The sequence below is a fragment of the Rhodoferax sp. SPJ4 genome, from assembly GCF_058216275.1.
The window spans coordinates 354508-772950 of record NZ_JBYZMN010000002.1 but is presented as its reverse complement, the minus strand read 5'-3'; the positions used below and the strand labels follow the sequence as shown (position 1 = coordinate 772950).

386 protein-coding genes, 9 tRNA genes, 4 pseudogenes and 1 riboswitch (1 of these 400 only partly in view) are annotated in these 418443 nt (G+C 65.5%); of the genes and pseudogenes, 171 read left to right on the top strand and 228 right to left on the bottom strand.

From position 1 onward, the window contains the following. Positions 1-170: pseudogene (locus AC4BAR_RS11105) on the top strand (ABC transporter ATP-binding protein); the annotation flags it as partial. A gap of 64 nt (positions 171-234) precedes the next feature. Continuing rightward, positions 235-1149: a CoA transferase gene (locus AC4BAR_RS11100; protein ID WP_490627912.1), complete on the top strand. Its 915-nt coding sequence runs from the start codon at positions 235-237 to the stop codon at positions 1147-1149. Positions 1150-1156: 7 nt separating this feature from the next. On the opposite strand, the gene AC4BAR_RS11095 is transcribed toward AC4BAR_RS11100, so the two are convergent. The 4 genes from AC4BAR_RS11095 to AC4BAR_RS11080 all read right to left on the bottom strand — a co-directional run bounded on the left by AC4BAR_RS11095 (position 1157) and on the right by AC4BAR_RS11080 (position 6829). Further along, positions 1157-2860 (bottom strand): ABC transporter ATP-binding protein, encoded by a 1704-nt coding sequence (locus AC4BAR_RS11095; RefSeq protein WP_490627911.1) that lies wholly within the window; start codon positions 2858-2860, stop codon positions 1157-1159. Beyond that, positions 2860-3894 carry an ABC transporter permease gene (locus tag AC4BAR_RS11090; protein ID WP_490627910.1) on the bottom strand — a complete coding sequence of 345 codons (1035 nt, stop codon included), beginning with the start codon at positions 3892-3894 and terminating at the stop codon, positions 2860-2862. The genes AC4BAR_RS11095 and AC4BAR_RS11090 overlap by 1 nt, the downstream gene beginning before the upstream one ends. Positions 3895-3898: 4 nt before the next feature. Next, on the bottom strand, positions 3899-4927 hold the full coding sequence (locus tag AC4BAR_RS11085) for a microcin C ABC transporter permease YejB (protein WP_490627909.1): 1029 nt from the start codon (positions 4925-4927) through the stop codon (positions 3899-3901). Positions 4928-5032: 105 nt separating this feature from the next. Further along, positions 5033-6829 (bottom strand): extracellular solute-binding protein, encoded by a 1797-nt coding sequence (locus AC4BAR_RS11080; RefSeq protein ID WP_490627908.1) that lies wholly within the window; start codon positions 6827-6829, stop codon positions 5033-5035. A gap of 37 nt (positions 6830-6866) precedes the next feature. On the opposite strand from AC4BAR_RS11080, the gene fabI reads away from it, so the two are divergent. Beyond that, on the top strand, positions 6867-7661 hold the full coding sequence (gene fabI / locus AC4BAR_RS11075) for an enoyl-ACP reductase FabI (protein ID WP_490627907.1): 795 nt from the start codon (positions 6867-6869) through the stop codon (positions 7659-7661). Between the two features lie 30 nt (positions 7662-7691). Beyond that, positions 7692-8495, top strand: coding sequence for a crotonase/enoyl-CoA hydratase family protein (locus tag AC4BAR_RS11070; RefSeq protein WP_490627906.1), 804 nt, complete (start codon positions 7692-7694; stop codon positions 8493-8495). Between the two features lie 86 nt (positions 8496-8581). On the opposite strand, the gene AC4BAR_RS11065 is transcribed toward AC4BAR_RS11070, so the two are convergent. Next, entirely contained in the window at positions 8582-10858 is a 2277-nt protein-coding gene (locus tag AC4BAR_RS11065) for an Orn/Lys/Arg family decarboxylase (protein ID WP_490627905.1), read from the bottom strand. A 142-nt stretch (positions 10859-11000) separates the two neighbouring features. Here AC4BAR_RS11065 and AC4BAR_RS11060 point away from each other — a divergent pair, with 142 nt between their 5' ends. From AC4BAR_RS11060 to AC4BAR_RS11030, 7 genes are all read left to right on the top strand, one after another. Beyond that, the gene (locus AC4BAR_RS11060) at positions 11001-11429 is read left to right on the top strand and encodes an NfeD family protein (protein WP_490627904.1); all 429 of its coding nucleotides are present in this window, start codon (positions 11001-11003) and stop codon (positions 11427-11429) included. 34 nt (positions 11430-11463) lie between these two features. Further along, complete coding sequence (locus tag AC4BAR_RS11055) at positions 11464-12393, top strand: SPFH domain-containing protein (protein WP_490627903.1); 930 nt, start codon at positions 11464-11466, stop codon at positions 12391-12393. Position 12394: 1 nt separating this feature from the next. Continuing rightward, a complete protein-coding gene (locus tag AC4BAR_RS11050) occupies positions 12395-12772 on the top strand; it encodes a DUF2237 family protein (RefSeq protein ID WP_490627902.1) in 378 nt (125 codons plus the stop codon). A 16-nt stretch (positions 12773-12788) separates the two neighbouring features. Then, positions 12789-12878 (top strand) — tRNA-Ser (locus tag AC4BAR_RS11045). 184 nt (positions 12879-13062) lie between these two features. Beyond that, positions 13063-13413, top strand: coding sequence for a hypothetical protein (locus tag AC4BAR_RS11040; protein WP_490627901.1), 351 nt, complete (start codon positions 13063-13065; stop codon positions 13411-13413). A 205-nt stretch (positions 13414-13618) separates the two neighbouring features. Continuing rightward, positions 13619-15286 carry a hypothetical protein gene (locus AC4BAR_RS11035; RefSeq protein WP_490627900.1) on the top strand — a complete coding sequence of 556 codons (1668 nt, stop codon included), beginning with the start codon at positions 13619-13621 and terminating at the stop codon, positions 15284-15286. 334 nt (positions 15287-15620) lie between these two features. After that, positions 15621-16358 (top strand): Crp/Fnr family transcriptional regulator, encoded by a 738-nt coding sequence (locus AC4BAR_RS11030; RefSeq protein WP_490627899.1) that lies wholly within the window; start codon positions 15621-15623, stop codon positions 16356-16358. Here AC4BAR_RS11030 and AC4BAR_RS11025 read toward each other — a convergent pair. After that, entirely contained in the window at positions 16355-16879 is a 525-nt protein-coding gene (locus AC4BAR_RS11025; RefSeq protein WP_490627898.1) for a pyridoxamine 5'-phosphate oxidase family protein, read from the bottom strand. The two genes, AC4BAR_RS11030 and AC4BAR_RS11025, sit on opposite strands and share 4 nt — an antisense overlap. A 257-nt stretch (positions 16880-17136) precedes the next feature. Here AC4BAR_RS11025 and AC4BAR_RS11020 point away from each other — a divergent pair, with 257 nt between their 5' ends. The 3 genes from AC4BAR_RS11020 to AC4BAR_RS11010 all read left to right on the top strand — a co-directional run bounded on the left by AC4BAR_RS11020 (position 17137) and on the right by AC4BAR_RS11010 (position 18571). Further along, positions 17137-17580 (top strand): CHRD domain-containing protein, encoded by a 444-nt coding sequence (locus AC4BAR_RS11020; protein ID WP_490627897.1) that lies wholly within the window; start codon positions 17137-17139, stop codon positions 17578-17580. Beyond that, complete coding sequence (locus AC4BAR_RS11015; RefSeq protein WP_490627896.1) at positions 17577-17801, top strand: hypothetical protein; 225 nt, start codon at positions 17577-17579, stop codon at positions 17799-17801. The genes AC4BAR_RS11020 and AC4BAR_RS11015 overlap by 4 nt, the downstream gene beginning before the upstream one ends. Positions 17802-18148: 347 nt before the next feature. Next, positions 18149-18571 (top strand): VOC family protein, encoded by a 423-nt coding sequence (locus AC4BAR_RS11010; RefSeq protein ID WP_490627895.1) that lies wholly within the window; start codon positions 18149-18151, stop codon positions 18569-18571. Between the two features lie 18 nt (positions 18572-18589). On the opposite strand, the gene AC4BAR_RS11005 is transcribed toward AC4BAR_RS11010, so the two are convergent. Further along, positions 18590-19189 carry a hypothetical protein gene (locus tag AC4BAR_RS11005; RefSeq protein WP_490627894.1) on the bottom strand — a complete coding sequence of 200 codons (600 nt, stop codon included), beginning with the start codon at positions 19187-19189 and terminating at the stop codon, positions 18590-18592. Between the two features lie 242 nt (positions 19190-19431). Here AC4BAR_RS11005 and AC4BAR_RS11000 point away from each other — a divergent pair, with 242 nt between their 5' ends. Beyond that, positions 19432-19989, top strand: a complete 558-nt coding sequence (locus AC4BAR_RS11000; protein ID WP_490627893.1) for an NUDIX hydrolase — start codon at positions 19432-19434, stop codon at positions 19987-19989. Positions 19990-20039: 50 nt separating this feature from the next. Here the strand turns inward: AC4BAR_RS11000 and AC4BAR_RS10995 are convergent, their stop codons facing one another. The 11 genes from AC4BAR_RS10995 to AC4BAR_RS10945 all read right to left on the bottom strand — a co-directional run bounded on the left by AC4BAR_RS10995 (position 20040) and on the right by AC4BAR_RS10945 (position 30304). Then, complete coding sequence (locus AC4BAR_RS10995; RefSeq protein WP_490627892.1) at positions 20040-20348, bottom strand: c-type cytochrome; 309 nt, start codon at positions 20346-20348, stop codon at positions 20040-20042. Positions 20349-20543: 195 nt separating this feature from the next. Next, positions 20544-20620, bottom strand: a tRNA-Pro gene (locus tag AC4BAR_RS10990). A 56-nt stretch (positions 20621-20676) separates the two neighbouring features. Beyond that, entirely contained in the window at positions 20677-21126 is a 450-nt protein-coding gene (locus AC4BAR_RS10985) for a MerR family transcriptional regulator (protein ID WP_490627891.1), read from the bottom strand. A 78-nt stretch (positions 21127-21204) separates the two neighbouring features. After that, entirely contained in the window at positions 21205-21540 is a 336-nt protein-coding gene (locus tag AC4BAR_RS10980) for an integration host factor subunit alpha (RefSeq protein WP_490627931.1), read from the bottom strand. Between the two features lie 25 nt (positions 21541-21565). Continuing rightward, a complete protein-coding gene (pheT, locus tag AC4BAR_RS10975; protein WP_490627890.1) occupies positions 21566-23983 on the bottom strand; it encodes a phenylalanine--tRNA ligase subunit beta in 2418 nt (805 codons plus the stop codon). A 27-nt stretch (positions 23984-24010) separates the two neighbouring features. After that, positions 24011-25063, bottom strand: a complete 1053-nt coding sequence (gene pheS / locus AC4BAR_RS10970) for a phenylalanine--tRNA ligase subunit alpha (protein ID WP_490627889.1) — start codon at positions 25061-25063, stop codon at positions 24011-24013. A gap of 101 nt (positions 25064-25164) precedes the next feature. After that, positions 25165-25524 (bottom strand): 50S ribosomal protein L20, encoded by a 360-nt coding sequence (rplT, locus tag AC4BAR_RS10965; RefSeq protein WP_490627888.1) that lies wholly within the window; start codon positions 25522-25524, stop codon positions 25165-25167. Between the two features lie 24 nt (positions 25525-25548). Beyond that, a complete protein-coding gene (rpmI, locus tag AC4BAR_RS10960) occupies positions 25549-25752 on the bottom strand; it encodes a 50S ribosomal protein L35 (protein ID WP_324491684.1) in 204 nt (67 codons plus the stop codon). Between the two features lie 174 nt (positions 25753-25926). Then, positions 25927-26535, bottom strand: a complete 609-nt coding sequence (gene infC / locus AC4BAR_RS10955) for a translation initiation factor IF-3 (RefSeq protein ID WP_490627930.1) — start codon at positions 26533-26535, stop codon at positions 25927-25929. 76 nt (positions 26536-26611) lie between these two features. Beyond that, entirely contained in the window at positions 26612-28519 is a 1908-nt protein-coding gene (gene thrS / locus AC4BAR_RS10950; RefSeq protein ID WP_490627887.1) for a threonine--tRNA ligase, read from the bottom strand. A 312-nt stretch (positions 28520-28831) separates the two neighbouring features. Then, a complete protein-coding gene (locus AC4BAR_RS10945) occupies positions 28832-30304 on the bottom strand; it encodes a TolC family outer membrane protein (RefSeq protein ID WP_490627886.1) in 1473 nt (490 codons plus the stop codon). Positions 30305-30345: 41 nt separating this feature from the next. Between AC4BAR_RS10945 and AC4BAR_RS10940 the strand changes: the two genes are divergently transcribed. Both AC4BAR_RS10940 and AC4BAR_RS10935 read left to right on the top strand, forming a co-directional pair. Beyond that, entirely contained in the window at positions 30346-31140 is a 795-nt protein-coding gene (locus AC4BAR_RS10940) for a transglutaminase-like cysteine peptidase (protein ID WP_490627885.1), read from the top strand. Between the two features lie 29 nt (positions 31141-31169). Then, the gene (locus AC4BAR_RS10935; RefSeq protein ID WP_490627884.1) at positions 31170-33098 is read left to right on the top strand and encodes an EAL domain-containing protein; all 1929 of its coding nucleotides are present in this window, start codon (positions 31170-31172) and stop codon (positions 33096-33098) included. A gap of 32 nt (positions 33099-33130) precedes the next feature. Here AC4BAR_RS10935 and AC4BAR_RS10930 read toward each other — a convergent pair whose 3' ends face one another. From AC4BAR_RS10930 to AC4BAR_RS10910, 5 genes and pseudogenes are all read right to left on the bottom strand, one after another. After that, a complete protein-coding gene (locus AC4BAR_RS10930) occupies positions 33131-33511 on the bottom strand; it encodes a hypothetical protein (RefSeq protein WP_490627883.1) in 381 nt (126 codons plus the stop codon). Next, positions 33508-34167, bottom strand: a complete 660-nt coding sequence (locus AC4BAR_RS10925; RefSeq protein WP_490627882.1) for a helix-turn-helix transcriptional regulator — start codon at positions 34165-34167, stop codon at positions 33508-33510. The genes AC4BAR_RS10930 and AC4BAR_RS10925 overlap by 4 nt, the downstream gene beginning before the upstream one ends. Then, a complete protein-coding gene (locus tag AC4BAR_RS10920) occupies positions 34164-35579 on the bottom strand; it encodes an HlyD family type I secretion periplasmic adaptor subunit (protein ID WP_490627881.1) in 1416 nt (471 codons plus the stop codon). The genes AC4BAR_RS10925 and AC4BAR_RS10920 overlap by 4 nt, the downstream gene beginning before the upstream one ends. Continuing rightward, positions 35579-37750 (bottom strand): type I secretion system permease/ATPase, encoded by a 2172-nt coding sequence (locus AC4BAR_RS10915; RefSeq protein WP_490627929.1) that lies wholly within the window; start codon positions 37748-37750, stop codon positions 35579-35581. The genes AC4BAR_RS10920 and AC4BAR_RS10915 overlap by 1 nt, the downstream gene beginning before the upstream one ends. A gap of 467 nt (positions 37751-38217) precedes the next feature. Further along, positions 38218-38505, bottom strand: a pseudogene (locus AC4BAR_RS10910) (type I restriction enzyme endonuclease domain-containing protein); the annotation flags it as partial. Between the two features lie 456 nt (positions 38506-38961). Between AC4BAR_RS10910 and AC4BAR_RS10905 the strand changes: the two are divergent. Genes AC4BAR_RS10905 through AC4BAR_RS10895 form a run of 3 tightly spaced genes read left to right on the top strand, consistent with a single transcriptional unit; the run spans position 38962 to position 40834 of the window. Then, positions 38962-39360, top strand: a complete 399-nt coding sequence (locus tag AC4BAR_RS10905; protein ID WP_490627928.1) for a LexA family protein — start codon at positions 38962-38964, stop codon at positions 39358-39360. 14 nt (positions 39361-39374) lie between these two features. Continuing rightward, complete coding sequence (locus tag AC4BAR_RS10900; RefSeq protein ID WP_490627927.1) at positions 39375-40670, top strand: Y-family DNA polymerase; 1296 nt, start codon at positions 39375-39377, stop codon at positions 40668-40670. Beyond that, the gene (locus AC4BAR_RS10895; RefSeq protein ID WP_490627880.1) at positions 40667-40834 is read left to right on the top strand and encodes a hypothetical protein; all 168 of its coding nucleotides are present in this window, start codon (positions 40667-40669) and stop codon (positions 40832-40834) included. The genes AC4BAR_RS10900 and AC4BAR_RS10895 overlap by 4 nt, the downstream gene beginning before the upstream one ends. A gap of 65 nt (positions 40835-40899) precedes the next feature. Here AC4BAR_RS10895 and AC4BAR_RS10890 read toward each other — a convergent pair whose 3' ends face one another. After that, entirely contained in the window at positions 40900-41124 is a 225-nt protein-coding gene (locus AC4BAR_RS10890) for a helix-turn-helix domain-containing protein (RefSeq protein ID WP_490627879.1), read from the bottom strand. 188 nt (positions 41125-41312) lie between these two features. On the opposite strand from AC4BAR_RS10890, the gene AC4BAR_RS10885 reads away from it, so the two are divergent. From AC4BAR_RS10885 to AC4BAR_RS10870, 4 genes are all read left to right on the top strand, one after another. Continuing rightward, positions 41313-41774, top strand: a complete 462-nt coding sequence (locus AC4BAR_RS10885; RefSeq protein ID WP_490627878.1) for an LAGLIDADG family homing endonuclease — start codon at positions 41313-41315, stop codon at positions 41772-41774. A 14-nt stretch (positions 41775-41788) separates the two neighbouring features. Next, the gene (locus tag AC4BAR_RS10880) at positions 41789-42889 is read left to right on the top strand and encodes an AAA family ATPase (protein ID WP_490627877.1); all 1101 of its coding nucleotides are present in this window, start codon (positions 41789-41791) and stop codon (positions 42887-42889) included. A gap of 17 nt (positions 42890-42906) precedes the next feature. Then, a complete protein-coding gene (locus AC4BAR_RS10875; protein ID WP_490627876.1) occupies positions 42907-43461 on the top strand; it encodes a hypothetical protein in 555 nt (184 codons plus the stop codon). Between the two features lie 281 nt (positions 43462-43742). Next, positions 43743-44366 carry a tyrosine-type recombinase/integrase gene (locus AC4BAR_RS10870; protein ID WP_490627875.1) on the top strand — a complete coding sequence of 208 codons (624 nt, stop codon included), beginning with the start codon at positions 43743-43745 and terminating at the stop codon, positions 44364-44366. 63 nt (positions 44367-44429) lie between these two features. Here the strand turns inward: AC4BAR_RS10870 and AC4BAR_RS10865 are convergent, their stop codons facing one another. The 18 genes and pseudogenes from AC4BAR_RS10865 to AC4BAR_RS10780 all read right to left on the bottom strand — a co-directional run bounded on the left by AC4BAR_RS10865 (position 44430) and on the right by AC4BAR_RS10780 (position 64337). After that, the gene (locus tag AC4BAR_RS10865; RefSeq protein WP_490627874.1) at positions 44430-47552 is read right to left on the bottom strand and encodes an efflux RND transporter permease subunit; all 3123 of its coding nucleotides are present in this window, start codon (positions 47550-47552) and stop codon (positions 44430-44432) included. Beyond that, on the bottom strand, positions 47549-49156 hold the full coding sequence (locus AC4BAR_RS10860; protein WP_490627873.1) for an efflux RND transporter periplasmic adaptor subunit: 1608 nt from the start codon (positions 49154-49156) through the stop codon (positions 47549-47551). The genes AC4BAR_RS10865 and AC4BAR_RS10860 overlap by 4 nt, the downstream gene beginning before the upstream one ends. Beyond that, on the bottom strand, positions 49153-50442 hold the full coding sequence (locus tag AC4BAR_RS10855; RefSeq protein WP_490627872.1) for a TolC family protein: 1290 nt from the start codon (positions 50440-50442) through the stop codon (positions 49153-49155). The genes AC4BAR_RS10860 and AC4BAR_RS10855 overlap by 4 nt, the downstream gene beginning before the upstream one ends. Positions 50443-50556: 114 nt before the next feature. Then, complete coding sequence (locus tag AC4BAR_RS10850; RefSeq protein WP_490627871.1) at positions 50557-50895, bottom strand: hypothetical protein; 339 nt, start codon at positions 50893-50895, stop codon at positions 50557-50559. Positions 50896-51673: 778 nt separating this feature from the next. After that, on the bottom strand, positions 51674-53995 hold the full coding sequence (locus tag AC4BAR_RS10845) for a hypothetical protein (RefSeq protein WP_490627870.1): 2322 nt from the start codon (positions 53993-53995) through the stop codon (positions 51674-51676). Between the two features lie 142 nt (positions 53996-54137). After that, positions 54138-54788: a maleylacetoacetate isomerase gene (gene maiA, locus AC4BAR_RS10840; RefSeq protein WP_490627869.1), complete on the bottom strand. Its 651-nt coding sequence runs from the start codon at positions 54786-54788 to the stop codon at positions 54138-54140. Between the two features lie 3 nt (positions 54789-54791). Next, positions 54792-55508, bottom strand: coding sequence for an ABC transporter ATP-binding protein (locus AC4BAR_RS10835; RefSeq protein ID WP_490627868.1), 717 nt, complete (start codon positions 55506-55508; stop codon positions 54792-54794). Further along, positions 55505-55645 carry an ABC transporter ATP-binding protein C-terminal domain-containing protein gene (locus AC4BAR_RS10830; RefSeq protein WP_490627926.1) on the bottom strand — a complete coding sequence of 47 codons (141 nt, stop codon included), beginning with the start codon at positions 55643-55645 and terminating at the stop codon, positions 55505-55507. The genes AC4BAR_RS10835 and AC4BAR_RS10830 overlap by 4 nt, the downstream gene beginning before the upstream one ends. A gap of 99 nt (positions 55646-55744) precedes the next feature. After that, positions 55745-56191, bottom strand: a pseudogene (locus tag AC4BAR_RS10825) (ATP-binding cassette domain-containing protein); the annotation flags it as partial. A 65-nt stretch (positions 56192-56256) separates the two neighbouring features. Next, positions 56257-57285 (bottom strand): branched-chain amino acid ABC transporter permease, encoded by a 1029-nt coding sequence (locus tag AC4BAR_RS10820; RefSeq protein ID WP_490627867.1) that lies wholly within the window; start codon positions 57283-57285, stop codon positions 56257-56259. Positions 57286-57287: 2 nt separating this feature from the next. Continuing rightward, a complete protein-coding gene (locus tag AC4BAR_RS10815; protein ID WP_490627866.1) occupies positions 57288-58208 on the bottom strand; it encodes a branched-chain amino acid ABC transporter permease in 921 nt (306 codons plus the stop codon). Position 58209: 1 nt separating this feature from the next. Then, positions 58210-59391, bottom strand: a complete 1182-nt coding sequence (locus tag AC4BAR_RS10810) for an ABC transporter substrate-binding protein (protein WP_490627865.1) — start codon at positions 59389-59391, stop codon at positions 58210-58212. Positions 59392-59441: 50 nt separating this feature from the next. Next, a complete protein-coding gene (locus tag AC4BAR_RS10805; protein WP_490627864.1) occupies positions 59442-59762 on the bottom strand; it encodes a non-heme iron oxygenase ferredoxin subunit in 321 nt (106 codons plus the stop codon). Positions 59763-59766: 4 nt separating this feature from the next. Further along, entirely contained in the window at positions 59767-60297 is a 531-nt protein-coding gene (locus AC4BAR_RS10800) for an aromatic-ring-hydroxylating dioxygenase subunit beta (RefSeq protein ID WP_490627863.1), read from the bottom strand. Further along, entirely contained in the window at positions 60290-61558 is a 1269-nt protein-coding gene (locus AC4BAR_RS10795) for an aromatic ring-hydroxylating dioxygenase subunit alpha (protein ID WP_490627862.1), read from the bottom strand. The genes AC4BAR_RS10800 and AC4BAR_RS10795 overlap by 8 nt, the downstream gene beginning before the upstream one ends. Positions 61559-61585: 27 nt before the next feature. Next, positions 61586-62281 carry a fumarylacetoacetate hydrolase family protein gene (locus AC4BAR_RS10790; RefSeq protein WP_490627861.1) on the bottom strand — a complete coding sequence of 232 codons (696 nt, stop codon included), beginning with the start codon at positions 62279-62281 and terminating at the stop codon, positions 61586-61588. 25 nt (positions 62282-62306) lie between these two features. After that, complete coding sequence (gene gtdA / locus AC4BAR_RS10785) at positions 62307-63353, bottom strand: gentisate 1,2-dioxygenase (protein ID WP_490627860.1); 1047 nt, start codon at positions 63351-63353, stop codon at positions 62307-62309. 12 nt (positions 63354-63365) lie between these two features. Continuing rightward, complete coding sequence (locus AC4BAR_RS10780; protein WP_490627859.1) at positions 63366-64337, bottom strand: 2Fe-2S iron-sulfur cluster-binding protein; 972 nt, start codon at positions 64335-64337, stop codon at positions 63366-63368. A 159-nt stretch (positions 64338-64496) separates the two neighbouring features. Here AC4BAR_RS10780 and AC4BAR_RS10775 point away from each other — a divergent pair, with 159 nt between their 5' ends. Next, positions 64497-65435 carry a LysR family transcriptional regulator gene (locus AC4BAR_RS10775; protein ID WP_490627858.1) on the top strand — a complete coding sequence of 313 codons (939 nt, stop codon included), beginning with the start codon at positions 64497-64499 and terminating at the stop codon, positions 65433-65435. Between the two features lie 659 nt (positions 65436-66094). Here the strand turns inward: AC4BAR_RS10775 and AC4BAR_RS10770 are convergent. From AC4BAR_RS10770 to AC4BAR_RS10730, 9 genes are all read right to left on the bottom strand, one after another. Next, the gene (locus tag AC4BAR_RS10770; protein WP_490627857.1) at positions 66095-68047 is read right to left on the bottom strand and encodes a UvrD-helicase domain-containing protein; all 1953 of its coding nucleotides are present in this window, start codon (positions 68045-68047) and stop codon (positions 66095-66097) included. Positions 68048-68513: 466 nt separating this feature from the next. Further along, on the bottom strand, positions 68514-70580 hold the full coding sequence (locus AC4BAR_RS10765; RefSeq protein WP_490627856.1) for a DUF262 domain-containing protein: 2067 nt from the start codon (positions 70578-70580) through the stop codon (positions 68514-68516). Positions 70581-71055: 475 nt separating this feature from the next. After that, positions 71056-71847: a hypothetical protein gene (locus AC4BAR_RS10760; RefSeq protein WP_490627855.1), complete on the bottom strand. Its 792-nt coding sequence runs from the start codon at positions 71845-71847 to the stop codon at positions 71056-71058. Between the two features lie 196 nt (positions 71848-72043). Then, positions 72044-73462: a hypothetical protein gene (locus AC4BAR_RS10755; RefSeq protein WP_490627854.1), complete on the bottom strand. Its 1419-nt coding sequence runs from the start codon at positions 73460-73462 to the stop codon at positions 72044-72046. 225 nt (positions 73463-73687) lie between these two features. After that, positions 73688-74341 carry a hypothetical protein gene (locus AC4BAR_RS10750; protein ID WP_490627853.1) on the bottom strand — a complete coding sequence of 218 codons (654 nt, stop codon included), beginning with the start codon at positions 74339-74341 and terminating at the stop codon, positions 73688-73690. Beyond that, the gene (locus AC4BAR_RS10745; RefSeq protein ID WP_490627852.1) at positions 74296-74652 is read right to left on the bottom strand and encodes a DNA-binding protein; all 357 of its coding nucleotides are present in this window, start codon (positions 74650-74652) and stop codon (positions 74296-74298) included. Before AC4BAR_RS10745 ends, AC4BAR_RS10750 begins: the two co-directional genes overlap by 46 nt. Positions 74653-74942: 290 nt before the next feature. Continuing rightward, the gene (locus AC4BAR_RS10740; protein WP_490627851.1) at positions 74943-75269 is read right to left on the bottom strand and encodes a hypothetical protein; all 327 of its coding nucleotides are present in this window, start codon (positions 75267-75269) and stop codon (positions 74943-74945) included. A 321-nt stretch (positions 75270-75590) separates the two neighbouring features. Continuing rightward, positions 75591-77069 (bottom strand): site-specific integrase, encoded by a 1479-nt coding sequence (locus AC4BAR_RS10735; RefSeq protein WP_490627850.1) that lies wholly within the window; start codon positions 77067-77069, stop codon positions 75591-75593. 356 nt (positions 77070-77425) lie between these two features. Next, a complete protein-coding gene (locus AC4BAR_RS10730) occupies positions 77426-78004 on the bottom strand; it encodes a hypothetical protein (RefSeq protein ID WP_490627849.1) in 579 nt (192 codons plus the stop codon). An 811-nt stretch (positions 78005-78815) separates the two neighbouring features. On the opposite strand from AC4BAR_RS10730, the gene AC4BAR_RS10725 reads away from it, so the two are divergent. From AC4BAR_RS10725 to AC4BAR_RS10680, 10 genes are read left to right on the top strand one after another with little or no spacing between them, the layout of a single operon-like run. Beyond that, on the top strand, positions 78816-79133 hold the full coding sequence (locus AC4BAR_RS10725) for a hypothetical protein (RefSeq protein WP_490627848.1): 318 nt from the start codon (positions 78816-78818) through the stop codon (positions 79131-79133). Next, positions 79130-80638 (top strand): type IV secretion system DNA-binding domain-containing protein, encoded by a 1509-nt coding sequence (locus AC4BAR_RS10720; protein WP_490627847.1) that lies wholly within the window; start codon positions 79130-79132, stop codon positions 80636-80638. Before AC4BAR_RS10725 ends, AC4BAR_RS10720 begins: the two co-directional genes overlap by 4 nt. Then, entirely contained in the window at positions 80638-83229 is a 2592-nt protein-coding gene (mobF, locus tag AC4BAR_RS10715) for a MobF family relaxase (protein WP_490627846.1), read from the top strand. The genes AC4BAR_RS10720 and mobF overlap by 1 nt, the downstream gene beginning before the upstream one ends. Positions 83230-83263: 34 nt before the next feature. Then, a complete protein-coding gene (gene mads1, locus AC4BAR_RS10710) occupies positions 83264-83551 on the top strand; it encodes a methylation-associated defense system helix-turn-helix domain-containing protein MAD1 (RefSeq protein WP_490627845.1) in 288 nt (95 codons plus the stop codon). After that, positions 83548-85680, top strand: a complete 2133-nt coding sequence (locus AC4BAR_RS10705) for a type I restriction-modification system subunit M (RefSeq protein ID WP_490627844.1) — start codon at positions 83548-83550, stop codon at positions 85678-85680. Before mads1 ends, AC4BAR_RS10705 begins: the two co-directional genes overlap by 4 nt. Continuing rightward, positions 85677-86978 carry a restriction endonuclease subunit S gene (locus AC4BAR_RS10700; RefSeq protein ID WP_490627843.1) on the top strand — a complete coding sequence of 434 codons (1302 nt, stop codon included), beginning with the start codon at positions 85677-85679 and terminating at the stop codon, positions 86976-86978. The genes AC4BAR_RS10705 and AC4BAR_RS10700 overlap by 4 nt, the downstream gene beginning before the upstream one ends. Beyond that, positions 86975-88288 (top strand): AAA family ATPase, encoded by a 1314-nt coding sequence (locus AC4BAR_RS10695; protein WP_490627842.1) that lies wholly within the window; start codon positions 86975-86977, stop codon positions 88286-88288. Before AC4BAR_RS10700 ends, AC4BAR_RS10695 begins: the two co-directional genes overlap by 4 nt. Continuing rightward, positions 88289-88918 (top strand): HNH endonuclease family protein, encoded by a 630-nt coding sequence (locus AC4BAR_RS10690; protein ID WP_490627841.1) that lies wholly within the window; start codon positions 88289-88291, stop codon positions 88916-88918. Next, on the top strand, positions 88915-91947 hold the full coding sequence (locus AC4BAR_RS10685; protein WP_490627840.1) for a type I restriction endonuclease subunit R: 3033 nt from the start codon (positions 88915-88917) through the stop codon (positions 91945-91947). The genes AC4BAR_RS10690 and AC4BAR_RS10685 overlap by 4 nt, the downstream gene beginning before the upstream one ends. A 3-nt stretch (positions 91948-91950) precedes the next feature. Next, positions 91951-95589, top strand: a complete 3639-nt coding sequence (locus tag AC4BAR_RS10680; RefSeq protein ID WP_490627839.1) for an AAA family ATPase — start codon at positions 91951-91953, stop codon at positions 95587-95589. 53 nt (positions 95590-95642) lie between these two features. Here the strand turns inward: AC4BAR_RS10680 and AC4BAR_RS10675 are convergent, their stop codons facing one another. The 7 genes from AC4BAR_RS10675 to rraA all read right to left on the bottom strand — a co-directional run bounded on the left by AC4BAR_RS10675 (position 95643) and on the right by rraA (position 100184). Next, positions 95643-95954 (bottom strand): hypothetical protein, encoded by a 312-nt coding sequence (locus tag AC4BAR_RS10675; protein WP_490627838.1) that lies wholly within the window; start codon positions 95952-95954, stop codon positions 95643-95645. Beyond that, on the bottom strand, positions 95951-96283 hold the full coding sequence (locus AC4BAR_RS10670; protein WP_490627837.1) for a hypothetical protein: 333 nt from the start codon (positions 96281-96283) through the stop codon (positions 95951-95953). Before AC4BAR_RS10670 ends, AC4BAR_RS10675 begins: the two co-directional genes overlap by 4 nt. 16 nt (positions 96284-96299) lie before the next feature. Next, a complete protein-coding gene (locus tag AC4BAR_RS10665; RefSeq protein ID WP_490627836.1) occupies positions 96300-97328 on the bottom strand; it encodes a tyrosine-type recombinase/integrase in 1029 nt (342 codons plus the stop codon). A 192-nt stretch (positions 97329-97520) separates the two neighbouring features. Beyond that, positions 97521-97595, bottom strand: a tRNA-Val gene (locus AC4BAR_RS10660). Between the two features lie 39 nt (positions 97596-97634). Then, a complete protein-coding gene (aceA, locus tag AC4BAR_RS10655; protein WP_490627835.1) occupies positions 97635-98951 on the bottom strand; it encodes an isocitrate lyase in 1317 nt (438 codons plus the stop codon). Between the two features lie 255 nt (positions 98952-99206). Continuing rightward, positions 99207-99650, bottom strand: a complete 444-nt coding sequence (locus tag AC4BAR_RS10650; protein ID WP_490627834.1) for a gamma-glutamylcyclotransferase family protein — start codon at positions 99648-99650, stop codon at positions 99207-99209. A gap of 12 nt (positions 99651-99662) precedes the next feature. Beyond that, a complete protein-coding gene (gene rraA, locus AC4BAR_RS10645; RefSeq protein WP_490627833.1) occupies positions 99663-100184 on the bottom strand; it encodes a ribonuclease E activity regulator RraA in 522 nt (173 codons plus the stop codon). 333 nt (positions 100185-100517) lie between these two features. On the opposite strand from rraA, the gene AC4BAR_RS10640 reads away from it, so the two are divergent. Further along, positions 100518-100979 carry an SWIB/MDM2 domain-containing protein gene (locus AC4BAR_RS10640; protein WP_490627832.1) on the top strand — a complete coding sequence of 154 codons (462 nt, stop codon included), beginning with the start codon at positions 100518-100520 and terminating at the stop codon, positions 100977-100979. 70 nt (positions 100980-101049) lie between these two features. Here the strand turns inward: AC4BAR_RS10640 and AC4BAR_RS10635 are convergent, their stop codons facing one another. Continuing rightward, positions 101050-102288 carry an MFS transporter gene (locus tag AC4BAR_RS10635; protein ID WP_490627831.1) on the bottom strand — a complete coding sequence of 413 codons (1239 nt, stop codon included), beginning with the start codon at positions 102286-102288 and terminating at the stop codon, positions 101050-101052. Positions 102289-102370: 82 nt separating this feature from the next. Here AC4BAR_RS10635 and AC4BAR_RS10630 point away from each other — a divergent pair, with 82 nt between their 5' ends. Continuing rightward, positions 102371-103228, top strand: a complete 858-nt coding sequence (locus AC4BAR_RS10630) for an AraC family transcriptional regulator (RefSeq protein ID WP_490627830.1) — start codon at positions 102371-102373, stop codon at positions 103226-103228. A gap of 7 nt (positions 103229-103235) precedes the next feature. On the opposite strand, the gene AC4BAR_RS10625 is transcribed toward AC4BAR_RS10630, so the two are convergent. The 3 genes from AC4BAR_RS10625 to acs form a co-directional block, all read right to left on the bottom strand. After that, a complete protein-coding gene (locus AC4BAR_RS10625; protein WP_490627829.1) occupies positions 103236-103571 on the bottom strand; it encodes a hypothetical protein in 336 nt (111 codons plus the stop codon). 67 nt (positions 103572-103638) lie between these two features. After that, entirely contained in the window at positions 103639-104784 is a 1146-nt protein-coding gene (locus tag AC4BAR_RS10620) for an SLC13 family permease (RefSeq protein WP_490627828.1), read from the bottom strand. 146 nt (positions 104785-104930) lie between these two features. Next, the gene (acs, locus tag AC4BAR_RS10615) at positions 104931-106928 is read right to left on the bottom strand and encodes an acetate--CoA ligase (protein WP_490627827.1); all 1998 of its coding nucleotides are present in this window, start codon (positions 106926-106928) and stop codon (positions 104931-104933) included. A gap of 153 nt (positions 106929-107081) precedes the next feature. Here acs and AC4BAR_RS10610 point away from each other — a divergent pair, with 153 nt between their 5' ends. Both AC4BAR_RS10610 and AC4BAR_RS10605 read left to right on the top strand, forming a co-directional pair. Beyond that, the gene (locus AC4BAR_RS10610; RefSeq protein WP_490627826.1) at positions 107082-107681 is read left to right on the top strand and encodes a TIGR00645 family protein; all 600 of its coding nucleotides are present in this window, start codon (positions 107082-107084) and stop codon (positions 107679-107681) included. A gap of 24 nt (positions 107682-107705) precedes the next feature. Beyond that, entirely contained in the window at positions 107706-109115 is a 1410-nt protein-coding gene (locus AC4BAR_RS10605; RefSeq protein WP_490627925.1) for a sodium:proton antiporter, read from the top strand. A gap of 8 nt (positions 109116-109123) precedes the next feature. Here AC4BAR_RS10605 and fumC read toward each other — a convergent pair whose 3' ends face one another. After that, entirely contained in the window at positions 109124-110503 is a 1380-nt protein-coding gene (fumC, locus tag AC4BAR_RS10600; protein WP_490627825.1) for a class II fumarate hydratase, read from the bottom strand. Between the two features lie 89 nt (positions 110504-110592). Between fumC and AC4BAR_RS10595 the strand changes: the two genes are divergently transcribed. The 12 genes from AC4BAR_RS10595 to AC4BAR_RS10540 all read left to right on the top strand — a co-directional run bounded on the left by AC4BAR_RS10595 (position 110593) and on the right by AC4BAR_RS10540 (position 122314). After that, the gene (locus AC4BAR_RS10595) at positions 110593-112146 is read left to right on the top strand and encodes a fumarate hydratase (protein ID WP_490627824.1); all 1554 of its coding nucleotides are present in this window, start codon (positions 110593-110595) and stop codon (positions 112144-112146) included. A 3-nt stretch (positions 112147-112149) separates the two neighbouring features. Further along, complete coding sequence (murI, locus tag AC4BAR_RS10590; RefSeq protein WP_490627823.1) at positions 112150-112959, top strand: glutamate racemase; 810 nt, start codon at positions 112150-112152, stop codon at positions 112957-112959. A 4-nt stretch (positions 112960-112963) separates the two neighbouring features. Further along, the gene (locus AC4BAR_RS10585; protein ID WP_490627822.1) at positions 112964-113359 is read left to right on the top strand and encodes a DoxX family protein; all 396 of its coding nucleotides are present in this window, start codon (positions 112964-112966) and stop codon (positions 113357-113359) included. Continuing rightward, positions 113356-114030, top strand: a complete 675-nt coding sequence (locus AC4BAR_RS10580) for a glutathione S-transferase family protein (protein WP_490627821.1) — start codon at positions 113356-113358, stop codon at positions 114028-114030. The genes AC4BAR_RS10585 and AC4BAR_RS10580 overlap by 4 nt, the downstream gene beginning before the upstream one ends. Positions 114031-114197: 167 nt before the next feature. Beyond that, a complete protein-coding gene (locus AC4BAR_RS10575; protein ID WP_490627820.1) occupies positions 114198-115049 on the top strand; it encodes an ABC transporter ATP-binding protein in 852 nt (283 codons plus the stop codon). Further along, on the top strand, positions 115046-115930 hold the full coding sequence (locus tag AC4BAR_RS10570) for a branched-chain amino acid ABC transporter permease (RefSeq protein WP_490627819.1): 885 nt from the start codon (positions 115046-115048) through the stop codon (positions 115928-115930). The genes AC4BAR_RS10575 and AC4BAR_RS10570 overlap by 4 nt, the downstream gene beginning before the upstream one ends. Further along, the gene (locus AC4BAR_RS10565; RefSeq protein WP_490627818.1) at positions 115930-116970 is read left to right on the top strand and encodes a branched-chain amino acid ABC transporter permease; all 1041 of its coding nucleotides are present in this window, start codon (positions 115930-115932) and stop codon (positions 116968-116970) included. The genes AC4BAR_RS10570 and AC4BAR_RS10565 overlap by 1 nt, the downstream gene beginning before the upstream one ends. 35 nt (positions 116971-117005) lie before the next feature. Continuing rightward, on the top strand, positions 117006-118202 hold the full coding sequence (locus AC4BAR_RS10560) for an ABC transporter substrate-binding protein (RefSeq protein ID WP_490627817.1): 1197 nt from the start codon (positions 117006-117008) through the stop codon (positions 118200-118202). Positions 118203-118217: 15 nt separating this feature from the next. Beyond that, the gene (locus tag AC4BAR_RS10555) at positions 118218-119030 is read left to right on the top strand and encodes an ABC transporter ATP-binding protein (RefSeq protein ID WP_490627816.1); all 813 of its coding nucleotides are present in this window, start codon (positions 118218-118220) and stop codon (positions 119028-119030) included. Positions 119031-119040: 10 nt separating this feature from the next. Beyond that, positions 119041-120846 carry an AMP-dependent synthetase/ligase gene (locus AC4BAR_RS10550; RefSeq protein ID WP_490627815.1) on the top strand — a complete coding sequence of 602 codons (1806 nt, stop codon included), beginning with the start codon at positions 119041-119043 and terminating at the stop codon, positions 120844-120846. A gap of 4 nt (positions 120847-120850) precedes the next feature. Next, the gene (locus tag AC4BAR_RS10545) at positions 120851-121498 is read left to right on the top strand and encodes a TetR/AcrR family transcriptional regulator (RefSeq protein WP_490627814.1); all 648 of its coding nucleotides are present in this window, start codon (positions 120851-120853) and stop codon (positions 121496-121498) included. A gap of 30 nt (positions 121499-121528) precedes the next feature. Beyond that, a complete protein-coding gene (locus AC4BAR_RS10540) occupies positions 121529-122314 on the top strand; it encodes an enoyl-CoA hydratase/isomerase family protein (RefSeq protein WP_490627813.1) in 786 nt (261 codons plus the stop codon). Positions 122315-122334: 20 nt separating this feature from the next. On the opposite strand, the gene AC4BAR_RS10535 is transcribed toward AC4BAR_RS10540, so the two are convergent. The 3 genes from AC4BAR_RS10535 to AC4BAR_RS10525 are packed head-to-tail and all read right to left on the bottom strand — an operon-like array spanning position 122335 to position 128159. Beyond that, entirely contained in the window at positions 122335-123786 is a 1452-nt protein-coding gene (locus AC4BAR_RS10535) for an efflux transporter outer membrane subunit (RefSeq protein WP_490627812.1), read from the bottom strand. Next, complete coding sequence (locus tag AC4BAR_RS10530; protein ID WP_490627811.1) at positions 123779-126928, bottom strand: efflux RND transporter permease subunit; 3150 nt, start codon at positions 126926-126928, stop codon at positions 123779-123781. The genes AC4BAR_RS10535 and AC4BAR_RS10530 overlap by 8 nt, the downstream gene beginning before the upstream one ends. Positions 126929-126941: 13 nt before the next feature. Next, a complete protein-coding gene (locus tag AC4BAR_RS10525) occupies positions 126942-128159 on the bottom strand; it encodes an efflux RND transporter periplasmic adaptor subunit (RefSeq protein WP_490627810.1) in 1218 nt (405 codons plus the stop codon). A 223-nt stretch (positions 128160-128382) separates the two neighbouring features. Here AC4BAR_RS10525 and AC4BAR_RS10520 point away from each other — a divergent pair, with 223 nt between their 5' ends. Further along, positions 128383-129009, top strand: coding sequence for a TetR family transcriptional regulator (locus tag AC4BAR_RS10520; protein ID WP_490627809.1), 627 nt, complete (start codon positions 128383-128385; stop codon positions 129007-129009). A gap of 25 nt (positions 129010-129034) precedes the next feature. Here the strand turns inward: AC4BAR_RS10520 and AC4BAR_RS10515 are convergent, their stop codons facing one another. The 3 genes from AC4BAR_RS10515 to AC4BAR_RS10505 all read right to left on the bottom strand — a co-directional run bounded on the left by AC4BAR_RS10515 (position 129035) and on the right by AC4BAR_RS10505 (position 134544). Beyond that, positions 129035-129667 carry a DUF6806 family protein gene (locus AC4BAR_RS10515; RefSeq protein WP_490627808.1) on the bottom strand — a complete coding sequence of 211 codons (633 nt, stop codon included), beginning with the start codon at positions 129665-129667 and terminating at the stop codon, positions 129035-129037. A gap of 67 nt (positions 129668-129734) precedes the next feature. After that, positions 129735-132302, bottom strand: coding sequence for a cyanophycin synthetase (gene cphA, locus AC4BAR_RS10510; RefSeq protein ID WP_490627807.1), 2568 nt, complete (start codon positions 132300-132302; stop codon positions 129735-129737). A 49-nt stretch (positions 132303-132351) separates the two neighbouring features. Beyond that, complete coding sequence (locus AC4BAR_RS10505; protein ID WP_490627806.1) at positions 132352-134544, bottom strand: cyanophycin synthetase; 2193 nt, start codon at positions 134542-134544, stop codon at positions 132352-132354. 189 nt (positions 134545-134733) lie between these two features. Here AC4BAR_RS10505 and AC4BAR_RS10500 point away from each other — a divergent pair, with 189 nt between their 5' ends. The 3 genes from AC4BAR_RS10500 (at position 134734) to AC4BAR_RS10490 (ending at position 139086) form a co-directional block, all read left to right on the top strand. After that, complete coding sequence (locus AC4BAR_RS10500; RefSeq protein WP_490627805.1) at positions 134734-137034, top strand: cyanophycin metabolism-associated ABC transporter; 2301 nt, start codon at positions 134734-134736, stop codon at positions 137032-137034. Continuing rightward, positions 137031-137516 carry a cyanophycin metabolism-associated DUF1854 family protein gene (locus tag AC4BAR_RS10495; RefSeq protein WP_490627804.1) on the top strand — a complete coding sequence of 162 codons (486 nt, stop codon included), beginning with the start codon at positions 137031-137033 and terminating at the stop codon, positions 137514-137516. The genes AC4BAR_RS10500 and AC4BAR_RS10495 overlap by 4 nt, the downstream gene beginning before the upstream one ends. A 466-nt stretch (positions 137517-137982) precedes the next feature. Continuing rightward, a complete protein-coding gene (locus AC4BAR_RS10490; RefSeq protein ID WP_490627803.1) occupies positions 137983-139086 on the top strand; it encodes a hypothetical protein in 1104 nt (367 codons plus the stop codon). Between the two features lie 12 nt (positions 139087-139098). Here AC4BAR_RS10490 and AC4BAR_RS10485 read toward each other — a convergent pair whose 3' ends face one another. Beyond that, positions 139099-139803: a cyclic nucleotide-binding domain-containing protein gene (locus tag AC4BAR_RS10485; RefSeq protein ID WP_490627802.1), complete on the bottom strand. Its 705-nt coding sequence runs from the start codon at positions 139801-139803 to the stop codon at positions 139099-139101. Positions 139804-140129: 326 nt separating this feature from the next. On the opposite strand from AC4BAR_RS10485, the gene AC4BAR_RS10480 reads away from it, so the two are divergent. After that, complete coding sequence (locus tag AC4BAR_RS10480; protein ID WP_490627801.1) at positions 140130-140807, top strand: Crp/Fnr family transcriptional regulator; 678 nt, start codon at positions 140130-140132, stop codon at positions 140805-140807. A gap of 16 nt (positions 140808-140823) precedes the next feature. Here the strand turns inward: AC4BAR_RS10480 and AC4BAR_RS10475 are convergent, their stop codons facing one another. After that, positions 140824-141543 (bottom strand): Crp/Fnr family transcriptional regulator, encoded by a 720-nt coding sequence (locus AC4BAR_RS10475; RefSeq protein WP_490627800.1) that lies wholly within the window; start codon positions 141541-141543, stop codon positions 140824-140826. A gap of 309 nt (positions 141544-141852) precedes the next feature. Here AC4BAR_RS10475 and AC4BAR_RS10470 point away from each other — a divergent pair, with 309 nt between their 5' ends. The 10 genes from AC4BAR_RS10470 to AC4BAR_RS10425 all read left to right on the top strand — a co-directional run bounded on the left by AC4BAR_RS10470 (position 141853) and on the right by AC4BAR_RS10425 (position 150475). After that, positions 141853-142299, top strand: a complete 447-nt coding sequence (locus AC4BAR_RS10470; protein WP_490627799.1) for a hypothetical protein — start codon at positions 141853-141855, stop codon at positions 142297-142299. A 195-nt stretch (positions 142300-142494) separates the two neighbouring features. Further along, positions 142495-143079, top strand: a complete 585-nt coding sequence (locus tag AC4BAR_RS10465) for a ferritin-like domain-containing protein (RefSeq protein ID WP_490627798.1) — start codon at positions 142495-142497, stop codon at positions 143077-143079. Beyond that, positions 143076-143456 carry a hypothetical protein gene (locus AC4BAR_RS10460; RefSeq protein ID WP_490627797.1) on the top strand — a complete coding sequence of 127 codons (381 nt, stop codon included), beginning with the start codon at positions 143076-143078 and terminating at the stop codon, positions 143454-143456. The genes AC4BAR_RS10465 and AC4BAR_RS10460 overlap by 4 nt, the downstream gene beginning before the upstream one ends. 48 nt (positions 143457-143504) lie before the next feature. Next, positions 143505-144776: a glycosyltransferase family 2 protein gene (locus tag AC4BAR_RS10455; RefSeq protein WP_490627796.1), complete on the top strand. Its 1272-nt coding sequence runs from the start codon at positions 143505-143507 to the stop codon at positions 144774-144776. Further along, positions 144773-145813: a polymer-forming cytoskeletal protein gene (locus AC4BAR_RS10450; RefSeq protein ID WP_490627795.1), complete on the top strand. Its 1041-nt coding sequence runs from the start codon at positions 144773-144775 to the stop codon at positions 145811-145813. The genes AC4BAR_RS10455 and AC4BAR_RS10450 overlap by 4 nt, the downstream gene beginning before the upstream one ends. Next, positions 145810-146793 (top strand): hypothetical protein, encoded by a 984-nt coding sequence (locus AC4BAR_RS10445; RefSeq protein WP_490627794.1) that lies wholly within the window; start codon positions 145810-145812, stop codon positions 146791-146793. The genes AC4BAR_RS10450 and AC4BAR_RS10445 overlap by 4 nt, the downstream gene beginning before the upstream one ends. A 44-nt stretch (positions 146794-146837) precedes the next feature. Continuing rightward, positions 146838-148070, top strand: a complete 1233-nt coding sequence (gene wecB / locus AC4BAR_RS10440; protein ID WP_490627793.1) for a non-hydrolyzing UDP-N-acetylglucosamine 2-epimerase — start codon at positions 146838-146840, stop codon at positions 148068-148070. Positions 148071-148107: 37 nt separating this feature from the next. Beyond that, complete coding sequence (locus tag AC4BAR_RS10435; protein ID WP_490627792.1) at positions 148108-148956, top strand: YaiO family outer membrane beta-barrel protein; 849 nt, start codon at positions 148108-148110, stop codon at positions 148954-148956. A gap of 3 nt (positions 148957-148959) precedes the next feature. Further along, on the top strand, positions 148960-149793 hold the full coding sequence (locus tag AC4BAR_RS10430; RefSeq protein ID WP_490627791.1) for a hypothetical protein: 834 nt from the start codon (positions 148960-148962) through the stop codon (positions 149791-149793). Between the two features lie 124 nt (positions 149794-149917). After that, positions 149918-150475: a hypothetical protein gene (locus tag AC4BAR_RS10425; protein ID WP_490627790.1), complete on the top strand. Its 558-nt coding sequence runs from the start codon at positions 149918-149920 to the stop codon at positions 150473-150475. Between the two features lie 11 nt (positions 150476-150486). On the opposite strand, the gene AC4BAR_RS10420 is transcribed toward AC4BAR_RS10425, so the two are convergent. Together AC4BAR_RS10420 and AC4BAR_RS10415 are read right to left on the bottom strand one after the other, a co-directional pair. Then, complete coding sequence (locus AC4BAR_RS10420) at positions 150487-151404, bottom strand: Crp/Fnr family transcriptional regulator (RefSeq protein WP_490627789.1); 918 nt, start codon at positions 151402-151404, stop codon at positions 150487-150489. Next, positions 151394-151732, bottom strand: coding sequence for a circadian clock KaiB family protein (locus AC4BAR_RS10415; RefSeq protein WP_490627788.1), 339 nt, complete (start codon positions 151730-151732; stop codon positions 151394-151396). The genes AC4BAR_RS10420 and AC4BAR_RS10415 overlap by 11 nt, the downstream gene beginning before the upstream one ends. Positions 151733-152142: 410 nt before the next feature. Between AC4BAR_RS10415 and AC4BAR_RS10410 the strand changes: the two genes are divergently transcribed. After that, the gene (locus tag AC4BAR_RS10410; RefSeq protein WP_490627787.1) at positions 152143-152583 is read left to right on the top strand and encodes a transposase; all 441 of its coding nucleotides are present in this window, start codon (positions 152143-152145) and stop codon (positions 152581-152583) included. Positions 152584-152631: 48 nt separating this feature from the next. Here AC4BAR_RS10410 and AC4BAR_RS10405 read toward each other — a convergent pair whose 3' ends face one another. From AC4BAR_RS10405 to AC4BAR_RS10395, 3 genes are all read right to left on the bottom strand, one after another. Then, complete coding sequence (locus AC4BAR_RS10405) at positions 152632-153291, bottom strand: Crp/Fnr family transcriptional regulator (RefSeq protein ID WP_490627786.1); 660 nt, start codon at positions 153289-153291, stop codon at positions 152632-152634. 120 nt (positions 153292-153411) lie between these two features. After that, positions 153412-155796 (bottom strand): DUF6351 family protein, encoded by a 2385-nt coding sequence (locus AC4BAR_RS10400; RefSeq protein WP_490627785.1) that lies wholly within the window; start codon positions 155794-155796, stop codon positions 153412-153414. 270 nt (positions 155797-156066) lie between these two features. After that, a complete protein-coding gene (locus tag AC4BAR_RS10395) occupies positions 156067-158340 on the bottom strand; it encodes a DUF6351 family protein (RefSeq protein ID WP_490627784.1) in 2274 nt (757 codons plus the stop codon). A gap of 420 nt (positions 158341-158760) precedes the next feature. Between AC4BAR_RS10395 and AC4BAR_RS10390 the strand changes: the two genes are divergently transcribed. The 4 genes from AC4BAR_RS10390 (at position 158761) to AC4BAR_RS10375 (ending at position 162982) form a co-directional block, all read left to right on the top strand. Further along, positions 158761-159693 (top strand): hypothetical protein, encoded by a 933-nt coding sequence (locus AC4BAR_RS10390; RefSeq protein WP_490627783.1) that lies wholly within the window; start codon positions 158761-158763, stop codon positions 159691-159693. 133 nt (positions 159694-159826) lie between these two features. Beyond that, positions 159827-160315 carry a hemerythrin domain-containing protein gene (locus AC4BAR_RS10385; protein ID WP_490627782.1) on the top strand — a complete coding sequence of 163 codons (489 nt, stop codon included), beginning with the start codon at positions 159827-159829 and terminating at the stop codon, positions 160313-160315. Beyond that, entirely contained in the window at positions 160312-160530 is a 219-nt protein-coding gene (locus AC4BAR_RS10380) for a hypothetical protein (RefSeq protein WP_490627781.1), read from the top strand. Before AC4BAR_RS10385 ends, AC4BAR_RS10380 begins: the two co-directional genes overlap by 4 nt. 76 nt (positions 160531-160606) lie before the next feature. Next, positions 160607-162982 carry a catalase gene (locus AC4BAR_RS10375; protein WP_490627780.1) on the top strand — a complete coding sequence of 792 codons (2376 nt, stop codon included), beginning with the start codon at positions 160607-160609 and terminating at the stop codon, positions 162980-162982. Here the strand turns inward: AC4BAR_RS10375 and glmS are convergent. From glmS to AC4BAR_RS10355, 4 genes are all read right to left on the bottom strand, one after another. Continuing rightward, the gene (gene glmS, locus AC4BAR_RS10370) at positions 162969-164798 is read right to left on the bottom strand and encodes a glutamine--fructose-6-phosphate transaminase (isomerizing) (RefSeq protein WP_490627779.1); all 1830 of its coding nucleotides are present in this window, start codon (positions 164796-164798) and stop codon (positions 162969-162971) included. The two genes, AC4BAR_RS10375 and glmS, sit on opposite strands and share 14 nt — an antisense overlap. A gap of 132 nt (positions 164799-164930) precedes the next feature. After that, positions 164931-165191: a hypothetical protein gene (locus tag AC4BAR_RS10365; RefSeq protein WP_490627778.1), complete on the bottom strand. Its 261-nt coding sequence runs from the start codon at positions 165189-165191 to the stop codon at positions 164931-164933. Next, positions 165188-166096, bottom strand: a complete 909-nt coding sequence (locus AC4BAR_RS10360) for a hypothetical protein (RefSeq protein WP_490627777.1) — start codon at positions 166094-166096, stop codon at positions 165188-165190. The genes AC4BAR_RS10365 and AC4BAR_RS10360 overlap by 4 nt, the downstream gene beginning before the upstream one ends. A gap of 155 nt (positions 166097-166251) precedes the next feature. Next, on the bottom strand, positions 166252-166824 hold the full coding sequence (locus tag AC4BAR_RS10355; protein ID WP_490627776.1) for a ferritin-like domain-containing protein: 573 nt from the start codon (positions 166822-166824) through the stop codon (positions 166252-166254). Between the two features lie 277 nt (positions 166825-167101). Between AC4BAR_RS10355 and AC4BAR_RS10350 the strand changes: the two genes are divergently transcribed. From AC4BAR_RS10350 to AC4BAR_RS10340, 3 genes are all read left to right on the top strand, one after another. Beyond that, positions 167102-168439, top strand: coding sequence for a phospholipase D-like domain-containing protein (locus AC4BAR_RS10350; protein WP_490627775.1), 1338 nt, complete (start codon positions 167102-167104; stop codon positions 168437-168439). A gap of 119 nt (positions 168440-168558) precedes the next feature. Further along, entirely contained in the window at positions 168559-168975 is a 417-nt protein-coding gene (locus AC4BAR_RS10345) for a PRC-barrel domain-containing protein (protein ID WP_490627774.1), read from the top strand. A 160-nt stretch (positions 168976-169135) separates the two neighbouring features. Further along, a complete protein-coding gene (locus tag AC4BAR_RS10340) occupies positions 169136-169453 on the top strand; it encodes a BON domain-containing protein (protein WP_490627773.1) in 318 nt (105 codons plus the stop codon). A 78-nt stretch (positions 169454-169531) separates the two neighbouring features. On the opposite strand, the gene AC4BAR_RS10335 is transcribed toward AC4BAR_RS10340, so the two are convergent. The 3 genes from AC4BAR_RS10335 to AC4BAR_RS10325 form a co-directional block, all read right to left on the bottom strand. After that, the gene (locus AC4BAR_RS10335; RefSeq protein WP_490627772.1) at positions 169532-170107 is read right to left on the bottom strand and encodes a BON domain-containing protein; all 576 of its coding nucleotides are present in this window, start codon (positions 170105-170107) and stop codon (positions 169532-169534) included. A 97-nt stretch (positions 170108-170204) separates the two neighbouring features. Continuing rightward, the gene (locus AC4BAR_RS10330; RefSeq protein ID WP_490627771.1) at positions 170205-170597 is read right to left on the bottom strand and encodes a hypothetical protein; all 393 of its coding nucleotides are present in this window, start codon (positions 170595-170597) and stop codon (positions 170205-170207) included. 71 nt (positions 170598-170668) lie between these two features. Beyond that, the gene (locus AC4BAR_RS10325; RefSeq protein WP_490627770.1) at positions 170669-170890 is read right to left on the bottom strand and encodes a YMGG-like glycine zipper-containing protein; all 222 of its coding nucleotides are present in this window, start codon (positions 170888-170890) and stop codon (positions 170669-170671) included. Between the two features lie 312 nt (positions 170891-171202). On the opposite strand from AC4BAR_RS10325, the gene AC4BAR_RS10320 reads away from it, so the two are divergent. From AC4BAR_RS10320 to AC4BAR_RS10305, 4 genes are read left to right on the top strand one after another with little or no spacing between them, the layout of a single operon-like run. Beyond that, positions 171203-171526: a hypothetical protein gene (locus tag AC4BAR_RS10320; protein ID WP_490627769.1), complete on the top strand. Its 324-nt coding sequence runs from the start codon at positions 171203-171205 to the stop codon at positions 171524-171526. Between the two features lie 18 nt (positions 171527-171544). After that, a complete protein-coding gene (locus tag AC4BAR_RS10315; protein ID WP_490627768.1) occupies positions 171545-171928 on the top strand; it encodes a hypothetical protein in 384 nt (127 codons plus the stop codon). Beyond that, on the top strand, positions 171925-172392 hold the full coding sequence (locus tag AC4BAR_RS10310; protein ID WP_490627767.1) for a hypothetical protein: 468 nt from the start codon (positions 171925-171927) through the stop codon (positions 172390-172392). The genes AC4BAR_RS10315 and AC4BAR_RS10310 overlap by 4 nt, the downstream gene beginning before the upstream one ends. Further along, on the top strand, positions 172389-172547 hold the full coding sequence (locus AC4BAR_RS10305) for a DUF3309 family protein (protein WP_490627766.1): 159 nt from the start codon (positions 172389-172391) through the stop codon (positions 172545-172547). Before AC4BAR_RS10310 ends, AC4BAR_RS10305 begins: the two co-directional genes overlap by 4 nt. 42 nt (positions 172548-172589) lie before the next feature. On the opposite strand, the gene AC4BAR_RS10300 is transcribed toward AC4BAR_RS10305, so the two are convergent. Beyond that, entirely contained in the window at positions 172590-174956 is a 2367-nt protein-coding gene (locus tag AC4BAR_RS10300; RefSeq protein ID WP_490627765.1) for a polysaccharide deacetylase family protein, read from the bottom strand. 269 nt (positions 174957-175225) lie between these two features. On the opposite strand from AC4BAR_RS10300, the gene AC4BAR_RS10295 reads away from it, so the two are divergent. Genes AC4BAR_RS10295 through AC4BAR_RS10285 form a run of 3 tightly spaced genes read left to right on the top strand, consistent with a single transcriptional unit; the run spans position 175226 to position 177470 of the window. Then, positions 175226-175585, top strand: a complete 360-nt coding sequence (locus tag AC4BAR_RS10295; RefSeq protein WP_490627764.1) for a hypothetical protein — start codon at positions 175226-175228, stop codon at positions 175583-175585. 15 nt (positions 175586-175600) lie between these two features. Continuing rightward, positions 175601-176623, top strand: a complete 1023-nt coding sequence (locus tag AC4BAR_RS10290; protein ID WP_490627763.1) for an extracellular catalytic domain type 1 short-chain-length polyhydroxyalkanoate depolymerase — start codon at positions 175601-175603, stop codon at positions 176621-176623. A gap of 10 nt (positions 176624-176633) precedes the next feature. Further along, a complete protein-coding gene (locus AC4BAR_RS10285) occupies positions 176634-177470 on the top strand; it encodes a S1 family peptidase (protein WP_490627762.1) in 837 nt (278 codons plus the stop codon). A 415-nt stretch (positions 177471-177885) separates the two neighbouring features. On the opposite strand, the gene AC4BAR_RS10280 is transcribed toward AC4BAR_RS10285, so the two are convergent. From AC4BAR_RS10280 to flgB, 27 genes are all read right to left on the bottom strand, one after another. Then, a tRNA-Gly gene (locus tag AC4BAR_RS10280) sits at positions 177886-177961 on the bottom strand. A gap of 21 nt (positions 177962-177982) precedes the next feature. Next, positions 177983-178056: transfer RNA gene (locus AC4BAR_RS10275), tRNA-Cys, on the bottom strand. Positions 178057-178137: 81 nt separating this feature from the next. Then, positions 178138-178213, bottom strand: a tRNA-Gly gene (locus AC4BAR_RS10270). A gap of 54 nt (positions 178214-178267) precedes the next feature. Then, entirely contained in the window at positions 178268-180691 is a 2424-nt protein-coding gene (gene lon / locus AC4BAR_RS10265; RefSeq protein WP_490627761.1) for an endopeptidase La, read from the bottom strand. Between the two features lie 107 nt (positions 180692-180798). After that, positions 180799-182064 carry an ATP-dependent Clp protease ATP-binding subunit ClpX gene (gene clpX, locus AC4BAR_RS10260; RefSeq protein WP_490627760.1) on the bottom strand — a complete coding sequence of 422 codons (1266 nt, stop codon included), beginning with the start codon at positions 182062-182064 and terminating at the stop codon, positions 180799-180801. Between the two features lie 103 nt (positions 182065-182167). Next, positions 182168-182788, bottom strand: a complete 621-nt coding sequence (clpP, locus tag AC4BAR_RS10255) for an ATP-dependent Clp endopeptidase proteolytic subunit ClpP (protein WP_490627759.1) — start codon at positions 182786-182788, stop codon at positions 182168-182170. A gap of 93 nt (positions 182789-182881) precedes the next feature. After that, positions 182882-184195 (bottom strand): trigger factor, encoded by a 1314-nt coding sequence (gene tig / locus AC4BAR_RS10250; RefSeq protein WP_490627758.1) that lies wholly within the window; start codon positions 184193-184195, stop codon positions 182882-182884. Between the two features lie 254 nt (positions 184196-184449). Then, positions 184450-185499 (bottom strand): protein-glutamate methylesterase/protein-glutamine glutaminase, encoded by a 1050-nt coding sequence (locus AC4BAR_RS10245; RefSeq protein ID WP_490627757.1) that lies wholly within the window; start codon positions 185497-185499, stop codon positions 184450-184452. Further along, the gene (locus tag AC4BAR_RS10240; RefSeq protein ID WP_490627756.1) at positions 185496-185975 is read right to left on the bottom strand and encodes a chemotaxis protein CheD; all 480 of its coding nucleotides are present in this window, start codon (positions 185973-185975) and stop codon (positions 185496-185498) included. Before AC4BAR_RS10240 ends, AC4BAR_RS10245 begins: the two co-directional genes overlap by 4 nt. After that, a complete protein-coding gene (locus AC4BAR_RS10235; protein ID WP_490627755.1) occupies positions 185972-186784 on the bottom strand; it encodes a CheR family methyltransferase in 813 nt (270 codons plus the stop codon). The genes AC4BAR_RS10240 and AC4BAR_RS10235 overlap by 4 nt, the downstream gene beginning before the upstream one ends. A 72-nt stretch (positions 186785-186856) precedes the next feature. Next, positions 186857-187384, bottom strand: a complete 528-nt coding sequence (locus AC4BAR_RS10230) for a chemotaxis protein CheW (RefSeq protein ID WP_490627754.1) — start codon at positions 187382-187384, stop codon at positions 186857-186859. 11 nt (positions 187385-187395) lie between these two features. Continuing rightward, the gene (locus AC4BAR_RS10225) at positions 187396-189930 is read right to left on the bottom strand and encodes a PAS domain-containing protein (protein ID WP_490627753.1); all 2535 of its coding nucleotides are present in this window, start codon (positions 189928-189930) and stop codon (positions 187396-187398) included. 23 nt (positions 189931-189953) lie between these two features. Further along, positions 189954-192107, bottom strand: a complete 2154-nt coding sequence (locus AC4BAR_RS10220) for a chemotaxis protein CheA (protein WP_490627752.1) — start codon at positions 192105-192107, stop codon at positions 189954-189956. Continuing rightward, positions 192104-192400 (bottom strand): STAS domain-containing protein, encoded by a 297-nt coding sequence (locus tag AC4BAR_RS10215; RefSeq protein ID WP_490627751.1) that lies wholly within the window; start codon positions 192398-192400, stop codon positions 192104-192106. Before AC4BAR_RS10215 ends, AC4BAR_RS10220 begins: the two co-directional genes overlap by 4 nt. Positions 192401-192406: 6 nt before the next feature. Continuing rightward, positions 192407-192778, bottom strand: a complete 372-nt coding sequence (locus AC4BAR_RS10210; RefSeq protein WP_490627750.1) for a response regulator — start codon at positions 192776-192778, stop codon at positions 192407-192409. Between the two features lie 17 nt (positions 192779-192795). Continuing rightward, on the bottom strand, positions 192796-193887 hold the full coding sequence (locus AC4BAR_RS10205) for a methyl-accepting chemotaxis protein (protein ID WP_490627749.1): 1092 nt from the start codon (positions 193885-193887) through the stop codon (positions 192796-192798). 298 nt (positions 193888-194185) lie between these two features. Continuing rightward, the gene (flgL, locus tag AC4BAR_RS10200; RefSeq protein WP_490627748.1) at positions 194186-195379 is read right to left on the bottom strand and encodes a flagellar hook-associated protein FlgL; all 1194 of its coding nucleotides are present in this window, start codon (positions 195377-195379) and stop codon (positions 194186-194188) included. Between the two features lie 12 nt (positions 195380-195391). Further along, positions 195392-197287, bottom strand: a complete 1896-nt coding sequence (gene flgK, locus AC4BAR_RS10195) for a flagellar hook-associated protein FlgK (protein WP_490627747.1) — start codon at positions 197285-197287, stop codon at positions 195392-195394. 10 nt (positions 197288-197297) lie between these two features. Then, positions 197298-198158, bottom strand: a complete 861-nt coding sequence (flgJ, locus tag AC4BAR_RS10190; protein ID WP_490627746.1) for a flagellar assembly peptidoglycan hydrolase FlgJ — start codon at positions 198156-198158, stop codon at positions 197298-197300. Next, positions 198155-199273, bottom strand: coding sequence for a flagellar basal body P-ring protein FlgI (locus AC4BAR_RS10185; protein WP_490627745.1), 1119 nt, complete (start codon positions 199271-199273; stop codon positions 198155-198157). The genes flgJ and AC4BAR_RS10185 overlap by 4 nt, the downstream gene beginning before the upstream one ends. 3 nt (positions 199274-199276) lie before the next feature. Continuing rightward, positions 199277-199954 carry a flagellar basal body L-ring protein FlgH gene (locus AC4BAR_RS10180; RefSeq protein WP_490627744.1) on the bottom strand — a complete coding sequence of 226 codons (678 nt, stop codon included), beginning with the start codon at positions 199952-199954 and terminating at the stop codon, positions 199277-199279. Between the two features lie 11 nt (positions 199955-199965). Then, the gene (flgG, locus tag AC4BAR_RS10175; RefSeq protein ID WP_490627743.1) at positions 199966-200748 is read right to left on the bottom strand and encodes a flagellar basal-body rod protein FlgG; all 783 of its coding nucleotides are present in this window, start codon (positions 200746-200748) and stop codon (positions 199966-199968) included. A gap of 17 nt (positions 200749-200765) precedes the next feature. Further along, positions 200766-201500 carry a flagellar basal-body rod protein FlgF gene (gene flgF, locus AC4BAR_RS10170; protein WP_490627742.1) on the bottom strand — a complete coding sequence of 245 codons (735 nt, stop codon included), beginning with the start codon at positions 201498-201500 and terminating at the stop codon, positions 200766-200768. 16 nt (positions 201501-201516) lie between these two features. Next, a complete protein-coding gene (flgE, locus tag AC4BAR_RS10165) occupies positions 201517-202833 on the bottom strand; it encodes a flagellar hook protein FlgE (RefSeq protein WP_490627741.1) in 1317 nt (438 codons plus the stop codon). Between the two features lie 46 nt (positions 202834-202879). Continuing rightward, positions 202880-203551, bottom strand: coding sequence for a flagellar hook assembly protein FlgD (locus tag AC4BAR_RS10160; protein ID WP_490627740.1), 672 nt, complete (start codon positions 203549-203551; stop codon positions 202880-202882). A gap of 10 nt (positions 203552-203561) precedes the next feature. Beyond that, positions 203562-203966 carry a flagellar basal body rod protein FlgC gene (gene flgC / locus AC4BAR_RS10155; protein ID WP_490627739.1) on the bottom strand — a complete coding sequence of 135 codons (405 nt, stop codon included), beginning with the start codon at positions 203964-203966 and terminating at the stop codon, positions 203562-203564. Positions 203967-203989: 23 nt separating this feature from the next. Continuing rightward, complete coding sequence (gene flgB, locus AC4BAR_RS10150) at positions 203990-204391, bottom strand: flagellar basal body rod protein FlgB (protein ID WP_490627738.1); 402 nt, start codon at positions 204389-204391, stop codon at positions 203990-203992. A gap of 154 nt (positions 204392-204545) precedes the next feature. Here flgB and flgA point away from each other — a divergent pair, with 154 nt between their 5' ends. From flgA to AC4BAR_RS10135, 3 genes are all read left to right on the top strand, one after another. After that, entirely contained in the window at positions 204546-205244 is a 699-nt protein-coding gene (flgA, locus tag AC4BAR_RS10145; protein ID WP_490627737.1) for a flagellar basal body P-ring formation chaperone FlgA, read from the top strand. 111 nt (positions 205245-205355) lie between these two features. Next, complete coding sequence (gene flgM / locus AC4BAR_RS10140) at positions 205356-205652, top strand: flagellar biosynthesis anti-sigma factor FlgM (protein WP_490627736.1); 297 nt, start codon at positions 205356-205358, stop codon at positions 205650-205652. Between the two features lie 14 nt (positions 205653-205666). Beyond that, positions 205667-206041: a hypothetical protein gene (locus AC4BAR_RS10135; protein ID WP_490627735.1), complete on the top strand. Its 375-nt coding sequence runs from the start codon at positions 205667-205669 to the stop codon at positions 206039-206041. 100 nt (positions 206042-206141) lie between these two features. Here AC4BAR_RS10135 and AC4BAR_RS10130 read toward each other — a convergent pair whose 3' ends face one another. From AC4BAR_RS10130 to motA, 9 genes are all read right to left on the bottom strand, one after another. Next, entirely contained in the window at positions 206142-206858 is a 717-nt protein-coding gene (locus AC4BAR_RS10130; RefSeq protein WP_490627734.1) for an RNA polymerase sigma factor FliA, read from the bottom strand. Between the two features lie 16 nt (positions 206859-206874). Beyond that, on the bottom strand, positions 206875-207636 hold the full coding sequence (locus AC4BAR_RS10125; protein WP_490627733.1) for a MinD/ParA family ATP-binding protein: 762 nt from the start codon (positions 207634-207636) through the stop codon (positions 206875-206877). Next, positions 207629-209062, bottom strand: coding sequence for a flagellar biosynthesis GTPase FlhF (gene flhF / locus AC4BAR_RS10120; RefSeq protein ID WP_490627732.1), 1434 nt, complete (start codon positions 209060-209062; stop codon positions 207629-207631). The genes AC4BAR_RS10125 and flhF overlap by 8 nt, the downstream gene beginning before the upstream one ends. Beyond that, positions 209059-211146: a flagellar biosynthesis protein FlhA gene (flhA, locus tag AC4BAR_RS10115; RefSeq protein ID WP_490627731.1), complete on the bottom strand. Its 2088-nt coding sequence runs from the start codon at positions 211144-211146 to the stop codon at positions 209059-209061. The genes flhF and flhA overlap by 4 nt, the downstream gene beginning before the upstream one ends. Next, on the bottom strand, positions 211143-212276 hold the full coding sequence (locus AC4BAR_RS10110; protein WP_490627730.1) for an EscU/YscU/HrcU family type III secretion system export apparatus switch protein: 1134 nt from the start codon (positions 212274-212276) through the stop codon (positions 211143-211145). The genes flhA and AC4BAR_RS10110 overlap by 4 nt, the downstream gene beginning before the upstream one ends. An 81-nt stretch (positions 212277-212357) precedes the next feature. Then, on the bottom strand, positions 212358-212984 hold the full coding sequence (locus AC4BAR_RS10105; protein ID WP_490627729.1) for a protein phosphatase CheZ: 627 nt from the start codon (positions 212982-212984) through the stop codon (positions 212358-212360). Between the two features lie 19 nt (positions 212985-213003). After that, positions 213004-213399: a chemotaxis response regulator CheY gene (cheY, locus tag AC4BAR_RS10100; RefSeq protein WP_490627728.1), complete on the bottom strand. Its 396-nt coding sequence runs from the start codon at positions 213397-213399 to the stop codon at positions 213004-213006. A 34-nt stretch (positions 213400-213433) separates the two neighbouring features. Beyond that, on the bottom strand, positions 213434-214417 hold the full coding sequence (gene motB / locus AC4BAR_RS10095; protein WP_490627727.1) for a flagellar motor protein MotB: 984 nt from the start codon (positions 214415-214417) through the stop codon (positions 213434-213436). Between the two features lie 11 nt (positions 214418-214428). Beyond that, on the bottom strand, positions 214429-215304 hold the full coding sequence (gene motA / locus AC4BAR_RS10090; RefSeq protein ID WP_490627726.1) for a flagellar motor stator protein MotA: 876 nt from the start codon (positions 215302-215304) through the stop codon (positions 214429-214431). A gap of 628 nt (positions 215305-215932) precedes the next feature. Here motA and AC4BAR_RS10085 point away from each other — a divergent pair. The 4 genes from AC4BAR_RS10085 to AC4BAR_RS10070 all read left to right on the top strand — a co-directional run bounded on the left by AC4BAR_RS10085 (position 215933) and on the right by AC4BAR_RS10070 (position 219396). After that, positions 215933-217066 (top strand): flagellin N-terminal helical domain-containing protein, encoded by a 1134-nt coding sequence (locus tag AC4BAR_RS10085; RefSeq protein WP_490627725.1) that lies wholly within the window; start codon positions 215933-215935, stop codon positions 217064-217066. Between the two features lie 25 nt (positions 217067-217091). Then, a complete protein-coding gene (gene fliD, locus AC4BAR_RS10080; protein WP_490627724.1) occupies positions 217092-218531 on the top strand; it encodes a flagellar filament capping protein FliD in 1440 nt (479 codons plus the stop codon). A 105-nt stretch (positions 218532-218636) separates the two neighbouring features. Further along, complete coding sequence (fliS, locus tag AC4BAR_RS10075) at positions 218637-219056, top strand: flagellar export chaperone FliS (RefSeq protein ID WP_490627723.1); 420 nt, start codon at positions 218637-218639, stop codon at positions 219054-219056. A 13-nt stretch (positions 219057-219069) separates the two neighbouring features. Further along, complete coding sequence (locus AC4BAR_RS10070; protein ID WP_490627722.1) at positions 219070-219396, top strand: flagellar protein FliT; 327 nt, start codon at positions 219070-219072, stop codon at positions 219394-219396. Between the two features lie 18 nt (positions 219397-219414). On the opposite strand, the gene fliE is transcribed toward AC4BAR_RS10070, so the two are convergent. Then, on the bottom strand, positions 219415-219723 hold the full coding sequence (gene fliE / locus AC4BAR_RS10065) for a flagellar hook-basal body complex protein FliE (protein ID WP_490627924.1): 309 nt from the start codon (positions 219721-219723) through the stop codon (positions 219415-219417). A 188-nt stretch (positions 219724-219911) separates the two neighbouring features. Here fliE and fliF point away from each other — a divergent pair, with 188 nt between their 5' ends. The 13 genes from fliF (at position 219912) to fliR (ending at position 230840) form a co-directional block, all read left to right on the top strand. Beyond that, positions 219912-221627, top strand: coding sequence for a flagellar basal-body MS-ring/collar protein FliF (fliF, locus tag AC4BAR_RS10060; protein ID WP_490627721.1), 1716 nt, complete (start codon positions 219912-219914; stop codon positions 221625-221627). A 14-nt stretch (positions 221628-221641) separates the two neighbouring features. After that, the gene (fliG, locus tag AC4BAR_RS10055; RefSeq protein WP_490627720.1) at positions 221642-222658 is read left to right on the top strand and encodes a flagellar motor switch protein FliG; all 1017 of its coding nucleotides are present in this window, start codon (positions 221642-221644) and stop codon (positions 222656-222658) included. Then, a complete protein-coding gene (locus tag AC4BAR_RS10050) occupies positions 222642-223316 on the top strand; it encodes a FliH/SctL family protein (RefSeq protein ID WP_490627719.1) in 675 nt (224 codons plus the stop codon). Before fliG ends, AC4BAR_RS10050 begins: the two co-directional genes overlap by 17 nt. Continuing rightward, positions 223313-224737, top strand: coding sequence for a flagellar protein export ATPase FliI (gene fliI, locus AC4BAR_RS10045; protein ID WP_490627718.1), 1425 nt, complete (start codon positions 223313-223315; stop codon positions 224735-224737). The genes AC4BAR_RS10050 and fliI overlap by 4 nt, the downstream gene beginning before the upstream one ends. Then, positions 224734-225186 carry a flagellar export protein FliJ gene (locus AC4BAR_RS10040; protein ID WP_490627717.1) on the top strand — a complete coding sequence of 151 codons (453 nt, stop codon included), beginning with the start codon at positions 224734-224736 and terminating at the stop codon, positions 225184-225186. Before fliI ends, AC4BAR_RS10040 begins: the two co-directional genes overlap by 4 nt. Beyond that, the gene (locus AC4BAR_RS10035; RefSeq protein ID WP_490627716.1) at positions 225183-226520 is read left to right on the top strand and encodes a flagellar hook-length control protein FliK; all 1338 of its coding nucleotides are present in this window, start codon (positions 225183-225185) and stop codon (positions 226518-226520) included. The genes AC4BAR_RS10040 and AC4BAR_RS10035 overlap by 4 nt, the downstream gene beginning before the upstream one ends. 117 nt (positions 226521-226637) lie before the next feature. Next, entirely contained in the window at positions 226638-227267 is a 630-nt protein-coding gene (locus AC4BAR_RS10030; RefSeq protein WP_490627715.1) for a flagellar basal body-associated FliL family protein, read from the top strand. A 10-nt stretch (positions 227268-227277) separates the two neighbouring features. Further along, the gene (gene fliM, locus AC4BAR_RS10025) at positions 227278-228282 is read left to right on the top strand and encodes a flagellar motor switch protein FliM (RefSeq protein WP_490627714.1); all 1005 of its coding nucleotides are present in this window, start codon (positions 227278-227280) and stop codon (positions 228280-228282) included. A 19-nt stretch (positions 228283-228301) separates the two neighbouring features. Then, positions 228302-228718, top strand: coding sequence for a flagellar motor switch protein FliN (fliN, locus tag AC4BAR_RS10020; protein ID WP_490627713.1), 417 nt, complete (start codon positions 228302-228304; stop codon positions 228716-228718). Positions 228719-228728: 10 nt separating this feature from the next. Next, entirely contained in the window at positions 228729-229064 is a 336-nt protein-coding gene (locus AC4BAR_RS10015; RefSeq protein WP_490627712.1) for a FliO/MopB family protein, read from the top strand. Beyond that, the gene (gene fliP / locus AC4BAR_RS10010; protein WP_490627711.1) at positions 229061-229810 is read left to right on the top strand and encodes a flagellar type III secretion system pore protein FliP; all 750 of its coding nucleotides are present in this window, start codon (positions 229061-229063) and stop codon (positions 229808-229810) included. The genes AC4BAR_RS10015 and fliP overlap by 4 nt, the downstream gene beginning before the upstream one ends. Beyond that, positions 229807-230076, top strand: a complete 270-nt coding sequence (fliQ, locus tag AC4BAR_RS10005) for a flagellar biosynthesis protein FliQ (RefSeq protein WP_490627710.1) — start codon at positions 229807-229809, stop codon at positions 230074-230076. Before fliP ends, fliQ begins: the two co-directional genes overlap by 4 nt. A gap of 5 nt (positions 230077-230081) precedes the next feature. Then, positions 230082-230840 (top strand): flagellar biosynthetic protein FliR, encoded by a 759-nt coding sequence (fliR, locus tag AC4BAR_RS10000; RefSeq protein WP_490627709.1) that lies wholly within the window; start codon positions 230082-230084, stop codon positions 230838-230840. 22 nt (positions 230841-230862) lie between these two features. On the opposite strand, the gene AC4BAR_RS09995 is transcribed toward fliR, so the two are convergent. The 9 genes from AC4BAR_RS09995 to AC4BAR_RS09955 form a co-directional block, all read right to left on the bottom strand. Next, positions 230863-231924 carry a protein-glutamate methylesterase/protein-glutamine glutaminase gene (locus tag AC4BAR_RS09995; protein ID WP_490627708.1) on the bottom strand — a complete coding sequence of 354 codons (1062 nt, stop codon included), beginning with the start codon at positions 231922-231924 and terminating at the stop codon, positions 230863-230865. An 8-nt stretch (positions 231925-231932) separates the two neighbouring features. Continuing rightward, positions 231933-232577 carry a chemoreceptor glutamine deamidase CheD gene (gene cheD, locus AC4BAR_RS09990; protein ID WP_490627707.1) on the bottom strand — a complete coding sequence of 215 codons (645 nt, stop codon included), beginning with the start codon at positions 232575-232577 and terminating at the stop codon, positions 231933-231935. Then, on the bottom strand, positions 232574-233446 hold the full coding sequence (locus AC4BAR_RS09985; protein WP_490627706.1) for a CheR family methyltransferase: 873 nt from the start codon (positions 233444-233446) through the stop codon (positions 232574-232576). The genes cheD and AC4BAR_RS09985 overlap by 4 nt, the downstream gene beginning before the upstream one ends. Before the next feature lie 73 nt (positions 233447-233519). Then, entirely contained in the window at positions 233520-235076 is a 1557-nt protein-coding gene (locus AC4BAR_RS09980; protein WP_490627705.1) for a methyl-accepting chemotaxis protein, read from the bottom strand. Beyond that, the gene (locus AC4BAR_RS09975; protein ID WP_490627704.1) at positions 235073-235588 is read right to left on the bottom strand and encodes a chemotaxis protein CheW; all 516 of its coding nucleotides are present in this window, start codon (positions 235586-235588) and stop codon (positions 235073-235075) included. The genes AC4BAR_RS09980 and AC4BAR_RS09975 overlap by 4 nt, the downstream gene beginning before the upstream one ends. A 40-nt stretch (positions 235589-235628) precedes the next feature. Continuing rightward, complete coding sequence (locus AC4BAR_RS09970; RefSeq protein WP_490627703.1) at positions 235629-237365, bottom strand: methyl-accepting chemotaxis protein; 1737 nt, start codon at positions 237363-237365, stop codon at positions 235629-235631. A gap of 86 nt (positions 237366-237451) precedes the next feature. After that, positions 237452-239485 carry a chemotaxis protein CheW gene (locus AC4BAR_RS09965; RefSeq protein ID WP_490627702.1) on the bottom strand — a complete coding sequence of 678 codons (2034 nt, stop codon included), beginning with the start codon at positions 239483-239485 and terminating at the stop codon, positions 237452-237454. 13 nt (positions 239486-239498) lie between these two features. After that, the gene (locus tag AC4BAR_RS09960; protein WP_490627701.1) at positions 239499-239861 is read right to left on the bottom strand and encodes a response regulator; all 363 of its coding nucleotides are present in this window, start codon (positions 239859-239861) and stop codon (positions 239499-239501) included. 26 nt (positions 239862-239887) lie between these two features. Next, positions 239888-240274, bottom strand: a complete 387-nt coding sequence (locus AC4BAR_RS09955; protein ID WP_490627700.1) for a hypothetical protein — start codon at positions 240272-240274, stop codon at positions 239888-239890. Between the two features lie 316 nt (positions 240275-240590). Between AC4BAR_RS09955 and AC4BAR_RS09950 the strand changes: the two are divergent. After that, positions 240591-241559, top strand: a pseudogene (locus AC4BAR_RS09950) (transposase). 203 nt (positions 241560-241762) lie between these two features. On the opposite strand, the gene AC4BAR_RS09945 reads toward AC4BAR_RS09950, so the two are convergent. The 19 genes from AC4BAR_RS09945 to AC4BAR_RS09855 all read right to left on the bottom strand — a co-directional run bounded on the left by AC4BAR_RS09945 (position 241763) and on the right by AC4BAR_RS09855 (position 263580). Continuing rightward, positions 241763-242983, bottom strand: coding sequence for a glycosyltransferase family 4 protein (locus AC4BAR_RS09945; protein WP_490627699.1), 1221 nt, complete (start codon positions 242981-242983; stop codon positions 241763-241765). After that, positions 242980-244014 carry a glycosyltransferase gene (locus AC4BAR_RS09940; protein WP_490627698.1) on the bottom strand — a complete coding sequence of 345 codons (1035 nt, stop codon included), beginning with the start codon at positions 244012-244014 and terminating at the stop codon, positions 242980-242982. The genes AC4BAR_RS09945 and AC4BAR_RS09940 overlap by 4 nt, the downstream gene beginning before the upstream one ends. Positions 244015-244053: 39 nt before the next feature. Next, positions 244054-245205, bottom strand: coding sequence for a glycosyltransferase family protein (locus tag AC4BAR_RS09935; RefSeq protein WP_490627697.1), 1152 nt, complete (start codon positions 245203-245205; stop codon positions 244054-244056). A gap of 270 nt (positions 245206-245475) precedes the next feature. Further along, a complete protein-coding gene (locus tag AC4BAR_RS09930; RefSeq protein ID WP_490627696.1) occupies positions 245476-246705 on the bottom strand; it encodes a glycosyltransferase family 4 protein in 1230 nt (409 codons plus the stop codon). A 120-nt stretch (positions 246706-246825) separates the two neighbouring features. After that, entirely contained in the window at positions 246826-247506 is a 681-nt protein-coding gene (locus tag AC4BAR_RS09925; RefSeq protein ID WP_490627695.1) for a class I SAM-dependent methyltransferase, read from the bottom strand. Between the two features lie 49 nt (positions 247507-247555). Beyond that, positions 247556-248875 (bottom strand): ABC transporter ATP-binding protein, encoded by a 1320-nt coding sequence (locus AC4BAR_RS09920; protein WP_490627694.1) that lies wholly within the window; start codon positions 248873-248875, stop codon positions 247556-247558. A 13-nt stretch (positions 248876-248888) separates the two neighbouring features. Next, on the bottom strand, positions 248889-249665 hold the full coding sequence (locus AC4BAR_RS09915; protein WP_490627693.1) for an ABC transporter permease: 777 nt from the start codon (positions 249663-249665) through the stop codon (positions 248889-248891). A 42-nt stretch (positions 249666-249707) separates the two neighbouring features. Beyond that, positions 249708-251576: an FkbM family methyltransferase gene (locus AC4BAR_RS09910; RefSeq protein ID WP_490627692.1), complete on the bottom strand. Its 1869-nt coding sequence runs from the start codon at positions 251574-251576 to the stop codon at positions 249708-249710. A gap of 6 nt (positions 251577-251582) precedes the next feature. After that, positions 251583-252710 (bottom strand): non-hydrolyzing UDP-N-acetylglucosamine 2-epimerase, encoded by a 1128-nt coding sequence (wecB, locus tag AC4BAR_RS09905; RefSeq protein ID WP_490627691.1) that lies wholly within the window; start codon positions 252708-252710, stop codon positions 251583-251585. Further along, positions 252703-253713, bottom strand: coding sequence for a polysaccharide biosynthesis protein (locus AC4BAR_RS09900; RefSeq protein ID WP_490627690.1), 1011 nt, complete (start codon positions 253711-253713; stop codon positions 252703-252705). Before AC4BAR_RS09900 ends, wecB (AC4BAR_RS09905) begins: the two co-directional genes overlap by 8 nt. A gap of 25 nt (positions 253714-253738) precedes the next feature. Next, positions 253739-254593, bottom strand: a complete 855-nt coding sequence (locus tag AC4BAR_RS09895; RefSeq protein ID WP_490627689.1) for a dTDP-4-dehydrorhamnose reductase family protein — start codon at positions 254591-254593, stop codon at positions 253739-253741. A gap of 237 nt (positions 254594-254830) precedes the next feature. Beyond that, a tRNA-Leu gene (locus AC4BAR_RS09890) sits at positions 254831-254920 on the bottom strand. A 321-nt stretch (positions 254921-255241) separates the two neighbouring features. Then, positions 255242-255787 carry a dTDP-4-dehydrorhamnose 3,5-epimerase gene (gene rfbC, locus AC4BAR_RS09885; protein WP_490627688.1) on the bottom strand — a complete coding sequence of 182 codons (546 nt, stop codon included), beginning with the start codon at positions 255785-255787 and terminating at the stop codon, positions 255242-255244. Beyond that, positions 255787-256671, bottom strand: coding sequence for a glucose-1-phosphate thymidylyltransferase RfbA (gene rfbA, locus AC4BAR_RS09880; protein ID WP_490627687.1), 885 nt, complete (start codon positions 256669-256671; stop codon positions 255787-255789). Before rfbA ends, rfbC begins: the two co-directional genes overlap by 1 nt. Then, positions 256668-257588 carry a dTDP-4-dehydrorhamnose reductase gene (gene rfbD / locus AC4BAR_RS09875; RefSeq protein ID WP_490627686.1) on the bottom strand — a complete coding sequence of 307 codons (921 nt, stop codon included), beginning with the start codon at positions 257586-257588 and terminating at the stop codon, positions 256668-256670. The genes rfbA and rfbD overlap by 4 nt, the downstream gene beginning before the upstream one ends. Before the next feature lie 158 nt (positions 257589-257746). Continuing rightward, entirely contained in the window at positions 257747-258805 is a 1059-nt protein-coding gene (gene rfbB, locus AC4BAR_RS09870) for a dTDP-glucose 4,6-dehydratase (protein WP_490627685.1), read from the bottom strand. Between the two features lie 260 nt (positions 258806-259065). Continuing rightward, positions 259066-259152: transfer RNA gene (locus tag AC4BAR_RS09865), tRNA-Leu, on the bottom strand. 128 nt (positions 259153-259280) lie between these two features. Continuing rightward, complete coding sequence (locus tag AC4BAR_RS09860; RefSeq protein ID WP_490627684.1) at positions 259281-262454, bottom strand: efflux RND transporter permease subunit; 3174 nt, start codon at positions 262452-262454, stop codon at positions 259281-259283. Positions 262455-262461: 7 nt separating this feature from the next. Next, positions 262462-263580, bottom strand: coding sequence for an efflux RND transporter periplasmic adaptor subunit (locus AC4BAR_RS09855; RefSeq protein ID WP_490627683.1), 1119 nt, complete (start codon positions 263578-263580; stop codon positions 262462-262464). A 187-nt stretch (positions 263581-263767) separates the two neighbouring features. On the opposite strand from AC4BAR_RS09855, the gene AC4BAR_RS09850 reads away from it, so the two are divergent. After that, complete coding sequence (locus AC4BAR_RS09850) at positions 263768-264508, top strand: hypothetical protein (protein WP_490627682.1); 741 nt, start codon at positions 263768-263770, stop codon at positions 264506-264508. A 48-nt stretch (positions 264509-264556) separates the two neighbouring features. Further along, positions 264557-265582: a glycerophosphodiester phosphodiesterase gene (locus AC4BAR_RS09845; RefSeq protein ID WP_490627681.1), complete on the top strand. Its 1026-nt coding sequence runs from the start codon at positions 264557-264559 to the stop codon at positions 265580-265582. A gap of 12 nt (positions 265583-265594) precedes the next feature. Here AC4BAR_RS09845 and AC4BAR_RS09840 read toward each other — a convergent pair whose 3' ends face one another. Continuing rightward, positions 265595-267511, bottom strand: coding sequence for a potassium transporter Kup (locus AC4BAR_RS09840; protein ID WP_490627680.1), 1917 nt, complete (start codon positions 267509-267511; stop codon positions 265595-265597). 141 nt (positions 267512-267652) lie between these two features. On the opposite strand from AC4BAR_RS09840, the gene hpnC reads away from it, so the two are divergent. The 4 genes from hpnC to AC4BAR_RS09820 are packed head-to-tail and all read left to right on the top strand — an operon-like array spanning position 267653 to position 271237. Beyond that, the gene (gene hpnC / locus AC4BAR_RS09835) at positions 267653-268483 is read left to right on the top strand and encodes a squalene synthase HpnC (RefSeq protein WP_490627679.1); all 831 of its coding nucleotides are present in this window, start codon (positions 267653-267655) and stop codon (positions 268481-268483) included. Between the two features lie 10 nt (positions 268484-268493). Beyond that, positions 268494-269333: a presqualene diphosphate synthase HpnD gene (hpnD, locus tag AC4BAR_RS09830; protein ID WP_490627678.1), complete on the top strand. Its 840-nt coding sequence runs from the start codon at positions 268494-268496 to the stop codon at positions 269331-269333. A 25-nt stretch (positions 269334-269358) separates the two neighbouring features. Beyond that, positions 269359-270630, top strand: a complete 1272-nt coding sequence (gene hpnE, locus AC4BAR_RS09825; RefSeq protein WP_490627677.1) for a hydroxysqualene dehydroxylase HpnE — start codon at positions 269359-269361, stop codon at positions 270628-270630. Positions 270631-270667: 37 nt separating this feature from the next. After that, on the top strand, positions 270668-271237 hold the full coding sequence (locus AC4BAR_RS09820; RefSeq protein WP_490627676.1) for a YceI family protein: 570 nt from the start codon (positions 270668-270670) through the stop codon (positions 271235-271237). Positions 271238-271258: 21 nt separating this feature from the next. Here AC4BAR_RS09820 and AC4BAR_RS09815 read toward each other — a convergent pair whose 3' ends face one another. Next, the gene (locus AC4BAR_RS09815) at positions 271259-272518 is read right to left on the bottom strand and encodes a putative Na+/H+ antiporter (protein WP_490627675.1); all 1260 of its coding nucleotides are present in this window, start codon (positions 272516-272518) and stop codon (positions 271259-271261) included. Between the two features lie 117 nt (positions 272519-272635). Continuing rightward, positions 272636-273337 carry an HAD-IA family hydrolase gene (locus tag AC4BAR_RS09810; RefSeq protein ID WP_490627674.1) on the bottom strand — a complete coding sequence of 234 codons (702 nt, stop codon included), beginning with the start codon at positions 273335-273337 and terminating at the stop codon, positions 272636-272638. Between the two features lie 19 nt (positions 273338-273356). Between AC4BAR_RS09810 and hemH the strand changes: the two genes are divergently transcribed. Both hemH and AC4BAR_RS09800 read left to right on the top strand, forming a co-directional pair. Next, positions 273357-274466 carry a ferrochelatase gene (gene hemH, locus AC4BAR_RS09805; protein WP_490627673.1) on the top strand — a complete coding sequence of 370 codons (1110 nt, stop codon included), beginning with the start codon at positions 273357-273359 and terminating at the stop codon, positions 274464-274466. Between the two features lie 12 nt (positions 274467-274478). Further along, entirely contained in the window at positions 274479-274901 is a 423-nt protein-coding gene (locus AC4BAR_RS09800) for an RNA-binding S4 domain-containing protein (protein WP_490627672.1), read from the top strand. Between the two features lie 60 nt (positions 274902-274961). On the opposite strand, the gene AC4BAR_RS09795 is transcribed toward AC4BAR_RS09800, so the two are convergent. From AC4BAR_RS09795 to AC4BAR_RS09780, 4 genes are all read right to left on the bottom strand, one after another. Then, complete coding sequence (locus tag AC4BAR_RS09795; protein ID WP_490627671.1) at positions 274962-276092, bottom strand: branched-chain amino acid ABC transporter substrate-binding protein; 1131 nt, start codon at positions 276090-276092, stop codon at positions 274962-274964. A 101-nt stretch (positions 276093-276193) separates the two neighbouring features. Beyond that, positions 276194-276502, bottom strand: a complete 309-nt coding sequence (locus tag AC4BAR_RS09790) for a hypothetical protein (RefSeq protein ID WP_490627670.1) — start codon at positions 276500-276502, stop codon at positions 276194-276196. Beyond that, positions 276499-276933 carry a DNA polymerase III subunit chi gene (locus AC4BAR_RS09785; RefSeq protein WP_490627669.1) on the bottom strand — a complete coding sequence of 145 codons (435 nt, stop codon included), beginning with the start codon at positions 276931-276933 and terminating at the stop codon, positions 276499-276501. Before AC4BAR_RS09785 ends, AC4BAR_RS09790 begins: the two co-directional genes overlap by 4 nt. Further along, the gene (locus tag AC4BAR_RS09780; protein WP_490627668.1) at positions 276930-278432 is read right to left on the bottom strand and encodes a leucyl aminopeptidase; all 1503 of its coding nucleotides are present in this window, start codon (positions 278430-278432) and stop codon (positions 276930-276932) included. The genes AC4BAR_RS09785 and AC4BAR_RS09780 overlap by 4 nt, the downstream gene beginning before the upstream one ends. A gap of 25 nt (positions 278433-278457) precedes the next feature. Here AC4BAR_RS09780 and lptF point away from each other — a divergent pair, with 25 nt between their 5' ends. From lptF to AC4BAR_RS09745, 7 genes are all read left to right on the top strand, one after another. After that, positions 278458-279573: an LPS export ABC transporter permease LptF gene (lptF, locus tag AC4BAR_RS09775; RefSeq protein WP_490627667.1), complete on the top strand. Its 1116-nt coding sequence runs from the start codon at positions 278458-278460 to the stop codon at positions 279571-279573. Further along, positions 279570-280682 (top strand): LPS export ABC transporter permease LptG, encoded by a 1113-nt coding sequence (gene lptG / locus AC4BAR_RS09770; protein WP_490627666.1) that lies wholly within the window; start codon positions 279570-279572, stop codon positions 280680-280682. The genes lptF and lptG overlap by 4 nt, the downstream gene beginning before the upstream one ends. Positions 280683-280695: 13 nt before the next feature. After that, the gene (locus AC4BAR_RS09765) at positions 280696-281055 is read left to right on the top strand and encodes a sirohydrochlorin chelatase (protein WP_490627665.1); all 360 of its coding nucleotides are present in this window, start codon (positions 280696-280698) and stop codon (positions 281053-281055) included. Positions 281056-281115: 60 nt separating this feature from the next. Further along, entirely contained in the window at positions 281116-282060 is a 945-nt protein-coding gene (locus AC4BAR_RS09760; protein ID WP_490627664.1) for a CysB family HTH-type transcriptional regulator, read from the top strand. 113 nt (positions 282061-282173) lie between these two features. Further along, a complete protein-coding gene (locus AC4BAR_RS09755) occupies positions 282174-282494 on the top strand; it encodes a c-type cytochrome (protein WP_490627663.1) in 321 nt (106 codons plus the stop codon). Between the two features lie 18 nt (positions 282495-282512). After that, entirely contained in the window at positions 282513-283784 is a 1272-nt protein-coding gene (locus tag AC4BAR_RS09750; protein WP_490627662.1) for an NAD(P)/FAD-dependent oxidoreductase, read from the top strand. Positions 283785-283866: 82 nt separating this feature from the next. Beyond that, complete coding sequence (locus AC4BAR_RS09745) at positions 283867-285024, top strand: pyridoxal phosphate-dependent aminotransferase (RefSeq protein WP_490627661.1); 1158 nt, start codon at positions 283867-283869, stop codon at positions 285022-285024. Positions 285025-285335: 311 nt separating this feature from the next. On the opposite strand, the gene AC4BAR_RS09740 is transcribed toward AC4BAR_RS09745, so the two are convergent. Then, positions 285336-287579 (bottom strand): YgiQ family radical SAM protein, encoded by a 2244-nt coding sequence (locus AC4BAR_RS09740; protein ID WP_490627923.1) that lies wholly within the window; start codon positions 287577-287579, stop codon positions 285336-285338. A gap of 190 nt (positions 287580-287769) precedes the next feature. Between AC4BAR_RS09740 and trhO the strand changes: the two genes are divergently transcribed. Next, a complete protein-coding gene (gene trhO, locus AC4BAR_RS09735) occupies positions 287770-288630 on the top strand; it encodes an oxygen-dependent tRNA uridine(34) hydroxylase TrhO (protein WP_490627660.1) in 861 nt (286 codons plus the stop codon). Between the two features lie 12 nt (positions 288631-288642). Then, positions 288643-289254 (top strand): DUF938 domain-containing protein, encoded by a 612-nt coding sequence (locus tag AC4BAR_RS09730; protein WP_490627659.1) that lies wholly within the window; start codon positions 288643-288645, stop codon positions 289252-289254. 264 nt (positions 289255-289518) lie between these two features. On the opposite strand, the gene AC4BAR_RS09725 is transcribed toward AC4BAR_RS09730, so the two are convergent. The 3 genes from AC4BAR_RS09725 to AC4BAR_RS09715 all read right to left on the bottom strand — a co-directional run bounded on the left by AC4BAR_RS09725 (position 289519) and on the right by AC4BAR_RS09715 (position 292484). Further along, positions 289519-289962 (bottom strand): CHRD domain-containing protein, encoded by a 444-nt coding sequence (locus AC4BAR_RS09725; protein ID WP_490627658.1) that lies wholly within the window; start codon positions 289960-289962, stop codon positions 289519-289521. A gap of 92 nt (positions 289963-290054) precedes the next feature. After that, a complete protein-coding gene (locus AC4BAR_RS09720) occupies positions 290055-291188 on the bottom strand; it encodes an extracellular catalytic domain type 1 short-chain-length polyhydroxyalkanoate depolymerase (protein WP_490627657.1) in 1134 nt (377 codons plus the stop codon). A 132-nt stretch (positions 291189-291320) separates the two neighbouring features. After that, positions 291321-292484 carry an acyl-CoA dehydrogenase family protein gene (locus tag AC4BAR_RS09715; protein ID WP_490627656.1) on the bottom strand — a complete coding sequence of 388 codons (1164 nt, stop codon included), beginning with the start codon at positions 292482-292484 and terminating at the stop codon, positions 291321-291323. 95 nt (positions 292485-292579) lie between these two features. On the opposite strand from AC4BAR_RS09715, the gene AC4BAR_RS09710 reads away from it, so the two are divergent. The 8 genes from AC4BAR_RS09710 to AC4BAR_RS09675 all read left to right on the top strand — a co-directional run bounded on the left by AC4BAR_RS09710 (position 292580) and on the right by AC4BAR_RS09675 (position 302614). Further along, the gene (locus AC4BAR_RS09710; protein WP_490627655.1) at positions 292580-293785 is read left to right on the top strand and encodes an acetyl-CoA C-acetyltransferase; all 1206 of its coding nucleotides are present in this window, start codon (positions 292580-292582) and stop codon (positions 293783-293785) included. Further along, positions 293785-294207, top strand: a complete 423-nt coding sequence (locus tag AC4BAR_RS09705; protein WP_490627654.1) for a DUF3617 domain-containing protein — start codon at positions 293785-293787, stop codon at positions 294205-294207. Before AC4BAR_RS09710 ends, AC4BAR_RS09705 begins: the two co-directional genes overlap by 1 nt. 21 nt (positions 294208-294228) lie before the next feature. Beyond that, a complete protein-coding gene (locus AC4BAR_RS09700; protein WP_490627653.1) occupies positions 294229-296358 on the top strand; it encodes a 3-hydroxyacyl-CoA dehydrogenase NAD-binding domain-containing protein in 2130 nt (709 codons plus the stop codon). Positions 296359-296475: 117 nt separating this feature from the next. Next, positions 296476-297243, top strand: coding sequence for a beta-ketoacyl-ACP reductase (locus tag AC4BAR_RS09695; protein WP_490627652.1), 768 nt, complete (start codon positions 296476-296478; stop codon positions 297241-297243). Positions 297244-297343: 100 nt separating this feature from the next. After that, a complete protein-coding gene (locus tag AC4BAR_RS09690) occupies positions 297344-298717 on the top strand; it encodes an HD-GYP domain-containing protein (protein ID WP_490627651.1) in 1374 nt (457 codons plus the stop codon). Positions 298718-298777: 60 nt separating this feature from the next. Beyond that, positions 298778-299371, top strand: a complete 594-nt coding sequence (locus AC4BAR_RS09685) for a chromate transporter (protein ID WP_490627650.1) — start codon at positions 298778-298780, stop codon at positions 299369-299371. After that, a complete protein-coding gene (locus AC4BAR_RS09680; RefSeq protein ID WP_490627649.1) occupies positions 299368-299940 on the top strand; it encodes a chromate transporter in 573 nt (190 codons plus the stop codon). Before AC4BAR_RS09685 ends, AC4BAR_RS09680 begins: the two co-directional genes overlap by 4 nt. A 199-nt stretch (positions 299941-300139) precedes the next feature. Beyond that, on the top strand, positions 300140-302614 hold the full coding sequence (locus tag AC4BAR_RS09675) for a VCBS domain-containing protein (protein ID WP_490627648.1): 2475 nt from the start codon (positions 300140-300142) through the stop codon (positions 302612-302614). A gap of 69 nt (positions 302615-302683) precedes the next feature. Here AC4BAR_RS09675 and rlmB read toward each other — a convergent pair whose 3' ends face one another. Together rlmB and AC4BAR_RS09665 are read right to left on the bottom strand one after the other, a co-directional pair. Then, a complete protein-coding gene (gene rlmB / locus AC4BAR_RS09670; protein ID WP_490627647.1) occupies positions 302684-303418 on the bottom strand; it encodes a 23S rRNA (guanosine(2251)-2'-O)-methyltransferase RlmB in 735 nt (244 codons plus the stop codon). A gap of 72 nt (positions 303419-303490) precedes the next feature. Continuing rightward, a complete protein-coding gene (locus AC4BAR_RS09665; RefSeq protein ID WP_490627646.1) occupies positions 303491-304174 on the bottom strand; it encodes an ABC transporter ATP-binding protein in 684 nt (227 codons plus the stop codon). Between AC4BAR_RS09665 and AC4BAR_RS09660 the strand changes: the two genes are divergently transcribed. Both AC4BAR_RS09660 and mnmH read left to right on the top strand, forming a co-directional pair. Further along, positions 304173-304871, top strand: coding sequence for an arylesterase (locus tag AC4BAR_RS09660; protein WP_490627645.1), 699 nt, complete (start codon positions 304173-304175; stop codon positions 304869-304871). The two genes, AC4BAR_RS09665 and AC4BAR_RS09660, sit on opposite strands and share 2 nt — an antisense overlap. Further along, positions 304868-305932: a tRNA 2-selenouridine(34) synthase MnmH gene (gene mnmH, locus AC4BAR_RS09655; RefSeq protein WP_490627644.1), complete on the top strand. Its 1065-nt coding sequence runs from the start codon at positions 304868-304870 to the stop codon at positions 305930-305932. Before AC4BAR_RS09660 ends, mnmH begins: the two co-directional genes overlap by 4 nt. Positions 305933-305942: 10 nt before the next feature. Here the strand turns inward: mnmH and AC4BAR_RS09650 are convergent, their stop codons facing one another. Together AC4BAR_RS09650 and AC4BAR_RS09645 are read right to left on the bottom strand one after the other, a co-directional pair. Continuing rightward, entirely contained in the window at positions 305943-306128 is a 186-nt protein-coding gene (locus tag AC4BAR_RS09650) for a hypothetical protein (protein ID WP_490627643.1), read from the bottom strand. A gap of 57 nt (positions 306129-306185) precedes the next feature. Then, positions 306186-307391, bottom strand: coding sequence for a cystathionine beta-lyase (locus AC4BAR_RS09645; protein ID WP_490627642.1), 1206 nt, complete (start codon positions 307389-307391; stop codon positions 306186-306188). A gap of 114 nt (positions 307392-307505) precedes the next feature. Here AC4BAR_RS09645 and AC4BAR_RS09640 point away from each other — a divergent pair, with 114 nt between their 5' ends. The 4 genes from AC4BAR_RS09640 to AC4BAR_RS09625 all read left to right on the top strand — a co-directional run bounded on the left by AC4BAR_RS09640 (position 307506) and on the right by AC4BAR_RS09625 (position 310520). Then, entirely contained in the window at positions 307506-308264 is a 759-nt protein-coding gene (locus tag AC4BAR_RS09640; protein WP_490627641.1) for a 3-hydroxyacyl-CoA dehydrogenase, read from the top strand. A gap of 181 nt (positions 308265-308445) precedes the next feature. Beyond that, complete coding sequence (locus AC4BAR_RS09635; protein WP_490627640.1) at positions 308446-308952, top strand: CHRD domain-containing protein; 507 nt, start codon at positions 308446-308448, stop codon at positions 308950-308952. Between the two features lie 22 nt (positions 308953-308974). Continuing rightward, positions 308975-310045, top strand: a complete 1071-nt coding sequence (locus tag AC4BAR_RS09630; RefSeq protein ID WP_490627639.1) for a flavodoxin family protein — start codon at positions 308975-308977, stop codon at positions 310043-310045. Positions 310046-310073: 28 nt separating this feature from the next. Then, positions 310074-310520, top strand: a complete 447-nt coding sequence (locus AC4BAR_RS09625; RefSeq protein WP_490627638.1) for an OsmC family protein — start codon at positions 310074-310076, stop codon at positions 310518-310520. Here AC4BAR_RS09625 and AC4BAR_RS09620 read toward each other — a convergent pair. The 10 genes from AC4BAR_RS09620 to hrpA all read right to left on the bottom strand — a co-directional run bounded on the left by AC4BAR_RS09620 (position 310517) and on the right by hrpA (position 322086). Continuing rightward, positions 310517-311908, bottom strand: coding sequence for an NAD(P)-binding protein (locus AC4BAR_RS09620; RefSeq protein WP_490627637.1), 1392 nt, complete (start codon positions 311906-311908; stop codon positions 310517-310519). The genes AC4BAR_RS09625 and AC4BAR_RS09620 overlap by 4 nt on opposite strands. Before the next feature lie 134 nt (positions 311909-312042). After that, a complete protein-coding gene (locus AC4BAR_RS09615; protein ID WP_490627636.1) occupies positions 312043-312702 on the bottom strand; it encodes a dihydrofolate reductase family protein in 660 nt (219 codons plus the stop codon). Positions 312703-313003: 301 nt separating this feature from the next. Beyond that, a complete protein-coding gene (locus AC4BAR_RS09610; RefSeq protein WP_490627635.1) occupies positions 313004-313369 on the bottom strand; it encodes a hypothetical protein in 366 nt (121 codons plus the stop codon). Between the two features lie 206 nt (positions 313370-313575). Further along, positions 313576-314121, bottom strand: coding sequence for a hypothetical protein (locus AC4BAR_RS09605; RefSeq protein WP_490627634.1), 546 nt, complete (start codon positions 314119-314121; stop codon positions 313576-313578). A gap of 123 nt (positions 314122-314244) precedes the next feature. Further along, on the bottom strand, positions 314245-314667 hold the full coding sequence (locus tag AC4BAR_RS09600) for a VOC family protein (RefSeq protein WP_490627633.1): 423 nt from the start codon (positions 314665-314667) through the stop codon (positions 314245-314247). 117 nt (positions 314668-314784) lie between these two features. Continuing rightward, positions 314785-315546 (bottom strand): metallophosphoesterase, encoded by a 762-nt coding sequence (locus tag AC4BAR_RS09595; protein WP_490627632.1) that lies wholly within the window; start codon positions 315544-315546, stop codon positions 314785-314787. Further along, entirely contained in the window at positions 315546-316223 is a 678-nt protein-coding gene (locus tag AC4BAR_RS09590; RefSeq protein WP_490627631.1) for a hypothetical protein, read from the bottom strand. Before AC4BAR_RS09590 ends, AC4BAR_RS09595 begins: the two co-directional genes overlap by 1 nt. Beyond that, on the bottom strand, positions 316220-317170 hold the full coding sequence (locus AC4BAR_RS09585; protein WP_490627630.1) for an MlaD family protein: 951 nt from the start codon (positions 317168-317170) through the stop codon (positions 316220-316222). The genes AC4BAR_RS09590 and AC4BAR_RS09585 overlap by 4 nt, the downstream gene beginning before the upstream one ends. 10 nt (positions 317171-317180) lie before the next feature. Next, a complete protein-coding gene (locus tag AC4BAR_RS09580; RefSeq protein ID WP_490627629.1) occupies positions 317181-317969 on the bottom strand; it encodes an MlaE family ABC transporter permease in 789 nt (262 codons plus the stop codon). A 115-nt stretch (positions 317970-318084) separates the two neighbouring features. Continuing rightward, positions 318085-322086 (bottom strand): ATP-dependent RNA helicase HrpA, encoded by a 4002-nt coding sequence (gene hrpA / locus AC4BAR_RS09575; RefSeq protein ID WP_490627628.1) that lies wholly within the window; start codon positions 322084-322086, stop codon positions 318085-318087. Between hrpA and argA the strand changes: the two genes are divergently transcribed. From argA to AC4BAR_RS09560, 3 genes are all read left to right on the top strand, one after another. Continuing rightward, positions 322085-323434 (top strand): amino-acid N-acetyltransferase, encoded by a 1350-nt coding sequence (argA, locus tag AC4BAR_RS09570; RefSeq protein WP_490627627.1) that lies wholly within the window; start codon positions 322085-322087, stop codon positions 323432-323434. The two genes, hrpA and argA, sit on opposite strands and share 2 nt — an antisense overlap. A 112-nt stretch (positions 323435-323546) precedes the next feature. Then, positions 323547-324350: a GNAT family N-acetyltransferase gene (locus AC4BAR_RS09565; protein WP_490627626.1), complete on the top strand. Its 804-nt coding sequence runs from the start codon at positions 323547-323549 to the stop codon at positions 324348-324350. Beyond that, positions 324343-325419, top strand: a complete 1077-nt coding sequence (locus AC4BAR_RS09560; protein ID WP_490627625.1) for a hypothetical protein — start codon at positions 324343-324345, stop codon at positions 325417-325419. The genes AC4BAR_RS09565 and AC4BAR_RS09560 overlap by 8 nt, the downstream gene beginning before the upstream one ends. Before the next feature lie 18 nt (positions 325420-325437). Here the strand turns inward: AC4BAR_RS09560 and AC4BAR_RS09555 are convergent, their stop codons facing one another. The 5 genes from AC4BAR_RS09555 to imuA all read right to left on the bottom strand — a co-directional run bounded on the left by AC4BAR_RS09555 (position 325438) and on the right by imuA (position 332652). Then, on the bottom strand, positions 325438-326388 hold the full coding sequence (locus AC4BAR_RS09555; protein ID WP_490627624.1) for a methyltransferase: 951 nt from the start codon (positions 326386-326388) through the stop codon (positions 325438-325440). Further along, a complete protein-coding gene (locus tag AC4BAR_RS09550; RefSeq protein WP_490627623.1) occupies positions 326389-327315 on the bottom strand; it encodes an iron-containing redox enzyme family protein in 927 nt (308 codons plus the stop codon). A gap of 66 nt (positions 327316-327381) precedes the next feature. Continuing rightward, on the bottom strand, positions 327382-330540 hold the full coding sequence (locus AC4BAR_RS09545; RefSeq protein WP_490627622.1) for an error-prone DNA polymerase: 3159 nt from the start codon (positions 330538-330540) through the stop codon (positions 327382-327384). A gap of 5 nt (positions 330541-330545) precedes the next feature. Beyond that, complete coding sequence (locus AC4BAR_RS09540; protein WP_490627621.1) at positions 330546-331886, bottom strand: DNA polymerase Y subunit UmuC family protein; 1341 nt, start codon at positions 331884-331886, stop codon at positions 330546-330548. Beyond that, positions 331849-332652 carry a translesion DNA synthesis-associated protein ImuA gene (gene imuA, locus AC4BAR_RS09535; protein WP_490627620.1) on the bottom strand — a complete coding sequence of 268 codons (804 nt, stop codon included), beginning with the start codon at positions 332650-332652 and terminating at the stop codon, positions 331849-331851. The genes AC4BAR_RS09540 and imuA overlap by 38 nt, the downstream gene beginning before the upstream one ends. A gap of 173 nt (positions 332653-332825) precedes the next feature. Here imuA and AC4BAR_RS09530 point away from each other — a divergent pair, with 173 nt between their 5' ends. Further along, the gene (locus AC4BAR_RS09530) at positions 332826-333638 is read left to right on the top strand and encodes an alpha/beta fold hydrolase (protein ID WP_490627619.1); all 813 of its coding nucleotides are present in this window, start codon (positions 332826-332828) and stop codon (positions 333636-333638) included. Positions 333639-333657: 19 nt separating this feature from the next. Here the strand turns inward: AC4BAR_RS09530 and AC4BAR_RS09525 are convergent, their stop codons facing one another. The 15 genes from AC4BAR_RS09525 to AC4BAR_RS09455 all read right to left on the bottom strand — a co-directional run bounded on the left by AC4BAR_RS09525 (position 333658) and on the right by AC4BAR_RS09455 (position 346505). Continuing rightward, entirely contained in the window at positions 333658-334158 is a 501-nt protein-coding gene (locus AC4BAR_RS09525; protein ID WP_490627618.1) for a disulfide bond formation protein B, read from the bottom strand. 42 nt (positions 334159-334200) lie between these two features. Continuing rightward, the gene (locus AC4BAR_RS09520) at positions 334201-335322 is read right to left on the bottom strand and encodes a sulfate/molybdate ABC transporter ATP-binding protein (protein ID WP_490627617.1); all 1122 of its coding nucleotides are present in this window, start codon (positions 335320-335322) and stop codon (positions 334201-334203) included. A gap of 9 nt (positions 335323-335331) precedes the next feature. Next, on the bottom strand, positions 335332-336264 hold the full coding sequence (gene cysW, locus AC4BAR_RS09515) for a sulfate ABC transporter permease subunit CysW (RefSeq protein WP_490627616.1): 933 nt from the start codon (positions 336262-336264) through the stop codon (positions 335332-335334). Next, entirely contained in the window at positions 336261-337142 is an 882-nt protein-coding gene (cysT, locus tag AC4BAR_RS09510; RefSeq protein ID WP_490627615.1) for a sulfate ABC transporter permease subunit CysT, read from the bottom strand. Before cysT ends, cysW begins: the two co-directional genes overlap by 4 nt. A 5-nt stretch (positions 337143-337147) precedes the next feature. After that, entirely contained in the window at positions 337148-338143 is a 996-nt protein-coding gene (locus AC4BAR_RS09505) for a sulfate ABC transporter substrate-binding protein (protein WP_490627614.1), read from the bottom strand. Beyond that, positions 338140-338724 carry an RBBP9/YdeN family alpha/beta hydrolase gene (locus AC4BAR_RS09500; RefSeq protein ID WP_490627613.1) on the bottom strand — a complete coding sequence of 195 codons (585 nt, stop codon included), beginning with the start codon at positions 338722-338724 and terminating at the stop codon, positions 338140-338142. Before AC4BAR_RS09500 ends, AC4BAR_RS09505 begins: the two co-directional genes overlap by 4 nt. Positions 338725-338854: 130 nt before the next feature. Continuing rightward, a complete protein-coding gene (locus tag AC4BAR_RS09495; protein ID WP_490627612.1) occupies positions 338855-339496 on the bottom strand; it encodes a peroxiredoxin in 642 nt (213 codons plus the stop codon). Between the two features lie 32 nt (positions 339497-339528). Further along, a complete protein-coding gene (locus AC4BAR_RS09490; protein ID WP_490627611.1) occupies positions 339529-339744 on the bottom strand; it encodes a TOBE domain-containing protein in 216 nt (71 codons plus the stop codon). A gap of 23 nt (positions 339745-339767) precedes the next feature. Next, positions 339768-340592 (bottom strand): ATP-binding cassette domain-containing protein, encoded by an 825-nt coding sequence (locus tag AC4BAR_RS09485; protein WP_490627610.1) that lies wholly within the window; start codon positions 340590-340592, stop codon positions 339768-339770. Continuing rightward, positions 340589-341437 carry an aliphatic sulfonate ABC transporter permease SsuC gene (ssuC, locus tag AC4BAR_RS09480; RefSeq protein ID WP_490627609.1) on the bottom strand — a complete coding sequence of 283 codons (849 nt, stop codon included), beginning with the start codon at positions 341435-341437 and terminating at the stop codon, positions 340589-340591. Before ssuC ends, AC4BAR_RS09485 begins: the two co-directional genes overlap by 4 nt. Positions 341438-341447: 10 nt before the next feature. Beyond that, positions 341448-342611, bottom strand: a complete 1164-nt coding sequence (gene ssuD, locus AC4BAR_RS09475) for an FMNH2-dependent alkanesulfonate monooxygenase (RefSeq protein WP_490627608.1) — start codon at positions 342609-342611, stop codon at positions 341448-341450. Positions 342612-342641: 30 nt separating this feature from the next. Next, positions 342642-343649, bottom strand: coding sequence for an aliphatic sulfonate ABC transporter substrate-binding protein (locus AC4BAR_RS09470; protein ID WP_490627607.1), 1008 nt, complete (start codon positions 343647-343649; stop codon positions 342642-342644). A gap of 11 nt (positions 343650-343660) precedes the next feature. Next, entirely contained in the window at positions 343661-344761 is a 1101-nt protein-coding gene (locus AC4BAR_RS09465) for a sulfonate ABC transporter substrate-binding protein (RefSeq protein WP_490627606.1), read from the bottom strand. Positions 344762-344875: 114 nt separating this feature from the next. Beyond that, complete coding sequence (ssuE, locus tag AC4BAR_RS09460) at positions 344876-345460, bottom strand: NADPH-dependent FMN reductase (protein WP_490627605.1); 585 nt, start codon at positions 345458-345460, stop codon at positions 344876-344878. A gap of 28 nt (positions 345461-345488) precedes the next feature. Beyond that, positions 345489-346505 carry a sulfate ABC transporter substrate-binding protein gene (locus AC4BAR_RS09455; protein WP_490627604.1) on the bottom strand — a complete coding sequence of 339 codons (1017 nt, stop codon included), beginning with the start codon at positions 346503-346505 and terminating at the stop codon, positions 345489-345491. Between the two features lie 119 nt (positions 346506-346624). On the opposite strand from AC4BAR_RS09455, the gene AC4BAR_RS09450 reads away from it, so the two are divergent. From AC4BAR_RS09450 to AC4BAR_RS09390, 13 genes are all read left to right on the top strand, one after another. After that, positions 346625-346897 carry an oxidative damage protection protein gene (locus AC4BAR_RS09450; RefSeq protein WP_490627603.1) on the top strand — a complete coding sequence of 91 codons (273 nt, stop codon included), beginning with the start codon at positions 346625-346627 and terminating at the stop codon, positions 346895-346897. A 38-nt stretch (positions 346898-346935) separates the two neighbouring features. Beyond that, positions 346936-348666, top strand: a complete 1731-nt coding sequence (gene mnmC1, locus AC4BAR_RS09445) for an FAD-dependent 5-carboxymethylaminomethyl-2-thiouridine(34) oxidoreductase MnmC1 (RefSeq protein ID WP_490627602.1) — start codon at positions 346936-346938, stop codon at positions 348664-348666. Positions 348667-348756: 90 nt separating this feature from the next. After that, positions 348757-349545 carry a sulfite exporter TauE/SafE family protein gene (locus tag AC4BAR_RS09440; protein WP_490627601.1) on the top strand — a complete coding sequence of 263 codons (789 nt, stop codon included), beginning with the start codon at positions 348757-348759 and terminating at the stop codon, positions 349543-349545. Positions 349546-349576: 31 nt separating this feature from the next. Next, positions 349577-351400: a nitrite/sulfite reductase gene (locus AC4BAR_RS09435; protein ID WP_490627600.1), complete on the top strand. Its 1824-nt coding sequence runs from the start codon at positions 349577-349579 to the stop codon at positions 351398-351400. 5 nt (positions 351401-351405) lie between these two features. Then, positions 351406-351801 carry a DUF934 domain-containing protein gene (locus AC4BAR_RS09430; protein WP_490627599.1) on the top strand — a complete coding sequence of 132 codons (396 nt, stop codon included), beginning with the start codon at positions 351406-351408 and terminating at the stop codon, positions 351799-351801. Further along, positions 351798-352583, top strand: a complete 786-nt coding sequence (locus AC4BAR_RS09425) for a phosphoadenylyl-sulfate reductase (protein ID WP_490627598.1) — start codon at positions 351798-351800, stop codon at positions 352581-352583. Before AC4BAR_RS09430 ends, AC4BAR_RS09425 begins: the two co-directional genes overlap by 4 nt. Further along, a complete protein-coding gene (cysD, locus tag AC4BAR_RS09420) occupies positions 352580-353509 on the top strand; it encodes a sulfate adenylyltransferase subunit CysD (RefSeq protein ID WP_490627597.1) in 930 nt (309 codons plus the stop codon). The genes AC4BAR_RS09425 and cysD overlap by 4 nt, the downstream gene beginning before the upstream one ends. Further along, positions 353509-354807: a sulfate adenylyltransferase subunit 1 gene (locus AC4BAR_RS09415; RefSeq protein WP_490627596.1), complete on the top strand. Its 1299-nt coding sequence runs from the start codon at positions 353509-353511 to the stop codon at positions 354805-354807. The genes cysD and AC4BAR_RS09415 overlap by 1 nt, the downstream gene beginning before the upstream one ends. A gap of 69 nt (positions 354808-354876) precedes the next feature. Further along, positions 354877-355203, top strand: coding sequence for a ferredoxin FdxA (gene fdxA, locus AC4BAR_RS09410; RefSeq protein WP_490627595.1), 327 nt, complete (start codon positions 354877-354879; stop codon positions 355201-355203). Positions 355204-355238: 35 nt separating this feature from the next. Continuing rightward, complete coding sequence (locus AC4BAR_RS09405; RefSeq protein WP_490627594.1) at positions 355239-356342, top strand: NAD(P)/FAD-dependent oxidoreductase; 1104 nt, start codon at positions 355239-355241, stop codon at positions 356340-356342. An 85-nt stretch (positions 356343-356427) separates the two neighbouring features. Beyond that, a riboswitch (TPP riboswitch) is annotated at positions 356428-356534 on the top strand. A gap of 80 nt (positions 356535-356614) precedes the next feature. Next, complete coding sequence (locus AC4BAR_RS09400) at positions 356615-358783, top strand: TonB-dependent siderophore receptor (protein WP_490627593.1); 2169 nt, start codon at positions 356615-356617, stop codon at positions 358781-358783. Between the two features lie 36 nt (positions 358784-358819). After that, positions 358820-358895: transfer RNA gene (locus tag AC4BAR_RS09395), tRNA-Asn, on the top strand. Between the two features lie 337 nt (positions 358896-359232). Further along, the gene (locus AC4BAR_RS09390) at positions 359233-359970 is read left to right on the top strand and encodes a Crp/Fnr family transcriptional regulator (RefSeq protein WP_490627592.1); all 738 of its coding nucleotides are present in this window, start codon (positions 359233-359235) and stop codon (positions 359968-359970) included. Between the two features lie 10 nt (positions 359971-359980). Here AC4BAR_RS09390 and AC4BAR_RS09385 read toward each other — a convergent pair whose 3' ends face one another. From AC4BAR_RS09385 to egtD, 10 genes are all read right to left on the bottom strand, one after another. Beyond that, positions 359981-360751, bottom strand: a complete 771-nt coding sequence (locus AC4BAR_RS09385; protein WP_490627591.1) for a hypothetical protein — start codon at positions 360749-360751, stop codon at positions 359981-359983. A 405-nt stretch (positions 360752-361156) separates the two neighbouring features. Next, entirely contained in the window at positions 361157-361759 is a 603-nt protein-coding gene (locus AC4BAR_RS09380) for a hypothetical protein (protein WP_490627590.1), read from the bottom strand. A gap of 336 nt (positions 361760-362095) precedes the next feature. Next, positions 362096-363217, bottom strand: coding sequence for a hypothetical protein (locus AC4BAR_RS09375; protein WP_490627589.1), 1122 nt, complete (start codon positions 363215-363217; stop codon positions 362096-362098). Between the two features lie 24 nt (positions 363218-363241). Then, positions 363242-363790 carry a (2Fe-2S)-binding protein gene (locus tag AC4BAR_RS09370; RefSeq protein WP_490627588.1) on the bottom strand — a complete coding sequence of 183 codons (549 nt, stop codon included), beginning with the start codon at positions 363788-363790 and terminating at the stop codon, positions 363242-363244. A gap of 21 nt (positions 363791-363811) precedes the next feature. After that, the gene (locus AC4BAR_RS09365) at positions 363812-366160 is read right to left on the bottom strand and encodes a molybdopterin cofactor-binding domain-containing protein (protein ID WP_490627587.1); all 2349 of its coding nucleotides are present in this window, start codon (positions 366158-366160) and stop codon (positions 363812-363814) included. 279 nt (positions 366161-366439) lie between these two features. Next, positions 366440-367165: a nitroreductase gene (locus AC4BAR_RS09360; RefSeq protein ID WP_490627586.1), complete on the bottom strand. Its 726-nt coding sequence runs from the start codon at positions 367163-367165 to the stop codon at positions 366440-366442. Positions 367166-367232: 67 nt separating this feature from the next. Further along, positions 367233-367931, bottom strand: coding sequence for a Crp/Fnr family transcriptional regulator (locus AC4BAR_RS09355; protein ID WP_490627585.1), 699 nt, complete (start codon positions 367929-367931; stop codon positions 367233-367235). A 59-nt stretch (positions 367932-367990) separates the two neighbouring features. After that, the gene (locus AC4BAR_RS09350; RefSeq protein ID WP_490627584.1) at positions 367991-368248 is read right to left on the bottom strand and encodes a transposase; all 258 of its coding nucleotides are present in this window, start codon (positions 368246-368248) and stop codon (positions 367991-367993) included. 108 nt (positions 368249-368356) lie between these two features. After that, positions 368357-370663 (bottom strand): selenide, water dikinase SelD, encoded by a 2307-nt coding sequence (selD, locus tag AC4BAR_RS09345; RefSeq protein ID WP_490627583.1) that lies wholly within the window; start codon positions 370661-370663, stop codon positions 368357-368359. A 56-nt stretch (positions 370664-370719) separates the two neighbouring features. Next, positions 370720-371682 (bottom strand): L-histidine N(alpha)-methyltransferase, encoded by a 963-nt coding sequence (gene egtD, locus AC4BAR_RS09340; RefSeq protein ID WP_490627582.1) that lies wholly within the window; start codon positions 371680-371682, stop codon positions 370720-370722. 121 nt (positions 371683-371803) lie between these two features. Between egtD and AC4BAR_RS09335 the strand changes: the two genes are divergently transcribed. The 5 genes from AC4BAR_RS09335 to AC4BAR_RS09315 all read left to right on the top strand — a co-directional run bounded on the left by AC4BAR_RS09335 (position 371804) and on the right by AC4BAR_RS09315 (position 377234). Beyond that, positions 371804-373981, top strand: a complete 2178-nt coding sequence (locus AC4BAR_RS09335; protein WP_490627581.1) for a dihydrolipoyl dehydrogenase family protein — start codon at positions 371804-371806, stop codon at positions 373979-373981. Beyond that, positions 373978-374796, top strand: a complete 819-nt coding sequence (locus AC4BAR_RS09330; protein ID WP_490627580.1) for a DUF547 domain-containing protein — start codon at positions 373978-373980, stop codon at positions 374794-374796. Before AC4BAR_RS09335 ends, AC4BAR_RS09330 begins: the two co-directional genes overlap by 4 nt. Before the next feature lie 83 nt (positions 374797-374879). Next, a complete protein-coding gene (aat, locus tag AC4BAR_RS09325; RefSeq protein ID WP_490627579.1) occupies positions 374880-375635 on the top strand; it encodes a leucyl/phenylalanyl-tRNA--protein transferase in 756 nt (251 codons plus the stop codon). Beyond that, positions 375632-376375 (top strand): arginyltransferase, encoded by a 744-nt coding sequence (locus tag AC4BAR_RS09320; protein WP_490627578.1) that lies wholly within the window; start codon positions 375632-375634, stop codon positions 376373-376375. Before aat ends, AC4BAR_RS09320 begins: the two co-directional genes overlap by 4 nt. Before the next feature lie 70 nt (positions 376376-376445). Further along, positions 376446-377234, top strand: a complete 789-nt coding sequence (locus AC4BAR_RS09315; RefSeq protein WP_490627577.1) for an IclR family transcriptional regulator — start codon at positions 376446-376448, stop codon at positions 377232-377234. A 35-nt stretch (positions 377235-377269) separates the two neighbouring features. Here AC4BAR_RS09315 and AC4BAR_RS09310 read toward each other — a convergent pair whose 3' ends face one another. The 6 genes from AC4BAR_RS09310 to AC4BAR_RS09285 all read right to left on the bottom strand — a co-directional run bounded on the left by AC4BAR_RS09310 (position 377270) and on the right by AC4BAR_RS09285 (position 384659). Then, on the bottom strand, positions 377270-378328 hold the full coding sequence (locus AC4BAR_RS09310; RefSeq protein WP_490627576.1) for a serine hydrolase: 1059 nt from the start codon (positions 378326-378328) through the stop codon (positions 377270-377272). A 143-nt stretch (positions 378329-378471) separates the two neighbouring features. Continuing rightward, positions 378472-380010, bottom strand: a complete 1539-nt coding sequence (locus AC4BAR_RS09305; RefSeq protein ID WP_490627575.1) for a 2-isopropylmalate synthase — start codon at positions 380008-380010, stop codon at positions 378472-378474. 236 nt (positions 380011-380246) lie between these two features. Further along, positions 380247-381062, bottom strand: a complete 816-nt coding sequence (gene pssA / locus AC4BAR_RS09300; protein WP_490627574.1) for a CDP-diacylglycerol--serine O-phosphatidyltransferase — start codon at positions 381060-381062, stop codon at positions 380247-380249. Positions 381063-381209: 147 nt separating this feature from the next. Beyond that, entirely contained in the window at positions 381210-382226 is a 1017-nt protein-coding gene (ilvC, locus tag AC4BAR_RS09295; RefSeq protein ID WP_490627573.1) for a ketol-acid reductoisomerase, read from the bottom strand. 45 nt (positions 382227-382271) lie between these two features. After that, the gene (gene ilvN, locus AC4BAR_RS09290) at positions 382272-382763 is read right to left on the bottom strand and encodes an acetolactate synthase small subunit (RefSeq protein ID WP_490627572.1); all 492 of its coding nucleotides are present in this window, start codon (positions 382761-382763) and stop codon (positions 382272-382274) included. 120 nt (positions 382764-382883) lie between these two features. After that, complete coding sequence (locus tag AC4BAR_RS09285; protein WP_490627571.1) at positions 382884-384659, bottom strand: acetolactate synthase 3 catalytic subunit; 1776 nt, start codon at positions 384657-384659, stop codon at positions 382884-382886. A gap of 296 nt (positions 384660-384955) precedes the next feature. On the opposite strand from AC4BAR_RS09285, the gene AC4BAR_RS09280 reads away from it, so the two are divergent. From AC4BAR_RS09280 to AC4BAR_RS09255, 6 genes are all read left to right on the top strand, one after another. Continuing rightward, the gene (locus tag AC4BAR_RS09280) at positions 384956-385522 is read left to right on the top strand and encodes an RNA polymerase sigma factor (RefSeq protein WP_490627570.1); all 567 of its coding nucleotides are present in this window, start codon (positions 384956-384958) and stop codon (positions 385520-385522) included. Next, positions 385519-385971, top strand: coding sequence for a DUF3619 family protein (locus AC4BAR_RS09275; protein WP_490627569.1), 453 nt, complete (start codon positions 385519-385521; stop codon positions 385969-385971). Before AC4BAR_RS09280 ends, AC4BAR_RS09275 begins: the two co-directional genes overlap by 4 nt. An 84-nt stretch (positions 385972-386055) precedes the next feature. Beyond that, positions 386056-386700 carry a DUF3106 domain-containing protein gene (locus AC4BAR_RS09270; protein WP_490627568.1) on the top strand — a complete coding sequence of 215 codons (645 nt, stop codon included), beginning with the start codon at positions 386056-386058 and terminating at the stop codon, positions 386698-386700. Between the two features lie 67 nt (positions 386701-386767). Continuing rightward, positions 386768-387295, top strand: a complete 528-nt coding sequence (locus tag AC4BAR_RS09265) for an RDD family protein (RefSeq protein WP_490627567.1) — start codon at positions 386768-386770, stop codon at positions 387293-387295. After that, positions 387292-387696, top strand: a complete 405-nt coding sequence (locus tag AC4BAR_RS09260) for a diacylglycerol kinase (RefSeq protein ID WP_490627566.1) — start codon at positions 387292-387294, stop codon at positions 387694-387696. The genes AC4BAR_RS09265 and AC4BAR_RS09260 overlap by 4 nt, the downstream gene beginning before the upstream one ends. After that, on the top strand, positions 387693-388277 hold the full coding sequence (locus tag AC4BAR_RS09255; RefSeq protein ID WP_490627565.1) for an LOG family protein: 585 nt from the start codon (positions 387693-387695) through the stop codon (positions 388275-388277). Before AC4BAR_RS09260 ends, AC4BAR_RS09255 begins: the two co-directional genes overlap by 4 nt. Before the next feature lie 32 nt (positions 388278-388309). Here the strand turns inward: AC4BAR_RS09255 and AC4BAR_RS09250 are convergent, their stop codons facing one another. Further along, complete coding sequence (locus AC4BAR_RS09250; RefSeq protein ID WP_490627564.1) at positions 388310-388648, bottom strand: P-II family nitrogen regulator; 339 nt, start codon at positions 388646-388648, stop codon at positions 388310-388312. A gap of 26 nt (positions 388649-388674) precedes the next feature. Next, the gene (locus AC4BAR_RS09245; protein ID WP_490627563.1) at positions 388675-390339 is read right to left on the bottom strand and encodes an NAD+ synthase; all 1665 of its coding nucleotides are present in this window, start codon (positions 390337-390339) and stop codon (positions 388675-388677) included. A 72-nt stretch (positions 390340-390411) separates the two neighbouring features. Between AC4BAR_RS09245 and AC4BAR_RS09240 the strand changes: the two genes are divergently transcribed. Beyond that, positions 390412-391617: a GNAT family N-acetyltransferase gene (locus AC4BAR_RS09240; protein ID WP_490627562.1), complete on the top strand. Its 1206-nt coding sequence runs from the start codon at positions 390412-390414 to the stop codon at positions 391615-391617. A gap of 154 nt (positions 391618-391771) precedes the next feature. Continuing rightward, the gene (locus AC4BAR_RS09235) at positions 391772-392587 is read left to right on the top strand and encodes an esterase/lipase family protein (protein WP_490627561.1); all 816 of its coding nucleotides are present in this window, start codon (positions 391772-391774) and stop codon (positions 392585-392587) included. Positions 392588-392679: 92 nt separating this feature from the next. Here AC4BAR_RS09235 and ppa read toward each other — a convergent pair whose 3' ends face one another. Next, positions 392680-393219 carry an inorganic diphosphatase gene (gene ppa, locus AC4BAR_RS09230; RefSeq protein ID WP_490627560.1) on the bottom strand — a complete coding sequence of 180 codons (540 nt, stop codon included), beginning with the start codon at positions 393217-393219 and terminating at the stop codon, positions 392680-392682. Positions 393220-393440: 221 nt separating this feature from the next. On the opposite strand from ppa, the gene AC4BAR_RS09225 reads away from it, so the two are divergent. Continuing rightward, positions 393441-395603: a sodium-translocating pyrophosphatase gene (locus AC4BAR_RS09225; RefSeq protein ID WP_490627559.1), complete on the top strand. Its 2163-nt coding sequence runs from the start codon at positions 393441-393443 to the stop codon at positions 395601-395603. A 78-nt stretch (positions 395604-395681) separates the two neighbouring features. Here AC4BAR_RS09225 and AC4BAR_RS09220 read toward each other — a convergent pair whose 3' ends face one another. Next, the gene (locus AC4BAR_RS09220; RefSeq protein WP_490627558.1) at positions 395682-396320 is read right to left on the bottom strand and encodes a TetR/AcrR family transcriptional regulator; all 639 of its coding nucleotides are present in this window, start codon (positions 396318-396320) and stop codon (positions 395682-395684) included. 114 nt (positions 396321-396434) lie between these two features. Between AC4BAR_RS09220 and AC4BAR_RS09215 the strand changes: the two genes are divergently transcribed. Beyond that, on the top strand, positions 396435-397253 hold the full coding sequence (locus tag AC4BAR_RS09215; protein ID WP_490627557.1) for a metal-dependent hydrolase: 819 nt from the start codon (positions 396435-396437) through the stop codon (positions 397251-397253). 67 nt (positions 397254-397320) lie between these two features. Here the strand turns inward: AC4BAR_RS09215 and AC4BAR_RS09210 are convergent, their stop codons facing one another. The 3 genes from AC4BAR_RS09210 to AC4BAR_RS09200 are packed head-to-tail and all read right to left on the bottom strand — an operon-like array spanning position 397321 to position 399070. Then, positions 397321-397884 (bottom strand): YceI family protein, encoded by a 564-nt coding sequence (locus tag AC4BAR_RS09210; protein WP_490627556.1) that lies wholly within the window; start codon positions 397882-397884, stop codon positions 397321-397323. A 36-nt stretch (positions 397885-397920) separates the two neighbouring features. Then, positions 397921-398478 carry a YceI family protein gene (locus AC4BAR_RS09205; RefSeq protein WP_490627555.1) on the bottom strand — a complete coding sequence of 186 codons (558 nt, stop codon included), beginning with the start codon at positions 398476-398478 and terminating at the stop codon, positions 397921-397923. A gap of 55 nt (positions 398479-398533) precedes the next feature. Next, entirely contained in the window at positions 398534-399070 is a 537-nt protein-coding gene (locus AC4BAR_RS09200; RefSeq protein ID WP_490627554.1) for a cytochrome b, read from the bottom strand. Between the two features lie 205 nt (positions 399071-399275). On the opposite strand from AC4BAR_RS09200, the gene moaA reads away from it, so the two are divergent. The 3 genes from moaA (at position 399276) to moeA (ending at position 402548) form a co-directional block, all read left to right on the top strand. After that, positions 399276-400436, top strand: coding sequence for a GTP 3',8-cyclase MoaA (moaA, locus tag AC4BAR_RS09195; protein WP_490627553.1), 1161 nt, complete (start codon positions 399276-399278; stop codon positions 400434-400436). 120 nt (positions 400437-400556) lie between these two features. Continuing rightward, on the top strand, positions 400557-401168 hold the full coding sequence (mobA, locus tag AC4BAR_RS09190; RefSeq protein ID WP_490627552.1) for a molybdenum cofactor guanylyltransferase MobA: 612 nt from the start codon (positions 400557-400559) through the stop codon (positions 401166-401168). A 63-nt stretch (positions 401169-401231) separates the two neighbouring features. Next, positions 401232-402548 carry a molybdopterin molybdotransferase MoeA gene (gene moeA, locus AC4BAR_RS09185; protein WP_490627551.1) on the top strand — a complete coding sequence of 439 codons (1317 nt, stop codon included), beginning with the start codon at positions 401232-401234 and terminating at the stop codon, positions 402546-402548. Between the two features lie 94 nt (positions 402549-402642). Here moeA and AC4BAR_RS09180 read toward each other — a convergent pair whose 3' ends face one another. From AC4BAR_RS09180 to AC4BAR_RS09165, 4 genes are all read right to left on the bottom strand, one after another. After that, positions 402643-405747 carry an efflux RND transporter permease subunit gene (locus AC4BAR_RS09180; protein ID WP_490627550.1) on the bottom strand — a complete coding sequence of 1035 codons (3105 nt, stop codon included), beginning with the start codon at positions 405745-405747 and terminating at the stop codon, positions 402643-402645. Between the two features lie 14 nt (positions 405748-405761). Continuing rightward, the gene (locus AC4BAR_RS09175; RefSeq protein WP_490627549.1) at positions 405762-406955 is read right to left on the bottom strand and encodes an efflux RND transporter periplasmic adaptor subunit; all 1194 of its coding nucleotides are present in this window, start codon (positions 406953-406955) and stop codon (positions 405762-405764) included. Positions 406956-407067: 112 nt separating this feature from the next. Then, on the bottom strand, positions 407068-407517 hold the full coding sequence (gene rnhA, locus AC4BAR_RS09170) for a ribonuclease HI (protein WP_490627548.1): 450 nt from the start codon (positions 407515-407517) through the stop codon (positions 407068-407070). Further along, positions 407504-408304, bottom strand: a complete 801-nt coding sequence (locus tag AC4BAR_RS09165) for a class I SAM-dependent methyltransferase (protein ID WP_490627547.1) — start codon at positions 408302-408304, stop codon at positions 407504-407506. The genes rnhA and AC4BAR_RS09165 overlap by 14 nt, the downstream gene beginning before the upstream one ends. On the opposite strand from AC4BAR_RS09165, the gene gloB reads away from it, so the two are divergent. Together gloB and AC4BAR_RS09155 are read left to right on the top strand one after the other, a co-directional pair. Continuing rightward, positions 408303-409073, top strand: a complete 771-nt coding sequence (gloB, locus tag AC4BAR_RS09160; protein WP_490627546.1) for a hydroxyacylglutathione hydrolase — start codon at positions 408303-408305, stop codon at positions 409071-409073. The two genes, AC4BAR_RS09165 and gloB, sit on opposite strands and share 2 nt — an antisense overlap. Continuing rightward, entirely contained in the window at positions 409070-410812 is a 1743-nt protein-coding gene (locus tag AC4BAR_RS09155) for a transglycosylase SLT domain-containing protein (protein ID WP_490627545.1), read from the top strand. Before gloB ends, AC4BAR_RS09155 begins: the two co-directional genes overlap by 4 nt. A gap of 90 nt (positions 410813-410902) precedes the next feature. On the opposite strand, the gene AC4BAR_RS09150 is transcribed toward AC4BAR_RS09155, so the two are convergent. The 7 genes from AC4BAR_RS09150 to AC4BAR_RS09120 all read right to left on the bottom strand — a co-directional run bounded on the left by AC4BAR_RS09150 (position 410903) and on the right by AC4BAR_RS09120 (position 417504). Continuing rightward, entirely contained in the window at positions 410903-411913 is a 1011-nt protein-coding gene (locus tag AC4BAR_RS09150; protein ID WP_490627544.1) for an inorganic phosphate transporter, read from the bottom strand. A gap of 64 nt (positions 411914-411977) precedes the next feature. After that, positions 411978-412625: a DUF47 domain-containing protein gene (locus AC4BAR_RS09145; protein ID WP_490627543.1), complete on the bottom strand. Its 648-nt coding sequence runs from the start codon at positions 412623-412625 to the stop codon at positions 411978-411980. A gap of 164 nt (positions 412626-412789) precedes the next feature. Continuing rightward, a complete protein-coding gene (folK, locus tag AC4BAR_RS09140; RefSeq protein WP_490627542.1) occupies positions 412790-413290 on the bottom strand; it encodes a 2-amino-4-hydroxy-6-hydroxymethyldihydropteridine diphosphokinase in 501 nt (166 codons plus the stop codon). 16 nt (positions 413291-413306) lie between these two features. Next, positions 413307-414959 carry a polynucleotide adenylyltransferase PcnB gene (pcnB, locus tag AC4BAR_RS09135; RefSeq protein ID WP_490627541.1) on the bottom strand — a complete coding sequence of 551 codons (1653 nt, stop codon included), beginning with the start codon at positions 414957-414959 and terminating at the stop codon, positions 413307-413309. Positions 414960-415013: 54 nt separating this feature from the next. Continuing rightward, complete coding sequence (locus tag AC4BAR_RS09130; protein WP_490627540.1) at positions 415014-415676, bottom strand: HAD family hydrolase; 663 nt, start codon at positions 415674-415676, stop codon at positions 415014-415016. Between the two features lie 26 nt (positions 415677-415702). Further along, the gene (gene hda, locus AC4BAR_RS09125; protein WP_490627539.1) at positions 415703-416404 is read right to left on the bottom strand and encodes a DnaA regulatory inactivator Hda; all 702 of its coding nucleotides are present in this window, start codon (positions 416402-416404) and stop codon (positions 415703-415705) included. 14 nt (positions 416405-416418) lie between these two features. Continuing rightward, a complete protein-coding gene (locus tag AC4BAR_RS09120; RefSeq protein WP_490627538.1) occupies positions 416419-417504 on the bottom strand; it encodes an AI-2E family transporter in 1086 nt (361 codons plus the stop codon). Between the two features lie 79 nt (positions 417505-417583). Between AC4BAR_RS09120 and purM the strand changes: the two genes are divergently transcribed. Next, positions 417584-418443 carry the 5' portion of a phosphoribosylformylglycinamidine cyclo-ligase gene (gene purM, locus AC4BAR_RS09115; protein WP_490627537.1) on the top strand. Its footprint extends 187 nt past the window's final position, so the window shows 860 of its 1047 coding nt (coding positions 1-860); its start codon is at positions 417584-417586; its stop codon lies beyond the right edge, outside the window.

Here is a 418443-nt window from a genome sequence, read left to right as displayed (position 1 = left end):
TGATCCGTGAGACGGGCATCTCCAGTGTGATCGTCGACAAGAACTGGAAGCATGTCACCCAGATCACCGACCGCAATGTCATCCTCGTCAAAGGGCAGGTGGTGTTTGAAGGGTCTTCGGCACAACTTCTCCAAGACCCCACCATCCTCGACAAGCATTTGGGCGTGTAGGCTCACCACTTCAGGCATGGCCGACCTCTGGCCAGCATGCAAACCATTCACCCAACTCCCCTCCATGGCCACCTCTTTCAAACCTTTGCGCGGCGTGCGCGTGCTCAGCCTCAGCCTCAACCTGCCCGGCCCGGCCGCGCTGATGCGGCTGCGCCAGATGGGCGCCACCTGCGTCAAGCTGGAACCGCCCGCACCCAAGGGCACACCCGAGGGCAGCTCGGGCGACCCCATGGCCCACTACAGCGCCACCACCTATGCCGAGATGCACGCCGGTGTGCGCACCGTGCGCGCCGACCTCAAATCCACCAAAGGCCAGGCGGTGCTGCACCGCGAGTTGGCCAAGGCCGATGTGTTGCTGACCTCCTTCCGCCCCTCGGCACTGACCAAGCTGGGCCTGGGCTGGAAAGGGCTGCACAAGCAATACCCCGGCCTGAGCCAGGTGGCCATCGTCGGCGCACCCGGCGCGCGCGCCGAAGAGCCTGGCCATGACCTGACCTATTTGGCCGACAACGACCTGATCACCGGCCTCGATTTGCCGCCCACGCTGTACGCCGACATGGGCGGCGCGCTGATGGCCAGCGAGGCGGTGCTGCAGGTGGTGTTACAGCAGCGCAGTGCCGCCGCAAAAACACAAGGCACAGACAAAGGCCTGTTCTTGGAGGTGGCCTTGTCCGAGGCCGCCCGCTGGCTGGCCCGGCCGCGGGCCTGGGGCCTGACCCTGCCCGGCTCGGCCATCGGCGGCGCCCATGCGGGCTACCAGGTCTACCCCTGCAAAAACGGCCGGGTGGCGGTGGCGGCGCTGGAGCCGCATTTCGCGGCCTCGCTGTGCGCCGCGGTGGGTGTGCCCGTCACCAGCGCCAAGACGCTGTTTGCACCCAGCACGAAAAAAACCATTGCCGACTGGCTGTTCACACAAACCCGCAAGCAGCTCGATGCGCTGGCCGTGGCCAAGGACATCCCGCTGCACACCCTGCCCTGAGGCCTCGTCACTCGACCGTGGCGGCGGCAACGAGCCGCTGGGTGTACGCATGTTGCGGCGTGTCCAGCACCTGGTCCACCGTGCCGGACTCGACAATGGCACCGTCCTTCATCACCAGCACCTGGTGGGCCATGGCACGGATCACGTCCACGTCGTGGGTGATCAGCAAATAGCTCAAGCCCCGTTCGCGCTGCAGCCGCTGCAGCAGCTGCAGCACCTGCTTCTGGATGGTCACGTCCAGCGCACTGGTGGGTTCGTCCAGCACCAGCAGCTGGGGCTCGACGATCAGGGCCCGGGCGATGGCGATGCGCTGGCGCTGGCCACCGGAGAACTCGTGCGGGTAGCGCTGCAGCAGGCCGGGAAACTGGGCCTCGTCCATGCCCACCTCGGCCAGGGCCTGGGCCGCGCGGGTGCGGCGCTGGGCAGCGTTCAACTCGGGCGCATGGACGCGCAGGCCTTCGCCGACGATCTCCTCGATGGTCATGCGGGGTGACAGCGAGGAGAACGGGTCCTGGAACACCACCTGCACCTGGCGCCGGATGGCGCGGTTGCCGGCGGCCTGCCGGCCCCAGGCGGCGCCCACCACCTGCAGCTGGCCGTCAAACGGCAACAGGCCCAGCGCGGCCAGCGCCAGCGTGGACTTGCCCGAGCCCGACTCGCCCACCACACCCAGGGTTTCGCCATGGGCCAGGCGGAAATCGGCGCCCTGCACCGCCACAAAAGCGTTCTTGCCAAACCAGCCGGCCAGGCCGGGCTTGGGCACGGCGTAGCTGACCCGCACGCCCTGGCCCTGGGCCACGGTGGCGGCATCCGCCGCCACCACCGGCACCTCGCGGGTGGGCCGGCTGTCGATCAGCTTGCGGGTGTAGGCGTGCTGCGGCGTGGCGAACACCTCGGCCACCGCGCCCTGCTCGACGATGTGGCCCTGCTCCATCACCGCCACCCGGTCGGCAAAGCGGCGCACCAGGTTGAGGTCGTGGGTGATCATCAGCACCGCCATGCCGGTCTGGCGCTGCAGCTCGCTCAGCAGGTCCAGGATCTGCACACGCAGCGTCACGTCCAGCGCGGTGGTGGGCTCGTCGGCCAACAGCAGCTGCGGTTTGCAGGCCAGGGCCATGGCGATCATCGCGCGCTGGCGCTGGCCACCGGAGAGCTGGTGCGGGAAGGCCGAGGCCCGGCGCCGCGGCTCGGGCACACCGGTGCTGGCCAGCAACTCCACCGCGTGGTCGCGGGCCTGGGCCACACTCAGCCCCTGCTTGAGCAACAAGACCTCGGCGATCTGCTCGCCCACGCTGAACAGCGGGTTCAGCGCCGTCATGGGCTCCTGGAAAATCATCGCGATCTCGGCACCGCGGACGCCGCGCAGTTCGCGTTCGTTCAAGCCCAGCAGGTCACGGCCACCAAACAGCGCCTGGCCGGACAGCTCGGCGTTTTGCACCAGCCGCAGCAGGCTCAGCGCCGTGACGGTCTTGCCCGAGCCGGACTCGCCCACCAGCGCCAGCTTTTCGCCGGGCGCGACCTGGAAGTCGATGCCATGAACCACGGCCTTGCCGTTGAAGGCGACCCGCAGGCCTTGGACATCCAGCAAAGGGGTGCCGCACGCCGCCGGGCCGCCCCAAGGCGGGCGAGCGGCCCCCGGGACCGGTGAATCCGGGACCCCTCCCCCGGACAGGGGCAGCGAGGACACGCCAGTGCCGAGCGTGGGGGCCATCATTGCTCGGCCTTTCGTGGATCGAGCGCATCGCGCAGCGCGTCGCCCATGAAGGTCAGCAACAGCAGCGTGATCACCAGCACCACGAAGGTGGACAGCGAGATCCACCAGGCGTCGATGTTGTTCTTGCCCTGCGACAGCAGCTCACCCAGGCTGGGGGTGCCCGGTGGCACACCCAGGCCCAGAAAGTCCAGCGAGGTCAGCGCCAGGATGGCGCCGCTCATGCGGAAGGGCAGAAAGGTCACCACCGGCGTCAGGCTGTTGGGCAGCACATGGCGGCGGATGATTTGCCAGTTGCCCACCCCCAGGGCGCGGGCGGCGCGCACGTAGTCGAGCTGGCGGTTGCGCAAAAACTCGGCCCGCACGTAGTCGCTCAGGCCCATCCAGCCGAACAGGCTCAGCAGCACCAGCAGCAGCGAGATGCTGGGCGCAAACACCGCGCTGAAGATGATGAGCAAATACAGCTCGGGCATGGAGCCCCAGATCTCGATGAAGCGCTGGAAGGCCAGGTCGGTCTTGCCGCCAAAAAAGCCCTGGATGGCGCCGGTGACGATGCCCAGCACCACGCCCACCGCGGTGAGCGCCAGCGCGAACAGCACACTGACGCGGAAGCCGTAGATCAGCTGGGCCAGCAGGTCGCGGCCGCGGTCGTCGGTGCCCAGCAGGTTGTCACGGGACGGTGGCGAGGGGTTGGGCGCCTTGGCAAAGTAGTTCAGCGTCTTGGGGCCATAGGGGTTGGGCGCAAACAACGCCCAGTTGCCGGGTTGGGCCAGCCGCTCGCGGATGAAGGGGTCGAGGTAGTCGGTGGGGGCGGCAAAGTCGCCGCCAAAGGTGGTCTCGGGGTAATCGCGCAGCAGGGGCACATAGGTGCTGCCCTCGTAACGGACCAGCAACGGCTTGTCGTTGGACACCAGTTCGGCCGCCAGGCTCAGCAGCACCAGCACACAGAAAATGACCAGGCTGCGGTAGCCCAGCTGGTTGCGTTTGAAGCGCTGCCAGGCACGGCGACCCGGTGAAGGTGAAACGGTGGGCATGGCTTCAGTCGAACTTCACGCGGGGATCGACCCACACGTAGCAGAGGTCGGAAATCAGCTTGGTCACCAGGCCGATCAGCGTGAACAGATAGAGCGTGCCCAGCACCACGGGGTAGTCGCGGCGGATCACGCTCTCGTAGCTCAGCAGGCCCAGGCCGTCGAGCGAGAACAGGGTTTCGATCAGCAGCGAGCCGGTGAAAAAGGCGCCGACAAAAGCCGCCGGAAAACCGGTGACGATGGGGATCAGCGCGTTGCGCATCACATGCTTCCACAGCACCTGGCGCTCACCCAGGCCCTTGGCGCGGGCCGTCACCACGTACTGCTTGCGGATCTCTTCCAGAAAGGCGTTCTTGGTCAGCATGGCGGTCACGGCAAAGCTGCCCAGCACCATGGCGGTGACCGGCAGCGCGATGTGCCACAGGTAGTCGGTGACGCGGGCGGCCCAGCTGAGTTCTTCCCAGTTGCTGGAGGTGAGCCCACGCAGCGGGAACCACTGCAGCTGGCCGCCAAACACCACCAGCAGCGCCACGCCCAGCACAAAGCCGGGAATGGCATAACCCACCAGCACCAGCAGGGTGGTCACCAGGTCAAACCGCGAGCCGGCCCGCACCGCCTTGGCCACACCCAGCGGCACGGCAATCAAATAGCTGATGAAAAAGGTCCACAGCCCCAGGCTGATGGACACCGGCAATTTCTCCCACACCAGTTGGGCCACGTCCTTGTTCTGGAAAAAACTCTTGCCCAGATCGAAGCGGGCAAACTGGCCCAGCATCTGGAAGAAGCGCTCGTGGGCCGGCTTGTCGAAGCCGTACAGCGCCTTGATCTGCGCCAGCCGCTTGGGGTCCACCCCTTGGGCGCCACGGTAGCTTAAGCCCCCGCCCTCGGCCCCGCTGCCCGAGCCGGCCTTGGCCTCGGCCATGTACTGCTCCACCGGGCCGCCGGGCACGAACTGCACCACCACAAAAGTCAGCAGCAGCACGCCCAGCAGCGTGGGCACCATCAGCAACAGCCGTTTGAGGATGTAAACCGCCATGTCAGTGCCTTGTGTTCCATGCCAGGTCGCCGTGGAACCGGCTTGGCCGGGCCGCTGGCGACGCCCCCTGGGGGGAGACGGCCGCAGGCCGTTTCGGGGGGAGGGTCATTTTTTCCACCAGGTTTCAATCGCCCAAAGCTCACCGGGCGCGTACGGCGGCATGGTGGCCGGTGCGGCCAGGCGCCAGGCGTTGTAGGCCAGGCGGTGCGTGCCGGCCGACCACTGCGGAATGAGGACATGGCTGTGCGAGATCACGCGGTCCAGCGCGTGGCAGGCGGGCAGCAACTCGGCCTTGGTTTTGGCGGCGGTGATGCGGGCGATCAGCGCGTCCACCGCCGGGCTCTTCAAGCCGGTGTGGTTGCCCGAATCCTCCATGTCGGCGGCCTTGCTGCCGAACAGATCGGCCAGCTCCTGGCCTGGGCTCAGGCTGCCCTGGTAGGCCAGCGTGGTGATGTCGAATTCGAACTTCTGCAGCCGCTGCTGGTAGAGCGCAAAGTCCACCGGACGGAACTTCAACTGGATGCCCAGCTTCTCCAGGTTGCGCGCCCAGGGCGTGACCACCCGGGCCCCGGTTTCGTTGCTGTCCAGGTACTCGATGACAAAGGCCTCGTTGTTCGCGTTGCGCAGCGCACCGTCGCGGAAGGTCCAGCCGGCCTCTTTCAGCAGCGCCTGGGCCCGCCGCAGGTTGGCTCGCAGCGACGAATCACCGTCGGTGCGCGGCGGCTGCGCCATGGGGCCGAAGACCGCGGAGGGCACGGCCTCGCGCCAGGGCTGCAGCAGCGCCAGCTCGGCCGCGTCGGGCGCACCGCTGGCCTGGCAGTCGGTGTTGCCGAAGATGCCCTGCACCCGCTGGTAGGCGTTGTAGAACATCTGACGGTTCATCCACTCGTAGTCCAGTGCCAGGCCCAGCGCCTGCCGCACCCGGACGTCCTTGAACTGGGGTCGCCGGGTGTTGAGCACATAGCTCTGAAAGCCCGAGGGCAGGCGGTGTTGGAACTCGCCCTTGACCAACTCGCCAGTGTCAAACCGTTTGCCGTTGACGCGGCGCGCCCAGTCGCCGGCCGAGAAGAATCGCATCAGGTCGAACTCGCCGGCCTTCAGCGCCTCCAGCCGGGCGGTGTTGTCCTTGTAGATCTTGACGGTGATGCGGTCGAAGTTGTCGCTGCCGCGCTTGACCGGCAGGTCCTTGGCCCAGTAGCCGGGGTCGCGCACGTAGGTGATGTCCTTGCCGAAACGCACCGGGCCGATTTTGTACGGGCCACTGCCAAGCGGGATGTCAGTGACCACCTGGTCGAACGGTTTGGCCTTGCCGTTCTCCATCCCCCATTTCTGGCTGAACACCGGCAGACCCCCGACGGTGAGCGGCAGCTCGCGGTTGGGCTTTTTGAAGCGGTAGCGCACGGTGCGCTCGTCCAGCACATCGAGCCCGGCCACCTCGTCCAGCAGGGTCTTTAAGGCCGGTGAGGTGAAGGGGCCCACCAAGGTGTCGTAGCTGTGCTTCACGTCTGCGGCCAGCACCGCGTCGCCATTGTGGAAACGGGCCTGGGGGCGCAGACGGAAGGTGGCGCTCAGGCCATCGGGCGCCACCGTCACGTCCTCGGCCAGCAGGCCGTAACCGGCCCCGGCCTCGTCGAGCGCGCCGGTCAGCAGCGAGTCGAACATCAGGTTGGACAGGTAAGCCGGGGCCGAGCCCTTGATGGTGAAGGGGTTGTACTTGTCGAAGGTGGAGGCGCGCTGGTTGCTCACCAAACGGATCTCGCCGCCCTTGGGCGCGTCGGCCCGCACGTAGTCGAATTGCGTGAAGTTGGGCGGGTATTTCAGCTCACCCCACAGCGCATAGCCATGGCCGGCCCACGACGGAAACACCCAGCACCACAGACCGACCAGCAACAAACCACGCATGCGACAATTCTGCACAGTTTTTCTCGGAGACAGATTCATGGGTTTTCTCAGCGGCAAAAAATTGTTGATCACCGGCGTGTTGAGCAACCGCTCCATCGCCTACGGCATTGCCAAGGCCTGCCACGCACAGGGTGCCGAACTGGCCTTCAGCTACGTGGGCGAGCGCTTCAAGGACCGCATCACCGAGTTCGCGGCCGACTTCAATTCCACGCTGATCTTCGACTGCGATGTCGGCGACGACGCGCAGATTGAAAAGCTCTTCAGCGACCTGTCGGCCCACTGGCCGACCTTTGACGGCTTTGTGCACAGCATCGGCTACGCGCCGCGCGAGGCGATCGCCGGTGATTTCCTCGACGGCTTGAGCCGCGAGGGCTTCAAGGTGGCACACGACATCAGCGCCTACAGTTTCCCGGCCATGGCCAAGGCCGCCCTGCCCTACCTGAACCCCAAAGCCGCGCTGCTGACGCTGACCTACCTGGGCGCCATCCGCACCGTGCCCAACTACAACACCATGGGCCTGGCCAAGGCCTCGCTGGAAGCCTCGGTGCGTTACCTCGCCGAATCGCTGGGCCCCAAAGGCATGCGGGTCAACGGCATCTCGGCCGGCCCCATCAAAACCCTGGCCGCCAGCGGCATCAAGGGCTTTGGCAAGATCCTCAGCGTGGTGGCCGCGGCCTCGCCCATCCGCCGCAACGTGACCATCGAGGACGTGGGCAACGTGGCCGCGTTTTTGATGAGCGACCTGGCTGGCGGCGTGACCGCCGAGATCACCTACGTGGATGGCGGCTTCAGCCATGTGGTGGGTGGCATCGCCGAAACCGAAACCGCCTGAACGTCTTCAACCCCTTACCGGAGGCTTGCCATGGTGCGCATCGAGAAGAACGGCGCGGTCTGGACCATCGTCCACAGCCGGTTTGAGGAAGCCCGCAACGCGATGGACCCGGACAGCGCCGACGCGCTGGTGGCGGCCTTCAAAACCTTTGACGCCGACCCCACCGCCCATGTGGCGGTACTGTGGGGGGAAGGCGGGGCCTTCTGCGCCGGCTGGGACCTCAAGTACGCCAGCACGCTGACCGGCTCCGACCGGCCACTGAAAGACATCGACTACCCCTTTGACAACACCGCCGAGGCGCCACGCGGCCCGCTGGGCCCAACCCGGCTGGACCTGGGCAAGCCGGTGATCGCCGCGGTGGAAGGTCCGGCGGTGGCCGGTGGCTTCGAGCTGGCGCTGTGGTGCGACATCCGGGTGATGGCGGAAGACGCCTATTTCGGTGTGTACTGCCGGCGCTGGGGCATTCCGCTGCTGGACGGTGGCACGGTGCGCCTGCCTCGGCTGGTGGGCCAGGGCCGGGCCATGGAGATCATCCTCACCGGCCGCCCGGTGCTGGCCGAGGAAGCGCTGCGCATCGGCGCCTGCGAACAGGTGGTGCCGCATGGCCAGGCCCGCGCCGCGGCGGAGCTGATGGCGGCCCAGATTGCCCGTTTTCCCCAGGCCTGCGTGCAGGCCGACCGCCGCTCGGTGCTGTTGCAGCATGGCCTGCCGGTGCGCGACGCAATGCAGCGCGAGTGGTACAACGGGTTGGACTGCCTGGCCGGCGAAGGCGTGGGTGGCGCTGGCCGCTTCAAGGGTGGCAAGGGCCGGCACGGCGACTTCAGCGACCTCTGAGCACCCCGGTCACGCCGGGCCAACGATGAAAAAACGGCGCCTTGAAGGCGCCGTTTTCGTTCGGTCAATCACTTGCCTGAAGGCGCTCAGACCTTCACGCAGTCGGCGTAGTAATGCTTCTTGCCGTTGGCGTCTTCCTCTTCCACCAGGCCGTGGATGTCGGTCTCGAAGCCGGGGCACTGGGCGTTGAACTCGCGCGAGAACTTCAGGTAGTCGACGATCTTCTTGTTGAACACCTCGCCTGGAATCAGCAGCGGAATGCCCGGTGGGTAGGGCGTGACCAGGCCCACGGTGACGCGGCCTTCCAGGTGGTCGATCTCCACCCGCTCGGTCTTGCGCAGCGCAATGTGGGCATAAGCGTCGCTGGGCTTCATCGCGGGCGTCAGGTCACTCAAATACATGTCGGTGGTCAGGCGGGCGATGTCGTACTTGGCGTACAAAGCGTGCACATGCTGGCACAGGTCGGCCAGGCCCATCTTCTCGTAGCGCGGGTGCTTTTGCACAAACTCGGGCAGCACACGCCACATCGGTTGGTTCTTGGCGTAGTCGTCCTTGAACTGCTGCAGCGCGGTCAGCATGCTGTTCCAGCGGCCCTTGGTGATGCCGATGGTGAACATGATGAAGAAACTGTACAGGCCAGTCTTCTCCACCACCACGCCGTGCTCGGCGAGGAACTTGGTGACGATGCTGGCCGGGATACCGGTCTTGGCGAACTTGCCGTTCAGATCCATGCCGGGGGTGACGATGGTGGCCTTGATGGGGTCCAGCATGTTGAAGCCGGCGGCCATCTTGCCAAAGCCGTGCCAGTTGGTGCCGGCCTTGCTGTTCTTGGTTTCGCCCTTGATGACCCAGTCGTCGGCGCGGCCCACCCCTTCGTCGACCAGCTTCTCGGGGCCCCAGACCTTGAACCACCAGTCGTCACCGTACTCGTCGTCGATCTTGCGCATGGCGCGGCGGAAGTCCAGCGCCTCGGCAATGCTCTCCTCCACCAGCGCGGTACCGCCGGGCGGCTCCATCATGGCCGCGGCCACATCGCAGCTGGCGATGATGCTGTACTGCGGGCTGGTGCTGGTGTGCATCAAATAGGCCTCGTTGAAGAGGTGGCGGTCCAGCTTGACGGTTTGTGAGTCCTGCACCAGCACATGGCTGGCCTGGCTGATGCCGGCCAGCAGCTTGTGGATGGACTGGGTGGAGTACACCACGGCGTGTTTGGGCCGCACCCGCTTCTTGCCCATGGCGTGGTAGCTGCCATAGAAGGGGTGAAAGGCCGCGTGCGGCAGCCAGGCTTCGTCGAAGTGCAGGTTCTCCACATAGCCGTCGAGCATGGACTTCACCGTCTCGGTGTTGTAAAGCACGCCGTCGTAGGTCGACTGCGTCAAGGTCAGCACCCGCGGCTTGACCTGGTTGGCGTCCACGCCCTTGAGCAGCGGGTTGGCCTTGATCTTGGCCTTGATGGCGGCCGGCTCGAACTCGCTCTTCGGAATGGGGCCGATGATGCCGAAGTGGTTGCGGGTGGGCTTCAGAAACACCGGCACCGCGCCGGTCATGATGATGGCGTGCAGCACGCTCTTGTGGCAGTTGCGGTCGACCACCACCACGTCGTCTGGCGCCACGGTGTGGTGCCAGACCATCTTGTTGGAGGTGCTGGTGCCGTTGGTCACAAAAAAGCAGTGGTCAGCGTTGAAGATGCGGGCGGCGTTGCGCTCGCTGGCGCCGATGGCACCGTCGTGGTCCAGCAGCTGGCCCAGCTCTTCCACCGCGTTGCAGACGTCGGCGCGCAGCATGTTCTCGCCGAAGAACTGGTGGAACATCTGGCCCACCGGGCTTTTGAGAAACGCCACCCCACCCGAATGGCCGGGGCAATGCCAGGAGTAGGAACCGTCTTCCGCGTAGTCGAGCAAGGCCTTGAAGAACGGCGGCTGCACACCTTCCAGGTAGTTCTTGGCCTCGCGCACGATGTGGCGGGCCACGAACTCCGGCGTGTCCTCGAACATGTGGATGAAGCCGTGCAGTTCGCGCAGGATGTCGTTGGGAATGTGGCGCGAGGTCTTGGTTTCGCCGTAGACGTAAATCGGCACGTCGAGGTTTTTGCGACGCACCTCTTCGATGAAATGGCGCAGGTTCAGCACCGCCGGGTCGAGGTCGGGGCCGGGGGTGAATTCCTCGTCATCGATCGACAGAATGAAGGCGCTGGCCCGGCTTTGCTGCTGGGCGAACTGGCTCAGGTCGCCGTAGCTGGTGACGCCCAGCACCTCCAGGCCCTCGCCTTCGATGGCCTGGGCCAGTGCGCGAATGCCCAGGCCCGAGGTGTTCTCGGAGCGGAAGTCTTCGTCGATGATGACAATGGGGAAGCGAAATTTCATGCAAACCTCGGAGCGCAGGCCGCGCGGAACGGTGACAAAGACGACAAGTAGCCGCGAAGTGTAAGGAATTCAGGTGACGGAAACTTTGTCCATCCCCCCATTTGTCCCAAAATGTGGTGACGATTGGACATTTGGAGACTCGATGGCGAATTCAACGCTGTGGTGGTTGCTGGCTGGCGGGGCGGTGGGGGTGGAGCTGCTCACCGGCACCTTTTACCTGCTGATGGTGGCCATTGGCCTGGCGGCTGGTGCGGTGGCGGCCCACCTGGGGCTGGGCAGCACCGCCCAGATCGCGCTGGCGGCGGTGGTGGGTGGGCTGTGCACCGTGGCCTGGCATTTGCAACGCAGCCGCCACCCGAAAGACGCCGCCGCCGACGCCAACCGCGATGTGCACATGGACATCGGCGGCCAGGTGCAGGTGGTGGCCTGGGATGCCGATGGCCTGGCCCAGGTGCATTACCGCGGCGCCCAGTGGCAAGCTCGCCTGCAGCCGGGCACCACCCCGTCGCCGGGCCGCCATGTGGTGGTGGCACTGAATGGCAACACGCTGGTGCTGGCACCGGCCCCCTGATCCCGAACCCTCTCACCGAAAGCACAACAACACCATGGAAATCGCACTCGTTCTGGCGGTCATCGTCGTCATCTTCATCGTCCGCACCTTCAAGATCGTGCCGCAGCAAAACGCCTGGGTGGTGGAGCGGCTGGGCAAGTACGACCGCACGCTGACGCCGGGTCTGAAGTTCATCATCCCCTTTGTTGACCGGGTGGCCTACAAACACAGCCTGAAGGAGATTCCGCTCGACGTGCCCAGCCAGGTCTGCATCACCCGCGACAACACCCAACTGCAGGTGGACGGGATCCTGTACTTTCAGGTGACCGACGCGATGCGTGCCAGCTACGGTTCGTCCAACTACATCATGGCCATCTCGCAGCTGGCCCAGACCTCGCTGCGCAGCGTGATCGGCAAGCTGGAGCTGGACAAGACCTTCGAGGAGCGCGACATCATCAACGCCCAGGTGGTGGCGGCGATTGACGAGGCGGCGCTGAACTGGGGCGTGAAGGTGCTGCGCTACGAGATCAAGGACCTGACGCCGCCCAAGGAAATCCTGCACGCGATGCAGTCGCAAATCACCGCCGAGCGCGAGAAACGCGCGCTGATCGCCGCCTCCGAGGGCCGGCGCCAGGAGCAGATCAACATCGCCACCGGCGAGCGCGAGGCCTTCATCGCCCGCTCGGAAGGCGAGAAGCAGGCCGCCATCAACAAGGCCTTGGGCGACGCCGCCGCCATCACCACGGTGGCCGACGCCACCGCCGAGGCCATTGCCCGCATCGCCGCCGCCATCCAGCAGCCGGGCGGCGAGCAGGCGGTGCAGCTCAAAGTGGCCGAGCGTGCGGTGGACGCTTTCAGCAAGGTGGCGGCCGAATCCAAAACCACATTGATCGTGCCCAACGACATGGGCCAGGTGTCCGGCCTCATCATGTCGGCGATGACCATGCTCAAAGGTCCCTCCACCACCCCCACGAAAGCCCCCTGACATGGCCCTGAACGTGCTGGGCACCGAACTCGTTCCGTGCTCCTACGACCCGCTGACCGGCTTTTTCCGCGACGGCTGCTGCAGCACCGACGAACACGACCACGGCAGCCACGTGGTGTGTGCTCGCGTCACCCAGGAATTTCTGCAGTACTCGCTGGCCCGCGGCAACGACCTCGTCACCGCCCACCCGGAGTGGCGCTTTCCCGGCCTGAAACCCGGCGACCGCTGGTGCTTGTGCGCCAACCGCTGGAAGGAAGCGCTGGCCGCGGGCGTGGCGCCGCCGGTGGTGCTGGAGTGCACCCACGCCCGCGCGCTGGAATTTGTGAGCCTTCAAGACCTGCAAGCCCACGCCCTGCCGCTTCGCAGCCCATTGCACTGATACAATCATGGGCTTCGGAGAGGTGGATGAGCGGTTTAAGTCGCACGCCTGGAAAGCGTGTGTGGGCTAATCCCCACCGCGGGTTCGAATCCCGCCCTCTCCGCCAAGACAAGGTTTCAGAGCTTCCCAAGAAGTCCTAGAGACCTCCTAAGAGCCCCTATCCACGGGGCTTTTTTGTTTTCTGACGTCCAACAGCATCCGTTGCCAGCCAACCCCTGATGGGGATCTCTTCGGGGGTATCGGGCCGAAGCAGCTGGGATATTTCTCCCACTCTGCCCACGGAAGCGACTGTGAACGCAGAGACCACCCCATCCCAGGCCAATAAAGCCGGAAAATCCAATGGGCTCACCGATGCCAAGGTCAAAACCCTCAAGCCCGAGGCCAAGGCCTACAAGGCCGTCGATGGCGGTTACACCGTCTTCTTACCCGCCGCTTGGATAGCGCCCATCGAGGTGACGGTGGAAGAGGCCAAGCGGTCTGCCCTGATCGCCCGGATGACGCAGTCACCCTCACCCTCAGTCAAGAGCGCGTGGCGTCAATCCAGTCGGACCTTTCAACGCATCGAGGCGAAGCGGGGTAGGCCCAGCACCCGCTCCACGCATCGGCCATGGTTTCAATCCAGAATGGTTTGTGGTGCTTGAACTACCGCGGACCAGTCCATGGTTGCACTCCCCTTTTGCACGCAACCAGTCTGGCGTCTCACATGTCGGATCGCACTCCGCCATGTTTCTTGCCGCACAGACTTCCCAGGACGAGATCATAAAAATCACCATTCACCCACATGTTTATTCCCAAGCCTTGACTTGTTGTATGGCTAGATGAGCTTTATTCAAAAAGGAATCGTTTATGCAATTCAACAATATTCACGGCTTGCTTCTGGGTACGATCATGGCTGGATTGACCACCGCACTCGTCGTGGGATGCAGCAGCGACAGGTCCCAGGTGAATCCGCCCGCCGCTGTCCCAGGCAGTCTGCCCATTGGCAGCGATGGTCCGGGCAACCAGGGCGCGCCGGTTGTGCACCAAACCGGCAACAACGAGTCAGGCAAGCAAGTGTTTCGTTTCGAAACCTTCGGCAATGAAGGGTTTTTCACAGATGCACTGCGTCTGCCCCAAGGCATCCTGGCCGTCAAACTGACGCCATTGCAGGCTTTGCAGCTCGGCTTGAGCGTGGACAGCGATGCCCTGGATGCCGCAACGTCTCGCGACATTGCAGCCGAAGCCAAGACGGACTTGAGTCCAAAAAATGCTCCACTGCTCAACGACCCAGCCACCACCCTTCAACTGCTAAACGCCAACGCCATCATCGGCATGGTTGCGAAAAACACCAACAACAACCCGATGATGGGCGTCACGCGACAGTCCAAAATAGGTGTCTCTTGCGCGCTGTGTCACACGATCACAGATGCCTCGGTACTCGACATGGCCCACGGTGGCTCAATTGGCAAACGGCTCGACGGTCGCGCTGCGCACAATCTCAATTTTGGGGCCATCGCCGCGACTGCACTGAATTCGCGGGCGCTCTATCCGGCACTGCAATTGGCGTTGGTCGCCAACGGCGGCAAAACGCTGGGCCGTGCGCCGACTGGCTTGACACCCCTGTCTACCGAAGCGGAGGTTGATGCCTACTTAAGCAATCCGGCTTACTACCCTACAGGAACCTTCGACGACACGGTGGACGGCAACGGTGATCCCATGCACAACTCCGCGCTGTTTCGAACAGACCTGGCCGCTCCATGGGGCACCGAGGGCGCGATTGCCCGTTTGGACAACTTCAGCAACTTGGTCTACACATCCCTCTTCGACCCGACCCTGTTGACGACCCCGGGCGGGCGGGCGTTCATGCAGAAGTTGGGCGGCAAGGCCGCAGGCAATGAAATTGTGGATGGCTACATCAAGGTTTTGAAAGCGACTGGCGTCACCGGCTATCCGTATGTCAAAGCAAAACCACATCCCATGCCAGGCAGCGAAGAGGCCCCAATTGGCTTGCGGGTGGACAATCAGAAACTGCTCGACATGAATGGTTACCTCAACAGCCTTCAGGCGCCGCCTGGGGTCGTGAAGAATGTGGCGGATGCGACCGCTGGACGGGTGCTGTTCCGCAACCAATGCGCCAGTTGCCACAACGTCGATCAGGCAAGAGCAGTGCCTGCATTCATGGTGCCAATGAAAACCATCTTTCCCGGCGACAACCCAGTCACCTTACTGGCAAAGCGCGATGCGCCGCTCAATCCAGTACTCAACACGGTTGAGAGCTTTTTTGACGACAAGATGGCGGTTGTGAACGCGAGCCTGCGTGGCGACGTTCGAGGCACGGCCATGCCGCTGTTGCTGGACCTGGCCCGCAAACCCAACTTTCTGCACGACAACTCAGTACCCACGATAGAGACGCTGTTGGACCCGGTCCGCGGGGCCACCGCACCGCACCCGTTCTATGTCAGCGACCCCAGACAACGCGAGCAGATGGTGGAATTCCTGCTCGGGCTAGATACCACACCAAGCGCGGTGCGCTGACCCTGCCCCTATGGGGGAGGCGCAGGGATGTTGCACAATGGCCGTTGGTAACGCCAGCGGCGCCCGAGCGGAGCGCCGGCTCGACAGACAGTGCCATGATCGCCGGGCTTTTTTTCGCGTGCGAAAGCCTCGGCGGATGCCAATTTCAGGCCGGGGAATTCATGCAGGCAACCCCACTTAAGGCGTGCCACTGCGGACGTCTTTTAACCCATCGGCGACGTTGCTCCAGCAGAAGACAAGGCAAACCCCGGCGCTGACTAAACCCAGCAGTTGGCCAGTTTCCTCCGCTGCCCACCGCACAGACAGCTCAAACCAAGTGGATTACTGTAGTCCTATGGACTTCACTCACAGGCAGAAAAAAAACCGCTTGCTCGCCGCCTTGCCAGACGAGGTGTTTGCGCACTGGTCGCCACACCTGGAGCCGGTCCACATGCCTTTGGGTCAGGTGTTGTACGAGTCTGGCATCACCTTGAGCCACGTGCATTTCCCCACCACCTCTGTCGTATCCCTGCTGTACGTGATGAAGAACGGTGCGTCGGCCGAGATCGCCGTGATCGGCAACGATGGCCTGGTGGTTCTGCCTCTGCTGCTGGGCGGTGGCTCTACCATTGGACGGGCGCTGGTCCAAAATTCGGGCGAAGGTTTCCGCCTGAGTGCGTCCCTGCTGACGCAGGCGCTAGAAACCAACATACCGGCGTTACACCTGTTTTTGCGGTTCACTCAGGCTCTGGTGACCCAGATGACCCAAACCGCCGCCTGCAACAAACACCACGCACTCGACGAACAATTGTGCAGGTGGTTTCTGCTGACGCTGGATCGCTGTGAGGGTGTGGAGATCGTCATGACGGACAAGCTCATTGCCAACATGCTAGGTACCTTGGTGGCAACCATGAAGGACAGCATGGAAAAGCTCCAGGCCGAGGGCCTCATCACCTACGAGAACGGAGAGGTCCGTGTATGTGACCGCGCGCGCCTTGAGCGGCGCAGTTGCGAATGTTATGGCGTGGTCAAGCGCGAGTACGACCGCCTGCTGATTGGGCCGGCGGCGGGATATCGGCGTACCCCTCACTAAGTGATGCCGGAAATCGGTCCGATGGGTGACAAACCGGTGTAAGAGCCCTGCACTCCCATGCCGATGGGACGGCCCGCCACCACCGAGGCCAGCGCCCCCAACACCCGCACCATTTTGCTGTTGGGCGCGTCCCAGTAGTCGGCGGCCTGGGGAATGAACTTCAGCACCGCCAGATGGGGCGAGTCCGGGCCGTCGGGAAACCAGGGCTTGGTGAAGGTTGTCCACAGGTGCCGGATACGCCCGAAGTCGGTGTGAATCTCGCCACGCCCCGACAAAGACACGTAGGTGCCGTGGTTCATGTCGCTGAATCCCAGGTTCACCGCGGCCAGGTGCTCGACTTTCGAAGAACGCCAGTCGGTGAAGAACCAGAGGGCGCCCTGCTCGTCCATCTCCAACGCGGCCATGGGCCGGCTGGCCAGGCTGCCGTCGGATTCGATGGTGGTCAGCATGCCGATTGGAATGCCCTCGATCAGCTTGGCCACATGGGCAAACGCGGCGCTGGACTGGGTGGTCGTTTTCATGTGTCAGTCTCATGTGGTGGCCTGCGGCGGCCCAGGCCCGCCTTCAAACCAATGGATGCCGAGGGGTCAACGCACGGCGCAGCGCCGGTTTGACGCTGGCCTCAGCTTGGGCCAGATAACGCGGTCTCACTGTGCGCTCGCCCACGGACCTGCCTCTGGGCTGGGCGTTCGATAACGCACAGACGGCCGCTGCCAGCCATCGCAAGATACCGCCGATTGGCCTGCACAAGCCCCACCCGCCTCGACTGGAACCCCCGATGAAAAACCACCTGCTTCGCCACCTCACCGTCGCCTCTGTGCTGAGCCTGGGGGCTTTCAGCCTGCCCAGTTGGGCTGCACCCAACATGTCGCTGACGGCGCCCTTGACCGGTGCCAGCGAGGTGCCTGCGGTCATGACCTCGGCCACCGGCAGGGTCGAAGCGACCCTGACGCCCGACACCCATGTCTTGTCCTGGCGCATTGTTCATGCCGGGCTGAGCGGCCCGGTGACCAAGGCCCACTTTCACGGCCCGGCCATGGCCAACCAGAACTCCGGTGTGTCCCTGGATGTGACCGGCTCCACAGGCAGCCCCATCACCGGGCGCGCCACCCTGACCGCGGCCCAGGCCGCCGACCTGGTGGCTGGCAAGTGGTACCTGAACCTGCACACCGCCGCCCACCCGGATGGCGAAGTCCGGGGCCAAGTCAGCGTCCGGCCATGAGCCGAAGCGCCGTGATCAGCGGGACGGTCGAATACCGGGCCGGCGAAGGCGCCAACATCACCATCCGCCCCGGGCCTTGCGAGGTGGACGAAAACCCGCTGGACGTGACCATCAGTTGGTCGGAGGGCGACTCCCACGGGTCGGCCGCCATGCCCATCGCCGAATACCGGCGCTACCTGGCCAACAAGGCGATTCAGATCGTGGCCACAGTGCGCACCTAAGGTCGGCGCTCCAAGGGTGCGACGTTTGGCATCCAAACCCGGTGTGGCCCGCATGTCGGTGTCGACCTGTCCCGCCTCGAGGTCGCGGGTCGCCTGGACCATCACCGGGTCGGGCCCCGCCGCCCGCCACGGGCGGGGCAGTGGAACGGCGACGCGGGGTGAGGGGGCTTCCGGGGCATCTGAAACCTTGTTGGACCGGTGGGGCAGGCTCTGCCACGGTCGACGTTGAAAGTGGGTTCCAGTTTGTGGCCGACGCTGGACAGGGTCCGTGCGCTGCCCCACCCCACTTCCCAGCCGGTTGCCACTGTCAGACAATCATGGGCACCCATCGGACACCGGAGACCCGCATGACCCAAGCCATCGCCTACCTCTCATTCAACGGCCAGTGCGCAGAGGCCATGCGTTTTTACGAGCAGGCCCTGGGTGGCACACTGGAAGTGCTGATGAGCGGTGCCGACTCTCCCATGGCCGAGCACATTCCCAAGGCATCGGCCCACCGCATTCTCCATGCCCGGCTGGTGTTGCCTGGGGGTGGCACGCTGTTCGCAGGCGACTGCCCCGAGCACTTGCCTTATGAGGGCATCAAGGGGGTGTCCATCACGGTCGATTACGAGGACACGGCGCAGGCGGAGAAGGTTTTCAACGCGCTGGCCGTCGGTGGCCAGGTCACCATGTCCATGCAGCCCGCCTTCTGGGCCCAACGCTGGGGCATGCTGGTCGACCGGTTCGGCACACCGTGGATCGTCAACGGCGCGCCCATCCCGGTTTGAGGGCCCTCGGCGCCGGCGTCAGGCGGCCTTGACCTCGGCCGCCGCCAGCCGGGCGCCCAGCACCTTGCGCAATGCCACCTTGAACAGCATGCGTTCCCTTTCGTTTGGAATGAGGACGGTGCATGTGCGGTTGCCGGTGCGAAAGCACACGCCCTGGGCGTGGTCGGTGGTGGCCATCAGGTGGTCCAACTCGATGGCAAAGGATTGGGTGCCTCCGGCAAATACCACCCGATGGTCGGTGACGACCAGCTCGCCGCTGACCAGGGTCCCAGCGGCCGCGGTGGCCGGTGCCCCGCCCGCCGCCGGCCTCTCCTGCAGTTGCCCGCGCGCGGTAGCGTAGGCCTGCTCACCCGACTCGGTCAGGACCTTTCGGGTTTGCACAGGTTTGAGCGGCTGGTGAAGCAGTTGGACCATGTCCCGCTGTTCGCGCGCCTTGCGTTCCCGGCGCTCCCTGGCATCGGTCAGCAGGTACGCGGCCAGCACCGCGGCCACACCCCAGCAGATGGCGGTGCCGACCAGGAGTTTCTTCAGGGAGCCGCCAGGAATTTCCCCATCCGTCATCCAGGTGATGGCCCCACTGACTGGCACACAAGCCAGGCCAGCCACCACCGCCCACATCATCAGTCGCACAGCGCCCATGATCACCTCCTGCGGATGTGCCCCGGGGGACTGGCGGGTCGGCTGTTTGCCAGGCTGCGGCGTCCTGACCCATCGCGCGACGGGGCATGAAGGCATTCAACGCCGACCTCCGCGGACCGTCAATTGACCTTTTGGCTGAGCCTTTTCGCCCGTCGCCCCCCCGGGAGTGAAGCCGCAACCCCTCGTCACAGGGTCTGGGCCGCACCGCTACACTGCTGGCCATGCAACGATCGCCGATTCGCCACTGCCGCAACTGCGGCACCGCCGTGGTGTACCGCCAGCCAGACGATGGCGACACCCGGCAGCGGGCGGTGTGCCCCAGCTGCCGCACGGTGCACTATGAAAACCCGTTGATGGTGGTGGGCACATTGCCGCTGTGGGGACCGCCGGGCCAGGAGCAGGTGCTGCTGTGCAAACGCAACATCGAGCCCCGCTGGGGCAAATGGACGCTGCCGGCGGGTTTCATGGAGCTGGGGGAAACAACCGAAGCCGGCGCGGCGCGGGAAACCGACGAGGAATCTGGGGCCCGCATCGAAATGGGCCCACTGTTCACGATGATGAACGTGGTCCACGTGGGCCAGGTTCACCTGTTCTATCAGGCCCGGCTGCTGGCCCTGGAGTTCAACCCCGGCCACGAAACCATCGAGGCGCGGATGTTCAGCGAAGCCGACATCCCCTGGGGTGAGATTGCCTTCAAAACCGTCAAAGAAACGCTGGAACGCTTTTTCGCCGACCGGCGACAAGGCTCACTGGGCTTTCACACCCTCGACATCCACTGACCCTCCCCCCGCCCTTCAGGGCCGCAGGCAAGGCCAGTGCGTCAACCGAATTACTTGGCGCCGCCCAGAATCCAGGTGGCCAGGGACTTGGCGTCCGCGTCGCTGAGGCCTTCCATCGGCGGCATGGGAATCGCACCCCACTTGCCCGAGCCGCCGCTCTTGATGCTGGCCGTCACAGCCGCCACAGCGTCTTTCTGGCCCGCGTATTTCTTGGCCACGTCCTGGAAGGACGGGCCCAGCACTTTCTTGTCGACAGCGTGGCAAGACAAGCAGGCGTTTTTCTGAGCCAGGTCCAGGCTGGCCCAGGCGGGGGCAGACACCAGGGTGGCCAGGGTGATGGCAAGGTGAACAACTTTCAAAATTCGCTCCTTCGGGGTGACAAAACAGCTGGGGGCAGGCCTCTGCCCCGTGCGCCGCGGATCATAGCCGCTGGGTCCTCGCCCAGCCTGACAGCAGCCCTACCGCGTGTCGGTGAACACGCCGTGCCCGGGCATTGGGGGGCTGAAAAAGCAAAGGGGGCTGTCAGTTTTCGCTGACAGCCCCCTGCTGATCGTTGGTCGGTGTGAAAGGATTCGAACCTTCGACCCCTTGCACCCCATGCAAGTGCGCTACCAGGCTGCGCCACACACCGTCGAGCCCCAGATTATACAGTGCCCAAACCGGCTTCCAGCCGGTCCCGCACAAAGATCACACCACGGCCACCAGGAGTTCGCGAATCTCGATCAACTCGCGGCGCAGCTGGAACAACTGCTCCCCTTCGCCAGCCGGTGCGCCCTCCAAGGTGAGGGCGGCCAGGTCAGTGAAATCCACGTCGTCGAGTTCCACCACTTCCACTCCGTCGAGCGCGCTCTCGCCGGCCTTGCGCTTTTCGCGTTCGGCCTGGACGATTTCCTGCAACTTGTTGCGCGCCCCGCTGATGGTGAAGCCCTGGTCGTACAGCAGGTCACGGATGCGGCGGATCATCAACACCTCATGGTGCTGGTAGTAGCGCCGGTTGCCGCGCCGCTTCATGGGCCGCAGTTGGGTGAACTCCTGCTCCCAGTAGCGCAACACATGCGGCTTCACGCCGCACAAATCTCCGACCTCACCGATGGTGAAGTAGCGCTTGGCGGGAATCAGTGGGAGGCCGGAGTCCATGGGTGTGGGGCAGGTGGGGCACTGAGGTTACCCCAAGTTCAACCCCGCTGCCAAGGGCGGGCAGAACAAGCGCGTCAGTCAACCGGCGTCGGCCGGTGGCAAGTTGCCCTGAATCTGCTCTTTGAGCTTGTGGCTGGCGTGAAAGGTCACCACCCGTCGGGCCTCGATGGGGATGGATTCGCCGGTGCGCGGGTTGCGGCCAGGCCGAGGGGCCTTGGTGCGGATCTGGAAATTGCCGAACCCGGAAATCTTGACGTCCTCGCCTTCGACCAGCCGGTCGCCGACCAGGTCAAAAAAGGCGTCGACCATGTCCTTGGACTCGCGCTTGTTCAGGCCAATCTGCTCAAACAGCAGTTCGGCCAGCCGGGCCTTGGTGAGGGCCGGCGTCTCCAGGCTGTCCACAGCGAAATCCATCGGGTCTTTCATGGGCGGGGTCGGGTCAAGCACGCAGGCGGGCACCACACTGGGCGCTCAGGGCAGCGAGCACCGTCTGCACCGCCGCGTCGATCTGTGCGTCGGTCATGGTGCCATCGTCGGCGTTCATTGTCAGGCGAATTGCCAGGCTTTTTTCACCCGGTTGCATGTCACCACCGGCCTGTTTGGGACGATAGACATCGAACAGCACCGCGTCGCGCAGCACGCCGCCGGTGGCCGCGCTGCGGATGGTTTCATGAACGGCACCAAAGCTCACCGCCTCGGCCACCACCACCGCGATGTCGCGCGCCACGGCCTGGTGCTTAGGCACCGGCACAAAGGCCGGGACCGAGCGCTGCAGCACCGCGTCCAGCGCCAGCTCAAACAACACCGGGGACTGGGTGAGCCCATAAGCCTGGCGCCACTGCGGGTGCAACTCACCGACAAAACCAATGGCCTCGTCACCCAGCCACACCTTGGCGCAACGCCCGGGATGCAAGGCCAGGTGCTGGGCCGCCTCGAAGCGGGGGCGCAACGGTGCCAGCAGGCTCTCGATGTCGCCCTTGACGTCAAAGAAGTCGACCGGAGTGGCTTTGTTTTCCCAGTGGGTGGCGTCGGACGGTCCGCTGGCCAGCCCGGCGATGCGCATGGGCTGGTGGAAACCGGCCACCGTGGTGTCCGACTCGGCCACCGACGGGTCGCGCAGGAAGACCCGGCCCAGCTCGAACACCCGCACGCGGTCGGCCTTGCGGTCGAGGTTGAATTTCAGCACCTGCACCAGCGAGCCCAGCAGCGACGAACGCATCACGCTCATCTGGCTGGCGATCGGGTTCAGCAGCCGGATGGGGTTGAGGTTGCCGGCGAGCTCATGCTCCCAGCGCTCTTCGACAAAGCTGAAATTGATGGTTTCCTGGTAGCCCAACGCGGCCAAGGCATGGCGCACCGCGAAAGCGCCGCGCCGGTTCTCGGCGCGCAGTTTGGCGGTGATGGGCGCCAGCGGCGGCGTGGTGGGCAGCTGCTCGTAGCCCACCATGCGAACCACTTCCTCGATCAGGTCTTCCTCGATCTGCAGGTCGAAGCGATAGGCCGGCGGGGTCACCGTCAGCACCTCGCCCTGCTGGGTCACCGGCAGGCCCAGGCGGGCCAGGGCGTCCCGGCAGACCTCGGCCGTCAGCGGCATGCCGATCACCTTGGCGGCACGGGCCACCCGCAGGCTCACCGGCTGAGCGACCGGCAGATTCGGCTGCACATCGGTCACCGGGCCGGCCGCGCCACCGCAGATGCTCTGCACCAGCTGCGTGATGCGCTCCAGCATGGCCACCGTCTGGCTGGGGTCCACACCGCGTTCGAAGCGATGGCCGGCGTCGGTGGAAAAATTGAAGCGGCGCGAACGGCCGGCAATCGCGCGCGGCCACCAGAAAGCCGCCTCGATGTAGATGTTTTGCGTGTCGTCGGACACGGCGGTAGCGTCGCCGCCCATGATGCCGGCCAGCGACTCCACCTGGGTGCTGTCGGCAATCACGCCCACATTGCCGTCCACCGTGACGGTGTTGCCGTTGAGCAGCTTGAGCGGCTCGCCGGCCTGGCCCCAGCGCACCTGCAGGCCGCCGTGCAGCTTGTCCAGGTCGAAGATGTGCGAAGGCTGGCCGAACTCGAACATCACGTAGTTGGAGATGTCGACCAGCGGCGTCACGCTGCGCTGGCCGCAGCGGGCCAGCCGGTCCACCATCCACTTCGGGGTGCTGGCCTTGGCGTTGACGCCCCGCACCACGCGGCCGGAGAAGCGGCCACACAGCTCGGGTGCCAGCACCTGCACCGCCACTGTGCCGTCATGCGTGGCGGGCATGGCCGGGTGGTCAACCGCCTTCAGTGGCGCACCGGTCAGTGCCGCCACCTCGCGGGCGATGCCATACACGCTGAGGCAATGCGCCAGATTGGGGGTGAGCTTGAGGGTGAACAGCGTGTCGTCCAGCGCCAGGTGCTCACGGATGTTTTGCCCCACCAGCGCATCGGGGCCCAGCTCCAGCAGACCGGCGCTGTCATCGGACAATTTCAACTCGCGGGCCGAGCACAACATGCCATGGCTGGCCACGCCGCGCAGCTTGCCCAGCTTGATGGCAAAGGGCTTGCCGTCTTCACCGGGCGGCAGTTGGGCGCCCACCAAGGCACAAGGCACCTTGATGCCCACGCGGGCATTGGGTGCGCCGCAGACGATTTGCAGCGGATCGCCCTGCCCCACGGCCACCTGGCAAACGCGCAGGCGGTCGGCGTCCGGGTGGGGCGCCACCGCGACGATCTCGCCCACCACCACCAGGGTGAAGGGCGGCGCCACCGGCTGCAGTTCCTCGACTTCGAGGCCGGCCATGGTCAAGGTGTCAGCCAGCTGGCTGGTGGACAACGGGGGGTTGCAGAATTCGCGCAACCAGGATTCGGGGAATTGCATCGCGACGGCTCGTGGTGTTTTTTGTTGTTATTGGAACTGCGACAAAAAGCGAACGTCGCCGTCAAAGAACAGGCGCAGGTCGTTGACGCCATAGCGCAGCATGGTCAGGCGGTCGGGGCCCATGCCGAAGGCAAAACCGATGTAGCGCTCAGGGTCTAGGCCCATGTTGCGCACCACGTTCGGGTGCACCTGGCCGGAACCGGCCACCTCCAGCCAACGCCCGGCCAGCGGGCCGCTGGCGAACTGGATGTCGACCTCGGCGCTGGGTTCGGTGAACGGGAAAAAACTGGGGCGGAAACGCAGCACCAGGTCGTCCGACTCGAAAAAGGTGCGGCAGAAATCGGTGAACACCACCTTCAGGTCTTTGAAGCTGACGTTCTCGCCGATCCACAGGCCTTCGCACTGGTGGAACATGGGCGAGTGGGTGGCGTCGCTGTCGACACGGTAGGTGCGACCCGGCGCAATGACACGGATTTCCGGCATACCCTGCCCGGCCGCGATGGCGGCCTGGTGGCGCTTGACATGCTGGACCGCATGGCGAATCTGCATCGGGCTGGTGTGGGTGCGCAGCAGGTTGGGCGCCTGGGCCGAGCCGCCTTCCACATAAAAGGTGTCGTGCATGGAACGCGCCGGATGGTCTTCGGGCGTGTTCAGCGCGGTGAAGTTGAACCAGTCGGACTCGATCTCCGGGCCCTCGGCCACGTCAAAACCCATCGAGCCGAAGATGGCCTCGATGCGCTCCAGCGTGCGCGACACCGGGTGCAGGCCGCCAGGCGTGCGCTGGCGACCGGGCAGGGTCACATCCAGGGCCTCGGCGGTGAGCTGCTGCTGCAGTTCGGCATCGGCCAGGGCCTGGCGCCGCGCCGTCAGTGCGGCCTCGATGGCCTGCTTGGCCAGGTTGATGGCGGCGCCGCGCGACTTCTTCTCGTCCACGCTCAGCGCGGCCATGCCCTTCATCAGCTCGGTGATGCGGCCTGATTTGCCCAGGTACTGGGCTTTGGCGTTTTCCAGGTCGGCCGGGGTCATGGCCTGACCAAAGCTCGCCGTGGCGCCATCCACCAATGCGTCCAACTCGTTCATAAACAGCGGTCCATGAAAAAGGGCCAAAGCTTTGTTCAAGCTCCGGCCCTTGTTTCTTGAGCGCAGCACACACCCTTTGCAGGGCGCAGCTGCTGTGAGAATCAGGCAGCCAGCTTGGCCTTGACTTGCTCCACGATGCCAGCAAAAGCGGCCTTGTCGTGCACAGCGATGTCGGCCAGCATCTTGCGGTCGATTTCGATGGCGGCTTTCTTCAGGCCGTTGGCGAACTGGCTGTAGGTCAGGCCGCACTCACGCGCAGCGGCGTTGATACGGGCAATCCACAGCTGACGGAACACGCGCTTCTTGGTGCGGCGATCGCGGTAGGCATATTGCCCCGCCTTCATCACCGCTTCTTTGGCGATCCGGAAGACATTGCCGCGGCGACCGCGGAAACCCTTGGCAAGGGCGAGAACTTTTTTGTGGCGGGCGCGAGCCGTTACACCACGTTTGACGCGAGGCATGTGTTACTCCTTGTTCGTCGTTAATTAAATGCCACGGCCGGGCAGCATCTGCGCCATGTGACCCATGTTGGTCTCATGCACAGCCACCGAACCACGCAGGTGACGCTTGTTCTTGGTGGTCTTCTTGGTCAAGATGTGACGCTTGAAGGCTTGACCGCGCTTGACGGTGCCACCGGGACGAACGCGGAAACGCTTTTTCGCGCCGCTCTTGGTCTTCATTTTGGGCATTGAATGCTCCCTTTTCATTGTGCTCGTGAGGCGTCTGCAAACTGCTGCAGCCTTGTTGGCCCCGAGCCACTTGTGTGGCGTTGAACGCCACGAACGAACACCTCTCGGCATTCGCCGGCACGCCTGTCAGCGCACCTGCTTGGTGCCCCCGGTTTCCCGAAGGCACCCCATTCTTTACGGTGCCGCCCCGGCGACAGCGGCGGGCGCTGCAGCGGGTTTGACCACCGGCTTTTTCTTGCCCGGCGCGATCATCATGATCATCTGGCGCCCTTCCAGCTTCGGGAACTGCTCCACGATGATGGAATCGGCCAACTCGTCACGAATCCGGTTCAGCAAGGCCATGCCCAGTTCCTGGTGGGTGATTTCCCGACCCCGGAAGCGCAGCGTGATCTTGCACTTGTCGCCCTCGTCCAAGAAACGCCGGATATTGCGCATCTTGATGTTGTAATCGCCATCGTCCGTGCCAGGCCGGAACTTGATTTCCTTGATCTCGATGACCGTCTGCTTCGCCTTGGCTTCGGCCGCCTTTTTCTGTTCCTGGTATTTGAACTTTCCGTAGTCCATCAACCGGCACACAGGCGGGTTGGCCGCCGCGACGATCTCGACCAGATCCACATCCAACTCGCCGGCCAAACGCAGCGCCTCGTTGATGTTGACAATGCCGAGCGGCTCGTTTTCAGGGCCCGACAGGCGGACCTCGGGAGCCATGATTTCACGGTTCAGGCGGTGCTTGCGCTCTTCGCGGTGACGGCGATCACGAAATTCAGTAGCGATGGCTTTGATCCTTCTTCAGTTCTGCCACGGGCAACGTGGCGCAAGCCGCACAGTCCACGCGGACAACAGACCCATTCGATTCACATCAGGATTTGTTGGCGATGTCGTTTTGAATCAGCTGCGCGAACGCATCGATCGACATCACCCCGAGGTCTTTGTTCCCCCGGGCGCGCACTGCAACGGCGCCTGCTGCCTTTTCCTTGTCGCCCACGACCAGGATGTAGGGCAGCTTTTGCATTGAATGCTCCCGTATTTTATACGTAATCTTCTCGTTCCGCAGGTCCAGGTCGACCCTAAGCCCTTGATTTTGCAGCATTTTGGCAATTTCACGACAGTAATCAGCCTGGGCATCGGTGATATTGAGCACCGCCACCTGCACCGGTGCCAGCCAGGACGGCAGCGCGCCAGCGTGTTCCTCGATCAGAATGCCAATGAAGCGCTCCAGGCTGCCCAGGATGGCCCGGTGCAGCATGACCGGGCGGTGGCGGGCACCGTCTTCGGCCACATATTCGGCGTCCAGGCGTTCCGGCAGCGAGAAATCGACCTGGATGGTGCCGCACTGCCACTGCCTGCCCAGCGCATCCTTGAGGGTGTATTCGAGCTTGGGCCCATAGAAAGCACCATCGCCGGGGGAAATCACGAATTCGCAGCCAGAATGCTTCAGGCTCTCGATCAGCGCCTGCTCGGCGCGGTCCCAGCTTTCATCACTGCCGATCCGCGCTTCGGGCCGGGTGGCGACCTTGTAGATGATCTGGCTGAAGCCGAAATCGGCATAGACCTTTTGCAGCAAGGCGGTGAAGTGCGTACATTCGGCCAGGATCTGCGCTTCGGTACAGAAAATGTGCCCGTCGTCCTGCGTGAAGCCACGCACCCGCATGATGCCGTGCAGGCCGCCGGTGGGCTCGTTGCGGTGGCACTGGCCAAACTCGCCGTAGCGCAGCGGCAGGTCACGGTAGCTCTTGATGCCCTGCTTGAAGATCAGGATATGGCCGGGGCAGTTCATCGGCTTCAGGGCGTAATCGCGCTTTTCACTCTCGGTGGTGAACATGTTGTCGCGGTACTTGTCCCAGTGGCCGGTTTTTTCCCACAGGCCCTTGTCGAGGATCTGCGGCCCCTTGACCTCCTGGTAGCCGTTGTCCTGGTAGACCTTGCGCATGTACTGCTCAACACCCTGCCAGACCGTCCAGCCCTTGGGGTGCCAGAACACCGTGCCGGGGGAATGCTCGTCGATGTGAAACAGGTCCAGCTCGCGGCCCAGCTTGCGGTGGTCGCGTTTCTCGGCCTCTTCCAGCATGGTGAGGTACTGCTGCAGCTCTTCCTTGGTGGCCCAGGCCGTGCCATAGACGCGCTGCAGCATCTCGTTGCGGTGGTCGCCGCGCCAATAGGCGCCAGCCACCTTCATCAGCTTGAAGTGTTTGAGCTTGCCGGTACTGGGCACATGGGGGCCGCGGCACAGGTCTTCGAAAGCGCCCTCCCGGTACAACGACACATCCTCGTCCGACGGAATGCTGGCAATGATTTCGGCCTTGTAATGCTCGCCCAAGCCCTTGAAATAGGCCACGGCCTCGTCGCGCGGCAACACCCGGCGGGTGACCGGCTCGTCCTTGGCGGCGAGCTGGGCCATGCGCTTTTCAATCGCGGCCAGATCTTCCGGGGTGAAGGGCCGCTTGTAGGCGAAGTCGTAATAAAAGCCGTGCTCGATCACCGGGCCAATCGTGACCTGGGCGTCGGGAAACAGGTCCTTGACGGCATAGGCCAGCAAATGGGCGGTCGAGTGACGGATGACCTCCAGGCCGTCGGCATCCTTGGCGGTGACGATGGACAGCGGGCTGTTCTTGTCGATGGTGAAGCTGGTGTCGACCACCTTGTCACCGATCTTCCCAGCCAGCGCGGCTTTGGCCAGGCCAGCGCCGATGGAGGCGGCCACGTCGGCCACGGTGACGGGACCGGCGAACTCTCGCTGGGACCCATCAGGCAAGGTAATTTGAATCATGATGGCAAAACTTCGGACGGCACCCGGAGGCAGGAAAATCAGGCCTGAACGGCTGACAACAGCTCAGCCCAAGGGGCTTTCGGTATTGCCATGGTGCCAAGCACCGGGACCAAAGCAAACACCCTCAATGCGAGGGCGTTTGACATGGGTAACCGCCCAAACAAACCAGTGTCTGGGCGATCCGCACAGGAATCCGAGATTATCGCTGAAGCAAGCAACCTGTCCCGGCATGGACGGCCAGGCGCGCAGCCGGTTCAAGCCAAGGCACACCGCCCTTTTGAGGGCGATACAGCCCTCAGCAGACCGGTGCTGTCACTTGGCTGGCGTGGCAGGTTTCGCCGCAGCGGGCGGTGTGGCCCGCACCCGAACCGGCATGTCGGCGAGCACCTTGGCCTTGTCGATCACCACCACGTCGATGGTGTCTGCAGGGCACACGCTCGTCGCATCGGTCGACCGCGGCTCGGCACCCGCGTCCGCAGCGGACGGCAGGTCACTGCGCGCCACGTTGAGCGCGGACAGCAGGCTGCCCGAGCTGGCCAGGGTTCGGGCCTGCGCGGTGATCTGGTCATACCGGGCATTGGTGTAAGCGCGGCTGGCCTGGAAATACTCATTCTGGGTGTCGAGCAAATCCAGCAGGGTGCGCTGGCCCAAGTCAAACTGCTGACGGTAGGCCTCACGCGACTTCTCGGTCGACAAGCGGTGCTGGTTCAGGAATGTCAGCTGGTCGTTCAGCCGGTTGACATCGTTGTAGGCAATGGCCACGTTCTGGCGAACGTCGCGGCACGCTTTCTCCTGCAACTCCCGCGCTTGCTCCTTGTTGGAGATTTCCTGCTTTTCACGGGCGCTGTCGGACCCACCGCGGAACAGGTTGTAGTTGACCACCACCTCCATCGCTCCGCCGCGCGTCAGCCCACGGTCACCCTGCAGATTGGTGTCCCACGACTCGCGAAGGCGAAGGTCCACGCGTGGAAGGTAAGCCGCCCTGCGCGTTTCCACCGCCGCCTGACCCGCTTTGTAATTCTCCATCGCTGCACTCAACGCAGGGCTGTTGCCCAGCGCGGTGCGAACCGCGTCCTCGGCCTTCGCAGGAAGCGTGACAAACTTGAAGTCCATCGGCATGGCTTCGGTGGCACCGGCCGGCCGCTCACCCACGATGCGCAGGTAGCGGGTCGACACGTCGTGCAGGTTGGACAACTCGGTCAGCAGGTTGGACTCCGCCAGGGCCAGACGCCCCACCGCCTGCTCCAGATCGACGCGACGGCCCACACCCGACCTGGAGCGCTCGTCCACCTGGTTGGTGATCAATTTGTGTTCGGCGTAGTTCATCTTCGCCTGATCGACCAGCTCGTTGAAACGCACCACGTCCAGATAAGCACGGACCGCCTCCAGCGCCGTGTTTTCCGATACTTCCATCAACTCGTAATAGCGCGTCAATTTGGCATGGCCAAGTCGCTTCACCTCACTGATGGTGAAGGCCCCGTCGAACAGCATTTGCGTCAGCGTGAGGTTGGAACTGTTGTGGGTGAAACTGCCGAACGACGTGGACGGGGTGGAATAGCGCTCCCGCCCGGTGCTGTAAGCGTAATCTAGCCGGGGGAAAAAACCGCCCTTGGCAACAGAGCGCTCCGAGTCGGCAGCCTGGAAGCCAAACCAACGCGCCTGCACCTCAGGGTTGGAGGACACCGCCTTGCGCGTGGCGGCCACCAGGCCCTCTGGCGGTGTTTGGGCAGAAGCAGCGAATGCTGCCAGAATGGTGCAAGCGAGCGCAGATAGTTTGGTCTTCATGGTTACACCTTTTGTTACTCGGGATTGGTGGAAGATACCACTTGACACCGACGCTGAACAGCCCAAACCCGCCAACATTTATCGAGTTTTGCATGCGGCTTGACGGCGTCGTTGTTCCTTTTTCCCGCATTGTGCGGAAATGGCGTTGGCAAGCAATCCCCCAGATGGCGGAGCGAGGGGGCCACTGGGTGCGCCGGGGGGCCGTTTGGGCCGGGGTTTTTCTGCTCGTCTGGGGTGCGCTGGCATCGGATTTGGACAAAGTCCAGCGTTTGGCCATGCAACGCTACGGACAAGCCGCCGTGGACACCTTGCAACTGTGGCGTGCCACCATGGAGCGCGGGAGTGCCCAGCCCGAACTCAAGAAACTGGCGCTGGTGAATGATTTCTTCAACCGCCGCATGCTGTTCGAGTCTGACCTCGTCGTCTGGAACCAGGAAGACTATTGGGCCACCCCGCTGGAGTTCATGGGCAGAGGTGCGGGCGATTGCGAAGACTTCACCATTGCCAAATACGTCACATTGCTGACCATGGGTGTGCCCAATGAGCGCCTGCGGCTGATTTACGTGCGTGCGCGCATCGGCGGGGCTGGCAGCACGCGCAGCGAGGCGCACATGGTGTTGGGCTACTATGCCCAACCAACCGACGAGCCGTTGATCATGGACAACCTGATTGGCACGATACGCCCTGCAACCCAGCGCGACGATTTGTCGCCGGTGTTCAGCTTCAACAGCGATGGCCTTTGGGCGCCCGGCTCCCAGTCCTCGCTGGCGGATCCGACCGCTCGTCTGTCCCGTTGGCGTGATGTGCTGACGCGCATGCGCCTCGAAGGTTTCTGATCTCCGCCCCATCCGAAGAAGGCAACGGCATGTCACTCGTCAAACAGCTCTGGATCGCCATCGCCATGGTCATGGCGTTGACCCTGATCGGCAGCACCGCCACCAGCATCGTCACCGCCCGCCAGTACCTGTTGCAACAGTTGGAATTGAAGAATGCCGACAACGCCACATCGCTGGCCCTGTCACTGACCCAACTCGACAAAGACCCGGTCACGGTGGAGTTGCAGGTGTCTGCCCAGTTTGACGCCGGACATTACCGCTTCATCCGCATTCTTTCGCCCCAGGGCAGGGTGATTGTGGAGCGTCGCTACGAGGGGCGTGTTCAAGGCGCACCCGAGTGGTTTGCCCGCCTGATCCCCATCAACGCCAAACCGGGACAGGCCCTGATCCAGGATGGCTGGAAACAATATGGCACCTTGACCCTGGCCAGCCATGAAGAATATGTCTACGCCAGCCTCTGGCGCGGCACGCTGGAATTGCTGCTGTGGTTTGCACTGAGCGGTGTCGTGGCGGGCCTGATTGGTCGGAAAGTCATCCAGCACATCACGCGGCCCCTGAGTGACGTGGTGGAGCAGGCCCAGTCCATTTCCGAGCGCCGCTGGGTGACCATCCCGGAACCACAGACGTTGGAGTTGCGCAGCGTCGCCCGCGGCATGAACGCCATGGTGGCACGCCTGCAACGCAGCTTTGACGAGGAGGCCGCCCGGCTGGAGGCGCTGCGCCTGCAGGTCAGGCATGACCTGACCACCGGGCTGCTGAACCGCGAAGCCTTCCTCGCCTCCCTGGCAGATGTCCTGGAGGGTGAGCAGTACGGTTCTTCCGGCGCCTTGGTGCTGGTTCGGATCAAAGACCTCGGCGAGATCAACACCCACCTCGGCCACACCCGGACGGACGCGCTGCTCAAGCAGTTGGGCGATGCCTTGCTGGCGGTCGGCGACGTCGACGCGGGGCAGCGCGCCGGGCGGCTCAATGGCGGCGAGTTTGCGGTGCTGATGCCGGGCGCGTTGTCCGCCACCGATGCCGCACGCGGCGTCCACGAACAGCTGCTGGGCCAGTGGTGGCCCCGTTGGCAATCAGAAACAGAAACGCTTGAGCCTTTGCAGGTGGCAGCGGTTGCCTTCCAGCGCGATCAACCGCTGGGTGAACTGCTGAGCCGTGCCGACGAGGCCATGGCCAGGGCACAGGCCCAGGGCGCCAACGGCTGGTTTGCCACCGAACAAACCACCCTGCTCCCGGCCTGGCCCGCCGACCGGTGGCGCGAGGTCTTGTTGGCCGCCGTCAAGGACCACAGCTTCAACCTGGCCATGTTCCCCGTGCTCGCGATCGATGCGCAGTCGATGCTGCATCAGGAAAGTGCCCTGCGCTTGCGCCTGAACGGCGCAGATGGCGCGGACTTGCTGCGTGCCGGCGATTTCCTGCCCTTGGCAGACCAACTCGGTCTGACCGCGCAAATCGACCTTCAGGTGGCCGCGTTGTGCCTGTCGGTTTTGTCCAAGCAACCGGGCGACATGGCCATCAACATCGCTGGCGCCAGCATGGTTGATCTGAACTTTGTGCATGAACTGCAGCGCTTGCTGTCCACCCGACCCCAGCTGTGTCAGCGGCTCTGGATCGAGGTCCCTGCACAGAGCTCGCGACGCCAGGTGCATGCGCTGCGGCACCTGGTGCAGGTGCTGAAGCCGCTGGGTTGCCGGATCGGCATCGAGTATTTCGATCCAGACCACATGGCCAACCAGGAACTGACCAGCCTGGGCATCGACTACATCAAGGTCAGTCCCAGTTACCTGCTGGGCGTCGCAGGCAGCCCCGCACACCAGGACTTGCTGAAGGCGCTGTGCCACCTCGCCCACAGCATCGGGGTGACCGTGATCGCGCAAGGGGTGCAAGGCCGGGACGAACTCGCCCTGCTCCAGGACCTGGGCTTCGACGGTGCGACCGGACCAGGCATTGCGCCCTGATAGATGCGGCTCTCAACCGCCCCTGAAGGCCGTCACAAAAGGAGGTTGTCGGAGTCGTCGGACAACAGGTCCAACCGGTTGCTCAGGCCCGACCGGGTCAAGCGGCGCTCCAGCAGTTTCGCCTGGGCCGGGCTTGGCAAATCGGTGAACTGAATCACCTCGCGGCGAATCAACACCTCGATCAAGTCCTCCAGCACCCGGGCCAGACCGGCATCGGTCTGACTCAGGGGGTTGGATTGGGGGTCGGGCAGGGTCCGCAGAAACGCCTGCACATCGGCATCGGCGGCCGGCACCAGCACCCAGCCACCAGCCTGAACTTCGGACGGGTCCAGAACGGCCTGGCTGATGGCCATGACCCGGCCAGCCGCGTCCCTGCGGCACAGCAACTGGCCATCCAGCGGGTTGACACTCATGAATGGCTCTCCTGATCAGAAACAGGCACCCTGTCGGCACCCGACGACAAGCGCAACACCAGTTGCAGGCGGTCACGAACACCGAGTTTCTCAAAAACGGCGCCCAAATGGGCTTTGACCGTCCGCTCCGAGATGCCCATCAATGCGGCCACCTCCTTGTTGGAGCGGCCGGCGGCCACCGCCTGCACCACCTCCGTCTCGCGGGCGGACAGGTCCGTCAAGCGGCCGGTCAATGAGGGCTGGGCGGCTGGCGCCGCGGGCCGCAAGGCCGCCAGCGTGGCGCCCACCAAGCGCTGCATCAGGTCGGCCCCCACCCACAAACCGCCATGGCCCACCACCAGCGCCACTTCCTGCAACAGCGCCGGCACGGCATAGGCATGGACATAACCTCGGGCGCCTTGACTCAGCGCGGCCAAGCCCTCGGGGGACGCCGGCACGCCAGACACCACCACCACCCAGGCCGAGGCCTTCACCAAGGTGCTCAGCCCATGGGTCCATGCCGGATCGGCGGTGTTCAGCCACACCAGTGGCGGTGGATCGGTGACGGGAAGGGCCGACACATCACCCAGCAGCTTGCCGGACGGGAAAGCCTCGGACCAGCGCCCAGGCACCCATTCCGCGCGGCTGGCCAGGAAATAAGGCCCAGTGGCACTCATCGCTCGCTCAGCGCATTGGCCTTGGCCCGCAGCACCGGCTTCAGCAAATACGACAACACCGTCTTCTTGCCCGTCAGGATGTCAACCTGGGCCACCATGCCCGGAATGATGGGCAGATTGGTGCCCAAACTGGGTTTGCGGGTGCGCACCCGCACATGGAAGAAAGCATTGCCTTTTTCATCGATCACCGAGTCGGCCCCGATGGTCACCACGTCGGCCTCCAGGCCACCGTAAATGGAGAAGTCGTAAGCGCTGAATTTCACCGTGGCCAGTTGCCCAGGTCGCAGGAAAGCGATGTCCTTGGGGAAAATCTGCACCTCCAGAATCAGCGCATCGTCCAGCGGCACCACCTCCACCACCTCTTTGCCCGGCTGAACCACCGCGCCCATGGTGTTGACCAGCAGCCGCTTGACGGTGCCACGCACCGGGGACTTGATGTCCGCTCGCTTGACCTTGTCTTCCAGGGCCACACCCCCTTGAGACAGGCTGGCCAGCTTGTTCATGGTCTCCGACAACTCGCCGCTCATCTGGTTGCGACTGGTCAGCTGAACCTCGTCGATTTTTCGCCTGGCCTCGAGAATGGCCGACTGGACCCGCGAGATCTGGGCCGTGGCCTGGTCGCGATCCCCCCGCAGCCGAGCCACATCGCGCTCCAGCCGCAACACCTCCACCTCAGACACCGCGCCAGACGCAATCATGGGCCGGGTGGCGTTGAGTTCCTTGGTGATCAGCTCCAGGCTGCGATCGGCCTGCTCACGCCGCGCCATGACCTCGTTGAGTTCCTGCTGCCGCTGCGACAGCTGGGCCTGCGAGATGTAAAGCTGCGCGCCGATTTCCGCCTGCCGCGATTGGTACAGACGGGACTCCTGTTCCACGATGGCGGGTGCCTCACGAACCAGTGCGGGTGGCGGGTTGAACGCCGTGCCGCGGGTCAGGGCTTCCAGGCGCAGCGCCTTGGCCTGCAAGGCCAGCTGCGACACCCGGCTTTCCTGCATGTTGGACATGAAACGCGTCGGGTCGACCCGCATCAGCAGCTGCCCGGCTTCCACCACCTGGCCCTCCTTGACCAGCAGCGCCTCCACCACACCGCCATCGACGCTTTGCACCACCTGCACCTGGCTGGTGGGCACTACCCGGGCTTCACCCCGGGTGACTTCGTCCAGTTCGGCAAAGTAGGCCCAGACCAGCAGCAACAGCAGCACCCAGGCCGACAGGCGAAGCAGCTTGCGGGCCCGCAGCGGCTCTTGCTGGAGGCGCGCCCAGTCGGCGTCACCTGCCCAATCGGCGGGCATGGCTTCGTCCACCGGCGTGAGCCGCTTCACCAGCGGCGAAAACGGACTGGTCGATGCCGACGGGTCTCGCTGGATCCAGCGCCCGATGCGGTCAAATACTTTTTGTCCCAAGAAAGCCATCACGCAGCCTTTCCAATGCGGCCCTGGCGCAGGGCATTGACGACCTGGTCCTTGGGTCCGTCGGCCATGATGCGGCCACGGTCCATCACGATGATGCGGTCCGCCAGGTCCAGCATGGAGGTTCGGTGGCTGATCAGCACCATGGTTTTGCCTTCACAAAACGCTTTCAGGCGGCGCTTGATGTCTTCTTCACTGGAGTAGTCCATCGAAGATGTGGGCTCATCCAGCAGCATGATGGGCGGGTCGTTGATCACCGCACGGGCAATCGCCACGCCCTGGCGCTGGCCGCCAGACAGCGATTCGCCCCGCTCACCCACCAGCATGTCAAACCCCTGAGGGTGCTGGTTCACCAGCCCCAGAATGCCGCCCAATTCCGCCGCTTTGACGATGTCGGCGTGCTCGGCCAGCGGTGCGCCCAAGGTGATGTTTTCGCGCAGCGAACCATAGAACAGCAACACGTCCTGCTGAACATAGCCCACCTGCCGCCGCAGTTCTGCCGGATCGAGCTGTCGCAGGTCCACCTCGTCCACCAGCACCGCCCCTTCGGTCGGTCGGTACAGGCCCAGAATCAGCTTCTGCAGCGTGGTTTTGCCCGATCCGATGCGGCCCAGAATGGCCACCTTTTCGCCGGGCTTGATGCTGAAACTCAGGTTGCGCAGCGACGGTTCTGTCTGGTCCGGGTAGGTGAAGCTGACATCACGAAAGTCGATGCTGCCCTGCAACCGGCCACGGCTGATGAAGGACGCATCCGCCGGCCTTTCGGCGTCGCGCCGCATCATCTCGTTGAGCGAGGTCAGCGCCGTGGCAGCGATGTGGTACTGCACCAGCAAACCCGCCACCTGCCCCACCGGGGCCATGGCACGCGACGCCAGCATGGTGCAGGCCACCAGGCCACCCACCGTCAATTCGCGCTCGGAAATCGCGTACACCCCCACGATCACGATCGCCACCGTGACCAGCTGCTGCACGAAGGCCGAGGTGTTGAGTGCGGTCGACGACAGCAGACGCAGTTGTGCGCCCACCCGGGCCAGCAAGGCCGCGCTTTTTTCCCACTTGCGCTGGATGCTGGACTCCGCGCCCATGGCCTTGATGGTCTCGAATCCCACCAAGCCTTCGATCAGCGTGGCGTTGCGTTGTGCAGATGCCCGGTAAGTGGTCTCGGCCAGTTCGTGCATGCGCCCCTGCACCGCCCAGGAATACAGCAGCATGATGCCCGCGCCCAGAACCAGTGGAATCAGCATGGGCCAGGAAATCCAGCCAATCACCACGATGAAAATGACGGCGAAAGGCAGGTCAATGAAGGCCACCACGGTGGCCGACCCGATGAAGTCACGCACCGACTCGAAGGCCCGCAGGTTGGAGGCGAACGAGCCCGCAGACACCGGGCGCTGCTCCATGCGCATGCCCAGCACCCGCTCCATGATGTAGGCCGACAGCTTGACGTCCGAACGGCTGCTGGCCAGGTCGACAAAACGGCTGCGCAGGGTGCGCAACACCAGGTCACTGACCAGCATCAGAAGCAGCCCCAATGCCAGCACCCACAAAGTCTCAAACGCGTGGTTGGGCACCACCCTGTCATAGACGTTCATGGTGAACAGCGGCAACCCCAGGGCAAACAGGTTGGCCAACAAAGCCGCCAGCAGCACGTCGCGGTACAGCGGACGGCTCTCAGCCACGACGCTCCAGAACCAGTGTCCGTGCCGCCCCGCCCGCACTTCCGGGGCCCGGGCGTCGAATCGCAGTCGGGGCCGGGCGTAAATGGTGGACCCGATGTAGTCCGCACTGAGGTCGGCCAAAGGCACGGTCACCGGTGCATCACCCAATTCGGGGTACACCACCTTCAGGCTGTCACGCGCCTCGTTGAAACCCAGCACCACACAGGCACGGTCCCCGCGCAACAACACCACCGCTGGCAACAAGGCATCCTTCAAACCGGAGAGTTCGGTGCGCACCCAGCGGCTGCTGAGGTGGGCCCGTTTGGCGGCACGCTCAAACAAGCCCGGCGTCAGACGATGGCCCTCCACCGGCAAGCCAGCCATGATGGATTCGGGGGTGAGCACCTCGCCGTGGGCCCTGGCCACAATCATCAGACAAGCCAACAGCTCGTCGTGCGCGCTGGGTCGGGGGGCGTCCCGGTCAGGACTTGCTGGCGCGCCGTTCGGTAACGGCATCTCCACTGAAATTTGCTGCATGATTTCAGTGTATCGAACAATTCCTTACACTGGACTGCATTAATTCCGGAATAGAAAAAGCCCCACAACCGTGAGGTTGCGGGGCCAATCTTTTGGTGGGCGGTGCAGGGTTCGAACCTGCGACCCCTGCCGTGTGAAGACAATTCCACGGCCAAGATGCCTCATCCTGAAAGTTCACAAGCAATCCCGCTTGATCCCTAAAAATTCAATTAGATCAATAACTTAGACGATTGTCAAGGCTTGGAGTCAAAAAATCTCATCCCGAGAAATCACGTCGAATCCCGAGAGGTCCCGTCAGTCACTGGCACAAAAGTGGCACAAAAGTCGGCCCGGATTTGACTTGAATTCTTCGCTTCGCTGAGCATCGTGACTGCCGCTTTTGACGGTCTTAGAGAGTTTAAAGACAGAAGGCACCAAGCACCAGTGACTACGACCGCTCTTCCCTCTCAGACGACCCAGCTTTCACCCAGCGCCTCGGCCTGCTGAAGCACCAGCTCCACTGCCGCATCGGCCTGGTCCGGCGGGTACTTGTGCTTGCGCAAGATGCGTTTGACCATCAGCCGCAGGCTGCCCCGCACACTCTCCCTGCGATCCCAGTCCACGGTCATGTTCTGACGAAGGTTCGCCGTCATTTCTTGCGCAATCTTCTTCAAGGTGTCATCGGTCAGCTCTTTGACCGCTGACTCGTTGTTGGCCAGCGCGTCATACAAACGAGCTTCGTCGTCGGTCAAACCAAACGAGCGAAGGGTCGCCGTCCGGTTCATTGACTGACCGGATCGGCAGAAACGTGTACGCCCGGCCATCTGGTCTGATGACCTGGAATCCCTCTCGGTGACTGCACGCTGTCCCCAGCGCCTCATGCGTGCTGGGTGATGAAGCGCCGTGGGGATCGGCGTAGCTTGGCTCCACCCAGGTGATCCCATGGGTTGATGCGAAGACAAAAGCGGCCGGTCGCACCATCTCGAAACCGTCTGGGTCGCGGATGTTCATCAGCGCTCCCAGGCTCCAGTGGCTCGCAAGTGCCTCGATTTCGGCGGCCTGGGCCACAGTCAACATGCTCATCAGCGGCATTGTCTGGTTTCTGGGGACAGATTGCAGTTCGACCAATGGCGGTCTAAACTGTATATATGTACAGTCCATTGTCGCTCACACCGGAAACCTCTGCCAAAGAGCTTTGCCGGCTTCTGGGCGTGCCCAAACTTCCCTTGCTCATTGCCCGAGCCAGCGTCCAAGCCGGGTTCCCCTCCCCCGCTCTGGACCACGCCATGGTCCGGATCGAGCTTGAGAAAGTGCTTGTTCCCGATCCAGACACCACCTTTTTGCTCCGGGTGGCTGGGGAATCCATGGTTCAGGCGGGTATCCACGACGGGGATGTGGCGGTGGTCAACAAAGCCATCCGAGCCAGGCACGGCCACCTTGTTGTTGCCGTCATTGATGGGGAGATCACTCTCAAAAAGCTCTTTCGACGCGCCGGGGTGGTCAAGCTCTGTGCAGCCAATCCTGATTTCCCGGACATCGTGTTGAAGGATGCCCAGTCCCTGGAGATCTGGGGCGTGGTGACCAGCACCGTTCGGCAGCATGCGACATGACCACCACGTCTCCCATGTTCGCCCTGATCGACGGGAACAACTTCTATTGCTCGTGTGAGCGGCTGTTTCGTCCAGACCTCAAGCACAGGCCCATGGTGGTGCTGTCCAACAACGACGGCTGTGCGATTGCCAGATCCAATGAGGCCAAAGACTTGGGCATCCGGATGGGCCAGCCTTGGCATGAAATCCGTCACCTGGTTCAAAGCAAAGGCCTGGTCGCCTTCAGCGCCAACTTCGCCTTGTATGGCGACATCTCCGACAGGATGATGCGCCTGGCCTCCAGCTTGGGGCCTCGCCAGGAGATCTACTCCATTGACGAGAGCTTCATTGATGTCTCTGGCATCCGGGACATCAGCGCCCGAGCCCACGACATGCGGAACAACATCCTGCGTGGCCTGAACATCCCGGTGTGTGTGGGCATCGCGCCCACCAAGACACTGGCCAAACTGGCCAACGCGGTGGCCAAGTCGGCCGAGCGCAAACCAGGCTCCTATCCGAGCCACCTGGCCAGGGTCTGCAACTTTGGCGAGATGAGCGAGGGCGAACTGGACGACATCTTGGCAAAGACAGATCTTGGTGAAGTGTGGGGAATTGGGCCTCGGATCGCGAAGAGCATGAAAGCATCGGGGTTGAGCACCGTGCTGGATGTGAAGCGCATGGACCCCTCTATCGCACGCAACACCTGGTCGGTGGTGGTGGAACGCACAGTCCGGGAGCTCGGCGGGATTGCCTGTGTGGACCTGGAGGACGTCCAAGAGCCCAAGAAGGAGATCGCCAGCACCCGGAGCTTTGGCAGGCCAGTGACCGAGCTCAATGAATTGATCGAGGCAGTCACCGAGTACGCCTGCAGGGCAGCGATCAGGCTAAGGCAACAAAACAGCGTGGCTGGCAGCCTGCAGACCTTCATCCGAACCAGCCCGTTTCGGGTCAAGGACCGGCAGTACGCCCGAAGCGTGGTCGTGCCGCTTCGGCGGCCCACCCAAGACAGCAACGCGCTGGTTCAAGCGGCGGTGATGGGGGTGACGGCCATTTTCAGGCCCGGGTTCAAGTACGCCAAGGCCGGGGTCATGCTGCTCGACCTCCAGGATGACACCGTGGAGCAGTTCGAGCTGGGACTGGACGAGGGCACCAAGGACCGCGGCAGGTTGATGAAGGCGATGGACGTGCTCAATGAGCGTTTCGGGCGGGGGACCGTGTCAGTGGCTTCATCTGGCATCAAGTTTGGTCACAAGGCCTGGTCCATGAAGCAGGAGAGAAAAACACCGAACTACACCACGGTGTGGGATGAGATGCCGGTGGTGCGAGCGTGATCAAAGCCATGTTGATGCGGTACGCCCTGGCTCTGCTGGTCATCGTCGCTTGGTCGATGGTGGATGTGGAAGCGACCATCCAGGTGGAAGAGGTGGTGGAGAGTGGTGGATGGGCACACCATCACCCAGCAACCACCACCATTGCAGTTTCACCGATTCGATAAAGCGAACTCAAGCCTCTACGCCATTCAAATTGACGTTGGTCACCGCGGGATCTGACTCTACTCGCTTAGCCAGATGCTTCGTTTGGTACGGTGATTTCATCGGGCACATACACCGCCAGGTCCCCGACCTGGCATTGGAAGAAGCAGCAAAGCTTGTCTAAAACCTCCAGCGTCGCGTTGTACCCCGGGATATTGAGCATCTTCGAGAGTGTCACTCTGTGAACGCCTGTGGCTTCCGAGACGTCCTTCCACTCAAGCCGACGCTTGTCGCGAAATGCCTTCTCGGCCATTTGCTCTGCAAGTCGAAGTCGAATCATCTGGACACCTCTTGAAAGTCGCCAATCTAACGCATCAAATGTTGCTCAAAAGCTACACAAGCATAGCAGGATGACATAATTTTGCATTCGCATCTCTAAACATGCATAAGATGCTCATACGCTAATCAACAAAGGAGTGCGTGATGAGCAAAAGAGTCCAAATGGCCTTCGATCCCTTCAACCCCAGGCTGTCTGGCGACCTGAGCATTGCATACGCAGCCGGCCTCTTCGATGGTGAAGGTTGCATCCACATCGCCTGCCAAAAGAAGCGTGCTGCCGTCCGTGGGTACGTGTACCGGCTCAATGTGTCCGTGGCCCAGAACCACCTCAACACGCTGGTCGATTTCCAGAACCTGGTCGGGGTCGAGGGCCGGATCTACCACCGGGGTCGCACCGGGACCAGCAACCGCGACCACTACTGCCTGACCTATGACGGCAGCGCAGCCGAAGCGCTGTTGATCACGCTGCTGCCCTACCTGCACCGCAAGCGGGACGAAGCCCTCATCGCGCTCGAGTTCCAGCAGCGCACGGAGCTGCAGCGCCACTTCGGACCCAAGGGATGCCCGGCCCACATCTGGGCCTACCGCAAGAGCCTCTGCAAGAAGCTGCGCAACCTGAAGTGATTGGGGAAAGAAACATGGCACAGACGAAATCATGCAAGCGCCGGCAGGACTGGCAACAGGAAGTCAAAAAGCGGGCCGTTGCAGCTGCGATGAAAGCCCATTCCAAGAACCTCAAAGCCTTGGAGCCCCGTTTCGGCAAAAGCATCGGTACCCAGACCGACCGGGGCGGAGAGATCCAGCTCTACAACCCGGACGCGCTGAACAGCCGCATGGCCCAGCTCAAGAAAAGCGACTCCCTGGGCACGGTTGCGGAGCTCCTCAAAGCAGAAAGGCTGGGCGCTGTGCGGCAACTGGCCAAGCCGCCGTGCCCAGTCGCGCTGAATGCGTTGCGCCGGGACTTCCCCCACTTCGGCGACGTGCTCGACGTGGTGAAGCAGCATGTCGACCTGGCGCATCTGACGCGCAACCAGGTGTTCGAGCTGCCTCCCCTCCTGCTGTCCGGAGACCCTGGTGTCGGCAAAACAGCCTTCTCTGAAGCCCTCGCAGCCTCCATGAAACTGCCCCTGCAGCGCGTGGACCTGGCCAGTACCACTGCAGGATTTGCCCTCGCCGGCAACCACGAGACTTGGCAGGGAGCCAAGCATGGGTCAGTTTGGACACTGCTCCAGTCCCAAACCGCTTCAGGGGTGCTGCTGCTCGACGAGATCGACAAGGCAACCGACAGCAAGTACCCGGTGCTAGGCCCCCTGTATGGGCTGCTCGAGCCAGGTTCTGCCTGCCACTTCAAGGACGAGAACATCGGACTAGAAATCGATGCGTCGCACCTGATGCACGTCGCGACCTGCAATGACGACGAGCTGCTGGTGCCGGCGTTGAGGTCTCGCTTCCGGATCTTTGAGATACCGGCGCCGAGCGAAGCGCAGATGCCCGCTGTGATCCGAAGCGTATTCCAACAACTGAAGGCCAGAAAACGCTGGGGTGAGGTGTTCACCGACCCGCTGCCGGACAGCGTTCTGGGCATGCTGGTCGACTACACCCCCCGGGAGCTGACCCGGTTGCTTGAAACCGCGGTGGCCAACGCTGCAGCAGCGGGACGTCGGTCCCTGTTGCCGGAAGACATCCCGACTCGATCGGACAACAAAGCCCAAACCAAAACCAAACTCGGATTCATCTGAAGGGAAAGGACAGACCCATGCCCACCAAACCCGCCACCTACCCCAAGGACGCCTTGCTGGATTCCGGACCCTGGGCCGAGATCATCGCGCGCTATGTCGAGCACTACGGCAACGTGGGCTGCATCCGGTGGGGCGGAGACCTGGTGTACCTGAACAAAGGCATCCCCACGCCGATCGACCATGGCTACAAGGTGCTCAACGGCATTGCCAGGAAAGCGGCGGCGACCTTACGCCAGACCTGCTCATCGTGTGGGGGCAAGGGAAAGACGTGGGAACTGGGGTTCAAGCACGAGATCCGCTGCGTGGAGTGCCGCGGGAAGGCGGAACTTGACAGGCAGGTGTACTACCTGCTTCGGAGACTGGAAATCGACCAAGTGGAGGCGCTGGACGGGAAGCCGGCGGTGTGGTTCGAGCATACGTTCACGGAGCCGCTGCGGTCGTACCTGCCGGAAGGATGCTGGCGTGAGACGCATCTGCCGAATGGGCAAAGGTTGCGATACCTGGCGAGGGAGGATTTGCTGGAGCTGACGCCTTGGTTGAAACAGGTACGGGTGGCGATGAGGGCGGGCTGACCAAGAGGTAGCGCTATGCAAACACATAGAGAAAACTAGGTCGGAAACATACCAATCAACGGAACTTAACTATCAACGGCTCGGGACCGCTGGTAAACGAGCGGCCGGTTAAGGCTGATTGCGGCCAGTCAACTGTAGAACTCATGTGGCTGCTTTCACAGTTAGCAGACATTCACACTACGCGCTGAGCGTATTGAGTATTGCTCGCATCTGACGTAGCTCAAGATGGACGACTCTCGCAGGAGCATCCTATGAGCCCCTCAACTTGATGGGAGGCCATCATGGAGACCTCAAGCAACGCTACTCATCACGAGCCATGGAACAAGGGCAAGATCGTCGGACAAAAAATGCCCTTCAAACTGAAGGAGATATGGGCGCTGCGCGTTCGTCTCCAGATGGAAGGACGAGTCCGCGAACTCGCTCTCTTTAACCTTGGGATTGACAGCAAGCTGCGTGGGTGCGACTTGGTAGCACTCAAGGTTCGGGATGTGTGCCATGGAGAACAGGTAGCTACACGCGCAATCGTCATGCAGCTCAAGACGAAACGTCCAGTCCAGTTCGAAATCACTCCTACAACCAGAGATTCGCTGCAAGCTTGGATCAAGCAGGCTGCGCTGAAAGCCGATGATTTCCTTTTCCCAAGCCGGATACACCACTCACCCCACCTTGGAACTCGGCAGTACGCCCGAATTCTCGGGCACTGGGTAGGTGAACTTGGCCTTGATCGTTCCGAGTATGGAACGCATTCGATGCGAAGAACCAAGGCGACCTTGATCTACAGACGAACTAAAAATCTCCGCGCTGTGCAGCTTCTTTTGGGACACTCCAAGCTGGAGTCGACCGTACGATATCTTGGCATTGAGGTCGATGACGCCCTTGAGATCTCCGAACAGACGGAGATCTGAGGTAAGCATAAGGGTCACCTGCGCTTCAACTCTGTGGCGACTTCCTTTGTATGACGGGAATTTTTATGTCCTGCGCTTTCGCATCAGCCAATACGCCACCGGGATCACCAACATGGACAGCAGTGGTGCAGTCACCATGCCACCCACCATGGGCGCTGCAATGCGCTGCATCACTTCGCTGCCGGTACCGCCGCTCCAAAGAATGGGCAGCAGGCCAGCCAGGATCACCGCCACCGTCATGGCCTTCGGCCGAACTCGCAATACAGCGCCTTCTCGTATGGCGTCGAGCAACGCCTCCGGCGTACTTTCTGCACGCGCAAGTCTCTCCTCCCAAGCCTGTTTAAGGTACAGCAGCATGATGACGCCAAATTCGGCAGTCACCCCCGCCAGCGCGATGAAGCCAATGGCACTGGCAATCGACAGGTTGTGCCCCAGCAGGTAAAGCAACCAAAATCCACCGATCAGTGAGAACGGCAGCGACAGCATGATGAGTAAGGCCTCATCAATGCGCTTGAACGTCAGGTAGAGCAGCACAAAGATGATGAGCAGCGTGAATGGAACAACCACTTTCAGCTTGGCAGTGGCCCGCTCCAGAAACTCGAACTGGCCCGACCACGACACCGAATAGCCACTCGGCAGTTTGACCTCGCGGGCCACCGCCTGCTGCATGTCCAGCACCGCCGATTTCAGGTCACGCCCTCGAATGTCCACATAGACCCAGCCGGAGAGCCTGGCGTTTTCGCTGCGCAGCATGGGCGGACCGTCAGTGATGCGGATTTCGGCCACATCAGACAGGACCAACCGCACACCACGCTCGGTGACGATGGGCAGGCGACGCAGCTTCTCCAGCGAGTCACGGATCTCTCTGGGGTAGCGGACATTGATCGGAAAGCGCTGGAGACCCTCAACTGTTTCCCCGACGTTTTCACCGCCAATGGCCTGCGCAATGATGGACTGCACATCGGCGATGTTCATGCCAAACCGCGCAGCGGCATCGCGATTGATGTTGATGTCCACATACCGGCCACCGGTCAACCGCTCAGCCAGCGCGCTGCTGACACCGGGCACGTTTTTGATGGCGCGTTCGATGTCTCCGGTGAGCTGGTCGATCTGGTTCAGATCGGTGCCGGCAACCTTGACACCCACTGGGCTCTTGATGCCAGTGGCCAACATGTCGATGCGGTTGCGGATGGGGGGAACCCAGATGTTGGACAGTCCCGGTATTTTGACGATGCGGTCCAGCTCTTCGACCAGCTTGTCCGAGGTCATGCCGGCACGCCACTCGCTCTTGGGCTTGAACTGGATGGTGGTCTCGAACATCTCCAGAGGGGCGGGATCAGTCGCCGTTTCTGCACGACCGGCCTTGCCATAGACAGACAGCACTTCGGGAACCGTCTTGATCAAGCGGTCGGTCTGCTGAAGCAATTCGGACGCCTTGCCTGCCGAAAGACCTGGCAGGGCTGTGGGCATGAACAACAGGTCGCCTTCATCGAGCGGCGGCATGAATTCGCCGCCGATGTTCAGCATTGGCCAGGCTGTCACCGCCAACGCCATGGCGGCCACGGCCAATGTGGCACGGGGCCAACGCAACACCCTGTCCAGCAGGGGTCTGTAAATCGTGATCAGGAAACGGTTCAGCGGATTTTTCTGCTCGTCCGGAATGCGCCCACGGATCAGGTAGCCCATCAGCACCGGAATTAGCGTGACCGACAGGCCTGCCGCCGCCGCCATCGCATAGGTTTTGGTGAAGGCCAGGGGCGAGAAGAGACGGCCTTCCTGCGCTTCCAGCGTGAACACCGGGATGAACGACAGCGTGATGATCAGCAGGCTGAAAAAAAGCGCTGGCCCCACCTCCGCTGCCGCGTCACCAATGACGCGCCATTGCGATTCCCCCCGCAAGTTTTCCCCCGGGTTGTCATGCCGCCAACGTTCGATGTGCTTGTGCGCGTTCTCTATCATCACCACTGCTGCATCGACCATGGCGCCAATCGCAATCGCAATGCCACCAAGCGACATTACGTTGGCATTTACCCCCTGGTAATGCATCACGATGAAGCTGGCCAGAATGCCCAACGGCAGCGAGATGATGGCTACCAGCGCCGAGCGCAGGTGGAACAGGAAAACGAAGCAGACCAGCGCGACCACGATGAACTCCTCGATGAGTTTGTGCGTGAGGTTGTCCACCGCACGCTCGATGAGGCCAGAGCGGTCGTAGGTGGTGACGATCTCCACGCCGGGCGGCAGGCTGGACTGCAGCGACTGAAGCTTGGCCTTGACTGCGGCAATCGTCTCCAGCGCGTTCTTGCCAGATCGCATCACGATCACGCCGCCCACAGCCTCACCGTCGCCGTCGAGTTCACCAATGCCACGACGCATCTCCGGCCCGATCTGCACGCGTGCCACATCGCCCAGACGCACCGAAATGCCGGCGTCAGTCGTCAAAAGCGGGATTTTCCGGAAGTCGTCCAGTCCCTGCAGGTAGCCCGAAGCGCGCACCGCGTACTCGGCCTCCCCGAGTTCGAGCACCGAGCCACCGGCTTCCTGGTTGGCTTTCTGGATGGCCTCGGTCACCTTGCCTTGCGGGATTTTGTAGGCGGCCAGCTTGTCCGGGTCCAGCACCACCTGGTACTGACGCACCATGCCGCCGACCGAGGCCACCTCCGACACATTGGCCACGCTTTTCAGCTCGTATTTCAGGAACCAGTCCTGCAGCGCACGCAGTTGACCGGCATCGAGCTTGTTGCTGCGATCGATCAGTGAGTATTGGAAGATCCAACCGACACCTGTCGCATCTGGGCCCAGGGCCGGTTTTGCAACTGCCGGCAATCGCGATTGAACCTGGTTCAGGTACTCCAGAACCCGTGAACGTGCCCAGTAGGGATCGGTGCCGTCCTCGAACAGGATGTAGACGAAAGAGTCGCCAAAAAAGGAATAGCCCCGGACGGTTTTTGCACCAGGCACCGACAGCATGGTGGTGGCCAGTGGGTAGGTCACCTGGTTTTCGACAATGCGGGGCGCCTGTCCAGCCCAGGGTGTGCGAATGATGACCTGCACATCAGAAAGGTCGGGCAGTGCATCCAGCGGTGTTTTTTGCACCGACCAGACCCCCCAAGCGGCCAGCATCAGGGTGGCCAGCAGCACCAGGAACCGGTTGACGATGGACCAACGGATGAGCCCGGCGATCATTTGGCTGCTCCGGCTGACGGGCTCTTGGACGGGATGGGTGCCACCGGCGTGATTCGGGTGACCGTGGGCTCGCCACCCTTGGGCATGACGAATTCAAATTGCACCTGATCACCCGCGGTCACATTGCGCGGAACTCCCTCCGCGGGCAGCTTGAACTCCATCGTCATCGCATCCCAGCCCGCCGCAGGAATGGGACCATGGGATAACGTCACACTGTCCTTGCCGATGGCCTCGACCTTGGCTTCGCCCTGGTACTTGGTCGCTTGGGTGGCCGGCGTGTTGTTGAGCCTGGCCTCGACGCCCTTCAGGGAAGCTTCAGAGTCAATCAAGAACTGCGACGAAACGACAACGCGCTGGCCAATGGTCAGCCCGCTCTTGACCTCGGTCTGCCCGTTAGTTTCGATGCCGATTTCGACGTTCACGGGCCGGTAGCGTCCACCATCCTCTGCCACCATCACCACGGTGCGTTGGCCCGTGGCGATGATGGCTTCCGTGGGCACCAGCAATGCCGGGGTGGCTCGCATGTCCATGAACTGCATGGTGACCAACATGCCGGGGGACAGCACACCGCCAGGGTTGGCCAGTTGCACTCGAGCCTTCAGGGTCCGTGTGGCGGGTGTGACCTCGGGCAAGATGGCCTGGACGGTCCCTTTGAACACCGTGCCGGGAGCACCTGGGCTGCGCGCCTCAACGCGGGCACCAGTTCGGAGCAGGGCAATCTGGCTTTCTGGCACCTCGGCAACGGCCCAAACCGTCGCAAGCCCGTTGATGCGAGCCAAGGTCATGCCGGGTGTCACCGTCATTCCCTCACGCGCGACAAGTTCCGCCACCACGCCGCTGGAGGGCGCATAAATCGTGGTTCTCGGCTGCGGAATGCCCGCAGCATCGACCCGATCTATCTGGGTTTGCGTCATTCCGGTCAGCAACATACGCTGGCGGGCGGCCGCAATCAAAGCCGCGTCGGCACCTGCAGCCCTTTTGACTGCGAGGTACTCCTGCTGGGCTGCAACCCAGTCTGGCACGTACAGGTCAGCAAATGGCTGGCCAGCAGCCACTTTGTCGAGCGTTGCCCGGACATGGAGTTTCTCGATGAAGCCAGTGGCACGGGCCTGGATCACGGACTGGTCGCGCTCGTTCCATGCGATGTTGCCAATGGTCTGCAACTGCGGATTCAGAGTGCCCTGAAAAACCTCTGCGGTGCGCAGGCCCAGGCTCTGTTGGACCCTTGGGCTCACTGTCACGTTGCTGGCGTCCTGCTCGCCCGTGCCGCTGTAGACCGGCACCAGCATCATGTCCATGAAAGGCGATTTGGCGGGTGAATCAAACCGCTTGCCTGGAACCATGGGGTCCTGGTAGTAAATTATCTTCTGGCCGGTTTTGGGGTCGATGTCACCCGCTTTGAGGCCCTCCTTGATATGGCGGCGCGTGGCCTCCTCACCGGTGGCCACGCTGCCCAGATCAACTGGTGGCGATGTGCCGGCCGCAGCTGAGGCACCGTCCTGGCTTGCACCGCGCTTCATGCCCGACATGTACAGCGCGTAACCCGCACCGGCAAAGCTCAAGGCAGCGAGCACGGTCGCGATGGTGATTTTTGTTTTGTTCATGGAGTTTGCTCCGCAATGATCGAGTTCAGACGCCACTTCAATGCCAACTGACGGCCCTGGATTTCCAGCAAGCGCATCTCTGCATCTGTTTTCTGTTTTCTGGCCTCTGTCACAGCCATCAATTTGTCCCGCCCGCTCTCATAGGCCGCGAGGGCATAGGCGATGCGCTGTTGTGCCAATGGAATCGCCTGCTGCTGGATGCGGTTGAGCTTGCGTTCCAGCTCGCCAAGCTCCGCCAGCATCCCCTCGACCTCCTGGTTCAGTTGACGCAGCCGGTCCTCGCGCTCGGCGTCAATGCGTTCCAGCTCCAGTTGCTTTGCGCGAATAAGGGGTTCTTGTCTCAGCTCTGGCGACAGCGGAATTTCAAAGCTGAGCTGAACAGTGATGAAGTCGGCGTAGGCAGGACCGCGTTTGGCATAACCGACACCCCAACCCCAGTCACCATTCTTGGCCGCTTCCGCCTCTCGGACTTCTGCCTCCGTCATGCTCCTCATGGCCGACAGCGTGGTGATTTCAGGACTCTGATCCAGCCGCGAGCGCAGCACCTGTGTGTTCAAATCAATCGAGGGCACCTGGTCGGCCAGGGCCAGTGGGATGTCGCCCACCCATCGCCGTAGGGTGGCCTGCGCTTGATCAACCTCCCGCTGCAGTTCGTCTCGCCGGTCGGCCAGGTTCAGGATCTCCTGGTCGATTTGGGTCACTTCGGCCAAGGTGGATTTTCCTGCTGCCAATTGATCAGGAGCGGTTTGCCGCAGTAACTGCTGCTGGCGCTCCATGGCTTCGAACGACTTCAAGCGCTTTTCGGCAAAGTGGACGCCCAGCCAGGCCAATCCCGCCTCACGCCGCACGCTCAAGCGTTCCGTTTGAAGTTGGGTCTGTTCGCGCTGTGTTCGTGCTTGAGCCACCTCTGCTCTGGCGGCTCGCTTGGCAGCGTTGGGCACCTCTTGTTCCCAGCCAATTTTTCGCTCGGTGAAATCATCCCGGGTCAGGCTGGCCCTATTGGGTCCGTTGATGGGGAGGCTGTCCAACGCCACGGTGAGCTTGGGATCGGGCAACTGTGCAGCGCCCTTCTCCAATGAAGCCGTACTTCGAACGGTGGCCAGCTTCGCGTTCAGGGAAGCGGCGCGGGCCATGGAAATTTCAATGGCCCGCTCAAAGGACAGGTCTTGCGCTTGGACGCCCTGAGCGAGAGCGCCCAGCAGGGCAAGTGCCAGCCAATGGCGTGGCCAAGTGGGCGAGGCTTCGAGGCGTGATCGTGCGGCCAGCCAGGGCAATTTCGGGGTCATACCGACTCCAGTGGGATTTGGGTGATGCGTCGATTGCGCATGCCACGGCAATGCGCGGCAACGAAAAAAGAAGTGGGAAGATGCGGGGCGCCCTTTTTGGGCGCACCTGTCCTGTCAGGACAGGAAAGCGGGTGGTTTTGTCTCAGTGCGCAAGTCGGCACTGATGGAGCTGGAGGAGCGAATGCTCAGTTGCAGGCGGGTCAATTCTGGCAACACCCAGGTCATGCTGGCAGGCTGGCCCACGAGGATGTGGCAAACATCACAAGCAGCACAGCCCTCGCAGCACCCCGTGCAAGGGTCTGACATTTCGCCCATACCGGTGACTTGGGCATCGGCAGAAGCCATTTGGATCTGTTGAATCTGCGAAATCCCCATAGCAGTTTGCATGCTCGCCCCAGCCATACCGCGCAAGGGGAGCATGACCATGAGTAGAACGACCAAAAACAAACGCATATGCCGATGATAGCGAAGCAGAAAAAAAGTTCAGTTCTCCCTAAGGGCGGGCATGGGTATCAGCCCCCTCCCGGCGGGGGTATTGAACTGCCCGTTATGGTGGCTCCCGTAAGCTACCTAAGGTCGAGAAAACCTCTGGACCTGTCATGGGCGGCCATGCGGAAGGTTGTCATTTTCGTCAATGGACGCCCGCGCATCAATGACCGCTGACGTACATAAACCGTGAGTTGGTGCCGCCGCCTGGACAGGCAACAAACGCTGCAAAGCAGCCAACCAGGTTAATCACTCAAGCTTCTGCTTTGCAACGGTTGTTGTCCTTCGCTGCTGCGAGTCGAGGTCACGCTAACCATCATCCAGCAATCGCCCGACTTGGCAACTGCGGAATGCGAAAACGTCAGCTGTACGAGGTGAATAGCCGCCTTGTGCTATTGCGGTCGATGCCAAATTGATCAGGATGTCGGTTCATACTGATCAGAGACATTTGGTCTGTTGTCCGCAATAGAACTGGGTCTTCGCCGCTTGCAGGATAGTCATTAATTTTCGGCAGCCCTAATCAAATTGGCGTCGGCATCAACATGCCTGAGGTCATTCGTCCGAACCATTCATGACCCTTATTCAGCAGCACAATGAGCTTCCGGACTTTGCGGAGATCTTTTTTCGTGGATACGCAAGGTCAAGCGCATCGCTATCTACCCCCGGCTAAAGGTCACCAGGCAATAGTCCGGGTCCAAGGCTTCATGGGTTTGTCCCCTAACCACATATCAGAGGACATCTGGACTCAGTTGAATTGCCGATCGGCTCCGCAACCCGCCAAGCGTACCGTCATCGGCCCATCGGTCTTGACCCGAAGATCGACCTGGCAGCTGACCTTGGCCTGCACCGGATCGATCGTCAAGCTGCGAATGTTACGCGCGGTGATGTCGATTCGGTCCTGCACCGGTGCGGCCATGGGTGCGGCCTTGATCCGCCGCTCCATGGTGTAGGGGTTGGGGGTCTTCACGGTAGTGCCGCTTTCCGCGCCCACTGACAAAGCCACCGGGGTGTTGGCCGCATCCGCCAGACCAAAGCCACGGGAGATGGCGTCAACCTGGCCCAAATCTGTAGCCACGCCGGAGCGGGTCTGGATGGTGCTGAGCCAGTAGGCCTTGTCGCCCACCATGCCGGACTGAGGATCGTCCCAGGCGGTGTTGCGCACAAACGTGACGTGGAAAGGTTTGTCGACACCCCGCATGTCGCCCAGCCACTGGGTCAACACCGGCCACATACCGTTGGCACACATCACCACATGCTCGCCGGCGGCGCCCGGCCAGGTGACAAAGTTGAAGTCGTAGTCGCCGGCGATATAGGCCTGGGCCCGCTCGCGCTGGATGTTGTAGGGAATGAAGTCGTCGGGCAGGCCCGCCCATTCCATCACCGGCTGGTTGCGTCGCGACGGAAGCAGCGGAGTCAGCGCGGAGCCGGCTTCGTGGCGGGTGATGATGTCTAGCCCAATCGCCGGGAACACCGTGTCGGCTACCCCGTTGATGCCGGGGATGGACGGCGCCTTGTTCAGGCCGTCACAGATGAAGGCCTTGCTGAAGGTGTCGGGGAACTGCAGCGACAGCTTGTTGGCACCATACCCGCCGCTGGAAAAGCCGCTCATGACGGTGCGGCTCGGGTCGAGCTTGAAGACCCGGCGTGCGTCGGCAATGACCTCCAGCACATCAGCCCCGCTGCGGCCATAAAACCACTGGTCGTTACCCCGCCCGTCCACCGTCACCACCACGGTGGGCGCCGCAGGGCGATTGGCCACCTGGCGGTAGAGGTCGCGGTCACCTGCGGGGAACAGGCCTTCGTAATTGACGTCGTTGACCTGGTCGTTGGCCGTCTGGGCATAGCCTGGCGTCCAGAACATGCTGGCGTAACCGGCCGGCGGCACCGGCAGCTTGGGCACGTAGGCCGTGTAGCGTTGAAGCTGGCCTGGCAGGTCGGGCACACAGTTGTCACGACACACCCAGCCGAACTGAAAACTCGGCGTACCGACGGCCTTGGTCAGCCCGTTTTGCTGGGTGAACGAGCCCAGGGGCGGGCCGTTAGCGTCTTCCGGCAGCCGGCGGCCCTGCTTGGCTTCAAAGCGGGAGGCGTAGAGCCGGTTCATGAAGCCGGCCGTAGGCACGCCCTCGGGGCTGCCCGACATCTCGTCGTTGACGCCGGCGGCCAGCTTATTGAAATCCACCATGGCGAAGAAGGGACTGATGTCGCGCGCAGCCAGTGCTTTCTTCTGCAGGTCGTTGCGCCACGGCGAATCAAAGGGTTCCTTGTGGCGGAAAGCCACGTCAAAGAATGCCGAGAAGGGGCCCAGACCAGCCAGCAAACCGGCGCCTGGGGTCTGGGCGTCGGGGTCGCCGAGCTTGGGCGTCAGGTAGCGGCCCTTGGCAGAGTCCCACAGGCCGGCCGCCACCGCCAGGCGCACCCGCTTGCCCAACGGGTTGAACACGCTAAAGGGGATGCGCACCTCGACCTGGCGGCGCGCCACATCGACCTTGACCACCGGTGTCACCGACAGGCTGCCGCCACTGGCTGCATCCACGAGGTCGGCTGTGCGGCCATGGACCGTGGCAAACAGCTGGGCCGGCATAACCGTGTTGGCACCGTGTGGCGCCTGCCGGGGCTGACCACTGTCGCCGCCGATGGCGATGGTGGCTGCCACCAGCGCGGGGTCGATCATGGTGTTGTAAGTCAAGCGGATGGCCATGGCGTCGGCCAGCGGCTTGACCCGCACCTCCACCAGGTCGGCGGCGTTCTGCCGGTAGGCCTCGGCGGTGGGGTAGCGGTAGGCGAAGGTGATCGCGTGCTCCGGCCACTTCAGCGCCTTGAGCTGGGCGCCCTGATCGTCGTACACACAGCCCTGGTGCACGAACTCACCGGCCCGATAGGCACTGGCATGGCAAACCATGATGGGCTGGGCGGCCCAGACGCCAGTGTTTTCCAGCTGCGGGGCGCGGGGCAAAGGGGCGCGCAGCAGAGCGGGCCCGGGTTCGGCCGCCGCATGAAGGGCCAGCCACAGGCCGCCCAGCAAGGCCAGGGCCTGGCGCGGCGCGCGGAAGAAAGGGTGGGTCATTGTTGTCTCCGTTCGTATTTTTTGAATACCAAAGCACTACCGATGGTGGTTCAGAGCATCGCAAAGATGGCCCTGCAGAGAAAGGCACCCGCGTCAATGATGTGATTCATTTTCATGAATGAAGGTGATGGCTTTCGCACGGTCATTCGGCATCGGGCTGCCGGGCGGGATGGGCGTCGGCGAAGGCCTGCAGCTGCTGGCAGCGCTCATGGATGGCCAGGGTCAACGGGCAGGCCGCCAGGTCAACGTTGAAGCGTTGGGCACTGAACACCTGGGGCACCAGGCAGCAGTCGGCCATGGTGGGGGTGTCGCCCAGGCAGAAGCGGCCCGCCACCGGGCGCTGGGCCAGTTGGGCTTCGACAGCGGCCAGGCCCACTCCGATCCAGTGCGCTATCCATTCGGACTTCTGGGCCTCAGACAGCCCCATTCGGCCCGTAAGGAACTTCAGTACCCGCAAGTTGTTCAGCGGGTGGATGTCGCAGGCCATGGCCAGCGACAGCTGGCGTACAACAGCCCGGTCCCGGGCGTCGGTGGGCAGCAGCCTGGGCTCAGGCTGGATGTCGTCCAGGTACTCCATGATGGCCAGCGACTGGCTCAGCTGGAAGCCGTCGTCACTCAACACCGGCACCAGCGCCTGCGGGTTGATCGCGCGAAAGACCTCGCTGAACTGCTCGCCGCCGTTGCGGTTCAGGTGAACAAAGACCGGGTCGGCCTTCAGGCCCTTGAGGTTCAGTGCGATGCGCACCCGGTAGGCGGCCGAGCTGCGAAAGTAGGTGTGCAAGGTCAGTGCCATGGCTCAGACTCCCAGATACTGTTCAACGATGTTGTGGTTAGCCCGCAGTTGGTCTGAACTGCCCTGCCAGACCACCCGCCCTTTTTCGATCACCACATGTCGGTCGGCCATGCCCATCAGGGCCTTGACGTTCTTGTCGATGATGATCTGCCCCAGCCCCTCGTGTTTGAGCTCTCGCAGCGCGCGCCAGATCTCGGCCCGGATCACCGGAGCCAGCCCCTCGGTGGCCTCGTCCAGCACCAGCAGCTGGGGATTGGTCATCAGGGCCCGGCCAATGGCGAGCATCTGCTGCTCGCCGCCGGAAAGCTGCGAGCCCAGGTTGGCGCGGCGCTCCTGCAGGCGGGGAAAGAAGCGGTACACCCGCGCCAGGTCCCAGGGCTGACCGGCGGCCTCTTTCGCCAGTCGCGCAGTGGCCACCAGGTTCTCCTCCACCGTCAGGTTAGGAAACACCTGCCGGCCCTCGGGTACCAGCGCCAGGCCCTTGCGGGCGATGCGGTAGGACGGCAATCGGTCAACTCGCTCGCCGCCCACCCAGACCTCGCCAGCGCCCGACACCGGCAGCATGCCGAACAGGCATTTGACCGTGGTCGAGCGGCCCATGCCGTTGCGGCCCAGCAGCGTGACCACCTCGCCGGCCAGTACGTCGAACGACACGTCAAACAGCGCCTGTGCGCTGCCGTAGGAGGCCTGCAAATGCCGCACACTCAGAAAGGCGCTCATGCCATCTCCTCCTCTTCACCCAGGTAGACGGCGCGAACCTCCGGGTGCTGGCGGATTTCATCGGGCGTGCCGGTGAACAAGACCTTGCCGTACACCAGCACGCTGATGCGGTCGGCCAGCGCGAACACCGCGTCCATGTCGTGCTCCACCAGCAGGATGGTGTAGCGGCCCTTCAGTGAGGCCAGCAGATCAACCACCGCCACCGACTCCTGCACACTCATGCCGGCCATAGGTTCGTCCAGCAACAAAAACTCCGGCCCGGCGGCCAGGCCCATCGCCAGCTCCAGTTGGCGGCGCTCGCCATAGGCCAGATCTCCGGCACGGCTCTTCAACCGATGGGCCAGACCGGTGGCGGCCAGGGCTTCCACCGCAAAGGCTTTCATCCGCGGAGAGTCCACCATGGCCGACCAGAAGCGGAACGCGTGTTGACGCACCGCCAGCGCCGCGAAAGTAGCGTTCTCCAGCACGGAGAATTCTTCGAACACCGAGGTGATCTGGTAGGACCGAAGCAGGCCCATACGGGCGCGCTCACCAATAGACAAGGACGACACGTCACGGTCCTTGAACCAGACCGTGCCGCTGTCGGGCTGCAGCTCACCAGACAACTGGTTGATCAGCGTGGTTTTACCGGCCCCGTTCGGCCCGATGATGGCATGCAGCTCACCCTTCCGAATGTCGAGTGACACCCCGTCGGTGACCAGCAATGCGCCGTAACGCTTGGTCAGCGACGCTGTACGCAACAGACTGCTCATGCGACCCCCTTGCCGACGCCAGTCGGGCCGCGATGGTCTGCCAAGGCTACCGGTGTGGCCGCATCCTGGCGCACTGCTCCTTTGGCGTCGAGTTGCTGCAACAGCCCCACCAGACCGGTTTTTCCGAGCAGCGTCAACACTACGATCAGCGGGCCAAAAATCACCATCCAGTGCTCGGTGAGGCCTTTGAGAACTTCCTCTAGGCCTAGGAAAAGCACGGCACCCAACAGCGGACCGAACACGGTGCCGATGCCGCCAATCACCACGATAACGATCAGCTCCCCCGACACCGACCAGGCCAGTGTGCTGGGCGAGGCAAAGGCATTCAGGTTGGCCAGCAGCAGGCCAGCGACACTGCACAACATGCCCGACATCACATAGGCCACCAGCTGGTAACGCACCACTGGGATACCCGAGGCACTGACCCGTCGCGCGTTCTGTTTGGCGCCGCGGATCACCATACCGAACGGGGCCTGGCGCAGCCGGCCCATCCACCACAGCGTGGCCAGCAACACCGCCAGCGCGGCCATGTACACATGTTCGGCAGAGCCCAGGTCAATACCGCCAAACCGGCTGGTAGTGGTGATGGGCAGGCCGTCGTCGCCACCGTAGTTCTTCAGGCTGACAAAGAAGAAATAGCCCATCTGCGCAAAGGCCAGCGTGATCATGATGAAGGCGATGCCAGTGGTGCGCAGGCTGATCGCGCCGGTCACCAGCGCCACCAGGCCACCGGCCCCCAGGCACAGGCCCAGGTGCACCCAGCCGTTACCCACCCCGTGGAAGGACGACAGGCCTACCGCGTATGCCCCCAGGCCCAGAAAGAGCGAGTGGCCAAAACTCACCAGCCCACCGTAGCCCAGGGCGATGTTCAAGGCACTGGCGGCGATGGCGTAAATGAGGATGCGTGCAAAAAAGACTGTGTAGAAGGGCTGCCCGGTGGCACTGGACACCAAAGGTACAACGGCCAGGAGCAGCAACAGAAGCAGTGGAACCCAGCCGCTGGGACGCTTGAAAATCTCTGCCATGGTCAACCTCTCTTCGCTGGGAACAGGCCTTGGGGGCGCCAAGCCAGCACCACCGCCATCAAGAGATACACCATCATTGAAGCCAGCGCGGGCCCGGCCGCATCGGCAAACGAGCGCTCGGCGAACTGACGCAGCAGTGTGGGCAGCAGGACCCGCCCCAGGGTGTCAACCACCCCCACGATCAGCGCAGCGTAGAGCGCACCGGTCACTGAGCCGATCCCGCCAATGACAATCACCACCAGCGTTGTGATCAACACCGACTCGCCCATACCCGACTGCACCGACAGGATGGGTCCGGCCATCGCGCCAGCCAAGCCGGCCAGCATGGACCCGACGGCGAACAGCATCGCGTTAAGCAGTCGGATATTGACGCCCAGCGCCGCCACCATGGCCGGGTTGACAGCACCGGCGCGGATCAGCATGCCGACGCGGGTGCGGTTGATCAGCCACCAGGACCCCACGGCAACAACCAGTCCCACACCGAGGATGGCGAAGCGATAGGCTGGATAGCTGAAACCGCCGAAGTCGATGGCGCCCGCCAGGATCTCGGGAATTTGCAGAAAAACCGGCTGTGAGCCCCAAACCATGCGCACCAGTTCGTTGAAGAACATCACCAGGCCAAAGGTGGCAAGCACATGGTCGAGGTGGTCGCGGCGGTACAGGCGGGACACCGTGCTCCATTCGAGCAACAGGCCCAGCAGCAGCGCGCCACCCATGGCGGCGATCAGGGCCAGCGCAAACGAGCCGGTGTGCTCGAAGGCGGTGGCCGCGAAATAGGCGCCCATCATGTAAAGCGAGCCATGGGCCAAGTTAACGAAGCTCATGATGCCGAAGACCAGCGTCAGGCCAGCGGCCAGCAAGAACAACAGCACCCCGTACTGCAGCCCGTTGAGCAGCTGCGCAATCACCATGCCGGTGGTCATGTCAGTCCTGCTTGCACAGCGCTTGGTAGGCGTCGGCGTGCTGGGTCAGCGGCGTGCCCAACAGCTTGCCACTCACCACCGTGCCCACCTTCACCGTATCGAAGGCGTAGTAGTTCTGGATGGGCATGTTGTTGCGGTTGAAGGCGAACGGCCCCCGCACCGACTTGACCTCCTTACCCGCCACCTTGACCGCGGCCGCCAGCGATTTGGCATCACCCGGTTTGGCCTTGGCCAGTGAGATGTGAAGGATGTTGGCGGCGTCGAAGGCGGCGGCCGCGTAGGTGCTGGGCACCCGCTTGTATTTGGCTTCGAAGGCCGCTACAAACTTTCTGTTCTCGGGGTTGTCCAGCGACGCGTCCCACATGGCGCCGCTTACCGTGCCGACGGCGGCGTCACGCAGGCCAGGCAAGGTGGTGCTGTCCACGGTGAACACCGAATACACCGGCAGCTTGCCCATCAGCCCGGCCTGGGCCATCTGCTTGATGAAGTTGACCCCCATACCACCGGGGTAGAACACAAACAGGCCGTCGGGCTTGGCGGCCTGGATCTGGGCAATCTCGGCCGAGTAGTCGGGCTGGTTGACCTGGGTGTAGACCTCGTCGGCAATCTGCCCCTTGAAGTAGCGCTTGAAGCCGGTCAGCATGTCCTTGCCAGCCTGGTAATTGGGGGCCATCAGGTAGACGCGCTTCAGGCCTTTGTCCTGCACGTACTTGCCCATGGCCTCGGCCGAGCCGTCGTTCTGCCAGGCGGTGGAAAAGACATGGGGCTTGCAGCCGGCGCCAGCCAGCGTGGACGGCCCGGCGTTGGTGGCGATGGCCACGGTGCCAGATTCGGTGATGCGCGGCAGGCTGGCCATCAAAACGTTGGAGAAACTCAGGCCGACGATGGCGTCGACCTTGTCCTTGTCGATGAACTTGCGCACGATTTGCGCGCCGATCTCCGGTTTCAGCTGGTCGTCTTCCTTCAGCACGGTGGTGGGCTGCCCCCCCAGCTTTCCGCCCAGCAGCTCAAGCGCCAGCATGAAACCGTCGACCTGGTCCTGGCCGACGATGGCCACTGGGCCCGACAGCGGGGCCACGATGCCGATGGTGGCCGCCGAGGCCATGGAGGCCATGGAGGCCGCGCACAGCAAGGCGGCGCCGGCCAGCGCCGCGGGGCGCCAATGAAAAGGGTGAATGGGCATGACAGTCTCCTCGGGTGTTGTGTGAGTTCGGTCGGGGCTGGCGTGGCGGCTCAGTCCATCAGTTGCAGAAAGACCCGGCCGCCTTCGATGCGCACGGGGTGGCAGCGCAGGTCGGCCTCGATGGGTTGGCACAGGCCGCGCCCAGTGCGCACATCGAACTTGCCCTGATGCAAAGGGCATTCGATCTCGAAGCCGTCCAGAAATCCGTCGCACAGCCGGGCGTGGCCATGGGTGCAAATGTTGTCGGTGGCATAGACCTGGCCATCCACTTTGTAGAAAGCGATGTCGCGGCCTTGCACCGTCAGGCCCACCACGTCGTCGTCGGGCACGCTGGCTTCGTCGGTGGCATCAATCCAGGAGGTGTTGTCCATGGTGTCAGATCGGGTAGATGATGGAGTTGGGGATCATTTCGCTGTCGTAGACGCAGTGCCGGGAGGCCAGCTTCAGGCCGGCTGGCGTGCGAACGATGACGTCGAGGTAGCGGCCCACGTTGAACACCGTGGATTCCTTGGACAGCTTGGTGCGAAACACCGCGTAGTTGGCTTCGGTCTCAAAGCGGTCAGGTTCGGCTAGGCGAATGACCGGCGTGCCCACCACATGCCGCTGGTAGTAGGGGTCGTGGAACAGCGTTTCCTTGATGCCGTACACCCGGTCCTTGAGCATGCCTTTGCTCTCGAAATACAGGGTGGCCAGCGGAAAGCCGCGGTCGAAGTTTTCGCGGGGGGTGAGCTTGTAGACGCAGTCGTCGGTGAAGAACTCGGGCCACGCGTCCCAGTTACCCGAGTCCACCGCCAAGGCGTAGTTGGTGTAGAGCCGGGAGATGGCAAGGAAATCCTCGAAGCACACGCTGGGGAGAGCGGGGGAAGGATTGGCGCCGAGGTTGTCAGACAGTAGTTGGTCACTCATCGCCGCTCTCCATCACCTCGCGCCAGTACCTGTACATGCCACGGATCAGCGTCTCGGTGACCATGTGGTCCGTGTCCTCCACGGTCCGCCCGCCCAGCTCAGCCAAGGTGCGGTGAAACGGTTTCTGCTCAAATCCCTGCTGCGAGAATTCGATGACCTCGCCGTCGTCGGCCGACACAAAGCCAGCCGGCCCAAACAGGTTGGCCTGACGCAAGCGCCGCTGCGTCATAGCCTCGCTGTCGTCCTCAAAGCCAAAGTGGGTCCAGACAAAGTCGAAGGCGTCGTGGCCTACCGGCTGGATGTGGCGAGTTGAAACGCTGTTGACCTGCTGCTGGAAGATAACGCTGGGGAACAGTGTCAACATCACCGCAGTGGGCCCATCCCACCAGGCCTCCGGCACGATGTCCAAAAAGCGTGGGTCGTGCAACTGCATGCTGTCCTTGAAGCTGGACACCTGGGTCACCTGGTCGGCCTTGCCGGACTGGCCACGGGTGGAAATCATCGCGGCGTGGCGCCCCCTGGCATCCATCTTCAGCTGGCTCTTGTTGTCGGCCCTCCAAAGGCCGAAGGTGACAAACCAGGTGTGCAGCAGGCCGGGGTGGTAGGGGTCCTTGATGTTTTCCTGCATCAGCTTCCAGTTGCCCGGAATGCGCTGGCGGTTATAACCCAACACCTTGAGCTTTCGGCCGTTGAAAAGCCGGTCGAAGTAGGCCAGGATTTCCGGGCCCACATAATCTTCAAAAGGCTCGACCTCGGGATCGAAGCTGGCAAAAACCACGCCGCCACGCACCGCTACCTGGAGCTTTGTCAAGCCATGGTCGCTGGTCTTAAAGTCGGCCGGCATGCCGCCGTTGACCTTGCCGTCCTGCTTAACGCCGCGCCGGAAGGGAACGCCTTGCAAGTCCCCTTTTAAGGTGTAGCTCCACTGGTGATAAGGACAGACGAATTCCCTTTTGTTGCCATGGCGCTCGCGGCAGAACTGCATTCCCCGGTGGGCACAGACGTTCTCGACCACACTGACACCGCCATCGCTGTCGCGCACCATCAGCACCGAGCGCTCGCCAACCACGGTGCGTTTGTAATCGCCCACCGACGGGATCTCAGCTTCCAGACCGACATAGCTCCAGTGCTTCTTGTAGAAAAAGCGCTCCAGCTCTTTTTTGTGGAGAGCCTGATCGGTGTAGGCCATAAAGGGAATGCGGCTGGTGTCGCCAGTTTCCCAATGCAACTTCACGGGGAAGGTGCCGGTGGACGTTGTCATGTGCGGGATCCTTTCAATGCGTCAGGTTCAATTTCCCACGCTGACGGTGATACCGGGCAATCCGTCGATGGCACCCTTCATCACGTCACCACGCCCCACGGCATTCACGCCTTCGGGGGTACCGGTCATGATCAAGTCGCCAGGCTCCAGCGCCTCGTACTCACTCAGATAGGCAATTGACTCGGCGACTGACCAAATCAGCTTTGAAATATCGGAAGACTGGCGCGGCTGGTCGTTGACGGTCAGGCTGATGGCGCCCGAAGCGAGATGCCCCAAGCCGTCGACCCGGGTAATGCGGCCGATGGGGGCCGACAAAGCAAAGGACTTGCCAAACTCCCAGGGTCGGCCCTTGTCCCTGGCCTCCAGTTGCAGGTCGCGGCGGGTCATGTCCAGCCCCACGGCGTAGCCGTAGACATGGCTCAGCGCCTCGCCCTGCGGGATGTGTCTGCCGCCCTTGGCGATGGCCACCACCAGTTCGATTTCGTGGTGGAAGTTGGTGGTTTTCGTCGGGTAGGGGATGGTGACCGGCAGCGCTGCATCGACCGCGGCGTTGGCAGGTTTCATGAAGAAGAACGGCGGGTCGCGGTCGGGGTCCTTGCCCATTTCGCGGGCATGGGCCGCGTAGTTGCGCCCCACACAGAAGATGCGGTTTACCGGAAAGCGGTCGCTGATGCCGGCCACGGAGAGGGTGGTGAGGTGAGCGGGGGGAATGGCAAATTTCATCGGTTTTCTCTGGTTAGGGTGGGGCTCAGGCGCGGTATTCGCGCCATAGGCCCAGTGCCTGTTGCACCGGGCGGTCTGAAAAACTGAACAGCACCGCCTCGTTGGACGCGCGGAACTGATGCCTGGTCCAGGACGGCACCACCAGCACGTCGTTCTCACGCAGCCGGTGTTCGGTGTCGCCCACCACCGCCTCGGCCTCGCCCTGCAGGCACACGTAGACCGTGCCGTCAGTGCACTGGTATGGCCGGGTTTCCAGGCCAGCGGGCAGCAACTGCGAGAAGGCGCCGATGGTAGGCATGGGAGAGCGGCCGGTGGCCGGGTTGATATAGCGCTGCTTGAAGCCGAAGTGCGAATCGGGCTGGCCGGCTGAGATTGCCTTGAGCGCGGCCAGCGTGCGCGCCCAGGGGTAGACAAAGACCTTGGTGGGCGCAGTAGCTTCCTGCTGAAAATCGACCGGCACCATGTTGGCGCCGTAACGCGCCAGGGCGTCGCCCTCGGGCCGGTAGGCTGGCTGGGACAGGCTGCTGTGCTTCTCGGCAAACCCGGCATCGAGAAAGCGCACCAGCGGAATGTCCAGCCCGTCCAGCCAGACCACCGGCTGGTCACTCAGATTGCCGTGGTCATGCCAGGTCCAGGAGGGGGTAATGATGAAATCACCGCGCCGCATGGTGGTTCGTTCACCGTCCACCGCGGTGTAGGCGCCCTCCCCGTCCAGCACAAGGCGCAGTGCCGACTGGGTGTGCCGGTGAGCGGGCGCCACCTCGCCCGGCATGATGAGCTGCAGCCCGGCGTACAGCGACGGCGTGATGCAGGACTGGCCACGCAGTGCAGGGTTCTCCAGAACCAGCACCCGCCGCTCGGCCTCGGCTGCGCTGATCAGCGTGCCGGATGCCATGACTTGTGGCTTGATCTGCTCGTAGCGCCAATGGTGGGGCACGGCGGGAGACCGGGGCTGTGGCGGCACCAGCGCGCCCAGCACCTCCCACAGCGGCGTCATGTGGTCCTGGCCAATGCGGTCGTAATAGGCTTGGCGCAGAGTCTGGATTTCGTTGTCGGGCATTCGGGCGTTCATCGGTGATGGTCCTCAGGTTCCGCTCGCATAAAAGGCATCGGCATAGATTTGCTCGGCCGACACACCCATCTGGCGCACCAGCAGCGTCGTGGCCTCCACCATCGGGGGGGCGCCACACAGGTAAGCGCGAAAGCCGTCCAGGTTTTTCCAGTCGCTGGCGATGGCGTCGGTGACCAGCCCGGTGCGGCAACCACGGGCGCTGCCGGAAGTCAGCACCACATGAGTGTGCAACTGCGGGTGCTGTTGCTTCAGCGCCGCCAGCCAGTCCATGCCGTAAACATCGCGCTCAGAGCGCACCCCGAAATAGAGGTGGATGGTGTTCAACATGCCTTCGGCAATGGCGCCCCGGACGATGGACAGAATCGGTGCCAGCCCGGTGCCGCCTGCCACACACAGCATGGGCCCGCTGTGTTTGCGCCGCAGGTAGGCCGAGCCCAGCGGCCCGCTGACACGCACCGCGTCGCCCGCCTTCAAGGTGTTGTCAATCCAGCCGGTCACGCGGCCGCCGGGCACCAGGCGCACATGGAACTCCAGCGCCTCGTCTGACGCCAGACCCGCCATCGAATAGGGCCGGATGTACTCCGGCGTGAACTGCAGCTGCGCGTACTGTCCCGGCGAAAAGTCCAGGGGCTTGGCCGGCTTCAGGCGTAGCCGGCGGATGTCGTGGGTCGGGGCGTCGATGGACAGCACGGTGGCCTTCACAATCCGGGCGGTGTGCACCACAATTTCGTCGGGCTCTGGAATCTCAACCACACAGGATTGGGTCAGAAAGGTCTGACAGGCCAGCACGTAGTCGTCCTCACCGTGGTCTGTGCCGTTCGCCTCCGACCCTGGCGGCTGGCTGATCCGGCAGCGGCAGGTGCCACACCGTCCCGCCAGGCAGCTGTAGGACATCGGGACATCGTTGGCGCGCAAGGCGTCGAGCAGGTTGACGCCGGCATCCACCTTCAGGGTCCGCTGCAATGGACGCACAAGAATTTCCATGGGTGAGGTCGGCCGGGGTGAGGTGAATGGTTGGTAAACGCAGGCCTTGTGGCGCTGCTTTGTCTCTGGGACTGGATGATGTTTTCCAGACCAAAATCAGTCAATGCGATACAATAGATTTTTAAAATCACTAAAATCAATAATGCTTGGGGAGTGGACATGGAACTCAACGAGATCGACCTCAACCTGCTGGTGATCTTCAAACAGCTGCTGGCCGAGAAGCGGGTGTCCAAGGTGGCCGAGAACCTGGGGCTGGGACAACCAGCCGTCAGTAACGCCCTGGCCCGGCTGCGCAAGCTCTTCGGCGACGAGCTGTTTGTGCGTACCTCCTCCGGCATGCAGCCCACCCCGTTTGCCGAACAGATTTCGGAGACCATTGGCTACGCGCTGAGCATGATTCACGGCGCGGTCAACACCCGCAATGCCTTTGACCATGCCGAAAGCAAACGCAGCTTCTCGATCGGCATGACCGACATTGGTGAGATTTACTTTCTGCCGGGGCTGATGAAGCGCTTGCAGAAAAGCGCCCCTCACATCGCCATCAGCACGGTGCGCAACACCGCCATCAACCTGAAGGACGCCATGGAGTCGGGCCAAATCGACCTGGCCATCGGCTTACTGCCCCAATTGAAGGCCGGCTTCTTTCAGCAACGCCTGTTCCTGCAGCAGTACGTGTGCATCTTCCGCAAGGGCCACGCGCTGGACAAAGGAAAGGTGCTGGCCTCGGAGTTCTTCGACGCCGACCACATCGCCATCGTGTCGGCCGGCACCGGTCATGGCCAGGTTGACCAGCTGCTCGACAGCGCCAGCACGCCGCGCAAGATCCGGCTCAAGGTGCCGCACTTCGTGGCCGTGGGCAACATCCTGCAGTCCACAGATCTCATCGCCACCGTGCCGGAACGGCTGGCAGAGCGCATTGCCAAGCCTTTCGGACTCAGCTATGTGAAGCACCCGGTGAAGTTACCGGAGATTGCCATCAACCTATTCTGGCACGCCAAACTGCACAAGGACCCGGCGAACCAGTGGCTCAGAAGCCTGATCTTCGAGATGTACGCCGGCAAGACGCCCAAGGAACTGGAGCCCAGCCGCGCCCGTTGACCTGCGCGCCGCAAGGCGCCGATGTCCAGTAGCCTCTGCACCCACTTGGTCACTGCGGCCATGCCCCAGGCCGACACCATGGAGAGGCGGATGTTCGTGCATTTCTGGCCAGGCCTGGTGGTCATCTCGCTGCCCTGCCAGTATTCATCCCAAAGCCAGCCACTCCTGTCACTCGCTTGCTTATGGCGGAACGTTACTTTCCATCTCAGGTCAGCCAGATCAATGGGTCAGATGCCGCAAGCCGTCAACGCCACGATCATTCGTTTACTCAACTTCTTTTGGTGGTGTAACTCGAACAACTGGTATTTTGGGTAAGCCGTTGAGGCGGAAGCCTGCCAAATGACTGCAATCAGCGTGTACCTGCCTTTGCTCGACCGTCGGGACTGCAGCGACAGCCGCCGGTCGCGCCAGGGGACTGCTAGCACGGCGACTGACACCAAGCCGCCATCGGATCACCAGGCAGTGCGGCGGCATCAATTACTGGTATTGAGGGGGCTGCAGTCATCCAGCGTGCCAGGCCACCGGTTGCTCCGCCTGATCGTGATCGAGTGTCCGCTGCACGAAGGGTTGAACTGACACTCTCGAATAAAAGCAGACGTTCGATCGCCAAGCACGCGGTGTTGAACGCGCCAGCTCCGCTGAATTAGGTGATGCTTTTGCTACGGAAGTTTCCGATCCGAAGGTCTCGGTGCACGGCGAAATCGGGCATTGAGCGCTTGTATTAACCCAGCTGAGACCCCCGGGGGATTGGAGACTTGATGAATTTGACTGACGGGAGTCGTGTCAGGATTAGTAGGTTGAGTTTCGCCTACCGGACTAGAGAATCCAGCGTAATAGAAGATCTCTTTCGCACGAGTCACGGCAACATATTCAAGGCGGGGGTCTTCTTCAAGCATCCTTTCATCCATGTCTGTAACTCGCAGTAGCGCCGCGACATCTGCCTCGCCGCCCTTGGCGCCCCAGATCGTCAGTAGTCTTATCGCCGTCCGGCTCTGACCCATAAGCTCATTGGAAAGATAGTGACTGATTGATTTTTGGCACAACATGTAAGAAAACTTTTTGAGTGTGGCATTTGTGGGGGCCATTACCAGAATCGATTTGTTAAATGAGGTACGGCTCAGTCGAAGTAACTCATCTAACAAAGAGGTCGGCGAATCGAAGTAGCGAACTTCACCAGCCGGTCCGTCACTCTTGGGTTTCCACATCTTGTCCTTACGATAGGGAAATCGATTATTTAATCGATCAACCAACGGGGCTAGAGATGCGTGGATGACTGGGGGAACGCGATTCGATTCTTCTAGCGGCACATCACTTTGATTGGATGGAATAGACACGAATTCACTTGCTCTGGCACCAAACGACTCACATATGGCCTGATCATCGTCGCCAGCGATGTAGGTACGCTTTGATCGTGAAATCAATATCCTTACCAAGTCCCACTGTACGGGGGTCAAGTCCTGAGCCTCATCCACGATCAACAACTCAAAGTCCGGCAGACTGGAACGCTGCTCTATCGATCGCTCCAGCATGTCCGCGTAATCAATGGCACTTAACGACTTCTTGTAGGATTCAAATCGGTGTTGATAACCGAGGATTTTGAGGATGTCAGCCTCCCCCAAAGCGTCTATCCATTTCCGGTACTCCAGTCCCAGCCACTTATTCAGAGGCCATCGTTGCGACACTGGTAGAGCGCGGAGATACTCTTTCAGGGGCTGCTTGATCGCCCGCGCCGTTGACGCGGCATCTAAGATCGGATGTTTCACCCGCACCACTCGGGATGATTCATCGCCCTCACGCATTAAGGGACGTTCAATGAAAACCTCATTATCAAAAGCCAAGGCTTGCTCTTCGGTCAATAATTTGACTCTAGTGCGTAGGGACCGATTCGCAAGGCTGTGCAGCGTTTGAAAGTAGGGGAAATCCTGGGTGGTGTCATAGTCAGGGAATTGGCTGCGTATGCGCTTCTTTGCTTCCTCGGTTGCCTGATTCGTAAAGGAGAAATATCCAATTTGGTCTGGCTTCGTGCCTTCTGCTATCGCTTGAGTGACCAGTCGAATAAGCGTAGTCGTCTTACCCGTTCCCGGAGGCCCAAAGATCTTCGTGATTTGCCCCGAGGGAGTTAGACGATTCAAGTCTTGAGTAGGTTGAGTGCACCCCAACTCAAATGCAGCGGCCTTGTGTCCCTGATCCGCTGCCCGTCGGTACCAATACACTGCCTCTACAAGGTTCCTTGGTATACCTATACCCTTCTCATAGTACTGGCCCAATGCAAATTGAGCCTCCGGGTCACCGGCTTCGGCGTTGTCGATCACCGCTGCTAAGGGACTAGTGGCTGCAGGTAGATCAGGAATAGTCACCATATTCGCCGGTCTAGCTACAGTTGAAGCTTGGCTCCAGCTCGGAACCTTCGGAGGCTCAGCGTCCTCAATGGTTGCAAACCATTTGTCGGAATTCCAGCCAGGCCAAGTCGTGGTGATGATGCTCTTGCCTCGAAGACGCTCCGCCAATCTAAGCAAAGCCTCTGTGTCGCTGTCAATCTTCCGGTATCTGTCGCCCCTATCGGTCTCGATGACAAGAAACCCGTCTTTCAGCTTGGCACCCAAAAGTTTCATTTTTTCTCGCGGTGAGGTAATTGGATTGGGAATTCGAGTTGAGTGACGGGCAGCAGACTTTCAGCCCCACTAAAAATTGACCGATACCTCTAATACAAGGAGCACTTTACGACATCCCTAGTTTTCACTCTTGAGTGTCGGCTCATGGCCGAGACCGGGTCCAAACGCGAGTTGCCGCAAGCCGACTTCGGACGGCAACAGCCAACCCTCAAAAAGTAAGTTCTCTGCCTCCTCCCGGTACTGACGCTGCCTGCGAGGAGCCGCCGGTCACGAGGGTCTGCTTACTGGCGCTAGGACAGAAAAAGCAGAGCAGAACCTCAAGAGAAGCCTACTGGACCCGGCCCACAACTATCGGGACGATGCTTCTGTGAGCTCGACCACATCACCTCGGGCCGTGTCGAGCAGGCACGGGGTGCACTAGCGTCTGTCTAAAGCGACATAGTGTCGCTTTTAGTCAATTCTGAGTCTACGTTGGCGCGCTAAACGGCCAGATTCGGACGGCTACGGAAAACAGAGCTTGTGCCCGTTCACGGATACGGGGCTCATCCCACACAGGTTCTGGAACGGTAAAAGCCGGGCCCTGAAAATGGGCGTTCAGCGCAAGGAGGCTCTTTGTGATTTCAGGGCGCTTTGCGCCAAAGCAAGAATTGCTCAGCGAGGGATTCAACTTTGCCGTGAGCAGCGTGAGATTACCGATGTTGTGTAGCAGATGGTTGCGCAGCAACACCGCATTCTCATCGACAGGCGAAGGCCAATGGGTTTCCCAAGCCACTGGGAGAACGTGCTCGACATGAAGCGCGGCGGATGGCAATTGGGCCGACTCATGGTGCACCTCGTTGCGACTGCCCAGCTCCAATGCTTCCAGCAGCATCTTCGTTTTGGCAGTGCGGAGCGCCTTGTAGGTGTTGAGTTCCATCCACGCCTTCTGAAAGGTCGCATCGTCAGGCCAATCTTGCGTCTCGCCACCTGACAAGCTTTGAAGATGCTCTGCAAGCAGTTCAGCAGTAGGCGTATCCGCCTCGCTCAAACGCTTCAGCAGCCCAGGGAAGATCCGGTTGTACGCCTTAGTCGATCGGCCGCAAACGGCACGGCGCACCAGATAGGACTCAACCACAGTCAGGCACGATAGGAACCGATCACTGTCGCTGCCCAGGCGCTCGGCCAAGAACAGCACCACTGGCGTTACAGTAGTGCTGTCCAGCACACGCAAGTTGTAGGCAAAGCGGCCCAAGCGCCTGCTGCGGTCCGGATGCACCATCGCCCGGAACACGATGGCGGCCTGCTTTAGGCGTGCGAGTTCCTGGTCAACGTCCTTTTTTCCGGCCAACCACCATTGCTTGAACTCCTCGAAGACGTGGTCGAGCTTCACGTCGTTCACCGTGCGCATCGACACATAGTGGTAAAGCATGGTGTCAAGCCGGGTGTTCGTTAGACGACCCTGCCGCTCGTCCACTTTCCAAAACAGCTTGCTCTTGCTGTTCGCACCCTTTTCAGCGGGGGCCTCATCGAAGTCGCGCCAATGCTGGTCGTACAAAGCGGCCGCAGATACGTTCTTGCGTGTGGCCTCTAGGAACACGAAGTTGCGCACTAGGTCGGCCGGTGTCAGGCGCTCACCTCGGTCGTTTAGCGACTCGAAGATCACCTGCGCATCGTCGTCCGCACCAAGGCGGAGTTCGATCAGCTGCACGTATTCAGTCAGGGTGGAAATAAGAAGTTGGATGCGCTCGGGCAGGATCGGACGCTCGATTCGCGGTAGCCTGGGGGTGGATTCGTGCCGAATCTCATGGATCCAGTAGGCGGCAAGAGTACGGTCCACATCGTGGCCCAGGTCCATCGACACCTCGTCGACCAGCTCTTCTAGGCTGCCTGGTTCGGGGGGAACAACTTCGTCGAAATCTACGCCGCGCAGAAACAGGCCGATGACGCCGTACAAGTACAGATAAGCTTCTACCAGCAGAGGCCTGGGCACACGCTTACGGCTCTTGCCATTACCGACCGTCACCACCGGGTATCGCTCACAGACCCTCTCAAAAGACCTGTTCTCGACGAGATCAGTCATCTCCTGACGCCCGGCATTGGTGGGCCAGACCTTGTAGCGTGCATGGGGCGCACGGTAGGTCCCTGCGTTCCCCGTGAAGGTGTCCATGCACTGACGCAGGAACTCATCGTCCAGGTCGGCCACAGCGTCGCGGAACGCCAACGCCAGCACTTGAGTGGTGGTCATTCGCTGTTGGCCGTCGATCACCTCTGCGGTGGTAGGTTCGCCGATTGCGCCGCCACGGTGTTCGGTAACGATGACCGTTCCCAGAAAGTGTCGCCGCGGTTGTCGTGCCAGGTGCGGGGCTCCTTGCATCTCTGCGGTCTGCCGAATTGTCTCGTAGCGCTCAAGTTCACGGGCCCGATCAACGATGTCGACCCACAGTGGCTGAATTTGACGCTCAACCGTCCAGACATAGCCACGTTGAAAGATTGGCACTAGGTACTGCAAAGGCTGACCGAAGAGCGCCAGCGGTGATGTCTTGTTCGGCTGCATAGGCCGTTCCTTCCTTTCTCGTTGTATCGTACGGGTCACTGCACGCCGCCATCAGGCTGGCGATCGATCTTGCTACAGCCCAGTGGACCTCCGACACGACTGATAGTCGCCGTTCTACAAAAGTTTAACGTCGCAAACTCGCGACGCGGTAAGGTAATCTTCGACGATCACCGGCCGGCATGAGAAGGCTTCTGCGAGTTTGAGCGACCGATTTTCCTCGTCGAGGCGAGTTGCCCAACCGTCGCTAATGAGTCGGAAGCTGCCGTACACGCCAAAGCTGTCGGATGTCTGCTCCCAGCCTGGAGCTGACACTCGCACTAAACGCCAGCCAGCCCGATCAGATTGCGCTCATCCTGGTGTCGATACCCCACCAGTACCAGTACACCGACTTCTGTCTCGAATCGAATCACCCGCACGTAGGCTTAACCGTCGAACCAGCCACTTTCGCTGATTTCCAGATTCACGGCCCTCGTAATCAATCCAGCCCATCTGAATCAATGACTGGAGACACCGACGCCAGGGGCGCCTGGCTGGCCTCGTCCTTGAAATAGGCCAGCGATGGCAGCGGTACGGACTTGGCCAGGGCCATCCACAGTGCGAAAGGCAGGTCAGCCACGGCACGCATGGGGGCGGGGCGGGCCACCACCAGGTGGTCGGGCTGGGCAATCATCACCCCGCAGACAGCAGGGATCTCGTCTGGCTCAGCAATCGGCTGCCCTTTGCGGTCACAGCCCAGCACGTACCAGCACTGGCCACCAACGTCCAGGTAGCTGTCGCGCTTGTCCTGGCATTTGAAGTCACCCAGCAGGTCGGCCCGGCTGACCTTGATCTCGTGCACCGTGGGCTCCAGGTAGCCGGCGACGGTTGTGTTGCGGATGGAGAAGACGTCGGGTTTGCAGCCTTTCCAGCGGGGGGCGGGAGGCGCTTCACCGTTATGGTCGACCGAATCAGGCAATCGGGCGCGAACGCTGAGTTGGGTCCAGACGATGCGGCCATCGCGCAGCAGGGTTTCTGCGATGCGGTGAACCAGGGCTTCGTGGGCCGACAAGGCCTGGCGGTTGGATTGGGCGGACTGGGCAATGCAGGTGATGCCAGCATCGGTCACGCGCAGAGTCTCGGGGCCCTGGGTGGATGGGAGGCGTTCCAGCAGGCCGGCGGCCAGCAGTTCGACCTCAATCACGTCCTGCACTGGCCAGCCGGCTGAGCGGTAGGTCTCGCGCAGGCGGCGCAGGTGGGTACGGGTGAGACTGGCTGGGGTTGGGGGCATGTGGCGAGCAATTTTGCGTCATATCGCCCTATCCCTAGATTACAAAAGAGTTCTTGCCCTCCCGCTCGAACGCCGTTTCGAGCTCAATCACCTTCCCCCCCGGTGCAATCGGCCAAGGATCGCCCAACAGAGCATGTGTACTTGGCCAAAACTCCCCAACCCAGGCAGTTTTGAACATGCTCAGACAGGCGTTGCCTCATTGAGCTTTGAGCTTTTTGCTCGCCTTTTTCTTCGCGAGAATGAATTCCAACCCACTGCGATCCCGCGGTTTGACCTTTCGAGGGACTTCGAACCGTGCGATCGTTGTAAGGTCGACCTTGGGCTTGCGCTTGCCGCCGCCCCGAATGCCATACCCAGCTTGGGTATGCGCCACGGAGTGGCCCATCGCAGCAGCGATATCCACCGGTTCAAAGCCAGAAACTCGCAACAAGGTTGGTAAAGCGTGCCGGTAAACGTTGGCCGTCACATAAGGCACTCCCGGCAGTGCCTTCTTACTCGCGTCCTGCATCTTGTTCCGCAGCTGGTCGACATTTTCGATTTGAACCAAATAGGTGCCGTGGTTGGCTGTGGCGGCGCGCCAGCATTCTGGCATCAAGGCAATGGGCAGATGAATGACGCGCCACTTCTGGCCAGCGTCTTTGGTGACCTTCGAGCCGCGACGCACTTTCAGGGAAAACCAACCAGGCTGAGACAGCGAAATCTCAACACCTCCCACCAACTCAGAGGGTCGGCAGCCAATGCGTTCCATCACTAAAAGTGGGTCGTTGAACTTGGTGCCCAGCAACTCCTGTCTCATTCGGGCTTGCCAGTCCACATACACCTTCGCGATTTTGATCAGGTCCTCTTTTTTGCTTTTTTTGGGTTTACGCTGCGCACCCCTGACTGCACAGAAATCCTCCTGTGACCACTGCCCGATGACCTGATGGGCGTTGACGCAACGCTGAAGTTGTTCACAAAGGAATTGCCACTCCGATGTCGTCCCATGGACTCTTTGGTGCATGTCCTGTTCAGCCAGAAGTACTGCGATGCATTCACGGAGTTTCCAGCGCACAGCCGACCGGTTGCCGCGAAATGTACTGCTGTTGTTGACATGAGCTCCAAGCGCCCGCTTCCAGAAATCGATGTTGTAAATCTCGATGACTTCTGACAATGCCTCGAGCATGTGATCGGTTTTTTTGGTGTAGTCGTCCTCGCTTGACTTTGATATGGGCCGCTTCTTGAAATTGCTCATAAGCGAACGAGCCTCGCTCACATGCTTGTAAGCCAAGCACCGCTCGGACAAGTCCACCATCTTGAACTTCGATGAATCGATCTTGACCAATTGCGTCAACCACAAATCCATGTTTTTGTCATCGAGGTCGGCCTCACCTGTTTCTGCGATGGTTATCGGTTGAAGCACGGTTTGAGCCAGGAAATCCTGTGCGGTCATGGCTCGCTGGATCTCGATTTCGTCCTTGTCTTGCATCGTCCTATCCTCGATTTCGTTGATAACTCGATCGCGATTCACCCATTTCGAAACCGCGTTGAACCAAAAGCGCTGCTTTTGGTGTGCCGCTGCCGACCTCAGCAACCGCCCTACCAGAAACGTCGGACTACCGTCCAACGTCTCTGTCATGCCGCTTGCTCATGCCGTCCTCGGCAGGGCACTTTGCTACGCATCCCTCCCCCTGCGGTGGAGGTACGTGCCCCGTTATCGCGCCGGATCGCTGTATCCAGCCCTGATACATCGATCCGTGCGCGATAACGGTCAAAGTCAATCTCGGTTTCGATCTCTGCTCACACACCCAAGCATGCGTTTCCATGCTGCTCTGGGCGTTCTAGGCAGTTCGGTCAACCACGATCAGCTCTCGCGTCGAGTAATCTCCCGCTCCAGTTGCCCCTCCGTCCGGGCCAACTTTTCCCTGCACTCACCGCCTGCTTTCTGACTCTCCTTCAGCTGGCGAGTCAGCTCTGCTGCCTTACTTTGATGGTGCTGCGCCTCTTTGAGGCTTTGTTCGTGCTCGGTCTCGGCTCTCGTACAAGCCTCGGTCTTGGTCATCAATTGCGCCTGGGTTGATTCGAGTTTTTGCTTCGTCTGTTCGTGCGCCTCTTTCTCGCTGCGGAGCTGGCCGGTCAATTCGGCATTCATTCCACGTTGATCGACAAGCTCCTTTTCCGATGTGATCACCCGTTCACGCTGCTCTTCGATGGCTTTAATCTGGTCTGCACACTGGTCCAACAACTTGTCGCGCTCGGCCCTGACAGAAATGAATCGATCCTCCGCATCCATCAACTTCTGCTCCAATTTCTGAATGCTGAGCTTGTAGGTCATGATCTGGTCCTGCGCAGACTTCAAATCGCCTCGGGTCAGGGTGTGTGCACTGGTCTCCTGCTCCAGCCGCCCTTTCAACCCATCCAAATTCACACGCAGAGCCTCCTTAGCAGATTCCCCATCAGTTTTCGTCTGACTCATCGCATCCATGAGGGCCATAGACACACGCTGTTGCTGCTCCATTCGTTCGTCTCCACCAAATGCGCTTGCCGAAGCTCTGACGTTTTTTCTTTGACGTATTGGGCCAAAGACTTGTACATGTAGTCGGGCAGATCCCTATCCGCCATCGCTTTTTTTCTTTCTGGTCGAATTTCGTCGATAAGCCTGTTGACTGTCGTCGAAGATCCACCCACCATGTCGATGACCGCACGTCCACTCAGAGTCAAGCCTTCACCCTCCAGGAACTCAATAGCCTCCTTGACGTTGTCTTTCGTGGCCACGGGTTCCCTTCCGACTTTTTTCGGCTGGCGCTCTTTGATCGGTTTGTCGTCCATGTCTATTCCTATAGTTGCCGAATTGAATTTCATTGCAAGTGAACGCAATGAAATTCAATTCCAGGTTTTTTGGTAGTGATGATTCGTATGTCTTAATCAAAGCGCAGCCAGTGGTGCTGTCTCACAACGATGCTGAGCGGGTACACACACAGACTGGTGCAGCGTCGGGACTTGGCCTGAGCGGGCTCGCCCATTCCCTACCGAATCCACAAACCAGATCTGGTGGCGGAGCACACCAGGGTTGGATATGTCCTTCAAGACAGGTACCCTCTGGATAGACAAAACGAGATTCACCGGCATCGGTGAATGCGTCGTGCGCGGCTTTCGAGCTCTTTGGCAGTGAGCCAGTTCAAGACATCGTCCCGGCTGTAGGTCACCGTATTGACCAGGCGGATCGGGATGGGGTACTGCTTGCTCCCCATGGGCGCTTCATCGTTTTGAAGCGTCTTCACTTCCTTCCCGATCAGCGTCGCGAAATCCTCGCGGCTCAAATAGAGGCCCTTGGGGATTTCGCTTTCGAGACGCGCTCTGATGGCGTCAAATTCGGCTTGCTGAGCCTCCGTCAGCTGCAGCGCCTCGAGCCCGATCCAGGGTCGGGGTTCTTTGGTTTCGTTCATGATCACGCACCTTAAAAGTTAAAGGGTGCGCGCTTGGTCATTTATAGCTAGATACGTTCCGGGATTCAGCGCGTATGTAAATACTACCTGCGATTCATCGGCTCCGGGTCCTTAAGAGCACCGTTTGAGCTGTTTCACTTTGGGTGTTTAAAACGGTCCCTGCATGTGCTTTCACCTCTCGAATCAGATGCACCCAAGCCGACGAGCCAGGATGATCAGGGGTCCAGCGCACTGCTGCGTATCCGAAAGAGACGATCTCAAGAGGCTCCCACCCTAACTTCTCACCAAGCTATGCAACGGTGACACCACTACCCTGCCCCCTCATGTCGGATCTCCTTTCTTGTATTGACGGCCGTGAAAGGAGGTATCGAACCGGTTGACGAAATTGCCCGCCCGCTTGTTGTAGTAGCGCTGGAGCATGCGTGGGTCCGTGTGGCCCGTCACTGAACCGATTTCGGAGTCTCGCAAGTCTGTCTTCTCGAACAACCGGCTGGTGGCTTCATGCCGAAGGTCGTGGAAGCGCAGATCGCGTGATCCCGCACGGTTGCGGGCACGGATGAAGGCCAACTTCACAGCGTTGGCCGAGTAAGGAAACACCCTCTCCGAGGTGTTCGGCTGTGTCTTCAAAATACGTATGGCTCTTAGCCTCAGCGGCACTATGCGCTCCTTCTTGTTTTTGGTGAGCCAGCCAGGCAATTGCAGGTATCGCTCCTTCAGGTGCACATGCTCCCATTGCAGCTTCAGCAGCTCGCCGCGACGCAACGCGGTTTCCTGAGCCAGACTGACCAACGCCCACAGCCGAACCCGCGGTTGCAGCCTGAACTTGATCCGCGGGCGGCTTTGCGCGCGCCATGCCCTCTCCTTCTGCCGAGCCTCGCTGACCTTGGCTTTGTGGGGCTGGAACCACCACGGGTAGCGGCAGGCCCTGAGCAGGGCCTGCTCCTCCGTCTGTGGCATCTGCATCCAGGCCACGACCCAGTCAGGAACCTCCCATCCACCGGCTGATGGCGCTGTTGGCGCCAGGGTGGCGGCCTCCAACGCAGTGTTGGCATTCGCCGCTGCCGCTCGAACGTTGTCCTGGGAAAGCGATTTCCGCTTGCTTCGGCGCTGTGTCGTGGCGGTCAAGGGTTGAGGCGTCGAGCAGTGGTGATCAGCCAAACGCCGACTCCGCTCATCCCCAGGCTGTGGGACAGGTCGTTTCACCAGCAGGCCAGAGGCCACGTTGGCGGCCAGGTGCACATCCCACTCACGCCGTGCCAAACCAATCACCCGGGAGATCAGCTCGAGCTCCTTCTTCACCGTGGTCCCTTTGACTTGAGTGAGTCGCAGTTCACGGTGCGCCGCGATGTGCGATGCCGACAAACCACTCATGCGCACGAGGGTCCATGATTGCCTGGCAAGCGCTCGCAGACGACAACGTTCGGGATCGTTTGTATCCTTTGCCTTGAGCGTTTCCGCCTCGTAGCGCAGGAGCAACTGGCTGAGGCTCATGCCATCGGCCACGCGGTGGTCGACGAACTGGCGTTTGGCAATCTCGCCCTCCTTTTCGCGGGCCCACTGCTCTGCATCGGACTTGCGATCGAATGTCTTGGAGAAGTCAGGGGCACCGACACAGCGGATGCGGGCAAGCCAGACCGTGGTCGTCTTCTCAACGACACGCACGCCTGCCCTGCCCTCGGCCTCCAGGGCGGCGGCGTACTTGCGTGCCGCAGGCTCCAGCTTGAAGCTGCGGTTACTCGCGTGATGCTGGGCGCAGACGACGTGCCATTCGGCCTTGGTGCGAGGTTTGAAAGTAGCCAATCGGGTCTCCTTGAACGCGGTCAAAAACCGGGATCAAGGTCCATTGGCACAAAAGTGGCACTGAAGTGCCAGCGCTTAGTTCCAACCGGATGTTTCGGGATCGGTTGGGAACCTCGGGACAAGAAAAAAGCCTCACAAATCAACGATCTGTGAGGCTTGAATCTTGGTGGGCGGTGCAGGGTTCGAACCTGCGACCCCTGCCGTGTGAATCAGGTCGCTCCTCCAGGGAGAACACCCGACTCCAGGGTCTCTCCTCGAAAAACAGCTCTTTGAGAATATCACGACACGATTAAACGTAGCTCCACGTAGCTGTGCTGATGACCCAAATTTGACCCCGCCTTTCCTCCCTTGGCTGCCTATGACGCGAGATCGCGGGCCAAAGACCTCATCTCTTTGACAAGATCCTCGACCCAGACGCCCGTTTGCGCCTTCGCGTTCGGGCCGTCACCATAAATGCGACTCATCAGGTCCTGAACGCGGAAGACCAATCCCGCACCGTCATCCATGAAAGCCGTCATGAGCAGGTTTCGAACAGGAAGAGGAATGTCGGAAATCGAAGCCTTGCCGCCTTCCAACAGCGCAGATGCCTGTCTCAGCGCCTGCTCCAGGTCAGCGAGCGCCGTCAGCGACTCGTAGGCTGCCCTGAGGACGTCCTGGCGTGAGTCTCCCTTAAGGTGTGTAGATAGCTGAAGCAGGGAGCCTTCACTTGATTGCAAGTCCCGGAAAGCTCCGTCTTGCGCCGCTGGCTCAATCAGTGCCAATGCAAAGACCAAGGTGTAACAACAGGAAACCTTGTCTTCAAACCCATCATCATCCAAGCAGATCTTGCCGGTTCCAAGCTCGTGTAGGAACTGCATTGCCTCGTTGAAAGACGCGGCGGTATCGGCATCGATCAGATGCTTCGAGGCGGCCCAGTCAGCCACCTCAATGGCCACTTGCTTACGGCTAGACGCAAACGCGCTGTCACCGTTCTGAACGTCGCGCCAGCGTCGCCATGTCTTTCCGGGATCCGCTCCGGACCCGTTCAAGCTCGACAAGCCAGGCAGGAGTTGCTCTTGCACTGATGTAGTGCTTCGAGGCCTTGACTCCCATTCAAGCTCCAAGCGCCGACAAAGCAGCCCGCCAATCGCACGAAAGACGCTACGGACTGGCTCATGGCCGAATGCGGGATCGCCCCTCATGGGAGCTTGCCCAGCAAGTTGCCCACAAACGACCAATTTGTTGTCCGTTGTTTCACTGCTACCGCTTCCATCATTCCATCGACTGCTACGAGCAACTACGCAGATCAGTCACACAGAGATGGAAATTATGCCGAAGCAATCACAAACTACGTACAGCCTAGCCCAGCGGGCGGAGATCCTTCGAGCCCTGCATGGGCTTCCCGCTGAGACCTTGATTGGCCCGGAGGAGCTCGCGGTCCTGACCGGACATCAAGTTGCGACCATCCGCCACAGCCGCGGGCGCCTTCACCATCAGCTGCCACCTCGTGTCGCAGGCCTAACCTTGATGCGTTGGCGTCTCGGCGACACCCTCGCTTGGCTCCGCGAGCTCAAGACCGTGGAAGGGGAGTCCTGATGATGCCCCATCCACCACTGAACACATTCGGGAAGACCAGTGATTCGACACACCGGACGCAATCGTCCGATGTGCCAAAAACCCGCACGGGTGCTCGCTCTCCAGCGAATACACCCTATTCGGCCGGCAGCAGCCAAACGTAATTTCTTCAAAGGCATCAGGGAGTTACACATGGCCAGCAAGATCATCACGCTGCGACTTCCGCGGTCAACGTACGACGCACTCGCCGCCGCCGCTGCGGTGGCTGGGCTTCCGCTCTCGGTGTATGTGCGCGGCAAGATCGACCGAACAGAGCTCAGCGCCACACTCGAGACATTGATCGAGGAGGTTCGGAAGAGCACCTCGACATCGTCAGCAGCCAACCCGCGTACACCATCGCGCGAACGCGAAATCCTGCTGCTTGTACGCACGATGGCGGCACACCTGAACCCACAGATCCCGGGCGCTGTCGCTGCGAAGCTGCGCGCCGAGGCGGAGGCCCGGAAGTGAGGCTCCTGGCTCTCTTCCTGCCCCTCGCCACGGGAATCGGCTCAGGCGTCGCCGTATGGCTTGGCATCCGAGGCGTGATGTTCGTCGAGCAGCCGAGCGCACTATGGCCGGCGCTGCAACAGTTCTGGAATGTCGCGCACGCTTCCCAGGGTCGTGTCTGGGCGTGGATTCCGATAGCGTTCGGTGTTGCGGTGGCGCTGATCGTTCTGAATGCGGTATCCGACGCGATGGATCAGGGGCGCCGCAACCGGCGGGGAAGCAGTCTGCTGCAATCCAAGTCCATGGCCAGGCTCACGCGACAGCCGCGTAGGCGGGGCGTCCAGGTCACATTGGCTGGCATCCCTGTACCTCTTGAGGCGGAAACCACGCACGTCTTGATGGTTGGCTCGACAGGCACTGGAAAGAGCAACGCACAAAGCGAACTGCTCGCAGGCGCTTTGGCTCGGGGCGACCGCATGATCATCGTCGACCCGAACGGCGATGCGCTGGCCCGATACCTGCGGCACGGCGATCGAATCCTGAACCCGTTCGATGCACGGGGCGAGGGGTGGTCAGTCTTCAACGAGGTTCGCAACTCGTCGGACTACGAACTCATCGCCAAATCTGTCATTCCTGGTTCAGTGGGTGAGGACGAAACCTGGCGCGCCAAAGCCCGGACCTTCCTAGCTGATCTTCTGCAAGAAATGATGGCGCGCGGCGACGAAGCAACTGGCTCACGGCTACTGTGGTGGGCTGCAGAGGCTCCACGCGACGAGCTCCAGGTCCTTCTTGCAGGCACCAGCAGCGCGGCGCTACTCCAACCGGACGCCGGACGCCTGCTGGACTCTGTGAGGGGCATCCTGGCCGGATACCTGCGGCCTCACAGCAGGCATCCCTCGGGCAAGTTCTCGATCAAACACTGGCTCGCTGAAGAAAGCGGCAGCCTGTTCGTGACTTGGCGAGACGACCAAGTTCCCGCCCTTCGTCCGCTGATCAACTGCTGGGTAGACCTGCTCATCAGCACTTCGCTGTCAAGTACGCACGGCGGGCGTGCGCTCTGGCTCTTCCTGGACGAGCTGGGTTCACTGGAGCAGCTCTCGAGCTTGGAAGCTGCGTTGACCAAGGGGCGAAAGCACGGGCTGCGGGTCGTCGCGTGCCTCCAGTCGACTTCCCAGCTGACGACCTTGTATGGGCGCGCCGGCGCCGAAACACTGCGGAGCTGCTTCCGGACCTTGCTGGTTCTCGGCGGCAGCCCCACGGACCCTGATACCGCTGAGGTCATGAGCCGAGGACTGGGAGACGTGGAGACCGACGAGCTTGCGGTTTCCGTCTCGAGGGACGGCACCCGCCGAACAACCTCAGAGTCTCGACAGATCAAGACACGCCGACTTGTGATGGCCGCAGAGATCCAGAGTTTGCCTGTCAATCATGGGTACCTCAAATTTCCAGGCGATCTGCCCGTCGGCGGAGTTACGGTCCGCCCCCCAAGCGTGCCAGCGAAACATCAACCATTCAGGGCTCGGTGATGCTGTCCATCTCAAACGTTCAGAACACAAGGGCAGCGGCCGAATACTACGAAGTCGAGGATGACTACTACACAACTGCAGGCTCAGGAGCAACAGGAAAGTGGAGTGGCGCCGGAGCAGCTGCGCTGGGTCTTTACGGCCCAGTGGAGCAAGAGGCTTTCGCAAGAATGTTGGCGGGAAAGCTCCCAGACGGGAGGTCGATCCATCGTGCAGCAGGTGGACATCGCGCCGGCGTTGATCTGACCTTCTCTGCTCCGAAAAGCGTCTCAATTATGGCGCTTCTCGCAGGGGACGAAAGGCTCATGGAGGCTCACGCCAAGGCAGTTGAAATGGCCTTGCAAGCTGCAGAGCAGCGCGCCGGGTTCAGGTTGACATCGGAGGGGGTGACGACGCATCAGCGCAGCGGGAACCTCGTGGTAGCGCAGTTCCCGCATGAGCTCAGCCGGGCGTGCGATCCACAGCTTCACACTCACTCGGTTGTCATCAACGTGACGCAACGATCTGATGGCGAATGGCGTGCACTGGACAACGAGCCCTTGTACAGGGCAAAGATGCTGCTCGGCGCGATCTACCGCGCCGAGCTCGCCAACGAGCTGCGGGCCCTGGGATACGAAATTCAAGTAACCCACGCCGATGGGCGATTCGAACTGGCTGGCTTCGAACCAGCGGTCATCAAGGCCTTCAGCCAGCGGGCGCAGGCGATGGAGGAGCACCTGACTTCACGGCGTACCCCCGCTCAAAGCTTCTCGGCCCTGGAGAAGAAGCAGGCCGCAATTGCGACGCGTGTTGCGAAGACCGACGTGGACCGAGAAGCGCTCGGCGAAGCCTGGCGGCTGCGTTTGGCCGAACTGGGTGCGGAACTACCAACAGTACCCGTGGCCCAACACGAGCCCTCTTCCAGCCCCTCAAGGCACGCGACTCTGGCCGTGGACCAAGCGATCAATCATCTTTCAGAACGCGAAGCTGTTTTCACCCAGGACGACTTGGTGCGAGCTGCGCTTCAATTCGGTACAGGACGGACAATCCATGCGGAGGTTGCCAGCGATGTGCAACAGCGAATGGCCGCCGGAACCTTGATCTCTTCTGGTGCGTTCATGACGACGCCGCTACTCCAGCAGGAAGAGGCGGCACTCTTGGCCGCAGAGTCGACTGAGCGCAATACGCTTCAGAGCCTGGTGAGTGGCATTGCCCTTCGGCCAAGTGGAATGCCACTCTCTGAAGAGCAAGCAACAGCGATCCATCATGTGCTGGCTTCGCGAAGTCGGGCCATAGGCATTGTCGGCAAGGCAGGCACCGGCAAGACAACGACGCTTTCGACAGCAGCCGAATCTCTCAAGGCTGCCGGCATCAATGTCTTTGGCGTAGCACCGAGCTCCAGTGCGTCTAGACAGCTTGCCGAAGCCGGCATGCCGACCGCAACAGTTGCCGCCCTCCTTCACAACAGGCTGGGAGCGAAGGTCGGCAAGGGTGGCGTGCTGATCGTCGATGAGGCTGGCATGGTTTCTACCAAGCAAATGGCGAGCCTGATTGCAAGTGCTCAGGAGTTTGACTTCAGGCTCGTGCTTGTGGGCGACCCAGGACAGTTGACGGCCATCGAAGCCGGCAAGCCGTTTGCCCAGCTCATCGCAGCGGGACTACCTACAGCCTCGCTTCGCGAGGTATATCGCCAGCGGGATGCGGATCTTAAGCGGGCAGTCGAGCAAGCCTCGACGGGCGAGATTCATGGTGCGTTGACCACCATCAAGCATCGAATCAACGAGGTGCCCGCACGCGGTGAACGGCTTGAGGCGGTGGCGGCGGCCTACGCCAAACTGTCGCCCGCGCAGCGCGCTGAAACCATCGTGGTTTCGGGCACGCGTGCTTCCCGGGAACAACTGAACCTGCTGATTCGCGCAAAGCTAGGGCTGCGGGACGATGGACCGAAAGTGCGCACACTGGAACGCAAGGATCTGACCAAGCAACTCGCTGCGTCAATCACGTCATACGAGGCCGGTGATGTTGTCATTGCCGATCGGAACTACCCTTCTCTGGGGCTCCGCCGTGGAGATCACGCCGCTGTGGTCAAGGTGAACGATACGAGCGTCATCCTGTCCAATGCGAACGGCGGTCAGGTGGCCTGGAGTCCCGCTCTCACGACGGGTCTGACGGTCCATAGACTCGTCGATCGTTCGATCGTCCCCGGCGACCTGGTGCGAATCACCGCAAACATGCACTCGGACGGACTGGTCAACGGCGACCAGTTGCAGGTGGTCCAGGTTGACCATGAGACCGCCAGCGTTACGGTAGCGTTGTCCGACAGCACGACCAAGAAACTGTGTCTCTCCAGGCCCCTGCCAATCGATCACGCGTATTGCCGCACGGTCTATGCCAGCCAGGGGGCGACGTGTGAACGCGTCTTTATCGAGGCTGACACCTCGAGCCTGACGTCAAATCAGGGCACGTTTTACGTCGCACTCAGCAGGGCGCGATCAGAGGTGGCGATCTTCACCGATGACGCCGACTACCTTGCTCCTGCGATGTCACGGTCGCACGCGAAGTCCTCCGCACTCGATCTGAATGCTCAGGCGCCTGAGATCGAAGACAACCTGTAGCGGAAGCCGCCCCAAGGTGCCATAAGCGGGCAGCATGCCTCATGCCGAGGCAGACTTGGCCAGTCTTGGCAAGCTTCGGGCAATCTGCGATGATGCTCACATGACAAAGACGACGGCCCCCGAGGCCGACGAAATCCTCACCCTCGAAGAGGTTGCCGCCTATCTGAAAGCGGGCAAGCGCACCGTTTATCGCTTGGCGCAGGCCGGCGACATTCCGGCCTTCAAGCTGGGCGGCACTTGGCGCTTTCGGCGGTCAGAGCTTGACCGCTGGATTGCTTCCGAGATCGTGTCGGCGACCCATAAGAAGAACCTTCCTAAATGACCAGCGCCAACTTCCAGCAGCTCGCCAACTTCATCTGGTCCGTCGCCGACCTGTTGCGCGGCCCTTACCGTCCTCCGCAATATGAGCGCGTGATGCTGCCGCTCACGGTGCTGCGCCGTTTCGATGCCGTGTTGGCGTCCAGCAAGGAAGCTGTGCTCAAGCGTCACGCTGAGCTCAGCGCCAAGGGTCAACCGAATGTTGACGCCATCCTCAACAACCTGGCCAAGGACGAAGACGGCACGCCGCTGGGCTTCCACAACCACAGTCAGCTCGACTTCTACAAGCTCAAGGGTGACCCGAACAACATCGGTCGCCACCTGGCCGACTACATCGCCGGTTTCTCCGAGAACATCCGCAAGATCTTCGAACGATTTGACTTCGACAAAGAGATCGAAAAGCTCGAAGAATCCAACCGCCTGTACCAGGTGGTTTCTCAGTTCGCCGAGATCGACCTGCACCCCAAGCGCGTCGACAACATCACCATGGGGCTGGTGTTTGAAGACCTGATCCGGCGCTTCAACGAGGCTGCTAACGAAACGGCCGGCGATCACTTCACCCCGCGTGAAGTCATCCAACTCATGGTGAACCTGCTGCTGGAGCCCGACACCAGTGTGCTCACGCAGGCTGGTGTCATCGTCACCATCTGCGACCCGGCCTGCGGCACCGGCGGCATGCTGGCCGAAGCGCAGAACTGGATCCGCGCCCACAACGATCAAGCCACGGTCAAGGTCTTCGGGCAAGACTACAACCCGCGCTCGTATGCCGTGGCGGCCTCTGACCTCTTGATCAAGGGTCACAAGGACGGCCAGGTGGTGCTGGGCAACACCCTCACCGACGACCCGTTTCCGGACCATCGCTTCGACTACCTGCTGGCCAACCCGCCATTCGGCGTCGACTGGAAGACGGAGAAGAAGACCATCGATCGCTGGCCCAATTTCCGAGGCTACAGCGGCAAGCTGCCGCGGATCAACGACGGTGCCTTGCTGTTCCTGCTCTACATGATGAGCAAGTTCCAGGACCACAAAGCGGGCGACCGCGACAAGCCCGGTTCGCGCACCGCCGTGGTATTCAACGGCTCGCCGCTGTTCACTGGCGGTGCCGGCAGCGGTGAGAGCGACATCCGCCGCTGGATCCTCGAGCGCGACCAACTCGAAGCCATCGTCGCCCTGCCCGAGCAGATGTTCTACAACACCGGCATCGGCACCTTCATCTGGGTGGTCACCAACCGCAAGGAGGGGCACCGAAAGGGCAAGATCCAGCTCATCGACGCCCGCGAGCGATACACGCCAATGAAGCGCAGCCTGGGCGACAAGCGCCGCTACCTGGACCAAGCGGCGCTCGATGCGGTCACCCGCGAACACGGCGCGCTGGAAGACAGCAAGACCAGCCGCGTCTTCGACAACACCGACTTCGGCTACCGCCGCATCACCGTGCTGCGCCCGCTGCGGCTGCGCTTCCAGATCACCGATGAAGCCCGCGAGCGCTTCCTGAACACCTGCCCGGAGCTGTTCGATGCGCTGCAGGCGGTGCAGGACGAGCTCGGGTCCGAACCACTGCTGGACTGGAACAAGGCCTGGGACGCCGTGCAACAGGTGTTCAAGAACCTGCCCGATGACGTCGAAGGCTGGGCCAAAGGCGCCAAGGGCACGGCACAGAAGAAAATCTTCCGTGACTGCTTCACCGTGCCAGACTTCGATGCCGCGCCCGTCATCGCCAAACACCACAAGGTAGAGCAGCTGGACCGCGCAGCCCTGTTCCCGGGTCAGACCCTGCCCCTCGGTCTCGGCAAGGAAGATCTGTACGGCCTGCTCGGCCTGCACGCCGATTTCAAGGGCAAGCACATCGAGTACGAAGCCGACCCAGCGCTCAAGGATGCCGAGAACATCCCCTTAAAAGAAGACATCGTCAGCTACGTGCTGCGCGAGGTGCGCCCCTACGTGGCCGACGCCTGGATCGACCGCGAGACGCTGGACGAGCAGGACGGCGGCATTGGCAAGGTCGGCTACGAGATCAACTTCAACCGCGTCTTCTTTCAGTACCAGCCGCCGCGACCGCTGCACGAGATCGATGCCGAACTGGCTGGCGTGGAGCAACGAATTCTGGAGTTGCTGCGGGAGGTGACGCAGTGACAATTTCAACTGCTGCCGCGCATACTGACGCGTGGGTACCTGCGCGCTTGAAGTTCGCTGCTCCCCTGCGCAATGAACGCATGTCCGCCAGTTCTGACCATGCTGACTACCTCGGCCTTGAGAATATCGAGTCTTGGACGGGCAGGATCATCGAAGCTGAGTCGAAGCCGAAAGACACGACTGACGAGCACGCGGGTCTCTCCAACGTATTCAAGGAAGGTGACGTGCTGTTCGGCAAGCTTCGCCCGTACTTGGCGAAGGCTTGCCACGCGCCGCGCGACGGCGTCTGCTCCACGGAGCTGCTCGTCATGCGGCCCGCTGAATCCCTTCATCCCAGGTTCCTGCTCTATTCGCTGCTGAAACCAGACTTTGTGGGGGCGGTTGATGCGTCAACCTTCGGAGCAAAGATGCCTCGCGCCAGCTGGGACTTCATCGGTTCGCTCGAGATTCGCCTTCCGCCCATCGAAGCTCAGTCGATCATCGCCAACTATCTAGACCGTGAAACCGCCCGCATCGACGGGCTGATTGCCGAGAAGGAACGCATGCTGGCGCTGTTGGAAGAAAAGCGTGCTGCTCTCATTAGTCGCGTTGTTACCCGCGGCCTTCATAACAACGTCGCACTCAAGCCTTCCGGTCAGGCGTGGCTGGGTGAGATTCCGGCGCATTGGAGATTGGAGCGCCTGAAGTTTCACCTTCTTGGCCTTGAGCAAGGATGGTCGCCGCAGTGTGATAACTACCCAGCAGAGCCGGATGAATGGGGAGTTCTCAAGGTTGGAGCAGTCAACGCTTGGAATTTCGATCCAGCAGAAAACAAGCGTCTTCCTGATGAAATTGAGCCGCTTCGTGAATACGAAATAAAACAGCATGACGTTCTCATGAGCCGCGCGAATACGACGCAGCTGCTGGGAAGCGTTGTCCATGTGCATGAGATTTCTTCAAAGCTCTTGCTATGTGACAAGCTCTATCGTTTAAACGTCAATGACGATGAGCTTGACCGCGAGTTCCTTGTTGCTTTCTTGCGTGCCAGCCCTGGACGTTTTCAGCTAGAACGCGAGGCGTCCGGCACCAGCGGCTCTATGCAGAATATTGGTCAGGACACGGTACAGAACGCATGGATTGCGCTCCCGCCAATGGATGAGCAGAAAGCAATTTCCCGCTACATCACAGATTCTTTGGCTGAATCCGAGGTGATGGATGCGGCCTTACATAGGACTGTTGATCTGCTGAAGGAGCGCCGCGCTGCGCTGATCACCGCTGCTGTCACCGGCCAGATCCCGCTGGAGGCAATGACCGGATGAAGCTGGAAAGCCTCTCCCTCGCGCACTGCGGTGGCTTCGAGCAGCTCGACATCGCCTTCGAGCCCGATGTGACGCTGATCGCCGGCGTCAACGGCGTAGGCAAGTCCACCGTGTTGCATGCCCTGACAGTGCTGCTGTCGCGGGCACTGCCGGAATTCACGCCTTCGCGTTCGGCCCCGCTGTACTTCACCGATGACGATATCCACGGTGACAAGGGCTCGTTGGAGGTGTCCGCCCGTATCCAGATCGATGGGCAGACCATCAATGCCGGGGTGCAGCGCCTACGGGCGGCGGAGGAGAGAGGCGATCGCGTCGTGCTGCTGCGACAGGCTGAAGTTGCCACCGGCGCCACTGATTTCGCCCAGGCGCTGAATGCGCGCACGCTGACCGGTGAACTGGAAGCGGGCTTGAAGGAAACCCGCACCGCGCTGGCGGCCCTGAAGAGCGCGGCCCATCCGCCGCTGGCGGTGTATTTCTCGCCTAAACGCCAGTTGCCCGGCCAACCGCGCAGCCTGCCGGAGGCCAAACCCTTCGACCCGTCCATCGCCTACGGTCGTGCCCTGCACGATCGCGAGGTGGAACTGCGCGAGTTCATGCATTGGTTCCGCACCCAGGAGAAGCTGGGCGCGGCCAGTGAGCCGCGCCGCCTCAAGGTGCTGGATGCGCTGCGGACTGTGGTCAGCGATCTCGTGCCCGAGTTCAGCAACCTGCGTATCCAGGAGCAACCGCGCCTGGGCTTCGTGGTGGACAAGCGCGGACAGCCCTTTTACCTGCATCAGCTGTCCGACGGCGAACGTGGCCTGCTGGCCCTGGTGTTCGACCTCACCCGACGCCTGGCCATCGCCAACCCGGACAGCGACAACCCCATCGCCGAGGGCGTGGCACTGGTGATGATCGACGAGATCGAGCTGCACCTGCATCCCAAGTGGCAACGCGATGTCTTACAGCGCCTGCGCGACATCTTCAAGGAATGCCAGTTCGTGGTGACGACCCATTCGCCCCTTGTGCTGGGCGAGGTGCCGGCGCGCTGCGTACGCTTCCTCGAATTCGTGAATGGCAAGGTGGCCGTGACCGAGCCCACCGAGGCCTATGGCATGGACGCCAACCGCATCCTGCAGGAGTTCATGGGCGCGCCAGTGCGCAACCGGCAGGTGGACGCTGAACTGAAAATCCTCTTCGAGCTGATTGACAAGGAGCATTTCGACGAGGCCCGTGCCGCAATAAGCGCACTTGAGCGCAAGCTGGGCGAGGACGAACCCGAGTTGACCCGGGCCAGTTCACTGATCCGCTTTCTGGAGGGTGCCGAGTAGATGCGGACCATTCAGAAGGGGCCGGAGCCCGCCACTTTGACCAAGCATCGCCAACAGCCGCATGCCGACTATGAAAACTACGCCGACAAGGCCACCTTGCGGCAGGCGCTGGTGGCGGAGCAGCGCGGCCTGTGCTGCTACTGCCAATCGCGCATTCAGGCCACTCCCGGCGGCATGAAGATTGAGCACTGGGAATGCCAGGCCGACCACCCGGCGAGGCAGATCGACTTCAGCAACCTGCATGGCGCCTGCCTGGGCGGGCACGGCCGTCCCGAGCGCGAGCAGCATTGCGATACCCGCAAGGGCAACAATGGTCTGTGTTTCAGCGTGTGCGACCCCGCTCACCCCATCGAGCGGCAGATCCGTTTCCTGGGTGACGGCAAGATCAGCGCGGACGATGCTGCCATCGACCAGGATCTCAATGCGGTTCTCAACCTCAATCTGCCGCGCCTGGTAAGCAATCGCAAGGCAGTGCTCGCAGCGTTTCAGCAGCGCCTGCAGGACGGACGCCGTGTCGACCCAGCACGCGAACTGCCGAAGTGGGACGGGCGTGAGCCCGGCGAACTACCTGAGTTCGCGCAGGTCATCGTCTATTGGCTACGAAAACGACAAGCAAGAGCCGCCGCATGAAGCGCACGAGCGAAGCCGCTTTTGAAACTGCCATTGAAGCGGTTCTGCTTGCTGAGGGCTACTCGAAGGTCGACGCAAAGGGCTTCGACCGCGAGCGGGCCGTGTTCCCTGAAGAGGCGCTGGAGTTCATCCGTGCCACCCAAGGCAAGGTGTGGGAGAAGCTAGAGGCCTTGCACGGCGAGCAGACTGGCGAGCGGGTGTTGGAGTCACTGTGCAAGTGGATGGATACGCATGGCACCTTGGCCACCCTGCGCCACGGCTTCAAGTGCTTCGGGCGCACCCTGCGGATTGCGTTCTTTCGCCCCGCCCACGGATTAAACCCAGAGCTGGAGGCGCGCTACCAAGCCACCCGCCTAGGGCTGACCCGTCAGTTGCACTTCAGCCCGAAGTCGGAAAAGTCGTTGGACGTGGTGCTGTCGGTCAACGGCATCCCGGTGGTGACGCTGGAACTCAAGAACCCCTTGAGTGGCCAGACAGCGGCAAATGCGATCCACCAGTACCGCCACGACCGCGACCCGCGCGAACCCATCTTCGTGTTCACCAAGCGCGCGCTGGTGCATTTCGCTGTGGACACCGAAGAAGCACACATGGCCACGCGCCTGGCCGGATCATCCACCTATTTTCTGCCTTTCAACCGCGGCATGGATGGGGGCGCAGGCAACCCGCCCGACTCCGAGGGCCGCAACTACAAGACGGCCTACCTATGGGAAGAGGTGTTGCAACGCGACAGCCTGCTCGACCTGCTCGCGCGCTTTCTGCATCTCGATGTGGAAGAGAAGACCACGGACGATGGCAAGAAGCTGCGCAAGGAGAGCCTGATCTTTCCGCGTTATCACCAGCTGCAGGCAGTACGCCAAATAGTGGCAGCCGCCGCGAGCGAAGGGGCGGGGCACAACTATCTGGTGGAGCATTCGGCCGGCAGCGGCAAGAGCAACACCATTGCCTGGCTGGCGCATCGCTTGTCTAGCTTGCATAACGATCGCGACGAGCGGCTGTTCGACAGCGTGGTCGTCATCACCGACCGGGTGGTGCTGGACCGCCAGCTGCAGAACACCATTTACCAGTTCGACCACCGCCAGGGCGTGGTCCAGAAGATTGACGAGGACTCGCGCCAACTCGCCCAAGCCCTTGAAGACGGTGTGCCCATCATCATCACTACGCTGCAGAAGTTCCCCTTCGTATCCGGGCAGCTTGCGAAGTTGAGTGAAGAGCGCGGCGAAGGGGGTAAGAGTCATCTGCCCGCGCGAAAGTACGCGGTGATCATCGACGAAGCGCACAGCTCGCAGTCGGGCGAAACAGCGACTGAACTCAAGGGCGTTTTGGGCGGCGCTGAGCTTCGCCGCAAGGCCCTGGAGATGGCGGAGGAGGAAGGCGAAGTCGAGCTAGAGCGGCTGTTCCGTTCCATGGCCAAGCGGGGCCATCAACCGAACATGAGCTTCTTCGCCTTCACCGCCACACCCAAGCACAAGACCCTTGCGATCTTCGGCCGTAGTGGCGAGCCCTTCCACCGCTACACCATGCGCCAAGCCATCGAGGAAGGCTTCATCGAGGACGTGCTCAAGAGCTACGTCACCTACAAGACCTACTACAAGCTGATCAAGAAGGCTGAGGACGACCCCAACGTCGAGCGGAAAAAGGCCGCCAAGGCGCTGGCGCGCTTCATGCGCCTGCATCCACACAACATCGGCCAAAAGACCGAGGTGATGGTGGAGCACTTCCAACAATTCACGCGGCACAGGATCGGCGGACACGCCAAGGCGATGGTGGTGACCGGCTCCCGGCTTGAGGCAGTGCGCTACAAGCAGGAGTTCGACCGCTACATCCAAGAGAAGGGCTACCCGATCAAGAGCCTGGTGGCCTTCTCAGGCACGGTGGAAGACGACAAACTCCCGGAGACGTCGTATACGGAGGCTGGGATGAATGACGGCCTCAAGGAGAAGGAGCTGCCCGACACCTTCGCTAAGCCGGACTTCCGCGTGCTGCTGGTGGCCGAGAAGTACCAGACCGGGTTTGATCAGCCTTTGTTGCACACGATGTACGTCGACAAACGGTTGGCCGGCATCCAAGCCGTGCAGACGCTGTCGCGCCTGAACCGGACGCACCCCCTGAAGGACGACACCTTCGTGCTCGACTTCGTCAACGACCCCGCAGAGATTCAGGAGGCCTTCCGCCAATATTTCGAAGGCTCGGTCATGGGGGAGGAAGTCGACCCCGACAAACTGTACGAGGTCAAGGCGGAGCTCGACGCATCCGGCATTTATCTGCAGACCGAAGTTGACCAGTTCTCTCAGGTCTTCTTCGCGCCAAAGCGGAGGCAGAGCCCCAGCGACCACAAGATCATGAACGCGGTGCTCGACCAGGCCGTCGCCCGCTTCAAGCAGCTTCAGGATGCCGAGGAAGAGGAGGCTGAGCTGTGGCGAGGGAAGCTGCAGGCCTTCCGAAACCTGTACGGCTTCCTCAGCCAGGTGATCCCTTACCAGGACAGCGATCTGGAGAAGCTGTTCACGTACCTGCGTCACCTCGCTCTGAAGCTGCCCAAGCGCAAGAGCGGACCGGGCTACCAGTTCGATGAGGAAGTTGAGCTTGACTACTACCGGCTGCAGAAGATCAGCGAAGGGTCAATCAGCCTCAACGAGGGCTATGCGAAGCCACTCGACGGGCCACGCGAGGTGGGTTCGGGACTGGTGCGCGAAGAGCATGTCTCGCTGTCGCGGCTGATCGACATCATCAACGAGCGCTTCGGCGGTGAGCTGAACGAGGCCGATCAGCTCTTCTTCGACCAGATCGCCGAAGCCGCGAGTCAGAGCGAAGCGCTACAGAAAGCGGCCGAAGTGAACTCGCTCGACAAATTTCAGCTGGTCTTTCGTCAAGTGCTGGAGTCACTCTTCATCGAACGGATGGATCTGAACGAAGAGCTTTTCTCCAACTACATGGGAAAGCCGGACATGCAAGAGCTGGTGTCGAAGTGGTTGGGCAGCCAGGTCTACGAGCGGTTGTCGCCCAAGACTGGACGGAATCTGGGGGCATAGGCGATGGGCTGGCACCTGACCGCGCGATTGGCTTGGCATGACGACGGCTGGAACGGCCATGTCTGCAGTGCACCGCAGAAGAACACCTACTGCGTCGGTGCTCACTCGTACCCCGGCGACATGATCGCGGAACGGCGTGACCTGGCGTGGGAGCAGGGGTGCGCCGGGAGGTCCTGCGCTGGCCTGGACAAGGCGCCACCTTGCATCTACAGCATCAATGCTTTCGGCAGCGAGGCACTGACATCGTTTGCCGATCCGCCAGCATTCTTCAACAAGGGGACTAAACGGCGCGACTGGGCATTACCCCCCGCAACGGTCTGCGTTTGGCCCTACGAAGAGATGTACCGTGACGAGGTACGCAACGGAAACCACTACGACGCGCTTGCCCGCAAGAAATACGCTGACGAGTTCTTCGCGAAGGTCGAGAAGAACGCGAGCCTGGTCTTCTACTACTCGAACTACTCGAATCCGTTCAGCACGGCCGAGCAGCCCCGCTATGCGCTGATTGGTTTGTCCAGAGTCGTCGAGGTGGGAGGCGAGCTTTACTACGACGGCTGTGACGATCGCACCATGGAGCGGTACGGCGGCTACGTCTGGGACCGAAACGTCACGTCGGCCTATCCAGAGCAGGGGCTGCGATTGCCCTATCACCTCTACAAGGATGACCCCCGCGTCGAGCGGTTCACGGTCTTCCCTGACAACCCACTCCTCTGCAAGTACGGGTCCAAACTGCTGAGTGATGACGAGGCGCTGGGGCTGGTCGAGCAGTTCCATCAGGCGGTGCTGGCGCTCATCGACCTGGGTGATACCAGCGAGAACTGGGAGGCCCGGCGCAAGTGGCTCGAAGCCATCATCAGTGAGCTTTGGCAGCGCCGCGGCGCCTACCCGGGGATGACCGAGGTCTGTGTCTATCTCAATCTGCACGAAGCGATCCCGTACCTGAAGGACCAGGTCGCGTTGGGCCAAGAAGTGAAGGCCGTCGAAGCTGCGTGGGCGCTCGTGGAGGGCAAGGCGCAGACGTTGGGCGCGAAGACGGTGAATAGGCAATCGGTGGATGCCGTGCGGCGAACCTGGAGGTTGCTCGAACCGGAAAGTCAGGCGCTGCTGAAGGACGTTCTGGCGCGTCTGGACATCGACGCCGAGACCATCCGCCGAGTCATCGAAGGGCCGCACTACCAGTACGGCCTGGAGGCCAGGACGGCGGACATTTCACGCAACCCGTACCTGCTGGCGGAACAGTATGTCGGCAGCAACACTGATGACCGAATCACCTGGGGCAAGCTCGATCGCGCCGCGATTCCGTCACCAGAGCTTGGCGTACCGCAGCTCGTGGACCATGACTCGCCGCAGCGATTGCGTGCTCTGGCGGTGGAGTGCCTCTCTCGTGTGAGCGGGCACACTTTCTTGGAGCAGGGCGAGCTGGTGGAGCTGATCAATCGACGCCTACAAAGCGTGCCCGACTGGAAGCAGATCCAGTTCCGCGCCAAGTATTTCGAGGTTGACGAGTCAGAGTACCTGGGCGCTCTGTACTTCCGCAACGAAGATGGCGGCGACTTTGTCTACCTGCGGACAAATCAGCAGGCAGAGCTACGCGTCGAGCGGGAGATCAAGCAGCTGATTCAGCGGCCCGACATCGCGCTGCGCGTCCCGATGACCGAGGACAACTGGCGCGACTTCTTGTTCAAGGACGACAGCCCGCTTGCAGTGAAGGCCAAGAGGCAGTACGAGGAGGCCATCAAGACCCAGAGCGTCGCCTGCGCGAAGGTGTTTGGCCGTGGATTTTCGGTCCTGTGTGGTGCCGCGGGAACGGGTAAGACGACGGTGCTTGCCGCCATCGTCAAGGCCATCCGCAAGGTGGACGGCGTAGGTGCGTCGGTTATCGCGCTCGCTCCCACCGGCAAGGCTGCCGACCGTGCGCGTGAGGTGTTTGAGCGGGACGCGACCCTAGGTGCCGTGGAGACGGCCACGATTCATTCGTTCCTGGCCAAGCGGGGTTGGCTCAACGACAACTTGACGTTCAAGCGCATCGGCGGCGAGCAGGAGACTCAACGCCAGACGATCATCATCGACGAGTGCTCAATGATGGATCTGCAGCTTTTTGCGACGCTGTTCCTCGCAATCAAGTGGTCGACCGTGAAGCGTCTGATCCTTGTAGGCGATCCTAACCAGCTGCCGCCAATTGGTACGGGTAGAGTCTTCGCGGACATCGTCGGCTACTGCAAGGCAAAGGCCCCAGAGTCCATCTGCGAACTCACGGCGAACCTGCGACAGCTGGAGAATCGCGCGGAGGGCAAAGGCACCGGGATCATTGACCTGGCGAGCTTGTACAGGCAATCTGATCTGGCTGAAGAGAAGGACGAGGACAGAGAGGCTGCGGTCGAAGACCTGCTCCGGCGTGTCCAGGCCTCTGGTGACGTCGATAAGGACCTTCGCGTGCTGTACTGGCAGGAACCCGAAGACCTGTCCGCATTGATCCTCCAGCAGATGACCATCGACATGGCCGAGGATGCTGGAGTCGATCCTGACTCACTACCCTTCCACAAGCTTTGGGACAAAGCATTCAACTGGCGTCCGGAATATGCGCAGGTGCTGAGCCCCTATCGGGGTGAGCTGTATGGGATTGAGGCCCTGAACCTCGCCATTCAGCAACACAAGAGCGGGAGCCTCATGCAGCGCAACGGTGCGCTTGACGGCATCACGCTGTTCGACAAGGTTATCCAGATCCGAAATCGCACGTCCTCGGATCCGATTTACGGCTATGACTTCAAGACCAAGCGGATCGATCAGTGCGACGTGTTCAATGGCGAGCTCGGATTCGTGGGTCCGCACGGGTACGACAGGGATGCCTGGAAGCAACGGGGTTTTCGCCTGCAGCGCCTTGCGGTGGCCTTCGCCCGGAGAGGTGACATCCGCATCAACTACGGCACCGATCTTGGAAAGGACTCGAGCGGGCGATTCCTGCACGCGCAGCGCGTGGAAGAGAACCTCGAACTGGGCTACGCGATTTCAGTCCACAAAGCACAAGGCAGCGAGTTCGACCGGATCTACGTGGTCATCCCTGCCTCGAAACGCCAGCTCCTTAGCCAGGAGCTGCTGTACACCGCTCTCACAAGAGGCAAGCGCCACTGCACCCTGTTCATTCAGGGCGACGCTGGCGCGCTCATCGACATGCGGCGCCGTGAGCGATGCTGGCTTGCGCGGATCAATTCTTCGCTACTTGGATGGCATCTTGCGCCAATGCAGCTCTTGAAGCTGGAGGGCTGGTATGAGGCAGGCAAGATCCACGAGGCCCTGTCTCGCGACATGGTACGCAGCAAGTCCGAGGTAATCATTGCGAACATGCTCCATGAGCGCGACATCACCTTCTTCTACGAGAAGCCCCTGTTCGCACCGGATGGAACGATGTACCTCCCCGACTTCACGCTCATCTGGCAGGGCGAGGAAATCTACTGGGAACATGTCGGCCGCCTGAGCGACCCCGAGTACGCCAAGAAATGGACGGCGAAGCTCGCTTGGTACGAAAAGCACTTCGCTGGGCGGTTCCGAGTGACCTACGAGAAGAACCCCGGCCTCGCCGTTGGCGCCCCCACTTCACCGCTTGACGTGAGTGTGCAGGCTGACGCAATCATCAGACAGCTGTAGTCGCATAGTGGACGGAGCTTCGCAGGTCAACGCCCGCCCAAATTGGCATTGGACTACATGTCTTCGGGCTCAGTTCTCAGCTGCGCATGGCTCACGTACTGCCAACGTCGAAGAAGCTCTTGACGCCATTCTTGCCCGATACGAGCCATGGCCTCCGCGATGGTGTATCCATCATCTTTTAGCAGGTCGGATCGGCTGGCTGCGAGGGCAACGTAGAGTCGCTCCCCCGTACTCATTCCACGGCAGGCGTCCAGCTTGTTGCAAGCCACACGGTGGGCGACTTCGTCCAGGTAGTCGAGTTGATCATTCATCATCACTTCTCCATCAAACGGGTAGAGGGTTGCGCAAACGTTCGGTTTGATCAAGTCACGTCGCGAGCGGGCCGGTCTCGGCGGGTAATGCTCTCGTAGCCAAGATTGCGTGCCAAGTCGACCCAGAAGTTTGGGTACTTCTCCAAGATTCGGCAGAACGGACCAGCCGGCGCCTGGTTCCGCGCATTCAGGACAGCTTCAACGGCACCATGTTTCGCGCCCAAGTCACTTGCAAACTCTTCTAGTTCTCCAAGCTCGTGAAAGCGCCCGTAGACGTGCCTGAACTCATCTGTGAGAGAACTGATGGCGATACTGATTACCTGAAGCTTCAGCTCAGTATCAAGCGTTACCATGCTCATTCCGTCATCAACGTGATGTTTCATTTCGAATCCCTTTCGATCATCCGATCTTGCTAACGAGGTGTGCTGCACTGAAGTGCGTGTAACGCTTCAACATTTGCAGAGTCTTGTGGCCTGTACACGAGGCGACTTCAAGCGGGTTCAGCCCTTTCTCGAAAAGCCGACTCGTGGCTTCGTGGCGCAGGTCATGGAATCTCAGGTTCTGGATGTTCAGTGCCTTCACGCCACGGATAAATGACCGCTTGATAGCCTCGGCAGACACACCATCAAACACCGGACCACTGCTTCGCGGTCCAAGTGAACGCAGCACTTCAACAGCCTTGTTCGACAGCGGCACCGATCTCTGCGACCCGTTCTTCGTGGTTGGCAACGTAGCCACCTGCGTGACGAAATTGATGTACTCCCACCGAAGCCCAGCAAGCTCGCTCTGGCGCATGGCAGTCTCGATTCCCAATTTAGTGATCGGGGCCATGTAGGAGTTGCGAGGAACTCCGGCAACGAACCGCCCTTCCGCGCTTCTGGCATCGGAGGAGGCGAAGTAGCCCAACAGTCGTTCTTCTTCATCGCAGCAGAGTCGCCGCTCTCGCCCAGGTGCAGCCCTGGGCTTGCGCACCAGTCGCACTGGGTTCTCATTCATTGCGATTCCCCACTCACGACGCGCGGTTTCGATGACATGACCCATCAGGTTCAAGTCACGAAGGACAGTCGAAGGACTGACACTCTTCAACCGCTCATCTCGCCAACCGGCGATCTTGGTGCCCGAGAGGGCTGACATCGTCGCGTGTGCGATTGGATGGCGTGCGAGGGCCTTGATGCGAAACACTTCCGAGGCCGCACCCTTCTTCGTGGGACTGACCTCTGAGGCGTATCGCTGCAGGATCTGGCCGAGCGTCGTCTTGTCAGACTCCGTGCGGTCGACGAATACCCCTCTTTCGATGTCCGCCTCGACCTGCATGGCCCAGCGCTCGGCGAGGACCTTCGTGCGGAATGATCTCGACAGGTCCGGATGACCTTGCCGACGGATGCGGGCGCGCCAGCGGCCGGATTTCCTTTTCTCGATTTGTGCCATGTTGGCTACTCCTTGGTTCGTGACAGAGAGACTGTCGACGAGGTCTGGAGCGAAGGGAGGACAGCAAAGCCTCGACTTCAGTGCCACTTGCTGGTCGTGCCCCGCCCGGGAGAGCTCGACCCAAATTCGACCCAGCGGGGGGCCAGAACGCAAAAAAGGGACTCAGCATGTCTGCTAAGTCCCTGATCTACTTGGTGGGCGGTGCAGGGTTCGAACCTGCGACCCCTGCCGTGTGAAGGCAGTGCTCTACCACTGAGCTAACCGCCCGTGTTCAGCCTATGAGTGTACCACAGGCTGAGACGGTTTTCAGTGGAACTGCTCTTCTTCGGTGGAACCGGTCAGCGCCTTGACGCTGGAAGAACCGCCCTGGATCACGGTGGTCACGTCGTCGAAGTAGCCTGCGCCCACTTCCTGCTGGTGCGACACGAAGGTGTAGCCCTTGTCGCGTGCAGCGAACTCGGCTTCCTGCACCTGGTCCACATAGTGCTTCATGCCTTCGCCGCGGGCGTAAGCGTGGGCAAACTGGAACGTGTTGTACCAGTTGATGTGGATACCGGCCAGCGTGATGAACTGGTACTTGTAGCCCAGCGCCGACAGGTCTTCCTGGAAGGAAGCGATCTGGCTGTCGTTGAGGTTCTTCTTCCAGTTGAACGAGGGCGAGCAGTTGTACGACAGCAGCTTGCCAGGGCAGGCAGCGTGCACAGCTTGTGCGAACTCACGGGCGAAGCCGATGTCGGGCACGCCGGTTTCGCACCACACCAGGTCGGCGTAGGGAGCGTAGGCCACGCCACGGCTGATGGACTGCTCCAGGCCGTTCTTGACGCGGTAGAAACCTTCTTGGGTGCGCTCGCCGGTCAGGAAAGGCTTGTCGTTGGCGTCGTGGTCGGAAGTGATCAGGTTGGCGGCTTCGGCATCGGTGCGGGCCAGCACGATGGTGGAGACACCCATCACGTCGGCGGCGAAACGGGCCGAGATCAGTTTCTCGCAGGCTTCCTGCGTCGGCACCAGCACCTTGCCACCCATGTGGCCGCACTTCTTGACGGCAGCCAGTTGGTCTTCGAAGTGAACGCCGGCGGCACCCGCAGCGATCATGTTCTTCATCAGTTCGAAGGCGTTCAGCACGCCACCAAAACCGGCTTCGGCGTCGGCCACGATGGGCAGGAAGTAGTCGATGAAGTCCTTGTCGCCGGGGCCAATGCCACGGCTCCACTGGATTTCGTCAGCGCGCTTGAAGGTGTTGTTGATGCGGCGCACCATGGTGGGCACCGAATCGTAGGCGTACAGCGACTGGTCGGGGTACATGGTTTCGCTGGTGTTGCCATCGGCGGCGACTTGCCAGCCCGACAGGTACACGGCTTCCAGACCGGCCTTCGCTTGCTGCATGGCTTGACCGGCGGTGATCGCGCCGAAGGCGTTGACGTAGCCCTTCTTGGCGCCGCCGTTGACCTTGTTCCACAGCGTCTCAGCGCCGCGCTTGGCCAGCGTGTACTCGGGCTGCAGGCTGCCGCGCAGGCGCACGACGTCAGCAGCGGAATAGCCGCGCTTCACGCCCTTCCAGCGGGGGTTGGTTGCCCAGTCTTTTTCCAGGGCGGCGATTTGCTGTTCGCGGGTTTGTTGGGTCATCAGTCACTCCATGCGTTGGTTGAAAGAGGTCAATGCAGCAAGAGACACGCCACATCGATGTCTCTACTTTAAGTCTTATACAAGACCGTGTAAAGCTCTTATGTCTTATACAAGACATAAATTAGATCGTTACAAATCAACCACTTAGCAGCGCATTTTCATAAAATGAAAATCAAAACCGCATTGAAGAAATCCAATTCCGCACCGCAACATTGCATATTTCGCATTGCGGAACAATGGGCTGCGTTTTGAAATTCAATCGCTGCGATGGGGTGCAACGGCGTCGCGTCGCAACCAATCGCCGCCGGCAATATCTGGCGCGCCCCGAATGCGACTGGGGTGGATTTCGTACACCAGGCAGCGCAACGGCCGCCCCGCCACCGTCACTTCCAGATGGCGTTTGAGGTACTCCCCCTGACCATCGGCTTGTACGTCCTCCAGGCGGTCCAGGTCTGCTTCCAGTGCCGGCGCAATCGCGTACACCTCGCCGTGCACCGGGCCGCCTGGCCCGAGCACCACGCCGGGATAGGCGCCCAGGTGGTGCATCACGCCTTGAATGCAGGCCTTGCCCACCCAGCGCGGCGCTGGATGGCGGTGGTTGATGTCGTTGGCCTCACCCCGCCGCAGCGTGCCATAGACAAACACATGGCCCCAGTGGGCGTTGTCGGCCGGGTCAGGGGCCGATGCCCGCGGGTCCATGGCCAGCCGCCGTCACACCAGCGGCGCGGCCGCCACCACGATGCCGTCGGCATCGGCGTACAGCCAGTCCCCCGGCCGCACCCACACGCCCTGCACTTGCACGGCAACGTCGCGCTGCCCCTCCCGGCGCTTCTCGGTGGGCCAGGGCATGGGCGCCAGCGCGCGTATGCCCACTGGCTGCGCGGCCAGTTCAGCCACATCACGCACACAGCCGTCGATCACCACACCGGCCCAGCCGTTCTTGGCCGCTGCCGCGCCCAGGTTGCCGCCCAGCAAGGCCCGGCGCAGCGAACCGCCACCATCAACCACCAGCACCTGGGCCACGCGCCCGGCCGGGGTCTCCAGGTAGCCCGGGGAATCAACTGCGGCCTTGACCAGCGAGTTGTCTTCAAAACATTTCACCGTGACCACCGGGCCACAAAACTGGGTGAGGCCACCGAAATCACGGAACACCGGCGGCAACACGCGGAAAGCACCGCTGGTGTCGTTCTTGTGGGCATCGCAGAAATCACAGGTGGCAAAACGGGGGCTCATGGGATCACAGGTCCTGACGGGTTGAACATCGGCCGCCAGCGCGGCCACAAAAGGGGTCGACCGAGGCCGATGCGCAAGCATAACGAAAGCCCTGCGCAGGCCTGGCGGCCCCGGGTTTTCCCTCTGAAACCGGGCCTTCGGCAGTCACGTCGGCTGCTGGAGAGACAGGGGTTCGAGTTTTTTCGTCGTTTCCAGAGGCAAATCCGCAACGTTCCCCAATGAAAAAGCGCTTTCTCGCTTGGACGGGGCTTGTTTCTCCAGTAGCATCCGGTTTGCCAGTGGGGAAGCAGTTTTTCGCTGGTGATTAATCAACTTCTAGAAGGAAATTCAATCATGGCAACTGCGAAAAAAGCGCCGGCAAAAAAAGCGCCCGCCAAAAAGGCGGCTCCGGCAAAGAAAGCGGCAGCACCCGCGAAGAAGGCGGCCGCTCCGGCCAAGAAAGCGGCTCCTGCGAAAAAGGCAGCAGCCCCGGCCAAGAAGGCTGCGCCTGCGAAGAAAGCAGCGCCTGCCAAAAAGGCCGCTGTGAAAAAGGCGCCGGCCAAGAAGCGCACCCCCAACGCGGCCTTCATGAAGGCCCTGACCCCCAGCGCTGCCCTGGCCGCGGTGATTGGCGACAAGCCCATCCCTCGCACCGAGATCGTCAGCAAGCTGTGGGTCTACATCAAGAAGCACGGCCTGCAGGACGCGCTCAACAAGCGCATGGTCAACGCCGACGCCAAGCTGAAGGAAGTCTTCGGCAAGGCCCAGGTGTCGATGTTCGAGATGGCTGGCCTGATCGGCAAGCACGTCAAGTAAACCGCTCCTTGCTTCCCTCCAAAAAGCCGGCGCAAGCCGGCTTTTTTCATGGCGTCGTGGCCGCCTTCGCTCAGCGCGACCGGGTGCGCAGGCCCACCCCGAGCGCCGCCACCACGCTGAGCAACAGCACGGCCGCCGCGCCCACCAGCGTGGCGCCATACCAGCCACGGTCCATGAGGACGCCAAACAGCAGCGGCGAGATGGCAAAGCCGGTGTCCAGGCCCGAGTACACCAGGCCATAGACGCGGCCGGTGGCGCCGGGCGGCGTGGCGCGTTTGATCATCATGTCGCGCGACGGCCCGCCGATGCCCACCGCAAAGCCGGTGGCGGCCAGCACCACCATGGTGGCGGTGCCGCCCAGCCAGCCGGTACCGCACAAGGCCAGCAACACCGCCGCGGCCGCCATGCACCAGGCCACCACCCGGTCACTGTGGGCCGAGTGGCTGGCGATGAAGCCCCCCACCAGCATGCCCACCGCCCCGCTCAGCATGTAGCCGGTCAGCGTCAGCGTGGCGGCTTCAAAGCTCACGCCGTGCATGGCCTGCAGGATGGAGGCGGAAAAGCTCTGGATCACCGCCAGCGTCATGGTGGACAACAGGAAAAAACCAAAGCACCACCAGACCACCGGCAACTTCATGAAGGCCACGCTGTCGCCGGCCGAGGCCTCAGGCCGGTGCACCACCGCCTCGGTGTGCAGTTTGTCCCGCTGCACCAGCAAGACCAGCAGCACGGCCGCAAACAGCGCAGCAGCCACACCATAGGCCGCACGCCAGCCCAGCCAGGCCCCCATGCCGGCAAAAAACACCGGGGCCGCGGCCCAGCCCAGGTTGCCGGTCAGCCCGTGGGCACTGAAGGCATGGCCCAGCCGAGGTGCCGACACGCGCTGGTTCAGGATGGTGAAGTCGGCCGGGTGCAGTGGTGCGTTGCCCAGGCCGGCCAGCGCCGCCACCGCCAGCAGGCCGGCGTAACCGGTCACTGCCGAGGCGGCCAGACAGGCCAGCGAAAAAATGCCCATGGAAGCCAGCAGCACCGGCTGGGCACCGACACGGTCCACCACAAAGCCGGCCGAGGCCTGGCCCAGGCCAGACACCACAAAAAACACCGTCATCAGCAACCCCAGTTGGGAAAAGCTCAGCCCGAACTCCCGCATGAACACCGGAAACAGCAACGGCAGCAGCAGGTGGGCGAAGTGCGAACTGGCGTGGGCCAGACCCACCAGACCGATGACACCGGCGTCCCGGGCCAGTGGCACGGGTGTGGTGGACAGCAGGGCCGGGGACCCGGTGGAAGCGAGGCTTGCGGTGTTCATGCTGTCATGCTAATTTCCAAGTCACTTGCCTGAAAACCGCTGTTTGCCAAACATTGTTGAAATTCAGCCAAAACCCTTTGCCATGGTTGCGAAGCGCCGCCCTCCACTGACCACGCTGCCGCTGGGCGATGTCGACCCGTTCAGCCCCTCCGTCGACCAGCCGGTGCGCACCCGGGCCCGCGCCATTGCGCCCGACACCCACATCGCGCCACACCAGCATGCCTGGGCCCAGCTGGCCTATTGCGCCAGCGGGCTGCTGCGTGTCAGCACCTGGGTCGACTGCGCCCGTGAAACCAACTACACCCTGCCACCGTCGCGAGCGCTGTGGATTCCGCCCTCGGCCCGCCATGCGGTGACGGTGGTGGAGGCCTCCGAGCTGCGCACGCTGTACATCGACGCCAGTGTGGTGCCTGCCGGCTGGGACCGCTGCCATGTGCTGGTGGTGTCGCCCTGGCTGCGCGCGCTGATCCACGCGCTGGACGAACCCCACAACAGCCAGTCACCGGCGCGGCAACAGGCGCTCAACACCCTGCTGCTCGACGACCTGGTGCGGGCCGACACCCAGGCCCTGGGCGTGCCCCTGCCCTGCGCCCAAACCGGCGATCGCCGGCTGCGGGCGCTGTGCGAGGCGGTGCTGCGGTCGCCCGATGCCCGGGCCACGCTGGCCGAATGGTCGGCCCAGGTGGGGGCCAGCGAACGCACCATGGCGCGCTTGTTCAGGGAGCAGCTGGGCACCAGCTACCAGCAGTGGCGGCTGCAGGCGGTGCTGGCCCATGCGCTGCCGCTGTTGGTCAAGGGCCTGCCGGTGAGCCGGGTGGCCGACGCCTGCGGCTACGCCACCGACAGCGCGTTCTCAGCGATGTTCAAGGCCGCGATGGGCCACCCGCCCAGCCACTTTGCCGCCCATCCCCACCCGTCCTTGTCCCACCACAGCCACTGAAGCGGTGTCAGCCCAAGGGCCGGTCAGGCTGGGGTTTGGCCTCGACATCGGTCACGTCGTCCAGCACCCGCGGGGACCGGCCGGGTGCCTGCGGCTCGGCTGTCCAGCGGCTGGAGGCGGCCCGAAAGCGCGACCATTGGGCCTGCGGGTCCACCCCCAGGCCACCCACGCCAAACCGCCAGGTGGGCGCTGGCCGGCCCGTCATGCGGTTCCAGCAACCCCGCAGCATCGCAAACGCCACCAGCACCAGGGCAGCGGCCAGCAGGCTGGCCAACAGCACCAGGGCCGCCAGGGCCAAGGCCAGCCGCAGCAGCGCGCGGGCCATCATCGAAAACAGATTCAAAACGTCGTTCCTTTGCGAAGGAAGTGAGGACGGTCTGGCGGCTTTCAAGAACAGCCGTGCCGCCGTGTCAACCGAGGCCGAACAGACAGACCCAGGCCCACAGGCTGGCCACCGCCAGAAAGGGTAACGCATGGGCATGAAACGCCCGCCAACCCCGTGGGTCGCCCAGCAGGCGCAAGGCAATCAGGTTGGCCAGCGAGCCCAGCATGAAGCCGTAGCCGCCCACATTGACCGCCCAGGCCATGACCCGCCAGTTCTGCGTGTACTCGGCCAGCACAATCGCCGCCGGCACGTTGCTGATCAGCTGCGAGCTGAGCACGCCCATCCAGAACAGCGTGGGCCCGTGCAACAGGTCGTGGCCGGCCATCAGGCCACGCACCGGGGCCAGGCCGGCCAGCAGGCGCAGGTCGACAAACATCAGCACAAACACCGCCAGCAGGCCCCAGTCCAGCCGCCGCAGCACCAGCGGCCGCAGCCCGCCAATGACGCCCATCACCGCCGCCATGGCCCACAGCGCCTGGTGCTGGTCGGTCAGCACCAGAAACGGGGCGTACAAGGCCAGGGCGGTCCACAGCAGCGGCTTGTCCACCGGGGTGGCGGATGCATCGGCGTGCAGCGCCAGCGGCCGGCCGGCAAAGGCCAGCGCGGTCCACACCAGCAGCAGCACCATCAGCCCGGCCACCAGCGGCAGCATCTGCAGCGTGAAGTCGGCAAACGACTGGTGCGACAGCTGCCACAGAAACAGGTTTTGCGGGTTGCCTATGGGCGTCAGCGCCGAGCCGGTGTTGACCGCCAGGGCCTCGAACACCACCAGCCGCACCACCGGCACCGGCGCCATGCGGGCGATGCCCAGGGTCAGTGGCACCACCACAAACAGCGCCACGTCATTGGTTAGCACCATGCTCAGCAAGGCCGCCGCCAGCACCAGGCACAGCGCGGCCCGCCGTTCGGTGGCCATGGCCCGTACCAGCCACTGGCCCAGGCGCTGCAGGCCGCCGCTCAGCTCCACCGCCTTGGTCAGCATCAGCAAGCCAGTCAGTGCGGCCACGGTGGGCACATCCACCAGCGAGGGGTAGGTCTGCCAGGGCACGGTCGACAGCGGCGCCAGCACCGCCAGGGCCAGCACCAGCACCACCAACAAGGGGTCGGCACGCAGCAGCGCCAGCAGCCCGCGGGGTTCAGGCCGCACAGGGGCCGGGGGAGGAGAACTCATGGAGGGCATTCAGACAACAAACAAGGGCGCAGGTGGACAGGGCCGCCCCGCCCGGCAGTGTGCCGAATCGACACAGGCCCCGCTGAAGCCCATGAAAAAAGCCCCGCCGGACAGGCCGGGCGGGGCTTGAGCAGGGCTGGGTCCGGTCAGAGGTTCTCGGCCAGCTGGGCCAGGATGGCCGGGTTTTCCAGCGTGCTGATGTCTTGCGTGATGGCCTCGCCCTTGGCGATGCCACGCAGCAAACGGCGCATGATCTTGCCCGAACGGGTTTTGGGCAGGTTGTCACCGAAGCGGATGTCCTTGGGCTTGGCGATGGGGCCAATTTCCTTGCCCACCCAGTCGCGCAACTCCTTGGCGATCGCCTTGGCCTCGTCGCCCACCGGACGCGAACGCTTCAGCACCACGAAGGCGACGATGGCTTCACCGGTCAGGTCGTCGGGACGGCCCACCACGGCGGCTTCGGCCACCAGGTCGGACTTGGAAACCAGCGCCGACTCGATTTCCATCGTGCCCATGCGGTGGCCGGAGACGTTCAGCACGTCGTCGATGCGGCCGGTGATGCGGAAATAGCCATTCTGCTCGTTGCGCACCGCGCCGTCGCCGGCGAGGTAAATCGTGCCACCCATTTCCTCGGGGAAATAGCTCTTCTTGAAACGCTCGGGGTCGTTCCAGATGGTGCGGATCATCGACGGCCAGGGGCGCTTGATGACCAGGTTGCCACCGGAGCCGTTGGGCAGGTCCTTGCCGGTCTCGTCGACGATGGCCATGGCGATGCCGGGCAGCGGCAGCGTGCAAGAGCCCGGCACCAGTGGCGTGGCGCCCGGCAGCGGAGTGATCATGTGGCCGCCGGTTTCGGTCTGCCAGAAGGTGTCGACGATGGGGCAACGCTCGCCGCCGATGTGCTTGTAGTACCACATCCAGGCTTCGGGGTTGATGGGCTCACCCACCGAACCCAGGATGCGCAGCGTGGAGAGGTCCCAGTTCTTCGGATGCACCTTCTCGTCACCGTCGGCGGCCTTGATCAGCGAACGGATGGCGGTCGGTGCGGTGTAGAAGATGCTGACCTTGTGCTGCTCGATCATCTGCCAGAAGCGGCCGGCGTTCGGGTAGGTGGGCACGCCCTCGAACACCACCTGGGTGGCGCCGGCGGCCAGCGGACCGTAGGCGATGTAGCTGTGGCCGGTGATCCAGCCGATGTCGGCGGTGCACCAGTAGACATCGTCTGGACGCAGATCAAAGGTCCAGTCCATGGTCAGCTTGGCCCACAGCAGGAAGCCGCCGGTGCTGTGCTGCACGCCCTTGGGCTTGCCGGTGGAGCCGGAGGTGTAGAGGATGAACAGCGGGTGCTCGGCGCTGACGAACTCGGGTTCGCAGGTCGTGGCCTGGCCTTGCAGGGCGTCGTGCAGGTAGACGTCGCGACCGGCCACCATGGGGCAGGCGGTGGCGGTGCGCTGGTAGACGATGACGTTCTTCACCGACTCGCAGCCGCCCATGGCGAAGGCTTCGTCGATGATGGTCTTCAGCGGCAGCTCCTTGCCGCCGCGCATCTGGTAGCTGGCGGTGATGACGGCCACAGCGCCGGCGTCCTGGATGCGCTCTTGCACGCTCTTGGCCGAGAAGCCGCCGAACACCACCGAGTGGGTGGCGCCGATGCGGGCGCAGGCCTGCATGGCCACCACGCCTTCAACGGTCATGGGCATGTAGACCAGGACGCGGTCGCCCTTTTTGATGCCCATGCCGCGCAGCGTGTTGGCCAGCTGGCAGACCTTGGCGTGCAATTCCTTGTAGGTGACCTTGGTGACCTTGCCGTCGTCGCTCTCGAAGATGATGGCGTTCTTGTTCTCGGTGGGGGTGCCGAGGTGGCGGTCCAGGCAGTTGTACGAAGCGTTGAGCTCGCCGTCTTCAAACCAGGTGTAGAACGGCGCGTTGGACTCGTCGAGCACCTTGGTGAAAGGCTTCTTCCAGCTCAGGTTGTCCTTGGCCAGGCGGCTCCAGAAACCGTTCGGGTCGGTCTCGGCTTCCTTGCACAAGGCGTTGTAGGCGTCCATGCCCGAGATGCGCGCGGCCTTCACAGTCGCCTCGCTGGGCGTGAAGACACGGTTCTCAATCAGGGTGGATTGGATCGCCGACGAATTGCTGGTCATGTCTCTGTCTCCTGGTTTGTAAATTTGGCGCCAATGTCAGGGTTTGCACTTACATCCTACTGACTGAAAGCTAGCTTACACCCCACACGCCGTGGGTGTCACAGGCGCTGCCTACAATCCGCAAAAACAAGCCCATTGCTTGAAAAGAACACCATGTCCAACCCCACACCCCCCAGCCGACTTCGCCCCCTGCCCAACTTCATCTTCGCCAGCCGCTGGCTGCAGCTCCCCCTTTACCTGGGCCTGATCGCCGCCCAGGGCGTCTATGTCTTCCATTTCTGGCTGGAACTGACCCATTTGCTGGAGGCCGCCTTCGGCAGCCAGACCGCGCTGCAGGCGCTGGTGACCAGCATCGGCTACAAGTCCACCACCACCATCACCGGCCTGAACGAGGTCATCATCATGCTGGTGGTGCTGGCGCTGATCGACGTGGTGATGATCTCCAACCTGCTGATCATGGTCATTGTTGGCGGCTACGAGACCTTCGTCAGCCGCATGAACCTGGAAAGCCACCCCGACCAGCCCGAGTGGCTCAGCCACGTCAACGCCTCGGTGCTGAAGGTCAAGCTGGCCACCGCCATCATCGGCATCTCGTCCATCCATTTGCTGAAGACCTTCATCAGCGCCGCCAACTACGACGAGAAAGTGCTGATGTGGCAAACGCTGATCCACATCACCTTTTTGCTCAGCGCGATCGCCATCGCCTACACCGACAAATTGCTGACGCAAACCCAGCACAGCACCCCCCACTGACGGGCCCCACCCAGACACCCCATGATGCGCTGGCGCCACCCCCAGGTTCTGACAACGGTGGCACTCGCCCTGCCCACCCTGGCGTCGGCGGCCGACATCGACGGCGCCAGCCTGTCAGCGGCCTGGGGCCTGCCGTTTGCCGGCATGCTGTTGTCGATTGCGCTGCTGCCGCTGCTGGCACCCCGGTTCTGGCACCACCACTACGGCAAGGTGGCCGCCGGCTGGGGACTGGCCTTTGTGCTGCCCTTCGCCAGCCTGTACGGCCCGGCCCTGGCCGGCGCCAGTTTTGTGCACGCGCTGCTGGCCGAGTACATCCCCTTCATCGCCCTGCTCACCGCGCTGTTCACCATCGCCGGCGGCATCCACATCCGCGGCAACCTGCATGGCAGCCCGGCCCTCAACACCGGACTGCTGTCGCTGGGTGCGCTGCTGGCCAGCGTGATGGGCACCACCGGCGCCTCGATGCTGCTGGTCCGACCGTTGATCCGCGCCAACGACAACCGGGTGCACAAAGCCCATGTGCTGATCTTCTTCATTTTCATCGTCTCCAACATCGGCGGCTCGCTGACGCCGCTGGGCGACCCGCCGCTGTTCCTGGGCTTTTTGAAGGGCGTGGACTTTTTCTGGACGGTGGGCCACATTTTCCCCGAGACCCTGTTCCTGCTGGGCTCGCTGCTGGCGCTGTTTTTTGTCATGGACCACGGGTTCTACCGGCGCGAAGGCGTGCTGCCGGCCGACCCGACACCCGACACGCGGCGCTTCGGTTTTGACGGCGCCTTCAACTTCGCCTTGCTGGCCGCCGCGGTGGGCCTGGTGTTGCTCAGCGGCTTCTGGAAGTCGCCGGTGGTGTTCACCCTCTTCGGCACCGAGGTGGGCCTGCCCGGCCTGGTGCGCGACGCCGGTCTGGTGGGTCTGACACTGGCTTCTTTGGCGCTGACGCCGGCGGCGGTGCACAGCGACAACCAGTTTTCCTGGGAGCCGATGCGCGAGGTGGCCAAGCTCTTCGCCGGCATTTTCCTGACCATCATCCCGGTGATTGCCATGCTCAAGGCCGGCACCGACGGGCCGTTTGGCGCCATCGTCACGGCCGTCACCCGGCCCGACGGCCAGCCCAACCCCATGATGTATTTCTGGGCCACCGGCGTGCTCAGCTCCTTTTTGGACAACGCCCCCACCTACCTGGTGTTCTTCAACACCGCCGGCGGCGACCCACAGCTGCTGATGGGCCCACTGGCCACCACGCTGGCCGCCATCTCCGGCGGCGCGGTGTTCATGGGCGCCAACACCTACATCGGCAACGCGCCCAACCTGATGGTCAAGGCGATTGCCGAGAGCCGCGGCGTGGCCATGCCCAGCTTCTTTGGCTACATGGCCTGGTCGGGCGCCATCCTGCTGCCGCTGTTTGTGGTGACCAGCGTCATCTGGTTTCGCTAGCGGCCGGCTCAGACCATGTCCTGGGGTCGGACCCAGGCGTCGAATTGCTCGGCCGTCACATGGCCGGAGGCCACCGCCGCCGCGCGCAGGCTCAGCCCCTCCTTGTGGGCCAGCTTGGCAATTTGCGCCGCCTTGTCGTAGCCGATGTGCGGGTTCAGCGCCGTCACCAGCATCAGCGAGCGGTCCACCAGCTCGGCGATGCGGGCGTGGTTGGGCTCTATGCCCACCGCACAATGGCGGTTGAAACTGGCCATGCCGTCGGCCAGCAGCCGCACGCTTTGCAAAAAGTTGTGCGCCACCAGCGGCCGGAACACATTCAGCTCGAAGTTGCCCGAAGCGCCGCCGATGTTGATGGCCACGTCGTTGCCAAACACCTGGCAGCACAGCATGGTCAGCGCCTCGCTCTGCGTCGGGTTCACCTTGCCCGGCATGATGGACGAGCCCGGCTCGTTCTCGGGAATGGCCAGCTCGCCCAGGCCGCTGCGCGGCCCGCTGGCCAGCCAGCGCACGTCGTTGGCCAGCTTCATCAGGCTGGCCGCCAGGCCCTTGAGCGCGCCATGGGCGTGCACCAGCGCGTCGCAGCTGGCCAAGGCCTCGAACTTGTTGGGCGCCGTCAGCAGCGGCAGGCCGGTGCGGTCGGCCAGTTCGGCCGCCGCCTGTTCGGCAAAGCCGGCCGGTGCATTGAGCCCGGTGCCCACCGCAGTACCGCCCAGCGCCAGTTCGCACAAATGGGGCAGCGCGGCGCGCACATGGCGCTCGGCATGGTCCAGCTGCGCCTCATAACCGGAAAATTCCTGGCCCAGCGTCAGCGGCGTGGCGTCCTGCAAATGGGTGCGGCCGATTTTCACAATGCCCTGGAAAGCCTGGGCCTTGGCATGCAGCGTGGCGCGCAGCGCGGCCAGCGCCGGCAGCAGCCGCTGCACCAGGCCGTCCACCGCCGCCACATGCATGGCGGTGGGGAACACGTCGTTGCTCGACTGGCTGCGGTTCACGTCGTCGTTGGGATGCACCCGCCGCCCTTCGCCCCGCGCACCGCCCAGCAACTCGCTGGCACGGTTGGCCAGCACCTCGTTGACGTTCATGTTGGTCTGCGTGCCCGAGCCGGTTTGCCACACCACCAGCGGGAACTCGTCCGGGTGGCGGCCAGCCAGCACCTCGTCGGCCGCGGCCACAATGGCGTCGGCCTTGTCGGCGGGCAGCAGGCCCAGCGCCTGGTTGGTGCGGGCCGCCGCGCGCTTGACCTGCACCAGCGCGTGGACGAGTTCGTGCGGCTGGCGCTCGCCCGAAATGTCGAAGTTCAGCAGCGAACGCTGGGTCTGGGCGCCCCACAGCCGCTCGGCGGGAACGGCGATGGGGCCAAAAGTGTCGTGCTCGGTGCGGGTCGCCATGGGGCCTCCTGACCTGTCAAAATACGGGGCTGCCGTTCACCCTAGCAGACATGGCGGCACTTGCCCACCCTCACCTCACCCCACACACCATGACCACGAGCATCCGCCAGGCCGACCTGATCGAGTCCATTGCTGCCGCCCTGCAGTACATCAGCTACTACCACCCGACCGACTACATCGCCCACCTGGCGCGCGCCTACGAGCGCGAGCAAAGCCCGGCGGCCAAGGACGCGATCGCCCAGATCCTGACCAACAGCAAGATGAGCGCCACCGGTCAGCGCCCGATCTGCCAGGACACCGGCATCGTCAATGTGTTCCTCAAGGTGGGCATGGACGTGCGCTGGGAGGGCTTCACCGGCAGCCTGGACGACGCCATCAACGAAGGCGTGCGCCAGGGCTACAACCACCCCGACAACATGCTGCGCGCCAGCATCGTGGCCGACCCGCAGTTCGACCGCAAGAACACCAAGGACAACACCCCCGCCGTCATCGTCACCGAGATCGTGCCCGGCAACACGGTGGACATCACGGTCGCGGCCAAGGGCGGCGGCTCGGAAAACAAGAGCAAGATGGTCATGCTCAACCCCGGCGACTCGGTGGTGGACTGGGTGCTGAAGACCGTGCCCACCATGGGTGCCGGCTGGTGCCCGCCCGGCATGCTGGGCATTGGCATCGGTGGCACGGCCGAGAAAGCCGTGCTGATGGCCAAGCAGAGCCTGATGGACGACCTGGACATGTACGAACTGCAGGCCAAGTCCAGCAGCGGTGCGGCGCTGAGCAAAACCGAAGAACTGCGCCTGGAACTGTTCGAGAAGGTCAATGCGCTGGGCATCGGCGCCCAGGGCCTGGGTGGCCTGACCACGGTGCTGGACATCAAGATCAAGATGTACCCGACCCACGCCGCCAGCAAGCCGGTGGCCATGATCCCCAACTGCGCCGCCACCCGCCACGCCCATTTCGTGATGGACGGTTCTGGCCCGGTTTACCTCGATCCGCCATCGCTCGACCTGTGGCCCAACGTCAACTGGACGCCCGACTACAACAAGAGCAAAAAGGTCGACCTGAACACGCTCACCAAAGCCGAGGTGGCGAGCTGGAAACCCGGCGACACGCTGCTGCTCAACGGCAAGATGCTGACTGGCCGCGATGCCGCCCACAAGCGCATCCAGGGCATGCTGGCCAAGGGCGAAAAGCTGCCGGTGGACTTCACCAACCGGGTGATTTACTACGTTGGCCCGGTGGATCCGGTGCGCGACGAGGCCGTCGGCCCGGCCGGCCCGACCACCGCCACCCGCATGGACGGCTTCACCGAAATGATGCTGGCCGAGACCGGCCTGATCTCGATGATTGGCAAGTCCGAGCGCGGCCCGGTGGCCATCGAGGCCATCAAGAAACACAAGAGTGCCTATTTGATGGCCGTGGGTGGCGCCGCCTACCTGGTGTCCAAGGCTATCAAGACCGCCAAAGTGGTGGGTTTCGCCGATCTGGGCATGGAAGCCATTTACGAATTCGACGTGGTCGACATGCCGGTCACGGTGGCGGTGGATGCCGGCGGCACCAGCGCCCACATCACCGGCCCGGCCGAGTGGCAAAAGAAAATTGCCACCGGCGAATTCAAAAACATCGCTGTCACCGCCGGCTGAGCCATGACGGCCGATGCAGCTTCGGCGCCCATCGGCGTGTTCGACAGCGGCGTCGGTGGCCTCAGTGTGCTGCGCGCGCTGCAGGCCGAGTTGCCGCACGAGCATTTTGTCTACGTGGCCGACAGCGGCCACGCGCCTTATGGCGAGCGTGACCCCGGCCATGTGGTGGCCCGCTCACAGGCCATTGCCCAGCGGCTGATCGCGCAGCACCACATCAAGCTGATGGTGGTGGCCTGCAACACCGCCACCGCCGCCGCCATCCAGCGCCTGCGGGCCGACCACCCCGGCCTGCCGCTGGTGGGGGTGGAGCCGGCCCTCAAGCCCGCGGCAGCCCTCAGCGCCACCCACCGGGTGGGCGTGATGGCCACCCGCAGCACCCTGGACAGCGCCAAGTTCCGCGACCTGCTGGCCGCACAGGACCCGGCCACCCGCTTTGTGCTCCAGCCCTGCGACGGCCTGGCCAAGGCCATCGAGCATGGCGACAGCGAACAGACCGCCACCTTGTGTGCCCGCTACACCGCGGCCATGGGCACTTTCGGCAAGGCGCCAGGACAGATCGACACCCTGGTGCTGGGCTGCACCCATTACCCCTTTGCCAGCGTGCTGCTGCAGGGCCTGGCCGGGCCGGCGGTGCGGCTGGTGGCCACCGGCGAACCGGTGGCCTTGCAAACCCGCCGGCTGCTGACCCAGCACCAGCGGCTGAACAGCGCAGGGCCGGGTGGCCTGCAACTGTTCAGCACCGGCGACACCTTGTTGTTGCAACAGGCCGCCGCGCGCTGGCTGGCCCACCCCACCGATGCCCACCCGTTCTGACACCATGCACACCCGACTTCGCCGTGCCAGCTGCTGGCTGCTGGGCCTGTTCTTCGTGGCCGCCGGCCTGAACCACTTTGTCAACGCCAGGTTCTACCTGGCCATCATGCCGCCCTGGTTACCCTGGCACCTGGAGCTGGTCTGGCTCAGCGGCCTGGCCGAAATGGGCCTGGGTGCGCTGGTGCTGTGGCCGCCGGCCCGGCGCCTGGCCGGCTGGGGTTTGATTGCGCTGTGTGTGGCGGTGTTCCCGGCCAACCTGCACATGGCGCTGAACCCCGAGCTGTTTGCCCAGTTCCCGCCGCTGGCCCTGTGGGCACGGCTGCCACTGCAGGCCGTGGCCATCGCCTGGATTGCCTGGACCACCCTCATTCCCCCCACCCCGACCGGAGCCCGACCATGATCACCGTCCACCACCTCAACAACTCGCGCTCGCAGCGGGTGCTGTGGCTGCTTGAGGAACTCGGCCTGCCTTACGAGGTGCAGCGCCATGAACGCGACCCCAAAACCCAGCTGGCCCCCGCGGCGTTGAAGGCCGTCCACCCGCTGGGCAAATCGCCGGTGATTGTGGACGGTGCCAACACCGTGGCCGAGTCGGGCGCCATCGTCGAGTACCTGGTCGACACCCATGGCCATGGCCGGCTGAAGCCGGCCGCCGGCACACCCGAACGCCTGCGCTACACCTACTGGCTGCACTACGCCGAAGGCTCGGCCATGCCGCCGCTGCTGCTCAAGCTGATCTTTGACGAGGTGGAAAAAGCGCCCATGCCCTTCTTCATCCGGCCCATCGCCAAGGCGATTTCGGCCAAGGTCAACCAGGCCTTCATCGGCCCGCAGATCACCACCCACCTGGACTACATGGAGTCTGAGCTGAAAAACCGGCCCTGGTTTGCCGGATCTGAGTTCAGCGCCGCCGACATCCAGCTGAGCTTCCCGCTGGAGGCTGCCGCGGCCCGCGGCGTGGTGGGCAAAAAGCGCCCGGCGCTGCTGGACTTTGTGGCCCGCATCCACGCCCGGCCGGCCTACCAGCGCGCGTTGCAGCGCGGCGGGCCCTACGACTACGCCGGCCACTGAGCAGCGGCAACGGCCCCATGCCCCTGGGCGGGATGGGGTCGGACATCAGGGTAATTCCGGTCTGCAAGACTTGGCTTGCATGACTAAAGTAGCGATGTTACTGACGAGTCGAAAACCTGCCATACAGGTCTCGACCCCAATGTTGTCCCGCTGCCACCAGAGACCGCATGCCCCAAGACGCCCTGCTGACCGTTGACAACCTGACCCTGGCCTTTGGCGGGGTCAAGGCCCTCAATGGCGTGAGCTTTGCCGTGCAGCCCGGCTCCATCACCTCGGTGATCGGCCCCAACGGCGCGGGCAAGACCTCGGTGTTCAACACCCTCTCCGGCTTCTACACGCCGGCCACCGGCACCATGGTGTTCGACGGCAAGGACATCGGCCGGCTGCCGCCCCCGAAGCGCGCGGCGCTGGGCCTGGCCCGCAGCTTCCAGAACATCGCGCTGTTCCGCGGCATGACGGTGCTGGACAACATCAAGCTGGGTCGCCACTGCCACCTGAAAACCGGCCCGCTGGCCGCGCTGTTCTACAGCCCGGCGGCACGCCGCGAGGAAGCCGCGCTGCGCGAGGAAATCGAGGAACGCATCATCGATTTCCTGGAAATCGACCACATCCGCAAAGCGCCGGTGTCGGCGCTGTCCTACGGCCTGCAGAAACGGGTCGAACTCGCGCGGGCCCTGGCGATGAAACCCAAGCTGCTGCTGCTCGACGAGCCGGTGGCCGGCATGAACCGCGAAGAAACCGAGGACATGGCGCGCTTCATCCTGGAGGTGCGGCGCGAGTGGGGCGTGACAGTGCTGATGGTGGAGCACGACATGGGCATGGTGATGGATTTGTCCGACCATGTGGTGGTGCTGAATTTCGGCCAGGTCATCGCCAGCGGCCTGCCGGCCGAGGTGCAGACCAACCCCGAGGTGGTCAAGGCCTACCTGGGTGCGGGCAACATCGACGTGCTGCGCGAGCGCTTCCAAAAGGTGGCGCAGGCCGGCGCCGCCAAGCGCAACGCCGGGAGCGCCGCATGACCATCGACTGGTGGCTGTTGTTCGAGATCAGCCTGGCCGGCCTGGGCACCGGCGGCCTGTACGCGCTGACCGGCCTGGCCTTTGTGATGATTTACAAGGCCACCCGGGTGGTCAACCTGGCGATTGGCGACATGCTGATGTTTGGCGCCTACATCTTCTTTGCCTTCTCGGCCGGCATGGGCCTGCCCATCTGGCTGGCGGTGCCGGGGGCGCTGCTGGTGTCAGGAGCCTTTGGCGCGCTGATCGAGCGCACGCTGATCCGGCCCATGCTGGGCGAGTCGCCCATCTCCTCCTTCATGGTCACCGTGGGCCTGTCGTCCATGCTGATCGGCCTGGTGGAACTCATCTGGACCGCCGACCAGCAACGCCTGCCCGAGTTCCTGCCCAACCAGCCCATCGTGGTCGGTGAGGCCTTCATCTCGCCCAAGATCTTCTACGGCTTCTGGATCGCGGTGGCACTGATCGCCGCGGTGCTGCTGCTGTTCCGCTTCTGGCGCGGCGGTGTGGCCCTGCGCGCCACCGCCTCCGACCAGGCCGCCGCCTATTCCATGGGCATCAACGTGCCCCGGGTGTTCTCGCTGTCCTGGGTGGCCGCGGCCATGATCGCCGGTGTGGCCGGCATCGTGGTCGGCTCCATTGGTGGCATCTCGTCGGCCATGGGGGTGTTCGGCCTGTCGGTGCTGGTGGTGGTGATTTTCGGTGGGCTGGACAGCGTGCTGGGCGCGCTGGTGGGCGGCATCATCGTGGGCCTGGTGGAGGCGTTGACCGGCTTTTACCTCGGTGGTGAATACAAGATCCTGGCCACCTTCAGCCTCTTGGTGTTGATCTTGCTGGTCCGTCCTTACGGCCTGTTCGGCACCCACGAAATCGAAAGGCTGTAATGCGCATCGGTTCCGCCAAACAAAGCTACGCCGCCGACGCCGCGCTGTTCGACAGCCGGACCCAGCAGGTCTGGGTGGGCATTCTGCTGCTGGCGCTGCTGGCCTTCCCTTTCCTGGCCGGCGAGTACTGGCTTTACCTGGCCTGTCTGGTGGCGATCAACGTCGCCAGCACCACCGGCCTGAACATCCTGACCGGCTACACCGGCCTGGTGAGCCTGGGCCAGGCGGCTTTCATGGGGCTGGGCGCCTACACCGTGGCCATTTTGCAAACCCGCTACGGCTCGCCGTTTTTGCTCAACCTGCTTGCCGGCGGCCTGGTGGCCATGCTGGCCGGCGTGGTGGTGGGCCTGCCCTCGCTGCGGGTGAAAGGCTTGTACCTGGCGATCGCAACGATCGCGGCCGGCGTCATTGCGCATTTCGGCTTTTCCCACTTCACCAGCCTGACCGGGGGCAACAGCGGCCTGACCGTGCCGCCGGCGCAGTTCTTCGGCATGGACCTGGACAATTCCTTCCGGCTCTACTGGGTCATCGTGCCGGTGACGGCGCTGATGCTGCTGGGCAACGCCAACCTGATCCGCACCCGAATCGGCCGGGCCTTCATCGCCATCCGCGACCGCGACATCTCGGCCGAGGTGCTGGGCATTCCGCTGCTGCCCTACAAGCTGCTGTCGTTTGCCATCTCATCGTTCTACGCCGGTGTGGCGGGCGGGCTGTTCGCCTACTTCTTCCGGGTGGTCACGCCAGAGAGTTTTCCGCTGCTGATGTCCATCTTCTTCCTGGCCGCCGTCATCGTCGGTGGCATGGGCACCATTCTGGGCAGCGTGCTGGGCGCGGTGTTCATGACGCTGGTGCCCGAGGTGCTGAAGACCGTCATGGGCTGGCTGCCGCTGGGCGACCAGGCCGCGCTGCTGCTGTCGCCGGTGCGCACCATCGTCTTCGGTCTGATGATCGTGCTGTTTCTGATTTTCGAGCCCCATGGCCTGGCCGAGGTGTGGCGACGCATCCGCCGGCTGTTCCACCTGTGGCCTTTCCGCACCTGAGCCACCGCTTTCACTTCACCAATGGAGAACCGAGCATGACGATTGCAAAACGTGCACTGTGTACCGCGGCCCTGGCCGCACTGGGTTTGCTGGCCGTGGCCCCCGCCGCGCTGGCGCAAAAGGCCAAGCTGGCCGCGCCACAGGAAGACATCGTGCTCGGCGCCTCGATGCCGCTGACCGGCGTGTTCGCCTTTGCCGGCATCGCCATCGACCAGGGCATCAAGGACTACCTGAGCATCCTCAACGAGTCCGGGGGTGTGAAGGGCCGCAAGGTGCGCTACGTGGCCGAAGACACGGCCTACAAGGTCGACCAGTCCATGGCCGCGTTCAAGAAGCTCACCAGCCAGAACAAGATCAGCCTGTACTACGCCGACTCCACCGCCTTTGTGAAGACGGTCAACCCGGAGCTGGAACGCTCGGGCAACATCCTGATGACCGGCGCCTCGTTCGCCAAGGAAATCAGCAACGCCCAGAAGTACCCCATGCAGTTCATGATGGGCCCCGACTACAGCGAAATGGTCGGCATCCTGCTGCAGTACATCGCCAAGACCAAGCCCGGCGCCAAGGTCGCCATCGTCTACTCCGACACCGAGTTCGGCCGTGACCCGGTGGAGGCCTTCCGCGCCGACACCAAGAAGCTGGGCCTCAACATCGCCACCGAAATCGTCACCCCACCCGGCAGCGTGGACGTGTCGGCCGAGGTGGTCAAGCTGCGCCGCGCCGACCCCGACTTCACCATCTTCCACGGCTATGTGTCGGCCCCGATCCCCGAGTTCATCAACCAGGCCAAGGGCCTGGGCATGAAAACCCAGTTCATGGGCACCTTCTGGAGCATGGACAAGAAAACCGTGATGGGCATGGGCCCCAACGCCGACGGCTTTCTGGGCGTGATGCCCTACCGCTACTACGACGACAGCGACGGCAAGGCACCCATGCTGGACAAGATCCGCAAGCTGCGCCCCGAATACCAGACCACCGGCTACACCCAGGGCTTTCTGGCCGCCATGCTGCTGACCGAGGCCGCCAAGCGCACGCTGGACGCCGGCAACGAACTCACCGGCAAGAACATGAAGATCGCGCTCAGTTCCATCCGCAACTTCGACACCGGCGGCCTGATCGGCGTGCCGCTGTCCATCAAGGGCAATTCCATCCCGATCGGCCGCATCTACAAGGCCGACGTCAAGGCCCAGAAGATGGTGCCGGCGTCCGACTGGATCAGCCTGCAACAGTAAGTCGAAAGCACGGACATGGACAGCACCGACGCGATCCTGCAGGTCAACAACATCGAGGTCGTCTACAACAAGGCGATCCAGGTGCTGCGCGGGCTGTCCTTGTCGGTGCCACGTGGCCAGATCGTCGCGCTGCTGGGCAGCAACGGGGCCGGCAAGTCCACCACGCTGAAGGCGATTTCCAACCTGCTGGCACTGCAGGACGGTGAGATGACCCGCGGCGACGTGCGCTTCAACGGCGCCGACACCCGGGGCCTGGCGCCGCACGCGCTGGTGCGCGCCGGGGTCTTCCATGTGATGGAAGGCCGCCATGTGTTTGAAGACCTGAGCATCGAAGAAAACCTGCTGGCCGCCACCTACGCGCTGACCGGCAACAAGGCCAGCAACGCCAACTTCGACCAGGTCTACGAGTACTTCCCCCGCCTGTTCGAGCGGCGCAAAGGCCTGGCCGGCTATTTGTCGGGTGGCGAGCAGCAGATGCTGGCCATTGGCCGGGCGTTGATTGCCGAGCCCCAGCTGATTCTGCTCGACGAGCCCTCGCTGGGCCTGTCGCCGGTGCTGGTGGAAACCATTTTCGAGATCATTGCCCGCATCAATGCCGAGCGCGGCGTGTCCATGCTGCTGGTGGAGCAGAACGCCTCCATCGCACTGGCCGTGGCCCACTACGGCTACATCATGGAAACCGGCAAGGTGGTGATCGACAACACCGCCGAGAAACTGGCCGCCGACCCCGACGTGCGCGAGTTCTACCTCGGCGTGGGCAGCGAAGGCGGCGCCAAGAGCTTCAAGGACCTGAAGCACTACAAGCGGCGCAAGCGCTGGCTGTCCTGAAAGCACGGCGATGACCGAACTGTCTTATTCCCTGACCCTGCCCCAGGTGCTGCGCCACCAGGCCCAGACCCGCGCCGAGGCGGTGGCCATCCGGCAAAAAGAACATGGCATCTGGAAGCCGCTAAGCTGGGCCGCCTACCACCGGCGCGCCCGCCATGTGGGCCTGGGCCTGCGAGCGCTGGGCCTGTCCGACGGCGGCCATGTGGGCGTGTTGTCGGAAAACCGCGTTGAATGGGTGCTGACCCAGCTGGGCGCCGGACTGGTGGGTGGTGTGACGGTGGGTGTCTACCCCACCAGCCCGACCAACGAGATCGCCTACGTGCTGGCCCATGCCGACGCGGAGGTGGTGGTCTGCGAAGACCAGGAGCAGTCTGACAAGGTGCTGGAGGCGCGCGACCAGCTGCCGCGGCTGAAGAAGATCGTGGTCATCGAGAAGAAAGGCCTGGACGACACACGGGCCCTGGCGCCCGATCTGGTGATCGGGTTTGCCGAACTCGAAGCCCTGGGCCAGGCCTCGGCGGACGACGCGCTGATCGACGGCGTGCTGGCCCGCCAGACGCTGGACGACACCGCGCTCATCATCTACACCTCGGGCTCCACCGGCAAACCCAAGGGGGCGATGATCTCCTACGGCAACGTGGCGGCCATGGCGCCCGGTGTCATCGAGCGCCTGGGCCTGTCGCCCACCACCTCGCATTTGTCGTATTTGCCGCTGTGCCATGTGGCCGAGCAGATGCTGACCACCTTTGTGCCGCTCTACCTCGGCTCGCGGGTGGACTTTGGCGAGTCCATCCGCACCGTGCAGGAAGACCTGCGCGAGGTCGCGCCCACCATGTTCCTGGGTGTGCCACGGATCTGGGAAAAGCTGCACTCGGCCATCGCCATCAAGATGCACGAATCGGGCGGGCTGCGCCAGCGGCTGTTCAACGCCGGCTTGAGGGCCTGCGCGCCCTTTGCCCACAAGGCGGCGCACCAGCGCAGCCTGGGCGAGAAACTCACCTTCGGCTTTTACTACGGCCTGATCTTCCGCGCGCTGCAGAACTTCATCGGCCTGCGCCGGGTGGGTGTGGCGCTGACCGGTGCGGCCCCCATTTCGCCGGCCATCGTGCAGTTCTTCCGCACGCTGGGCGTGCCGCTGGTGGAGGTGTATGGCATGACCGAATCCAGCGGCATGGTGCTGGGCCAGCGGCTGGACCAGGTGCGTTTTGGCACCGTGGGTGTGCCCACGCTGGGCGTGGAGCACCGGCTGTCCGAGGTGGGCGAGCTGCAGATCCGCGGCGGGGTGGTCTTCAAGGGCTATTACAAGAACCCCGAGGCCACGGCCGGCAGCATTGTGGACGGCTGGCTGCACACCGGCGACGTGGTGGCCGAACAGGACGGCCAGCTGCGCATCGTTGACCGGCTGAAGGACATCATGATCACCGCCGGCGGCAAGAACCTGACGCCCTCCGAGATCGAGAACACGATGAAGACCAGCCACTTCATCAAGGAATGTGTGATCGTCGCCGACGCCCGCAAGTTTGTCGGCGCGCTGATCCAGATCGACTACGAGGCCGTGGCCCAGTGGGCCGAAACCCGCAACCTGTCCTTCACCCATTTCCGCTCGCTGGTGGAAACGCCCGAGGTGCGCGAGCTGGTGCAGGCCGAAGTCGACCAGGGCAACGCCAAGCTGGCCGAGGTGGCTCGCATCCGCCGCTTCCACCTGCTGATCAAGGAACTGGACCACGACGACGGCGAAGTCACCGCCACCATGAAGGTGCGCCGCGCCAGCATCTACAAAACCTATGCCGCCGAGATCGAGGCCCTCTACCGCTGAGGCCGTGGTCTCCCCCTGGGAGCCGGCCGACGAACGGGCCAAGCTGCGCGCCAGCAAGCGCGAGGCGGTGCTGCGGGTGGCGGCCCAGATGTTCAACGAGAAGGGCTTTCACGCCACCTCGCTGGACGAGGTGGCCGAGCGCCTGCACATCAGCAAACCCACGCTGTACTACTACATCAAGAACAAGGACGAGATCCTGTTCGAGTGCGTCAACATCGGCCTGCAGATGCTGCAGAGCGCCATCCAGCAGGAGGCGGCCCGCGGCGGCAGCGCCATCGACAAGCTGGTGGCCGCCATGCACCAGTACGCCCGCATCGTCACCGAAGACTTCGGCATGTGTGTGATCCGCGTCGGCGAAGACCCGCTGCCACTGGACAGCCGGCGCAAGCTGCGCCGCTTCAAGGCCGCGCTGGACCTGGAGTTCCGCGAGCTGATCCGCCAGGGCATCGACGAAGGTGGCATCGTCGCCTGCGACCCCAAGATCGCCGCCTTCACGCTGGCCGGCGCGCTGAGCTGGATCGGCCGCTGGTACCAGCCCGAAGGCAGCCAGACCGCCCAGCAGGTGGCCACCCAGGTGATCGACCTGCTGGTGCGTGGCCTGTGCACACCCCAAGGCCATGCGGCCATCGACCCCGGCCGCAGCGCGGTCTGACCCTGAACCATTCTTTTTCACGGAGTTCCCATGAGCGAAGCCAACGCCCCCGTTCTGCACAGCCGCCAAGGCGCGGTGGTGCACCTGCAGTTCAACCGCCCGCAACAGCTCAACACGCTGGACGTGGCCACCGCCCAGGCCTTTCTGGCGGCCTGCCAGGCGGTGCAGGCCGACCCCACGGTGCGGGCGGTGGTGCTCAGCGGCGCCGGCCGCGGCTTTGGTGCCGGCGGCGACCTGGCCAGCTTCCGCACCGATCCCGGCGCCGCGGCATTGGCGGTGATCGAGCCCATGCACGCGGCGGTGAACATCCTGACCACGCTGAACGCCCCGGTGATCGCCAGCCTGCACGGCGTGGTGGCCGGTGGCAGCATGAGCCTGGCCATGGCCTGCGACCTGGCGATCGCCGCCGAGGGCACCAAGTTCAACCTGGCCTATGTCAACGTGGCGGCCAACTGCGACGTGTCGGGCTCCTGGCATCTGCCGCGGCTGGTGGGCCTGCGCAACGCGATGCAGATCGCGCTGCTGGGCGAGACTTTTCTGGCCGACGAGGCCTTGCGCCTGGGCCTGGTCAACAAGGTGGTGCCGGCCGACCAGATCGTGGCCGAAACCGAGGCCCTGGCCCAGCGCCTGGCCAACGGGCCCACGCTGGCCCTGGGCAAGCTCAAACGGCTGTTGCGGGTCTCGCTCGACAACCCGCTGGCCACCCAGCTCGACCTGGAACGCGACGCCTTCCGGGCCAGCACCGCCACCGCCGATTTCGGCGAGGCGCTGGACGCCTTTTTGAGCAAACGCAAGCCCCAGTTCCAGGGCCGCTGAGGGCTGCTGTCGCTGCCGGGTTACTGCGCCGTCGTGATGGCCGCGGGCGGCTCGGTCCAACCGCCGCCCAAAGCGCGGTACAGCGCCACCTGGTTCTGCAACTGCAGCAAGCGGGTCTGCACCACGCCCTGGCGCACGCTGAACAGCGAACGCTGGGCGTCCAGTGCATCGAGGTAGCTGGCCACGCCGTTGCGGTAGCGCAGGTCCGACAGCTTGTAACGCGCGGTTTCCGCATCGGCCTGGGCCTGCTGGGCCCGCAGCTGCTCGGTGAGGGCCTGGCGGCCACCCAGCGCATCGGCCACCTCGCGGAAAGCCGTCTGGATGGCTTTTTCGTACTGCGCCACCGCAATGCCCTTGCTGGCCTGGGCCACTTCCAGGTTGGCCTGGTTGCGACCGGCGTCAAAAATCGGCAGCGTGATCTGCGGCGCATAAGTCCAGCCAAAGGTGCCGGCCTTGAACAGGCCAGACAGCTCGCTGCTCGACGAGCCGAAACCGGCGGTCAGGCTGATGCGCGGGAAAAACGCCGCCCGGGCCGCACCGATGTTGGCATTGGCCGCCAGCAGCTGCTGCTCGGCGGCGCGGATGTCGGGCCGCTGCGTCAGCAAGTCCGACGGCAGGCCGGCCGGCAGCTCGGCCGCCATCACCGCCTGGTCCAGCAGCTGCACCGCCGGTGTGGCCGGCAGCCAGCCGGCCGGCAGGGGCTGGCCCACCAGCAGCGTCAAGGCGTTTTCGTCCAGCGTGCGCTGGCGTTGCTGCTGGGCCAGCGTGGCCCGGGCGGCCTCGGTCAATGACTGGGCCTGCCGCAGGTCCAGCTCGGACGAGGCGCCGTTGTCAAAACGCAGCTGGGTCAGCTTCAGCGAGTCCTCGCGGGTGGCCAGGGTCTGGCGCGTCAGGTCCATCAGCGCCTCGTCGCCCAGCACATTCAGGTAGGTGTTGGCCACCGCCGCCACCAGCGCCATCTGGGCCGTCTTGCGGGCCTCGTCGGTGGCCAGGTACTGGGCCAGCGCCGCGTCTTTCAGGCTGGCCACCCGGCCGAAGAAGTCCAGCTCGTAGGCCGAGGCCGCCAGGCCCACGGTGTAGGTGGTGATGAAGTCGGTGGCACCGCCAGCGGTGCGGCTGGCCACCGCCTGCCGCGAGCCCGTGGCCCCCAGCGCCACGGTGGGGAACTGGTCGGCGCGACGGATCTGGAACTGCGCCCTGGCCTGCTCCAGCGTCAGCGCCGCCACCCGCAGGTCGCGGTTGTTGTCCAGCGCCAGGCCGATCAGCCGGCGCAGGCCAGCGTCAGTGAAAAAGGCCTGCCAGGCCAAGTCGGCCACCGGGGTGGCGGCCGGCGTGGCGGCGGCACCGGGGTAGCTGGCGGCCACCGGCGCCTCGGGCCGCTGGTAGGTCGGGCTCAGCGCGCAGCCGGCCAGGGCCAGCACGGCGGCCAGCGGCAGGGCCCGCGTCACCGAGGGGAACAGGCGGTCAGTCATGCAAAGCTCCTTCGTCGGCCAGCGCAGCGGCGGCCGCCTCGGGGTGGGGCTTGGCCTTGAACAGCCGCCGCACCACGACAAAAAACACCGGCACAAACAGCACCGCCAGCACCGTGGCGGTGACCATGCCGCCCATCACGCCGGTACCGATGGCACGCTGGCTGGCAGAGCCCGCACCGCTGGCAATCACCAGCGGCAGCACGCCCAGGATGAAGGCCATCGAGGTCATCAGGATGGGCCGGAAACGCAAATGGGCCGCCTGCAGCACCGATTCGACAACGCCCAGCCCCCGCTCCTGCAGCTCCTTGGCGAACTCGATGATCAGCACCGCGTTCTTGGCCGACAGGCCGATGATGGTGATCAGGCCGACCTTGAAGTACACGTCGTTCTCCAGGCCGCGGAAATGCGCGCCCAGCAGCACGCCCAGCACCCCCAGCGGCACCACCAGGATCACCGCCAGCGGGATGGTCCAGCTCTCGTACAGCGCGGCCAGGCACAGAAACACCGCCAGCAGCGAGAAGGCGAACAACACCATCGCGGTGGAGCCGGAGATTTTTTCCTCGCGGGTCTGGCCGGTCCACTCGTAGGCGAAACCGGCCGGCAGCTGGGCGGCCAGCTTTTCCATCTCGGCAATCGCCGCACCGGTGCTGATGCCCTTGGCCGGCTCGCCGGCGATGCGCATCGTGGGATAGCCGTTGTAGCGCACCGTCTGCATCGGGCCGTTGATCCACTCGGTGCTGGCAAAGGCCGACAGCGGCACCGGCTGGCCGGCGCTGTTGAGCACGTTGATGCGCAGCAGGTCGTCGGGCTGCATCCGGGCCTGGGCGTCGGCCTGCACCACCACCCGCTGCAAGCGGCCGGCGTTGGGGAAGTCGTTCACGTAGGAAGAACCCATGGCGGTGGACAGCGCGCTGTTGATGGCCGAGAAGGGCACGCCCAGCGCGCTGGCCTTGTCGCGGTCGATGTTGAGCCGCAGCTGCGACGCGTCTTCCAGGCCGTCGGGCCGCACCGCGGTCAGCAGCGGGCTTTGGGCGGCCATGCCCAGCAGCTGGTTGCGGGCCGCCAGCAAGGCGTCGTGGCCGGCGCCGGCACGGTCCTGCAGCCGGAAGGCAAAGCCGTTGGCCCGGCCCAGCTCGGGGATGGGCGGCGGGCTGACCGGGAAGATGAAGGCGTCGCGGATGCCCGCCAGGCCACCGAAGGCCCGGCCGGCCAGGCTTTGCGCCGAATGCTCGGCGCCCTTGCGCTCGTCCCAGTCCTTCAGCGTGATGAAGCCCAGCGCGGCGTTCTGGCCGGTGCCGGCAAAGCTGAAGCCCAGCACGCTGACCATGCTTTGCACCTCGGGCTGCTGCAGCATGTAGCTCTCCACCTGCTGCATCACGTCGCGGGTGCGGTTGACGGTGGCGCCCGGTGGCAGCTGCACGTTGACCAGGATGTTGCCCTGGTCTTCGTTGGGCAAGAAGGAGTTGGGCAGGCGGCCGAACAGCACCACCACCGCGGCGATGATGGCGACGTAAATCACCAGGTAGCGGGCGGCGCGCTTCAAGATGCGGGCGACCAGGCTTTCGTAGCTTTTGGCGGTGCGGGAAAAGCCGCGGTTGAACCAGCCAAAAAAGCCGGTCTTGGCGTGGTGGTGGCCGGCCTCCACCGGTTTGAGCAGCGTGGCGCACAGCGCCGGGGTCAGCGACAGCGCCATGAAGGCCGAGAACAAAATGGAGGTGACCATCACCGCCGAGAACTGGCGATAGATGTTGCCCACCGCGCCGCTGAAAAAGGCCAGCGGCACAAACACCGACACCAGCACCACCGTCACGCCGACGATGGCGCCCGAGATCTGGCCCATGGCCTTGCGGGTGGCGGCCAGCGGCGACAGCCCCTCTTCGCTCATGATGCGCTCGACGTTTTCCACCACCACGATGGCGTCGTCCACCACGATGCCGATCACCAGCACCATGCCGAACATGGTCAGCACGTTGATCGAAAAACCCAGCGCCAGCAGCACCGCAAAGGTGCCCAGCAGGGTGATGGGCACCACCAGCGTCGGGATCAGCGTGTAGCGGATGTTCTGCAGGAACAAAAACATCACCAGGAACACCAGCACCACCGCCTCCAGCAGCGTTTCCACCACCTGGCTGATGGAAATCTTGATGAACTTGGAGCTGTCGTAGGGAATGGTGGCCTTGACGCCGGGCGGGAAGTACGCCCCCAGTTCGTCCAGCCGCTTCTTGATCGCGGTGGCGGTGGCCAGCGCGTTGCCGGTGGGCGACAGCTGCACACCGATGCCGGTGGCAGGCTGGCCGTTCAGCCGGGCCTGCGGGCTGTAGGTCTGTGCGCCCAGCTCGACCCGGGCCACGTCTTTCAGCCGCACGCTGGAGCCGTCGGCATTGGCGCGCAGCACGATGTTGCGGAACTCGTCCACCGAGCTCAGCTGGCCACGCACCACCACGGTGGCGAAGATGGACTGGCCCTGCACCGTGGGCAGGTCACCCACCGTGCCGGACGCCACCTGGGCGTTCTGGCTGGCGATGGCGGCGGTCACGTCGGCCGAGGACAGCTTGTAGCCGACCAGCTTGGCCGGGTCGATCCAGATCCGCATGGCGCGCTCGGTGCCGAACAACTGGGCCTGGCCGACGCCGGGCACGCGCTGGATTTCGGGCAGCACGTTGCGCGAGCCAAAGTCGCCCAGCGCCACCGGGTCGTAGGCCGGGTTGTCGCTGGACAGCATGATGAACAGCAGGAAGTTGGAGCGCGCCTTGTCCACCCGCACGCCCTGCTGGGTCACGGCCTGCGGCAGCCGCGGGCTGGCCCGGCCGAGCCGGTTCTGCACGTCCACCTGGGCCAGGTCGGGGCTGGTGCCGGGCTCGAAGCTCAGCGTGATGGTGCCGGTGCCGTCGGCCTGGGCCACCGACTCCATGTAGATCAGCCCGGGCGAGCCGTTCATTTCGCGCTCGATGACGCTGATGACGCTGTCTTCCAGCGTCTGCGCCGAGGCCCCGGGGTAGGCCATGGAGACGATGATGGACGGCGGCGCCACCGACGGGTATTGCGCCACCGGCAGCTGGGTGATGGCCACCGCGCCGATGACGGCGATGAACATCGCGATCACCCACGCGAAGATGGGGCGGTTGATGAAGAACGAGGCCATGGTGCGAGGCCTCTCAGCGGGCGGCCGAAGCCGGGGCCGATGCGGGCGCCGCGGGTGCCGACGCCGGGGCGCTGGCGGGCTTGGCCGCGGACGCGGGTGCCGACGCTGTACCGGCCGGGTTCCAGGCCACCGGCGTCACCGGGCCGGGGCCACGCAGCTTCTGGAAGCCGTCCACCATCACCTTTTCACCAGCCTTCAGGCCGTCCAGAATGACCCAGCGGCCATCCTGCGCATTGCCGACCTTGACGTTGCGCTGCTCCAGCTTGCCGTCGGCCAACACCACCTTGACCGAATCACCCACCGGCGAGCGGGCCACCGCCTGCTGCGGCAGCGTGATGGCATTGGCCGCCTGGGCCTGTTCCAGCCGCACCCGCACATAGAGGCCGGGCAGCAGCACGCCGCCCGGGTTGGGCACCTCGGCCCGCAGCGTGATCTGCCCGGTGCCGGGGTCCACCGACAGGTCGCTGAACAGCAGCCGGCCCGGCTTGCTGTGCAGCGTGCCGTCTTCCAGCACCACCGCCACGCTGGCCGCGGCATTGCCGGGTGCGCGTTTCAGGTTGCCGGTTTCCAGCGCCTTGCGCAGCCGCATCACCTCGGCGGCCGACTGGGTGAAGTTGACGTACATCGGGTCGATCTGCTGCACCACCGCCAGCTGGGTGGCCTCGCCCTGCCCCACCAAGGCACCTTCGGTCACCAGCGCGCGGCCGATGCGGCCGGCGATCGGCGAGGTCACGGTGGCGTAGTCGAGGTTGATCTTGGCGGTCTGCACCGCGGCGTTGCCGCTGGCCACATCGGCCTGGGCCTGCTTTTGCGCCGCCACCGCGCTGGCGTACTCCTGCTTGCTGATGGCGTTGGCCTCCACCAGCGGCGCGTAACGCTCGGCCAGCGCGCTGGCCTGGGCCAGGTTGGCCTGGGCCTTGGCCAGCCCGGCCTGGGCGCTGTCGTAGGCCGCCCGGTAGGGCGCGGCGTCGATGCTGAACAGCACCTGGCCGGCCCGCACGTTGCTGCCCTCGGTGAACAGCCGCTTTTGCAAAATGCCAGTGGCCCGCGCCCGCACCTGGGCCACCCGCGAGGCCTCCAGCCGGCCCGGCAGTTCGGTCACCAGGCCCACGTCGCCCGGCGCCACCGTGACCACCCCCACTTCGGGCGGCGGTGGCCCGCCGGCACCCGGGGCGCCCGACGCGGCGCCCTGGCCACAAGCGGCCAGCAGGGCCGTCAACAAAACCGCCATGGCCAGCGCCGGGCGATGCAGAGGGGATGGCGGATTCAGGGGACGGCAGGCTCGCATGGGGGTTTCCAGGGTGGGCGTGGAACGAAACGGCCAAGTTTTCGAGGGTTTGGCCTCATTTTTTATCGGCCTTAGTTTACATACATTGGTGAATGTATATTTGAAGCTCTGGTAAATTCCCCCGCCATGCCAGCGCCCTTTTCATTGTCATCAACCGGACACCGCCGTGGCACGCCGCACCCGTGAAGAAGCCCTGGCCACCCGCCACAGCCTGCTGGACGCTGCCGAGCTGGTGTTCCACAACCAGGGCGTGTCACGCAGCTCGCTGAGCGACATCGCCGCCCAGGCCGGCACCAGCCGGGGCGCGATCTACTGGCATTTCAAGGACAAGGCAGATTTGTTCAACGCGATGATGGAGCGGGTCACGCTGCCGCTGGAGGCCACCTTCCGGCGCCTGGGCGAAGACCCGGCGCTGGACCCGCTGGACGGCCTGAGCCGGGCCATGCTGGACGCGCTGCGCCAGACCGAGGGCGACGAGCGCACCCGCCGGGTGTTCGAGGTGGCAACCCACAAGGTGGAGTACGTGGCCGAACTACAGGCGGTGCGGCAACGCCATTTGGCGATTCGCCAGCTGTGCATCGACCAGACCGCCAAGGCCATGGCGCTGGCGGCCCAGCAACGCGGGCTGGTGCTGGCGATGCCGGTCGCTGCGGCGGCCCAGGGCCTGCACGCGCTGATTGACGGTTTGATTCAGAACTGGCTGCTGGAGCCGTCGCTGTTTGGCTTGGCCGCGGTGGGCGAACAGACCCTGGCCGCCTACCTGGCCGGCCTGGGTTTCAGGCCGCCGGCCTGAAACGCCTCGGCCGCAGGCTTGGCCTTCAGTGCAGGTGGCGGGGCTTGCGGCCGCCGCCGTGGCTGCCGCCACCAGACGAGCCACCGGGGCCGCGCGGTGGCTTGCCCAGCTGCATGGAATGGGTCAGGTCGTCAAAGCGTTTGTCGAACAAGCGGTCGATCGCGCCCACCACCTCGCCCAGCTCAGAGCCGTCGAAATGCCGCTCCATCATGCCCACCACGTCCTGCACCAGCAGGTCGCGCTGGACCTGCATGATGGCCGCCGGCGTGGGGCCGACAAAGTACATCGCGAAGTCGTCCCTGGCTTCGGCGTCGCTCTCTTCGTCGTCCTCGTCGAAGTCGCTGTCGTAGAAGGTGACTTCCAGCGCCGCGCCTTCGCGGGCCAGGTCGTTCAAGGCCATGCACATCTCGTCGACCGCCTGGCGGAAGTCTTCGTCACCGGGCACGGTCCAGCAGATCTGCAGCACATGCTCGGGGGCGTCGAAACGGATGCCGGGTTCTTCCTCGTAGGCACTGGCGGCGCCGTCGGCCAGCGACTTGGCGCCGGCATAGGCCCACAGGGGGCGCAGCGCCTCTTGAATTTCAGGGAAACCCACCTCGTCGCGCAGCGGCACTTCGCCGTGCACGTGGATTTCAAATGGGGTGTTGTAGCGTGCCATTGCGGCAATCTTACCCCGTTGGTTTGGCCGCGGGCCAGCACCGAAACGCTGGCCCGCGGCTGCCGGCTCAGCCGTTGGCCACGCGCTGCTGCAAATGGGCCAGCGCCGCCTCCACCTGGTCGATCAGCACCAGGCACAGGTCGCCCGGCGCCAGCTGGTCCAGCGCCTGGTCGATGGCCAGCATCTCGCCGTACACCTCGCTGACCTGCTGGGCCCGCTGGGCGCCGGCCAGGCCTTCGCGCAGCAGCCGGATCACCTCGCCGTCGGCGCGGCCACGCTGGCAGGCGTCTTCGAACAGGATCACCTGGTCGAAGGCGGCACCGAGGATCTCGGTCTGCTCGCGGATGTCCTGGTCGCGGCGGTCGCCGGCACCGCTGATCACCACGGTGCGGCGCTTGGCCGGCAAGGCCTCGACCGCATGCACCAGGGCCCGCATCGCGTCCGGGTTGTGGCCGTAGTCGGCGATCACGGTGGCGCCGCGGAAGTCCATCATGTTGAAGCGGCCGGGGGCGTTGCTGCTGTCGTTCAGAAAGCTGGCCAGGCCGCTGCGCACCGCGTCCCAGCCCAGGCCCACGCCCCATGCGGCGGCAATCGCCGCCATCGCGTTCTCGACCTGGAAGCCGATGCTGCCGTTGCGGGTGATGGGGATGCCGCGCAAGGGAATGCGTTCGCGGCGTGCGCCGTCGGCGGCAATCACCGCGTCACCGTCGACGTACACCGTGCGGTGGCCCTGGGCGCGGTGGGTGGCCATGACCGGGTGGTTGCGGTCAGCGGCGAAGTAAATCACGCTGCCGGGGCAGCTTGACGCCATCGCGGCGGTGATGGGGTCGGCGGCGTTCAGCACCGCGTAACCGGTGGGGGCGACGTTCTGCACGATCACGCGTTTGAGCACCGCCAGGTCGTCCACCGTGGTGATGTAGTTCAGCCCCAGGTGGTCGCCCACACCGATGTTGGTGACCACCGCCACCTGGCAGCGGTCGAAGCCCAGGCCTTCGCGCAGAATGCCGCCGCGGGCGGTTTCGAACACCGCTGCATCCACCTCGGGGTGCATCAGCACGTTGCGGGCGCTGCGCGGGCCGCTGCAGTCGCCGCTGTCGGTCTGCCGGCCATTGACATACACCCCGTCGGTGTTGGTCATGCCGACCCGCAGGCCGGTGCTGGCCAGCAAATGGGTGATCAGCCGGGCGGTGGTGGTTTTGCCGTTGGTGCCGGTGACCGCCACCACCGGGATGCGGCCGTCGTTGCCGGGCGGGAAGATGCTGTTGACGATGGCCTCGCCCACCAGCCGGCCCTTGCCGAAGGATGGCGACAAATGCATGCGCAGGCCGGGCGCGGCGTTGACCTCGACCACCCCGCCATGCTGTTCTTCCAGCGGCCGCAGCACGCTCTCGCAAACGATGTCGACGCCGCAGACGTCCAGGCCGATCATGCGCGCCGCCGCCACCGCGCGGGCCGCCACCTCAGGGTGCACGTCCTCGGTGACGTCGGTGGCCGTGCCGCCGGTGCTCAGGTTGGCGTTGTTGCGCAGCACCACGCGGCGGCCTTTGTCGGGCACCGAAGCGGGCTCCAGGCCCTGGGCGTGCAGCCGCGCCACCGCGATGTCGTCAAAGCGGATCTTGGTCAGCGAGGTCGCGTGGCCATCGCCGCGCCGCGGGTCGCTGTTGACCATGTCCACCAGCTGCTTGACGGTGTGCACACCGTCGCCAATCACGTTGGGCGGGTCGCGCCGGGCGGCCGCCACCAGGTGGTTGCCCACCACCAGCATGCGGTAGTCGTTGCCGGGCAAATAGCTCTCCACCATCACCTGGCCGATCTCTTCGGCGGCCTTGTAGGCCCGTTCCAGCTGCTCACGGGTGCTGACGTTGACCGTCACGCCCTTGCCCTGGTTGCCGTCCTGGGGTTTCAGCACCACCGGCAGGCCGACCTCGCTGGCGACGGCCCAGGCGTCGTCGACGCTGGTCACCGGGCGGCCCTGGGGCACCGGCACCCCGGCGGCCAGCAGCAGCTTTTTGGTCAGGTCCTTGTCTTGCGCAATCGCTTCCGACACCGCACTGGTGGTGTCGATCTCGGCGGCCTGGATGCGGCGCTGGCGCGAGCCCCAGCCGAACTGCACCAGGCTGCCCTGGGTCAGGCGCCGGTAGGGAATGCCGCGGGCCACCGCGGCGTTGACGATGGCGCCGGTGCTGGGCCCCAGGCGCTCGTCTTCGTCCAGCTCGCGCATCTCGGCGATGGCGGCCACCGAATCGAACGGGGTGTCGGCCAAGGCGGCGGCGATCAGCGCGCAGGCGGCCTTCAGCGCCATCCGGCCCACGGCCTCTTCGCTGTACTCCACCACCACCTGGTAGATGCCGTCGTCGGAGGTCTCCGAGGTGCGGCTGAAGGTGACCGGGCAGCCGGCCTGGGCCTGCAAGGCCAGCGTGGCGGCCTCCAGCACATGGGCCAGCGTCAGCGGGCTGGTGGGCGAGGCCGGGCGCAGTTCGCCGATGGCCGGGCACAGGGCCCGCAGCCGCGACTCGAAGCCCGGCAGGCTGGCCATGGACCGTTCGGTGGGGGGGCAGGACACGATGGCTTCCACCGCCGTGTGTCGGCTCCAGAGGTTGGGCCCGCGCAGAGCCCGGATGCGGGTGACTTCCATCAGATCAGCCTTGTTTTAGTGTGTGTGGCCTGGGCTTGGGTGCGGGCGCTCATGCCGAACGGGCAGGCTCGGGCAGCGACCAGGCAAAGGTTTCTATGCCCACGGCAATCAGGTCCAGCGAGATGTCCATGGCCCAGGCGGCCGCCACGGCCGGCATCACCACCGCCTGGCGGCTGGCCCAGTCGGGGGCGTTGCGCCAGGCACGCAGCTTGTCGCTGAGGGCCAGCGCGGTGTCGATGCCGCCCTGCGACAGAAGCAGCTGGTCCTGCCGCCAACAGACCGTGCGGCCACCCGCCGCGCGGTGGCTGGCCAGGGCCGCCAGGCTGCCGTCGTGGGCATACAGAATCACTTCGCCGTCGCACAAACGGGCCATGTCGGCGATGCGGGGGTCGGCGGCGTTCAGCACCGCCATGCCGTCGGCCAGCACCACATCGACCTGGGTGCGCAGCACTTTCACCAGCTGGTCGGACTCGGTGATGTCGAACTCGCCCAGGGCCTCGGCGCCCGACAAATCGGTGACCACACCGACGCGGCATCGGTCGTAGGCCAGGCCGTCGCGCAGGATGTGGTCGGCGCAGTTCTCGATCACCGCGGCGTGGATGCTGCGGTTGACCATCAGGCGGTGGCCGCTGGCCCAGCGGGCGTTGTTGCCATGGTCGACACAGCGGCTGTCGAGGAACAGGCCGTCGCGGCAGGCCAGGCCCACCGAGGTGCCGCCCAGGTGCACCAGCCAGGCAATCAGCCGGGCGATGGTGTGGGTGCCGTCGGCGCCGGCCACGCCGACGATGGGGATGCGGCCGTTGTCGGTTTGCGGAAACAGGTGGTCGGCAATCGCCTGGCCCACCGGCCGCGGCACACCCTCGGCCGGCTTCAAATGCATCAGCAGGCCGGGGCCGGCGTTGACCTCGACGATGGCGCCACCCATTTCGTGCAGCGGACGGGCGATGTCGCGGGTCACCAGGTCGATGCCGGCGATGTCCAGGCCCACCACCTTGGCGGCCAGCACCGCGGTGGCAGCAACGTCGGCGTGCACGTCATCGGTGCAGTCAATGGCCACGTTGCCGTTGCGCTGGATCACCACCACCCGGCCGGCTTCGGGCACAGCATCGGGTGCCAAGCCCTGGCGCTGCAGCTCCAGCTGCACGCCGGCGTCCTTGTGGACCTGGATGGTTTCGAGCGGAAATTCTTCCTCGATGCCGCGCCGCGGGTCGGTGTTGACCTGGGCGTCGATCAGCTCGGCCACGGTGGCCTGGCCGTTGCCGGTGATGCTGACCACCTCGCCCCGGGCCGCGGCCACCACCTTGTTGCCCACCACCAGCAGCCGGTGCTCTTCGCCGCGGATGAAGCGCTCCACCAGCACTTCGCGGCCCTCGGGCTCGGCCAGCCGCCAGGCGGCCTCGACGTCTTCGCGCCGGCTCAGGTCCAGCGTGACGCCGCGGCCATGGTTGGCGTTGGACGGCTTGACCACCACCGGCAGACCGATGTCCTCGGCCAGCTCCCAGGCCTGCTCGGCGCTGTCGGCCACCTCGCCCTCGGGCACCGGCACGCCGCAGGAACTGAGCAGGGTTTTGGTCAGGTCCTTGTCACTGGCAATGCCCTCGGCGATGGCGCTGGTGAATTCGCTCTCGGCGGTCCAGATGCGGCGCTGGCGCGCACCATAGCCCAGCTGCACCAGGTTGCCGTCGTTGAGCCGGATGTGGGGGATGCCGCGGTCGGTGGCGGCGGTGACGATGCAGGCGGTGCTGGGGCCGAGGTAGCAGTCGTCGATGCGCTCGCGGATGGTGGCCACCGCGGGGGCCACCTCGAAGGGCAGTTGGTTGATGACCGACATCAGCAGCCGGTGGCCCAGCGCCAGCGCGGTGCGGGCCACCTGCTCGTCGCGGGCCCGGAACACCATGCGGTAAACGCGGTGCTTGGAGGTGCTGCGGGTCTGGCCAAAGCCGGTCGACATGCCGGCCAGGTTGAGCAGCTCGATGACCACATGCTCCAGGATGTGGCCGGCCCAGGTGCCGCCATGCAGGCGCTGCAAAAAGCCACCCACCTCGCCCACGCCGCAATGGTGCTCGCCCAGGCCGGGCAGCAAGGCCACCAGGCGGTCGGTGAAGCCGGGCATCTTGTCCGACGGCAGTTCTTCCAGCTCCCCCAGGTCCAGCCAGACCTCCAGCACGGGGCGGTAAGTCCAGATGTTGGGGCCTCGCAGGTAGTTGATGCGAAGCAGTTGGATGTCTTCAATGGATTTCATGAACCGCAGACTTTCATCACGCCATCTTGCCGTTTGCGGGCTCGAAAAACAGCGGAGGGATACAGAAAAATGTCATGGCAGGGGCAGTGGCGCCGGGATGGGAGAAGGTTTGGGCGAAAATCAGTGTATTGGAACGCGCCGGGACTGAAGCCACGTCCACCAACCACGCGGCCAGACCGTTAGCAACCCATGCAACACCCACATTCAGCCGACGCTCCCCGAAAAAAAACCGAGTCAGCCCAAATCGACCTGCAGGCAGCACTCCCCAGCGGTGAGAACGTTTTGGGGCTGCTGGCGGTTGACCTTGACCCCCAACTGCACTTTGGCATCGGCTTTGTGGCCCTGACGCCACGCCAGATTCTGGCCCGCGACGCCAGCGCGTCCCACTGGCAAAGCTGGCCCTTGTCGCCCACCCTGGCGCTGAAGCACAGCGACCACGCCGGCGTCGGCACGCTGGAATTGCACGACGGCGCCACCCGGCTGGCGGTGTGGCGCTTCACGCTGGGCCTGAACCCCCAGGTGCTGCGTTTCACCAAGCTGTTCGAGCGCTGCCTGGCCACGCTGGCCTCGGGCGACACGGCCGACATGGACGACCTGCCGCTGTGCCCCAGCTGCCAGGCCCCGCTGCCACCCGACAGCGACGAATGCCCAGCCTGCGCCCACGAGGTGCAGGCGCCGCCCTCCACCTGGGTGCTGCTGCGGCTGTGGCGCTTTGCCCGGCCCTACCGCAAGCAGCTGCTGGCCGGCTTTGTGCTCACACTGGCCTCGACCGCCGCCACCTTGATCCCGCCTTATTTGTCGATCCCGCTGATGGACGACGTGCTGATCCCGTTCCAGAACGGCCAGCAGATCGACCCCGCGCTGGTGATCGGCTACCTGCTGGGCCTGCTCGGGGCGGCTGTCGCCGCCTGGGGCCTGAGCTGGGCCCGCACCTACCTGCTGGCCCTGGTGTCGGAGCGCATTGGCGCCGACCTGCGCACCACCACCTTCGAGCACCTGCTGGCCTTGTCGCTGGACTATTTCGGCGGCAAACGCACCGGCGACCTGATGACCCGCATCGGCTCGGAAACCGACCGCATCTGCGTCTTTCTGTCGCTGCACGCGCTGGACTTCGCCACCGACGTGCTGATGATCGGCATGACCGCCGTCATTTTGTTCTCCATCAACCCCTGGCTGGCGCTGGTGACGCTGCTGCCGCTGCCCTTCATCGCCTGGATGATCCATGTGGTGCGCGACCGGCTGCGCACCGGCTTTGAGAAGATCGACCGCGTCTGGTCCGAGGTCAGCAACGTGCTGGCCGACACCATTCCTGGCATCCGGGTGGTGAAAGCCTTTGCCCAGGAACGCCGCGAGGCCCAGCGTTTCCGCGACGCCAACAAACACAACCTGGCGGTCAACGACAAACTCAACAAGACCTGGGCGCTGTTCTCGCCCACCGTCTCGCTGCTGACCGAGATCGGCCTGCTGGTGGTCTGGGGCTTTGGCATCTGGCAGGTCTCCAAGAGCCAGATCACCGTCGGTGTGCTGACCGCCTTCATCGCCTACATCGGCCGCTTCTACACCCGGCTCGATTCGATGAGCCGCATCGTCTCTGTGACGCAAAAAGCCGCGGCCGGCGCCAAACGCATCTTCGACATCCTGGACCACCAGTCCAACGTGCCCGAACCCACCCAGCCGGTGACGCTGGACAAGGTGCAGGGCCGCATCGAGATGCAAGGCATCGGCTTCCGCTACGGCAGCCGCTCGGTGATCCGCAACCTCAGCCTGCAGATCGAGCCCGGCGAAATGATCGGCCTGGTGGGCCACAGCGGCTCGGGCAAGAGCACGCTGGTCAACCTGCTGTGCCGCTTTTACGACGTCACCGACGGCTCCATCCGCATCGACGGCGTGGACGTGCGCCGCCTGGGCGTGGCCGACTACCGGCGCCACATCGGCCTGGTGCTGCAGGAGCCGTTTTTGTTCTTCGGCACCATCGCCGAGAACATCGCCTACGGCAAGCCCGGCGCCAGCCGCCAGGAAATCATTGCCGCGGCGCGTGCCGCCCATGCGCACGAGTTCATCCTGCGGCTGCCACAGGGCTACGACTCGCTGGTCGGTGAACGCGGCCAGGGCCTGTCGGGCGGCGAGCGCCAGCGCATCTCGATCGCCCGCGCCCTGCTGATCGACCCACGCATCCTGATCCTCGACGAGGCCACCTCCTCGGTCGACACCGAAACCGAAAAGGAAATCCAGAAGGCGCTGGACAACCTGGTGCAAGGCCGCACCACCATCGCCATCGCCCACCGGCTGTCCACGCTGCGCAAGGCCAACCGCCTGGTGGTGATGGACCGCGGCCAGGTGATGGAGGTCGGTCCCCACGACGAACTGATGGCCCGCCAGGGCGCCTACTGGCGGCTCTACCAGGCCCAGTTGCGGCGCGCCGACGGCGAGGACGCTGTGACGCTGGGCGCCACGCTGAGCCCCAGCCCCTTGCAGGAGACCGTGCGATGAACCCGCTGTCCCACCCCACCCCCGCGTTCCAGCTGACACGCCAGGCTTCCGGGCAGCTGGTCTACACCGACGCCGCCGGCCACAGCCACACCGGCGTGACGCCGGTGCGGGCCTTCCCGATCTCGGCGCCCGACGAAGGCCTGTCGCTGGTCAGCAGCGACGGCCACGAGCTGCTGTGGATAGAGGCGCCCTCGCAACTGCCCGAGGCCTTGCGCGCGCTGCTGGCCGACGAACTGGCGCAGCGCGAGTTCGCGCCGCAGATCCAGCGGCTGACCCATGTGTCGACCTTCTCCACCCCCAGCACCTGGGATGTGGACACCGACCGCGGGCCCACCCAGCTGGTGCTGAAAACGGAGGAAGACATCCGCCGCCTGGGCGATGGCCGTTTGCTGATCCTGGCCGAGCATGGCCTGCAGTTCAGCGTGCCCGACATGCGCACGCTGGACCGGGCCTCCAAGAAATTGCTGGAGCGTTTTCTCTGAGCCTCGCGGCCTCGGGCCCATGGCCAGCAGCTCAGCCGGCGAATGTTGGGCAACGCACAGAGAGGAATCTTGGGGTTTCGTAAGGTCGGGTGGCGCAACCCAAGACGGCTCCGACCTTCAGGGGCGCCTGGGCGCCTCCCCGGCCCAACGGCCACCCGCCCATCCCCCTGAATTGAGGGGCCCACCGCCCCGGCGGTGGGCCCCTGTTTTTTTGTCCGTGCGCTGCCACGCACAAGGCCCTACGCCCCCCATGTAAAGCCGAGCCCCACAAATGCCTCGCAAAGCATGGCCTCCTCACCCGATGGCCCGCCGGGCGCAGGGTGTCCACTCAGGGCCAGCATCCGGTCAACGTCGAATGGGTGGACGACGCTCCGGATGTGCACCAGGTGAACCGGGTGACTGGCCCCCGGCACTTTTTACTGCCCCCGTGCAATCCAGGCATTGCACCCCTGCTGATCGGACCCCCATGCTTCGTCGACACTTCGTCTCCGGCGCCACGCTGTTTCTTGCTTCCTCCGCCACCGGCTTTGCCCAAACCGTCACCTGCCCCACCACCCCACCAGCCCCCACACCCGCTCCCAGCAACACCCTCATCGACGTGATGGCGCAGGTCAAATCCCTGCGCATCCCCACCGGGCCCTATGCCGGTGGCTACGAGATGGCGCCGAACGGCCGCCTGAACTGGTACTTCACCAACCTGGGTCTGCTGCCGCTGGTGCAGTCCTTCTCGGTCAGCGACCGCGACACGTACGTGCGCACCTACCTCGACCTCTACCTGCGCAACCTCAACCCCGACGCCACCATCATGGACGTCAATTTCCCGCTCGGTCGGGCCAACACCGAGATGTTTGTGCGGGTGCTGTCCGACTCCGACGACTCCTACGCCGCCACACTGATCTCGCTGGCCGTGCGCTATGTGCGCTGCAGCCAGAACTGGGCCTGGTGGGACCTGAACAAGGCCAAGCTGAAAACCATGGCCTACCGCAACCTGGCGATGATGGTCAAACCCAATGGCCTGACCAGCGTGTTCCAGCCACCGCGCAACGCCGGCAATTCGATTGGCTACCTGATGGACAACTGCGAGGTCTACCGCGGCCTGCGCGACTTCGCCGGCCTGCTGCGCGAGCGCGGCGAAACGGCCGACGCCAACTACTACGACGCCTTCGCCACCGGCATCGCCCGCGGCATTGGCAACGGCCTGTTCGACGCCACCCGGGGTGGCTTCACCGCCGGCGATTTCACCGGCCAGGCCGCCACCACCTTCTACCCCGGCACCACCTGCCAGGTCTTTGTCCAGGCCTTTGGGCTGAGCGAGCTGGCGCCTTATTTCGACCGGGCCTGGAACTACCTGCAGACCACCTCGCCGGGCTGGGCCGACGGCCGTTACGACCCCTACCCCTGGCAGGTGCTGGGCTTTGCCGCCGCCAAGCGCGGCGACACGGCCACCGCCCAGGCGCAGATGCGCACCACCGAGCAAAAGTTCATCGCCCAGCGCGCCCTGGTCACCATCAATGAACTGGGCTTTTACCAGCGCAGCCGCAACCTGCTGAACGGGCAGGCCGACATCTGAGACGGGGGGCGCTCAGCGCTGCTGCAGGATGGCCGAGGCGCAGCCACAGGCCAGCGAGCGCAGCCGCTGGGGGTCGCGCACCGCTACCGCATCGGCCTCGCAGGCAATGCCCCCCTCGGCCGCCAGGGCCTGCAAGGCCGCGCTGGCCTGCTGGGGCGGCAGGCCCAAAGCGGTCTGCAGCGACTGGGTGGGCAGGCGGGGCGCCGGGCTGTCGAGCAGCGCGGAACACACCAGCAGCCAGCGGCTGAGCTGCTGTGCCGGCGAATGCTGGGCATGGCACAGCGCGGTCTGGGTCATCTGCGCCACCAGCGACTGGCTGTAGCGCAGCATGGCTTTCAACGCGGCACCGCCCTGGTCCAGTTCGCTGGACCACAGGGCCTGGCCGAGCCGGTGGCCAGCGCCCGCCGTCAAGGCCACCGCCTTGAACGGCGCGTTGGCGCCCAGCAAACGCGGCAAGTCCACCACACCGTCATGGCCCACCACCGCCATGCCCAGCGTGCCCGAGGCCTCGTCGCCATAGACCAGCAGCACCAGCGCGTCGGCCGGGAAATAGGCAAAGGGCGAGGCCTGGCGCGAGTCGCACACCAGCTCGCCGGCCTGCCAGTTGATGGGGCTCAGCTGGTCAGACCAGCGGGCCAGGTCGGCCGCTGGCAGCGCGGCCAGCAAGCGGTTGGAAGACGGCTGGGGAGAGAGGGGGGTAGAAGGGCTGGGCTGCAAGCGAAAATATCCTGCGCCGTGGCATGTGATGTCATGCACTGGCCGGCGATTCCCAGTGTGGATGCAGTGTAGGACCAAATCGCCCCGCTGTGTTCGACACCGTACAAATACAGGGCAGTCCTGCCTTTATGCTGGTTGATGAACCGCCGAAATTCAAGCCCATGCCCCGTGGCGATGGGCGTACACTGGCCCAAATCTCCGTTCCACAGCCCCTTGCGGGCAGCGCTTTTTTCACGCGTTCGCGGCCACGGCGGCACCCTGCCCCTTCACGGGCCCACCACCACTCCCGCCGCGGGGTGGTCAGCCACCCCCGAAGGGAAAGCGCCTTGAATTTGTCCTCCAACCTGCTGGTCGGTCCGCTGTCGGCGGCCGACCAAACCCTGCTGTCACGGCGTTGCACGCCGGTGATGCTGACCGAGGGCCAGGTGCTGTCCACCCCCGACCAGCCCAGCCCGCGGGTCTACTTCATGGCGGGCGCCAGCGTGGCCCTGGTGGTGGGTCACGGCTCGCCACTGAAACTGGCGGTGGCGCTGGTCGGTGCGGAGGGCGCGGTGGGGCTGCCGCTGGCGCTGGGTCTCGGCGCCGGCAGCTTCACCTGGGCGGTGCAGTCGGAGGGACCGGCCTGGTGCATCGACGGCGCGGTGCTGGCCCGGCTGGTGGCCCGCCGGCACGCGATGCTGATGGCTTTCTCGCGTTACCTCTGGGGCGTGGCGCAAGAGGTGGCCACGATGGCTGGGGCCTCGCAGATTTGCCCCATCAAGCAAAGGGTGGCGGGCTGGGTGCTGCTGAGCCACCGCCGCGGCAACCCGGCGTCTTTGCACCTGACCCATGCCCACCTGGCCGAGATGCTGGGCGTGCGGCGGGCCAGCGTCACGCTGGCCGCCGGCGAACTCAAGGCCCAGGGCCTGGTGGACTACCGCCGCGGCGCCCTGCATGTGCTGGACCTGCCCGGCCTGGCCGCGCTGGCCGGCCCGCTGGCGGCGATTGGTCAGCCCAAAGCCTGATGGGGGCATGGGACCGTCAGACGGCAGTCTGGGCTGGCAACAGGCGGTCGTATTCCTTTTTCACCACCGCATAACACTCGCAGGTGCGTTTTTCCAGGCCGGCACGGTCCAGCACCGAGATCCGGCCACGGGCGTACTTGATCAACCCGGTGGCCTGCAGTTGCAAGGCCGCCTCGGTGACGCCTTCGCGCCGCACGCCCAGCATGTTGGCAATCAGTTCCTGGGTCATCACCAGTTCGCTGCCCGACAAGCGGTCCAGGCTCAGCAGCAGCCAGCGGCACAGCTGCTGGTCCAGCGAATGGTGGCGGTTGCACACCGCCGTCTGAGCCATCTGGGTGATCAAGGCCTGGGTGTAGCGCAGCAGCAAATGCATCACCGGGGTGCTCTCTTCAAACTCGGCTTTCAGGAAATCGGCCCGCATGCGCAGGCCGGCGCCGGCGCTCTGCACCACCGCGCGGCTGGGGGTGGAGCCACCGCCCATGAACAGCGACACACCCACGATGCCCTCGTAGCCCACCACCGCGATTTCCGCCGACGAACCGTTCTCCATCACGTACAGCAGCGAGACGATGGCGGTGGTGGGGAAATACACATGGCTTTGCTGCCGGCCCGACTCGTAGAGCACCTTGCCCAGCGGCAGGTCGATCGTTTCCAGGTTGGCGAGCCAGCGGGTCCACTCGGCCGGCGGCAGTGCCGCCAGCAACTGGTTGGTTTTGGCAATGGCGGCGAGTGGCATCCGTGGGCTTTCTGTGGGGGTCGGCAGACAGCGTTCCTTTGAAAAAGAAATGGACACTGACGGGTCAGTCTAGGTGACCGACCTCGCATCCTGTGTTCGATACCGAACATAGCAGCAAAACAAGTGCATCCGGAGCCCCAAGTCCACCACTGGCACCAACGGTAACCAAACCGCCCCCGCCAACGCCCGGGTGACTGGCCAGTCACCAGGTCAGCGATGGGGTGCGGCACCGCACAGTCGCCCCCACCCCCGTGCGACACAGTGGGTTCAGCCCGCCACCCCTCCTGGTGTGCGCTGAAGGAAACCCCCATGCCCATTTTTTGCAACGCCACCCGGCGGTTGACCCTGTCACTTTTCAGCCTGATGCCCCTGGCCGGTGCCGGCGCAGGCCCGGCCGCCGAGCCCAACGAACGGCTGGCGCTGACCGCACGGCTGGCGTCCAGCGCCGCGGCCTCGCCCGCGGTGGGCATGTTGGACGCCACCCTGAACCCGCACACCCAGGTGCTGGCCTGGTGCCTCAGCCACCAGGGCCTGGCGCAGGCGGTGAGCCAGGTGGCGCTGGGCGGTCCGCAAGGCGTGGTGATGGCCCGCGCCGGCCCCGGCGCCGACGGCCCCCTGGCCAACCCGCTGACCGGCCGCACCCAGCTGAGCCCGGCCCAATCCGAGGCCTTGCTGGCCGGGCGCTGGACGCTGTCGCTGCTGGCGGCCGACGGGCCGTCGCCAGTGCTCGAGGGTCGGGTCCATCAGCGCCCCTGACGCCAGCCCTCCAGCATGACCCGCCTTGTCCCATCGGTTCGCTGCCGTACTGACGAGGCCACCGCACCCGTCCACCATGGCCTTGTGCCTGTGAACCCCCTTGCCCTCCCCCTTGCCCGAGGTTCCGACATGTTTCAACCCAGCGACGACACCCATGGCCACGTGCCCGCACCGCGCCTCCACCAAAGGGGGCTTTTGAATGTCTCTGCCTTGCTGAAAAAAGACGCCGACGACCCCTCGCAACGCGCTGTGCCCAGCCGGGCCCAGGTCATCAAACTGCTCAACGACTGCCTGGCTGCCGAACTGGTCTACATGCTGGACTGCAAAGGCCACCATTTCATGGCGGTGGCCCTGGACATGCCAGAGATCGCCCGGCAGTTTCTGATGCAGTCCGACGACAAGATGACCCATGCCGAACGGCTGGCCTTCCGCATCGTCGAGCTGGGCGGCGAGGCCGATTTTTCCCCGGAGGCCTTGAACCAGGAAGAACGCCATGGCTGCGACCATGCCCAAGACCTGAAGGCACTGGCCCGGGCCCACCTGCAGTCCGAGCACCGGGCCATCGAAACCTACACCCAAATCATGGAGCTGATCGGCGGGAGCGACCCCCAGACCCACCGGCTGCTGAGCCACATCGTGGTCGACAAACACCACCATGCCCACAGCATGTACGGCTGGTGCCGGCGCCTGGCCGGCACCCAGACACCGATTGCCGCGCCCATCGAGGGTGTCGCGAAGCGGCTGCCTACCGCCACGCTGACCGAACAGGGGCGCCCATGAACCATGCCGTTTCGCGCCTCAGGGCCTGCACCGATGTGGCCGCTGTGCAAAGCCAGCTGATGGCCATCTGCGCCGAATTCGGCCAGGTGAACCAGCTGCACATCCTGACCGCCCGCCACCGTGGCGAAAAGCAGGCCTTGTGCTTTCTGCAACTGGACTCCGAACAGGCCGAAACCCGGCTGATGGCCGCACTCGGGGCCCGCCGCTACGACGGTCGGCTGGTGGTGGTGGTCCGGCTGTGGGTGCCCGAGCAGCAGGTGCAGTGGCACCGCGACCATGTGCTGGGCAACCCGCGGGCCTACCTGGGGGACAACACCCGCCCATCGCGCTCGCCCCGCGCCTTGCCGCTGGACCACCGTGTGCCGGTCCATGGCTGACAACGCCCCACCCTGCCCCCGCTTGCCCTGCCCAACCCGGAGAACGCCATGCCGCAACTGCCCATCGTGCTGATGACCACCGCGCTGTTTTGCATCGTGCTGCTGCTGATGGTGTACGGGGTTCGCCATGTGCTGTTCACCTTCAACCGCCTGTTCGGCACCCAGCGCCAGCCCTACCTGGACATCGACACCGCCGACTGGCCACAGGTCACGGTGTTCATCGCCGCCCACAACGAAGAGGCGGTGATTGCCGGCTGCCTGGACGCGCTGCTGGACAGCAACTACCCGCCCGAGCGGCTGAAGATCGTGCCGGTCAATGACCGCTCCACCGATGGCACCCGCGCCATCATCGAGGCCTACGTGCAACGCCACCCCGGCCGCATTGCGCCGTTTCACCGCACCGAGGGCAAGTCGGGCAAGGCGGCGGCGCTGCAGGACGCCATGCCCCATGCCGAGGGCGACATCGCGCTGATTTTCGACGCCGACTATGTGCCCGGCCGTGGCCTGCTGAAACAGCTGGTGGCGCCCTTTTTTGACCCCGAAATCGGCGCGGTGATGGGCCGGGTGGTGCCGATGAACGCCGGCACCAACCTGCTGACCCGGATGCTGGACCTGGAGCGCTCCGGCGGCTACCAGGTGGACCAGCAGGCCCGCATGAACCTGCGCCTGGTGCCGCAGTACGGCGGCACGGTGGGTGGGGTACGGCTGTCAGCGGTGGCGGCGGTGGGCGGCTGGCACGACGACGTGCTGGCCGAAGACACCGACATCACCTTCCGGCTGCTGCTCAACGGCTGGAAAACCGCCTACAGCAACCGCTCCGAATGCTACGAGGAGGTGCCCGAAGACTGGGCGGTGCGCATCAAGCAGGTCAAGCGCTGGGCCAAGGGCCACAACCAGGTGCTGGCCCGCCATTGGCATGCCTTTCTCACCAGCCCCTTTCTCAGCGGGCGCGAGCGGCTGGACGGCATGCTGCTGTTGCTGGTCTTCATCGTCCCGCCGCTGCTGCTGCTGGGCTGGGTGCTCGCCGTGGCGCTGTACTTCCTCAATGCCAGCGCCTTGCTGACGGTGCTGCTGCCGGTGTTCGCGCTGATGGCCTACACCACCGTGGGCAACTTCGCCGCCTTCTTCGAGATCGTCGCCGCGGTGCTGCTGGACGGCAGCCGGCGCCGCCTGCGCCTGCTGCCCTTCAATGCACTGGGCTTTTTTGTCAGCCTGTTTGCCATTTCCTCGTCGGTGGCCAGCCTGGTGACCGACCGCGTGCTGCGCCGCGACATGGTCTGGGAAAAAACCGCGCGCTACCGAAAGGTCAACTTCAAATGATGCAGGAATGGTTGTCTCTGGTGCTGCTGGGCGCCACATGCACGGGCTTGATGGTGGTGGCTTTTCGCCCGGCCTGGCAGGAATGGCGCCAGCCCACCGACTGGGCGCCACTGCCCATCGACGGCGCACAAAGCAGCGACGCCGAGCATTTCGCCCACGGGCTGCGCCGCCAAGCCACCGCCTTGCTGGAAGGGCCCAGCGCCGTCGCTGCAGGCAGCGCCCGCAGCCTGCCGCTCAACCCCACGGCCACCGACTGGGCAGCCCCCGGCACGGCCTGGGTGGCCAGCGGCTCGCTGACCACGGCCGCCCCCATCGCCTGCCACGCACCGCTGTTTGTGCGCGGCGACCTCACCGCCACCGAACCCGCCAGCTTCACCGCCTTGCTGAGCGAGGGCGCGCTGCACCTGGCCGGCCACAGCCGGGTGCTGGACTGGGCCCATGCCGACCGGCAACTGCGCCTGGGCCCGGGCTGTGTGGCCTTGCACCGGCTGTCGTCGCGCACCGCGATCGACATGGCTAACCTGTGCTGCTTCGAGCGCCTGCATGCCCCGGCCATCCGCTTCGGCAACCCGATCGACTGGCCGGCGCCGCAGGACGACGCCGAACGCATCGAATCCTCCTTCCTCAACCTGGAAGGGGTGACGCGCCGCAGCGCCTCGCTGTTCATGGTTCAGGGCGACTGCCGGCTGCCCCACGGCCGGCTCTACCGGGGCTCGCTGGTGGTGACCGGCCGGCTCTACATCGGCCGCCACACCAAAGTCATTGGCGACGTGAAGGTGCGTGGCGACGTGGTGGTGGGCCGCCATGCCGAGGTGGTGGGCGCGCTGTGCAGCGACCAGCAGATTCAGATCCGGGAGGGCGCGCTGGTGTCCGGCCCGGTGGTGTCGGAAGCCACGGTGCTGCTGGGCGCGCAATCGCGTGTCGGCCGGCCGGGCCAGCCGACCACGGTGAGCGCCGCCCACGTGGTGGCCGAGGCCGGCTCAGTGGCGCACGGCAGCGTGTGGGCGCACCGGCTGGGTGTGGTGTGGTCGGCATGACGCGGGCCCCCACCGGTGCCATCGCCTGGGGCCTGCTGCTGTGGCTGGCCAGCCTGGCCAGCAGCGGCCAGGCCGCCGCGCTGCGGCTGGACGGCTATGCCGACGCCCAGGGCGCCATCTCCATCCAGCACAAGGGCGACACCGTCGACCCCTATTTCACGCTGCAGGCCTTGCTGATGGCGCGCGAGAACGGCCTCGACACCTCGGCCTACGACCGCCCCTGGGCCGACTGGCTGGTGACGCGGCAAAAGCCCGACGCCACCTTCGACCGCTTTTGTCGCAACGGCCCGGTGTGGGCGGCCTGCAAGACCGCCGACGCCGACGACGCCTTGCTGGCGATCTGGATGAAGTTCCTCGACACCATGCCGGCGGTGCTGCAAACCCACCCCGTCTGGCAAAGCAGCCACCAGCGCAGCGGCAAGGCCCTGGCCGCGTTGCTCGACGCCAAACGCGGCATCTACCTGGTGTCGCCGGTTTACCAGCATGGGCTGTTCATGGACAACCTGGAGGTGCTGTCCTACCAGCCCACACGCCCGGGCGGCACCCCCATGCCCACCCAGGCCAGGCTGGCGCAAGACATCCACAAGGTGTTCTGGGACACCCAGCGCAGCCGCTTTCTGGTGTCCACCCAGCCCGAGCAGCAAACCGTGGCCCACACCTTTTATCCAGAGCAGGTGGCGCAGATATTCCCGCTGCTGTTTGACTTCAAGCTGGTCACGCTGAACCGCGCCGCGCACTACAAGAAATGGATGCGCGAGCACCGGCGCGACTGGCTGCTGCAGTCCAAGACCGACTTCTCCTGGGGCCTGATCGCCGTCATCGCGCTGCAGCAGGGCGACAAGCTCACCGCCAGCTGCTGGCTGCGTGAAACCGCCAGCGCGCAGCGCACCTCGCACTGGATCGTCACCGACGAGGTGGCGCTGCAAATCCTCAGCGCCCGCGGCGTGGTGGCCGCCCTGCCGGGCGTGGCCTGCCTGTAGTGGCCCGCCGAGTCCCATCCCCTCCGTCGCCCCAAGGAAAAACCATGCCAGAAAAAACCTACCTTGCCTGCATCGGCACCCGTCCCGAAATCATCAAAATGGCGCCGATCTACCGCGAGCTCAAGGCCCGCGGCGACCGGGTGGTGGTGGTCCACACCGGCCAGCACGAGGCGGTGGCCGACGCGCTGTACGCCTTCTTCGACATGCCGCCCGACGTGGTGCTGCGCCTGGAACGCAAATCGGCCTCGCTGGCCCACCTGACCTCGGCCCTGCTGGACGGCGTGGAGCCGGCGCTGAAGCACCTGCGCCCCGACGTGGTGATGGTGCAAGGCGACACCACCTCGGCCTTGGTGGGCGCGCTGAGCGGCTTCTACCAGGACATTCCGGTGGCCCATGTCGAGGCCGGCCTGCGCACCCATGAACGTACGCCCTTCCCCGAAGAAAAAAACCGGGAGCTGATTGGCCAGCTGGCCCGCTGGCATTTCCCGCCCACCGCCCAGGCCTGTCGCAACCTGCTCAGCGAGGGCGTGGCCCGCGACCATGTCCACCAGGTGGGCAACACCGTGATCGACGCCGCGCTGTGGACCCGCGACCGCATCCGCGCGCCCGACTTCGATCTGGCGGCGATGAAGCCGCAGAACCTGTGTGAATTCGAGGCCCGTTACCCCGACCACAAGCTGATCCTGGTCACCGCCCACCGGCGCGAGAACTGGGGCCAACCGATCCGCGACATCGCTCTGGCCGTGGCCAACATCGTCAGCCAGCACCCCAACACCGTGGTGGTCTGGCCAGTCCACCCCAACCCCAGCGTGCAGGCCGACGTGGCGCTGGGTCTGAGCCAGCTGCCACCGCGCACCCGGGCCCGCATCTGCGTCACCGAGCCGCTGGGCTACCAGGCCCTGGTCTCGCTGCTGATGCGCTGCGAGTTCACCGTCACCGACTCGGGCGGCATTCTGGAAGAGGCCTCGGCCTTCAGCAAGCCAGTGCTGGTGGCGCGCGACAGCACCGAGCGCCAGGAGCTGGTGGACGCTGGCGGTGCCGTGCTGGTGGGCACCGACAGCATGAACATCTTCATCCACGCCGAGTCGCTGCTGACCGACAGCGTGGCCTACCGCCGCATGCAGCTCGACACCAGCCCCTTTGGCGACGGCCACAGCGCCGAACGCATCGTCGACATCCTGTCCGACAGCGATGCCGTGGCGCCGCTGTCCCGGCAGTGGACCCCGGTCTTTTCTCCCACCGTCAAAGCCGCGCCCAGCCATGCCAACCACGCTTGATTTCTCCCAACGTCAGCCCCCTATGAGGACAACCACCATGGCCATCAAATTCATCTCCATGGCGTTGGCCATGGCCTGCCCCGCCGTCTGCCTGCCCGCCTGGGGCCAGTACCAGAACTCCAGCGCCGCAGGTGTGGCCATGGAGCCGGTCATGAACGCCCAGGGTGTCGCATCCCGGCTGCCGCTGCGCAGCATGGAACTGACGCTGGGCGCGCAACGCCTGACCAATGGCTTCGGCAACTGGCACGACGCCACCTTGCGCGGCGCCTACGAAACCGGCCCCCATGTGCTGCAGCTGGAACTGGCGGCCAAGCGCGAGTTCGGCGCCTCCGGCAACTTCCTGGGCCTGGCCGACACGTACACCTTCAGCCCCGACTGGTATGGCAGCCTGTCGGTGGGTGCCGGCGACGGTGCCTTCTACCTGCCCAAGTTCCGCACCGACGTGGCGCTCTACCGCAAGCTGCTGCCGCAGCGCAACCTGGTGGCCTCGGTGGGGGCCGGCTACTACAAGGCCCCGGCCGGCAATGTGGACCGCAACGTCAACCTCGGCGGCACCTACTACTTCGACACGCCGTGGATTGTGGAAGGCGGCATCCGCTTCAACCGCAGCAGTCCCGGGGCCATCCGCACCCACCAGCAGTTTGCCTCGGTGACCTATGGCCGGGTGCGCGAGTACCTGATCACCGCCCGCTACGGCGAAGGCGGTGAGGGCTACCAAACCGTGGCCCAGAACACCCAGCTGGTGAACTTCCAGAGCAAGGAAGCCAGCCTGTCGTGGCGTTACTGGCTGGATGGCCGGTCGGGCTTTCTGGTGAGTGGAGAACGCTACAAAAACCCGAACTATTCCCGCCGCGGCGTGAATGTGGGTCTGTTTCACCAGTTCTGAGCGATGAACGCCGCCGACCAGCCCGACGAGGGGCCGAACCGGGACCAGGCCTACCAGGCCGCGCTGGCCGCGCTGCAGCAGGCCAGGCAACAGGCCGGCAGCATCCCCCAGCACCGGGCCCTGAAACGCATGGCGCTGCGGCCCGGCCTGCTGCTGCAGGTGGTGGCGCTGCCGCTGCTGCTTACCGCCGCGGTGCATGCCGGCAAGCCCTGGCTGTTTGCCTTCTGGCGCCAATGCCTGGGGCTGTGGGCTGGCCTGCTGAACCTGCCGCTGCAGATCACCCCGCTGGCCGAGCGCAGCGATGCGCTGGGCGTGCAATGGGTGGTGGCCAATGAATGGGTCAACCTGCCCAGCGACGGCATGCTGTTCAGCGTGGCGGCGCTGACGCTGCTGGGCTGGGTGCTGTCTTACCGCCTGGACGGCAAGGCCTTGCCGCTGCAATACCTGCTGCGCATCGTCTGTGGGGTGCAGGCCGTGGCGCTGGTGTATTTCTGGTGGCTGCCGGCGCCGTTTCCCTACACCGTGCAGCGCCATCTGCTGGACCTGGCCAACATCGGCTACCTGATGCTGCTGGCCACACCGGCGATGCTGGCCATGGGCTACTACATGCTGCGCGTGCCGCTGGCCCACAAGCTGCTGTGCACCGCGCTGATCCTGGCCTACTTTGCGGTTTTTGTGCCCCACCAACTGGTGCTGCACGCGTATTTGCTGCACCACTTCTCGCTGCTGCTGATGCCGCTGCTGTACATCGTGTTCGGTGCCTTGTTCAACATGATGGTGTTTGTGGCCTTGTACGCCTGGATCGCCAGCCTGGCACCGGCCGACGCCACGTTGTGATACCGCCCTGTGTTCGCCCGCGTACCGACACCCCGGGCGGCCCGCCCTAAGCTGGCTTTGCCCAGCGGCTGAACCCAGCGCCACGCTGGTGGCGTCCGTCATTTCCACTTTTCAAAGGTCACACATGTTTCAAAAATCTCCGATTTCCAGCCCCCTCGCCAGCGCCACTTTGGTGGCCCTGATGCTGCTGGGCCCATCCGCCTTCGCCATGGAGAAGATGGACTACAACACCGCCAAAACCAACATCAAGGCCAGCTACAAGACCGCCAAGTCCGCCTGCGGCTCGCTGTCCGGCAACGCCAAGGATGTGTGTGTGGAAGAGGCCAAGGGCAAGGAAGCGGTGGACCTGGCCGAACTGGAATACGCCTACACCCAGAAGGCCAGCGACGCCACCAAGGCCCGCACCACCCAGGCCAAGGCCACCTACGCGATTCAGAAAGAGAAATGCGACGACCTGGCCGGCAACCCCAAGGACGTCTGTGTCAAGGAAGCCAAGGCGGTGGAAGTCAAGGCCCTTGCCGAAGCCAACATGTCGGCCGACATCCGCAAGGCCAAGGTCGAAGCCGCCACCGATGTGCGCGCCGCCGACCAGAAGCTGGCACTGGAAAAATGCGACGCCCTGGCCGGTGACCCCAAGGCCAAATGTGTGGAAGCGGCCAAGCTGCAGTTCCCCAAAAAGTAAGTCGCCACCGCTCAGGCGACGTCGCTCACCGCGATCGGCCGGTAGCAGGCGCAGGACGCCGCCACCAGCCCCTTGCGGTCGAGCACACAGAGCTTGCCGCGGCTGTAGCTGATCAGGCCTTTGGTGCGCAGTGCACCAAAGGCCAGCGTCACCGACACCCGGCGCACGTTCATCACCGCGGCCAGGTGGTGTTGCGTCAGCGTCATGTCGGGCGAACGGGCCCGGTCACCCACCATCAGCAGCCAGCAGGCCAGCCGCTTTTCCAGCCGGTGGGAGGCAATGCAGGCGGCGATTTGCCGGGCCCGGTTGACCTCCACCTGGGCACAGCGGTGCAACTGGCGCTGCAACTGCAGGCCACGCCGCAGTTCGTCGTTGAAGCGTGCCGCCGACATGCGCATGGCCGTGCCGGCCACCTCCACCACCGCCCGTACCGGCGACAGGTCCACCCCCAGCGCCAGCGGAATGCCCACCATGCCCTCGTGGCCCACCAGGCCGGTTTCCACCGTACGCTGGTTGTCGATCACCGTCAACAAACACACCACACAGTCGACCGGGAAGTAGACATGGCGGATCGGCGCGCTGGCCTCGTGCAGCACCTCGCCAAAACCCAGCGCGACGCGCTCCAGGGCGGGCAGCAGGCGCCGGTACTCGGTGCGGCCCAGGGCGGCCAGCACGCCGTTGCGTTCGGGCATTTCAAGGGCCTCCTTGCGGTCTGCCGCAGACGCGCGGTGGGCGGCCTTGCGCAGCGCACGCTGCGCCAGCGGAAAAACGAGGATGTTGGCCTCGGCGTGGTCGATGACGGCGTCGATCTCGCCGGCCGCGATGGCCTGGCGCTCCAGGCCGCCCTTCGGCAGTTGGTGCAGGGCCCGTTGCAAGGCCAGCGACGCCCGACCGGTCTGGACACTGGCCGGCTTGCGGTCAGTCAGCATGGGGTTGCAGGCCGAGCGCGAGCAAGACCCCCGTCCTGTCACTGAGGGTGCCGATGACCTGGGCCGCCGGCAGCGGCGAGAGTTTGCTCAGGCTGGGCGTGACCAGCACGCCCTCGGCCATGGCCCGGCGCGGGTTCTCCAGCACGTCCACCACCTCCAGCCGGTGGCCGCCTTTCAGGTGCTCGGCACAGAGCGTCTCCAGATTGGCAATGGCCAGCATGGAGTTGGGCGCGCCGCCAGCCACGTAGAGGCGCAGCACCACCACGGTGGCGAAATCGGTCGGCAGCAGCTTGGCCACGAACGGGGAAGATGTTCTGCGGGTTCCCATGAGGATGTCACTTTCGAGAGCGCCGCGGTCACCGCCGCCCGAATGGACGCGAGTGCCACCCGCGAACACCTGGTTACGTGTACCAAATCGGTACAGGTTGGTATGTTCGATAACGTACAGACGAGGCAACATGGTCCGAAAAAACCTGCCCAAAACATCGAACATCGGAACAAAAAACCTGGAAAACACAGGCGGTTCAGGCCCGTTTTTGACTCGTCCTGAGACCAAGGGTAACTACCAGCCGTGATTGTTGTCAGGGGGACGATTTGAAAATTTGAAGCGCTGGAAAATTCGCCCCAACGAGGGCAAAAACGACCCTCGACTGCCCCCCAAATCGGCCCCTCACCATCGCGGATTGGATGGTCGGGTGTTTGTGCCGACTCCACCCTTGACCTGAAAGATCGACCCCAATGGAAACCAACCCAGCCGCTCACGGCCTGCCGCTGCGGCGCCGCAACTGGACCCATGCAGAAAAGTCCGCCATCGTGCACGAAACCCACGATGCCCATGTGAGCGTGTCCATGGTGGCCAGAAAACATGGCATTGCCACCAGCATGCTGTTTCGCTGGCGAAAAATGGAACGCAACGGTCTGCTGGGCGAGTGCAGCCCCCTCAGCGGACCCAGCACGGTGACCGAGCTGTTGCTGGCACGCGAGAAGATTGCCGAGCTGCAGCATGCGCTGGGCGCCTTGGCGCTCGAAATTCACGCTTGCCACCAGGAAAATCAGCAACTGAAGAAATCCCTCTCGCTGGTGAATGGGGCATCGGACATCGGCCGGCACTTTGCACGCCAGACCGGAGTGCCCACCGGATTTGAGCGGGGTTGGGGTGCGCAAAAGGAAGCCGCCTGAAGCGGCGCTTCCACAAAAACCGGCTGCAGTGGCCGGCCCGACAGCGCGCTACTCGAAGCCCATCAAGCCAGGCAGGTCCAGCACGGTGATGGAGGCATAACCAATCTCCAGCAGCCTGCGCTCCTGGAGGATTTTCAAGGCCTGGTTCACCCGGGGTCGTGAAATCCCGGCCATTCGGGAAATCTCCTCCTGGTTGATTCGCAGCACCGCCACGGTGTTGGGGTAAAGAATGGGATTGAAGAGGTTGGCAATGCAGCGCGCCACGCGGGCGGTGGGTTGCAGCAAACGGTCAAACATCATGGCGCCGATGAACTGACTCAATCGCTCATTCAGGTGGTTGATGACATAGCGATTGAAGGGCACGCTGGTGTCCAGCAGCCACAAGAAGGTGGCGCGCGGCAGGTGCAAGGTCTTGGTGGGCCGGGTGGCGATGATTTCGTATTTTCTTTGCTCGACTTTGAGCAGCGATCCCTCCCCTATCCACCCGCCCGATGCCACGCTGGTGAACATCACCAGGTCCCCGTTGGCCACGGCGGTCTGCACGCGTAGGAAACCATCAACCACGCCGATCCAGCTGTCGGCAATCTCCGACTGGTGGCACACGTTCTGCCCAGATTGATGGCTGCGTTCGGTGAACGCGCCATACACCTGTTCCCTTTCCGAATGGGTCAGCACGCTGGGCCAGGTGCAGCGCTCCAGGAAACCCAAAGATTCCGTTGACAAAGCCATCAGCTCACCAGCCTTTCATGGCGCCCGGGGTTGAACACCTTGCCCAGTCTATGGAAACCGGCGCTTTTCTGCCACCGGGAAGGCATGGACGACGCCACCTCATTTCTTTCCAAGCAAAACGGATTGCGGTGGGTTGCCCAGCGGCTGGCCACCCGGCCCGTTCTCGAAGGTCAACCAGGGGATGGACGCCTGCTGACCGACGCCAGGTCTGGTGTAGTCGCACACCCCGTCGGGAAAGGCACGCACCAGTCGCGACCATTGGGCGTCGGAGAATGACACGCTGTAGTCCAAGCGGCTTGGTGACTTGAGTTGGCACTTGACGATGTCGTTGGCCAGGGGTTCGCCGGCCGCAATGCGTGGCACGGCGTAATACGGGTAGAGCAGCCGGCATTTCTGCATGTCGGTGACTTTTTGCGCACCGACGAAGCAGGCATCCACAGCCGCGCCTGGCTTGTTGCGCAACACCTTCTCTTCCAGCGTGCCCGGGCTCCGGTCGGACTCCATGCGGCTGAGCCAGTTGTCCAGCAGGTCCACAGACGTGGGTGTCGCCAGCAGAGAGCCGAACGAAGGATCGGCGTTGGGAAAGAGTGGCACTGTGGACGTCCAGATGATCTGGTTGTCTGAATGACCATTCGCTTTTCTCAACCGGGCCCGCGTCACATGGCTGTGGACATCGGTGTGAATCTCCACGTTGGACGAACCACGCAGGTCAATGATGGGAACCCGCTTGGCGGCGGCACCGGACATCACCAGACCGGCCCGGTGCATGGTCCGGACGGCAGCGAGGTCAGCCTCCGCCCGCTGGGGACGAAACTTCCAGTCGACGTCCAGCCCGCCCACTTTTTCATTCATGTCCACGAACTGCTCGGCCGTGATCAAGCCCGAAGTGAGCGCCACCAGCCCGTACTGCACACCCACGTTGTCATAGGGGTAGTTGGCAAAACCATCGGACGAGCGCTTGCCGAAAATGGATGCCATGTAATCCTGCAAAGTGCAACGAATGCCTCCGGGATTGGTGATGGCGTTGTAAATGAGTTCCACAGACAGTGCGCAGCCCGCGGCATTGGTGGGGTCCAGCCACACCTTGGAGTAACCAAGAATCGACTGCTGAATGCCAAGCACCGAATCCCAGGCCAGGCAGGTGGTCGACGCGCCGTAGCCTGTCACGGCATCTTGCTGGGGTGTCAACAACCAAAGCTGCGGGGAAACCTGGGTGAAATAGCGGAGAAGCAAGTGACAGTCTTGCGCTTCTTTCAGCGTCTCCCAGACATCGGCGTAGCTGGCGCTGGGCTGAATGCCATTGAGCAAACCGGGGTAGTTGGACACATGCCAGTGCTGTTGCATGGAGCCACCCGATCCCCCCTCACTCATGGTGTAACGGATCGGCCCCAGCGTCTCGGTGATGTGTTCCTTGATCATCATCACGGCCTCGGCCGAGATGACGCTGTTGCAGTTGCTGCCCAGATTGGTCAAACCCGATACCGCGGTGGCGAAGCCCCGGCTGAGAACACCCACAATCTCCGCCTGTGAGGCTGTGGCTGCCGCCACCTGTGGCCCCGCAGTCGCGGCGGTGGTCACCGGCCCCGGCTGAACATGGTTGGGTTTGCAGTCACCCCCAAAGGTCCAGTACAGCTTACCGTTCCATGCCTTCTGCGGCGCCCACGGCTCCCACTGCTTTTTGGGATCAGCGAGCACCAGGTACTCGTAAATACCGCGATCAATCACGCCCCGCTCGCGCCGCACGATGAAGGGCAGCGCACCGGCATGGTCAGTCTGCGCGGTGGCCACATCACTCGGTGGTTTGGCCGGGTCATAAGGCTGCAAGGCCAGCTTGCTGGCATCGGTGGACCTGTAGAGGTAGCTCACCTGCGCTGGCACGTTGCATTGTGCGTCCAGCGGCTTGCCCAGGCCTGCAGCCTCGGTCTGGCAGACCCAGGGTTGGGTTTGTGCACCAGCAAAGACCGGGCCACCAATCGGGTGGTTTTTGATGGTGATCTGTGAACCCACACCGCTTTTGAGTCGCACGGTGACCACGTTGGCTCCTGGCTTGAGGCCAGACAGCTTGGCCTGGTAGCGGCCGTTCGGGCGGTTGGCAAAGGCGCTGGTGACGTCCTGGCCATCCACGTCGATGCGTTTCACGTCGGACGCAGAGGCACCCACCACCTCCACCAGCGCATCGCCGCCCGAGACCAAATCGGCGCGGTTGGACAGCACCTGGATCTTCAGGGCGTCCTGCGGTGTGCCGGCCGCAGGAGTCGATGGCACCGCGTCGTCATCGACGCCCATGCTTTGCGAATCGCTGCCCTGGAACGCAGCGCGCGAGCTGGGCTTGGCGGCTGCAATGGCCGTCGCTGCCGCGCCGCCTCCACCACCACACCCCACCAGCATCACCGCCAAGCTGGCGCTCACCAGCGCCGCCCAACCCATTCTTTTCATCATCGTTTCCTTAATCAGCAAGTACTGATTAAGTTTCTGTTTTTGCAAGAGAAACGACTGATCCCGAACGAACAATCCGAGGGAAAACCTTGGCTCTGGTTCGTGAATTTTTCTTCACTTTGAACGCTTTCAGAACACCGGAGGACTGCTTTAGCGCAGGCAGCGAGAATCCTGAAAAGCAAAGTTCTGGCGGCTGTGGGAAGCGACCAGAACCAGCATGTCAAAAAAACGAGCGTCAATGGTCGGCCAGGCTGTGCGATGGCCTCTGGTGCGCAATGTGCCGCGCAGAAGGGCGGGATGGACCGCCGCCCAGACGGTTTACTTTTTGCTCAGCAAGACAGACTGCGGCGGATTGCCCAGCGGCTGCCCCCCCGGCCCCTTGGAAAAAGACAACCAGGGAACCGAGGCCTGCTGACCAACGGCTGGCTTTGAGTAGTCGCACACGCCATCGGGGAAGGCGTGCAGCAGCCGGGCCCATTGCGCGTCGGAGAACTGCACGCCGTAGTCGCTGCGCGCCGGCGGCCGGAGCTGGCATTTGATGACGTCGTCGGTCATGGGCCCGCCGGCCGACAGACGTGGGACCGAGAAGTACGGGTAGGCCAGTCGGCACTTCTGCATGTCGGTGACTTTCTGGCCGGCAATGAAGCAGGCGTCCACCGCTGCGGCCGGCTTGTTGCGCAGCACTTTCTCGGCCAGCGTCTGGTTGGTGGTGTCGGCCTCGATGCGACTCAGCCAGTTGTCCAGCAGGCTGATCGATTCGGGCGTGGCCTTCATGGTGCCGTCGGTCACACTGACGTTGGGCAGAAAAGCCGCGCCGACAGAAGTCCAGATGATCTGGTTGTCCGAATGGCCGTTGGTCTTTTGCAGTCGGGCCCGTGTCACCTGGCTGTGCACATCGGTGTGAATCTCTGCGTTGCTGGTGGCGCGCAGGTCAATGATGGGCACCCGCTTGGCCGCGGCCCCAGAGACAACCAGGCCCGCGCGGTACATGGTGTTCAAGGCCTCACGGTCGGCCTCGGCGCGCTGGGGCCGGAAATTGAAGTCGATGTCCAGACCACCGATTTTTTCGTTCAGATCAACAAACTGTTCGGGCAGGATGAGCTGTGAATTGAGCGCCACCAGCCCGTATTGCACGCCGGTGTTGTCATAGGGGTAGTTGGCGAAGCCATCCGACGCACGCTTGCCGAAAATGGAAGCCATGAAGTCCTGCAAGGTGCAGCGAACGCCACCGGGGTTGGTGATGGCGTTGTAAACCAGCTCGACGGACAGCGAACAACCCGCGGCATGGGAAGGGTCCAGCCAGATCTTGGCATAGCCCAGCCCGGCCACGTCTGGCGCGTTCCACACTTGGCAGGTGGTGGGCGCCGCATACCCGGACACCGCTTCCTGTTGGCCCGGAACCAGCCACAACAGCGGCGACAGCTGGGTGAAGTAGCGGTTCAGCAAACGGCAGTCTTCGGCTTCTTGCAGTGTTTCCCACACGTCGGGAAAACTGGCCGCAGGCTGGATGCCGTTGAGCAGCCCCGGGTAGTTGGACACATGCCAGTGCTGCTGCATGGAGCCGCCCGACTCGCCCTCGCTCATGGTGTAGCGAATCGGCCCCAGTGTCTCTGTGATGTGCTCCTTGACCATCATCACGGCCTCGGCCGAGACCACGCCGTTGCAATTGCTGCCCAGGTTGGTCAGCCCAGACGCGGCGGTGGCAAACCCGCGGGCAATCACGCTGGTGATTTCACCCTGTGAGCCCAACACAGGCAGGGTGCCGGCAGAGGGGCCGGGCTGAACATGGTTGGGCTTGCAGTCACCCCCAAAGGTCCAGTACAGCTTGCCGTTCCAGGCCTTCTGCGGCGCCCACGGCTCCCACTTCTGCTGGGGATTGGCCAACACGAAGAACTCGTAGATGCCACGGTCAATCACGCCCCGCTCGCGCCGCACGATGAAGGGCAGCGCACCGGCATGGTCGGTCTGCGCGGTGGCCACATCACTCGGTGGTTTGGCCGGGTCGTAAGGCTGCAAGGCCAGCTTGGTGGCATCGGTGGACTTGTAGAGGTAGCTCACCTGCGCTGGGACGTTGCATTGCGCGTCCAGCGGCTTGCCCAGGCCTGCGGCCTCGGTCTGGCAAATCCAGGGTTGGGTCTGCGCGCCCGAAAACACCGGGCCACCGATGGCGTGGTTGGTGATGGTGATCTGTGAACCCACACCGCTTTTGAGTCGCACGGTGACCACGTTGGCTCCTGGCTTGAGGCCAGACAGCTTGGCCTGGTAGCGGCCGTTCGGGCGGTTGGCAAAGGCGCTGGTCACGTCCTGGCCATCCACGTCGATGCGTTTCACGTCAAACGGCGTGGCACCGACGATTTCCACCAGCGCATCGCCGCCCGAGACCAGATCGGCGCGGTTGGACAGCACCTGGATCTTCAGCGGTGAATCGGGTTGCACGCTGGCCGCCGAAGTGGGTTGAGCCGTCGCGTCGTCGACGCTCATGCTTTGCGAATGGCTGCCCTGGAACGCGGCGGACGCGGTGGGCTTGGCCGAGGTGGCTGTCGCTGGCGCCTCGTTGCCACCACCACACCCCACCACCAGGCTTGCGCTCACCAGCGCTGCCCATCCCCATCTTGTCGCCATGTTTGTCTCCCATCGATCGGTACTGCTTAAGTTTCAACCTTCCACGCAAAGCGAAATGATCCCGAACGAACAATTGGCGGGGCAACGCGCACTTTTTCCGTGAAGTTTTTGTCACTTTGGGTCAATTCGGCTCAGCGGGCTCGCCGCTGTCGCCGCAGAGACAAACCACCCGCCGCATGGCGCCAGCTGAACGGGCGGCCAGGTAAGCGGAAGGTACTCGCCGGGTGACGCCAGAGCAGACCAAGCGCTCGGGTAAAGCCTGGCCTGGTTCGTCACTGCGTTGGAAAGCGAACAGAGCCTGCCGGCTGCGCTCTTTAAGGTCGGGGCCTCAAAGGCACAAGGCACCGGTTTCTCCGGCGGCGAGGCTGGCTTTTCGCGAACAGGACTTCCATGGACACCCCCCTCACGGGCACCGCCGATCACCACGGCTTCACACGCCAGCTCAGCGACACCCGGTCCGATGCCCATGACCCGACGGCCGACGCGGTGTCATGGGGGGCCATCACCGCCGGTGCGGCGGCCGCCGCCTCCTTGTCCCTGATCCTGCTGATCCTCGGCGTGGGCCTGGGCTTGTCGTCGGTGTCGCCCTGGGCCCGCAGCGGCGCCAGCGCCGCGGGCCTGGGCGTGTCCACCATCCTGTGGCTGACGCTGACCCAGTTGCTGGCATCGGCCATGGGCGGCTACCTGGCCGGCCGGCTGCGCCTCAAATGGACCGAGGTGCACGGGGACGAGGTGTACTTTCGCGACACCGCCCATGGCTTCCTGGCCTGGGCCATCGCCTCGCTGGCCACGGCCGCGCTGCTGACCTCGGTGATCGGCTCGATTCTGGGCACCGGGGCCCAGGCCGGCGCCACGATGGCCGGCGCGGCCACCGCCACCGCGGCCCGTTTGGCGCCCAGTGCCGATGCGGGATCGATGGGCTACTTCGTAGATTCCCTGTTCCGCCGCGAGGCCAGCGCCGAGCCACTGCCCAGCACCGAGGCCACCGAACGCAATGCCGGCCGGGACGCCGCCGAGGTGGGCCGCATCTTCATGAACGGCAGCCGCACCGAGCCCCTGCCGGCCACCGACACAAGCCATGTGGCGAGCCTGGTGGCCCAGCGCACCGGGCTGTCGCAGGCGCAGGCCGAGAAGCGGGTGACCGACACCCACGCCAGGCTGCAGGCCAAGGCGCGCGACGCCGAAACCGCGGCCCGCGCCGCGGCCGACAAGGCCCGCAAGGCCTCGGCCTACAGCGCGCTGTGGCTGTTTGTGTCGTTGCTCATCGGCGCTTTCGTGGCCAGCCTGGCGGCCACCTTCGGCGGCCGCCACCGCGACGCCTGACCCCGCACTCACCCGCCCACCGGAGACCCCCATGCGCTCACTGCTGCTGCTCTTTCTCGGCATCCCCATCCCCATCATCATTTTGATCGCGCTGTTCGTCCATTGACCCCCCTCCCCAACTTAAGGAAACATCATGACCACCGCCACCACCACCGCCCAGACCAAAACCACCGCCGCCCCCAAGGAAGCCATTGCCATGCTCAAGGCCGACCACGAAACCGTCAGCCGGCTTTTTGCCGAATTCGAAAAGGCCCGTTCAGACACCAAAAAGAAGGCGCTGGTGACGGAGATCTGCGGCCTGCTGAGTGCGCATGCGCAGATCGAAGAGGAAATCTTTTACCCGGCGGTCAAGGCCGCACTGAAAGACAAGCAGCTGGTTCCAGAAGCCACGGTCGAGCATGCGGGCATGAAGGCGCTGATGGCCCAGCTCGACGGCATGACGCCCGATGCGGAGATGTATGACGCCAAGGTCAAGGTGCTGGCCGAGTACGTGACCCACCATGTCAAGGAGGAACAGAACGAGATGTTCCCCAAAGCCAAGGCCAGCGCGCTGGACATGGCCGAGCTGGGCGCCCGCATGGCCGCCCGCAAGCATGAACTGCTGTCGGCCAACAAACCATGAGCAATCCCTGGCTGAAGAAGAACCCCTTCATGAGCCTGTGGTTGAGTGCGGCCAACCGCGTGGCCGGGGTGGCTCGCGGCCAGGCCACCGCGCTGGCCCAACGCCAGGCCAACGCGGTGGTGACCGAGGTGGCCCACAAGAACGCCCAGGGGCTCACCGGTGCCGTGGCCCCACCCGCCGCGAAGAAAAAGAAGAAAACCTCGCGCAGGCGCTGACCAGCGCTGCGCTGCCGCCACCGCATTCCAGCGGTGCCGTCCCTGCCCCGGCTTTTCCATCCCACAAGGTGTTTGCATGACCCCACAATCCCGGCCCCGCGGCAAGCGCGCCCCCGCCACCCCACCGGGCGCTGCCCCGCTCGCCGCAGCGCAGCGCGCCGAGGCCGAGGCCCTGGCCGCCGCCATGCCACACAACCCCGGCAAAGCCCTGGAGATCGGGCGCACCAACGCCCTCGCCCCGGCGCCAGGCGCCCACACGGCCATGGCCGCGCCGCTGGCCTCGGCCAGCACCCTGAGCGAGGCCAACGGCTCGCCCAAAACTGGCTCTGGCCCGCCCGCCCCCGGGCGCAGTGCCTCGGCCGGTGGGCTGGACGCGGCGCGCTCGGACGCCGCCGATCAGGTGCTGACCACCAACCAGGGCGTGGCGATTGGCGACAACCAGAACTCGCTGAAGGCCGGGCTGCGCGGCCCGACGCTGCTGGAAGACTTCATCCTGCGCGAGAAGATCACCCACTTCGACCACGAGCGCATTCCCGAACGCATCGTGCACGCGCGGGGCTCGGCCGCACACGGCTACTTCGAGGCCTACCAGGCCATGACCGAATTCACCCGCGCCGCGCCCTTCCAGGCGGCCGGCAAGGTCACCCCGGTGTTCACCCGCTTCTCCACCGTGGCCGGCGAACGCGGCTCCAGCGACACCGCGCGCGACATCCGGGGCTTCGCCGTCAAGTTCTACACCGACGAGGGCAACTGGGATTTGGTGGGCAACAACATCCCGGTGTTCTTCATCCAGGACGCGATGAAGTTCCCCGACCTGGTTCATGCCGTCAAGCCCGAGCCACACAACGGCATGCCGCAAGCCGCCTCGGCCCACGACACCTTCTGGGACTTCGCCTCGCTCAGCCCGGAGACCACCCACACGCTGATGTGGGTGATGTCCGACCGGGGCATTCCGCGCAGCCTGCGCATGATGCAGGGCTTTGGCGTGCACACCTACCGGCTGGTCAATGCGCAGGGCCACTCGCACTTCGTCAAGTTCCACTGGAAGCCCTTGCTCGGCACGCATTCGCTGGTGTGGGACGAAGCGATGAAGATCTCCGGCGCCGACCCCGACTTTCACCGCCGCGACCTGTGGGAGGCCATCGAGTCCGGCGAGCACCCCGAGTGGGAACTGGGCCTGCAGATCTTCACCGAGGCCCAGGCCGAGGCCTTCAGCTTCGACGTGCTGGACGCCACCAAACTGATTCCCGAAGAATTGGTGCCGGTCACACCGGTGGGCCGCATGGTGCTGAACCGCAACCCCGACAACTTCTTTGCCGAGACCGAGCAGGTGGCGTTTTGCACCGCCCACGTGGTGCCGGGCATCGACTTCAGCAACGACCCGCTGCTGGCCGGCCGCATCCATTCCTACCTCGACACCCAGATCTCGCGACTGGGCGGTGCCAACTTCCACGAGATCCCGATCAACGCGCCGCTGGCGCCGGTGCACAACCACCAGCGCGACGGCATGCACCGCCAGGCCATCCCGCGCGGCCGGGTGGCCTACGAGCCCAATTCACTGGGCGGGGGCTGCCCGTTCCAGGCCGGTGCAGCGGGCTTTGTCTCGTTCCCGCAGGCGGTAGAGGGCGAGAAGCTGCGCGGCAAGCCTGAGAAGTTTGCCGACCATTACACCCAGGCCACGCTGTTCTGGAACAGCCAGACGGCCAGCGAGCAAGACCACATCGTCGGCGGCTTCCGCTTCGAGCTCAGCAAGCTCACCGTGCCGGCGCTGCGGACACGCATGCTGTCGTCGCTGCGGAATGTGGCGCCCGAGCTGGCCACCGCGGTGGCCGCCGGCCTGGGCCTGGCCGTGCCCGAGGCCATGCCGCGGGTCTTGACCCATCCGGCCAAGCCCGAGGTCAGCCGCTCCGCCGCGCTGTCATTGACGGCCCTGCCGGGCGACGGCGGCGTGCGCTCGCGCCGCGTGGCCATTCTGGTGGCCGACGGCGTGGACGGCCATGCCATCACGGCCGTGCAGGCGGCGCTGCAATCGGCCGGCGCCACCACCCAGCTGATCGGGCCCCGGCTGGGGCCGGTGAAGACCGTCAGCGGCGGGCCGCTGGAAGCCACCGCCAGCCTGGAAAACGCCGCGCCGGTGCTGTTCGACGGGCTGGTGCTTCCCGACGGTGCGCAGGGCGTGGCCTGGCTCGGCGCGCAGGCCGAGGTGATGGATTTCATCGCCAACCAGTACCGCCACGGCAAGGCCATCCTGGCGCTGGGTACGTCCCAGGGCCTGCTGTCACGGGCGGGCATTGCGCCGGCGAAGGTGGGCGCAGCGCCAGACAGCGGCCTGCTGCGCGGCGGCGTGGCCAAGGCCGAGACCCTGGCGCAGGACTTTGTGAAGGCGCTGGGCCAGCCGCGCCGGGCCGAGCGCCCCGCGCTGCAGACCGGCGGGGCGCTCACTCCACCGTGACCGACTTGGCCAGGTTGCGGGGCTTGTCGATGTCGGTGCCCCGCATCACCGCCGTGTGGTAGGCCAGCAGCTGCAGCGGCACGGTGTGGACGATGGGTGACAAGGCCCCGTGCTGGGCTGGCAGGCGGATCACCTGCATGCCGGGCTCGGGGGTCATGCGGGCCTCGGCATCGGCCAGCACATAGAGGATGCCGCCACGGGCACGCACCTCCTGCATGTTGGATTTGAGCTTGTCCAGCAGCGCGTCGTTGGGCGCCACCACCACCACCGGCATCTGCGCCGTGACCAGGGCCAGGGGCCCGTGTTTGAGCTCGCCGGCCGGGTAGGCCTCGGCGTGAATGTAGGAGATTTCCTTGAGCTTGAGCGCGCCTTCCAGCGCAATCGGGTAATGCATGCCACGGCCCAGGAACAAGGCGTTCTCCTTGGTGCTGAACTGGCGCGCCCAGGCCATGATTTGCGGCTCCAGCGCCAGCGCACATTGCACCGCCGCCGGTACCGCCTGCAGTGCCTGCAGGTGCTCGCTTTCCTGCTCGGGGGTCAGCTGATTGCGCAGCTTGGCCAGCGTCAGGGTCAGCAGGAACAGCGCCGCCAGCTGGGTGGTGAAGGCCTTGGTGGAGGCCACGCCGATCTCGACGCCGGCGCGGGTCAGAAAGGCCAGCGTGGTCTCGCGCACCATGGCCGAAGTGGCCACATTGCAAATGGCCAGTGAATAGCGGTGGCCCAGCTCTCGCGCGTAACGCAGCGCGGCCAGCGTGTCGGCCGTCTCGCCGGACTGGGAGATCACCAGCACCAGCGCGCTGGGGTTGACGGCCGGCGTGCGGTAGCGGTACTCGCTGGCCACCTCCACCGTGACCGGCAGGCCGGCGATGGCCTCCAGCCAGTACTTGGCTGTCAGACCGGCGTAGTGGCTGGTGCCACAGGCCAGGATGTGGATGGCGTTGATGTCCTGAAACACCGCCTCCGCCCCTTCGCCAAAGCGCGCCGGGTCGAGGTCCTGGCTGCCGGCCAGGGTGTCTTCCAGCGCCCGAGGCTGCTCGAAGATTTCCTTCTGCATGTAGTGGGCGTAAGGGGCCAGCGTCACCTCGTCGGTGCCGACCTTGACCGTGTGCACCGCCCGCTCCACCCGGCGGTTGTCCTGGTCAACGATGGTGACCTGGGACTCCCGCAGGTCGACCACGTCGCCCTCTTGCAGGTAGATGATCTGGTCGGTGGTGCCGGCCAGCGCCAGCGCGTCCGAGGCCAGGAAATTCTCGCCCTGGCCCAGGCCCACCACCAGCGGGCAGCCCGAGCTGGCCCCCACCACCCGCTGCGGCTCGTCGCGGCAGAAGACGGCAATGGCAAACGCGCCGCGCAACCGCTTGATGGTGCGCTGCACGGCCAGCATCAGGTCGCCGGTGTAGAGGTGGTTGAGCAAATGGGCAATCACCTCGGTGTCGGTTTGCGACTCGAACTGGTAGCCCAGCGCGCGCAGCTCTTCGGCCAGCACCTCGTGGTTTTCGACGATGCCGTTGTGCACCACAGCGACGCGGCGAATGCCATGGGCGTCGGAGGAGAAATGCGGGTGGGCGTTGCGGGTCACCGGCAGGCCGTGGGTGGCCCAGCGGGTGTGGGCGATGCCGGTGCGGCCCTGAATCTGACGCGCCTTGACCTGGGTTTGCAGGTCGGCCACACGGGCGATGCTGCGGGCCCGAAACAGCCCGTGGTCATGCACCGCCACGCCGCAGGAGTCATAGCCCCGGTACTCCAGCCGGCGCAGTCCCTCCATCAGCACGGGGACGATGTTTCGCTGGGTCACGGCACCGACAATTCCACACATGGGCGGGTCTTTCATCCCGGCCCAGTGCACGGGCTGTGCGCTTTGTTGGCGGGGTGGTGAATGACACCATGGGCCGCGGTGCGTCGTCTGTTTGATACCGAACAACAGCACGCGCGGCGCAGCGCTTTTTTCTCAGCGTTTGTGCATCACCATCTGCTGCTGGTAGACCAGCGAGCGGCTCTGCTCCGACTGTTCCTTGTCCAGCGTCAGGCTGTGCACCGTGGCACTGAGGTCGGCGATCTGGGCTTCCATGGCCAGCATCCGCGAGGCCCACTGGCCCAGCGTGTCGGCGGCACCGGCAGGCGCCGGCCGACCGCCGGTCTGCTCCGGGCCGGCGGCCCACTGCAGGGGGGCGCCGTTGTCAGCCCCCAGGGCGGCAGCGGGCGTGCTCATCGGCCGTTGCGCCGCTCGGGGTCGCGCTCGTCACGGCGGTCATCCCGGCGGTCGTCCGGAGACCGGCCGGGGCCGGGTGCGTCACGCCGGTCCGGGCCACGGCCGGGCGACTCGGCGCGGTCGCTGCGCCTGTCCTGCATCGGCGGCACGGCGGCGGGGGGGCGCGCGCTGTGGTCGATGTCGGCCGGCATGCCGGGTTGCGGCGGGCGGCCGCGCGAGGGCTCGTCGGGCGGTGTGTTGCGGGCCGGTGCGGGCGGGGGTGGCGGCGCTGCGCGCAACGGCTCCTGCGGGCGCGGGGCCATGCGGGGCTGCAGGGGCTGGGCCTGCTGGCGGGCCGCCGGGTCGCGTGGCTGGTAGCGGTACTGCTCGCTGCGAATCATGTCCTGCTGCCGCGGGTCTTGCGGGTAGCGGCCTTGCGGGTAGCGGCCCTGGTAGCTGGGCAGCGGCGCCGGTGCCGGGGCGGTGCGCGGGTTCCAGCGGTCCCAGCCCTGGCGCCGCTGCTGCCAGCCGCCGCCCCAGCGTTCGCCCCAGCGCGGTGGGGCGTCCCCCGACCAGGCCTGGAAATGGGCCGGCGGCTGGCGGTAGTAGCGCACCGGCACGCGCAGCAAATACACCGGCACCAGGTCGCGGCTGACGCCTTGCCAGGGACCGTTGTACCAGCCGCTGGAGTACCAGTCATCGCCCTGGTAGACCCAGTACAGGCCGTCGTAGAAAAAGTAATTGTTTTGCGCGCCGGGGGCGTAGTAGACCGGGTAGCCAGGCACCCGTTGCAGCTCCGGGTAATCCGACATCTGGATGCCAATGCTGACGCCTGGCAAGGCCACGCCCAGGCTCACGGTGGCCTGCGCATGGGTGGCTTGCAGCGGTGCCAGCAGCAGCGGCGCAAGAAGCAAAAGGTGGCGCATGGGGGTCTCGCTTTCTCGTCCCCCGCGGGTTCACCCTGGCGCGGGCTGCGCCGGGTGGTGACGGGGAGGGTCAGCATGCGACGGGCGGCCGCGGTGGTCTGTGCGACGCCGAACCATCCAGGCCCGCTGCCTTGGCCGGCGCGCGCGGCGGCGGGCTACAGCGGGCGGTGCACCACCAGGCCTTGCAGCAGGCCGGCCAGTTCGTCGGCGTGCTCTTCCTCCACCGACAAAATGCCCTCCAGCATGCGCCGGGTGGTGGGGTCGTCGTTGCGCACCACCTCGATGAATTGGCGGTAGCAGTCGATGGCAATGCGTTCGGCCACCAGGTTCTCCTGCACCATGTCGGCCAGCTCCGGCGCCACCACGTACTCGGCATGGCTGCGTCGGGTCAGCGAGTCGGGCGAGAAGTCGGGTTCACCGCCCAGTTGCACGATGCGCACGGCCAACTGGTCGGCATGACCCAGCTCCTCGTTGGAATGGACCAGAAACTCGGCCGCCAGCGCCGGCGCATGGATGCCACGCGCCATGAAGTGGTGGCGCCGGTAGCGCAGCGCACAAACCAGTTCGGTGGCCAGGGCGTCGTTCAGCATCGCCAGCACCTGCAGGCGGTCGGCGCTGTAGCCCGGTGTGACCGCACCCCCCTCCAGGTTCTGGCGGGCACTCTGACGCAAGCTGGGGCTGTCGAGCGGGGCGGCGGGGGCCTGGGTGTGGGTGTACATCGTGGTCATGGGCTCTCTCCTGTGGACAAGGGGGCTGGCGCGGGCATGGGCCTGTCACCGAAGGCGCCAGTCTCGGGGCCCGGGCCCGGGCTGTCGGTTTCCCAGCGCACATGGGCCCTGTGTGTGCTGGGGCACAGACAACCGGGCGCCATGGGGCCAGGGTGTAGCCTCGACCGGCAATGCGCCCGGCAAACCAATGGGAAGGTGGGGAAAGATGCAGTGCACCGTCTGGACAGGCTGGCGGCCCAGGGCGTGGGCGGGATGGGCCCTGCTGTGCGTACTGCCGATGCTGGGCTGCGCCCAGCTGCCGGTGATTCAGCCCGACCGGCCGCCACCGCCGGCCAGCGCCGAGGTGCGCATGGACGGTCTGCGGGGGCCGCTGAGCCATGCACGGAGCCGCGCGGTGCTGGCCCAGCTGGAGCGCAACAGCCCGCAGACCGACATCTTCTCGCGCCACCTGGCCATCGAGGAGGCCATTGTGGGCAGCCCGCTGAGCACCGGCAACGCGGTCGTGCTGCTGCAGGACGGCCCGGCCACCTACCGGGCCATGCTGGCCGCCATCGAGGCGGCGCGCGACCACATTCACCTGGAGACCTACATCCTCGACGACGACGAGGTCGGCCAGCGTTTTGCCGACGCGCTGATCGCCAAGCAGGCCCAGGGCGTGCAGGTGAGCATCCTGCACGACAGCTTTGGCACGCTGGGCACACCGGCGGCCTTTTTCCAAAAGCTGACCGAGGCTGGCATCCAGGTGCTGGCCTTCAACCCGCTGACGCCGTCGGTGGCGCGCAAGCAATGGGAGCTGAACCAGCGCAACCACCGCAAGCTGCTGGTGGTGGACGGCCGCGTCGCCTTTCTGGGCGGCATCAACATCAGCAGCGTCTACTCCGGTGGCTCGTTCAAAAAGGGTTCGGAGCGCCGGCCCGAAGGCGCCCTGCCGTGGCGTGACACCCATTTGCAGCTGAGCGGCCCGGCGGTGGCCGACCTGCAGCGGCTGTTCATCGCGCATTGGGCCGACCAGGGCGGCGCGGCGCTGGGCTCGCGGACGCCCTACCCGCCGGCAGAACGGGCCGGCGAGGTGGTGGTGCGGGCCATTGGCAGCTCGCCCGAAGACCCCTACAGCCTGATGTACGTCACGCTGCTGTCGGCGATTGCCAGCGCCGAGACCAGCGTGCAGCTGACCAACGCCTACTTTGTGCCCGACCCGCAGCTGCTGGACGCGCTGACACAGGCTGCCGCGCGCGGGGTGGCGGTGACGCTGATCCTGCCCAGCCAGACCGACTCCTGGCTGGCGCTGAACGCCGGCCGCAGCCACTACGACCGGCTGCTGCGGGCCGGCGTGAAAGTGCACGAGCGCCGCGGCGTGGTGCTGCATGCCAAGACCGCGGTGATCGACGGCGTCTGGGCCACGGTGGGCTCGACCAACCTCGACTGGCGCAGCTTTCTGTACAACCACGAGCTGAACGCGGTGGTGCTGGGCACGGCCTTCGGCAGCCAGCTGCAGGCCATGTTTGCGCAGGACCTGGCCGCGTCCGACCCCATCACGCTGGACCAGTGGTCGCGCAGGCCCTTGCACCGGCGGCTGCTGGAGCAGTTCGCCAACAGCTGGGCGCCCTGGTTGTGACCGCCCGGTGTGCGGTGCTGCACAGACCCCTGGCCGGTCAGCGCCCAAGCTGACCCACCGCAGGCGTTGTGGCAGCCCGTCCGGCGTCATCGCGGTGATTGCACCCACCGAGGACATCCATGAACTACACCGAACAAGACACCCACGGGATTTACAAAACCGGCCCCCACCCCGGCCCGGGCCCGATGCTGATGGGCGCCAACACGCTCAACGGCAACGACGTTTACAACACCGAGAACGAGGACCTGGGCGACATCAAGGAAATCATGCTCAACGTGGCCAGCGGGCAGGTGGCTTATGCCGTGCTGTCCTTCGGTGGCTTCATGGGCATGGGCGACAAGCTGTTTGCCGTGCCCTGGAGCGCGCTGAAGCTGGACCCGGCGAACAAGCGCTTTGTGCTCAACGTCGACAAGGACCGGCTGAAGCAGGCGCCCGGTTTCGACAAGGGCCAATGGCCCGACATGGCCGACAAGACCTGGGCCAAGGGCATCCATGACTACTACGGCGTGCCACCCCGGACCGAGATGCTGAGCTGACCGCCAGGGCGCCCGGTCGGCGCCCTTTTTTTCGCCTGGCGAGATTCCCGCCAAGGCGTCCGGGCGCTGTCTGTATGCCAGCGTACCGACAGGCCGCGCCGCCCTCCCTACAGTGGCCAGAGGCAACCGCCTTAACCCTCACGAAGATCGGACACCCCTCATGAACACCCCCCGCCACACCCTGACCCTCGGCCTTGCCGCCCTGTTGATGCTGACCGCCGCCGGCTGCGCGGTCACCCGCGGACAGGAAACCGTCGGCACCTACATCGACGACACCGCCATCACGACCAACGTCAAAACCCTGTTGCTGGAAAACCGGGTCACCGATGGCACCTCCATCACGGTGGAAACGCTGCGCGGCACGGTGATGCTGTCGGGCTTTGCCAAGAGCAGCGCCGAGCGTCAAACCGCCGAAGGCCTGGCCCGCAATGCGCGCGGCGTGGTGGCGGTGCGCAACGAACTCGTGGTTCGCCCCTGAGCCCGCACCGGCTGCAGGTCCTGGGGGCATGCCCCCAGGACCTGCAGCGCTGAACCAGACCCCGGCCGTTGCCGGGGTTTATTTTTTGATGGCCAGGTCGTTGCGCACACTCTGCACACCGTCCACCGCCTGTGCCACCTTGACGGCGCGGGCCACCTGATCGGGGTTGTCGACAAAGCCGCTCAGCATCACCTCGCCCTTGCGGGTCACCACCGCGATGTCCATGCCCTTGACATCGCCGTCCTGCAAAAAGGCCGACTTGACCCGGGTCGTCACCACCGTATCGTCGATCTTGTTGCCCACGGTGGCGTCGCCCACTTTCAGAATCAGCTTGTTGTCCACCGCCTTCACGCCGTCCACCTTGCGGGTGGCCGCCAGGGCCAGGGCCACCTGGTTGGGGTCGTTGACAAAGCCACTCAGCATCACCTCGCCCTTGCGGGTCTCCACCTGCACGTCCAGGCTTTTCAGCGCCGGCTCTGCCAGCAGTGCCGACTTCACCGCCACGGTGACCACGCTGTCGTCCACCTCCATGCCCACGGTGGTGGGCGGCGGGCTGGCCGACAGGCCGGCCTGCTCCGTCTTGCCGCAGCCGGTGGCGAGCAAGGCCAGCGCGCTGGCGCCGGCGATCAAAAGGAATTTCGGGGAAGAGATCATGGTGTTTGCTCCATTGGACAAACCCTCGGGCGAGGGTCGGGTCTGCAGTGTGGGTTGGGCGGTGCCACCGGTCGGTGCGGTGGCGAACCGCCCGCGTTCAGCGCGACGGGCCTGGAGAGATGCCTTCGCGCAGCAGGCCGCCGCCGCCCACGCTGCCGTCGACGCGGGCGCTGGGCGCCAGGCGGGCTTCGCAATCCCGGCGGTCGTCGCCGTTGAAGGCCTCGCAGCGGCGCAGGGCGTTGGCGGTGTAGCGCTCCGGCGCGGAGACCAGCCCGCCGCGCCGGGCTTCGGCGTTGGCGTTGCGGGCCTCGCGCTCACAGTCGGCACGGCTCTGGTTGGAACTGCCGTCCCGGCAGGCCTGCAATTCCGCGCGCAAGCGGGTCTGGGCCGAAGCCGGCTGGGCACTGACGGTGGAGACCAGGGTGGTGCACAGCACAGCGGCCGCACACAAGGCCCAACGGGGCCGGGAGAGCGGGGGAAATGGCTTCATGGGAAGACTCCAGGTTCAGGGAACTGGGGAGGGTGAGGCCGCAACAGCCCCTCCCAAAGGGGCAGGCAAGCTCAGCGTGGCTTGTTGGTTTCGTGGCCGATCACGCCACCGATGGCGGCCCCGCCCACGGTGCCGGCGGTGCTGCCACCGGTCAGGATGGCGCCACCGATCGCGCCCACACCGGCACCGACGGCGGTGCCGCGTTCCTGGGTGGTCATGCCGGCGCAGCCGGTGAGGGTCAGCAAGGCGGCCATCGCCAAAGCGGTCAAGGGGGTCTGGAATGTGCGGGTCATGGGGAGCCTCTGGTCTTTCGGTGGTGTTGCAGGCCCAGCCAACAGCGATTGCCAGCGGGCCCACAAGCGCCGCTCGGTCCCGGCACACGGCCTTCACCATGGCCCTGGGTGAACGCCCCGGCGAGCATCAACGCCGGGGGGACAGTGCTCACCATGAGCGGTGCCCCAGCGTGCCGCAGCGCCCGGGGGTCGTCTGTGCGGCTGCGCACAGGCCGGGCCGTCAATCGGTACGGCACCACACAGACACCGGGCAGCGCAGGCGGCAAGCTGACCAGGCCTGCATTTCTCAACCCCGCCACCAAGGACCTCCCCATGATCGACACCAAGAACCCCGACCACGACCTCTCCCGCGCCTTCGGTGCCACCAGCCCCATGCTGGGCAACGTGGCCCACGCGCTGGATGGCGCGGCCCCCGCGCTGCAAAACGCCGCCGAGCGGATCAGCGACCTGGCCCATGATGGCATGGCTTCGGTGCGGGACAGTACCCAGCGCCTGACCGACCAGGCCCGCCGCGCCTCGCACCAGACCGCCGTCTACATCCAGCAGGACCCGCTCAAGGCGGTGCTGATCGCCGCAGCCATCGGCGCCGGCGCCGTGGCCTTGGTCAGCCTGTTTCGCCGCTCGGGCGGCCGCTGAGCCCCGACGCCCCGCCCCATGATTCACCCGTTGTTGAAGCTGCTGGTCACCCGGCCGGAATGGCTGGTGGAGCACGCCCAGGCCTATGCCGAACTGGTCGCTGAACAGGCCGGCGCCGCCACCTCGGCCTGGACCCGCCAGGCCTTGCTGCTGGTGCTGGGGCTGGTCTTGCTGACGCTGGGGCTGGGCCTGAGCGGGGTGGCGGTGATGCTGTGGGCGGTGGTGGTTGACCTGCCGCCCCCCGGCCTGACCCTGCTGTGGGTCACGCCGGCCACGCCGCTGGCCCTGGGCCTGGTATGTGTGCTGACCGGCTTGCAACAACGGCCCGCGCCGGCCTTCGAGGGCCTGAAGCGCCAATGGCAGGCCGACCTGGACCTGCTGCACGAGCCCCCCGCCCCATGACCACCCCCACCTTGCGCCTGGAGCGCTCCCGCGCCCGCTTGCGCCAGCACATGTGGCCGCAGCGCGGCAGCCGCCAACCGGGCAACCGGTCCACGCCGCCGGCCGGCGCCAGCCTGCTGGGCTGGGGCCTGGGCGCCGGCGTGCTGCTGCTGGCCCTGGGCCTGACCCGCCCCTGGCGCTGGTGGCGCCAACTGCCCGCGGCCGTGGCCCATCTGGCCGCCTGGAGCCAATCGCCGCAAACCGCGGGGCTGGTGCAAACCTTCGCCGCGGTGGCCGCGGCCGTGGCCGCCTGCAAGGCCGCGCTGACGCCCCAACCGGGCACCGCCCCATCCCCAACCACCGAACGCCCTGGGGGCCAGGGTGAACCCCGTGCCACGCCCCCCCAGGGCCACGATGGTGCTTTCGCCAACGGGCGAGCGCAGCCCCCTTCCCCTTCCACCCCTCCTGTTAGGAACACAAAATGAGCCTCGGCACCATCCTTTTAATCATCCTGATCCTGATGCTGATCGGCGTCGTCCCCGCCTGGCCGCACAGCCGCGGCTGGGGTTATGGACCCAGCGGCCTGCTGGGCCTCGTCGTCGTGGTGATCCTGGTTCTGCTGGTCCTGGGTCGCCTTTGAACCCAGCCCCTGGCCACGCCAGGGGCCTGAGCTTCACCGCCCTCACAGGGCGGTGAAGCTCAGGCTGGTGCCGCGGACCGCCTTGACCAGCCAGTAGGCCGGGTCGCTGCCCACCACGGTGGCCGTGCCGGCCACCACCACCGGTGCGCTGCCGTAACGGCTTTTGGGCAGCCGCCAGACCATCTCCTTCAGGTTCACCGGGTGGCTCGCGTCAAAGCGTGTCACGCCGGTGGCGGGGTTGACGGTCTGGGTCCAGCTGACCTGCAGCCGGGTGGCCATGAAGTCGGCCAGCCGGGGCATGGAATACCAGGCCAGCTTGCCGCTGCTGACCTGGGCCCCCGCATAGCTGAACAGCCCCCCCAGCACGTCAAACCAGAGGTCGGCGCCGGGCGGATGGGCATAGACCATGCGGCTGGTGTTCTGCGCGATCTCGAAGTCCACCAGGTCGCGGTACCACTGGCTGACCTCGGCCTTGGGCACGTTGTAGGCCTGCCATTCCTCGAAGGTCGCGTACAGGCCCAGGGGCGTCACCGGCGCCACCCAGAGCTTGGGGTTGAGCAGCACGCCGTCGCGGTACTGGCGGGTCAGCCCCAGACCGGTGTGCCCACCGAAATACGCGGCCACCACGCCTTGGTTTTCCAGCGCCGTCATGGCCCAGTTCGGGTTGTTGCCTTCGGGCGCGGAATAGCCGCGTGAGGCATGGCCGGTTGCGCCGTCCACCGCCTGCCGGTTCAGCACCAGGCATTGCTGGAAATTGTCGGCCGCCGCGAGCGCGTTGACGCAGGCCAGCTGGGTGCTGCCGAACTGGTTGGTCTCGCTGGCGTTGGCGCCATAGAAGTTGTGGATCCAGCCGCCATGGCTGCCCACCGCATGGCCAAAGGTGTCAAAGGTCTTCAGCAGCTTGCGGGCGGTGAGGTTGACGGGCAAATTCCAGCCCAGCCGGTCACCGGCGGCTTCCAGGTCGGGGCCGGCCGTCATCTCGATGGAGAAAATCCGGCCGCTGGCGTTGAACACGCCCTTGCCCACCAGGCTCTGGGTGGGCGCCTGGGCCGCCAACGCGTCCAGGTGCCAGTCCAGTGTCATGCCCGCGACGCCGTTGGGCATGGCCGACAAATGCGGCAGGTTCAGCAGGTTGCGGGTGAAGTAATGCAGAAAGCCATGCATGGGCAGCGCGTCGGTGCGGCCCTTCAGGTAGGTCAGCGGCAGGTTGACGAACAGCACCTGGCCCAGGCCCACCGGGTTGACCCCGGCCACCAGGCCGAACTGCGGCGAATCGGCCAGCGGCAGCTGGCCGGGGCCGGCAAAGTCGCCCTGGGTCACGTAGACCGGGTAGAGCAGCGGGCCCAGCAGGTAGCCGCTGTAGGTGTCCAGCGGGTCGGTGGCCAGCACCGCTTTCTGCCGCCCGAAGCGCTCGGCGGGCAGTTGGGTCACGCCGCCCACCGGCGGGGAGCGCTGGGCACGGCCCAGGTTCACACTGGCCGCGCGTGGCGCCGCGCCCATGGCCGTGCGGGGGGTGGTGTAGCGCAGGTCCAGGTACTGCTGGGGGTCAAAGCCCTGGGCACCACCGGGGTCTGGCGGGCTCACCGGCAGGTAGAGCGCCGACGCACCGGGCCCGCCACCCGCCTTTTGCAGGCCGGTGTTCGGCGCGGCCGCCGACGTGGCCAGCGCCTTGGCCGGTGCAGGCTCGGCGGCGAGGGCCGCCGCGTCCACCGACTTGCCCGGCGGCACCAGCAGCTGGCGCAGCGTGCTGCGGGCGGCCCGCACCGGCCCCAGGCCGCTGGTGCGGTCGCGCAGCGCGTCATACAGCAGGTACTGAACGCCGGCCAGATCGCTCAGCCGGGACGGCCCGCTGGCCGGGTAAAAGCCGCCGGGCAGCAGCGCGCCGAAATCAAACACCAGCAGGGTGCGGCCGCCGCGCTGGGTGTAGCCACGGATGGCGTCGATCAGCGTGTCATCGGCCCGGGTGTGCAGGCTGTCGGGCAGGATCAGGCCGGCAAAACCGCTGGTCGCCGTGCCCCACTGGATGAATTGCGCATCGGTGACCGGCAGCAGCCGCACCCCCTCTTCCGAGGCGGCGTCTGCCCAGGCGCTGATGCGGGGATCGGCCAGGTTCTGGCCATCGGGCACCAGCAGCAACAGCAGGCCGGGGTCGGCCGGGGCGGCGGCGGCCAGCGTGGTCGCCTGCCTTGGCGTGAAGGCCACCGGGGCGGTGGCCGACAGCGCGGCCGGCCCCAGCGCCTCGGGGCTGGCCAGGCTGCCGGCGGCAGCGCCCGCGCCCTCGCTTCCGCCGCCACAGGCACCGAGTGCCAGGCCCGCCAAAGCGGCCAGCAGCGCGGCCGGCAGCCGATGCTGCGGCAGAGGCATGGCATGCTGGCGCCGCGCCAGGGAAATGATGGGCTGGGTCTGCATGGCGTTCTCCGTGGGTGGCTCCGGTGTGATGCGCGGGGCAAGCCGCATCGGAGGCTCAAAGGAAGGAATCTAGGCATTCAGGCCGCTGCGCTCTGTCTGCCGGCCCACACAGCGGCCCTTCGCCCCGCGAGGCCGCTGTTGACCGCCAGGGAGTCTGTGCGGCGCGCCACGGACGGTGGGGGCCGGCAGGCGCACCATGGGCCTCGGTCAGCTTTCGACCGAAGCCGGTTTGTTGAACCCGGTTTTTCTCACTTCCCCCAGGACCCCCCATGCACGAAACCACCCAAGCCATGCACGCCACCATGCAACCCCTGCTCCGACTGACCGAGGCCAACATGGCCCTGATGACCCAGTTCTCCACGTCTTCCGATGTGATGAAGCAATCCAACGCCAACGTCCAGGACCTGATTCAGCAGGTGCAGAAGACCGTCACCGCGCTGGTGCAGTCCAACGCCTTTGCCCAGCTCTCGCAGGGCATGTGGAAAAACTACACCGAGTTCCTGACCGAGTTCAGCCAGTCCAGCATGGCGGCACTGACCGAAGGCCAGGCCGAGCTGAGCCGCCAGGCCCAGGAGACCGGCGACACGGTGATCAAAACCATCGCCTCGCGCAGCAAACTGCAGGGCTGACCCCCACGGCCATGCATGAGGAAACGCAGCCTGAGCTCGGTCTGGGCCCGCTCCTGGCAGCGTGGCCTCAGCGCCCTGACCCGCCAGACCCTGGGCCTGGCGAAGCGCCCGGCCCGCCAGCCGCGGCGGCCGGTGAAGGCCAAGCCCCGTGTCACCAAGCCCCGCGCCAGCCCGCCGCTGGCCGGCGGTGACTGGCTCACCGGCATCGCGGTGGGCGCCACCGGGGCGCGCCGCTTCAAGCTGTTCCGCCCCCCCGGCATCCCGCTGGGCGAGCGCCTGCCGCTGCTGGTGATGCTGCATGGCTGCGGGCAGGATGCCAGCAGCTTTGCCCTCAGCACACGGATGAATGCCTTGGCGGCCAAAAAACGGTTTCTGGTGCTGTACCCGGAGCAAGACCGGCTGTCCAACCTGCACGGTTGCTGGAACTGGTTCGACACCGACTCCGGTCGCGCCTTCGCCGAGGCCGCCCTGATCATGCGGGCGGTCGACCAGGTCTGCCTGTTCCAACCGGCCGACCGCGACAAGGTGGCGATTGCCGGCTTGTCTTCGGGCGCCAGCATGGCGGCCCTGGTGGCCACCCGTTACCCGACCCGTTTCAAGGCGGTGGTGATGCATTCGGGCATCCCGCCCGGCTCGGCGCATTCCGGCTTGTCGGCGCTGGGCGCGATGCACGGTTACCGCCGCCCCCAACGGGCCTCGCCGGCCACCTTCACGCGGCCCCAGGCCTGGCCACCACTGCTGGTGATCCAGGGCCATGCCGACACCGTGGTCACCGCCAGCAACGGTGCCGCGGCCGCCAGGCAGTGGGCTTTGGCCTCGGATGCCCAGGCCCAGAAAGCACGCACCCTGCAACGCGGCCGGCGCTACCCGATGACGGTGACCGATTTCAAATGCCAGCGCACCACCGTGGCCACGCTGGTGGAAATCACCCGCCTGGGCCATGCTTGGAGTGGCGGCGCCACCCAGCGGCCCTTCAGCGACGCGCGGGGCCCCGACGCCTCCGGCATGGTCTGGGCCTTCTCGGCCAAACGCTTCTGAGGGCCAACCCATGACACACGACCCACACAGCCCGACCCCGGCCGCCCTGGACGGCCAGCATGAACCCGGCCCGGTGGTCTTCACCGAGCCCGGCCCGCCGCCACGGGTAGCGACCGGCATCGACCCGATCTTCTTCTCCGCTCCCCGGGTGGCCACCGCGCAGGGCCCCCGTGGCCTGACCAATGCCAGCGGCTTTTTCTTCGAGCGCGAAGACCGGCTCTACCTGGTCACCAACCGCCATGTGTTGCTGGACCAGCCCACCGGCCACACACCGGACCGGCTGACGATCGATCTGCACCTGGATCCGGTCAACCTGGACCGATCCATCAGCCACACCCTGCCCTTGTATGCCAACGGGCTGGCCACCTGGCGCGCCGCGCAAGACGTGGGCGGCGATGTGGACGTGGCGGTGTTGGAGCTGGACCGGCAGCAGCTGCCGCCGGGCACGGTGGTCTGCCCTTTCACCCCGGCCCATTTGGTGCTGCATGCCGCGGACATCCCGGTCAACGACTCGCTGCGGGTGGTGGGCTTTCCGCTGGGCTTTCACGACATGCTGTACCACCTGCCGGTGCTGCGCCACGCGGTGCTGGCCTCCCCCTACGGGGTGCGGTTTCAGGGCAAGGGGTTTTTTCTGACCGATGCGCGCACCCACCGGGGCACCAGCGGTGCGGCGGTGGTCTGTGCCGACCCGCACCCCAGCGCGCAAACCGCGGCCTTGCCGTGGAAACTGCTGGGCATTCATTCCTCGCGCATGGACATGTGGGACCGGGACCACGCGCTGGACGATTCGCTGGGGCTCAACTGCGTCTGGTATGCCGACGTGCTGCTGGACCTGACCAGCGGCTGAGGCTGGTGCTCGGGACCGGAATCGAACCGGTACGGCCGTGAAGCCGAGGGATTTTCGTCACACCGCGGCTTTCGCCGCCGGCATTGGCCGTTTGTGCGCTGGACTATGCCTTGACCCTGGCGTTGCCGCGGTAGGTCCCCGCCGTCTAGTCTCTACACCTTCCCATTGCTGGGCTTGGCTCGGCGTTGTCTCGGCCCATGGGGCCAGGGAGTTCGCCGAATTTGACGGGATTCACGCGGGCGCTTTCGCCGCCCGGTGCTCAGTACCTTAAGTCCCTTGTGTCTACCAATTCCACCACCCGAGCAGACCGTGCGCATTCTAGTCTTGTGCACCCTCGCCGAGGGCGCTGTGCCACCCCTGAATGCGGGCCGGCAAAGAAAAAGGGCGACGTCTCAGACGTCGCCCTTTTCAACATTGGAGCGGGAGAAGAGTCTCGAACTCTCGACCTCAACCTTGGCAAGGTTGCGCTCTACCAACTGAGCTACTCCCGCAATGTCCGAACTTCTGTTCGGTGGAGGCGCGGGGCGGAGTCGAACCGCCCTTCACGGATTTGCAATCCGGTGCATAACCGCTTTGCTACCGCGCCATTTTTCGCAAATCACTTCGCGAATGAAACCGCCACCTTAAGAAAAAAAGACAGCACTTGATCGTGCTGCCCTCTTTGAATTGGAGCGGGAGAAGAGTCTCGAACTCTCGACCTCAACCTTGGCAAGGTTGCGCTCTACCAACTGAGCTACTCCCGCGATTTCAGCCTCAAATTATAGCGTAATTTGAGGCCGTTTCTGAAGGCTGGAAGATTAATGCTTCACCGAGCCGGCGACCTCGGTGGTCTCGGCGGCCACCGGGGCCACCACCACAGGCTCGTCGTCGGGCAGCGGCGTCGGCCGACGCTCCAGCGCGATGTCCAGCACCTGGTCGATCCACTTCACCGGCACGATCTCGAGGTCGTTCTTCACGTTCTCGGGAATCTCCTGCAGGTCTTTGGCGTTCTCTTGAGGGATCAGCACCGTCTTGATGCCACCCCGCAGGGCGGCCAGCAGTTTTTCCTTCAGGCCACCGATTTCGGTCACCTCGCCACGCAGCGTGATCTCGCCGGTCATGGCCACGTCGCCACGCACCGGGATGCCGGTCAGGGCCGACACAAAGGCGGTGGTCATGGCCGCGCCCGCGCTGGGGCCGTCCTTGGGGGTGGCGCCGTCGGGCACGTGGATGTGAATGTCGTGTTTCTCGAACATCTCGTCCTTGATGCCCAGCCGGCGCGAGCGGCTGCGCACCACGGTGCGGGCGGCTTCCACCGATTCCTTCATCACGTCGCCCAGCGAGCCGGTGCGGGTGATGACGCCCTTGCCGGGCATCAGCGCGGCCTCAATGGTCAGCAAATCGCCGCCCACCTCGGTCCAGGCCAGACCGACCACCTGACCGACCTGGTTTTGTTGCTCGGCACGGCCGAAGGTGTACTTGCGCACACCGAGGAAATCGTTGAGGTTGTCGCTGTCCACCTTGACCTTGCCGGCCATCTTGCCCAGCTGCAGGCCCTTGATGACCTTGCGGCAGACCTTGGACAGTTCGCGCTCCAGCGAACGCACACCGGCTTCGCGGGTGTAGTAACGCACGATGTCGCGGATGGCCGCTTCGGTGACTTCCAGCTCGCCCTCGCGCACGCCGTTGTTCTTGACCTGCTTGGGCAGCAAATACTTGATGGCGATGTTGGTTTTCTCGTCCTCGGTGTAACCGGCCAGACGGATCACTTCCATCCGGTCCAGCAGCGCCGGCGGGATGTTCATCGAGTTGGAGGTGGCGACGAACATCACGTCGGACAGGTCGAAATCGACCTCGACATAGTGGTCGCCAAAGGTGTGGTTCTGCTCCGGGTCCAGCACCTCCAGCAACGCGCTCGACGGGTCACCGCGGAAATCGGTGCCCAGCTTGTCGATCTCGTCCAGCAGGAACAGCGGGTTGCGGGTGCCGACCTTGGTCAGGCTTTGCAACACCTTGCCCGGCATGGCGCCGATGTAGGTGCGGCGGTGGCCACGGATCTCGGCCTCGTCGCGCATGCCGCCCAGCGCCATGCGCACGTACTTGCGGCCGGTGGCCTTGGCGATCGACTGGCCCAGCGAGGTCTTGCCCACGCCGGGCGGGCCAACCAGGCACAGAATGGGGGCCTTGACCTTGTCCACCCGTTGCTGCACCGCGAGGTACTCGACGATGCGGTCCTTGACCTTCTCCAGCCCGTAGTGGTCTTCGTTCAGCACGTTCTCGGCGTTGGCCAGGTTGTGCTTGATCTTGGTCTTCTTGCTCCAGGGCAGGCCGACCAGGGCATCGATGTAGTTGCGCACCACGGTGGCCTCGGCCGACATGGGCGACATCAGCTTGAGCTTCTTCAGCTCGGCCTCGGCCTTCTTCAAGGCCTCCTTGGGCATCTTGGCGAGCTTGATCTTCTTCTCGATCTCCTCGATGTCGGCGCCCTCTTCGCCTTCACCGAGTTCCTTCTGGATGGCCTTGACCTGCTCGTTCAGGTAGAAGTCGCGCTGGTTCTTCTCCATCTGGCGCTTGACGCGGCCGCGGATCTTCTTGTCGACGTTCAGAATGTCGACCTCGCGCTCCAACTGGCCGAACAGGTTTTCCAGGCGCTCCTTCACGTCGGCCAGTTCCAGCACCGTCTGCTTGTTGTCCAGCTTCAGCGGCAAATGGGCAGCGATGGTGTCGGCCAGACGGCCCGGATCGTCGATGCTGGAGATCGAGGTCAGGATTTCCGGCGGGATTTTCTTGTTCAGCTTGACGTACTGGTCAAACTGCTGGGTCAACGCGCGGCGCAAGGCCTCGACCTCGCTGCCTTTGCCGGAGACCTCGGTGGCCGGGTCGACCGGCGTGACGTTGGCGACGAAATGGCGTTCGCCCTCGTCGATGCGGTTCACCTGGGCGCGCTGCTGGCCTTCGACCAGCACCTTGACGGTGCCGTCGGGCAGCTTGAGCATCTGCAGGATGGTCGACAAACAGCCCATTTCGAACATGTCGGACACGTCGGGCTCGTCCTTGGCGGCGGCTTTCTGGGCCACCAGCATGATCTTGCGCTCAGCCTCCATGGCCGATTCCAGGGCCTTGATGCTCTTGGGCCGGCCCACGAACAGCGGGATGACCATGTGGGGAAACACCACCACGTCGCGCAGGGGCAGCAACGGGAGGTCGAGGGGGGTGGGGGGCAACGGGGTGTGACCGGACATTTATTACCTCAGGCGTTGCGGACAGAGATGGGGTTCAACGGGGCGATTGCAACCGCAACCGCACACACGCATCTGAACACGGCTTGGAAAAGCCAAAACCGCAAAAACTAGGCCTTTTTGGCCGCTTCACGGTAGACCAGCAACGGTGGCTTGTTTTCGTCGATGGTGGACTCGTCCACCACGACCTTGTCGACATTCGATGTGTTGGGCAGATCGAACATGGTGTCCATCAGCGATTGCTCGAGGATGGAACGCAGACCGCGGGCGCCGGTTTTGCGCACCAGCGCCTTCTTGGCAATGGCGCGCAACGCGGCCGGGCGGATCTCCAGATCCACGCCTTCCATGTTGAGCAGCTTGGCGTACTGCTTGACCAGTGCGTTCTTGGGCTCGGTCAGGATCTGGATCAGCGCCTCTTCGGTCAGTTCGGCCAGGCTGGCGACCACCGGCATGCGGCCCACCAGCTCGGGGATCAGGCCGAACTTGATCAGGTCTTCCGGCTCGACGTCCTTGAAGGTCTCGGTCAGGCTGCGCTGCTTCTTGCTCTTGACCGCCGCGCCAAAGCCGATGCCCGAGGCTTCGGTCCGGCCCTCGATCACCTTCTCGATGCCGGCGAAGGCGCCGCCACAGATGAACAAGATGTTGGTGGTGTCGATCTGCAGGAAATCCTGGTTGGGGTGCTTGCGCCCGCCCTGCGGCGGCACGCTGGCCATGGTGCCTTCGATCAGCTTCAGCAGGGCCTGCTGCACGCCCTCGCCCGAGACGTCGCGGGTGATGGACGGGTTGTCCGACTTGCGCGAGATCTTGTCGATCTCGTCGATGTAGACAATGCCGCGCTGGGCCCGCTCGACCTCGTAGTTGCAGCTCTGCAGCAGCTTCTGGATGATGTTTTCGACATCTTCACCCACGTAGCCGGCTTCGGTGAGGGTGGTGGCGTCGGCCATCACAAAGGGCACGTTGAGCATGCGGGCCAGGGTTTGGGCCAGCAGGGTCTTGCCGGAACCGGTGGGGCCGATCAGCAGGATGTTGCTCTTGCTGAGTTCGACCTCGTCCTTCTTGGCCTTGTCTTTGTGGTTCAGCCGCTTGTAGTGGTTGTACACAGCCACCGACAGCAGGCGCTTGGCGTGGTCCTGGCCAATGACGTACTGGTCCAAGTTGGCCTTGATGGCCGAGGGCGTGGGCAGCTCGCTGCGCGAATCGCCCACCACCTCGGCGGCCGGCAGTTCGTCGCGGATGATGTCGTTGCACAGGTCGATGCATTCGTCACAAATGAACACCGACGGCCCCGCGATCAGCTTCTTGACCTCGTGCTGACTCTTGCCGCAGAAAGAGCAGTACAGGGTTTTTTCAGTGGAAGAGCCTTTTTTTTCGGCCATGTGGCGGTGCCTTGTTACGCGTGTTTCCGAATGATAACCAAATAAAAACGGCGTTTTCTGCCAAGAAAACGCCGTTTTCGTCGCTGGGCAGCCGGTGCGCCGCTTACGGGCGCTTGGCGATCACCTCGTCCACCAGACCGTAGGCCTTGGCCTCGTCGGCAAACATGAAGTAATCGCGCTCGGTGTCCCGCTCGATTTTTTCGACCGGCTGGCCGGTGTTGGCGGCCAGGATGCGGTTGAGCTGGTCACGTGTTTTCAGGATGTCACGGGCGTGGATCTCGATGTCGGTGGCCTGGCCCTGGGCGCCGCCGGACGGCTGGTGGATCATGACCCGCGAGTTGGGCAGCGAGAAGCGCTTGCCCTTGGCACCGGCAGACAGCAGAAACGCGCCCATGCTGGCGGCCATGCCGCAGCACAGCGTGGACACGTCGGGCTTGATGAACTGCATGGTGTCGTAAATCGCCATGCCGGCGGTGACCGAACCACCGGGCGAGTTGATGTAGAAGGAGATGTCCTTGTCCGGGTTTTCGCTTTCCAGGAACAACAGCTGCGCCACCACCAGGTTGGCGGTCTGGTCGTTCACCGGGCCCACCAGAAAGATCACCCGCTCTTTGAGCAGACGGGAGTAAATGTCGTAAGACCGCTCGCCTCGGCCCGATTGCTCGATGACCATGGGCACCATGCCAAGGCCTTGCGTGTCCATTGCTCCATATCCGACGTTCATGGTCTCTCCAAAGAATGTTGTTTGACTGTACCCAAAAATAAATGGGGCCTGTGCGCCGGCGCACAAGCCCCAACTGGCATCCGGGTCAGGGAATCAGCCGTTTTGGCCCATCAGCTCGTCGAAGGAGATGGCCTTGTCGGTGACCTTGGCTTTGGCCAGCACATGGGCGGTGACGTTGTTTTCCAACACCACGGCCTGCACTTCCTGCATGCGGTTGGTGTCGCCGTAGTACCAGCGCACCACCTCGGCCGGCTTTTCGTAGCTGGCGGCGAGTTCTTCCACATGGGCGCGGATCTGCTCGGGCGTGGCGGCCAGGTTGTTGGCCTTGACCAGTTCGGCCACCACCAGGCCCAGGCGCACGCGCTGCTCGGCCTGGGACTGGAACATCTCTTCGGGAATGGGCGCGGTGTCGGCGTCCTTGATGCCACGCTGCTTCAGGTCGGCGCGGGCGGCTGCCACCAGCTCACCGACTTCGGCCTGCACGCTGGCCTTGGGCAGGTCCAGTTCGGCGTGCTCGATCAAGGCCTTCATCACGGCCTGCTTGTTGCGCGACAGCAAACGGAACTTGACTTCGCGCTCCAGGTTTTTCTTGATGTCGGCGCGCAGCGCTTCCACGGTGCCGTCGGCGATGCCCAGCGACTTGGCCAGGGCTTCGTCCACCGCGGGCAGGTTGGCGCCCTCGATCTTGCCCAGCGTGACCAGGAAGTCGGCAGTTTTGCCGGCCACGTCCTGGCCATGGTAGTCGGCTGGGAAGGCCAGCGGGAAGGTCTTGCTTTCGCCGGCCTTCATGCCGCGCACTGCGTCTTCGAATTCCTTCAGCATCTGGCCTTCACCAACCAGGAACTGGAAGCCTTCGGCCTTACCGCCCTGGAAGGGTTCGCCGTCGACCTTACCTTCAAAGTCCACGGTCACGCGGTCGCCGTCCTGGGCGGCGGCGTCTTGCGGGCGCTGGGCAAAGGTGCGGCGCTGCTTGCGCAGGATGTCGATGGTCTTGTCGATGGCGGCGTCGCTCACTTCGGCGCTGACCTTCTCGATCTCGGCCGTGGCCAGGTCACCGATCTTGACTTCGGGGTAGACCTCGAACACCGCGTCGAAGGCCATGTTGCCCTCGACCGGGGTTTCGCTTTCGGTGATGCGCGGCTGGCCGGCCACCCGCAGCTTGGCTTCGTTGGCGGCACTGGCAAAGGCCTGACCGACCTTGTCGTTCATGACTTCGTAGTGCACCGAGTAGCCGTAGCGCTGGCTGACCACGTTGAGCGGCACCTTGCCGGGACGGAAGCCGTCCATCTTGACGGTCTTGGCCAGCTTTTTCAGGCGGTTGGTCACCTCGGACTGGATGTCGGACACAGGCAGGGTGAGCACAATCTTGCGCTCGAGCTTTTCGAGGGTTTCCACGGTGACGGTCATGTTCGGCTCCAAAGAAGAAAGGGGGTTGTCCGCTGCCGCCCGAGTGCGACAACAGCCATTGAAATCCTGCAGACGGCGGTGCCACAAAGGCCAAAACGCACCGGACGCGGTTGCGTGCCCAAGCCGCGGCGGCAGACCGCCACAGCTTGAACCTAACCTTCAATTGTAGGGGATGGCCTGCCGCGCTGGGCGGGCCAGCGACGACCGGCGCGGCCAGGGCCGACCTGGGGCCACCGGTGCCCTGGCGAACCGCCTCAGCCGCGGGCGTCGAACTGCAGGATGGTGGAGGCCATCCGGTCCAGCGGCAGGATGTCGTCCACCGCGCCCAGCTTGATGGCTTCCTTGGGCATGCCAAACACCACGCAGGAGGCCTCGTCCTGGGCAATGGTGCGGGCGCCGCCGTCGTGCAGCAGCTTCATGCCGCGGGCACCGTCGTCGCCCATGCCGGTCAGGATGATGGCCAGCAGGTCCTTGCCGGCGCAATCGGCGGCCGATTTGAACAGCACGTCCACCGAGGGCGTGTGGCGGTTGACCGGTGGGCCGTCCACCACTTTGGCGAAATACTGGCCACCGGCCTTGCGCAGCTGCAGGTGGCGGCCGCCGGGGGCGATCAGCACCACGCCGCGCTCCAGCCGGTCACCGTCCTTGGCCTCGCGCACATTCACCGCACTGATGCCGTTCAGGCGCTGGGCGTACATGGCGGTGAACTTCTCCGGCATGTGCTGCACGATGGCAATGCCCGGGCTGTCGGCCGGCAAGGCGGTGATGATGGCCTCCAGCGCCTGGGTGCCACCGGTGGAACTGCCGATGACCACCGGCTTGTTGACCGCCAGCGCATGCAGACCCTGGACCGGCGCCAGCCGGCTGACCGGGGCGGCCTTGCGCACGCTGACCGCACCGCGCGGGTTGGACCGGGCCGCGCTTTTCAGTGTCTGCACCAGGTCGCGCCGGGACTCTTCCAGAAACTGTTTCAGGCCCAGCCGGGGCTTGGCCACCACCGCCACCGCGCCAGCCGACAAGGCCTCCAGCGCCACCGAGCTGCCGCGTTCGGTCAGGGTGGAACAGATCACCGTGGGGATGGGGCTTTCGGCCATGATCTGGCGCAGAAAGGTCAGCCCGTCCATGCCAGGCATCTCGATGTCCAGCAGCAGCACATCGGGCCGCTGCTTGCGGATCGCCGGCCCGGCAATCAAGGGGTTGGGCGCGCTGCCCATCAAGGCAATCTCCGGGTCGCCCTGCAGCAAATGCATCACCGTCTGGCGCACCACCGCGGAATCATCGACCACGTACACCTGAATCGTCATGGGGTTTCCTCAATGTTGACGGCGGTCACCTCGGGGCAACCGTCGCCCACAGTCCATCTCACACGGCGGTAGCTGTTGCCACCCAGGTCATGGCCGACCACGGGAATGCCATCGTCGGCCAGCGCGTCCAGCGCCCACTGGACGTTGGCCTGGCCCACGTGGTGGCGCGAGGTCACCATGGACGGGAACATGTTGCCGCCGCCGTAAACATAGGCCTCACAAAAGTGAGGGTTGATGCCATGGTTGAACAGCTGTTCGTACATGGCGTGCAGGGCGTTGGCCGCGTAGGCGGTGCTGTGGGACTGGCTGCCGCCAGCCGGCGAGGCGTGCACGATGTGGCACATCACCCCCAGCGTGCGCCGGGGGTCGGTCAGGACGATGGCCACACACGAGCCCAGCAGGGTTTCCAGCCGGTCGCCCCGCTCACCCAGCGCCACGTCGCCGGGATGCAGGGTGTGCATGGCGCTCTGGCTCATGACGCGACCTTGCGGTAGGCGCCGGGGGCAATGGTCTGCAACGGGGTGTCGCAGGGCACGCGGCCCTCGGCCGTGCCCAGAAACAGAATGCCGCCGGGGCGCAGCTGGGTCAGCACCCGGTCGACCACCTCGCGCTTGGTCGGCGCGTCGAAATAAATCAGCACGTTGCGCAGAAAAATCACGTCAAACGGGCCCAGGTCCTCGATGGGCTGGCACAGGTTGAGCTGGCCAAAGCGCACCCGCGAGGTCAGCTTGGGGCTGATCTGAACCATCCCGGCCGAATCGCCCTCGCCGCGCAGGCAGTAGCGCCGCAGCCGCTCGGGCGACACCTCGCGCAGCCGGTCTTCGGGGTAAATGGCCTCGCTGGCGCAGCGCAGCACCCGGTCGCTGATGTCGGTGCCCAAAATGGACCACTCCGAGCCAATGCGGCCCTGCTGTTGCAGGTCGTTCATCAGCATGGCCACGCTGTAGGCCTCGTCACCAAAGGAACTGGCTGCGCTCCACACCGACAGCCGCTGGCCTTTCAGCCGGGTCAGCTCGGTGGTCAGGATGTCGAAATGCGCCGGCTCACGGAAAAAATAGGTTTCGTTGGTGGTCAGCAAATCCACCGCCATTTGGAACTCACCCCCGTCGTCGTCGCTGGCAATCAGCGCCAGGTAGTCCTCGAAACCGCGCATGCCCAGGCGTTGCACCCGCGAGGCCAGCCGGGACGACACCAGCGGCTTCTTGCTGTCGGCGAACGACAGGCCGATGGTGTCGTACATCAGGCCGGTGATTTTGCGAAAGGTGTCGTCGCGCATGGCGTCCATGGGGGTCCTCAACAATCAAATCTGGGCCCCGGTGACCGGAGCTCCGGCACCGGGGATGGGGTTGGGCAGGGGTCAGCCGGCCACGGCTTCCTGTGCGCTCTCGCACAGCTGGGCCATGTCTTCCACATCGAAGGCCTTGTCCGGCTCGATCAGGATCACGAAGCGGTCGGCCACCTTGCCCATGCCGCGGATGAAATCGCGGCGCACGGCGGTGCCGAAATTGGGCGGCGGCTCGATCTGCGAATCCGCGATCTCGATCACCTCGCTGACCGCGTCGACCAGCAGGCCCAGCTCCACCCGCTCGCCCTCGCGGACGGCGTCGAAGATGACGATGCAGGTCTTCTTGCTGACCACCGCCGACGGGCGGCCGAACCGGGCCTGCAGGTCGATGACGGGCACCACGGCGCCGCGCAGGTTGATCACACCCCGCACAAAGCCGGGCATCAGCGGCACGGTGGTCATGGGGCCGTACTGGATGATTTCCCGCACGGTGCGGATGTCCATCGCGAACACCTCACGCCCCAGACTGAAGGTCAGGTACTGCGCCGGGGCTTCCAGCGCGCTGGCAGGCTGGCCTGCCGAAGCTTGGTCGCGTTTCATGGCCAGGCCTTTCAATAAGGGCGGAAGTTGCCGGCGGCGGCACGGCCGGCGCCACTGGCCCCCGAGGCCACACGCAGGTTGGGGGTGACCGGACGGCGCTTGGCGGCGCTGTCGGCCTCCGGGCGACCCCCGCGCTTGACGGCCACCGGCGTGGCGTCACCGCCCAGGCTGAAGAAGGCCACCGCCTGCTGCAGTTGCTCAGCCTGGCCCGACAGCTCTTCGGACGTGGCGGCCAGCTCTTCAGAGGCCGAGGCGTTCTGCTGGGTGGCCTGGCTCAGCTGCGACATCGCGCCGCCAATTTGCGTGACCGACTGGCTTTGCTCGGACGAGGCCGCGGCAATCTCCTGCACCAGCTCGGAGGTCTTCTGGATGGAGGGCACGATTTCGTCCAGCAGCTTGCCCGCACGCTCGGCGGTGGACACCGAGTTACCGGCCAGGTCGCCGATTTCCTTGGCCGCTTCCTGGCTGCGCTCAGCCAGCTTGCGCACCTCGGCGGCCACCACCGCGAAGCCCTTGCCATGCTCGCCGGCACGGGCGGCTTCGATGGCGGCGTTCAGGGCCAGCAAATTGGTCTGGTAGGCGATGTCGTCAACGATGCTGATCTTGGCGGCGATCTGCTTCATCGCAGTGACCGTCTGCGTCACGGCCGCACCGCCCTCGCCGGCTTCCTTGCTGGCCTTGGTGGCCATGCTGTCGGTGACCTTGGCGTTGTCGCTGTTCTGCGAGATCGAGGCGCTCATCAGGTCGATCGAGGCGGTGGTTTCTTCCACCGACGAGGCCTGCTCACTGGCCGACTGCGACAAGCTTTGCGCGGTGGCGCTGACCTGGTTGGCCGCACCGGTCAGGGCGTCGGCCGCAGCCCGCACCTCTTCGATGATGCCAGCCAGTTTTTCACAGGTGCTGTTGGCATCGTTCTTGACTTGTTCGAAGGTGCCTTCGGCGTCGCGGGTGATGCGCTGGCCCAGGTCACCGGTGGCCATGGCGCTGAACACCCGGCCCACGTCTTCGATGATGGCGGCCAGCTTCTCGCTGGTGGCGTTGGCGTCGTCCTTGACCTGGCCAAACGTGCCTTCGTAGTCGCGGGTGATGCGCTGCGTCAGGTCGCCGGCCGACAGCGCGCCGAAGACGCGGCCCACGTCGGAGAAGATCACGCCGGTGGTTTCCATCAGGCTGTTGACGCCCGAGCACAAGACCTCAATCGGCCCGCTCTTGCCTTCCAGCGGAATGCGCTGGCTCAGATCGCCGTCACGGGCGGCCGAGGTCACGCGCTGGGCCTGCTCCACCGCCTGGCTCAACATGTTGGCGGCCAGCACCTGGGCCGTCACGTCGGAGGCGTACTTGACCACCTTGAAGGGCTTGCCATTCAGGTCCATGATGGGGTTGTAGGAGGCTTGGATCCACACTTCGCGCCCGCCTTTGGCGACCCGCTTGTACTGGCCGGCGTCGAATTCGCCGCGACCCAGCTTTTCCCAGAACAAACGGTATTCCACGCTGTTGCGGTGGTCCGGGTCGACGAACATGCTGTGGTGCTGGCCCTTGATGTCCTGCAGCTGGTAGCCCAGCGTTTTCAGGAAATTCTCGTTGGCATTCAGGATCTTGCCGTCCAGCGAGAACTCGATCACCGCCTGCGCCTTGTCGATGGCGGCCAGCTGGCCCGAGAAATCGGCCGTCTGCAGGCGGGCCTGGGTGACGTCGGTGGCGATCTTGACGATCTTGGCAACCCGGCCCATCTCGTCCTTGACCGGTGCGTACACCGCCTGGATCCAGACTTCCTGACCACTCTTGGTAATGCGCTTGAACACGTCGCTCTGCGCCTTGCCATCGTTCAGGTCTTGCCAGAACTGGCGGTAGGCCATGGAAGCGGCATGCGCCGGCTCCACAAAAGTGCGGTGGTGTTTGCCCTTGATTTCGTCCAGCTGGTAGCCCAGAACACCGAGGAAGTTGGCGTTGGCGTGCAGGACGTTGCCGGCAAGGTCGAACTCGATGTAGGCATAGGACGCGTTGATCGCGTCCAGAATGCCGCGGGCGTTCTGGCGCTCCAGTTCCTGCGCGGTGATGTCGTAGCGCACACCCAGGTATTTGATGGGCTTGCCGTTCTCGCCCATGATGGGGGCGATCACCGCGTCCACGTAGTAAGGCGTGCCGTCCTTGGCGCGGTTTTTCACCACGCCGCGGAAGATGTCACCACGGCCGATGGTGGCCCACATTTCCTTGAACACCGACTTGGGCATGTCCGGGTGGCGGGTGGTGTTGTGGCCAAAACCGATCAGCTCGTTCTTGGGGTATTTGGAGACTTCCAGGAACTTCTGGTTCACCGACAGGATGTCACCTTTTTTATCGGCTTCCGAGACGATGCTGGTGACGTTCATGATGTCGGTGCGCACCTTCAGTTCGGCTTCCAGTTCGGCCATGCGGGCCTTCATCTCGGCCATCTGGGCTTCGGTGCCCAGGCGCGATTGCTCGCACTTCTTGGCGGCGTCCAGCGCCTGTTGAATCTGCTGGCCGGCGAAAAGGCGGGCCACCCACGAGGTGTTATTGGCGGTCATGTTGTGTGTCCTTCTTTCAAAAATCAGTGGGCGCGGTCCAGCGTGCTGGCGTCTCGCAGGGGTTGGAGAGAGGTGAGGGTGGGCTCAGCGGCGAGCTGGCTCAGTGAATGCACATCGAAAATCAGGGCCACTTCGCCGTTGCCCAGGATGGAGGAGCCCGACATGCCGCGCAGGCTGCGGAACATGCGGCCCAGCGGCTTGATGACGGTCTGGTGCTGGCCCAGCAGCTGGTCGACCACCACGCCGTAGCGGTTGCCGCCGGTCTGGATCACCACCACGCTGGCCCGCTCGGGTTCGTCGGATTCCAGCGCATAGAGGTTGCGCAGGCTGACCACCGGCAGGGCCTGGCCGCGCAGCTCCACCACCGAACGGCCCTTGGCGTCGGTGGCCGAGGTGCTGGGCCGGGTCTCGATGACCTCGACCACCGCGTCCAGCGGGAAGATGAATTTGCTGTTGCCCACACTCACCAGGAAGCCGTCGATGATGGCCAGCGTCAGCGGCAGGCGGATCTCGATGGTGCTGCCGTAGCCTTCTTCGCTGGACACGTTGACCGTGCCGCGCAGGGCCTCGATGTTGCGACGCACCACATCCATGCCCACGCCCCGGCCCGACAGGTTGGTGACCTGTTCGGCGGTGGAGAAGCCGGGCTCGAAAATCAGCTTCAGGATGTCGTTGTCCGACGGCGTCACCGAGCGGTCCACCAGGCCCCGGTCCCAGGCCCGGGCCAGCACCCGCTCGCGCGAGATGCCCCGGCCGTCGTCCAGGATGCGGATGACGATGCTGCCGCCCTCGTGGCAGGCCGACAGCGTCAGCTTGCCCTGGGCCGGCTTGCCGGCGGCTTCGCGCACCTCAGGGGTTTCCAGGCCATGGTCCAGGCCGTTGCGCACCAAATGCATCAGCGGGTCGGCGATGCGCTCCACCACCGACTTGTCGAGTTCGGTTTCGCCGCCGACGATTTCCAGCGCCACGTCCTTGCCCAGCTCGGCGGCGGTGTCGCGCACCACACGGCGGAAGCGGGAGAAGGTTTCGCCGATCGGCACCATGCGCAGCTGCAGCGTGCCGTTGCGGATTTCCTCGATCAACCGGGTGATCTGCTGGTTGGCCTCGATCAGCGTGCCCTGGCGGGTCTGGCGGGCCAGCAGCGAGGCGCCGGCACCGGCAATCACCAGCTCACCGAGCAGGTTGATCACCGCGTCCAGCCGGTCGGCCTGCACGCGGATGAAGCGCTGGTCGTCCGAAGCGCTGAACTCGCTCTGGCGCTGGCCACGGGCGGTCGGGCTGCCGGCGGCCTTGGGCGCGGCGGCGGCAACGGCCTCCGTGCCCACCGCAGCGACGGGGGCTGCCTCGGGCGGCACCACCCCCACGCTGGCCAGCATCGCGGCAAACGCGGCACTGCCCTTGTACTTGGCCACCAGGGCGGTCAGCCGCTCGGGGCCGGCGTCGGGGGCCAGCAGGTCCAGCACGCAGTCTTCGCTGACGAAGCTGAACGCGCCTTCGATTTTTTCGCGCGGGGCCTCGGTCTCCAGGGCCAGCAGCAAATGCCAGTGGCAGGCCTCGGCGTCCAGCGTGTCCAGCGCCGGAATGGCACCCATGTCGCAGGCGATCGCCTGCACCTTGCCCAGGCCGCCCAGGTAGGCGACGATGGTCGACGGGTCCATGCCGTTGCGGAAGGTGTCGGGGCCGAACTGGGCCGACACCAGCCAGGCGCCGGCCACACCGGCGCTCACAGCGGCTGCGACGGGTGCAGCCACCACGTGGGCCGACGCGCCGCTGGCGGCCGACAGCTGAGCGATCAGCGCGTCACGCACCGGCTGGGTGTCGGCCGTGGAGCGCTCGACGCCGGCTTCCACCAGCAGGCGGATCTGGTCGTTGCATTGCAGCAGCAAGGTGCTGAGCTCGGGGGTCAGCTTGACCTCGCCTTCGCGCATCTTGTCCAGCAGCGTCTCCACATGGTGGGTGAAGGCCACCACACCGTCCAGACCAAAGATGCCGGCCGAGCCTTTGACGGTATGGGCGCAGCGGAACAGCGCGTCCAGCACCTCGCGGTCGTCGGGCTGGTCTTCCAGCTGCAGCATCAGCTGCTCGATGGCCTCGATCTGTTCCTGCGCTTCACTGATGAAGGCCGGCAAGGCCTCGGCGATGAAGCTGCTGTCCATCTCTTCGTTGCTTTGGCTCATGCGACTTCCCCTTGGGCAGAACGGCTGGACAGCAGCGCGGCGGCGCCCAGGGCCTCACAGGCCTTGGTCAGCGAGGCACTGGCCGCCGACAGAGACCAGGCACGGCCACGCTGAGCCACCGCGTGGTGCAAGGACACCAGCAGCTGCAGACCAGCGCCGTCGACCTGGTCGACCTGGGCGCCATCGACCTGGGCGTCCTCAGGCAGGGCCGCCAGCCAGGTCAGCCAGTCGGTGCGGGTTTCGCTCGCGGTGTAAATGGTCAGCTCCCGCGGCAGGACAAGGGTGTGGGGCATGGCACCTCAGGGAAGAATGAGTTTGGAGACCGCGTCCAGCAACTGGGGCGGGTTGAAGGGCTTGACGATCCAGGCCTTGGCGCCAGCGGCGCGGCCCTGCTCCTTCTTGGTGTCCTGGCCTTCGGTGGTCAGCATGATCACCGGCGTGAACTTGTGGCGCGGGTGCTGCTTGACCTGGGTGACGAAGGTGATGCCGTCCATGCGCGGCATGTTGACGTCGCTGACGATCAGGTTGACCTTGCTGATGGTCTCGAGTTTTTCGAGCGCCTCCTGGCCATCACCGGCCTCGTGGACCTCGTAGCCAGCGCGCACCAGGGCGAGCTTGACGACGGTGCGCAACGAGCTGGAGTCGTCCACGATGAGAATGCTTTTGGACATGGTGCTTTCGACAGAGTTCAGAAAAAGGTCGTGTCGCCGCTGGACGACGGGGCGGCCTCCTGCCCTCCCCCGCCCACGGCACGCTGCTCGGCCGTGGTGTAGCCCGCGCTCAACAACGCCAGCCATTCCTCTTCGCTGGGGACCTGGCCGGTGTGCACCGCGCTCTCCAGGCGCGTCACCGCGCTGGCGATGGACGCGGCCACCTGGTCCATGATCTGGTGCACCCGGTCCTGGAACTGGAAGGCGATCATCAGTTGCTCCACCTGGGCCCGCACGATCTCGCCGCGGGCGCTCAGTTCGATCGCCCGCTCGTTGAGCGCCGACACGGTGCTGCCGACCTGCGACACCACCTCGTTGATCGTGGCCTCGGAGGCCTTGATGGTTTCGGCGTCACGGCCGGCGCTTTCCGAGGCCTGGGCCAGCGCCTGCTGCATGCAGCCGGTGAAGTCATTGACCTGGCTGCCGATGCGCCGGCCGGTGTCACCCGATTCGTTGGACAAACGGCGTACCTCGCCGGCCACCACCGCAAAGCCACGGCCGCTGTTGCCAGCGCGGGCGGCCTCGATGGCGGCGTTGATCGACAGCAAATTGGTCTGGCGGGCCAGCTTGGCCACGTCGTCGGCCATCTCACGCAGGCTGCCCGAGGCCGAGGACAGGGTCTTGACCGAGCCCAGCACCTCGTCGCGCGACTGGATGAAACCCTGGAAGTTGCGCAGCAGGCCGTGCAGCTGCTGCTCGCAGCGCTCCAGCATGCCGGCGCGGGCGTCCAGATCGGCCGCCGCATGGGCGCCCTGCTGGCGGCCCGGCTGGATGATGGCGTCGAGTTCCGACAGGATGGAGGTGAAGCCGGTCAGCAGGTTCTCGGTGGCGTCCCGCATCTGCGACTGCGCCGTGCCCAGGTGGGCGTTCCAGATCTGCGAGGCGGTGGCCAGCCTGGAGGCCAGCACCGGGGCCACCGCATCGCGGGCGGCGGGGGTGGCGGCCACGGGGCGCCGCATCCGGCCCCACCAGCTTTGCACCTTGTGCTGGGTCAGCGTGCCCCAGGACGGCGTGGGATGGGCGGGATTGCCCAGCGAATCGGCGTGGAGTGAGGGGGTGTGGGCCTGCATGACGGGGTTCGGTTAGGCAGCGAGGGGCAAACAAGGCCGCCCGGTGCCGTTCGATGCCAGGGGCACCAGGGAGGACGAAAAATGGGTCATTGCCGTTCGTGCTTTTTGCATGGGCGAGAAAAATTTCGCCTGTGCTTGAAATTACGGCAAACCCCGTCTCAACTTGAGACAGAGAAAGGCCGAATAGGACGGCTTAATCAAAGCCTTGGCCACTCGGGAACGCGCCAGCAAGCTGCCTGAATCCGCCCGCCAATGAAAAGGCCGCCCGAAGGCGGCCTGCGAACCCAGCGTTCAGGCCTCAGTTCAGGCTGTCAAACAGCGACAGCCGGGCAAAGCTGGCGTAGGACTTCAGGCCGGCCTGCAGCGCGGTCTGGTTGACCTGCATCTCGGACACCGCCTTGGCGAAGTCCAGGTCTTGCAGGTTGCTGCGCCGGGTTTCCAACTGCAGCTGCTGGCTGCTGTTGGTCTGCATGGCCTTGTCGGTGGTGGCCATTTCCTCGCCCACCTTGCTGCGCAGAAACGACATGCGGTCGAGGGCGCCGTCGACACTGGTTTGCACCCCCTGCAGGCGTTCGGCGTAGGTCGAGCCGGAAATGCCGGGGGTTTTCAGCAGCGCGATGGCGTCGTCGATGGTCTTGAAGATGGACTGCTGGCCGGCTGGCTGCAGCTGGAAGCTGTCGCCGGTCTGCGGCGTGCCGCTGATCTTGACGCGCTGGCCGTCGATGTCGATCACGCCGCCGTCGGCAAACGGCACGCCGCTGCTCAGCGTGGTGCCGGCGGTGGTGTCGGTCACGGTGTACTGCAGGCTGCCGGGGGCGCCGGTGATGGCGATCTGGTAGCTGTGGCCGGTGAGCTGGGTGGCGTCTTTCACCTGGCCGGCGTCGATGACACCGGTACCGGCGTTGCCCGCCATGGAGCTGGGCAGAAACACCCCGTTGCCCTGGGGCAAGGCGATGAAGGCGCTGCGGCCATCGAGGTTGGTGGCGTAGTGGCCGTCGGCGCCGATGCGCTGCTCGCCGGCCGCGGGGTCGTACTGCGGTGCCATGTTGCCGGACACCGGGGTGCCGGTCGTGCCCTGGCCGGAAAACACATAGCCGCCCGAGCTGTCACGCGAGTTGGCCACCGCCAGCAGGCGGTCGCGCGAGGCCTGCAGCTGCTCGGCCAGGATGGCACGCTCGGACGGGCTGTAGCTGCCGTTGCCGGCCGCCACCAGGGTGTCTCGAATGGTTTGCAACACGTCCACCCCCGAAGCCAGCGCGTCGTCGGCCGAGGTCAGCATGGTGCTGCTGAGCTGGGCGGTGCGCTGGTCCTGGGCGACCCGGGTCAGCCGCGAACGGGCCAGCTCGGCCTGCGCGGCGGCCACCGGGTCGTCGCCAGGGGAATTGACCCGCAGGCCGGTGGACATCTGGGTCTGGAGGCGGCTCTGCTCGGTCTGGCGGGCATGGATGCCGGCCATCGCGGCCTGGGCCGATTGGAGTGTGGCGACGCGCATGAGAATCCTTGATCAGCGACCCACGGCCGACAGCAGCGAATCGAACAGCTGCTGGCTGGCCTGGATGATTTTGGCGGAGGCCTGGTAGGCCTGTTGGTAACGCAGCAAATTGGCCGCTTCCTCGTCGAGGTTGACGCCGGCCAGGTTTTGCTCGCGGGCGGTGGCCTCGTCGAGCAGCTTGGAGGAGACGCTGGCACTGTCGCGGGCGCTTTGCACACGGATGCCGGTGTCGCCCACCAGCGAGGCATAGGCCTCGTTGATGGTGGCGCCGTCCACCAGGCCCTGGTCGGCCAGGCTGCCCAGTGCGCGGGCATTGCCGTTGTTGATGGCGGGGTTCAGGGTTTTCTTGACCAAGAAGTTGTCGCCGGCAGCGGCCGGGCCGTCCAATGTGATGGACCAGCCGTTGTAGTCGGCAGGCGCGGCCGGCACCCGCTGGCCGGGGGTGTAGGGCACGTTGGTCAGGTCACCCCCGGCCAGCCCAGTGACGTTGAAGCTGGTCGGCGGGTTGTTGAAGGTGATGGCCACCGGCAAGGTGGTGTCGGTGGTCTGGCGGTTGACCTGGAACTCGCGCACCGAGGCCGCGCCGGTGTTGGTGGCGCTGGCCTCCACCGTGGCGGCGTAGCCGGTGGCCACTTCCCGGGGCAGCAAGGCCTTGGCGGTGAGGCCGGTGGCGGCCACCGCGTAGGGCTGGATGCGGTAGGAGTTGCCGGCGGCGATCGGGCCGTTGGACGAAAAAGTCAGCCCGTCCATGGTGGCCGGCACGATGGCGGTGGTGGTGGTCTGGCCGTCGGTCAAGCGGGTGATGGTGAAGGCCGCGCCGTTCCAGTCGACCTGGTAGTCGCTGGGCTGCAAGGCGGAGGCGTCGCTCACCACCGCCTGGATGCTGTTGCTGCCGGTGTTGGCGGCGTTGGCCACGGTCACCGGAGAAGGCACCGCAAACAGCGCCCGGCCCGGTGTGCCGGTGGCGTCCACCCCCAGCGCCTGCTGGGCATTGAAGCTGTCGGCGATCACCACCGCCAGCCGGCCCACCTCGTTCATCGCGTGCGCCAGGTCGTCGTTGCGGAAGCGCACCAGGCCAGAAATGCTGCCGCCCAGGGCCTGGCCGTCGACCGGCTGGGTGATGTTGCCGATTTTCAGCTGCAGCCCCACCTTGGCGGCGTCGGCCGGGTCGGGAATGGCCTGCAGTTCCGACTGCTGGTTGCCCACCAGCAGCGGCGCACCACCGGTGGCGAACAAATTGATGGTGCCGTTGTCGCCCGCCACCGCCTTGACCGCGATCAGATCGTTGAGCGCCTTCAGCGCCACGTCGCGCTGGTCCAGCAAGTCGTTGGGCGCATGGCCGGTGGACTGGCCGATGGCGATCTGCTCGTTGAGTTTCTTGATTTCGGTCAGCCGCTGGTTGACCTGCGACACCGACTGGGCGATGTTCATGTCGGCTCGCTCGCCCATGTCGTCGAGCTGGCTGCCCACCGCGGTGATGCGCTGGGCCAGCTGGTCGGCGCGCGACACAAAGGCCTGGCGCGCCGAGGTGTCGGCCGGCCGGTTGGCCAGGTCACCGGCGGCGGAGAACAGGCCGTCCACCGCCGCGCCAATGCCCACCTCGGGGTCGGCGAACAGGCTGTCGAGTTCGGACAAGGCGTTGGAGCGGGCGGCATCGGCCGAGGCCTGGGCGGTGTTGGACTGCACGGCGGCCGACAGGAACTGGTCGTACTGGCGGCGCACCGTGGTCAGGTCCACGCCCTGGCCAAAAAAGCCGGCGCCGGAAAACTGGCCCGGCGAGGTCGACAGCACCGCCTCTTGCCGGGTGTAGCCCGGCGTGTTGACGTTGGAGATGTTGTTGGAGACGGTGGTCAGCGCACCCTGTGCGGCCGCCAGACTGCGGGTTCCGATGTTGAGCAACGATGTCATGGCAATCTCCTCAGCCCATGGAGCGCTGCACCGCCAGCGCCAGGTTGATGGTGCGGGTCAGCTTGGAGGCATAGGCGGGGTCGGTCGCGTAACCGGCCTGCTGCATGCCATTGGCGAAACTCTCGGCGCTGTTGGCGCCCCGCACCACCTGGCTGTAGCGCGGGCTGGTGCTGAGCATGCGGGCGTAATCGGCAAAGGCCTCGCTGTAGGAGCTGTAGCTGCGAAAGCGGGCCACCTGCTTGACCGGCTGGCCGTTCACGTACTCGGTGGTCTTGACGTCGGTGGTGGCGCCCTTCCAGCCGGCCGTGGCCTTGACGCCGAACAGGTTGAACGAGGGGCTGCCATCGGCCTTGCGGATCTCGCCCTTGCCCCAGCCCGACTCCAGCGCCGCCTGGCCCAGGATGAAGGAGGCCGGCACACCGGTTTCGCGCTCGGCGGCCTGGGCGTGGACGCTGAGTTTTTCGAGGAAGTTGGCCTGTGGCGTGCCCGGCTTGGGCGCGGCCAAGGGCGAGGCAGGCATGGCGGTGGCCGAGGCGTTGACCGCCGGCTGGGTGGGGGCCGGCAAGCCCTGCATGTGGCGCGACAGCTGGCGCTCAATCATGTCGGACAGGCCCCCGGGCCGGCCGGAAAACTGCTTGGCCATCTGGCTGTCCAGCATGCCGGTGAAGGTGTCGTTGGCGTTGTTCGAGCCCTCGGCCTTGACAGTGGCGTCGCGCATGCTTTTCAGCACCTGCTGCATGAACAGCGATTCGAACTGCACCGCCGCCTGGCGCGCCGCGCCATTCGGGTTGCGCGACGCTTCGTTGCGCAGGCTGTCCAGCGAGCGGCCGTCAATGCCCAGCGAAGACCCGGAAGCGTCGGTGTTGATCATATGATTTCCAGTTCTGCCTTCAGGGCGCCGGCGGCCTTGATGGCCTGCAGGATGCCAATCAGGTCTTGGGCGGTGGCGCCCAGGGCATTGAGCGATTTCACGATGTCGGCCAGGTCGGCGCTGGCGGGCACATTGAACAACACGCCCGGGTCTTGCTGGACCCGGATGTCGGTCTTTTCGGTGACCACGGTCTGGCCACCGGAAAAGGCGTTGGGCTGGCTCACCACCGGGGTGCTGGACACGGTGACCGACAGGCTGCCATGGGCCACCGCGCAAGCGCCCAGCCGCACCGACTGGTTCATCACCACCGAACCGCTGCGGGCGTTGACGACCACGCGGGCTGCCGGCGCTTCGAGTGCCACCTCGATGTTTTCCAGCGACGAGATGAAGGCCACCCGGCTGCCGGTGCCGGGGAAACGCACCTGCACCACCCGGGCGTCCAGCGCGGCGGCGGCGTCTTCCACGCCCAGCTTGCGGTTGATGGCGTCGGCCACCAGGCGGGCGGTGGAGAAATCGGTCTGGTTCAGTTCCAGGTGGATGACATCGGCGGCCAGTGCGGCATTGGCCACCACCCGCTCCACCGTGGCGCCGCCGGGCACGCGGCCGGCCAGCAGGTGGTTGATGGACACCTTGCTGCCGCCGGCCGAGGCGCCGGCGCCGCCAATCACCAGATTGCCCTGGGCCATGGCGTAGATCTGGCCGTCGGCGCCGCGCAGCGGCGTCAGCAGCAGCGTGCCGCCGCGCAGGCTGCGGGCATTGCCCAGCGAGGACACGGTGATGTCGATCTGCTGGCCGGTCTGGGCGAACGACGGCAAGGCCGCGGTGACCATCACCGCGGCGACGTTTTTCATTTGCGGCGTGACACCCGGCGGCAGGGTCACACCGAACTGGCTCAGCAGCGACTGCACGCTCTGGCCGGTGAACTGCACCTGGTTGGTGGCGTCGCCGCTGCCGTCCAGGCCCACCACCACCCCGTAGCCGATCAACTGGTTGACCCGCACACCCGACACGCTGGCCAGGTCACGGATGCGTTCGCTGCCACCACCGGCGGCCATCGCGGTCGAGGCCATCGCCAGAGCGGCACAGGCCAGCCAACGGGAAAGTGTGTGTGTCATGGGTCAGACCGGTGCGATGCTGAGGAAGAAGCGGCTCAGCCAGCCCAGGCCCTGAACCTTGCCGATGTCGCCGCGGCCACGCTGCTCCAGCCGCGCTTCGGCGATCTGGGTCGAGCTGACCACGTTGCCGGCACGGATGGACACCGGGTTGACGATGCCGGAGAAGCGCATCACGTCGACGTTCTGGTTCACGCCCAGCTGCTTCTCGCCGGCCACCAGCAGGTTGCCGTTGGGCAGCACCTGCTGCACCAGCACGGTGATGGTGCCGGCAAAGGTGTTGGTGCTGTTGGTCTTGCCGTCGGCGTTGGTGGCGACGTCGGACTTGGCGTCGGCCGACAGCCGGGCCAGCGAACCCACCGAGGCGAACGGCAACGCGGCAATGCTGCCCGACAGCGAGCTGGCGCGGTCGATCTTGCTGGTGGACTGCTGGCTGGCGGTGATCTGCTCTTCGATCTGGATGGTCAGCGTGTCGCCCACCAGGCGGGCCCGGCGGTCTTCGAACAGCGGCCGGTGGCTGGCCACCTGGAAGATCGCGCCCTGGCTGGGCGGTGGCAGGGGCGCCGGCACGGCGGTCTGCGGCACGGCGGTCAGCATGTCCACCTGCGGCGTGGCCATGGTGGAACAGCCACCGAGCGCCGCACCCAGCACCGCGGTCGCCACAAGGATTCGGAAAAACGCCATGGCCAGGCCTTTCACAGTTGGGTCAAACGGGCCAGCATCTGGTCCGAGGTGGTGATGGCCTTGGAATTGATTTCGTAGGCGCGCTGGGTCTGGATCATGGCCACCAGCTCTTCCACCACATTGACGTTGGACGACTCCACCGCACCCTGGTTGATGACACCCAGGCCGTTGGTGCCGGGGTTGCCGGTCTGCGGGTTGCCGGAGGCCGAGGTCTCGGCAAACAGGTTGCCGCCGCGCGGGTCCAGGCCGGCCGGGTTCATGAAGTTGGCCAGTTGCAGCTGACCGATTTGCTGCGGTGTGCTGCTGCCGGCCACCGTGACCGAGACGATGCCGTCGCGGGCGATGGTGATGCTCTGGGTGTTGGCCGGCATGGTGATGGCCGGGCTGACCGCAAAGCCGCTGGAGGTCACCAGCTGGCCCTGGGCGTCGAGCTGCAGCGAGCCGTCGCGGGTGTAGGCGGTGGTGCCGTCGGGCATCTGCACCTGGAAGAAGCCCTGGCCATTGACCGCCAGGTCGAGGTTGTTGCCGGTCTGGTTCAGGCCGCCCTGGCTGAAGTTGCGCACCGTGGCCACCGGGCGCACGCCGGTGCCCAGTTGCAGGCCGGTGGGCAGCTCGGTCTGCTGGCTGGTCGGGCCGCCGGCCTGGCGCAGGTTCTGGTACATCAGGTCTTCGAACACCACGCGGCTGCGTTTGTAGCCATTGGTGGCGGTGTTGGCCAGGTTGTGGGTGATGGCGTCGAGCTGGGTTTGCTGGGCTTCCAGGCCGGTCTTGGCAATCGAGAGTGAACGCATCATGGTGGGAACTCCTTGTGTCAGCGCGGTTGGGCCAGCAGCTGGGCTGCGCGCTGGTCGTTTTGCTCTGCGTTCTGCAGCAGCTTCATCTGGGTTTCGAACTGGCGCGAGGCGGCGATCATGCCCACCATGGCGTCGATGATGTTGACGTTGCTGCCTTCCAGCGCGCCGGGGGCCACGCGTACGGCCGGGTCGGCGGCGGCCTCGTCGCCGGAGACGGTGCGCAGCAGGCCGTCGCTGCCCTTGCGCAGTTCGGCCGCCGGCGGGTTGACCAGCTTGACGCGGCCCACCACCTGGGCCGGGCCGGTGCTGGGCTTGGCGCTGACCGAGCCGTCGTCACCGATGCTGACCTGGGTGCCGGCCGGGATGTTCAGCGGACCGCCCTCGCCCACCACGGGCTGGCCGTTGAAGGCGGTCAGCACGCCGTCGGCATTGACCTCGAAGGCGCCGTTGCGGGTGTAGGCCTCGCCGCCGTTGGCGGCCTGGATGGCGATGTAGCCCGGGCCCTTGATGGCCATGTCCAGGCTGCGGCCGGTGGACTGGATGGCACCCGACTGGGCCTCGTAACCGGTGGTGACCTCCAGCGCCTGCACCCGGGTGCCCAGGCCGTCGCCGCGGATGGGCACGGCCCGGAACGCCACCGTGTCGGCGCGGTAGCCGGTGGTGTTGGCGTTGGCCAGGTTCTGGGTGATGCCATCCTGCCGGAGCGTGAGCGCCCGGGCGGCGGAGGCGGCGGTGTAGATCAGGCGGTCCATGGTTCAGCCGGCGAAATCAGCGCAGGTTGACCAGCGTGGACAGCATCTGGTCCATGGTCTTGATGGTCTGGGCATTGGCCTGGTAGGCCCGCTGGGCGGTGATCATGTCCACCAGCTCCTGGGTCAGGTCGACGTTGGACTCTTCCAGCGCGCCGCCCTGCAGCACACCCAGGTTGGCGCTGCCCGGCGCGCTCACAGCGGCCTGGCCGGAGGCTGGGGTGGCGCGCCACAGGTTGCCACCGGTGGGTGCCAGGCCCTGCTCGTTGCGGAAATCGGCCAGCGCGATCTGGCCGGCGTTCAAGGTCTTGCCGTTGGAATAGCGGGCTTCCACCATGCCGCTGGCGGCGATGCTGAAGCCGGACAGCTGGCCGGGGGCATAGCCGTCCTGGGTGGCCGAGGTCACGCCAAAGGCGCTGCCAAACTGGGTCGAGCCGGTCAGCGACAGTGTCACCGGCGCCGAGCTCACCGAGGCCGACGGCGCCACCGGCAGCGTGGAGGCGGCGAAGGGAATGGCCAGCGAGAGGTCGCCAGGGGTCAGCACGCCACCGGCCAGGCTGCCGGTGTTGGCCGGGTCCATGGTGCCATCGGGCTTGAAGGTGATGCGGCCCACCGGGTCTTGCGGGGCGCCGGGGGCGGACAGCGCGGGCACGGGCACACCGTCGTGGGCGGCATAGACCTCCCACTCGTTGGCCACCGCGGTCTTGCGGAAATACACCGACAGCACCTGCTGGTTGCCCTGCTGGTCGTAGGTGGCGACCGAGGTCGACGAGGTGTAGGACGAGGGCTTGGTCAGGTCAAAGGCCGGCGTGGTGGCGGTGGGCGCGGCGGTGCGGGAATCCAGGTTCAGCTGCAGCGCGGCCTGGGTGGTGACCTTGGGGCTGATGCCTTGCGACGGCAGCTGCACGTCGCCCACCACCCCACCGGCCTTGCCGGTGGTGGGGTCGATCGAATAGCCCTGCAGGCGCAGACCCCCGCTGGTGACCACATAGCCGCTGTTGTCGAGCTGGAACTGGCCGGTGCGGGTGTAGGACACGTCGTTGGTGTTGCCTGGCGTGGCCACCTCGAAGAAGCCGCGGCCGTTGATGGCCACGTCCAGCGGGTTTTCGGTGGTGCGGATGCTGCCCTGGGAAAACTGCTGCGTCACCGCGTCGACCTTCACACCCATGCCGGGGGCGGTGCTGGTCTGGGTGTAGGCGGCGCTGGCGTAAACGGCCGAAAACTCGGCCCGCGATGTCTTGGCGCCGACGGTGTTGGCGTTGGCGATGTTGTTGCCGATCACCTCCAGGTTGCGGGAGGCGGCGTTCAGGCCGCTGATGCCTTGCTGAAAACCCATGGAGAACTCCAGTTCAATTCAAAGTGGAAGGAGGGAAAGATTCGGTTCACAAAAACGACTTGATGTCGCTGTAGGCATGCACACCGCCAACACCCAGGTCGACCTGCACCCCGTTGGCACTGTTGGACACCGCCTGCACCAGGCTGGCCGACAAGGGGGACACCAACACGGCCTTGCCGCCGGCGGTGGCGTTGACGCGGATGCGGTAGTTGCCCTCGGGCAGCGCGGTGCCGTCGGCCCCCAGCCCGTCCCAGGTGAAGCTGCGCACGCCGGCCGGCGACTGGCCCAGCGCCAACTGGCGCACCACGGCGCCGGTGGCGTCGACGATGTCGACCCCCACCGTGTCGGCGGCCGAGGCCAGGTTGACGCCGCCGATGGCGCCGCCGGACGACAGCGTCAGGCGGTTGCCGTCCACCATCACGCCGCGGCCCGGCAGCTGGGTGGCGGTCTGGGCCTGCATGCTGTTGAAGCTGGCCAGCAGCGAGGTCACGGTGGTGTTGAGCTTTTCGATGCCGCTGACCGTGTTGATCTGCGCAATCTGGCTGGTCATCTGCGCGTTGTCCATCGGGTTCAGCGGGTCCTGGTTCTTCATCTGCGCGACCAGCAGCTTCATGAAGCGGTCCTGCTGCTCGGCGGCGCTGGCGATACCCAGCGTGCCATTGCTGGTGGCCGCCGTGGGGGTGGGGCTGGTGGGGTTGGCAACAGAGGTGATGGCCATGGGAACTTCCTTATTGGCCCATCTGCAGGGTCTTGGCCAGCAGCTGGCGGGCGGTGTTCATCACCTCGACGTTGTTCTGGTAGGAACGCGAGGCCGAAATCATGTTGACCATCTCGTCGACCACGCTGACGTTGGAATGCGTCACATAGCCATCGGCGTCGGCCAGCGGGTTGCCGGGCTCCAAAGAGCGGCGGCCCGGGGTCTGGTTCTCGGCCACGCCGGTGACCCGCACACCGGGGGTGTTGGTGCCGGGCACGGCCTGCGATTCAAAGGTCAGCTGGCGGGCCTTGTAGGCCTGGCCGTCGGGGCCGGCCACCGAATCGGCGTTGGCCAGGTTGCTGGCCACCACATTGAGCCGCTTGCTCTGGGCCGAAACGGCGCTGCCTGAAATCTGGAACACATCAAACAAGGACATGGGGATTTCCTGGGTGGATCGGCTTACTGGCCGGTGATGGCGGACAGCATGGTTTTCACATGCCCGTTGATGAAGCGCAGCGTGGCCTCGTAGCGCATCGCGTTGTCAGCGAAGTTGGCCCGCTCGCGGTCCAGGTCCACCGTGTTGCCGTCCACGCTGGGCTGCTCGGCGGTGCGGTAAACCACCGGCGCTTCGCCGGGTGCGGCGCCACCGGCGCTCAAGCCCAGGTGGCCGGTGCGGGTCACCACCGGCGCGGCCTGGGCGCTGGTGGCCTGGGCCAGGGCGCTGGCGAAATCGATGTCCTGGGCCTTGTAGCCCGGGGTGTCGGCATTGGCAATATTTCCGGACAACACCCGCTGTCTTTGCGAAAGAAGCTCAAGTGCCCTGCCTTGTCGGTCGAGAACAGATGTCAACGGTTGTGTCATGGAAGGATGGCCTCTGGGAGGGGGAGATTCGGAATGAGTATCGGCGCCGGTCGACAAAGCAATAGGGGGAATAGACGGGGGTTTGGACCCTTTATCGGCCGCCCTTGGACTTCCTGTAGGCCTACAGTCACTGGGCCAACAACCGCCCACGCCCATGCCCATTCTTCGCCCCAGTCTGCTGCTTTTGGCGGCCGGCCTGACCTCCCCGCTGTTTGCCCAGACCCAGCCGACCATGACGGCCGACGACCTGCGCGCCTATGTGGTGCAACAGGCCCAGCTGGCCGCGGGCGACCCGGCCATCCGCATCGAAGCGCAGCTGGGCCAGCCCGAGGCCCAGGCCGCGGTGGCCCCCTGCCGCCGCTCCGAACCCTATGTGCCGGCCGGCGGCCGGCTCTGGGGCCGCTCTTTTGTGGGGGTGCGCTGTGTCGATGGCGCCCAGTGGAGTGTGTTGTTCCCGGTGATGGTGCGGGCCTGGGGCCCGGCCTGGGTGGCCGCGGCCTACCTGCCGGCCGGTGGCACCGTGGGCCCGGGCGACATCCGCCAGGCCGAGGTGGAGCTGACCCAGCAACGCCCTGGACTGCCCAGCAACCCCGAAGCGCTACTGGGCCGGGTGCTGACCCGCTCGGTGCCAGCCGGCCAGCCGGTGCATGGCGACGCGGTGCGGGCCGCCACCGTGGTGACGGCCGGCGACGTGGTGCGGCTGCGGGTGCTGGGCGGTGGTTTTGCCATCACCGCGTCCGGCCAGTCGCTGGGCAGCGCGGCCGAAGGCCAGCCGGTCCGGGTGCGCACCGACTTCGGGCGCACGCTGACCGGGGTGGCCCGCAGCGGCCGGGTGGTGGACATTCAGCCCTGAAACCCCATCTCCGTCACACGGATTCTCAGAACTTTGACAAACAGGCCTTCAGTTCCCGAAAGTCCTGCCGAAAAAAGTTCCTAAGATGAGAACAGTTGACTGGAGTCCCCCATGAAAATCGGTCTTCCCACAGACACCGCTGCGGCGGCGGTAGACACCGCCAGCCGTGGCAAAGCCCCCACCAAAGCGGCGGCCAGCGCCCCCGCGTCGATCGACAAGGTCAACCTGTCGTCGGCCGGCGCCAAGCTGGGCGCCTCCGGCAGCACCGGCCAGGTGGACTTTGACAGCGCCAAGGTGGACGCCATCAAAGAAGCGATCCGCCAGGGCAAATTCACCGTCAACCCCGAAGTCATTTCCGACCGGCTGATCGCCGAAGCCAGTGCGCTGATGCGCCCCCGGTCGTCCTGACAGAAAGCACCCCCATGGCCGCCCGTCCGCTGATCCAGATCCTTGACAGCATCGAGCAACTGCTCGATGAGCAGCACACGCTGGCCCTGGACGGTGACGCCGACGCCCTGCCCCGCCTGGCCACCGAACTGACGGCCACGCTGGGCCTGCTGCTGTCTTATGCCGGCAGCCGCGAAATCCTGGGCCATAAGGCCCGCATCGCGCGCATCCAGGCCCAGGCCCGCGGTGTGGGCACGGTGCTGAGCCGCCGCCAGTCGTCGGTGCAGCGCTCGCTGGAAGCCCTGGGTGGACAGCAGGCCCGTTTTTCCGAACTGCAGGCCCGGCGTGTCTACGCCCCGGCCGGCCTGATGGTCTCCTCACTGAACTCCCGCTCGGTCGGCAGCGCCTGAGCGCATCGGCGCCGCCAGCGGTGCCACCACAAAACCAAAGGGCCTGATGATCAGGCCCTTTTTTGTTGGCAAAGCGGCGCTCAGCGCCGCAGGCAAACGCTCACCATTCCTTGAGCCGTGAACGCAGCCGGGCCACGGCCTGGCTGTGCAGCTGGCAGACACGCGACTCGGTGACGCCCAGCACGGCGGCGATTTCCTTCAGGTTCATGTCGTGCTCGTAGTACATGCTCATGATGTACTGCTCGCGCTCGGGCAGGTTGGTGATGGCCGTCACCAGGGCCTGGCGGAACCGGTGGTCGGACAGCTGGTCGGCCGGGTTGCCCTTGTCGTCGGCCATGTGGCGGTCGAGGTAGCTGCCCTCGCCGTCTTCCGACTCGTAGTCACCGATGTAGACCAGCTGCGCGCCGCGCACGTCGGTCAGCATCTCGTGGTAGTCCTCCAGAGAGACCTTGAGCTGGGCGGCGATCTCGGTGTCCTTGGGCGCGCGGCGCAGTTTTTGCTCCAGCTTGTGCACCGCCTCGGCGATCTCGCGCTGGCTCTTGCGCACCGAGCGGGGCACCCAGTCGGCGCCGCGCAGCTCGTCGAGCATGGCGCCGCGCACGCGCAGCATGGCAAAGGTTTCGAACTCGGCGCCATGGCCTTGCTCGTAACGCTGCATCGCGTCCATCAGGCCCATGGTGCCGGCCTGGATCAGGTCGTCCATTTCCACGTTGGCGGGCAAGCGGCCGATCATTTTCGAGGCCTGGCGGCGCACCATCGGCAGGTACTGCTCGATGTTGGCCATTGGCCGCTGCAAAGTGCCTTTTGCGGTGTACATAGCGTTCTCCATGGATTCAATGCCTCGCCACAGGGGTGGCCGCGTGTTCGAGCAGCGACTGGGCCAGCTGCTCCAGCGCGGCCACCTGGGTGGCGGCGCCCAGCGCCGCGGCCGGCACCCAGCCGGCCAGCGTGACGCCGGCGTTCAGAAAATGGCGGGCGGCGTCGGCCAGGCGGGCGTGCACCGCCACCGCCTCGGGCTGGCCACCGGCGCCGCGCAGGGCCAGCGCAAACTGGGTGTAGCCAAAATCGGCCGACAGCTGCTTGATGGTGGCGTAGGCGCGCTGGATGCCCTCCGGCCCGGCGTCGGCCACCATCACCGGCACCGTCTGGTCGGGCGCGGCCAGGCTGGCCAGCTCGCCGGCCGGCATGGCCAGCAGCAGCACGTCGAAGCCGTGCGACAGCTTGGCAAAGCCGCGCAGCAAATCATGGGGTTCGGCGCCGGAGGCGACAAAGGCGTCCAGCCCGGCGTCGGCGCGCACCAAGTGCACACCGTCGCGGCTGACCTGGGCCACCTCGTTGAAATCGTGCCGGCCTTCCAGCAAATCGAGCAGTTCACGCGGGGTGCGCGACACCCCCAGCGCGCGGGCCACCTCGCCACCGCTGGCGTCGAGCACCAGCGCGCGTGAGCCCAGGGCCTGCAGGGTGCGGGCCACCTGGCCCACCCAGGCGCCGGCCTGGCGGTCGGCCGGCACCATGGGGAAAGCCATCAGGTGCAGGGCCGGCGTCGCCATCAGGCGGCGCAGCCCGGCGGCCTGGTCACGGCCTTGGTCAAGCATGGCGGGCGTCCGCGCCGGGGGCGCTGGCCATCCAGGCCACTTCGGGGGCAGTCATCATCAGGCCCAGCTCCGAGTCGTCGGTGGAGAACACCGACGAGGGGCGGCTGGCCAGCGCCTTGTGGGCCAGCAAATGGGGGCTGGCGGTGTGCCAGTCTTCGGGCACACGCTGGCCATTGGCCATGCCTTCGACCGCCAGGCGGCGGCGCACCGCCACGTCGACCACGCCGCCCATCTTGACGGCCTCGTCGAGCTTGGTCAGCACGCAGCGGGTGCCGGGGCCGGTGCCATATGCCTGCACCACCTCGTCCAGGGTTTCGGCCTGGGCGGCGGCGTTCAGCACCAGCAGCCGGGTGACCTTGGCGGCGGGCAAGGCGGCAAACAGTTCGGCCAGGCGCTGGTCGCGCTGACTGGCGCCGACGGTGTCGATCAGCACCAGCTTCTTGCGGTCGAACAGGTTCAGCAGGTCGGCCAGCGAGGCGCCGTCGCGGGCGGTGTGGACCGGGATGTTGAGCAGCCGGCCAAAGGCCCGCAGCTGGTCGGACGCCGCCATGCGGTAGGTGTCCATGGTGATCAGGCCGACCGACGCGGCGCCATGCTTGAGGGCGAAGGCGGCAGCGATCTTGGCGGTGGTGGTGGTTTTGCCGACGCCGGTGGGGCCGACCAGCGCGTAAACGCCGCCGGCGTTCAGCACCGACTCGGACTCGGCCACGCAGCTCAGGTTGCGGGCCAGCACGTCCTTGAGCCACTGGCCGGCATCTTCGCCGGTGCGGTCGGCCGGCAGGCGGTTGACCATGTGGCGGGCCAGCGCGGGCGAAAAACCGTTGCCCAGCATCAGGCGCAGCAGCTGGGTCTGGTCGGGGCTGCGGCGGGCCGAGTCGAACCAGGTCAGTGCCGACAGCTGGGTGGAAATCATGCTGCGCATGGACTTCAGCTCGTCCATCACCGCGGCGTCCGGGCTGCGGGCCGGGCTGGCGAGCTGGGCGTAGGCTTCGTGGCCGGCGGTGGCGGCCAGGGTTTCGGCGGCGAAGCGGCCTGGCTGCACCGGTGCCTGGGGCTTGGCCAGCGGCGCTTCGCGGCGCGCCACCGGGGCGGCTTCGCGGCGCACCACCACCGGGATGGGCGGCGCGGGTTCGGGCGACTCGGCCATCTTCTGGCGTTCGCGCACGAAGTTCTCGAAGGACACCGTGCTCATCGGCTCGACCCGGGCCTGGGCCGTTGCCCTGGCGGCCGGTGCGGGGGCCGGCGCGACGGCCTGCACCGGCGCCTCGGTCGGGCCGTCGGGCAGGTCGGTACCGGCAATCGCCAGGATCTCCACCCCGCCGGCGATCGGCCGGTTGGACAAGACCACCGCCTGCGAGCCCAGGCTGGCACGCACCTTGGCGATGGCTTCGCGGGCGTTCTTGCCGGTGAATCGTTGAACGTTCATGAGTGGGCTCCAATGACGCGGTGAATACGGATGGAATGGGTGCGCGGAATTTCAGAATGGGCCAGCACATGCAGCCGGGAGGCGGCGCGCTTGAGCAGCCGGGCCAGCGGCAAGCGGATGCGGTCGGGCACCAGCAGGCAAGCCGGCATGCCGGCCTCTTCCTGCAGCTTGGCGGCGTCGGCGGCCTGTTGGCCCAGCATTTCGGCGATCGACGGGTCCAGCGGCACCTGGGCGCCCGGGGTCAGCGACTGCACCAGCAGCTGCTCCAGGCCGGGCTCGACGGCGATCACGCCCAGCTCGCGAACCGGGCCATAGAGGTTTTGCACAAAGGCGGCCGACAGACCGACCCGCAGTTCGCGGGTCAGCTCGGCGGCGTCCTGCGTCACGCTGCCGAACTCGGCCAGCAACTCCAGGATGCCGCGCAGGTCGCGGATGTGGATGGACTCGTCGAGCAGGTTGCGCAACACCTTTTGCACCGTGCCGGTGGGCACGATCTTGGGCACCACCTCGTCGACCAGCGTCGGGGCGAACTTGCGGGCGTGGTCCATCAGGTTCTGCACCTCGGCGCGGCCCAGGAGGGCGGCGGCATTGGTCTGCATCACATGGTTCAAGTGGGTGGCGATGACGGTGGCGGCGTCGACCACGGTGTAGCCGGCGGCCTGGGCCTGTTCGCGCACCCGCTGCTCCACCCACACCGCCTGCAGGCCGAAGGCCGGGTCGGTGGTGGGGGTGCCGATCAGCGGCACGTTGATGTGGCCGGGGTTGATGGCCATGTACATGCCGGTCTGGGCCTGGCCTTCACCCACCACCACGCCCTTGAGCAGCAAACGGTAGGACGAGGGGTGCAGTTCCAGGTTGTCTCGGATGTGGACGGCCGGTGGCAGGAAGCCCACCTCGGCGGCGAACTTCTTGCGCACGCCCTTGATGCGTTGCAGCAGGTCGCCGCCCTGGTTTTTGTCGACCAGCGCGATCAAGCGGTAGCCCACCTCCAGGCACAGCATGTCGACCGGCAGCACATCGTCCCAGCTGGCTTCGTTGCCCTGGGTGGGGGCGGCGGCCGGGGCCTGGGCCTCGGCCGCGGCTTTTTTCAGCGCCCGCTGGTGCAGCATCCAGGCGCCGGAGCCAAACAGCGTGGCCAGCGTCAGGAAGGCGAAATGCGGCATGCCGGGCACCACGCCCAGCAGGGCCAGCATGCCGGCGGTCATGCCCAGCGCGCGCGGCATGGAGAACAGCTGGCCGGCGATCTGCAGGCCGATGTCGTCCTCGCCGACGCGCGAGACGATCAGGCCGGCGGCGACCGAGATCACCAGCGCCGGCACCTGGGCCACCAGGCCGTCACCGATGGCCAGCAGCGCGTAGTTGTTGATGGCGGCCGAAAAGCTCATGCCATGCTGCAGCATGCCGATGGCCAGCCCGCCCAGCAGGTTGATGAACAGGATCAGGATGCCGGCAATGGCGTCGCCGCGGACAAACTTGGAGGCGCCGTCCATGGAGCCGTAGAACTCGGCCTCCTGGGTCACTTCCAGGCGGCGGCGACGGGCTTCTTTTTCGTCCAGGCTGCCGGCGGCCAGGTCGGCGTCGATGGCCATCTGCTTGCCGGGCATGGCGTCCAGCGCAAAACGGGCCGAAACCTCGGCGATGCGGCCGGCGCCCTTGGTGATGACGACGAAGTTGATCACGGTCAGGATGGCGAACACCACCACACCCACCGCCAAGCTGCCGCCGATCAGGAACTGGGCAAACGATTCGATCACATGGCCGGCGGCGGCCGTACCGGTGTGGCCGTGCAGCAGCACCGCCCGGGTCGAGGCCACGTTGAGCGACAGGCGCAGCAGCGTGGTGACCAGCAACACGCTGGGGAAGCTGGCGAAATCCAGGGTGCGCTTGGTGTAGCTGGAGACGATCAGCACCACAAGGGCCACGGCGATGTTCAGGCTGAACATCAGGTCCAGCAGCACCGGCGGCAGCGGCACCAGCATCATGGCCAGGATGACCACGATCAGTGCCGGCGCGCCCAGCGCCTTGGCGTTGGCGGCCTGGCCCATGAGCCCCCTGGCGCCAGCCAGCAACCGGGTCTGGTTCATGCCTTGGCCTCCAGCGGGTCCATGCCGGCGGGCACGTCGATGGCCGGCAGGGCCGGCATGCGCAGCGCGGTGCGCAGCCGCGCCACATAGGCCAGCACCTGGGCCACGGCGGTGTACAGGGCGATCGGGATTTCGCCGTCGATCTGGCCGTGTTTGTAAAGCGCCCGGGCCAGCGGCGGGGCGTCCAGCACCGGCACGTTGGCGGCCTTGGCGAGTTCACGGATCTTCAGCGCGATGTTGTCCACGCCCATGGCCACGATGCGCGGGGCCTGCATGGTCTGGTCGTCGTAGCGCAGCGCCACCGCATAGTGGGTGGGGTTGACCACGATCACGTTGGCGGTGGGCACGGCGGCCATCATGCGCGAGCGCGACATGGCGCGGGCCCGGCGGCGGCGCTCGCCCTTGACATGCGGGTCGCCCTCGGATTCCTTGTGTTCCTTCTTGACCTCTTCCAGCGTCATGCGCAGCTCGGCATGGTGCTTGTAGATCTGCAGCGGCACGTCGGCCAGCGTGGACACCACCGCCACCACCAGCAGGCCGGTCAGGCCGGAGGTGAACCAGTCAAAGCCGGTGGACAGGCCACGTTCCAGCGGCATCCGGGCCAGGGTTTGCAGGTCGCCCACATGGCCCTGGATGTACCAGAAGGCGGTGACCAGCAGCGCCGAGGTGACCAGGATCACCCGGCCATGGTCGGCCAGCTGGCGCAGCGAGAAGATGCGGCCCAGGCCGGCCATCGGGTCGAGCTTGGAGAAATTGGGTTCCAGCACCTTGGTGCTGAGGTTCCAGCCGCCCACCGCGATGGTGGTGCCGGCGGTCAGCAGGGCCAGCGCAGCCACCACCGGCAGCGCGATCTGGCCACCGGACCAGCCGGTGTGGGCGATGCGCTGCAGCATGTGGGCCGGTTCGAACATGTCGGCGTGGTCGAGCCGCAGGCCCACCGCCACCAGGTCCAGCGCCTGGCTGCCCAGCCAGGGGCCCAGCGCCATCAGCAGCGTGATCAGCACACCGATAGCCACCAGGTGACCGAGGTCCTTGGAACGGACGACCTGCCCGTCTTCCCGTGCCTGCGCCAAACGGCGCTCGGTGGCGGGTAACTGGCGGTCTTCTTTGCTGGTTTCGGAGTCGGACATGCGCGAACGAGGTGTTGAGCCTCATTATTCGCGGCTGCCCTTCCGAGGAAACCGAGATCAGGCGGGCAAACCGCCCGCTATTCAAAAGCCCAGACTCTCCAGCATGTCGTCCACCTGGGCCTGGTTGGCCACCACATCGGTGCGCCCCGTCGCGTCGGCGACAGGCCCTTGCAGCACGTTGGGATCGTTGGCCGGACGCTGCGACGGCGGGGTGGCGTCCATCAGCAACTGCACCAGCGACTCCTCCAGCCGGGAGGCCACATCGACCACTTTGCGGATGGTCTGGCCGGTCAGGTCGTGGAAGTCCTGGGCCAGCATGATGTCGGACAAATGGGCGCCGGCCTGCTCGGCCGTGCCCTTGGCGCACTGCACAAAGGCGCGCATTTCGGCCAGCGTGGCCTCGTCGCCGGTGGCGCTGGCCAGCAAGGCCTCCATGCGTTTGGCCTCGCCCAGCAGCGTGCCCTGCTGCAGCTGGGCCGAATCGACGGTGTTGAGCACCTTCTCGGCCGCCTCGCCGGTCAGGCGGGCGATGAAGCTGAGGCGGGAGCGGGCGTCGGGCAGGCTGCCGATGGACTGCTCCAGCTGCTTGTCGTAGCCCAGTTCTTTCAGGGCGTCGTGCAGCGAGCGGGTCAGCGTGCCGATGCGCTGGAACACATCGAAGGGCTCGCCAGCAGTGTCCGTGGGGGGGGTGGGAAGCGGGTCAGACATGGTGAGGTCCCCGGGTGGTTCAGGCCGCCAGGGCGTGCTTTTGCATGATCTTGCTGACCTTCTCGTCCAGCGTGGCCTTGGTGAAGGGCTTGACGATGTAGCCGGAGGCGCCGCTCTTGGCCGCCAGCACGATGTCTTCCTTGCGCGCCTCGGCGGTCACCATCAGCACCGGCAGGCCCTTCAGGGCGTCTTCGGCGCGGATCTGGGCCAGCAGCTCGAAGCCGTTCATGTTGGGCATGTTGATGTCGGTGACGACAAAGTCGAAATGGCCGTTGCGCAGCTTCTGCAGCGCCGCCACGCCGTCTTCCGCCTCGTCGGCGTTGGCATAGCCCATTTCCTTCAACAGGTTGCGCACGATGCGGCGCATGGTGGAAAAGTCGTCAACGATCAGGAACTTGAGGTCGGTTTGGGACATGGTGATCTCCGTGGCGGTCAGTGAATCGGGCGGGTCAGCGCGGGGTGGGGCCGGCAGGGGCCACCGGCGGTGTGGCAGGAATGGGGTTGGCGGCCGACTGCTTTTCCAGCAGCTGCTCCAGGGCCTGGGCTTCCGAGATCGGGGTTTCGCTGCTGCGCAGCCAGCGCTCCTCGCCCAGCTTGTTCAGCACCAGGATGGAAATGCGGCGGTTCATCGGGTTGGCGGGGTCTTCCTTGTCGTACAGCGACGACGAACTCATGCCCAGCACCCGCACCACCCGGTCTTCGCGCAGGCCGCCGGCCAGCAGCTCGCGTCGGGAGGCATTGGCGCGGTCGGCCGACAACTCCCAGTTGGAGTAACCACGCTCGCCACCGCTGTAGGGCGAGGCATCGGTGTGGCCAGACAAGACGATCTTGGCGTCGTTCTGCTCCAGCAACACGCCCAGGCTGCGCAAAAACTCGCGCATGTAGTCCTTGATGTGGGCGCTGCCGGCGTCAAACATCGGACGACCCTGGTCGTCGACGATCTGGATGCGCAGGCCGTCGTTCTGGATGTCCATGCGCAGCTGGTTCTTGATGGCGGCAAACTTGGGGTTGCCCTGCAGCGCGGCTTCCACCATGCGCGACATCTGGCGCATCCGGGCGGCGTCGCGCTCGGCCACCTCGGCCTTCAAGGCCTGCAGGTTGACCGACTTCTTGGCCGCATCCACCTCACCGCGCCGCATGTTGCCGTTGGTGCGGGTCAGCTCGGTGCCACCGCCCTTGACCACGCTGGAGCTGTCCCCCGAGCCCGAGCCACCACCCAGCGCCACTTTCAGCGGGCTCTGGAAATAAGCGGCAATGCCTTGCAGGTCGCCCTGGGCGGTCGAGCCCAGCAGCCACATCAGCAGGAAAAAGGCCATCATGGCGGTGACGAAATCGGCATAGGCGATCTTCCATGCGCCCCCATGGTGGGCGCCATGGCCCGCCTTCTTGACGCGCTTGATGATGATGGGCTGGACTTTGCGGCTGGTGGTCATGACGGGCTTTCTCAGGCGGCGGCAGGGGTCTTGCGGCCCTTGACATGGTTTTCCAGCTCGGCAAAGCTGGGACGCTCAGTGGAATACAAGACCTTGCGGCCGAACTCCAGGGCCACCGCCGGGGCGTAACCCTGCACGCTGGCCAGCAGCGTGGCCTTGACGCACTGCAATTCTTTGGTGGCCTCATCGGCCTTTTGGGCCGCCAGGTTGGCCAGCGGTGACACAAAGCCATAGGCCATCAAAATGCCCAGGAAGGTGCCCACCAGGGCGCCAGCGATCATGCCGCCCAGCACCGCGGGAGCGGCGCCCACCGAGGCCATGGTCTTCACCACGCCCAGCACCGCGGCGACGATGCCGAAAGCGGGCAGGCCGTCGCCCACCGACTGGATGGCCGCGGCCGGCACCATGGCCTCGTGGTGGTGGGTGTCGATCTCGTGGTCGATCAAGGCCTCGATCTCATGCGCATTGAGGTTGCCCGACACCATCATCCGCAGGTAGTCGGTGATGAACTCCATCAGGTGGTGGTCGGCCTGGACATTGGGGTATTTGGCGAACAGCGGGCTCTTGTCCGGCTCGTCGATGTCGGACTCGATGGCCATCAAGCCCTCCTTGCGGGCCTTGGTCAGCACGTCGTAGAGCATGGACATCAGCTCCATCGAACGCACCTTGGTGTATTTGGAGCCTTTCAGCAGCTTGGGCAGCGACCGCAGCGTGGCCTTGATGGTCTTGCCGTTGTTGCTGACCAGGAAAGCGCCCAGGGCGGCTCCGATGATCACAAACAGCTCGTGGGGAGCCGCGTGGATCAGCACACCGAAGGAGCCGCCGGCCATGGCGTAGCCGCCCAGCACACAGGCGAGAACCAGGATGTAGCCAATGATGACGGTCATGAAGCGCGGTCTTTCCTTGGAGGTTGCAGCAACAAGGCTGTGCCCTCTATTACGGCAGGCCGCCGGCGCACTTGATGGGTGAACGGCGCCTGGCTCGCGGGAGAAGCCCCCAATTACCGGGCAATCCCCCGCCAATAGAAAGGAAGGCCCGCACGCGGACCCGCTAGCAAGCAGACAAGAAGCCGCTACGCCAGCCACAGACAGACCAGGCCAGCCCTTGCGACAAGACCCACATCCCACGCCGCGGCAAGAACAAAGGGCACAAAGGTCGCGCCATGCGGCCGGCCGTCGGCGACCTGGCCCCACGCGACAGACCGCGCGGTGATTTGTAAAAAATCATCTTTTTTTGTGCTGAGTACTTTCCACCACAGACGCCGCCATTCGCCGTCTGGGGACTACACCGAAAGCGCCAGTTCAAGCCCCTGGCCCGCGGACGGATCGGCGGGCAAACGGCAAGACAGACGGCAATCCACCCCCAGTTCCGGGGATCAACACTGGGGGGGGCCTAAAGCTGCCGCAAACCCCGCCCGATAAGGAATGGCACGGGCATCCCCCGCCGAACCGCAAGCCGTCTTGCGGGCTTACCACCAAGGCCTCGGTTGAGGCCAGATTTTAGGGAACCACTGCCATGCCGATGACCATCAACACCAACCTTGCCTCGCTGAACACCCAGCGCAACGTTGCGACTTCTCAATCTTCTCTGGCGACGTCCATCCAGCGTCTGTCCACCGGCCTGCGCATCAACAGTGCCAAGGACGACGCCGCCGGTCTGGCGATCTCCGAGCGGATGAATGCCCAGGTCCGCGGCCTGACGGTCGCTGCCCGCAACGCCAACGACGGCGTGTCGCTGGCCCAAACCGCCGACGGCTCGCTGGGCAAGATCGGTGACATGGTGCAGCGCATGCGTGAACTGGCCGTGCAGTCGTCCAACGCCACCAACAGCCAGACCGACCGCGACTCGCTGCAGTCCGAAGTGGCCCAGCTGAAGCAGGAAATCGACCGCGTCGCCGGCAGCACCAACTTCAACGGCACCAAGCTGTTGGACGGCAGCTTCACCTCGGCCAAGTTCCAGGTCGGCGCCAACGCCGGTGAGTCCATCGACGTCAACAGCATCACCAACGCCCAGCTGGCTGGCATGGGTGTGGTCAACCGCGCCTCCACCCAGAGCTCGACCGCCATCACCGACCTGACCGCCACCGCACTGGGCGACCTGACGGTCAACGGCACCGACATCGGCGTGCTGGCCGCGGCCGGCACGACGCAAGAGCGTCAGGCCCAGATCGTTGACGCCATCAACCGCGTCTCCACCACCACCAGCGTCGGCGCCTTCCTCGACACGACCAACAACAAGATCGTGTTGACCTCGGCCGGCAACATCACGCTGACCGGTGCCGCCGGCGCCAAGGTGGGCTTTGTGGCCGCCGACTCCGCCAACGCCGCCGCCAGCGCCAACATGGCCTCGCTGGACATCAGCTCCTACGGTGGCGCCCAGCTGGCCATCCAGCAATGCGACGCCGCACAGAAGCAGATCAACACCGCTCGCGCCAACCTGGGTGCTGTGCAAAGCCGCTTCGAAAGCGCGATTGGCAACATCCAGATCTCGTCGGAGAACACCACGGCCGCCCGTTCGCGCATCACCGACACCGACTTCGCGGCCGAAACGGCCAACCTGACCCGCGCGCAGATCCTGCAGCAGGCCGGCACCGCGATGCTGTCGCAAGCCAACCAGCTGCCGCAGCAAGTGCTGTCGCTGCTGCGTTAAACCCAGGCACTGAGGAGCCGCATCCATGCCCACCATCACCAGCACCGGGGTCGGCAGCGGCCTGGACGTCAGCAGCATCGTGACGCAGTTGATGGCGCTGGAGCAGCGGCCCCTCACCCTGTTGCAACAGCAGGCAGCCACGGTACAAACCCAGCTGTCTGCGTTCGGATCGCTCAAGGGCGCTGTCGCGGCCTTGGGCGATGTGGCCACCCGTTTGGCCAGTGCATCGAACTGGAACCCTGTCCGTGTGGACAGCAGCAATGCCAGCAGCGTCTCCGCGACCGGGTCGGCCACCGCCACCTCCGGTCGCCACGCACTTGAAGTCTCGCAGCTGGCCCAGGCGCAAACCCTGGCCAGCGGTCCCTATTCCAGCCCCACCAGCGTGGTGGGCACCGGCACGCTGACCATCGAGCTCGGCACCACCGTGGGCAATGTGTTCACCCCCAAGTCGGGCAGCACCCCCACCACCGTGACGATAGGCAGCGGCAACCAGACCCTCTCGGGCATCCGTGACGCGGTGAACGCCAGCAATTCCGGCGTGACCGCCAGCATCGTCACCAGCGGCGGCGTCTCGAAGATCGTGCTGCGTGGCGCCGACGGCGCCGAAAGCGCGTTCCGCATCACCACCACCGACGGCGACGGCCAGAACACCGATGCCGCCGGCCTGTCGGCCCTGGCCTATGACCCGGCCGCCACTGTCGGCGCCGGCAAGAACATGACCCGCACCCAGACCGCGCAGGACGCGGTGTACAAGCTGGACGGGATCGACCTGACCAGCGCCACCAACAACCCGGCCGACGTGCTCGACGGCCTGAGTTTCAATTTCAAGGCGGTCACCACCGCCCCCGTGACCGTGACCGTGGCCACCGACCCGGTTCAGGTTCGCAAGAACATCAACGACTTTGTCACCGCCTACAACAACCTGAACAAGCTGGTGCGCAGCCAGACCCAGACCGACCCGGCGGGCAAGACCCGCGGGCCACTGCAGGCCGACTCCACCGCCACCAGCGTGCTGAACAACATGCGCGAACTGCTGCGTGGCTCGGTCAGCGGCCTGGCCGGCGTCTCGTCGCTCAGCGCGGCCGGGCTCGATGTGCAGCGCGACGGCTCGATCAGCCTCAATGAAACCCGCTTGGCGCCCTTGCTGGCCACGCCGGAAAAGCTGGCCGCGCTGTTCGCCCAGGCCAGCAGCAAGACCGACCCCCAGGCCGCCGGCTTTGGCCTGCGCATCCGCGACTGGGCCAACGCCATCGATGGCGACACCGGCATCCTGGCCAGCCGCACCGAAGGCCTGCAGAAGCGCCAGACCCAGAACGACAAGCAACAGTCGGCGGTGCAGGACCGGCTGGACCGCACCGAAGCCCGCCTGCGCGCCCAGTACCAGGCACTGGACACCAACATGTCCAACCTGAAGGCCCAGCTGAATTCGCTGAGCCAGCTGACCAACACCAACACCACCGGCTGACGGGGGCGGCCGGACCTGGGGTCCGAGCGCTTTTGACCCTTCATTTTTTCTCTGCCGCGCCGAACAAAGAAGCATCCAAAAGACAACCCGCCCGCCGCACCCGCCATGTTTTCACCCACCACCTCCCCTGTTGACCATTACCGCCGCGTGGACACGCTGACGGCCGTGTCGCAGGCCGACCCGCACGGTCTGGTGGTGCTGCTGTTCGATGGCGCCATTGCCGCCATCCTGCAGGCCAAACACGCGGTGGCCACGGCCGACAACCCCACCAAGCTGACCTGCATCGGCAAAGCCATGCGCATCGTCGACGAAGGCCTGAAGTCCTGCCTGGAGTCGCATGGCGACCCTTCGCTGAGTGACAACCTGCAGGCCTTGTACGAACACATCCTGCGGCGTTTGCTGGAGGCCAATGTGCGCAACACCGAGCCCCCCTTGGAAGAAGCGGCCCAGCTGCTCAGCGAACTGCGCGAGGCCTGGCTGGCCATCGCACCCAGCGGAACCCCACCCACCCGGCTCAATGCCTGACTGGACAGACCCCATGGACACCAAGATCACCTCTGCTGCACTGTTGCTCAACCACTATGCGGCGCTGGAATTTGCCAGCGAGGAAATGCTGGCGGCCGCCCAGAACGGCCAATGGGACAGCGTGGCCCGCCTGGAGGCGGCCTGCTCCATCGTCATCATCCGCCTGCGCGGCCTGGGGGAAGGGGTGGACCTGACGGAAGCGCAGCACATGGAGCGCACACGCATCCTGCGCACCATCATGGAAAACGACTTGAAGATCTGTGAAATCTGCAACGACACGCCGATGAGCTTCGATGCGATGTCGTTCCCGGCAGCGCCGGCCAACATGCTGCTGCACTGAGGCCGCAGCGCAGGTCGCTCAGACCTGCATGTTCATGATGTCGGTGTAGGCCGACACCAGCCGGTTGCGCACATGCAGGGCCGACTGGAAGCCGATCTGGGCCTTTTGCATGGACACCATGGTCTGCTCCAGGCTGGCGCTGGACGGGTCGGCAATGAAGCTGGTCGACAAACGGGTGGCCTCGTTCTGCTGGGCGCTGACCGACTTCAAGGCCTGGTCCAGGGCCCCGGAGAAACTGGCACCGGGGGTGGCGGCACCGGCGGCCGGACGGGCGCTCGCACCCCGGTGGCTGGCCTGTTCCAGCAGCCGGGTGGCCATCGAAGGCATGGAGGTTTTGATGTCCATCGTCGTGTCTCGGTAAGAAGGGGCAACCAGGGGCCGCCATGAAAAGCAGTATAGGCCGGGGGGCGCCGGCATTGCTTTGAAATAGTACCGATATTGCCCGGTATCTCTGGCTTCGCCGAACGGCAGGCCGGCAGACAATGGCTCGCAGCACACACCCTCTGCCAAAGCCCATGGACACCACCTCCCCCACCGTTTTGCCGTCTGCCAATGGCTACGCCTCCAGCGCCGGGGTGCTTGGTGCCTGGGCCAACATCCCCACCAAGGGCAAGCTGATGGCCGCTGCGGCGGTGGTCATGCTGGCCGCGGTGGTGGCCCTGGGGGTGACCCAGAGCCAGCAGCCCGAATGGCGGGTGCTGTACGCCAACCTCAGCGACCGCGATGGCGGCGCCGTGATCGCCGCGCTCGACCAGCTGAATGTGCCGCACCGCTTCACCGACGGCGGTGGCGCCGTCATGGTGCCGGCCACCCAGGTCCATGAAGCCCGCCTGAAGCTGGCATCTCAAGGCCTGCCCAAGGGCGGCGCGGTGGGCTTCGAGCTGATGGAAAACCAGAAGTTCGGCGTCACCCAGTTCCAGGAGCGGCTGAATTTCCAGCGCGGCCTCGAAGGCGAGCTGGCCCGCTCCATCATGGCGCTGGCGGCGGTGCAGTCGGCCCGGGTCCACCTGGCCCTGCCACACCAGACCGCCTTTTTGCGCGAGCAGCAAAAACCCTCGGCCTCGGTGCTGCTGAGCCTGCACGGCGGCCGCACGCTGGAGCGCAGCCAGATCGCCGGCATCGTCCACCTGGTGGGTTCCAGCGTGCCGGAACTCAGCCCCGACGCGGTGAGCGTCATCGACCAGAACGGCAACCTGCTGTCGCAAAGCGGCAATGCCGCGCCCAACGGCCTGGACAGCGCCCAGCTGCAGCATGTCAAGCAGCTCGAGCAAGGCCTGGCGGCCCGGGTGCTGGCCATCGTCGAGCCCATCGTCGGCCCCGGCAACGTGCGGACCCAGATCGCCGCCGACGTCGACTTCACCCAGTCCGAATCCACCGCCGAGATCTACACCCCCAACCAGGGCAATGCCCCGGCCGCCATCCGCAGCCAGCAGCTGTCCGAAGCCCCCGGCGGCGGGGGCGCTGGTGCGACCCCCGCCGCCGGTGTGCCGGGCGTGTTGTCCAACCAGGCGCCCGCCACCGTGGCTTCGCCGGTCAACGGGCCCGCCCAGGCGCTGGGCTCAGCGGCAGGGGCCGCCGCCGCCGCAGCCGCTGGCATCAAGCGCGACGCCGTCACCAATTACGAGGTCGACAAAACCGTGCGGGTGGTGAAAAGCGCCACCGGCACCGTCAAGCGCCTGAGCGCGGCCGTCATCGTCAACCACGCCACCAGCACCGGCGCCGATGGCAAGCCGGTCACCAAGGCCTTGAGCCCCGAGCAGATGGAACAGATCTCCGGTCTGGTGCGGGAGGCGATTGGCTACAACAAGGAGCGTGGCGACAGCCTGAGCGTGGCCAACGCCCCGTTCAGCCTGGCCCCGGCCACGCCGGACGTGGCCGAGTTGCCGCTGTGGAAGCAACCGGAAATGGTCAGCCTGGCGCGCAGCCTGGGCGGCTGGGTGGCCTTGCCGCTGGTGGCCTTGATCATCATCTTCGGCCTGGTCCGCCCGGCCCTGAAGATGGGCCGCAGCGCAGGCGCTGGCACCGGCACCGGCCCGGCCCGCCAGCTCACCGCCACCGTGCAAGACCCGCTGAGCCTGCCCGTGCCCCAAGCCAACCCCGGCACGGCCTTGCTGTCGTCACAGCCCGCCAGCGGCCCGCAAGCCCAGCTGGAAGACATCCGTCAACTGGCCAAGCAAAACCCGGCCACCGTGGCCAACGTTGTCCGCAACTGGGTTAACCAGCCGGGCTGATCGAGACCCAACCGATGACCACTGCCGCCGTTCCCACCGAAGAAGAAGGCCTGCACTCCAGCGCCATCCTGCTGATGGCCCTGGGGGAGGACTGCGCCGCCGAGGTGTTCAAGCACCTCTCGCCCAAGGAAGTGCAACGCCTGGGCGAGCGCATGGCCAAACTCACCACCGTCGCCGACCAGCATTTCGACGAGGTCATCACCCGTTTTCTGGGCACGGTGCAGTCGCAGCGCTCGCTGGTCAACGACAGCAGCGCCTACGTCAGCAACGTGCTGAAGCTGGCGCTGGGCGACGACAAGGCCGGCCTGCTGATCGACCGCATCGTGCAGGGCCGCGACGTCAGCGGCATCGAAAGCCTGAAGTGGATGGACCCGACCGCGATCGCCGAGCTGATCCGCAACGAACACCCGCAAATCATCGCCTCCATCCTGGTCCACCTGGACGCCGACCAGGCGTCGAGCGTGCTGATGCAGTTCACCGACCGGCTGCGCAACGACGTGGTGCTGCGCATCGCCACGCTGGACGGCATGCAGCCCAACGCGATGAAGGAACTCAACGACGTGTTGTCCAAGGTGCTGGCCGGTGGCGAGCGGGTCCGCAAGGCCGCGCTGGGCGGCCCCAAGAAAGCCGCCGAGATGCTGAACTTCCTCGGTGCCAGCGTCGAGGGCGCGGTGCTGGAATCGATCCGCGACATCGACGGCGAACTGGCACAGAAGATCGAAGACCAGATGTTCACCTTCGACGACCTGCTCAAGCTCGACAACAAGGCCATCCAGCTGATGCTGCGCGAGGTGGCCAACGAGTCGCTGGTGATTGCGCTGAAGGGCGCCGAGCCCGAGATGCGGCAGAAGATTTTCAGCAACATGAGCACCCGCGCCGCCGAAACCGTCAAGGAAGACCTGGAGAGCCGCGGTCCGGTCCGCCTGTCAGAAGTCGAAACCCAGCAAAAGGAAATCCTCAAGCTGGTGCGCCGGCTGAGCGAAGAAGGCCAGATCGTGTTGGGAGGCGGTGGAGATGAGAGCTTTGTCTGAGCCGTCGGAAGCCTCGCGCAAGGCCGCCACCACCCTGTCCTGGCTGGACGAGCTGGCACCCCCCAGCGCCGGCCGCATCCGCGTGCTGGGTCGGCGCGACATGGACAACGAAACCGCCCACGCCGCCTACATGCTGGGCCGGCAGCGCGGCTATGAGGCCGGTCTGAAAGCCGGCCAGCTGCAGGGCTTTGACGAAGGCGCCCGGGTCAAGGCCGAGCAGGCCTCCAGCGAAGCCCGCGGCGTGGCCACCCGGCTGCACGAAACCCTGACCGAGTTCCAGTCGCAGATGGCGGCCCTCGAGTCGCAGCTCGCCAGCGACCTGGTGTCGCTGGCCATCGACATCGCCCGCCAGGTGCTGCGCCAGGAGCTGTCCTACTCCCACGACAGCCTGATCCCGGTGGCCAACGAGGCGCTGCGGGCGCTGGGCGAAGGCGCCTCGCAGATCGAGCTGCGCATCCACCCCGACGACGCCGCCCTGCTGCGCGAACACCTCAACACCCTGCCCGGCGGCCCCCGCTGCCAGATCGTCGAAGACCATGCGATGCGCCCCGGTGGCCTGCGCCTGGACGCCGACTCCGGCGTGGTCGATGCCAGCTTCGAAGCCCGCTGGCAGGCCGTGATGCTTAACCTGGGTCGCGACGAGGAGCCCCTGCCTTGAACGAATACGCCCTGGCACAGCAGAGCACCGCCGACTCGCTGGGCATTCACCTGAACGCCCACCGCGCCCTGATCGGCGGCACCACACCGCTCAATGTGGCCGGCAAGCTGGTCCGCGTGTCTGGCCTGGTGATGGAGGCCAGCGGCATCCGCCTGCCGCTGGGCAGCGTCTGCATCGTGCGCGACGGCGACCGCACCTCGGAGGCCGAGGTGGTGGGTTTCTCGCGCGAACACCTGTTTCTGATGCCCACCGGCGACCTCAGCGGCCTGTCGCCCGGCGCCAGCGTCGAGCCGGTGCGCTACCCCTTGGAGCGCCTGCACTACGGCGGCGCCCTGCCCGACCGCTCGCGCCACAACGCCTTCACCCGCCGTCTGCCCATGGGCGAGGGCCTGCTGGGCCGGGTGATCGACCCCGCTGGCCGGCCGCTGGACGGCGGTGGCCTGCTGTTCCAGACCCGCATGCAGCCCATCGTGCGCGAACCGCTGAATGCGATGGACCGCGACCCGGTGCGCCAGCCGCTGGACGTTGGCGTGCGCGCCATCAACGCCATCATGACGGTGGGCCGTGGCCAGCGCCTGGGCCTGTTCGCCGGCTCCGGCGTCGGCAAGAGTGTGTTGCTGGGCATGATGGCCCGCCACACCCAGGCCGACGTGATCATCGTCGGCCTGATCGGCGAGCGCGGCCGCGAGGTCAAGGAATTCGTCGAAGACATCCTGGGCATCGAGGGCCGGCAACGCGCCATCGTGGTGGCCGCCCCGGCCGACCTGCCGCCGCTGATGCGCATGCAGGGCGCGACCTACGCCACCGCCCTGGCCGCCCATTTCCGCGACCAGGGCAAGCATGTGCTGCTGCTGATGGATTCGCTGACCCGCTACGCCATGGCCCACCGCGAGATCGCGCTGGCGCTGGGCGAGCCACCCGCCACCCGGGGCTACCCGCCGTCGGTGTTCGCCCGCCTGCCCCAGCTGGTGGAACAGACCGGCAATGGCCTCAACGGCTGTGGCTCCATCACCGCCTTCTACACCGTGCTGGCCGAAGGCGACGACCAGCAGGACCCGGTGGCCGACAACGCCCGCGCCATCCTGGACGGCCACTTCGTGCTGTCGCGGGCGCTGGCCGACGAGGGCCATTACCCGGCGCTGGACATCGAGAAATCGATCTCCCGGGTGATGCACAACGTCACCACCGAGAAGCACCAGCGCCTGGCGCTGACGCTCAAGTCCATCTACGCCCGCTACCAGCGCCAGCGCGACCTGATCGCGGTGGGCGCCTACACGCCGGGCAGCGACCCGGCCACCGACCAGGCCATCCGCCTGTACCCGGCCATCGCCCGTTTCCTGCAACAAGGCATGCACGACCAGGCGCCCCTGGGGCACAGCCTGGCCGACCTCGAACAACTGCTGGAGTCCGCCATCCCATGAACCCACAGACCTTGTCCCTGCTGATCGAACGCGCCGAAGCCGCCCGCGACAACGAGCGCAGCACCGCCACCGCCGCCCAGCGGCTGGCGCTGGAATCGCAGCAGACGCTGGGCCGGCTGGAAAACTTCCAGGACGATTTTTTGCGCCGCGCGCCCGGCGTGGCCTCGCAGGCCATCGCGGTGACCACGCTGGAGCAACGCCAGCAGTTCCACGCCGCCATCGACCAGGCCATCGACGCGCAGCAGCAGGCCTGTGTCCAGCGCGAACAGGCCCACCAGCTGGCCCAGGCCCAGCTGGCGGCCCGGCAGAAACGCCTGCTGGCCCTGCAGTCACTGAACAACCGCCAGGCCAACCAGGCCCTGGCGGTGCGCATCCGCCAGGAGCAGCGCGACTCCGACGCCTGGGCCGCCCGCTCGTTCGCCGCCACAGCCAAAGGAAAAAACACATGAACCCCAGCCTGCTGTCCGCCGCTGTTCTGCCCCCGGTGGTGGCCGCCAAGTCGCCCAACCCCCACGGCCGTGCCGCCGACCCGGTGGACAGTGGCGACGACGCCCCGTCCTTTGACAAGGTCATGAACGGGGTGGCCACGCGCACCCGCACCGAACACGACAAGCCCACCGAAGACAGCCCGCCCGCGGCTTCGGCCAGCGACGCCCCCGCCACGCCCAGCACCCCCGCGGCCAGCGACACCCCGCCAGCCACCGAGGCCAGCACCCCGCCGCCGGACAAGGCTGCCGAGCCCGCCAACCCGCCGGGCTGGCTGGTCGCCATGGCCCATGGTGCGGGCCAACAGTCGGCCGCAGTGGCCGCCAGCGGCAACCCGGTGTTGACCAGCGGCCAGCGCGGTGGCATCCACACCGTGATGGACACCGCCACCCCATCCCCTGCCACCGGCGAGGCCACCGACCCACTGGCCACTGGCCAGCCCGGCGCCACTGGCCGGACCGACCCTTCGCCCATGGGCGAGGCCCTGGGCCTGGACCCGGCGATGAAAGCCGCGCTGCCGCCCGGCGTGATGGCGGCGCTGGCCCAGAACGCCAAGGCCGACGCGGCCACAGCCGCCAGCCCGGTGGACAACGACAAAACCCCCCGCCTGAGCGGCGTCGGTGCCCGCGCCGCCGCGCTGGCGCTGGACACCCCGCTGGCCACCGCCCCGGGCCCCACCACGCCCGCCCCCGCCGCGCTGGCGGGCGCGGCCTTTGCCGCGGTGCTCGACAAGGAAAACGCCGGCGCCCAGGCCGACAAAGACAACCCGCCCGGCCTGCTCCACGGCATCGGCGGCCACACCCCCACCGTGGCGCTGGCCGACGGCGAGGCCGGCACGGTCTACCGCAGCACCCTGCAGTCGCACCCGGCGTCGGCGGCTTTCCCGGCCGAGCTGGCCAGCGAGGTCAAGCTGCTGATGAAAAACGGCCTGCAGCAGGCTGAACTGCGGATGAACCCGGCCGAGCTGGGCCCGATCCGCATCGACCTGACGCTGACCGGCCAGACCGCCGACATCGCCTTCTCGGCCGCCCATGCGGCCACCCGCGAAGGCATTGCCCAGTCGCTGTCGCAGCTGCGGGAAATGCTGGGCAGCCAGGGCATTGGCCTGGGCCAGACCCAGGTCGGCGCCGACACCTCCCAGCAGCAGGCGGCCCAGCGCGACGCTGGCCAGCAGGCCCAGTCTGCCAACGCCGCCGCCAGCGCCCGCCTGGGTGCGGTCGGCCTGCGCACCGCGCCGGCCGGCGCCGAGCCGCCTCGGGTGGCCAAGCCGCGCGGCGTGCTGGACATGTACGCCTGAGCCGCTGCGTCAGGTTTTTGAGGGCCGACTCCGCAAAACTGCGGGGCTTTCGGAATCCTTATCGGGGCATTGAATGGGGTGGGACTGAGCACAATTCCTAACAACACGGAAGTACTCATGTCCTCGGAAAAAGACACCCCCCCTGCGAAAAAGTCGCCAAAGAAGCTGATCATCTTCGGTGCCATCGGCCTGCTGCTGGCCGGCAGCGCCGGCGGTGCGGCCTGGTACATGACCCAGAAGAAGGCGGGCGAGCACGCCGAAGCCGAAGCCCCCAAACGCAAGGCCTTGCCCAAGAGCGTTTTCATCCCGCTCGACAACTTCACCGTCAACCTGCAGGACGAGGGCGGTGACCATTACGCCCAGATCGGTGTGACGCTGGAGGTCGAGGACGCCGGCGTCGAGACCGACCTCAAGGCCCGCCTGCCCGCGCTGCGCAACAACATCCTGCTGCTGATCGCCGCCAAGAAGGTCGACGACCTGCTGACGCTGGAAGGCAAGCAACGCCTGGCCAGCCAGATCGGCGTGCGCGCCGCCCAGGCCATCGGCATCGACGTCAGCGACGCCGACCTGCCGGCCCTGCCCACACCCGCCGCCTCGGCCACTTCAGCCGCGGCAGCACCGGCACACGAAGGCGCTGCGCCTGCGCCCGCCCCGGCCGCGGCCCCGGCGTCGGCCGCCCACGCGGCCAAGCCCAAGGTCGACAACCCGGTCAAGAACGTGTTGTTTTCCCAGTTTTTGGTGCAATGAAGCCGCGACCATGACCCAGCAAGCCCTGACCCAGGACGAAGTCGATGCGCTGCTGGCCGGCGTGACCGGCGAGCCGGAGGCCGGTGCGGCCGCCACGGTGGACGCCTCCGGCGTGCGCCAGTACGACCTGTCCAGCCAGGAACGCATCGTCCGCGGGCGCATGCCCACGCTGGAGATCGTGCACGAGCGGTTTGCGCGCAATTTCCGCATCGGCCTGTTCAACTTCATGCGCCGCAGCCCCGACATCTCGGTCGGCCCGGTCAAGGTGCAGAAGTACAGCGCCTTCCTGCGCAACATCGTGGTGCCCACCAGCATCAACATCATGCATGTGCGGCCGCTGCGTGGCTCCGGCCTGCTGATCTGTGACCCGACGCTGGTGTTCAGCATCATCGACAACCTGTTCGGCGGCAGCGGCCAGCACCATGTGCGGGTCGAGGGCCGCGAGTTCTCGCCCACCGAGCAGCGCATCATCCTGCGCCTGGTGGAAGTGATTTCGGCCGAGTACACCAAGGCCTGGGCCACCATCTACCCGCTGTCGCTGGAGTACGCGCGCTCGGAGATGCACACCCAGTTCGCCAACGTGGCCACGCCGTCGGAGATCGTGGTCACCGCCACCTTCCGGGTCGACATTGGCGAGGCCGGTGGCGACATCCACATCTGCATCCCCTACTCCACCTTCGAGCCCATCCGCGAAACCCTGTACTCGCCGCTGCAGGGCGATCAGGCCGAACCCGACCGTCGCTGGGTCACGCTGCTGACGCAGCAGATCAAGTCGGCCACGGTGGACCTGACCGCCGAGCTGGCGCACCGCGAAACCACGGTGCGTGCGCTGATGGCACTGAAAGCCGGTGACTTTCTCGAACTGACCCGTTCCCCCACCCTGACCGCCAAGGTCGACGGTGTGCCGCTGCTCGAGTGCAGCTACGGCACCATCGGCCCGCATTACGGCCTGCGTGTGCACGAGGTGTTGACCCACACCTCGCCCGAGCACCCGCAAGCGCCGGCCCTCCGCTAAGTTCCACAGGAGCCTCCCCATGAGCGCATTCGACTCCAGCCCCACCCAAGACGCGATGGCCGACGACTGGGCCAGCGCCCTCGCCGAAGCCGAGGCCTCGCAGGTCAGCGGCGCCACCGCGCCGCGCTCCGAGCTCTTTCCGCCGCTGGCCGCCAGCGGCCCGCTGACCCAGCGCGACGACATCGACATGGTGCTCGACATCCCGGTGCAGCTGACCGTGGAGCTGGGCCGCACCCGCATCCCGATCAAACACATCCTGCAACTGGCCCAGGGCTCGGTGATCGAACTCGAAGCCCTGGCCGGCGAGCCCATGGACGTGCTGGTGAATGGCTTTCTGATCGCCCAGGGCGAGGTGGTGGTGGTCAACGAGAAGTTCGGCATCCGGCTGACCGACATCGTCACCCCGTCCGAGCGCATGCGCCGTCTCAACCGCTGAACTGCCGCCCATGTCAATCACGTCCTGGAGTCTGGGGGTGCTGGTCCTGGTGGCCATTGCCATCCCCCTGGTGATGAACAGCCTGCGCCGGGCGCCGTTGCGCCAGGCCGGTCCCTGGCGGCTGGAGGTGTTGAACCAGCTCAGCGTGGGCACCCGTGAGCGGGTCATGCTGGTGCGGGCCGCCGACCGCGTGCTGCTGCTGGGCGTCACCGGCCAGCAGATCAGCCTGCTCAACCAGCTCGACGGCCTGCCCGCCGAGCTGCTGACCCAGACCCCGCCCCCGGCCACCGGCTTCGCCCACCTGCTGCGCGACACGCTGAACAGCTACACCGGACGCAAACCATGAAGCGCGCAACCCTTGTGTGGCCCCTGCTGGCCGGCTTGGCCCTGGCCAGTCCCCTGGTGTGGGCCCAGGCCGCCCCGCTGTCGGTGGTGGCCCAGACCAGCGGCGGCAGCACCACCTACTCGGTGCCGGTGCAGACCCTGCTGACCTTTGGCGCGCTGTCTTTCCTGCCCGCGGTGCTGCTGCTGATGACCAGCTTCACCCGGCTGATCATCGTCTTCGGCCTGCTGCGCCAGGCCCTGGGCCTGCAGAGCACGCCGCCCAACCAGGTGCTGGTGGGCATGTCGCTGTTCCTGACCTTCTTCATCATGAGCCCGACGCTGGACCGCATGTACGTGGAGGCCTACAAGCCCTACAACGAACAGAAAATCGGCTTCGAAGAGGCCATCACCAAGGGCGCCGAGCCGCTGCGGGTGTTCATGCTCAAACAGACCCGCCAGGCCGACCTGGCGCTGTTCACCCGCATCGCCAACGAGCCGGTGGCCGAGGCCGCCAAGGTGCCGATGAAGATCCTGGTGCCGGCCTTCGTCACCAGCGAGCTGAAAACCGCCTTCCAGACCGGCTTCATGATCTTCATCCCCTTCCTGGTGATCGACCTGATCGTGGCCAGCGTGCTCACGGCGATGGGCATGATGATGCTGTCGCCGGTGCTGGTGGCCCTGCCCATCAAGCTGATGCTGTTTGTGCTGGCCGACGGCTGGAACCTGATGATGGGCTCGCTGGTGGCGGGCTTCGGAGGCAGCGCATGACGCCGGAAGCGGTGCTCAGCTATGGCAACCAGGCCATGACCATCATGCTGTCGGTCTGTGCGCCCATCCTGATCGTGGCGCTGCTGACCGGCCTGGTCATCAGCCTGCTGCAGGCGGTGACGCAGATCAACGAGGCCACGCTGTCCTTCCTGCCCAAGCTGCTGGCGGTGATGGGCGCCATCACCCTGGCCGGGCCCTGGATGCTGTCCACGCTGGTCGACTGGATACGCCAGGTCATCACCTCGCTGCCCAGCGCCATCGGCTGACGACCATGGTGACCTTCACCTCGGCGCAGATCGACGCCTGGGTCATTGGCGCCCTGCTGCCCTTTCTGCGCATCCTGGCGCTGTTCACCGCCGCCCCCATTTTGTCCAACCGGGCCTTTCCGCCCCGCATCCGGGTGGCGCTGGCCGCCGCCGTGGCTTTTCTGGTGGCGCCCTTTGCCCAGGTGCCGCCCGGCCTCAGCCTGACCGGCCCCGACATGTTTGCGCTGGTGGCCCAGCAGGCCGCGGTGGGCCTGACGCTGGGCTTTGCCGCCCGGCTGGTGTTTGCGATGTTCGAGATCGCCGGCGAGGCGGTGGGCCTGCAGATGGGTTTGTCGTTTGCCGGCTTCTTCAACCCGGCCGGCGGCCAGCAGTCCATCGTCAGCAGCTGGCTCAACACGCTGGCCATGATGGTGTTTCTGGCGCTCAACGGCCATTTGATGCTGATGGACGCGCTGGTCACCAGCTTCAAGGTTTTTCCCATCGCCGCCGACCCGGCCATGGGCCTGCAGCTGCTGCAACTGGACAAGCTGGGCTCGGAGATTTTCCGCCTGGCGCTGGCGCTGGCGCTGCCGCCCAGCGTGCTGCTGCTGTTCATCAACCTGGTGCTGGGCTACACCTCGCGGGTGGCGCCGCAGCTCAACATCATGTCGGTGGGTTTTCCGGCCACCCTGCTGGCCGGCCTGGCCTGGGTGACCTTTGGCACCGAGCACCTGGCCGCGCCGCTGGACGAGGCCATGCGCATGGTGCTGGCACCGCTGCGCTAGCCGCGCCGCCCGGCAGCGCCGGTCAGACCCGGTGCACCTGGGCCAGGCTGCCCAGACGCTGCAGCAGCTGCGGCGCAATGCGCGACAGCGGCAGCACCTCGTGGGCGGCGCCGGCGGCAATCGCCTCGCGCGGCATGCCAAACACCACACAGCTTTCTTCGTTCTGCACGTAGTTGTAGGCGCCGGCGTCGCGCATTTCGCGCATGCCGGCCGCACCGTCGGCGCCCATGCCGGTCAGCATCACGCCGGTGGCGTTGGGCCCCACATGGCGGGCCACCGAACGGAACAACACGTCCACCGAGGGCCGATGGCGGTTCACCGGCTCGGTGTCCGAGACCTCGGTCAGGTAGTTGGCGCCGCTGCGGGTCACGCTCAAATGGCGGCCGCCGGGCGCCACATAGGCGTGGCCCTGCAGGATGCGCTCGCCATGCACCGCCTCTTTCACCCGCACCTGGCACAGCGAATCGAGGCGCGCGGCAAAGCTGGCGGTGAAGCCGGGCGGCATGTGCTGGGTGATGACGATGCCAGGGCTGTCGGGCGGCAAGGCCATCAGCACCTCGCGGATGGCCTCGGTGCCGCCGGTGGAGGCGCCGATGGCGATCAGCTTTTCGGTGCCGTTGCGTGGTGAGGCCAGGCTGGACGGCGTGCGCACCGCCATCACCGGCGGGGCCAGCCGGCGCACCACCCGGGCCTGGGCGGCCGCGCGGATCTTGAAGGTGATTTCGCGGGCCGCGTCGTCCAGGCCCAGCTTGATGCCCAGCCGGGGCTTGGGCACGAAGTCCACCGCACCCAGCTCCAGCGCCCGCATCGTGACCTCGCTGCCGCGCTCGGTCAGCGTGGAGATCATCACCACCGGCATGGGCCGCAGCCGCATCAGCTTTTCCAGGAAATCCAGGCCGTCCATGCGGGGCATCTCGATGTCCAGCGTGATGACGTCGGGGTCCAGCTCGCGGATGACTTCGCGGGCAATGAAGGGGTCGGCCGCCGTGCCCACCACCTGCATGTCTTTTTCGGCGTTGATGATTTCGGTCAGCACGCTGCGGACCAGGGCGGAGTCGTCGACCACGATCACTCGGATGGGCATGGGCAGTCCTAGAACAGTTCGATGTCGCCACTCTGGGGCTTGGACATCAGTTGTTTGCGGTAGGTGGTTTCCTGCAGCTGCAGGTCATTCACGCTGGCCGGGGCGAGCCGCTTGCACAACACCTTGCCGGTGCTGGGGAACAAACAGACCTTGCGCGGGTAGACGTCGAGCACGTCGCGGGCCAGGATGGGAATGCGTTCGCGGGCCAGAAAGGCCTCGACAAAGGCCACGTTCTTCTCACCGATCTGGGTCGAGGCCAGGCTTTTCATCACCTGGCCGCCACCGAAGACCTTGGCCTCCAGCGCCTCGCGCCGGGCGCCGCGCTTGAGCAGCTCGTTGATCAGCAACTCCATCGCGTAGACGCCGAAGCGGCCGCTGGCGTTGTCGCTGCCATCGCCGTCGGGCAGCATGAAATGGTTCATGCCACCCACGCCGGCCTGGCGGTCCTGGATGCAGGCGCTGACACAGGACCCCAGAGTGGTCAGCACCACGATGTCGTCGGACGACACAAAGAACTCGCCCGGCAGCACCTTCACCGCCACCCGCTGGAAGGCCGGTTCGCGGTAGAAGAACGAGGCCTGGTGGTCGCGCCGGGGCAAGGCCCGCAAGCGGGCCAGCTGGGCCGCGTCGTCCGCCGTGGGGGTGAGGGTCATGAGCCGCTGCGCAGGTAGACGGTTTTGCCCACCAGGGTGAACAGGTCGCGGTGGTCGCTGAAGTTCTCCGAATGGCCCACCATCAGCATGCCGCCGGGCTTCATGTTGCGGTGGATGGACTCCAGCACCCGGCGCTGGGTGGGCCGGTCGAAATAAATCATCACGTTGCGGCAGAACACCACGTCGAAGGGCTCGAAGCGCCAGTCGTTGGCCAGCAGGTTCAGCCGCTGGAAGGCCACGCTCTGGCGCAGCTCGGGTTTGACCCGCACCTTGCCGGCGTTGGGGCCGCTGCCCTTGAGGAAGAAGCGCTGCAACCGGGCGGCCGGAAAGCTCGCCACCGATTCGGCGCTGTAGACGCCGCGCTCGGCGGTGGCCAGCACCTCGGTGTCGACGTCGCTGGCCAAGACCGTCACCTTGGTGCTGGCAGGCAGGGTTTCCAGCAGCGTCATGGCGATGGAATAGGGCTCCTCGCCGGTAGAGGCGGCGCAGCACCAGATGCGTGGCGGCGTGGGGCTGCGCTGCTGACGCAGCCAGTCTGCCAGCAGCTCGAAATGGTGGGCCTCGCGGTAGAACGAGGTCAGGTTGGTGGTCAGGCTGTTGATGAAGTCCTGCCACTCGCGGTCGTTGCCCGACTGCACACCGTCGAGGTAGCTGCGAAAGCTGGAATGGCCGCGCTCCTTGATGCGGCGCGACAACCGGCTGTAGACCATGTTCTGTTTGCTGGGGTGCAGGTCGATGCCCACCTGCTGGTGGATCAGCTTGCGCACCCGCTCAAAGTCGCCCTGGTTGAACTCGATGTCGCGGGCCAGCGGATCGGCTGGCGGGGCCATGGTTCGTTGCGGTGCCGGGCGGGAGGAGGCGTTCAGCATGGGTGTCGTTGGCTTGAGAGAGGACGTCGCGGCGGTCAGCGCCCGCCCTGAGGACAGGGCGGGTTGGAGGGTTTCAGGCCATGGCCACCACCCGGAACGAGGCGGCCGAGCGCACCAGGTTGGCGGCCTGGTCTTTCAGGCTGTGGGCGGCGGCGGCGGCTTCTTCCACCAGCGCGGCGTTCTGCTGGGTCATGCGGTCGAGCTCACCGATGGCGTCGTTGACCTCGCCGATGCTGCCGGTCTGCGCGCTGGCCGCGGCACTGATCTCGGCAATCGCCGCGGTGACCCGCTGCACGCTGCGCACGATGTCGTCCATGGCCTCACCGGCGTCGTTGGCCAGCCGGGTGCCGGCCTCGACCTTCTCGGTGCTGGCGCCGATCAAGCCCTTGATCTCGCGGGCCGCTTCGGCGCTGCGCTGGGCCAGGCTGCGCACCTCGCCGGCCACCACCGCAAAGCCGCGCCCTTGTTCACCGGCCCGGGCCGCTTCCACCGCGGCGTTCAGCGCCAGGATGTTGGTCTGGAAGGCAATGCCGTCGATCACCGCGGTGATTTCGGCAATCCGGCTGGAACTGGCGTTGATGTCACCCATGGTGGCCTTGACCTCGGCCACCACCTGGCCGCCGCGGCGGGCCAGATCCACCGCCGAGCCGGCCAGCCGGTTGGCGGTATCGGCCGAGCCGGCCGATTGGCGCATGGTGTCGGTGAGCCGGCCCACGTTGGCCGCGGCCTCCTGCAGGCTGCCGGCGGTGCGCTCGGTGCGCGAGCTGAGGTCCTGGTTGCCGGTGGCGATCTGCTCGGTGGCCACGCTGAGGCTTTCCGAGCCCGAGCGGATGCCGGCCACGATGCCACGCAGTTGCTGCTGCATCTGGGCCAACGCCTGTTGCAGTTCGCCCAGTTCGTCGCCCCGGGTGGAGGTGATGGCGCCCGACAGGTCACCGTTGGCAATGCGGCGGGCGGTGTCGATGGCCTGCCGCACCGGCAGCACCAGGCTGCGCGACATCAGCCAGGCCATGGCCACGGCCAGCACCAGCGCCACCGCCGACAGCACGGCCAGCGTGGTGGTCACCTGTTCGAGCTGGCGTGTGGCCATTTCGTCTTGTTGTTTGACCTTGACGGCGGCACCACCGACCACCGCGTCCAGGCCGGCCAGGTAGCGGTTGGCGGCCGGCATCATCAGGGCCTCGATGTCGGCCTGGGCCTGGGCCGCGGTGGCCTCCTGGCCCAGCTGCGCCAGGATGGACGCACGGATGGCCAGGTAGGCCTTGCGTGACTCGGCCACCTGGGCCGTCAGCGCGCGGTCTTCCGGGGTGCTCAGGCGCTTTTCCAGCTGCTGCTGCACGGCCGAGATGTCGCTGGAGGTTTTCTTCATCGCGCCATCGACATAAGCCGCCAGCGCCGGCGGGCTGCCGGCCTTGGCCAGCAGGATGGCCCGCTGCACATTGAGCCGGGTCTGGGCGCTCCAGTCCATGGCCAGTTCGCGCACCGCCACCAGGGCGGCGCTCTGCGCGTGGGTGCTGGCCAGCACCTGCAGCTGCCACAGGGCCACACCCACCGTCACCGCCTGCAAGGCCAGCAAGGCACCAAAGGCCAGGCCCAGCCGGCCGCGCAAACCCAGACGCCAGGCGGTCATTGCACCATCTCCTGCTGCAGGCCGATCTCGGCCCCACCGAGCAGGGACTCGATGTCGACCAGGATCAGCATGCGCTCGGCCAGGCTGGCCAGGCCGGTGATGAAGGCGGTGTCGCTGGTGGACAAATCGGGCGGCGGCTTGATGGCGCTGCTTTCCAGGTCGACCACGTCGGACACCGAATCGACCACCGCGCCGACCACCCGGCCGCAGACGTTGAGCACCACCACCACCGTGATCTCGGTGTAGTCGGTGGTCTCGCAGCCCAGCTTGATGCGCAGGTCGATGATGGGCACGATGACGCCGCGCAGGTTGACCACGCCCTTGACGAAATGCGGGGCATTGGCGATGCGGGTGGGCGGCTCGTAGGAACGGATTTCCTGCACCTTCTGGATGTCCACACCGTACTCTTCGGCGCCCACCCGGAAGGTGAGGTATTCGCCGGGGCGGGAGCAGCTGTCGTTGCGGTCGGCGGCCTGGCGCGCCAGGTGGCTGCCTTCGTTGATCATGTCCATGGTGTGTCCTTCGCGGTGCGCTGTGGCGGGGGGCCAGAAATCAGAATTGGGTCCAGTCGTCGTCGCCGGCCAGCGCGGCCTGCGGCTTGCTGGGCGCCGCAGCCGGTGCCGGGGCGGCGGCATGGTGAGGCTTGGGTTTGGCCACCGGGGCCGGCCGCACGCTGCGGGGCGGCGGCAGGTGCACATGGGCAGCGGCCGGGGCCGACACCAGCGGTGCATGACCGCCCAGCTTGAACTGCTGGACCGAGCCCACCAGCTCACCGGCGCGCGACTTCAGGCTGCCGGCGGCGGCGGCCAGCTGCTCCACCAGCGCCGCGTTCTGCTGCGTCACCTGGTCGAGCTGGGTGACCGCCTGGCCGACCTGGGCGATGCCCTGGGTCTGTTCCTGGGCGGCCGAGCTGATCTCGCCAATCATGTCGCTGACCCGTTTGACCTGGGAGACGATCTCGCCCATGGTCTTGCCGGCGTCGGCCACCAGCTTGCTGCCGCCCTCGACCTTGCTGACGCTCTCGCCGATCAGGCCCTTGATCTCGCGGGCCGCCTCGGCGCTGCGCTGGGCCAGGCTGCGCACCTCGCCGGCCACCACCGCAAAGCCGCGGCCTTGCTCGCCGGCCCGGGCCGCTTCCACCGCGGCGTTCAGCGCCAGGATGTTGGTCTGGAAGGCGATGCCGTCGATCACACCGATGATGTCGCTGATGCGGCGGCTGGACGAGGAGATGCCCTCCATGGTGCTGACCACCTCGTCCACCACCCGGCCCCCGTCGACCGCGGCCTGGCTGGCGGCGGTGGCCAGTTGCGAGGCCTGGCGGGCGGTGTCGGCGGTGTTGCGCACCGTGCCGTTGAGCTGCTCCATCGAAGCGGCCGTCTGTTGCAGGCTGGAGGCCTGCTGCTCGGTGCGCTGCGACAGGTCTTCGTTGCCGTTGGCGATCTGGCCCGAGCCGCTGGCAATGGCGTCGCTGTTGCTGCGCACCTGCGACACCAGGCCGGCCAGCGCGGTGGTCATCTTGCCCAGCGCGGTGAGCAGTTGGCCGGGTTCGTCGCGGCCGCCTTCCGGCATGGCCGCGCTCAGGTCGCCGCTGGCCAGGGTCTCGGCCACGTTGACGGCCTGCTCGATGGGGCGGGTGATGCTGAGCGTGAGCAGCCAGGCGGCGGCAATGCCCACCAGCGCGGCCAGCAAGGCGGCGGCGGCCACCATCAGGCGCATGCTTTCGTAGCTCTGGCGAACCGACACGGCGATGGCGGCGGCCTGCTGCTCTTCGTAGTCGGCCAGTTGGCGCACCGCCTCGATCCAGCTCTTCTGTGCCGGCAGCGATTCCTCGGCCAGCATCCGGGTGGCTTCGGTGGTTTGCTCCTGGCTGACCAGCTTGCTGACGTTGTCGGCAATCGGTCGGGCCACGGCACGGCGGTTGTTGATCACCGACAGCAGCTCCTGCTCGCGCGGCGTGGGGCTGGGCATCAGTGCAGAGAGCCTCTTCTCGGCGTCGTCGTAGGTCTTGCGGACCTCGGTCAGCTCGCGGGTCACCTGCTCGCGCTGGGCGGACTGGGGAAAGAGAATCAGGTCGCGCACCAGCGCACTGCTGCGGTTGATGGCGCTGTACATGTCGTGGGCGGCACTGGTGTGGCCATGGCGCACATTGACGATGTCGTCCAGGCTGTTCTTCAGTTCGGCCAGGCGTTCGAGCGACAAGCCCGCCATGCCGAGCATCATGGCCAGCATCAGGCCAAAGCCCAGTGCCAGGCGTTGCCCGATCTTGAGGTTGCGCAAAAGACTCGTCATACCAAATGACCTTTCAGTGTTTCCTGCTTTTTCGGCACGGAAGGGGGGAAGCTGAGCGTGGCGGAGAAATGGGTCGGGTTCATGGCTCAGGCCCCGTCGGTCTGGACCAGGGCACCCACGTCGAGGATCAGGGCCACCCGGCCATCGCCCATGATGGTGGCGCCCGACATGTTCTTGACCTTGCGGTAGTTGGCTTCGAGGTTTTTCACCACCACCTGCTGCTGGCCCAGCAGCTCGTCGACCAGCAGGGCCACACGGTGGCCTTCAGAGGCCACCACCACCATGATGGGCGGGCCGGCGGCTGCCACGCGGCGGGGCGGCACGTCACAGACCTGCTCCAGCGCGACCACCGGCAGCCAGTCTTCACGCACCTTGACCACCCGGCTGGTGCCAGCCAGGGTGTTGACGGTGGCGGTGCTGGCCTGGAAGGACTCGACCACACAGGCCAGCGGCAGCACGTAGATTTCGTCGCCCACGCCCACCGTCATGCCGTCCATGATGGCCAGTGTGAGGGGCAGCCGCACCTGGACCCGGGTGCCGGCGCCGGTGGCGGAATCCAGCGTGACGCTGCCGCCCAGGGCCAGGATGTTGCGTTTGACCACGTCCATGCCGACGCCGCGGCCGGACACGTCGGTCACCACCTCGGCGGTGCTGAAGCCGGGCGCAAAAATCAGCTGCCAGACTTCCTGGTCGCTGATGTTGTCGGGCAGGGCCATGCCGTTGGCGCGGGCCTTGGCCAGGATGCGTTCGCGGTCCAGGCCCTTGCCGTCGTCGCGCACCTCGATCAGGATGGAGCCGCCGGAATGCTGGGCCGACAGCGTGATGCGGCCCTGCGGCGACTTGCCCGCCGCCACCCGGTCTTCGGGCTGCTCGATGCCGTGGTCCAGCGAGTTGCGGATCAGATGGGTCAGCGGGTCGGTGATCTTCTCGATCAGGCCCTTGTCCAGCTCGGTGGCTTCGCCAATGGTTTTCAGCTCCACCTGCTTGCCCAGACGGGCGGCCAGGTCGCGCAGCATGCGCGGAAAGCGGTTGAACACCACCGCCATCGGGATCATGCGAATGGACATCACCGCGTCCTGCAGGTGCCGGGTGGTGCGTTCCAGGTCGGCCAGGCCGGACACCAGCTGCTGGTAGGCCTTGAGTTCCAGGGTTTCGGCGCGCTGGGCCAGCACCGCCCGGGTGATGACCAGCTCACCCATCAGGTTGATCAGCTGGTCGACCTTTTCCACCGACACGCGCAGCGTGGTCTCGGCCGGGGTGCCAGCGGCCGCGGCCGGTGCGGCGGCGCGGGCGGCCGGCTTGTCGGCCGGTGGGGGCGCCACCGGGGCCTTGGCCTTGGCCACGGGTGTCTCAAAGAAGCCATAGCCGGGGTCCACCGGCTCGGTCTTGTCTTGTGGCCAGGGGCTGATCTGCAATTGCTCGCGCGGCACATGGAAACAGCACAGGTCCAGCAGGTCGTCGTCGTTGCTGGTGGTGGTGAGCTTGAAGCGCACGGTGCGCTCGTCCTGCTCTGGCGCCGGCGGGCAGCGGTCGAGCTGGCCCAGGCCACCGATTTCCTTGAACAGCGTCACCAGGTCGTCGGCCAGGTCGGGCGAGGCCAGCGGGCCGGCACGCATCTCCAGCACCCGCTCGCTCTGGGCCGGGGCGGCGGCAGCGGCGCTGCCGGCCGGGCCATGGGCCAGCACCGGGCCATCGCTGTCAAAGCTCTGGATTGTGTCGATCAGGGCCAGCACCTCGGCCGTGGTTTCGCGTGCATTGCCGCTCTGGTGGGCGCCCAGCATGGCGCGCAACGCGTCGCCCGAGGCCAGCAGCACGTCCACCATGCGGGGGTTCAGGCCCAGCTCATGGCGGCGCAGCTTGTCCAGCAGCGTCTCCATCACATGGGTCAGGCTGGTGACGTCTTCGAAGCCGAAGGTGGCGGCGCCGCCCTTGATGGAGTGGGCGCAGCGGAATACCGCGTTCAGCGCCTCGTCGTCGGGCGCGTCCACACTCATCTCGAGCAGCAGCTGCTCCATGCCGGCCAGGCTTTCCCCAGCCTCTTCAAAGAAGACCTGGTAGAACTGGGTCAGGTCGAAGTTCTGTCCGGCGTCGGCCTGCCGGGAGGCGCTGAGGTCGCTCATGCTGTGTCGCCTCTCAGACCACAACCTTGCGCACCACCTCGATCAGCCGTGCTGGATCGAAGGGCTTGACCAGCCAGCCGGTGGCGCCCGCGGCGCGGCCGGCCTGCTTCATGTCGTCGCTGGACTCGGTGGTCAGGATCAGGATGGGCACCTGGCGGTGCTGGCCCTGCGAGCGCAGAGAGCGCGTCAGCGACAGGCCGTCCATGCGGGGCATGTTCTGGTCGGTCAACACCAGGTCGACGGTGCGATGGCGCAGCTTGTCCAGCGCGTCCAGGCCGTCCACCGCCTCGATCACCTGGTAGCCCGCACTTTCCAGGGTGAAGGTCACCATCTGGCGCATGGATGCCGAATCGTCAACGGCAAGGATGGATGGCATGGGGGAAGACTCCAGGGAGGGCATGGTTAGAAAAAGTCAATGCTGCCGGCCTGCACGCTGGTCGGCCCCACCGGGCAGGGGCGGCAAGGGGCCATGGGGGTGTCGTTGGAGGCGGCGGTGCCGTCCAGAAAAACGCGTTCGGGGGCCACGGCTGCCAGCGCCAGACGGGTTTGCACATGGGCCAGCATCTGGTGGGCCATGTCTTCGAACTGCAGCGCCACCGCGGCGTCCGACAGCTGCTGGCGCAAGGCCAGCCACTGGTCGGCGTCGCTGCCATCGGCTTCCAACGCGTTCACCAGCCGGGACGCCCCGGCAAAGCAGGTGAACAGGCGCCGCGAGGCCTCGGCCAGCAGGTGGTCGAGGCGGGCCAGCTCGGCAGCGGCGGCGTCCAGCGCATCGGCCGGGCCGGGCATCGGTGTCTCGGTCGCAAGACCAGGGTGGGTGGGGCGCATCGGGTGTGTAAAAAAAGGGCAGTTCTGGGCCTGCCCTTGAGTTATCGGCCGCGAATGCCGTGACAAAAATCCGATTAAGGCGGTGTCAATGCCGCTTTTCGCCGCCTGGGGGTGCCGGGCTTGGGTTGAAGCCAGCGGCGCGGCCGGACCCGGTGTACTTGATTTCGGCGGCTGGCTGCCGAAATCAAGCCCATGCTATTTCCGCATAAGTCTGACTGGACGGATACCAGCTTCACAGACATCTTTTTAAGGTGGAAGATGAAACCGGAAGTGTTTCATGGAGAGAAGAAGGACATTTGATCGCGGATTCAAGCTCGAGGCGGTCAAACTGATCTCTGAGCGTGGCGTAGCTGTGGCCCGGCCGGCCGAGGACCTCGACGTTCATGAGAACGTATTGAGCAAATGGGTTCTTGAGCTGCGTGATGAGCCCCAGGAAGCGTTCCCTGGCAATGGCAAGCAAAAGGCCCAGGACGCTGCGATAGCGCGGCTAGGCAAGGAAGTTGCCAAGCTCAAGTGGAGCGCGAAATCCTGAAAAATCACGTCCTCCTTCGCGAAGGAGTCGATGTGGAGTTCGACATCGTGGCGAAAAACCGATGGACCTAGCTGGTCAATCTGATGTGCGAGGCGCTCCGGCTTCTCGTACGATGGCTTTCACGCATCGCTCACGCGGCCCAGGAGCCAGCGCAGCTCAGCGATGACGCTGGGTACGCAGGTGCCAGCGACCGCGCTCACAGCGCACGCTGCGTGTGGCGCGACGTGCTGGAACAAGACCCGGCTTGTAGCCTACATTGCATCAAGCGGCTCATGCGCGAGCAGGTACTGAGTGCCCGGCCCCTAAGATGCGCAATGCCCAAAGACCTTAGCGCGCAGTGCAGCGACCCATAACGTGCTAGACCTATACTCGCGGCGTATCGTGGGTTGGTCAATTCAGAACCTGGGGATGCACTGATGATGGCCGTGTGGCGTCGAAGCAAATCTTTCGCCCTGCTGTACCACTCGGATCAAGGCAGCCAGCACACCCGCGAGTACCTCTAGAAGCTGCTGGAGGAACCAGGGATCACTTGCAGCAAGAGCCAAGCCGGCCAGCTCTGGGACAACTCGGCCATGGAGAGCCTCTTCAGCTCGCTCATGTCCGAGCGCACGGCCGGGAAGGTATATCGGAACACACGGCCAGGCCCGTTCAGACACGTTAGACCGCATCGAGTGCTTCTACAACCCGACGCGTCGGCGTTCGATATTGGCGTAGCTCTATCCTATGTAGTGGTAGTGCGAGCAAGCCCAAAAAGCTTGGATCGGTATCAATGGAACTGGTAGCAGCCCACTCCATGAATCCCACAATCTGACTGTGATGAAATTTAACGCAAACTTTTCCGAGAAGATCTCGGCAAATTACCCGATCTGTAGGCTTCCATCATCTCCAATCTATTTCATTAAGATTGCCAACTGACTTCAAGTGAGCGCTGTCAACCAATCAACAAGTTCACCCACACGTTGGTTTGAGTGAAAGTTTTGTTCAAAGTATCTGCGCGCGTTAGTCCCCAGGCGGCTACGCTCAATTGCCGTCATCTCGTACAAGCGCAGCACTGTGGCCGCCAATGCTTCAGGGTCCTCCGCCGGACAGCATGCGCCGGCATCGGCTTCGATGACGAGCCGCGCAGCCTCTCCACTCAGCGCCGCAATAATGGGCTTGCCCGCCGCCATGTAGGACTGCAACTTACTCGGAACTGTCGTCGACAGGACATGGTCGTCTTTCAACGACACCAGCAAGATCGAAGCGGCTGAGAAAAGCGAAGGCATCACCTCCGATGGCAAACGGGCGGTCATCACGATGTTGTCGAGCCGCCGCTCTTCGATGTCACAGGCGATAGATTCGGCCCGGCTACCGCTGCCGATGAGAAAAAATCTAATTTGAGAATGTACGCGCAGGCGCTCTGCGGCAGCAACGATGGTCTCGCATGCCTGTACCGAACCGATATTGCCGGTGAACAGCACTGAAAAGTACCGATTGATCTCGGCGACGAGCTGCTCTTCCTGTTCTGATTGTGGCAAGGCTATCGTGAGGTCACCAGTCGAATTCGGGTAGTAGCGGATTTTGCTCTTGTCATCCACGAGGCGTTCGACCGCCCCCCTGAATGCCTCCGACTGGATAAGTATCGAGTCCGTATGCCTATAAATAAAGCGCACGGCAGTTTCGACAAACCGAAGAAGCAAGCGATTCTGGACATGACCGGTCGCCTGAAGCGCCTCAGGCCAGATGTCCTGAACCCAGACGACCAGAGGCGCTCCCTTGAGCCAAGCCATGAACAGCGCAGGCAGGGCCTGGAGAAGCGGCGAGGACGCGTAAACGAAGACGGCGTCGAAACGCTTGCGGCGCAGTGCCAGCGGCGCAAGCAAGTAGCCGGACATGATGAACGACAGATAGTTGAGAACCAGCCTACGGGTCGAGCCGCTCCCACGCGGGATCAGCGGAATCCTGACCACATCTATATCGGCCAGTTTCTGACGTTGCACGCCGGCTATCGTATAACCTGGATAGATTCGGCCTTCCGGGTAATTCGGCTTGCCGGTGAGCACAGTAACGTCGATACCCCGCTTTTGGAGATCGATAGCCAGCTTGTTAATCAAGAAGTTTTCAGGCCAAAAGTGCTGGGACCAGATCAACAATTTCACAGCCAAACCTCGCGCAGAAACTCCTCCGGTGAACGAGGCTGGGTCAAGGGTTCTGATGCATCGAGAAATCTCTGGACGGCGCGAGCAATCGAAATCGGAGATCTCGGGTCGAAGGTTTCCGCCGGCGCGACGACATCGCGCACGTAATCGAGTTCTGAGGCGATGATGGGCAGGCCATAACTTTTTGCCTCGAGCAATGGCATTCCCAGTGACTCTGTTTGGGAGGGATAAATCAATGCCGATGAGGATTGATAGACCCGCGCCAGATCAGCATCGAGCAGTTGACCCAAATTGACGACGTTGAGCGAAAAATCTTCGACGGCTCGCAGAATCTCGTAAACCAGCGCAGGACATGTCGCCGGATCCACTGTCAGCGCCAGCGAAGGCTTCAGTCCGGCATCTCCTAGCAGCCGCCAGGCTTTCAGCAAATTCTGATGATTCTTGTGCGCCTCGCCGCTAGCAACGTAGATGAAATCGAACCGCTTCCCGCCGCAATCGACGGCTACCGTTGTCGCAGCCTCTTCCGAGGGCATGAACGGCACCACCGACACCTGCACCTCGCGACGCAACCAAGCCTTCAAAGAGACTGCCATTGAGGGCGTCTGCACGATGTAGCGTGAGCACCTCGTCTGTAGCGCTCGGCTCCACAACCGCTCAATCTGAATTCTCATCCAGGCCCTGAGAGGATATCCTGCGAGACCTCCTCGTTCGATCATCAAGCGATTCTGAACCATGACAATGACGCGCCCACGGAGAGGCAACAACGGCGGCAGGCCATGAAAGCAGAAAATGATGGCGTCTTTGTCAGCAGCTTGTCGCAGCCACAATTCGGCACGCAATCGCTCTCCCAAGCGCGGCGCGACCCAACTCACATCTACGCTTGGCGATAGCGTCAGTCGCCCACGACTTCGCAAATCCAGGAAAGCTCGCAGCGATTTCCCGTCAGGCCATGCGGCAAGAAGCGCCTTCAGCAAGGCAAAGCCACCACCTGTATGCACATTGGGCGCGTAGAGGACGAAGTTAGCCGGCATAGTGAAGCCGGAAGCAATGCTCGCAACCGGTCATTGCGATCATAGGTTGGCGATGATGTTGGCAAAGCGGTGTGCCACCTGTGCGCCGCTGAATGTTCCCCGATAGGTTTCGTTGCACCACGGACAGTCTTTACGATTTTGCACATGGGCCACCGCCTCTTCGACGGCGTGTGAAATCGCTTCGATATCGTTAGGTCTTGCATGCCAGCAGTCGAGCTGCCTGAAGGCGTCTTCGGAGCTGCCTGGCGGCACCAGACCAACCATAGGTGTGCACGCACCCATGTAATCCGACAACTTGCTAGGCAGGAAGAGATTTTGTCGAATATTGGCCTCAATCAGCAGCAAAATGTCTGCGTCATACATCTTCTCGAGTGATTCAACAAAAGATACGCTTCCGATCGTCCTGACCGTACCTTCTGGCAAGCTCAAAGCTGCGGGCGTCTGCAACATCTCCGGTGGCATGTGGCCAAGGAGTTCCACCGCAATATTGCCTCGCAGGTCAGGACGCCGACCGAACAAGTTCACCAAGGCTTGAAAAAGCGGCTCAGGCGAACGACGCCCGTAGAGCACGCCTGCATAGCGCATCACGACTTTTTCGTTGCGGAGTTTCGGACGCTGCGGAAAGAGCGCCTCGTCATAGGCATGCGGGATGACGTCCGTCTTGCGCCTGATTGCTTTCGGTTGGTTCCTGAGCATCAAGTCGAGTGAGTAGCGAGAGCTGTGCACGATGAAGTCTGCCAATTCGACCGTACGGGGCTCGTGGCGCCAGTTCCAGAACTTCGTCAAAGGACTGACTTCAAGTGGATTACCGGCCCAGGGATCGCTGAACTGCGCGATCCAGCGAACGTTAGGGCGCGCCTGCTTGACCCTCACCATCACCGCATTTATCGAATGAAAAGGCGACCAGGTCATTACTGCGTCGTACTCCCCAAGGTCCATATCCATCAGCGTCGCGTAGGCGGATTTCTGCAAGACCGTCATTAAGTCGGGCACACGCGACCACAGGAGTGACCGACTGATCAGTTTCGACGTCGGGTTGAGGCGAGTGATTGTTCCGAAAGTCGCCTCGGCAAACGGCACCAAGCTGTGATCCAGCGGCAACTCCTTGCAGAACGAGTCGGCACAAACGACGTCAACCGCAAACCCAGCGCGAGCGAGCGCTGCCATCGGCTTGTAGATGGCAGCGGTCATCTGCACTTGCATCGGTGGAAATGCATAGGCAAAAAGCAGAATACGCCCTTTACCGGTCGACGTCTTCTCTCTGGTCACCCCTGGGAGCATCGCATCGATTGCGTCAGTAGGTGCTCTATCTGACCACACGGACAGCTCCCGGACTAAGTCTGATCGGCGTGTCGATCACAAGGCTACGAGCGAATGTCACGAGCGAATTGGCAAGAACAACGAAAAAAACGGGAAGACCGAGTAAAAACGATTCAACAGTCGTCCAACTGGCGATAGCGGTCATGGTCCGCCTCTGCGTTTGGCAATGACTTTCCGATAGAGCGCGGCAACACGTTCCGCCTGCTTACGAACGTCATAGTGTTCTTCCGCCAGTTGCCGGGACCGCCGCCCACGCCGCAAGCGCTCCTCTGGGTTACGGATCAGCCGCTCAATGGCCACTGCGAGCGCCGCTGAATCGCGCGCCGGCACGGCAACCGCGCAGTCAGGCGTAAAGGTAACCTCCGGCAGCGCCGTGCCCTCAAAGCAGACGGTGGGCTTGCCGCTGGCCATCGCTTCAACCGCCATCAAACCAAACGAGTCAGCCAGCGATGGCATCACGAACAGGTCTGTTGCATCGTAGACATCGCGCATCACCTCGTCGTCATTGATCCAGCCGAGCTCGACCACTTGGAAACGCTGCTTGAATTTCTCGATCCGCCCTTTGTCGTTCAGGGTCAATAGGCAGACCGGTTGATCGACCGCGAGCCTGTCGAGGGCTTCGATGATGTACTGCAACCCCTTGAAGTCGTTATGTACCGAACGGAAACAGAGGACCAACCTTCCCGGCTCGATACCCAGTCGCGCTTTCGCGGCAGCCTGATTGCCACCCTTGAAAAACTCGAGATCCAAACCAAACGGAATACGATGTACTGGCACACCTTCAAACAGTGGCGACTGCATGACCATGTTCTCCATCCACTTCGAGGCCACGATCACTTCGAAATTAGACCGACGATATGCGAACCTCTTCAGACGGAAATTGATTGCCGTAGTGTCCGATGAGATCTGGAAGTCGGTGGTGAGGTCGGGACAACTGCCGCAGCCGGTCTTCCAGCGAGAGCAGGCAAACGGGTGAATACAGTGCCCAGTCATCGCCCATGGGTCGTGCAGCGTCCATACTGTGGGCTTGAGCGCCGTCAACGCGGGCAGTGATTGCAGGCTCAGAAAACCAGAATGAATGATGTGGTAGTGGACGAGGTCGGCCTCCACGAACTCAGGAAAGCGCCGGAGATGTATGCCGTTACTGTAAAGCTGCGACTGCAGCGACAGCACTTTTTCGACCCCCCTCGTCAAGCGATTGATTTTGCGTAATGCCTGCCCTTCCAGGCTGATAACGCCCTCCTCGAGGCGGTCCTGCTCCCAAACGAAGTGCTTTGACGAAACACCGAGATTTGCCAGATAAGGCCTGAGCGAAAGGCCATTGAAGCGGCGGCCCGGAGACTGATAGCCGTTTACCTGCAATATCTTCATGTTGCGCTTTAGATCGCTCTAAGAGTTTAGATGCCTTGCTAGGGAGTCCTGAAGCCAAGACCGATTGAGTCAGGATACTGAGAGTGTTGCGGTCGATTCGGGCCGCCCAACCGGTCGGACTTATTGCTTACAAAAATGCACCCAGTGCCAAAGTGTTCGCAGGCTCACCTGCTGCGTTCTGATCTCACAAAACTTAAGACCATTGTCACGCGCGAGTTCGGCAAGCTGTGAAACCGACCAGCTGATCGAAGGCTCATAGACCTTCATCTCTGCATCCCGCTTGTCTACACCGTCGTACAACTCTTCGAGGAATTGAACGACGAAGATCCCGTTTGGTGCCAGGTGATCTTTCAGGACATTGAAATAGTCCTGGACCAGCGCGCGGGAAAGGTGCTGCATGACTACAACCGAGAACACCAGATCAATGCCCGACGGAATATCCTCGTGATAGCGCGATGCAAGCACTGGCGTAAAGTTGCCGATACCATGGGCAGAGAGGAACTCGGTAGCTCGGGCCAGGAGCTTCTGGCTCACATCGATACCCCAGACATGTTTTACGTGCGGCGCGATTAGCAAAGTTTCCCGCCCATAGCCGCAGCCAATAACAACGACCCTAGTTTCTGGAGTCAGAGTCGAGAACTGCGATATCGCTTCGGCAGCGTCATAGCCACCATATTCGTTCAAGCTGAATTCTCGCAGGCCCTGGTAAATTGGATGACGATCGAAATAATTTTCTTCGTCCTGTAATCTTTCCCAATACTCCCGATTTCCTACCACTCTTTGGTTTTTTTCAGATTCCAATTTTCTACTCCAATAATTGACTAGGCGTCCGGAAGCAGACCCTCGACTTTCATCCTTCGGCGAGCACTTCGAGCGAATATCCCATGACCATCTGGCCATGCAACACGACGGAAGTATCGCAATACAGATCGATCACATTCGTATATTCCTTCAACGGAAACATTCGATTCAATTCACCGATCGCCAGCCCCGGGCTGACAAAATAGGTTCCCGGAGCAAGCTTCATGGGATCAATCGAACAACGAACAATGCACCGCGTCGTCGATCTCAGATCAATGTCCGGATTGTTGCCGTCAAAATCATTACTTGCAAAATTCGTAATCACCCAGCCTTGGCTGTTCTCGAGGCGAAATCCGACCAGTAGTTTGGCCTGAACCCCATGCTCTGCGCATACTTCTGCGATGACACGCGGATTCCACTCGCAGACCATTTCGATTTTTATCCTGTCATTCCAGGTGAAGATATTCGGCGGGCGCAGGCCGCTAATTCGCAACTGGCTTATCCAGGCACCCCCATGTCCCCAATGTTTTTCGAGACCACTCATACCGACGTCGAGCAAGTAATGGCCGTCCTGACCAGCAGCCTTAAGTTTTAAAGGCTCTCCGCCGGGTACATCCTCAACCGGCATCTGCTCGGCCTTCGGGAACATCAGCTGGTAGTAACGATTGGTAACCTCGTCAGGATCCCCAATCGCTTCTAACCCACCTTTATCGATCAGGATGAGCCGGTCGCAAAACGACTTGACGGTGAAGATATCGTGACTAACGAAAAGAATCGTCTTACCGCGTGCCTTGAATGCACGCATGAAATCCACACACTTCTTCTGAAAACGAACGTCGCCGACAGCCAATGCTTCGTCGATGATCAGAATATCCGGATCGACATGGATCGAAACGGAAAATGCCAAGCGAACGAACATTCCGCTTGAATAAACCTTGACCGGCTGATCGATGAATTCACCAATGTCAGCAAAGGCAATGATCGCTTCAGCCTGATCACGCATTTCAGCCTTTGAACAACCCATTAAAGCGCCATGAAAATAGATATTTTCCCTACCGGTCAGCTCCGGATTAAAACCAGCACCAAGCTCCAATAACGATGCAATCGTACCATCGATCGAGACTTCGCCAGAAGTCGGCTTAAGCACACCAGCGATGATCTTTAGTAGGGTCGACTTACCCGAACCGTTGCGACCAATAATACCAAGACTTTCACCTTCAGAAACGCTAAAACTGACATCCTTGAGAGCATTATGATTCTTGTGCCGGCATTTACCGAATGGCAGAAAGATCTCGAGCGCATGATCCGTTTTCGAATTAAATAACTTATATGTCTTGGTCAAGCCGCGAACAGAAATAACATTACCCATGAATGTCAATCAATCAGAGAACATCGGCGAAATCATATTTCGCCTTTTTAAAAACGAAACAACCCAAAACAAGAAGACTACTAGAAATTAACCAAAAATATAGCGTTTGGATCGGTTTTTCAAAGAACCAGACATTAAAAAGCAGAGAGTCGCGATAACCCTGAACGATATAATTTACCGGATTGAGAGCTAGCAACCACGAAAACCTCTCCGGTAACATTTTTGCGTCCCATAAGATTGGCGTCCCCCACAATCCAATCTGAATCAAAATTGCCATCACGCCCTGAAAATCACGAAAAAATACCTGAATCACTGAGCACAATATAGAAATTGCTAAAACCAGCACCACCATTGCGATCAAGTAGTAACCGAGCTGCAACCAGAAAATATTTGGAAATTTTCCATAAAAAATGAAGAGTAGAAGTAAAAGCAGCAGATTAACAGCGTGGACATAAAGCGATGATGCAGCCTTCACGATTGGTAGTAATTCAGTAGCAAAGCTCATCTTCTTCACAAGAAAACTGTACTCAACGATTGAATTTCCTCCAGATACAACGGCATCGCTGATATAAAACCAGACAATCAATCCAGTGATTAACCAGAGATCAAAGCTAACACCATTGATCGGTGCCGAGCGAAATCCGATATTGAAAACGAAGAGTAGTACTGCAATCGTTGAAAAGGGTGCAGCAAACGCCCAAAAAGCCCCAAAAAAAGTCCCCAAATATCGCCGCTTAAAATCTGAACTGACAAGATTTTTAAAAATGGCAAAATATCGCAAAATATTCAAAAACACCCCCTCCGATTATTCACTCTAAATATAACCAGATTGTTAGCGAAATAGTCGCATGATCCAACGGCCAACACGAATTGGAAAAAACATCTGATACCGATTTAGATGAGAATGGAGAACTTGAGTGATTGCACGTTGTTCGTTCAATTGCAAGCATATCGTAGAATATTGCTCCTGACATTGAACTAGGGCGGCACGCTGTTCATTCAATTGCAAACACATCGCAGAATATTGCCCCTGACATTGAACCAGGGCTGCGGTCAGATCGCGACGTTCTGCATGCAAACGGCTCGATCCAATACTCAGTGGTTGACTCCACATCGCTGTATCGGCGTAACTGGCTCCAATGAAGCACCTTCCGTCTGGTTCGACATGAAGCAGCTCTGTCCTATAGCCAATCGGCACGATGATCTCAAGAGTAGCTAGTGCGCAAAAGATGGAGTGAAGTTCGATGAGTAGCACTGGGCGGTGTTGACGAAGAACGTCTACTGCACCGGCAAGCGCCAAATGCTCAGACCCTTCAATATCGATCTTTATGCACGCGGGGGACACCCCAGTATCCTTAACGAACTGGTCGAGCGTGGTGAGTTCCACATCAACCTCAGTAAAGCCCTGCTCGGCAAGACGCTCATCAGACAAGGTTGTGTGCGCACCGTCGAGATAGGAGGCGCTACTTATCCCATCATCAACATTGTGATGCACATTAAATTTACACTTACCTAGCTCATCCGCAACGGCCAACGGAAAAATCCGAATTCTATCGTGCACGTCCGGATTTTCGGAGAGATTTAACTTTAGACGATCAATATTGAACGGATTGGGTTCGAAGACATAAACACGGCCACTCGGACCAACCAGTTGAGCAAACTGCATGCTGTTTACACCGACGAATCCACCAAGATCGAATATTGTCTTTCCGATAAGTTCGTGTTGCTCAAGGTAATTGATAAGGAAACTGTCGTAATTTCCTTGCTCGTAGTATTCCAAGTAGCTTGGAACTACATAAACTGCTAACCCGACCAAACTGCCCCGTTCGAAGCGATGAAGCACTGGCTGTTCACTCACAGCATAAGCAATTTCGAAGGTTTCGCGCGGCCAGTCTCCTTGCAAGCGCGACCCACGAATACGGGCCTTATTCCAAAGAGCGCGATAGCTTTCCTCGCCCTGCTTCGGGTCATCCTGAAATGAAGTTGAGATCCGAACGAAATAGTGGCCACGAGAAATTGCCTGAAACCCGAGGTCATGTAAAAACCGACGAAGACTTCCCAGGGTATAACGGTTGCAGTGCATACCCCTAGTTTCTTCCAGGACATCGGACGAATCCAATCCTCGCTCGTCAAGACCGTCTGCAATTACATCATTATCAACAGCAAAATCCGGTGTATTTATAACAATCACCGCCTCTGGCGAAAGAATAGCCTTCAAAGCCTGAAGAATTTCGCGCAGCTCGATTCGAGGCACATGCTCAACAAAGTCCAGCATGATCACTACATCAATCAAGGGGCGTGCCGAATATTTATTTTGCTCAACATAGGCGCGAATGAATTCGATTGCATCAGCACAAATTATTTGCGGCCCCTTAATAGCGAATTTCTCCAAAAACTCAGTAGCAATTTCGCATGCCGCCACAGAAAAATCAACCCCAATGTAGGTACTGGCACCAGCCTCCCACACGTGCTTGATTGTTTCACCACGACCGAATCCGAATTCGAGAATATTGGCACCGGATAAGTTGACATGACTTAGAATTTCCTTATCATGCTCACGCAGGTCGCCGTTAAGGAATTCCTCAACACCTTCTACACCATAATTCAAATTATTACCTTCGCCATCTTTACGCAAAAAGTAAGCCGAATTATATTTCTCAGCAAGATATCCCAATTTTAATTCCTTTTCGCGCAATATCAATCAGACTTACGCCTTAGCCCAGACTGTTCGATTTACAAAATCGGTATAACTCAATACAATACGAAGAATCTTTTCCGAGACGTAGCCAGCGTCGTAGTCAGCGACTACTTTTTGTATTCGCTTCGATTTGCGATTTTGGCCAGTCGTCACACGTACAGCATCAAGCACTCGTCCGGCTTTCAAGCCGCACATGATCAAAGTCCCTTCATCCATTCCCTCGGGCCGTTCGTGCGCATTGCGAATCGTAATCGCCGATAGATTCAGTAGCGAAGCCTCTTCGGTAATCGTCCCGCTGTCCGATAGGACACAAAATGCCTTCATTTGCAGCTTCACATAGTCAAAAAAGCCAAACGGTTTGAGGAAGCGAATCCTCGAGTCGAGCCCCTCAATGCCGAGCTTTTCCAGGCGCTGGCGGGTGCGCGGATGGGTTGAAACAATCACTGGCATGTCGTAAAGCTCGGCCAGCGCGCGCAGGCTGTCCAGCAAGTCCTGCAGATTGGCTGGTGTATCGACGTTCTCTTCGCGATGGGCACTCACCAGAAAGTAGCGCTCGGGTACGAGCGCCAGTTGGTCGAGAACGCTGGACTCGAGAATCTTCGGCATGAAGTGGTTCAACACTTCCTGCATATGTGAGCCTGACTTGATGATGCGGTCTGCAGGAATTCCTTCAGCAAGCAAATAACGTCGGGCGTGTTCGGTCAGCACGATGTTTATGTCGCTCAGGTGGTCGAGCACCTTGCGATTCAACTCTTCCGGAACCCGTTGATCGAAGCAACGATTGCCTGCCTCCATGTGGAAGACCGGTATCTTGCGCCGCTTGGCCGAAATGACTGACAGGCAGGAGTTCGTATCACCGTAAAGCAAAAGCGCGTCGGGCTGCTCCTTCTCCAACACCTCATCAGACTTCTCGATCACGCGGGCGATCGTTTGCGCAGCATTGTTGCCAACAGCGCCAAGAAAATGATCAGGCTTGCGAATGCCAAGATCATCAAAAAAGACCTGATTGAGCTCGTAATCGAAATTCTGCCCAGTATGAACCAGTATGTGCTGCGTATGCTGGTCAAATTCGGCAATGACGCGCGACATCTTGATCAACTCAGGTCGAGTGCCAACTATCGTCATCACCTTAAGCATTCAACTGCTCCCGAATGAAGCTGAGTCTGCTAAGTAGCTTCTTGACTTCACCGACATCCAGCCGTTCCGTATTGTGCGAGGTGTAGTCCTCGAAGCTGGCAATTTCGATTTCACCCTCGACCGAAAACTTTGCGTAGTTGAGATCCCGGTTGTCAGCAGGGATCCGATAATATCGACCCATATCATCGGCCTTGGCAAGCTCTTCCCGTGCAATGAGCGATTCGTATAGTTTTTCACCATGTCGGGTTCCGATCACGCGAATCTCGGTTGGTTGTTCGAACAACTCTTTCAAGGCCTGAGCCAAAACCTCGATTGTCGATGCCGGGGCCTTCTGGACAAAAATGTCACCCTGGTGAGCATGCTCGAAGGCATGAAGAACGAGATCCACAGAGTCTTCGAGTGACATCAGGAATCGAGTCATCGCGGGGTCAGTGATGGTCAGCGGCTTGCCTTCCTTAATCTGCTTGACAAAAAGGGGAATAACCGAACCGCGTGAGGCCATGACATTGCCGTAGCGAGTGGCACAGAAAACGGTCTCGCCTTCCGAGCGCATTCGAGCTTTGGCCACCATCAACTTTTCCATCATAGCCTTAGAAATACCCATGGCGTTGATCGGATAAACAGCCTTGTCGGTGCTGAGAACGACGACACGCTCGACATTGTTCGCGATCGCTGCGTTCATTACGTTTTCTGCTCCGAGCACGTTCGTGCGCACGGCCTCCATCGGGTAGAACTCACAGGATGGAACCTGCTTCAGCGCCGCCGCATGAAAAACATAGTTCACGCCCTTCATTGCCTCGTGAATGCTGTCGTAGTTCCGAACGTCGCCAATGTAGAACTTCAACTTCGGATTGTTAAAAGCAATCCGCATGTCTTCCTGTTTCTTCTCGTCACGACTGAAAATACGAATCTCCTTCACATCCGTGTCGAGAAAGCGCTTCAGCACCGCGTTGCCGAAGGAACCGGTGCCACCCGTGATCATCAGGGTCTTGTCGATAAACATCTTGTGATACCTTTTCACTTGCTTCTTATTTGAATTCTTGCATGCGCTGTATGAGGGCAGGCCATTCTGGCGCCACATAGCCGCTTGCCTCCCTAAAACGTGTTGCATCGAGAGATCGATCGATCACCAAAGAGTCGTCTGGCACGATATGAATACTCTTCCCGTAGGCCTGAGCCACCAGATTTAACAGCGCATACTTATCGATAGGTTTCGCAGCGACGTGATAAAGCCCGTGCATTTGTGGCCGCGGCAATACGAAATCGCGAATCACGCGGGCGAGTTCGACTGTGGGTAGTCCTGAAAAAATTGCGTGCGTAAAGCCTTTAACCGATTGCTGTTGGGCTAGAAACCAGCCTACTAAGCTTCTCTGGCCAGAGAGTTCGTGGCCGATGATTGAGGTCCGCAGCGTGATCGCATGCGGATAGTCGACCTCGCCGAGCAGCTTGGTGCGCCCATAAATATCGTCGGCATCGGGAAAATCCGATTCCTGGTAGTTGCCCTTGACACCGGAAAACACACAGTCTGTACTGATGTGCACAAGCCGCGCTCCGACCGCCTGACAGAGTGCCGCTAGCCGGTGTGGGAGCAAGGTGTTGATCGGAACCGCCAGCAAGGGGTCATTGGCATCAGCAAGCTGCTTAACGAGACCGATGCAGTTCACGACGACCTGGGGTCGCGCGGCAGCATAGGCTCGAACCAACGAGTCGTGATTCTCGACATCGACTCCGATCAGCAGGTGATCGGATCGGTCACTCGAAAAATTGCGGCGCGCCTCTTCGCCCCGGGCCGTGCCGTATACGCACAGAGAGGAATCTTCAGACAAAACACGGAACACGGCGTTGCCGAGCATGCCGGTGACGCCCAAAACCAAGATATTCATTAAACCACTCACCTCTCATTGGACCGGGAGATCGTCGTCGATTCTCAGCCTTCAGCGCCCTCCAGGGCTATTGAATTCCACGGTCATCGCCAAGAATCCCCCAATCAGAACATCCAGCGCCGGTAGGGAAGCTTGAAAGACCAACAAAAACTGTAACGCGCTGCATTGCAGCATGAGAATCCACCCAACGGCTGACGCGATTGTTTGAGATTGTTTCCAGCGTGGGCAAAAGGGGCTTGGTACGCGGGGGGGGGGGACTCGAACCCTCACACCCTTGCGGGCGTCAGGACCTGAACCTGGTACGTTTACCAATTTTGCCACCCGCGCCGCATTGTGCAGTCTGTCAACGCCACCCCAAAGGGCCGGGGGCCTCAAGATCAGCCGATATTAGCGGCAGGATGCAGCCTGTCCGGAGACGCGCCCGCGAATTGCCCACCGGTTAGGTGTATCGCACCGGAGCCGCAACAAGGCAGCGTACATTGGCTGGCAGGCTCAGCAGTATTGGCATGAGGAGGAGGATACAAAGGACCACGGCATGCCGATTCCCTAGGCAAAAGCAACGCTCCAACACCGCTCGCTTTGGGGGGTGTTCGCAGTGACGCTACGAACTGGCGATCATCTCCTTTGGCTGGGCAGAAAAATGACGCATCAGGCAAAAACCTCGGCTTCCGTGAAAGGTATTCCTTGCGCGTCCTTGGCCGAAAGCGCGGGGGGCAAGCCTGCAGGCCACCCCACGTTGAGCGTGCTGTCATCCCAGGCAATGCAGCGCTCGTGTTCAGGCGCGTAGTAGGCCGTGGTTTTGTAGAGAAATTCCGCTGTCTCGCTGAGGGTGATGAACCCATGGGCAAAGCCTTCCGGCACCCACAACTGCTTTTTGTTCTCCGCAGACAGTCGCTCACCCACCCATTTCCCGAAAGTTGGTGACGACTTTCTCAGATCCACCGCCACGTCGAACACTTCGCCTTGCACCACGCGCACCAGTTTGCCCTGGGGTTTCTTCACCTGGTAATGCAAGCCTCGCAGCACGCCCTTGACGCTGCGGCTGTGGTTGTCCTGCACAAAGCACACCTGCTTGCCAAGTGCGGCTTCAAACTGGGCTTGATTGAAACTCTCGAAGAAGAATCCGCGCTCATCGCCAAACACTCGGGGCTCAACGACAACAACATCGGGAATGGCGGTGGGCGTCACTTTCATCACAAAATCCTCTCTGTCAGCAGGCGCAGCAGGTATTGGCCATAACCATTCTTTGCCAGCGGCTTGGCCAAACGCTCCAACTGCTCGGCGTTGACCCACCCTTGCCTGAAGGCAATCTCTTCCGGACAAGCCACTTTCAACCCCTGCCGGTGCTCCAGCGTGGCGATGAACTGGCTGGCTTCCAGCAGGCTGTCGTGGGTGCCGGTGTCCAGCCAGGCATAGCCGCGCTGCATGATTTGCACGCTGAGTTGCCCTTGCGCCAGGTAGGCCTGGTTCACCGAGGTGATTTCAAGCTCGCCCCGCGCGCTGGGCTTCACCGCCTTGGCGATGTCCACCACCTGCTGGTCGTAAAAGTACAGGCCGGTCACGGCGTAGTTGCTTTTGGGCTGGGCAGGTTTTTCTTCAATGCTGTTGGCCTTGCCGGCCGCATCAAACGCCACCACCCCATAGCGCTCCGGATCCTGCACATGGTAAGCAAACACGGTGGCCCCGGTGGCTTGCTGGTCGGCATTGCCGAGCAGGTGGGCCAGGTCATGGCCGTGAAAAATGTTGTCGCCCAGCACCAGGGCGCTGGGGTGGTTGCCAATGAAGGCATCGCCGATGATGAAGGCTTGCGCCAAGCCGTCGGGACTGGGCTGTACCGCGTACTGCAGGTTCAACCCCCACTGACTGCCATCGCCCAGCAGTTGCTGAAAGCGAGGCGTGTCTTGCGGTGTGCTGATCACCAGGATGTCCCGCATGCCGGCCAACATCAGCGTGCTCAGCGGGTAGTAAATCATGGGCTTGTCGTACACCGGCAGCAGCTGCTTGCTCATGGCCAGGGTGGCTGGGTGAAGCCGGGTGCCGGAGCCACCGGCGAGGATGATGCCTTTGCGTTGGGTCATGGGAGGATTTCCTGAAAATGTTCGGTGAGCATGCGGGCCACGCCCTGCTGCCAGGGGGGCAAATGCAGGCCGAAAGCGGCTTGCAGCTTGTGGGTGTTCAGTCTGGAATTGAGTGGACGTTTGGCCGGCGTGGGGTAGCTGGCGCTGGGAATGGCCAGCACGGCGTCTGGCGCCACCTTCAATTCAACGCCAGCTTGCTGCGCTGACAACAGCACAAACCTGGCATAACCGTGCCAGGAGGTTTGCCCGGCCGCGGACAGGTGGTAGATGCCAGACGCCGGGGTGGGCGGATTGGTCACCCGGCTCTCCATGCTGCGAATGGCATGGGCAGTGACATCGGCCAGCAAATCGGCCCCGGTGGGCGCGCCCACTTGGTCGTCAATCACGTTCAGGCTGCTGCGTTCGCGGGCCAGCCTCAGCATGGTCTTGGCAAAGTTGCCTCCACGCGCGCCGTAAACCCAGCTGGTGCGAAAAATCAGGTGCCGGCAGCCGCTGGCAACCACCAGCCGCTCCCCCTCCAGCTTGCTAGCGCCGTAGACATTGAGGGGGGCGGTGGGATCTGTCTCCAGCCACGGCGTGTCGCCCTGGCCATCAAACACGTAATCGGTGGAGTAGTGCACCAGCAAGGCGCCCAGCCGGGCTGCCTCCTGCGCCAAAACACCCGGCGCGGTGGCATTGATGGCCTGGGCCAGTGCGTGCTCTGTCTCGGCCTTGTCCACCGCGGTGTGGGCTGCGGCATTCACGATCACATCGGGCCGCACCTGGCGCACGGCATCGGCAATGCCTTGGGGATTGGTGAAGTCACCGCAGAGGTCGGTGCTGGCGGTGCCCAGTGCCACCACATCGCCCAACACGCCCAGCGAGCGCTGCAGCTCCCACCCCACCTGGCCACCTTTGCCAAACAAAAGAATCTTCATGTCCGCTCTTTATGACGATTTTTATGTAACCCAGTACGGCGCCGACCGGGTGACAGATGCTGTGCGCAAACCGCACTCGCGCAGGCAGCGCGATGCCCATGTTGCCGCGGGTGGCCAGCGGCAAACGAGACAGCAGCGGTCACCATGCGGCAGCCCAATCAGGCGTATTGCTTTTCAACCCAATGGCGGTAGGCGCCCGACTGCACATGGGCCACCCATTCTGGGTTGTCCAGGTACCACCGAACCGTCTTGCGAATGCCAGTTTCAAAGGTTTCGGCGGGCTTCCAGCCCAACTCGCGCTCCAGCTTGCGCGCGTCAATGGCGTAACGCCGGTCATGGCCGGGCCGGTCTTTGACGTAGGTGATTTGATCGCGGTAAGAAAGGCCGTCTGACCGCGGACGCAACTCGTCCAGCAAGGCACACAAGGTGTTGACGATCTCGATGTTGGGCTTTTCATTCCAGCCGCCCACGTTGTACACCTCACCCAAGCGACCTGCTTGCAGCACCCGCCGGATGGCACTGCAATGGTCTGTCACGTACAACCAGTCGCGAACCTGCATGCCGTCGCCGTACACCGGCAGCGGCTTGCCTGCCAAGGCATTCACGATCATCAATGGGATGAGCTTTTCCGGAAAATGGTAGGGCCCGTAGTTGTTGGAGCAGTTGGTGGTGAGCACTGGCAAGCCATAGGTGTGGTGGTAGGCGCGAACCAGATGGTCAGAGGCGGCCTTGGACGCTGAATACGGGCTGTTGGGTTCGTAACGGTGCGTCTCGGTAAAAGCCGGATCGTCTTTGGCCAGCGAGCCATAGACCTCGTCGGTCGACACGTGCAGAAATCGGAAAGTGGCCTTGTCGGTTTCTGCCAAATCACCCCAGTGGGAACGCACCGCCTCCAACAAACGAAAGCTGCCCACGATGTTGGTCTGGATGAAGTCTTCGGGGCCGTGAATGGAGCGGTCCACATGGGACTCGGCGGCGAAATTGACTACCGCCCGTGGCCGGTGTTCGGCCAGCAGGCGATTCAACAACGCCGTGTCCGCGATGTCACCCTGCTCAAACACATGGCGCTTGTCGCCGTTCAACGATGCCAGGTTTTCCAGATTGCCCGCATAGGTGAGTTTGTCGAGGTTCACCACGGTTTCGTCGGAATGGCGCAGCCAGTCCAGCACGAAGTTGCTGCCTATGAAGCCAGCACCACCGGTCACCAAAATGCTCATGTTCAAATCCGCTTAAAAATGGAGCCGGCGATCAGGCCGAGATTGCCCAACAAGGTTTGCCTGTTAACGTCCAAACACCCCACACCCACCAGTTGGTCAGTCAGTCCCAGATTTCTGGCCTTGGGATATTTTGCAAGCAGCGGCCCATGATGCAACCACCGGTACTGCCCAAAGACCATGTCTACCGCAGCCGCTAACCACCAGACAGGCCCACCGGGCTTGCTTCTCAACGGTGGGAATGTGACCAAGCAGGAGAGACTTGGTGCGCGGGGGGGGACTCGAACCCCCACACCCTTGCGGGCGTCAGGACCTAAACCTGGTGCGTCTACCAATTTCGCCACCCGCGCGGTTGTGCAGCCTGTCAACCGTCACCGCCTGCGCCTCAAGGGCCGGGCGGCGAGTTTGTGGTGCCTTAGATCAGCACGCATTTTAGCGGCAGGATGAGCCCTTCCCGGGGCCCACAGGCCCCGAAATCTCAGGCCACGCCAGGCGTGTCGCGCCGAATCCGGAACCAGGCGGCGTACATGGCCGGCAGGCTCAGCAGCGTCAGCACCGTGGCCACGATCAGCCCGCCCATGATGGCCACCGCCATCGGGCCCCAGAACACGCTGCGCGACAGCGGGATCATGGCCAGCACCGCCGCGGCCGCGGTCAGCACGATGGGCCGCAGCCGGCGCACCGCCGACTCGACGATGGCATCCCAGGCCAGCACGCCGCGCGCGCGGTCCTGCTCGATCTGGTCGATCAGGATCACCGAGTTGCGCTGGATCATGCCCATCAGCGCAATCACCCCCAGCAGCGCCACAAAACCAAACGGCCGGTTCAGCAGCAGCAGCGCCCCGGCCACGCCGGCAATGCCCAGCGGCCCGGTCAGGAACACCAGCACCGAGCGGCTGAAGCTCTGCAATTGCAGCATCAGCAGCGTGAAGGTCAAAAACAGCATGATGGGCAGGCCGGCCGCAATCGACGACGAGCCCTTGGCGCTTTCCTCCACCGCGCCGGCCACCTCGATGCGGTAGGCCCGCTGGCCGGCGGCATGCCACTTCGCCTCCAGCGCCTTGAGCTGAGGCAGCAGTTCGTTGGTGACGGTGGCGCCCTGCAGGCCCTCCACAATGTCGCTCTGCACGGTGATGGCGTAGTCGCGCCCCTCGCGCCACATCACGCCGGGCTCCCAGCCGAACACCGGTTTGGCGATCTGGGTCAGCGGAATGGACTTGCCCGAGGCGGTGGGCAGGTAGGCGTTGCCCAGGTCGCTGATGGCGTTGCGCTCGTCCAGCGGCTGGCGCAACACGATGTCGATCAGTTTGTCGCCCTCGCGGTACTGGCCCACGGTGGCGCCGGCCAGCAGCGTGCGTGAGGCCTGTGCGATGGACTGGCTGGTGACACCCAGGGCGCGGGCCTTGGCCTGGTCCACCGCCAGCCGCAGCGCCTTGACCGACTCGTTCCAGTTGTCGTTGACGCCGCGGGTGTGCGGGCTCTGCCGCATCGCCGCCTTGACCTCGTCGGCACGTGCCCGCAGCACCGCCGGGTCGCTGCCCACCACCCGGAACTGCACCGGGTAGGGCACGGGGGGCCCGTTGGGCAGCAATTTCACGCGGCCGCGGATTTCCGGGAACTCACTCGCCAACAGCGCCGGCAGCTTGATGCGCAGGCTTTCGCGCACCGCCAGGTCGCTGGGCAGCACGATCAGCTGCGATACATTGGTCTGCGGGAACACCTGGTCCAGCGGCAGATAAAAGCGCGGCACGCCCGAGCCCACCCAGCTGGTGACCGAGGCCACGGCGGGCTCGGCCATCAGCCGCTGCTCCACCCGTTTGGCCACCGCCTCGCTGGCGGCGAAACCGGTGCCCTCGGGCGACCACAGGTCCACCACAATCTCGGGCCGGCTGGAGTCGGGGAAAAACTGCTGTTGCACCCGGCCCATGCCGGCAATGCCCAGGGCAAAGGTCAGCAGCGTGGCACCGATGGTGATCCAGCGGTGCTGCACACACCAGTCCACCGTGGCGCGGAAGCGGCGGTAGAACGGCGTGTCAAAGTGCTCGTGGTGGTCGGCATCGGTGGTCGACACCGGCTTGGCCTTGAGCAAGGCATTGCCCAGGTAAGGCACAAAGTACACCGACACAAACCAGCTCAGCATCAGCGCAATCACCGTCACCGCGAAGATGGCAAAGGTGTATTCACCGGTGGTGGACTTGGCAAGGCCAATCGGCAAAAAGCCCACCGCGGTGATCAGGGTGCCGGTCAGCATGGGCATGGCCGTGACCTCGTAGGCGAAGGTGGCGGCACGCACCTTGTCGTAGCCCTCCTCCATCTTGCGCACCATCATCTCCACCGCAATGATGGCGTCGTCCACCAGCAGGCCCAGCGCAATGATCAGCGAACCCAGCGAGATCTTGTGCAGGCCGATGCCCCAGAAATCCATCGCCAGAAAGGTCACCGCCAGCACCAGCGGGATGGTGATGCCCACCACCAGGCCGGGGCGGATGTCGATGTGCCAACCGAAGCGTCCGCCCTTGTGCAGGCCCAACGCCACAAAGCTCACCGCCAGCACAATCACCACCGCCTCGATCAGCACCCGGATGAACTCGCCCACCGAGCGCGCCACCGCCTTGGGCTGGTCTTGCACCTGCACCAGCGTCACGCCGGCCGGCAGCGTGGCGGAAATCGCGGCAGTGGTCTGGTCCAGCGCCTTGCCCAGCGCGATGATGTCGCCGCCCTTGGCCATTGACACCCCCAGCGCAATCACCTCCTGGCCCTGGTGCCGCACCTTGACCTGGGGCGGGTCCACATAGCCGCGGCTGACGGTGGCGATGTCGCCCAGCCGCAGCTGGTTGCCGCCTGTGCCGCGGATGGGCATGGCGCGCAAATCCTCCAGCGCGTTGAACTGGCCGGCCACCCGCACCTGCACCACGTCCTGCGGCGACTGGATGGCCCCGGCGCTCTCCACCGCGTTCTGCTGGCCCAGCTGGGCCAGCACCTGGTTGAAGTCCAGCCCCAGCTGGGCCAGGCGCTTCTGCGACAGCTCGATGTAGACCTTCTCATCCTGCACACCGAACAACTCCACCTTGGCCACATCGGGCACGCGCAGCAGCCGCTGGCGCACCTCGTCGGCAAAGGTCTTCAGTTCGGCGGCGTTGAAGCCGTCGGACTGCAGCGCGTAGATCACGCCATAGACATCGCCAAACTCGTCGTTGAAAAACGGCCCCTGTACCCCTGGCGGCAGCGTGCCGCGGATGTCGCCGATCTTCTTGCGGACCTGGTACCAGACATTGGCCACCTCGCCCGGTTTGGACGAGTCCCTGATCTGGAAAATGATCAGCGACTCGCCCGGCTTGGAGTAGCTGCGGATCTTGTCGGCATAGGGCGCCTCCTGCAGCGTGCGCTCCAGCTTGTCGGTCACCTGCTCGGCCACCTGCTGGGCGGTGGCGCCCGGCCAGTAGCTGCGCACCACCATGGCCCGGAAGGTGAACGGCGGGTCTTCGTCCTGGCCCAGCTGGAAATAGGAGGCCACGCCCAGCAGCAACAACACCACCATCAGGTAGCGGGTCAGGGCCGGGTGTTCCAGCGCCCAGCGCGACAGGTTGAAGCTGGTCTTGGGCTGGGCCAGCGCGGCGCCGGTGTCTTGCGGCGCGGGGTGGTGTTCGCTCATGGCCGCCTCACTTCGCGGCCAAGGCCGGGGCGGCGGACGCTGGCGTCACCGGTGCGGCACCCAGTGCGGGCGAAGCCGCCTTGTCCTGGTAAACCGTCACCTTCTGCCCCGGCGACAGCACATGCACACCGGCCACCACCACCTGCTGGCCGGGTTGCAGACCGGCGGCGATCACCGCATCGTTGCCGTCGGCGGTGGCCACCTGCACAGGCTGCACCTTGACCGTCATGCTGGCCGGGTCCAACACCCACACCGCCGTCTGCTGGCCCTCCTGGCGCAGCGCGCTGGTGGGCAGCTTGATGGCCTGCAGGCCGACGGCACTCAGCGAGGCCGGCAGCACCGACACCGTGGCGCCCAGCGGCGGGCTGTCCTTGCTGTCGATCGCCACCTTCACCGTGAAGGTGCGGGTGACCGGGTCGGCGCTGGCACCCACCTCGCGCACCTTGCCGGCCACGGTGGCGCCTGGCCCCCAGCCCCGCACCTGCACCGCGTCACCCACGCGGAGTGCGGCCACCTTGTCTTCGGGCACGGCAAACACCACGTCGCGCGGTCCGTCCAGCGCCAGCCGCAGCACCGGTGCACCGGCCGCCACCACCTGGCCGGGCTCGGCGTCCACCGCCGTCACCACGCCGGCGGCGTCGGCCACCAGGCTGGTGTAGCGGGCCTGGTTGCCCTGGGCCGACAGCTGGGCCTGGGCCTGCTCCAGGCCGGCCTGCGCGCCCTTCAGCGTGGCCTCGCGGCGCTCCAGCTCGGCGCCGCTGATGAAGTTCTGCGCCTGCAGGTCGCGGTAGCGTTTGAAGTCGGCCGCGGCCAGGTCGCGCTGGGTCAGCGCGGCGGCGGCCTGGGCCCGGGCGGCGTCGGCCGCCAGCCGGTAGTCCTGGCCGTCCAGCTGGGCCAGCAGCTGGCCCGGTTTGACGCGCTGGCCGACCTCGGCCTGGCGCTGCAGAATCTTGCCACCCACCCGGAAACCCAGCCGCGACTCCACCCGGGCCCGCACCTCGCCGGCGTACTCGTGGGCCGACAACAGGCCGGACACCCCCACCGTCATGACCTTGACGGCTCGCACCGGCTCGGCCGGGGGCGCGGGGCGGCTGCAGGCGGCCAGCAGGCCCACGGAAACGAGCATGGCGAGGCGGTGGAGTTTCATGGCGGATTTTTAATGACTGACTGGTTAGTAATCTAAGCGAAGGCGGAACGCTTGTCAAACGGGCTTCTGTGGACCGGTCTTCGACCTGCTCGACTTTTGGCGGGGGTAAAAACGCCTGCTCGGGTTTATTCTCCGGCTGTCATTCGCACCCAGCCAGGAGGTCGCCATGTCAGCCAACACCCCCACTGCGCCCGCCGCCGGCGTCGAGCGCATGCTGTCACTGGGAAAGGACGCCGTGGCCCTGCTGCGCGACGGCGCCCTGGTGCTGCTGGCCATGTTGCTGGTGGCCTTTCCCAGCGCGCTGAACGACATCCTGATGCGTGCCGGCTTCGAAGAAGGCAGCGTGGTGGGCTTCAAATGGAAAGCCAAGCTGGTGCAGAGTGACGAATCGCTGAAGGCCGCGCAGGCCACCATCGCCAGCCTGCAGGAACAGCTGAAAAAATCCAACGACGCCCTGGCGGCCGCCAACGGGTCCATCCAGAACGGGGAGCTGCGGGCTTCACTGCAGTCGGTCGAACGGTCCGGCCGCGAAGTGGCGGCGGCCACGGTCAAGGCCCAGAGCGCCGTGCGGGCCACCATCACCGCCAACGCCTTGCTGGTGGAGAAGGCCCAGGCCGCGATGCCGGACACGGGCCAGCTGGGGGTGGTGTTTGGCAGCGACGCTTCGCTGGACGCGGCGAACGACGAAATCCGCCGGGCCACCCAGCGGGGCATCGCCGGCGGCGAGGTTTTTCTGCGCAACGGTTTCTACGCCAGCATCGCCGTGGTCGAGTCCAGGCAGCAGGCCTCGGAGTACCTGAAACTGGCCAAGACCTTCCGGCCCGATGCCTACATCACCCGCATGGCCAGCTGGTGCAAGTCGGGCGAACGCAGGAACGGCTTCACCGAATGCGATGACGGCAAGTGAGCCCGTCCCGTCGCGCCGACCCCACCGCAGGCCTGACAATCGCTGCCCATGCGCACCACCCTGCCCCGCCGCCCCGCCCTGGTGATTGGCCACCGCGGCGCCTGCGCCCTGCGACCCGAACACACGCTGGCCTCTTACCAGCAGGCGATTGACGACGGCGCCGACTGCATCGAGCCCGACCTGGTCAGCACCGCCGACGGGGTGCTGGTGGCCCGGCACGAGAACGAGATTTCCGGCACCACCGACGTTGCCCAGCGCGCCGAATTTGCCAGCCGCCGCCGCACGCAAACCATCGACGGCCAGGCGCTCACCGGCTGGTTCACCGAGGACTTCACGCTGGCCGAGCTGAAGACGCTGCGCGCCATCGAACGCATTCCCCAGCACCGGCCGGCCAACCAGGCCTACAACGGCCGCTTCGAGGTACCCACGCTGGAAGAAATCCTGCAACTCGCCCAGGCCGCCCGTGCGCAGACCGGCCGCACGATTGCGGTCTACCCGGAAACCAAGCACCCCAGCCATTTCCAGGCCCTGGGCCTGGCGCTGGAACCCCCTCTGCTGAGCGCCCTGGCCGCCCACGGCCTGACCGAGGCCGACTCGCCGGTCTACATCCAGTCCTTCGAGGTCGCCAACCTGCATGCCATGCGGCCGCTGACCCGCGCCCCGCTGGTGCAACTGCTGGGCGAGCCCCAGGCCCGGCCATTCGACTTTGTGATGGCCAATGACCTGCGCACCTATGCCGACCTGGCCACGCCGGCCGGGCTGGCCTTTGTGGCCACCTATGCCCAGGCCATCGGCCCGGCCAAGGACGCGGTGATTCCGCGCGACGCGGGCAACCGGCTGGGCTCGCCCACCCCGCTGGTGGCCCACGCCCATGCCGCCGGTCTGCAAGTGCACATTTACACGCTGCGGCCGGAGAACCCGTTTCTGCCGGCCGAATTGCGGCGCGGCGATGTGGCTTCGCCCTCTGAACACGGCGACCTGGCGGCCGAAATCCGCGCCTACCTGGCCGTCGGGGTGGACGGCTTTTTCACCGACCACCCGGGCATGGGTCGCCAGGTGGTGGACGGGCGCTGAGCCGAGCCGGGCTCAGGCCGGCCGGCGGCCGAGTTCCACCACCCGGTGGGCCGGCAGGTTGAAGTAGTCCGACGCGCGGCCGGCATTGCGGTGCAGCCAGCGGTAGGCCACCTGCCGCAACGGCCCCAGGCCGGGCAGGCGCGCCTCGCCCACTGTCTCGCGTGAAGTGAAGTAGGAGGTGGCCAGGGTCTCGGCCGGGATGCCTTTCTGGTAAGAAAAGACCTTCATGAACTCGGGCACGTCGGGCCGCTCCATGAAGCCGTGGCGCGCCACCACCCGCCAGAAACCCAGGCCCAGGGCCTCGGCCTCGATGCGCTCCCGGGCGTCGACCCGCGGTGTGTCGCACACCTGTACCGACATCAGCACCACATGGGCGTGCAGCACCTGGTTGTGTTGCAGGTTGTGCAACAGCGCGTGCGGCACACACTCGGTTTCCGAGGTCAAAAACACCGCCGTGCCACGCACCCGGTGCGGCGGGCTTTGCGCCAGCATCGCCAGGAAAGGCCGCAGCTCGATGCGGGCGCGGGCGGCCAGCGCATGGCTGAGCCGGCGGCCCTTGGCCCAGGTGGTGAAGATGGCCAGCACCCCCGCGGCCACGGCCAGCGGCAGCCAGCCGCCCTCGCTGATTTTCAGGCTGTTGGCGGCCACAAACACCAGATCGATCGCCAGCAGCGCCGCACCGCCGCTGGCCACCAGCCAGCCCGGCCAACGCCAAAGTTTCCAGGCCACCCAGGCGGCCAGCAGCGTGGTGGTGACCATGGTCAGCGACACCGCGATACCGTAGGCCGCCGACAGCGCGCTGGAACTCTTGAAGCCCAGCACCAGCAGCACCACGCCCACCATCAGCAGCCAGTTCAGCAGCGGCAGGTAAACCTGGCCCATCGCGTCGCCCGAGGTCTGCACCACCTTGAGCCGCGGCAGATAGCCCATGCGCATGGCCTGGGCCGTGAGCGAGAAGGCGCCCGAAATCACCGCCTGCGAAGCAATCACCGTGGCCGCCCCGGCCAGCACCACCATGGGCACCACCGCCCAGGCCGGCACCATGCGGAAGAAGGGGTTGCTGGCCGCCGACGGATCGGCCAGCACCAGCGCGCCCTGGCCAAAGTAGTTCAGCACCAGTGCCGGCGCCACCACCCACAGCCAGGCCCGGCGGATGGGCTGGATGCCGAAGTGGCCCATGTCGGCATACAGCGCCTCGCCGCCGGTGACGGCCAGGAACACCGCACCCAGCACCAGCAGCGTCTGGCCCGGGTGCTCGGCCACAAAACCCAACGCCCACAGCGGGTTCACCGCCGCCAGCACCTGCGGCGCCTGGGCGATCTGCTGCAGACCCAGACAGGCCAGCAGACCGAACCACAGCACCATCACCGGGCCAAACACCTTGCCCACCGCGCCGGTGCCGCGGCGTTGCACCGCGAACAGGCCCACCAGCACCGCCACGGTGAGTGGCAGCACATAAGGAGTGAACACCGGCGTGGCCACCTCCAGGCCCTCGATGGCCGACAGCACCGAGATCGCCGGGGTGATCAGGCTGTCGCCGTAAAACATCGCCGCGCCCAGCAAGCCCAAAGCGGCGATCGACGTCAGCTGCCAGGGCTTGCCGGCGTCGCCGCCGGCTGCGTGTTTGGCCAGCACCTGCAAGGCCAGGATGCCGCCCTCGCCGCCGTGGTCGGCGCGCAGCACAAAGCCGATGTACTTGATAGTCACCACCAGCATCAGCGCCCAGAACACCATGGACAGCAGACCCAGCACCGTGGCGGGCGCGAACGGCAGGCCCTGGGCCGCGGCCAGGCATTCCTTGAAGGCGTACAGCGGCGAGGTGCCAATGTCGCCATAGACCACGCCCAGCGTGGCCAGCATCAGGCCGGCCTGCGGTGCGGCAGCGGCGCCATGGGCGTCCGGGCGGGGGCCCAGTGTGAGTGCGTTCATCGAAATCCCTGGAAGTCGTGAGGGTTTGAAGCTTAGACCCGTCTTTTGTGCGGTGCAACATAAATCCAGTACCTGCAAAGACAGAAAACGCCACAAAGACGGGCGCCTCATGACTTTTCAATTGCTGGCGACAATGCCTCCATGTCCGTGGACCATTACGAGAACTTCCCGGTTGCCTCCATCCTCTGCCCACGGCCGCTGCGGGCACCGATTGCTGCGATCTACCACTTCGCCCGCACCGCCGACGACCTGGCCGATGAGGGCGATGCCAGCGCAGACCAGCGGCTGGCCGACCTGGCCGCCTACCAGGCCGACCTGACCGCGGTGGCCCAGGGCCAGCCGCCGTCGGCCCGCTGGGCCCCGGTGTTCGCCGCGCTGGCCCGCGCACTGGACAGCCACGCATTGCCGGTGCCGTTGCTGCACGACCTGCTGGACGCTTTTGCCCAGGATGTGCGCAAAACCCGCGATGGCGAGGGCTATGCCGACTGGGCCGAGCTGCTGGACTACTGCCGCCGCTCGGCCAACCCGGTGGGCCGGCTGCTGCTGCACCTCTACGGCGTGCACGGCGACGAGGCGCTGGCCCAGAGCGACCGCATCTGCAGCGCGCTGCAAATCATCAACTTCCTGCAAGACCTCAGCGTCGACCTGCCGCGCGGCCGCTTCTACCTGCCGCAGGAACGCTGCGCCTTTCATGGCCTCACCCGGGCCGACCTGCTGAAAGGCGAGGTCACGCCCGCCGGGCGCGCGCTGGTGGGCGAAACCGTCACCTGGTGCCGCTACAGCCTGGCCCATGGGGCGCCGTTGGCCACCCATGTGCGCGGCCGCGCCGGCTGGGAGCTGCGGCTGGTGGTGCAAGGCGGCCAGCGCATCCTGGACAAGGTGGCCGCGCTGGACGGCGCCACGCTGCACACCCGCCCCACACTGGGCAAGGCCGACCTGCTGGTGATGCTGTGGCGCAGCCTGTGGATGTGACAATCCTCGCATGACCCCCGAGCAGTATGTCCAGCAGAAGGCCGCGGCCTCTGGCAGCAGTTTTTACTACGCCTTCTTGTTCCTGCCCAAGCCGCGGCGCGCGGCCATCACCGCCTTCTACGCCTTTTGCCGCGAGGTCGACGACGTGGTGGACGAGGTGTCCGACCCCGGCGTGGCCCGCACCAAACTCGCCTGGTGGCAGGCCGAGGTGGCCAAGGCCTATGCCGGCCAGCCCAGCCACCCGGTGCTGTTGGCGCTGATGCCCCACACCGCCGCCTACGGCATCCAGGCCCGGCACCTGCAGGCCATCATCGACGGCTGCCAGATGGACCTGGAACAGACCCGCTACCTGGACTACCCCGGCCTGCAGCGCTACTGCCACCTGGTGGCCGGTGTGGTGGGCGAGGTGTCGGCGCTGATCTTCGGCCAGACCGACCCGGCCACCACCGCCTACGCCCACCGGCTGGGCCAGGCCTTCCAGCTCACCAACATCATCCGCGACGTCGGCGAAGACGCTCTGCGCGGCCGCATCTACCTGCCGGTGAACGAGTTGCAGCGCTTCGACGTCAAGGCCCACGAGCTGTTGCAACGCACCCACTCCGAGCGCTTTGTGGCGCTGATGCGTTTCCAGGCCGAGCGCGCCCACGGCCTCTACGACGAGGCCCTGGCCCTGCTGCCCGCGGCCGACCGGCGGGCCCAGAAGCCCGGCCTGATGATGGCCAGCATCTACCGCACGCTGCTGCGCGAGATCGAACACGACAACTTCCAGGTGCTGCAACAGCGCATCAGCCTGACGCCGCTGCGCAAGTTCTGGCTGGCCTGGAAGGTCCAGGCCCTGGGCCGGCTGTGATGGCCCACATCAGCCCCCACCGGCCATGAAGGTCGCCGTCATCGGTGGCGGCTGGGCCGGGTTGTCGGCCGCGGTGGCTTCCGCCCAGGCCGGCCATGCGGTGACGCTGCTGGAAGCCGCCCGCCAATGGGGCGGCCGGGCCCGCAGCCTGCCGCACGTCCTGCCCGACGGCACGGCGGTGCAACTCGACAACGGCCAGCACATCCTGGTCGGCGCCTACACCGCCACGCTGGGTCTGATGCGCCGCCTGGGCCTGGCACCCGAGGCCTTGCTGCACCGGCTGCCGCTGCAACTGCTGGACCCCGACGGCCAGGGCCTGCGCTGCCCCGACTGGCCCGCGCCCTGGGACCTGCTGGCCGGCATTGCACGTGCCCGCGGCTGGACCTGGCGCGACAAGGGCGCGCTGCTGAAGGTGGCCGCCGGCTGGCGGCGGATGGGCTTTGCCTGTCCCGCCACTGCCACGGTGGCGGACCTCGCCCAGGGTCTGACATCTCATGTACGCACCACCTTGATGGAACCGCTGTGTGTCTCGGCCCTCAACACCCCAATGGCCCAAGCCAGCGGCCAGGTGTTTTTGCGGGTGCTGCAGGACAGCCTGTTCGCCCCCGGCGGCGGCGCCAACCTGCTGCTGCCCCGCACCGACCTGGACCGACTGCTGCCCCAGGCCGCGCTGGCTTTCTTGGCAGACCGCGGCGCCACGCTGCGCCCTGGCCACCGGGTGATGCAGCTGGCGCCCCAAGGCGGCGGCTGGGCGGTGGACGACGAGGCTTTTGACGCGGTGCTGCTGGCCTGCCCGCCGGGCGAGGCGGCGCGGCTGGTGGACAGTCTGGGCGATGGACCCGCCGCCTGGGCCGCCACCGCCCGCGGCCTGCATTTCGAGGCCATCACCACCGTCTACACCTGGGCGCCAACGGTGCGCCTGGCCGGCCCGCTGCTGGCCCTGCCCAGCGGGCCGTCCGGCCCGGCCCAGTTTGTCTTTGACCGCGGCCAACTCGGCGGCCCGGACGGCCTGCTGGCCTGGGTGGTCAGCGCCAGCCAGGGCGAGCGCGAGGTGCTGCAGCAGCGGGTGCTGGCCCAGGCCCAGGCCCAGCTGGGCCTGAGCGGCCTGTGGCCGCTGACCACGGTGGTGGAAAAGCGCGCCACCTTCGCCTGCACGCCCGGCCTGCAGCGCCCAGCCATGGCCGTGGCACCCCGGCTATGGGCCTGCGGCGACTTCGTGGACGGCCCCTACCCCGCGACGCTGGAAGGCGCGGTGCGCCATGGCCTGGCCGCGGCCACGGCGCTGGACACCCCCTGAGCCGCACCGAAACGGCCACCATGCCACACTGGGCCGCATGAAAATCTTTTTATCGCTGCTGCTGGCCTTGCTGCTGGGTCCGGCCTGGGCCGGCGAGGAGCGCTACCAGTCGGACCCCGACCACAGCTTCGCCAGCTTCGAGTTCAAACACCTGGGCTACAGCACCCAGCGCAGCCGCTTCGACCAGGTCGAAGCCAGCATCCGCCTGGACCGCGAGGCCCACAGCGGCGAGATCACGGTGCGCATCGACCCGCGCTCGGTCAGCACCGGCTCGGCGGCGTTCAACCAGGTCTTGCAAGGCGCCGGCTTCTTTGACGTGGCGCAGTTCCCCGACATCACCTTCACCGCGACCACGCTGGCCTTTGACAAGTTCGACGCCATTTCGCGCATCGACGGCGAGCTGACCATCAAGGGCATCACCCGCCCGGTCACGCTGACGGTGACGCATTTCCATTGCATGATGCACCCGCTGCTGCGCCGCCAGGCCTGCGGCGCCAACGCCAGCACCACGCTCAGCCGAAGCGCCTTTGGCCTGGGCAAGTTCACGCCGCTGGTGGGCGACGAGGTGGTGGTGACCGTGGCCATCGAGGCGTTGCTGGCCCCCTAACGGCCGGCGCAGCGAGGCCGGTCAGAGCAGCAAAAAAGCCACCGCCGCGACCGCAGTGGGTCCGGCCGCGCCCAGCAGCAGCCCCAAGGCACCGATGGATTCGTCGGCAAACCCCCGCCGCAACAAGGCCACGCCGGCCGGGTTGGGCGCGTTGGCGATCACCGTCAGGCCCCCACCGGCCACGGCGCCGGCCACCAGCATGTACTTGGCCGAATCGGACATGCCGGGAATCAACGAGCCCAGGTAGGTGAGTGCCGCGTTGTCGGTGATGGCGGTCAGTCCCAGCGCGCCAAAAAACAACGCCAGGGGCTCCAGGCTGGACACGATGGGTTTAAGCCACCAGGCCTGCAGGCCGCCCAGCACCACCAGCCCGGCCAGGAAGAAGCCCACCAGCAGTGCTTCTTTCAGAATCAACGGGCTTTGGTGGCGCTCATAGGCCTGGCAAAACCCGAGAAACATCAGGAACAGGCCAAGGAAAATGACGGGATGGTGGGCGGCCATCACAACGCCGGCCAGCAGCAGCCCATGCACCAGCACCACCGGTAGCGGCACAGGCGCTTCCGGCGCGGCGGACTGCACCAGCGGCACCGCCAAGTGCTTGCGCAGGCAGAAGGTGACCACGGTGGCGTTGACCAGCACCGCCAGCGCCGCCTTCCAGCCGAAATTCGCCAGCATGAAGGCGCTGTCCCACTGCCAGGTGGTGGCCACCATCAGCACCGGCGGTGCAGCGTACGAGGTCAAGGTTCCACCGATGGAGATGTTGACAAACAGCACCCCCAGGGCGAGGTACTTGGTTTTCTCCGGCACCTGTGGCTGGAAGATCTGCGGCGCCAGCATCAATGCCGCGATGGTCATCGCGGCCGGCTCGGTGATCAGCGAACCGAGCAGGGGCACCGCGGCCAGCCCCAGCCAGGCACTGGCCATCGGCGTGGGCAAAGGCATCCAACGCGCAGCGTGGGCCACGAGGGCCATCACGGTGCGCAACACCGGCCGGGAGGCCGCCACCACCATGACCACGAAAACAAACAGCGGTTCGGTGTAGTTGCGGCTTTCGGCATAGTCCAGCGCCGCAGCACCGCCCTGCATCAAGGCCATGGCGACGATCAGCAGCATGGCCCAGAAGCCGAAGACCACTTCCACCTCCCCCAGCAGGTGGAACAGCCCGGCGTGCCGGGGGTGGCGGTGGGACAGCCGCTCGAACTGTTTGGCGGCGAAGGTGTGGACCAAGGCCACCGCGAAAAGAACGGCAGCGACGGTGTCGATGGGTGTGTGGATGGGCATGAGGTCGTGCGAGAACCGCGAGGCGGCCCGACCATCGCAACGTCCTGCGCTGCCTTGGTCTGGCACCGCACCCGGGTTTCAGTTTAGCGGATCAGATGGAGCGACCGCCGGCGGGGGCTAAACGCCCAGCCAGTCGCACAAGGCCCCCAGCTCACGCACCGTGGCGTGCGGGCCGGGGCGGTCGGCATGGGGCCAGTCGTGGCCGGGCCGGTTGACCCAGACCGCCGGCAGACCAGCGTCCAGCGCGCCCAGCACGTCGGTGGCCAGGTCGTCACCCACATGCAGCACCTGGTGCGGCGCGGCCGCCACCGCCTGGGCGGCGGCGTGGAAGATGCGCACATCGGGCTTGGGCACACCGAACTGGGCGGCGCTCACCGACGCGACGAAATGCGCGCCCAGCCCCACCCGGTGCACGTCGGCATTGCCATTGGACAAGGCCACCAGCGGGTAGCGCGCGGCCAGGCGCAGCAGCGCGGGCGCCGCGTCGGCGTACAAATCCACCCGCTGGCGTTCGGCAAAAAACACCTCGAAGGCCGGCTCGGCCAGCGTGGGGTCGTCGCCGGCCTGGGCCAGCGCCAGCCGGATGGACTCGCGGCGCAGCGCCGTCAGGTCATGGCGCAGGTCGGGCCGCAGGCTGTCCATGCGCTCGCGGATGGCGCGGAGCGCGGCCGGTGTGGCGTGCAGCGCCGCGGTGGCCGGTGCATGGGTGGCCAGCCAGGCCAACAGCACCGCCTCGGCCCGGGCAATGGTGGGCCAGATCGGCCACAGTGTGTCGTCCAGGTCCAGGCTGATGGCCTTGATGTGCAGTCGGTCCGGCATAGGTGCGGGAGAATACAGGATGCCTGAATTGAACCCCTTCCGTCCCGAGCCGCCTTTTTCCCACGGCCAAGCCCCCCAGACCGGGGTGCTGTTGTGCAACCTGGGCACACCGGACGCCCCCACGCCCGAGGCCTTGCGCCGCTACCTGGCCGAGTTCCTCAGCGACCCGCGGGTGGTGGAAATCCCCAAGCTGCTGTGGTGGCTGATCCTGCACGGCATCATCCTGCGCACCCGGCCGGCCAAGTCGGCGGCCAAGTACGCCAGCATCTGGACCGCCCAGGGCTCGCCGCTGCGTGTCTGGACCGAAAAGCAGGCGGTGCTGCTGCGCGGCTACCTGGGGGAGCGCGGCCACCAGGTGCTGGTGCGCCACGCGATGCGCTACGGCAGCCCGTCGATCGCCGCCGAGCTCGACGCCTTCAAGGCCGCCGGCGTGACCCGGGTGCTGGTGCTGTCGGCCTACCCGCAGTACTGTGGCGCCACCACCGCCAGCGTGTTCGACGCGGTGTACAACTGGGCCTCCAAGGTGCGCCATGTGCCCGAGCTGCGCTTTGTCAACCGCTACCACGACGACGCGGCCTACATCGCTGCGCTGGCCAGCCGCATCCGGGCCCATTGGCAGACCAACGGCCGCGGCGAGCAGCTGGTGATGAGCTTCCACGGTGTGCCCGAACGCACGCTGCACCTGGGTGATCCCTACCACTGCGAATGCCACAAAACCGCCCGCCTGGTGGCCGAAGCGCTGGGCCTGACGCGCGAGCAATACCAGGTGACTTTCCAGTCGCGTTTCGGCAAGGCCAAATGGCTGGAGCCCTACACCGAACCCACGTTGCAGGCGCTGGCCCGGGGTGGCGTGAAGCGGGTCGACGTGGTCTGCCCCGGCTTCACCAGCGACTGCCTGGAAACGCTGGAAGAAATCGGCATGGAAGGGCGTGAGGCCTTCATGGCCGCCGGTGGCCAGGAATTCCACTACATCCCCTGTCTGAACGACAGCCCGGAGTGGATCAAGGCCTTGACCGGCGTGGCCGAACAGCACCTGGCCGGCTGGCCCACCGCCCGCGCCGCCGCGCTGCCACCGTCCGAATTGGAAGCCAGTCGGGCCCGCGCGCTGATCCTGGGCGCCAAGAACTGACCGCCCGCCCCGATGGACAAGCTGCGCATCGACAAGTGGCTGTGGGCCGCGCGTTTTTACAAGACCCGTTCTCTGGCCTCCGAAGAGATCGGCAAAGGCCGGGTGTCGGTGAACGGCCAGGAGGCCAAGGCCTCGCGCGAGGTCAAGCCCGGCGACCAGGTGGCCCTGCGTCAGGGGCCGGTGCAACGCACGGTGCAGGTGCTGGGCCTGAGCGGCCAGCGCGGCCCGGCCCCGGTGGCCCAGGCGCTGTACGCCGAAACGCCGGAGAGCCTGAAGGCCCGCAGCGAGGCCGCCGAGCAACGGCGCTTTGCCAACGAACCGGCCCACGCGATCGAGAGCGGCCGGCCCACCAAACGCGACCGCCGGGCGCTCAACGACGCCAACAGCTGGGGCAGCCGCTGGAGCGCCAGCGTCGACGACAGCTCGGAGCGCTGATACGGGTTCCGGCGCAAAAAAGCCGCCCAAGGGCGGCTTTTTTGATGCCTGGCGGTCGGCTCAGTTCAGCGCGAACTTCTTGCCGTCGCGGTAGACGTACAAGGTGATGGCCGGGTTCTTCAGCTCGCCATTGGGCTCGAAGGCGATCTGCGAGGTCACGCCCTTGAAGTTGGTCTCGATCAGCTTGGGGGTGTAGACCTTGGGGTCGACCGAGTTGGCGCGCTTCATCGCGTCGACCAGCACAAAGGTGGCGTCGTAGGTGTAGGGGCCATAGATCTGGTACTGGCCGGGGTACTTGGCGTCGTAACGCTTGCGGAAGGCTTCGCCGCCCGGCATCTTGGCCGGCGAGGCACCGCCCTCGGCACAGACCACGTTGCCCAGCGACTTGGCGTTGCCCGACAGCTTGGCGATCTCGGCGGTGCAGATGCCGTCGCCGCCGAAGAACTTGACCTTGCCCATGCCCAGCTGGTCCATCTGGCGCAGCATCGCGCCGCCCTGGGCGTCCATGCCGCCGTAGAACACACCGTCGGGCTTCTTGGCCTTGACCGCGGTCAGGATGGCCATGAAATCGGTCGCCTTGTCGTTGGTGAACTGCTCGTCCACCACCGTCAGGCCCTTGGCGATGGCGGTTTTCTTGAACACGGCGGCCACGCCCTGACCGTAGGCGGTGCGGTCGTCAATGATGGCCACCCGCTTGAGCTTGAGCGCGTCGGCGGCGTAAAAGGCCAGGCCGGCGCCCAGCGCGTTGTCGTTGGCAATGATGCGGTAGGTGGTCTTGTAGCCGGGTTTGGACAAATCCGGGTTGGTGGCCGCGCCCGTGACATGCGGGATACCGCAGTCGTTGTAGATCTTGGAAGCCGGGATGGTGGTGCCGGAGTTCAGGTGACCGACCACGCCGGCGACCTTGGCGTCACACAGCTTGTTGGCCACGGCCGTGCCCTGCTTGGGGTCGGCGGCGTCGTCTTCGGCCTGGATCTCGAAGCGGATCTTCTTGCCGCCGATCACCGGGTTGGTGGCGTTGATGTCCTCGATGGCCATGCGCACACCGTTCTCGTTGTCCTTGCCGTAGTGGGCCTGGGCGCCGGACAGCGGGGCCACGTGGCCGATCTTGACCACCTGCACCTCTTGGGCCTGGGCGGCCAAGGCGCTGGTGGCCACGGCGGTGGCGATCAGGGTGGGGGCAAAACGCATGGTGGATCTCCTCTGGGTCGTTGAAAGATGGCGGGCCGGTCCCGACGCTGGGGACACCCGGCTATTTTGGGTCAGTTTTGAGTCACTTTGGGGACAGTTGGCTACTTTGTGTCCAGTTCCTGGGCCACGGCGTCGTTGACGGCCTGGCGGACCACCGACTCGATCTCGTCGCGCAGCTTGGGCATCAGCACCTGGGTCTGTTCCAGCACCACCCGGGCCAGGGCCTCGCGCATGCGGCGCTCCAGCGCCAAATCCACCCGCTGCAGGATGCGCTGCACCAGCGGCTCCTCCAGGTCGCGCCAGCGGGCCTGGAAGGCGGTCGGGCCCACAGTGGGCGGTGGCACCGCGGCCACCACCTCGGTGAGGGTGGGCACAAAGCGCGGCGGCACGCGGTCGGGCGGCGGGCTCATGCGGCGGCCGGCGCGGCCAGGTCGTGGCGCACGATGGTGTAGCCCCGCTCGGCGTAGTGCTTCCAGCGCTGGCGGGCGCTGAGGCGGTCGTCGTCGTCCAGCCCCACCACCTCGACCAGGCGCTCGAAGCGCTCAAAGCCCGGCGGCACACCGGCGCCCAGGTTGACCGCGGTGGGCAACGCCGGTGCGCTGGCCAGCGAGGGCGCCAGCACCACCGGCGAGGCGGCCAGCATGCCGGCCGGCGCGTCGCTGCGGCAATGGGCCACAAAGTCCAGCGGAGAGAAGGTCCACAGCGCCTGGTCCAGCGCGTCCAGCAGCTCCGGGCTGCCCGTCACCGCGGTGCGGGTGCCCTTGGCGCAGGCCTTGCGCAGCAGCCGGCAGGCGTAGGCCAGCTTGTCGGGGGCGTTGAAATGGAAGGCGATTTCGGTCATGCCGCCGGGGCTGGTTTGCGGGGGCTCTTGCGCGCGGGCGCCTTGACTGGTGCCGGCGCGGCTTGCGACAGCAGGTAATGCACCAGCAGCGGCACCGGCCGGGCGGTCGCGCCCTTGGCGGCGCCGCTTTTCCAGGCGGTGCCGGCGATGTCCAGGTGGGCCCAGGGGAACTTGGCGGTGAAGCGCTGCAAAAACTTGGCCGCCGTCACCGCACCGGCCATGCGGCCGGCGATGTTGGCCACGTCGGCAAAGTGGGACTTCAGGCCGTCGGCATAGTCATCGTCCAGCGGCATGCGCCAGCAGGGGTCGAGCGCAGCGTCGCCGGCCGTTTGCAGGGCCTGGGCCAGCGCGTCGTCGGCCGAAAACAGGCCGCTGCGCACGCCGCCCAGGGCCACCACGCAGGCGCCGGTCAGGGTGGCGATGTCAACCACCGCGCGCGGCTTGAAGCGCTCGGCATAGGTCAGTGCGTCGCACAGCACCAGACGGCCTTCGGCGTCGGTGTTTAGAATTTCAATGGTCTGGCCGCTCATGCTGGTGACCACATCACCAGGCTTGACGGCCCGGCCGTCGGGCATGTTCTCGCAGGCCGGGATCAGGCCCACCACGTTGAGCACCGGTTTGAGTTCGGCAAGCGCCTTGAACACACCCAGCACACTGGCCGCGCCGCACATGTCGAACTTCATCTCGTCCATCTCGGACGCCGGCTTGATGGAGATGCCACCGGTGTCGAAGGTGATGCCCTTGCCCACCAGCACCACCGGCGCCTCGGTCTTGGCCGCGCCGTTGTAGCGCAGCACGATGAAGCGCAGCGGCTCTTCCGAGCCCTTGGCCACGGCCATGAAGGAACCCATGCCCAGCTTGGCCACGTCCTTGGGGCCCAGGATCTCGGCCTTCAGGCCGGGCAGCTTGCCCAGCGCGCTGGCGGCACCGGCCAGCAGCGTGGGCGTGGCGTGGTTGGCCGGGCGGTTCGCCCATTCACGGGCCAGCTCCATGCCGGCCACGGTGGCGGTGGCCAGCGCATGGGCGGGCTTGAGCGGCACCGCGTCGGCCACACCCAGCACCACCTGCTGCAGGCTGCGCGCCTCGGCCTTGGGCTTGGTGGTGGTGTAGACGTAGCTGGCGTCGGCCACGGCCTGCACCGCCGCCGTCAAGGCCTGGTCCACACCCTGGGCCAGCGCGCCCAGGTGCAGCACGATGCGTTTGGCCTTGGCCGACTTGAGCGCGCCCACCGCGGCGCTGACCGCGCTGCGCACATGGCGGGCGCTGCCGTCGCCCACGCCCACCAGCAGCAGCCGGGTGGCGGCCACCGCCTCGCTGCGGTAGCTGTGCAACAGCCGGCCGGGCTTGGCCTCGAAGTCGCCGGCCTTCAGCGCCAGCGCCAGCAGGGCCGCGAGCGGACCCTCGCCGGGCTTGAACTGGTCGTCCACCAACACCACCAGGGCGTCGCATTTTTCGCTGGCCAACCGGTCCCACGCCAAGGTCTTGAGTTCAAAGTTCATAATTCGGGCTCTTTGTAGCTTTCTGATGTTATTCCATTCTTCCATTCGCAAGGAGCTGGCGCGCACCTTCGGCGCCACCCTGGTGGTGCTGGTGACCATCGTCATGTCGATGATGCTGATCCGCACGCTGAGCCAGGTGACCAAGGGTCTGGTCAACCCGCAGGACGTGATGCTGGTGATGGGTTACACCGTGCTGGGTTACATGTCCACCATCCTGACGCTGTCGCTGTTCATCGCCATCGTCGCCTCCTTGTCGCGGATGTACCGCGACAGCGAGATGGTGATCTGGTTTGCCAGCGGCCAGGGCCTGGCCGGCTTTCTGCGCCCGCTGCTGCGTTTTTCCTGGCCGGTGCTGGTGGTGGTGGCGGCCTTCGCGCTGCTGGTCTGGCCCTGGACCAACCAGCAGATCCAGGAACTGCGCGACCGCTACGAGCAGCGCAGCGACCTCGACCGGGTGGCGCCGGGGCAGTTCCAGGAATCGGCCAGCGGCGGCCGGGTGTTCTTCATCGACAAGGACCTGGCCAACAACGGCCGCAGCAGCAATGTCTTCATCTCCACCTCGGAGCGTGGCAAGGAGACCGTCACCTCGGCACGCAGCGGCCGCATCGACCTGGTCGACGACAGCCAGTTTCTGACGCTGAACAACGGCCAGCGCATGGAAGTCACGCTGGGCCAACCGGAGATGAAGGTCAGCGAGTTCACCGAATACAGCACCCGGGTCGGCAACAACAACCTGGGTCTGGTCGACGAGCGGCCGGCCCGCTCCCGTTCCAGCCGCGAACTGGTGGCCAACCCCACCGCGGTGCACCTCGGTGAGCTGGCCTGGCGCAGCGGTCTGGCGCTGGCCAGTCTGAACTTCGTGGTGATCGCGCTGATCCTGTCCAGCGTCAACCCGCGCGCCGGCCGAACCGGCGGCCTGATGTTCGCGCTGTTCACCTTCATCGTTTACTACAACCTGATCAACCTGGGCCAGAACTGGATCGCCAACGGCCGGGTGGGCTTTGTGCCCTTCATGCTGGGCCTGCATGGCGGCAGCCTGGCGCTTGCGCTGCTGTGGCTGGCCAAGCGACACCAGCAGTGGACGCTGCGCGGCCTGCTGTTGCGCCGCAAGCCGGTGCCACCCACCGAGGCCCGCACATGAAAACCATCCGTCGGCTGATCTACGGCGAGGTATTGTCGGCCTTTGGCTTTGTCGCGGCCGGCTTTCTGGCGCTGTTCTTTTTCTTCGATGTGGTCGACGAGCTGCCCGACGTCGGCAAGACCGGCCCGGGTGGCGTCTACCAGCTTCGCCATGCGCTGATTTACGTGGCGCTGCGGGTGCCCAGCCACCTCTACGAGCTGATGCCCATCGCGGTGCTGATCGGCACCATCTTCGTGATGGCGCGGCTGGCGCAAAGTTCGGAATACACCATTTTGCGCACCAGCGGCCTGGGGCCGGCCCGGGCGCTGCGCACCCTGCTGGTGCTGGGCGCGCTGTTCGTCAGCGTGACCTTTGCGGTGGGCGACTACCTGGTGCCGCTGGCCGACCGCACCGGCCAGCTGTTGAAAGCCAACTTCCGCGGCAAGATCACCGTCGGCCAGACCGGCGCTTGGCTCAAGGAAAAGCGCGGCAACAGCACCTATGCGGCCAACATCAAGGCCATCTCGGGCGATGGCGACATGCGCGACCTGCGGGTGTTCGAGTTCGACAGCCAGGGCCTGCTGCTGTCGCTGACCCAGGCCGAGCGGGGCCGGGTGGAGCCCAAGGAGGCCGTCTGGACGCTGGAGAAGGTCAGCCGCAGCGTGTTCTCACGGCCCGACGACCCGGCGGCCAAGGTCACCCGCACCGAGCTGCCCAGCTTCCGCCTGCCCACCGACATCTCGGCCGAGATGGTGTCGGTGGCCCTGCTCAAGCCCGAACGCATGAGCACGGTCGACCTGTTCCAGTATGTGCAGCACCTGGAGGCCAATGGCCAACAGGCGCAAAGCTACAAAATCGAGTTCTGGCACAAGGTGTTCTACCCCTTGAGCTGCATCGTCATGGTGGTGCTGGCGCTGCCGTTTGCCTACCTGCATTTCCGCGGCGGCGGCATCACCGCCTACGTGTTCGGCGGCGTGATGGCCGGCATCAGCTTTTTCTTGCTGAACAACGTGTTCGGCTACATCGGCAACCTGCGCAGCTGGGAGCCCTGGCTGGCTGCCGCGGCGCCCGGTTTGCTCTACGTCTGGCTCTCGCTGGCGGCCTTCGGCTGGCTGGTGCTCCGGCGCTGACACGCACCCATCCATGACCACCGCCATCATTCTGTTTGCCCACGGCTCGCGCGACCCGCTGTGGCACCGCCCCATGGAGGCGGTGGCCCAGCGCATCCGCGAACGCTCGCCCGGCGTGACCGTGGCCTGCGCCTACCTGGAGCTGAGCCCACCCGACCTGCCACACTGCGTGGCCGAGCTGCTGGCCGCCGGCGCCACCCGGGTGCGGGTGGTGCCGATGTTTCTGGGCGTGGGCAAACACGCCCGCGAAGACCTGCCCGAGCTGATGACCCAGCTGCGCGCCCAGCACCCGGCCACCGGCTTCGAGCTGCTGCCGGCGGTGGGCGAAGACGCCCGGCTGCTGGACACCTTGGCGGAGATCGCGCTGGACTGACCGGGTTGTATTGCATAATGAATTCAATCTTTAGCTTGAATTCATATATAAAAGCCGGCCATGAACCTCCACCAGTTCCGCTTCGTGCAGGAAGCCGCCCGCCGCAACCTCAACCTGACCGAGGCGGCCAAGGCCTTGCACACCTCGCAGCCGGGCGTGTCCAAGGCCATCATTGAGCTGGAGGAAGAGCTGGGGGTGGAGATCTTCGCCCGCCACGGCAAGCGCCTCAAACGCATCACCGAGCCCGGCCAGCATGTGCTCAAAAGCATCGAGCTGATCATGCGCGAGGTGGGCAACCTCAAACGCATCGGCGAGCAGTTCAGCGCCCAGGACAGCGGCACGCTGAGCATCGCCACCACCCACACCCAGGCCCGCTACGTATTGCCGGTGCCGGTGGCCAAGCTGCGCGAGGCCTTCCCCAAGGTCAACGTCAGCCTGCACCAGGGCGCGCCCGACCAGGTGGCCCGCATGCTGATTGACGAGGTGGCCGAGATCGGCATCGCCACCGAATCGCTGTCCAACTACCCCGACCTGGTGACCCTTCCTTGCTACGAGTGGCAGCACATGCTGGTGCTGCCGGCCAACCACCCACTGGCCGCCAAGGAGCGTATTTCGCTGGAAGACATCGCGCACGAGCCTGTCATCACCTACCACCCGTCGTTCACCGGCCGCACCCGGATCGACCAGGCCTTTGCGGCCCGCAAGCTGGAGCCGCGCATCGCGCTGGAAGCCATCGACTCCGACGTGATCAAGACCTATGTGCGGCTGGGCCTGGGCGTGGGCATCGTGGCCGAGATGGCGGTGCAGGACGACGGCACCAACACCGACCTGGTGATCCGCCCCGGCGGCCATCTGTTCGGCCAGAACGTGACCCGGGTGGCCTTCAAGCGCGGCGCCTACCTGCGCAACTTTGTCTTCACCTTTGCCGAGTTGCTCAGCGACCGGCTGGAGCGCAAGCTGATCGCCCGCGCGATGAACGGCCACCAGGACGATTACGAGCTCTGATGTCGGACCCGGCCGTGGGCCGGCCGCTTCAACCCTTCGCAGCGCAGGCCTTTTGCGTGCGACCGGGTCAGCCGCTACATTGGCCCTCACTTTGACCCCGCGAAGGTGACCAATTGACCGCTTCCAAACCCCTGCTTTTGACCGCGCTGGCCGGGCTGCTGGCCAGCCCCCTGGCCTGGGGCCAGGCATCCGACGCCCTGCAGCTGCGCACGCTGGCCGCAACCTGTGCCGCCTGCCATGGCACCCAGGGCCAGGCAGTGAGCGGCTCCAGCGTGAGCGCGCTGGCCGGCCTGAAGCAGGCTTTCATCGCCGAGCAGATGAAGGCCTTCAAGAGCGGGCAACGCCCGGCCACGGTGATGCACCAGCTGGCCAAGGGCTATTCCGACGAGCAGATCGAGCAGATCGCCGGCTACTTCGCCAGCCAGCGCCCCTGAACCCTGACGGTGACCCCCATGAAAAGACGCAGCTTTCTCTCCGCCGCCATGGCGGCCGGCGCGCTGGGCGGCCTGTCCGGCTGCGCCACCTCCACACCCAGCCGGGCCAAGGTGCTGGTGATCGGCGGCGGTTTCGGTGGCGCCACCGCCGCCAAATACGTGCGGTTGTTTTCCGACCAGCAGATCGACGTGGTGATGGTCGAGCCGCAGCAGCGCTTTGTCTCCTGCCCAATGTCCAACCTGGTGCTGGGCGGCAGCCTGGCCCTGGGCGACCTCACCACGCCCTACACCAACCTGGGGCAGCGCCACGGCGTCCGCGTGGTCAACGGCACGGTGGCCACCATCGACGCCGAGGCCAAAAAGGTGGTGCTGGCCAGTGGTGAAACACTGGCCTACGACAAACTGATTTTGTCACCCGGCATCGACCTGATGTGGGACTCGGTGGAAGGCCTGCAAAAAGCCCATGCCGACGGCCGGGTGCTGCAGGCCTGGAAGGCCGGCCCCGAGACCCTGGCCCTGCGCCGGCAGTTGGAGGCCATGCCTGACGGTGGCGTCTACGCCCTCACCATCCCCGAAGCCCCCTACCGCTGCCCCCCGGGGCCTTACGAGCGCGCCTGCCAGGTGGCCCACTATTTCAAGCAGGCCAAGCCGCGCGCCAAGGTGCTGGTGCTGGACGCCAACCCGGACGTCACCTCCAAGGGCGCGTTGTTCAAGAAGGTCTGGGCCGAGCAGTACAAGGGCATGGTGGAGTACCGGCCCCAGCACAAGGTGACCGGCGTGGACGCCACGGCCGGCCTGATCCAGTTCGACGTGCATGCCGACGTCAAGGCCGATGTGCTCAACGTGCTGCCGTCCATGCGGGCCGGCGCGATCGCGGTCAAGACCGGCCTGGCCAATGCCAACGGCCGCTGGTGCGGCGTGCACTACCAGAGCTTCGAGTCCACCGTGGCCAAGGACATTCATGTGATTGGCGACGCGATCCAGATCGCCCCGCTGATGCCCAAGTCCGGCCACATGGCCAATGCCCAGGCCAAGGTGGCGGCGGCCGCGGTGGTGGCCCAGCTGACTGGCCAGGAGTTGATTGCCAAGCCCATGCTGACCAACACCTGCTACAGCTTCATCGACGACAAGCAGGTGGTGCATGTGGCCTCGGTGCACGAGTACGTGGCGGCCGAGAAAACCTTCAAGACGGTGGCCGGCTCGGGCGGCCTGTCCAAGGAGCCCACCGAACTGGAAGGCGTGTACGCCCGGAACTGGGCCCAGAACATCTGGGCCGACACGCTGGGCTGAGCGGCAGGCCACCCTGTCCCAAAAGGTCGGAGAATGTGTTGGCATCTCCGGCCTTTTTCTTTGCCCCACCCCTGCCCTGACCATGCCCGTACGCACCCCTGCCCTTGACTCCAAGCTGCCCACGGTGGGCACCACCATCTTCAGCGTGATGTCGGCGCTGGCCGCCCAGCATGGCGCGGTGAACCTGGGCCAGGGTTTTCCGGACTTTGACTGCGATCCGGCGCTGGTCGACGCCGTCACCCGGGCCATGCGCCAAGGCCTGAACCAGTACCCGCTGATGGCCGGTGTGCCGGCGCTGCGCGAGGCGGTGGCGGCCAAGCTGGTCGCCGAGTACGGCCATGCCTACAGCGCGGGCGACGAGATCACCATCACCGCCGGCGCCACCCAGGCCATCCTCACCGCCATCCTGGCGGTGGTGCGGGCCGGCGACGAGGTCATCGTGCTGGAGCCCTGCTACGACAGCTACGGCCCCAACATCGAACTGGCCGGCGGCCGGGTGGTGCGGGTTCCGCTGACGCCGGGCAGCTTCCGGCCCGACTTCGACCGCATCGCCGCCGCGCTGTCGCCGCGCACCCGGGCCCTCATCGTCAACACCCCGCACAACCCCAGCGCCACCTGCTGGACCGCGGCCGAGATGCAGCAGCTGCAAGACCTGCTGGACCCGACCGAGGTGCTGCTGATCAGCGACGAGGTCTACGAGCACATGGTGTTTGACGGCCAGGTCCACCAGAGCGCTGCGCGTTTTCCCGGCCTGGCGGCGCGGGCTTTCATCGTGTCGAGCTTCGGCAAGACCTACCATGTCACCGGCTGGAAAGTGGGCTATGTGGCCGCCCCGGCCGCACTGACGGCCGAGTTCCGCAAGGTGCACCAGTTCAACGTGTTCACCGTCAACACCCCCATGCAGCACGCGCTGGCCCGCTACATGGCCGACCCGGCGCCCTACCGCCAGCTGCCGGCCTTTTACGCCGCCAAGCGCGACCTGTTCCGCCAGGGCCTGGCACGCACCCGGCTCAGGCTGCTGCCCAGCGAGGGAAGCTACTTCCAGTGTGTGGACATCTCGGCGGTGAGCGATCTGAGCGAAGACGCGTTTTGCCGCTGGCTCACCACCGAGGTGGGTGTGGCAGCCATCCCGCTGTCGGCGTTTTATGCCGATGGCTTTGACCAGCGGGTGGTGCGGTTTTGTTTTGCCAAGAAGGACGAGACGCTCGTGACGGCGATTGATCGCTTGGCGTCGCTGTAGTTGCTTTTTTCCGGGGGGAGGACGGCGGGGTGTGTGTTCTCCGGCCTGCTCGCTAGACAGATGGCTGGCGACGTGTGCCCAATCAACACCACACGAACCATCGCCAACAGCGGCCTCGCCCACCGCGAATGGGGCCTGCGCCCACACACCCCACCCTCCTCCTTCTGGGCAAGCCGCTGAACGTTGCCCGGCGGTGGGGGTGTTCGGTCGGAGGCGCAATCCTGGCACGCGCAGCGTGACTGTGAGCCGCAGGCCGGACACCCCCACCGCCGCCCGGCGTCAACGCGCCGCAACGGCTGAAACCGGAGAATTCAGGAAGACTTTTTGCGCCCCGGCTTGGCGCTGCCGGTGACCCGCGGCGGCAGGCCGGTGTGCTGGGTCAGCAGCCGGCCCTTGGCCACCGGGGCGGGCTTGGCACTGGCGGTGGAGTTCTTGCGACGGGCGCTGGTGTAGCCACCGTCCGTCATTGGCTGGTAGGTCGGGATCAGGTGGTGCTTGCCGTTGCCGATCAGGTCGGAGCGGCCCATGGTCTTCAGCGCCTCGCGCAGCAGCGGCCAGTTGTTGGCGTCGTGGTAGCGCAGAAAGGCCTTGTGCAGGCGCCGGCGGCGGTCACCGCGCACGATGTCCACCGTCTCGCTGTCGCGCGTCACCTTGCGCAGCGGGTTCTTGTTGCTGTGGTACATCGCGGTGGCCGTGGCCATGGGGCTGGGGTAGAAGGTCTGCACCTGGTCGGCGCGGAAACCGTTCTTCTTCAGCCACACCGCGAGGTTCATCATGTCCTCGTCGCTGGTGCCCGGGTGGGCGGCGATGAAGTAGGGAATCAGGTACTGCTTCTTGCCGGCCTCCAGGCTGGCCGCGTCGAACAGCTTCTTGAAGCGGTCGTAGCTGCCGATGCCCGGCTTCATCATCTTGGACAGCGGGCCGGCCTCGGTGTGCTCGGGCGCGATCTTCAAATAGCCGCCCACGTGGTGGGTGGCCAGCTCCTTGATGTACTCGGGCGACTTCACCGCCAGGTCGTAGCGCAGGCCGGAGCTGATGAGGATCTTCTTCACCCCTTTGAGCGCCCGGGCGCGGCGGTACATCTTGATCAGCGGGCCGTGGTCGGTGTTCAGGTTGGAGCACACGTCCGGGTAGACGCAGCTGGGCTTGCGGCAGGCGGCCTCGATGGCCGGGCTCTTGCAGCCGATGCGGTACATGTTGGCCGTGGGGCCGCCGAGGTCGGAAATCACCCCGGTGAAGGCCGGAATCTTGTCGCGGATGTCTTCGATCTCGCGGATCACCGAGTCTTCGGAGCGGCTCTGGATGATGCGGCCCTCGTGCTCGGTGATGGAGCAGAAGGTGCAGCCGCCAAAACAGCCACGCATGATGTTCACGCTGAAGCGGATCATCTCCCAGGCCGGGATCTTGGTCGCGCCCTCGTGGCTGCCGTGCTCGTCGGCATAACGCGGGTGCGGGCTGCGGGCATAGGGCAGATCGAACACCATGTCCATCTCGGCCGTGGTCAGCGGGATGGGGGGCGGCGTGATCCACACGTCGCGGTCGCCATGGGCCTGCACCAGCGCACGGGCGTTGCCGGGGTTGGTTTCCAGGTGCAGCACCCGGTTGGCGTGGGCGTACAGCACCGGGTCGCTTTTGACCTGTTCGTAGGCCGGCAGGCGGATCACCGAACGGTCGCGCGGTGGCACCTTGATCTTGCCGGTGGCCGCGGGGTTGGGCATGAACACCAGCGGCTGGATGGCGGGGTTGGCCAAGTGGGTCGAATCCGGCAGGGTGCCGTCTTCCTTGGCGCAGGTTTCGCCCTGGCTCTTGGCCTGCTCGGCGGTGTTCTGGTAGGGGTTGACGTGCGATTCCACCCGCCCGGGCGCGTCGACCGAGGTCGAGTCGATCTCGAACCAGCCCTCGGGCGTGTCACGCCGGATGAAGGCCGTGCCGCGCACGTCGACGATGTTCTCCACCGGCTCGCGGGCCGCCAGGCGGTGGGCAATCTCCACAATCGCCCGCTCGGCGTTGCCGTACAGCAGCAGGTCGCATTTGGCGTCCACCAGGATGGAGCGGCGCACCTTGTCCTGCCAGTAGTCGTAATGCGCGATGCGGCGCAGCGAGCCCTCGATGCCGCCCATGACGATGGGCACGTCGCTCCAGGCTTCCTTGCAGCGCTGCGAGTACACCAGCGAGGCGCGGTCGGGCCGCTTGCCACCCACGTCGCCGGGGGTGTAGGCGTCGTCGCTGCGGATCTTGCGGTCCGCGGTGTAGCGGTTGATCATCGAATCCATGTTGCCGGCGGTCACGCCGAAGAACAGGTTGGGTTTGCCCAGGACCTTGAAGGGCTCGGCGCTCTGCCAGTCGGGCTGGGCGATGATGCCGACGCGGAAGCCCTGGGCCTCCAGCATGCGGCCAATCACCGCCATGCCGAAGCTGGGGTGGTCCACATAGGCGTCGCCGGTGACGATGACGATGTCGCAGCTGTCCCAGCCCAGCGCGGTCATCTCTTCGCGGCTGGTGGGCAGGAACTTGGCCGTGCCGAAGCGCTTGGCCCAGTACGGCCGGTAGGCCATCAAGGGCTTGACGGCAGGCGGCCGCGCCGGCGCCGCAGGGCGGCCGGTGACGGGCAAAGACGGGGTGGCAAGGGACAAGGTGGGCTCTCAGGGAATCCCCGGATTGTAGGGTTTTGCCCTGTTTGACGCCCTGAAAGCGCCGAATCCCCCTGCCCTGGCCCCAGCGCCGGGCGGATAATCCAGCCCGCCCATGCCGCCGCCGTCGCCCCACCCCGTTCCGCCCAGCGAAGCCGCGCCCCTGCTGTGGCACGACGCCTTCTACGCCTTTGTGCGGCTGGACCAGCCCGAGGCCGTGGCCCAGCGGCTGCGCGAACTGACCGCGCCGCTGCTCGGCAGCGTGCTGGTGGCCAGCGAAGGCGTCAACGGCATGCTGGCCGGCAGCGCCGAGGCGCTGGACGCCTTCCGCCAGGCCCTGGCCAGCGAGCCGCTGTTGGGCGGCGCCTTGGCCGCCATGCCCTTCAAACGCAGCGCCTGCACCACCGCGCCGTTTCACCGCATCAAGGTGCATGTGAAGCCGGAGATCGTGCCGCTGGGCATTGCCGGCATTGACGCCACCTGCCAGACCGGCATCAACGTGTCGCCGCAGGACTGGCGCGCGCTGATCGCCGACCCCGATGTGCTGGTGGTCGACAACCGCAACAGCTTCGAGTTCCGGCTGGGCCGCTTCCGTCACGCGGTCAACCCGCAGGTCAACAACTTCCGCGACTTCCCCGCCTACGTGCGGGACCACATCGCCGACTGGAAAGCACGTGGCCAGAAGGTGGCGATGTACTGCACCGGTGGCATACGCTGCGAAAAAACCAGCGCCTGGATGCTGGACCTGGGGCTGCCGGTCTTCCAGCTGGAAGGCGGCATCCTGAACTACTTTGCCCAGATGCCCGACGCCCACCGTGACTGGGACGGCGAATGTTTTGTGTTCGACAACCGGGTGGCGCTGGACACCCGGCTGCAGGAAACCGGCACCCCGCTGGAAGCCGTGTACCGCAGCGACCTGCCCGACGAGGCCTGGCGACTGCGCCGCGCCCGGCTGCTGCAAGACAGCGGCGACTGAAGGCCAGCCCCCATGGACAAACCCTTCGCGCCGGCCGCCGAGCGCAACCGCGACCCCATCCTGGCGGTGCTGCAGCAGCACCTGCCGCCGGGCCCGGCCGGCGCCGCGCCGCGGCGTTTGCTGGAAATCGGCAGCGGCACCGGCCAGCACGCGGTGCACATGGCGGCCGCGCTGCCACGCTGGGTCTGGCAATGCAGCGAGCTGGCCGACCAACTGCCTGGCATCCGGGCCTGGCTGGCCGAGGCCGGTCTGCCCAACACGCCGGAACCCTGGGCGCTGGATGTGGCTTCCGGCCTGCCCGCGGTGGCGCACGACGCGGTGTTCAGCGCCAACACCTTGCACATCATGGGCTGGCCCGAGGTGCAGCGGCTGTTCAGGGAATTGCCACGGGTGCTGGCCCCGGGCGGTCGGCTGGTGGTCTACGGCCCGTTCAACCGGGGCGGCCGGTTCACCAGCCCGGGCAACGCCGCGTTCGACGCCGCCCTGCGCCAGGCCGACCCGCGGCGCGGCCTGCGTGATGTGGAAGCAGTGGATGCGCTGGCCCAGGCCGCAGGCCTGGTGATGGTGGACGATGTGGCCATGCCGGCCAACAACCGCTGCCTGGTCTGGCAACGCTCGGCCTGACAGCGCGGCCCGGCCGGCGGGCGGGGCGACAGCGGGCCCACAAAGAGCGGGCGGGCGCCAAAAAAGTCACATCGATTTTCCGGCAATCCGGCTTCAAATGCACTTCAACGCCCAGGCCCCAGGCGTTGCAGTTTTGTCGCAGCCGGCGCCATTCTGATCCGTAGGAAGATCTCCAGAATGGTGTCGGTTGCGGCAAAAACCTCAGACCGACACCCCCCTCAACCCCCCCCCCAGCCTCTCAGCGCCATCGCGCCAGGTTCAGGCTCAGCGTGGGCTGAGCTGGCCGCGGATTTCACCGCCGCGGTTGGCCACGGTGTGCACGTTCACGTACCACAGCCCACCCATCAGGTCGGAGGCCTGCTCGGCGGTCAGCGTGGCCTTGCCCTGGGTCGGGTTGGTGATGGGGCCGCTGATGCCCAGCGCCACACCGGCGTTGGCACCGGCGCGGGCCGGGCCGTGGAAATGCGCGGCGGTGGGCTCGCCCGACAGGCCGCTGTACGACAGCGTCCAGGTCAGTTCGCGGGTCAGCTTGTTGTAGCTGGCGTCCAGCGTGCCTTTGGCCGAGCCGGCCACCGGCGGCACCTCCTGGTCGGACGACAGGTTCACCAGAAAGTTGGCGCTGGTGTTCACCGGCACCACGATGCAGCCGGCCAGGGCGGTGAGCAGAACGGCGGCAAATGCGGTGCGAATCGCTGTGAATCGGGTCATTGTTTTGTCTCCAAGGGAACAACACGGGGGAGGGGCCGGTGGGAATCGCCAGGCACGCCGCCGCCCGGGCAATTTACCACCGGTGGGCCGACTCAGTGTCGTGCCGGTTGGGGATGGTCGAGAAAGAAGCGCAGCATCTCGCGGCTGGCGTCGGGGCCGGCGGGGTCGGTGAAGCTGCCCTCGGCATCGCCGCCCGCCCAGGCATGGCCGGCGCCATGCAGCAGCCAATGCTCGGCGGCCCGGCCAGTGGCAGGGTCGGCGTAAATGCGGCGGGTGTAGCCCTGACCCAGGTCCGACGCGCCCACCAACACCTCGCTGGGTTCGGCCTGGCCCAGCGCGGCGGCCACCACCTGCTCGCCGTTACCCGGGTGCACCGTGCTGTCGGCATCGCCGTGAAACACAATCACCGGCAGCGGCAACGCCTCGGGCAGGGGTGAAGCCTGGCGTGGGCCATGGCGCATCACGGCCATGGCACCGATCACATCGCTGGCCGCGCCAAAGGCCAGGCCCGAATGCACGCCGATGGCGGCAAACAGGTCTGGCCAGGTCTGGCCCAGCACCACGGCCATCGCACCGCCGGCCGACAGACCGGCCACATAGACCCGCTGCGGGTCAGCACCATGGCTTTGCAGCACGCTCTGGGTCAGCGCCGCCAGCAGCGCCGGCTCGCCCATATCGCGCCTCTGGTGCATGCGCGAAAACCAGTTCCAGCAGCGCGCCGGGTTGGCCGAACCGGCCTGCGCCGGGTACAGCACCAGCACGCCTTGCTCCTGCGCCAGGGCGTTCATGCGGGTGCCGCGGGCAAAGTCTTCCGGGTCCTGGGTGCAGCCATGCAGCATCAGCACCAGCGGCAGGGGCCGGTCCTGCCAGCCGCCGGGCACAAACAAGTGGTAGTCGATCTCGCCGTGCTTGTGGGCAAACACCGCGCTGAGGATCTGGCCATCGCCGCGCTGGCGTGCAACGGGCGCAGCCTCCGGTGGCAGCGCCGGGGGGGGCTGCAGGTCTGGCGCGGGCTCGGCAGCCGCTGGCGACGCCATGGCGGCCAGGGTGTCGGGCATGGCCGTGCGCGCAGCCGGCGTTGGCGCCGGCACCTCGGGCGGTGTCGGCTCAACAGGCCAGGGCCGCCGCGCCAGGGCCTGCAGCAAGGCCCGCGCGGCTTGGCGCCATTCACCCCGCCGGGCCAGCCGCCAGGCCTCGCGCAGCCAGGGCTTGAATGCAGAGGCCATGCTCAGCCGCACCACAGCCAACAGCTGTGACCGGCATGGCGGAAAGAAAGCAATCGCATGGGCGCTCCAAGGGTTCGGCCCATTGTGGCATCGGGGCTGCTGCGTGGCCCACGCCGCACCGATGTCCCGGCCTCAGCGCCCGCCCAGGCCCATGCTGCGCGAGATTACCTCTTTCATGATCTCGTTGGTGCCGCCGTAGATGCGCTGCACCCGGGCGTCGGCGTAGGCGCGGGTGATGGGGTATTCCCACATGTAGCCGTAGCCGCCGTGCAGCTGCACACATTCGTCCATCACCTTGCACTGCAGGTCGGTGGTCCAGTACTTGGCCATGCTGGCGGTGGCGGTGTCGAGCTGGTCCAACACAACCAGCTCGCAGCATTTGTCGACGAACACGCGCGCCACCTGCACCTCGGTCTGCAGCTCGGCCAGGGTGTAGCGGGTGTTCTGGAAGTTGGCCACCGGCTGGCCGAAGACCTTGCGGTCTTTCACATAGGCCACGGTCCAGTCGATCGCCGCCTGCGCCGCCGCCACCGCGGTGATGGCGATCTGCAGCCGCTCCCAGGGCAGCTGCTCCATCAGGCAGATGAAGCCCTTGTTCTCGAAGGCCTCGCCGCCCAGCAGCTGGCTGGCCGGCAGCTTCACGTTGCTGAAGAACAGCTCGGAGGTGTCCTGCGCCTTCATGCCCATCTTTTTCAGCCGCTGGCCTTTCTCGAAGCCTGGCGTGCCGCGCTCCACCAGGAACAAACTGGTGCCCTTGGCGCCGGCGGCCGGGTTGGTCTTGGCGACCACGATCACCAGGTCGGCATGCCAGCCGTTGGTGATGAAGGTCTTGCTGCCGTTGAGCACATAGCTGCCGTCGGCCTGCTGGATGGCGGTGGTCTTGACGCCCTGCAGGTCGCTGCCGGCGGCCGGCTCGCTCATGGCAATCGCGCCCACCATCTCGCCGCTGGCGAGCTTGGGCAGGTAATGGGCTTTTTGTGCCTCGGTGCCGTAATGCAGGATGTAGGGCGCGACGATCTCGCTGTGCAGGCCGTAGCCGATGCCGGTGGTGCCAGCGCGGGCCAGTTCCTCCATCTGCACCACCGAGTACAGCTTGTCGGCGCCCGAGCCGCCATAGGCCTCAGGCAGCGACATGCACAGAAAGCCGTTCTCGCCGGCCTTGTGCCAGACCGCGCGGTCGACGTAACCGTCGTCTTCCCAGGCCTCGTGGTGGGGCGTGATTTCCTTCTCCACAAAGCGGCGGAAGCTGTCGCGGAAGGCCTGGTGGTCGGCGTTGAATAGCGTGCGTTCGATCATGGTGTCACCTGCTGGACTATTTTTGGCAAGCGTTTGCTTGGTGAAATGAATATACTGCACTTCCTGTCCATCCCCCCGCCACCGGAGTCTCTTCCATGACTGAAGCATTCGTGTTCGACGCCATCCGCACGCCGCGTGGCAAAGGCAAAAAAGACGGCAGCCTGCACGAGGTCAAGCCGGTCAACCTGCTGGCCGGCGTGCTGACCGAACTGCGGCGCCGCAACGATTTCGACACCGCCCAGGTCGACGACGTGGTCATGGGTGTGGTGTCGCCGGTGGGTGAACAGGGCGCGGTGATCGCCAAGGTGGCGGCACTCAAGGCCGGCTGGGATGTGCGCTGCGCCGGCGTGCAGCTCAACCGCTTCTGCGCCTCCGGCCTGGAGGCGGTCAACATGGCCGCGCAAAAAGTGCGTTCGGGCTGGGAAGACCTGGTGGTGGCCGGTGGGGTGGAAAGCATGAGCCGGGTGCCGCTGGGCGCCGACGGCGGCGCCTGGGCCCAGGACCCGGAAACCAGCTGCGCCACCAACTTCGTGCCACAGGGCATAGGCGCGGACCTGATCGCCACCATTGACGGCTACTCCCGCGAAGACGTGGACGCCTTCGCCATGGAAAGCCAGAAGCGCGCCGCCCGCGCCCGCGAGGGCGGCTACTTTGCCGGCTCGGTGGTGCCGGTGAAAGACTTCCTGGGCCAGACCATTCTGGACACCGACGAGTTCATCAAACCCCACACCACGTTGGAAGGCCTGGGCTCGCTGAAGGCCTCGTTCGAGCAAATGGGCGCGATGGGCTTTGACGCGGTGGCGCTGTCGCGTTACCCGCAGGTGGAACGCATCCACCATGTGCACCATGCCGGCAATTCGTCCGGCATCGTCGACGGCGCGGCCGCGATGCTGATCGGCTCGGAAGCCGCCGGCAAAACCCATGGCCTCACCCCCCGGGCCCGCATCCTGGCCACCGCGGTCAGCGGCGCCGACCCCACCATCATGCTGACCGGTCCGATGCCGGCCACCCGCAAGGCGCTGGCCAAGGCCGGGCTGACCATAGACCAGATCGACCTGTTCGAGGTCAACGAGGCCTTTGCCGCCGTGCCCATGCGCTTCATGAAGGAGCTGAACGTGCCGCACGACAAGGTCAACGTCAACGGCGGCGCCATCGCCATGGGCCACCCGCTGGGCGCCACCGGCGCGATGATCCTCAACACCTTGATCGACGAGTTGCACCGCCGCCAGCTGCGCTACGGCCTGGCCACGCTGTGTGTGGGCGGTGGCATGGGCATTGCCACCATCGTTGAGCGGCTCTGATGCGCAGCGCCCGCTTCGCCTGGCTGCTGGCGGCCGCCCTGCCGGTGTCAGCGCTGGCCCTGCCGGCCATCGAGCCCGGTCAATGGGAGGTGATGACGGTGAAGGCCGGCGAACAGCCCTTTCTGCACCGGACCTGCGTCAAGGCCGACCACTTGAACGAGGTGCTGGCCGCCCGGCCCGCGCCCGGTGACGGCTGCACCGATGCCGGTCTGCGCCAGCGCGGCAAGGCCCAGGTGCGCGAGTTGCGTTGCACCAACGCCCAGGGCCAGGTCGAGCTGCGCCGCAGCGCCTGGACCTGGATGTCGCCCACCCACCTTGAAAACACCATCGAACGGGTCAGCCAGGGCCGCACCACGCATGTGGCCCAGCTGTCCATGGTGCGCGCCGGCCCCTGCCCGGACAACGCCCCCACCCGTCCCTAATCCCTTCCCTTGCTGACCGCCATGAACACCATCCGCTACGAACTGCAAGACGGCATCGCCACCCTCACCTTTGACGAGCCGGGCTCGCCGGTCAACACCATGTGTTTGCAGTGGCAGCACGACCTGACCGAGGTCACCGCCCAGGTGCTGAAAGACAAGGACGCCATCCAGGGCATCGTGCTGGCCTCGGCCAAGGACAGCTTCTTCGCCGGCGCCGACCTGAAGGCGCTGATGCGGCTCACCGAGGCCGACGCGCCCAAAGCCTATGCCGAGGTGGAGCAGCTCAAGCGCAACTTCCGCACGCTGGAAACCCTGGGCAAGCCGGTGGTGAGCTGTATCAACGGCAGCGCCCTGGGCGGCGGCTGGGAGGTGGCGCTGGTGGGCCACCACCGCATCGCCATCGACCACCCCAAAACCCAGCTGGGCCTGCCCGAGGTCACGCTGGGCCTGCTGCCCGGCGCCAGCGGCGTGACCAAGATGGTCCGCCACCTGGGGCTGATGGGTGCACAGCCCTACTTGGTGGAAGGCAAGCTGTTCAACCCGCGCCAGGCGCTGGAACTGGGCCTGGTGCACGAACTGGTGGCCGACGCCGCCGCGCTGCGCACGCAGGCCCTGGCCTTCATCGCCGCCCATCCGGTGTCGCAGCACCCCTGGGACGCCAAGGATTACAAGATCCCCGGTGGCACACCGGCCAACCCCAAGGTGGCCGGCATGCTGACCGTGGCGCCAGCCATGCTGCGCAAGCAGACCCGCGGCCTCTACCCCGCGCCCGAGGCCATCATGGCCTGCATGGCCGAAGGCGCGTCGGTGGACCTGGACACCGCGCTGCGCATCGAGAGCCGCCACCTGGCCCGGCTGATGACGGGCCGCAACGCGCGCGCCATGGTCAACACCTTTTTCTTCAACATGAACGCCATCAAAAGCGGCCAGAGCCGGCCGGCCGGCGTGCCACGCTTCAAGCCCACCCGGGTCGGCATTCTGGGCGCCGGCATGATGGGCGCCGGCATCGCCTATGTGCAGGCCAGCAAGGGCATGGCCACCGTGCTGAAGGACGTCAGCGCCGAGAAGGCCGAGGCCGGCAAGGCCTACAGCGTCAAGCTCACCCAGCCGCGGGTGGACAAGGGCAAGCTGAGCCCGCACGACCAGAAGGCCCTGCTCGACCGCATCACCGCCACCGACCAGGCGGCCGACCTGCAGGGCTGCGAGCTGATCATCGAGGCGGTGTTTGAAAACCGCGAGCTCAAGGCCAAGGTCACGCAGGAGGCCGAGCCGCAGCTGGCGCCCGGCGGCTTCTTCGCCAGCAACACCTCCACGCTGCCCATCGGCGGCCTGGCCCAGGCCAGCGCCCGGCCAGACAAATTCATCGGCATCCACTTCTTCAGCCCGGTGGACAAGATGAAGCTGGTGGAAATCATCCGCGGCCCACAGACCGACGACGAGACCGTGGCCCGCGCCTTCGACTATGTGCAATCGCTGGGCAAGATCCCGATTGTGGTGAACGACGCGCGAGGCTTCTACACCAGCCGCACCTTTGGCACCTTTGTGATGGAAGGCGCGGCCATGCTGGGCGAAGGCATCCCGGCGCCGGTGATCGAAAGCGCTGGCGTGCTGGCCGGCATGCCCGTGGGCCCGCTGGCGGTGCTGGACGAAACCGCGCTGAGTTTGAGCGTGCATGTGCTGGACCAGACCCGGGCCGACCTGCCCGGCTACCAGGCCACGCCCGGCGAGCGGCTGGTGGAGCGCATGGTGAAGGAGCTGCAGCGCCCGGGCCGCGCCGCAGGCGGCGGTTTTTACGACTACCCGGCCGGCGGCAAGAAAACCCTGTGGCCGCAGCTCAAGGCCTTGTTTGAAAAACCTGGCCTGGCCTGGGACCTGGACGAATTGAAAGACCGGCTGCTCTACCGCCAGGCGGTGGAAACCGCCCGCTGCCTGCACGAAGGTGTACTGACCACGGTGCACGACGGCAACATCGGCTCCATCTTCGGCATCGGCTTCCCAGCCTGGACCGGGGGCGCGCTGCAGTTCGTCTACGGCATGGGGGTGGACGCCTTCGCCGCCCGTGCGGCCGAGCTGGCCGCTGCCCACGGCCCCGGCTTCGCGCTGGATGCGGCGGTGGTTGCCACGCTCAAGGCCCACCAGCCGGTGTACTGAACCGCGCCAGCGCGCAGTGCGCCGGTCTGCCCCCGGCCGTCAGCCTGCCGTGGGGCGGGGCTGGCTACACTGCGCCCGGGCTTTGCCCAGCACCCCTACGACCTCACCCCTCATCCCATGTCCAACCACCGTTCTCCCAGCCACGGCCGCCTGGCCGGCAAAGTCAGCATCATCACCGGCGCCGCCCAGGGCATTGGCCTGGCCACCGCGCTCAAGTTCGCCCGCGAAGGCGGCATCGTCATCGTCTGCGACGTCAAGCAAAACGCGGTCGACGAGGCCGTGGCCCAATGCCGGGCCACCGGCGCCAGCGCCGAGGGCTTTGTGGTCGACGTGACGCAGCGCGAGATGGTGGACGCGATGGTGGCGGCGGTGAAGGCCCAGTTCGGTCGCATCGACGTGCTGGTCAACAACGCCGGCATCACCATGGACGCGCGGCTGCAGAAGATGACCTTCGAGCAGTTCGACCGCGTCATCGACGTCAACCTGCGCGGCGTCTTCCACTGCGCCCAGGCGGTGGTGGACACCATGGCCGTCCAGGGCAGCGGCGTGATCCTCAACGCCAGCTCGGTGGTCGGCATCTACGGCAACTTCGGCCAGACCAACTACGCCGCCACCAAGTTCGGCGTGATCGGTTTCACCAAAACCTGGAGCCGCGAGCTGGGCCCCAAGGGCGTGCGGGTGAATGCGGTGGCGCCGGGTTTCGTCACCACGCCCATCTTGTCCACCGTGCCCAACAAGGTGCTGGAAGAAATGGCCAGCCGCGTGCCGCTGCGCCGCCTGGGCCTGCCCGAGGAAATCGCCAACACCTACGCCTTCCTGGCCAGCGACGAGGCCAGCTACATCACCGGCGCGGTGATCGAGGTGGCCGGCGGCATGACGGTCTGATGGTTTTCCAGCCACACCACCCGCCACCGGGGTGTGGCAAAAACACCCAAATTCACCCCGCGCAGCGCCAGCCGCGCGGTGCAGGGCTAAACTGTTTGCGATGGACGCCCAGCCGGGTGGCCATGCCCTTTTGCTGCGCCCGATGGACACCTTGATTGAACCGTTGTTTGCCGACACCCGCCACATCCAGGCGGCGCTGACCCAACTCGGCGCACAACGGGCGGTGATGGCGTCCAAGTCCATCTTCAACACCCAGGGCGTCAAGCTGCTGGACCAGGCGGCCTACATCGACACCGAGGTCTACCACCGGCTGATGCAGCACCAGCTGTCGGCGCCGCTGGAAGACTGCCTGATCAGCCCGCCCACCGTCACCGGCCGCAGCCTGCGGGCGGCGGCCGATGAGGCCTTGTCCGGCCTGCCTTTCTTCCGCCGCATGGCCGACGTTGAGGGCGTGCGCGAGGTGCTGCTCGAAACCCTGGCCCATGTGCCGCTGCCGCCGCCGGTGGCCTTCCACCTGACGCTGGCCCAGGCGGTTCAGCCCGAGCTGTTCAACCACGCGGTGCGCACCGCGCTCACCGCCATCTGGCTGGCCTGGGCGCCCAAGCGGCCCACGGTGGACCTGACGGCCGCCGCCGCCGCCGGCCTGCTGCACGACATCGGCATGCTCTACCTGGACCCGGTGCTGATGCAGCCAGAGCGCCAGCTCGACGCCGAACAGCGGCGCCAGCTCTACGCCCATCCGTTGCTGACGCAGGCGCTGGTGAACCGCCATGCCGACTACCCGCGCGAGGTCGGCCGGGCCATTCTGGAACACCATGAATGCCTGGACGGCTCGGGCTACCCCCAGCACCTGACCGGCAACGCCATCAGCGACCTGGGCCGCATCCTGTCGCTGGCCGAGGTGGTGTCATCGATGTTCTCGCCCGGCCGCGAGGTGCCCGAGCTGCGGCTGTCGGTCATTCTGCGGATGAATTTGCACCGCTACGACAACCTGCTTGTGGTGCGGCTGATGCGCTTGCTCAAGCCCGAGACCGATGTGTTGGGCAACTCGCCGATGTCCATGCTGGACGACCCGGTGGCCCGGCTGATGGACCTCGACCAGATGCTGGACGCCTGGCCCCGTGGCCTGAGCGACTGGGACCGCCTGCCGGTGCCCCGGCGTACCGGGCTGGAACAGCTGGCCTCTCAGGTGGCCCAGCTGCGCCGGGCCCTGGTGGCCGTGGGTGTGGCACCCGAGCAGCTGAGCCTGCTGGGCAGCGACCCGCTGGACAACCGGCTGCGCTGCGAGCTGACCCTGTTGGCTGGTGAAACCGCCTGGCAGCTGCGGGCCCTGGCGCGGCAAACCCGGCGCCGTTGGCACCTGGAACCCGGCGAGGACTACCCCAGCGAACTGCTGCGCTGGATGGACAGGGTCGAGGCCCTGGTGGCCCACCGCGGCCTGGCCGAGGTGTTGGACCAGGCCAGCCCACTCTGACACCCTGGTTTGACACCTGGGTGGCAGCGGCCCACAGGGGGTGCGGCCGATAATTCCGCCATGCCCGCCCCCGCCGCCAACACCCCCTCCCCGCCCCCTGCCAAACCTGGCCCCGCTTCGCTGAGCGACCTGTTCTGGTCCTTCACCTGGCTGGCCCTGCAGGGCTTTGGCGGGGTGCTGGCGGTGGTGCAGCGCGAGATGGTGGAGAAAAAGCAGTGGCTGACGCGGGAGGAGTTCGTCGAGGAATGGGCGGTGGCGCAAATCATGCCCGGGCCCAACGTGGTGAACCTGTCGCTGATGATCGGCGGCCGCAGCTTCGGCCTGCCCGGCGCGCTGGCCGCACTGGCCGGCATGCTGACGTTTCCGCTGGTCATCGTGCTGGGGCTGGCGGCTGTCTATGCGCACTGGGCCGACCATCCGCAACTGGCCGGCGCGCTGCGCGGCATGGGCGCGGTGGCGGCCGGCCTGATCGCCGCCACCGGCCTGAAACTGGCCCCCACGCTGAAAACCAACGTCATGGGCCTGTGGCCCTGTGGGGTGCTGGCGGTGCTGGGCTTTGTGGCCATCGGGGCGCTGCGCTGGCCGCTGGGCTGGGTGCTGCCGGTGCTGGGTGCAGTGGCCTTCGGCCTGGCCTGGCGAAAGCTGGCGCCATGACGGTGCTGCTCGACGCCGCCGACTGGCTGCAGTTCTTCCTGCACTTTCTGTCGCTCTCCTTGCTGTCGATCGGCGGCGCCATCACCACCGCACCCGACATGCACCGCTTTCTGGTCGACCAGCAGCACTGGATGAGCGACGCCCAGTTCAACGCGTCGATTGCCATCGCCCAGGCCGCGCCCGGGCCCAATGTGCTGTTTGTGGCGCTGATGGGCTGGCATGTGGGTCTGAACGCCGGCGGCCTGGGCCTCGGCCTGCTGGGCGTGGCCCTGACCATGCTTGGCATTTTGCTGCCCAGCACCACGCTGACCTATTTGGCTGCCCAGTGGGGCCACCGCAACCGCGAGCGGCGCGCGGTGCGGGCCTTCAAGCAAGGCCTGGCACCCATCGTCATCGGCCTGCTGCTGTCGGCCGGCTGGGTGCTGTCACGCGCCCACGGCAACCCGGCGCAAGACTGGCCGCTGTGGCTGCTCACCGCCGTCATCACCGTTTTGGTGTGGAAGACCCGGCTGCACCTGCTGTGGCTGCTGGCGGTGGGGGCGGGGTTGGGGTGGTTTGGGCTGGTCTGACGTTGGGCTGATGCAACAGCCCCCCGGCCAGACCATACCGAAAGCCGCGCGGCAAAGCCTCGGATTTCACCAATTAATACTTAAGTTGAATATCCGAGTACCCTGGCCGTACAGATACATAAGTTACATTTAACAACCATCAGGGTCAGGTGGCTCTTTCAAAGCCTGAGCAGGGGTTTGAACGGACCACAAGGCACTGGTGAAAAAAGCAGGGATTTGCGCGCACGGGTTGAGGAAATTCGCGACCACCCTGGTTAAAACGCAACACACCACGAAGGCTTCCATGGCAACCAATTCGACGTCATTCAACAACACCCCCCAAGCAACCGACGACTACAAAACGCTCACCGAGAGCCTGGTCTCGCTGGGAAGCATCATCACGCTGGACGTGTTGAGCAACGATTTGGGTGGCAATGCCAAGAAGCTGTGGTCCGTTGACGCCGACGCCGAAACCTGGGACGCGCTGAAGAACAGCGACAAGGTGAATGTGTGGGAATACGGCGCCAACGGCAACGGCGTTCGCATCAATGCCGACTCGACCATCAGCTACCAGCTCAACAGCATCGGCGCTGGCCGGACCATCGACTCGCTGTACCAAGGCGAGACCTTCACCGACACGGTGTTCTACACCATCCGCCTGGCCAACGGCACTCTGAGCAAGGCCGCTGTGACCGTCACCATCGTGGGTGAAAACGACAAGCCTGTGGTTAAAAATCTGGCGGTCTCCGTGGTGGAAGACGCCATGCAGACCGGACAGCTGAGCGCGACCGATGCCGATATGGGCGATTCGATTTTCACCTTTGCCACGGTGGGCCCCGTGCCCGCTGGCTTCAGCTTGCTGCCCTCGGGCGTTTACACCATCGACGCCACCAACGCGGCCTACCAGCACCTTGCTGCAGGCGCCACGCAGGTCGTCACGGTGAACTACACCGCCACCGATGCCTACAACGGCATTTCGGACGCCAAGACCATCACCATCACCGTCACCGGTGTCAATGACAAAGCATCCATCTCCGGCACCACCACCGGCGATCTGACCGAAGAAAGCATCGCGCCAGCCACCGGCACGCTGACCGTGTCTGACGTCGATGACGGCGAAGCCTTTGCACAGGCCTACAGCGACTCGTCCTCCAAAGGCAGCTACACCGTCGACGCCAACGGCAACTGGTCTTACACCGTCAACAACGCCGCCGCCCAGCACCTGGCCGCCGGCGCCACCGACACCGACTCTTTCACCGTCACCAGCAAGGATGGCACCGCCTCCGAGACCGTCGTCATCACCATCACCGGTGTCAACGACACCGCCTCCATCTCCGGCACCAAAGCCGGCAGCCTGACCGAGGACGACACCACCGCGGCCACCGGCACCCTGACCGTGTCCGACGTCGATGACGGCCAAGCCTTTGCGCAGGTCGTCGCCAGCGGCACGTCTGCCAAAGGCAGCTACACCGTTGACGCCAACGGCAACTGGTCTTACACCGTCAACAACGCCGCCGCCCAGCACCTGGCCGCCGGCGCCACCGACACCGACTCTTTCACCGTCACCAGCAAGGACGGCACCGCCTCCGAGACCGTCGTCGTCACCATCACCGGTGTCAATGACAAAGCATCCATCACCGGTACCAAGACCGGCAGCGTCACCGAAGACAGCGCCACACTCATCGCCAGCGGCACCCTGACCGCCAGCGACGTGGACGATGGCCAGGCAAAGTTCCAGACGGTGGCCACAGCCGCCCTGCAAGGGACGTATGGCAGCTTCACTTTCAATGAGAGCACCGGCGCCTGGGGCTACACGCTGAACAACGCAGCCGCCAACGTGCAGGCGCTGGGCGCAACCGACCATGTCACGGACCAGCTGGTTGTGAAGTCGTTCGATGGCACGGCCACCGAAACCATCACCGTAACCATCAATGGCGCTGCAGATGGCGCAGCACCCGCACCAGCAGTGGTCAATGCCGCTGATGTGAACGACAAAGACACAGAAGGTGCTGGCGTCAATAACGTCAACATCAAAGCTGACGCCCAGAACATCACGGGCTCGTCAGCTGATCAAATCCTTTACGGCAGCAACAACGCTGACACCATCGACGGTAAGAGTGGGGGTGACACCATTTACGGCTTTGGCGGTAACGACACGCTTTACGGCGGCCAGGGAATTGACACCATTTATGGTGGTGCTGGTGCCGATTCTATTGAGGGCAACACGCAAACCGACGTGATTTATGGCGGTTCCGGTAATGACACCATCGCGGGCAACCAAGACGACGATCTTATCTATGGCGGCTCTGGCAACGACACTATCAACGGTAACGGCGGTCTCGACACCATCATTGGTGGCTATGGCGCGGACATTTTGAGCGGCGGTGGAGCCGATGATGCCAAAGACACCTTCCGCTTCCTCAGCACCTCGGACACCGGTGACACCATCTCCGACTTCCAGTCGACCGCCGCTGTGGGCGTGAACCACGACGTGATCGACCTGGACGCTCTGGGCCTGACGAACTCGCTCACCAATGGCACCACCTTGACCAGCCATGGCACGATCTGGTTCTACGACGCAGGCACCAACCAGACCATCGTGCAGGCAGACACCGATGGCGTCGTTGGCACGGCCGAGTTCCAGATCCAGCTCACCGGCAACGTCACTTTGCAGGCCAGCGACTTCGTTTTCTGACAGGCAATTCCGCATTGAAAAAGGCCTCATTCGAGGCCTTTTTCTTTTTTGCTTTCCCAAACGTCTTGCTCAGCCCCGCTGCCGCAAGGCCTCGTACAGACAAACGCCGCTGGCCACCGACACGTTGAGGCTTTCCACGCCGCCGCGCATCGGGATGCAGATCAGGCTGTCGCAGGTCTTGCGGGTCAGCTGGCGCATGCCGTCGCCTTCGGCGCCCAGCACCAGCGCCAGCGGTACGGTCAGGTCGGCCTGGTACAGGGTTTGCGGCGCGTCGCCGCTGGTGCCTATGCACCAGATGGACCGCTCCTTCAGCTCGCCCAGCGTGCGGGCCAGGTTGGTCACCATGAAATAGGGGACCGTTTCCGCGGCGCCGCTGGCCACCTTGGCCACGGTGGCGTTGACGCCCACCGCATGGTCTTTGGGCGCGATCACCGCGTGCGCGCCGGCCCCGTCGGCCACCCGCAGGCAGGCACCCAGGTTGTGCGGGTCGGTCACGCCGTCCAGCACCAGCAGCAAGGGCGGGCCCTGCACCGTGTCCAGCAGGTCGTCCAGCGAATGGGTTTGCGGCAGCGGCTCCACCCGCGCGGCCACACCCTGGTGGCCGTGGCTGCCGCAGAGCTTGGCGATGCGCATCGCATCGGCCTCGATCAACCGCACACCGGCCTCCTGGGCCCGCTCGACAAACTGCCGCATGCGGGCGTCGCGCCGGGTCGGCTCGACATAGATCTCAACGATGGTGTGGGGGGCGGTTTTGAGCCGAACGCCCACCGCATGAAAACCGAACAGGATTTTGGGTGACGCCATACCCCGATTATCGGGGCTGGTTGGTTGCTCCTGAATTCAGAGCAAGGCCTTTGGCCAAAGAAGGCAGGCGGCTCAGACCACCACGCGGCCGGCCTCAATGGTGATGCGGCGGGCGCACTGGCTGGCAATGCCGCGGTCGTGGGTCACCAGCACCAGCGTCGTGCCCAGCTCGCGGTTCAGCGCAAACATCAGGTCCATCACCTTCTCGCCGGTGGTAAAGTCCAGGCTGCCGGTGGGCTCGTCGGCCAGCAGCACCGCCGGCTGCACCACAAAGGCCCGGGCCAGCGCCACCCGCTGCTGCTCGCCGCCGCTCAACACCTTGGGGTAGTGGTTGAGCCGTTCGGCCAGGCCCACCCGGGCCAGCATCTCGGTGGCAGCGCGGCGCGGGCTCACCCCGCCAGGCACCTGACCGGACAGCTCCAGCGGCAGCATCACGTTCTCCAGCGCCGTCAGGCTGCCCATGAGCTGGAAGCTCTGAAACACAAAACCCAGCTGCCGGGCCCGCAGCGCGGCGCGGCCGTCTTCGCTCAGCGCAAACAGGTCTTGCCCGGCCAGTTTCACCGTGCCCCGACTGGGGGTGTCCAAACCGGCGATGATGGACAGCAAGGTGCTTTTGCCCGAACCCGAGGCACCGACAATGGCGGCCGTCTCGCGCGGCGCCAGCTGGAAGTCGATGTCCCGCAAAATGTCCAGCGTGCCGGTGGAATCGGTGACGGACTTGAACACATGGTCCACGGAAATGATGGGGTCAGACATGAATCGCTATGAGGTGGCGCCCAGCGCCGGCGCCGCGGGTGCGGGCCACAAGGTGCAGGCAGACAAACGCCACTTTATCGTGGCCGCGGCCGGCTGGGCCCTGGCAGGGCTATTGCCGGCGGGCGGCTTCGCCAAGGCGCTGCCCAAGGTGCTGGTGCTGGGCGACTCGCTGAGCGCCGAGTACGGCCTGCGCCGTGGCAGCGGCTGGGTGGCGCTACTGGCGGAGCGGCTGGCCCGCGAGCAGCCTGGCGCCACGGTGGTCAATGCCAGCATCAGCGGCGACACCACCTCGGGCGGTCGCAGCCGCCTGCCCGCGCTGCTGACGCAGCACCGGCCCAGCCATGTGGTGATCGAGCTCGGTGGCAACGACGCGTTGCGCGGCCTGCCGCTGGCCATGACGCGCGACAACCTGCTGCAGATGACCCGGGCCGCCCAGGCCGCCGGCGCCCAGGTGCTGCTGCTGGGCATGGCGGTGCCGCCCAACTATGGGGCCGACTACAACCGCCAGTTCACCGGCCTGTTCGCCGAGGTGGCCAAGGCGCAAAAAGCCGCGCTGCTGCCGTTTTTTCTGAAGGGCATTGCCGACACACCCGACGCCGCGCGCCATTTCCAGGCCGACCGCATCCACCCCAACGAAGGCGCCCAGCCGCAGATGCTGGCCAACGTCTGGCCCGCGCTGCGGGCCCAATTCAAATGAATTTGCAACACATCCCGGCCGAGCAGGCCCTGGCCCGCCTGGGCAGCTTCAGCACCATCGTCGACGCGCGCAGCGAAGGCGAATATGCCGAAGACCACCTGCCCGACGCGGTGAACTGGCCCTCGCTGAACAACGAGGAGCGCAAGCTCATCGGCACCCTCTACAAACAGGTCAACCCCTTCGAGGCGCAGAAGCGCGGCGCCGCCCTGGTGGCGCGCAACATCGCCGGCCACATCGAGCGCGAGCTGCTCCACACGCCCAAGAACTGGCAGCCGCTGCTTTACTGCTGGCGCGGCGGCAAACGCAGCGGTTCGCTGGCGCTGGTGCTGTCGCAGATCGGCTTTCGGGTGACGGTGATCGAGGGCGGCTACAAGGCCTTTCGCACCGCGGTGCTGGCCGACCTGCCGGCTCAGGCCACGCGCCTGCACTACCGGGTGGTGTGTGGCCCCACCGGCTCGGGCAAAACCCGGCTGCTGGGCGCGCTGGCGCAGGCGGGCGCCCAGGTGCTGGACCTGGAGGCCCTGGCCAGCCACCGCAGCTCGGTGCTGGGCCTGATCCCCGGCCAGCCCCAGCCCAGCCAAAAGCGCTTTGACACCCTGGTCTGGGACGCGCTGCGCCGCTTCGATGCCAGCCGGCCGGTCTATGTGGAGAGCGAAAGCAAGAAGGTGGGCAACTTGGCCGTGCCCGACGCCTTGATGGCGGCGATGCGCGCCAGCCCCTGCCTGGACCTGCAGCTCGCCGACGACGAGCGGGTGGCCCTGCTGATGGAAGACTATGCGTTTTTTGCCCGGGACGGGGCGATGTTCTGCGAGCGGCTGGACGCGCTGACCATGCTGCGTGGCAAGGCGGTGGTGCAGGCCTGGAAAGACCAGGTGGCCGCCGGCCGCACCGAGGCGGTGGTGCGCGACCTGCTGCTGACCCACTACGACCCGGGCTATCTGGCGTCGATGCAGCGCAACTTCAGCGCCTACCCGCAGGCGATGCCGCTGCTGGCGGCAGACCGGTCGGCTGCCGCGATGGCCGCACTGGCCCAGACCATCCTGCAGGCCGAGGCGGCCTGAGGCCGGAGGTTCAGGCCGCTGGCGGCAGGTCGCCGGGCGGCGTGCCCTCGGCGGGCGCCTCACCGTCCTGGCCGTCGGTGTCGGGCTGGCCGTCGTCGGGCTTGCCCTCGGCCTTGCGCTTGAGTTTTTCTTCCTTCTTGCGCTTTTTGGCCAGCTCTTTCTGGCGTTTCTCGTAACCGTAATTGGGTGTGGCCACTGGGCTGTCCGTTTCTGTGCGTGTGTCTTGAAACGTTGATGTTAACGAGAAACGCCCTCAGCCCAGCGCCGCCAGCGCCTGGGCCAGGTCGGCCTGCAAATCGGCCACCGCCTCCAGGCCGATGGAAAAGCGCACCAGCACCCCGCTGTGGGGCCAGGCGCTCACCGCACCGCGCATGCTGGCCACGTCGTAAGGCACGGCCAGGCTCATGAAGCCACCCCAGGAATAACCGAGCTTGAACAGCCGCAGCGCGTCGCAGAAACGGTCCACATCGGCCGCGCTGTAGGCCGCGTCAAACACCACCGAGAACAGGCCCGCCGCCTGGCCCTGGTCGCCGCACAGCGCCCGCCAATGGGCATGGCCGGGCGCGCCGGGCAGCGCCGGGTGCAGCACCTGCACCACCTCGGGCCGGGCCTGCCACCATTCGGCCAGCTCGCGGGCCGCGGCGTCGTGGGCGGCGTAGCGCAGCGCCATGCTGGGCAGCGAACGCAGCACCGCCTCGACGTCGTTGCCGCCCACACCCAGGCCCAGCCGCATGTGGCACAGCTTGAGCTTGAGGTGCAGGCCGTCGTCGCAGGTCACCACGCTGCCCATCAGCACATCACCACCCCCGCTGGGGTATTTGGTCAGCGCGTGCACGCTGATGTCCACCCCCAGCGGCTCGTTGGCGTCGTCGAGGCCCAGCGCAAACGGCGCAAAGGCCAGGCCGGCACCCCAGGTGTTGTCGAGCGCGGTGGTCACGCCGCGGGCCCGGCAGGCCCGCACCAGCGCCGGCAGGTCGGGGAACTCCATGGTCACCGAGCCGGGGGCTTCCAGCCACACCAGCCGGGTGTGTGGGCCGATGCGGCTGGCCAGGTCGGCCGGGTCCATGGCGTTGTAGAGCTGGTGGGTGATGCCCCAGGCCGCCAGCTCGCCGGCGGCCAGCGCCTTGTTGGGGCCGTAGGCGTTGTCGGGAATCAGCACCTCGTCGCCGGTTTTCAGCAGCGCCAGGTTGACGTTGGCAATCGCCGCCAGGCCGCTGGGCGCCAGCAGGCAGTGCCGCCCGCCTTCCAGTGTGCTGAGCCGCTCTTCCAGCGTGAAGGTGGTGGGCGTGCCGTGCAGGCCGTAGGTGTAGCCGGTTTTGTGCTGCCAGTTGCGCGCCCGCATCGCGGCCACGTTGGCAAAAATCACCGTCGAGGCCTTGTGCACCCCCGGCATGGGGGCGCTGAAACCGGCTGGCGGCTGGTAGGGGTGGTGGATCAGGTCGGTGCGGGGGTCGCTCATCCGGGCATGGTACCCGCAGGCTTTGTCGCCTGCAGCACCGCCCCCGCTTGGCGGCGCCGGGATGGCACGGCATAATTGACGTTTACGTTAACGTCAATTCATCCAGGAGTTTTCATGCAAATCGAAGGCAAGGTATTCATCGTCACCGGCGGCGCATCGGGCCTGGGTGAAGGCACGGCACGGATGCTGGCCGCCAGCGGCGGCACGGTGGTCATCGCCGACATGCAGGTGGAAAAGGGCGAGGCCGTGGCCAAAGAGATTGGCGGCGCCTTTGTGAAGTGTGACGTCAGCAGCGAGGCCGACGGTCAGGCCGTGGTGGCCAAGGCCACCTCGCTGGGCAAGCTGATGGGCCTGGTGAACTGCGCCGGCATCGCCCCCGCCGAGAAAACCGTGGGCAAGACCGGCCCCCACACCTTGGCCACCTACACCAAGACCATCATGGTCAACCTGGTGGGCAGCTTCAACATGATCCGCCTGGCCGCCGACGCCATGAGCAAGAACGAACCCGAAGCCACCGGCGAGCGCGGCGTGCTGATTTCCACCGCCAGCGTGGCGGCCTACGACGGCCAGATTGGCCAGGCCGCCTATTCCGCCAGCAAGGGCGGCGTGGTGGGCATGACGTTGCCCATTGCCCGCGACCTGGCCCGCAACGGCATCCGCAACATGACCATTGCCCCCGGCATCTTCGGCACGCCCATGCTGTTCTCCATGCCCCAAGACGTGCAGGACGCGCTGGCCGCCGGCGTGCCCTTCCCCAGCCGCCTGGGCACACCGCAGGACTACGCCAAGCTGGCCAAGCACATCTTCGAGAACGACATGCTCAACGGCGAGGTGATCCGCCTGGACGGCGCGATCCGCCTGGCACCGCGCTGAACGCCCACGCGCTGGCCCCCAGGCCGCATGTCCTCCGGGGCATGCGGCCTTTTTCTTGGGGCTTGCATCGGGGTTGAGGCGCCCATCCATGTGTTCGGCATCGCACAGACCCCACCCTCGCCCGGCCGGACCATCCCATGCACCCAGCCCCTGTGGCTGAACCTCACAACCGGGACTCACCATGAACACCTTGCGCCACACCTTGCTTTGCCTGTCGGTCACCTCGCTGCTGGGCCTGGCCGCCTGCGGCACACCCCCGGCCCCGATGCACACGCCCATGCAAACGCCCATGGCCATGCCCATGCCGGCTCCCGCCCCGGCGCCGGCGCTGACCCGGTTCAGCGCCCGCTTGAGCGGCGCCAGCGAGGTGCCGGTGGTGATGGGCAGTGCCGACGGCATGGTGGAAGCCAGCCTGTCGCCCAACAGCCGGGTGTTCACCTGGAAGGTCAGCCACGCCGGCCTGAGCGGGCCGGCTACCGCCGCCCATTTCCACGGTCCGGCCCCGGCCGGTCAGAACGCCGCCGTGGCCCTGCCGGTCAGCGGCCCGCTCACCAGCCCCTTCAGCGGCGGCGCCACCCTCAGCCCCGGCCAGGTGGCCGACCTGATGGCCGGCAAGTGGTACGTGAATGTGCACACCGCCGCCAACCCCAACGGCGAGATCCGCGGGCAGCTCAGCGTCCGTCCGTGATGCCTTCGGAACGGCCCCGGCTGTGACCAAAATCCGCACCGGCCAGGCCCCGGCGCCGCTCACGCGGGTGCAGTTTCGGCAGCGCTTCAACGGGCGCTTTTACGACCCGGCCTTTGCGGTGGAGGCCGAGGCCATCGCCCGGCTGGAAGCCATCGCCTGGCAGGCCTTGCAGGACGGTCGCAAGGCGCCCATCACCCGGCGCGCCGGCCGCGGCTTTGCCGACCCCAGCTACCCGCTGTCGGTGCAGTGGCTGGACACCCGCCAGCGCCTGAAAGCGGCGCAGAAGCGCTGGGCCGACAGCGCCCTGCCCTCGCGGGTGCTGCTGGTCTGCGGCAGCGCCCGCAACGACGGCACCTGCCCGGGCGAGGTGTCCAAAACCTGGCGGCTGACCGAGATGGCCCAGCGGGTGATCACACGCGCGGGCTTCCAGGCCGATGTGCTCGACCTGAGCCTGGTGACCTCGGAATACGGCCGCAACATCCACCCCTGCAAGGGCTGCGTGTCCAGCGCCATGCCTCTGTGCCACTGGCCCTGCAGCTGCTACCCCAACCACGCACTCGACCAGGCCGACGACTGGATGGCCGAAATCTACGAACGCTGGGTGGCCGCACACGCGGTGATCATCCTGGCGCCCACCTACTGGTACCAGTCGCCCAGCCCGCTGAAGCTGATGATCGACCGCCTGGTGTCGGCCGACGGCGGCAACCCCGACCCCACCAGCACCCACGGCAAACTCGTGGCCGAAGCCAAGGCCATCGAAGCCAAGGGCTGGGACTACCCCAAACACCTGGCTGGCCGGGCCTTTGGCCTGGTGGTGCATGGCGACGTGGCCGGCGTGGAATCACACCGGCGCAACCTCAGCGACTGGCTGGAATGGATGGGCCTGATCGACGCCGGTGCGGTGGCCCAGCTCGACCGCTACATCGGCTACTTCGAGCCCTACCACAACAGCCACGAGGCGCTCGACCTGGACAAAGCCGTGCAGGAAGAAACCCGCAACGTTGCCCGCGCGGTGATCCAGGCGGTACAAGACCTGCGCGCCGGCCGGCTGAGCCAGCCCGACAAGCAGATCAAAACCCCGCGCCCCAAATGAGCGCCCCGTCACCCTCGAAGGACTTGCCATGAGCGAAAAATCCGCCAGCGTTTTATGGACTGGCGCCGGCCAAAACGGCCGCGGCCAGATCAGCACCCAGACCGGTGCCTTGCTGGACTACCCCTATGGCTTTGCCAGCCGCTTCGACGACGACCGCCGCGGCACCAATCCGGAAGAAATTCTGGGCGCGGCCCACGCCGCCTGCTTCACCATGGCCTTCTCGTTCGCCTGTGAAAAAGCCGGCTTTGCCACCACCCAGCTGGACACGCAGGCCCAGGTGCGGCTGTCAGCCCAGGGCGAAGGCTTTGTGATCGACCGCATTGCGCTGCGCCTGACAGCCACCGTGCCCGGCCTCGACGACGCACGCTTTCAGGCCCTGGCCCTGGCCGCCAAGCAAGACTGCCCGCTCTCCAAGGCACTGGCCAGCGTGCCCGAGATCACGCTGCACGCCACGCTGGAACCGGGCGCGGCCTAGCCGCGCTGGGCGCGCAGCAGCTGCACCGAGTTTTTCACCGCGTCGGCGCCAAAGCGCTTGATCTTGGCCATGGCGTCCATGGCCAGCGGGTCGTTGCGGTGCAGCCCCAGGTCGCGCAGCGGGTTGAGCCGGGTCTCTCGGGCCCAGCTGGCCAGCACCGGGTAGGCGGCCCGGGCCCGCTCGTTGGCCAGGGTGGCCAGGAAGGCGCTCAGGTAGTCGGGGTTCTGGTCCCAGTAGGCCATGGGCGGGCAGAGCTGGTTTTTCTCGGCGTCGGTTTCCAGCAGCGCCTCCACCACACCCAGCATCGCAAACTGGTAACAGGCAAAGCCCCACATGAAGGGCTGCACGGTCACCCGGTCGGCCTCGAAGATGGGCCGCAGCGGCGGGTGGGCCAGGCCACGCGCGGCGCAGTGCACATGCACCGTGGCCCCGTCGGTGGGCACCTGCCCCTGGTCGAGCACGATCTCGTGGGCGTCGATGCGGCGCACATGGCCCAGCCGCACCACGTCCTCGATCTGGCGCAGCTGGGCCAGCTCGGCCTCGCTGATGACGGCACCGCGAAACATGGTGGTGGGCACGGCCGGGTCGATGCGCAGAAAAAAGCCCTCGGCCTCCAGCCGGGCAAACAGCTCGGGGATGGAGGAGGCCTGGGCCATGGCCTCGAACTGGAGGGCCGTGCCACACAGGAAGTTGGGCAGCAGCGTGCCGGCCTGGTGAAACCGGCGATTCAGCCACCAGGCCTCGCGCGGCCGCACCCAGCGGATGCTGGCCGGCGGCACCCCTTGCTCCAGCAGCCACAGGCAGGCGTCCACCGCGGTTTTGCCAGCGCCAATCACCACGTAACATTCGGGCTGTTGCGGCAAACGGGTCAGGTCACCCGCCGACACGCAGTGCACCCCGGGGGCCACCTCGAACGGCGGCGCGCTGGTGGCCGGCACCGTGCCTTCGAGGTAGGTGGTGTCGATCAGCTTGCGCCGCACATTCACCTGCCAGGTGCGCGGGGCCAGGCGCGACCTGACCTGCCCGGCGCCCAGGTGGTCGCTGCTGGGCAGGTAGCGCACCCGGCCACTGGCCAGGAAGCGGTGGTCCATCACCTGGCCGAAGTAGGCGCGGATTTCGTCGGCATTGGCCAGCTCGTAAAAGCCGGCGTTGGTGCCCCGGGTGTCGATGCTGTCCTGCCCCAGTGGCATGGAGCTGACGCCGTAGAAGGCAGAGGGCTGATGCAGGCGCACATAGGGGTAAGCGTCGATCCAGTGCCCGCCCGGGGCATGGCGCCGGTCCACCACCGTCACGCTGGCGTCGGAATGCGCCAGCAGCGCGTCGGTGAAGGCCATGCCGGCAGCGCCGGCGCCCACCACCAGGTAGTCGGTGTCAATCACTTCGGTCATGCACATTCCTCGGAGGCCGACGGGGTGCCCGGGCCGCCACAGCCCGCAAGCCAACCCCCACCGTCACGCAGCTTGGCAGAAGAAACCGTCGCTGACCAGCAGACCAACCCCAGCCGCCACCCGGTGGCCCGACCTCACCCGGCCACCGGCCGGCGCGACAACACCACATGCGTGGCCCGTGGTGTGGCCTGGTGTTGGGTGCACTGGTAGCCCAAGGCCGGCAGGTTGACGCCGTCGAAAAGCCGCTCGCCCGCGCCCAGCAACACCGGCGAAATGGCGAGGTGCATCTCATCGATCAGGCCCAGGCGAAGGTATTGCTGGATCACGTTGACGCCGCCGCCCACCCGCACGTCCTTGTCGCCCGCGGCTTCGCGGGCCCGCTGCAAGGCCACCAACGGGCCCTCGGTCACAAAGTGAAAGGTGGTGCCGCCCTCCATCACCAGCGGTGGGCGCGGGTGGTGGGTCAACACAAACACCGGCACGTGGTACACCGGGTTGTCGCCCCACCAGCCACGCCAACTGTCATCAGGCCAGGGGCCGCGCACCGGGCCGAACATGTTGCGCCCCAGGATCCACGCACCGACGTTGTGGAAACCCCGCGCGGCAAAGTCTTCATCGATGCCCGTCTCCCCGCCGTCGTTGCCGAACAAATGCTTCTGGAAGGTGCGTGTGGGCAGCGCCCAGCCATGCAGCGCCCCGCCGCCCACACCGAGCGGGTTGCTCAGGTCCTGGTCCGGGCCGGCGCCGAAGCCGTCCAGTGAGAGGGTGAAGCTTTCGACGCGAAGTTGGGGCATGGGGATTCTCCGGGTGGCAAACAAGAACAGGTTTCAACTTCGGCGATCAACGTCAAAGCTCACTGGCGGCAGTCCAGGACAGAGAAAAGTTAGGGGCGCTGGCCCGAACGGTGAAAAGCATGTTGAACCCTGAGAAGACAGAAACCGCCGGCCAAAGTGGCACGCAAATCACAGTCACCCCAGCGACGGTGCCGGACCCGCAGGTTCGCAGTAGCACGGCTAACCAGCGGCACGACATGATGAGAGTGGCCTGCAAGGCCAAAGAGGTGCGCTGTCATGGCGGGATCATCCGCATGGCAGCTTATTTCCCCATCAACATATTCAACTGGGCTGAAAGGGCCAGCATCTGCTGCTCGTGTTCTGCGGCTGGCGCTCTGCTCGGGTTGGAGATATTTTCGCGAATGGTCTCGATAACTACATTCGCTGCCTGCACCTTGGCAAGACTTGTCTTACCTTCAATTACCTGAGGAAGCGAGTCCAAGATACCGGTGGCAGACTCGATCATCTTCCGCTGCGAGCCCTCCACCGAATCCTTGATCTGAGCTAGCAGCATGTCTGCCCGATCGGCGTCCTTCTTCGCCGACGCGGCGAACCACACCGATAGCACGACTGAGCCTAGTGGTATCAACCAGTCTTTGAGAAACGCAATCAGCGAAACCTCTGTCATACCCTCTCCTTCAATTAGATGAGCCTATAACTTTGATGCAGACGCTTAGTCATCAAACATGGCCGGGCATTCAGCGGCCAATATGACTGGCTAGAAGATAAAAACTCGTTAAACATCACAGGCTTTGAGCCACCTGGGGTGTGGCATTGCGTCCGCAGCGCTGAGCCACCACCTGAACGATCCACAAGGATATTCAGCACCACGCCTTACTTCAGCATTTCCGCAAACCCGGGTGTTTTGACCGCCTTGCCCACCAGGTTCTGCACCACCCGGGAAAACGCTTCCGCGGTGTTGCGGCAAGCGTCATTGGCGACAAAGCCGCTGTTGAACTCGTAGTACTCGCTGACCTGAAGACTCTTCCCATTGGACGAGTTCAGGCCCAGGTCAATCTGCCAGTAGCCGCCGGTGATGCCCTTGGACGACGAGAACTCCAGCTTGTTGATCTTGCCGCCCAGCGTGACGCGGGGGGTACCCGTTTGCGCGAAAGCGCCGGCCACCTTGAGTTCATCCTCAAACGCCTTTTGAAGGTACTGGGTGTGGCTCAAACCGTCGGCCACTTGCATGGGTCCGAGGGCGCGGCAATTGGCGCTGAACTCGGCTGGCCCCGCAAAAGACTGAACGCCCACACCGGTCGCGCCGATGGCTTTGATGGCCAGGTTGTTTTCTGCCGAAATCGCGTAACGCTGCGTCGTGGGCGTCTCACAGCCAGACAAGACCAATGCGAACGCCAGCAGCGCGAATGTGCTTTTCAAAATGCTTCGCCCTGTTTTTAAGCCGTGCCACTTTAGCCCACGCAAGCGCTGTTTGAGAGGCTGCGCATGGGCACTAGACGAAAGATGGAGGCGGCGCTGCTTGCCTGGACGGTGCTGGACCGTCTAGCCGAGTGACTCAAGGCCGGGATTGAAAACCACCTCCCAGACATGACCGTCCGGGTCTTGGAAATAACCCGCGTAGCCACCGTAGAACGTGGCTTGGGCCGGCTTGACGATGGTGGCGCCCGCGACCGCGGCTTGGGCCATGACGGCATCAACCTCTGGTTGAGAACCCACGTTGTGGCCGATGGTGAGTTCTGTGGATGACGCTGGGCGCTTTTCAAGCCCGGTGTCCGCCGCAATGCTGCTGCGTGGCCAAAGCGCCAGCTTCAGGCCGGCCTGCAGATTGAATAAGGCCACCGCCCCGTTCTCAAACTCCGTCCCGACGATGCCCTGCGTGCGCCATCCCAGGCCATCGCGGTAAAACGCAACGGCACGTTCGAGGTCATCGACGCCGAGCGTGAGGACGGTGATGTGGGGGTTCATGCTTTGCTCCTTGAAGAAAGGATTGGCCGTCATGCGGCGAAGAAGAAGCGCACGAGTGCCAGCGACAGGGCGAAAAGACAGCCATGGGCGAATCGATGGATTCGCACAATGCTTCGTCTAGACCGTCACCACCAGCCCCGGATCAAATCCCACGTTTTCATTGATGCCGTCCTTGGCATACCCGCGCGGGTTGCACAGCACCCGCGTGCCGTTCACGCGGTAGTCAAAGCTGTCGTGGGTGTGGCCGTGAATCCACAGCGCCGCACCGCTGCCGGCCACCAGGGCTTCGGCGTCGGAGACAAAACAGGTGTTGAGCAGCGAGCCGGCAAAACGCGGGTGGATGCTGTGCCGCGTGGGCGCGTGGTGGGTGATGACGACGGTGGGGCCGTCAAAGGGCTGGGCGCATTGCGCGCGCAGCCACTCGGATTGCTCGGCAAACAGCGCGCTCGACGCCTGCGGCGACAGCAGCGGGGCATCGGCCGCGTCATGGGTGCGGATGCGGCTGAAGTCGCGAATCATGTCCTGCGCCTGGGCCATGGCGGCAGCGCGTTCGGTGGGGTCGGGGAACAGCTGGAAATCGGTCCACAACGTGGCACCGAGAAAACGCACACCGCCCAGCACGGCCTCGCCGCAGTCGAGCACCGTCACATGGGGGGCGGCGTGCTGGCGCAGTTCGCGCAGCGTGCCGGGCAGGCTGCCGCCGTAAAACTCGTGGTTGCCGGGCACATACAGCACCGGCTTGTTGAAGCCCGCGGCCCAGGCCATGGCGGCGGCGGGCCGAGCGATGTCGCCGGCCAGCACCACCACGTCGGCATCGGTGTGCGGGTGCGGCAGGCCCTGCTGGCTCAGGTGCAGGTCAGACAGCACATGCAGCTTCATCAGTGCGCGGCACCCCCACCCGCATTGCCCCCCAACACCAGCTCAATGCGGCGCTGCAGCCGGGCCGCTTCGTCGGCCTGGCCGGCGGCGCGGGCGCGCTGGGCTTGCAGGCCCAGCCAGGCCAGCAGCGGCCGGCGCCAGCCCTGGGCCGAGGCGGTGTCGGCCGCCAGCGCAAAACCTTCGGGCGGCAAACGGCCGGCCTGTAGCAAGGCGCCCGCCCCCACCAGCCGGGCCAGCGGGTCGGCCATGGCCTGCAAGGTGGCCACAGGTGTGCTGCTGGCCAGCAGCGGCTGGTGCTGGGCCGGCAGGGCCGCGGCGGCCAGCCCCTGCCACTGGCCGCTGAGGTAGGCGGCATAGGCGCGTTCGGCCGGGGCGGCGTCGGCGGCCAGGGCCTGGTAGGCCGGGCAAGGCCCCACCACCACGCTGGCCACCTGCGCGGCGCAGCGCACCAGCTCGGCCCGGGCCAGCAGCTCGGGGCGGCCGGTGCGGGCGATGTCGGCGCGGGCGCGGGCAAACTCGGCCTCGGCCACACGGTCGTTGCCTTCGAGGTAGGCGGCCACCGCGTCGCGCAGCGCGGCATGGGCGCTCATCTGCCAGTCGGGGGTGGGTGGGTTGCTGCTGCAGGCGGCGAGCAGCAGGGCCAGAGAAAGGGTCAGTGAGGGGGACAGGACTTTCATGGGAGCTTGACTTCCGTGTCCCGCGCAAACGGCCATTTGCGGTTGACCTCGATCACCAGCGCGTCCACCCGGCGCAGGCTGGTCTCCACCTGGGCCCGCAGCGCGCCCAGGTCGGCGGTGGCGTCCTTGACGTTGCTGCCCACGGCCTGCGCGTCGACCAGCAAGGCGTCGACCTTCTTCAGGCTGGTGCGCACATCGCTCAGCACCGCGTTGAGCTGCTTGACCGTGGCTTGCGCGTCGTCCATCAGGCCTTGCTGGCCAAACACCCGCTGGTCGGTTTTGGCCAACAGGCTGTTGATGCGTTCCAGCGTGGCAATCACCTGCTTGGCGTTCTCGTCGCCGCCCAGCGTGGCGCCCAGCACGCCGTAGCGGCCGGCAAACTTGTCGGTGAGCTTTTGCACATTGCCCAGGCTGTTGTTCAGGCTGGAGTCGCTGGCCGTCATGCGCTCCAGGTTTTCCACCAGCGCACGCACCTGCCCCACCACCCGGGGAATTTCGGCGGCCACGTCGCCCACCAGCAGGTTGCGTTCGGCGCCGTCGGGCAGCGGCGGGTCGGTCAGCACACCGGTGAAGGCACGCAGCTTGGTGTCGCCCACCAGGCCACGCTCCATGGTGAACACGCTGCTCACCTTGAGCCAGCGCGCGTCGGCCTGGGTCACGTCGATCACGATGCGGGCCTTGCCGTCGTCGGCCAGTTCCACCCGGCGCACCCGGCCGAGCGGAAAGCCAGAGAAGGTCAGGTCCATGCCGACGATGACGCCCTGCGCGTCGTCGGCCACCAGCACCAGCTTTTGGGTGGACTCGAACACGCCGCGGGCGTACATCACATAGGTCACCGCGCCAAACACCAAGGCCAGCATCAGGGCCAGCAGCAGCATGGCCTTGAACTCGATGCGCTCGGGCGGCGGCGGGGGCGGTTCCAGAACTTCCAGGGGATCGGTGGACATGGGCAAGGGTTTAAACGTATTTGAGGGCCAGCGACGCGGCCTCGATCAGCACCAGCACCACAAACAGGCGCACCGTGCCATTGGGGGCCGGCAGGTCGGGCTGGCTGCGGCCTTGCAGCAGCGAGGCGATGGGGATCACCGCCACCGCCATGCCAAACAAGGCAATCTTCAGCACAAAGCCCAGGCTCACCGCCGGGTCGAACACCCGGCCCACCATGCGGGTGTAGCCGACAAAACCCCAGGGCGACAGGCCATACACGCTGAGGTAGGCCAGCACCAGCGCCACCACGCTGCTCACCGCGGCCAGCGTGACCACCGAGAACGCGCTGGCAATGACCCGCGGCACCACGGTGCCGCGCATCACGTCGGAGCCGGTGCGGCGCCAGGCCCGGGCGTCGTCGCCATAGCCGCTGTCGGCGGCGTCGCTGCCCAGGGCGGCGCGCAGCACCACAAACAGCGCGGCCGACAAGGGAATGAGTTCCAGCACCAGCACCCGCACCACCAGATCCAGCGCGTACTGCGACAGGCCGTAGCTCAGCGCCGTGACCACCACGATGCGGATCAGCACCAGGCTGATGAGTGCGCTGAGCAGCGTGAACCAGGGCAGCACCCGCCAGGTGGTGCTGTACATCAGGTGCGCGGTGGCGGTGCGGTTGGCCCGGGTGTGGGTGGACGGCGACAGCGCCGTGGCCACCGCCAGCAGGCCAAAGTACAACACACCCCACCAGCTTTGCACCAGGCGCACCAAGGCCCCGCCCAGCGAGGGCATGGCGAACGATGGCGGGCTGAGCGGGCGCATCGGGCCATGATAGCCCTGGGCGCTGAAGGCTTCAGCTGTTCAAACGCAACCAGACTTTTTAGCTGCGGCATCACTTGCCCTGCGGGCAAATGAGCCTGCGCTGAAAGGTGTGGGCTCAACTGTTCAGTTGAGCCCACACCTTTTCCAGCCGCTTCACGCTCACCGGCTGCGGCGTGCGCAGCTCCTGCGCGAAAAAGCTCACCCGCAGTTCTTCCAGCAGCCAGCGGAACTCCTGCATGCGGGCGTCGGTGACGCCCTTGCGTTCGGCCAGCAGGCGCCAGTAGCGCTGCTCCAGCGGCCGCAGCTCGGCCAGCTTGGCGGCGTCGCGGGCCGGGTCGGCGCGGTACTTGTCGAGCCGGGCGGTGATGGCCTTCAGGTAGCGCGCAAAGTGCTGCAGCTGCGGCCAGGGCGTGAGGGCCAGAAAACGCTTGGGGCATAGGCGCTGCAGCTGCTGGGCCGCGTCCTGCGTCGCCTCGGGCGCGTTCTTGGTGTCTTTGAGCTTGCGGGTGGCAGTGGCAAATTCGGCCAGGATGGTGGCGGCCAGCCGGGCCACCTCGTTGGCGATCAGCGTCAGCCGGCCCCGGCCTTCGTCGAGCCGGCGCTTGAACTCGGCCTCGGCGGTGGGCAGCGGGTCGAGCAGAAAGGCGCGGTCCAGCGCCAGGTCGATGATTTGCTCGCGCAGCTCTTCCTGGGTGCCGCCGCCGCTGTGGTCGGCCGCCCGGCCCACCAGCATGAAGTTGACCGCCATCTTCTGCAGGTCGGGGATGTTCTTCTCAAGGTACTTCAGCGCGTCCTTGATCTGCAGCGCAAACAACCGGCGCAGGCCGGCGCGGTGTTTGGCCGCCGCCACCTCGGGCTCGTCAAACACCTCGATGCTGACCGCCGTGCCCAGGTCCACCAAGGCCGGGAAGCCAATCAGCGTCTGCCCGCCCTTGCGGATTTCCATCAGCTCGGGCAGTTCGCCAAAGCTCCAGGCGGTGTAGCGGGCCTCGGCGCTGGCCGGCTCCGCGCCTTTCTTGGCCGCCGGCTTGGCCGCACCGGCGGGGCTGGGGCCGGCGGCCGGCGCAGGGGCCTCCACCGCCTGCTTGGCCACCTTGAGCCCGGCCAGCGCCTGGAAAGCGCCGCGGGCCTTGGCGCCCAGCTCGGCCTTCAGCGCGGCCAGGTTGCGGCCGGTGCCCAGCTGGCGGCCGTGTTCGTCCACCACCCGGAAGTTCATGAACAAATGCGGGCTCAGCATGTCGAGCTTGAAGTCGGCCCGCTTCACGTCCAGCGAGGTGGCGTCGCGCACCACCTTCAGCAGCGCGTCGGTCAGGCTGCCCTGGCCGTAACGCTCGGGCGTGCCCAACTCGGCGGCGATGCGGGTGGCGCTGTCGGGCAGCGGCACAAAGCGCGAGCGCGGCTTTTGGTGCAGGCTTTTCAGCAGCGCCAGAATCTTGTCGCGCAGCATGCCGGGCACCAGCCATTCGCAGCGCTCGTCGTTCACCTGGTTCAGCACAAACAGCGGCACGCTCACCGTCAGGCCGTCTTTGGCGTCGCCAGGCGCGTGCAGGTACTCGGCCGCGCAGTCCACCCCGCCCAGCCGCAGCACCTTGGGGAAGGTGCTGGTGGTGATGCCGGCGGCCTCGTGGCGCATCAGCTCCTCGCGGGTCAGCAGCAAGAGCTTGGGGTTGGCCTGCACCGCCTCGCGGTACCAGCGCTCGAAGCTGGCGCCGCTGCACACATCGCCCGGCAGTTGCTGGTCGTAAAAGGCGTAGATCAGCGCGTCGTCCACCAGCACGTCCTGCCGGCGGGCCTTGTGCTCCAGCGCCTCCACCTTGGCCACCATCTTCTGGTTGGCGGCCAAAAAGGGCAGCGGCGTGGTCCATTCGCCAGCCACCAGGCCATCGCGGATGAAGACCTCGCGTGCGCCCACCGGGTCGACCCGGCTGAAGGCCACACGCCGGCCGCTGTAGACCACCAGGCCGTACAGCGTGGCGCGCTCCAGCGCCACCACCTCGGCGGCCTTTTTCTCCCAATGCGGGTCGAGCAGCTGCTTCTTCAGCAAATGGCCGCCCACCTGCTCCAGCCAGGTCGGGTCGATGTTGGCGATGCCACGGCCAAACAGCCGGGTGGTTTCCACCAGCTCGGCGGCCACCACCCAGCGGCCTGGCTTCTTGCTCAAATGGGCGCCGGGGTGGCGGTGGAACTTGATGCCACGCGCGCCGAGGTAAATGTCTTCGTCGTCGGGCTTGTAGCCGATGTTGCCCAGCAGGCCGGCCAGCATGGACAGGTGCAGCTGCTCATAGCTCGCTGGCGCCGTGTTGAGCCGCCACTTGTGTTCGGCCACCACCGTGTGCAGCTGGCTGTGGATGTCGCGCCACTCGCGCACCCGGCGCATGTTGACGAAGTTCTGCCGCAGCAGCTGCTCGTGCTGCCGGTTGCTGAGCTTGTGGGCGGCGTTGTGGCCGCCGCGCGACTCGTCCAGCCATTTCCACAATTTCAGGTAGCCGCTGAACTCGCTTTTGTCGTCGTCGAACTTGGCGTGCGCCTGGTCGGCCTGGGCCTGGGCATCCATGGGCCGGTCGCGCACGTCCTGCACGCTCAGGGCGCTGGCAATCACCAGCACCTCGTCGAGCGCGCCGCGGCTGCGGGCTTCCAGAATCATCCGGCCCACCCGGGGGTCGAGCGGCAGGCGCGACAGCTCCTGGCCCACGGCGGTGAGGTCGTTGGCGTCGTCCACCGCGCCCAGCTCGGCCAGCAGCTGGTAGCCGTCGGCAATGGCCCGGCCCGACGGCGCCTCGATGAAGGGGAACTGCGCCACGTCGCCCAGGTGCAGCGACTTCATGCGCAGGATCACGCCGGCCAGCGAGCTGCGCAGGATTTCCGGTTCGGTGAAGCGCGGCCGGCCGGCAAAGTCTTTCTCGTCGTAGAGCCGGATGCAGATGCCGTCGGCCACCCGGCCGCAGCGGCCGGCGCGCTGGTTGGCGGCGGCCTGGCTGATGGGCTCGACCAGCAGCTGCTCCACCTTGCTGCGAAAGCTGTAGCGCTTCATGCGCGCCGTGCCGGCGTCGATCACATAACGGATGCCGGGCACGGTGAGCGAGGTTTCGGCCACGTTGGTGGCCAGCACGATGCGGCGGCCGCTGTGGCCCTCGAACACCCGGTCCTGCTCGGCCTGCGACAGCCGGGCAAACAGCGGCAGCACCTCGGCGTTGCGCAGCATGGGCTTGTGCGACAAATGGCCACGCAAATGGTCGGCCGCCTCGCGGATCTCGCGCTCGCCGGGCAGAAAAACCAAAATGTCGCCGCCCTGGCGCGGGTCGTTCCACAGCTCGTCCACCGCGTCGGCGATGGCGCTGTTGAGGTCGTACTCGCGGCTTTCCTCGAAGGGCCGCCAGCGCTGCTCCACCGGGAACATGCGTCCTGAAACCATGATGACCGGGGCCGGGCCCTTGATGGACGCGAAGTGCTGTGCAAAGCGGTCGGCGTCGATGGTGGCCGAGGTCACGATGACCTTGAGGTCGGGCCGGCGCGGCAGGATCTCGCGCAAATAGCCCAGCAGAAAGTCGATGTTGAGGCTGCGCTCGTGGGCCTCGTCGATGATCAGCGTGTCGTAGGCCTTCAGCAGCGGGTCGGTCTGGGTCTCGGCCAACAAAATGCCGTCGGTCATCAGCTTCACCGAGGCGTCACGGCTCAGCCGGTCCTGGAAGCGCACCTTGTAGCCCACCACCTCACCCAGCGGCGACTTCAGCTCCTCGGCGATGCGTTTGGCCACCGAGCTGGCGGCAATGCGGCGCGGCTGGGTGTGGCCGATCAGCTGGCCCTTGGTCCCGGGGCTGGCATTGCAGCGGCCCCGCCCCATCGCCAGCGCGATCTTGGGCAGCTGGGTGGTTTTGCCCGAACCGGTTTCGCCGCAGACGATGACGACCTGATGCGCCGCGATGGCGGCCGTGATCTCGTCGCGCTTGGCCGATACCGGCAACGTCTCGGGAAAGTGAATGGTCAGCGGGGGGGCGGTCAAGGGCGGTGGCTCGAAGGCAGACGCCCGGCCCGGGGGGCTGGCGCGTCTTCGTGGACAATCGCGAATTATCCCTGTCCCAGGACACCCCCACAGGCCGCCCACCCATCGCCACGCCATGTCAGCCGTCTTCAACTTCACCTTCGTGCCGTGGTTCCGCTCGGTGGCGCCCTACATCCACACCCACCGGGGCAAGACCTTTGTGGTGGGGGTGGCGGGCGAAGCGATTGCCGCCGGCAAGCTGCACCACCTGGCGCAAGACCTGGCGCTGATCCAGAGCATGGGCGTGAAGATCGTGCTGGTGCACGGCTTCCGGCCCCAGGTCAATGAGCAACTGGCGGCCAAGGGCCATGCGGCCAAGTACTCGCACGGCATGCGCATCACCGACGAGGTGGCGCTGGACTGCGCGCAAGAGGCCGCCGGCCAGCTGCGCTACGAGATCGAGGCCGCCTTCAGCCAGGGCCTGCCCAACACCCCCATGGCCGGCTCCACCGTGCGGGTGATTTCGGGCAACTTCATCACCGCGCGGCCGGTGGGCATTGTGGACGGGGTGGACTTCAAACACTCGGGCCTGGTGCGCAAGGTCGACGTGGCCGGCATCACCCACACGCTGGACTTCGGCGCCATGGTGCTGATTTCGCCGTTCGGCTTCTCGCCCACCGGTGAGGCTTTCAACCTGACGATGGAAGAGGTGGCCACGTCGGTGGCGATTGCGCTGCAGGCCGACAAGCTGATCTTTCTGACCGAAATCCCCGGCGTGCGCATGCGGCCCGGCGAGCCCGAGGGCGACGACAACCCCATCGACACCGAGCTGCCGCTGGCCGCCGCCGAAACCCTGCTGGCGGCCCTGCCCCGGCCCCAGCAGCCCACCGACACCGCGTTTTATCTGCAGCACTGTGTCAAGGCCTGCAAGGCCGGCGTGGAGCGCAGCCACATCCTGCCGTTTGCACTCGACGGCGCGCTGCTGCTGGAGATTTACGTGCACGACGGCATCGGCACCATGGTGATCGATGAGAAGCTGGAAAGCCTGCGCGAGGCCACACCCGACGACGTGGCCGGCATCGTGCAGCTGATCGAGCCGTTTGAGAACGACGGCACGCTGGTCAAGCGCAGCCGCACCGAGATCGAACGCGACGCCGCCAACTACACCATCATCGAACACGACGGTGTGATCTTTGGCTGCGCCGCCCTCTACCCCTACCCCGAGGCCAAGACCGCCGAGATGGCGGCCCTCACGGTGTCGCCGCAGTCGCAAACCCAGGGCGACGGCGAGCGCCTGCTGAAAAGGGTGGAGCAACGGGCCCGGGCCATGGGCCTGCAAAGCATCTTCGTGCTGACCACCCGCACCATGCACTGGTTCATCAAGCGCGGCTTCCAGCAGGTCGACGCCGACTGGCTGCCCGAGTCGCGCAAACGCAAGTACAACTGGGACCGCCGCAGCCAGGTGCTGGTGAAAAAGCTGGGCTGACCCGCCCCCCAGGGGCTTGTGCGGCCTGCCGCACAGACGGTGGCGCCCCGCGGGGCGCAGGCTGGCAAGCAGCGGCGCAACGGTGCGTCCGGGCTTGAAAGGACCACCCGACATGACTGCATGGCCCTCCCCGGCCCGGGTGAGCCCCCGGCCCGCGCCCGCCGCCAGCCCCATCCCGGTCCACCCCCGCTCGGCCACGCTGGAGGTCAGCTGGGCCCGGCACCTCGACGAGGTCAGGCAGGCCCAGCGCCTGCGCTACACGGTGTTCTCCGAGGAGCTGGGCGCCCGGCTGCGCACGCCGCTGGCCGGCCACGACGTCGACCGCTTCGACGATTTCTGCGAACACCTGCTGGTGCGGGACGCGCCCAGCCAGCAGGTCATTGGCACCTACCGGGTGCTCACGCCAGCCCAGGCCCGGCGGGCCGGCGGCAGCTACTGCGACCAGGCCTTTGACCTGGGCCCGCTGCACCACCTGCGGCCGCAGATGGTGGAGCTGGGCCGCAGCTGCGTTCACCCCCAGCACCGCCAGGGTGCGGTGGTGATTGCGCTGTGGAGCGCGCTGGCCGCCTTCACCCAACACAACCGCCTGGCCAGCCTGATGGGATGCGCCAGCATTCCGATGGCGCCGCACGGCGTGGCGGGCCACCCGGCGGCCGGCATCTGGCAGCGGCTGCGCCAGCAGCATCTGGCGCCGGCCGGTCTGCGGGTGCAGCCCTGGCTGGCCCTGCCGGTGGACCTGGGCGACGCCGGGCCGGACCTGCCGCCGCCACCGCTGATCCGCGGCTACCTGCGGCTGGGCGCCCAGGTGCTGGGCGCGCCGGCCTGGGACGCCGATTTCAACACCGCCGACGTGCCCATGCTGGTGCGGCTGGCCGACCTGCCCGCCCGCTACCGGCGAGGCCCGGCCGGTGGCTGAGACTGGCCCCGCCTCGCCCTCGCTGGCGCTGCACGGCCCGCTGGAGCGCCTGCCCAAGTGGCTGATTTGTGTGCCGCTGGTGCTGCAGTGGCTGTGGCTGTCGCTGAAGCACCGCAGCGCCACCCTGCCCTCGGCGGCCAACCCGGCCCTGACCGCCGGCGGCCTGGTGGGCGAAGGCAAGCGCGAGTATTTCAAAGGCATGGGCGCGCTGGCCCGCGCCGCCACCGCGCCCTGGTGTGCGCTACCGCCCTCGCCGGACCGCAGCCTGACCGATGCCCGCCTGGCCATGGCGGCGGTGGGATTGCGGTTCCCCTTGATCGTCAAACCCGACCTGGGCCTGTGTGGCCACGGTGTGTGCCTGGTGCCCGACGCCGCCGCACTGGCCGCCTACCTGAACGCCTTTCCGCCCGAGCAGACCGCGCTGCTGCAGGCCTTTGTGGCCCATGACGGCGAGGCCGGCCTGTTTTATGCCCGCCACCCCGACCAGGCCCAGGGCCGTTTGATCGGCCTGGCACTGCGCCACACGCCCATGGTGAAGGGCAACGGCCACGCCACGCTGGCCGAGCTGATGGCCGCCGCGCCGCGCACCCGGCGCCTGCTGCAGCGGCGCGACCATGTGTTCCGGCTCGACCCTGGCCGCGTGCCGGCCTTGGGTGAGGCGGTGCGGCTCGCCACCATCGGCTCCAACCGGATTGGCGCGCTCTACCTCGATGGCGAACGGCACATCACGCCGGCGCTGAGCGCCGCTGTGGACGCCATTGCCCAGGACATGCCGAGCTTCCATTTCGGCCGCTTCGACGTGCGTTTTGAAAGCCTGGACCAGCTCCGCCAGGGCCGCGGCTTTCGCATCATGGAGGTCAATGGCGCGGGCTCGGAGGCCATCCAGGCCTGGGACCCGCGCACCCCGCTGTGGCAGGGCCTGCGCTGCATCTTCGCCAAGCAGGCCCTGCTGTTCGAGATCGGCGCGGCCAACCGGCGGCGCGGCCATGCCACGCTGCCGCTGCGCGAGCTGGCCCGGTTGCACTGGCGGCAGCAAGGCCTGCTGGGCCGCTACCCGCCGTCGAACTGACCCCCGGGTCCGCAGGCCCTAGGGCACCACCGCCACCAGGCCCACGGCCGCGATGCGCTCGCAGCGGCGGTAGGTCGGCCGCGCCAGCTCTTCGCCAAACACGTCCGGGTCCAGCTCGCGGTAATGCCAGTCGCAACGCGAGGCCGCCAGCAGTGGCCGCAGTTCGTTCAGCAACGGGTCCACACCGTCCACCATGGCCACGCCGGTGTACAGCACCAGCCGGCCGCCGGGGCGCAGCCGGCCCAGGGCCTCGCCGGCGATGCGCACACTCAGCGCACGGCCCAGGCCGTCGCCGCCATGGCGGTAGGCGCGCTGCGCGTCGTCGGCCAGGTAGGGGGGGTTGGACAAAATCAGGTCAAAGTCGCCGCTCACCGCGGCCAGCGCGTCGCCCAGCGCCAGCGTCACCGGTAAGCCCGCCGCCTGCGCATTGACGGCGGCGTAACGCAGCGCCAGCGGGTTGATGTCGTTGAGCACCCGCTCCGAGTCGGGGCAGCGCCGGGCCACGAACAGCCCGCCCGCGCCACTGCCGCAGCCCACGTCCAGCAGGCGCAGGCCGGTCCGCTGGCCGACCGGTGGCAGGCTGTCGCGCAGCAGCGCGGCAAAACGGTGGGTGTCGGGGCCGAAGAAAACCGTGTCCACCGCGTCGGTGGGAAAGGACGAGTGCACGAACAGCTGGTCGTCCACGCTGGCCACCCGTACCGCGCTGCGAAACCGCTCGCCCTCGGCCACCAGCACCCCGGCCTGCTGGGCCAGGTCCCACAGCGGCGGCGCCAGCAGCCCGGCGTCAAAAGGCAGGTTCCAGCCGAACACGTCGCGCAGGGACTGGGCCGGCGCCTGCTGGCGGTTCTGCCACACCCGCTGGTGGGTCAGCGGCGTGGGCGTGACGAAGTGGTAGGCCTGACCGCGCAAGGCCAGCAGCAGCTGGCACAGCGCCTGGTCGGCGTCGGACAAACCGGCCACAACCGCCATTCAGTGCCAGACGGTGGTCTGCAGCTCGGCGCTGTAACGCGCAAAACAGCGCTCACCACAGCGCAGCCGCATCAGCGCGCCCTCGGCCAGGCTGCGCGCACAGCCGGGGTCGGCGTCGACCAGCGGGTGAATCACTTCCTTTATCCAGGCCCGCGCGTGGGCCTTGTCGAGCGCGGCATGCAAATCGAAGTAGGCGCGCATCGCGCCATCCAGGCCCAGCCGGCGCATGCCGGCCGAGACCTTCTCGACCCGGCCCGGGGCCGTCAGCTCGATGGCGCCCAGGGCGCCCAGCGACTGGTAGGTGTAGCGCCGGGTGGTGGCCAAGCCCAGCATGGTGTTGGCCAGCGCCAGCGACTCCCAGACCGTGGTGGCGATGGTGGGTGCCAGCCCCAGCGTCTGCACCATGTGGTCCAGCATCTGGCCGTGCATGGCCTTTTGTTTGCCATGGCCCATCTCGTCCCAGTAGTTGCGGGCGCATTCGAGCTTGGCCCGCACCGGCAGCTTGACCTGGGTGAAGGCCAGCAGGTCGTCAAAGCCGGCCTCGCCGGCCGCCTCCTGGGTCAGGAACCAGCGCATCTGCGGCAGCGTGGCCTCGCTGGCCAGCCAGTCGAAGAACGGGTGGTTCTGGCCAGCACCAGTATGGATGAGCTGGGCAAACCAGGCCGCAAAGGCGTCGGCGTCCAGGTCCTCGGGCGGCAGCGCCGCGCTGACCTCGCCGCGCAAGGCCTGCAGGTAGCGGCCTTCGTCGATGCGCCAGGCCAGGTCCAGGTGGGCCTCGGCCTCCCAGTGGTGGCAAGGCAGAGCCGCACCCACACGGGCCTGGTTGAACTGGGCCAGGCGCTGGTGAAAACCCACAGGGTCATGCTGCCAGGGCCGGGCGTGGGCGCCGGCGGGGCGCACAACAGGGGTCATGGTGGGCAAACGCATGCCGGCATTGTGGGCAGCGGCGCCGCCGCTGGATGTACGGCAACGCACACAGGGCCGGTCCGGCCGTCAATGGAAATCGCGGCTGGCCGTGCCCAGCCGGCCCAGCAGCGGCGTCAGGTCCAGCAGGCGCCGGGCCACCAGGTGCATCACCTGGCCGCCGCTGTCCACATCGCGCTGCCATTCGCCCTGCACGGCCAGCAGCCTTGCATGCAACAAGGCCTGGCGCTGGGCCTCGCGCAGCGATTGCCAGACGATCACGTTCACCACACCGGTCTCGTCTTCCAGCGTCACAAACACCGTGCCCTTGGCGGTGGGCGGCTGCTGGCGCACGGTGACGATGCCACAGGCCTTCACCAACCGGCCATGTGGCAACCCGCGCAGCTGCTCGGCCGTCAGCAGGCCACGCGGCGCCAGCCGGGGCCGCAGCAGCGCCAGCGGGTGGCGGCGCAGGCTCAGGCCGGTGGTCTGGTAATCGAACACGATGGCCTCGCCCTCGGGCGCCTCGGCCAGGGCCAGCGGCAACTCGTGGGTGGGGGCCAAGCGCAGCAGGGCCGGCGCGGGCAACAGGGCAGCGGCCTGCCAAACCTGCTGGCGGCGGTGGCCGGCCAGCGGGGCCAGCGCGTCGGCGGCGGCCAGGGCCTGCAGGTCGGCGCGGTCCAGCCTGGCGCGCAAGGCCAGGTCTTGCACATCCACCACGGGCTGGGCGCGGCGCGCTTCCACGATGCGCCGGGCCACGGCCTGGCCCAGGCCGGCCACCAGCCGCAGGCCCAGGCGCACCGCCGGCTGCGGCGCCACCGCGCCACAGGGGTTGGGCCCGGGCTCGGCACCGGTCTCCAGCGTGCAGTCCCAGTCGCTGGCCAGCACGTCCACCGGCCGCACCGTCACGCCATGGCGGCGCGCGTCCTGCACCAGCTGCGAGGGGCCGTAAAAGCCCATGGGCTGCGAGTTGAGCAGCGCGGCCAGAAAGCAGGCCGGCTCGTGGCGCTTGAGCCAGCAGCTCACATAAACCAGGATGGCAAAACTGGCCGCATGGCTTTCCGGAAAACCGTACTCGCCAAAGCCCTTGACCTGCGAAAAAATGCGTTCGGCATAGGCCAGCGGGTAGCCCCGGGCCACCATGCCGTCCACCAGCGGCCGCTCGAAGCGGTGCACGCCGCCGCTGCGTTTCCAGGCCGCCATGGAGCGGCGCAAGGCGTCGGCCTGGCCGGCGCTGAAGCCGGCCGCCACCATGGCGATCTGCATCACCTGCTCCTGAAAAATGGGCACGCCCAGCGTGCGGCCCAGCGCCTGCTTCAGTTCGGGCTTTTCGTAGTGGATGGGCAGGCCCTGGCGCCGGCGTTCTCTGGCCTTCAGGTAGGGGTGGACCATGCCGCCCTGGATGGGCCCGGGCCGCACAATGGCCACCTCGACCACCAGGTCGTAAAAGCCGCGTGGGCGCAGCCGCGGCAGCATGCCCATCTGGGCCCGGCTCTCGATCTGGAACACGCCCACGGTGTCGGCGGCACAGACCATGTCGTAGGTGGTGGCGCAGCCCTGGGGGATGGTGTGCAACGCGTGCGCCGTGCCGCGCCATTGGTTCACCAGGTCCAGGCCGCGCCGCAGCGCGGTGAGCATGCCCAGGGCCAGCACGTCCACCTTGAGCAGGCCCACCGCGTCCAGGTCGTCCTTGTCCCACTGGATGATGCTGCGGCCTTCCATGGTGGCGGCCTGCACCGGCACCAGCCGGGTCAGCAGGTCCTGGGTCAGCACAAAGCCGCCCACATGCTGGCCCAGGTGGCGCGGGAAACCGATCAGCGCGCGGGCCAGGTCCAGCCACTGCCGCAGCGCCGGGTCGTCGGCCGCCAGGCCCAGTTCGGTCAGGCGCTGGCCCAGCCGTTCGGGGCCGTCAAACCAGACATGCTCGCGGGCCAGGCGGTCCACCAGCGCGGGTGCGATGCCCAGCGCCTTGCCGCTGTCGCGCAGCGCGCTGCGCGGCCGGTAACAGGTGACGGTGGCGGCGATGGCGGCGCGGTCGCGGCCGTACTTTCGGTAGACGTACTGGATGACCTCTTCGCGCCGCTCGTGTTCGAAGTCGATGTCGATGTCGGGCGGCTCGTCGCGTTCGCGGCTGATGAAGCGCTCGAACAGCAGGCTTTGTTCCATGGGGTTGACCGCCGTCACACCCAGGCAGAAACACACGGCCGAGTTGGCCGCCGAGCCCCGGCCCTGGCACAGGATGCGCTGGCTGCGGGCGTAACGCACCAGGTCGTGCACGGTGAGGAAATACATCTCGTAGCGCTTCTCGGCAATCAGCGCCAGCTCCTTGACGATCTGCGCCTGCACCACAGCAGGCACACCACCCGGAAAACGCTCGGCCGCGCCGACCCAGGTGAGGGTGGCCAGCGCCTGGGCCGGGGTCTGGCCGGCGGGCACGGTCTCCATCGGGTACTGGTAGCGCAGCGCGTCCAGGCTGAAGCGGCAGCGCGCCGCCACCGCCAGCGTGGCCTCCAGCAGGTGGGCGTCGTAGACCGTGGCCAGCCGCGCCCGCAGCCGAAGATGGGCCTCGGCATTGGGTTGCAGCAGCGCACCGCAGCGCTGCACCGGCGCGCCCTGGCCGATGGCGGTCAGCAGGTCTTGCAGCGGCTTGCGCGAGCGGGCGTGCATCAGCACCTGGCCGGTGGCCACCAGCGGCACACCGGTGGCGGCCGACAGTGCCTCCATCTGCTGCAAATGCAGCGCGTCGTCGAGCTGGTTCAGCAAGGCCACGGCCAGCCAGACCCGGCTGCCACACCAGGCCCTGGCCTGGGCCAGCTGGCGCCGGCTGGCCTCCCAGTCCAGGGCCTCGGTGCGCGGCAGTGCCACCAGCAATTCGCAGTCGCGCAGGGCCGACACATCGGCCTCGCCCCAGACCAGCCGGTAGCCGCCGCCACGCACCGCGGCGCGTGCGGCGGTGATGCACTGGCACAGCTGGCCCCAGCCGGCCAGGTTGTGCGGCAACACCACCAGCGTGAAGGGCGCGGTGGCCTGCACCCGGAACTCGGCGCCGGGGATGAAGGCCAGGCCCAGCGCCTTGGCCGCGCTGTGGGCCCGCACCACACCGGCCACCGAGCATTCGTCGGTCAGGGCCAGCGCGCTGTAGCCCAGCGCATGGGCGCGTTCCACCAGTTCTTCGGGGTGGGAGGCGCCGCGCTGGAAGCTGAAGTTGCTCAGCGCGTGCAGCTCGGCATAGGCCGGCAGCGAGGCCATGGCGCTCAGGCAAACAGGCCGTGCAAAAACCAGGCGGCCTGGGCGTCCAGCCGCTGGCGAAACACCCACAGCAGGCCGGCCTGCTCGCTGCGGGCGATGAAGTAGTCGCGCATCGCCGGGGCCAGCGCGGCCCCATCGGCCGCCCCGCCCTGCCCTGACCAGCCACTGGCCTCCAGCCGCTGCGGCCCGACCAGCAAGGCCAGCGGGCCCCCGTACTGCGGCCGGTGGCCCTGCACGGCCAGCGGCAGCGGCTGGGCCAGCAGCCAGGGTGGCAGCAAGGCGTCGGGCCAGGCGGCGGCCGGCGGCGATGGGGTTCGGCGCCGGGCGGGCGCGGCGGCAGACAGCGCCGCCACCCAGTGCTGCCGCCGCTCGGGCACGGGGCTGTCGGCCGGCCACCAGCGGCGCACCTGGGACGGGCCCAGCCGGGCACTGAGCCGCTCCACCAGCTGGGCCAGGCTGTCGCCGGGGGCGCGGCTGTCCAGCAGCAGGCTGTGGCTGAGGCCGGGCAGCGGCACCACCTCCAGCGCACGCAGGCCCAGCCGCTGCACCGGCTGGGGCAGCACGGTGTGGGCCAGGTGCTCGGCCAGCAGCCGGCTGGCGTGGCCCATGTCCTGCGCCGGTTGGCTCAGGCGCAGCACCAGTTCGCCCTGGGCGGGCCCGCCACGGCGGGCATCGAAGCGCCACATCCAGGCCATGGCCAACACCCCCGCGCCCTGGGCCACCAGCCAGGCCCGCAACCGGGCCAGCAACGGGCGGGCAGCCCACAGCAAGGCCGGTGCCTCGTGCACCAGGGCGTCGAGTTCCAGCTGGGCTTCGAAACGCTCGGGCCACACCAGCCAGGCGTGGCTGTCAGGGCGCTCGCCCCAGGCCATGTCCAGCGCGTCCAGCAGCGGCTGGCCGAAGCGGCGCGCCACGCCGTCGCGCGGCAGCCGGCGCAGCTCGCCCCACAACCGGCAGCCGCTGCGGGCCAGGGTGTCCAGGTGCGGCCGGGCGGCGCTGAGCGTGGCCAGCGGCAGGGCGTCCACCGGCAGCCGCCCTGCCCTGGCCTGGCCGGTGGCGGCCTGGTGAGCCCGCAGCCGCAGCCGGGCCAGCGCCACCCAGGCCGTCGGGCCATAAGCCCAGCAGGCCACCGCCGGGCCGTCGGTGGCGGCGCAGCGCAGCTGCAGCAGCGCCGCCACGATGGCGCGCAGGCCACCGAACAGCCGGGTGCTGGCCGCCACCTCCAGCAGCACCGCCTCGTCCTGCAGCGTCACCCGGGGCGTGAAGCGCAGCGCCTGCCAGCCCAGGGCCTGGGCCCCGTTGACCGGTTCAGCCGGGGCGGTGGGCAGCAAGGCGATCCAGTGCATGGCGGCCCTCCCCCTGAAACACCGGCAATACGGGCAAGAGCGGACGGGCGGCCTCGCGCCGGCGCCGGCCCAGCGCCCGGCTGGCGGCCAGCAAGGCCTGCAACCGGGGCGGCGCGGCCGGCAGGTCCACCGGCGCCGGCAACGGCGGGCCCCGCCGCTTGAGCACCGTGAGCTGCAGCCGCAGCGGCGGGCCGGGCGGGCTGTGCAAGGCCAGCCGCAAGGGCGCGGGCGAGGCCTGGGCGGCGGCCTCGGGCGGGCGCAGCACCCACAGCAGCTGGCCTTGCTGCTGGGCGGCCAGTTGCAGCCGGCGCAAGGCGCTGGGTGTGGCCTGGGGCAGCCAGGCCAGCACGGCCGCCACCTCACGGCAGCGCAGCGCCTGGGTGGTGGCCCAGAGCCGGGCGGCCGGGCTGTCGGCCGCCACCCACAGCAGCTGCTTTGGGTCCAGGCCGCGAGCGGCCAGCGCCGGGCCCAGCGGGGTGTGGGGTGCGCCCACCAGCACCACGGTGGCGGGCCGGGGGCCGGCCTGCAGGGCCGCCAGCGCCGGCGCCAGCAGCTGCCATTCGGCATGGGCCGGGCCTTGCAGCAACTCGGTCAGCGACCCCAGCGGCCAGCCGCCGCCAGGCAGCACCGCGTCCAGCGCCGCATGGCCGGTGGACCGCGTGGCCTGGGCCTGGTGGCCCAGCTCGCTGGCCCGCCACAGGCCGGCCAGCGAGGGGATGACTGACCTGCCGACAGTCGGTTGGGTGCCACAAAATACTGTATGCATGTACAGATATTAACGCCAATCAGCCGCTCATGTGTGCCAGACTGTGGACGGCGTCGGATCAGACAAGCCTTGGCCCGGCGCGCTGCAAGGCCATGGACGACCAGCGCTTGCTTGGGGTTAAATCGCTCAGGCGTGACGCCTTGTCCCCTGCCTCACCATCCCCCACCACTTCCATGACCCCAATCACCCCTTTTGTCCGCGAAGCCGGCACCGGCCCGGCTGTGCTGTGCCTGCACTCCAACGCCAGCCACTCAGGGCAATGGGGGCCGCTGATCAAGCAGCTGTCCAGTCGCTACCGGGTGCTGGCGCCCGATTCCTTCGGCGCCGGGTCCAGCCCGGACTGGCCTTGCGACCGCACCATCACACTGGCCGACGAGGTGGCCTTGCTGGACGGCGTGCTGGCTGAGTTGCAGGAGCCCTTTGTGCTGGTGGGCCATTCCTACGGCGCGGCGGTGGCGCTGAAGCTGGCGCTGGCCCATGCCGACCGCATCTCCGGGCTGGCCTTGTTCGAGCCCACGCTGTTTGCACTGATCGAGGCCGACGGCCCCGCGCCCAACGATGCCGACGGCATCCGGGACACGGTGGCCCGGGCCGGGGACGCGCTGGACGCCGGCAACCCCTCCCTGGCCGCGGCCCATTTCATCGACTACTGGATGGGCCCCGGCAGCTGGGACAAGACGCCGGCCGAACGCCAGCCCGCCATCGCCAAATCGGTGACCAATGTGCGCCGCTGGGGGCACGCGTTGTTCACCGAGCCCGCCACGCGGGCCGATTTCGGCCGGCTGCGCATGCCGGCGCTGGTGATGACGGGGGAGGACTCGCCGCGGTCGGCCCAGGGGGTGGCCAACCGGCTGCTGCCGGCCCTGCCCCAGGCGGTGCACCACGCTTTTCCCGGCGTCGGCCACATGGGCCCGCTGACCCACCCGGCGCAGGTGAATGCCGTCATCGCGGCCTTTGTGGACCGGGTGACCGGCTCGGCGTTCTGAGGACGCCGGCGGCGGCCCTTCAGCGCCGCAGCGCGCGGGCCAGCAACAGGAGCGTGGTCAGGCTGATGGCCACAAAACAGACGAAGGACCAGTTGGCGATGCTGCCACCGAGAAAGGTCCAGTCGATCTTGGTGCAGTCGCCACCGCCCTTGAAGATCATGGGAATGGCGCGCTGCAGCGGAAAGGTTTCGATCATGCCGTAGAAGTCACGGCCGCAGGACGCGACCTCGGGCGGGTACCACTGCAGCCAGCTCTGGCGGGCAGCGACAAAAGCGCCAAAGCCGGCGGCCAGCAACAGCAGCAGCTCGCCGCCCACCTGCACCCCTTTGCGGCGGCTGAGCGCGGTGAGCCCGGCCACGATGGCCACCACCACCAGCGCGTAACGCTGCACGATGCACATCGGGCAGGGCTCCAGCCCCACGACATGCTGCAGGTACAGCCCGAAGGCGAGCAAGGCCACACAGGCCAGGCTCAGCAACACCAACATGCGGCGCGGTGCCGCCAAAAAACCGTTCAACATGCCCATCCTTTTGCTGCCGCAGGACCGGCCGGCGGCACGGTCTCAGGCGGCGTTGTTTTCCACAAACACGCGGGCGTGGCGCGGCGTGACCACCAGTGTCTCGCCCTCGCGCAGCCCCAAGTCCTTGTATTGTTGCGCAGGAATCTGGGCCTCGATCAGCCGGTCGCCAGAAGACGGGGTGTTGCCAGGGCCATCGTCCAGTGGCAACAGCTCCAGGCGGGCGATGGGGCCGATCACCACCGCGCGGCTGAGCTGGGCCACGATGCCGCGGTGCTGGCCGGCGGCGTTGCGCTCGCTGCCGGGCGAGTAGCGCTGCACATCGAAGTCGTGTGGCCGCACATAGGCATAGGCCTTGGCGTCCTGGGTGGCCTGGTGTTCGGGCGCGTCCAGCCGCAGACCTTGCAGGTGAACCTCGCCTTCGTGGGCGCGACCGTGGAACAGGTTCACGTCACCGAGGAAGCCATACACGAAGGGACTGGCCGGATGGTCCCAGACCTGCTGCGGCGAGCCGATCTGCTCGACCTTGCCGGCGTTCATCAGCACCACCCGGTCGGCCACTTCCAGCGCCTCTTCCTGGTCGTGGGTGACGAAGATGCTGGTGACGTGCAGGTCGTCGTGCAGGCGGCGCAGCCAGCGGCGCAATTCCTTGCGCACCTTGGCATCGAGCGCGCCAAAGGGCTCGTCAAGCAGCAGCACCTTGGGCTCGACCGCCAGCGCACGGGCCAGCGCAATGCGCTGGCGCTGGCCGCCGGACAGCTGCGAGGGGTAGCGGTCGGCCAACCAGTCGAGCTGCACCAGGCCCAGCAGGTCGTGCACCTTGCGCTTGATTTCGTCTTCCGACGGGCGCTGGCCACGCGGCTTGACACGCAGGCCGAAGGCCACGTTCTCGAACACCGTCATGTGGCGGAACAGCGCGTAATGCTGGAACACAAAACCAACCTGGCGCTCGCGCACATGGACGTCGGTGGTGTCTTCGCCGGAGAACAGGATGCTGCCGGCGTCGGCGGTTTCCAGCCCGGCAATGATGCGCAGCAAGGTGGTCTTGCCGCAGCCCGACGGGCCCAGCAGCGCGACCAGTTCGCCGGAGGCGATGTCCAGGCTGACATCGCCCAGCGCCTGGAAGCTGCCAAAGTGTTTGCTGACGTTGCGGATTTCAATGCTCATGATGGACTTTCAGCGGCCGGTGTCGAAGGCGGTGACGGGGACATTGACCACCGGTGTGTGGGGCCGCTCGGGGGGCAGTTCGGCGGCGGCTTTCAGCTCCTGCTCTTGCCGCCATTCGGCGATGGACTTGATGACCAGCGTGACCAGGGCCAGCAGCGCCAGCAGCGAAGCCACCGCGAACGCCGCCACCGACTGGTACTCGTTGTACAGAATCTCCACATGCAGCGGCATGGTGTTGGTCTGGCCGCGGATGTGGCCGGACACCACCGACACCGCGCCAAACTCGCCCATGGCCCGCGCGTTGCACAGGATGACGCCGTACACCAAACCCCACTTGATGTTGGGCAGCGTGACATGCCAGAAGGTCTGCCAGCCGCTGGCGCCCAGCACGATGGCGGCCTGCTCCTCGTCGTTGCCCTGGGCCTGCATCAGCGGAATGAGTTCGCGGGCGATGAAGGGGAAGGTGACGAACACCGTGGCCAGCACGATGCCGGGCACGGCAAAGATGATCTTGATGTCGTGGGCCTGCAGCCAGGGGCCAAACCAGCCCTGGGCACCGAACATCAGCACATAGATCAAACCGGCCACCACCGGCGACACCGAGAACGGCAGATCGACCAGCGTGGTGAGGAAGCTTTTGCCACGGAACTCGTACTTGGCAATCGCCCAGGCGGCGGCCACACCGAACACCAGGTTCAGCGGCACCGAGATGGCGGCAGCCACCAGCGTCAGCCGGATGGCGGCCCAGGCGTCGGGCTCTTTCAGCGCCTCCAGGTAGGCCCCCAAGCCCTTGCGCAAGGCCTCGGTGAACACGGCCGCCAGCGGCAACACCAGGAACAGGAACACGAAGGCCAGCGCGATGACCGTCAGCGTCCAGCGCACCCAGGGTGCTTCGGTGGTGCCGGCCTGGGTTCGGCCCAAGGTTTTGGCGGGGGCGCTCATGCGGGGGCTCCGGCGTTGCGGCGCTGCCAGGCCTGCAGCGCGTTGATGACCAGCAGCAGCACAAACGAGATGCCCAGCATCACCACCGCCACCGCGGTGGCGCCGGCGTAGTCGTACTGCTCCAGCTTGCCGATGATGATCAGCGGGGTGATTTCAGACACCAGCGGCACGTTGCCGGCGATGAAGATCACCGAGCCGTACTCGCCAATGGCGCGGGCGAAGGCCATCGCAAAACCGGTCAGCAGCGCCGGCGTGATGTGCGGCAGGATGACCTTGGTGAAGATTTGCAGCCGGGTCGCGCCCAGCGAGGTGGCGGCTTCTTCCAGCTCTTTCTCGGCGTCTTCGAGCACCGGCTGCACCGTGCGCACCACGAATGGCAGGCCAATGAAGATCAGCGCAATCACCACACCGGCCGGCACAAAGGCCAGCTTGATGCCCAGCGGCTCCAGGTACTGGCCCACCCAGCCGTTGCCGGCCAGCAAGGCGGTCAGCGAGATGCCGGCCACCGCGGTGGGCAGCGCAAACGGCAGGTCCACCAGCGCGTCGACGATTTTCTTGCCGGGAAACTTGTAGCGCACCAGCACCCAGGCCAGCAGCAGGCCGAACACCAGGTTGACGCCGGCGGCGATCAGCGAGGCGCCAAAGGTCAGCCGGTAGGAGGCCAGCACCCGGGGCGAGCTCACCGCGGCCCAGAACTGCTCACCGGTCAGCGAAAAGGTTTTGAACAGCAGCGCCGACAGCGGAATCAGCACGATCACGCTGAGGTAGAACAGCGTGTAGCCCAAGGTCAGGCCAAAGCCCGGCAGCACCCGGCGATTGGTGCGCGGGCGGGCGGGGGCCGGCGCCGCGTCGGGCAGCGCCGGGGTCAAAGTGGCCACCGACATCACTTGCCTGCGGTGTACAGCTTGTCGAACTGGCCACCGTCGTTGAAGTGTACCTTTTGCGCCTCGGCCAGCGAGCCGAAGTACTCGGACACCGGCACCAGCGTCAGTGGCTTGAAGACCTGGGCGTATTTCTTCAGCACCGCCGGCGAGCGCGGGCGGATGGCGTGCTTGGCGGCGATCTCCTGGCCTTCGTCGGAGTACAGGTAGTCAAGGTAGGCCTTGGCCAGCTCGCCCGTGCCCTTTTTGGCGGTGGTGCGCTCCACCACCGCCACCGGGTTCTCGGCAATGATGCTGACCGACGGGTGAACCGCATCGACCTTGCCGGTGCCGAACTCACGGTCGACCGACACCACTTCCGATTCAAAGGTGATCAGCACGTCGCCGATGTTGCGTTGCAGGAAGACCGCGGTGGCGTCACGGCCACCGCGGGCCAGCACCGGCACGTTGGCAAACAGCTTTTTGACGAACTCGGCGGCGTCGGCGTCGCTGCCACCCTTTTTGCGCACATAGCTCCAGGCCGCCAGGTAAGCCATGCGGCCGTTGCCGCCGGTCTTGGGGTTGACCACCACCACCTGAATGCCGGGCTTGATGAGGTCGTCCCAGTCCTTGATCTTCTTGGGGTTGCCCTCACGGGTCAGGAACAGCATGGTCGAGGTGGTGGGCGCGGCGTTGTTAGGGAAACGCTTGGCCCAGTCCTTGGCCACCACGCCTTTTTCGGCCAGAAAATCCACGTCGGTGGTGGTGTTCATGGTCACCACGTCGGCCTCCAGGCCGTCGGCCACCGCCCGCGCCTGGGCGCTGGATCCAGCGTGCGACTGGTCAACCTTGATGTCCTTGCCGGTGGTCTTCTTGATGTGGGCCACAAAGGCGGCGTTGTAGTCCTTGTAGAACTCGCGCGCCACGTCGTAGGACACATTGAGCAGGGTCTGGGCACCCACGGCGCCACTGGCCACCAGGGCGGCCACCACCAGAACTTGTTTGAAAGCTGTTTTCATGCGATTTGGATCACGTGGTTGGAATGGGAAATGGCATTGTGAGGCGTGGCGGCCGCCGGCAACAGCGACTGCAGCAGCGCCAGGCCCAGCGGCCACTCGCCGTGGCCCGAGGCCACATTGATGTGGCCGGCGTCCTGCAGGCGCACAAACTCGCTGCCCCAGGCCCGCGCGTAGGCACCGGCCAGGCGCACCGGGCAATAGGGGTCGTTGGAACTGGCCACCAACACGCTGCGGTAGGGCAGCCGGGCAAAAGGCACGGGCGCGAAATCGCTCAGCACCGCCCGCCGCTCGGGGTCGGCCGGGGCCACCAGCAAGGCGCCCTGAATGCGCTCGGCGGCCTCGGGCGGCAAATGGGTGGTGGCGATGCAGCCCAGGCTGTGCGCCACCATCACCACCGGGCCGGGCTGCTCCAGCACGGTGCGGGTCAGCGAAGCCAGCCAGGCGCTGCGTGACGGGGTGATCCAGTCGTCTTGCCGCACCCGCACCGCGCCGGGCAGGCGCTCGGCCCACAGGCTTTGCCAGTGGCCGGGGCCGGAATCGCGCCAGCCGGGAACGATCACAAGGGTGGGGGTGGCAGTCATGTCAGGAAGGGCTTGAGCGACGCAGTGTGACTGGCGGGGCTTCAAACTCAAAAGACTATTTTTGAGTTTGTAAATGACGAATCCGTATAAAAAAGGCGGTGACGCGCCGCGCCACCGCCCAAGCCTCGCCTCACTTGTTGGGTTGGGGCGTCACACGCAGATAGGGTTTGATGGCCTGGAAGCCCTTGGGAAAACGCTGGGCGATCTCGGCCGGGTCTTGCAGGCTGGGCACGATGATCACGTCGTCGCCGTCCTGCCAGTTCACCGGCGTGGCGACCTTGTGGCTGTCGGTCAGCTGCAGCGAGTCGATGACGCGCAGGATCTCGTCGAAGTTGCGGCCGGTGCTGGCCGGGTAGGTGAAGGTGGTGCGGATCACCTTCTTGGCGTCGATGATGAAGACGCTGCGCACGGTGGCGTTGGCCAGTGCGTTGGGGTGAATCATGTCGTACAGCGTGGCCACCCGGCGGTCGGCGTCGGCCAGGATGGGGAAGTTGACGGTGGTGTGCTGGGTTTCGTTGATGTCGGGCACCCACTGGGCGTGCGACGCCAGCGTGTCCACACTCACCGCGATGGGCTTGACGCCGCGCCGGGCGAACTCGCCGGCCAGCGCCGCGGTCTTGCCCAGCTCGGTGGTGCAGACCGGGGTGAAATCGGCCGGGTGCGAAAACAGCACCACCCAGGCGTCGCCCGCCCATGCGTGGAAGTGGATGTCGCCGTGGGTGGATTGCTGGGTGAAATCGGGGGCGGTGTCGCCCAAGCGCAAGGTGGCCATGGGGGGCTTTCTCAGGTGTGAAGGGGTGGCGCTCAGAGCTTGGCGATCGACACCTCGGTCGACTTGACCAGGGCCACCACCTCGCTGCCGACCTTCAGGTCGAGGTCGGTCACCGAGCGGGAGGTGATGACCGAGGTGACGATGCCCCAGGGGGTTTCGACGTCGATCTCGGAGACCACGTCGCCGCGGATGATTTCCTTGATCTTGCCTTTGAACTGGTTGCGCACGTTGATGGCTTGGATGGACATGGTGTAGCTCCTGGTTGAAAAAATCAGATCGCCCAGCGCAGCGCGTGGGCAGGTTCGCCTGGCCAAGGGCGCTGGGGGCCTGGCTCGGGTTCGGTGGCCGGGTGTTGCAGCACCCGGTCGAGGATGCGTTTTTCCACCGCGGCAAAGGCCGCGTCGCCATGCACCCGGGGGCGCGGCAGGCAGATGGTTTCGTCGAGCGCGATGCGGCCGTCCTCGATCAGGATCACCCGGTCGGCCAAGGCCACCGCCTCCTGCACATCGTGGGTCACCAACAGCGCGGTGAAGCCGTGGGTGCGCCACAGCCCTTCGATCAGCCGGTGCATCTCGATGCGGGTCAGCGCGTCCAGCGCGCCCAGCGGCTCGTCGAGCAGCAGCAGGCGCGGCTGGTTGACCAGCGCCCGCGCCAGCGAGATTCGTTGGCGCTGGCCACCGGACAGCTTGGCAGGCCAGTCGCCCAGTCGGTCACCCAGACCGACCTGGGCCAGTACCTCGGCGCCGCGCGTTCGCTGTGCCGGTGCCAGACCAAGAGTGACGTTGTCGATCACCCGCTTCCAGGGCAACAGGCGGGCGTCCTGGAACATGATGCGCGAGTCCGGGCGCAGCCCGGTGTGGGGCTCGCCGTCGATCTGGATCTGGCCAGCTGTGGCGGGCTCCAGCCCGGCCACCAGCCGCAGCAAGGTGCTTTTTCCGCAGCCGCTGCGGCCGACGATGACAACGAACTGACCGGGGTCGATGAACAGCTGTGTCTGACGCAGCACATCGCGCTGGCCGTAGCGTTTGCCCACGCGCTGCAGGCTCAGGCTCACGCCGCCCGGGGCGGGGTTGGGATCACTCATGGAGGTTGTCATGGGGTGGTGGATTGGTAGCCCGGGTGCCAGCGCAACCAGTGGTGCTCGAGCGCGCGGGCGGCCAGGTCGGCCAGCTTGCCCAGTAGCGCATACAACAGGATGCCGACCAGCACCACGTCGGTCTGCAGGAACTCACGGGCGTTCATGGTCAGGTAGCCGATGCCGGCCTGGGCGGAGATGGTTTCGGCCACGATCAGGATCACCCACATCAGGCCCAGCGAGAAACGCAGCCCGACCAGGATGGACGACAGCGCACCGGGCAGGACGACTTGGCGGTACAGCTGCCAGCGCCCCAGGCCGTAGGTGCGGCCCATCTCGATCAGGCCCGGGTCCACGTTGCGGATGCCATGAAAGGTGTTGAGGTAGATCGGGAAGAAGACCGACACCGCGATCAGGAACAGCTTGGCTGTCTCGTCGATGCCGAACCACAGGATCACCAGCGGGATCATGGCCAGCGCCGGGATGTTGCGCACCATCTGCACGGTGGAATCGAGCAGGGTCTCGGCCCATTTCACCGAGCCGGTCAGCAGGCCCAGTGCCAGGCCCAGGCCACCGCCCACCGCCAGCCCGGCCAGGGCCCGGCCGGCACTCACCTGCACATGGGTCCACAGCTCACCCGACAGCGTCAGCGTCCATGCCGCACGCGCCACCTCCAGCGGCGCCGGCAGCACCCGGGTGGCCAGCCACCCCAGCGACGAGGCCAGCTGCCACAGCAGCAGCAGGCCCACCGGCAGCAGCCAGGGCAACAGCCGCTGCACCAGCCGGTCCAGGCCTTGCCAGAGAACCGGCTCGGGTGCTGGCGCGTCGGTGACCGGCGGCGACGAGGAAACAGTCAAAACGTCCATGGCCTCCCCTTCAGCTCTGCGAGAACTTGGGCGAGAAGACGTTGGCAACCACCTCGCCAAACGGGCCGGCCAGCACTGGGGTGTTGGCCGCCTGGCCAGGCCGGATGCCCAGCTTGGGAAAGACCAGCTCGGCAAAGCGGTAGGCCTCTTCCAGGTGCGGGTAGCCCGAAAAGATGAAGGTCTCGATGCCGATGTCCTTGTAGGCCTGGATGCGGGCGGCTACGGTGTCGGGGTCGCCCACCAGGGCGGTTCCGGCACCGCCGCGCACCAGGCCCACGCCGGCCCACAGGTTGGGGCTGATCTCCAGCGCCTCGCGGGTGCGGGCCCCGCCCTGGCGGTGCAGCGCGGCCATGCGGCGCTGGCCCTCGGAATCCATCTTCGCGAAAGCAGCCTGGGCGGCGGCAACGGTCTGGTCGTCCAGCCGGCTGATCAGGTCTTCGGCAGCGGCCCAGGCTTTCTCCTCGGTTTCGCGCACGATCACGTGCAGGCGGATGCCGAATTTCACCTGCCGGCCATGGGCAGCGGCGCGCTGGCGCACGTCGGCAAGCTTGGCGGCCACCGCAGCTGGTGGTTCGCCCCAGCTCAAATAGGTGTCGACCTGTTCGGCCGCCAGGCCGTGCGCGGCCTCCGACGAACCACCGAACCATACCGGCGGGTGGGGTTGCTGCAGCGGCGGGTAGAGCACCTTGGCACCTTTGACCCGCAGGTGCTGGCCATCAAAGTCCACCGCCTGCTGCCGGTGGCTTGCGGCCAGCACCTCGCGCCAGATTTTGATGAACTCGGCCGAGGCCTCGTAGCGTTCGGCGTGGTTGAGGAACAGGCCATCGCCTTCCAGCTCGGCGGTGTCGCCCCCGGTGACCAGGTTCACCAGCAGGCGGCCACCAGAGAGGCGGTCGAAGGTGGCGGCCATGCGGGCGGCCAGCGTGGGGGTGGTCAACCCGGGGCGCAGCGCCACCAGGAACTTCAGCTGCCGGGTGGCACTGATCAGGCTGGCCGCCGTGACCCAGGGGTCTTCGCACGACCGGCCAGTGGGCAGCAAAACCCCTTCAAAGCCCAGCGTGTCGGCGGCCACCGCGACCTGGCGCATGTAGTCCAGGTCCACCGCACGGGCACCCTCGCCAGTGCCCAGGTAGCGGCTGTCGCCATGGGTGGGAATGAACCAAAACATGCTCATGGGGAAACTCCAGAAAAACGATGAGAAAAATCAGCGGGAGGCCTGGGCCAGGCGCTGGCCGGGCGGCTGCCAGACGATGTCGGCCACCGTCACCGGCCGGGGAATCAGGCCCAGGCCGTGGAAGGCATCGGCCACCCGCTGCTGGTCGGCGGCGGTGGCAGCGTCCAGTGGGCGCACCGGCGACGGCGGGCGACGCTGCAGAAAGTGGCTCACCACCCCGGCGTCCAGGCCGCTGAAATCGGCAATCAACTTGATGGCGTCGGGCCGGCGGGTCTGCACCAGGCGGTCGGCCCGCGTCAGCTCCTCGAACAGGGCCGCCACCACACCGGTGTGCTGGGTGGCAAAGGGGCGGGAGGCCAGGTAGAAGGAGTTGTTGCTCGACAGGCCACGGCCGGTGGCCAGCGCGCGCGGCGCAATCGCCAGCTCGGTGGCGGCGTAGAACGGGTCCCAGATGGCCCAGGCGTCCACACTCTGGCGCTCAAAGGCCGCGCGGGCGTCGGCCGGGACCAGGTACACCGGCTGGATATCGCTCCATTGCAGGCCCGCCTGCTCGACCGCCCGCACCAGCAGGTAGTGGGCGCTGGAGCCTTTCTGCAGGGCCACGCGTTTGCCCTTGAGGTCGGCCACACGGCGCAGTGGCGAATCCTTCAGCACCAGGATGGCCGAACTGTCGGGCTTGGGTGGCTCGGCGCCCACGTACACCAGGTCTTTGCCGGCGGCCTGGGCGAACACCGGGGGGGAATCGCCGGTCAGGCCGAACTCCAGGCTGCCGGCGGACAACGCCTCCAGCAATTGCGGCCCGGCCGGGAACTCGTTCCAGCTGACCCGGGTCTGGGGGAAGCGCTTTTCCAGCCAGCCCGACTGCTTGACGATGACCAGGTTGGCGGCCGACTTCTGGTAACCGATGCGCAGTTGCGCCAGCGGTTTGGCGTCGGCGCCGGCCTGGGCCAGCGCCAGACCCGGGGCCAACCCCCAGGCACTGGCGGTCAGGCTCAGCAGTTTCAACAGGCGTCGGCGCAAGAGGTGGGGGTGCGACATGACCACTCCTTTCAGCGGCCGACGGTGTCGGTGGCTGTGGCGGCGGTGCGCACCGGCTTGGCGGGCAGGGCGTCGGCCACCCGAATGGGCTGGGGGATCAGCTTCAGCTCGTGGAACACGTCGGCCACCTTCTGCTGCTCGGCCGCCACCTTGGCGGACACCGACAACACCCCCAGCGGGTAGCGACGCAGGCTGGACTTGACCACCTCCACGTCCAGACCCTGCAGCGGCGCAATCAGTTTGGCGGCCTCGTCCAGGTGAGCGGTGAGCCAACGGCCGCGCTCCACCGCGTCGTCAAACAGCGCGGCCACCACCTGCGGATGCTTGTCGTTGAAGCCGCGCTCGGCCAAGTAAAACAAATGGTTGTTCACCAGGCCGGTGCCGTCCACCAGCACCCGGGCCCCGATCTGCTTCTCCGCGGCCGACAGGAAGGGGTCCCAGATGGCCCAGGCATCCACCGCACCACGCTCGAAGGCGGCCCGGGCGTCGGCAGGGGCCAGGAACACCGGCTGGATGTCGCTGTACTTCAGGCCGTTCTTTTCCAGTGCCTTGACCAGCAGGTAATGCACGTTGGAACCCTTGTTCAACGCCACCTTCTTGCCTTTGAGGTCGGCCACCGAACGGATGACCGAGTCCTTGGGCACGACCAGTGCCTCGGCCTGCGGCGAGGCCGGGTCGTGGCCCACGTAGACGAACTTGGCGCCGGCAGCCTGGGCAAAGATGGGCGGGGCTTCGCCCACATGGCCGACGTCGATGGAGCCGACGTTCAGGCCCTCCAGCAACTGCGGCCCGGCGGGAAACTCGACCCACTTGACCCCGAAGCCCAGCGGCGCCAGGCGCTTTTCCAGCGTGCCCTGGGCCTTTTGCAGCGTCAGCAGACTGGCCGACTTCTGGTAGCCGATGCGCAGCTCGCCTGCGGTCTGGGCATGGGCGGTGGGCAGCAGCAGAAAGCCGGCGATCAGCGCCAGCGCGGCCAGCACCACGGTGCCAACAACGAAGTGGCGCACCTGGCGCAGCACGGCGTCCCAGCGGCGGTCGGTCTCGGCCTCGGCCAGCGGGTCGGTGGTCCAGGGGGCCGGGTGGGCCGGCGCGGCAGAAGAAGAATGGGTCATGACGGTGTCCTCGTTCAAAAGCGCAGGCAAGAGGTGTCCCTCCGCCTGCGGGGGCAGTGATGTCAACAAAGGGATGGGGAGGCGGGCCGCGCCGGCAGGGGCGCGGCCGGGGGGTCAGACGCTACATCGAACCCGCGAGAACGGCACCGGCTCGAAGCCGCTGGTGGCCGGGGTGCGGAAACCCTCGGCCAGCAGCTGGGCCACAGCGGCGTCCAGGCGCTGGGTCAGCTCGGGTGCCAGCTGGTGGCCGCCATCGGGCAGCAGCACCACTTGGGCGTCGGTGGCGTAAACACCGGGCAGGATCAGGCGGGCCGACAGCGACTGCAGCACCGGCCGCAGCGCGTAGTCCAGCGCCAGCATGTGGTGGGGGCTGCCGCCCGTGGCCAGTGGCAGCACCAGCTTGCCCTTGAAGGCGGTCTGCGGCAGCAGGTCCAGGAAGACCTTCAGCACGCCGCTGTAGGCCGCTTTGTAGACCGGCGTGGCGATCACCACCGCGCTGGCCTGCGCCACCTGGTCGGCGGCGGCGCGCACCGTGGCGTGGTCAAAGTCGGCCAGGATCAGCGCTTGTGGCGACAGGTCGCGCACCCGCAGCCGTTCCGAGTCGGCCGCGCGCTGTGACAGCCGGTCTTGCACCGCGTCGAGCAGGACCGCCGAGCGCGAACGCTCCGAGGGGCTGCCGGCAATGAGCAGAATGGACATGGCCCGGGTTCCTTGCAGTGCGCGCCGCTCACTTCTTGGTGTAGATCTGGTCGAACGAGGCGCCGTCGGCAAAGTGCTCGCGGGTGGCCTTGTCCCAGCCGCCAAAGGCCTGGTCGATGGTGAACAGGTTGAGCTTGGGGAACTGCTTGGCGTACTTGGCCTGGGCCTTGGCCGAGACCGCCGGGCGGTAGTAGTTTTTGCCGGCGATGTCCTGGCCTTCTTCGCTGTACAGGTACTGCAGGTAAGCCTCGGCCACCGCGCGGGTGCCCTTCTTGTCGACGTTCTTGTCAACCACCGCCACCGCCGGCTCGGCCAGGATGCTGATGGACGGCACGACCACGTCGAACTTGGTGCCGAACTCCTTGTCCAGCAGATAGGCCTCGTTCTCCCAGGCCACCAGCACATCGCCCTGGCCGCGCTGGGCGAAGGTGATGGTGGAGCCACGGGCCCCGGTGTCCAGCACCGGCACGTTGCCGTACAGCTTGGCCACGAAGTCCTTGGCCTTGGCGTCGCTGCCCAGCTTGCGCTTGGCGAACTCCCAGGCCGCCAGGTAGTTCCAGCGGGCGCCGCCCGAGGTCTTGGGGTTGGGTGTGATCACCGAGATGCCGGGCTTGACCAGGTCGTCCCAGTCCTTGATGCCCTTGGGGTTGCCCTGGCGCACCACCAGCACGATGGTGGAGGTGTAGGGCGAGGCGTTGTGCGGCAGCTTTTTCTGCCAGTCGGCGCTCAGCCAGGCGCCGTTCTTCACCAGCGCGTCGGTGTCGCCGGCCAGCGCCAGCGTGGCCACATCGGCGTCCAGGCCGTCGATGATGGAGCGGGCCTGTTTGCCCGAGCCGCCGTGCGACTGCTTGATGGTCACGTCCTGGCCGGTCTTGGCCTTCCAGTGCTTGGCGAAGGCGGCATTGAAGTCCACATACAGCTCGCGGGTCGGGTCGTAAGACACGTTGAGCAGGGTCACCGGGGCGGGCTGGGCCAGGGCCTGGCCGGCAAGACCGGCGGCGGCGAGGGCCAGTGAAAGCTTGATAATGTGGCGGCGGGAGGTCATGGTGTGTTTCCAGTCAGTTCAACGATGGACTGGATTCTGAAAGCCGACCTTCAAAACTGGAACTACCAAGATTTCAGTTCTTTATAGCCAAATCATCCGAAGAAACACACGAGGCACTCATGGCGCGCATGGTTCACTGCATCAAACTCGGCAAGGAAGCCGAGGGTCTGGATTTCCCGCCCTACCCGGGCGAACTGGGCAAACGCATCTGGGAAGGTGTCAGCAAGGAGGCCTGGGCCGCCTGGCTCAAGCACCAGACCATGCTGGTCAACGAGAACCGGCTCAACCTGGCCGACCTGCGCGCCCGCCAGTACCTGGCCCGCCAGATGGAGAACCACTTTTTCGGCACCGGCGCCGACGCGGTCCAGGGCTTTGTGCCCCCGGCCAACTGAGCCCACGCCCGCATTGGCCATGACCCGCTGCGCCGGCCATGGCCCCACCTGAGCCGGACGGCGCCTGGCCCCAGCCCAGCCCCGCCCACTGGCAGGTGTTGTGGGTGGGCGAGCAGGCACTGGCGGGCTTTCTCTCCCTCTGGCGGCACTGGTCGGCCAGCGATCCCCGCCGGCGGCCAGCCCGCCTGTCTGTGGTGTGCCTGTGCACCGCCTTGCCGGCCGACGGCCCCGATCCGGCCGGGCTGCACGCCCTCCCCGCCGAACTCGCCACCCTGTTGCAGGCCCAGTGGCCCACGGCCGCCGCAGGCTTTCACAGACTGCGCCTGGGCGATGTGGACCTGACCCTGTGCGTGGGGCCAGTGCGGGCCTCGCTGCTGGCCCAGGGCTTCGAGGCCGACGCGGTGGCCATCGACGCCCGCCACACCGGCCGCGACTGGGATTTGCACACCGTCAAGGCCCTGGCCCGCTGCTGCCGCCTGGGCGCGGCGGTGCAGATGGCCGTGGCCCCCGCCGAGGCCCGGGCCATGGCCGGCCTGCTGCGCCAGGCCGGTGTGGTGCTCGCCAGCGACACCCCGCCCGACCGGCTCAACGGCCACTACACCCCCCCCTGGACACCGCGGCGCCGCACCGCCTTTGCCTGCCGCCAGGCCGGCGAGGTGACGGGGCGCCAGGCCGCGGTGGTGGGCGGCGGCCTGGCCGGTGCCAGCGTGGCGGCCAGCCTGGCCCGTCACGGCTGGCAGGTGCGGGTGCTGGACGCGGCCGAACAGCCGGCCAGCGGCGCGTCCGGCGTGCCGGTGGGCCTGTTCGCGCCGCACTGGTCGCCCGACGACAGCCCGCTGTCCCACCTGAGCCGGGCCGGCGCCCAGGCCTTGCTGCACACCGTGCGCGCGCTGCTGCGCGAGGGCCAGGACTGGGCGCCCACCGGCGTGCTGGAGCACCGCGGCGGCGGTGGCCCGCTGCCAGAGCCGCCCAAAGGCTGGCATGGCGCGCAGCCGGCCAGCGCCGAGCGGCTGCAGGCCGCGCACTGGCCCGCACACACCCCGGCGCTGTGGCACGGCCAGGCCGGCTGGGTCAAGCCGGCCCGACTGATCGAGGCCTTGCTGGCCACGCCGGGGGTGGCCTGGCGCGGCAACAGCCCCGTGAGCCGTCTCGCCCCGGCAGATGGCCGCTGGCAGCTGCGCGGGGCCGATGGCCAGACCGTGGACAGCGCCGACCTGGTGGTGGTGACCGCCGGCCACGCCAGCGCCGCCCTGCTGAACCCAGCGCTGCCACTGCAGCCGGTGCGCGGCCAGGTGAGTTGGGGCGACCACGGGCCAAGGGACGCCACCGCCCTGGCGCCGTTCCCGGTGAACGGCGCCGGCAGCCTGGTGCCGCAGGTGCCCAGCCCCGCCGGCCCCCGCTGGTACCTGGGCGCCACCTTCGAGCGCGACCACACCGACACCGCGGTGACGCCGGCCGACCACCTGGCCAACTGGCAGCGGCTGGCCACGCTGGCGCCGGACTGGGTGCCCGAGACCGGACCGGGCGGGCTGGCGGGCTGGGCCGGCGTGCGCTGCGCCACGCCCGACCGGCTGCCGCTGCTGGGGCCGGTGCCGCAGCCCGCCGACAACGGGCCTGGTCTGGCGCCCTGGGTCTGCAGCGGCTTTGGCGCGCGCGGCCTGTGCTGGGCCCTGCTGTGCGCCGAACTGCTGGCCGCCCGGCTGCATGGCGAGCCGCTGCCGGTGGCCCGCCAATGGGCGGAAGCGCTGGACCCGGGCCGGTTTGGATGAGTTGGCGATGTTCTTATACAGAAAACGACATACCGGCCTAACTAATCAATAGTTGGGTTTCATAAGGGTTCCCCCTAAAGTGCCAACCCTATGCATGATTTGGCGTTTGTTTTTGCCGGCTTTTTTGTCGGCCTGGTGGTGGGCCTGACCGGCGTCGGCGGCGGCTCGCTGATGACGCCCATCCTGATTTTCTTTTTCGGCGTCAAACCCTACCTGGCCGTGGGCACGGATTTGCTGTTTGCCGCCTTCACCAAGATGGGTGGCACGGTCAGCATGGCGCGCCAGCAGCTGGTGCCCTGGCGGGTGGTGGGCCAGCTGTGCGCCGGCAGCATCCCGGCCGCGCTGGTGACGCTGTACGTGCTGCACGAAATCGGCCCGGCCGACCCGGTGGTGCAACGCGTCATGACCACCACGCTGGGCGTGGCCCTGCTGCTGACCGCCTGCGCCACGCTGTACAAGGCCTTGCGCGGCCGCCAGATCGTGCGCCACCATGGCACCCCCAGCGACGAGGCGCTGCGGCCCCGCCACTGGAGCCTGCCGCTGCTGTTTGGCGGCTTGATCGGCACCCTGGTCACGCTGACCTCGGTCGGTGCCGGCGCCATCGGTGTGACGGTGCTGATGCTGCTCTACCCGCTGCTGCCGCTGCCGCGCATCGTGGCCGCCGACATCGCCTACGCCGTGCCGCTGACGCTGGTGGCTGGCCTGGGCCATGCCTCGCTGGGCTCGGTCGACTGGCAGCTGCTGGGCCTGCTGCTGTGCGGTTCGCTGCCGGGCATCTACATTGGCTCGCGCCTGGTGCTGAAGGCGCCGGAGCGGCTGATCCGCTCGCTGCTGTCGGGCCTGCTGGCCTATGCCGGCCTGAAGCTGATCGCGATTTGATTGTTTTTTTGAACCTCCGCTGAGATTCACCATGTACCAGTACACCGATTTCGACAAGGCCTTCGTCAAGCTGCGCGCCGACCAGTACCGCGACCAGCTCACCCGCAACCAGGCCGGCCAGCTGGGTGACGACGAGTTCCGTCCGCTGCGGCTGCAAAACGGCTGGTACATCCAGCGCTACGCGCCCATGCTGCGGGTGGCCGTGCCCTATGGCGAGCTGTCCAGCGCCCAGGTGCGGGTGCTGGCCAAAATTGCGCGCGAGTACGACCAGCCCACCGCCGCGCTGCTGAACGACGCCCAGGCCACGCAAGACAAGCTGGGCCCCATCCCGCTGAAGAACGGCCAGCGCATCGGCACCAAGCTGACCACCGGCTACGCCCACTTCACCACCCGCCAGAACGTCCAGTACAACTGGATTCCGCTCGACAAATCGGCCGACGTGATGGACCTGCTGGCCAGCGTGCACATGCACGGCATCCAGACCAGCGGCAACTGCATCCGCAACATCACCAGCGACGAGCTGGCCGGCATCGCGGTCGACGAGATCGCCGACCCGCGGCCCTTTGGCGAGATCCTGCGCCAGTGGAGCACGCTGCACCCCGAGTTCGCCTTTCTGCCGCGCAAGTTCAAGATTGCCATCTCTGGCGCCCGCGAAGACCGAGCCGCCGTGGCCTGGCACGACGTGGGCCTGCACCTGGTGCGCAACGCCGAAGGCGAACTGGGCTTCAAGGTGCTGGTCGGTGGCGGCATGGGCCGCACGCCGGTCATCGGCACAGTGATCCGCGAGTTCCTGCCTTGGTCGCAGATCATGAACTACCTCGAGGCCGTGGTGCGGGTCTACAACCGCTGGGGCCGGCGCGACAACATGTACAAGGCGCGCATCAAGATCCTGGTCAAGGCCGAGGGCCAGCGCTACGTCGACGAGGTGGAAGCCGAGTTCAAGCAGATCGTCGAGATCGACGGTGGCCCGCACACCATCACCCAGGCCGAGCTGGACCGCGTGACCGCCTGCTTTGTGCCGCCGGCACTGGCGCCCATCGCGGGCAATGCCGACGAAAAAATCAACGCCATGCTGCAGGCCGAAGCCGGCCAGGACGGCGAGTTCAGCCGCTGGCTGCGCCAGAACGTGGCCGCCCACAAGAACCCCGCGCTGCGCGCCGTGACGCTGTCGTTCAAACGCCTGGGCCAGGCCCCCGGCGACGCCACCGCCGACCAGCTGGACATTGCTGCCGACCTGGCCGACCGCTTCAGCGCCGGTGAGGTGCGCGTGACGCACGACCAGAACCTGCTGCTGCCCTGGGTTGCTGCCGACCAGCTGCCCGAGCTGTGGCGCGCCGCCCGCCAGGCCGGTTTTGCCAAGCCCAACATCCATTTGCTGACCGACATGATCGCCTGCCCCGGCGGCGATTTCTGCGCGCTGGCCAATGCCCGCTCAATCCCGGTGGCCGAGGCCATCACCGAGCGCTACCAGGACCTGGACGAGCTGGACGACCTGGGTCCGATAGACCTGCACATCAGCGGCTGCATCAACTCCTGCGGCCACCACCACAGCGGCCACATCGGCATCCTGGGCGTCGACAAGGACGGCAAGGAGTGGTACCAGGTCACGCTGGGCGGCTCCGATGGCTCGGCCCTGAGTGGCGCGGCCACCCCCGGCAAGGTGGTGGGCCCGTCGTTCAGTGCGGCCGAAGTGCCCGACGTGATCGAGGCGGTGCTCGGCACCTACCGCCAACTGCGCGACGGCAAAGAGCGTTTCATCGACACGCTCAAGCGCGTTGGCATCGACCCTTTCAAGGCCGCCGCCAATGGCGCGCGCCACCCGGCCCAGCCCGTTGCCGAAGCCGCCACCGCCTGAACACCATGAAACTGATTGCTTCCACCCCCGAAGACACGCTGGCCAGTGGCCAGAACGACCCCACGGTTGTGGCCCTGGCCAACGACGTGGACCCGCTGGCCGTGCCGCTGGACGGCGTGTTGCGCATCGACCTGCACTTCCCCAAGTTCACCGACGGCCGGGCCTACAGCCAGGCTTTTCTGCTGCGCCGTCGCCGTGGCTTCCAGGGCGAGATCCGCGCCACCGGCGACGTGCTGATCGACCAGCTGGTGCAGATGCAACGCACCGGTTTCGATGTGGCCGTGCTGCGCGCCGACCAGGACCTGTCGCTGGCGCAGCGCCAGTTCGACCGCTTCAGCGGCTTCTACCAGGGCGATGCGGTGCACACCGCACCGCTGTTTGCCACCGCGGCCGCCGCATGAGCTCCTCCAGCATTTCCGCCCTCCCAGGCACCAGCGCCAGTGGCAACGCCATCGCGCTCTACGCCAAGCCCTCCGCCAACTTTGCCGCCAAGCTCGAGCGCAGCAAGCAATTGCTGCGCGAGGCCGAAGCCCAGTACGCGCCGCTGACCCAGGCCTCCAGCCTGGGCGTGGAAGACATGGTGGTCACCGAGCTGATCCACCAGACCGGCATCCAGACCCGCATCTTCGTGCTGGAAACCGGTCAGCTGCACGCCGAGACGGTGGCGCTGCTGGACACCTTGCAAAAACACTACGGCCGCGAGGTCGATGTCTACCACCCCATCGCTGCCGACGCCGAGGCCTTTGTGGCCAACAACGGCCCCGAGGCCATGTACCAGAGCCTGGCGCTGCGCAAGGAATGCTGCGACATCCGCAAGACCCGCCCGCTGGCGCTCGCCCTGGACGGCAAGAAGGGCTGGCTGACCGGCCTGCGCCGCGAGCAGTCGAACGCCCGCGCCGAAGTGAGCGAGGTCGAGCAGCAACCGGAGCGCGCCAAGATCAACCCCATCGTCGACTGGACCTGGGGCGATGTCTGGCACTTCGTGCAATTGCACAACATCCCCTACAACCCGCTGCACGACCAGTTCATGCCCAGCATCGGCTGTGCGCCCTGCACCCGCGCCATCGCCGTGGGCGAAGACTTCCGCGCCGGCCGCTGGTGGTGGGAAGACAGCAGCAAAGAATGTGGCCTGCACGTCGACGGCGGCAAGGCCAAAGTGATCGCCATCAAGGAACAGGCATGAACGCCCGCACCGAATTTCCGCTGACCAAGCTCAGCAACTCCCACCTGGATGCGCTGGAAGAAGAAACCATCTTCATCCTGCGCGAAGTGGCCGCCGCCTTCGAGCGCCCGGCCCTGTTGTTCTCCGGCGGCAAGGACTCGCTGGTCATGCTCAAGTGTGCCGAGAAGGCCTTTGGCGTGGGCCGCATCCCCTACCCGCTGCTGATGATCGACACCGGCCACAACTTCCCCGAAGTGACCGATTTCCGCGACTTCCGCGCCAAGGAATTGCAGGCCGACCTGATCGTGCGCAGCGTCGAGGATTCGATGGCCCGCGGCACGGTGCGCCTGGCCCATCCCGGTGAGAGCCGCAACGTGCACCAGTCGGTCACGCTGCTGGAAGCCATCGACGAGTTCCGCTTCGACGCGCTGATCGGCGGCGCCCGCCGCGACGAAGAAAAGGCCCGCGCCAAGGAGCGCATCTTTTCGCACCGCGACAGCTTCGGCCAGTGGCAACCCAAGGCCCAGCGCCCCGAGCTGTGGACACTGTTCAACACCAAGCTGCAGCAGGGCGAGCATTTCCGCGTGTTCCCGATTTCCAACTGGACCGAGCTCGACGTGTGGCAGTACATCGCCCGAGAAAACATCGCGCTGCCCTCGCTGTACTACACCCACAAACGCGAGGTGGTAGAGCGCAAGGGCCTGCTGGTGCCGGTGACCGAACTGACCCCGCCGCGCGACGGCGAGCAGGTGGAGCTGCGCGACGTGCGTTTCCGTACCGTGGGCGACATCACCTGCACCTGCCCGGTGGAAAGCCCGGCAGCCAGTGCGGCCGACATCGTGTTGGAAACCCTGGCCGCCGAGGTCAGCGAACGGGGCGCCACCCGCATGGACGACAAGACCAGCGACGCCTCGATGGAAAAACGCAAGAAAGACGGGTACTTCTGATGAGCGCGACCGATTTCGCAACCCTGCCGGCCGGCACCGAGAACGACCACGCCTCGGCGCTGAAATTCATCACCTGCGGCAGCGTGGACGACGGCAAGAGCACGCTGATCGGCCGCCTGCTGGTCGACAGCAAGACCGTGCTGCAAGACCAGCTGGCCGGCGTGCAGCGCGGCGGCGAGACCGACCTGGCGCTGCTCACCGACGGCCTGAGTGCCGAGCGCGAGCAGGGCATCACCATCGACGTGGCCTACCGCTACTTCGCCACCGCCCAGCGGAAGTTCATCATCGGTGACGCCCCCGGCCACGAGCAGTACACCCGCAACATGGTCACCGCCGCCAGCAGCGCCGACGCCGCGGTGGTGCTGGTCGACGCCACCAAACTCGACTGGGCCAACCCCCAGATGACGCTGCTGCCGCAAACCCGCCGCCACTCGCTGCTGGTGAATTTGCTGCGCGTGCCCTCGGTGGTGTTCACCGTCAACAAGCTCGACGCGGTGGCCGACGCGGGCCAGGCGTTTGCCAACATCACCGGCGCCTTGCAGCGCTTCGCCCAGGACGCCGGCATCACCGTGCGCGCCATCGTGCCGATCTCGGCGCTGAAGGGCTGGAACGTGGTCGACGCCCACGCCGGCTGGTGCGGCTATGCCGGCCCCAGCCTGCTGCAGCTGCTGGAGCAGCTGCCCAACACCCCGGCCGAGAAGGACGAGGCCTTTGCCTTCCCGGTGCAATGGGTGGAGAAGTTCTCCTCGTCGTCCGACACCTCGCAGGGTCGCCGCGTGTTCTGGGGCCGTGTGGCCACCGGCAGCGTGGCCCCTGGTCAGGACGTGACGGTGCTGCCCAGCGGCCAGACCGCCAAGGTGGCCCAGGTGCTGAACGCGGTGCGCACGCCCGGTGCCATGGCCGCCGGCCACAGCGCCGGCATCGTGCTGGACCGTGAAGTCGACGTGTCGCGCGGCGACTGGCTGCTGGCCACCGGCGCCTTCACGCCGCAGCGCGAGGTCGAGGCCACCGTGGCCTGGATGGACGACGAGCCCCTGGTGGCTGGCCGCCTTTACTGGGCGCTGCATGGCCACCGCTGGGTCAAGGCCAAGGTCAAGCGCATCGTCCACAAGCTGGACGTGAACACCCTGGCCGAGGAAGACGCCAGTGAGCTGCCCCCCAACGCCATCGGCCACATCACGCTGGCGCTGCAGGAGCCGCTGGCCACCCTGCCCTATGCCCGTTCGCGGGCCGTGGGCGCCATGGTGCTGGTGGACACCGCCTCGCACAAGACCTCGGCCGCCGTGCTGATCCGCTGAACCACCTAAAATAGAGGGTTAACGCGGATTCCCGCGTCGACCTGTTCCAAACTTTCACCGCCCACTGCCATGACCCACGTTGTCACCGAAGCCTGCATCCGTTGCAAATACACCGACTGTGTGGACGTGTGCCCGGTCGACTGTTTCCGCGAAGGCCCGAACTTCCTCACCATCGACCCGGACGAGTGCATCGACTGCGCGGTCTGCATCCCCGAGTGCCCGGTGAACGCGATCTATGCCGAAGAAGACGTGCCGGCCGACCAGCAGCACATGACCAAGCTGAATGCCGACCTGTCGCGCATCGGCTGGCCCAGCATCACCAAGCGCAAGACGCCGCTGCCGGACGCCGACGACTGGAAAGACAAGACCGACAAGCTGTCGGAGCTGGTGCGCTGAGCGCACGCCCCCTTTTTTCTTTTTTGCCCATCCCCATGGAACCTCAATTGAACAACGCAGTGGTTGACACCGCCCAGGCGCACGACGGCCCGATCGAGACCGACGCCATCATCGTGGGCGCTGGCCCGGTGGGTCTGTTTCAGGTGTTTGAACTCGGCCTGCTGGAAATCAAGGCCCACGTGATCGACGCGCTGGCCTACCCCGGTGGCCAGCCCATCGAGCTCTACCCCGACAAGCCCATTTACGACATCCCGGCCATCCCGGTCTGCACCGGCCAGGAACTGACCGATGCGCTGCTCAAGCAGATTGAACCCTTCGGCGCCACCTTCCACCTGGGCCAGACCGTCAGCACCGTGCAAAAGCAGGACGACGGCCGCTTCTATGTGGAAACCTCCAAGGGCACCCGCTTCCTGACCAAGACCATCTTCATCGCCGGCGGCGTGGGCGCTTTCGAGCCCCGCACGCTGAAGGTCGATGGCCTGGACCAGTTCGACGGCACGCAGCTGCACTACCGGGTGAAGAACCCGGCCGACTTCGCTGGAAAAAACCTGGTCATCGTCGGTGGCGGCGACTCGGCCCTGGACTGGACGCTGAACTTCGTCGCCGAAGGCCCGAACAAGGCCGAGAGCGTGATCCTGATCCACCGCCGCGACGGCTTCAAGGCCGCCCCGGCCAGCGTGGCCAAGATGAAGGAGCTGTGCGACCAGCACGAGATGCAGTTCATCGTCGGCCAGATCACCGGCTTCGACGCCCGTGATGGCAAGCTGGTGGGCGTGAAGGTGACCGGGGCCGACGGCGTGACCCGCGTGGTGCCGCTGGACGTGTTGCTGGTGTTCTTCGGCCTCAGTCCCAAGCTGGGCCCGATCGCCGACTGGGGTCTGGACATCGAGCGCAAGCAGCTGGTGGTGGACACCGAGAAGTTCTCCACCAACATTCCCGGCATTTTTGCGGTGGGCGACATCAACACCTACCCCGGCAAGAAGAAGCTCATCCTGAGCGGCTTCCACGAATGTGCGCTGGCTGCCTTTGGCGCCGCGCCCATCATCTTCCCCGAGAAGGGCAAGATCCACCTGCAGTACACCACCACCAGCCCCAAGCTGCACAAGGTGCTGGGCGTGGAATCGCCGGTCTTCGACTGAGCGGCCCTGCACTGTCCTACGAACAAGCCCGCCACGTGCGGGCTTTTTCTTGCCCGTCGTTACAATTCAACGGTGTTCTGTTGAACACATTCGCTGGGGGTGTCGCGGCGGCCGCAAGGCCGGCGCGACTGAGAGAGTCCCTTTGAACCTGATTGAGATCATCCTCGCGCAGGGAAGCATGGTTTTCGGAGTGGCCACAGGCCGTGGCGACCTTGCCCACGGGCGGCGTCCTCCAAGCCCTTCTCCCCTGCCTTGGCGTTGCACTGAACGTTATGGCCCACACCGCTTGTCTGAACCTGCCCCACCGCCTGCTGCCCAGCGCCATCGCTGTCGCCGTGGCCTCCCTTTTCACCGCCTCCGCCAGCCTGGCCCAGACGCCCACCGAGGCCACGCTGGCACCGGTGCTGGTGAATGAACGCAACGCCCCCGGGGTGGCCGATGTGCTGGGCCTGGGCGACGCACCGCTGGTGCGCACACCCGTCAGCGCCACGCTGATCGGTGCCGAGCAGATCGAGGCTTCGGGTGCCCGCCGGCTGGCCGACCTGGTGAAGTTCGACGCCTCGGTCAGTGACGCCTACAACACCGTGGGCTACTGGGACTACCTGACGGTGCGCGGCTTTGTGCTCGACAACAAGTACAACTTCCGCCGCGAAGGCCTGCCCATCAACGCCGAAAGCACCGTGCCGTTGGACAACAAGGCGCGGGTGGAAATCCTCAAGGGCACCAGCGGCATCCAGGCCGGCACCAGCGCGCCGGGTGGTCTGGTGAACTACGTGGTCAAGCGCCCCACCGAACAAGACCTGCGCAGTGTGCGTCTGGAAACCACCCAGCGTGGTGGCCTGCTGGCCGCCGCAGACCTGGGTGGCCGTTTCGGCGTGGACCGTGCCTTTGGCTACCGCTTCAATGTGGTGGGCGAAGACATGGCCAGTTACGCCCGCGATGCCGACGGCTCGCGCCGGCTGCTGGCCTTGGCAGGCGACTGGCGGCTGAGCCGCGACTCGGTGCTGGAGGCCGAGTTCGAGTACTCGCGTCGCTCGCAGCGCAGCGTGCCCGGCCTGAGCCTGACCGGCAACACCCTGCCCGCCCCTGACCCGCGGCTCAACATCAACGCCCAGCCCTGGTCGCTGCCGGTGGTGCTGGAAGGCCTGACCGGCACGATCAAGTTCGACCAGGCGCTGAACCGCGACTGGCGCTGGACCGCGCAGGTGGGCACCCAGCGCCTGAAGTCCGACGACCGGGTGGCCTTCCCCTTCGGCGGTGACTGCTACAACGGCCCCTACCTGTACTGCGACCGCTACGCCCCCAACGGTGACTTTGACCTGTACGACTTCCGCAGCGACGGCGAGCGCCGCACCACCCAGGCCGCGCAGTTGCAGCTCAAGGGCCGGCTGACCACTGGCGACGTCCGCCACGACCTCGGCCTGGGCCTGCTGACCAGCCGCACCCGCGACCGCTTCAACCGCCAGGCCTACAACTACGTGGGCACTGGCAACCTCTCCACGCTGGCAGTGTTCAGCCCCGACCCGACACTGACCGACGAGAACACCAACCGCAGCGAACGCAGCACCGAGTTCTCGGCTTACGACGCGATCGGCTGGACCCCCCGCTTCAGCACCTGGCTGGGCCTGCGCCAAACCCATTTGTCGCGCGACAGCGTGCGCACCGACGGCTCGCGCGCCACCAGCTACAGCCGCAGCATCACCACCCCCTGGCTGGCCGCCACCTTCGAGATCAAGCCGGGCTACATGGCCTACGCCAGCTATGGCCAGGGCGTGGAATCCGAGGTCGCCCCCGGCCGGTCGCGCTACACCAACGCCGGCCAGCCGCTGCCCGCCCTCAAAAGCCGGCAGGCCGAACTGGGCTTGAAGGGCGAGCGCGACAGCCTGCGCTGGAGCGCGGCGCTGTTCAGCATCACCCGGCCGCTGTTTGCCGACATCGGCAGCTGCGACGTCACCAACTCCTGCACCCGCCAGGTGGACGGCGAGGCCCAGCACCGGGGCCTGGAGCTGAACGCCGGCACCCGCAACGGGCCGTGGGATGTGAATGCCGGCCTGACGCTGCTGGACGCCCAGCGCCAAGGCAGCCTGGACCCCTCGCTCAACGGCAAGCGGCCGGTGAACGTGCCCAAGCACATCCTGCGGGCCCAGACCACCTACCGCGTGGCCGCCCTGCCGGGCCTGAGCCTGCAGGCCGACCTGTCGCACGAAGGCCAACGCAGCGTGCTGCCCGACGAGTCCATCAGCCTGCCCAGCTGGACCCGGGTCGATGCCGCCGTGCGCTACGCCACCCGCATCCAGAACACCGCCACCACCTGGACCCTGGGCATAGACAACCTGCTGGACCGCCGCTATTTCAAGGAATCGCCTTACCAGTTCGGCCATGTCTACCTGTTCCCCGGCGCGCCGCGAACCGTTCGTTTTGCCGTGCAGGCCAGTTTGTGAAACGACTGAAAATCACGCTATAATCTGAGGCTACGTTCCTCGATAGCTCAGTCGGTAGAGCGCCGGACTGTTAATCCGTAGGTCCCTGGTTCGAGCCCAGGTCGAGGAGCCAGTAATGACAAGGGTCAGCACGCAAGTGCTGACCCTTTTGTCTTTCATCGCGCCACAAGAACGTGACAGACAGGCACGTTCCAGACCCCCCTCATCTCCTTCTCCGCTGTGGCGCCTGACCAGGCCCGCCCTGCCCAGCGGCGGCCACTGGCTTCAGGGTTGTTGCCGAGGCTTTGCAAGACCTCACCTGCGGCCAGGTGGCCGCTGTGTGGCGCATCGCACAGACGGCCGCCATTCTGAGCACTAACGTCATTGCCCATCTGCCGTCGTCTGAACGCAGATGGGTCCCTCCAGAGCCATGCAGCAACCCCAGTTCCGCTGTTGCAGACGATTCCGATATGAAAAGCAATACCAAACTGTCAACGCCGAATCCCAAGCAGAACGGCATCCTCGCGGCCCTTCCTCAGGCCGATTACGCGCGCGTGCTGCCCGACCTGGAACTGGTGCCCATGCCGCTGGGATGGACCATGTCGGAGTCGGGCGACCATGTGCGCTTTCTGCACTTCCCCACCGACGGCATCGTGTCGCTGATTTACGACCTGGAGAACGGCTCTTCCAGCGAGATCGCCTTGGTGGGCAACGAGGGCATGGTGGGCATCTCCATCTTCATGGGTGGTGAAAGCATGCCCAGCAGCACCAAGGTGCAAAGCGCCGGCCACGCCTACCGGCTGGACCGCAAGTCCATGAAGCACGAATTTGCACTGGGTGGGAAATTGCAGCATCTGTCATTGCTGTACACCCAGGCGCTGATCTGCCAGACCTCGCAAACCGCCGTCTGCAACCAACACCACACCATCGACCAGCAGCTCTGCCGGTGGCTGTTGATGAGCATCGACCGCCTGCACAAAAACAGCCTGGTGGTGACCCATGAATTGATCGCCAGTCTGCTCGGCACCCGCCGCGAAAGCATCACGGTGTCGGCCGGCAACCTGCAAAAAGAAGGGCTGATCCTGTGCACCCGCGGCAACATCAAGGTGCTGGACCGGGCGAAGCTGGAAACCCGCGCCTGTGAGTGCTACGCCTGCGTCAAACTCGAGTACGAGCGTTTGCTGCCCAGGCCTGCCCATCCCAAGTGAGGCCGCAGGCCTAACCCGTGACGCGCATCAGCCAGACCGCCACCGCGTCCCATGCCGGTGACGTGGCCAGTGGCACCCGCAGCAGTTGCAAGACCAGCACCGCACCTCCAGCCCAGACATAGACCGGGTGAATGCGCCCGCGGGTGCGCCAGTCGAACACCATGCCGGCGACGATGAACAGGTCTGCCAGCAGGCCTGGCGGCACGGTCACGGACAGCGGCGGCACCGGTGACGCGCCAGGCACCGGCGGTGGCGCCAGAAAGGTCAGAAACCAGCGGGCGATGGCCGCATCCAGGATGGACGCGGTGGCCACCAGCATCAGCCGTTTGTGGATGTCCTTGTGTTTCACGCAGGCGATGGCCAGAGCAATCAAAATGGCAAAGCCCACGATGCTGCTGACGGGCACGATCATGAACTGCTTGCCATCGGCCAGGAAGCCGGCCGCTTCCGCCCTGCGGGTGGCTTGGACGGCGGTCATCAAGCCCAGGAACAGCATTGCGGTGGCCAGTGAAATGCCCAACAGCCCCCAGTCACGGTGGCGCAGGGGCCGGCCGCTGCTCACCAGCCAGGTCTGGCAGGCGAAGAACAGTGTCCAGGTGAAAAAAATGAGGCCGTGCAGGTGGACCACCGGCGGGGCCGCGAACGCCCCCCTCACCAAGGGTGAAAAATAAGTGGGTGTGAAGCCGAGAAAGGCGACCACCACGGTGCCCAGGGCGGCGTAAAAAAAGAACCGGGGGTTGCGCTGCGGGTCTGACGAAGGCACCGACAAGGGGCTGTTCATGGCTTGTTCCCTTCTTTGAGAAATGCACATTTCCAAAGCGGCGGCACCGTTTTGGCTGGGCCTGCCTGGCCGCATGATGCGGGCAGACCGGCCCCCTGGCAAGGGCCAGGCGGCGCCAGGTTCAGCAGGGCGGCCCCGGGCTTTGCCGCAGCGGTGTTCGCGTGAATCCAAGCGCCGGCCGAACCCATGGACGGGTATTTTTCAATCCAGCTTGAAATTCCCTGTGTTTCCGCGCCATGGCCTGGCCCTTCGCCAGCACTCACCTTTTCAGGCATTCATTCGACCCATGCCCCAAAAAAAAGCCCTTCCGGAAATCACCAGAAGGGCCTCGTGAGCCGATCAGCCCTTCAACGACGCAAGCGCCGTCGAAAAATGCCAGACCGGGTCAGAACAGCGAAGAATAAATCAGCCGTGAACAGGCAATGCGCCGGTGATCGCGGAGATCAAGGTGCTGGGCAGCGCGGTGATGGCCGCAGGACCGACCGCACCGAGGGCTTCCAGGCCGGGCAGACCGCCGGTGGACGGCAGCGAGGGAACGGCAGGCAGGCCATCGGCCGACGGCAGTGCCGGCACGGAAGGCAGGCCCTGGCCGAGCAAGCCGGTCAAGACTTCCAGACCCGGCAGACCATCGGTGGACGGCAGCGAAGGAACGGCGGTCAGGCCATCGGCCGACGGCAATGCCGGCACGGAGGGCAGGCCCTGGCTGAGCAAGCCGGTCAGGGTTTCCAGACCGGGCAGCCCATCGGTGGACGGCAGCGAGGGAACGGCGGGCAGGCCATCAGCCGACGGCAATGCCGGCACGGAAGGCAGGCCCTGACCCAGCAAACCGGTCAGGGTTTCCAGACCCGGCAGACCATCGGTGGACGGCAGCGAAGGAACGGCGGGCAGACCGTCGGTGGACGGCAATGCCGGCACGTCAGGCAGGCCTTGACCCAACAGGGCGGTGACCGTTTCCAGAAGCGAAGCGACGATGTCGGTGGGCACCGTCGGGGGCGTGATTGAACTCATTTTTTATCCTCGCGAAGTTTTTTAATATCAAGTTCTCAAGACGCAAAAAATGACAACCAACTGACTAGTCAGCCGCTGTATTTATTGCGCCGGCACCATGATATCTGCGGGATATTAAGAAATTAATACTCACCCCCGATTTACGGGTCGAGCTTATGTATTTTCTTTCATAGGCAAAAAATTTCGAGGCTTTGACGCCCTCCATTGAATGTTTTTGATGAGATTATTGGATTTAAATTCAGATTTCTTTCAGCTTTCCAAGCGATTTATCTTCAAACCTCAAAAAAAAGCGGGGCCTGAGCCCCGCTTGAAACTGAACTGCTTTTGCTTCTGGGATCAGATCAACTTGCCCAGGGTGCCGTTGCCGATGGCACCGGCGATGGCAATTTCCTGGGTCGCGGTGGTCAGTGGGGTGATAGCGTTGTAGAACACCTCACCCGCCGGGGCGCCCACGCCGGCAGCCGAGCTGGTCAAGCCGGTGGCGCCGAGCACGTTCTCGAACGGCAGGTGGTTGCTCAACTGGTCACCACCGCCCACACCGGCGACGATGTCGTCCACGTACAGGATCTGGTCGGTGCCGTTGGTCACCAGGTCCAGGCTGGAGTTCAGGTTGTCGCCCGTCAGCAACAGCCCCGCGCCAGGCAGACCTTTGCCGGCGCTTTCCGTGGCGTTGGCCAGCGCACCGGTGTACCCCTGCTCGGACACCAGGTACTGCAGGTAGTCTTCCGACAGCAGGCCACCACTGTAGGCGCCGATGAAGGCGGTGGTGCTGGCGAAGCTGCCAGTCTCGAATTCACGGGTGATCTGGTTGGCAACCGGAATGCCTTCGGTCAGCGCCACCGGGCGGGTGGCCGGGTCGTACAGCACCAGCTCGTCACCGTAGGTGTCGCCACCGATCAAACCCTGAACCGGGCCATACAGCGGGGTGCCGTACAGCTGGGTGTTCAGGATGTTCTGCGTGCCGCCGCCTTCGACCTGAGAGCCGGTGATGCCGGCCACGTTCTGACCCAGCACCGGGATGCCATAGGTGGCGTTTTCAGCCGTGAAAAACAGGCCGCCGACGGCACCGTCGCTGGTGCCATAGACGCTGCCGTTGCCGCCCTCGGCAACGGTTCCGCCGCCCAGACCGCCCAGGGCCCCCAGGTCAGGCAGGCCGCCAGCGCCCGGCAGACCGCCGCCCAAGGCGTCCAGGCCTGGCAGGCCACCGCCGCCGTTGCTGGAGATTTCGCCGGAGGCCGAGTTGCCATTGCCGTCGTTGATGCTGCCGCTGGCGCTGCCGCCATCGGCCGCTGCGTTGGTCTGGGTCAGACCGCCCAAACCACCCAGCAGGTCGCTGGGGTTGACCGGGAGGCCACCTAGGCCGCCCAAACCACCCAGCAAGGCGGTGGGATCGGTCGGCAAGCCACCGGCAGCGCCGCCCGTCAAGCCTGCCAACAGGGTTTCAATAGGATTAGACATGTTTTAGCTCCAATGTGTTCGTGATCAAGAGGCGGCTGCGTCTTTGATGGCCGCACGAATGCGGGGGTAGGTACCGCAACGGCACAGATTGGCCTGCATGGCGTCAGTGATTTCTTGGTCGGACGGGTTGGGGATGCGACCCAGCAACTCGTACGCCGTCATCAGCTGACCGGCTTGGCAGAAGCCGCACTGGGCCACGTCAAACTTCTTCCACGAAGCAATCAGCTTGGCACCCAGTGCCGTGGCGCCCAGGCCTTCGATCGTGGTGATCGACTTGCCAGCGACGTCGCTGATGCGGGTCACGCAAGAACGGAACTTGTTCTTTTGCGTGGTCGGCTGGGTGCCGCTGAAGCGGCTGCTTTCCGAGTACGGGCTGTTGGTGGCCACGGTGTTGCCAGCCGCCACGATGGGGGTGGAGGAGTTGCAGGTGCAAGCACCGCAGACGCCCACGCCACAGCCGTACTTGGGGCCGGTCAGGTCCAGCTTGTCACGCAGGATGTACAGCAGGTATTCATTGGCATCGGCTTCGACGGTGGTCGGCGTGCCGTTGATGGTGAGGTTGTAGGTTCCCATGATGTTTTTGCTCCAGTTGGATTAGCGGTCGGTCAGCGGAGGGGTGGGCGAGCCGTAGAGCGGGAACTCCTCCGGGAAGTGCGACTTCAGCGACGGGCGAACCACGCTGTTGAGGTGACCCCAGGCGTTGGCCACGGCACCGAACGACGACGGGGCGCTCAGCTCACCAGCGCCACCGACACGGTTGTCATTGATGTTGACGAAGCGCGGCGGGTTGTACTTGTAATCGCACTCGCGCATGCGGTTCCAGTAGTAGTTCAGGAAGGTGCTCTGGTCGCAGGCACCGTCGGTGTAGGTGATGCGAGAGAAGAACGCCAGGGCCACGGCGTCGGCGGTGGCGCCTTCCATCTGGGCGGCCGCACCGGACGGGTTGGTGATCTTGCCCATGTCGGCCACGGCCCACACCTCGACCACCTTGGGCGCCGTCACCGCGATGTCGGCCGTGCGGCTGAGTTCGACCAGCACGATCTGCATCGAGGCGCTGTTCCACTCCTCGTGCAGGCCGAAGCCGATGCCGCGGAAGGTGGTCTTGCTGCTGTCCTTGTTCCAGGCATCCACCGCAGCGGACTGGGCATCCCAGGTGCTCTTGAGCTCGTTGATGCAGTTCAACAGGCGCTCGGACTTCATGTACTTGATGCGCAGAGCCAGGCGTTCCTGGTTGGTCTGGCGAGCCACCTCGTCCAGGAAGATTTCCTTGCCGCCTTGAGCCGCCAGGCTGTACACCGAGCGCATGGCGCCGGTGGGGAACGGGGCCACCACCTCACGGTAGGCCTCGTTGATGGTGAAGGTGTAGGGCGAGGGCGTGGCCAGCGGGAAGTAGTCGAAACCGGTCTGGTTGGACGCCGACAGCGCGGCTTCGGTCTGGGCATTGTCGAAACCGCTGGGGATTTCGCACAGGATGGTCACGAACTTGTGGTTCATGCTCAGGATGCTCTTGCCGTCCGGACCGATGTTGACGATGTAGCGGCTGAACGATGGCGGACGCACCGGGCAGAAGCGGATGTCGTCGTTGCGCGACCACTGCACCTTGACCTTGTTGGTCAACACGCCTTTGCGATTGACCAGGCCGCCCATCTTGCGGATGGCATCAGAAATCATCGTGGCCTCGGCCGACGAGTCGCACAGCAGGTTGCGGCCGAAGTGGCCGAAGTCGGGGGTGATGACCACTTCCACCTTGGTGGGGGACGTGTCCAGACCGATCACATTGGCCAGCTGGTGGCGCTGGAACTTGGGCATCTGGGAACCCCACCAGGCGGTGGCCCCGGTGGCCGGGCCGTCTTGGGCACCAAAGACTTCGGTGGTACCGGTCTGGGTGCCCAGGCAGCCATGGTGATGCGGGGGCACCAGAATGCCACCCTTCACCTGCTTGGCCGCCAGCAGCTTGGCGCCCACCGGGTCGGGGCCCACGGCGTCCCGCAGCTTCTGGTGCAGCATGGGGGTGCTGAAACGGGCGGCCGTGCCGGGGTTCCAGGTGATCAGGTTGTTCTTCATGATCACATCGCGAGCGTCCAGGGCCTGGCCGATGGTGTCGCACACGATGCCCACGCCGGTGTACAGCGTGAAGCCGTTTTTGCCGGAGTTGATCGGGATCACCGCTTTGACCTTGGGGCACAGCGCCTTGATGCGGGGGATGTCCACCATCTTGGGCGTGCCGCGGGTTTGCAGCGAGTGCATCACCAGGCAGTTCAGCGCGTCGGGGTTGGTGTCCACCGTGTACTTGCGGGCACCGTTGTAAATCTCGTCGCTGTCCTCACGGGGCACGCCGGTGCCGGGCACATAGGCACCCTTGTTGCCGTTGATGGCCATGCCCTTGCCGAGCAGACCGGTGCCGTACTTGAAGGGCGTGGCATAGACCTTGTTGGGCGGGGTGTAGGCCGCGGCCGCAGAGGCCAGCTGGGCAAAGGTCTTGCCGCCCACCGTGTTGCCCGGGCTGATGCTGCCGCCGCCGGCCGCGCCCAGCAGCTTGGTTTTGAGCTCCGCCGCAGCGGCGCGGGTGGAGTCGGTCAGGCAGCGGGTCGAGCCCGAGCCGCCCTGCAGCGTGGTGGTGAACTCGGTGGCCTGGGCGGTGGTCATGCCGCGCACCACGATGTCTTTCAGGTCAATGCCCATCTCGGAGGCCACCAGCATCGCCGACGAGGTGAAGATGCCCTGGCCGGATTCCACACGGGGAAGGGTCAGCTGAACCTTGTTGTTGCCCAGGATGGACAGATAGGGGTTGATCTTGGTCTGCGTGTCAGCGGCCATCGCGGCCGGGGCCGAGGTGGCGAGTTGGGTGCCCACGGCCACTGTGGCAGTGCCAGCCGCGGCCAAGGTCACGAATTCGCGCCGACCCAGTTCGGGTCCGGTCACCTTGGCTTCGCAATCAGCCACAGGGTCCGCATGATGTGTGCTCATCGAGGTCTCCAGTAAAACAAAAGTGTGTCTAGGGACCTCAATGTTTGGATTTGCGCAAACCAAAGTCTGTCTTTGGAACGACATTTCCCACGCCCCTTCGTCCATTGCGGGAAAACACCGACGACTTGCTTCTAGGGAAAACACGAGGCCGCTGGCCAGGTGTCGCGCGGGCGCATCAACCGCGTGCGGGCCGCCCCACCACCGCCCAAAGAAAAAGCGCCCTGAGGGGCGCTTTCAAGTGGAGCAACCGGTGGTTCACTCCACCCAGCGCGTGAAGTCTTCCACCGGCACCCGGGGGGTATGGAAGCTGTTGACCTTGTCGCTGGCGTCGGCGTAGCCCAGCGCCATGCCACAGACCAGCATCTCGTCGGGCCCGGCCCCGATGTGCGGCAGGATGATCTTGGCAAAGCCGTTCCAGGCCGCCTGCGGGCAGGTGTGCAGGCCACGGCCGCGCGCAGCCACCATGATGCTTTGCAAGAACATGCCGTAGTCGACCAGTGAGCCGCGGCCCATGACGCGGTCGACGGTGAACATCAAACCCACCGGGGCGTCGAACAGCTTGAAGTTGCGCTGGTGCTGGGCGTGCATGGCGTCCTTGTCGCCTTTGCCGATGCCCAGCAGGCCGTACAGGCCCCAGCCGTTTTCGCGCCGGCGGTCGATGTAGGGCGAGACCCACTGTTCGGGGTAGTAGTCGTACTCCTCCTTGTACTCGGCGGCCAGCGCCGGGTTGGCGCGCAGGGCGTCGTGGGCGGCGCAGACCTGGGCCACCAGGCTGTCGCGGCTGGCACCTTGCAGCACGTAGACCTTCCAGGGCTGGGTGTTGGTGCCGGAGGGCGCGCGGCTGGCCACGCGCAGGATGTCGGTCAGCGTCTCGCGCGAGACCGGCTGGGCCGTGAAGGCCCGGGTGGACATGCGGCTTTCGATGGCCGCGTCAACGGCAGCCTGGGTGGCGGGAATGGGGAGGTCGGTGATGGCGTTCATGAGGTAAAAGCCCGGTCAAGGGGCAGAGGGTCGGAGAAAAAAACAGACGCCGGCAAGCGGCGAAAGGCTAGGTGTATTCGCGAACAAAGCTGCTCAGGCGGTTGATGTCGTCGACAAAAATACCGCCGTAAGCGCCCCGCACCAGGTTGGCTTTTTCCAGGTTCTTGACGGCCGCGTTGGTGCGTTGGCGGGACAGACCGGCCAGCTCGGCAAACTCCTCCTGGGAGATCGGCACGAAGGGCCCCATGTTGGGGTAGAGCACCGCATTGAACAGGCCCACAATGACCCTGGCCACCCGGGCGTCGGGGTCGATCAGCCGGTCGGTCTCGACCAGGTTCATGTTCTGCGCCAGACGCTCGTTCAGGTGCTCGATGATGAAGTGGTTGAAATCGATGCTGACGTCGAGCAGCCAACGGAAGGTGGCACTGGGCACATGCAGGATGCGCGAGTCCCGCATCGCCACCACGTCGTAGCGCCGGGCGTCGCGGCGGATCACCGAACCTTCGCCAAACCAGGAGCCGGCGGGCACGCCGGTGTAGGCCACGACCTTGCCGTCCTTCTGGATGCGCTGGATCTTGACCAGGCCGTCCACCACCCCCAGCCAGGAATGCACAGGCTCACCGGTGCGTGCGGCCATCTCCCCACGCACATGGGCGGTTTCGAAGCTGTCCGACTCGACACGGCGCTGGGCCTCGGGCAACAACGAACGAAACCACTTGGTGTCGCGCAGGAACTCGGTGGCGGTTTTGCTGGGGTTGCTTTTCATCGGCACAAAACAAATCGACTCATCCACCACAGGATAAGCGCTGGCCAGCCCGCCCGTCATCAGGTGCTTTGCGGAGATGCCGACCTCGCTTCAAAGGCGGTGCACGCCGAAAAAACCCCTTCGCGGTGCAGCTTGCGCCACTCGAACAACAGACTGGCCGGGATGCCATGCTCCCGGGCCACGCCCGACACGGTGGAGCTCGGCCGGTAGGTCTCCAGCACGATGAGCGCCTTCTCTGCACGGGACCAGGTGCGCCGCGGACGCCGGTCGGCGGTTTGACGCGCGAGGTGCCACTGATGATAGATGTCCATGTCCATGCCCTCCTTCCCACAGATCTGGAGGGAGTGTGGCCACTTCGCGGCCCCAAGTCCGTCAACCGAAAGACATTTGGGACTGGGGAAAACGCGGAATCGGCTGCTGCGGGTTCACGCCGCGCCGCTGGCAGGGGCGGCACACAACACGACGGGCGCCAGCGCGTCCGACGGCGGCAGGACGCGGCCAATCACCGCCGCAAGCGGGTAGCCGCCGTCGCGCAAGGCCTGCAGGCAGGCGGTGGCCTGGGCGGCCGGCACGCTGGCCAGCAAGCCACCGGCGGTTTGCGGGTCAAAAATCAACGGGTGGCGTGGGTGCTGCACAAAGGCCGCCTGGTTGCGCAAGGCCCGCCGCAGCCGCAGGTTGGCCGGCGCCAGCGAGCTGGCGAAGCCGGCTGCCAGGCAGGCTTCGGCGCCGTCCAGCACCGGCAGTGCCGACAGGTTCAGTTCAGCGTCCACACCGGACGGGCGCGTCATCTCCACCAGGTGGCCCAGCAGGCCAAAGCCGGTGACGTCGGTGCAGGCGGTGGCGCCGTGCGCGGCCAGGATGCGGGCGCCGTCCCGGTTGGACACCCCCATGGACTGCAGGGCCTGCGAAACCCAGCGGCCGCGAAAGCCCGCCATGCGGGTGGCCTGCGGGTAGGCGGCGAACAGCGTGCCGGTGCCGATGGGCTTGGTCAGCAGCAGCACATCACCGGCCTGCATGCCGCCCTTGCGCAGCACCGTGGCCAGTGACTCGTCAACCAGGCCGTTGATGGCAAAGCCCAGCGCCAGCTCCTGGCCCTCGCCGGTGTGGCCACCCACCAGGGCGCAGCCGGCGGCGTTGAGCACGGCCACCGCGCCGGCCATCATCTGGAACAGCAGCTCCTCCACCTTGGCCTCCAGGCCAGGTGGCACGGTGACCACCGCGGTGGCCGACTGCGGCGCGGCGCCCATGGCGTGGATGTCGCCCAGCGCATGGTTGGCGGCGATCTGGCCGAACAGGTAGGGGTCGTCGATGAAGGCGCGGAAGAAGTCCACCGTGTGCACCATGGCCTTGCCCGGCGGCACCCGCAGCACGGCCGCGTCGTCGGGCGCGTGCAGGCCGATCAGCACGTCGTCGCGCGGCACCGGCGCCAAGGCCTGCAGCGCGCGCGACAACACCGTGGCCCCGACCTTGGCGCCACAGCCGCCGCAGCGCATGGCCATGGCCGACAAGGCCTGCTGCGACTCGTCGGCGCTCAGCGCCAGCTTGACCGGCGGCGCGGCAGCGGCCATGGCCATGGGCGGGAATTCGCTGAAGCGCCGCATGAAGCGCCGGTCGATCGCGTCTTTCCAGCGCCAGACCCAGTCACCGGCCACACCCAGCGTGCCCCGCGAGGCCACCGCATGCCGGTCGCCGGTGCTGACCAGCGACAGCCAGTGGCGCTGCGGCCAGTACACCCCCAGCGCCTCGCCCCGGGCGGCGCGGCGCAGGTTGTCGGCCAGCGGCGGACCCATGCGCACCGCGAACACGCCGGCCTTCTCCAGCGGGCGGGGGCCGAAGGCGGCGATGTCGCCGGCCGCAAACACCCGCGGGTCGCTGCTCTGCAGGTGCTCATTGACGCGGATGAAGCCACCGCCGTCCAGGGCCAGGCCGGTCTGGCCCAGCCAGGCCGGCCCCGCGGCCTGCGTGACCCAGACCACCTCGTCGGCCGCCAGCTGCGTGCCGTCGCCGGCACGCAGCTGGCCGGGGGCCAGTTCGGTCACCTCGGCGTTCAGGTGCAGCTGCACCCCGCGCTGCGACAGCACCCGGGTGAAGCGGCGCCGCACGCCGGCGTTGTGGGTGGGCATGAGTTCGGCGTCGCGGGTGAACAAATGGAACTGCGGCGCGTCACTGTCCCGCCCCAGCGCGGCCAGCTCCTGCCGCAGCCGGTGCTGCATGGCCAGCGTCAGCTCCACCCCACCGGCGCCGCCGCCCACCACGGCCACCGTCAGCCGCCCCGGCTGTTGACGCACCCTCTCCAGCAGCGCCAGCCAGCGGGCGTTGAAGCGTGGAATGGGCTTGACCGGCACCGCGTGCGCGGTGGCCCCGGGCACGTCGGCCATGCGCGGGGCCGAGCCGATGTTGATGGAACACAGGTCGTAGGCCATCGGCGGGCGCTCCCGGCACAGCAGCTTGCCATGGGCCAGGTCCAGCCCCACCACCTCGTCGTGGATGAAACGGGCCTGGGCAAACACACACAGCCGGGGCAGGTCGATGTAGACATCGTCGTAGCCGTAGTGGCCGGCGATGTAGCCTGGCAACATGCCCGAATAAGGCGTGTCCACCGTGTTGCAGACCAGGGTAAGGCGCACGCCGGGCTCAGGCCGCATGCCGAAGCGGCGCAACACACCCACATGGCTGTGCCCACCGCCCACCAGCACGATGTCGCGCAACACAGGCTGTTCAGACGCTTGCATTCAAGGGCTCCAACAACGTCGGCCGATGGCTGTGGGGAGGGTGTGGCGCCCGGGCCTCACACACCGGCCCAGACCACGGCAAAGCGGCCTTGCCCATCGGTCCACGACTGGCAGTGGCGAAAGCCGGCGCGGCGCAGCAAGGCTTCGAACTGGGCCGGGGTCCATTTGTAGGAACTCTCGGTGTGGATGCGCTCGCCCGCGGCAAACACCCGCTCGCCCTGGGCCCAGCGCACCACGGTGGCGGCACGCGCTTCCAGGTGCATCTCGACCCGCGACAGCGCGGTGTTGAAGACCGCCCGATGAAGCCAGTCACGGACCCGGAAATCGCTGCCCACCAGCCGGTTGATGTGCAGCAGCAGGTTGAGGTTGAAAGCTGCGGTGACGCCCAGCGCGTCGTCGTAGGCCGCCTCCAGCTGCGGCGTGTCCTTGACCAGGTCGACCCCGATCAGCAAACCGCTGGTGGGGTGATGGCCACAGGCGGCATGCACCGTTTGCAGAAACTGTTGCGCCTGTGCCGGTGGGAAGTTGCCGATGCTGGAGCCGGGGTAGAACAGCACCCGGGGCTGGTCCGCATGCCCCACCTCGGCCGGCAGCGCCAGGCCATCTGAGAAATCCACGCCCACCCCCACCATGTCCAGCGCCGGGTGCTGCAGCTGCAGCGAGGCCAGTGCCTCACGCAAAAACGCCACCGAGATGTCCACCGCCACATAGCGGCTGGGCGTGAAGCGCCCGAACAAGCTGGCTGATTTTTTGCAATTGCCCGCCCCCAGGTCGATCCAGGTCGCGCCCTGTGGCACCGCGTCCATGGCCAGCATCTGCTGCGTGAAGATGGCCGCTTCCAAACGGGTCAGGTCGTATTCCGGCAGTTCGGTGATGGCCTCGAACAAGCGGGACCCCAGGGCGTCGTACAGGTACTTGGGCGAGGTGTGGGCCTGGGGCGCCCTCAGCCCGGCCAGCAATTCGTGGCGCACCGCCTCCGGATTGTCGCGATGGATCTGGAGGAACAGAGGGGACTTCATTCGGCGATGTTATCTGGCTCGCCCCGGCGGCCGATCCCGCGGGCGCGGTTCGTGTAAGGTCAGGTGTGCCCCCAGCGACCGATTCGCAAAACCCGACCCCACGCAGAAAACCACCCAGCCCATGACGACGAAACCGAAAAAGCCGCCACGCACCCTGCTGTGGGTCATGCTGGCGCTGGGCCTGGTGGTGGCCGTGGCGCTGTACCGGCACTTTGACATCGGGCGGCTGCTGACGCTGGACCAGCTGAAGTCCAGCCGCGACAGCCTGGTGGCCAGCTACGCCGCGAAGCCCCTGCAAACCCTGGCGGTGTTTTTTGCCGTCTATGTGGCGGCGGCCGCCTTGTCCATCCCCGGCGCGGTGGTGCTGACGCTGGCCGGCGGCGCGGTGTTCGGGCTGTGGGTGGGCCTGCTGGTGGTGTCGTTTGCCTCCAGCCTGGGCGCGCTGCTGGCCTTTCTGGTGTCGCGTCACCTGCTGCGCGACCTGGTGCAGGCGCGCTTTGGCAAAACCCTGGCGCCCGTCAACGAGGGCGTGCAGCGCGATGGCGCCTTCTACCTGCTGACACTGCGCCTGGTGCCGGTGTTCCCGTTCTGGCTGATCAACCTGCTGATGGGGCTCACACCGATCGGTGCAGCCCGCTTCTACGGGGTCAGCCAGCTGGGCATGCTGGTCGGCACCGCGGTGTACGTGAACGCCGGCACCCAGCTGGGCGCCCTCCAGTCGGCGCGCGACATCCTGTCGCCTGGCCTGCTGGGCAGCTTGGTGCTGCTGGGGGTGTTCCCGCTGGTGGCCAAGAAAATCGTCGACGCCTTGCAGGCCCGCAAGGTCTATGCGCGCTGGCCCAGGCCCAAGACCTTTGACCGCAACCTGGTGGTGATTGGCGCCGGCGCTGGCGGCCTGGTCTCGGCCTACATTGCCGCGGCGGTGAAGGCCAAGGTCACGCTGGTTGAGGGCCACCAGATGGGCGGCGACTGCCTGAACTTCGGTTGTGTGCCCAGCAAGGCCCTGATCCGCTCGGCCAAGATGGCCAAGGAATTGCAGAAGGCGGCAAGCCTGGGCTTCAAGGGCGCCAGCGCCGAGGTCGATTTCGCCGCGGTGATGGCGCGGGTGCAGGCGGTCATCCGCGCCATCGAACCCCACGACTCGGTGGAGCGCTACACCCAGCTGGGGGTGCAGGTGCTGCAAGGCCATGCCCGCATCACCGGCCCGTGGACGGTGGAGGTCAGCCAGCCCGACGGCCAGCGCCAGACGCTGAGCACCCGCAACATCGTGATCGCCGCCGGCGCCAGCCCCCTCATTCCACCGATTCCCGGCCTGAAAGAGGCCGGTGTGCTGACCAGCGACACCCTGTGGACGCTGAAGACCCTGCCCCCGCGGCTGGTGGTGCTGGGCGGCGGGCCCATCGGCTGCGAGCTGGCACAAAGCTTTGCCCGGCTGGGCTCGGCCGTGACCCAGGTCGAGATGGCGCCCCGCCTGCTGGTGCGCGAAGACGCCGAGGTCTCGGCCCTGGTGGCGGCCTCTCTGCGCGAAGACGGTGTCACCGTGCTGACCGACCACCGGGCGATCCGGGTCGACACCACCGGCGGCGAAAATACGCTGGTCGTGACCCATGGCGGCACCGAGATCGCCCTGCCCTTCGACGAGCTGCTGTGCGCCGTGGGCCGCAGCCCCCGGGTCAGCGGCTACGGGCTGGAGGAACTGGGCATTCCGCTGACGCCGCGCAAAACCATCGACACCAACGCCTATTTGCAAACGCTCTACCCCAACATCTTTGCGGTGGGTGACGTCGCCGGTCCCTACCAGTTCACCCACACCGCCGCCCACCAGGCCTGGTACGCAGCGGTCAACGCGCTATTCGGCCGCTTCAGGAAATTCAAGGCCGATTATTCGGTGATTCCCTGGGCCACCTTCACCGACCCGGAGGTGGCGCGGGTGGGCTTGTCCGAAACCGAGGCCACCGAACAGGGGCTGGCATTTGAAGTCACACGCTACGGCCTGGACGACCTCGACCGCGCGATTGCCGACGGCCAGGCCCATGGCTTTGTGAAGGTGCTGACGGTGCCTGGCAAGGACAAGATCCTGGGCGTGACCATCGTCGGCGCCCAGGCCGGCGAGCTGCTGGCCGAGTTCGTGCTGGCCATGAAACATGGCTTGGGCCTGAACAAAATCCTCGGCACCATCCACACCTACCCCACCCTGGCCGAAGCCAACAAGTACGCCGCCGGCGAGTGGAAACGGGCCCATGCCCCGAAGAAACTCCTGGAGTGGGTGGCCCGTTACCACACCTGGGAACGCCAATGACCGTGCGCCGCCGCCAATTGCTGATCGCCAGCGCCGCCCTGGGCCTGACGCCCTGGGTGAGCGCCGACACCATGGACCACAACCACGCCGCGTGGACCGCCTTGCTGAAAAAGCATGTGGTGGTGCTGCGCGGCGGCCAGGCCTCCCAGGTTCGCTACGCCGGCTTCGCGGCCGACCGGTCGGCGCTGAAGGCTTACCTGGAGGGCCTGAGCGCAGTCAGCGGCGAGGCCTTTGCCAAGTTCACCCTGGCACAGCAGCAAGCTTTTCTGATCAATGCCTACAACGCCTTCACGGTGGAACTGATCCTGTCCAGATACCCGGACCTGACGTCCATCAAGGACCTGGGCAGCCTGTTCAGCAGCCCCTGGAAAAAGAAATGGATGGCGCTGCTGGGCCGCACCTTGTCGCTGGACGACATCGAGCACGGCATGCTGCGCCAGCCGGGCCGCTACGACGAGCCGCGGGTGCATTTCGCGGTCAACTGCGCGTCGGTGGGTTGCCCCATGCTGCGCGAGGAGGCCTACACCGCCGACAAGCTGGAGGCGCAGCTGGCCCAACAGGCCCAACGCTTCATGGCCGACCGCAGCCGCAACCGCTTCGACCCGCAGCGCGGCCAGTTGGCGTTGTCGCGCATCTTTGACTGGTATGGCGAAGACTTCCGGCGGGGCCACCGCGGCCTGACCTCGGTGGCCGGCTTTGCCGCCAGGTACGCTGACTCGCTGGCCGACACGCCCGCCGACCGCGACCGGGTGCGCCAGGGCCAGTTGGAGATTCGCTTTCTGGACTACGACTGGGCCCTGAACGACGCCCGCTGAGGGTCGTGGTGGCACCGGCCACCGTCCCCTAAGATAGCTTGGCCACAGCCACTGGCCGCTGTGCCTCTGTTGCCAACGCCCCCATGCCCCACCACCCTTCCCCGCTGCCCTGGTTGGAACCAGGGGACGCTTTTCCCGACGTGGCCCAGGCCTGGCCAGCCGATTCGCCGGCCCCCGGCCTGCTGGCGGCGGGCGGCGCGCTGGACGTCCCCAGCCTGTGCGAGGCCTACGCCCAGGGCATCTTCCCGTGGTTTTCAGACGGCCAGCCCATCCTGTGGTGGAGCACCGACCCGCGCATGGTGCTGCCCACCGCCGAGTTCCGGCTGCACCGCTCGCTGCGCCAGCGCATCAAGGCTTTCCAGGCCGACGCCCGTGGCGAGATCCGGATCGACTACGACTTTGCCGCCGTCATCCAGGCCTGCGCCCAGTCCCCGCGCGAGGGCCAGGCAGGCACCTGGATCGTCGACGACATGGTGGCGGCCTACACCGCGCTGCACCGCGCCGGCCATGCCCACAGCGTGGAAACCTGGGTGAATGGGCAACTGGTGGGCGGGCTGTACTGCGTCAACCTGGGCCGGATGGTGTTTGGCGAATCCATGTTCAGCCGGCAGACCGATGCCTCCAAGCTCGCACTGGCGGCGCTGGTGGCGCTGGTGCGGCGCCAGGGCGTGGCGCTGATCGACTGCCAGCAGAACACCCGCCACCTGGCCTCGCTGGGCGCGCGGGAAATCCCCCGCCAGGCCTTTGTGCGGGCGGTGCGCCAGGACTTGGCCCATCCGCCCCCGGTGTGGCGCTTCGAATCGATATACTGGAACGAACTTCTTTCGGCACCGGTGTGACGCACCTCAAGGACCTCCCGCTGCAGACCGTGCAGTTCTATGCCACGGCGCCCTACCCTTGCAGCTATTTGTCGGGCCGACAAGCCCGTTCGCAGGTGGCCACCCCCAGCCACCTGATCAACAACGAGGTCTATTCCAGCCTGCTGGGCGCCGGTTTCCGGCGCAGCGGCATGTTCACCTACCGTCCCTATTGCGACGGCTGTCAGGCCTGCATCCCGCTGCGGGTGCCGGTGAAAACCTTCACCCCTGACCGCAGCCAGCGCCGCGCCTGGGCCAAACACCAGCACCTGCAGGCCCGGGCCCTGCGGCTGTGTTTTGTGCCCGAGCATTACCAGCTTTATCTGCGTTACCAGAACGGCCGCCACTCGGGCGGCGGCATGGACCACGACAGCATCGACCAGTACACCCAGTTCCTGCTGCAGAGCCGGGTCAACTCCCGGCTGGTGGAGTTCCGCGAGCCGGCCGAGGAGGGGCAGCTGGGCACGCTGCGCATGGTCTCCATCGTCGATGTGCTGAACGACGGCATCTCGGCGGTCTACACCTTCTACGACCCCGATGTGGCCGGCAGCTACGGCACCCATGGCGTGTTGTGGCTGATCGAGCAGGCCAGAAAGCTGGGCCTGCCCCATGTCTACCTGGGCTACTGGATCCAGGAAAGCCCCAAGATGGCTTACAAGGCCCGCTTCGCGCCGAACGAGGTCTTGCGCGATGGCCACTGGTGCCCGATGGACAGCCGCTGAGCCCCCCGTCACAGGCCTTTGATGATTTCACAGTGTAAAATCATCGCATGACCCACCTCCCTTTTTGCCGATGAAGAAGGCCGACGGTTCGCCCCCAGCCCGCCCTGCGATCCAGGTGATCGAGCGGATGTTTTCCCTGATGGATGTGCTGGCTTCGCGCGAGGAGCCGATTTCGCTGAAAGAGATCAGCGAAAAGACCGGCCTCCACCCCTCCACCGCCCACCGCATCCTGAACGACCTGACGCTGGGCCGCTATGTCGACCGGCCCGAGGCCGGCAGCTACCGGCTGGGCATGCGGCTGCTGGAACTCGGCAATTTGGTGAAAGCCCGGCTGAACGTGCGCGACGCCGCGCTGGGCCCGATGCGCAACCTGCACAAGCTGATCCAGCAGCCGGTCAACCTCAGCATGCGCCAGGGTGACGAGATCGTCTACATCGAACGGGCTTACAGCGAACGTTCGGGCATGCAGGTGGTGCGCGCCATCGGCGGCCGGGCGCCGCTGCACCTGACCTCGGTGGGCAAGCTGTTTCTGGCGGTGGACGACCCGCAGCGGGTGCGCGCCTACGCCACCCGCACCGGCCTGAGCGGCCACACCAAGAACAGCATCACCCAGCTGCCGGCGCTGGAGCGCGAGTTGTCCAAGGCCCGCCAGTACGGCGTGGCGCGCGACAACGAGGAATTGGAACTGGGGGTGCGCTGCATGGCCGCCGGGGTGTACGACGACCATGGCAAGCTGGTGGCGGGGTTGTCGATTTCGGCGCCGGCCGACCGGCTCGACGAAGGCTGGCTGCCCAAGCTGCAGGCCACCGCCAGCGAGATTTCATCCGCCCTGGGCCACCAGATCGGCCACCCCGACTGAAGCGGCGGGTGCCCGCAGCGAGGCTGCGGTGGCGATCAGCCAGTGACCCGGGGTGGGGCAATCACCCGCACCGGGGCCACATCGTCCTTGTGCAACTCGACCCAGCGGCGTACCCGCTCGGCGTCACCGATGCGGCTGTACTTGCCGATGGAATCCAGAAACACCATGATGAGCTTGCGGCCCGCCACCCGGGCCTGCATCACCAGGCATTGCCCGGCCTCGGAGATGTAGCCGGTTTTCTGCAGGCCAATGTCCCACTGCGGGCTTTTCACCAAACGGTTGGTGTTGTTGAACTGCAAGGTGCGGTGGCCCACCTCGACCTGGTGGCCGGGCGAGGTGCTCAGTTCACGCAGCATGGGGTCGGCCGAGGCCACACTCACCAGCACCGCCAGATCTTGTGCACTCGACTGGTTTTTGCTCGACAAGCCGGTGGGCTCGACGTAGCGGGTGTCCTTCATGTTCAGCGACGCGGCCTTGGCATTCATCATGCCGACAAAGCTGGCCAAGCCGCTCGGATGGGTCCGGCCCAGCGCATGGGCGGCCCGGTTCTCGCTGCTCATCAGCGCCAGGTGCAGCAACTCGCCGCGGCTCAGCGCGGTGCCCACCCGCAGGCGCGAGCGGCTGCCTTTTTCGGTGTCCACATCGTCCTGGGTGATGGTGATCATCTCGTCCATCGGCAGGTTGCTCTCGCTGATGACCAGACCGGTCATCAGCTTGGTGAGCGAGGCGATGGGCAGCACGGCGGAATCGTTCTTGCTGAACAACACCTCGTTGGTGTCCTGGTCCAGCACCAGCACCGAACTGGACTTGAAGTCGAGCGGATCGCGGGTCGCGTGCAAACCGGCCAGCTGGCCAAAGCTGGGCTTGGGAGGCGAGGACACCCGCACCACGGCCGCCCGGCGGGACCCCGTGGCCTGGTGGCCCTTGGCCGTTTTGACCGTGGCCTTGGCCGGCTTTTTCACCGCGCTGCGGGACGCACTGGTCGAGGTCTTTTTCTTGCCCTTGGCCGTGTCGGTGTCAGCGGCATGGGCTGGCATCACAGACAAGGCCGCCACCATCAGCATGCCGCACAAGGCATCAACCCATCGTTTCATAGCACCTTGCATGAAGAGATTCTCCGTGGCGACCTGACTGACTGGCCGGTAACGGAGTGTATCGAATCAAAAAATATCGCGCAAGATCAATCACTTGCGCGATATAGCTCAAGTGGCCGGAATTCCCGTCCCGGCCAGCCCTTTCAGCCCTGGGCCGCCACCCGGTCGGCCTTGCTGTGCAGCTTGTTCAACGCACTCAGGTAGGCCTTGGCTGACGCGACGATGATGTCCGGGTCGGCCCCCACGCCGTTGACCACCCGACCGCTGTTTTGCAGCCGCACCGTGACCTCCCCCTGACTTTCGGTCGAACCGCTGATCGCGTTCACCGAATAAAGCACCATTTCAGCCCCGCTTTTCACATGACTCTCAATGGCTTTCAGCGAAGCGTCGACCGGGCCGTTGCCGTCCGAGGCGCTGCACACCTCCTTGCCGTCGATGGTAAAGACCACCGTGGCCTGGGGCCGCTCGCCGGTTTCGCTGTGCTGTGACAGCGAGACAAAGCCGAACTGCTCCTTCTCCGCCGTCACGCTCTCGTCGCTCACCAGCGCCAGGATGTCTTCGTCAAAAATCTCGCTCTTGCCATCGGCCAACTCCTTGAAGCGGGCGAACGCGGTGTTGACCTCGGCCTCGCTCTCCAATTGGATGCCGAGGTCTTGCAGGCGCTGCTTGAAGGCGTTGCGGCCGCTCAGCTTGCCCAGCACGATCTTGTTGGCGCTCCAGCCCACGTCTTCGGCACGCATGATCTCGTAGGTGTCGCGGGCCTTGAGCACGCCGTCCTGGTGGATGCCCGAGGCATGGGCAAAGGCGTTGGCGCCCACCACCGCCTTGTTGGGCTGGACCACAAAACCGGTGGTCTGGCTGACCATGCGGCTGGCCGCCACGATGTGCTGGGTGTCGATGCCCAGCTCCAGGCCGAAGTAGTCGCGCCGGGTCTTCACCGCCATCACCACCTCTTCGAGCGAACAGTTGCCGGCCCGTTCACCCAGGCCGTTGATGGTGCACTCGATCTGGCGCGCACCGCCGATCTTCACGCCGGCCAGCGAGTTGGCCACCGCCATGCCCAGGTCGTTGTGGCAATGCACCGACCAGATCGCCTTGTCGCTGTTGGGCACGCGTTCGCGCAGCGTCTTGATGAAGTTGCCGTACAGCTCTGGCACGGCATAACCCACGGTGTCGGGCACATTGATGGTGGTGGCGCCCTCAGCGATCACCGCCTCGATGACGCGACAGAGGAAGTCCACGTCGCTGCGGTAGCCGTCTTCGGGGCTGAACTCGACGTCGCCCACCAGGTTTCGGGCGAAGCGCACCGCCTGCTTGGCCTGCTCAAACACCTGGTCGCGTGTCATGCGCAGCTTCTTCTCCATGTGCAACTCGCTGGTGGCGATGAAGGTGTGGATGCGCGATCGCGGCGCCCCCTTCAAGGCCTCGGCGGCACGGGAGATGTCGCGGTCGTTGGCGCGCGACAGCGAGCAGACGGTGGAGTCCTTGATGTGGTTGGCGATCAGCTGCACCGCATCAAAGTCGCCGTTCGAGCTGGCCGCAAAGCCGGCTTCGATCACGTCGACCTTGAGCCGCTCCAGCTGGCGGGCAATGCGCAGCTTCTCGTCCTTGGTCATGGAGGCGCCAGGAGACTGCTCGCCATCGCGCAAGGTGGTGTCGAAAATGATCAATTTGTCAGCCATGTCTTCGCTCCAGTCAACGATTCAGAAACATCCACAACCTGAAAACTCCAAGCCCCAAAGCAAAAGGCCCGCTGCGGATGCATACGGGCCTTGTGGAAAATGTGCGCGTGCGCTACCGGTTCCGCCCGTTCAGACGAAGCAGCAGTAGGGCGAGGGCCATGGTTTTCATGTTTTTGACTTTAGCACAAGATGGGCCCGGGTGGGGCCTGTGCTGAGAACTCGTTGGCGGACCCTGGCTATTTGTGCAGGCCGCGCTCGTCGGGCTCGTCGGTCGAGGTGCTGATGACGCTGGTGGGCTGGCCCTTGAACCGGCGCCAGCCGTAAATCACATAGCCACTGAGGCCGTACAGCACAAACAACCCAAACAGCACGGTGGGCGGGTGGATGTTGATCACCGCAATGCCCAGGGCAATCGCCACGATCACCACAAAGGGCACGCTCTTCTTCATCTTCACGTCCTTGAAGCTGTAGAAAGGCACGTTGGTGACCATGGTCAGCCCGGCGTACAGCGCCAGCACAAACATCGGCCAGGCCACATCGGGACCGCCGATGCCGGACTCGGTCATCAGCCAGATGAAGCCCGCCATCAAGGCCGCGGCGGCCGGGGACGGCAGACCCTGGAAATAACGCTTGTCGACCACGCTGGTGTTGACGTTGAAGCGGGCCAGCCGCAAGGCGGCGCAGGCGCAGTACACAAAGGCGGCGATCCAGCCCCAGCGGCCCAGGCCCTTGAGCGCCCATTCGTAGGCGATCAGCGCCGGCGCGGCGCCGAAGGACACCATGTCGGACAGCGAATCCATCTGCTCGCCAAACGCGCTCTGGGTGTTGGTCATGCGGGCCACACGGCCATCCAGGCTGTCGAGCACCATGGCGCAGAAAATGCCCACGCCGGCCTGGTCAAAGCGGCCGTTCATGGCCATCACCACCGCGTAGAAGCCGCCAAACAGCGCGGCCAGGGTGAACAGGTTGGGCAGGATGTAGATGCCTTTGCGGCGCTTGCGCACCACCAGGCCCTCGTCAGCGGGCGCGCCTGTGTCAGGACTGTCGTACATGAATCAAACCTGTGTCTTGTGTCGAAAGAACCGTCGCCGCGTCCAGAAGGTGCGGCGGGCCCGTGTGTCGCGAGTGTAAGCCCAGCGAAGGCTGATCCACCAACGACAAGGGCCACCGAAGTGGCCCTGGCCGAAGGCGGGAAAGCCTCAGTTGCGGGTCTGGTCAACCAGCTTGTTCTTGGCGATCCAGGGCATCATGGCGCGCAGCTTGGCACCGACCACTTCAATCTGGTGCTCGGCGGTCAGGCGGCGGCGGGCGGTCATGCCGGGGTAGCCGGTGCGGCCTTCCAGGATGAACATCTTGGCGTATTCACCGGTCTGGATGCGCTTGAGCGCGTTGCGCATGGCTTCGCGGCTCTCGGCGTTGATGACCTCGGGGCCAGTCACGTACTCGCCGTACTCGGCATTGTTCGAGATCGAGTAGTTCATGTTGGCGATGCCGCCTTCATAGATCAGGTCGACGATCAGCTTGAGCTCGTGCAGGCACTCGAAATAGGCCATTTCGGGGGCGTAGCCGGCTTCCACCAGGGTCTCGTAACCCATCTTGATCAGTTCCACCGCGCCGCCGCACAACACGGCCTGCTCGCCGAACAGGTCGGTCTCGGTTTCTTCCTTGAAGTTGGTCTCGATGATGCCGGCCTTGCCGCCACCGTTGGCCATGGCGTAGGAGAGTGCCAGGTCACGGGCCTTGCCGGTCTTGTCCTGGTGCACCGCCACCAGGTGGGGCACGCCGCCGCCCTGGGTGTAGGTGTTGCGCACGGTGTGGCCAGGGGCCTTGGGCGCGACCATCCAGACGTCCAGATCGGCACGCGGCACGACCTGGTTGTAGTGCACGTTGAAACCATGGGCGAAGGCCAGCGAAGCGCCTTGCTTGATGTTGGGTTCGACGTTGTTCTTGTAGACGCCGGCGATGTCTTCGTCGGGCAACAGGATCATGACCACGTCAGCGGCCTTGACGGCGTCGTTGACTTCCATCACGTTCAGGCCGGCCTTGCCAACCTTGTCCCACGAGGCGCCACCCTTGCGCAGACCGACCACGACCTTGACGCCGCTGTCGTTCAGGTTTTGCGCGTGCGCATGGCCTTGCGAGCCGTAGCCGATGATGGCAACCGTCTTACCCTTGATCAGGCTCAGGTCACAGTCCTTGTCGTAAAAAACCTTCATGGTCACTCCTGTTGAAATTCGTTGGGGTTGGGGGGATGGGCGCGCTCAGACGCGCAGGATGCGTTCGCCGCGGCCGATGCCGCTGGAGCCGGTGCGAACGGTTTCCAGGATGGCGCTGCGGTCAATGGCTTCCAGGAAAGCGTCGTTCTTGCTCTGGTCGCCGGTGAGTTCGATGGTGTAGCTTTTTTCGGTCACGTCGATGATGCGGCCACGGAAGATGTCGGCCATGCGCTTCATCTCCTCGCGCTCCTTGCCCACCGCACGCACCTTGACCATCATCAGCTCGCGCTCGGTGTAGGCACCTTCGGTCAGGTCGACCACCTTGACCACTTCGATCAGGCGGTTCAGGTGCTTGGTGATCTGCTCGATGACGTCTTCCGACCCATGGGTCTGGATGGTCATGCGTGACAGGCTGGCGTCTTCGGTGGGGGCCACCGTCAGGCTCTCGATGTTGTAACCGCGGGCAGAGAACAGGCCCACCACGCGGGACAAGGCGCCGGGTTCGTTTTCGAGCAAGACAGCAATGATGTGTTTCATGGGTGATTCCTCTTTTCGCCGCCCTCCCCCTGCGCCGGTAAGTGCAGGGCTTGGCGGACAATAGATTCGTCCAAATTAAGTTTTGACAACAAGGTTCGGAACGAACCTTGTCCTGGGGTGTTAGAGGTCTTCGGAGCCCAGCAGCATCTCGGTGATGCCCTTGCCGGCCTTGACCATGGGGAACACGTTCTCGGTGGGGTCGGTGCGGAAGTCCATGAACACGGTGCGGTCCTTGAGCTTGCGGGCCTCGCGCAGCGCCGGCTCCACGTCCTGTGGGCGCTCGATCAGCATGCCCACATGGCCATAGGCCTCGGCCAGCTTGACGAAGTTGGGCAGCGCGTCCATGTAGCTGTGGCTGTAGCGGCCCTCGTAGTCGAGTTCCTGCCACTGGCGCACCATGCCCAGATAGCGGTTGTTCAGCGCCACCACCTTGATCGGGGTGTTGTACTGCAAACAGGTGGACAGCTCCTGGATGCACATCTGCACCGAGCCTTCACCGGTGACGCAGAACACCTCGCTGTCGGGCTTGGCCAGTTTGATGCCCATGGCATAGGGAATGCCCACACCCATGGTGCCCAGGCCACCGGAATTGATCCAGCGGCGCGGCTCGTCGAAGCGGTAGTACTGCGCGGCCCACATCTGGTGCTGGCCCACGTCGGAGGTGATGTAGGTGTCGGCGTCCTTGGTCATGTTCCACAGCGTCTCGACGACGTACTGTGGCTTGATGACTTCCTTGTTGTGGCGGTCGTACTTCAGGCAGTCGCGCTTGCGCCAGCCTTCGATGGTGTCCCACCAGCCGCCCAGCGCGTCGGCATCCGGCTTCAGGCCCGATTCCTTGATCATGCTGATCAGCTCGGTCAGCACGTCCTTGACGTCGCCAACGATGGGGATGTCGACCTTGACCCGCTTGGAAATGCTCGACGGGTCGATGTCGATGTGGATGATCTTGCGGTCGTTCTGGGCGAAGTGCTTGGGGTTGCCGATCACGCGATCGTCAAAACGCGCGCCCACCGCCAGCAGCACGTCGCAGTTCTGCATCGCGTTGTTGGCTTCCACCGTGCCATGCATGCCCAGCATGCCCAGGAACTTGCGGTCCGAGGCCGGGTAGGCGCCCAGGCCCATCAGCGTGTTGGTGCAGGGGTAGCCCAGCATGTCCACCAGCGTGCGCAGCTCGGCCGAGGCATTGCTCAGCAGCACGCCGCCGCCGGTGTAGATGTAGGGCCGCTTGGCGTTCATCAGCAGCTGCAGCGCCTTGCGGATCTGGCCGCCATGGCCCTTGCGCACCGGGCTGTAGGAGCGCATTTCCACGCTTTCGGGGTAGCCGGTGTAAGGCGTCTTGTTGAAGGACACATCCTTGGGGATGTCCACCACCACCGGGCCGGGCCGGCCGGTGCGGGCAATGTGGAAGGCCTTTTTCATCGTCTCGGCCATGTCGCGCACATCCTTCACCAGGAAGTTGTGCTTGACGATGGGCCGGGTGATGCCCACGGTGTCGCATTCCTGGAACGCGTCCAGGCCGATCGCGTGGGTCGGCACCTGCCCGGTGATGATCACCATGGGAATGCTGTCCATGTAGGCGGTGGCGATGCCGGTGATGGCATTGGTCACGCCGGGGCCGGAGGTCACCAGCGCCACGCCCACATCGCCGGTGGCGCGGGCATAGCCGTCGGCCGCGTGCACTGCGGCCTGCTCGTGGCGCACCAGCACGTGCTGGATGGTGTCCTGCTTGTAGAACGCGTCGTAGATGTGCAACACCGCACCACCGGGGTAGCCCCAGATGTACTTGACGTTCTCGGCCTGCAAGGCCTTGATGAGGATTTCGGCACCGCGCAGCTCGGGAGCGGCTTGGCCAGACGCCGCCGCAGCGGACGCGATTTCAGCTTTGGACATTTCCATGATGAACCTTTGTGAATTTCTCTGACGAAAAACCTTGGGTGCTTCTCTGCAAACCCTTGTGGGGACGCATCGAAACTTGAGGCCACAAGCCATGGGCAGCACTGAAGCGCTGCCGGGCGGTGACCCGTTTGCCGTTTGATTTGAGGCCAGCATTATCGCACCAAGCCGGGGCTGCGCCCGTTTTGGGGCGGCCTGGAGGCCAAAATGCCATAATCGCGGGCTGAACAGGGCCTTGGCGCGACGGCCCCGCCCTGCGCCCACCCCGACCCTGCGGTCCCACCGACACCTCTGCTCTCTTGGCCACCGAACGAGAACTCTCAGAATTCCTGAAAAGCGTTGAAAAGCGGGCCTTCAAGCGGGCGCTTTACAACGTCAGAGACGAGGAAGCCGCGCTGGACATCGTGCAGGACAGCATGATGAAACTGGCCGAGCACTATGGCGACCGGCCACTGGCCGAACTGCCCATGCTGTTCCAGCGCATCCTGTCGAACTGCGTGCTGGACTGGTTCCGACGCCGCAAAACCCGCAATGCGCTGTTCTCCAACCTGAGTGACTTCGAGTCGGCTGGCGAAGACGGCGATTTCGACCTTTTGGAAACTTTGGAGGTGCTGGACGACACCAACGCCTCCGAAAGTGCCGAAAACACCTTGCAACGGGCTCAGATCTTGCGAGAGATCGAGGGAGCGATCGAGAAATTGCCTGGCCGTCAACGGGAAGCCTTTCTCATGCGTTACTGGGAGGAAATGGACGTTGCCGAGACAGCCTCTGCCATGGGGTGTTCGGAAGGCAGCGTCAAAACCCATTGTTCGCGTGCGGTTCACGCTCTCAGTCAGGCGCTGAAAGCCAAAGGGATTCGACTATGACTTACACGCTTCAACACAAGGTTGAGATTCTTCAAAACCGCTTCGGTGTCAAGCTGGCGGCGCAGTTGTCTGCCAGCGCCAACGAGTTGCCCTATGACATTTCCGAGCGTCTGCGGGCGGCCCGCATGCAAGCCATGGGCAAACGCAAGCTGGCCGTCGCCAAGACGGCGCCGGTGATGTTGTCGTCCGGCGGCGCTGCCGTGCTCGGTTTTGGTGACGAAGGCTGGAACCTGTGGAGCAAGCTGGCCTCGGCCCTGCCCCTGATTGCACTGGCCGTGGGCCTGGTGGCGATCAACATGGTGCAGGACGACAACCGTGCCAGTGAAGTGGCCGAGGTCGATGTCGCCATCCTGACCGACAACCTGCCGCCGTCGGCCTACACCGACCCCGGTTTTCTGCAGTTTCTGCGCGTTGGCGCCGAAGCCCCTCAGTCCAATTCGGCCGAATAAGCGGCAGGCACAGGGCCATTGGTGTTGACCCCGGCGATCCGTTCATCGCAAACTTGGTGTCGGCGGCTGTCTGTGCTGGCCCTGGTGGCCAGCTCCGTCACGGGCACCTTCGTGGCCGTGGCCCAAACCGAAGCCCCGGCAAAAAAAACCACCGAAGCCCGCGCCGTGGCCGGTCGCGGCCAGGCGGTGGTGGCCTCCGGCCCGCTGTGGAAAGACCTGAGCCAGCAGCAGCAAGTCGCGTTGGCCCCGCTGTCCTTGACCTGGGACAGCCTGGACGACCCGCGCAAACGCAAATGGCTGGCCATGGCCAAGAACTACCCCAAACTGTCGCCCACCGAGCAGATCAAAATGCAGGAGCGGATGACCGAATGGACCGAGTTGAGCGCCCAGCAGCGCATCCGGGCCCGGCTGAACTTTGCCGAAACCAAAGAACTCACCCCAGAGCAAAAAGAAGAGCGCTGGCTGGCCTACCAGGCCCTGAGCAGGGAAGAAAAAATGGCGCTGGCCAAGGGTGCGGCCAAGGCGCCCACCGGGGCGGCGCCTGCGGTCAAACCCGTGCCGCACAACCGTTTGGCCACCCTCCCGGCGGGCCGTACGACCGGCAGTGGTGCCGCCTTGGCCACGCCCGCGCAGGGGCCGCATGTGCTGAGTTCGGCTTCTGCACCCAAAATCAACCGCCACACCCTGCTGCCCAAACTGCCGGCCACGTCGGAAGCAAAACAACCTTGAGCGGGCCGCCGGGGCAACCCCGCCCCGGCCGAGAAGCCCACGGGGCGCCACGTAGAATCGGGGCCCCATGCTTGCCACCCCCTCCCCATTGACTGCCGTGCCGGCCACCGGCCTGGACACCCCCCCTCTGCGCCGCCGCATGGCCTGCTGGCTGTACGAAGGCATGCTGATGTTCGGCGTGGTGTTTGTCGCCGGCTACCTCTTCGGCGCCCTGAGCCAGACACGCAACGCGCTCGACAATCGCCATGCGCTGCAGGGCTTTCTGTTCATCATTTTTGGCATCTACTTCACCTGGTTCTGGGCCAAAGGCCAGACCCTGGCCATGAAAACCTGGAACATCCGCGTCGTCACCACCGCCGGCGCACCGCTGAGCCAGCCCCGGGCACTGCTGCGCTACCTGCTGAGCTGGCTGTGGTTTCTGCCGCCATTGGCGGCCCTCGCCCCGTTTGCCCTGTCTGCGGGCGAATCGGCGGTGCTGGTGCTGGGCTGGGTGGCGGTGTATGGGCTGCTGAGCCGTTTCCAGCCACAGCGCCAGTTCTGGCATGACGCCCTGGCCGGCACCCGGCTGGTCACCTCTTTGCCTTTGAGCCGATGACGCCCCCGAACGGCACCGGCTGGGACGCCAACCCCCAGAAAAGCCGCACCGGTTTGGACCGCATCCGCCACGCCACCGGCTACTCCATCGCCGGCCTGAAGGCGGGCTGGGGCGAAACCGCCTTCCGCCAGGAAGCGTCGGTGGCGCTGGTCATGGTGCCGCTGGCCTTCTGGCTGGGCCGCAGTTGGGTGGAGGTGGCGTTGCTGGCCGGCTCGGTGGTCGCGGTGATGGTGGTGGAGTTGCTCAACACCGGCATAGAAACCGCCATCGACCGGATTGGCCCCGAATGGCACGATCTGTCCAAGCGTGCCAAGGACATGGGCAGCGCGGCGGTGCTGCTGAGCCTGTTGTTGTGCAGTGCCATCTGGCTGGCCGCGCTGTTCACCCGGTTGCTGCCGTGAGGACCAAATTCACCGTCTGTGTGTATTGCGGCTCGCGCGATGGCGTCGACCCGCAGTTTGCCGAGGCCGCCCAGCAGGTGGGCCGCTGGGTGGGGGAGAACGGCGGCGAATTGGTTTATGGCGGTGGCCGCATGGGCCTGATGGGTGTGGTGGCCGACGCCGCGCTGCAAGCGGGTGCCCATGTCACCGGCATCATTCCCAGTGCCATGGTCCAGCGTGAATGGGGCCACCAGGGCTGCTCGGAGCTGCTGGTGGTGGACACCATGCACGAACGCAAGCGGCTGATGGCCGAAAAAGCCGACGTGTTTCTGGCGCTGGCCGGCGGCATTGGCACGCTGGAAGAGTTTTTCGAGGCCTGGACATGGCGCCAGCTGGGCTACCACGACAAACCCATCGGCCTGCTCAACACCGGGGGCTATTACGACGGCCTGCTGGACTTTCTGGGCCGCACGGTGGCCCAGGATTTCATGGGCAGCTGGCAGATGGATTTGATCCGCTCGGGGGATTCGGCGGCCGAGTTGCTGACCGACTTGCTGCAGGCTGCCCACATGGCCGCCGCACCCCAGCTCACCGGACTTTGAGCCGGGGCACCGCCCCCGCGGGGGTGGCAGGCTTAAACGGCGGTTTCGTCCTGCTCGCCAGTGCGGATGCGAATCACCCGTTCGACGCTGGTGATGAAAATCTTGCCGTCACCGATCTTGCCGGTGCGGGCGGCGCGGATGATGGCTTCCACACAGCGCTCGACGTCCTCGTCTTTCACCACCACCTCGACCTTGACCTTGGGCAGGAAGTCGACCACGTACTCGGCACCGCGGTACAGCTCGGTGTGGCCCTTTTGCCGGCCAAAGCCCTTGACCTCGGTCACCGTCAGGCCGGTCACGCCGCAATCCGCCAGTGCTTCGCGCACTTCTTCCAGCTTGAAGGGTTTGATGATGGCGGTGATCTGTTTCATGCGATGGTTTCCAGAAAGGGGGCGTCTCAAGCGCGGAATTTATTGGTAATAGGATAACGCCAATCCTTGCCGAAGCTCCGGTGCGTCACGCGAATCCCAATCGGTGCCTGGCGCCGTTTGTACTCGTTGATGCGGATCAGCCGGGTCACCCGCTCCACCACCGCCCGCTCAAAGCCGGCGGCGACGATCTCGTCCAGACCCTGGTCGTTTTCCATGAAGCGCTCCAGGATGGCGTCCAGCACCTCGTAGGGCGGCAGGCTGTCCTGGTCGGTCTGGTCGGGCCGCAGCTCGGCGCTGGGCGGGCGAGTGATGATGCGCTCGGGAATGGGTGCGGCGCCCGTCCCACAGGGATCGTGGGCATTGCGCCAGCGGGCCAGCCGGAACACCGTGGTCTTGGCCAGGTCCTTGATGACGGCAAAGCCGCCCGCCATGTCGCCGTACAACGTGCAGTAGCCGGTGGCCATCTCGCTCTTGTTGCCGGTGGTCAGCACGATGCTGCCGAACTTGTTGGACAAGGCCATCAGCAGCGTGCCGCGGATGCGGGCCTGGATGTTCTCCTCGGTCGTGTCCTCGGCCAGGCCGGCAAACTCGCCCGCCAGCGAGGCTTTGAAGGCCTCGAATTCCGGCACGATGGAAATCTCGTCGTAGCGCACCCCCAGCCGGCCCGCCATCTCGCGGGCGTCGATCCAGCTGATGTCGGCGGTGTAGGGCGAGGGCATCATCACCGTGCGCACGCGGTCCCGGCCCAGCGCGTCCACCGCCACGGCCAGCACCAGCGCCGAGTCGATGCCGCCCGACAGGCCCAGCAGCACGCCGGGAAAGCCGTTCTTGTCCACGTAGTCGCGCACGCCCAGCACCAGCGCGTCCCACAAATCCGCGTCCTGGCTGCGCTCCGGGGCCATCTCGGCCACCAGGTTCAGCCCGTTGGCCACCGGTTCCACAAAGACCTCGAACAAGGCCTCGGCAAAGCTGGGTGCACGGCCCGCCAGCGCACCGTCGGCATTCAGCGCAAAAGAATGTCCCTCGAACACCACCTCGTCCTGGCCACCCACCAAATGGGCATAGACCAGCGGCAGGCCACAGGCCAGGGCCCGCTCGCGCATGGTGTTTTCGCGCTCGTCGCCCTTGCCCACATGGAAGGGCGAGGCGTTGATGACCGCCAGCAGCTCGGCCCCGGCCTCCTTGGCCAGCCAGGCCGGCGCCTCGAACCAGGCGTCTTCGCAGATCAGCAGGCCCACCTGCACACCGCCCACCTCGAACACACAGACGCCGTCGCCCGGTGTGAAATAGCGCCGCTCGTCGAACACCTGGTAGTTGGGCAGCTCGCGTTTGGCATAAACGCCGATCACCTCACCCTCGCGCAACACGCTGGCGGCATTGAAGCGCCGCGGCACCGCCACCGAGCGGGTGCGCTGGTCATGGCCGGTGGGATGTCCCACCACCACCGTCAGGCCTTTCAGGTCGGCCAAGGCCAGGGCCACGGTTTTCACGGCATCATCACAGGCGGCAATGAAGGCCGGGCGCAGAAACAGGTCTTCGGCCGCGTAGCCGCAGATCGACAGCTCGGGCGTCAGCAGCAGCTGGGCGCCTTGGGCGTGGGCGGTTCGGGCCGCTGCGATGATTTTTTGCGCATTGCCCGTGAGGTCGCCCACGCAGAAGTTAAGCTGGGCCACGCAAATTTTGAGCGTCATGAACGGGGACTGGGGTCAGTGGAAAACGATGCAATTGATTATGTCATCCGGGTCTCGGACCACCCCGATGGCGTGCCAGCCGACGCATGGAACGCCCTGCTTGCCGGCCAGGCCGAACCCACGCCCTTCATGCGCCACCAGTACCTGGCCGCGCTGCACGCCAGCGGCAGCGCCACCCCGGCGACCGGCTGGACGCCGGCGTTTGTCACGCTGTGGCGGGGCGAGGTGCTGCAGGCCGCCTGCGCGCTCTACCTGAAAGACCATTCCTACGGCGAGTACGTGTTCGACTGGGCCTGGGCCAACGCCTACGAGCAGCACCGCCTGGCCTACTACCCCAAGGGCGTGGTGGCCGTGCCCTTCACCCCGGTGCCCGGGTCGCGGTTGCTGGCGGTGGACGCAGAGGCCCGCGCTGCGCTGGTGCAAGCCCTGGTCGCCTGGTGCGGGCAGCAGAAGCTGTCGTCGCTGCACCTGTTGTTTGGCAGCGACGACGACGTGCTGGCAACGAAAAGTGCGGGTCTCATGCAGCGCCACACCGTTCAGTTTCACTGGACAAACATGGCCCCCACGCTCGGCACTGGCGTGTCCTCGCTGCCCCCCGAGGGGGCGCGTTTCGCCTTGGGGCGGCCCGGCGGCGAAACCATCACCCCAGGTTACGCCAGCTTCGACGACTTCCTCGCCACGCTGGCCCAGGACAAGCGCAAGAAGATCCGCCAGGAGCGGCGCAAGGTGGCCGAGGCCGGTGTGCGCTTCCGCTGGGCCCGGGGCAGTGACATCGAGGCCCGCGACTGGGATTTTTTCTACCGCTGCTACGAACGCACCTACCTTGAGCATGGCAACCCGCCCTACCTGAGCCGCGACTTCTTCCAACGCATGGCCGACCACTTGCCCGAGCACTGGCTGCTGTTTGTGGCGGAACGCGATGGCCGCGCCATCGCGTCCAGCTTGATCGCGGTGTCGGACACCGATGGCGTGGCCTGGGGCCGCTACTGGGGTGCGCTGGAGCGGGTCGACTGCCTGCACTTTGAGGCCTGCTACTACCAGCCGCTGGCCTGGTGCATCGCGCACGGCTACCGGCGTTTTGAGGGCGGCGCCCAGGGCGAACACAAGATGGCCCGCGCGCTGCTGCCGGTGCGCACCACCTCGGCCCATTGGCTGGCCCACCCGGCCTTTGCCGACGCGGTGGACCGCTTCCTGGCGCGCGAGGGCGAAGGCATACAGCACTACCTGGACGACCTGGAGCGCCGCAGCCCGTTCCGCCAGGCCAAGCCCGCAGCCTGAGCGGCCAGACCCCGGACAAACCCGCGTCCCGGGAGGGACAGGATTGAAGGGGTGGCACTCTAAAAAACGGGCTTTTGCCGCTTGGGCTTGTTGTCCAATTGGGTTTGAGTTCAACCACACGTTGACCAGGCCGATAAGTCTGGCAACCGCCACCATGCCCCGCTCCCAAGCCAAAACACCGCCCCCCTCTGCCCCGCATCCCGGGCTGGCCGATGTGCCTGCGCCCGGGCCGCTGCTGCTGGCGCTGGAATTCCGCGCGTTCTGGGAGTTCGGTGCGGTGCTGCCGAGCTGGCCGCTACTGCAGCGCGCCCCCGCGGGCGATGGCCACACCGTGATCGTGTTCCCCGGCTTGTCGGCCAACGACGGCACCACGCTGCCACTGCGCCGCTACCTGGATTCGCTGGGCTACCAGACCCGGGGCTGGGACCAGGGCTTCAACTTCGGACCGCGGCCCGGCGTGCTGGAAAGCGCCACCCGGCAATTGCACCAGGCCTGCGACCTCAGCGGCGACAAGGTCAGCCTGATCGGCTGGAGCCTGGGTGGCATCTATGCCCGTGAGTTGGCCAAACTGCATCCCGAGATGGTGCGTGGCGTGATCACGCTGGGCACGCCGTTTTCCGGCTCGCCGCGCAGCACCAACGCCTGGCGGCTGTATGAGCTGACCAGCGGCCGCGACAGCCACCGCGAGATCGAGCACCGCGACCTGCCCGCCGCCCCGCCGGTGCCCACCACTTCGGTGTTCTCCCGCACAGACGGTGTCGTGGCCTGGCAAGGCAGCCAGCAGCACCCCTGCCCCGTCAACCCCCACACCGAGAACGTCGAGGTGCTGGCCAGCCACTGCGGCATTGGCCTGAACCCCAGCACCTGGTGGGTGGTGGCCGACCGGCTGGCCCAGCGGCCCGGCGCCTGGCAGCCCTTCGAGCGCAAACGCGGCCTGCACGGCCTGATCTTTCCCGACCCGACGCGCTGACGCGGGCCCTCGGCATGAAAAAAGCCTGCCTGGGACATTCCCAGGCAGGCTTTTTTTTGGGTGGTGGGGCGTTGCCCCACGTGCGCCGATGCTCAGACGCCGTTGGCCTTGTTGTAGGCGGCCACGCCGTCGGTGATTTCCTTCTTGGCGGCATCCACACCTTCCCAGCCCAGGATCTTGACCCACTTGCCTTCTTCGAGGTCTTTGTAGTGCTCGAAAAAATGCGAGATGGTGCGCAGGCGCAGCGGGTTCATGTCTTCCGGCTTTTGCCACTGGGTGTAGAGCGAGCACTTCTTGTCGATGGGCACGGCCAGCACCTTGCCGTCGACGCCAGCCTCGTCTTCCATCATCAGGATGCCGATGGGGCGGCAGGTGACCACCACGCCGGGGATCAGCGGCACCGGGGTGATGACCAGCACGTCCACCGGGTCGCCGTCGCCGCTCAGCGTCTTGGGCACATAACCGTAGTTGGTGGGGTAGTGCATCGAGGTGCTCATGAAGCGGTCGACAAAAATCGCGCCCGACTCCTTGTCCACCTCGTACTTCACCGGATCGGCGTTCATCGGGATCTCGATGACGACGTTGAAGGATTCAGGGATGTTTTTGCCGGGGGAAACTTTGTCGAGAGACATGGTGATGCTTTGTCGTGTGAGGTGGACGGGAACGGTCGGGATTAACCCTTATTTTACTTTCGTCTGGCTTGCGACCCCATCGGACGTGCGATTTTTCACGGTACATTCCGGCGGTTGGCCAATCGTCTCCATCGACAGTCGGAGCGACGAGGAAGCAACGCAGCGGATACACCGCCTTGCGTTGTGTGTCCTCCAAGCAAAAACGACATAGGAGATTCATCATGGTTGGCAATTCAGCGCTGATATTGGCGCTTGTCTGCGGGCTGGTAGCGGTTGGCTACGGTGTATGGGCCCGTGGATGGATTCTTTCTCAGGATGCGGGCAATGCGCGGATGCAGGAAATTGCAGCCGCCATTCAGGCCGGTGCCGCCGCTTACCTGGCGCGACAGTACAAAACCATCGCCATCGTCGGCGTGGTGCTGGCTGTTCTCATAGGCCTGTTCCTGGACGGCAAAACGGCCATTGGCTTCGTGGTGGGCGCGGTGCTGTCGGGGGCTTGCGGCTTCATCGGCATGAACGTCTCGGTGCGCGCCAACGTGCGCACCGCCCAGGCCGCCACCAAGGGCATTGGCCCGGCGCTGGACGTGGCCTTCCGCGGCGGCGCCATCACCGGCATGCTGGTGGTGGGTTTGGGCCTGCTGGGCGTGGCCGGTTTCTACTGGTTCCTGGTCGGCAACGGCAACCTGACGCCGGACAAAAGCCTGGCCACGCTGCTCAACCCGCTGATCGGCTTTGCCTTTGGCTCGTCGCTGATTTCCATCTTCGCCCGGCTGGGCGGCGGCATTTTCACCAAGGGCGCTGACGTGGGCGCCGACCTGGTGGGCAAGGTCGAAGCCGGCATTCCCGAGGACGACCCGCGCAACCCGGCGGTGATCGCCGACAACGTCGGTGACAACGTCGGTGACTGCGCCGGCATGGCGGCCGACCTGTTCGAAACCTATGCGGTGACGCTGATCGCCACCATGGTGCTGGGCGCCCTGCTGGTGGCCGCGGCCCCGGTCAATGCGGTGCTGTACCCGCTGGCCCTGGGCGGCGTGTCCATCGTGGCCTCCATCATCGGCTGCTTCTTCGTAAAGGCCTCGCCCGGCATGAAGAACGTGATGCCGGCGCTGTACAAGGGCCTGGCGATTGCCGGCGTGTTGTCGCTGGTGGCGTTTTATTTCGTCACCTTCTGGCTGATGCCCGACAACGCGATTTCGGCCACCGGCAGCCAGATGAAGCTGTTCGGCACCTGTGCGGTGGGCCTGATCCTGACCGGCGCGCTGGTCTGGATCACCGAGTTCTACACCGGCACCCAGTACAAGCCGGTGCAGCACATCGCGCAAGCCTCGACCACCGGCCATGGCACCAACATCATTGCCGGTCTGGGCGTGTCCATGCGTTCCACCGCCTGGCCGGTGATTTTTGTCTGTATCGCCATCCTGACGGCTTACCAACTGGCCGGCCTGTACGGCATCGCGATCGCGGCCACCTCCATGCTGAGCATGGCCGGCATCGTGGTGGCGCTGGACGCCTACGGCCCCATCACCGACAACGCCGGCGGCATCGCCGAAATGTCGGAGCTGCCGGCCAGCGTGCGTGACATCACCGACCCGCTGGACGCGGTGGGCAACACCACCAAGGCCGTCACCAAGGGCTATGCCATCGGCTCCGCCGGCCTGGCCGCGCTGGTGCTGTTTGCCGACTACACCCACAAGCTGGAAAGCTATGGCCGCGCCATCACCTTCGACCTGAGCGACCCCATGGTCATCGTGGGCCTGTTCATCGGTGGCCTGATCCCCTACCTGTTCGGCGCCATGGCGATGGAGGCCGTGGGCCGCGCCGCCGGCTCGGTGGTGGTGGAAGTGCGACGCCAGTTCGCAGACGGCGAGATCATGGCCAACAAGCGCAAGCCCGACTACAGCGCTGCGGTCGACATGCTGACCACCGCCGCCATCAAGGAAATGGTGATCCCGTCGCTGCTGCCGGTGGTGGTACCCATTCTGGTGGGCTTGCTGCTGGGCCCCAAGGCCCTGGGTGGTTTGCTGATGGGCACCATCGTGACCGGCCTCTTCGTGGCCATCTCCATGTGCACCGGCGGCGGTGCCTGGGACAACGCCAAGAAGTACATCGAAGACGGCCACCACGGCGGCAAAGGCTCGGAGGCCCACAAGGCCGCCGTGACCGGCGACACCGTGGGTGACCCCTACAAGGACACCGCCGGCCCGGCCATCAACCCGCTGATCAAGATCATCAACATCGTGGCCCTGCTGATCGTGCCCTTGATGGTCAAGTTCCACTCGGGCGAGGCGCCCAAGGCCGCCATGGCCGCCCCGGCGGCCGTCTCGGCACCGGCCGACGCCGCCATGGCCGCACCCAAGGTGGAAGCCGGCGCCGCCAAATAAGCCGCCCTTGGCCCGCAGCGCGGGCCAGCCACAAAAAAGCCCGCTTCGGCGGGCTTTTTCCATGGCGGGGCGGCAGTTTCAGCGCAGCGGTGACAACACCGAGCGCACCAGCGTGGCGGCCGGCCCCACCAGCGCGGTCAGCGACTCGGTGCGGTTGTTTTCGATCGCGTGCAGCACCAGTTCGTGGATGCCGCCCACCACCGCCATCGCCAGGCTGGCGGTCAGGGCCGGATCGGCTGCTGGCTGCCGCCCGCCCTCACCCACCACCTCAACCACAAAGTCCGCCAGGTCGTCGTTGGTCTTGCGCCGGGCGGCCAGGCCCTCGGCGCCGGAGTGGAGAATCTCGATGAACAACGTGCGCAGCAACTGCGGGTTGCTGGCCAAGCAACCCAGGTAGGCCTGCAGCGCATGGTCCACCTGGGTGGCCCAGTCGCGGGTGGGGTCGACCGCGCCCTTGAGCACCTTGAGCGCGCCGCCACTGGTCGCGTTGTACAGCGCAATCAGGCAATCGCTCTTGGTCAGGAAATGTTCGTAGAAGGTGCGTTTGGACACCCCGGCCTCACGCACGATGTCGGCCACCGTGGTGTCGGCGTAGCCCTTGCTGGCCAGGCTGCGGGCCAGGCCGTCGAGCAGCCGATTGCGGTAGGTCTCGGCGGACAGGCGGTGACCCACCTCGGGAGCGGCATCGGCAAGAGCGTTGGCAGAATCGGCGGCCATGCGGGTCAGACAGTCCAGAAAAGATCCAATCGGTACTTGACGGTACCAAATTCATCGCATCAAATAACACTCACCTCGGTACAACAAGGTACCAGCTCATCGGGAGTTTCACAAATGACTGAACTTGTCGTCCGCCGACTGCTGGTTGACCTGGAAACGCCATTCCAACGCCACTGGTGTGGCGGCGACGCCTTCCGGACCGCGCTGTTCAATGCGCTGTCCATGAGTTTTCCGGTGGGTGAGCAATTCTTCATCGACTCGGTGCGCGACGGCCTGAAAGCCATGTCACCCGAGCGACAGCAAAAGTATAAGGCCGAAGTCCAGGGCTTCATCGGCCAGGAGGCCACCCACCGCCGCATCCACAGCCTGTTCAACGGCCATTTGGAAAAGCAAGGCCTGGTCAACCACTGGGCGCCACGCATCGAGAGAAAAATGAAAATCTTCGACGGTGGCGATGTTCGCCACCGCCTGGCCGTGACCGCCGCCAACGAGCATTTCACCGCCATCCTGGCCGAGTGGATGCTGGCCAACCACGACCGCATGGGTGACTGCGAGCCCCGGCTGAAAACCATGTGGCTGTGGCACAGCGCCGAAGAATCGGAACACAAAACCACCGCCTTCGACATCTACCGCGCCCTCGGCGGCGGCGAGGCATGGCGCCTGAGCTGGTTCCGCCGCGTCACCTTTTTCTTCCTCACCGACCTGTTGCGCCAGGTGGTCAGCAACCTGCGGCAAGACGGCACGCTGTGGCGATGGCGCACCTGGAAGAGTGCGGCCAGCTATTTGTTCGGCCAACGCGGTCTGATTCGCCAGGCCTACAAGCCCTGGACCGCGTACTTCCGCGCCGACTTCCACCCCGAGCAGCAGGACAACACCTTGTCCGAGCACTGGCTGCGCGACAACCAGAACCAGTACGCCCGCGTGGGCACCTGAAACTTCGCCAGCCCGTCAAAGCCCCCCAAAAAGCCGCTGAACAGCGGCTTTTTGGGGTGCGTGGACTTCAGTCTTTGATGGCTTCCACCTGGATCAGCAGCCTGACGTTGTCCGGGATGCCGGGCAGGCCATGGCCCATGCCCCATTGGCTGCGGGCGATGGTGGCCTCGAAATCGCCGCCACAGACCTCGCGCTTGATGTAGCTGTTCTCGGCGCAGTTGAAATGGCTGGCCTTGAGCATGACCGGGCGGGTTTGCCCCAGCAGCGTCAGCTGGCCTTCGACGCTGGTCACCTTGTCACCGGAGAAGGTGAATTTGTCGCCCACGAAGCGTGCCGTGGGGAACTGCTCCGATTTGAAAAACTGCCGTTTCAGAACGCCGTCGAACGGCGCCGTTCCGGTGTTGATCGACGCGGTGTCCAGCGTGATGTCCACCGTGCCGGTCTTGGCGGTTTTGTCGAGCGTGATGCTGCCTTCTTTTTTGTCGAAGCGGCCCCGGCTGGTGGAGGTGCCTTGGTGCATGACCTCAAAGGTCACAAAGGTGTGGGTCGGCTCCACGCTGTAGGTGCCAGGGGCCGCCTGGGCCGCAAAAGCCAGCGCCAGACCGGCCAGTGCGATCAGGGAATGTGTCATCGGGAAAGTCTCCAGTGGGTGGGGGCAAGGGGGCGATCAGAGGGCGGCCACGCCGGTCAGCACCAGCTTGAAACGCACGCTGACCTCGTTGGCCACGATGGATACGTCGTTCCACTCGCCTTCGCCAATCTTGAAATCGTTGCGCTTGATGGTGAAACTGCCAGTCGCGGTGGTGTTGGCGCCGGCCTGCACCAGCGTGGCCGGAACCACCACGTCCTTGGCAATGCCTTTGATGGTGAGTTTGCCGGCGATCTCGAACTTGCCGCCACCCAGCGCCTTCATACCGGTCGATGCGAAGCTGGCCTGCGGCACCTTGGCGCTGTTGAACCAGCCGGGCTGCTTGAGCTCGGTTTCGGTCTCCACCGAGCCCAGGCTGGCACTCGCCAGGTCGATGCTGAAGGTCGCCTTGCCGGCCTCGGGCTTCTTGGGATCAAAGGTGATCTGCGCGTCGAACCGGGTGAAGCGCCCTTCCACCGGCACACCCATCTGTTTGCTGACAAAGACAATCTCGCTTTGGGTGGGCAGCAGCTTTTGCTGGGCGTGAACACCGGCCGCCAGCAGCAGGCCGGCCAGCACCATCCAGGGTTTCTTCATCGCAATCCTCACAATCAAACAGAGATGGAGCGGCGCCAGCGCCACAGGTTCCCCATCAGGACCACATCCGGCGCATAAGGCCGTCGCGGTCGATGAACTGGTGCTTCAGCGCGCTGGCCACATGCACCAGAACCAGCACCGCCATGGCCTTGGCCAGCCCGCCATGCCAGGGCTTGAGCGCGGCGGCGAGCTCCTTGCCCGGGGTCACCCAATCCGGCAGCGGCAGCACACCGAACAACACCACCGGGAAACCGGCGGCCGAGCTGTAGGCCCAGCCCATCAGCGGTGTGGCAAAAAACAGCACATACAACAGCGCATGGGTGGCGTGGGCCACGCGGCGCTGCCAAACCGGCATCGGCACGTCGGCCGGCGGGCGGTGGCTCAGCCGCCACAACAAACGCAGCGCCGACAGCGTCAGGATGCAGATGCCGGCCCATTTGTGCCAGTTGAACAACTGCAGCCGCAGCACCGACATCTTCATGTCCACCATCTGCAGGCCCACCGCAAAACTCACCACGATGGCCAGGGCCAGCATCCAATGGAACAGCATGGCCACACGGGTGTAGCGATGGGAAGGCAGGGAACGGGACATGCAACAGAGTCGGCCGCCAGGCCAGCGCGGAGGATGGCGGTGACAGCCGAAGATTTTGAAATACTGCCATCGTAGTGTGCTTCATCACCCCCCTGCCGTCGTGCGGGCTTTGTGCATGGATTTGTGCCTTATTGCCGCGCCTTGACCCACCGGTCGGTGTAAGCACCACTGACAGGCCGGCCGCGGACCGGCGACAATGTGGCCCATGTCAGAACGTGTCATTCCCCTCGTCGACCAGCGCATCGCCGGCTTCACCACCCCGGCGGCGGCCTTCGACCCCGCCCGCCGCATCGCGCCGAGCGGGCTGTTGTCCGACACCCTGGGCCGCCCGCTGACCGACCTGCGAATCAGCGTCACCGACCGCTGCAATTTCCGCTGCAGCTACTGCATGCCCAAAGAGGTGTTCGACAAGGACTACCCCTACCTGCCCCACAGCGCGCTGCTGTCGTTTGAAGAAATCACCCGGGTTGCCAAGGTGTTTGTGGCCCATGGCGTGCGCAAGCTGCGCCTGACCGGTGGCGAGCCGCTGCTGCGCAAAAACCTCGAGGTGCTGATCGAACAGCTGGCCGCCCTGCGCACCGTCGACGGCGAGCCACTCGACCTGACCCTCACCACCAACGGCTCGCTGCTGGCCCGCAAGGCCAAGGCCTTGCGGGCCGCCGGTCTGAACCGTGTCACCGTCAGCCTCGACGGCCTGGACGACGCGGTGTTCCGCCAGATGAACGACGTCGACTTCCCGGTGCAGGACGTGCTCAAGGGCATCGCCGCCGCCCAAGAGGCCGGCCTGGGCCCGATCAAGGTCAACATGGTGGTCAAGCGCGGCACCAACGAGCACGAAATCCTGCCCATGGCCCGGCATTTCCGCGGCACCGGCATCGTGCTGCGCTTCATCGAGTACATGGATGTCGGCGCCACCAACGGCTGGCGCATGGACGAGGTGATGCCCTCGGCCGAGGTGGTGCAGCACATCCACCGCGAGCTGCCGCTGGTGCAGCTCGACCCCAGTGCCACCGGCGAAACCGCCGAGCGCTGGGGCTATGCCGACGCCAGCGGCCAATCTGACCCCAGCCTGGGCGAGATCGGCGTCATCAGCAGCGTGACCCAGGCCTTCTGCAGCGACTGCAGCCGGGCCCGGCTGTCCACCGAGGGCAAGCTCTTTCTGTGCCTGTTCGCCAGCCAGGGCTACGACCTGCGCAGCCTGGTGCGCGGCGAAGGCGATGTGGCCGCCCAAGACGCGCTGCTGGCCTCGGCCATTGGCCACATCTGGCAGGGCCGTGGCGACCGCTATTCCGAGCTGCGCGCCAGCCTGCCGCCGGACGCCGGCGGTGGCGGGCGGCGGGTGGAGATGAGTTACATCGGCGGATAAGGGCGCCCCCACGGTTGCTCACTGCGTGTAGCGCCCTGCCCCCCGAGGGGGCCGCGTTTCGCCTTGGGGCGGCCCGGCGGCGAAACCGGTCCACACCCACAGACTTGGTCCCTGAACACAATGATTGATCCCCAAAACATCACCGGCGTTGTGCTGGCCGGCGGCCGGGGCTCCCGCATGGGCGGGGTCGACAAGGGCCTGCAGAATTTCAACGGCATGCCGTTGGCGCTGAATGCCTTGCTGCGGCTGCAGTCGCAGGTCGGCCATTGCCTGGTCAATGCCAACCGCAACCTCGCCGCCTACGAATCCTTTGGTGCGCCGGTCTGGCCCGACAGCCTGGGCGACTACGCCGGCCCCTTGGCTGGCTTTCTGACCGCGCTGGAGCGTTGCGAAACCCCCTGGCTGGCCACCGTGCCCTGCGACAGCCCGCTGTTTCCCGCCGACCTGGTGGCCCGGCTGGCCGCGGCCGCTGAGCGCGAGCAGGCCGAGATTGCCATGGTGGCGGCCCGCGAAGAAGACGGCCAGCTGCGCGCACAGCCGGTGTTCTGCCTGCTGCGGGTTGATCTGCTGGAAAGCCTGGTGCGTTTCACCCAGGGCGGCGGTCGCAAGATCGACACCTGGACCGGCCAGCACCGCCAGGTGCTGGTGCCTTTTGATGGGCCCGGCGACGCGCCGCAGGCCTTCTTCAACGCCAACACCCTGGCCGAACTGCACCGGCTGGAACAGGCCTGAGCCCGGGCCAGGCCACCGGGCCGGCACTGTCTGTGGACGCCCAAAGCAGAGACAATCTCGGTCATGAAATCCATTGAGCAGATCGCGGCTGAGCTGCAGGGCTACGACCCGCAGGCCTTGAGCGCCGACGCCGTCAACGACTTTCTGAGCCAGCTGGTGGCGCCTGTCACCGACACCGAGACGGTGGGCATCTTTGAGGCGCTGGGCCGGGTGGTGGCGCGCGATGTGGTCTCGCCGCTGAACGTGCCACCACACGACAACTCGGCGATGGACGGCTACGCCTTCAACGGCGCCGAACTGGTGGACGGGGAAGCGCTGGTGCTGCAACTGGCCGGCACCGCCTTCGCCGGCAAGGCCTGGGCCGGCCAGGCCAGCGCTGGCCAGTGTGTGAAGGTCATGACCGGCGCCATCATGCCGGCCGGCCTGGACACCGTGGTACCACTGGAGCTGGCCGTGCCCTCGGGCACCCAGGTGACGGTGCGGCCCCACACGGTGCGCCCCGGCGACAACCGCCGCCTGTGTGGCGAAGACATCCGGCAAGGCAGCGCCGCCCTGCGGCAAGGTGACCTGATGACCCCGGCCGCGCTGGGCCTGGTGGCCAGCCTGGGCTTGTCTGAGCTCACGGTGTTCCGCCGGCTGCGGGTGGCTTATTTCTCCACCGGTGACGAAATCCTCAGCCTGGGTGAGCCGCCCCGTGAAGGCGCGGTCTACGACAGCAACCGTTACACCGTGTTCGGCCTGCTGAGCCGGCTGGGCGTGGAGGTGATCGACCTCGGTGTGGTGGGCGACCAGCCGGCCCTGCTGGAGGCCACCTTCCGGCGCGCCGCCACCGAGGCCGACGCCATCATCACCAGCGGTGGGGTCAGCGTCGGCGAGGCCGACCACACCAAGGCCATGATGAAACAGCTGGCCGGCGATGCCGGGGGCGTGGCCTTCTGGCGCATCGCGATGCGGCCGGGCCGGCCGATGGCGGTGGGCCGCATCGCCAAACACGCACCAGCCACAACCTCCGGCCAGACACCCGACAGCGCTATCCTGTTCGGCCTGCCGGGCAACCCGGTGGCGGTGATGGTCACCTTTCTGGCCTTTGTGCGCCCGGCCCTGCTGCGCATGATGGGCCGCCAGGCCGCCCCGTTGCCGCTGCTGCGCGCCCGCAGCCTGGAGCCCTTGCGCAAGAAGCCGGGCCGCACCGAATACCAGCGTGGCACGGTGAGCACCGCCGCCGATGGCAGCCTTCAGGTCTGCACCACCGGCAACCAGGGCTCGGGCGTGCTCAGCTCCATGGTGCAGGCCAATGGCCTGATCGTGCTGCACCACGGCCAGGGCAATGTGGCAGTGGGAGACGAGGTGGATGTGATGATGTTCGATGGGGTGATTTAGAGCCCCCACGCTCCCCCACTGCGTGTGGGTCGCTGCCCCCCGAGGGGGCCGCATTTTTCCTTGGGGCGGCCCGGCGGAAAAACGGGCCTCTGACCTACTTCGCGGGAGCGGCCTCGACTGGTTCAGCAGCGTGTGCCCCGTCTCCCCCACCCTTGATCGCCCCCGGCGCATGGCGGCGCGCCAGCAGGGTGTACATGGTGGGGACGACAAAGATGGTCAGCAGCGTGCCCAGGCTCATGCCGCCCACAATCACCCAGCCGATCTGCTGGCGGCTCTCGGCGCCGGCACCGCTGGCCAGGGCCAGTGGCAGGGCGCCGAGCACCATGGCGCCGGTGGTCATCAAAATGGGGCGCAGCCGCTGGGCCGCTGACCGACGGATGGCCGCCTGCAGGCCCATGCCGCCTTCGCGCAGCTGGTTGGCAAATTCGACGATCAGGATGCCGTGTTTGGTGATCAGCCCCACCAGCGTGATCAGGCCGATCTGGCTGAACACGTTGAGCGTGCCACCGGTGAATTTGAGCGCCAGCAAGGCGCCGGCCAACGACAGCGGCACACTGAGCAGAATCACAAAGGGGTCGACAAAGCTCTCGAACTGCGCCGCCAGCACCAGAAAGATGAACAGCAGCGCCAGCACGAACACCACGGTCAGTGAACCCGAGGCATTGCGGAACTCGCGGCTGGTGCCGTTCAAATCGGTGGCGTAGCCAGGCTTGAGCAGCTTTTTGGCGGTGGCGTCCATGAAGGCCAGGGCCTCGCCCAGCGCGTAGCCGGGGGCCAGGTTGGCGGTGATGGTGGCCGAGCGGCGCTGGCCAAAGTGGTTGAGTTCGCGTGGCACCACCACCTCGCGCACCGTCACCAGCGCCGACAGCGGCACCATGGTTTCGCTGCCATTTTTCTGGCCACGGACAAAAATCTTCTCGATCGCGGCCGGGGATTCGCGTTGGCTGTCGGCGGTTTTCACCACCACGTCGTACTGCTCGCCGTCGCGCTTGTAGCGGGTCACCAGCCGGCCGCCGAGAGCAGTTTCTACCGCCCTGGCCACCGCCTCCACACTCACGCCCAGGTCGGCGGCGCGCTCGCGGTCCACCGACAGGCTGATCTCGGGCTTGTTGCGCCGCAGGTCGGTGTCGGTCTGCACGATGCCCGGGTTCTTGGCCATCTCGGCCTGGAAGGCGCGCACCACCTCGGCCAGCTTGTCATAGCCCTCGGAGGTGACGATGACGAAGTTCAGCGGCCGCTCGCGAAAACCCTGGCCCAGCGACGGCGGCGTGATGGGGTAGGCCGCCACGCCCGGCAGCGCCGAGAGCCGGGGCGTGATGTCACGCGCCAACGCCAGCGTGCTGCGCCGGCGCTCCTCCCAGGGCCGGGCCCGGTAGAACACGCTGCCCTGGGCCACGGTGGGGTTGCCCACCACCGCAAAGAGGCGGTCGAACTCGGGGTAGTCGGCGCCGATCTGCTCGATCAGCGCGGTGTAGCGGTCGGTGTAGCCCAGCGTGGCGCCGTCGGGGCTGTTGATCACGTTCAGAATCACGCCCCGGTCTTCCAGCGGTGCCAGCTCGCTGGCGGTGGTCAGCAGCAGCCCGGCCGTCAGTGCGCCACTGCCCAGCATCACCGCCACCACCAGCGCACGGCGCGCCAGCGTCCAGTCCAGCAGCGCGGCGTAGCCCCGCGTCAACGCATTCAGCCGCCCATCCATCCAGCGGTCGAACCACGACGGGCTGGCGTTGTGCTTCAGCAGCTTGGAGCACATCATCGGCGACAGCGTCAGCGCGATGAAGCCCGACACCACCACCGCGCCGGCCAGCGCCAGCGCGAACTCCGTGAACAAGCGGCCGGTGCGGCCCGGTGCAAAGGCCAGCGGTGCGTACACCGCGGCCAGCGTCAGCGTCATCGCCACCACCGCAAAACCCACTTCTCTGGCACCGGTGATGGCCGCCTCGAACGGCGCCATGCCGTCCTCGATGTGGCGGTAGATGTTCTCCAGCACCACGATGGCGTCGTCCACCACCAGGCCAATGGCCAGCACCAGCGCCAGCAGCGTCAAGGTGTTGATGGAAAAGCCGGCCAGCGCCATCAGCGCAAAGGCGCCAATCAGGCTCACCGGAATCGTCACCAGCGGGATGATGGAAGCCCGCACCGTGCGCAGAAAGACAAAGATCACCAGCGCCACCAGCACCACCGCCTCCAGGATGGTCTGGTAGACCGCCTTGATCGAGCGGTCGATGAACACCGAATTGTCGTTGGCCACCTCGACCTGCACACCGGCCGGCAGGTCCTGCTGGATGCGCGCCATCAGCCTGCGCACCCCGGCCGACAACTCCAGCGGGTTGGCCACCGCCTGGCGGATCACGCCCAGTGCGATGGCGTCGCGGCGGTTCAGGCGCACGCTGGTGCGCTCCTCCAGCGGGCCCTGGGCCACCGTGGCCACGTCGGCGATGCGCACCGGCTGGCCGTTGACGCTGCGCACCACCACCTGGCCGAACTGCTGTGGGGTCTGCAGGTCGGTGGCGGCGGTCACGTTGAACTCGCGCAAGCGGCTCTCGATGCGACCGGCCGGCACCTCCAGGTTGCTGCGCCGCAAGGCGTCTTCCACGTCCTGCGTGGTCAGGCGGTAGGCGGCCAGCCGGTCGGTGTCGAGCAGGATGCGCATGGCGAACTTGCGCTCGCCAAACACCCGCACATCGGCCGCGCCCGGCGCGGTCTGCAGCACCGGCTTGACCAGGCGGTTGGCGAAATCGGTGAGCTGCAGCGCCGAGTGGGTGTCGGAACTCAGGGCCAGCCAGATCACCGGAGAAGCGTCGGCCTCGACCTTGGCGATCACCGGCTCGTCGATGCCCTGCGGCAGCTTTTGCCGCACCCGCGACACCTTGTCGCGCACGTCGGCAGCGGCCGAATCGGCGTTGCGGCTCAAGGCAAAGCGGATGGAAATCTGGCTTTGCTCCTGGCGGCTGACGGAGGTGATCACGTCCACCCCCTCGATGCCGGCCAGCGAGTCCTCCAGCACCTTGGCCACCTGGGCCTCCATGACCTCGCTGGAGGCCCCGGCAAAGCGGGTTTCCACCGTCACCACCGGCTCGTCAATCTTCGGGTACTCGCGCACCGGCAGGCCGCTGTAGGCCACCCAGCCGATCAGCAAAATCAGCAGCGACAACACGGTGGCGAACACCGGCCGGCGGATGGCGATTTCAGGCAGCTGCATCGCGGGCCTGGGGTTCAGCGGGTGGGCGACGCGGCCGCGGCGCTGGCGGGCGCACTCGCCGCCCCGGCGGCCGGGGCCACCCGCTTCAGCGGCAGGCCGTCGGTCTGCAGCCGCTGCTGGCCGGCCACCACCACCGTGTCGCCCAGCGCCACGCCCTCGGTGATCTCCACCTTGCCGTCGCGCCGCAGGCCCAGCCTGACCTCCTGGCGCAGCGACACCAGGCCCTGGCCGTCCGCGGCCGGCACGGCCTTGACCACAAACTGCCGGCCGCCCTGGGGCAGCAAGGCCTCTTCCGGCACCACCAGCGCCCGCTCATTCACCGCAAACACCACGGTGGCGCGGGCAAACATGCCGGGCCGCAGCGGCGCGGCCTCCACCGCCACCGCACCGGGCTGGGGGCTGCCGGCGCTGTTGGGCAGCGTGGCGCGCAGGGCCACCGAGCGGCCATTGGCGTCCAGCAAGGGGTCGATGGCCTCGATGCGGGCGGCAAAGCGCCGGCCGGGAAAAGCGTCGATCTGCAGGTCCACCGTCTGGCCGCGCCGCAGCCGGCTTTGGAAACGCTCGGGCAGGCGGAAGTCCACGTACATGGTGGCGGTGTCTTCCAGGTTCACCAGGTCGGCGCCGTCGCGCACGAAGTCGCCGACGTTGACCGTGCGTATGCCCACCGTGCCGTCGAACGGCGCGACGATGGCCATGCGCGCCAGCCGGGCCTGGGCCAGCGCCAGCTGGGCCTGGGCCACCTGCAGGTTGGCCGCGCTCTCGTCCAGCACCCGCTGGGCGACGAAGTTCTGCGCCACCAGATCCTGGTTGCGCTGGTGGTTGGCCCGGGCAATCGACAGCTGGGCCTGGGCCTGGCTCAACTCGGCCCGTTGCAGGCTGTCGTCCAGCTGCACCAGGGTCTGGCCGCGCTGCACCCGGGCGCCGTCGGCAAAGCCCAGCCGCAGCACCCGCCCGGCCACCTCGGGCCGCAGCACCACGCCCTGGCGCGAGCGCAGCGTGCCCACGGCCTGGGCATCGTCTTGCTGGCGCAGCGCCTCGACCGGGGCCACCTCGATGCCGTACACACGCGGCGCCGAAGCGGCAGACGCCGGCGCCCCACCCCCAAACTCCTGCGGGCCCTGGGCGCGCGACTGCCACCACCAGCCCAGCCCCGAGGCCACGGCCATGCCGACCACGGCCACCACCGCATGAAATGCCTTTGCTGCCATGTGCCGACGCGTTGTCCCCGAAATGTTGTGTGTGGCCTGAGGGCCACCGTCTGGCAAGGACTTTAGCAGCGCCGCCCTGTCCCCGCGCGGTGCGGGGTGGGCCGCTTGGGCCTCACAGCTTGCCCAGCGCCCGGTCCACGCCGCGGTTGGCCAGCATGTCGGCCCGCTCGTTGCCCGGATCGCCGGCATGGCCCTTGACCCAGCGCCAGTCGATCTGGTGGCCGGAACCGGCCACCACCGCGTCGAGCTTTTGCCACAGGTCGACGTTTTTCACCGGCTGCTTGGCCGCGGTGCGCCAGCCGCGTGCCTTCCAGCCGCTGATCCATTCGGTGATGCCTTTGCGCACGTACTCGCTGTCGAGGTAAAGCGTCACCGCACAAGGCCGTTTGAGCGCGCCCAAAGCCTCGATGACGGCGGTCAGCTCCATGCGGTTGTTGGTGGTGCCCAGCTCGCCGCCAAACAGTTCTTTTTCAGTGCCGCCGGATTTCAGCAGCACGCCCCAGCCGCCAGGGCCTGGGTTGCCTTTGCAGGCGCCATCGGTGTAAATCTCAATCGGGTTCATGGTGGTGGAAAGGGCCTTGAAGCTGGCCTTGGAAAGGGTTGGCCACCGACACCGGGGCCGGTGCCAGGGATTTGCGGGTGCGCCAGGGCGCGCCGAGCAGGCGCATGCCATGGACTTTTTTCACCGCCACCACAAAGCTGGCGGCGCCAAAGATCGGCCACCAGCGCTGGCCGGCGGCGTCCATCCAGGCAAAACGTTGCAGCCAGGCCTCGGTCTGCAAGGCCGGCCGGTAACAGCCAAAGCGGGCCGACTCGACCTCGAAACCCAGCAGTCGCAGCCAGTCGCGCAACCGCCTGTGGGCGATGAACTCGCCATGGCTGGGCAGAAACAGTTCGCCAAAACCCAGCCGCTGACCCAGATGGGCGCGGTGCTGGCGCAGGCCCCACAGGCTGCCCGGGTTCAGGCTACAGACCACAATGCGACCTTCGGGCACCAGCACCCGGTGCACCTCGCGCAGCGTGGCATGAGGGTCACCGCTGAGTTCCAGCGTGTGCGGTAGCAGCACCAGGTCCAGGCTGTTCTCGGGAAATGGCAGAGCGGTGAAGTCGGTCAGCAGGGCGCCGCGCGGCAACTCGGGCGTGGCGACGTCGGCCAGGTCGGTGGCCAGCCACTGGTGCGGCATGCGGTTGGTGCGCAGGCCCTGCAGTTCGGGCCGGCCCAGCTGCAGCGCGTGGTAGCCGAAAAAGTCAGCCACCGCCTGATCGCACTGCGCCTGTTCCCAGTCCAGCAGGTAGCGCCCTGCGGGGGTCTGAAACCAGTCGTGCAAACCTATAATTTGGCCACCCATGAATTTGATCCCACTGCCCGCCTTCACCGACAACTATGTTTGGCTGTTGCATGACGGACAGCGGGCCCTGGTGGTGGACCCCGGCGATGCGCAGCCGGTGCAGACGGCACTGCGGCAACTCAATCTGCAACTCGCCGCGATTCTACTGACCCACCACCACCCCGACCACACCGGGGGTGTGGACGTGTTGCGCAACACCACCGGCGCCCAGGTGGTTGGCCCGGCGCGCGAACAAATGCCCGAGCCGCTGCAGCGGGTCAACGGGGGTGACACCGTGGTGGCCTTGGGCCTGCGCTTCCAGGTGATCGACGTGCCCGGCCACACCGCCGGCCATGTGGCCTTCTACACCCCCGACGTCGACGGCCTGCCGCTGCTGTTCTGCGGTGACACCTTGTTTTCGGCCGGCTGCGGCCGTTTGTTCGAGGGCACGCCGGCGCAGATGCTGGCCTCGCTGGACAAACTGGCCGCGCTGCCTGGCGCCACCCGCGTCTGCTGCACCCACGAGTACACGCTGTCCAACCTGAAGTTCGCGCTGGCCGTCGACCCCGACAACGCGGTGCTGCGTGACTACGCCCAGGCCTGCCAGGCGCGGCGTGCCGAGCACCAGCCCACGCTGCCCTCGTCGCTGGCGCTGGAACTGCGCATCAACCCCTTCCTGCGCAGCCGCCAACCGGCGCTGGTGCAGGCCGCGCAAGGCTTTGATGCCAGCGCCGACGACGACGTGGCGGTGTTTGCCGCGCTGCGCGAATGGAAGAACCAGTTCAAATGACCCCCCTGCACCGCCCCTCGCTGCTCAGCGCAGCCCTGTTGTCGGCCCTGGTGCTGGGCGGTTGCGCCACCACCCAGCCGCCGGCGCCCCAGGCCACCGCCACGGTGCGCCCCACCCCCGCACCCAACTTTCCCAGCACGCCGGCGCCGGCCACCCGCCCGGTGGCGCGCGCCAACGAGCCAGCCGTGGCCACCCGGCCCGATCCCGCCGCCTTGCTGGGCCTGCCGTCCGGCGACCCGGCCGCCGACGACGCCAAAGGGGCGCCCGCCGCCCGGGCCGTCCAGGGTCTGACACCCATCGACAGCGAAGGCCTGGGCCGCAGCAGCCAGGTGACCGAGGTGGCACCGCCGCTGGACCTGTGGGACCGCATCCGCCGCGGCTTTGCCATGCCCGACCTGACCGGCGAACTGGTGACCGGCCGCGAGCAGTGGTACGCCACCCGGCCCGACTACATCCAGCGCATGACCGAGCGCTCGCGCAAATACCTGTTCCATGTGGTCGAGGAGCTGGAGCGCCGCAACATGCCCACCGAGCTGGCGCTGCTGCCCTTCATCGAGAGCGCCTTCAACCCGCAGGCGGTGTCCACCGCCAAGGCGGCCGGCATGTGGCAGTTCATCCCCAGCACCGGCAAGCATTTCGACCTGAAGCAAAACGTCTTCCGCGACGACCGCCGCGATGTGCTGGCCTCCACCAACGCCGCGCTGACCTATCTGCAAAAGCTCCACGGCATGTTTGGCGACTGGCACCTGGCGCTGGCCGCCTACAACTGGGGCGAAGGCAGTGTCGGCCGGGCGATTGCCAAGAACCAGCGGCTGGGCCTGGGCACGACCTACACCGACCTCAACATGCCGGCCGAAACCCGGCTCTACGTGCCCAAGCTGCAGGCGGTGAAGAACATCGTCGCCGACCCGCAGGCCTTCAGCGTGGAGCTGCCGCTGATCGACAACCACCCTTACTTCCAGCGGGTGGAGATCAAGCGCGACATCGACGTCAGCCTGGCCGCCAAGCTGGCCCAGGTACCGCTGGCCGATTTCAAGGCGCTGAACTCTTCGGCCCACCAGCCGGTGATTTTTGCCGCCGGCACACCCCATGTGCTGCTGCCCTGGGACAACGCCGAGGTGTTCCGCCGCAACCTGGACGCGCTGGCCAATGGCCAGATGGCGACCTGGACCGCCTGGACCGCGCCCGGCACCATGAAGGTGGCCGACGCCGCCAAAAAAGTGGGCATGTCAGAGGCCGAGCTGCGCCGGGTCAACAACATCCCGCCGCGCTTTCTGATCAAGGGCGGCTCCACGCTGCTGGTGACCCGCGGCCATGGCACGGCCGCCCGCGACGTGACCGAGCAGGTGGCCGACAACGCCCAGCTGGCGCTGGCACCGGAAATCGTGCTGCGCCGGGTGATGGTGAAAGCCGGCAAGAAAGACAGCCTGGCCAGCATCGCCCGCCGCCACAGGGTCACGGTGGCCAGCATCGCAGACTGGAACAAGCTCAGCCCCAGCGCCGTGCTGAAACCGGGCCAGGCGATTGCGCTGATGTTGCCTTCCGCCCCCTCCCGGTCCCAGGCCAAGGCCAGGGGCCCCAGCGGTGGCCGGATGGTGCTGGTGAGCAGCCATGGCAGCGACGCGGCCAAACCGGCGGCCAAGCTGCCGACGCGCAAAGCACCGGCCCGGATGGCCCAGAAGCCCGCGCCGGCGCGCAAAGCCGCTGGCAAGGCAGCGGCCAAACCCAAGAATCAGTGAGGTTGTGAGGCGGGGTGGCAGCGGCCACACCGAAGACCTGGTCAGCCCGGCCGCACCGGACGGGCCGGCGGACCAGGGCCGCCGTTCAGCTCAGAACAGTGGCAGGCTGGCCCAGTAGGCCACCGCGGCGACAAAGGCGCTGGCCGGGATGGTGAAAATCCAGGCCCAGACGATGTTGCCCGCCACGCCCCAGCGCACCGCGCTGGCCCGCTGGGCCGAGCCCACACCGACGATGGCGCCGGTGATGGTGTGGGTGGTGGAGACCGGGATGCCCAGCGTGGTGGCCATGAACAACGTCAGGGCGCCGCCGGTTTCGGCGCAGAAACCGCCCACCGGTTTGAGCTTGGTGATGCGCTGGCCCATGGTCTTGACGATGCGCCAGCCGCCGAACATCGTGCCCAGCGCGATGGCGATGTAGCAGCTGACGATGGTCCAGGTGGGTGGCGAGGCGTCACTGGCATTGGCATAGCCGGTGGCGATCAGCAGCAGCCAGATGATGCCGATGGTTTTCTGCGCGTCGTTGCCGCCATGGCCCAGGCTGTAGGCCCCGGCCGACACCAGCTGCAAGCGGCGGAACCAGCGGTCCACCCGCGACGGCGTGGCACGGCGGCAGACCCAGGACACCAGCAGCATCATCAGCGAGCCCAACAAAAAGCCCAGCAGCGGCGAGACGAAGATGAAGGCCACGGTTTTCAGGATACCCCCTGACAGCAGGGCACTGGCGCCGGCCTTGGCAATCACCGCGCCCACAATGCCGCCAATCAGCGCGTGCGAGGAGCTGCTGGGGATGCCGTAGTACCAGGTCACCACGTTCCAGGTGATGGCGCCCACCAGGGCGCCAAACACCACGTTCACGTCCACCACCCCGGGCTGGACAATGCCCTTGCCCACGGTGGCCGCCACGCTGAGGTGGAAGATGAAGATGGCGATGAAGTTGAAGCAGGCGGCGAACAGCACCGCCTGGCCGGGCTTGAGCACCCCGGTCGAGACCACGGTGGCGATCGAGTTGGCGGCATCATGGAAGCCGTTCATGAAGTCGAAGGCCAAGGCCAGGGCGACCAGCAAGATCACCACCCACAGGGCCACTTGCACTTGTTCCATTACAGCGCGCTCCCGTGGCAGGGCCGCGCCAGGCGCGAGGCAAAAAACAGCGGGCTCATGGTGTTCAGGAGTTCTCGAGGACGATGCCCTCGATCAGGTTGGCCACGTCCTCGCACTTGTCGGTGATGGTTTCCAGCAGCTCGTAGATGGCCTTGAGCTTGATGACCTCGCGCACATCGGGCTCTTCGCGGAACAGCTTGCTCATGGCCGAACGCATGATGCGGTCGGCGTCCGATTCCAGGCGGTCGATTTCTTCGCAGGTCTTCAGCGCCGCCTCGGCGGTGGCCGGGTCATTGAGCTTGGAGATCAGCGACACCGCGTCCTTCAGGCGCTCGCAGCACTTCAGGCTGACGTCGGTCAGGCGCTTGATCTCGTCGGTCATGTGGCGCACGTCGTACAGCGCCATGGTCTCGGCCGAGTCCTGGATCAGGTCGGCCACGTCGTCCATGGTGTTGATCAGCGAGTGGATTTGCTCGCGGTCGATGGGCGTGATGAAGGTTTTGTGCAGCGCCCGGTTCACTTCCTGGGTCACGCGGTCGGCCGCGCGCTCGGCGTTGTCCACGTCGCGGTTGTACTGTTCACGCAGGTGGGGGTCGTTGTAGTTGGCCACCATCTGCGAGAAAGCCCGTGCCGCCTCCACAATGCGCTCGGCGTGCTGGTTGAACATCTCGAAAAAATTGCCTTCGCGCGGCATCAACTTGCCAAACAGCATGGGTCGCTCCTGAACCGAATCGGGGGGGTCGTCGTGTGACGTTTCTGGGACTGCGCGCAGTGTAACCGCCCGCCCCATGGGGATTTGACCGCCGCGACGGTCTGCCCTGCCCGGAGTCGGCCCCCGTTTTGCGCCTGCCAGCTCCTGAAAAAGGAGCATCTGTCCTAAGTGGAATGCTGGTCTGACGCCCAGTCGGTTTCCAGGCGCTGAATCACCTGGCCAGCCACCGCGGCCAGCTGGGCCGCGTCCACCGCCTCCGGCCAGACGTCGCGCAGGGGCCACACCACAAAGGCCCGCGCCCCCATCCGCGGGTGGGGCACGGTGAGCGTGGGGCTGTCGATGCGGGCCTGGCCGTACAGCAGCAGGTCCAGGTCCAGGGTGCGCGGGGCGTTGGCAAAGGAGCGGGTCCGGCCCGCCTCGGTTTCCAAGCGTTGCAATTCGGCCAGCAAAGCGGGCGCGGAGAGGCCGGTGCGCAGCCGCAGCACCGCGTTCAGGTAATCGGGGCCGGGGGCACCGACCGAGGCGCTGCGGTACAGCGCCGAACAGGCCAGCAGGGTGGTGTGGGGCAGGGCCGAAAGGCCGGCCACCGCGGCCTGCAACTGGCCCAGCGCATCCCCCAGGTTGGCGCCCAGCGCGACGCAGGCGTCGACCAAAGGGCGGGTCATGGCGCGGGGTGGGGCTTCAGTCGGCGGCGGGGCCGCTGTCGCCGGGGTTGCCGGCACCGCCCTCGCCACCGCGGCGGCTGTTGGACGAGCGGCGACGGCGGCGGCGTTTGCGCGGCGCGTCACCGCCCTCGCCAGACTGGCCCTCGGCCGCGTCGGTGGCGTCTGTCGATGCGTCGTCCGGCAGCTCGGCGTCGGTGTCGGCCGCCGCGCGGGGCGCCGCCCGCACCGGGGCCGGCTTGCTGCGCGGTGGGCGACGCTGTTGTTCGTCACGGGCCTGGTCCACCAGGTCCTGGCGCACCGAATCGTCGGCCGTGCTGAAGGTTTCCCACCACTCGGCCAGGGCCTCGTCGACCTCGCCGGTCTGCGCCCGCAGGCGCATGAAATCGAAGCCGGCGCGGAAACGCGGCTGCTCCACCAGGCCGTAGGGGCCGCTGCCGACCCGCTTCTCAAAGCGCGGCTGCATCAGCCAGATGTCGCGCATGTCGGCGGCCAGCTTGCCACGGCCCGAGACGTCACCGATGCGGCTGTTGAAGGTGTCGTCGATCGCGTCCTGCAGCGCAGCGAACGGCGGCTGGCGCGGGCCCGAGCCCTGGCTGTTGCCGTTCATGCGGCGCTCCCAGCTGCTGTGCACATCGGCCCACAGCACGCAGGCCAGCAGGAAACTGGGCGCCACCGGCTTGCCCTCGCCCACCCGGCGGTCGGTGTCCTGCAGCGCGGCGTTCACCAGCGGCTGCTCGGCCCGCTCCACCACCACGTCCAGCAGCGGGTAGATGCCGCGCGCCAGGCCCAGCAATTTGAGCTGGGCGATGGTGGCCAACGAGTGGCCAGTCTGCAGCAGCTTGAGCATCTCGTCGAACAAGCGGCTTTGGGGCACGTCGGCCAGCAACTGCTGGGAACGAATCAGCGGCTCGGCGGTGCCGGTGTCGAGCTTGAAGCCCAGCGGCGACAGCTTGGCGGCGAAACGCACGGCGCGGATGATGCGCACCGGGTCTTCGCGGTAGCGGGTGGCCGGATCGCCAATCATGCGCAGGGTGCGGGCCTTGGCGTCGGCAATGCCCTGGTGGTAATCGACCACCACCTGGCTGCGCGGGTCGTAGTACATCGCGTTGATGGAGAAGTCACGCCGGGCGGCGTCTTCTTCCATCGGGCCCCAGACGTTGTCGCGCAGCACCCGGCCCGACGCGTCGACCGCGTGTTTCATGCCGGCCAGCTCCTGCTTGCTGGTGCGCTCGTTGCCAGCCACCTGTTCGGCGGCGGCGCTGTCCATGTAGGCGCGGAAGGTCGAGACCTCGATCACCTCGTGTTCGCGGCCCCGGCCGTAGACCACGTGCACGATGCGAAAACGCCGACCGATGATGAAGGCGCGGCGGAACAGCCCCTTGACCTGCTCGGGCGTGGCGTTGGTGGCCACGTCAAAGTCCTTGGGCCGCAGGCCGACCAGCAGGTCACGCACCGCACCACCCACGATGTAGGCCTCAAAGCCGGCCTGCTGCAGGGTGCTGACGACGTTGAGCGCGCGGTCGTCCACCAGCGCGGGGTTGATGCCGTGCACGCTCTGGGGCACGTCTTCGCGTTTGCCGAACTTGGGTTTTTTGCTGCGGCTGCGCGGCGACGCCGTGGCCGCGTCCGGGCCCTTGCCCAGCAGTTTGTCGAGGAATTTCTTGATCATGAAGTCGTGCAGGCCCTGGCGCACCGGCTGGAAAACAGCGCGGCGGCGGGCCGGTTAAAACAGGTGAAGTATGCGCCATCCCCGGGCCACGGCGATGTCGCGCAGGTGAGGCGAGGGGTTGGTGGCCACCGGGTGGGTGGCCTTTTCCAGCAGCGGCAAGTCGTTGGGCGAGTCGGAATAAAAGTGGGTTTCCACCCCGTCCCAGTCCAGGCCGCGGGCCGCCAGCCAGTCGGCCACCCGGGTCACCTTGCCCTCGCGGAACGAGGGCACACCGGCAATCTCGCCGGTGATCCAGCCGTCCGGCCCACGCGCCAGCTCGACGGCAATCAGCTCGCTGACCCCCAGCGCCTGGGCGATGGGCCGGGTGACGAACTCGTTGGTGGCGGTGACGATGACCAGCTGGTCGCCGGCCTGGCGGTGGGCGTCCAGCAGCGCCAGCGCCTGAGGTCGAATGGCCGGCGCAATCACCTCGCGCATGAAGCGGGCGTGGGCCGCCTGCGCCGCCACCGGGCCTTGCAGCCGCGCCGCCTCGGTGGCGAAGCGCACGTAGTCGCGCACGTCCAGCGTGCCGGCCTGGTAGTCGGCGTAAAAGGCCTCGTTGCGGGCCTTGAAGGCCACCGGGTCGGTCCAGCCGATGGCGGTGGTGAACTCGCCCCAGGCGAAGTCGGAGTCCAGCGGCAGCAAGGTGTGGTCGAGGTCGAAAAGAGCCAATTTCATTCTGAACAATCTTCCGGGACGCGCGCTCAGGCGTCGTCCAGCATGGCGCGCACCAGCGGGATGGTGATGGCGCGTTTGGTTTCCAGCGCGTAGGCGTCCAGCCGGTCCAGCAGCTGCACCAGGCTGCCCAGGTCGCGCGAGAAGCGGCTGAGCACGAAGTCGGCCACCTCGGCGGGCAGCGCCAGGCCGCGGCTCTGGGCCTGGCGTTGCAGCACGGCGCGGCGCAGGCCATCGTCGGGCACCTGCAGCTGGAACACATGGCCCCAGCCCAGACGGGTACGCAGGTCGTCGCGCAGCGGCAGGTCGGCCGGGGGCCGGTCGCCGGCGGCCAGCACCGCGCGCGGGTGGCCGTCGGCCGGGTTGCTGGCGTTGACGAACCAGTTGAAGGCCGCATGCTGCTGGGCCGCGCTGTACAGCTGCACCTCGTCCAGCAGCACCACCGACCAGCGCTCGCTGAAGGCGCCGGGGTTGCACACCGAGGCGTCCATCCAGCCGGCCTGCTCGCCGCGCGCCCTCAAGGCCTCGGCCACCGCCTGCAGCAAATGGCTTTTGCCGCTGCCGCTGGCGCCCCACAGGTACACCGGCACCGGCGAGCGGTGCTCGGCACCGCCCTGCTCCTCGCCCAGCCACAGGCCAAGGTGGCGCAGCGCGGCCTCGTTCGGTCCGGCCACGAAATTGGCCAGGGTCGGAGCGGCCGTCAGGCCCACGTCCAGCGCGATCTGTCTCATCGGCGAAGCAAGCGTCAGCCGTTGTACAGCCGGCTGGCCAGGTAGCTGGTGCGCACCCGGCGGATGGCCACCAGCAGCACCGCGCTGGCCGGCAAGGCCACCAGCACACCGACGAAACCGAACAGCTGGCCAAAGGCCAGCAAGGCAAAAATCACCGCCAGCGGGTGCAGGCCGATGCGCTCGCCGACCAGCCGCGGGGTGAGGAAAAAGCCCTCCAGCATCTGACCCGAGCCAAACACCACCGCCACCATCAGCACCGCCTTCAGCGCTCCGCCGCCGTCGCTGGTGAATTCCAGCAGGCCGGCCAGGGTGGCCAGCACCAGGCCGACGCCAAAACCCAGGTAGGGCACAAACACCGCCAACCCGGTGAAGATGCCAATGGGCAGGGCCAGGTCCAGCCCGAACAGCGCCATGCCCAGGCTGTAGAACAGCGCCAGGATCAACATCACCAGCAGTTGGCCACGCAGGTACTGGCCCAGCACCGCGTCGGCCTCGTCGGTGAAGCTGTCGTAGCCGGCCCGCATGTGGCGCGGCACCAGGCCCACCACCTGGTCGACCAGGCGACGCCAGTCCATCAGCAGGTAAAACAACACCACCGGAATCATCACCGCGTTGCCCACAATGGCCAGCGCCACGCTGCCGCCCAGCTTGAGCGAGGACATCAGCGAACCAAACAGGTCTTCGACGTTGGCGTTCAGGTACTTCAGCAGAAAAGCCTTGATGCTGGCCACGTCCAGCGACAGCTTGATGCCGAACTGACCCAGCCAGGGTGTGAGCTGGGTGTTGAGCCGGTCGGCCAGCACCGGCACCTGTTCGCGCAGCAGCGGCAGCTCCTTGGCCAGGATGGGCACCATCAGCAACAGCAGCGACAGCAGCACCAGCAGAAACAGCACCTCGACCACCACCACCACCACCACCCGCGGCAGGCGGGCGCTGCCCAGGCTGGCCAGCCGATCGACCACCGGCGTCAAGGCATAGGCCAGCACCGCTGCCACCACAAAGGGGGTCAGCACCGGCCCCAGCAACCACAGGGCCACCACCGCCAACGAGGCGATGCCGGCCCAGACGAGCGCGCGCTTTTGGGCGGATTGGAGGTGCATGGGGAAATGGCCGGGGGCGAACCCGTAAAATCTGTGCAAATTCTAGTCCGCCACGCCCTGCCGCCTTCCGGCCTCCCCCATGACCACCTCCTCTTCTGCAAACTCCCCCCTCTCCTACAAAGACGCTGGCGTTGACATCGACGCCGGTGATGCCCTGGTGGAGCGCATCAAGCCGCTGGCCAAGAAGACCATGCGCGAAGGCGTGCTGGCCGGCATCGGCGGTTTTGGCGCGCTGTTTGAAGTGCCCAAGCGTTACAAGGAGCCGGTGCTGGTGAGTGGCACCGACGGCGTGGGCACCAAGCTCAAGCTGGCGTTCGAGTGGCAGATGCACGACACCGTGGGCATTGACCTGGTGGCCATGAGCGTCAACGACGTGCTGGTGCAAGGCGCCGAGCCGCTGTTCTTCCTCGACTACTTTGCCTGCGGCAAGCTGGACGTGGACACCGCCGCCGCGGTGGTGGGCGGCATTGCCAAGGGCTGCGAGCTGAGCGGCTGTGCGCTGATCGGCGGTGAAACCGCCGAAATGCCCGGCATGTACCCGGCCGGCGAATACGACCTGGCCGGCTTCGCGGTGGGCGCGGTGGAAAAAGCCAAAATCCTCACCGGCGCCAGCGTGACGCCGGGCGACGTGGTGCTGGGCCTGGCCTCGCATGGCGTGCATTCCAACGGTTTCAGCCTGGTGCGCAAGTGCATCGAGCGCGCCGCGAACCAACTGCCGGCCACGCTGGACGGGATGCCGTTCAAGCAGGCCATCATGAAACCCACCCGGCTGTACGTGAAGAACGTGCTGGCGGCGCTGGCGGCGCACCCCATCAAGGCACTGGCCCACATCACCGGTGGCGGCCTGCTGGAAAACATCCCGCGCGTGCTGCCCGAAGGCATGGCGGCCCACCTGACCAAGGGCAGCTGGCCGCAGACCGAGCTGTTCGCCTGGCTGCA

Excerpts from the sequence above, each read along its gene's own strand:
- AC4BAR_RS09730 (WP_490627659.1), top strand. The coding sequence starts at position 288,643 with ATGGACAAACCCTTCGCGCCGGCCGCCGAGCGCAACCGCGACCCCATC.
- AC4BAR_RS10580 (WP_490627821.1), top strand. The coding sequence starts at position 113,356 with ATGATCACCGTCCACCACCTCAACAACTCGCGCTCGCAGCGGGTGCTG.
- AC4BAR_RS09175 (WP_490627549.1), bottom strand. The coding sequence starts at position 406,955 with ATGGCAGCAAAGGCATTTCATGCGGTGGTGGCCGTGGTCGGCATGGCC.
- maiA (WP_490627869.1), bottom strand. The coding sequence starts at position 54,788 with ATGGCACTGACCTTGCACACCTACTTTCGCAGCTCGGCCGCCTACCGG.
- AC4BAR_RS10330 (WP_490627771.1), bottom strand. The coding sequence starts at position 170,597 with ATGAAGCCATTTCCCCCGCTCTCCCGGCCCCGTTGGGCCTTGTGTGCG.
- AC4BAR_RS10355 (WP_490627776.1), bottom strand. The coding sequence starts at position 166,824 with ATGACCACGATGTACACCCACACCCAGGCCCCCGCCGCCCCGCTCGAC.
- AC4BAR_RS09580 (WP_490627629.1), bottom strand. The coding sequence starts at position 317,969 with ATGCGCCCGCTCAGCCCGCCATCGTTCGCCATGCCCTCGCTGGGCGGG.
- AC4BAR_RS10750 (WP_490627853.1), bottom strand. The coding sequence starts at position 74,341 with ATGGAGCAGCAACAGCGTGTGTCTATGGCCCTCATGGATGCGATGAGT.
- AC4BAR_RS09215 (WP_490627557.1), top strand. The coding sequence starts at position 396,435 with ATGACTGAACTTGTCGTCCGCCGACTGCTGGTTGACCTGGAAACGCCA.
- rfbD (WP_490627686.1), bottom strand. The coding sequence starts at position 257,588 with ATGAAGATTCTTTTGTTTGGCAAAGGTGGCCAGGTGGGGTGGGAGCTG.
- AC4BAR_RS09540 (WP_490627621.1), bottom strand. The coding sequence starts at position 331,886 with ATGCACTGGATCGCCTTGCTGCCCACCGCCCCGGCTGAACCGGTCAAC.
- AC4BAR_RS09720 (WP_490627657.1), bottom strand. The coding sequence starts at position 291,188 with ATGGCCTCTGCATTCAAGCCCTGGCTGCGCGAGGCCTGGCGGCTGGCC.
- AC4BAR_RS09760 (WP_490627664.1), top strand. The coding sequence starts at position 281,116 with ATGAACCTCCACCAGTTCCGCTTCGTGCAGGAAGCCGCCCGCCGCAAC.
- AC4BAR_RS10415 (WP_490627788.1), bottom strand. The coding sequence starts at position 151,732 with ATGGGAACCCGCAGAACATCTTCCCCGTTCGTGGCCAAGCTGCTGCCG.
- AC4BAR_RS09980 (WP_490627705.1), bottom strand. The coding sequence starts at position 235,076 with ATGACCGCCTGGCGTCTGGGTTTGCGCGGCCGGCTGGGCCTGGCCTTT.
- AC4BAR_RS09350 (WP_490627584.1), bottom strand. The coding sequence starts at position 368,248 with ATGGACATGGACATCTATCATCAGTGGCACCTCGCGCGTCAAACCGCC.
- pheS (WP_490627889.1), bottom strand. The coding sequence starts at position 25,063 with ATGAACGAGTTGGACGCATTGGTGGATGGCGCCACGGCGAGCTTTGGT.
- AC4BAR_RS09470 (WP_490627607.1), bottom strand. The coding sequence starts at position 343,649 with ATGTCGCACCCCCACCTCTTGCGCCGACGCCTGTTGAAACTGCTGAGC.
- AC4BAR_RS09660 (WP_490627645.1), top strand. The coding sequence starts at position 304,173 with ATGAATCGCTATGAGGTGGCGCCCAGCGCCGGCGCCGCGGGTGCGGGC.
- AC4BAR_RS10765 (WP_490627856.1), bottom strand. The coding sequence starts at position 70,580 with ATGCAGCCGAACAAGACATCACCGCTGGCGCTCTTCGGTCAGCCTTTG.
- AC4BAR_RS10690 (WP_490627841.1), top strand. The coding sequence starts at position 88,289 with ATGCGGACCATTCAGAAGGGGCCGGAGCCCGCCACTTTGACCAAGCAT.
- fliS (WP_490627723.1), top strand. The coding sequence starts at position 218,637 with ATGTTTTCACCCACCACCTCCCCTGTTGACCATTACCGCCGCGTGGAC.
- AC4BAR_RS11035 (WP_490627900.1), top strand. The coding sequence starts at position 13,619 with ATGCAATTCAACAATATTCACGGCTTGCTTCTGGGTACGATCATGGCT.
- AC4BAR_RS10325 (WP_490627770.1), bottom strand. The coding sequence starts at position 170,890 with ATGACCCGCACATTCCAGACCCCCTTGACCGCTTTGGCGATGGCCGCC.
- flgM (WP_490627736.1), top strand. The coding sequence starts at position 205,356 with ATGAAAATCGGTCTTCCCACAGACACCGCTGCGGCGGCGGTAGACACC.
- AC4BAR_RS09440 (WP_490627601.1), top strand. The coding sequence starts at position 348,757 with ATGCATGATTTGGCGTTTGTTTTTGCCGGCTTTTTTGTCGGCCTGGTG.
- AC4BAR_RS09400 (WP_490627593.1), top strand. The coding sequence starts at position 356,615 with ATGGCCCACACCGCTTGTCTGAACCTGCCCCACCGCCTGCTGCCCAGC.
- clpX (WP_490627760.1), bottom strand. The coding sequence starts at position 182,064 with ATGGCCGAAAAAAAAGGCTCTTCCACTGAAAAAACCCTGTACTGCTCT.
- AC4BAR_RS10015 (WP_490627712.1), top strand. The coding sequence starts at position 228,729 with ATGTCAATCACGTCCTGGAGTCTGGGGGTGCTGGTCCTGGTGGCCATT.
- AC4BAR_RS10470 (WP_490627799.1), top strand. The coding sequence starts at position 141,853 with ATGCCCATTTTTTGCAACGCCACCCGGCGGTTGACCCTGTCACTTTTC.
- AC4BAR_RS09155 (WP_490627545.1), top strand. The coding sequence starts at position 409,070 with ATGACCCCCCTGCACCGCCCCTCGCTGCTCAGCGCAGCCCTGTTGTCG.
- AC4BAR_RS09200 (WP_490627554.1), bottom strand. The coding sequence starts at position 399,070 with ATGTCCCGTTCCCTGCCTTCCCATCGCTACACCCGTGTGGCCATGCTG.
- AC4BAR_RS10475 (WP_490627800.1), bottom strand. The coding sequence starts at position 141,543 with ATGCCACTCGCCGCCATTGCCAAAACCAACCAGTTGCTGGCGGCACTG.
- AC4BAR_RS09995 (WP_490627708.1), bottom strand. The coding sequence starts at position 231,924 with ATGCCCATCCGAGTGATCGTGGTCGACGACTCCGCCCTGGTCCGCAGC.
- AC4BAR_RS10340 (WP_490627773.1), top strand. The coding sequence starts at position 169,136 with ATGAACACCCCCCGCCACACCCTGACCCTCGGCCTTGCCGCCCTGTTG.
- ssuC (WP_490627609.1), bottom strand. The coding sequence starts at position 341,437 with ATGGACGTTTTGACTGTTTCCTCGTCGCCGCCGGTCACCGACGCGCCA.
- clpP (WP_490627759.1), bottom strand. The coding sequence starts at position 182,788 with ATGAACGTCGGATATGGAGCAATGGACACGCAAGGCCTTGGCATGGTG.
- AC4BAR_RS10070 (WP_490627722.1), top strand. The coding sequence starts at position 219,070 with ATGGACACCAAGATCACCTCTGCTGCACTGTTGCTCAACCACTATGCG.
- fabI (WP_490627907.1), top strand. The coding sequence starts at position 6,867 with ATGGGTTTTCTCAGCGGCAAAAAATTGTTGATCACCGGCGTGTTGAGC.
- AC4BAR_RS10930 (WP_490627883.1), bottom strand. The coding sequence starts at position 33,511 with ATGAGTGTCAACCCGCTGGATGGCCAGTTGCTGTGCCGCAGGGACGCG.
- AC4BAR_RS10870 (WP_490627875.1), top strand. The coding sequence starts at position 43,743 with ATGGAGACCTCAAGCAACGCTACTCATCACGAGCCATGGAACAAGGGC.
- AC4BAR_RS10350 (WP_490627775.1), top strand. The coding sequence starts at position 167,102 with ATGCTGGGCTGCGCCCAGCTGCCGGTGATTCAGCCCGACCGGCCGCCA.
- flgE (WP_490627741.1), bottom strand. The coding sequence starts at position 202,833 with ATGGGTTTTCAGCAAGGCATCAGCGGCCTGAACGCCGCCTCCCGCAAC.
- AC4BAR_RS10215 (WP_490627751.1), bottom strand. The coding sequence starts at position 192,400 with ATGCCCCACACCCTTGTCCTGCCGCGGGAGCTGACCATTTACACCGCG.
- AC4BAR_RS09700 (WP_490627653.1), top strand. The coding sequence starts at position 294,229 with ATGAACACCATCCGCTACGAACTGCAAGACGGCATCGCCACCCTCACC.
- AC4BAR_RS10360 (WP_490627777.1), bottom strand. The coding sequence starts at position 166,096 with ATGCGCCACCTTTTGCTTCTTGCGCCGCTGCTGCTGGCACCGCTGCAA.
- AC4BAR_RS09435 (WP_490627600.1), top strand. The coding sequence starts at position 349,577 with ATGTACCAGTACACCGATTTCGACAAGGCCTTCGTCAAGCTGCGCGCC.
- hpnD (WP_490627678.1), top strand. The coding sequence starts at position 268,494 with ATGACCCCCGAGCAGTATGTCCAGCAGAAGGCCGCGGCCTCTGGCAGC.
- argA (WP_490627627.1), top strand. The coding sequence starts at position 322,085 with ATGTCAGCCGTCTTCAACTTCACCTTCGTGCCGTGGTTCCGCTCGGTG.
- AC4BAR_RS09960 (WP_490627701.1), bottom strand. The coding sequence starts at position 239,861 with ATGCCATCCATCCTTGCCGTTGACGATTCGGCATCCATGCGCCAGATG.
- flgC (WP_490627739.1), bottom strand. The coding sequence starts at position 203,966 with ATGTCCTTGTTTGATGTGTTCCAGATTTCAGGCAGCGCCGTTTCGGCC.
- AC4BAR_RS10705 (WP_490627844.1), top strand. The coding sequence starts at position 83,548 with ATGACCAGCGCCAACTTCCAGCAGCTCGCCAACTTCATCTGGTCCGTC.
- AC4BAR_RS09430 (WP_490627599.1), top strand. The coding sequence starts at position 351,406 with ATGAAACTGATTGCTTCCACCCCCGAAGACACGCTGGCCAGTGGCCAG.
- AC4BAR_RS10820 (WP_490627867.1), bottom strand. The coding sequence starts at position 57,285 with ATGGCAGAGATTTTCAAGCGTCCCAGCGGCTGGGTTCCACTGCTTCTG.
- AC4BAR_RS11065 (WP_490627905.1), bottom strand. The coding sequence starts at position 10,858 with ATGAAATTTCGCTTCCCCATTGTCATCATCGACGAAGACTTCCGCTCC.
- AC4BAR_RS10725 (WP_490627848.1), top strand. The coding sequence starts at position 78,816 with ATGGCCAGCAAGATCATCACGCTGCGACTTCCGCGGTCAACGTACGAC.
- fliP (WP_490627711.1), top strand. The coding sequence starts at position 229,061 with ATGAAGCGCGCAACCCTTGTGTGGCCCCTGCTGGCCGGCTTGGCCCTG.
- AC4BAR_RS10830 (WP_490627926.1), bottom strand. The coding sequence starts at position 55,645 with ATGGACGCGGTGTTCGCGCTGGCCGACCGCATCAGCGTGCTGGTGTAC.
- AC4BAR_RS10795 (WP_490627862.1), bottom strand. The coding sequence starts at position 61,558 with ATGACAACGTCCACCGGCACCTTCCCCGTGAAGTTGCATTGGGAAACT.
- AC4BAR_RS10570 (WP_490627819.1), top strand. The coding sequence starts at position 115,046 with ATGACCATCGACTGGTGGCTGTTGTTCGAGATCAGCCTGGCCGGCCTG.
- murI (WP_490627823.1), top strand. The coding sequence starts at position 112,150 with ATGACGGCCGATGCAGCTTCGGCGCCCATCGGCGTGTTCGACAGCGGC.
- AC4BAR_RS10225 (WP_490627753.1), bottom strand. The coding sequence starts at position 189,930 with ATGACCGCCAATAACACCTCGTGGGTGGCCCGCCTTTTCGCCGGCCAG.
- pheT (WP_490627890.1), bottom strand. The coding sequence starts at position 23,983 with ATGCAATTCCCCGAATCCTGGTTGCGCGAATTCTGCAACCCCCCGTTG.
- AC4BAR_RS09685 (WP_490627650.1), top strand. The coding sequence starts at position 298,778 with ATGCCCGCCCCCGCCGCCAACACCCCCTCCCCGCCCCCTGCCAAACCT.
- flgF (WP_490627742.1), bottom strand. The coding sequence starts at position 201,500 with ATGGACCGCCTGATCTACACCGCCGCCTCCGCCGCCCGGGCGCTCACG.
- rfbA (WP_490627687.1), bottom strand. The coding sequence starts at position 256,671 with ATGACCCAACGCAAAGGCATCATCCTCGCCGGTGGCTCCGGCACCCGG.
- AC4BAR_RS10800 (WP_490627863.1), bottom strand. The coding sequence starts at position 60,297 with ATGAGTGACCAACTACTGTCTGACAACCTCGGCGCCAATCCTTCCCCC.
- AC4BAR_RS11095 (WP_490627911.1), bottom strand. The coding sequence starts at position 2,860 with ATGGCCCCCACGCTCGGCACTGGCGTGTCCTCGCTGCCCCTGTCCGGG.
- AC4BAR_RS10875 (WP_490627876.1), top strand. The coding sequence starts at position 42,907 with ATGCCCACCAAACCCGCCACCTACCCCAAGGACGCCTTGCTGGATTCC.
- AC4BAR_RS10515 (WP_490627808.1), bottom strand. The coding sequence starts at position 129,667 with ATGGCACGCTACAACACCCCATTTGAAATCCACGTGCACGGCGAAGTG.
- AC4BAR_RS09800 (WP_490627672.1), top strand. The coding sequence starts at position 274,479 with ATGGACAAGCTGCGCATCGACAAGTGGCTGTGGGCCGCGCGTTTTTAC.
- AC4BAR_RS10695 (WP_490627842.1), top strand. The coding sequence starts at position 86,975 with ATGAAGCTGGAAAGCCTCTCCCTCGCGCACTGCGGTGGCTTCGAGCAG.
- AC4BAR_RS09505 (WP_490627614.1), bottom strand. The coding sequence starts at position 338,143 with ATGAAAACAGCTTTCAAACAAGTTCTGGTGGTGGCCGCCCTGGTGGCC.
- AC4BAR_RS09530 (WP_490627619.1), top strand. The coding sequence starts at position 332,826 with ATGACCCCAATCACCCCTTTTGTCCGCGAAGCCGGCACCGGCCCGGCT.
- AC4BAR_RS09370 (WP_490627588.1), bottom strand. The coding sequence starts at position 363,790 with ATGGGAACCTACAACCTCACCATCAACGGCACGCCGACCACCGTCGAA.
- AC4BAR_RS09565 (WP_490627626.1), top strand. The coding sequence starts at position 323,547 with ATGACTGCATGGCCCTCCCCGGCCCGGGTGAGCCCCCGGCCCGCGCCC.
- AC4BAR_RS10345 (WP_490627774.1), top strand. The coding sequence starts at position 168,559 with ATGAACTACACCGAACAAGACACCCACGGGATTTACAAAACCGGCCCC.
- AC4BAR_RS10125 (WP_490627733.1), bottom strand. The coding sequence starts at position 207,636 with ATGCTTGACCAAGGCCGTGACCAGGCCGCCGGGCTGCGCCGCCTGATG.
- AC4BAR_RS09260 (WP_490627566.1), top strand. The coding sequence starts at position 387,292 with ATGACGCCCCCGAACGGCACCGGCTGGGACGCCAACCCCCAGAAAAGC.
- cphA (WP_490627807.1), bottom strand. The coding sequence starts at position 132,302 with ATGGAAGTCACCCGCATCCGGGCTCTGCGCGGGCCCAACCTCTGGAGC.
- AC4BAR_RS10365 (WP_490627778.1), bottom strand. The coding sequence starts at position 165,191 with ATGAGCACGCCCGCTGCCGCCCTGGGGGCTGACAACGGCGCCCCCCTG.
- AC4BAR_RS09250 (WP_490627564.1), bottom strand. The coding sequence starts at position 388,648 with ATGAAACAGATCACCGCCATCATCAAACCCTTCAAGCTGGAAGAAGTG.
- AC4BAR_RS10335 (WP_490627772.1), bottom strand. The coding sequence starts at position 170,107 with ATGATCTCTTCCCCGAAATTCCTTTTGATCGCCGGCGCCAGCGCGCTG.
- ilvN (WP_490627572.1), bottom strand. The coding sequence starts at position 382,763 with ATGAAACACATCATTGCTGTCTTGCTCGAAAACGAACCCGGCGCCTTG.
- AC4BAR_RS10980 (WP_490627931.1), bottom strand. The coding sequence starts at position 21,540 with ATGGATTTCGCTGTGGACAGCCTGGAGACGCCGGCCCTCACCAAGGCC.
- AC4BAR_RS10460 (WP_490627797.1), top strand. The coding sequence starts at position 143,076 with ATGAACCATGCCGTTTCGCGCCTCAGGGCCTGCACCGATGTGGCCGCT.
- AC4BAR_RS11085 (WP_490627909.1), bottom strand. The coding sequence starts at position 4,927 with ATGGCGGTTTACATCCTCAAACGGCTGTTGCTGATGGTGCCCACGCTG.
- AC4BAR_RS11100 (WP_490627912.1), top strand. The coding sequence starts at position 235 with ATGGCCACCTCTTTCAAACCTTTGCGCGGCGTGCGCGTGCTCAGCCTC.
- AC4BAR_RS09375 (WP_490627589.1), bottom strand. The coding sequence starts at position 363,217 with ATGTCTAATCCTATTGAAACCCTGTTGGCAGGCTTGACGGGCGGCGCT.
- AC4BAR_RS10450 (WP_490627795.1), top strand. The coding sequence starts at position 144,773 with ATGATGCAGGAATGGTTGTCTCTGGTGCTGCTGGGCGCCACATGCACG.
- AC4BAR_RS10650 (WP_490627834.1), bottom strand. The coding sequence starts at position 99,650 with ATGGACCCGCGGGCATCGGCCCCTGACCCGGCCGACAACGCCCACTGG.
- AC4BAR_RS10525 (WP_490627810.1), bottom strand. The coding sequence starts at position 128,159 with ATGGCGGTTTTGTTGACGGCCCTGCTGGCCGCTTGTGGCCAGGGCGCC.
- AC4BAR_RS09595 (WP_490627632.1), bottom strand. The coding sequence starts at position 315,546 with ATGAAGCTGCATGTGCTGTCTGACCTGCACCTGAGCCAGCAGGGCCTG.
- AC4BAR_RS09600 (WP_490627633.1), bottom strand. The coding sequence starts at position 314,667 with ATGAACCCCCACATCACCGTCCTCACGCTCGGCGTCGATGACCTCGAA.
- AC4BAR_RS10555 (WP_490627816.1), top strand. The coding sequence starts at position 118,218 with ATGGACAGCACCGACGCGATCCTGCAGGTCAACAACATCGAGGTCGTC.
- AC4BAR_RS09615 (WP_490627636.1), bottom strand. The coding sequence starts at position 312,702 with ATGCCCCAACTTCGCGTCGAAAGCTTCACCCTCTCACTGGACGGCTTC.
- AC4BAR_RS10665 (WP_490627836.1), bottom strand. The coding sequence starts at position 97,328 with ATGGCACAAATCGAGAAAAGGAAATCCGGCCGCTGGCGCGCCCGCATC.
- AC4BAR_RS10220 (WP_490627752.1), bottom strand. The coding sequence starts at position 192,107 with ATGAGCCAAAGCAACGAAGAGATGGACAGCAGCTTCATCGCCGAGGCC.
- aat (WP_490627579.1), top strand. The coding sequence starts at position 374,880 with ATGCCCCACCACCCTTCCCCGCTGCCCTGGTTGGAACCAGGGGACGCT.
- wecB (WP_490627691.1), bottom strand. The coding sequence starts at position 252,710 with ATGCTTAAGGTGATGACGATAGTTGGCACTCGACCTGAGTTGATCAAG.
- AC4BAR_RS11015 (WP_490627896.1), top strand. The coding sequence starts at position 17,577 with ATGAGCCGAAGCGCCGTGATCAGCGGGACGGTCGAATACCGGGCCGGC.
- AC4BAR_RS09130 (WP_490627540.1), bottom strand. The coding sequence starts at position 415,676 with ATGAAATTGGCTCTTTTCGACCTCGACCACACCTTGCTGCCGCTGGAC.
- flgJ (WP_490627746.1), bottom strand. The coding sequence starts at position 198,158 with ATGATCAACACCGACGCTTCCGGGTCTTCGCTGGGCATTGACGGCCGC.
- AC4BAR_RS09820 (WP_490627676.1), top strand. The coding sequence starts at position 270,668 with ATGAAAATCTTTTTATCGCTGCTGCTGGCCTTGCTGCTGGGTCCGGCC.
- AC4BAR_RS09895 (WP_490627689.1), bottom strand. The coding sequence starts at position 254,593 with ATGAATATCTTGGTTTTGGGCGTCACCGGCATGCTCGGCAACGCCGTG.
- AC4BAR_RS10310 (WP_490627767.1), top strand. The coding sequence starts at position 171,925 with ATGACCACCCCCACCTTGCGCCTGGAGCGCTCCCGCGCCCGCTTGCGC.
- AC4BAR_RS10505 (WP_490627806.1), bottom strand. The coding sequence starts at position 134,544 with ATGAAATCCATTGAAGACATCCAACTGCTTCGCATCAACTACCTGCGA.
- AC4BAR_RS10850 (WP_490627871.1), bottom strand. The coding sequence starts at position 50,895 with ATGCGTTTGTTTTTGGTCGTTCTACTCATGGTCATGCTCCCCTTGCGC.
- AC4BAR_RS09390 (WP_490627592.1), top strand. The coding sequence starts at position 359,233 with ATGAAAAGCAATACCAAACTGTCAACGCCGAATCCCAAGCAGAACGGC.
- AC4BAR_RS09970 (WP_490627703.1), bottom strand. The coding sequence starts at position 237,365 with ATGACGAGTCTTTTGCGCAACCTCAAGATCGGGCAACGCCTGGCACTG.
- AC4BAR_RS10775 (WP_490627858.1), top strand. The coding sequence starts at position 64,497 with ATGGAACTCAACGAGATCGACCTCAACCTGCTGGTGATCTTCAAACAG.
- AC4BAR_RS09620 (WP_490627637.1), bottom strand. The coding sequence starts at position 311,908 with ATGACCGAAGTGATTGACACCGACTACCTGGTGGTGGGCGCCGGCGCT.
- rraA (WP_490627833.1), bottom strand. The coding sequence starts at position 100,184 with ATGAGCCCCCGTTTTGCCACCTGTGATTTCTGCGATGCCCACAAGAAC.
- AC4BAR_RS09690 (WP_490627651.1), top strand. The coding sequence starts at position 297,344 with ATGGACGCCCAGCCGGGTGGCCATGCCCTTTTGCTGCGCCCGATGGAC.
- AC4BAR_RS10680 (WP_490627839.1), top strand. The coding sequence starts at position 91,951 with ATGGGCTGGCACCTGACCGCGCGATTGGCTTGGCATGACGACGGCTGG.
- AC4BAR_RS10435 (WP_490627792.1), top strand. The coding sequence starts at position 148,108 with ATGGCCATCAAATTCATCTCCATGGCGTTGGCCATGGCCTGCCCCGCC.
- AC4BAR_RS09495 (WP_490627612.1), bottom strand. The coding sequence starts at position 339,496 with ATGGCCACCTTGCGCTTGGGCGACACCGCCCCCGATTTCACCCAGCAA.
- aceA (WP_490627835.1), bottom strand. The coding sequence starts at position 98,951 with ATGACCCAACAAACCCGCGAACAGCAAATCGCCGCCCTGGAAAAAGAC.
- AC4BAR_RS10290 (WP_490627763.1), top strand. The coding sequence starts at position 175,601 with ATGAGGAAACGCAGCCTGAGCTCGGTCTGGGCCCGCTCCTGGCAGCGT.
- AC4BAR_RS09490 (WP_490627611.1), bottom strand. The coding sequence starts at position 339,744 with ATGTCCATCCAAGCCATCAACGTGCGCAACCAGTTCAAAGGCAAGATC.
- AC4BAR_RS10550 (WP_490627815.1), top strand. The coding sequence starts at position 119,041 with ATGACCGAACTGTCTTATTCCCTGACCCTGCCCCAGGTGCTGCGCCAC.
- AC4BAR_RS11060 (WP_490627904.1), top strand. The coding sequence starts at position 11,001 with ATGGCGAATTCAACGCTGTGGTGGTTGCTGGCTGGCGGGGCGGTGGGG.
- rfbC (WP_490627688.1), bottom strand. The coding sequence starts at position 255,787 with ATGAAAGTGACGCCCACCGCCATTCCCGATGTTGTTGTCGTTGAGCCC.
- AC4BAR_RS09845 (WP_490627681.1), top strand. The coding sequence starts at position 264,557 with ATGCGCACCACCCTGCCCCGCCGCCCCGCCCTGGTGATTGGCCACCGC.
- AC4BAR_RS11020 (WP_490627897.1), top strand. The coding sequence starts at position 17,137 with ATGAAAAACCACCTGCTTCGCCACCTCACCGTCGCCTCTGTGCTGAGC.
- AC4BAR_RS09975 (WP_490627704.1), bottom strand. The coding sequence starts at position 235,588 with ATGGACATGATCAACGAAGGCAGCCACCTGGCGCGCCAGGCCGCCGAC.
- AC4BAR_RS10430 (WP_490627791.1), top strand. The coding sequence starts at position 148,960 with ATGAACGCCGCCGACCAGCCCGACGAGGGGCCGAACCGGGACCAGGCC.
- AC4BAR_RS09275 (WP_490627569.1), top strand. The coding sequence starts at position 385,519 with ATGACTTACACGCTTCAACACAAGGTTGAGATTCTTCAAAACCGCTTC.
- AC4BAR_RS10380 (WP_490627781.1), top strand. The coding sequence starts at position 160,312 with ATGAGCAATCCCTGGCTGAAGAAGAACCCCTTCATGAGCCTGTGGTTG.
- AC4BAR_RS09545 (WP_490627622.1), bottom strand. The coding sequence starts at position 330,540 with ATGGCCTCGCTGCCGGCCTATGCCGAGCTGCACGCGCTGAGCAACTTC.
- cysW (WP_490627616.1), bottom strand. The coding sequence starts at position 336,264 with ATGAGCGCCCCCGCCAAAACCTTGGGCCGAACCCAGGCCGGCACCACC.
- AC4BAR_RS09555 (WP_490627624.1), bottom strand. The coding sequence starts at position 326,388 with ATGGCGGTTGTGGCCGGTTTGTCCGACGCCGACCAGGCGCTGTGCCAG.
- AC4BAR_RS10300 (WP_490627765.1), bottom strand. The coding sequence starts at position 174,956 with ATGCAGACCCAGCCCATCATTTCCCTGGCGCGGCGCCAGCATGCCATG.
- mobA (WP_490627552.1), top strand. The coding sequence starts at position 400,557 with ATGATTGATCCCCAAAACATCACCGGCGTTGTGCTGGCCGGCGGCCGG.
- AC4BAR_RS10945 (WP_490627886.1), bottom strand. The coding sequence starts at position 30,304 with ATGAAGACCAAACTATCTGCGCTCGCTTGCACCATTCTGGCAGCATTC.
- AC4BAR_RS09840 (WP_490627680.1), bottom strand. The coding sequence starts at position 267,511 with ATGAACGCACTCACACTGGGCCCCCGCCCGGACGCCCATGGCGCCGCT.
- AC4BAR_RS10385 (WP_490627782.1), top strand. The coding sequence starts at position 159,827 with ATGACCACCGCCACCACCACCGCCCAGACCAAAACCACCGCCGCCCCC.
- AC4BAR_RS10420 (WP_490627789.1), bottom strand. The coding sequence starts at position 151,404 with ATGCTGACTGACCGCAAGCCGGCCAGTGTCCAGACCGGTCGGGCGTCG.
- hpnC (WP_490627679.1), top strand. The coding sequence starts at position 267,653 with ATGTCCGTGGACCATTACGAGAACTTCCCGGTTGCCTCCATCCTCTGC.
- hda (WP_490627539.1), bottom strand. The coding sequence starts at position 416,404 with ATGAGACAGATCGCGCTGGACGTGGGCCTGACGGCCGCTCCGACCCTG.
- AC4BAR_RS10050 (WP_490627719.1), top strand. The coding sequence starts at position 222,642 with ATGAGAGCTTTGTCTGAGCCGTCGGAAGCCTCGCGCAAGGCCGCCACC.
- AC4BAR_RS10035 (WP_490627716.1), top strand. The coding sequence starts at position 225,183 with ATGAACCCCAGCCTGCTGTCCGCCGCTGTTCTGCCCCCGGTGGTGGCC.
- folK (WP_490627542.1), bottom strand. The coding sequence starts at position 413,290 with ATGACCCGCCCTTTGGTCGACGCCTGCGTCGCGCTGGGCGCCAACCTG.
- AC4BAR_RS10860 (WP_490627873.1), bottom strand. The coding sequence starts at position 49,156 with ATGAACAAAACAAAAATCACCATCGCGACCGTGCTCGCTGCCTTGAGC.
- AC4BAR_RS10500 (WP_490627805.1), top strand. The coding sequence starts at position 134,734 with ATGCAACACCCACATTCAGCCGACGCTCCCCGAAAAAAAACCGAGTCA.
- AC4BAR_RS10210 (WP_490627750.1), bottom strand. The coding sequence starts at position 192,778 with ATGTCCAAAAGCATTCTCATCGTGGACGACTCCAGCTCGTTGCGCACC.
- AC4BAR_RS10740 (WP_490627851.1), bottom strand. The coding sequence starts at position 75,269 with ATGAACGAAACCAAAGAACCCCGACCCTGGATCGGGCTCGAGGCGCTG.
- AC4BAR_RS09450 (WP_490627603.1), top strand. The coding sequence starts at position 346,625 with ATGGCGCGCATGGTTCACTGCATCAAACTCGGCAAGGAAGCCGAGGGT.
- AC4BAR_RS09165 (WP_490627547.1), bottom strand. The coding sequence starts at position 408,304 with ATGGGTGGCCAAATTATAGGTTTGCACGACTGGTTTCAGACCCCCGCA.
- AC4BAR_RS11055 (WP_490627903.1), top strand. The coding sequence starts at position 11,464 with ATGGAAATCGCACTCGTTCTGGCGGTCATCGTCGTCATCTTCATCGTC.
- fliD (WP_490627724.1), top strand. The coding sequence starts at position 217,092 with ATGCCCACCATCACCAGCACCGGGGTCGGCAGCGGCCTGGACGTCAGC.
- gtdA (WP_490627860.1), bottom strand. The coding sequence starts at position 63,353 with ATGAACGCCCGAATGCCCGACAACGAAATCCAGACTCTGCGCCAAGCC.
- AC4BAR_RS11050 (WP_490627902.1), top strand. The coding sequence starts at position 12,395 with ATGGCCCTGAACGTGCTGGGCACCGAACTCGTTCCGTGCTCCTACGAC.
- AC4BAR_RS10285 (WP_490627762.1), top strand. The coding sequence starts at position 176,634 with ATGACACACGACCCACACAGCCCGACCCCGGCCGCCCTGGACGGCCAG.
- AC4BAR_RS10670 (WP_490627837.1), bottom strand. The coding sequence starts at position 96,283 with ATGAAACATCACGTTGATGACGGAATGAGCATGGTAACGCTTGATACT.
- flgB (WP_490627738.1), bottom strand. The coding sequence starts at position 204,391 with ATGACACAACCGTTGACATCTGTTCTCGACCGACAAGGCAGGGCACTT.
- ppa (WP_490627560.1), bottom strand. The coding sequence starts at position 393,219 with ATGTCTCTCGACAAAGTTTCCCCCGGCAAAAACATCCCTGAATCCTTC.
- fumC (WP_490627825.1), bottom strand. The coding sequence starts at position 110,503 with ATGGCGACCCGCACCGAGCACGACACTTTTGGCCCCATCGCCGTTCCC.
- AC4BAR_RS09205 (WP_490627555.1), bottom strand. The coding sequence starts at position 398,478 with ATGAAGAAACCCTGGATGGTGCTGGCCGGCCTGCTGCTGGCGGCCGGT.
- AC4BAR_RS10810 (WP_490627865.1), bottom strand. The coding sequence starts at position 59,391 with ATGCCCATTCACCCTTTTCATTGGCGCCCCGCGGCGCTGGCCGGCGCC.
- AC4BAR_RS10745 (WP_490627852.1), bottom strand. The coding sequence starts at position 74,652 with ATGGACGACAAACCGATCAAAGAGCGCCAGCCGAAAAAAGTCGGAAGG.
- AC4BAR_RS10790 (WP_490627861.1), bottom strand. The coding sequence starts at position 62,281 with ATGAAATTTGCCATTCCCCCCGCTCACCTCACCACCCTCTCCGTGGCC.
- AC4BAR_RS10685 (WP_490627840.1), top strand. The coding sequence starts at position 88,915 with ATGAAGCGCACGAGCGAAGCCGCTTTTGAAACTGCCATTGAAGCGGTT.
- AC4BAR_RS10925 (WP_490627882.1), bottom strand. The coding sequence starts at position 34,167 with ATGAGTGCCACTGGGCCTTATTTCCTGGCCAGCCGCGCGGAATGGGTG.
- glmS (WP_490627779.1), bottom strand. The coding sequence starts at position 164,798 with ATGTGTGGAATTGTCGGTGCCGTGACCCAGCGAAACATCGTCCCCGTG.
- AC4BAR_RS10110 (WP_490627730.1), bottom strand. The coding sequence starts at position 212,276 with ATGTCCGACTCCGAAACCAGCAAAGAAGACCGCCAGTTACCCGCCACC.
- AC4BAR_RS11005 (WP_490627894.1), bottom strand. The coding sequence starts at position 19,189 with ATGTGGGCGGTGGTGGCTGGCCTGGCTTGTGTGCCAGTCAGTGGGGCC.
- AC4BAR_RS10295 (WP_490627764.1), top strand. The coding sequence starts at position 175,226 with ATGCACGAAACCACCCAAGCCATGCACGCCACCATGCAACCCCTGCTC.
- AC4BAR_RS09180 (WP_490627550.1), bottom strand. The coding sequence starts at position 405,747 with ATGCAGCTGCCTGAAATCGCCATCCGCCGGCCGGTGTTCGCCACCGTG.
- AC4BAR_RS09225 (WP_490627559.1), top strand. The coding sequence starts at position 393,441 with ATGGTTGGCAATTCAGCGCTGATATTGGCGCTTGTCTGCGGGCTGGTA.
- AC4BAR_RS09425 (WP_490627598.1), top strand. The coding sequence starts at position 351,798 with ATGAGCTCCTCCAGCATTTCCGCCCTCCCAGGCACCAGCGCCAGTGGC.
- AC4BAR_RS10390 (WP_490627783.1), top strand. The coding sequence starts at position 158,761 with ATGGACACCCCCCTCACGGGCACCGCCGATCACCACGGCTTCACACGC.
- AC4BAR_RS09120 (WP_490627538.1), bottom strand. The coding sequence starts at position 417,504 with ATGCACCTCCAATCCGCCCAAAAGCGCGCGCTCGTCTGGGCCGGCATC.
- rnhA (WP_490627548.1), bottom strand. The coding sequence starts at position 407,517 with ATGAACCCGATTGAGATTTACACCGATGGCGCCTGCAAAGGCAACCCA.
- mnmH (WP_490627644.1), top strand. The coding sequence starts at position 304,868 with ATGAATTTGCAACACATCCCGGCCGAGCAGGCCCTGGCCCGCCTGGGC.
- AC4BAR_RS10585 (WP_490627822.1), top strand. The coding sequence starts at position 112,964 with ATGCACACCCGACTTCGCCGTGCCAGCTGCTGGCTGCTGGGCCTGTTC.
- moeA (WP_490627551.1), top strand. The coding sequence starts at position 401,232 with ATGAAATCCATTGAGCAGATCGCGGCTGAGCTGCAGGGCTACGACCCG.
- AC4BAR_RS09210 (WP_490627556.1), bottom strand. The coding sequence starts at position 397,884 with ATGACACATTCCCTGATCGCACTGGCCGGTCTGGCGCTGGCTTTTGCG.
- egtD (WP_490627582.1), bottom strand. The coding sequence starts at position 371,682 with ATGAAGTCCCCTCTGTTCCTCCAGATCCATCGCGACAATCCGGAGGCG.
- AC4BAR_RS10030 (WP_490627715.1), top strand. The coding sequence starts at position 226,638 with ATGTCCTCGGAAAAAGACACCCCCCCTGCGAAAAAGTCGCCAAAGAAG.
- AC4BAR_RS09150 (WP_490627544.1), bottom strand. The coding sequence starts at position 411,913 with ATGGAACAAGTGCAAGTGGCCCTGTGGGTGGTGATCTTGCTGGTCGCC.
- AC4BAR_RS09405 (WP_490627594.1), top strand. The coding sequence starts at position 355,239 with ATGGAACCTCAATTGAACAACGCAGTGGTTGACACCGCCCAGGCGCAC.
- pssA (WP_490627574.1), bottom strand. The coding sequence starts at position 381,062 with ATGTACGACAGTCCTGACACAGGCGCGCCCGCTGACGAGGGCCTGGTG.
- AC4BAR_RS10185 (WP_490627745.1), bottom strand. The coding sequence starts at position 199,273 with ATGACACACACACTTTCCCGTTGGCTGGCCTGTGCCGCTCTGGCGATG.
- AC4BAR_RS11010 (WP_490627895.1), top strand. The coding sequence starts at position 18,149 with ATGACCCAAGCCATCGCCTACCTCTCATTCAACGGCCAGTGCGCAGAG.
- AC4BAR_RS11025 (WP_490627898.1), bottom strand. The coding sequence starts at position 16,879 with ATGAAAACGACCACCCAGTCCAGCGCCGCGTTTGCCCATGTGGCCAAG.
- AC4BAR_RS10985 (WP_490627891.1), bottom strand. The coding sequence starts at position 21,126 with ATGGACTCCGGCCTCCCACTGATTCCCGCCAAGCGCTACTTCACCATC.
- AC4BAR_RS10135 (WP_490627735.1), top strand. The coding sequence starts at position 205,667 with ATGGCCGCCCGTCCGCTGATCCAGATCCTTGACAGCATCGAGCAACTG.
- AC4BAR_RS10540 (WP_490627813.1), top strand. The coding sequence starts at position 121,529 with ATGAGCGAAGCCAACGCCCCCGTTCTGCACAGCCGCCAAGGCGCGGTG.
- AC4BAR_RS10180 (WP_490627744.1), bottom strand. The coding sequence starts at position 199,954 with ATGGCGTTTTTCCGAATCCTTGTGGCGACCGCGGTGCTGGGTGCGGCG.
- AC4BAR_RS09235 (WP_490627561.1), top strand. The coding sequence starts at position 391,772 with ATGCCCCGCTCCCAAGCCAAAACACCGCCCCCCTCTGCCCCGCATCCC.
- lptF (WP_490627667.1), top strand. The coding sequence starts at position 278,458 with ATGTTATTCCATTCTTCCATTCGCAAGGAGCTGGCGCGCACCTTCGGC.
- AC4BAR_RS10240 (WP_490627756.1), bottom strand. The coding sequence starts at position 185,975 with ATGAGCCAGAGCGCCATGCACACCCTGCATCCCGGCGACGTGGCGCTG.
- AC4BAR_RS09265 (WP_490627567.1), top strand. The coding sequence starts at position 386,768 with ATGCTTGCCACCCCCTCCCCATTGACTGCCGTGCCGGCCACCGGCCTG.
- AC4BAR_RS10245 (WP_490627757.1), bottom strand. The coding sequence starts at position 185,499 with ATGACGATTCAGGTGTACGTGGTCGATGATTCCGCGGTGGTGCGCCAG.
- AC4BAR_RS09750 (WP_490627662.1), top strand. The coding sequence starts at position 282,513 with ATGAAAAGACGCAGCTTTCTCTCCGCCGCCATGGCGGCCGGCGCGCTG.
- flgG (WP_490627743.1), bottom strand. The coding sequence starts at position 200,748 with ATGATGCGTTCACTCTCGATTGCCAAGACCGGCCTGGAAGCCCAGCAA.
- rlmB (WP_490627647.1), bottom strand. The coding sequence starts at position 303,418 with ATGGCGTCACCCAAAATCCTGTTCGGTTTTCATGCGGTGGGCGTTCGG.
- AC4BAR_RS09985 (WP_490627706.1), bottom strand. The coding sequence starts at position 233,446 with ATGCTGAACGCCTCCTCCCGCCCGGCACCGCAACGAACCATGGCCCCG.
- AC4BAR_RS09715 (WP_490627656.1), bottom strand. The coding sequence starts at position 292,484 with ATGATCGAACGCACGCTATTCAACGCCGACCACCAGGCCTTCCGCGAC.
- fliF (WP_490627721.1), top strand. The coding sequence starts at position 219,912 with ATGGACACCACCTCCCCCACCGTTTTGCCGTCTGCCAATGGCTACGCC.
- AC4BAR_RS10755 (WP_490627854.1), bottom strand. The coding sequence starts at position 73,462 with ATGACAGAGACGTTGGACGGTAGTCCGACGTTTCTGGTAGGGCGGTTG.
- flgK (WP_490627747.1), bottom strand. The coding sequence starts at position 197,287 with ATGACATCGTTGCTCAACATCGGAACCCGCAGTCTGGCGGCCGCACAG.
- AC4BAR_RS09220 (WP_490627558.1), bottom strand. The coding sequence starts at position 396,320 with ATGGCCGCCGATTCTGCCAACGCTCTTGCCGATGCCGCTCCCGAGGTG.
- AC4BAR_RS09455 (WP_490627604.1), bottom strand. The coding sequence starts at position 346,505 with ATGACCTCCCGCCGCCACATTATCAAGCTTTCACTGGCCCTCGCCGCC.
- AC4BAR_RS09930 (WP_490627696.1), bottom strand. The coding sequence starts at position 246,705 with ATGAAGATATTGCAGGTAAACGGCTATCAGTCTCCGGGCCGCCGCTTC.
- hemH (WP_490627673.1), top strand. The coding sequence starts at position 273,357 with ATGCCTGAATTGAACCCCTTCCGTCCCGAGCCGCCTTTTTCCCACGGC.
- AC4BAR_RS09415 (WP_490627596.1), top strand. The coding sequence starts at position 353,509 with ATGAGCGCGACCGATTTCGCAACCCTGCCGGCCGGCACCGAGAACGAC.
- ilvC (WP_490627573.1), bottom strand. The coding sequence starts at position 382,226 with ATGAAGGTTTTTTACGACAAGGACTGTGACCTGAGCCTGATCAAGGGT.
- tig (WP_490627758.1), bottom strand. The coding sequence starts at position 184,195 with ATGACCGTCACCGTGGAAACCCTCGAAAAGCTCGAGCGCAAGATTGTG.
- AC4BAR_RS10900 (WP_490627927.1), top strand. The coding sequence starts at position 39,375 with ATGTTCGCCCTGATCGACGGGAACAACTTCTATTGCTCGTGTGAGCGG.
- AC4BAR_RS10130 (WP_490627734.1), bottom strand. The coding sequence starts at position 206,858 with ATGTACACCGCAAAAGGCACTTTGCAGCGGCCAATGGCCAACATCGAG.
- AC4BAR_RS09705 (WP_490627654.1), top strand. The coding sequence starts at position 293,785 with ATGCGCAGCGCCCGCTTCGCCTGGCTGCTGGCGGCCGCCCTGCCGGTG.
- AC4BAR_RS10805 (WP_490627864.1), bottom strand. The coding sequence starts at position 59,762 with ATGGACAACACCTCCTGGATTGATGCCACCGACGAAGCCAGCGTGCCC.
- AC4BAR_RS09645 (WP_490627642.1), bottom strand. The coding sequence starts at position 307,391 with ATGAGCGACCCCCGCACCGACCTGATCCACCACCCCTACCAGCCGCCA.
- AC4BAR_RS09285 (WP_490627571.1), bottom strand. The coding sequence starts at position 384,659 with ATGGAAATGTCCAAAGCTGAAATCGCGTCCGCTGCGGCGGCGTCTGGC.
- AC4BAR_RS10935 (WP_490627884.1), top strand. The coding sequence starts at position 31,170 with ATGTCACTCGTCAAACAGCTCTGGATCGCCATCGCCATGGTCATGGCG.
- AC4BAR_RS09500 (WP_490627613.1), bottom strand. The coding sequence starts at position 338,724 with ATGACTGCCACCCCCACCCTTGTGATCGTTCCCGGCTGGCGCGATTCC.
- AC4BAR_RS10845 (WP_490627870.1), bottom strand. The coding sequence starts at position 53,995 with ATGACCCACCCTTTCTTCCGCGCGCCGCGCCAGGCCCTGGCCTTGCTG.
- AC4BAR_RS09310 (WP_490627576.1), bottom strand. The coding sequence starts at position 378,328 with ATGAAACGATGGGTTGATGCCTTGTGCGGCATGCTGATGGTGGCGGCC.
- AC4BAR_RS09305 (WP_490627575.1), bottom strand. The coding sequence starts at position 380,010 with ATGGCTGACAAATTGATCATTTTCGACACCACCTTGCGCGATGGCGAG.
- AC4BAR_RS09940 (WP_490627698.1), bottom strand. The coding sequence starts at position 244,014 with ATGCCGGCTAACTTCGTCCTCTACGCGCCCAATGTGCATACAGGTGGT.
- AC4BAR_RS09315 (WP_490627577.1), top strand. The coding sequence starts at position 376,446 with ATGAAGAAGGCCGACGGTTCGCCCCCAGCCCGCCCTGCGATCCAGGTG.
- AC4BAR_RS09745 (WP_490627661.1), top strand. The coding sequence starts at position 283,867 with ATGCCCGTACGCACCCCTGCCCTTGACTCCAAGCTGCCCACGGTGGGC.
- trhO (WP_490627660.1), top strand. The coding sequence starts at position 287,770 with ATGCCGCCGCCGTCGCCCCACCCCGTTCCGCCCAGCGAAGCCGCGCCC.
- AC4BAR_RS09765 (WP_490627665.1), top strand. The coding sequence starts at position 280,696 with ATGACCACCGCCATCATTCTGTTTGCCCACGGCTCGCGCGACCCGCTG.
- AC4BAR_RS10610 (WP_490627826.1), top strand. The coding sequence starts at position 107,082 with ATGTCCAACCCCACACCCCCCAGCCGACTTCGCCCCCTGCCCAACTTC.
- AC4BAR_RS09790 (WP_490627670.1), bottom strand. The coding sequence starts at position 276,502 with ATGAGCCCGCCGCCCGACCGCGTGCCGCCGCGCTTTGTGCCCACCCTC.
- AC4BAR_RS10575 (WP_490627820.1), top strand. The coding sequence starts at position 114,198 with ATGCCCCAAGACGCCCTGCTGACCGTTGACAACCTGACCCTGGCCTTT.
- AC4BAR_RS09625 (WP_490627638.1), top strand. The coding sequence starts at position 310,074 with ATGAGCGAAAAATCCGCCAGCGTTTTATGGACTGGCGCCGGCCAAAAC.
- AC4BAR_RS09920 (WP_490627694.1), bottom strand. The coding sequence starts at position 248,875 with ATGGGTAATGTTATTTCTGTTCGCGGCTTGACCAAGACATATAAGTTA.
- flhF (WP_490627732.1), bottom strand. The coding sequence starts at position 209,062 with ATGAACGTTCAACGATTCACCGGCAAGAACGCCCGCGAAGCCATCGCC.
- AC4BAR_RS10320 (WP_490627769.1), top strand. The coding sequence starts at position 171,203 with ATGATCGACACCAAGAACCCCGACCACGACCTCTCCCGCGCCTTCGGT.
- AC4BAR_RS09855 (WP_490627683.1), bottom strand. The coding sequence starts at position 263,580 with ATGCTCGTTTCCGTGGGCCTGCTGGCCGCCTGCAGCCGCCCCGCGCCC.
- AC4BAR_RS10770 (WP_490627857.1), bottom strand. The coding sequence starts at position 68,047 with ATGAAACTTTTGGGTGCCAAGCTGAAAGACGGGTTTCTTGTCATCGAG.
- AC4BAR_RS10635 (WP_490627831.1), bottom strand. The coding sequence starts at position 102,288 with ATGAACACCGCAAGCCTCGCTTCCACCGGGTCCCCGGCCCTGCTGTCC.
- AC4BAR_RS09860 (WP_490627684.1), bottom strand. The coding sequence starts at position 262,454 with ATGAGCGAACACCACCCCGCGCCGCAAGACACCGGCGCCGCGCTGGCC.
- fliM (WP_490627714.1), top strand. The coding sequence starts at position 227,278 with ATGACCCAGCAAGCCCTGACCCAGGACGAAGTCGATGCGCTGCTGGCC.
- AC4BAR_RS09360 (WP_490627586.1), bottom strand. The coding sequence starts at position 367,165 with ATGAACGCCATCACCGACCTCCCCATTCCCGCCACCCAGGCTGCCGTT.
- motB (WP_490627727.1), bottom strand. The coding sequence starts at position 214,417 with ATGACCACCAGCCGCAAAGTCCAGCCCATCATCATCAAGCGCGTCAAG.
- AC4BAR_RS10535 (WP_490627812.1), bottom strand. The coding sequence starts at position 123,786 with ATGACTGACCGCCTGTTCCCCTCGGTGACGCGGGCCCTGCCGCTGGCC.
- acs (WP_490627827.1), bottom strand. The coding sequence starts at position 106,928 with ATGACCAGCAATTCGTCGGCGATCCAATCCACCCTGATTGAGAACCGT.
- lptG (WP_490627666.1), top strand. The coding sequence starts at position 279,570 with ATGAAAACCATCCGTCGGCTGATCTACGGCGAGGTATTGTCGGCCTTT.
- AC4BAR_RS10920 (WP_490627881.1), bottom strand. The coding sequence starts at position 35,579 with ATGGCTTTCTTGGGACAAAAAGTATTTGACCGCATCGGGCGCTGGATC.
- AC4BAR_RS09355 (WP_490627585.1), bottom strand. The coding sequence starts at position 367,931 with ATGAAAAGCAACCCCAGCAAAACCGCCACCGAGTTCCTGCGCGACACC.
- ssuE (WP_490627605.1), bottom strand. The coding sequence starts at position 345,460 with ATGTCCATTCTGCTCATTGCCGGCAGCCCCTCGGAGCGTTCGCGCTCG.
- AC4BAR_RS11030 (WP_490627899.1), top strand. The coding sequence starts at position 15,621 with ATGGACTTCACTCACAGGCAGAAAAAAAACCGCTTGCTCGCCGCCTTG.
- AC4BAR_RS09965 (WP_490627702.1), bottom strand. The coding sequence starts at position 239,485 with ATGAGCGACCTCAGCGCCTCCCGGCAGGCCGACGCCGGACAGAACTTC.
- AC4BAR_RS09550 (WP_490627623.1), bottom strand. The coding sequence starts at position 327,315 with ATGCGTTTGCCCACCATGACCCCTGTTGTGCGCCCCGCCGGCGCCCAC.
- AC4BAR_RS09785 (WP_490627669.1), bottom strand. The coding sequence starts at position 276,933 with ATGACCGAAATCGCCTTCCATTTCAACGCCCCCGACAAGCTGGCCTAC.
- flgL (WP_490627748.1), bottom strand. The coding sequence starts at position 195,379 with ATGCGCGTCGCCACACTCCAATCGGCCCAGGCCGCGATGGCCGGCATC.
- fliE (WP_490627924.1), bottom strand. The coding sequence starts at position 219,723 with ATGCCTTCGATGGCCACCCGGCTGCTGGAACAGGCCAGCCACCGGGGT.
- fliR (WP_490627709.1), top strand. The coding sequence starts at position 230,082 with ATGGTGACCTTCACCTCGGCGCAGATCGACGCCTGGGTCATTGGCGCC.
- pcnB (WP_490627541.1), bottom strand. The coding sequence starts at position 414,959 with ATGATCAAGAAATTCCTCGACAAACTGCTGGGCAAGGGCCCGGACGCG.
- AC4BAR_RS09795 (WP_490627671.1), bottom strand. The coding sequence starts at position 276,092 with ATGCGTTTTGCCCCCACCCTGATCGCCACCGCCGTGGCCACCAGCGCC.
- AC4BAR_RS10205 (WP_490627749.1), bottom strand. The coding sequence starts at position 193,887 with ATGCAGGCCCACACCCCCTCACTCCACGCCGATTCGCTGGGCAATCCC.
- AC4BAR_RS10605 (WP_490627925.1), top strand. The coding sequence starts at position 107,706 with ATGCGCTGGCGCCACCCCCAGGTTCTGACAACGGTGGCACTCGCCCTG.
- imuA (WP_490627620.1), bottom strand. The coding sequence starts at position 332,652 with ATGCATACAGTATTTTGTGGCACCCAACCGACTGTCGGCAGGTCAGTC.
- AC4BAR_RS10565 (WP_490627818.1), top strand. The coding sequence starts at position 115,930 with ATGCGCATCGGTTCCGCCAAACAAAGCTACGCCGCCGACGCCGCGCTG.
- hpnE (WP_490627677.1), top strand. The coding sequence starts at position 269,359 with ATGAAGGTCGCCGTCATCGGTGGCGGCTGGGCCGGGTTGTCGGCCGCG.
- AC4BAR_RS10560 (WP_490627817.1), top strand. The coding sequence starts at position 117,006 with ATGACGATTGCAAAACGTGCACTGTGTACCGCGGCCCTGGCCGCACTG.
- AC4BAR_RS09635 (WP_490627640.1), top strand. The coding sequence starts at position 308,446 with ATGAACACCTTGCGCCACACCTTGCTTTGCCTGTCGGTCACCTCGCTG.
- AC4BAR_RS10040 (WP_490627717.1), top strand. The coding sequence starts at position 224,734 with ATGAACCCACAGACCTTGTCCCTGCTGATCGAACGCGCCGAAGCCGCC.
- selD (WP_490627583.1), bottom strand. The coding sequence starts at position 370,663 with ATGCAAGCGTCTGAACAGCCTGTGTTGCGCGACATCGTGCTGGTGGGC.
- AC4BAR_RS10455 (WP_490627796.1), top strand. The coding sequence starts at position 143,505 with ATGCCGCAACTGCCCATCGTGCTGATGACCACCGCGCTGTTTTGCATC.
- AC4BAR_RS09525 (WP_490627618.1), bottom strand. The coding sequence starts at position 334,158 with ATGTTGAACGGTTTTTTGGCGGCACCGCGCCGCATGTTGGTGTTGCTG.
- AC4BAR_RS09935 (WP_490627697.1), bottom strand. The coding sequence starts at position 245,205 with ATGACCGCTGCCATCTACAAGCCGATGGCAGCGCTCGCTCGCGCTGGG.
- gloB (WP_490627546.1), top strand. The coding sequence starts at position 408,303 with ATGAATTTGATCCCACTGCCCGCCTTCACCGACAACTATGTTTGGCTG.
- AC4BAR_RS09740 (WP_490627923.1), bottom strand. The coding sequence starts at position 287,579 with ATGGCCTACCGGCCGTACTGGGCCAAGCGCTTCGGCACGGCCAAGTTC.
- rfbB (WP_490627685.1), bottom strand. The coding sequence starts at position 258,805 with ATGAGCATTTTGGTGACCGGTGGTGCTGGCTTCATAGGCAGCAACTTC.
- AC4BAR_RS09385 (WP_490627591.1), bottom strand. The coding sequence starts at position 360,751 with ATGAACAGCCCCTTGTCGGTGCCTTCGTCAGACCCGCAGCGCAACCCC.
- mobF (WP_490627846.1), top strand. The coding sequence starts at position 80,638 with ATGCTGTCCATCTCAAACGTTCAGAACACAAGGGCAGCGGCCGAATAC.
- AC4BAR_RS09725 (WP_490627658.1), bottom strand. The coding sequence starts at position 289,962 with ATGACCCGATTCACAGCGATTCGCACCGCATTTGCCGCCGTTCTGCTC.
- AC4BAR_RS09520 (WP_490627617.1), bottom strand. The coding sequence starts at position 335,322 with ATGAGCATTGAAATCCGCAACGTCAGCAAACACTTTGGCAGCTTCCAG.
- AC4BAR_RS10105 (WP_490627729.1), bottom strand. The coding sequence starts at position 212,984 with ATGTCTGACCCGCTTCCCACCCCCCCCACGGACACTGCTGGCGAGCCC.
- thrS (WP_490627887.1), bottom strand. The coding sequence starts at position 28,519 with ATGATTCAAATTACCTTGCCTGATGGGTCCCAGCGAGAGTTCGCCGGT.
- AC4BAR_RS09900 (WP_490627690.1), bottom strand. The coding sequence starts at position 253,713 with ATGTTTATCGACAAGACCCTGATGATCACGGGTGGCACCGGTTCCTTC.
- AC4BAR_RS10885 (WP_490627878.1), top strand. The coding sequence starts at position 41,313 with ATGGCCTTCGATCCCTTCAACCCCAGGCTGTCTGGCGACCTGAGCATT.
- hrpA (WP_490627628.1), bottom strand. The coding sequence starts at position 322,086 with ATGGCGTGGCGATGGGTGGGCGGCCTGTGGGGGTGTCCTGGGACAGGG.
- AC4BAR_RS10085 (WP_490627725.1), top strand. The coding sequence starts at position 215,933 with ATGCCGATGACCATCAACACCAACCTTGCCTCGCTGAACACCCAGCGC.
- AC4BAR_RS10425 (WP_490627790.1), top strand. The coding sequence starts at position 149,918 with ATGTTTCAAAAATCTCCGATTTCCAGCCCCCTCGCCAGCGCCACTTTG.
- AC4BAR_RS10315 (WP_490627768.1), top strand. The coding sequence starts at position 171,545 with ATGATTCACCCGTTGTTGAAGCTGCTGGTCACCCGGCCGGAATGGCTG.
- AC4BAR_RS10815 (WP_490627866.1), bottom strand. The coding sequence starts at position 58,208 with ATGACCACCGGCATGGTGATTGCGCAGCTGCTCAACGGGCTGCAGTAC.
- AC4BAR_RS10780 (WP_490627859.1), bottom strand. The coding sequence starts at position 64,337 with ATGGAAATTCTTGTGCGTCCATTGCAGCGGACCCTGAAGGTGGATGCC.
- AC4BAR_RS10855 (WP_490627872.1), bottom strand. The coding sequence starts at position 50,442 with ATGACCCCGAAATTGCCCTGGCTGGCCGCACGATCACGCCTCGAAGCC.
- AC4BAR_RS09145 (WP_490627543.1), bottom strand. The coding sequence starts at position 412,625 with ATGCTGTTTGGCAAGTTGATGCCGCGCGAAGGCAATTTTTTCGAGATG.
- AC4BAR_RS09780 (WP_490627668.1), bottom strand. The coding sequence starts at position 278,432 with ATGAACTTTGAACTCAAGACCTTGGCGTGGGACCGGTTGGCCAGCGAA.
- AC4BAR_RS09245 (WP_490627563.1), bottom strand. The coding sequence starts at position 390,339 with ATGACGCTCAAAATTTGCGTGGCCCAGCTTAACTTCTGCGTGGGCGAC.
- AC4BAR_RS10630 (WP_490627830.1), top strand. The coding sequence starts at position 102,371 with ATGGTTGCGAAGCGCCGCCCTCCACTGACCACGCTGCCGCTGGGCGAT.
- flgA (WP_490627737.1), top strand. The coding sequence starts at position 204,546 with ATGCCCATTCTTCGCCCCAGTCTGCTGCTTTTGGCGGCCGGCCTGACC.
- AC4BAR_RS10640 (WP_490627832.1), top strand. The coding sequence starts at position 100,518 with ATGGCAACTGCGAAAAAAGCGCCGGCAAAAAAAGCGCCCGCCAAAAAG.
- AC4BAR_RS10160 (WP_490627740.1), bottom strand. The coding sequence starts at position 203,551 with ATGGCCATCACCTCTGTTGCCAACCCCACCAGCCCCACCCCCACGGCG.
- fdxA (WP_490627595.1), top strand. The coding sequence starts at position 354,877 with ATGACCCACGTTGTCACCGAAGCCTGCATCCGTTGCAAATACACCGAC.
- AC4BAR_RS09610 (WP_490627635.1), bottom strand. The coding sequence starts at position 313,369 with ATGACAGAGGTTTCGCTGATTGCGTTTCTCAAAGACTGGTTGATACCA.
- AC4BAR_RS09485 (WP_490627610.1), bottom strand. The coding sequence starts at position 340,592 with ATGACAACCTCCATGAGTGATCCCAACCCCGCCCCGGGCGGCGTGAGC.
- AC4BAR_RS10620 (WP_490627828.1), bottom strand. The coding sequence starts at position 104,784 with ATGAGTTCTCCTCCCCCGGCCCCTGTGCGGCCTGAACCCCGCGGGCTG.
- fliN (WP_490627713.1), top strand. The coding sequence starts at position 228,302 with ATGAGCGCATTCGACTCCAGCCCCACCCAAGACGCGATGGCCGACGAC.
- AC4BAR_RS11000 (WP_490627893.1), top strand. The coding sequence starts at position 19,432 with ATGCAACGATCGCCGATTCGCCACTGCCGCAACTGCGGCACCGCCGTG.
- AC4BAR_RS09585 (WP_490627630.1), bottom strand. The coding sequence starts at position 317,170 with ATGTCCACCGATCCCCTGGAAGTTCTGGAACCGCCCCCGCCGCCGCCC.
- AC4BAR_RS10495 (WP_490627804.1), top strand. The coding sequence starts at position 137,031 with ATGAACCCGCTGTCCCACCCCACCCCCGCGTTCCAGCTGACACGCCAG.
- AC4BAR_RS09710 (WP_490627655.1), top strand. The coding sequence starts at position 292,580 with ATGACTGAAGCATTCGTGTTCGACGCCATCCGCACGCCGCGTGGCAAA.
- moaA (WP_490627553.1), top strand. The coding sequence starts at position 399,276 with ATGTCAGAACGTGTCATTCCCCTCGTCGACCAGCGCATCGCCGGCTTC.
- AC4BAR_RS10490 (WP_490627803.1), top strand. The coding sequence starts at position 137,983 with ATGCTTCGTCGACACTTCGTCTCCGGCGCCACGCTGTTTCTTGCTTCC.
- AC4BAR_RS09590 (WP_490627631.1), bottom strand. The coding sequence starts at position 316,223 with ATGAAAGTCCTGTCCCCCTCACTGACCCTTTCTCTGGCCCTGCTGCTC.
- AC4BAR_RS09335 (WP_490627581.1), top strand. The coding sequence starts at position 371,804 with ATGACGACGAAACCGAAAAAGCCGCCACGCACCCTGCTGTGGGTCATG.
- AC4BAR_RS09330 (WP_490627580.1), top strand. The coding sequence starts at position 373,978 with ATGACCGTGCGCCGCCGCCAATTGCTGATCGCCAGCGCCGCCCTGGGC.
- cysD (WP_490627597.1), top strand. The coding sequence starts at position 352,580 with ATGAACGCCCGCACCGAATTTCCGCTGACCAAGCTCAGCAACTCCCAC.
- AC4BAR_RS11070 (WP_490627906.1), top strand. The coding sequence starts at position 7,692 with ATGGTGCGCATCGAGAAGAACGGCGCGGTCTGGACCATCGTCCACAGC.
- flhA (WP_490627731.1), bottom strand. The coding sequence starts at position 211,146 with ATGAACCAGACCCGGTTGCTGGCTGGCGCCAGGGGGCTCATGGGCCAG.
- cheY (WP_490627728.1), bottom strand. The coding sequence starts at position 213,399 with ATGTCCCAAACCGACCTCAAGTTCCTGATCGTTGACGACTTTTCCACC.
- AC4BAR_RS09955 (WP_490627700.1), bottom strand. The coding sequence starts at position 240,274 with ATGCCCGGCCCGGCCGATGCGCTGGACGCCGCCGCTGCCGAGCTGGCC.
- lon (WP_490627761.1), bottom strand. The coding sequence starts at position 180,691 with ATGTCCGGTCACACCCCGTTGCCCCCCACCCCCCTCGACCTCCCGTTG.
- fliQ (WP_490627710.1), top strand. The coding sequence starts at position 229,807 with ATGACGCCGGAAGCGGTGCTCAGCTATGGCAACCAGGCCATGACCATC.
- rpmI (WP_324491684.1), bottom strand. The coding sequence starts at position 25,752 with ATGCCCAAAATGAAGACCAAGAGCGGCGCGAAAAAGCGTTTCCGCGTT.
- AC4BAR_RS10235 (WP_490627755.1), bottom strand. The coding sequence starts at position 186,784 with ATGGACGCCATGCGCGACGACACCTTTCGCAAAATCACCGGCCTGATG.
- AC4BAR_RS10760 (WP_490627855.1), bottom strand. The coding sequence starts at position 71,847 with ATGCCCCCAACCCCAGCCAGTCTCACCCGTACCCACCTGCGCCGCCTG.
- AC4BAR_RS09815 (WP_490627675.1), bottom strand. The coding sequence starts at position 272,518 with ATGCCCATCCACACACCCATCGACACCGTCGCTGCCGTTCTTTTCGCG.
- AC4BAR_RS10305 (WP_490627766.1), top strand. The coding sequence starts at position 172,389 with ATGAGCCTCGGCACCATCCTTTTAATCATCCTGATCCTGATGCTGATC.
- mads1 (WP_490627845.1), top strand. The coding sequence starts at position 83,264 with ATGCCTCATGCCGAGGCAGACTTGGCCAGTCTTGGCAAGCTTCGGGCA.
- AC4BAR_RS09380 (WP_490627590.1), bottom strand. The coding sequence starts at position 361,759 with ATGAGTTCAATCACGCCCCCGACGGTGCCCACCGACATCGTCGCTTCG.
- AC4BAR_RS10445 (WP_490627794.1), top strand. The coding sequence starts at position 145,810 with ATGACGCGGGCCCCCACCGGTGCCATCGCCTGGGGCCTGCTGCTGTGG.
- cheD (WP_490627707.1), bottom strand. The coding sequence starts at position 232,577 with ATGACCCTCACCCCCACGGCGGACGACGCGGCCCAGCTGGCCCGCTTG.
- AC4BAR_RS09640 (WP_490627641.1), top strand. The coding sequence starts at position 307,506 with ATGCAAATCGAAGGCAAGGTATTCATCGTCACCGGCGGCGCATCGGGC.
- AC4BAR_RS10595 (WP_490627824.1), top strand. The coding sequence starts at position 110,593 with ATGACCACGAGCATCCGCCAGGCCGACCTGATCGAGTCCATTGCTGCC.
- rplT (WP_490627888.1), bottom strand. The coding sequence starts at position 25,524 with ATGCCTCGCGTCAAACGTGGTGTAACGGCTCGCGCCCGCCACAAAAAA.
- AC4BAR_RS10410 (WP_490627787.1), top strand. The coding sequence starts at position 152,143 with ATGGAAACCAACCCAGCCGCTCACGGCCTGCCGCTGCGGCGCCGCAAC.
- AC4BAR_RS10915 (WP_490627929.1), bottom strand. The coding sequence starts at position 37,750 with ATGCCGTTACCGAACGGCGCGCCAGCAAGTCCTGACCGGGACGCCCCC.
- AC4BAR_RS10230 (WP_490627754.1), bottom strand. The coding sequence starts at position 187,384 with ATGAAACGCGACCAAGCTTCGGCAGGCCAGCCTGCCAGCGCGCTGGAA.
- AC4BAR_RS11080 (WP_490627908.1), bottom strand. The coding sequence starts at position 6,829 with ATGCGTGGTTTGTTGCTGGTCGGTCTGTGGTGCTGGGTGTTTCCGTCG.
- AC4BAR_RS09850 (WP_490627682.1), top strand. The coding sequence starts at position 263,768 with ATGTCAGCCAACACCCCCACTGCGCCCGCCGCCGGCGTCGAGCGCATG.
- fliG (WP_490627720.1), top strand. The coding sequence starts at position 221,642 with ATGACCACTGCCGCCGTTCCCACCGAAGAAGAAGGCCTGCACTCCAGC.
- AC4BAR_RS10375 (WP_490627780.1), top strand. The coding sequence starts at position 160,607 with ATGACCCCACAATCCCGGCCCCGCGGCAAGCGCGCCCCCGCCACCCCA.
- AC4BAR_RS09465 (WP_490627606.1), bottom strand. The coding sequence starts at position 344,761 with ATGACCCATTCTTCTTCTGCCGCGCCGGCCCACCCGGCCCCCTGGACC.
- AC4BAR_RS11090 (WP_490627910.1), bottom strand. The coding sequence starts at position 3,894 with ATGCCCACCGTTTCACCTTCACCGGGTCGCCGTGCCTGGCAGCGCTTC.
- AC4BAR_RS10865 (WP_490627874.1), bottom strand. The coding sequence starts at position 47,552 with ATGATCGCCGGGCTCATCCGTTGGTCCATCGTCAACCGGTTCCTGGTG.
- AC4BAR_RS09810 (WP_490627674.1), bottom strand. The coding sequence starts at position 273,337 with ATGCCGGACCGACTGCACATCAAGGCCATCAGCCTGGACCTGGACGAC.
- AC4BAR_RS10530 (WP_490627811.1), bottom strand. The coding sequence starts at position 126,928 with ATGGCCTCGTTCTTCATCAACCGCCCCATCTTCGCGTGGGTGATCGCG.
- ssuD (WP_490627608.1), bottom strand. The coding sequence starts at position 342,611 with ATGAGCATGTTTTGGTTCATTCCCACCCATGGCGACAGCCGCTACCTG.
- AC4BAR_RS10890 (WP_490627879.1), bottom strand. The coding sequence starts at position 41,124 with ATGGCCGAGAAGGCATTTCGCGACAAGCGTCGGCTTGAGTGGAAGGAC.
- mnmC1 (WP_490627602.1), top strand. The coding sequence starts at position 346,936 with ATGGCCCCACCTGAGCCGGACGGCGCCTGGCCCCAGCCCAGCCCCGCC.
- AC4BAR_RS09680 (WP_490627649.1), top strand. The coding sequence starts at position 299,368 with ATGACGGTGCTGCTCGACGCCGCCGACTGGCTGCAGTTCTTCCTGCAC.
- AC4BAR_RS10835 (WP_490627868.1), bottom strand. The coding sequence starts at position 55,508 with ATGAGCGCCTTTCTGAGTGTGCGGCATTTGCAGGCCTCCTACGGCAGC.
- AC4BAR_RS09665 (WP_490627646.1), bottom strand. The coding sequence starts at position 304,174 with ATGTCTGACCCCATCATTTCCGTGGACCATGTGTTCAAGTCCGTCACC.
- AC4BAR_RS09695 (WP_490627652.1), top strand. The coding sequence starts at position 296,476 with ATGTCCAACCACCGTTCTCCCAGCCACGGCCGCCTGGCCGGCAAAGTC.
- motA (WP_490627726.1), bottom strand. The coding sequence starts at position 215,304 with ATGACCGTCATCATTGGCTACATCCTGGTTCTCGCCTGTGTGCTGGGC.
- AC4BAR_RS10880 (WP_490627877.1), top strand. The coding sequence starts at position 41,789 with ATGGCACAGACGAAATCATGCAAGCGCCGGCAGGACTGGCAACAGGAA.
- wecB (WP_490627793.1), top strand. The coding sequence starts at position 146,838 with ATGCCAGAAAAAACCTACCTTGCCTGCATCGGCACCCGTCCCGAAATC.